Raw genomic sequence first — 461,373 nt, forward strand, 5'->3', positions numbered from 1 at the left:
TTATAAGTCGGCAGGAAGGTCGAAGTGGTGAACGACAGGACGAACGTCCACAGGATATAGCCATAGAAGCCCACCAGGACGATGAACATGCTAGGCGCCAGCACCAGTTTTGGGAGCCAGCGCTGCAGTGCATCTAACGGCGAGGCCTTGCTGAACACAGCAACAGAACTCATGGGAAGATCCAGTACGTAGAGAAAGGATTACAAGCGCATTCCCTTGTGGGAGCGGGCTTCTGTGGGAGCTGGCTTGCCTGCGATGGCATTACCTCGGTGCAACTGATAAACCGAGTTGTCTGCATCGCGGGCAAGCCCGGCTCCCACAAAAGCCACTCCCACAGGGGGCTGCGGCTCTAACAGTTACTTGGCAGACTTGACCGCTGCGCCGAGTTTCTTGGCAGCATCGGCCGGATCGGCTTTCGGGTCGTTGATGAAGTTGGTCACGACATCAAAGAACGCACCCTGTACCGCCAGCGTGGTCGCCATGTTGTGCGCCATGCTCGGCTGCAGGCCGCCGGACTTGGCGTCCGCCAGGAAGTCCTTGGCAGCGGTCTGGGCGCAGGAGTCGAAGCCGTACTTGGCCATGTCGTTCAGCATGTCGATTCGAACCGGGATCGAGCCCTTGTTGATGCTGAAGACTTTCTGGAAGTTCTCACCCAGCACGACCTTGGCAATGTCCTGCTGACCGGCAGCAGTGCCCGCGTTTTTCTGCTTGAACACGGCCAGGGAGTCGATGTTGTAGGTGAATGCCTTGTCGGTGCCCGGGAAGGCTACGCACTCGTAGTCCTTGCCGGCGACTTTCTTGGCCGCTGTCCACTCGCTCTTGGCCCAGTCACCCATGATCTGCATGCCGGCCTTGCCGTTGATGACTTTGGCCGCTTCCAGGTTCCAGTCCTGGCCTTTGCCGTCGACGTCCATGTAGGTCGCGACTTTCTTCAGCTCGGTCAGCGACTTGACCATTTCAGGACCGGTCAGAGCAGCGTTGTCCAGGTCGACCAGGGCTTTCTTGTAACCGTCGACGCCCATGACAGAAAGAACCACCGCTTCAAACACGGTGCTGTCCTGCCAAGGCTGGCCGCCGTGGGCAAGCGCGATGAAGCCCGCTGCTTTCAGCTTGTCGCCGGCTGCGTAGAATTCCTGAAGGGTGGTTGGGGCTTTTTCGATGCCGGCTTTCTTGAAGACTTCCGGGTTGATCCACAGCCAGTTGACGCGGTGGATATTCACCGGCACGGCCACGTAGTCGCCGTTGTACTTCACGGTATCAGAGACTTTCTTGTCGAGCAGGCTGTCCCACTTCTCTGATTTGGAAACGTCTTTCAAGACGTCGGTGTCGAGCAGACCGGTAGACGCCCATTCCTGGATGTCTGGACCTTTGATCTGTGCGACACCCGGCGGGTTACCGGCAACGGCGCGGCTCTTGAGCACGGTCATGGCCGTAGCTCCGCCACCACCGGCGACAGCGCCGTCCTTCCAGGTGAAACCGTCTTTTTCGACTTGGGCTTTGAGCACGTCAACGGCAGCTTTTTCGCCACCGGAGGTCCACCAGTGAACGACTTCTACCGAACCTTTGGATTCGGCGGCAAGCGCACTGACAGGGAATGCAGAGATAGGAAGCAATGAGGCAAGAGAAATGACAGTAGCGAGGCGAGAAATCGCATTCATCTAGAATTACCTTTCTTGTTGTTATGCATGCAAGTCTGGTGCTTGCGCTGCATGGGATTTTAAACAGGAGTTATCCCTTCGCAGGTAACGAAGGGACGCTTGAATGTCACCACATGGTTACACAGGAGCGCTCTGGGACAACTGCCCCAAGGCAGTCGCCATGCTCGGCGCCAGCGGCAGGCGCGGAATCAGCACGGCTTGCCAGGCGTGATACAGATCCGGTTTGCCGGCCCAGATATCGGCGCTCGGGCGGTTTTGCGGGTCGAGTTCATGGTGCCAACTGCCATCGCAGCGGTCGATGAAATGACTGTCACAGAATTCCCAGAACAGTCGGTACCAGGCTTCGTATTGCTCCTCGCCGGTGCGTTTGAGCAGCGCACTGGCAGCGGCGCTGGCTTCGCAATGGGTCCAGTGCAAGCGATGGCGAACCACCGCGCGGTTGTTCCAGTCGAGGGTGTAGACAATCCCCGGCAGCCCGTCGACATCCCAGCCGTGACGGCAGTTGTGATCGAAGAGTTTTTGCGCATCGGTCGCCAGCCAACCCGGCGTGAGCATCCCCGCCTGCACTCGCGCGGCTTCGAGGTGCAGCAACAGCCGCGCCCATTCAAAACCGTGGCCCGGCGTGGTGCCGTAGGGGCGAAAACCGTCGGCAGGGTTGTCGTGGTTGTACTCGCGCAGCGGCTGCCAATCGCGATCGAAATGCTCGACCACCAGGTAATCGTTGGCGGCGGCGTGAGCGTGGATCACTCGCTCGACAATCCGCTGGGCGCGGACCAGCCAGCGGTTGTCCTCGGTGACATCCGCCAGCGCGAGGAAGGCTTCGGTGGCGTGCATGTTGCTGTTGGCGCCGCGGTAGGCTTCTTCGCAACTGAAGTCGCGATTGAAGGATTCGCGCATCGCGCCCTCCTCCTCGCTCCAGAAATGCGTGTCGATGATGTGGATGGCATCATCGAGCAAGGCGTGTGCGCCGGGCCGTTGCGCGACTACAGCGGAACTTGCGGCGAGGGCGACGAAGGCGTGCAGGTAAGCAGCTTTGCCGGTGTTGTCATCACGATGATGGGCGGTGGCGAACCAGCCACCGTGCTCGGCATCCTTTAGCGGGCCGCTGAGCGCCTGGACGCCGTGATCCACCAACTCGGCAAACCCTGGCAGGCCCTGGATGTGAGCCATGGCGAAGCTGTGGGTCATGCGTGCGGTGTTCATGGTTTCGGCTTGGGCATTGGCCGGGAGGCGGCCCTTTTCATCGAGATTGCCGAAGCCTTCAGGGAGCTTCGAAGCCTTGGCGAACGCCAGCAGGCGCAGCCCTTCGGCGGCGAGCCATTGCTGGTGGGCAGGCGCGTTCAGCCAACTGCTGAAAGCGGGTTGGAAGGTGTCCATGGGGTACCTTTTTGTTGTTATGACTGGAGGGCAGTCTAAACAACGGTTGAGGCGAGGCAGGTAACGAAGGGGGCGAGTTATGTCACTGAGCCGTGACAAAGCAAAAGCCAGATCAAAGATCGCAGCCTTCGGCAGCTCCTACAGGGTGTAAACAATTCCAGTGTAGGAGCTGCCGAAGGCTGCGATCTTTTGATCTTTTCAATCGATTGATCGAGGAAGCTGCAACGTCACCCGCAATCCGCCTTCGCGCAGATTCTGCAGGCTGACCTCGCCACCATGGCTATGGGCAATATTGCGCGCAATCCCCAACCCCAACCCATAACCCTGCTGCTGTCCGGCCAGGCGGAAGTGCGGCTCGAACACCTGCTCCATCCGCTGCTCCGGCACTCCGGGCCCTTCATCATCCACATGCAGGATGAACGCGCTCTGGTCGTCATCGATGTGCAGGTGCGCGTTCTGTCCGTACTTCAAGGCGTTGTCGATCAGGTTGCCGATGCAGCGCTTGAGCGCCAGCGGCTTGCCGGGGTATGCCGCCAGTGCCCGGCCCTGCTGGGTCACGCGACCATTGCCGTTGGGCGCCAGGTACGGCTCGACCAAACAATCGAGCACGTGATTGAGGTCCACCGGCTCAATGTTTTCGTGGATGTCGGTGTCTTTCACGCATTGCAGCGCGCCTTTGACCAGCAACTCCAGCTCATCCAGATCGCGGCCGAACTTGGCTTGCAGCTTTTCGTCTTCGAGCAATTCGACCCGCAGTCGCAACCGGGTGATCGGCGTGCGCAAGTCGTGGGAGATCGCACTGAACAACTGACTGCGCTCGGTCAGGTAGCGGCTGATGCGCTCGCGCATCGCATTGAAGGCGCGGCCAACCTCGACCACTTCACTGCCGCCACCTTCGGGCACCGGCTCGACTTCCGCACCGAGGGACATGTCCCGTGCCGCCCGCGCCAGGCGCTTGAGCGGACGGCTCTGCCAGTGCACCAGCAGGCCGATGAACAACAGCAAAAAGCCGCTGGTGAGCACGATGAACCAGACTTGCTGCGCCGGCAGGCCTTGCTCTTCAAGACTGGTGTAGGGCTCAGGCAGCAGCGAAGCGATGTACAGCCATTCGCCCGGCGCCATCTGGATTTGCGTGACCAGCACCGGCGGGTTCACCGGTTCCAGGGTCAACGCGTAGTGCGCCCAGGACCGCGGCAATTCATCGAGTTTCAGCCCGCTGTTGAAGATCCGCAGGTCTTCGGGGCTGACGAAGGTCACCGAGATATCCGTGTCGTGGCCCAGGGACTCGCGCAGCACCTCGTCCACCGCTTTGAGCACCGCTTCTTTGCGCGGGGTGATCGGCAGCACTTCCATGCCCAAGGGTTTGTCGTTGAGGGTCACCACGAACCGGGTGCCGCCCATGCTGCGTAATTGATCGAGTACCAGCGGCCGAAACGCCACCGGCAACGAACGGAAGTAGCTGACGCTGGCGGTCATCGAATGCGCCAGGCTACGGGCGCTGGTGACCAGGCCTTCGAGCTGAGTAGCGCGCAGCTGCGAAACCCAGATCACGCTCGACAGCGCCTGAGCGAAAAGCACCACCAACAGCGTCAGCAGCAACATCCGCCCGAGCAACGAGCGTGGCACCGGCACCTTGGCGGCGAGCCGGCGCAACCACTCAGTGGCCATTGCTGGCAACCACATTGGCGGCCAGTTGGTAGCCACTGCCCCGCACGGTACGGATCAGCCGCGGTGGTTTTTCGGTGTCGCGCAGGCGCTGGCGCAAACGGCTGACCGCCATGTCGACGATCCGATCCAACGGCATCAAATCGCGGCCACGGGTGGCGTTACCGATGGTGTCGCGGTCGAGAATTTCCTGGGGATGATCGAGGAACAGTTTCAGCAGCGCGAAGTCGGCGCCGGAGAGAATCACTTCTTCGCCATCGATGTGGAACAGCCGATGGCTGACCATGTCCAGCCGCCAGTCATCGAAGGCCAGTACTTCACTGCCGGAGCGTTCCTGACCGAACTGCGCACGGCGCAACAACGCCTTGATCCGCGCCTGCAATTCCCGGGGCTGAAGGGTTTGCCGAGGTAATCGTCGGCACCCAGTTCCAGGCCAATAACGCGATCGGCCTCGTCGGAGCTGGCGGTGAGCATGATGATCGGCACCTGGGCCTGACGCGGGTGCTGGCGAATCCAGCGGCAAAGGCTGAAACCGTCTTCGTCCGGCAGCATCACATCGAGGATCACCAGATCACTCGGCGCCTCGTTCATCGCCTGGCGAAAGCCTGCGCCATCGGGCGTGGTGCGCACCTGAAAACCTGCACGGGTCAGGTAGGTGTCCAGCAACTCGCGTATCTCTTGATCGTCATCGACCAACAAAATCGACTTGTTGACTGAGCTCACAGGGGCGGCATCCTTGTTGTTTGAATTGGGCGGATTATGCCTTACCACAGAATCTACAAACACCGCAGATCCCATGTGGGAGCGGACTTGCTCGCGAAAGCGGTGTATCAGTCGACATCAATGTTGAATGTCAGTCCGCTTTCGCGAGCAAGCCCGCTCCCACAGTTGATCGTGTTCAGGCCTGTTCGAGCGCCACACCCGCGCCCATCAGGCCGGAATACGGCGCCGTCACCAGCCACACCGGAATGCCTTTGAAGTAATCGCTCATGCAGCCCTTGTCGGCGAAGCATCGGGCAAAACCGCTTTCAACGAAGAAATCGGCAAACCGAGGAATCACCCCGCCCACGATATACACGCCACCGCGCCCACCCACCGTCAGCACGTTGTTGCCGGCCACGCGACCGAGCCAGCAGCAGAACTGCTCCAGCACTTCCAGCGCGACCGGATCACCGGCCAGTCCTGCCGCCGTAATGGCTTCGGGAGTGTGGAACTGCGGTTCATGACCATCCACCGCGCAGATCGCCCGATAGACCCGCGGCAAGCCGCTGCCACTCAAGGCTGTCTCGGCACTGACATGGCCAATCTCATTGAAGATGTGTTGCCACAGTTGGGTTTCCCGCGGGCTGCTGAGCGGCAAGTCGACGTGACCGCCCTCCCCCGGCAACGCGGCAAATCGGCCTTCGCCGAGGTCCAGCAACGTGCCAACGCCGAGCCCGGTGCCCGGGCCGATTACCACCGCCGGCCGCAACGGTTCCGGCGTACCTTCGCAGACCACCCGAAACTCGTCCGGCTGCAAACGGGTCATGCCCAGGGCCATGGCCGAGAAGTCGTTGACCAGCAGCAGTTGATCCACCTGCAAGGTCTGGCAGAACGCCTTGCGGCTCAGGCGCCAGTGATTGTTGGTGAACTTGAATTCATCACCGCTCACCGGACCTGCCACCGACAGGCACACCGAACCGATCGCGCCAGGCGCCAGGCCCAACCCGCTCAGGTAGACAGCGATAGCCTCCTCCGGGCTGGTGTGATCTGCCGTCGGCAACACCTGGATCGATTCCAGTTGCTGGTTTTTCCACAACGCGAAACGTGCGTTGGTCCCACCGATGTCACCGACCAAAGCCAGTTTCAATTAAGCGTCTCCAGGGCAGAAGTAAAGGCGCTGGCGCCCTGCTCTGCGGAGCTGAAGGCCATGCGCATGAAACCAAACAGTTCGCGCCCGCTGCCGATGTTGTTGCCCAACAGGCCTTTGGCTGGCGTGCGCGCTGCGAATTCTTCGGCGTCCACCTTAAGCTCCAGGGTGCCTTTGACGCCATCGACGCGGATGATATCGCCCTCTTGCACGCGCGCCAAAGCGCCGCCCACAAACGCTTCGGGACTGACGTGGATCGCCGCCGGGATTTTTCCCGAGGCGCCGGACATGCGCCCGTCGGTGACCAGCGCGACTTTGAAGCCGCGATCCTGCAGCACACCGAGGAACGGCGTCATCTTGTGCAGTTCCGGCATGCCGTTGGAGCGCGGCCCCTGGAAGCGCATCACCGCGACGAAATCCTTCTCCAGCAAACCGGCCTTGAACGCATCGGCCAGATCCTGTTGATCCTGGAACACCATGGCCGGTGCTTCGACGACCTGGTTTTCCAGGGCCACGGCGGAGACTTTCATCACCCCGCGACCAAGGTTGCCTTCCATTACCCGCAGGCCACCCTCGGGCGAGAACGCACGGGCGACCGGACGCAGAATAGTTTCGTCGAGGCTTTCAATCGGGCCTTCGCGCCAGACCAGTTCGCCGTTATCGAGGAACGGTTCCACGGTATAGCGGCTCAGACCATGGCCGAGCACGGTATTGACGTTTTCGTGGAGCAGGCCGGCTTCCAGCAGTTCGCGGATCAGGAACGCCGTGCCGCCCGGCGGCGTGGAAGTGGTTGATGTCGGCAGGGCCGTTGGGGTAGATGCGGACAAGCAGGGGAACGACCTCGGACAGGTCCGCGAAGTCCTGCCAGGTGAGCTGGATCCCCGCGGCGGCCGCGATTGCCGGGAGGTGCAGCGCGTGGTTGGTCGACCCTCCGGTGGCAAGCAGGGCAACGATCGCCGTTGATGATCGACCGCTCGTCCACCACTGCGTCCGATCGGGGTGTAGCCGGTCTTTCAGCTCGGTCAGTCGCGACCACCTGGCGGGCCGCGGCGGCGGTGAGGGCCTCGCGCAACGGGGAGTCCGGGCTGACGAAAGCGTCGCGCCGGGAAGGTGGAGTCCCATGACCTCCATCAGCATCTGGTTGGAGTTCGCCGTCCCGTAGAAGGTACAGGTGCCTGCGGCAATGGTACGACGCCGTCTCGGCCTCGAGCAAGTTGCTTCGCGGTCGGCCAGGCCTTCGGCGTAGAGCTGGCGGATGCGGCTCTTTTCCTTGTTCGGAATCCCGGAACTCATCGGTCCGGTCGGCACCAGGATGGCCGGGAGGTGACCGAAGGCCAGCGCGCCGATGACCAGGCCTGGCACGATCTTGTCGCAGACGCCGAGCATCAGCGCACCGTCGAACATGTTGTGAGACAGCGCCACGGCGGTGGACAACGCGATCACTTCACGGCTCGGCAGGCTCAGTTCCATGCCGGGCTCGCCCTGGGTCACGCCATCGCACATGGCCGGGGTGCCGCCAGCGAACTGGCCGACCGAGCCGATTTCGCGCAGGGCTTTTTTGATCTGTTCAGGAAAGACTTCGTACGGCTGATGCGCCGAGAGCATGTCGTTATATGACGAAACAATTGCGATGTTCGCGGAATTCATCATCCGCAGGCTGTTCTTGTCGTCAGTGCCGCACCCGGCCACGCCGTGGGCGAAGTTGGCGCATTGCAGCTTGCCGCGCATCGGACCATCGCTGGCAGCGCCGCGAATGAGCGCAAGGTAAGCCTCGCGAGTTGCACGGCTGCGGGCGATAAGCCGTTCGGTGACCTCAAGGACGCGGGGATGCATGTGTAGAACTCCAGGCTAACGGATGTGGCGACCTGATTGTCTATGCTGATCAAGGGCCGTTGTCGATGGGCTGACGGGCGGCTTTCTTGATCGATCGGACCAGTTGATTCAGGTCACTCGTTGTAGATTGAACAAAATATTGCCATTAAAAAGGCTTGTTTTCTATTTTTATGCGAATAATCTTGTAATTCCAACAACAAAACGACGGCGGCGCTGTTAAATGACTCTTCGAATCGCAATCAATGGTTTTGGCCGAATTGGCCGTAATGTCCTGCGCGCACTGTATACCCAAGGTTATCGTCAGGATCTGCAGATCGTCGCCATCAATGACTTGGGCGACAGCTCGATCAACGCTCATCTGCTCAAGTACGACACCGTTCACGGCACTTTCGACGCTGATGTCCAGCACGATAACGAAAGCCTGACGGTCAATGGCGACCGCATTTCGGTCAGCGCCATCCGCAACCCGGCTGAACTGCCGTGGGCTGCCGAGAAGATCGATGTGGTCTTCGAATGCACCGGTCTGTTCACCGACCGTGCCAAAGCCGCCGCGCATATTACGGCCGGCGCGCGCAAAGTGATTATCTCGGCCCCGGCCAAAGGCGCCGACGCCACCGTGGTTTACGGTGTTAACCACGACATTCTGCGCCAGTCGCACCAGATTATTTCCAACGCCTCGTGCACCACCAACTGCCTGGCCCCGGTGGCCCAGGTGCTGCACCGCGAGTTGGGCATCGAAAGCGGTCTGATGACCACGATCCACGCCTACACCAACGACCAGAACCTGACTGACGTCTACCACACCGACCCGTACCGCGCCCGTTCCGCCACCCAGAACATGATCCCGAGCAAGACTGGCGCTGCCGAAGCCGTCGGCCTGGTGCTGCCGGAGCTGGCGGGCAAACTGACCGGCATGGCGGTGCGTGTTCCGGTGATCAACGTGTCGCTGGTGGACCTGACCGTGCAGCTAAAACGTGAGGCGAGCGCAGAGCAAGTGAACGCGCTGCTGAAAGAAGCGGCCCAGCACTCGAAGATTCTCGGCTACAACACCCTGCCGCTGGTCTCCAGCGACTTCAACCACAACCCGCTGTCGTCGATCTTCGACGCCAACCACACCAAGTCCAGCGGCAAACTGCTCAAGGTGTTGGCCTGGTACGACAACGAATGGGGCTTCTCCAACCGTATGCTCGATAACTGCCTGGCGCTGTGCAACGCGGAATAAGCAACGTGATGGGGCACGTCGCCTCATGACGGGTTGACGCGGACCTGTAGGAGCTGCCGAAGGCTGCTCCTACGCGATATTTGCAAGGCCCCCACCGAGAGCAACATTCAATGATCGGTATCAGCTTTACGCAAAAGACCCTGGCGGCGCGCAAGCGTATCGCCCTGGTCGCCCATGACCACTGCAAAGTGTTTTTGCTGGACTGGGCCGAGCGGCAGAAAGACAAGCTGGCGCAACATGAACTGGTCGCGACCGGCACCACCGGGTTGTTGTTGCAACAACGCCTCGACCTGCCCGTGGAAAGCATGATCAGCGGCCCGTTGGGCGGCGATCAGCAACTTGGCGCGCGTATCGCCGAGCAACGGGTCGACATGCTGGTGTTCTTCTGGGACCCGTTCGAACCGCAGCCCCACGACCCGGATATCAAGGCGTTGCTGCGAGTCGCGGCGGTCTGGAACATCCCGGTCGCCTGCAATGAATGCAGCGCCGACTACCTGCTGAGCAGTCCGTTGATGAATCAGGCGCACGAGCACCGGATCCCGGATTACGCGACCTATCTGTTGGGCCGCGCCTAGCCCTCCGCAAATCAGCACTTGACCATTTGAGTGGATGATAAGCATTATCATTCGCTCAAAATGGATCAGGTCCTCCCGTGAGTCAATCGCGCTTCAATCACGTCTTCATCGCTCAGCGGGTTTCGCTGCTGCGCACCTTGGAGCGGATGGTCAACAATCACAGCACCGCCGAAGACCTGTTGCAGGAAACCTACCTGCGCGTGACCCGGGCGCTCAGTGAGCGGGCCATCGATCACCTTGAACCCTTCGTCTTCCAGACCGCCCGCAACCTGGCGCTGGATCATTTGCGTGCGCGGCGCATTCAGTCGCGCACCCTGCTCGATGACGTCCCGCTGGACGTGGTGGAAAGCATCGCCGCCCCGGTCAGCAGTGCCGAGGACGCCGCCCATGCCGAACAATTGCTGGAGCGTTTGAACGTGAGCCTCAGTGAACTTAGCAGCCGTCAGCAGCAGATTTTCATCCTCAGTCGCCTGCACGGCCACAGCTATCTGGAGATCGCCGAACAACTCCGCGTGTCCCTAAGCACTGTGCAAAAAGAACTGAAGCTGATCATGGCGATCTGCATTGGCGTCGCGCAACGGTTAAACGGCGACTGAGTCTGTAGGTTTACTCGCTACCTGCCGAGATCGACTGCGCAGGGCCTTCGAGCTTTGCTACCCTTGCCGCACTTCCACGCTCTACTAAAAAAACAGCGGTGCACAGACACTGCCGAGGAAACACCGTGACGGACACCCGCCGCTCCCAAACGCCTGACCCGGCGCGGGACACTGCAAGCGCGATGGACCAGGCCCTGGACTGGCTGATCGTGCTGGGCAGTCCGAGTGCGGAACAGAGCCGACAGTTCCACGAATGGCTCGCCGCCGATCCATTGCATGCCGAGGCGTTCGCCAAGGCCCAGGCGATCTGGGACGGCCCATTGGTCCTCCAGTGCGCACAAAACCTGGCCGCTAAACCTGCGAAAGTCACCGTGTTGTCGCGCTTGCGTCCGCACTGGAAACCACTGGCCACGGCGGCGGTGTTGATCCTCGGTTTGTTCAGTTTCAGCAATCTGCCGATGCGTCTTCAGGCCGATCACCTGACCGTGGTCGGTGAACGCCAGCGTCTGCAATTGGAAGACGGCTCGAAGGTCCTGCTCAATACCAATTCGGCGTTTTCCAGCACCATCAACGATCAGCAGCGCGTCGCTCGCTTATATCAGGGCGAGGCGTATTTCGAGGTGCCGGCCAATCGAGGCCAACCGCTGGAGATCGACGCCGGGCCGGTGAAGGCCAGTGTCCGCGATACTGCGTTTGCCGTGCGTTACCTCGATGGCGTGGCCCAGGTTCGGGTGCAGCGCGGCGACGTGGATTTGCGTGCCACCCGTGACGATGCGCGAGTACGGCTGTCGGCCGGTGAAAGCATCCGCATCGGCCCCAACGGTTTCGACCGCCCGGCCAAGCTCGACGCCGCCACCGACCTGGCGTGGGTTCAGGGCCGACTGGTGTTCGAGAACTGCCCGCTGAGCCAGGTGCTGGCGGAGCTGCGGCGCTACTATCCAGGCTGGATCATCAACAACAACGAGCAGTTGGCCGACGTCGCCGTCACCGGCAATTACCACCTCGACCAGCCGCTGGACGTGGTCCGCTCCTCGCTCACATCACCTCGGCCAAGCTTCAGGAATTTCCGGCGCTGGTGATCTTGAACTAAATGAGAATTATTTTTACTCGATAGCCGAAGCTCGTTCGTCTCGTTATAGCCAATGCAATTGATTCGCATCTATCGATGCCAATCTGCACCTATAAAGATTCGTGCGACACGGAGCGCTATCGATGTCCTCTCGCCATACCCGCCAGTCCTCTTCACCTTCCCGCGTGCTGTCATTGCTGACCGCCGCCATCCTGATGGCCGGTGCCGCGCCGCTGATGGCAGCCACTGCCGCCGAGCAGCCGAGCCGCAACATGGGCGATTACTCGTTCGCGATTCCTCAGCAGTCGCTGGTTTCGGCACTCAATGCCTTTACCGCCGTGACCGGCTGGCAGGTCGGCTTGCCAGCAGAACTGGCTGAAGGCATCGCCTCGCCGGGTGTGCGCGGATCCTTGCCACCGGAAAAAGCCCTGGATCGCCTGTTGGTGGGGACCAACCTGAGCTATCGCAAACTGGGCGCTAACAACATCGTGCTGGAAAAACGCAACGGCGGCGGCGCCCTCAACCTGCAACAGGTGACCATCAGCGCCACCCGTCAGGAACAAAGCATCGACAGCGTGCCGGCCACTGTCAGTGTCCAGACCCGCGAAGAACTGGACCGCAACAACGTCAACAACATCAAGGATCTGGTGCGCTACGAGCCGGGTGTTTCGGTGGGCGGCGCCGGCCAACGTGCCGGGCTGACCGGCTACAACATCCGTGGTATCGACGGCGACCGCGTGCTGACCCAGGTCGACGGCGTGCAAGTGCCCGACAGCTTCTTCAACGGCCCGTACGCCCAGACCAACCGCAACTACGTCGACCCGGAAATCGTCAAACGCGTGGAAATCCTCCGTGGCCCGGCGTCGGTGCTCTACGGCAGCAACGCCATTGGCGGCGCCGTCAGCTACTACACCCTCGATCCGGACGACATCATCAAGCCTGGCAAAGACGTCGGCGCACGTTTGAAAACCGGCTACAGCTCGGCCGATGACAGCTGGCTGACCTCCGGCACCGTCGCCGGTCGCACTGGCGACTTCGACGGCTTGCTGCATTTGAGCCAACGCAATGGGCATGAAACCGAATCCTACGGCGAAACCGGCGGCACCGGCCTGAACCGCACCGAGGCCAACCCCGAGGACGTGCGCACCACCAACGTGTTGGCCAAACTCGGCTGGAACTACGCCGACGACGCGCGCCTGGGCCTGACCTACGAGCACTACAAGGACGACCGCGACACCAATCAATTGAGCGCGGTCGGCGGTCCGTTCAACGCCGGACGCGGTTTCGGCTTCTACAAATCCCGTACTGGCAACGACACCGTGACCCGCGAACGCTTCGGCCTGGAACACAGCTTCGCGCTGGACACGGCGTTGGCCGACAACATCAAGTGGTCGCTGAACTACCAGATCGCCAAGACCGACCAGTCCACCGAAGAAATCTACGCGCCATCGCGCACCGTGTTGCGCGAACGCAATACCAATTACAAGGATCGCCAATGGGTGCTCGATGCCCAGGCTGACAAGTCCTTCGCTATCGCCGACACCAACCACACGGTCACTTACGGCACCACCATCAAACAGGACAAGGTCACCGGCCTGCGCACCGGCACTGGCACCTGCCTGACCGTGGCCGGCGCCTGCCGAGTGATCGGTGCACCGAGCGCCGCGGATACCCTGAAACCGGCCAGCGACTTCCCGGACCCGACCATCAACAGCTACAGCCTGTTTGCCCAGGATCAGATCAGTTGGGGCAACTGGACCTTCCTGCCCGGCGCTCGCTACGACTACACCCAGCTCAAGCCGCACATCACCGACGAGTTCCTGGCTACCGCCGACCAGAGCGGCAACGGCGTGGTGAGCGACGACACCAAGACCTGGCATCGTCTGTCGCCGAAGTTCGGCACCACCTACAGCTTCAACGACAACTACACCTGGTATGGCCAATACGCCGAAGGCTTCCGCACGCCGACCGCCAAGGCGTTGTACGGTCGCTTCGAAAACCTGGCCGGTGGTTATCAGGTCGCGCCGAATCCGGACCTGGAACCGGAAAAGAGCAAAAGCTACGAAACCGGCCTGCGCGGCCGATTCGAGGCAGGCACCTTCGATGTGGCGGTGTTCTACAACAAGTACCGCGACTTCATCGACGAGAACGCGATCACTCCCGGCTACACCGAGACCACGTTCCAGAGCAACAACATCAAGCACGCCACCATCAAGGGCGTGGAGCTCAAGGGGCGCCTGAACCTGGACAGCTTCGGTGCGCCGACCGGCCTCTACACCCAAGGCTCGATGGCGTACCTGTATGGCCGTAACGATGACAGCGGCCAGCCACTGAACAGCATCAACCCGCTGACCGGCGTGTTCGGCCTCGGTTACGACCGGGACAACTACGGCGCCCTATTGAGCTGGACACTGGTCAAACGCAAGGACCGCGTCGACAGCACCAGCTTCAAGACCCCGGACGGCACCAGCACCCAGTTCAAGACCCCGGGTTATGGCGTGCTCGACCTGGCCGGTTTCTACAAGGTCACCGACGATGTGACCGTCAATGCCGGCCTCTACAACCTGACCGACAAGAAATACTGGCAGTGGGATGACGTGCGCGGCTACGACAGTGTCGGCGAAGCCTCGGTGACCCAACCGGCCAACCTGGATCGCCTGACCCAGCCGGGTCGCAACTTCGCGATCAATCTGGTCTGGGACATCTGACCCTGAGTGCCTCACTGCGACACATTTGTTAATGGGTTGCCGTGAGGTTTTTTACTGTTTGGCGCCTTGTTGTTCGTCTCGTTACCAAGCGCCTCTTTTTTCTCAAGGACTTCCCATGACCTCCCAGGACACTGCTCAACGCCATGCTCTGCGTTCGCAACGCTTGAACCAGATCACCAACGAGCCACACACCAAACTCGACGCGTTGGTCAAAGCTCATGCGCCGTTCGAAACCCAGGCTAATTTCGCCCGTTTCGTGGTCGCGCAGTATTTGTTCCAGTCGGAATTGGTGTCGCTGTACAACGATACTGAACTGACTACGATCGTCCCGGACCTGCCGGCACGCTGCCGTGCCGAAGCGGCCAAGGCTGACCTGGCCGATCTGGACACTGACGTTCCGGCAGCGGTGGCTGACGCGGTGAAGAATCCAACCAAAGCCGCGGCCCTGGGCTGGTTATTTGTCTCCGAAGGCTCGAAGCTCGGCGCTGCGTTTTTGATCAAGCGTGCCGTGGGCCTGGGTTTGAGCGACACCTTCGGCGCCCGCCACCTGGGCGAGCCGGCCGGTGGTCGTGCGCAAGGCTGGAAGAGTTTCGTCAGAACCCTCGACTCGCTGGAATTCAGCGCTCAGGAAGAAGCCGAAATCGAGCAAGCGGCGGTTGATGCGTTCAACCGCTTCACCGTGTTGCTGGAACAGGCCTACACCCCGGAACTCGCCTGACAAACCACATTCCCCTGTGGGAGCGGGCTTGCTCGCGAAGACGGAGTGTCAGTCAATATCAATGTTGCCTGTCACACCGCTTTCGCGAGCAAGCCCGCTCCCACAATGGATCTGTGTGTACCTGCAGACATCAATCAACACTTGCCGATCACGCATCACACTGGTCACCATACGCCCCATGCCTCACCTCGCCGCCTCCAAACTCGCCCGAATCCTCTTCGGCCTGCTGGCCTACGTCAGCCTGGGCATCGGCCTGATCGCGATTGTCGTGCCGGGCCTGCCGACCACCGAGTTCATCCTCCTGGCCGCCTGGGCCGCCACCAAGAGTTCGCCGCGCCTGAGTGCCTGGCTGGAAAACCATCGCTTGTTCGGGCCGATCCTGTGCAATTGGCGAAACGGCAAAATCATCGTCCGCCGGGCCAAGGTCAGCGCCACCGTCAGCATGCTGCTGTGTGCAGGCTTGATGCTGGTGATGCTCGATCACGGCTGGCCGGTTTACCTGGCGATTACTGGCATGAGCCTGGGCAACCTGTGGATCTGGTCGCGCCCGGAATCGGCACCGCAACCGTCCTGACAAATAAAAATCCCCTGTGGCGAGGGAGCTTGCTCCCGCTGGGCTGCGAAGCGGCCCCAAAATTCTCCAGACGCACCCGCTACACCGAATTGCGACTGCTACGCAGCCGAACGGGAGCAAGCTCCCTCGCCACAGAATCAACGAAATTCTCCTGAATCCCAGCCCTTTTCAGGGCATTCCCCTGCGCAAACGTTCACCTGTTACCGCTCGTCGGCTTGCCATTCATGCACGCCCTGCCCACGCCGATGTGGATTAAATGGCGCTGAATGGACTTGGCGGATGGGAGTACCCCCGTCTCTTGGCCAACACCTCATCCATTTGCGAGTTCGCCCTATGTTCGACTCCCTGTCCATCCGCCTGAAAATCGTCCTGTTGTCCGGTCTGTGCCTGCTCGGTGTCGTCGCCCTGATCGTCGGCATGAACATGTACCAGACCAACCGCAACAACGAACTGGTCAGCGCCTCCAGCAGCAAAATGCTCACCGCCAGCGTCCAGGACCTGCTCCAGGCCAAAGCCGCCGAGCAAGCCGTGCGGGTGCAGAAGACCTTCGGTGAAAGCCTGTTGGTGGTCACGGCGTTGGCCGATCAGATCAAGGACATGCGCACCATGGCCGCCAAGCGTTCGCTGGACGCCGGCGCCCTGCGCGAGGAGTTGAACCAGAGCCTGAAAACCGCTTTCGAGCGCAACGGCAAAGTGCTGGGGATCTGGCTGGCGTTCGAGCCCAACGGCCTGGACGGCAAGGACAGCGAATTCGTCAATGACGCTGTCAGGCAGTCCAACGAGGTGGGACGTTTCGCCAGTTACTGGAGCCGCGCGGGCGGGGTCGGGCTCAACACGATCATGGTCGAAGACGACATGACCAAAACCACCCTCAGCCTCAGCGGTACGCCATACAACAGCTGGTACACCTGCCCTCGCGACAACAAACGCACCTGCTTGCTCGACCCGTATTCCGACACCGTGGGCGGCAAGGAAGTGCTGATGACCACCATTTCCGTGCCGTTGCTGGTGGATGGCAAGGCCATCGGCGTGGTTGGCGTCGACATCGCCCTCGATGCGTTGCAAGCAGCGGCGATGGATTCCCAGCGTGACCTGTTCAATGGTGCCGGCCACATGCTGATCGTCTCCGGCAGCGGTGTGCTTGCCGGTTACAGCGTTGATGCCGGCAAGGTGGGTAAAAGCATCGGCGACACCCTCGGTGCCGACGGCAAGGAAGTCCTGCAACTGCTCGGCAACGGCTCGCCGAAGATTCTCGAACAGGGTGACCTGATCCGCGCGGTGTACCCGGTCAGCCCGATCACCGATTCCAAGGCCTGGGGTGTGGTGATCGACCTGCCCAAACAAGTGCTGCTGGCCGATTCGGTGAAGCTGCAAACGGTGCTCGATGACGCGCAACAAACCGGCACACTCAAGGCGTTATTGGTAGCGGTGGCGGCCGGTTTGATCGGTCTGTTGCTAATCTGGCTCACGGCGTCGGGCGTGACCCGGCCAATCAACAGCGTGGCGCAAATGCTCAAGGCGATTGCCAGCGGCGACGGCGACCTGACCCAACGTCTGCACTACAGCAAGAAAGACGAACTCGGTGAACTGGTGAGCTGGTTCAACCGCTTCCTCGACAAGCTGCAACCGACCATCGCGCAGATCAAACAGAGCATTACCGACGCCCGTGGCACCGCCGACCAGTCTTCGGAAATCGCCCGCCAGACCAGCGAAGGCATGCAGGTGCAGTTCCGCGAAATCGACCAGGTCGCCACCGCGTCCAATGAAATGAGCGCGACCGCCCACGACGTCGCCAATAGCGCGTCGAACGCTGCCAACGCCGCCAAAGGCGCCGACCAGTCAGCCCGCGATGGCATGCAGATCATTGAGCGCAGCACCCGGGATATTAATTTGCTGGCTGACGAAGTCAGCAAAGCCGTGACCGAAGTCGAAGCCCTGGCGGTGAACAGCGAGCAGATCGGATCGGTGCTGGAAGTGATCCGCAGCATCGCCGAACAAACCAACCTGCTGGCGCTCAACGCCGCGATTGAAGCGGCCCGTGCCGGCGAAAGTGGTCGTGGCTTTGCGGTGGTTGCCGATGAAGTGCGCAACCTGGCCAAACGGACCCAGGACTCGGTGGAAGAAATTCGCATCGTGATCGAACGCATCCAGACCGGCACCCGCGGCGTGGTTGCCACCATGCACTCGAGCCAGACCCAGGCCCACAGCAACGCAGGGCAGATCCAGCAAGCAGTCCAGGCCCTGGGCAAGATCAGCGACGCGGTGACGGTGATCAGCGACATGAACCTGCAAATCGCCAGCGCCGCCGAACAGCAAAGCGCCGTGGCCGAAGAGGTCAATCGCAACGTCTCGGCAATCCGCACCGTCACCGAAACCCTGACCGGGCAAGCCACTGAATCGGCGCAGATCAGCAGCCAGCTCAATGCGCTGGCCACGCATCAGATGAAATTGATGGATCAGTTCCGGGTTTAAGCGGCTAGCGCCAAACCCTGTGGGAGCGGGCTTGCTCGCGAAGGCGGTGTATCAGTCAAAATTGATGTCGACTGACACACCGCCTTCGCGAGCAAGCCCGCTCCCACAAGGGATTTCATCTGGCCCGGCAGATTTTTGATCTATCATCGAACCCTCGTTCCGGAGGGCCTTCGATGACTGATTTACTCACGTCCATTCAAGCCGCACTCGGCTTGCCGCATACCCCGATCCCGTTTACGTCGAGCGGCGCCCTGCCCTCGGCGTTCGCCGTCACTGACCTGGCCTGCGCCAGCATTGCCGCCGCCGGTCAGGCTGTCAGCGAATTGCTGCACCAACAGACCGGCCGCTTGCCCACCCTTGAAGTCGACCGCCGCCTGGCTTCGTTCTGGTTCGCCACCTCGATCCGTCCGCTGGGCTGGAGCGCGCCGCCGCTGTGGGACCCGGTCGCCGGTGACTATGAGACCAAGGACGGCTGGATTCGCCTGCACACCAACGCCCCACATCACCGCGCCGCCGCCGAAAGCGTGCTCGGTGCCTGTGCCGACCGCGCCGGCATGGCGAGTCAGGTCGCGAAGTGGGCCAAGACCGATCTGGAACACGCCGTGGTCGAGGCCGGTGGCTGCGCCGCTGAGATGCGCACCTGGGCGCAATGGCAGGCCCACCCTCAAGGCATCGCCGTAAACGCCGAGCCATTGATTCAATTCGCCGCCCACAGCAGCCAGAACGCCAAACCGTGGCAAGGCTCGGTGGCGCGACCACTGGCGGGAATCAAAGTGCTTGATCTGACCCGCGTGCTCGCCGGCCCCATCGCCAGCCGCTTCCGTCGCCGGCCTCGGCGCCGACGTATTGCGCATCGACCCGCCGACCTGGAACGAGCCCGGTGTCGTGCCGGAAGTCACTCTCGGTAAACGCTGTGCGCGGCTGGATTTGCATGACACGGCTGATCGCGCAGTGTTCGAAAGCCTGCTCAAGGACGCCGACATTTTGCTCCACGGCTACCGCGCCGATGCATTGGAACACTTGAGTTACGGCGCCGCTGAACGCCAGAAGTTGTCCCCAGGCTTGATCGATGTCTGCCTCAACGCCTACGGCTGGAGCGGCCCGTGGCAGAACCGTCGGGGTTTCGACAGTCTGGTGCAGATGAGCAGCGGGATTGCCGAGGCTGGCATGCAGTGGAAGAAAGCCGACAAGCCAACACCATTGCCAGTTCAGGCGCTGGATCACGCGACCGGGTATTTGATGGCGGCGAGTGCGATCAAGTTGTTGGCTGAGCGGTTGACTCGCGGGTTCGGTGGTTCGGCGCGGTTATCGTTGGCGCGGACCGCGAAGTTGTTGATTGAGAATGGTGCAGGGACAAATGAGCCGTTGCGGGCGGAAGATCAGGACGATCAAGGGTTGTTGGTCGAGCAGACACCTTGGGGGCCGGCGCACCGGTTGCACGTTCCGCTGAAAATCACCGGAACGCCTGTGCAATGGGCCATTCCCGCCACGGAATTGGGCTCCCATCGCGCGCAGTGGTGGTGACTGTTAGATAGCCATCGCGAGCAAGCTCGCTCCCACAGGTGACCGAGTTCTCCCGGACGAATGCCATCAAATGTGGGAGCGGGCTTGCTCGCGAATGCGTCGAACCAGCCGCTACAAATCCGGATCAGCTCAATCAACCCGGCTCAGCGATGTCCACAACTGCTGCGCCGCGTACCCCGATAAGGTCGCCACACCTCAGCCCGCCGCAGCAACTCCCGCGCCGTCACCGGTCCGCCTTCAAGCGCCGCCAACGCATTGATCAACCCCACATCCCCACTCGGAAACGCATCCCTCTCCCGTAACTGCCGCAACGCAATGTACTGCGCCGTCCAGTCGCCAATCCCATGCAATGCCAGCAACCGCGCCACGCCGCCCTCGCGCGCCGGCTCAAATAACAACGGATCATCGAGTAACGCCTGAGCCACACCGGACAGCGTTCGCCCACGGCTTTTCGGCATCCCCAGCGTCGCCAGGTCCGAGACCGCCAACACCGCCGCCCCAGGAAACACATGAGTCAGCCCGGGCGGCGCTGAATCCAATGCCTCGCCATACTGCGCCACCAGTTTCCCTGCCAGTTTGATCGCCGCGCGCACCGTAATCTGCTGCCCCAACACCGCGCGAATCGCCAGCTCCAGACCATCCCACGCACCCGGCACGCGTAATCCGGGACGCTCGGCAATCAACCGCGCCATTAGCGGATCGGCCGTCAAATGTCGATGGATTGCAGGCAGATCAGCATCCAGATCAAACATCCGCCGCAACCGCGCCACGATCTCGGGCACGCCCGCGGGGTCAGGAAAATCCAGCGTCAGCTCAAGCGCAGCATCCCCACCGGCTTGATCGAAAACGTGCCGTGCACACCATCCAAGCCGATGCTGCGCGAATACACGCCATCGACCACCGTCTCCATCCCGGCAATCGCCCGCGCCGACAAAAAAACCAACATTGCGGCCCAGTCATAAGGCGGCCGATACGCCAGCAGCAACCTCATAGCGACAGCACCCCACTAACAAATGGATTAATTTAACTAAATAGGCAAAGCGTAATAACGTTCAATAATTAACACCTATTAATGCCTTTTATTTATAGCCGATCAATCTGTGGCAATCGGTGCATAACAGTTTTGTGAGTCAATCCTAATAAATCAATTCTGTACTGAAAACAGTTATCAAAAAGTTGCGAATTCGCGAAAACGAACTAGCTTAAAAACCTCAACGCGATACGTATTATTCCTGCTTGAACTGGCCGAGGCCTCTGAGCCGGGCTTTTCCAGCAATACAGTTATGCCCGCGAAAAGTTCATAAGTCTTTCATTAACAATGGAATGTGCCGATGCACTGATCTATGTCAGCTGATTGAACAGTTAACAGATTTAATCTGTTGTCTCTCTTCTCCTGCATTGGAGTCATGCAATGTCTGAATCCCCCGGAAAACTGAAGCTCGGCGCGCTCGTTGCATTGGTAGTTGGCTCAATGATTGGTGGCGGGATCTTCTCTTTACCGCAGAACATGGCCGCCAGTGCTGATGTCGGTGCGGTGCTGATTGGTTGGGCAATTACGGCGGTCGGCATGCTGACCCTCGCGTTCGTCTTTCAAACCCTGGCCAACCGCAAGCCTGACCTGGACGGTGGTGTCTACGCCTACGCCAAGGCCGGTTTCGGCGACTACATGGGTTTCTCATCCGCTTGGGGTTACTGGATCAGTGCCTGGCTGGGCAACGTCGGCTACTTCGTCTTGCTGTTCAGCACCCTGGGTTACTTCTTTCCGATCTTCGGCGAAGGCAACACCGTTGCCGCTGTGATCGGCGCCTCGGTGCTGCTCTGGGCCGTGCACTTCCTTGTTTTACGCGGGATCAAGGAAGCGGCGTTCATCAACCTGGTGACCACCGTCGCCAAGGTCGTGCCGCTGGTGCTGTTTGTGTTGATCGCCGTGTTCGCTTTCAAGCTGGACATCTTCACTGCCGACATCTGGGGCACTAAAAACACTAGCCTGGGCAGCGTGATGAACCAGGTGCGCAACATGATGCTGGTCACCGTCTGGGTGTTCATCGGCATCGAAGGCGCGAGCATCTTCTCGGCCCGGGCCGAAAAACGTAGCGACGTTGGTAAGGCCACCGTGATCGGTTTCATTACCGTGCTGCTGTTCCTGGTGCTGGTGAACGTGTTGTCTCTGGGCATCATGACCCAACCGGAACTGGCCAAGCTGCAGAACCCGTCGATGGCGGCCGTGCTGGAACACGTGGTCGGTCACTGGGGCGCGCTGCTGATCAGCATTGGTCTGATCATTTCCTTGCTTGGCGCGCTGCTGTCCTGGGTGCTGTTGTGTGCGGAGATCATGTTCGCCGCCGCCAAGGACCACACCATGCCGGCGTTTTTGCGCCGCGAAAACGCCAACCATGTACCGGCCAACGCCCTGTGGCTGACCAACGCGATGGTTCAGGTATTCCTGATCATCACCCTGTTCTCGGCCAGCACTTACCTGTCGCTGATCTACCTTGCCACCTCGATGATTCTGGTGCCTTACCTGTGGTCGGCGGCGTATGCGCTGCTGCTGGCGGTACGCGGCGAGACTTATGAACACGCCCTGGCCGAACGCAAGAAAGACCTGATCATCGGCGCCATTGCCGTGATCTACGCGGTCTGGCTGCTGTATGCCGGCGGCATCAAATACCTGCTGCTTTCCGCCCTGCTCTATGCCCCCGGCGCGATCCTGTTCGCCAAGGCCAAGATGGAAGTGGGCAAACCGGTTTTCACTAATGTCGAGAAGCTGATTTTCGCGGCCGTAGTCGTCGGCGCCCTGGTGGCTGCCTACGGGCTGTATGCCGGTTTCCTGACGCTGTAATAGCTGATTGTTTACATCTGGAGGATCACTGTAATGACCACGGAAAAAGTTAAGTACGGCGTACATTCCGAGGCCGGCAAACTGCGCAAAGTCATGGTTTGCTCCCCCGGTCTGGCCCACCTGCGGCTGACCCCGAACAACTGCGACGAATTGCTGTTCGATGACGTGCTATGGGTTGCCCAGGCCAAGCGTGACCATTTCGATTTCGTCACCAAGATGCGCGAACGCAACGTCGACGTGCTGGAAATGCACAACCTGCTGACCGACATCGTCGCGAACCCTGAGGCCCTGGACTGGATTCTCGAACGCAAGATCACCGCCAACACAGTGGGCCTGGGCCTGGTCAACGAAACCAGTTCCTGGTTGCGCAGCCTGGAGCCGCGCAAGATAGCCGAGTTCCTGATCGGCGGCGTGTCGGCCGATGACCTGCCAACCAGTTTCGGCGGCAAGACCATCGAGATGTTCCGTGACTTCCTCGGCCACTCGAGCTTCATTCTGCCGCCGCTGCCCAACATCCTGTTCACCCGCGACACCACCTGCTGGATCTACGGTGGCGTGACCTTGAACCCTATGTACTGGCCGGCGCGCCGTCAGGAAACCCTGCTGGCCAGCGCCATCTACAAATTCCACCCCGAGTTCACCAACGCCGACTTCCAGGTCTGGTACGGCGACCCGGATCAGGAGCACGGCAACTCGACACTCGAAGGCGGCGACGTGATGCCTATCGGCAACGGTGTGGTGTTGATCGGCATGGGCGAGCGCTCGTCGCGTCAGGCCATCGGTCAACTGGCGCTGAACCTGTTCAAGCACCAAGCCGTGGAGCGAGTGATCGTCGCCGGTCTGCCGAAATCCCGCGCCGCGATGCACCTGGACACCGTGTTCAGCTTCTGCGACCGCGACCTGGTCACCATTTTCCCGGAAGTGGTCAACCAGATCGTCGCGTTCACCCTGCGCCCTGATGAAAGCAAACCGGGTGGCATAGACATCCGCCGCGAAGAAACCAACTTCCTCGACACCGTGGCGGCCGCACTCAACCTCAAGGCCCTGCGCGTGGTGGAAACCGGCGGCAACAGCTTCGCCGCCGAACGCGAGCAATGGGACGACGGCAACAACGTGGTGGCCCTCGAACCGGGCGTGGTGATCGGTTACGACCGCAACACCTACACCAACACCTTGCTACGCAAGGCTGGCGTGGAAGTCATCACCATCAGTGCCGGCGAACTCGGGCGCGGCCGTGGCGGCGGCCACTGCATGACCTGCCCGATCATTCGCGACCCCATCGACTATTAATTCTTGTGCCCCGCTTCGTGCTTATAAAGCGCGAAGCCGGCGGATAACCGAAACCCAAGGAGATCCAAATCATGGCTTTTAACATGCGCAACCGCAGCTTGCTGAGCTTGATGCACCACACCACTCGCGAGCTCAACTACCTGATCGACCTGTCCCGGGACCTCAAACGCGCCAAGTACACCGGCACCGAGCGTCCACACCTGCAAGGCAAGAACATCGCGCTGATCTTCGAAAAAACCTCGACCCGCACCCGTTGCGCCTTCGAAGTCGCGGCCCACGACCAGGGTGCCCACGTCACCTACATCGACCCGGTGTCGTCGCAGATCGGCCACAAAGAAAGCATGAAAGACACCGCCCGTGTGCTGGGCCGGATGTTCGACGCCATCGAGTACCGTGGCTTTGAACAGGAAATCGTCGAAGAGCTGGCCAAGTTCGCTGGCGTGCCGGTGTTCAACGGCCTGACCGCTGAATTCCACCCGACGCAAATGATCGCCGACGTACTGACCATGCGCGAGCACAGCGACAAGCCGATGCATGAAATCAGCTACGCCTACCTCGGCGATGCGCGCTACAACATGGGCAACTCGCTGCTGATGATCGGCGCCAAATTGGGCATGGACGTGCGCATCGCTGCACCCAAAGCCCTGTGGCCACACGCGGACTTCATTGCCCAGTGCAAAGAATTCGCTGAAGAAAGCGGCGCCCGCATCACCATCACCGAAGACCCGAAAGAAGCGGTCAAGGGCGTGGACTTCATCCACACCGACATCTGGGTGTCGATGGGTGAGCCGGTGGAAGCGTGGGACGAGCGCATCGAGCAACTGCTGCCGTACCAGGTCAACGCGAAAATGATGAAAGCCTCGGGCAACCCGCGCGTGAAATTCATGCACTGCCTGCCGGCATTCCATAACAGCGAAACCAAGGTCGGCAAGGACATCGCCGCGCGCTATCCGCACCTGGCCGGCGGCGTTGAAGTGACCGAAGAAGTCTTCGAATCGCCAGCCAACATCGCCTTTGAACAAGCGGAAAACCGCATGCATACCATCAAGGCGATCCTGGTGTCGGCGTTGGCGGATATCTAAAAAGACTGCCGCTTTCCTTCCTGTGGAAGCGGCTTTTTGTGGCGAGGGAGCTTGCTCCCGCTCGGCTGCGCAGCAGTCGTAAATGCATCACCGCATCGCGTCAGGTACACCGCGTATAACCTGATTGCGACCGCTGCGCGCTCGAGCGCGAGCAAGCTCGCTCGCCACAAAAGCCAGTCAACACAGGGATCACCGAACTCTGAAAGGACTGCATTATGCGTATCGTCGTTGCTCTGGGCGGTAACGCCCTGCTCCGCCGTGGTGAACCCATGACCGCGGACAATCAACGCGCCAATATCCGCGTCGCCACCGAACAGATCGCCAGGATCTACCCCGGCAACCAATTGGTCATCGCCCACGGCAATGGCCCGCAAGTCGGCCTGCTGTCGCTGCAAGCGGCAGCCTACACCTCGGTTTCGCCCTACCCGCTGGACGTGCTCGGTGCCGAAACCGAAGGCATGATCGGCTACATCATCGAACAGGAACTGGGCAACCTGCTGGACTTCGAAGTGCCGTTCGCCACCCTGCTGACCCAGGTCGAAGTCAATGCCAAGGACCCGGCGTTCCAGAACCCGACCAAACCCATCGGCCCGGTGTATTCAAAGGCTGAAGCGGAAAAACTCGCCGCCGAAAAAGGTTGGGCGATTGCCCCGGATGGCGACAAGTATCGCCGTGTGGTTGCCAGCCCACGGCCAAAACGCATCTTCGAAATCCGCCCGATCAAGTGGCTGCTGGATAAGGGCAGCATCGTGATCTGTGCTGGCGGTGGCGGCATTCCAACGATGTACGGCGCCAGCGGAAAACTCGAAGGCGTGGAAGCGGTGATCGACAAGGACCTGTGCTCGGCGCTGCTGGCCGAACAGCTGGAAAGTGATCTGCTGGTAATCGCCACCGACGTCAGCGCCGCATTTATAGACTTCGGCAAGCCAACCCAGAAAGCCATCGCCCAGGCCCACCCGGACGACATGGAAAAACTCGGCTTCGCCGCCGGCTCCATGGGGCCGAAGGTCCAGGCCGCGTGCGAGTTCGCCCGCCATACTGGCAAAGTCGCGGTCATCGGTTCACTCTCGGACATCGAAGCGATCGTCCAGGGCAAGGCCGGCACCCGCATCAGCACAGCGACACCTGGCATTACTTACCTCTAAAAAGAAACTCAGCGGCAGGCCCGGGGTCTGCCGTTCTCCAATGCCTTCGAAGGAGAGATGTTTATGGCTACGTTCGAGCCCGGTCACTTGCACATCGAGCGCCACGCGCTGAACAAGGACGATTACAGCTACAACCTGTGCATCGACTATGAAGTCACCCAGGACCCCAAGGAAGGCAAGGGCATGCTGTTCAAGATGCATGGCAGCATCGAAGGCAAAGACATGAAAGAAGAGTTCTTTCTGCCCAAGGACCAAGCGTTTGACTTCGCCCGGCATGCCATGCAAATCGCACATAAACATGGCATCCCCAAAGAAGCCAACATCGCGTCGATGCACAGGACCTACGACGCAATGTTCGAGGACGTGCGGGCGCAGCTGGACGTTAAATCCGGCGACCCGGTGAAACCCGAACACCTCGAATAAAGGGTTCTGTGCCGAACACAATTGTGCGAACACCAACGATCAACTGTGGGAGCGGGCTTGCTCGCGAAAGCGGTCTGTCAGTCAACATTAATAGTGACTGAGACACCGCTTTCGCGAGCAAGCCCGCTCCCACAGGGGATCATCGCCACACCGAAGACCTGCGCCAGATTTCACCTAACCCCCTCCTCCAAGGCATACTTGCCACCCTCCGCACTCCAGAACCAAAAACCGCCCCATGCGTATCCACGTCAGCTTCATCGACCGCGTCGGCATTACCCAGGAAGTCCTGGCCTTGCTCGGTGGGCGCAATCTCAATCTGGATGCGGTGGAAATGGTTCCGCCCAACGTCTACATCGACGCCCCGACCCTGAGCCCGGAAGTGCTCGAAGAGCTGCGCGATGCGCTGTTCAGCGTGCACGGCGTGCAAGCGGTGACGGTGGTCGACATCCTGCCCGGCCAGCGCCGGCACTTGCAGCTCGACGCATTGCTCGCGGCCATGACCGACCCGGTGCTGGCCCTGGACAGCGCCGGCAAAGTGTTGCTGGCCAACCCGGCGCTGATTGCCTTGTACGGTCGCGAACCCGCCGGTGAAAGCATCACCGAATTGTTTGCCGACCCGGCGCTGCTCGATGCCTTGCTGGAAAACGGCTTTCGCCTGCCGCTGCGCGAGATCACCGTCAACGGCCAGACCCTGCTGCTGGACGCCACGCCGATCACCGACGCGGGCGCCCTGCTGACGCTGTATCAACCAAGCCGCATCGGTGAACGCCTTTCAGCATTGCACCATGACCACGCCGAAGGTTTCGATGCATTGCTCGGCGAATCCCCGGCGATTCGCACCCTTAAGGCTCGCGCCCAACGTGTCGCGGCCCTCGACGCACCGCTATTGATCCAGGGCGAAACCGGCACCGGCAAAGAACTGGTAGCCCGGGCCTGTCACGCCATCAGTGCGCGGCACAGCGCGCCGTTCCTCGCGTTGAACTGCGCGGCATTGCCGGAGAACCTCGCCGAAAGCGAACTGTTCGGCTATGCCCCCGGCGCTTTTACCGGCGCGCAACGGGGCGGCAAACCGGGGCTCATGGAACTGGCCAACCAAGGCACGGTGTTTCTCGATGAAATCGGTGAGATGTCGCCGTACTTGCAGGCGAAACTGCTGCGGTTTTTGAACGACGGCAGCTTCCGTCGGGTCGGCGGTGATCGTGAGGTCAAGGTCAACGTGCGGATCCTCAGCGCAACCCACCGTGACCTGGAAAAAATGGTCAGCGAAGGCTCCTTCCGCGAAGACCTGTTCTATCGCCTCAACGTGCTCAACGTCGAAGTCCCGCCGCTGCGCGAACGCGGCCAGGACATTCTGCTGCTGGCCCGTTACTTCATGCAGCAGGCCTGCGCGCAGATCCAGCGTCCGATCTGTCGCCTGGCGCCGGGCACTTACCCGGCACTGCTCGGCAACCGCTGGCCGGGCAATGTGCGGCAATTGCAGAACGTAATCTTCCGCGCCGCCGCGATTTGCGAAAGCAGTCTGGTAGACATCGGCGACCTCGACATTGCTGGCACCTCCGTGGCGCGCCAGAGTGACAGCGACGTCGACAGCCTTGAGCAAGCGATGGAAGAGTTCGAGAAGACGCTGCTGGAAAAACTCTACGTCAGCTATCCCTCGACCCGGCAATTGGCGAATCGGCTACAAACCTCCCACACGGCGATTGCCCATCGGTTGCGCAAGTACGGCATTCCAAACAAACCCTAAGCCTTACTCGGTCAAAATGTGGGAGCGGGCTTGCTCGCGAATGCGGTGTGTCAGTTGGCATTGATGTGACTGACACACCGCATTCGCGAGCAAGCCCGCTCCCACAGGGTTCTATGGCGCATTCAAAACCATGCTCGAAAGCGACCTTCATCTGTACTGAAAGCGCTACAGCGGAACGATATCGATACAACCTCCTCCGATCGCCGCTGTGCAAGGCTTTGATCCCATTACGCTTTTTTCTTTGCTTTGTGCTGTAGCGATTTCGCTACAGGCATTCATTTCGCTCGCCTCTCGAAAACCAACAAGGCCTTGATTCATAAGGACTTATTAACATTGGCAGCGATTTTGCTTAGTAACCTCCTATAAAGAAGGGCTTTTGCCCAAGCATTCAATCGCGTCCACCAGACGAGTCTGGCCCCCTTAGGAGTTTCCATGAGCGAGTTGCGTTTTACTGAAGATCACGAATGGCTGCGTACCGAAGCTGACGGCAGCGTCACAGTCGGTATCACCGCTTTCGCACAGAACGCCTTGGGCGACGTGGTTTTCGTACAACTGCCTGAGCTGCAGTCCTACGAAAAAGGCGCTGAAGCCGCCACCGTGGAATCGGTAAAAGCCGCCAGCGGCGTCTACATGCCGCTCGACGGTGAAGTCCTGGAAGTGAACCCGGCACTCGACAGCAGCCCTGAGCTGGTTAACGAAGATCCGCTGGGCGAAGGCTGGTTCTTCCGCTTCCAGCCAACCGACGCATCGGCTGTTGCCCAATTGCTGGATCAAGACGCTTACGACCGTCTGATCAAAGCCAACGCCGACGCCTGAGGAGCCGCCATGACTATCAATCTCAGTACTGCCAACGAATTCATCGCCCGCCACATCGGCCCGCGCTCCGGCGATGAGCAAGCGATGCTCAACAGCCTCGGCTTCGACTCCCTCGAAGCCCTGAGCGCCAGCGTCATCCCGGACAGCATCAAAGGCACCAGCGTGCTCGGCCTCGAAGATGGCCTGAGCGAGGCCGATGCCCTGGCGTTGATCAAGTCCATCGCCAGCAAAAACCAGCTGTTCAAGACCTACATCGGCCAGGGTTACTACGGCACCCACACGCCGTCGCCGATCCTGCGCAACCTGCTGGAAAACCCGGCGTGGTACACCGCGTACACCCCGTACCAGCCGGAGATTTCCCAGGGTCGTCTCGAAGCGCTGCTGAATTTCCAAACCTTGATCAGCGACCTGACCGGCCTGCCGATTGCCAACGCCTCGTTGTTGGATGAAGCCACTGCCGCCGCCGAAGCGATGACCTTCTGCAAACGCCTGAGCAAGAACAAGGGCAGCCATGCGTTCTTCGCTTCCGTGCATTGCCACCCGCAAACCCTCGACGTGCTGCGCACCCGTGCCGAGCCGTTGGGCATCGACGTGGTGGTCGGCGACGAGCAAACACTGACCGACGTGACGCCGTACTTCGGCGCGCTGCTGCAATACCCGGCCAGCAACGGTGACGTGTTCGATTACCGCGAACTGACCGAACGCTTCCACGCCGCCAATGCCTTGGTCGCGGTGGCCGCTGACCTGCTGGCCCTGACCGTACTGACCCCGCCGGGCGAGTTCGGCGCTGACGTGGCCATCGGCAGCGCACAACGCTTCGGCGTGCCGCTGGGTTTTGGTGGTCCGCACGCGGCGTACTTCTCGACGAAAGATGCGTTCAAGCGCGACATGCCGGGCCGTTTGGTCGGCGTCTCGGTGGACCGTTTCGGCAAGCCGGCCCTGCGCCTGGCGATGCAAACCCGCGAGCAACATATCCGCCGCGAGAAGGCCACCAGCAACATCTGCACGGCGCAGGTTTTGCTGGCCAACATCGCCAGCATGTACGCCGTTTATCACGGCCCGAAAGGCCTGACGCAGATCGCCAACCGCGTGCATCACCTGACGGCGATTCTGGCCAAAGGCTTGAGCGCACTCGGTCTCACGGTTGAGCAGGAAAACTTCTTCGATACGCTGACGCTGAACACTGGCGCCAACACCGCCAAGCTGCACGACAAGGCTCGCGCCCAGCAGATCAACCTGCGTGTGGTCGATGCTGAACGTCTGGGCCTGTCCCTCGACGAAACCACTTCGCAAGCTGATGTTGAAACCTTGTGGGCGCTGCTGGCTGACGGCAAAGCGCTGCCAGATTTCGCGGCATTGGCTACAAGCGTTCAAAGCACCATCCCAGCTGAACTGGTTCGCCAATCGCCGATCCTCAGCCACCCGGTGTTCAACCGTTACCACTCGGAAACCGAGCTGATGCGCTACCTGCGCAAGCTCGCCGACAAGGACCTGGCACTGGATCGCACCATGATCCCGCTGGGTTCCTGCACCATGAAACTCAACGCCGCCAGCGAAATGATCCCGGTGACCTGGGCTGAATTCGGTGCCCTGCACCCATTCGCCCCGGCCGCGCAAAGCGCCGGCTACCAGCAACTGACCGACGAACTGGAGGCGATGCTCTGCGCCGACACCGGTTACGACGCGATCTCGCTGCAACCGAACGCCGGCTCCCAGGGTGAATACGCTGGCCTGCTGGCGATCCGCGCCTATCACCAGAGCCGTGGCGAAGATCGTCGCGACATCTGCCTGATCCCGTCCTCGGCCCACGGCACCAACCCGGCGACCGCCAACATGGCCGGCATGCGCGTGGTGGTGACCGCGTGCGATGCCCGTGGCAACGTCGACATCGAAGACCTGCGCGCCAAGGCCATCGAGCACCGCGAACACCTCGCCGCGCTGATGATCACCTACCCGTCGACCCACGGCGTGTTCGAAGAAGGCATCCGCGAAATCTGCGGCATCGTTCATGACCATGGCGGCCAGGTCTACATCGACGGCGCCAACATGAACGCGATGGTCGGCCTCTGCGCACCGGGCAAGTTCGGCGGCGACGTCTCGCACTTGAACCTGCACAAAACCTTCTGCATCCCCCACGGCGGTGGCGGCCCGGGCGTTGGCCCGATTGGCGTGAAATCGCACTTGACGCCGTTCCTGCCGGGCCATGCCCAGATGGAGCGTAAAGAAGGCGCGGTCTGCGCCGCACCGTTCGGCAGCGCAAGCATTTTGCCGATCACCTGGATGTACATCCGCATGATGGGCGGCGCCGGTTTGAAGCGTGCTTCGCAACTGGCGATCCTGAATGCCAACTACATCTCCCGTCGCCTCGAAGAACATTACCCAGTGCTCTACACCGGCAGCAACGGCCTGGTCGCGCACGAATGCATCCTCGATTTGCGTCCGCTGAAAGACAGCAGCGGCATCAGCGTCGATGACGTCGCCAAACGCCTGATCGACTTCGGCTTCCATGCGCCGACCATGTCGTTCCCGGTGGCCGGCACGCTGATGATCGAGCCGACCGAAAGCGAATCCAAGGAAGAACTGGACCGCTTCTGCGACGCCATGATCCGCATCCGCGAAGAAATCCGCGCAGTGGAAAACGGCACGCTGGACAAGGACGACAACCCACTGAAAAACGCCCCGCATACCGCGGCGGAAATCGTGGGCGAGTGGACGCATCCGTATAGCCGTGAGCAAGCGGTTTACCCGGTTGCCTCCTTGATCGAAGGCAAGTACTGGCCACCGGTCGGTCGGGTCGACAACGTGTTTGGTGACCGCAACCTGGTTTGCGCCTGCCCGTCGATCGAAAGCTACGCTTAAAAATGTAGGGGCGGGTTCGCTCGCCCCCACTCTCAAGAGCACCGCATATCCCCTGTGGGAGCGGGCTTGCTCGCGAATGCGGTAAATCAGTCACCATCAACGTTGCCTGACCCATCGCATTCGCGAGCAAGCTCGCTCCCACAGGGTCCGTGCAAAGCCCCAGATTCCGTGAATTCCTATAACAAGAAACCGGAGAACAACTCATGTCGTTAAGCGTGTTCGACCTGTTCAAGATTGGCATCGGCCCCTCCAGCTCCCACACCGTCGGCCCGATGCGTGCTGCTGCGCGTTTCGCCGAAGGTCTGCGCCGTGAAGGGCTGCTGGCCGCAACAACCTGCGTCAAAGTCGAGCTCTACGGCTCGCTCGGCGCCACCGGTAAAGGCCACGGCAGCGACAAGGCTGTGTTGCTCGGCCTGGAAGGTGAACACCCGGACACCGTGAACACCGAAACCGTCGCCGCCCGTCTGCAAGAGATTCGCAGTAACGGTCGTTTGAACCTGCTCGGTGAGCACTCCATCGAATTCAACGAAAAGCTGCATCTGGCGATGATCCGCAAACCGTTGGCTTATCACCCCAACGGCATGATCTTTCGCGCGTTCGATGCGGCAGGCATACAAATCCGCAGCCGCGAGTACTACTCGGTCGGCGGTGGTTTCGTCGTCGATGAAGACGCTGCCGGCGCCGATCGCATCGTCGAGGACGCCACGCCGCTGACCTTCCCGTTCAAAAGTGCCAAGGACCTGCTCGGTCATTGCGCCACCTACGGCTTGTCGATCAGCCAGGTGATGCTGACCAACGAAAGTGCCTGGCGCCCGGAAGCGGAAACCCGTGCCGGTCTGCTGCACATCTGGCAGGTGATGCAGGACTGCGTCGACGCCGGTTGCCGCAACGAAGGCATCCTGCCCGGTGGCTTGAAGGTCAAACGCCGAGCGGCGGCGCTGCATCGGCAATTGTGCAAGAACCCGGAATCGGCGCTGCGCGATCCGCTGTCAGTACTGGACTGGGTCAACCTCTACGCTTTGGCGGTCAACGAAGAAAACGCCAACGGCGGACGCGTGGTCACCGCGCCCACTAACGGTGCAGCCGGGATCGTCCCGGCAGTGTTGCATTACTACATGCGCTTCATCCCCGGCGCCAATGAAGACGGCGTCGTGCGTTTTCTGCTGACCGCCGCCGCGATCGGCATTCTGTACAAGGAAAACGCCTCGATTTCCGGCGCTGAAGTCGGTTGTCAGGGGAGGTCGGCGTCGCCTGTTCGATGGCGGCCGGTGCGTTGTGCGAAGTCCTTGGCGGCAGCGTTTCGCAGGTGGAAAACGCCGCCGAGATCGGCGATGGAGCACCACCTCGGTCTCACCTGCGACCCCGATCGGAGGCCTCGTGCAGGTGCCGTGCATCGAGCGCAACGCCATGGGCTCGGTGAAAGCCATCAATGCGGTGCGCATAGCCCTGCGTGGTGACGGTCAGCACTTCGTTTCCCTCGACAAGGTCATCCGCACCATGCGCCAGACCGGCGCCGACATGAAAAGCAAATACAAGGAAACCGCCCGTGGCGGTTTGGCGGTCAACATTATCGAGTGCTAATGCGCGCGCATTGGCATCTGCACACTTTTTCAGGAGCTGAATATGTCCACCGAACAATTGCTGAAAACCCCGCTGCACGCACTGCACATCGAACTCGGCGCGCGAATGGTGCCGTTCGCCGGCTACGACATGCCGGTGCAATACCCATTGGGCGTGATGAAAGAACACCAGCACACCCGTGATCAGGCCGGGCTGTTCGATGTCTCGCACATGGGCCAGATCCGCCTGACCGGCGCCAATGCCGCCAAAGCCCTGGAAACCCTGGTGCCGGTGGACATCATCGACCTGCCGGTGGGCATGCAGCGCTACGCAATGTTCACCAACGAGACCGGCGGCATCCTCGACGATCTGATGGTCGCCAACCTCGGTAACGACGAACTGTTCCTGGTGGTCAACGCCGCCTGCAAGGATCAGGACCTGGCGCACCTGCGCAAGCACATCGGCGACCAGTGCAGCATCGAGCCACTGTTCGAAGAACGCGCGTTGCTGGCCCTGCAAGGCCCGGCTGCTGTGACTGTGCTTGCACGCCTGGCGCCTGAAGTGTCGAAGATGACCTTCATGCAGTTCGCCCGCGTGAAACTGCTGGGCGTGGACTGCTTTGTCAGCCGTTCGGGCTACACCGGCGAAGACGGTTTTGAAATCTCGGTGCCGGCCGCCAACGCTGAAGCCCTGGCGCGCGCGCTGTTGGCTGAACCTGAAGTGGCGGCCATCGGCCTCGGCGCTCGTGACTCCCTGCGCCTGGAAGCCGGCCTGTGCCTCTACGGCCACGACATGAACACCGAGACCACCCCGATTGAGGCAAGCCTGCTGTGGGCCATCTCCAAGCCGCGTCGTGCCGATGGCGCACGGGCCGGCGGCTTCCCTGGCGCTGAATCTGTGTTCGCCCAGCAACAAGGTGGCGTCAGCCGTAAACGCGTTGGTCTGTTGCCGCAGGAACGCACGCCAGTGCGCGAAGGCGCAGAAATCGTCAACGAAGCCGGCGACATCATCGGTAGCGTGTGCAGTGGTGGTTTCGGGCCGACCTTGGGTGGTCCTCTGGCCATGGGTTACGTCGACAGTACTTACATCGCGATCGATACGCCGGTTTGGGCAATTGTCCGTGGGAAAAAGGTGCCTTTGCTTGTAAGCAAAATGCCATTTGTTCCACAACGCTACTATCGTGGTTGATTGACTGTTTCTATAAGTAACGCGATTGCGTTAACAGTGCACTAATCTGTAACGCAACCGCCATAAAACAGTGCAGTCGTTCGATTATGAACTTTGCTTATAACGTTCGAAAACAATTGAACACCTTCATCGAATAAGCACGCACTAGTGGACCGACTAATAGCCACCAAGCCGAGCAAAACCGGGCCCCTCACAGGGGCTTGTTTTTTATCGGCTAGTTGGCGTAGAGTTTGTTCACTGTGTTTGCATGGGTCGCTTGGAATCGTGACCTGGGCAGTAGCCTACAAGTTAGCTACATCCCGTTCTACGTCTTCTTACTTTCCTGCAACCAGCCCCAGTACTCTTTCATATGAAGGAGACTGTCATTAATTTTTGCGTCAAAGGAAATAAGAAATGTCCCAACGTCAGAGCGGTACCGTCAAGTGGTTTAACGACGAGAAAGGTTTTGGTTTTATCACTCCAGAAAGCGGTCCGGATCTGTTCGTGCATTTCCGCGCTATTCAGGGCAACGGCTTCAAGAGCCTGAAAGAAGGCCAGAAAGTGACCTTCGTTGCTGTGCAAGGCCAGAAAGGCATGCAGGCTGACGAAGTACAAGCAGAAGCCTAACCTTCTGTAACGAAAAAGCCCCTGATGCTGACATCAGGGGCTTTTTTGTGCGCGTAAATCCGTAAAATGGCTTTCTTTTTTCGCCCAGAGGCTGCCATGTCGAAACACTTGCTCAACCCCCAGGGCGACTTTCCCGCCGCTACCTTGGGCCGTCGCCTGGCAGCGATGTTCTATGACTTTCTGTTATGCACGGCCCTGCTGATCGTCACCAGCGGCATTTACAAGATGATCCAGATGGCGATCATCGGCGAAGACAAGATGCGCAAGCTCACCGAAGCCGGCGCGCTGGACGGCGATCCATTGTTGTCGACGGTGCTGTTTTTCGTGCTCTTCGGTTTCTTCGCCAAGTTCTGGACCTGGTCCGGTCAGACCTTGGGTATGCAGGTGTGGTGCATCCGTGTTCAGAATGCTGACGGCTCGTCCATCAGCCTGTGGCAGGCGCTGCTGCGGTTTGTGGTGTCGATCGCGTCGTGGCTGTGTGTGGGGCTGGGGTTTCTCTGGCCGCTGTTCGACAAACAGAAACGCAGCTGGCATGACATGTATTCCAACACCCAGCTTGTTCGTGTTCCAAAGAAACAAAAGTAGCGCCCATAAAAAGATCGCAGCCTTCGGCAGCGCCCATAGGCGCGGAGCTGCCGAAGGCTGCGATCTTTTGATCTTGCTCTTTAAGCGTTACCCGCCAACTTCATCCGCGCCGCCTGGGTGAAGTCCAGCATCCGCTTCAACGGCCGAATCGCCTGCGGAATCAACGCCGGATCCACAAAGATCTCGTTCGTCCCTTCCTTCAAGCTCTTCAGCGTCCGCTCAAGGGTATTCATCGCCATCCATGGGCAGTGCGCGCAACTGCGGCACGCTGCGCCGTTACCGGCCGTTGGAGCCTCGATGAAGACCTTGTCCGGGCACAGCTGCTGCATCTTGTAGAAGATGCCGCGGTCGGTGGCGACGATGAAGGTCTTGTTCGGCAGGGTTTGCGCCGCCGCGATCAACTGACTGGTGGAACCGACGGCATCCGCCAGTTCGATCACCGACGTCGGCGATTCCGGATGCACCAGAATGGCCGCGTCCGGGTACAGCGCCTTCATGTCCTCAAGCTGCTTGGATTTGAACTCCTCGTGAACGATGCAGGCACCGTCCCACAGCAGCATGTCCGCGCCGGTCTTGCGCTGGATGTAAGTACCCAAGTGCTTGTCCGGCCCCCAGATGATGGTCTCGCCGTTATCCATCAGGCTTTCGACGATCTCCAGCGCGCAGCTTGAAGTCACCACCCAATCAGCCCGGGCTTTGACCGCCGCCGAAGTGTTGGCATACACCACCACCGTGCGCTCCGGATGCTGATCACAGAACGCCGAGAACTCGTCCACCGGGCAACCCAGGTCCAGCGAGCAGGTCGCGTCCAGGGTTGGCATCAGGACGCGTTTTTCGGGATTGAGAATCTTCGCGGTCTCGCCCATGAACTTCACACCGGCGACCACCACGGTCTTGGCCGGATGGGCATTGCCGAAGCGCGCCATTTCCAGGGAGTCAGAGACGCAGCCACCGGTTTCTTCGGCCAGGGCCTGAATCACCGGATCGCAATAGAAGTGGGCAACCAGCACCGCGTCCTGAGCCTTGAGCTCGGCAGCAATGGCAGCGCGGTAATAAGCCTCTTCCTCGACCGTCAGCGGCTTGGGCTGCTTGGCGTCGAGGTGAGCTTGAACCAGTAAGCGTTCAGAAATTTGCGTCATGATCGCAAGACCTGCGGGCGCTTTCGCGCGAAAGTCGAGTATACACCCGGCTCCGGACCACTTAAGGGTACCGCCGGGAGAGTGAGTATTCATCAGGCACAGCGTTGAAGCTGCGCAAGGCTACAGAATATCCCGCTGATGCAAAAGATGATTCTGACCTGCGTCACGCGGGGCAGCCCAGGACTTGTGCGAGCACAAATCGCGGACAAAAAAACCCGGAAATCCTCACTTTCGTGGGCCTTCCGGATTTTCTAAACTGCTATAAAAATGGTGGGTCGTGTGGGATTCGAACCTACGACCCAATTGGTTAAAAGCCAACTGCTCTACCAACTGAGCTAACGACCCGCTGTGTGGTGGCGCGTATAATACTGATTTTTAAGGACTATTCAACACCTAATTTGAAATAAATCAGAAATAAGGTGTTGGGTCACTGATTCCGGCCGCCGCGAAGCCTTCTGCACGCAGGCGGCAGCTGTCGCATTTGCCGCACGCATAGCCTTTATCGTCGGCCTGATAGCAGGAAACGGTCAGCCCGTAATCGACGCCCAGCTTCACGCCCGCCTCGACGATCTGCGCCTTGCTCAGGTTTTGCAGCGGGGCCTGGATGCGGAAACCGTTGCCTTCGACACCGGCCTTGGTCGCCAGGTTGGCCATGCGCTCGAAGGACTCGATGAACTCGGGACGGCAGTCCGGGTAACCGGAGTAGTCCACGGCGTTCACACCAATAAAGATGTCGCGGGCGCCCAGCACTTCAGCCCAGCCCAACGCGAGAGATAGAAACACCGTGTTGCGCGCCGGCACATACGTCACCGGGATACCTTCACCCAGAGTTTCCGGGATATCGATACTGTTGTCGGTCAGCGCAGAACCGCCAATGCCATTGAGGTTAATACCGATCACCTTGTGTTCGACCACACCCAAATCACGGGCAACCCGTGCGGCCGCGTGCAATTCGGCGTGGGAACGCTGGCCGTAGTCAAAGCTCATGGTGTAGCAGCTATAGCCTTCAGCACGGGCCATGGCCACGACCGTCGCCGAGTCGAGGCCGCCGGACAGCAGGATCACCGCACGTTTTTCGGTAGTGTTCAGTGGTTCAGTCATATCAGCGCCCCGGCTCGTCATTCCAAAGATATTTATGCAGTTGCAATTGCAGACGCACTGGCAGGTTGTCCGCCACCACCCAGTCAGCCAGATCCCGAGCATTGAGGTCATGGTGACTTGGCGAGAACAGGACTTCGCCGGCACGTCGATCAAGACCGTACTGGATCAGCTTGGACACGGCCCAGTCATAGTCTTCCCGCGAGCAGATGACAAACTTCACCTGGTCGTTGGGCGTCAGCAGTTCGATGTTCTCATAGCGGTTGCGGTGCGCTTCTTTCGAACCCGGTGTTTTCAGGTCGACGACGCGACTGACACGGGAATCTACTGCCGAGATGTCGAGAGCACCACTGGTTTCCAGTGACACTTCGTAACCGGCGTCGCACAACTGCTTGAGCAATGGGATGGCATTGGGTTGCGCCAACGGCTCGCCGCCGGTGACACACACATAACGCGGACGAAAACCGGCCACTTGCTCGAGGATATCGTCGAGGGGGCGAATGGTGCCGCCCGTGAACGCGTAGGCGCTGTCGCAGTATTGGCAACGCAATGGGCAACCGGTCAGGCGCACAAAAACAGTGGGCAGCCCGGCAGTCCGCGTTTCACCCTGCAACGAGTAAAAAACTTCGGTGATTCTCAATGTGTCTTGCATAGTCGCCACGGGCGTAACAGCTAAACAGGCTGTCCGCCTCCGTCAGGCTCTTCAAGGAACCCCGCCAACGCGCGAATCCCAAAAAGCGTGTTTCAGAAAAAGGGCATGAATTCTAACGAAAAAACCCGCGACAAGCGCGGGTTTCTTCAAGAACAGTCAAGCAACCTTACATGCGTTGCAGATCGCGTTGAGCCAACTGAGCGGCGGAAGTGCCCGGATATTGGGACACCACCTGCTGCAGAATGCCTTTTACCTTGTCGGTGTGACCCAGGCGGCGCTCTACATCAGCCAGCTTGTACAGCGAATCAGGCACTTTGGCGTGCTTGGGGTACAGCTGCGAAACCTTGGCAAACGCCTGACCTGCACCTTGCAGATCGCCTTTGGCCAAATTGACTTCGCCCAACCAGTACTGGGCATTGCCCGCGTATTGGCTGTTCGGGTATTTGCGCAGGAAAGCGGTAAAAGCCTGGCTGGCCTTGTCGAAATCCTTGGCTTTGATCAAGTCGAAGGCTGCATCGTAATACAGTTTTTCCTTCGCCGGATCACCCGGTTCACTGCTGGCGGCAGGGGCTTGAGCGGCTACCGCTCCCGCACCAGCGCCTGCAGCGGCTGCTGCACCAGGGGCATTCAAATTGCCACCGGTGGAAGAATTATCAGGAGTCGCGGCTGGTGCAACGCCGGTTCCTATGCGCCGATCAAGATCCTGGTATCGCTCCAGGTTTTCTTGCTTCATGCGCGCTACATCATTTTGCAGAACTTCGATCACACCCTGTTGGCGCGAGATCTGCTCCTGCATCGATTGCAGTTGGTTGAACAGCTCGCCCTGTGCCGAGACAGGGGCCGAAACCCCTCCCCCGGCATAGGCGCCGTTCGTACCGTAACCCGCAGGCGGATAACTGCTCCCGCTATTGTTATAACCGGAGTTGTCATCGACCACAGGAACCGCAGCCCACACCGCAAGCGGTGCGAGGCTGAGAGCCAAAACAGTTACAGCACGACGGCACGTTCGCATGACGAATTACTTACGCAGTTCGACGCGACGGTTTTGAGCCCAGGACTGCTCGTCGTTGCCGGTAGCAACTGGACGCTCTTCGCCGTAGGAAACCAGTTCCAGCTGAGCTGGGGAAACACCTTGCAGTACCAGGTAGCGCTGAACGGCTTTCGCACGACGCTCGCCCAGTGCCATGTTGTACTCACGAGTACCACGTTCGTCGGTGTTGCCTTCCAGAACAACGCGAGCGCCGTTTGCTTTCAGGTCTTTGGCGTGAATATCCAGGGAGCGCATGGCTTCTGGCTTCAGGTCCGAGCTGTCGTATTCGAAGTAGAAGGTGGTGATTGCGCGCAGAGCAGCTTCTTCGCTCAGGGAGCCATCAACAGCACCAGTGTTAGCGCCGTAACCAGCGTTTGGATCGACAGCGCCTTGACCGGCATTGTCGCCGCCTTTGGACGAGCAACCTACAGCTACAGCCATGGCCAGAGCCAGCGCAGCAAATTTACCAAACTTCAGCATTTCCATCGTGAAACTCCTAATGAACCCCAGTGTGTTAAGTAAAACGTGTAGCGCCGCGTCAGTTCAGGTAAGGGGACCAGGAAGGTTCTCTGACTTCGCCTTGTGCGGTAGGAAGCGGGAGCCTTACGCGTCCATTAATGGACACGAGCATCAAGACTCCCCGGCCCTGCTGGCGGGTGGCGTAGATTACCATGGTGCCGTTGGGCGCAACAGTAGGCGACTCGTCCAGAGTGCTATCAGTGAGGATTTTTACGCTTCCGCGCTGCAAATCCTGGGCCGCCACCTTGAAATTAGTGAAGCCATCCTGGCGGTGAATCATCACCAGGGTCTTTTCATCAGCCGAAAGCTTAGGGTTGGCGTTGTAGTTACCAATGAAGGTCACACGTTCCGCACCGCCACCACCGACGCTGGTTTTGTAGATTTGTGGCTTGCCGCCACGGTCGGAGGTGAAGTAGATGGTCGAACCATCCTTACCCCAGAACGGTTCGGTATTGATGCCGGGACCGTTGGTGACGCGAGTGATCTGACGCGAACCCAGGTTCATCACATAGATGTCCGGGTTGCCGTCTTTCGACAGTACGAATGCCAGGCGATTGCCATCCGGCGACCAGGCTGGCGCGCCATTCAGGCCTTCGAAGTTGGTGATCTGCTCACGGCGACCGGTGTCGATGTTCTGCATGAAGATACGCGGACGCTTCTGCTCGAACGATACATAGGCGATACGCTTGCCGTCCGGTGCGAAACGCGGCGACAGGATTGGCTCGCGCGATTGCAGCAGGGTCACGGCGCGGGCACCGTCATAGTCCGAACGTTGCAGCGTGTAGCGCGTGTTCTTCTCAGAGAAACGCTCGGCTGTCACGTACAGCAGGCGTGTCGAGAACGCACCTTTAATACCGGTGAGTTTTTCGAACGACTGGTCAGCGATGTAGTGCGCCATGTCGCGCAGTTGATCGACGCTGCCCGACACGCTGCCGGTCAGCACTTGCTGCTCGGTGGCGACGTTGAACAATGCGTACTGAACCTGCAGGCGACCGCCCGCCGGAACAATGCTGCCGACCATGATGTACTGGGCGCTGATCGCCTTCCAGTCACGGAAAATGATTTCGCTGGCCTGGCTCGGCTGGCTGATCATCTGCTGCTTTGGAATCGGCGAGTAATAGCCCGAGTTGCGCAGGTCATTGCCAATGATTTCGGCCATGTCGTCCGGCAGCACAGTGCCGCCCTGGAAACCGAACGGCACTACCGCAATCGGGGTAGCCCGATCACTGCCGCTGGTGACCAGAATGTTTTTTTCGTCTGCTACCGCCATCCCTGCCAGGCAGCAGATAACGACAAGCATTCCTCGAAGAAGGTTTCTCACAAGGCTAGATCCTCAGGTGTGAATGTCATCTTGAATGAACGATACGGAGCAAAATCGCTCGGCTTCATTCCCTGCATTTCTGTCAAACGTCCAATATTCTTCACCGCTGCCACAGCCGACGAGTCGAACGGACCATCGCCACTGGACTTGGCAATACTGACCGAAGTCACCGTACCGTCCGGCAACATGCCGATTTGCAACACGACCGTCATGCCTTTGCGTGCCGAAGGAGGACGAGCCCAGCCTTCTGCTGCACGAGCACGAATCAAATCATCGAAACTGCCGGCGACTTCGTCACCCTGCTCATCGGCCAACGCCTGCTGACGCTGCGGCGTGTCGGAAAGCAAATCTGCCAAGGCCTGGGCCTTTTTATCTTCGGTAGATTTACGTGCCGCATCCTGCGATTTCTTCTTCGCAGCATCGGCAGCAGCTTTCTTCTTCGCTTCGTCGGCGACTTTCTTCTTCGCCTCTTCAGCTTCAGCTTTCTTCTTGGCGTCGTCCGCGGCTTTCTTCTTCGCGTCTTCGACGATCTTTTTCTTCGCTTCTTCAGCGGCCGCTTTCTTGGCCTCTTCTTCAGCAGCCTTCTTGGCTTCTTCTTCAGACTTCTTCTTGGCTATATCAGCCAATTGTTTCTCTTCGACCTTCTTGGCTTCGGCGGTCTTCTTCGCTTCGTCGGCTTTTTTGGCTTCATCAGCCTTTTTCGCTTCCTCAGACTTCTTCGACTCGTCGGCCTTTTTGGCTTCCTCGGCTTTTTGAGCCGCTTCTTCTTTCTTTTGTTCCGCAGCCTTCACCGCTTCCTGCTCGACCTTCTTTTGTTCCATCTGTTCGACTTCGGTCTGACGCGCAGCAGATTTCTGCGCTTCACCCGCAATCTTCTGATTGGTCTGGGTGGTCGCCCGACTTTTCGATTTCAGCTGGTACAGGGTCGCCTGGACAATCGGCTTGGCCGGCGGCAACTCAGGCGTCATGGCGAAACTGACGAACAGCATGCCGAAAACCAGCACGTGCAAGCCAATCGCCCAGACACTAGGCCAGAAGTAGCTTTCCGAGGCTGTTGGCTCTCGTTGTTGCTGCATCAGGGCGCCTCGGTAATCAAGCCAACATTACCGACTCCGGCCTTCTGCAACCCGCCCATGGCGCCCATGACCGAACCGTAGTCGACGGTCTTGTCGCCACGAATGAAGACTTGGGTGTGCTTGCCGTTTTCGTTGCCGGCGCTGATGATTTTGGTCACTGCGCTGGTCATCTGCGGCAAGGTCATGGCCTTGTCCTGCTGCTTATCGGTGTCGACTTCGCTGCCAAGGTTCCAGTAGTAGGTCTTGTCAGCCTTGATCGAAATGGTCAGGACCTGGGTGTTGTTGTCCTGCGGCAAGGCTTCGCTGGAAACCTTGGGCAGATCAACTTTCACGCCCTGATTGAGCATCGGCGCGGTCACCATGAAGATGACCAGCAGTACCAACATCACGTCGATGTAAGGCACTACGTTCATCTCGGCAACCGGCTTGCGCTTTTTGCGAGCTCGAGCGATTAAAGCCATTGGAAATTACCTGCTTATTCTTCGCTGGTGTGCACTTTGCGGTGCAGGATCGCCTGGAATTCATCGGCGAAGGTGTAGTAGCGGCTCAGCAGGGTTTCGCTGCGAGCAGCAAAACGGTTGTAAGCAATTACCGCTGGGATAGCTGCAAACAGGCCGATGGCGGTGGCCACCAGTGCTTCGGCGATACCCGGGGCCACGGTGGCCAGGGTCGCCTGCTGGGCAGTTGCCAGGCCACGGAAGGAGTTCATGATGCCCCAGACCGTACCGAACAGACCGATGTACGGGCTGACCGAACCGACGGTGGCGAGGAACGGCAGGCTCTGCTCGAGCTTTTCTTCTTCGCGGGAAATGGCCACGCGCATGGCACGGGCCACGCCTTCCATGACCGCTTCCGGGTCAACGCCTGGCTGCTGGCGCAGACGGGAGAATTCCTTGAAGCCGGCACGAAAGATTTGCTCGACGCCCGAATCCGGATCAGGGTTGCTGCCGGCCTGACGGTAGAGCTTGGACAAATCGATACCCGACCAGAAGCGCTCTTCAAAGCTCTCCAGGGCACGTCGACCAGCGCGTATCAGATTGCTGCGCTGAAAGATCATGATCCATGAGGTCACCGATGCGGCTACCAGAATCAGCATTACCAACTGCACCACGACGCTGGCATTGCTGACCAGGCTCCACATGGAGGAATGGTCGACGACGTTAGCTTCCACGCTTTATCTCCTGCTTTGAGTGTGTACCCGCGCCGCTCTCGCCGGCAAAGGCCGCACGTAGAGCTTCGGGAATGGCCCGGGGTTTCAAACTATTAGTGCGCACACAGGCCACCAAAAACTGCCCTTCGCAGAGCAGCACATTATCCGTAGCCCGCCTGACCTGCTGTTTAAAGCGCAGGCTGACACGGTTCAATTCGATTACTTCAGCGCTTACCAACAGCTCGTCGTCCAGTCGCGCCGGCGCGTGGTAACGCGCTTCGCTGGAATGCACGACGAACAACAGGTCCTCCCCTGCCAGCGCCGATTGGGCAAAGCCCAGATCCCGGAGCCGCTCGGTTCGAGCCCGTTCCATAAACTTGAGGTAATTAACGTAATACACAATGCCGCCCGCATCGGTGTCCTCGTAATAAACGCGACAACGATGTGCGAACGGCTCAAGCCCGTTTTGCGCGCGCATACTCTAGTGCTTACTCCTCAGGTTGCCAATCCGGCGAGGCAACTGTTTTTCATTGTTGCGGGGCTTTCGAGTGAAAGATTCGTCATCTGAGCCCCTAGGACCACACAAACCTTCAATCGATCAGCCTGCAAACGTTAATTAATCGTCCACTGCATCGAGAAACTCGTCTACCACGGGCATCTCACCCAATCGTGACGGAATGTTTAAACCGAAATGCAGATACGCGTGCCGGGTCACCACCCGCCCACGCGGTGTTCGCATGATGTAGCCCTGCTGGATCAGGTACGGTTCCAGCACGTCTTCAATGGTGTGGCGCTCTTCACTGATGGCCGCCGCCAGGCTGTCGACCCCGACCGGCCCCCCGTCGAACTTCTCGATCATGGTCAACAGCAGGCGTCGATCCTGGTGATCGAAGCCACGTTCGTCGACATCCAGCAGGTTCAGGGCCAGGTCGGCAATCGGCTTGGTGATGTGGCCCTTGGCCCGAACTTCGGCGAAATCCCGCACCCGACGCAGCAAACGGTTGGCGATTCGCGGGGTGCCACGGGCGCGGCGAGCGATTTCGAAGGCGCCCTCCGGGTCCAGCGGCAAGCCAAGGATGTTCGCCGAACGGCTGACAATCGTCGCCAGGTCCGCAGTGCTGTAGAACTCCAGACGCTGGACGATCCCGAAACGGTCACGCAATGGGTTGGTCAGCATGCCGGCACGGGTAGTTGCACCGACCAGGGTGAACGGCGGCAGATCAAGCTTGATCGAACGCGCGGCCGGCCCTTCGCCGATCATGATGTCGAGCTGGAAATCTTCCATCGCCGGGTACAGCACTTCCTCAACGATCGGCGACAGCCGATGAATTTCATCGATGAACAGCACGTCGTGAGGCTCAAGGTTGGTCAGCAGCGCGGCGAGGTCACCCGGGCGCTCAAGTACCGGGCCCGAGGTGCTTTTGATCGACACGCCCATTTCCTGGGCGATGATGTTGGCCAGCGTGGTTTTACCCAGGCCCGGCGGGCCGAAGATCAGTGTGTGATCCAGGGATTCGTTGCGACCACGGGCAGCCTGGATGAACAACTCCATTTGCTCGCGTACCGTCGGCTGGCCAATGTATTCGGCCAGGCTAAGGGGACGAATCGCGCGGTCCTGGACTTCCTCGCGGTCACGGGGGCCAGGTGTGGCGGCGATCAGACGATCAGCTTCAATCACTTAAATCATTCCCTTCAGGGCACGACGAATCATGTCTTCACTGCTCAAACCCTTCTCCTTGATCGCGGAAATCGCCTTGCTGGCCTCCTGCGGCTTGTAGCCCAGGGAAATCAGCGCGCTGACCGCGTCATTTTCGGCGGTGGCCACCGGGGCCGGCGCATCCGGCCCACCCGGCTGGTTCGGCACCAGGGCGAACATCGCCGGCACGGTTTCCCAGGCCTTGAAGCGGTCCTTGAGTTCCACCAGCAAACGCTCGGCGGTCTTCTTGCCCACGCCCGGCACTTTGGTCAGCGCCGAGGTGTCCTGGGACTGCACGCAACGCACCAGCTCATCGACTTCCAGGCTCGACATCAAGGCCAGGGCCAATTTCGGCCCTACACCATTAAGACGGATCAACTCGCGAAAAAGTCTCGCTCACGCTTGCCGTAGAAGCCATAGAGTAACTGCGCGTCTTCGCGTACGACCAAATGGGTGTGCAAGGTCAGCGGTTCACCGACCGACGGCAAGCGATACAGCGTGGTCATGGGCACTTCCAGCTCATACCCCAGACCATTTACATCCAGAATCAGGTGCGGCGGCTGTTTCTCAGCCAGGGTGCCGCGCAAGCGTCCAATCACGTTTCAGATCCTTGAGCGTTAGCCAGCCCGAGGCCAGCGACTGACAGAGCAAGGGTTTTGCGCCGACGACACAGGCGCAAAAACCTCATTCCATAAAAAATGATTGCTGATGCTATCAGAGACGCAGGCGCCCGCCACGACTGCGTGCCGTGCCGAGGCCATGAGGCAGCAGGCTGGAACGGGTGTGAGCGTGACAAATGGCGATGGCCAGGGCATCCGAGGCATCGATTTGCGGCTTGCTGGTCAATTTGAGCATGTGCATGACCATCATTTGCACCTGCTCTTTATTCGCCGCGCCGGTCCCGGTCACTGCCTGCTTGACCTGGGTCGCGGTGTATTCCGCAATTTCCAGGCTTTCTTCAGCGCCAGCAACAATGGCGGCACCGCGGGCCTGACCAAGCTTCAGTGCAGAGTCGGCGTTGCGCGCCATAAAGACCTTTTCGATGCCCATGGTCACCGGGCCGTAGGTCTGGATGACTTCCCGCACACCGCGATAGACGATTTGCAGGCGCTCGTGCAACTCGCCGGAGCCCGTGCGAATGCAACCCGACGCCACGTAAACGCAGCCACGCCCGGTATCGCGTACCACGCCATAACCGGTGATGCGCGAACCGGGGTCGATACCAAGAATTAAAGTCATAACGCCTGCGGGTTCAGTAAAAGCACGATATCCAATACACCAAATAAAATGTGGGAGCGAGCCTGCTCGCGAAAGCGGTTTCATATTCAGCAACGATGTTGCCTGAAAATCCGCATTCGCGAGCAAGCTCGCTCCCACATTGGATCTTAGTCGCCCTTAACCCAGCTGTGCGGCAACCGACTCCGGAATGTCCGCGTTGGAATAGACGTTCTGCACGTCATCCAGGTCTTCCAGCATGTCGATCAGCTTGAGGACCTTCTCGGCGCCGTCCAGGTCCAGTTCGGCACTGGTGGTCGGCAGCATGACGATTTCCGCGTCATCGCCTTTGAAACCGGCTGCTTCCAACGCGTTACGCACGGAGTAGAACCCAGCGAACGAGGTGAACACGTCGATCGAGCCGTCTTCGTGGGTGACCACGTCATCGGCATCGGCTTCCATGGCCGCTTCCATCAGCGCGTCTTCATCAACGCCTGGCGCGAAGGAAATCTGCCCCTTGCGTTCGAACAGATAGGCCACCGAACCGTCAGTACCAAGGTTGCCGCCACACTTGCTGAAGGCATGGCGAACAGCGGCTGCCGTGCGGTTACGGTTGTCGGTCATGCACTCGACCATCACCGCCACACCACCCGGGCCGTAGCCTTCGTAGCTGAGTTCGACCATGTCGTCGGTATCGGCTGCACCGGTCACCGCGAGCGACCGCGCGATGCAATGATGTCGCGGCTCATGTTTGCACCAAGGGCCTTGTCCAGCGCCAGACGCAGACGCGGGTTGGAGCCTGGGTCGCCGCCGCCCTGACGGGCCGCAACGGTCAGCTCACGAATCCACTTGGTGAAAATCTTGCCCTTCTTGGCATCCTGACGTTCTTTGCGGTGCTTGATGTTCGCCCACTTGGAATGACCCGCCATATCTCGCTCCGAATTCTCTTTGAAACATTGCCCGCCGCGCATTGAGCGCCGGCCAGCAACAAAAAATCTCGACCTATAAAAAAGGCGCATCCCATAAGGATGCGCCTTCAGGGTCAGCCTTACTCAGCCTTCGGCGTTTCGCGCAGACGAATGTGCAGTTCGCGCAATGCCTTGGCATCCACCACACCCGGTGCTTGCGTCATCACGTCGGCAGCACTCTGGGTTTTAGGGAACGCGATCACTTCACGGATCGACTGGGCACCGGTCATCAGCATCACCAAACGGTCCAGACCGAAGGCCAGGCCACCGTGCGGCGGCGCGCCGTATTTCAGGGCGTCGAGCAGGAAGCCGAATTTCTCTTCCTGTTCCGCTTCTTCGATACCCAACAGGCGGAACACCGTCTGCTGCATTTCCTTGCGGTGGATACGGATCGAACCGCCACCCAGCTCGGTGCCGTTCAGGACCATGTCGTAGGCACGGGACAGAGCGGTCGCCGGGTTGGCTTCCAGTTCTTCCGGCGTGCACTTCGGCGCGGTGAACGGGTGGTGCAAGGCACTGAAGCTGCCGTCGTCGTTTTCTTCGAACATCGGGAAGTCGACGACCCACATTGGCGCCCACTTGCAGGTCAGCAGGTTCAGGTCGTTGCCGACCTTGATCCGCAGTGCACCCAGGGCTTCGCTGACGATCTTCGATTTGTCGGCGCCGAAGAACACGATGTCGCCGTCAACTGCGCCAACACGATCAAGGATCACGTTGAGGTTGGCTTCAGGGATGTTCTTGACGATTGGCGACTGCAGGCCTTCAACGCCTTTAGCGCGCTCGTTGACCTTGATGTACGCCAGGCCCTTGGCACCGTAGATGCCGACGAACTTGGTGTAGTCGTCGATCTGCTTGCGCGGCATGCTCGCAGCGCCTGGTACGCGCAGGGCGGCAATGCGGCATTTCGGGTCGTTGGCAGGGCCGCTGAACACCTTGAAGTCGACTTCTTTCAGTTGGTCGGCAACGTCAACCAGTTCCAGCGGGTTACGCAGGTCCGGCTTGTCGGAACCGTAACGGCGCATGGCTTCTTCGAAGGTCATGTGCGGGAAGTCGCCGAATTCCAGATCCAGCACTTCCTTGAACAGGTTGCGGATCATTTGCTCGGTGATGCCCATGATCTCTTTTTCATCGAGGAAGCTGGTCTCGATGTCGATCTGGGTGAATTCCGGCTGGCGGTCAGCCCGCAGGTCTTCGTCACGGAAGCACTTGGCGATCTGGTAGTAACGATCGAAGCCGGCAACCATCAGCAGTTGCTTGAACAACTGTGGCGATTGCGGCAAGGCGAAGAAGGAACCGGCGTGAGTACGGCTCGGCACCAGGTAGTCGCGCGCGCCTTCCGGGGTAGCACGGGTCAGGATCGGCGTCTCGACGTCGAGGAAGCCGTTCTCGTCCAGGAAGCGACGGATGCTTGTAGTCATGCGCGAACGCAGACGCAGCTTCTCGAGCATTTCCGGGCGACGCAGGTCGAGGAAGCGATAGCGCAGGCGGGTTTCTTCGCCAACGTCGGAGAACTCGTTGAGCGGGAACGGCGGGGTTTCCGACTCGTTCAGCACTTCCAGCTCGTAGCCCAGCACTTCGATCATGCCCGACGCCATGTTGGCGTTGGTGGCACCGGCCGGACGCAGGCGAACCTTGCCGGTGATCTTCACGACGTATTCGCTGCGCACGCGATCGGCGGCGGCGAAGCTCTCGGCGCGGTCCGGATCGAATACCACTTGGGCCAGACCGTCACGATCACGGATATCGAGGAAAATCACCCCGCCGTGGTCACGGCGACGGTGTACCCAACCGCAAAGAGTAATTTCCTGGCCTTCCAGGGCTTCGTTCAGCTGGCCGCAATAATGGCTGCGCATCATGGTAGTGGTTTCACTTCTCGTAATCGAAATTCGTTTGGAGGCCTCGCGTACATCCAGCCCTTTATAAAGGTGCCAGATGATGCAAGAACTCACTCGTGTCGTTCAACTCAGGTTCCAGACCTTAGTCAGCTTTGTCGCCGCCGGCCAGATTCTTCTTGGAACCGGTCTTGAAGTCGGTTTCGTACCAGCCGGTGCCACTGAGGCGGAAACCCGGCATGGACAGCATCTTCTTGAGCTCTGGTGCCTGGCACGCAGGGCAGTCGACCAGCGGTGCTGCGCTGATCTTTTGAATGGCTTCCAACTGATGACCACAGGAAGCACATTGATAGTCGTACATCGGCATGGGGGTTGTCTCGGCGATCAGATTGCTACCGCATACGCAGGGTTTTGCGGCAAAGAGCGGGATTATATCCATTAAATGCAGCCTGTGCAGCCGTAAGACTGCACAGACCGACACACCGCCCACTCTGGCCAACCACACAGGTGAGCCAGGTGAGGGGCGCGCACTACTTAAGGCTGTGTACAACGCAGACAACACGAACCAGCCCGGTGAAATTCTTCACCCCGCCGTGACGCAAATGAACCTCGCGGTCCACGTGGGACAACAGGGCACTGATCGAGCAGCAATTGAGCGTGGCCATTTCACTCAGGATTTCCCAATAGACCTGCTCTAGCCGCAGACAGGTCGCAAAACCGTTCAAGCGCACCGATCGGGATAAAGGCCGGGCCAACCCCATATCGAACTCGCTGACGAACGGATCAATTTTTATTGCCTGTTGTTCGCCGAGCCTCCATTCGCCTCGACTTTCTCCATAAACCATACCGTTGACACTCCTTTGCCATCCCTGGTTTCTATAAGAGCAACCTCCTGTGCCTTTATAAAAACGCAGGCGCAAAGTTATATCCAGATGACTTTATGACCATCAACGTAGGATAAGCAGACAACGGAGAGAGGATCATGGACACGGTCCTACGCCAGACCATTTCCTACATGACCCGGCATGTTTTCTTTAACTGACACGGTGTTTTTCTGAGGAAAAAAACGCTGCGCGGACAACGCCGCCCCCGGCGCCATCCGCGCACCGACGTTATTACTGATCCAGCAACGAGCGCAGCATCCACGCTGTTTTCTCATGAACCTGCATACGCTGGGTCAGCAAGTCCGCCGTTGGCTCGTCACTGACTTTGTCCAGCAACGGGAAAATCCCGCGTGCGGTGCGGGTCACCGCTTCCTGGCCGTCGACCAGTTGCTTGATCATGTTTTCGGCAGTGGGTACGCCCTCCTCTTCTTTAATAGAAGACAGACGCGCATAAACCGAATAGGCACCGGGTGCAGGAAAGCCCAAGGCACGGATTCGCTCGGCAATTGAATCGACCGCCAGGGCCAGTTCGGTGTATTGCTCTTCGAACATCAAGTGCAGGGTCCGAAACATCGGCCCCGTGACGTTCCAGTGGAAGTTGTGGGTTTTCAAATACAGCACATAGGTGTCCGAGAGCAGGCGCGACAGCCCGTCGACGATGGACTTGCGATCCGCCTCACTGATACCGATATCAATTGCCATGTTTACCCCCTAAAGGTGATGAAATTCATCGAACAAGTGCAGGACCACTGTAGCAAGGCGATGGACCCACCGCTGCTTTGCAGGGCCGACAGGCCTGCGACAAATCGACCGTGGGGGCACCGCCGGACTCCCTGATTTGAGTAGCCGCAGCCTTTGCTGTTAAATAGGCAGTGTGTCGCCATGTCCCTATTTTTCGGGGTGTCGCGCATAGGCTGGTACCGGGTGCGTGTCCACCGCCTCTTATTGTTCTGAAGCGAACCGTGCTCAATCAGCTCTTCCTTGTGATCCGTCTTAACGTGAGTCAATCAAAATGTTGAAAATCGTCCACCTGCTAATGGGCGCAGCAGCCTTGCTGCTGTCCTTCATCCCTAGCCTGCGATCCGAAGCCGTACCTTACCTGCAACAACCCGATGCGCTTTACCTGGCCTTTTTCGGCCTGCTCAACCTGACCCTCGCTCCGGTTATTCCTTACTGGAACAAAGGTCCTCGCCATCAACTGCAAAACCTGGTCAGCGCCCTGCTGGTCCTGGCTGTCGTATTGCAAACCCTGACGTTGATCGCACCGATGCCGGTTATCGCCGGTCAACCTGCGGTGCTGTTCAGTCTGGTCATTACCCTGGTCGCTGTGCTCCTGCACCTGGCAATCAGCTTCTACAAATCGTCACCGGCCGCCTCTTCGCCAAGCTATGACATGAGCAACCGCGATACCGGCACCGTCAAGTGGTTCAACACCTCCAAAGGCTTCGGCTTTATTTCCCGCGACTCCGGCGATGATATTTTCGTGCACTTCCGGGCCATTCGTGGCGAAGGTCACCGCGTCCTGGTCGAAGGCCAGCGCGTGGAGTTCTCCGTGATGAATCGCGACAAAGGCCTGCAAGCCGAAGATGTGATTGCCGCATTGCCCCGTCGCTGATTCCAGGCGATAAAAAAACCGCGAGCAGCCTGGCTGTTCGCGGTTTTTTATTGCGTCGACTTTTAGCCGGTGAACTCAATGCCGGCGAAATCAATGCCTTTGAGTCAGTAGTGCGGCGGGGGCGCCTCTTCTTCGGAGGATTCGAACTGGCCGACCATTTCCTCCTGACGCCGCAGCAGAGCAGCCATTTGCAGTTGCAGGCGTTCGACCACCCGTTGTTGCGTGACCAGGATATCGTTCAATGACTGAATGGTGTCGTCCTGGAACGCCAATTGGCTTTCCAGGTCGTTGACGCGCTCTTCCAGGCTCATGTGTCAGCCCTCCAGAAACGTGAATTTGTCGGTCAAGACCAGACGCAGTCGTTCGCGAATGACCGCGACCTGTTCGTCACTGTAGGGCTTGGCCGGGTGCTTGCCCCAGACCGGGGCTGGCCACGCCGCGTCTTCACGCTTACGCACGATCACATGCATATGCAGCTGACTGACAACGTTACCCAGCGCGGCAACGTTCAGCTTGTCGGCGTCGAACGAGTCCTTGAGCATCTCTGCCAGGGCGGTGGTTTCCTGCCAGAGCTGCTGTTGATCTGCGACATCTAACTGAAACAACTCGCTGATATCCTCGCGGCGTGGCACCAGGATGAACCAGGGGTAGTTCGAATCGTTGGACAAGAGCAACCGGCAGAGTGGGAAATCCCCGATCGGTAAGGTGTCTTGTTGAAGTCGTGGATCTAAAGCGAACACTGTGCGCACTCCCGCCGGTTTCATCATTTTCAGCTTAGCGCCCCTCATCTGAGGCTGCGCGCCAAGCGACAGGACGGCAGCATACCTGCGAATGCCCCGGGCTTCACGACGAACCGTACTCATAGCCAGACCGGTCCATTCAGCAACGCGGGACGAGCGCCCCGACATGAGACATTTTTCACTGGAGCGCACCATTACAGAACCGATACCCACAAAAAAAACGCTGGAATGACCCACTGATAACCGTACGTTTTCATGCCCTAAACGTGCGCACTGTGTGAATTCGGTACAGCGATTAAAATTTTTTGCACCAAAACCGCACAGCGCGTCTACGCTGAGTGCGTCAGGTTGCGCCAATTACTCACTTTTGGTGTGAACCGGTAACGTTTTTTGTGGTCGCTCGACGAGCACGATGTGGCAACACCATGCAAACCATGGCGTCAAGTGCAAACAAAACGGACTTGAACCCCCCGGTTTTATGAGGTTTTTACAGCAGCAAGCAGGCCTACAGAAAAAAACAGGTGCGGATTGCTGATTTGAGCACGCTTGTTGCATTCACACCCATATCGCCTATAAGCGCCCCGCTGGAAGTGGGAACCTTAAGGCAAATAAAAACAGTGGCAGGGTTGCCCGATGGAGATTCAAACGTTTCACCAGGGACTCTTTTTACCGATGCTCAAACCCAGAAAAACAACGCTAAAGTTGTCAATCCGGTTGCGTCGGGGCAGTGAATTTGCGACATCTACCAAGCCGTTTGCGACAGGGTCGTAAAGAAGCTGAAAGGTTAGATACGCAAGTATCGCCAACATTGTCGGCGTGATATAAGTTTGCGCCGACACAAAAGAAAGAGCCGCCCAGATAATAAAACAGGTGGGACGGCAGTACTCTTCTAAAACCAAAGGAGCAAATCACGATGCGCGTGATGAAGTGGAGCATGATCGCACTGGCAGTTGCAGCAGCAGCCAGTACTCAATTGGCAACGGCCGCACCTTTCGTAAGCGACCAGTCCGAAGCCAAAGGCTTTGTAGAAGACAGCACAGCTAAGCTGCTGCTTCGCAACTACTACTACAACCGTAACAAGACCAATGGCGCAGTCGACGACAAAGACTGGACCCAAGGCTTCCTCGGCAACTTCAGCTCGGGTTACACCCAGGGCACTGTTGGTGTCGGTATCGATGCTTTCGGTTATCTGGCTGTCAAACTTGACGGCTCCGACAAGTACTCCGGTTCGGGCAACCTGAGCACTAGCGCAAATGGCGAAAACAACGACAGCCAAGGCAAAGCCGGCGCTGCTGTTAAATTCCGCATTTCCAAAACCGAGCTGAAAGTCGGCGACATGCAGCCATCCACCGCTCCGGTGTTTGCTGTTGGCGGTTCCCGTGTACTTCCTCAGACTGCCAGCGGTTTCCAACTGCAGAGCAGCGAAGTCAAAGACCTTGACCTGGAAGCCGGCCACTTCACCTCGGCCACCAGCCAGGACCGCAACGCTCGTGATGGCGATCTGTGGGCTACCTACGCTGGCGTGCAAGCCAACTCCATCGACTACTTCGGTGGCAAGTACGGCATCAACGACAACCTGACCGCGTCGCTGTATGCAGCCAAGCTGGAAGACATCTGGAACCAGTACTACGCCAACGTGAACTACACCATCCCGATGGGTGGCGATCAGTCGGTTAACCTGGACGGTAACATCTACCGCACCACCGATACCGGCAGTGCAAAAGCAGGCGAAATCAGCAACACCGCCTTCTCCCTGGCCGCTGCTTTCTCGTTCCTGAAAGCACACACCCTGACCTTCGCTTTCCAGAAGGTTAACGGTGACACTCCGTTCGACTACATCGGCGTGGGCAAAAACAACCGTGGCGGCGACTCGATCTTCCTCGCCAACTCCATCCAGTACTCTGACTTTAACGCTCCTGGCGAAAAGTCCGCTCAAGTCCGTTATGACTTGAAAATGGCCGAGTACGGCGTTCCTGGTCTGAGCTTCATGACCCGTTACGTTAAAGGTTGGGACATCGACGGTACCAACACTCCAGCAGGTTCCTCTTACGCTGGTCTGTATGGCAAAGATGGCAAACACCACGAAACCAACGTCGAAGCCAAGTACGTAGTTCAAACAGGCCCGGCGAAAGACCTTTCGTTCCGTATTCGTCAGTCTTGGCACGTTGCTAACGCCGCTGAAGGCGAAGGTGATATCTCCGAGTTCCGCCTGATCACCGAGTACCCACTGAACATCCTCTAATCGTCATCGATTAAAGTTTGTCAGCATAAAAAAGGCCCATCTTCGGATGGGCCTTTTTATTGTCTACGGCTTACGCTTAATTGATTAGCTTGCTACTCAATAACGCCTGACCCGCCAGTCAGGCATTAATTGATCTCAACCTCAATCCACCGACGCTTCCTGAACCACACGAATAACCCGCTGTGGCAACGGAATATTAATACCAGCGGCCTTCAAACGATTGCGGGATTGTTCGTTGAACAGGAACATCACATCCCAGTAGTCCGCGGTCTTGACCCAAACACGCAGCGAAACAGTAATCGAACTGTCGCCGAGGGTCGAAATAACAGCCTGCGGTGCAGGCTCGGTCATGATTCGCTCGTCTTTAGCCAGTTCCAGCAACACCTCACGGGCCTTCTGCAAGTCCGCTTCGTAGTCCACGCCTACATCGAACACGACTTTACGAGTCGGCTGACGGTTGGTATTGGTGATAATGCCGTTGGACAGTACACCGTTAGGCACGATGACGGTCTTGTTGTCGCCCGTACGCAGGATCGTATGAAAGATCTGAATGCTGTCGACAGTACCTGCTGTGCCTTGAGCCTCGATCCAGTCACCAATGCGGAACGGACGGAACAACAGAATCAATACGCCGCCAGCGAAGTTCGCCAGGCTGCCCTGCAAAGCCAGACCGATGGCCAGGCCGGCCGCACCGATAGCTGCCACGAACGAGGTGGTTTCAACACCGATCATTGAGGCGACGCTAACAATCAGCAGTACTTTGAGAATGATGTTGGCCAGGCTGCTGATGAAGCCCTGCAACGCCAGGTCAGCGTTACGCAGTGCCAGCAAACCGCCGAGTTTTTGCGTGAGCTTGTTGATCAGCCACCAGCCGATGGCCAGGGTAATCACTGCCAGCAACACGCGGCTGCCGTATTCCATGATCATCGGAATCCAGGCTTGAGACGCCTTGACCAGATTGTCCACTTCAGTATTCAAGTCCATCTACTTTCTCCTGATTTCCGGCCATCCGGCACGCGAAAAATAAGCGGCAGAAAAAACCCGCCGAGTTAAGCACTATCAAGGTGGAAGCGGGCTTGCTCCGGGCGGCGTTCCGACGAACGCGGTGTGTCATTCAACAGTGATGTTGACTGATACGGCCCCTTCGCGAGCAAGCCCGCTCCCACAGGTTCCCACGTTGCGAGGTCAGTCGCGGAAGTTGTTGAACTGCAGCGGCATGTCGAACGTCTTGGCGCGCAGGGCCGCAATGGCTTCCTGCAAATCGTCACGCTTCTTGCCGGTAATACGTACCTGCTCGCCCTGAATGGCGGCCTGGACCTTGAGCTTGGCGTCCTTGATGTGAGCGACAATTTTCTTCGCCAGCTCTTTGTCGATGCCTTCCTTGAGAACGGCTTCCTGTTTCATCAGCTTGCCCGACGCGTAGGCGTCTTTGACTTCAAGGCACTGCACATCGATTTTGCGCTTGACCAGGGCCAGCTTGAGGATCTCGATCATCGCTTCGAGCTGGAAATCAGCTTCAGCGGTCAGGTTGACGGCCAGGTCCTTTTCCTTGAACTCAAAGGTGCCCTTGCCTTTCAGGTCATAACGACGATCGAGTTCCTTGACGGCGTTCTCGACCGCGTTGGTGACTTCGTGTTTGTCCAGTTCGGATACCACGTCGAACGACGGCATGTAGTTTCTCCAATAAAAAGGCGCGCTCGATAGCGATGGAGCGCGCTTGGCTTGCGGTTAAAATCGGGCTCATTATAACGGGTCTTTCCCCACCGATACTGCGAGCCTCACATGCCTGCCTCAAACCGAGCAAAAAGCTGATGTCCACCACCTGGTATGTTCTGGGCGCCGGCAGCCTCGGCACGTTGTGGGCCACCCGTCTGGCGCGGGCCGGGGTTGCGGTCCGGCTGATCGTGCGTGACGAGCAACGCTTGCAGTCCTATCAAGCGGCCGGCGGTCTGACGCTGGTGGAACACGGTGTCGCAAAAACCTATGACATCCCCGGCGAAACGCCCGACGGCGGTGAGCCGATCAGCCGTCTGCTGGTGGCCTGCAAAGCCTACGACGCCGAAAAAGCCGTGGCCCAACTGGCGCCGCGCTTGGCCTCTGGCGCCGAGCTGATTCTGTTACAGAACGGCCTCGGCAGTCAGGATGCCGTTGCCGCGCGGGTGCCACAGGCGCGCTGCATCAGTGCGTCGAGCACCGAAGGCGCGTTTCGCGATGGCGACTGGCGCGTGGTGTTCGCCGGTCATGGTTACACCTGGCTGGGGGATGCCGGTCATCCGGTAGCGCCGATCTGGCTGGATGATTTGAGCGCCGCCGGGATTCCCCACGAGTGGAGCACCGAGATCCTGACCCGCCTGTGGCGAAAGCTTGCGCTTAACTGTGCGATCAATCCGCTGACTGTGCTGCACGACTGCCGTAACGGCGGTTTGCAGCAGCACCAGTGCGAAGTCGCCACCCTTTGCGCAGAACTGACCGACTTACTGGAGCGTTGCGGCCAACCGGCTGCCGCCGAACTCCTGCAACAGGAAGTCGAGCGGGTGATCCAGGCCACCGCTGCCAATTACTCCTCGATGTATCAGGATGTCGCCCATCAGCGCCGGACCGAAATCAGCTATCTATTGGGTCATGTCTGCAAAGTCGCGGCGCGGCACCAGTTGAACCTGCCGCACCTCAATCAGCTTGAGTCGAGGTTGATCGCTCATCTGCACAGCCTTGGATTGCCCAGCGACTGAGCAGCGGCTACGCTGGCCACTTGTTCCTTTTCAGCGATGAACCTGATGCCACTGCGCCAGCGCCTCGAAAACCTTCCCGTCGGCCAGAAACTGCTGGCCGCCCTGCTGGTGCTGTTGATCACCGTCCTGCTGGTCGCCAACCTGACCTTTATCAGCGCCGCGTATTACATTTCCCAGGAAAGCATGGCGCCCCAGGCCTTGCAGACCATCGGCAGACTGATCTCCAACCCGAGCCTGGTGTCCGACGCATTGAAGTCGCCACAAAGCGCCGATCGCCTGCTCAACGAACTCAACAGCTATTCACCGTTGCGTGCCGCGGCGCTCTACGACGGCAACGGCGAACGCCTGGCCCAGTTGCAGCATGGCGACAAGCTCAAGCTGCCCGAGCGCTACAAGCACATCGAAGCCTGGCAAGCCACGGAGTTTCGCAGCAATCAAATCATCACCCTGCCCCGCCCCGGCACCGATCCTGGCCACCTGCTACTGGTAGCCAGCAGCGAACTGCCGATGGCGTTCTACACCGGCACCCTGACCGCGAGCCTGGGGATTCTGATCTTCAGCGTACTGCTGTGGCTGGTGATCGCCCGGCAGATCAAACGCCTGATTACCCGGCCGATCCATGAACTCGAAGAGCTGTCCCGGCAGGTCACCCGCGAAGAGAACTACGCCTTGCGCGCCTCCCGGGGCAACCACGATGAAATCGGCAGCCTCGCCGAGGCGTTCAACACCATGCTTTCGCGCATTGAAGCCCGGGAGCAGCAGCTCAAACGCGCCCGGGACGACTCCCAGGCCGCTTACGATCAGGCCCAGGGCCTCGCGGAAGAAACCCGCCACACCAACCGCAAGCTGGAACTGGAAGTCCAGGTCCGGAGCAAGATCGAGAAGAAGCTCACCGGTTTCCAGAACTACCTCAACAGCATCATCGACTCCATGCCGTCGGCGCTGATCGCCCTCGACGAACAGCTCTACGTCACGCAATGGAATCAGGAGGCCAGCGCCCTGTCCGGTACGCGGCTGGATGAAGCGCTGAACCAGCCGATCTTCCTGGCGTTCGAACCGCTCAAGCCGTTTCTGCCGCAACTCAAGCAAACCGTCGAGCAGCACACCGTGGCCAAGATCGAGCGGGTGACCTGGTTCAAGGACGACGAACCCAAGCACTACGCCCTGACCTTCTACCCGCTGATGGGGGTGCCGGGCGCGGCGTGGTGATCCGGATCGATGACATCACCCAGCGTTTGTCCCTGGAAGAAATGATGGTGCAGTCGGAAAAAATGCTCTCGGTCGGTGGCCTCGCGGCCGGTATGGCCCACGAAATCAACAACCCGCTGGGCGCGATCCTGCACAACGTGCAGAACATCCGCCGACGCTTGTCTACCGAACTGCCGAAAAACCTCGAAACCGCCGAGCAACTGGGGATCGAGCTGGACGTGGTCAACCGTTACCTGCAAGGCCGGGAAGTGCCACAGTTGCTCGACGGCATTCAACAGGCCGGCGCACGGGCCGCGAAGATCGTCACGCACATGCTCAGCTTCAGCCGTCGCAGCACCCGACAAATGGCCCCGTGCGACCTGCCGGCGCTGATCGATCAAGCGGTGGACATCGCCGGCAATGACTTTGACCTGGCCATCGGCTTCGACTTCAAGGGCCAGGCAATCATTCGTCAGTTCGACCCGGCGCTGGGCCCGGTGCCCGGCACCGCCAACGAACTGGAACAGGTGCTGCTCAACCTGCTGAAAAACGCCGCCCAGGCCATTCATCAACGTGAAGATGACAGCGAACCGGGGCGGATAATCCTGCGCACCAAGCTCAATCCGCCGTGGGCCGAAATCCAGGTCGAGGACAACGGCATCGGCATGAGCGAGAACGTGCGCAAACGCACCTTCGAACCATTCTTCACCACCAAGGAAATCGGCCAGGGCACCGGCCTTGGGCTGTCGGTGTCGTATTTCATCATCACCAACAACCACAAGGGTCAGATGGAAGTGCAGTCGACCCTCGGCCAAGGCACCTGCTTTACCTTGCGCCTGCCATTGGCGGGCACCCCGCTCGTCTCTCAAGAACTCAATCAGCTACCGAGGTAACCATGGGCTTTCGCTTGTCGAAGATTTACACCCGCACCGGCGACAAAGGCGAAACCGGCCTGGGCGATGGCCGCCGCGTGCCCAAGGATCATCCGCGGATCGAGGCGATTGGGGAAGTCGATACGCTGAACAGTCAGGTCGGCGTGTTGTTGGCCGGGTTGGCGGCGGAAAGTGATGCGTATCCGGGTTTGACTGAAGTGATCGAGGTATTGGCGCCGTGTCAGCATCGGTTGTTCGACCTTGGTGGTGAACTGGCGATGCCGGTGTATCAGGCGCTGAACGCAGCGGAAATTGAGCGGCTGGAAGCAGCCATTGATGTCTGGAATGAAGAGTTGGGCCCGCTGGAGAATTTCATTCTGCCGGGCGGTTCAGCGTTGATTGCCCAGGCCCACGTCTGTCGCAGCCTGGCCCGCAGTGCGGAACGGCGCTGTCAGCATTTGAATGCCGTTGAACCGCTGGCCGGGGTTGGCCTGGCGTATATCAATCGGCTGTCGGATTTGCTGTTTGTGGTGGCAAGGTTGATTGCCAAGCGTCAGGGGATTGCCGAGATTTTGTGGCAGCCAGCGGCCAAACCTCAGGTTTAGTCGGCGCCTTTCAGGACGCCTTCGCGGGCAAGCCTCGCTCCTACAGGGGTACGCATTCCAATGTAGGAGCGAGGCTTGCCCGCGAAGAGGCCAGCGGCATCACCGCAGAATCAAGCCTCAGGCCAGAACGCCCGAATCCCCGCCACACCCTGCGCCCCAGCCTCCCAAGCCTTCTCGCGTTCCGCCGGGCCAACACCACCCAACAAGAACACCGGTTTGCTGAAGCCTTCGATCAGGGCCTTCGCCTGTTCCCAGCCCAACGGCTGAGCATCCGGGTGCGTCTGGGTCGGCTGCACCGGCGACAGAGTCACGAAGTCGACGCCCATCTGCTCGGCCAACGCCAGTTCTTCCGCGTTATGGCAGGATGCCGCCAACCAGCGCGACGCCGGCAGCGGTCGGCCCTTCTCTGCATACTTGCGCAACTGCGCAGCGGTGATGTGCCAACCGGCGGACGGGAAGTCCCCCAGCCACTCGAACGGCCCCTTGATCATCAACTGCGCCTTGCCGGCACATAGCCCCGCCGCATCCACCGCCAGATCGCGGTATTTAGGGTCGTAGCCGTTCGGTGCCCGCAACACAATCAACTTGATGCCACCGGCAATGGCTTTCTGGATACCGCGCAGCAAGGCCGGGGTTTCCAGATCTTCCGGGGTAATCAGGTACTCCGCCGGCAGCCGTGCGGCCGCAACGATCGGCTGGTTGGCCGCCGGGAACTCGTAATTCAGCAGATCACGGGGCGCAACCCACTCCAACGGCTGGCCTTCAGCACCGTGAGGCTCGCCGGTAAATGCCGAGACTTCCCAGACGTCCAGCAACACCTGCTTGTCCGGGTAATCGTGTTGAACCTTGATCAGCGGTCGCGCTGCACCGACGACAATCCCCAACTCTTCCTGAAGTTCGCGTGCCAAAGCGGTTTCGACCGACTCGTCGGCCTCGACCTTGCCACCGGGAAACTCCCACAAACCGCCCTGATGCTGGGTATCGGCACGGCGGGCGATGAGGATCTTGCCAGCGCTGTCACGGATAACAGCGGCGGCGACGTGTACTCGTTTCACTGCGTTACCTCCTCCAGAGCGTCCTTCTGCCAAGCCTTGAAGGCTGGCCATTGGTAAATGGTTTCGACATAGGCTTCATCCACAGCAGGCAGCTTCACCTGATAAGTGCGCAGACGCACGGCAATCGGTGCGAAGAATGCATCGGCCAGGGTTGCACCGCCGAACAGGAACGGACCGGTTTCGGTGGCAACCGCGCGGCATTCAGCCCACAACGCCAGCATCCGCTCGATGTCTGCCTGAGCATCCGCCGGGGTCGAGGCCAGCGCTTCGTCACGGCTCAGGTCAAACGACATGTTGCTGCGCAAGCCAAAGAAACCGCTGTGCATCTGCGCGCAAGCCGAACGTGCCTGGGCACGGGCGGCGGTGTCTTTGGGCCAGAGACCGGCATCGGGAAACTGTTCAGCCAGGTATTCGGCAATCGCCAGCGAATCGGCGATAACGCCGTGTTCGGTTTTCAGCAGCGGGACTTTGCCGGTCGGCGAATGCTTGAGCAGGCGTTCACGGGTGTCCGGCTGGCCGAGCTTGATCAGTTCTTCGGTGTAGGGAGCACCGGCCAGATCGAGGGCCAGTGCACCGCGCAGGGACCAGGAGGAAAGCAGTTTGTCGCCGATGATCAGGTGCAGGCTCATGTTCGGGACCTTTTGATGGGGAATTCAGGCCAGAATCTCTAGCGTCTGGTAGTCCGTCTTCGCGGGCAAGCCTCGCTCCTACAGGGTATTGCGGTGTACACAAATCCAATGTGGGAGCGAGCCTGCTCGCGAATGGAGCGACTCGGTCTTACGTACGGTACTCGGCGTTGATCTTCACGTATTCGTGGGACAGGTCGGTGGTCCAGATGGTTTCGCTGCAATCGCCGCGGCCCAGTTCGATACGGATAGTGATTTCTTCCTGCTGCATCACCGCCGAGCCCTGGGCTTCGGTGTAGGTCGATGCGCGAGCGCCACGGCTGGCGATGCACACATCACCCAGGAACACGTCGATCTTGCTCACGTCCAGGTTCGGCACGCCGGCACGGCCGACGGCGGCCAGGATACGGCCCCAGTTCGGATCGGAGGCGAACAGCGCGGTCTTGATCAGCGGCGAGTGGGCCACGGTGTAACCGACGTCCAGGCATTCCTGGTGATTGCCACCGCCGTTGACTTCAACGGTCACGAACTTGGTGGCACCTTCGCCGTCACGCACGATGGCCTGGGCCACATCCATGCAGACTTCGAACACGGCTTGCTTGAGCTTGGCGAACAGTTCACCGCTGGCGCTGGTGATTTCCGGCAACGCGGCCTGACCGGTGGCGATCAGCATGCAGCAGTCGTTGGTCGAGGTGTCGCCGTCGATGGTGATGCGGTTGAACGACTTGTTGGCGCCGTCCAGCAACAGGTTTTGCAGCACCTCGCGGGAGACTTTGGCGTCGGTCGCGATGTAGCCGAGCATGGTCGCCATGTTCGGACGAATCATGCCCGCGCCTTTGCTGATACCGGTGACGGTAATGGTCACGCCGTCATGCTGGAACTGGCGGCTGGCACCTTTGGCAAGGTGTCGGTGGTCATGATGCCGGTGGCGGCAGCTTCCCAGTTGTTTACCGACAGGTCGTCGAGGGCGGCTTGCAACGCGCCCTCGATTTTCTCGACCGGCAGCGGCTCGCCGATTACACCGGTGGAGTACGGCAGCACCAGGCTGGCATCGACGCCAGTCAGTTCAGCCAGTTTGGCGCAGGTGCGCTCGGCAGCCGCCAGGCCAGGTTCGCCAGTGCCGGCGTTGGCATTGCCAGTGTTGGTCAGCAGGTAACGCACCGGCCCTTGCACACGTTGCTTGGCCAGAATCACGGGAGCTGCGCAGAAAGCGTTCAGGGTGAACACGCCCGCGACCGTGGAACCTTCGGCACAGCGCATGACCACGACATCCTTGCGCCCTGGGCGCTTGATGCCGGCCGAGGCGATACCGAGTTCAAAACCGGCAACCGGGTGCAACGTTGGCAAAGGACCAAGACCAACAGCCATGAATGCGCTCCTTTAAAAATGATGTCAGCACCGTCATCAGGAAGACGGTGGGTTTAAATGGCAAAACGCCGCGACGGCTGATGCCGGTCGCGGCGCGGGTATTTCAGCGTTTGAAACGGGTTTTACTGGATCTGCCCGTGGCAATGCTTGAATTTCTTGCCCGAACCGCAGTAGCACAGTTCGTTACGGCCCAGCTTCTGTTCGTTGCGAACCGGTGCGACAGCCAAGGCTACGTCGACCTCTTCACCGAGCAGTTCCGGTTGTTCAAGACCTGGCGCTTCGTCATGCAGGAACTGCATACGCGCGGCCAGTGCCTCGGCTTCCTGACGCAGGCGTTGTTCCTCTGCTTCCGGATCTTCGCGGCGAACCTGAACGTGGGACAGCACACGGATCGAGTCGCGCTTGATCGAATCCAGCAGCTCGGAGAACAGCGTGTAGGACTCGCGCTTGTATTCCTGCTTCGGGTTCTTCTGAGCGTAACCACGCAAGTGGATGCCGTGACGCAGGTGGTCCATGGTCGACAGGTGGTCTTTCCACAGATCGTCCAGAACGCGCAGTACGATTTGCTTCTCGAAGCTGCGCAGCGCTTCAACGCCCGCCTGGTCTTCTTTCTCGTTGTACGCGGCGATCAGCTCGTGCATCAGCTTCTCGCGCAGGGTTTCTTCGTACAGGTGATCGTCTTCGTCGAGCCATTGCTGGATCGGCAGTGCCACGCCGAAGTCGCTCTGCAAGGTCGCTTCCAGACCGGCCACGTCCCACTGCTCTGGCAGCGACTGCGGTGGAATGTGCGCGCTGACGGTAGCGTTGAGCACGTCCTGACGGAAGTCGGCGATGGTTTCACCGATGTTGTCGGCGGCCAGCAACGTGTTACGCATGTGATAGATCACTTTACGCTGTTCGTTGTTGACGTCGTCGAACTCGAGCAGTTGCTTGCGAATGTCGAAGTTACGGCCTTCAACCTTGCGCTGAGCCTTCTCGATGGCGTTGGTCACCATGCGGTGCTCGATCGCTTCACCGGACTGCATGCCCAGGGCTTTCATGAAGTTCTTCACCCGGTCAGAGGCGAAGATGCGCATCAGGCTGTCTTCCAGCGACAGGTAGAAGCGGCTCGAACCGGCGTCACCCTGACGACCGGCACGACCACGCAACTGGTTGTCGATACGGCGCGATTCATGACGTTCGGAAGCGATCACCTGCAGGCCACCGGACTCCAGCACTTGCTGGTGACGTTTCTGCCAGTCAGCCTTGATCTGGGCGATTTGCTCAGGGGTCGGGTCTTCCAGGGATGCCACTTCCACTTCCCAGTTACCGCCCAACAGGATGTCGGTACCACGACCGGCCATGTTGGTGGCGATGGTCAGTGCGCCTGGACGACCGGCCTGGGCAATGATCTCGGCTTCCTTTTCGTGGAACTTGGCGTTCAGAACCTTGTGTTCGATGCCTTCTTTCACGAGCAGGCTGGACATGTGCTCAGACGTTTCAATGGTCGCAGTACCCACCAGCACCGGACGGCCCTGGGTCATGCATTCCTTGATGTCGGCGACGATGGCGGCGTACTTCTCGTCCGCGGTGAGGAACACCAGGTCGTTGTAGTCTTTACGCGCCAGCGGTTTGTTCGGCGGGATAACCATCACCGACAGACCGTAGATCTGGTGGAATTCGAACGCTTCGGTGTCTGCGGTACCGGTCATGCCGGACAGCTTCGTGTAGAGCCGGAAGTAGTTCTGCAGGGTGACTCGTCGCGAGGGTCTGGTTCTCGGCCTGGATGTTCAGGTTTTCCTTGGCTTCGATGGCCTGGTGCAGGCCTTCGGACAAACGACGGCCCGGCATGGTACGACCGGTGTGTTCGTCGACCAGGACAACCTGACCGTCCTGCACGATGTATTCGATGTTGCGATGGAACAGCTTGTGCGCACGCAGACCTGCATAAACGTGGGTCAGCAGGCCCAGGTTATGCGCCGAATACAGGCTCTCGCCTTCAGCCAGCAGGCCGATACGGGTGAGCATTTCTTCGACGTACTGGTGACCGGCTTCGTTGAGTTCGACCTGGCGGGTCTTCTCGTCGACGGTGTAGTGGCCAGCCTTGGTAACTTCGCCTTCGACTTCTTCGATGTGCAATTCCAGCTGCGGGATCAGTTTGTTGATCTCGATGTACAGCTTGGAGCTGTCCTCGGCCTGACCGGAAATGATCAGTGGAGTACGGGCTTCGTCGATGAGGATGGAGTCGACTTCGTCGATCACGGCAAAATTGAGTTCGCGCTGGAATTTTTCTTCCATGCTGAACGCCATGTTGTCGCGCAGGTAGTCGAAGCCGAACTCATTGTTCGTGCCGTAGGTGATATCGGCGGCGTAAGCCAGGCGTTTCTCTTCCGGCGGCTGGAACGGCGTAACCACGCCGACCGTCAGGCCGAGGAATTCGTAGAGCGGACGCATCCAGTTGGCGTCGCGACGGGCCAGGTAGTCGTTCACCGTTACAACGTGCACGCCCTTGCCGGACAGCGCGTTGAGGTAAACACCCAGTGTTGCCACCAGGGTCTTGCCTTCACCGGTACGCATTTCCGCGATCATGCCTTCATGCAAGGTCATGCCGCCGATCAGTTGGACATCGAAGTGACGCATACCCATGACGCGCTTACCGGCTTCGCGGGCGACCGCAAAGGCTTCTGGCAGCAGCTTGTCGAGGGTTTCCCCTTTGGCGATGCGGGCCTTGAACTCGTCTGTCTTGGCACGCAATTGATCGTCCGAAAGGGCTACCATTTGCTCTTCGAAGGCATTGACGAATTGCACCGTCTTGAGCATGCGTTTGACTTCACGCTCGTTCTTGCTTCCAAAAAGTTTCTTTAACAAAGGCGCAAACATATCGGCAGGATCTTCCACACTAAAGGGATGGAGGGCGGCCCCGTGAGTCGCCCGTGCAGCCCTCATGGCCGCATGCGAACGAGCATTCTACCCGGAAACGATGGTGAGGAAAGTGGCGTTATTCCACGATGCATGCACTGCGCTGTTACGGGGCTCACTTAAAATAAGGGCTTTTTACTGAACTTCAACCCATTCACGGCAGAAGTTACTTGTTGATTTAATGGGTAAAGCGCTCGCAAAGCAATGGGTCAGGCTCATCGAGTGCTTTCTGCTACCATGGCCGCTCTGTTACTTCAGGTGTCTGATCATGGCATTTCGCCCTCTTACGGCCAGAGCACCCGCCGTTCTGCTTCGCGAAGCCAAACCGCTGAAAGCCATCTTCGGCCACGCTCAACGCCTGGGTCATTTACAACGTCTGCTGGAAAGCCAGTTGCAGCCCGCCGCCCGCGAGCACTGCCATGTAGCCTCGTGGCGCGAAGGCAGTTTGTTGTTGATCGTCACCGACGGTCACTGGGCAACCCGCCTGCGTTACCAACAAAAGCGTCTGCAGCGCCAATTACAGTTGTTTGATGAGTTTGCCAGCCTGACCCGGATTCTGTTCAAGGTGCAGCCGCCGACCGTTCAGCAGGGCGCGGCGGGGCATACCATCAGTTTGTCGATGGATGCGGGCGCGACGATTCAGGCGACGGCCGACGGCATCACAGATCCGAACCTGCGGGCGGCGCTGGAGCGCCTTGCGGCTCACGCCAAACCCAAGGACTGACACAACCCCTGCAGGAGCGAGGCTTGCCCGCGAAGCTTTTGGCGGTCTTGAAGGGCTCTTCGCGGGCAAGCCTCGCTCCTACACGCGGTCTAACATTCAACATCATTGTTGAATGACGCACCGCATTCGCGAGCAAGCCCGCTCCCACATTTTGACCGTGCCCGCTTGCTATCGGCGTTTGCTGCCGCCAAGCAACGAGCCCATCAACCCGCGCACCAACTGTCGGCCCAACTGATTAGCCGCCTGTCGCATCGCCGATTTAAGCGCCTGCCCCGCCGCCGTACCGAGGAATTCCCCGGCTTTGTCGGTGAAACTCGGCTCTTCTGGCGCAGGCTTACCCGCCGCCACCTCGGCTTCAGGCGCCAGACTCTTACGTGCCATCAGCACTTCATACGCCGACTCACGATCAATTGGTTTGTCATAACGCCCCTTGAACGGCGACCCGGCGATCAGCATCGTGCGTTCGGTTTCGGTCAACGGCCCGATCCGCGATTGCGGCGGTGCGACCAGCACCCGCTGGACCATCTCCGGCGTGCCCTTGTCCTGCAAGGTCCCGACCAGCGCTTCGCCAATCCCCAGCTCGGTCAACACCGACAAGGCATCAAACGCCGGGTTTGGCCGGAAGCCTTCAGCCACGGCGCGCAAGGATTTCTGCTCCTTGGTGGTGAACGCCCGCAAGCCATGCTGAACACGCAGGCCGAGCTGGGCCAGCACGTCGTCCGGCAAGTCCCCCGGTGATTGGGTGACGAAATACACGCCGACGCCTTTGGAACGAATCAACCGCACCACTTGCTCCAGCCGATCCTGCAACGCCTTGGGCGTGCCGGCGAACAACAAGTGCGCCTCGTCGAAAAACAACGCCAGCAGTGGTTTGTCCGCATCGCCGCGCTCCGGCAGTTGCTCGAACAGTTCAGCCAACAACCACAGCAGGAACGTCGCATAAACCTTCGGCGCTTCATGCACCAGACGGCTGGCATCGAGCAGGTGAATACGCGCGCGACCATCGGCGGCCGGTTGCAGAATGTCTTCGAGTTGCAGCGCCGGCTCGCCAAACAGCGCTTCGGCACCCTGCTGTTCCAGGGTTGCCAACCGCCGCAGCAGGGCCTGACTGGAACCAGTGGTCATTAATGCCGCATCGTCGCCCAACAATTGCGGGTTGTCCCGCAGGTGATTGAGCAGCGCTTTCAAGTCCTTGAGATCCAGCAGTAACAGGCCTTCGCGGTCCGCGACCTTGAACGCGGCGTACAGCGCCGACTGCTGGCTGTCGGTCAGTTCCAGCAGGGCGCCGATCAGCAACGGTCCCATTTCACTCAGGGTGGTGCGCAATGGATGACCGCTCTCACCGTGAATGTCCCACAACGTCACCGGATAGGCCTGCGGCGTGTAATTGAGCCAAGGCATCCCGGCGATCCGCTCGGCGACCTTGCCTTGCGGATTGCCGGCGGCACCGAGGCCGCACAGGTCACCTTTGATATCGGCCGCGAACACCGCCACACCTGCATCGCTAAACGCTTCGGCCAGACGCTGCAAGGTGACGGTTTTGCCGGCGCCGGTGGCGCCCGCGACCAGACCGTGACGGTTCGCCAGGCGCATGGCCTGGGTGATCGGCTGCCCCGCAAGGTCGGCGCCGATAACGAGTTGCGATGAGTCCGGCATTTTGTCACCCATGGTTAATCTTTGATCCTTCACGGCCGATAAAAAGAGGCGAGAGACCAGACTGAAAAGAGCGTCGGTAATTCCCTAAGGAGAGACGGAATATCAGCTTACTTTCACCACTGCCCGTTTGGCGCGTCTTTATAAAAGCACGCCCTGGACATTTAGACCTTAGCGGACACCCCAAGCCATGAACAAAAATCTGCGCTTCAGCCATAAAATCCTGCTTGCCGCCGCCCTGATCGTTATTGCTGCCTTTGCCTCGTTCACGTTGTACAACGACTATTTGCAACGCAATGCGATTCGCCGCGATCTGGACAACTATCTACAAGAAATGGGTAGCGTTACTGCCAAAAACATTCAAACCTGGCTGGCCGGTCGCAGCCTGCTGATCGAAAACCTGTCGCAAACCGTTGCACTGAACCCAGAGGCTGGCAACGTTGGCAGCCTGCTCGAACAAAAAGCGGTGAGTTCTACCTTTATGGGGGCGTTCCTGGGCAACAAGGATGGCACCTTCATTATTCGCCCGAACAGCAAGATGCCCGACGGCTACGATCCTCGCGTTCGCCCTTGGTACAAAACGGCCCAAGGTTCCAGCGGTTCGGCGCTGACTGAACCCTACATCGATATGGCCTCTGGCCAATTGGTGATCTCCATCGTCAACCGCGTCCTCAAGGACGGTCAGGACGTGGGCGTGGTCGGCGGCGATTTGAGCCTGCAAGTGATCGCCGACAGCCTCATCGCGCTGGACTTCGACGGCATGGGTTATGCCTTCCTGGTCAGCGCCGATGGCAAGATCCTGGTTCACCCGGACAAAGCGCTGGTGATGAAAACCCTCAAGGACGTCTACCCGCAAGACACGCCAGTCATCGGCAATCAACCGAGCGAAATCCAGGTTGATGGCAAAACCCGCATCGTGACTTTTACCCCAATCAAAGGGCTATCCTCGGTCAACTGGTACATCGGCCTCTCCGTGGACAAGGGCAAGGCGTTCGCCATGCTTAGCGAGTTCCGCACCTCGGCCATCATCGCGACCACCATTGCCGTGGCGTCATCATCGCCCTGCTCGGACATGCTGATCCGTATCCTGATCCAGCCGTTGCACGTCATGACCCGCGCCATGGAAGACATCGCCGACGGTGAAGGCGACCTGACCAAACGCCTGACCATCGTGAACCAGGACGAATTCGGCATCCTCGGCACCGCTTTCAACCGTTTCGTGGAGCGGATTCATACGTCGATTCGCGAAGTGTCCTCGGCCACCGGCCAGGTCAACGAAGTGGCGTTGCGCGTGGTCGCGGCCTCGAACTCGTCGATGTTCAACTCCGACCAGCAAGCCTCGCGCACCAACAGCGTGGCCGCCGCGATCAACCAACTCGGTGCCGCCGCCCAGGAAATCGCCCGCAACGCCGCACAAGCGTCGAATCAGGCCAGCGATGCGCGCAGCCTGGCCGAAGACGGTCAGCAAGTGGTGGATCGCAGCATTAAAGCGATGAATCAACTGTCGACCATGCTTAGCGCGTCGAGCACCAACATCGAGTCGCTGAACAGCAAAACCGTGAACATCGGCCAGATTCTCGAAGTGATCACCAGCATCTCCCAGCAAACCAACCTGCTGGCCCTCAACGCGGCCATTGAAGCGGCACGTGCCGGTGAAGCCGGGCGCGGGTTTGCGGTAGTGGCCGACGAAGTTCGTAACCTGGCGCACCGTACTCAGGAATCGGCGCAACAGGTGCAAACCATGATCGAGGAGTTGCAAGTCGGCGCCCGTGAATCCGTGAGCACCATGAGCGAAAGCCAACGCCACAGCCAGGACAGCGTGGAAATCGCCAACCTGGCCGGTGAGCGCTTGAACAGCGTGACGTTGCGCATCGGCGAGATCGACGGAATGAACCAGTCGGTGGCCACCGCTACCGAGGAACAGACGGCAGTGGTGGAGTCGATCAACGTCGACATTACCGAGATCAACACGCTGAACCAGGAAGGTGTGGAGAACCTGCAATCGACGTTACGGGCGTGCTCGGACCTTGAGCAGCAGGCTGCGCGGTTGAAGCAGTTGGTCGGCAGTTTCCGGATCTGATGCGTTCCTGAAGGCCTCATCGCGAGCAAGCTCGCTCCCACATTGGATTTGTGTCGTTCACAAATCCCCTGTGGGAGCGAGCTTGCCCGCGAAGACGGCCTCCCAAACACCACAAAATCCCGCTGACACCCCGCCCCGCTCCACAACCCCCACCGAACATCTATCCTTCATAAAGGTCAACCAAAGGAGTGACACCGACCGGAGGGATGTTCACCGTGCATATCGCTGACATAACCATGTTCTACGCCCCTGCCAGCGGTGGCGTGCGCACTTATCTGGACGCCAAGCACCGTCGCCTGAGTGTAAAACCGGGTATTCGTCACAGTTTGCTGATCCCGGGCAAGCACCTGAGCGAGCAGGACGGTGTGTACAAGGTTCCCGCCCCCGCCCTGCCCTTCGGCAAGGGTTATCGCTTTCCCCTTCGCCTGGCGCCGTGGCGCAATGTTTTGCAGGATTTGCAGCCTGACCTGATCGAAGTCGGCGACCCCTACCTCACCGCTTGGGCGGCGCTGGATGCCCGACGCCAACTCGATGTGCCGGTGATCGGCTTTTATCATTCGGACTTGCCACTGTTGGTCAGCAATCGCATGGGCCACTGGGTAACCACCAATGTCGAAGCCTATGTCAGCAAGCTCTATGGCAACTTCGACCGGGTGTTGGCGCCGAGCCAGGTCATGGCGGACAAACTGATCGGTCTGGGGGTGCGCAACGTGTTCGTGCAACCGCTGGGTGTTGACCTGCAAACCTTTAACCCGAGTCACCGCGATCCGGGCCTGCGGGCCGAACTGGGGATTGATGAAGACACCCGGCTGCTGATCTTCGCTGGTCGTGGCTCCAAGGAGAAAAACCTGCCGGTGTTGCTCGGTTGCATGCAACACCTGGGGCCTCGCTATCACTTGCTGTTGGTGGGTTCATCGATGCCGGCCCAGGTGCCGGACAACGTCACGGTGGTCGATGAGTTCTGCCCGGCGGCGCAGGTCGCGCGATTGATGGCCAGTGCCGATGCGTTGCTGCATGCCGGCGATCAAGAGACCTTCGGCCTGGTGATCCTCGAAGCCATGGCCAGCGGCATTCCGGTCGTCGCTGTGGCGGCTGGGGCTTTTCAGGAAATTGTCACTGATCAATGCGGCCTGCTGTGCGCGCCGAACAATCCCTTGGCCATGGCCAACACGGTGCGCGAGTTGTTCAGTCAGGGCAGCGTCGCACTGGGTCAGCTGGCCCGGCAACATGTGGAACGGCATTACGCCTGGGACTCGGTGGTCAACAGCCTGCTGGGCCACTATCACGCTGTGCTCGGCAGCCACTGGCCGCTGACCGTCAATGGTTGAGTCCATGAGCGCGCCCGCCCTGCTGTTGGTGCTGCACGACGTGGCGCCGCAGACCTGGGCCGATTACCAGCCGTTCGTCGATGCTGTCGACGCCTTGGGCGGCGTGCCGATGACCTGGCTGGTGGTGCCCGACTTTCACAAGCACGACGCCCTCGAAGCCCATCCGGGATTTCGGCGACGACTGAGCCGTCGCCTCGCCCTGGGCGACGAATTGGCCCTGCACGGCTACTTCCACTGCGATGACAGCCCGCCGGCAACCACGCCACGGGACTGGTTTATGCGGCGGATCTACACTCACGAAGGCGAGTTCTATAGCCTGTCCCGGGAGGCGGCCCTCGCCCGCCTGCGCGCCGGTATTGAAGTGTTTGATCGTTACCATTGGCCCTTACAGGGTTTTGTAGCGCCTGCCTGGCTGATGAGCGAAGGTACGCGTCAGGCCTTGCGTCAGTTGCCATTGAGTTACACCAGCGACTCGCAACATCTGTATCGTCTGCCAGACTTCACGGCGATCGATGCACCGGGGCTGGTGTGGAGTGCCCGAAGCGCCTGGCGCCGGGGCGTGTCCAAACTCGTCAGCGATCAACGTGAACAACGCTGGCAGCAAGCACCGGTGATTCGCCTCGGTCTGCACCCGGTGGACATGCGCCATGAATTCTCGCGCAATTACTGGCTGCAAACCCTTAAACGCTTGCTCGACGAGGGCCGTGTGCCAATGACCAAGGCCAACTGGCTGACGCTGCAAAATGACCGTTTCGGTCGCGCCGCATGAGTCGCGGGATTCTGCTGTTCCTCGCCTTGCTGGCGGCGGTGCTGATCCCGCTGGTGCTGGGCGGCAACGAAACCTGGTCGCGACTGCAAAACTTTCCGCTGAGCGAATTGCTGATCATGTTCGCCATGATCCTGCTCTGCTGGGTGGTCAACACGATGCGTTTGCGCCTGTTGCTCGGCGATCAGCGCGACAAGGTCACCCGCCTCAAAAGCCTCGGCGTGGTGATGGCCGCCGAGTTCGCCTACTGCGCCACACCCGGCGGCAGTGGCGGGCCGCTGACCATCATGGCCTTGCTCGCGCGCAATGGCGTGCGCCCGGCCAGGGGCAGCGCGGTGTTCGCCATGGACCAATTGAGCGACTTGCTGTTCTTTCTCTGCGCCCTCAGCGGGATTCTGATTTATGCGCTGTTCCAGCACCTCAGCCAACGCATGGAGTGGCTGCTGACGGTCAGCGCCGTCTCGATGTTCGGTGGGTTGGTCAGTTGCGTGGTGGTGGCTCGCTACCATCGCCTACTGATTCGCCTGAGCGGTCGGCTGCTGGCGCGCCTGAATGTCAAAGCGACCACGCGCCTGCGTTGGGCGCGAAAACTCCTGCATTTTCTGGCGGCGTTCACTGACACGCTGAAATTGCCTTATCAGACGCTGATCAAGGTGTTTGCCTTAACCTGCCTGCATTGGGCCGTGCGTTATAGCGTGCTGTATCTGGCGTTGCGCGGTTTGGGGGCGGATTTGCAGTGGGCCTGGACCTTTCTGATTCAAATGCTCTCGCTGAGCGCGGGGCAGTTCAGCCTGTTGCCGGGCGGTGCCGGGGCGGCGGAGTTGACGTCGGCGGCGCTGTTGGCGCCCATGGTGGGAAAATCGACTGCAGCGGCAGCGATTCTGATCTGGCGGGCGGTGACGTATTACTTCTATCTGGTCGTCGGTGGACCGGTGTTTTTGCTAATGCTTGGGCGACCGCTGCTTAAAAAGTTAATGAAGCTCAAGCAGGCGTAGGAGCTCCCGAAGGCTCGGGCCGCGTTCGGACGATCTTTTCAGGGTTTAATCCTTTCATCGTCGGACTCGGGCTTCAACTCCTCCCACAACTCGGCCGCACCGGGAAACTCTGTCCCGTCTTCCGGGCTCATCTCATCCGGATCATAACGACTCAAACAACCCTCGCCCAACGTGGCGGGCGCCTTGGAAGTGGCTTTATCCAGTGGATCGGCCATGGTCATGTCCTTAGTGCTGAAACGGCGAAGGGCCTGAGCGATTGAACGCCCAGGCCCTTCGAATTTCAACCGTGCAGTGTTAGAACACGACAGTTTTATTGCCGTGCACCAGCACCCGGTCTTCCAGGTGATAACGCAGACCGCGGGCCAGCACCATCTTCTCGACGTCGCGACCGAAGCGCACCATGTCTTCGATGCTGTCGCTGTGGCTGACACGCACCACGTCCTGCTCGATGATCGGACCGGCGTCCAGTTCTTCGGTGACATAGTGGCAAGTGGCGCCGATCAGCTTCACGCCACGCAGGGAAGCCTGGTGGTACGGCTTGGCACCAACGAACGACGGCAGGAAGCTGTGGTGAATGTTGATGACTTTGTGGGCATATTCGCTGCACAACGCTGGCGGCAGAATCTGCATATAACGGGCAAGTACTACCACTTCGGCATCGTGCTGTTTGACCAGGCGCGAAACTTCGGCGAAGGCCGGCTCTTTGTCTTGCGGATTGACCGGTACGTGGTAGTACGGAATGCCGTGCCACTCGACCATGCTGCGCAAGTCGTCATGGTTGGAGATCACGCAGGAAATTTCGCAATCCAGTTCATCACTGTGCCAGCGGTGCAGCAAGTCAGCCAGGCAATGAGATTCACGGCTGGCCATCAACACCACGCGCTTTTTCTGCGCAGTGTCGGTAATACGCCAGTTCATCGAGAACTCTTCGGCTATCGGCGCGAACGCTTCGCGCAAAGCCTCAATACCAAAAGGCAGCGAATCGGCACGAATTTCGTGACGCATGAAGAACCAGCCACTGAGATTGTCCGAGTGATGGCTCGCTTCAGTGATCCAGCCGTTATGTGACGCCAGAAAGTTACTGACTTTAGCAACGATGCCGACGCGGTCCGGGCAAGCAATCACCAGCCGAAAAGTGCGCATGAGGGTCAAACTCCAGAACTTCGCAAAGGCCGCCATTCTAGCGATTGCGCAGCAAAACTGCAGTATTGATGACGCCTTGCCCGGCACGCCGTTCAGCGACAGGGGTTCTGGCAGCGTCACTGCCCTCGCGATGGTGTTCTTGTAGCCCATCTTCAAGAGAACAATTGTGAATATCTGTGATGACTACCCTGACACTATTTAACAATACATCGGTTTTGTGACCGGCTCACCGTAACTAAATTAAATAAACTCCGGTTAAATGTTTACTTGATGAAACACCCTGACTATTATTGCCGCACTGTCCCCTGCCATCCTGCGTCCTACATAAGGTAGTCCTCATGTCCTTGATCAACGAATACCGCGCCACCGAAGAAGCTATCAAAGAGCTGCAAGCCCGTTTGAAGAACCTGTCCCAAGACGACAAACTGCAAACCGAGCTGGAATTCGAAGGCAAACTGCGCACCCTGATGGGTGAATACTCCAAATCCCTGCGTGACATCATCGCGCTGTTGGATCCAGAGTCCAAAACCAAAGCACCACGCGGCGGCGCAGTAAAAACTACTGGCACCAAGCGTGCTCGCAAAGTTAAACAATACAAAAACCCGCACAACGGCGAAGTCATCGAAACCAAAGGTGGCAACCACAAAACTCTGAAAGAGTGGAAAGCCAAGTGGGGCGGTGACGTGGTTGAAGGCTGGGCTACCCTGCTGGGCTAAGCCGCAACGCCTGTCGCAGACTGATTTCGCGACTCAAAAGAACGCCAGCTGATGCTGGCGTTTTTTTATGCCTGAGGTTCAGGCAACCTTCATGTTCGAACTCAAAGACTCAAACGTTTGCGTAATGCCTGGACATAATTCTGCCATTCATTGAGCACCTCTCGCTGAATCGATGTAGCACTAATCGCCAATTGGGTGGCTGCCTCTGCAAATGATTCCAGGGTATTTGGCGCTCCCCATTCAGGCGCCGACAATCGTTGCTGACAGAATATTCGCCAGCGTTCTTGCTCTTCGAAATTCAACGTATCGGGAAAGTTGCGTGCGCGATATCGAAACAATAATTCAGGTAAACGTTCATCATCGAACGGCCATTGTTGTTGCGCTAATTGTGCAGGGTCAGCGGCTCTGACTTGCTCACACAAACGCCGATCCCGATCTCCGATAAAGCCATCGTATAACTGTTGCTCCGGGTCCTGGCTTGATGAGAAATCGTCGCTGGAATAAATCGCCGCGACTTTATCTCGCCAAACTTGTTGTGCGTCACTTAGCCGCAGCGCCCGTTCCTGATATAGCGCCATATCCAGCCCCAGGCGTTGCTGATCTTCAGAACGAAGTACCGAGAGCGGTGCCACCACCGGGCATTTGTTGATATGAATGAGTTTGAGCGGCACCGGCAACTCGCCGTCAGCCAGATCATCGCGGCGGGTATACAGGCGCTGACGCAGCGTCTCAGCATCCAGATCGAGCAAGCCCTGGGGATCGAGGTGCAAGTCGCAAACTATCAGTGCGTTCTTGTTGCGCGGGTGCCAGGCCAACGGCAGCACCACACCCACATAGTGGCGAGCTGCCGAAAAACGCCCGGAGATGTGCACCATCGGTTGCAGCAGCCGAACCTGATCCATCACCTTCTGTTTACTGCGTAACTGGAACAGCCAGTCATACAGCTTCGGTTGTTTTTCCCGAATCAGACGGGCCAGGGCAATGGTGGCGCGCACGTCCGACAAGGCCTCGTGGGCGTTGCCATGATCGATGCCATTGGCCACCGTCAGACGATCCAGCTTGAGCGTCACCCGTCCTTCGTCATCCGTAGGCCAGCTCAGGCCATCGGGACGCAAGGCATAGGCTGCGCGCACCACATCAATCAGGTCCCAGCGGCTGTTGCCGCCCTGCCACTCGCGGGCATACGGGTCGAAAAAGTTTCGATACAGGCTGTAACGGGTCATCTCGTCGTCGAAACGCAACGTGTTGTAACCCGCCCCACAGGTACCGGGGGCCGCGAGTTGGGCATGCACCCGCGTCATGAAGTCGGCTTCGCTCAACCCTTGCCTGGCCAGGCGACTCGGCGTGATACCGGTGATCGCGCAGGCAGCCGGATGCGGCAGGATGTCATCGCTGGGCTGGCAGTAAAGATTGACCGGCTCGTCTATTTCATTGAGTTCGAAGTCGGTGCGAATCCCCGCCACTTGCAGCGGGCGGTCACAACGGGGGTTGATGCCAGTGGTTTCATAGTCGTACCAGAAGATGGAGGTCACGGGCTGTTCCTGAACTGAAGACCGACGAAGTCTAGGCGCAGACAAGTCGCTGCGGCCAGTCAATCTGTCATTCAATCACCTCTGACAACTCACCGTGCAATACATAGTTATGTCGTTTCCCCCGAGAGGCTGCTAGCATCGGACGAAGATTGAATCCCGATCCGGCCCCATCATTCAGGTTGCCCATGCTCGAGAGCACAGCACTGCCAAGGAAAGCGACGCTGTCCCCGCCACTGGACACGCGGTATCAAGTCGAAACGCCCGAAGGCATCGACTTGCCACTGCGCCCGGCCGGGCTGATGATCCGTGCACTGGCGTTCTCCATCGACCTCGGGCTGCGCGGGCTGATCCTCGGTTTGCTGTTCACCGTTCTGGCGTTTCTCGGCAAACTCGGTGCCGGGCTGGGCTCAATCCTGCTGTTCGGGGTCAGTTGGTGGTACATGGTGCTGTTCGAGGTGCTCAATCAGGGTCGCTCGCCCGGCAAGCAATGGATGGGTTTGCGGGTGGTGCAGGACGATGGCACGCCCGTCGGCTGGTCGGCCTCGTTGCTGCGCAATCTGCTGCGTTTTGTCGACCTGTTGCCGTTCGGCTATTTCCTCGGGGCCATCAGTTGCCTGCAACACCCGACCTTCAAGCGCCTCGGCGACCTGATGGCCGGCACGCTGGTGATCTACAGCGAAAAACCGCTCACCCGCCCCGAACTGCCCGAAGCCCAACCCCGGCGCCCTGTGTTTGCCCTGACGCTGACCGAGCAACGCGCCATCCTCGGTTTTGCCGAACGCCAGGGTGAACTCTCCGGTGCCCGAGTCCAGGAACTGGCAACCGTCCTCGCTCAACCGTTGCAGGTTCCAGCACCACAAGCGGTGACTGAACTCAACGGCATCGCCCGCAGCTTGTTGGGCCCCGCATGAAGCAAAGCCTGTTCGAAAGTCGCCACAAGGCCGAATGGGAGCAGTTCGCCCTCATGCTTGACCGGTTGGAACGGGGCAAGGAAGCCTCACGAATCGCCAGTTTCCCGAAAGACTATCGACGCCTCTGCCAACACCTGGCCCTGGCCCGCGAGCGCGGCTACAGCAGTTTCCTGGTGGATTCGTTGCAGCATCAGGTGCTGCGTGGCCATCAACAGTTTTATCGGCATCGCAGCCAGTTGGGGGCCAACGCACTGGCGTTTATCCTGGCCGGTTTCCCGCAACTGGTGCGCCAGCAGTGGCGCTTTGTATTGGCTGCCGGCCTGATGTTTTTTGGCAGCCTGATCGGCATGGGCTTGCTGGTGTACCTGTTCCCGGACCTGATCTACAACCTGATCCCGACCGAGCAGGTGACCGAGATGCAAAGCATGTACGACCCCGTTGCCGGGCACCTCGGGCGGTCGGCCGAACGGGCGGCCAGCGAAGACTGGGTGATGTTCGGCTACTACATCATGCACAACATCGGTATCGCCTTTCAGACCTTCGCCAGCGGTTTGCTGTTTGGCCTGGGTAGCGCGTTTTTCCTGTTCTTCAACGGCTTGACGATCGGTGCGGTGGCCGGGCACCTGACCCACATCGGTTACGGGCAAACCTTCTGGTCATTCGTGATTGGCCACGGGGCCTTCGAGTTGAGCGCAATCGCCCTGTCCGGCGCTGCCGGCCTGCAACTGGGCTGGGCGCTGATTGCACCCGGGCGCCTGCCTCGGGCCGAATCCTTGCGTGTGGCGGCGCGTAAAAGCGTGCTACTGATTTGCGGGGTCATGCTGTTTCTGCTGATTGCTGCGTTTATCGAAGCCTACTGGTCGTCCATGACCGCACCTACGCCAATGACCAAATACCTGGTCGGTGCTGCGCTCTGGTTGTTGGTGGCGGTATACCTGCTGTTTGCCGGACGGACCCGCCATGCGCCTGAGTGACGCCACCGTGGTGATTCGCCCGCGCATCACCTGGGAAGCCATGGACCTGGGCGTGCTGATGAGTCAACGGCACCGTCGCCTGTTGATGACCAGTTGGGCCATCGTGACCTTGCCGACATTCGCCGTGCTCAGCCTGCTGTTGTGGGATTCGCCGTCGCTGGCCGTGTTTATTTTCTGGTGGCTCAAACCGGCGTTCGAACGACTGCCGTTGTACATCCTGTCCCAAACCCTGTTCGGTGAAACCCCCACCCTCAAACAGGCCCTGCGCCAATGGCCGCAACTGCTCAAGCCACAACTGCTGGCGAGCCTGACCTGGCGACGCCTGAGCCTGAGCCGTAGCTTCGTGATGCCAGTGGTGCAACTTGAAGGCTTGAGCGGTATCGCGCGACAACAGCGTCTGCACGTATTACTGCAGCGCAATGCCGGCGCCGCGCAGTGGCTGACGATCATTGGCGTGCACCTGGAAAGCGCCTTGTGGATCGGCTTGATGGTGCTGTTCTACCTGCTCCTGCCCCAGCAGATCGAGCTGGACTGGAACTGGCAAACCCTCATCGCCGCGGCCAATCACGACTGGCGGTGGCTGGAGCACCTGACCAACGCCTTTTACGCTCTGGTGCTGGTGGTGTGGGAACCGATCTACGTCGCCTGCGGCTTCAGCCTTTACCTGAACCGACGCACGGTGCTGGAGGCCTGGGACATTGAACTGGTGTTCCGTCGGATGCGCCAGCGCCTGAGCGGCGCGGCAGTCGCCGTGTTGCTGGCGGTGATCGTATGCATACCGACGACGCAAACCGTCTGGGCCGCCGAGCCGGTCATTTCACCGGACACGCCGCGCCTGCTGGACCAGCCCCTGACCAGTCAGGCGTCCCGGGACAGCATCAAGGCGATCCTTGATCAGCCGCCGTTCAAGAACAAGGAAACCGTTACCCGATATCGTTTTGGCGAAGACAAAACCACCACCAAAACCCCGAGCGATGGCAACGCCCCAGAATGGCTGAAGACGCTGCTTGGACTGCTGGACAATCAACGTTTCGGCGCACTGGCCACGCTGATCGAAGTGCTGTTGTGGGGCGCGGTGATTGCTGCCGTCGGGCTGTTGATCTGGCGTTACCGCGAGTGGTTGCAGGCGTTTGTCAGCCGTCGACCGGCCTTGCGCAGCAAGGTGAATCGCCCAGTGCCCAAGCAGTTATTCGGGCTGGACGTCCATCACGAAACCCTGCCCGACGACGTTGCCGGGAGCGCCGAAATCCTCTGGCAGTCCAACCCTCGGGAGGCCCTCGGGTTGCTGTATCGCGCCCTGCTCAGCCGCTTGCTGCATGACTTCAACCTGCCCTTGAAAGACGCCGACACCGAAGGCCAGGTGCTGGTGCGCGTCGCGCAGCTGCAACAGCCGGCGTTGCTGGCCTTCAGTCAAAGCCTGACCCGTCATTGGCAGAACATGGCCTACGGGCACCGCTTGCCACCGGCGCAACTGCAACAGGAACTCTGCGACGGCTGGCGCGCGCTGTTCACCCCGGGAGCCGCCCATTGAGCCGGCGTGGATGGCAGGCGCTTGGCGCGTTGTTCGCGGTGTTGCTTGGCGCGTTGTGCGTGTATCTGTACCTCAAGGCCACGCCCTATCAGGAAGTCGTCGATCACGGCGCCTCCCCCGAGGCCCGGGCCAATCCCTACCTGGCGGCGGAGCAGTTCCTGCGCAAACAAGGCCTCGCCGTTACTCACGCCAATAGCCTCGACGTGCTGCCCGGCATCGACCCGCGCCAACACAGCCTGTTGCTGCTCGGGGACCGCTCGACCATGACCCCGCGCCAGATCGATCAGGTGTTGAACTGGACCCGGGCCGGCGGCCGTCTGCTATTCGTTGCCGAATCCTTGTGGGATGAAAAGACTGGCCAGAGCAATGACGTGCTGCTCGATCGAGTGCAACTGCACCAGATCCTCAGCAAAGACCTCAAGGACCCACCGCCCGACCCCATCGACGATCCGTATCCAAAACTGACCAAGCTCTACCTCGAGGACGAAGACGCCCCGGCTTACGTCAGCTTCGATACCGAGTTCCATCTCGAAGACCCGAAAAATCTCGCCCAGTCCTGGGCCAACAGTGGCAAGGCCACGCACATGATGCAGCTGGACCACGGGCTCGGTTCAATCACCGTGGTCACCGACGCCGACCTGTGGAAAACCCCGGCCATCGAGAAATACGACAATGCCTGGCTGCTCTGGTACTTGAACGCCGACACCAGCGTGACGCTGCTGTACAACACCGATCACGATTCGCTGCTGACCTTGTTGCTGCGCTACTTTCCCCAGGCGCTGGTCGCCCTCGCAGCGTTGATCATCCTCGGTTGCTGGCATGTCGGTGTACGTCAGGGTCCAATCCTTGAGCCCGCTCCAAGGGCACGCCGCCAACTTCAGGAACACTTGCGCGCCAGCGCCGATTTCATGTTGCGTCGCAATGGGCAGAACAACCTGCTGCAAGCCTTGCAGCAAGACATTTTGCGCCGCGCCCGACGCCGCCATCCCGGCTTCGAACAATTGGCGGTTGCCGAACAATGGCTGGCTGCTCGCGCGCCTGACCCGCAACCCACCCGCGCCATCAGCCAGGCCCTGAGCCCACGCCCGAAACAGCGGCTGTCCAGCGCTGAGTTCAGCCGTCAGGTCGCCCACCTGCAAACCTTGAGGAATGCCCTATGAGTGAGATCGAGCCCGGCACACAACAGCACGCCGCCCAGCAGCGCCAGCGCGCCAGTCAATTGGCCCAAGCCGTGCGCAGCGAATTGCAGAAGGCGGTTATCGGCCAGGACACCGTGATCGATGACGTGCTTACCGCGCTGATCGCTGGCGGCCACGTGTTGCTCGAAGGCGTGCCCGGCCTGGGCAAAACCCTGCTGGTCCGCGCCCTCGCCCGCTGCTTCGGCGGTGAGTTCGCGCGCATCCAGTTCACCCCGGACCTGCTCCCCGGCGACATCACCGGGCACGCGGTGTACGACCTGCAAACCGAGCAGTTCAAACTGCGCAAGGGACCGTTGTTCACCAACCTGTTGCTGGCCGACGAAATCAACCGCGCCCCGGCCAAAACCCAGGCGGCGCTGCTTGAAGCCATGCAGGAACGCCAGGTCACCCTTGAAGGGCGGGCACTGCCCATCACGCAACCGTTCATGGTGCTCGCCACGCAAAACCCCATTGAACAGGAAGGCACGTACCCACTGCCGGAAGCCGAGCTGGATCGCTTCATGCTCAAGGTGCGCATGGACTACCCCGACGCCGAGCAAGAGCTGGACATGGTCCGCCAGGTCAGCCGCTCGACCCGGGCAGATATGCTCGACGTGCAGCCCTTGCGCACGGTGTTGCAGGCCAAGGATGTGATGGCGCTGCAACGCATCGCCAGCGACTTGCCCCTCGATGAACAGGTGCTCGACTACGCCATCCGCGTGGCCCGGGCCACTCGCTCCTGGCCCGGCCTGACCCTCGGCGCGGGCCCGCGGGCCTCCATCGCCCTGGTGCGTTGTGCGCGGGCGCGGGCGTTGTTGCGCGGTGGCGAGTTTGTGATTCCCGACGACATCAAGGGCTGTGCGCTGGCGGTGTTGCGCCATCGGGTGCGGATCGCTCCGGAGCTGGACATCGAAGGGCTGGACGTTGATCAGGTGCTTGAGCAACTGCTCGACCAAGTGCCGGCGCCGCGCCTGTGATCAAGGTCTTGCACATAGCCCCTGTGGCGAGGGAGCTTGCTCCCGCTGGGCTGCGAAGCGGCCCCAAAATATCAGGTCGAATGCGTTCTGCGGATTTACGACTGCTGCGCAGCCGAGCGGGAGCAAGCTCCCTCGCCACAGGATGTGCGCGGCTATGAAACCCTCGCGCCTGCTGCTGATCTGGCTCTCGGTGCTGCTGGGCCTGGGCATCGTGCTCGGTGCATTGCGGGCGCTCGAAATAGCGATGCCGCAAAACCTGCAATCGATCAGTTGGGCGCTGCTGCTGGCGCTTTTTACACTGGCCGTTCTCGACGCCATCCGCCTTAAACGCCTGCCCTCGCCGCGCCTCAAACGGCAGATGCCCGGCAGCCTGGCGTTGGGTCGCTGGGGTGACGTGCAACTGGAGGTCGAGCATGATTTTGCCCAACCACTGAACGTGCAGGTCTTCGACTATGCCCCCGATGGCTTGAGCTTCGAACACCTGCCTCAATCCCTCGAACTGCAACCCGGTCAACGACAGCCTGATCAGCTATCGCCTGCGCCCTCTGCGGCGCGGCCACTTCGCCTTCGAACACTGCGAAATCAATCTTCCCAGCCCATTGGGCCTGTGGTCCGACAAGCGCTTGCTGAACGTGGAAGACACCACCCGCGTCTACCCGGATTTCGCCCGCCTCTATGGCGGCCAACTGCTGGCGGTGGACAACTGGCTCAGCCAGCTCGGCGTACGCCAGCGCCAGCGTCGCGGCCTGGGGCTGGAGTTTCACCAACTGCGCGAATTTCGCGAGGGCGACAGCCTGCGGCAGATCGATTGGAAAGCCACCGCCCGCCAGCGCACGCCGATTGCCCGGGAGTATCAGGACGAACGCGACCAGCAGATTATTTTCATGCTCGACTGCGGACGACGGATGCGCAGCCAGGATGGCGAACTCAGCCATTTCGACCACGCCCTCAACGCCTGCCTGTTGCTCAGTTATGTGGCCTTGCGTCAGGGCGATGCCGTGGGGTTGTGCACGTTTGCCAGCGAGCAAGCGCGTTACCTCGCGCCGGTAAAAGGCGCCGGGCAACTCAACGTCTTGCTTAACACCGTTTACGACCTGAATAGCAGCCAGCGCAGCGCCGATTACCAGGCTGCTGCCAACCAATTACTGACCCGGCAGAAATCCCGCAGCCTGGTTGTATGGATAACCAACCTGCGAGATGAGGACGATGAAGAACTGCTCAGCGCAGTCAAACTCATGAGCCGCAAACATCGGGTGCTGGTTGCCAGTTTGCGCGAACAAATACTCGACAACCTGCGGCAGGAACCGGTGCAAACCTTGACCGAGGCATTGAATTATTGCGGGACCGTAGACTACTTGAACGCACGCAACGAATTGCATGAACGACTGGGCGCCCATGGAGTGGCGGTGCTGGATGCTCGCCCCGAGGAGTTAGGAACGAATCTGGTGACGCGGTATTTGAGCTGGAAGAAAGATGGGGTGTTCTAGCGCTTCCATATCGCCTGATATCCAACTCGATGGCTAGATATAGCAAAAGAGCCTAATCGACCTGTAAGTTCTGACAGTAGCCAGTTTCTGAATAGCTCCCGATAGTAGAGTTATTTCACCGGTCAACGGGAGACCGCTCATGGCACAGAATCAAGACCCCAAGGCAACTGCTACCGGCCCGTTGTACTTTTGCTATGGCGCTGAGCACACCTTCGCTATCAAAGCCGAAGCCGACAGCCCGTGGATCAATCAGGGCGTGAAACTGGATCGGGATCCAAACCTGCCTGCGTTGCCATTTACCAGCATTCCTGCGGCCAACACTTATCAACCTTTTGGTGAAGCCGGTGTTACCTGGACGGTCAATTGTCCCCGGGCGGCATCTGATGCGGCGGCGCAGCCTTTCCAGATGTGGGTCCAGACCGAGTTCACTTCCCCTGCCTACAAGATCTCGGGCTCGTCGGGGCATCACCGCCTCAAGTTTCTCGATATCACAGGTAATGAGCAGTTTGTGGTGGTCGAGTATGACGAGGAAGCAACGCTGAAGGCTCGGGAAGTCAGCTATTACACTGACCAGCCCGTGCCTTTTCCGGCGAAGTGGGTACTGGGAAACCAGCAACTGGGTCCGGCCATACCCGATAGTAACGGTGCAGTCACACCTTTGGTTTTCAAACCGGTCGAAGGACGCTCATATCCGATCATTCTGGAAGTGCCCAGTCTGTATTACGAAACAGGTTACGCCCGAGTTGAAATCCCGGTGACCGCACTGGATGTGACGCCTTGGAACAATATGGCCACACTGCAAATAAATGGCAAAGCGGTTCCCGAAGTTGTCGACATTGGCCCCATCTGTACCCGCGGTAAATCCAACACGTTGAAGCTGGTGAATCCGAATTGGATTTTCGCAAACTCAATTCTCACACTGAAGTCATCCAGCGATTTGGCGGCATTGGGCATTACCGTTCCTGATTTGAATATCGGCAAACCGGTGCCTTCGAACGAAACGGAAACCGATTGGCTCATCAATTCCACACCGACGGCGGCTAAAAGTGGCTTTTTCACACTCGAACTGGCTTGTTCAAGACTCAAAAAAATTGGGACATCCATGCTCGGGTGATCTCGGAGAGCCTCGCGGATGAAGTCTCAAAGATCGAGGTGCGAGACCGGCCAATCTCGGGAATGGGCGCACTGTTTTTTCCGGATGAAACGGCAGTTCTGAGATTGACCTTCGAGCCGTGGATGCGCGGCCTCAATGTGAAATTGACAGAAACAGGCGCCAGCCCGGGCAATGTTTACGAGCCAGCGCTCAACACCTCTCGCGCCGTACCGGACAACCTGCAACTTGAATGGAAGGTGACCGGCAAAACCGTGGGGGCGTTCACTCTCCAGGCGATCTGCGACAACACCCCCACAGCCCTGACCATCAACAGCCGAATCATCTCGAAACTCACAGCCGATCAATTCAAGTCGATCAAGCTCAACAGCGTGGCCATCGGAGATCTGAGCAACCCGAACCTGACGTTTTTCCGGACAGACACCTATGTCCTGGAACTCGAACCGGTGCCAGGCGGTTCACTGCCGGGAATGAAAGTCGCTTTGGTGGCGGATGACCTCAACCCGGACTTGGGCATGACATTCAACCCTCCGCTGGGTGAAGAGCAACTTATCCCGACCTCCCCTGGTGGTGCATTACCGAAATGGACCATCACGACGACCAACAAAAGCGGCTTTCTCGATCTGCAGTTCAAGTTCACGGAAACCGATGAATTGTTTCCACTGCCCTCTCGAGTGTTGTCCAAAAACTTGCTGGATGAAGCGGAGGTCACGATCGACAACGCGCCCGTCCCGGCAGAGGGCAATGTGTTTATCCGGGGAACGGCTCAGGCCCTCACGCTGACACCCAAACCGGGTAGCCCATTGGCCGGCCATCCGGTGACGCTGACGTGCAGCATCAAAAGCGGACTCGATCCGGCGAACGTCACCAGTGCGCCGGCCTACGGCAGCGCTCAAACCACTTATAGCTGGAATATCACCGGGGCTTCCAAAAGCGGCACTTTCCAACTGAGCCTGGCCGGGCAAGGCATGACCACGCCGATCGATGTGGCGATCAGTAAATTATTGTCGGATAACCTGGCCGATGAAGTGGAGGTCAAGATCGCCAACGCGCCCGTCCCGGCAGGGGGCAATGTGTTTTTCCGAGGAACGGCTCAGTCCCTCACGCTGACACCCAAACCGGGTAGCCCATTGGCCGGCCATCCGGTGACGCTGACGTGCAGCATTAAAAGCGGACTGGATCCGGTGAACGTAACCAGTGCGCCCGCCTTCGACAGCGCTCAAACCACTTATAGCTGGAATATCACCGGGGCTACCAACAGCGGCACTTTCCAGCTGAGCCTGGCCGGGCAAGGCATGACTACGTCGATCACTTTGCCTATCAGTAAATTGCTGTCGGATAACCTGGCCGATGAAGCGGAGATCAAGATCGCCAACGCACCCGTCCCGGCAGGGGGCAATGTATTTATCCGGGGAACGGCTCAGACCCTCACGCTGACACCCAAACCGGGTAGCCCATTGGCCGGCCATCCGGTGACGCTGACGTGCAGCATCAAAAGCGGACTCGATCCGGCGAACGTCACCAGTGCGCCGGCCTTCGGCAGCGCTCAAACCACTTATAGCTGGAATATCACCGGGGCTTCCAAAAGCGGCACTTTCCAACTGAGCCTGGCCGGGCAAGGCATGACTACGCCGATTAATGTGGCGATCAGTACGCTACTGTCGGCCAACCCGTCTGACGAACTTCAAGTATTGGCCCCCAGTAGTCCCTTGGATGGTGAGCCCATTCATATTCCAAACAATGTTGCAGGACTGGTGGTTTTTTTCAGGGCGATTGTCAGCAGCCCGACTGACGGTGCGCAGATGAAACTGGCTTGGGAAGTTCCGCCTTCCAATTCGGGTATCGGTCTAACACCGGACATGCAGATAGAACAAATGATCACCACGGGAAGAAATGCATCTTGGGCACTTTACATTCCAAGGGTTAGACCTAGTGACTCTTTCTCGATCAAGGTTGAATGTTCTGTTTTGCCCTCGTCGTATCTGGTAATTCCCGTCATCGTAGACCCTGCCGTCTCCGTAGACCCGGCCGTCTCGGACGGTATCTAAACAGCCCCATCTCGACACGGACACACAACTTGAATTGCCCGGGCTACCGCCCGGGCAATCGCCGACCTCCAATAATCATTTTGACTGGAGAACCGCCCGGTAAATCGGGCTCGCTCTCACAGGATGCGTGGTGCGCTTATCTCACGCAGGCACCGGATATGACCTGTCATCAACTTGCAAACTCGCCAACTTCAGCGGCACAAGATGCAGCTGCACGTCGATGTCAGTGATGCGCAATGCTCTCGATTCGGATTGTTCGGAAGGTCCTAGCAGTTCCACCGAAATAGTTCTGTCGTCCGCCACCGCTTTCGCGATGGGATAGTCGTAAAACTCGTTCCAGTCAGCCAGTGTATCCTCGGAAACTTTCCTGCCACTCAAGTCGATCTCATCGACTGTTCCGCTGCTGGTCTTCAGGATCACCTTGGAGCCGGCACCCGAAAGATAGTTTTCATAAACAAAGTTGATTTTGTAGGTCGCGCCTTCGAACTGGCGTGCCGTCAGGTTTACTGTTTCAAACGTCTGGCCGACGGTGGCCTTGATCACCAGCGCCAGGTACTGACCATAGCCAGGATCACCATAAGTCGCGACAAACCCGTCATTATTCAAGCGTGGCCAATTCTTGCTCCAGTTGTCAGAAAAGCGGCCATCCGTGATCAGATTACGGCCGCGAATTTCGTCTTCGTTCATGATCGGTGCACCTCTTGTTGATCCATCGCCAATGGGCTGTTCTACCCGTCAATCACCCAATTTATCCAGAACCGCATCGGTGTAAGCCGTACCGCCCGCCTTCGCCAGAAAGCGCAATGTCACGATGATGTCCGTCAGGCTGTCGAGCAGGTCTGCTTGCTCGGGTGAACCGGGCCGGGGAATCTGCAGTTGCCAGCTCGATACGGCACCCGTGCCTTCGAAGGGCAGGTAGCGCTCATCACCAAACATCAACTGGTGCAGGCCGGCATCATTGACGCCGGTGCTGATCCCGACCTGCTGGTGACTGCGCAAGTTGAGCAGAATATCCAGCGGCGGCATGCGGTCCCGCTCCCCATACAGGTAATCAAGCGAGTCGACATTGGCCTTGAGCACGGTGAGGCTACCGGTTTGCATCAGCGTTGCGCGCACATCCTGATAAGGGCCAAGCACCACCGGCAGGGACAACTCGACGCTGGTGATTTGCCGGCAGTAATGGCCTGGGTAATCACTGTCGAACATTGGCTGGGGGAACTCGAAGTCCAGTTTGCCTTTGCGTAATTCGACCAACACCTGTTCCCAGGTTTTCGTGCCCACGAACCGGCCTTTCTCGAACAACTGACGCAAGGAAATCGTCTTGATCAGTTCCAGGCGCCGTTCATTACGGTTCAGGAAGTCGCGTTCCAGGCGCAGCAAATCGAGTTGCATGGACTCGCCCGCACTCAGGCCGTGGCGATTATCCATCCACACATTGGGGCGAATGACTCGCGTATCGAAGTCACCCATCTCGTACTGCCAACTGGCCTCGGCACTCAGGCACATGCCTACCACGGCGTCATAGCACTGGAAGTACAGGGTGGCCATCTGGCTCAGCAACCAGCGGTACAGTTCGACGTTTGTGGCCCGGGTTTTGTAGAACGAATAGATGTCCTGGGCCTGCTCGTTGGCTTTTTGCGTCTGTGCCAAGCTGGCCCTGGTGGCCTTGAGGGTGTGGTCCTGGGCTTTAAGTTGCTCTTCGATGACCGCCAACTCACTTTTGGCCTGGGCTTCGGCAAAGTTCCACTCCTCGCCTCGACGCGCATAAAAGGCTGTTCGCTGCCACATTTCTCCCGCCGCAAAAAGGCCCGCGCCAGCTATCGACAAGGCTGTCCCCACTTCTGCCACCGGCGCTCCACGATCCCCTCCCTCGGTACCGATGAGTCCAGCAGGGAACGGACCTACCATCCCCGTAAATGTTTGCTCCTTGACGGATCCGGTAATAACACTCCCTGCGGTGCGAGGAATAATTGCAGCAGCCCCCAACAACTTGCCGGTCAGTGCCGCCACATCCCCGGCGATTTCCACGCCCAGCAACGAGTGCCCGTTGAGGTCCTCGTAGTGTTTAACCCGCTCTTCAATGGTTTTTTTACTGAGTTTGAGCGCCTCTCCCGAAGCCTCCAGTTGCTTGATCGTCTCTTCCTGAATGGTTTTGGCATGGGCGCCGAGCGCAATGACATGACTTTGCTGCAATTCCTCCAGTTGCCCGCGATCTCGCAACTCCATCAATTGACGCACTTCCCGGCCAAAGCCGATCAGCGTCTGCACAGCGTTTTGCGCGCTGGCCAGCATCGGGCGGAAGCGATAGTGCGGAATATTCAGCCACCCACCGGCGTTGCGTGAGGAGCCCGAAGAACCGCCGGCCTGAGCACGCAGCAAATCGAGTGGATTGGTCGGCGGCGCATACAACGCCAGCATCATCGGTTTACCGTCGATGGTCAGGTTATGCCGCATGTTCCACAGGCATTCACCGATGTATTTCCAGATGCCCAGCAACTGATCGTTGACCGGTGGGCGGAATTCATCCAGTAACAGAATCTCGAAGTCCGGGGTGCCTTCCACCCGCGCCGGCAGATTGGCGACATCCACCTCCAGCGATTGGCTGAAACGGGTCAACGACGAAGCGACGGCTTCATTGGACGCATCGATAATTTGATCCGCCGATTTTGGTACCCAATGGTTCATCGCCTTCGCGCTAGGGGCATTGCCCATCAGCGACAGAGCCCGCACATACTGCAGTTTCGCCGCTGCCAGGCTGTCGCGGGTCAAGCGGCGATAGAGCGAATCCGCATGGGCAATAATGCAACGCACATAACTGACAAAAATAGTTTTGCGGTAATGAGTCCGGTCGGCAAAGGCGATCGCATCCGGATCCACCAGCCCCTTGGCCTCCCAGCCGGAGAGCCCCTTCTCCAGCAGTGGACGGCATAGCCAGTAACGATTACTCGGGGGCACCGATGAGCCAGGCGATACGCGCAGGTTCGGGTTGAAAATGTACTGATACCAGCGTTGCGACTCTTGATAGTTTCGTTCTTCACAGAGCCGATGAGCAATCAGGAACGGCAAATGAAAGAACAGCTCCCAGTAAAAGGCGCCGTGAGCACTGTTGAAGTCGATGGCTGTTTTCGTCGCCCCTACAGGAGGCGGTTCAAGGGTGTCCTGGGTCGCACGGGACAGCACCTCATCAATGGAGATGGCGGCTTTGGCCACCAGTTCCGGGCCGAACAGCGAGTTAAGGCGTATCCACGGGACGCCGGCAATAGCCAGCGGCCGGATATCGAGAAACTGTGCGCCGGAGGCCTGCTTGCTGAGCAGCGGCACATTGCTGGCATTGGGGATTTGCTTGATCTGGATGTCATAACGGTCGCGACCATAACGACCGTCGGCGTCCTCTCCCCACACGACACTTAGTTTTTTACCGACTGGATTTCCCGTCCAACGGTATTCGATCCACGGGGTTTGAAACCACCCTTTCAACTCGCCGGTCTCTTTCCATTGGCCGGGAAGGAGGGTCGTTCCGTCGATCACTTTCAGGGCCAGTGCCACGGTCTCCGCTTTCTTCATGACGGAGAGTTGATTATTACCACTACTTAACGGCAGATATTGAGCGCCCAACTGAATAGAAAACCCCGCGCCTCCCCGGATCTCACTCTCACGGTACAGCCACAGCACTTCCAACTGTTGAGGCGAAAGCATCACATCTTTTTTAACCGTGACCCATTCCACGGCCGTAGTGAAATCCTGTGCTTTAACAGTGGCGATCGGAACAGGTTTCCCATCGGCGCCATCGAAACATAACGAAAAGTCAAAACCCACCTTAGATTGGTGGAAACAGGTCAGTTTTATACCTTTAGCACCCACCTTGGAAATCTCAAAATAAGTGGTCAGCAAATTGACTTCTTCTTTAACGACGAAAACGATCTCCTTCAAGTCATACTCAGGTCGCGTCAGGTCACACACCCCTTGCACCTGTAAAACATTGACGGTTTCAAGTGCACCCTCAAGCGAACTTTGTCGGCTACTGAAGTTGATATTCAATGAAAGAAACTTGTTCAGCAGGCCATCTCGCGTCTGGTCAATCGCTGCCACTGCCGCCGGTGCTACACGATCTTGACTGAGCACCGCCGACTCACTGAGCAATAGCTTGTGCTGCAAACCATTGCCGTTGCCAAAGCGCCCGTTGGCCAACACTTTAAGGCTGGCGATATTCGGCGGCACAACCTCGAACAGTGCATTCCTCGAAGCAAATATCCAACCGTGTTCCTGGTCATCCGCGGTGGCCACTGCCTGAGCGGGCGGCAAGTCCGTGGTGGTAAAACACACGGCCAATAGATCATCGACATCTTTCTTCAGCCCGGCATACGTCACGACCACCAGCCGCGCGGTGTCTTCAGAGGCCTTGGCAAATTCTTTTTGCCCAGGCTCAAAGGCGCCGACCAGATCCCGTTCACCGCCAGGTAGGAAAGTTTGGCCTCAATCGACCAGGTGCCTTCAGTGACGATGTCATTACCTTCATCGTCCTTTACCTTCGTGTCCGGGGCTTGTTCGCCCTCGACCTGAACCACCATCAATCGGCCGGCAAAAAATACCGGCCTCATCGCCAGCACGGTCGCGGAGGCGGGAATACCAATGGGCTTCCACTCGGTCCAGGCCGCCGGATCCAGGAATGTACTAGCGGAATTCAACTCGACATGAGCCTTGCGCCAGAAGTAGCCGAAAGGTTGCACCCGTTGCCGGCCGATGAAGTAGTAATCGGCGTCTTTGAAATTTTTGCCCTTGCCAGTCTCCGTACCGTCGATGCTATCGATATACGCCGACACCAGATCCAGGTTGCACACTTCTTCGAATTGCTTGAGGTGCTCAAACAGTGCCATCTGCACCGATTCATCGCTGAGGCTGGCCTGGCCCAGGTTGTTTTCCAGTTCCTTGAACGAATCGGATTTATTCAAGCGCAATGTCGGGTTGATCCAGTTTTCCGGATAATCGAGCAGCATCTGGTAACCGGCGAAGTCACTGATATTGCTGAATCGCTGATGCCAGGCGATTAGTTCATCTTTGGAAAAGTCTTTGGTATGCCCGGGCTCCAGGCCGCCATAGATGGCGCCGATATACAGTTGCATACAGGCAATGGCTTCGGCCAGCCGGGAACTTTCCATTTCCTGGCCCATTTGGGTATCGAGCAACAAGTACTTATACAAATCATCCAATGACGTCAATTTAAGCTTTTTATTGTCCGGCTGACCTTCATCCAGCTTCGGTGCAACTTGCCCTAGATAGTAATCCGCCAGGGCCATGCAGCGGCGTTCTTCCAGCGTACCAATAATGGTCTTATCCATTGCGACTCTCCTGTTATGCGGCAGGGCGCCCGGCACTATTCAGCGGGACATAAACTCAATCAGTCACGCGCCGAACAATACGTTGCCTGACAACCAAACTAGCAGCACAGACAAATTAAAGTTGAGGGCTCAGCCAGCCCATCTCCGATCAGCTTTTATCAACAACGTTTATCGTGAGATCCGGACTAAGCCAAAGTTTGTATATTCCATCAACATACGTCCCGACGCTTATAGAAACATTCGAACTTACAGGTAGGATCGAATTAAACTGAATCCGCCAGCGACCATCACTATTCACCATTCCTTGAGCGTAAATGGTGCCTGCGGAGCGGGGCTGCACCATTCGGACCTCTACATTTGCATTAGGCAGCGCCAACCCTCGGCCCAAGACTCAGTCTGGACAGTGCTACCTGGGGCGGGACTAAGGACTATTGGCGCGCTCACCAAAGCAATGTTTACCGTAACGCTGATATCTGCTGCCCAAGTCTGCGTCGAATCTTCGCGCTGTTGTTTAACCGACAAAACATGCGCCCCAGCCGTCATAGGTTCGGCAACCCGCAAATACCATTTCCCGTCATCGCCTACATAGGTACGCCCCAACTGCGCGCCCTCCCTCCCCGCGAATACCGAAACCTGCCCCCGCGGGCTGCCCGTCCCCATAAGCAATGGCTGGATCTCTACCGTTGCATTACTGGCGGGAGTCGTCACAACCATAGGCGTTGCATCGGCACTGACAATCACATTCACATCCGCCGCCCACGCCTCAGTCGTGTCCACATGCCGTTGCTTGACCGACAACACATGCGGCCCTGCCGACAGAGGTTTAGACGGCCGCAAAGCCCACTTTCCATCATCACCGACACTGGTACTGCCCAGCACAGGCGCGTCTTTTGCGCGACCTTCGAACACATAGATTTGTGCCGATGGACTGCCGGTCCCACTCAGCAATGGCCAAAGTTCCACGATCGCGTTGTTGGCGGGAACCAGCACCACCGGCGGTGGCGCATCCAGGCGACCAGACAACACCAGCCGCTGATCCAGTCGATTACAGAAGAAGGTCAGGTCGAAGGCGCCGTTACGCAGGTCCTTGCAATCGATGTCCCAACTGAGTTTGCTCTTGTCGCCGATCACCACATAGGCACCGGTTGCCGGGGTGAAGATCATGCCCAGACCTTTGGCCGAGTAGTCACCGTTCCAGACCAGCATCGCGCGGGCATCGGTAAGATTGACCCCTGGCGGCAGGTCGATGTCGAGGGTGTAATCGTGCCCACGGATAAACGCCAGTGGAGCGCTGGTTTGGGTCTGGTTGGTCGTGGTGTCGGTCAATGTGTAGGCCCAATTGATCGCCGGTACGACCCTGAGGGTAAACGTGCGCTTGTCCTCCGGTGTACTGCGTCGATCGGCCGTCACCAGATAATCCCCCGCAGTCTCGACTTCGAAGGGGAAGGTGGAACGCCCCAAGGCATCGGTCGGGTAGTTGACCGCTTCGACCACCGTCCGGTCCGCTTGCCCTGCGGTTTGAGCCGTCACCGTCCACCAGATCGGGCAATTGGCAACCAGCCTGGCCTGGTTATGCGCGGCTTCCCGAGTCTCGACCCACAACAGGCTAGGCGTGCCGGAGTCCGCCACCGGATAGGCGTAATCCACGGACTCCCCGTGAATCCGTACCTCGCTGGCCACATAAACATTTATCCGCCGTTCCCCTCCCTGGACCCTGGCAATATAAATCTGCGGTCCTGCTGTCGGACTGGACACCGTGAACGTAGCGATCCCGTCCACGCCAGTGGTTACTGATCCAATCTCTGTGTCCGGGGCGGCATCAGAGTACAGCTTCACCACGGCGTCCTTTGAAGGCAGCTTGCCAAGACCCACCACCTCACAACGAATGATCAGCGGTTGCCCGACGACGGCCATCGACGTCACTTCCATCAGCCTGACCGAGGGCCTGTCGACAAACGTGATACCGGTAATAATCCTTGGATCCTTGTCGCTGTAGCTCGCCACCACGCTCGCATTCGCCACCGGTTCCGTACTTTTGATTCGCGTGCGGGCGAAACCGTCTTCATCGGTCAATACCACCAGCGGGTCGACTATCAAGCCCTTGCGACCGGCAAACGTGACGGCACGCCCGCGCCCTGGGTTCCCGTGGACGTCACGCAGACGTATGAACAGTGAGAAATAGCCCTCGCCGCCCGCCAGGTACTCGCCCTCTGGTAGCGAAACGTCGCTAATGCTGAAACCCAGCGAGGCTTCGTCACAATCGATCAGGATTTTTGGTGCGTAAACCACCTGGCCCAGACCGTAGGTGCCCTTCACTTGAACCACCCCCATCCACGGGCCCTTTACCGGTTTGAAACGGACCACGGCACGCCCCTCGTAGTCGCTGAAGGAGGTTTGCTCCAGCAGGCCGACGCGATCACAGGTCCAGCTCACGGTGATGTTCGGCAACACTTGATCGGTCAAATCACGCAGGGTCAATTCGACCTGCGCGAATTGACCGTTCACATTGGCGATCAGGGTATCGTTGATGCATCTGACGGTATGCGTCACGCTCTGCCCCAGCTCACCGAACACCTTATCGTGGCCGTCCACCGAGGACTCGCTCAAGCTTTGCAGCACCTGCTCCGCGGCACTGCGACACAGGCCCTTGTCCGTGTCGTGGGTCAGTAATCCCAGCTGAATGATGGCCTTGGCATCCATCCCGCTACGGACCGCCAGACCGCGAATCCGGATGAGGGTGTCAAGCGTCGGCAAATCCATGACGATCGGCTTGGAGGACGACAGATAGAGCGTACATTCGAGCACTTCCCTCACGCCCCATTGCACCACCTCGGCCAGTTCGCTCGCCGCTGAATCGCGGATCAGCCGCAGATCTTCCGGCGTCAGGTATTCGGGCAAGGCGTTGACCAGTTCCAGGTAGTGCAGCAGTTTTTCCGCAGGCTGCCCGGTGTGCGTGACCATGCGCTGGAACAATGTCAGGTAATACATCGTGCCGAGGCTCAATTCGTCGGCATACTTGAGGCCCAGCCACTGCCAGTTCTGCCGGGTCGTCAGCGCCACCAGCATGGCGGAACTGAGTGCCAGTTTTTTAACCACATCCGCGCGCCGCTCCAGCAGGGCCAGCAACGTCAATACATCATCGCCCAGCTTGATCTGGTCGGAGCCCGACGTCACCGCATTCAGGGCCCGGATGGTTTCCCTGAGCAACAGATAGTTTCCGCCCTTATCGACCCATTTGAGTAACGGCAAAACCAAGTCCGCATCCATGTTCAGATACACCGACAAACTTTCCTGAACCACCGCATTCTGTGCGTCACGGGCTTGCAGCAGCAGCGCCAGGATCGCCGTACAGGCAGACTCGACGTCCCTGTCCGGCACGCCTGCCAGCGTCACCGCCGCCTCGATCTCCCCGCGAGCTATCCCCTCATAGTTATCCAGTTCGACCAGGCTCAACACCAGCCCATCGCGATCGACCAACTCTTCGAGCAGGTGCAGCCACCCGTCATAGTCCGGGTTGCTGTTGGCCGGCACACCGGCGGCGTGCAGCGCCTCCTCCGATAAACGTACCGGCAGCAGCCGCTTATGAACCTCCTGTACCAGGGCGACATTCGATTCGGTCGCCATGGGTGGTGCAATCACGGGCGCCAGATGTTGCACCAGCCAAGGCACCGTCAACAGGTTGTCCCGGCACCACTCAATGCAGGCCGGCGCCGCGTGCAAGACACTCAAGATGTCGCCGGTGTGATTGACGCCGCTCACAAATACGCGTGACTCGCTCAACACCGCTTGCAATAACTCGCCCGCACCGCGGTCACTCAAGGCTTCAAGCATGGCTGCCAGTTCGATGACATTGACCTTGAGAAACGAGGCCAACAGCGCGATGCGATAAAAAGAAGAAAGCACCGCCAGACTGCAGGGCAGTTGATTGACCTGGTTATGGCTTTTGGCAACAAATCGTGCCAGGTACCGCCAGGCTTCGCCGTTGAAACCCAGGCTCTCGCAAATCTTGTTGACGACCAGCTTGTCGACGTCGGTTTGCGGATCGATGGCGAACATGTGACCGTCTACACGCAATGGCGTATCGAAACCGCTATGCACATTGAAAATCCGGTCGAACTGCGAAGGTTGCTCGCCTCGTCCGTAGGGAGATACTTCATCGATCAAAGCAGCGAACTGCTCGGCTGTGCATTTGTACTGTTGGCGAAACTCCTGGAACAGACCGATGGCGCGCAGGGTGTTGTGAGTGATCCGCAGCGGCGTCGCTGGCGCAGGGTTTTCCTCGGTCGGGGCGCGGCGCTCGGCGGTGATGGCGGCGACGATCAGTCGATCACATTCGTCGGGCTGCAACTCCAGCCAACGTCCCAGCCGCAGCAGCCGGTTCATCCGTTCAAAACGGTTGTCGCTGGCATTCTCAAATTTTCGGGTTGTGTTTTTGATCGGCGCTGACAAATCCATCGCGGCAGCAGCGCCTTCGTTGATGAACACCGAACCGAATACCTTCGGTGACACCGTTGTCGTTCCAGACACGTTAGCCGAGCGTTTGGGGGCGAAATCTTCAATCGACAACAGCGACAGCAGTGCCTGGGTATCAATCGAGGTCTGGGCACAGAAGTGCACCGAGTCCTCCAGGTTCAAACGTGCAGAGCCATAGTTGTTCAGGTAAAAGAGTCTGCTCTGCTCCGCTGGCGGATTGGCGGGCATGAAATTTTCGGTCAACAGGCGCTGCCCTTGTGGCCCGATGTTGCACGATTGCCGCAAGGCGATATCGGACAGATTCCCGTGATTGGAGGACTGCTTGAAGTAGGGTGCGGTTGGATCGATGGTGCGCACCACTTCCCCCAGCGACAGCTTGTTCTCCTTCAGGACTTGCCCCCACTGCTCGGCATACCATTCAAACGGCATGGAGCGGAACGGAAAACGGGTGTCCAGCAACACATCATCAACCACATGGTCCTGGAAGGCCGCCGCTTCGATGAACGTTTTGATGATGTTTTCCAGCACCTCGCTGACCAGGCCCACCGTCGATTTGATTTGATACATGCTCACCGGATCAATGACCAGATTGGCGATATCCGGACGTCGGTCCTGGAGGGGCAGTAACGACGAATTACCTTCTGCACGCGTTTCCAGCGCCCGGGCCAGCATCACCAACTTCACAAAATACGAGGCCGGCGAGATCGTCGAGCCGACACCGTCGGCAGGGCTGAGGTTTTCCCAATCGGGTTCGAACAGGTCGTCGAAGCTGGGCGTGTCCACCCACGACGTAATGCCGGTCTGGTGCAATGGATTGGCGGACACCTGGCGCACCAGGCGCTGCTCGCGAAACTGCCGCGCCACATGCACCGCAAGGCTGGTCGCTTTGTCCATCAGCGTTTGCGCATCCAGGCTGTGCAAGCCAAACGTATCTACCACGCCTTTTCGACCCAGTTTCAACAGGTCGAACACCGAACCACCCTGTTCGATAAACGCCTGGACCTCCTCGGAGGTCGATTGAACATCGGCACTGGGCGCCAGCCTGAAGAGTTGTTCAAGTGCTGGATTGGTGAAGTCCTGACTCATCATGTTTCTCCTTCAGCCTGGCGTTAAAAAAACGACAGTCGATAAAAACGAATGCTTCAACAGTGATAGCGAGCCTGATGTATCGAAAGCAGCGGATTATTCGGGCGGAGTTCGGACGTAGAACTTCTGGATATGCGTCATCTGGTCCCAATCATCGCGCCACTTGACGTCCCAGTTGACGTCGTACGGGCCAGGCGCCAGCGGGATCTGGAAGGCAAACTCCCGGGTAGTGAATGAAAAATCTTTAAAGGCGACTTCTCCGTACGGCCCGAAGAAGTAGACGCGCAGATCTTTACGCTCGCCAACACCGGGGTGGTAGAAGCCAGTGACCTGCAACGGGGATGGGTAGTGTTTGCCGGCTAACGGCGTGTACCAGTAGCCGTATTCCGGTTCAATCGGTGCGGTTTGTTGCTCGGCCATGATGCGAACTCCAGAGACTGTGGTTCTCGAAAAGAGTCGTTAATTTTTAACGCTTGCGTAGGCATTTTCCTACCTGTCAGATCTGACAGATCGGACGAATGGTCCTACGGATTTTTCCCACGTTTTTTGAGGCCTACGAAGCCTTGCGCCATTGCCTACAGCTGCGCCAGAATCGGCCGGCTTGTGCACTTTTGGCCTGCCCCGTAACTTGATCCGTGTCGCTGATTGGCAGCGACCGGGTTTAGTCGCTCGGGAGGCTTATGAAAATTGCACTTGTTCCGCCAGACGGTCGGGATGTCCCTATCCCCCTTCCTGAACGTTATGGTGGCTGTGCGCAGGGCGCCCTCGGGCGCGCCGGTTTTCATGAACCTCCCGGTCGACTAACCTGTGCACAGCCGCCACCCCTTCGTTTAGTCGCGAGTCGGTGGCAGCTCCATCCAGAGGTTTATGACTATGTTCAAAGCAACACCCAATCCGCCGAAAACGGACCCGTTTTCGGCCACCCTCGATGCCAAGAAACTCCGTGAGGCCGCCGACCGCGCCCTCGACCACTACCTAAAACCCAACGCCCACCACCTGCGCGCCCCCAGGATCGAGCCATGAAAATGTTCGCCGTCGCCCCCGATGCCAACGTCCAGGCCATTGCCATCCAGACGTACGAAACCTTTTCTTCGGTCAGCATCCTGCTGCTCGACCTGGCCGAAAGCCTGGACGACAAGCCACGGCACCTGGCCATGGCGATTTATCAGTTGAGTGAGTTGGGGTTGTTGCTGGTGGAGAAGACGCTGGAGAGCGAGGCGGCGGTGACTTCGACTTAATGTTTACCCGTTCAGGATGCATTGCCTGAACTGACGCCTTCGCGAGCAAGCCCGCTCCCACAGTTGATCAATGCCGTACACAGGGTTTGTGTGCACTGAAGATCCAATGTGGGAGCGGGCTTGCTCGCGAAGGCGATTTCAATTGCACCACCTCTATCAAGCCGAAGCAGGCAACGGCTGAAAACTGAAGTACTGGCGCAACGCGCTCACCAATTGCCCATATTCCGGCGGTGCCCGTTGCAGGCTGAACCCGGCGTCATAGTGGTGGGGCGTCGCGTCTTCGTGGCACCACAGGCAATACGCGCGCACGTCGATGACCTGCATGCAGCCATCGCTGGCCGGGATTTTCAGACGCAAGTCAAAGTCCGCACCAATCATCATCGGCAACTGGCTGATGAGCATCAAACCGTCTTCAGACACATTGCCTAGAAAGCCGATGGGCCTGTCGGTGACGCTGTTGAACACTTTCAGAAAATACGGCAGTTGATGCCGCTCGATACGGCGGTCGGTAAACATGCTGAATTCGCTACGCAAGGCCCTTAAGCAGGGCCGCACTAATGCTTCGGAACGCGGCTCTGCTTCATTTATATAAGCAATAGAGGCGCGCTCTCCCCGCTTCCGGTGTGGCAAACCTTAAACCGCTGCCACGTCTACCTCTGCCAGTCGCAGGTGTTACCTCAGTTTAGTTGCAAGGCTCTAAACCGGTTATTCGACTATAGCCCACCCTCTACAGTCGGCCAGCCTTTGTATGAGATCTATCATCAGAAGCCGGTCGGCTGCACCACCGCCGCGCTGCGGGTTGGGTAATGGCCCAGCGACTGCAGGGTTTCCAGGCGCGCACGGGCACGGTAGGCGTATTCGCTTTGCGGGTACGAGGCAATGATGAACTCGTAGGTTTGCGCGGCATCGATAAACAGCTTTTGCCGTTCCAGGCATTGGCCGCGCATCATCGACACTTCCGGCTGCACGTAGCGCCGGGCGCGGCTGTCGCGGTCAACCTTGGACAGCTCGAGCATCACCTGCTCGCAATTGCCCCGGTCATAGGCGCTGTAGGCGTTATTCAAATGATGGTTCATCGACCAACGGGTGCAGCCCGTGACGCTGAGGGCACTGATGGCAAGGGCGGCAATGAGCACGAATCGCATGGGGGTTCTCCTGTCTTGAGCTCTGTATCGACCCGTTGGCGGAAATCTTCAGGAATGTTCGTTTAAAGAAAGAAACGAATAAGTAGTGCACATGAACAATGACTACAGCCAGAGACCATAGTAGCCTCACTCAGCGCTTGAACTCAGGAGTCTATGCATGTCCGTCCGTCGCACCAAAATCGTCGCTACCCTTGGCCCGGCCAGTAACTCGCCGGAAGTTCTCGAACAGCTGATTCTGGCTGGCCTGGACGTCGCCCGCCTGAACTTCTCCCACGGCACCCCCGACGAGCACAAGGCTCGCGCGAAGCTGGTGCGTGACCTCGCTGCCAAGCACGGCCGCTTCGTCGCCCTGCTGGGTGACCTGCAAGGCCCGAAAATCCGTATCGCCAAATTCGCCGGCAAGAAGATCGAGCTGAAGATCGGTGACCAGTTCACCTTCTCCACCAGCCATCCGCTGACCGAAGGCAACCAGCAAGTAGTCGGCATCGACTACCCGGACCTGGTCAAGGATTGCGGCGTAGGCGACGAGCTGCTGCTCGACGACGGCCGCGTGGTGATGCGCGTCGATACCGCCACCGCCACGGAGCTGCATTGCACCGTGCTGATCGGCGGCCCGCTGTCGGACCACAAAGGCATCAACCGTCGCGGCGGTGGCCTGACCGCTCCAGCCCTGACTGAAAAAGACAAGGCCGACATCAAGCTCGCCGCCGAGATGGAAGTCGACTACCTCGCCGTGTCCTTCCCGCGTGACGCCGCCGACATGGAATACGCCCGTCAACTGCGCGACGAGGCCGGCGGTACTGCCTGGCTCGTGGCGAAGATCGAACGCGCCGAAGCCGTAGCCGACGACGACACCCTCGACGCGCTGATCAAGGCGTCCGACGCGGTGATGGTTGCCCGTGGTGACCTGGGCGTGGAAATCGGCGACGCCGAGCTGGTGGGCATTCAGAAGAAAATCATTCTGCACGCACGCCGCCACAACAAGGCTGTGATCGTTGCGACCCAGATGATGGAGTCGATGATCCAGAACCCGATGCCGACCCGCGCCGAAGTGTCCGACGTGGCCAACGCCGTGCTCGACTACACCGACGCCGTGATGCTCTCGGCCGAAAGTGCCGCCGGTCTGTACCCGCTGGAAGCCGTGCAGGCAATGGCGCGCATCTGCGTCGGCGCTGAAAAGCACCCGACCAGCAAGACCTCCAGCCACCGCATCGGCAAGGTCTTCGAGAGCTGCGACCAGTCCATCGCCTTGGCCGCCATGTACACCGCCAACCACTTCCCGGGCGTGAAGGCGATCATCGCTCTGACCGAAAGTGGCTACACGCCGTTGATCATGTCGCGCATCCGTTCCTCGGTGCCGATCTACGCGTTCTCCCCGCACCGCGAAACCCAGGCCCGCGCGGCCATGTTCCGTGGCGTCTACACCGTACCGTTCGACCCGGCATCGCTGCCACCTGAGCAAGTCAGCCAGGCCGCGATCGACGAGTTGCTCAAGCGCGGCGTCGTGGCGAAAGGCGACTGGGTCATCCTGACCAAGGGCGACAGCTACCACACCATCGGCGGCACCAACGGGATGAAAATCCTGCACGTTGGCGACCCGATGGTCTGAGTGATCGGTTGTTAGAAAAACAAAAGCCCTGCCATGTGAATGGCGGGGCTTTTTGGTTTCTGATCCAGGAAGCGTGGTGACTGACCTGACGCCTTCGCGGGCAAGCCTCGCTCCTACAGAGGTTCATCGGTGTTCACAAATTTTGTGTCAACCACAAAACCTGTAGGAGCGAGGCTTGCCCGCGAAGAGACCCGCCCGATCACCACAAGACTCAATGCCGATTGATAAACCCCAACAACGCCGCCATCGCTTCCGGCGAACGCAGCCGCTGGGTAAACAACAACCCCTCTTCCTCGATCACTTTGCGGATCAATTCCCGGTCCGGCGCTTTCATCAATTGTTTGCTGATGCGCACGGCCTCGGTTGGCAACGATTCAAACCTCAACGCCATCTCCCGCGCCTTGGCCAATGCCGCTTCGCCATTGCCCAACGCTTCGGTGGCAATCCCCCACGCGGCGGCTTGTTCACCGCTGAAACCTTCGCCGAGCAACAACAGCTCAGCCGCTTTGGCATGCCCGAGCAAACGCGGCAGGATCAGGCTGGAACCAAACTCCGGGCACAACCCGAGGTTTACAAACGGCATGCGCAACCGAGCATCCCGACTGACGTACACCAAATCGCAATGCAGCAGCAGGGTCGTGCCGATGCCCACCGCCGCACCGGCCACGGCACGATCACCGGTTTGCGGCAGTCGAGCAGGCTGAGCATGAAGTGGAACACCGGGCTGTCGAGGTTGCTCGGTGGTTGCTGGATGAAGTCGGCGATGTCGTTGCCGGCGGTGAAGCACTCACTGCTGCCGGTGATCATCACGGCGTTGATTTCGGGGTCAGTGTCGGCCTGTTTCAGCGCTTCGGCCAAGCGGCTGTACATGGCGCGGGTCAGGGCGTTTTTCTTGTCGGGGCGGTTGAGGCGCAAAGTCAGCAGACCGCGCTCGCGTTCAATCTGGATGGCATCGGGCATGGCGAGTCTCGCGTCGTTAAACGGTCAGCGCTCAACCACGGGGCAGGAAGACATCAGCCAGCAGTTGATTGCGCGGCAATCCCGCCAGGTACAGGCGCCGGGCAAAGGCGTCGACGCTGTCGGGGGCACCGCAGAGTAAGGCCAGGGTTTGCCTTGAAACAAGCCGCAGTTGCGCCAACGCCTGTGGCAACTCGGCCGGGGTCCAGAGCTCGACCGTGAGGTTTTCACGGCCAACGGCCATGGCTTGCAGGGGTTTGGCCAGGTAATGCTCGTTGGCGTCATGGGCCAGGTGAATGACACGGATGGCGCCCAGATGATCCTGGCGCAACGCTTCACGTAACACCCCGAACAACGGCCCCAGACCGGTGCCGGCCGCCAATAGCCAAAGCGGTCGAGTGTGCCAGTCCGGGTCGTAATGCAGGGCACCGCCGCGCAGTTCACCGAGGCGCAGCGTGTCGCCGATCTGCAACTGGCGCGCCGCGTCGCTGAATTCGCCAGGCTGACGGCAATCGAGGTGAAATTCCAGGAAGCGGTCTTCTTCCGGCAGGCTGGCCAGGGAATACGGCCGGGCCACGTTGCCGGCCCACAACACCAGGTGCTGGCCGGCGCTGTAGCGCAGCGCACGCACAGGGATCACGCGCAAACGCAACACGCTGGTGCTGAGCCAATCAACGGCGGCGACTTCAGCCGGGCGACCGTCCTGTTGCGGGTCGAAGGCGTGTACTTGCAAGTCCTCAACCACCGAACACTGACAGGCCAGGCGCCAACCTTGCTGACGTTGCTCGGCACTCAGCGCATCGGGGCGACTGTCGCTGGGCGTGCCTTGTACACATTGCACCAGGCACGCATGGCAACTGCCGGCGCGGCAACTGTAAGGCACCGATACACCCTTTTGAATCAAGGCATCCAGCAGGTTGCTGCCCGCCGCCACCGACCACTGGCGTTCGCCGACTCGTAACTCAGGCATCGATGTTCTCCCACGCCGCCGCGCAACGATTACGACCGTCGCGTTTAGCGCGATATAGCGCCTGGTCGGCACGTTGCAGGGCATCGTCGAGGTCATCGCCCAGCTCCAGCAGGGTCATGCCGGCGGACAAGCTGAGGTTGCGCACATTCAGGCCGAACAACTCGACATCGGTAAAGGCAATGCGCAGCCGTTCGCAACAGGAGGTCAGGCGCTCGGCATCACAGTCGGGCAGCAACACCACGAATTCTTCGCCGCCGTAACGGGCCAGCACATCACCATCACGCAGGCAGGCCGTGGCCACCCCGGCGAAGGCTTGCAACACCTGATCGCCAGCGGCGTGGCCATGCACATCGTTGATGCGTTTGAAGTGGTCGAGGTCGATCAGCGCCAAGCCGTGGATCACGCTCGCGTCCATGGCGTTGAGCTCGCGGGAGGCCAGGCGCAGGAAGTGGCGGCGGTTGAACAGCCCGGTGAGTTCGTCGGTGGCCACCAGGTCTTCGAGCTGGCGCATCATCCCGCGCAGAGTGTCTTGATGCGCCTGCAAGGCGAAGCGCCGTTGGCGCATGAGTTGACGCGAGGCCTGGACGTAACGGGCGTAAAGCACCAGCCACACCAGCACGATAAACAGCACGCACACCTGCAACAGCGCCAATGCCGGGTCGGGCAACTGGAAGTGGTAACCGTCCCACAAGGTGATGGCGCTGAAACTGAAGAACACCAGCAACGCACACCGCACAAAGGCACGGCGCGACAGGTGGAACAGGCCGAACAGCAGAATCAGAACGTAGAACACCAGAAACGCGCCGCGGGCCCCGTCCAGGTGAAAGATCAGCCAGGTTTGCCAGCCCAGGCCGAGCAATACCTGCACTTCGGTCAGGCTCGGGTCGCTAAAGCGCAGGTTGCAACCGCTGTAAAACACTGCGAACAACGCCGCCTGACTGATCACCACCAACGCACTGCCAACGGCGACGCCGGCCAGTGGCTCATCGTAGTGCCCGGTGAAAAACGCCAGCCACAGCAGCAGCAATGCCAGGGCATAGGTGCCGGCCGCGAGGGCAAAACGTTTGAGCAACAGGCGCTGGATGGCGTTATGGGTCAATCGTTGACTCACCAAAGGAAAAGAGGCTGAAAGAGTGTCCTACTCAGGCCGATTGCCACTTTAGTGGCGTGACCGATAAATAACCATTCAATTTTGGGAGCGGAAAACTGGCGTCAAAAGCATGGCCCGTTTGACTCGTATTTATGGGCATGACCGCTTCTGTGGCGAGGGAGCTTGCTCCCGCTGGGCTGCGAAGCGGCCCCAAAATAAGGACTGCTGCGCAGTTCAACGGGAGCAAGCTCCCTCGCCACAGCAAGCTCCCTCGCCACAGGTCATCTCCTACCAAAAGCCAATGTGTGCCGACCCGCGAGCCGAGTTATACTGCCGCGCCTTTTTAGCGTCGCGCCAGCAGCCCCGGCGTGCCTTGTAAAGGTGCTTGCAACCGACCGATGCACCCAAGCTGCAAGCACCTTATTGAATGTTCCCGTCTTTTAGAGGAGCGCGACTCATGACCGTGATCAAGCAAGACGACCTGATTCAGAGCGTTGCCGACGCCCTGCAGTTCATTTCCTATTACCATCCCGTTGACTTCATCCAGGCGATGCACGAAGCCTACCTGCGCGAAGAATCGCCAGCGGCCCGTGACTCCATGGCGCAAATCCTGATCAACTCGCGCATGTGCGCCACCGGCCACCGCCCGATCTGCCAGGACACCGGCATCGTGACGGTATTTGTCCGCGTGGGCATGGACGTGCGTTGGGATGGCGCCACCATGAGCCTGGACGACATGATCAACCAAGGCGTGCGCCAGGCTTACAACCTGCCGGAAAACGTCCTGCGTGCCTCGATCCTCGCCGACCCGGCGGGCGCTCGCAGAAACACCAAGGACAACACCCCGGCCGTTATCCACTACTCCATCGTTCCGGGTAACACCGTGGAAGTGGACGTGGCGGCCAAGGGCGGCGGCTCCGAGAACAAGTCGAAGATGGCCATGCTCAACCCGTCCGACTCGATCGTCGACTGGGTATTGAAAACTGTGCCAACCATGGGCGCCGGCTGGTGCCCACCTGGCATGCTCGGCATCGGCATCGGCGGCACCGCCGAGAAAGCTGCGGTGATGGCCAAGGAAGTGTTGATGGAATCCATCGACATCCACGAGCTGAAAAAGCGCGGCCCGTCCAACCGTATCGAAGAGATGCGTCTGGAGCTGTTCGAGAAGGTCAACCAACTGGGCATCGGCGCACAGGGCCTGGGTGGCCTGACCACCGTGCTCGATGTGAAGATCATGGATTACCCGACCCACGCCGCTTCGTTGCCGGTGTGCATGATCCCGAACTGCGCCGCCACTCGTCACGCGCACTTCGTGCTCGACGGTTCCGGCCCGGCCTCGCTCGAAGCACCACCGCTGGACGCCTACCCGGAAATCGTCTGGGAAGCCGGCCCATCGGCTCGCCGCGTCAACCTCGACACCCTGACGCCTGAAGACGTGCAGAGCTGGAAGCCGGGCGAAACCGTCCTGCTCAACGGCAAGATGCTCACCGGTCGCGACGCTGCGCACAAGCGCATGGTCGAGATGCTGAACAAGGGTGAAACCCTGCCGGTCGACCTCAAGGGTCGCTTCATCTACTACGTCGGCCCGGTTGATCCGGTGCGCGAAGAAGTGGTTGGCCCTGCCGGTCCGACGACTGCTACGCGGATGGACAAGTTCACCCGTCAAATCCTTGAGCAAACCGGCCTGTTGGGCATGATCGGCAAATCCGAGCGCGGCCCTACCGCGATCGAAGCGATCAAGGACCACAAAGCCGTTTACCTGATGGCGGTCGGTGGCGCGGCTTACCTGGTGGCGCAAGCGATCAAGAAATCCCGCGTCGTGGCGTTCGCCGAACTGGGGATGGAAGCCATCTACGAGTTCGACGTGAAGGACATGCCGGTCACCGTTGCGGTCGATAGCAAGGGCGAGTCGGTACACATCACCGGTCCTGCCATCTGGCAGAAAAAGATCAGTGAAAGCCTGGCGGTGGAAGTGCAGTAAGTACTTTTTGCCAGTCAAAAACCGGTCTATCCGTAACGATAGACCGGTTTTTTTCCCTGAAAAAAGGCGATTAAAAGAGCGACAGGGTCAGCGAATCGTTCTAAGACTTCCCCTTCAGCCTGTCAGATCTGACAGGTCACAGCCTTCGTACTACCTGATAAGTTGCAAGTCATCGTTGCATCCTTCACGGCGGATATGCAGATGGCCACGGAACAGCAAGGCACCCTCGACATCAACGCCCCCGCCCTTCCCAAGGGTGGCGGTGCCATCCAGAGCATCGGCAAGGGCCAGGGCGCGGTGGGCACCAACGGTGCGGCATCGCTGGAATTGCCGCTGCCCATCAGCAAGGCGCCCAATCGCGACCTGGTGCCGGCGCTGGGTCTGGGCTACAGCAGCGATGTGGGCAACAGCCCCTTTGGCATCGGTTGGCGGCTGACCACTAACGCCATCACCTTGCGCACCGCCCAAGGCGTGCCGACCTATGACCGCAGCAACCAGATCGTGGGGCCCAGCGGTGACGTGTGGATGCCCGAGAAGGGTGATGACGGACGGATCATCTCCAGGACGGTCTCGGCGTACAACGGCAAAAACGTTGGCAGTCATCAGGTCGTGCGCTATTGGCCACGGGTCGAAGGCGCCTTCGACTTGATCGAGCACTGGAGCAATGCCGCCGATTCGTCGGGGTTCTGGCTGATCCACGGCGCCGACGGCAGCCTGCACTGCTACGGCAAAACCGAGGCTTCGCGCCGGACCGATGCCAAGGACAAGACGCATGTCGGCGTCTGGCTGATCGACGAAAGCCTTACTCTTCGTGGCGAGCACGTGGTTTACGAATACCTGGCCGAAGTCGACGAGCCGGCCGCCCCGCAATTTCGTGACTATCGCGCCCAGCGTTACCTGCATCGGGTGCTTTATGGCAATGCCGTGGCATCCGCCGACCTGTACGCCTGGGACGCCAATGGCTGGAAGGCTGTGCAATGGCATTTCCACCTGCTGTTCGATTACGGCGAACGCAGCGACGACCTGAGCCAAAAACCGGTCTACGGCCCGCCCTATTCACAGCCCGATGATGAGTACAACGACTGGTCCGTGCGCAGCGATCCGTTCTGGAACTATGCCTACGGCTTCGAACTGGGTACCCGGCGCCTGTGCCGGCAGGTGCTGATGTTTCATCATTTCCCCGTCGAGTTGGAGCCCGCCCCGGTGCTGGTCCAGCGCCTGCTACTGGAACATCGCCCCAGCCCTCTGGGCTACAACCACCTGACGGCGGCGCATATCCAGGCGTATGACAGTCGCGGTCAGATGGAAAGCCGCCCGCCGATGGAGTTTATGTACAACGCCTTCGAACTCGACCCAGGGCGCCAGGGTTATGTCGAGTTCCCGGCCATGCCTGGTCTCAATGACGGCCAGCCCTACCAACTGGTGGACTTGTACGGCGAAGGTTTGCCTGGCGTGTTGTTTCGCAGTGACAAGGCCTGGTACTACCGCGAGCCCGAACGGGGCGAAAACGGCCCCGATGATGTGCGTTACGGTGACTGGCATCTATTGCCGCATATTCCCGTTGCCGACAGCCGCAAACCGCTGCGTCAGTCCTTGAGCGACCTGACCGGTGACGGCAAGCTCGACTGGGTGATTGCTCAACCGGGGCTCAGCGGTTTTTCACCCTCAACCCGGATCGCACCTGGTCGAATTTCGTGGCGTATGACGCCTTCCCCAGCGAATTCTTCCACCCTTCGGCGCAGCTGGCCGACCTGGTGGGCAAAGGCCTGACGGACCTGGCACTGATCGGCACCCGCAGCGTGCGGCTGTACGCCAGCCGTCGCGAAACCGGTTTCGCCCACGGCAACGATGTGCCCCACGATGACGACGCCCTGCCCTTGCTGAGCAACAGTCAGACTGAACTGGTGGCCTTCAGCGATGTGCTCGGAAGCGGCCAGCAACATTTGATTCGCATCCGTCACAACGAAGTCAAATGCTGGCCAAACCTGGGCCGCGGGCGATTCGGCAAAGGTTTTGTGCTCTGTGCGCTGCCCTTTGATTACGCCACGTTCAACGCGGCGCAGGTGCGCCTGGCCGACCTCGACGGTTCCGGCGCGACGGACTTGATTTACCTTGAGTCCGACCGCTTTCGGGTGTTCATGAACCGCGCCGGCAATGGTTATGACCCGACTTCCACCGACCTGCCCTGGCCCGAAGGGGTACGTTATGACCGGTTCAGCCAGGTGAGCACCGCGGACCTGCAAGGGCTGGGTTGTTCCAGCCTGATCCTGACGGTGCCGCACATGTCACCGAGGCACTGGCGCTACGATTTTGTGCAGGCCAAGCCTTATCTGGTGAACGCCACGAATAACAATATGGGCGCGGCCACCGGCGTGACCTATCGCAGTTCGGCCCAGGAATGGCTGGATGAGAAAGTGCAGTTGATTGCTGCCGGGAAAGACCCGGTGTCCGACCTTCCCTTTGCCATGCACCTGGTCAAGCAACAAACCCAACTCGATGAAATCACCGGTAACTGCCTGACTCAGGGCTTCAGCTATCGCCAGGGGTTTTACGACCGCTACGAACGGGAGTTCCGCGGCTTTGGCCTGTTGCTGCAAACCGACACCGAAGCGACGGCCGCCGAACGCACGAGCCTGGGCTTCACCGCGCCGATCCTCAGTAAAACCTGGTTTCATACCGGTAAAGCCGTGGACCTGCGCTACGACGGTTATTACAACCGCGATCCCTTGGCGGTGCCCCTGGGCAACACCCTGCTGCAGGAATACCACCTCAATGATGCGGCAGGCCGTTCGCTGGTTCCCGACGAGGGCCTGGCCCGAGAGATGGCCCGCACCCTCAGCGGTTCGGTACTGCGCACAGAAGTGTTTGCCGCCGATGATGACCCCGCCAGTGCCGTGCCCTACGCCGTACAGGAAAGCCGTTTCCTGGTGCGCGAACTCCGGCCCAAGGGCGAGCATCAGCCCTACGCGGTGCTGCAACCGCTGGCACTGGAAAGCATCGCCTATCAATACGAACCGCAAGTCGCCGACGATCCGCTGTGCCAACACACGGTGAATCTGGAGTGGGACAAGTTCGGCGGCCTGATCCATGGTTTTACCGTGCACTACGCACGGCGCAACACCGTCGATGACCCTCCCCTTTTATCGTGTGCGAAGCGGGTGACGATCGCGACGAGTGCTATGAAAACACCTGGTGGACTGACGCCCATGATCCCGCCCAGCAAGACTGGTACCTGACCGAGGCACGCGCCGAGTACATCCACCTCGATGATGCACAAGCCTGGCGTCTGCGATTGCCGTATCGCCAGCGTGGCAATGCATTGGTGCTGGCCAAAAACAAACTGCGCCCGCAAGACATCAACCATGAAAACTTTCTGACATGGGCCGAGTACGACGGTGACTGGGCCAAGGCATCGGTATTGATGGGGATGTCTCAACAACACTACCAGGATCCCGCCACCGGCCAAGTGTTGCCACCGGGCATAACGACCTTCCAGGCCTTGCCCGATTATCTGGAAGCAGCCGAACTCGATGCCACAGCCCTGAGCGCCTACGACAAACTCAAGGACGCTGGCGGCAACATGCCGTTCAACCTGAAGGAAAAGCTCGAATCCAAAGAAGTGGGTTATCACATCATGGTGCCGTTCCTGCCCGATGCCAAAGCAGGCGAACCCGCCGATCCCACAGACGCCAAAAACTATTTATGGTCAGTGTGGCGCGGCTTCCCCGTCTACCACGGGCTGGACAAGTTTTTTAACGTCAAGGAATTCCGCCAGACCCAAAGTCACGGCATCACCCAGGTCAGTTACGACGAGCCTTACTGGTGCCTGGCCACGGCGGTGACGTTACCGGATGGCTGCGCCACTCGCACGCTGAACACTGATTACCGCTCCTTCTTGCCGGCGGCCATCGAAGACCCGAACCAGAACATTCAGGAGGCTTGCTATAACGCCTTTGGCGAGGTGCTGGTGACGAGTTTTCACGGGACAGAACTGGGTGAAGAGGTGGGCTTCAAAAAACTCGCAGGTTATGTCCCTCCGCCGGACCGTCACCCCCAGGACGCTATCGACGCGCCAAAAACCGTCCTCGGCGATTACGCCACGGCCAGCTTCAGCGACCCGTTCAGCTGGATGGGCCGCGTTTCAAAAGCGGCAACAACGCCCTGGCTGATCTGGGCCCGCGCCGAAGGTTACGCACTGCCCACCGGCCATATCTGCACCCGCGCCCGGTTACACCTTGAAGGTCTGGAAAACCCGTCTGCCGACGAGACGCTGCTCAAGCAGTACGTCGACGAAGCCCGACGCGAACCGGTCCACATCGCCGCCTTGCAAGCCGACCGTTACCCTGGCGATGATGCGTTGCAAATCCGCGTGAGCGTGGCGTGCTGGGACGGCTTTGGCCGAGCCTTGCAAACCAAGCAGGAAGTCGAACCGGGCAAGGCCTGGGTGGTCGACGAAAAAGGCGACCTGGCGCTCAACCCCGACGGTACGCCAAAGGAAGCCGAGGCCGTTCGGCGCTGGCGGGTCAGCGAGCCGGTGGAGTACAACAACAAAGGCGAAAAGGTGCGGGTCTACCGGCCGTTTTTCGCTGATCAGTACCGTCATATCAACACACAAGCACTGCGCAAAACCGGCTATCACGACCAACAGTTCTACGACCCCGCCGGCCGGCCGACCCGTACCTTGCTGGCGAAAAAACCACTGCGCCAAGAGGTGTGGTACCGCACCTGGTACACCATCGCTTTCGATGAAAACGATACCTATGAACAAGCCATGGCCGAAATGCAGGCCACGCAAACGGTGACGCCATGAACACCCGCCTCGATCGACACACTCCGAACCTGGCGGTGATCGACAGCCGGGGGCAGCCACTGCGCCAAGTCGCGTATTGGCGTCGCGACAGCAGTGTCGTTGCCGTCGCACGGGTCACGCGCTCGGAATACGACGCGGCCGGTCGCTTGGTGAAACAGCGTGATCCACGCTTTCTGGCACCCGCCCTGCGGGCCAACCTGCAGACGGTTTACAGCCTGTCCGGGGCAGCCTTGAGCAGTGACAGTGTGGACGCCGGCTGGCGCCTGAGTTTGCCCGCAGAGGCGCAGCAAACGCTGGAAAGCTGGGACGGGCGAGGCAGTTATCGGCGCAGCGAGTACGACCTGCACCTGCGCCCGGTCGCGCTGTATGAAACGATGGCCGGGCAACCGGCACACACCGTAGAACGCCTGACCTACGCCACCAACGCCACCGAGTTTGCCGCGCGCAATCAGTGCGGCCAGTTGCTGCGCCATGACGACCCCGCCGGCACGCTGCTGTTCAATCAACAGGCCCTGACCGGTCAAGTCATCAGCCAGACCCGACGCTTTCTGCCGGATGAACAAGCCGCTGATTGGCCGCTGGACATCGCCGCACGGGATACCCTGCTCGAATCCGACAAACGCTATACCACCCTTCAGCGCTACAGCCCCGCGGGTGAATTGATTGAACAGACGGATGCCGCCGACCATCAACATCACTGGACCCTGGACCGTGCCGGCCAACTCAAGAGCATTGCATTGACCCTCAAGGGCAAGGCGCCCGAGCCACTGCTGACGGCCACGGACTACAACGCCGAAGGACAATTACTCAGCCAGACCGCCGGCAACGCGGTGGTCACCACGGCGACTTTTGAGGCCAGCACCGGCAGGCTGCTACGCCTCAGTGCTGCGTCCCCGAGTAAAGGCACATTGCAAAACCTGAGTTACGAATACGACCACGTGGGCAACATTACCCATCAGATGGACCACCTCAAGCCCTTGGGCTTTTTCGCCAATCAGCGGGTGGAACCAGAAACCACCTACACCTACGACAGCCTCTATCAACTCTCCACCGCCAAGGGACGTGAAGCCGTCGGGGCAAGCATCCGGCCCGGTTTACCGGACCTGATCAGCCCCATCGACCCAAGCCTGTTGCTCAATTACACCCAGGAATATGAATACGACGACGGCGGTAATTTCACCGTGCTGCGGCACATCCGCCCTGGCAACAACTACACCCGCACGATGCGCGTGGCGCAGGGCAGCAACCGCGCCTTGCCGTGGGAGGAAGGTGCACCGGCGCCAGACTTCGAGCAGCAATTCGACCCTAACGGCAACCTGAAAACCCTGGTGCCCGGCGCACAACCGATGCAGTGGGACGGGCGCAATCAGTTGCAAAAACTGACGACGGTCAACCGTGACAACGGCGCCAATGATGACGAGTACTACCGCTACGACAGCAGCGGTGCGCGGGTGCGCAAAGTCAGCTCGGCCCAAGCCAAAACCGTGGTTCATCAGCGGGAAGTGCGCTATCTGCCGGGACTGGAAATCCGCACCCTGGACAGCGGCGAAGAACTGCAAGTGATCAGTGTGGCGCTGGGCCGTGGCAGCGTGCGTTGCCTGCACTGGGTCGCTGGCAAACCTGCTGAAATCGAGGCTGATCAATTGCGCTACAGCATCGATGATCACTTGGGCTCCAGCAGCCTGGAACTGGACAAAACCGCCGCCGTCATCAGCCACGAAGGGTATTACCCCTATGGCGGCACAGCGTGGTGGGCGGCGCGCTCGCAGATTGAGGCGGACTACAAGACCATTCGGTATTCAGGTAAGGAGCAGGACGCAAGCGGGTTGCTGTATTACGGGTTGCGGTATCTGGCGCCGTGGTTGGGGCGGTGGGTGAATCCGGATCCGTTGGGGGTTGTGGATGGGTTGAATGTGTTTCGGATGGTGCGGAATAACCCGATTAGCCTAGTGGATGACACAGGAGGAAGTCCATCGGACCCTGCTGTCAGTATTGAAATGAACGACTTGGCAGCTGAGCCGGTTTTCTTTGGCCCTAATCTTCCAGAAAACCCGCAAGACAATCCTCCCCCGATGCCTGACTCATGGACTGTCTGGGGCCGTCAGTTGCGTGATAAAGATTATTGGAAGCAAAAAACGGAAAAAATGGGATTAACGATAGCCAACTCCTGGCTGGCAAAACTCGTGTTCCCTGAAGGCGGTACAGGTTCTTTGACCCCGTGGATCATTTCGACCGCCGGGACATACGGGGCGCAGGCCCTGACAAACGTTCTTCATCCTAATCCAGCATGGTCGATTTGGAGCATGTGGCCCGGAGTTCCCGACCCTGTTGGTCCGGACGATCCCGGGTATCCGGAGTATCAAGAGCAGATATTCGAAGTAACCCAGCACCATAATATGGTGCATTCCAACTATGTACTTGTGGCAAGTGCGACAGGAGCCAGCCTAGGGCCCCTTCATACCCTAATTAACAAGCGAGTTGATGAATTCAGGGACGGCGTAATTAAAGCCAGTAAGGCTGCGACAAAGGCTCAGGGAGCCGCGCGTATGGGCAGAATCGAGCAGGAAATGTTTACGCTTAAATTGAATCAAACAGTGACTGAGGAAGCACAAAACCTGCTCATTAGTGAGTTACTCCTGGCCGAAAAAGAGCTAGGGAGTTCTTCGCCCCAAACAGTTAATTTATTGGAAAGGCTTCGTGCGATGGGGCCTCTCAAGGGATATGAAAAGGATTACATTCCGGATGACTTCGGAAGACGCTCCGACCAGGGTGCTCATCGTCTTGGGGGCACCCCTGGCTCCAGCCGTCTTGTCAGGGAATATGGAGGAACGAGACTCTAGCTATTCGCGCCATCAGATGTTCTGCCATGCACCATCTCCCCCGGCGGGCCCACCATGCTATGGTGCCCGCCCGACTTCCCACCTATTTGCGCCAGCATGCTGCCGACTTCCCGTACCCTGCGTTTGTCGTTGTATACCCTGTTGATCCTCGCCGGCGCAGCCCTCGCTGCGGGGCTGGCGATGCGTCACGCCGAACGTCAGGCCCTGGAAGAAGACGCCGCCCGCGCCAACCAGCAACTGGCGCTGTACGCCAATTCCCTGCACACCCTGATCGACCGCTACCGCGCCCTGCCCGCCGTGCTGGCACTGGACCCGGAATTGCGTTCGGCCCTCGATGGCCCGGTGAGTCCTGAACAACAGGACCTGCTGAACCGCAAACTGGAAAAGATCAACGGCGCCGCGCAGTCCTCGACCCTGGAATTGCTCGATCACACCGGCCTGGCCGTGGCCGCCAGCAACTGGCGCTTGCCCAGCAGTTACGTCGGCCACAACTACGGCTTTCGCCCCTACTTCAGCCAGACTCGAACTCAAGGCACCGGGCGCTTTTATGCGGTGGGCGTGACCAGCGGCATTCCCGGTTACTTCCTGTCCAGCGCGGTGACCCGGGACAACGGAGAGTTCCTCGGCGCCATGGTGGTGAAACTCGAGTTTCCCGAACTTGAGCGTGAATGGAGCCAAGGCACAGACACGCTGCTGGTCAGCGATGCCCGCGGGATTATCTTCATCGCCAACCAGCCGGGCTGGCGCTATCGCCAGTTGAAACCGCTGAGCGACAGCGATCACGCCGAACTCAAGAACACGCGCCAATACGACAAGCAACCGCTGTCGCCGCTGGCCTATCAATCGAAACGGCGCTTTGACGACAACAGCGACCTGGCGCAAATCGAGGGCCCCGACGGCACGGCGGATTACCTGTGGGAATCCCTGCCGCTGCCCGCCGAAGGCTGGACCTTGCACCTGTTGCGCCGCCCGCAAGTCGCTTTCGAAGACAGCCGCAATGCTGGCCTCGCTGCCGCCGGGTTATGGCTGGCGGTGGTGTTTCTGTTGCTGTTCCTCTACCAGCGCTGGCGCTTGGCGAAAATGCGTCAGCGCAGCCGCGAAGAACTCGAACAATTGGTGGAAGAACGCACCCGCGACCTGCGCACCGCCCAGGACGGTCTGGTGCAATCGGCCAAACTGGCGGCGCTGGGGCAGATGTCCGCGGCGCTGGCCCACGAAATCAACCAGCCGCTGACCGCCCAGCGCATGCAGCTTGCTACTCTGAGGCTGCTGCTCGATCACGGCCGGGTCGATGACGCCTACAAGGCGCTGAAACCGGTGGACGACATGCTCACCCGCATGGCCGCGCTGACCGGTCACCTGAAAACCTTCGCCCGCAAAAGCCCCAGCGGCCTGCGCGAACGGCTGGACCTGGCGGCGGTGGTCGATCAATCCTTGCAGTTGCTCGATGCGCGCCTGCGCGACGAAAACGTCAGCACCGTGCTGCACCTGACGCGCCCGGCCTGGGTCCGTGGTGATGCGATTCGCCTGGAACAAGTGCTGATCAATCTGCTGCGCAACGCCCTCGACGCGGTGCAGGACAAACCCTGCAAACGCCTGGAAATCCGCCTCGAAGCCGATGAGCAACTGTGGCGCCTGAGCGTTTCCGACAACGGTGGCGGCATTGCCGAAGAACACCTGCCGAACGTCTTCGATCCATTCTTCACCACCAAACCGGTGGGCGATGGCTTGGGCCTGGGGCTGGCGGTCTCGTTTGCCATTGCGCACGAATCCGGTGGGCGCCTGTCGGCCGACAACCACGACAATGGCGCGGTGTTCACCCTGACCTTGCCGATCGATCTGGAGGTGCCCCTCTCATGCTGAATTCGGTGATCGTGGTCGACGACGAAAGCAGCATTCGCAGCGCCGTAGAACAGTGGCTGAGCCTGTCGGGATTCGAGGTGCAGCTGTTCAGCCGTGCCGATGAATGCCTGGCAAAGTTGCCGGCCCACTTCCCCGGCGTCATCCTCAGCGACGTGCGCATGCCCGGCATGACCGGCCTGGAACTGCTGGCCGAAGTGCAGCGGCGTGATGCCGACTTGCCGGTGATTTTGTTGACCGGCCACGGCGATGTGCCGATGGCGGTCGAAGCGATGCGCGACGGCGCGTACGACTTCCTCGAAAAACCGTTCAGCCCGGAAACCTTGCTCGGCAGCCTTCGCCGGGCCCTGGAAAAGCGCCGATTGGTCCTGGAAAACCGCGCCCTGCATGTACAGGCCGATAACCGCGCCAAACTCGACGCCACGTTGCTCGGCGTGTCCCGTGGTTTGCAAACGCTGCGCCGACAGGTGCTGGACCTGGCGACGTTGCCGGTCAACGTGTTGATCCGTGGCGAAACCGGCAGCGGCAAAGAGTTGGTCGCCCGCTGCCTGCATGATTTCGGTCCGCGTGCTGACAAGCCGTTCGTGGCCCTGAACTGCGCGGCGATTCCCGAGCAGTTGTTTGAGGCCGAGCTGTTCGGTCACGAAAGTGGCGCGTTCACCGGCGCCTCGGGCAAGCGCATCGGCAAGCTCGAATACGCCGACGGCGGCACGCTGTTTCTCGATGAAATAGAAAGCATGCCGCTGGCTCAGCAGGTCAAGTTGTTGCGGGTGTTGCAGGAGCAGAAGCTTGAGCGACTGGGGTCGAACCAGAGCATTCGCGTGGACTTGCGGATCATCGCCGCGACCAAACCCGACCTGCTGGACGAAGCCCGCGCCGGGCGTTTTCGAGAGGACCTGGCCTACCGTTTGAACGTCGCCGAGTTGCGCCTGCCGCCGTTGCGCGAGCGCCGCGAAGACATTCCATTGCTGTTCGAAACCTTTGCCCAGAATGCCGCCGAACGTCTGGGGCGGACCTTCCCACCGTTGAGCGGCCCGCAACTGAGTCATTTGCTGAGCCACGACTGGCCGGGCAATGTGCGGGAACTGGCGAACGTGGCCGAGCGCCAGGTATTGGGCCTCGGTGAGCCAGAACCGGCGGGCATCGACCCTGGCCAGTCGCTGGCGGCGCAACAGGAAGCGTTTGAAGCGCATTGCTTGCGCGCGGCGCTGACCCGGCACAAGGGTGATGTGAAAGCGGTGCTTGAAGAGCTGCAACTGCCGCGTCGCACGTTTAATGAAAAGTTACAGCGGCATGGGTTGAGTCGGGAGATGTTCCTGCACGACAGCTGATTTTTGTAGTGACGGCACTTGCCCGCGAAGAGGCCGGTGCAGACAAAGCAACTCCCAACCTCAATGAGCAATTTTCCGCTCACAGACACCAAGCAATAAGCGGATTTCCGCTCAACAAAACCTCCTACCCCCTCTAAACCGGCCCTCCGCCCCTTGGCACAGCTCCTGCTATAGCCCCTGCAGGCTGCGTTTACACGCGCTCCACAAAAACAATTAAACGAAGGATCCTTCAATGGATAACTCCAACGCCCTGCCCCTCGGGTCGGCCGTCGCGCCCGCCAAAGAAAGAACCACTTCGAGCCGGATCAAATCGATCTTCAGCGGCTCGGTCGGCAACATGGTCGAGTGGTACGACTGGTACGTCTACGCCGCGTTCTCGCTGTACTTCGCCAAATCTTTCTTCCCGGCGGGTTCCACCACTGCGCAACTGATGAACACCGCCGCGATCTTCGCCGTGGGCTTCCTGATGCGTCCGATCGGTGGCTGGTTGATGGGCCTCTACGCGGACCGTGCCGGTCGTAAACGTGCGTTGATGGCCTCGGTGTACCTGATGTGCTTCGGCTCGCTGCTGATCGCCCTGAGCCCCAATTATGAAACCATCGGTATCGGTGCGCCGATCCTGCTGGTGTTCGCTCGCTTGCTGCAGGGCCTGTCGGTCGGTGGCGAGTACGGCACTTCGGCTACCTACCTCAGCGAGATGGCGACCAAGGAACGTCGCGGCTTCTATTCCAGCTTCCAGTACGTGACGCTGATCTCCGGTCAGCTCATCGCCCTGGCGGTGCTGATCGTGCTGCAACAGGTGCTGACCACCGAACAACTGTACGCCTGGGGCTGGCGCATCCCGTTCGCCATCGGCGCGCTGTGTGCGGTCGTGGCGCTCTACCTGCGTCGTGGCATGGAAGAGACCGAGTCGTTCAACAAGGTCAAGAAAGAGAAGAAAGAAAGCGCCATGCGCACGCTGATGCGCCATCCCAAGGAACTGATGACCGTGGTCGGCCTGACCATGGGCGGCACTCTGGCGTTCTACACCTACACCACCTACATGCAGAAATACCTGGTGAACACCGTCGGCATGAGCATCACCGACTCCACCAGCATCTCGGCGGCCACGCTGTTCCTGTTCATGTGCCTGCAACCACTGATTGGCGCGTTGTCGGATAAGGTGGGTCGTCGGCCGATCCTGATTGCCTTCGGCGTGCTCGGCACGCTGTTCACCGTGCCGATCCTGACCACCCTGCACACCATCCAGAGCTGGTGGGGCGCGTTCTTCCTGATCATGGCGGCGCTGATCATCGTTAGCGGCTACACCTCGATCAACGCGGTGGTCAAAGCCGAACTGTTCCCGACCGAGATTCGTGCACTGGGCGTTGGCTTGCCGTACGCGCTGACCGTGTCGATCTTCGGCGGCACCGCCGAATACATCGCGCTGTGGTTCAAGAGCATCGGCATGGAAACCGGTTACTACTGGTATGTCACGGCCTGCATCGCGGTGTCGTTGCTGGTGTACGTGACCATGAAAGACACCCGCAAGCATTCGCGGATCGAGACGGACTGACTGCTTTATTTGAGGTGACTGTTCCGGCCTCATCGTGAGCAGGCTCGCTCCCACAAGGATCTGGTGTACGCAGATCCAATGTGGGAGCGAGCTTGCTCGCGATGTGGGCAACTCGGCTTTAAGTCAACTCGGCAACCGCTCGCTTGCCATACTTGTTCTGCGCGTAAGCCGCGCCCGCAATCATCACCACCAAAACCCCCGCCAACACCAGCGACGAGCCAATGGTGCCGAAATCCAGGCCGCCCTTTTCATGGGGTTTAGTCAGGAAGTCGCCCAGGGTTGCGCCGAATGGCCGTGTCAGCACGAACGCCACCCAGAACAACAGCACCGACGAAATCTTCGTGAAGTATTTGAGCAGCACCACCACCGCGATGGTGGAGCCGATCAACAGTGCGCCGCCGGCAAAGCCCAGGCCCGAGTCGTCGGCCAGGTAATCGCCGAGCGCAGTGCCCAAGGTGTTGGAAAACAGAATCGCCATCCAGTAGAACATCTCGCCACGAAAGGTCTGGACCTTGCTGACGTTCAACGAGTCGCCGCTCAGACGCCAGGCTGAGAAGATCCCCGCCAGAATCGCAATCAGGATCATCGAACCCGTGGCGTAACCCAACCCGAGGGTGCGGTCCATGAAGTCGGACATGGTGGTGCCGGCCGTGCTGGTGGACAGAATCACGATCCAGTACAGCACCGGCTTATAGGTTTTGGACATCAACTGCGTGACCAGGGTCAGCACGAACACACTGATCAAAATCAGCGAGCTGATGGCGTAGCCGACGTTGAGGGTCATCGACAGCAAGTCACCGGCGGTTTCCCCCAGGGTCGTCGCACAGATTTTCATCACCCAGAACGCCAGGGTGATTTGAGGCAGCTTATTCATTACGGGTAAAACTCCAGTGGTCATGACGGCCGTTTTCTTAGGGTTATGGCCGACGCGCAGACTGGCGGCGAAGCGGTGAAAAATAGGTAGGTGCTGTATGAAAAATCTGTCATGCAAGCAAATTGCTTCACGCATAACCCGGCAAAATCACTAATCCCCGCGACCTTTTCCAGCCGGGCGCATCCATACCCGCATGACGCACGTATATCAGTTGCAGGCCCCAAAGCGACGAAGGCCTGAGGGTCGGGTAGACCTGCATGAAAAAACTGTCATCCCGGATTAATCACCGGTTAATGCCCGAAACCCATCCTGCCCCTGCCTGATCGATTAATTGCGATGCGCTCAACCAAGCCCCGAAAGCGAAAAAGCCCGACGGCCTTAACATCTAATTAATCGATAGTTTTTAGCATGAAACTGTAGATTTTAATCAATCTTAATGAACCTGGAGTCACTAACATGAAAACCCAACTGTTTCTCGCTCTGGCCCTGACCGTACTGGCGGCCAACACCTACGCCGCGGATGGTTCCGACAAAACCGGCACCGCAGACTTCATTTCTGGAGCCACTGCTGCCGTCGAACACACCCACTCGACGGCTGTTGCCTCGGATGGTTTCGATCACACCGGCACCGCTGGCGCCATCGCCGCTGATGGCTTTGATAAAACCGGTACGGCGGGTGCCATCGGTTAACACTTGGAGGGCATTGAATAGCCCGGCTTCGGCCGGGCTTAGTCGTTTTTGGGGGTACGCAAAGTTCGACATCAACACAAACCACTGTGGGAGCGGGCTTGCTCGCGAAAGCGGTGTGACATTCAACAATGATGTCGACTGACACGCCCTCTTCGCGAGCAAGCCCGCTCCCACAGGGATCTGCGTCTGACTGGAAATTACCTGCGCGCACTTGCACTATGGCCAATGCCCCTCTTCCAGGAAATCCAGCGCCATGCCCGACGACATCCACTTCTACGAACCCGCCAACGGCCACGGCCTGCCCCATGACCCGTTCAACGCCATCGTCGGCCCGCGCCCCATCGGCTGGATTTCTTCGCAAGATGCCAATGGTCACCTGAACCTGGCGCCCTACAGCTTCTTCAATGCGTTCAACTACATTCCGCCGATCATTGGTTTTTCCAGCGTCGGGCGCAAAGACAGCCTGAACAACATCGAGCAGACCGGCGAGTTCGCCTGGAACCTGGCGACCCGGCCACTGGCCGAGCGGATGAACCAGAGCAGCGCCATGGTCGCGCCCGACACCAATGAATTCGAGCTAGCCGGATTAACACCCGCCGCATCGAAAATCATTCAGGTGCCACGGGTCGCTGAAAGCCCGGTGTCCTTTGAATGCAAGGTCACGCAGATCATTCAGTTGCAGCGCGCGGACGGGAACGTGGTGCCGAGCTGGCTGATTCTCGGCGAAGTGGTCGCCGTGCATATCGCCAAGTGGCTGTTGAAGGATGGGGTGTACGACACCGCCGCGGCAGAACCGATTCTGCGCGGCGGCGGGCCAGCGGATTACTTTCAGCTGGGACCAGAGGCATTGTTCAAAATGTATCGCCCGGGGGCAAAAAAATAACTTACCAGAGCAGGTCGGCGTCTTCTTTGACGTCTTTGAGGCGGGTTAGCTCTTTGGCCGCGGCCAGATCGGCCTCGTTGGCAGTCTTGAAGATTTGCCCTTCAAGCACTTTATGAAAGCGCGGCGCACCCGCGCCACCGATGGCTTTGACGGCGATCGCGGCGTGGTAACCCCCTCGCCCGGTACGACAGCGGAAACAGCTTCAAAATGATCAAAGGCTTTACGTGCCATGTCGCGGATCCTGGCTAATTGAGAATGGAGCCATTAAACCCTCAACCGGCCAGTTTGTGTACCTGCGCCGTGGACTGACCCAACGCCTGGGCAGCCGAGACATCCTTGAAGGTATGGAAATCCAGGCTGTTGACCACCAGGTCTTGTACCAGCTCGGCGAAAATCTCCATGGCCGGCGTGTTGAAGTAAGCAGTCATGGCCTGTTGATGGGTCCAGAAACCGGACACCAGCCACAGGTCCGGATCGCATTGCGAGTGTTGCAGGGCAAAGCTCAGGCAACCGTTGGCTGCACGCGATGGTTCGATCAACGCGCTCAGGCGAATACCGAGTTCTGCCGAACGCCCGGCGCGGGCACGAACGAAGGCCATATGACTGACGGGGATCTGCGTAGACATGTTCAACCCTCCCAGGGAGTTGTGTAGCAGCCAGGGACGGGCTGCGACAGGATCCAAGATTAGGCGACGCAACAGGGTTGCCGTTAGTCGATTCCTGCCGGCTTGTTGCACAATCCTGCGAGGATCAGTGAATCGGCCTGAAACGCCGGTCCAGACATGTCTGTGCGATGACACAACGGTTTCAAGCAAGTTTCAGCGCCGCGACACGGCTAAAACAATGCCGCGAAACAACCCAATGCAGAATCAGGCAAGCATCAGGCAGGATGTGTCTACCACTGTGGCTTGCACAAACTTATGCTCTGCCCATCAACAACGCCTCACCGAGGAGGCCCTGCATGTCGTCGTTCGATCACTTTCAAGCCCCGCTGGACGCCGACATGGAGAAACAGCGCGAGGAACTGGCCGCGATCATCCGCCGCAATACCAGCGAGGATGGCAATTACGCCACTGCCGTCAGCTCGCTGTTCATGTCGCGTCACAGTCAAACCCATCAGTTCGCCCCGGTGCTGGCGCAACCGGCACTGTGCATCATGGCCCAGGGGCGCAAGGAAGTTCGGCTGGCCGACGAGGTCTTCAATTACGACCCGCTCAATTATTTGGTGGTGTCGGTCTCGATGCCGGTAACCGGCCGCGTGGTGACCGTCACCTCTGAAGAGCCGATCCTCGCCGTGCGGCTGGACATCGACCCGGCGGAAATCACCGCGCTGATCGCCGACGCCGGCCCCATGGGCGTGCCGACCCGGCCCACCGGGCGCGGGCTGTACGTTGAACGGCTGGACGCGGCGATGCTCGACGCCGTACTGCGCCTGACCCGTTTGCTCGATACGCCAAAAGACATCGCCATGCTCGCGCCGCTGATTCGCCGGGAGATTCTGTATCGCCTGTTGCGCAGCCAGCAGGGTCATCGACTGTATGAAATAGCCATCGCCAACAGCCAGAGCCATCGCATCAGCCAGGCGATCAAATGGCTCAACGGCCACTATGAACAGCCGTTGCGTATCGATGATCTGGCGAAGGAAGTGAACCTGAGCGTGTCGACGCTGCATCACCGCTTCAAGGCGATGACGGCCATGAGTCCGCTGCAGTATCAAAAGCAGTTGCGATTGCAGGAAGCCCGGCGCTTGATGCTGGCCGAAGGGCTGGAAGCGTCGGCGGCGGGGTATCGGGTGGGGTATGAAAGCCCGTCGCAGTTTAGCCGGGAGTACAGCCGGTTGTTCGGGGCTCCGCCGCTACGGGATTTGGCGCGGTTACGATTGAGTGTTTAGCTGAGATTTGTGTTGGTTGTGCCGCCCCCTTCGCGAGCAAGCCCGCTCCCACATTTGACCGCATTCTTCAGAACTACTCGGTCTAATGTGGCAGCGGGCTTGCTCGCGAAGAGGCCAGTCAAGGCAGCATAAGGCTAAAGGTCAGGCGCTGAGTACTCGGCAAGCCTCCGCCGGCAACGTCACCGAAACCGGATTGCCGATACTCAACCCAAACCCCTGACACGGCGTGCTCAGCGCGGTAAACGACACCCCTGAACACTCCACCGTCGTTTCAATCGTCGCGCCAATGTCGCGCACAAACGTCACCTTGCCCAACAGGCGATTCCCCGCCGTGGCTTGCGGTTGCGACAGTTGCAGGTCTTCCGGGCGAATCAGCATCTTGATCTTCTCCCCGACCACAATACTGCTGCAGATCGGCACTTCCAGCGCATCACCACCGGGCAAGCCAACCTTGCCATTACCCAGCGCGGTGGCCGGGAAGATGTTGCCCGAGCCGATAAAGTCCGCGACAAATTCATTGGCCGGATGACGATAGATCTCAATCGGCGTGCCCACTTGCTGCACCTTGTGCTCACCCAGCACCACGACGATATCGGCCATGGTCATCGCTTCACGCTGATCGTGCGTCACCATGATCGTGGTGATGTTCAGCCGTTGTTGCAGCTGACGGATTTCCACCTGCATCGATTCACGCAACTTGGCGTCCAGCGCCGACAGCGGCTCATCCAGCAGCAGGATTTTCGGCCGCGAGGCAATCGCCCGGGCAATCGCCACGCGCTGGCGTTGACCGCCGGAAAGTTTCGCCACCGGGCGATCAATCATTTCCTGCAGTTGAATCAGTTCCAGCAACTCCACCACCCGCGCCTGCTGATCGGCCTTGCTCACGCCGCGCAGTTTCAGCGGATAAGCGATGTTCTCCCCCACCGTCATGTGCGGAAACAGCGCCAGCGACTGGAACACCATGCCGAAGTTACGCAGGTGCGCCGGGGTGTGGCCGATGTCCTCACCGTCCAGGCGAATCTCGCCGCCGGTCAGGGTTTCGAGCCCGGCGATCATCCGCAGCAAAGTGGTTTTTCCGCAGCCCGACGGGCCAAGAAAACACACCAGTTTGCCCTCAGGCAAATGCAGGTTTACATCCTTTACCGCGCAGGCCGAGCCGTAATGTTTCTCGACGTTTTCCAGAATCAGACCAGTCATGTTGCACCTCAAGAATCAGAACGAAACGCCACCTTCACCAACCAACTTTTCGAGCGCCCAAATCAGGACGAAGTCGATCAGCACGATCAGCACGGCAAACGAGAAAACGGTTGGGTCGAGCGATGACACGGTGCGGCTGTACATCCAGATCGGCACGGTCATGACATCGATGGTGTAGAGGAAATAGGTCACGGTGAATTCGTTGAACGAGACGATGAACGCCAGCAGCATCCCCGCCAGAATCCCCGACTTCATCAGCGGCACCACCACATCGACAATCGCCCGGGTCGGCGAGGCGCCGAGCATTTGCGCGGCCTCTTCGACTTCGCTGCCAATCGACAGCATCGCTGCCGTGCAGTTTTTCACCACGAACGGCAACGCGAGGATCACGTGGGCGATCACCAGCCGCGAGGTGGTCATCTGGAACGGCAAGCTGTCGAACACCAACAGCAATGCCAGGCCCAACACCACCATCGGGAACACCAATGGCAGCGACATCAATTGCAGGGCCACGGCTTTGCCACGGAACTCGCAACGGGTCAGTGCGTAAGCCGCCGGCACTGCGATGATCGTGGCGAAGACCATGGTCAGGCACGCCACCATCAGGCTGGTAGTCATGGCTTTGCCCAGGCTCAGCACATCGCTGGCGTCCGGCGAAGCGAAGGTGTGCCAGGCCGCGCGATACCATTGCAGGCTGTAGCTGCTGGGCGGAAAGTCGAGGTTCGAGGCGCCGCTGAACGACATGACGATCATCGTCAGGATCGGCAGTACCGCCAACAACAGGATAAAACCGGACAACACGCCCGCGAACTTGCCGGTTTCCCCGGGCAGCAGCGAATAACGCTTCTTGGTCAACGTGCTCATTGCGAAGCCTCCAGCATGCGCCGACGACGGCCAGTGATGTATTCAGACAACGTCATGATCGCCAGGGTAGTAATGATCAACACCACACCGGCAGCGGACGCGGCGGGCCAGTTCATCAGCGGAGCGATCTGGTCATGCACCATCACCGCCAGCATCGGCACCCGGCGGCCACCGAGCAGCAGCGGCAGCCACGAAGCTGCTGGCGTTGTAGGCGAACACCAACGTCGCACCGGTGATGATCCCCGGAAAACTCATCGGCAACACCACCTGACGGAACACCTGGAAGCGGCTGGCGCCCAGGGTCGCGGCAGCTTCTTCGTAAGTTCGGGCGACGCCACGCATGGCGCTGGCAATCGGCAGCACGGCCAGCGGGAACGCGGTTTGCACCAGGCCCATCAGCACGCCGTTCTGGTTGTACAGCAGCATGATCGGTCGCTTGATCAGGCCCAGGCCCATCAGCGCCTGATTGAGCATCCCGCCCGGGCCGAGAATCACCAGCCAGCCGTAGCTTTGCAGCAGCAGGTTGACCAGCAACGGCAGCAGCACGGCAGCGAGGAAGATCCGTCGAATAAACGGCGAGGTCAGGCGCGACATGGTGTAAGCCACCGGGATCGCCAGCAGCACCGCGATCACCGCGCTGAACAGCGCCAGGCGCAGGGTCAGCATCAGGGACTTGAGGTAATACGGTTCCAGCAACTGGGCGTAACTGGCCAGGCTGAACCCGGTCCATTCCGCGCCTTTGGTGCCGACGCTCATGCGCAGTACCAGCAGGCTCGCAGCAATCAGCACGCCGAGAAACAGCATCGATGGCGACAGGAAAAACCAGGCGCGGGCGGTCGGCGACACACCACGGCGCGAACGCACTGGCACGGCGGCGACCGGATGAGTAAGAGGTTGGTGTTCCATAGCAAAGGTCTCGTCAATGGAAGATCAGAAATATCCGCGCACCCGGTCCTGTAGGAGCTGCCGAAGGCTGCGATCTTTTGATCTTTTCAGAGCCGCCGAAGAACAGGATCAAAAGATCGCAGCCTTCGGCAGCTCCTACGATCAGGAAGAAAAGATTTCCGTGTAGCGACGAATCCATTGGTCATGCACGGTGGCCAGGAAGGCGTTGTCGTGCATGATCGCCTTGTCGGCAATCTGCTCTGGCGTAAGGATGTACGGGCTCTTGCGCGCTTCGGCGGAGATGATCGCCTTGGCGTTGACCGGGCCGTTGTAGATGTCTTCAGCCATCTTGCCCTGCACCAGTGGGTCCAGAGAGTGGTTGATAAAAGCGTAGGCCATGTCGGTATCGCCGGGGCGATTCTTCGGCATCACCGATTGCATCAGGTCGGTGTAGAAACCTTCCTTCATGCCGAAGGTTGCACTCAGACCGTAGGCCGGATCGCGGATCTGTTTCGGGAAGAACGCGGGTGCGTACAAGCCGCCCATGTCCAGGGAGCCAGTGCGGAACAGCTCGGCAATCTGGTTCGGGTTTTCGCCCAGGGTCACCACGCGCTCTTTCAGTTCAGCGAGCTTCTTGAAGCCGGGCTCGACGTTGTGTTCGTCACCACCGGCCAGTTTGGCGGCGATGATGATCAGGTCCATGGCCTCGGTCCAGTTCGGCGGCGGCAGGAAAATGTTCGGGGCCAGGTCTGCGTCCCACAGCGCGGCGTAACTGTCCGGCGCTTCTTTCTGGGTGCGGGTGCTGTAGACCAGACTGTTGCACCACAGCAGGTAACCGATGCCGTGACCGTTGGCGCCCGTGCGGTATTTCTCCGGCACGTCCACCAGGTTCGGGATGCGGTTGAGGTCGGGTTTTTCCAGCAGCCCGGCGGCGGCCAGACCTTCGGCGCCGACGCCTGCCAGGGTGATGACGTCGTACTGCGGACGATCACCGCCGGCCTTGAGTTTGGCGACCATTTCCGAGGTACTGCCGGTGCGGTCAGCAATGACCTTGCAGCCGTACTTCTCTTCGAAAGTCGCCGCAATGTTGCGCAGTGCCGCCAGACCGGTGTCATCGGACCAGGTCAGCAGGCGCAGGGTCTTGCCCTGGAAGCGCGTGTCGCTGGCATTCGCCCGGATGAAGGGCATGCTCATGGCCGCCGCTGCAACCGATGCTACGCCCACGGTTTTGATGAATTGACGCCTGTTCAGATCATGCTGGCCCATGAAGGACTCCCTTTGTTTTTTAAGTATGAGGTTGGTCGCAACCGTTGCATCCGCGCGATCAGATCTGCGTTAAGCCCCCGGTTTGAAAGGGCTTGAGCTGAGTCGACGGCTTCATCCTGAGGTCGTGCAAAACACCTGACTATCGATAAAAACTCATTGTAGCCATGACCCTGGCGCATGCCTCAGAACGAGGCATGCGCTCACCTTTTTCGAGCGCTTAGACGGCCCGAATCACGTGTTTTATTTCCTGGAAAGCCTGCAAGCCCCACGGCCCCAACTCGCGGCCGATGCTGCTCTGTTTGTAGCCACCCCAAGCGGTCTGCGGGAAGATCACTTGCGGCGCGTTGATCCACACAAGGCCCGCTTGCAGAGCGTTGGCGACCCGATCAGCGGCAGCGTTATCACGGCTGACCACGCTGGCCACCAGGCCGAACTGGCTGTCGTTGGCCAGGGCAATCGCCTCGGTTTCGGAGGCAAAACTGCGCACGCAGATCACCGGGCCGAAAATCTCTTCACACCACAGCGCACTGTCGAGGGGCACTTCGGTGAAAATCGTCGGCTGCAAAAAATATCCGCGCGGCAGATCGGCCGGACGATTGCCGCCGCAAATCAGCCTGGCGCCAGCGCTCAAGCCACGATCAATGTGGCCGAGCACGCGCTGGTATTGCGCCTGATTGACCAGTGCGCCCATCTCCACGTTCGGGTCGAACGGGTCGGCCACGCGAATCGCTTCGGCGCGGGCCTGCAAACGGATCAGGAATTCATCCGCCAGTTCATCGGCGACCAACACGCGGCTGGTGGCCGAACACATTTGCCCGGCGTTGAAGAAACCACCGCCGCAGGCCAACTCCACGGCCAGTTCAATGTCGGCGTCTTTGAGCACCAGCAGTGAGGACTTGCCGCCCAATTCCAGACTCACGCCCTTCACGGTTTCAGCAGCACGTTGCATGACCTGAACACCGACCGCGTTGCTGCCGGTGAAGGAAATCTTGGCGATGCGCGGGTCAGCCGAGAGCGGCGCGCCGACCGCCAGGCCAGTGCCGCAGACCAGGTTGAACACGCCCTTGGGCAGGCCGGCCTCGGCGATGATCGCGGCCAGTTCCAGCTCTGGCAACGGCGTGACTTCCGATGGTTTGAGCACCACGCAGCACCCGGCAGCCAGGGCCGGGGCGAGTTTCCAGGCAGTGGTGACCATCGGGAAATTCCACGGCACGATCAGCCCGACCACACCGCAGGGTTCACGGCGCAGGCGTGCGCTGAAGTCGTCGCTCGGCAGCTCGACGGCGCTGTCCTGTTTGGCGTCCAGGCCCTCGGCCAGACCGGCGTAGTACTCGAACGTGGCGATCACGTCGTCGACGTCGATGGCCGCTTCGAACAGCGGTTTGCCGTTGTTGCTCGACTGCAAATGCATCAACTGTTCGCGACCGGCCTTCACGCCATCGGCGATTTTGCGCAGGATCGCACCGCGCTCGGTGCCGGTGGTTTTTGACCAGTCGTTGAAGGCAAGGGTCGCAGCATTAACGGCTTGATCGACGGCATGTGCATCGCCGCCATTAACGGTGGTCAACAGGGCTTCGGTGGCCGGGTTGAATACACGCAGGTGTTCTTGGCCGGCAGACCATTGGCCGTCGATGTACAAACCATCGAGAGCCGTTGGGAAAGTCATGCGAAAACTCATTTCGACACCGCCTTCATCCACGAAGTCTGATCGATTTCAATCAGGGTCGGGCCCTGACGATCGGTGGCAGCACGCAGTGCGCTGCGCAATTGCTCGACACCGTTGACCGCTTCGGCGGCGCAGCCCAAAGCCTTGGCCACACCGATAAAGTCCGGGGTGTAGATGTCCACGCCCACCGGTTCGATGGCGCGGTTGACCATGTACTTTTTGATTTCTTCGTAGCCCTGGTTATTCCACAGCAGGACGATTACCGGCGTGCACGCTTCAACGGCGCTGGCCAGTTCCGGCAGGGTAAATTGTAGACCGCCGTCGCCGATCAGGCACACCACCGGAGGACGCGAAGAGCCCTCAACGCTGCCGCCGAGCCAGGCGCCGATTGCCGCCGGCAAGGCGTAACCCAAGGTGCCGTAACCGGTGGACGAGTTGAACCAGCGGCGCGGGCGCTCCGGGTTGAAGGTCAGGTTGCCGGTGTACACCGGTTGGGTCGAATCGCCGACAAACACAGCGTCCGGCAGCTCGTGCAGCACGGTTTCGAGGAATCGGGTCTGGGCCAAGGTTGGCGCATCCCAGGTGGCAGCCAGTTCTTCACGCAAGCGCGCGGCACGCACCTGGCCCCAATCGTTGCGACGCTCGGCCAGCGACTGGTGCGACAACGCGCTCAGCAAGGCTTGAGCGGCATTACGCGAGTCGGACACCAGCGCGACGTGCGGCGGATAGTTGCGTACGGTCTGGTCCGGGTCGATGTCCACGCGCAGCAGTTTGCCGGGGATTTCGAAGCCGCCAGCGAAGGTCACGTCGTAGTCGGTTTCGGCCAGCTCGGTGCCAATGGCCAGCACTACGTCGGCCTCGGCCACCAGGGCGCGGGTGGCGACCAGGCTTTGGGTCGAACCGATCAGCAGTGGATGGTTGGATTCGAGCATGCCCTTGGCGTTGATGGTCAGCGCGACTGGCGCGTCCAGCAGTTCAGCCAGTTCAGTCAGCTCGGCGGCGGCCTCGATGGCGCCGCCACCGGCCAGGATCAATGGGCGTTTGGCAACCGCCAGCAGTTCGGTCATGCGCGAAACGGCGGTCGGCGAGGCACCGGCGCGGTCGATGTTGACCGGGACGCTGGTGAGCAGGTCGTCAGCTTCTTCTACCAACACGTCCAACGGAATTTCGATGTGCACTGGACGCGGACGACCGGCCTGGAACAACGCGAACGCACGGGCCAACACGCCCGGCAACTCCGACGCCGACATCAGGGTGTGGGAGAACGCCGCCACGCCGCCGACCAGTGCACTCTGGTTCGGCAGCTCATGGAGCTTGCCGCGACCGCCGCCCAATTGGTTGCGGGTTTGCACGCTGGAAATCACCAGCATCGGGATCGAATCGGCATACGCCTGCCCCATCGCGGTGGTGATGTTGGTCATGCCTGGGCCGGTGATGATGAAGCAGACACCCGGTTTGCCGCTGGTGCGGGCGTAGCCGTCGGCCATGAAGCCGGCGCCCTGTTCGTGACGCGGAGTGACATGGTTGATGCTCGAACGGGCCAGCCCGCGATACAGCTCAACGGTATGCACCCCGGGAATGCCGAACACCTGCTCGACCCCGTAGTCTTCGAGTAACTTGACCAATACTTCGCCGCACGTCGCCATGTCTTTGCCCTTTTTGTTCGTTTGAGACGCCGAGCCTGCGCAGTGTTTATGATGCGTAGGCAAGCCCTGGGATGGCCTCATTGGAACGGGCGACAGGTAGCCGCAACAATGGATAAAAAGTCATACTAGCCATGTCCTCACGTCATACCTTGGGTCCTCATGAAACGACTGCCTCCCCTGCCCGCCCTGCACACTTTTCTGATCACGGCCCAATGTTGCAACTTCACCCGGGCGGCCGAGCAGTTGCACATCACTCAGGGCGCGGTGAGTCGACAGATCGCCGGGCTGGAAGATCATCTGGGTTATGAGTTGTTCATTCGACAAGCCCGAGGCCTGGACTTGACCGCCGAAGGACGGGAGTGGCTGCCGCGGGTTCAACAGATTTTCGGCTTGATCGGCGAGGCGGTGGAGCAGATCGGAGCGAAGCGCGAAACCCTGCAACTCAAGGCCCCGACCTGCGTGATGCGCTGGTTGTTGCCGCGCCTGATGCAATGGCAAAAGGAACGCCCGGACGTGCCGGTGGAGCTGACCACCACGGTGCGGCACGGGGTGGATTTTCATCGTGAGCAGTTCGATGCGGCGGTGATCTATGGCGCGCCACCAGACACTTCACTGGCGTCACTTCGGCTGTTCGATGAGCAACTGACCCCGGTTTGCTCGCGGCCATTACTCGAAGGGCCGGTGCCATTGCACACGCCGCAGGATCTGGAACAACACATGCTGCTGCACCCCACTCGCGACGAACGCGACTGGAAAGCCTGGCTGGCCACGGCGGATATTCACTTGAGCAATGTCAGCAAGGGCCAGCATTTCGAAACACTGGACCTGGCGATGTCGATGGCGTCCCAAGGGACGGGTGTGGCGATTGGCGACTGGTCGTTGATTGGCGATGACCTGAGTGCCGGGCGGCTAGTCATGCCCTTTGAATTGAAGGTGAAAACCGGGTTGGCGTATTACCTCGTGTTGCCGCAGAAGCCCGCACCTTCGCCGAAGTTACAGGAATTGTTGGGGTGGTTGGTGGAGCAGGCTCAAGCTCGCTGACACCCTAAAAGCTTCGCGAGCAGGCTCGCTCCCACATTGAAATGCGATCAAATGTGGGAGCGAGCTTGCTCGCGAATGGTTTCAGCCGCGCTATCAGTAACCGACTGCAAACCGCTGACGCGAATGTTTCGGTGCTTCAACTTCATCCAGCAGCGCAATCGCATAATCGGCGAATGTGATCCAGCTCCGGCCTTCAGCACTCACCAGCAAATCATCCTTGCCGATCCGGAACTTGCCGGTGCGCTCACCTTCCACAAACTCCGCCGATGGCGACAGGAAGGTCCAGTCCAGTTCCTTCTCCTGACGCAGGTTTTCCAGGAACACCGCACCGGCACTGGCCTCAGCCTTGTACGCTTCAGGGAAGCCTTCGCTGTCGATGACACGGCCGCCATTAGGCAGCAACAACGAACCGGCACCGCCCACCACCAACAGACGTTTGACCCCGGCCTTTTTCACCGGCCCGACCACGGCGCTGGAAGGCAACGTCGAGAAGTGCGCGGCGCTGATCACCACGTCATGACCGGCGACGGCGGCTTGCAGTGCTTCGGCATCCAGGGCGTCGACGTTCTTGCTGACCACACCGGCACGCTGGCCGATCTTCGAGGTATCGCGGGCGATGGCAGTGACGCTGTGACCGCGACGCAGGGCTTCTTCCAACAGTTGGCTACCGGCACGACCGGTGGCACCGATGATTGCGATTTTGCTCATGAAGTTCTCCAGTTGGGTTATGGCTGCGATTTATGACGAATGAAGCTTGTGTGAACGATGAAACCCTTGTGGCGAGGGGGCTTGTCGGATCGCCGCACCGCCCCGTTCGGCTGCGAAGTAGTCGCTAAACCTGAGAATGCGGTGTAGCTGAAGGAATGCAGGGGAGCCCTTCGCACTCCAACGGGGGCAAGTCCTCTCACCACAAAAGCTCCCTCGCCACAGTCATCATCTGCATCTCAAAGCCGCTTCAGCTTCAGGTACGGCGGATTACCACTTCATCTCGCCCTTGGCGACTTTCGCACTCAACTCCAGCGAGCTTTCTTCGCCCAGGGTCGGGTAGCGTTTTTTCATGGCTGCGATCAGTTCAGCAGAGTTTTTCGCCTTGGTGGTTTCTTCGTCGAAAGCCTTGATGTAGCCAGCGGTGAATTGCACAGCGGCCAGGGAACGGGCGCTCTCACCCAGGTAGTGACCCGGCACGATGGTCTTCGGTTTCAAGGTTTCGATCGAATGCAGCGTCGTCAGCCAGTCGGCGTGGGATTGCGCCGTCTGAGTGTCGGCCATCCACACGTGGATGTTTTCAGCGACGACCACGCCACCGACCACAGCCTTGATCGACGGAATCCACACGAAGCTGCGATCCGGCTGCTTGCCGTCCAGGCCCACTACCTGCAATTTCTGCCCTTCGAGCATCAGGCTGTCGCCCTTGAGCACGCCCGGCACGATGGTTTTGGCCGGCACGTCAGCGCCCATTTTCGGGCCCCAGAACGCCAGTTTGCCCTCGACGGTTTTCTTGATGTGATCCACGGTCGGCTGCGAGGCCAGTACTTTGGCGTTCGGGAAAGCGGCGGTCAGGGTGTCGAGGCCGAAGTAGTAATCCGGGTCACCGTGGCTGATGTAGATGGTGGTCAGTTGCTTGCCGCTGGCGCGGATTTTCTGTACCACTTGCTCTGCCTGGGATTTGCCGAATTGCGCGTCCACCAGGATCGCGTCTTTCTCGCCGCTGACCAGTACCGATGTCACTGGGAAAATCGCCTTGTCGCCCGGGTTGTAGACGTCCAGGGTCAGGGTCGATGCGGCGGCAGCGTGAGCGGCGAAGCCGAGGGTGGCGGTTGCCAGGAGAATGCGCTTGATTGCGGTGAAACCGATCATCTGTTGCTCCGTTGTCCGAATGCCGTGCTTGGCGATGGGACAGAGCTTAGTTGCATGACTCAGTACAAAAAATGCGATGCTTGAACATAGTTTGTTTCTGAAAGTGAGCAAATCATGGATCGTCTACAAGCAATGCGGGTGTTCGTCTCGGTGGTGGACCTCGGCAGCCAGTCAGCGGCGGCCGATCACCTGGACCTGTCACGGCCGGTGGTTTCGCGTTATTTGGCGGAACTGGAAGATTGGGTCGGCGCCCGGCTGATGCACCGCACCACGCGCAAGCTGAGCCTGACCGCTGCTGGCAGCGAGATCCTGCCGCGCTGTCGGCAGATGCTCGACTTGTCCACCGACATGCAAGCCGCCATCAGCGAACCGGACGAAGCGCCCCGTGGCCTGCTGCGGATCAGCGTCAGCACCTCGTTCGGCCAGGCGCAACTGGCGGACGCCATGGCCGCTTACGTTAAGCGCTACCCCGGCGTCAGCATCGATATGCAGATGATCGACCGCACGGTGAACCTGGTCGATGAGCGCATTGACCTGGCGATCCGCACCAGCAACGACCTGGACCCGAACCTGATCGCCCGCCGACTGACGGTGTGCCGCTCGGTGATCTGCGCCTCCCCGGCTTACCTGCAAGAACACCCGACGCCGCAGCGGGTCGAGGACTTGAGCCAGCACAACTGCCTGACCCACTCCTACTTCGGCAAAAGCCTTTGGCATTTCGAACAGGATGGCGAGCAAGTCTCGGTGCCGGTGCAGGGCAACATCAGCGCCAACGAGGCCAGCACCCTGCTGCGCGCGACCATGGCCGGTGCCGGCGTGGCGATGCTGCCCAGCTACCAGGCCGGCGTGCACATTCACAGCGGCGAGTTGATCCGCCTGCTGCCCCACGCCGAGCCACGACAAATGAACATGTACGCGGTCTACGCCTCACGCAAACACATGCCGGCGACGATGCGCAGTATGCTGGACTTCCTGGTGCTCAGATTCCCCGAAGAACCGGCGTGGGATGTGGGGTTTTAAGATCTTCTCGTATCAGTCACCTCTATGTTGGATGTGCCGACGCTTTCGCGAGCAAGCCCGCTCCCACAGAGGTGCATTAGTGTCCTGAATACCGGGTTACATGGGAGGGCCGCGCGGGTGGCAACTCAGTGGCGCTGACCTATGCTGAAGGTAATACCGAAGGGTATTCGTTCAGAGGTCAACGCCATGAACATCAGAACAAGAAGGTACCTCGCCATTTTCATCACCTGCGCGGCGACGCTGGCGCTGTATGGCACCGCTGCCTGGCGGGTCGAGCAGTTGCGCAACCTGCCTCGTGAATTCGCGAGCTGCAACTTCGAGCGCTGCATTCCCCACAACGCGACCCTCAACGCCCTTCGCTAGCGAAGCGTGTCAGGCCTCGTTGTCCTGATCGGCCTTCAAGCGGTCGCGGAAGGCCTTGGGCGAGATCCCCACTCGTCGCCGAAACAGGCGCGTGAAGTTGGTTGGATCGGAAAAACCCAACACGTCGGACATTTCGTAAATGGTCATGCTGGTGTAAGTCAGCAAGCGCTTGGCTTCCAGCAACTGCCGTTCGTGCATGATCTGCAACGCCGGTTGCCCCGCCAGTTCACGGCAGGTGCCGTTGAGGTGGGACACGGAAATCCCCAACCGATGGGCCAGGTCCTCGACCTTGACGTGCTGGCGATAGGTCTCTTCCACCAGTTGAATAAACCCGTTGAGGTATTCCCGGGCGCGCTGCGGACGTTGACTGGCACTGCGGCGCTGGATCACCTGGCGGCTGACCCAGACCATGATCACGCTGACCAGCGAATGCATGAGCATTTCCCGAGCCGGTTGATGACCGGTGTATTCGCTTTGCAGCGCCGCAAACAGACTGTTGAGGTACTCGCTGTCCTTGCCAGCCGGGTAACTTTCGGCTTGCGCCAGGGCGTTCACCGAATTGCCCAGTTGCACCTGCAGATGGGCAACCAACGGCGCGGCCAACGTCACGACAAAACCTTCGACGTCTTCAGAAAAGCGATAACCGTGCACCGATAACGGCGGCAGGATCAGCATTGCCGGCTCGGTCAAATCAGTGCGTTTACCTTCGATTTCAAGCTCTGCCTGACCTTTGAAAACGAAGAGTAACTGGCACAAATCAGCATGGCGGTGGGGTTTGATTTCCCATTGATGTTCGCGGCTGCGTTTGGAAATGGTTTCACAGTGCAGCAAGTCGGGGGTCGGCCAGTCCAGGCTTTCACCGTAGAGCTTGAACACCGGAATCGAAGGCAGGTCAGGCTTGTTCATCACTTCAATCCAGGCCTCGGGGGTAGACGGGGCGATAATCGCACCGATTGGCAGAATGTACAGGTATCGGCTCAGTTTTCACCTTCAATTGACAGACTCGCAAGGGAAAAATGCAAGCACTCGATCCATAAAAATTATTCACCGGCCGTGGTCGCGTGAAGCTTGCGAGTCATAAAAACAATGAAAACGCTGAAAACCCAAATCGCCATCATCGGCGCCGGTCCGTCCGGTTTATTGCTTGGTCAGTTGCTGCACAACGCAGGCATCGACACTCTGATTCTCGAACGCCAAACGCCGGATTATGTGCTCGGCCGAATCCGCGCCGGCGTCCTTGAACAAGGCATGGTAGAGCTGTTGCGTCAGGCCGGTGTCGGTCAGCGCATGGACGCCGAAGGGCTGGTTCATGGCGGCTTTGATCTGGCCCTCGACGGCCGCCAGGTGCACATTGACCTGCACGCCCTGACCGGCGGCAAAACCGTGATGATCTACGGCCAGACCGAAGTCACCCGCGACCTGATGGCCGCTCGTCGGGACGCCGGGGCACAGACGATTTATGCGGCGAGCAACGTCGTCCCTCACGGCATGAAAACCGATGAAACCTTTGTCACGTTCGAAAAGGATGGCGAAACGTATCGCCTCGATTGCGACTACATCGCCGGGTGCGACGGCTTCCACGGCGTGGCCCGGCAATCGATTCCCGCCGAGAGCCTGAAGGTCTTTGAGCGGGTCTACCCGTTCGGCTGGCTGGGGATTTTGGCTGACACCCCGCCGGTCCACGAAGAGTTGGTCTACGCCCGCCACGAACGCGGGTTCGCTCTGTGTAGCATGCGTTCGGCGACCCGCACTCGCTATTACCTTCAGGTGCCGACCGAGGAACAGGTCGAGGATTGGTCCGATCAGCGTTTCTGGGATGAACTCAAATCCCGACTGCCACAGGCGTTGGCGGCAAAACTGGTCACCGGGCCATCCATCGAGAAAAGCATCGCGCCGCTGCGCAGCTTCGTGGTGGAACCGATGCAGTACGGGCGGATGTTCCTGGTCGGCGACGCGGCGCACATCGTCCCACCCACCGGCGCCAAGGGCCTGAACCTGGCGGCCAGCGACGTCAGCACATTGTTCAATATTCTGCTGAAGGTTTACCGCGACGGGCGCGTGGACTTGCTGGAGAAGTACTCCGAAATCTGCCTGCGCCGGGTCTGGAAAGCCGAGCGATTTTCCTGGTGGATGACCTCGATGCTGCACCGCTTTGACGAGCACGATGCATTCAGCCAACGCATCAGCGCCTCGGAACTGGACTACTTCGTCAACTCCGAAGCCGGGCGAAAAACCATTGCAGAAAATTACGTCGGGCTTCCATACGAGGCTATCGAATAGCCTGCTATCGACTTACACTGGCGAGCACTAACCCGCTCGCCTTGCCTCTTGCGGGAAAATCACTGCCCGCAGGTTTTATCGTGACCAATCTGAACCAGCCTGAAACGCCCAAACCGGCCATTCGCAGTGTGCTGATCGCCCTGATGCTGGCGATCTTTCTCGGCGCGCTGGACCAGACCATCGTGGCCGTGTCGATGCCGGCCATTTCCGCGCAGTTCAAAGATGTCAGCCTGCTGGCCTGGGTGATTGCCGGTTACATGGTGGCAATGACCGTGGCGGTGCCGATCTACGGCAAGCTCGGCGATCTGTACGGTCGACGCAAGTTGATGTTGTTCGGGATGGGGCTGTTCACCATTGCGTCGTTCTTTTGCGGCATGGCCCAAAGCATGGAGCAACTGGTGCTGGCGCGGATCCTTCAAGGTATCGGCGCCGGCGGGATGATTTCGGTTAGCCAGGCGATCATCGGCGACATCGTCCCGCCCCGGGAGCGCGGTCGTTATCAGGGTTACTTCAGCAGCATGTACGCAGTGGCCAGTGTCGCCGGGCCGGTGCTCGGCGGGTACATGACCGAGTACTTGTCGTGGCGCTGGGTGTTCCTGATCAACCTGCCGCTCGGGCTCGGCGCGTGGCTGGTGGCCAATCGCACACTGGTCGGGCTGCCAGTGCCGCAGCGCAAACCGATCATTGATTACCTCGGCACATTGCTGATGATCGTCGGCTTGACCGCGCTGCTGCTCGGCATCACTCAAGTCGGTCAGGGCCATTCGTGGCGCAGCGCCGAAGTGCTGGGCCTGCTCAGTTGACCGTGGTGGTGCTGGCGGTGTTCGTCGGCATGAGCGGCGGGCGCGGGAGCCGTTGCTGCCGATGCATTTGTTCGCCAACCGCAATGCGATCTTTTGCTGGTGCACGATTTTCTTCACCAGTTTCCAGGCCATTTCCTTGATCGTGCTGATGCCGCTGCGGTTCCAGAGCGTCACCGGTGCCGGGGCCGACAGCGCCGCGCTGCACCTTTTGCCACTGGCGATTGGCTTACCGATTGGCGCCTATTTCGCCGGACGCCGCACCTCGGTAACCGGGCGCTACAAACCGATGATCCTGAGCGGTGCGCTGCTGATGCCGATCTCGATTCTCGGCATGGCGTTCAGTGCGCCTCAAGACTTACTGATGAGCAGCCTGTTCATGTTGTTCAGCGGGATTGCCAGCGGCATGCAATTTCCGACCTCGTTGGTCGGCACACAGAACTCGGTCGAGCAACGGGACATTGGCGTGGCCACCAGTACCACGAACCTGTTTCGTTCGTTGGGTGGCGCGGTGGGTGTGGCGTTGATGTCGGCGCTGTTGCTGGCGTTGTTGCAGGACTCCAGTTTCGCTCACATCGCTGGATCAGCAATTGGCGAGGGCAGTTCGGGGAATGTCTTGCTCGATGGTTTGAACGCTGCACCGGGGGATGCGCAGAACGCCTTGCGGGCGGAGTTGCTGCTGACCTTCCGGCATTTGCTGATGGTCAGCGCGGCGGTGTCATTGCTGGGGCTGGCGGCGGCGATTGCGATGCCGAACAGGGTGTTGCGGGGGCGGGAAGATAAGGTCCGATAGATAGACCGAGGCGCGGCCTTCGCGAGCAAGCCCGCTCCCACAATTGATTTCTGTCGTACACAAAATCTGTGATCGCTGGAAATCCAATGTGGGAGCGGGCTTGCTCGCGAAAGCGGTCTATAAGTCACGACGATTCAAGGGCTGTAATACCCGACAGCCACCAGAAAATGCCCGACCTTCTTCAGGTACGCATGCTTGTCCTCGACCTTGCCGGTCACCGGGTTCTTCCAGCGATACTCGTACTCTCCCCGATCCTGCTTGCCCATAATTGCCAGAATCGGCTCGCCCACCGGTTTGCCTTCCGGGTCGTTGACCTTGCCGAAGTCGGTGTTGATCAGCCGCAGATTGGTGCCATGAGCCACGTAGCGCTGGTTATTCAGGTCAACCACAAAGACGTATAGATCGTCCTGCAAGTACCCGCCCTTGAGCGAGTTGATCGCCGTCAGCGTGCCCTTCTCGTCCTTGGTCAGGTCAGTTGCCGCTTTATCGAGCAAGGCCTGGGCTTGCTGCGCCGATGCGCGAGGCAGGTAGTAGCCGACCGCCAGGATCCGCTGACCAATGCGCTGATAGAACACGTGCTTGCGTTCGACCTTGCCGTCGGCCCAGTTCTGCCAGTGGTATTCGGCCTGTTGAATGCCGTTGCCCTCCGGCACGTTCAAGGCGTCTTTGAAGGCTTTCTGCAAATCCGGTGGCAGCGTCTGCGACACATCCCGGCCGATCAATGCCGAAGACGGCCCACCGCTGGCGAGCATGACGCCCTTGGTATCGACCACAAACACGTAACGGTCCTTGTCGACAAACTCGCCCTGACGGCTGAATGCAGCGAAGGCCTTGTCGCCATTGTCGTGGTAGTACGCCAGGGCTTTTTCGAGCAAGGCCCTGGCAGCCTGGCCCTCATCCTTTGGCGCCGTGGCCGCCTGAACCTGGCCCAGGCTCAGCAAAAGCATCCCGCCCAGCAAGGCTAACTTGTGCACAAACCCCATAACGCATCCCCCGTTCTTGTTGATGTTTCAAGAGCGTAGACGGGCTGGGGATATGTATGAATATTCAGAAAATCACTGCGTCACAGTGGTAAGACAGGCTTTTGTGGCGAGGGAGCTTGCTCCCGCTCGGCGGCGAAGCAGTCGTAAAACCTGAGAATGCGGTGTGCCTGACACAATGCAGGGGAGCGCTTCGCACTCCAGCGGGAGCAAGCTCCCTCGCCACAAAATCACCTCGCCACAGGCAAGCCTCCCATAACAAAGGCTCCTCGCCAGAGGTATGGTGTGCCGGACTACTGCGCCCGGGCGTTGATCTGCTGTTGCAGATTCTGGATCTGCGACTGAAGGGTATTGAGGTTGCGGGTGGTCTGGCCGCGGAACGCGTCGAACTCGGCGGTATTGGTCGCGCCTTGTGGGGCGGCCGGGCGGTTGTCCTGCTGGGCTTTGAGGATGACGATTTCCTGTTCCAGACGATCGATCGCAGTGCTCGGGTTGCCCTGTTTCTTCAGCGCAGCGATGTCGGCGTTGAGGCTTTTGAGCTCGGCGTCGACTTTGCTGGTGTCGGCAGGCGCGCTCTTCAGGGCGACCAATTCACCGCTCAAGGCTTTGACCTGAGCCTGCAACTGCGTGTTGGCCGCCTGTTGCTCGGTGGTTTGCGCGGTCATTTGCGCCAGGCGCTTGTCCAGTTCGCTGGTCTGACCGACCACACCTTGTTGTTGCTGACTCTGATCCTGGAGTTTGCTTTCCAACTGCTTGATCTGCAGTTTCAGCGCTTCGCTGTCGCTGTTGACGTTGGTCTGACTGGCCACGACCTTGCCGGAAATGTCCTGCAAGCGCCCCGCCGCTTCCTCACTGATCCGCGCGAAACTTTCCTGGGTCGCCACCAGTTGCTGCTCCATCAGCGAAATCTGCTGAAAACTCCACCAGGCCAGGCCCGCGAAGGCAAAGAACAAGGCGCCGACCAGTGCCCACAACGGGCCAGTGCTCGGGCCTTTGACTTTAACCGCCGCAGCGCTGCGCGCAGGTGCGGCGGTGCGATCACGAACGACCGGAATGGTCGGAAATTCATCGTGGTCGTGAACGTCGGCGCGCAGGCTTGGTACATCGTCGAAATCGTCGTTGGCATCGTTACGCATGGACATTGAGTCAACCTTTGTGGAACGCGGTGGTGGCTTGATGCGGCGAAGTATAACCCCCACTGCCGCACCGATTGACCCTGAACCCGGAACTCGGTTCAGTCAGCGAATGTCCTGGGCCTTCCACCAGCCGCAAAATTCATCGAGGGCCGCCCAGAGACTGACCTTCGGATCGTAGTCCAGATAATGCCGGGCGCGGCTGATGTCCAACGTGAAATTTTTGTTCATAACCTGCATGCCCAGACGCGACAGGGTCGGCTCGGGACGCCCAGGCCAGAGCTTGCACACGCCCTCATTGAGCGCCGCTACGCTGTAGGCCAAGCCGTAGGAACGGTAGCGAGTGACCTGTGGGACGTCCATTTTTCGCATCACGTAATTCACCACATCCCACAACGGCACCGGCGTACCGTTGCTGATGTTGTAGGCCTTGCCCAACGCCGAACCGCTGGCCAGCAAACTGCTGAGCAAGGCTTCGTTGAGGTTTTGCATGCTGGTGAAATCGACCTTGTTCAAGCCGTTGCCGACAATCGCCAGACGCCCCTTGCGCTGCATTTTCAGCAGGCGTGGGAAGATGCTCATGTCACCAGCCCCCGTGACGAAACGCGGGCGCAGGGCGATGGTTTCTAGACCGAACTCCTGGGCGCCAAAGACCTTTTGCTCGGCGAGGAACTTGGTCGCGGCATAGTGATGCTTGAAGCGTTTAGGCACCTGCTCTTCGGTCAGGCCCAGATGATCGCGGCCATCGAAGTAGATCGACGGCGACGACAAATGCACCAGCCGCCGGACCCGTTGCTTCAGGCAAGCCTCGACCACATTTTCAGTGACCTGGACATTGCCCTGGTGAAAGTCCTGATAGCGGCCCCACAAACCAACGGCGCCAGCGCAATGGACCACGGCTTCAACGTCCGAGCACAGGTCGCGCACCAGTTCCGGGTCGCTCAAGTCTCCCTGGATGAACTCGGCGCCACGGCGCACCAGGTGCTCGACGCCCTCGGCCCGGCGACCGTTGACCCGCACGTCCAGGCCCTGCTCCAGGGCGAAACGCGCAAAGCGTCCGCCAATGAAGCCGCTTGCGCCGGTGACCAGAATTTTCATGTAAAGCTCCGATGTCTATCGTTTTGCGTAATGCGTGAGTCTTGACGCTGCCCGTCAGTCCAACGGCACCAGCCATTGCTTCGACGAACTTACCAATTGGTCAGTCAGTAAACCCAGTAACTGACCGCCATTGCGCCAATGATGCCAGTACAACGGCACATCAATCGGCTTATCTGGCAATAGTTCCACTAAAACACCGCGTTCGAGTTGCTCGCGCACCTGCAATTCCGGCACCAGGCCCCAACCGAGCCCCGCCTCCGTAAGGCGGATAAAGCCTTCGGACGATGGGCATAAATGGTGTTCGAAACCGCCGTCCACGCCTAAGGACGCAAGGTAGCGATGCTGTAGGAAATCGTCCGGGCCAAACACCAGCGCCGGCGTGCGCGGCAACAACTCGGCACGCACACCGTCGGGGAAATGCCGGGCAACGAATGCCGGGCTGGCCAACGCCCGGTAACGCATGGCGCCCAACAGCACGCTCCGCGCCCCGGCCACCGGGCGTTCGCTGGCGCAAACACAGGCCGCCACTTCGCCGGCGCGCATGCGTTTGAGACCCACGGTCTGGTCTTCCACCACCAGATCCAACAGCAAATGTTGCTCGGCGCAAAAATCCCCGACGGCGTCGGCCCACCACGTAGCGAGGCTATCAGCGTTGAGGGCGATGCGCAGGCGTTCCGGCAGACCTTCTTCGTCCAGCGCCGGCACCAGCGTCTGCAAATCCCGCTCAAGCAAGCGCACCTGCTGCACATGGTTGAGCAAGCGCCGACCGATTTCGGTGGGCGCTGGCGGTGTGACACGCACCAACACCGGTTGGCCGACCCGCGCTTCCAGTAGTTTGATCCGCTGGGAGATCGCCGATTGCGACAAACCCAGCACCTGCGCGGCACGTTCGAATCCGGCCTGCTCGACCACGGCGGCCAAGGCAGAAAGCAATTTATAGTCGAACATCAGTTTTCCTAATGAGCGATCAGCACTATTGGTTTTTCTTATACAGCGTAGCGCCGGAGAATGGCCAGCAAGAACTTTTGAACAAGGAATACCGACATGGCTGGCGAAACTTCATTGGCAACCCTGCTGCGCAGCATGAGCCCGCACCTCAACGTCGGCGAATACGTGTTCTGCACCCTGCGCGACGGTTCGCTACCGGCAGGCCTGGAAATCGTCGGCAGCTTTCGCGAGCAGGAAGGCCTGACAGTGATTCTGGAACGTTCCCACGCCGAAAAGGCCGGTTTCAGCTTCGACTACGTCGCTGCGTGGATCACCTTGAACGTGCATTCGGCCCTGGAAGCCGTCGGCCTGACCGCCGCTTTTGCCACAGCGCTGGGCAAGGCCGGCATCAGTTGCAACGTAATCGCCGGCTACTACCACGATCATTTATTCGTCGGCCAGGCCGATGCCGATCGTGCCATGCACGTGCTGCGGGATCTGGCAGCCAACGCGGAGTAAAACCTTATGTGGCAAAGCTATGTAAACGGCCTGTTGGTCGCTGCGGGGCTGATCATGGCGATCGGCACCCAGAATGCGTTTGTGCTGGCCCAAAGTCTGCGCCGCGAACATCACCTGCCGGTTGCCGCACTCTGCGTGGCCTGCGATGCATTATTGGTCGCCGCCGGGGTCTTCGGCCTGGCGACGGTGCTGGCGCAAAACCCGACGCTGCTGGCGGTTGCCCGTTGGGGCGGTGCGGTGTTTCTGATTTGGTACGGCAGCCAGGCATTGCGCCGGGCCTGCTCGAAACAAAGCCTGCAACAAGGCGAAAACCAGACCGTACGCTCACTGCGGGCGGTGATGCTCAGTGCGCTGGCGGTGACGCTGCTCAACCCGCACGTTTATCTCGATACCGTGTTGCTGATCGGCTCTCTCGGCGCACAACAATCGGTGCCCGGCGCTTATGTCGTGGGGGCGGCGAGTGCGTCGTTGCTGTGGTTTTTCACTTTGGCGCTGGGCGCTGCATGGCTGGCACCGTGGCTGGCCCGGCCCAGCACCTGGAGGATTCTCGACCTGCTGGTGGCCGTCATGATGTTTACCGTAGCGATTCAACTAATCACCTCGGCCTGAATATTCTAAAAGGCTTTGGAACCTCTATCCCACACAGTTGTTGCGTGGTTATGCCGCACCCCCGGTGCTATGATCCGGTTCGATGCGCCGCAAAGAGTACAAACTCCCCGGCGCTTGTCTGGCCGCCCGTGATCGGCCTTGCGCTCACCGCAACTGACCTGATTAGGAGAATCATCATGGCTTTCGAATTGCCGCCGCTGCCTTACGCACACGATGCCCTGCAGCCGCACATTTCCAAGGAAACTCTGGAATACCACCACGACAAGCACCACAACACCTACGTCGTGAACCTGAACAACCTGGTGCCAGGCACCGAGTTCGAAGGCAAGACTCTGGAAGAAATCGTTAAATCTTCTTCGGGCGGTATCTTCAACAACGCCGCTCAGGTCTGGAACCACACCTTCTACTGGAACTGCCTGGCGCCAAACGCCGGCGGTCAACCTACCGGCGCACTGGCTGATGCCATCAACGCAGCCTTCGGTTCGTTCGACAAGTTCAAAGAAGAATTCAGCAAAACCTCCATCGGCACCTTCGGTTCCGGCTGGGGCTGGCTGGTGAAAAAGGCTGACGGTTCCCTGGCCCTGGCCAGCACCATCGGCGCCGGCAACCCGCTGACCAGCGGCGACACCCCGCTGCTGACCTGCGACGTCTGGGAACACGCTTACTACATCGACTACCGCAACGTTCGTCCGAAGTATGTCGAAGCGTTCTGGAACCTGGTCAACTGGAAATTCGTGGCTGAGCAGTTCGAAGGCAAAACCTTCACCGCTTAAGATCGATACCAGTCAAAAAAGCCCGGCTTAGGTCGGGTTTTTTTATGGGTGTTGGATATGTATTGCCTGGTAGGCCGCCTTCGCGAGCAAGCCCGCTCCCACATTGGAATGCGTTCCCCTGTGGGAGCGGGATTGCGCGAAGAACGATGACGCGGTCAACCTGACTGAATGCCTATTGCCGCGGATCGACAATATCCAACGCCCGATTCACGGCCAACTCCGCCAACATCACGATCTGCGCGATAGCCAGCGCCGTATTGCGTTGGGGACCTGTCAGGCCGGTGGCGAAATCACTGGCCAGGACACTCGCGGAGGCCAATGACTCACAGGCATTTGCCAGGAGCGATTCGATGTCCATGTTCGGGGAAATCATGAACATGGGATTCGGGGGATGGGGGTTGATGGGCGGATCGGGGATTAACTTATCCAATTACATTTCCTTTTGAGTTGGAGCCATCCACTCCCGATCTCACTCGAAGAAGAGGTGGCAGCTATGTGCAGGGTGAGATCACCGGCAAAAGGAACCCGGCCGGACCTAAGTCCGCCCGCACACAGCCGCCATAAAACAATTACTGACAGCCCGAAGCTGGCGGCAATTATGGGGGGCCTTGCGCTGGTTTCCAATTGCTAGCCGGGGATCTCACACCCGGTCGCTGATGTTCAGCGACAGCCAAAAGGTTATTGAGCCCGCTTCCGACAGGCAACCTGAAAACCTCGTGGGAAAGTTCTACCGACGTCCTACACAGTAAAAACCCCAGTAGGAGTGAGCCTGCTCGCGATAGCGGCAAGTCAGCCAGATTGAAATTGAATGCGCCAACGCCATCGCGAGCAGGCTCACTCCCACAATGAATTGATGTGTGACAGGAAGAAACAGGTCGACTGTCAGGCCGCCTTCGCGGGCAAGCCTCGCTCCTACAAAAGCAAAATCAAAAGCAGGAGCTGCGTACACCACCCGCTCTTCACCACTCATTAGGCCGAGCGTTAGCTCGCCTGCTCTTGATCTTGATCTTGCTCTACCCGCCCCTTCGGAAGGCTGAGTGGAGGTGTTCATCTGGGGGTCAGGCGCGTAGCGCCGTGCGGCGAAGCCGCACACATCGAGAGGAGGTCGAAGCGAAGCCGACCGTAGGCGATGCCCCCAGATGAATACCGGAACGAAGGCACGCCGAGCCTAAGCGAGGGGCCGGACGCCGGGGCGAGACCTTTTGGTTACTTTTGGGGCGTTTGCCAAAAGTGACCCGCTGTAAGAGCGGAACCATAAGAAGCCGTTACCGCAGCAACGGATATGTACCCAACCACCAAGAGCATGGTCGGCCCAAAGGCCGCCAAGCCCAACCCAGTCAAATCGCAATTTCCTACGATGAAACAAGCCAAGAGCCCCTTGCCCCAGAGCCACAGCCGACTAACATCAACCCAAAGGAAAAATACTCCCAATCCCCCTCAAGTTGCAGCCCAAAACTACCGACACAGTACAAATAGGACAAATACTCAAAACAACAGCATATTAGCCAAGCTACAGGCAAAATCCCCTGAGCTGAATTGTCCCTTTGACTGCCACCACGGGATTGCCAATACTCATGGCAACTTGATGCTACCCGCACGGAACAAGGAATAACCCTTTGAAGCTGGAACTCAAGAACAGCTTGTCGGTGAAGTTGCTCCGGGTCGTGCTCCTGTCGGCATTGATCGTCGGCGTAGTCTTGAGCTGCGCGCAGATCGTTTTCGATGCCTATAAAACACGTCAGGCCGTAGCCGGCGACGCCCAACGCATCCTCGACATGTTCCGCGACCCCTCGACCCAGGCCGTCTACAGCCTGGACCGGGAGATGGGCATGCAGGTAATCGAAGGCCTGTTCCAGGACGACGCCGTGCGCCAAGCCTCCATCGGCCATCCCAACGAAGCCATGCTCGCGCAAAAATCCCGCGAACTGCAGCACTCCAACAGCCGCTGGCTGACCGACCTGATCCTCGGCCAGGAACGCACCTTCACCACCCAACTGGTGGGTCGTGGCCCCTACAGCGAGTATTACGGCGACCTGAGCATCACCCTCGACACCGCCACCTATGGCCAGGGTTTCATCGTCAGCTCGGTGATCATCTTTATTTCCGGGGTGCTGCGCGCGCTCGCCATGGGCCTGGTGCTGTATCTGGTTTACCACTGGCTGCTGACCAAACCGCTGTCGCGAATCATCGAGCACCTCACCGAGATCAACCCCGACCGCCCCAGCGCACACAAGATCCCGCAGCTCAAGGGCCACGAAAAAAACGAACTGGGCATCTGGATCAACACCGCCAACCAGTTGCTCGAGTCCATTGAGCGCAACACCCATCTGCGCCATGAAGCGGAAAACAGCCTGCTGCGCATGGCCCAGTACGACTTCCTCACCGGTCTGCCGAACCGCCAGCAATTGCAGCAGCAACTGGACAAAATCCTCGTGGACGCCGGCAAATTGCAGCGTCGGGTTGCCGTACTGGTCGTAGGACTGGACGACTTCAAAGGCATCAACGAACAATTCAGCTACCAGACCGGCGACCAACTGCTGCTGGCCCTGGCCGATCGCTTGCGCGCCCACAGCGGTCGCCTCGGCGCCCTCGCCCGCCTGGGCGGCGACCAGTTTGCGCTGGTCCAGGCCGACATCGAACAACCCTACGAAGCGGCCGAGCTGGCCCAAAGCATTCTCGATGACCTGGAAGCGGCGTTTGCCCTCGACCATCAGGAAATCCGCCTGCGCGCCACCATCGGCATCACCCTGTTCCCCGAGGACGGTGACAGTACCGAGAAGCTGCTGCAAAAAGCCGAGCAGACCATGACCCTGGCCAAGACTCGCTCGCGCAACCGCTATCAGTTCTATATCGCCAGCGTCGACAGCGAAATGCGCCGCCGCCGCGAACTGGAAAAAGACCTGCGCGACGCCCTCGCCCGCGATCAGTTCTACCTCGTCTACCAGCCGCAGATCAGCTATCGCGACCACCGAGTGGTCGGCGTCGAAGCGTTGATTCGCTGGCAACACCCTGAGCACGGGCTCGTACCGCCCGACCTGTTCATCCCGCTGGCCGAACAGAACGGCACCATTATCGCCATCGGCGAATGGGTGCTGGATCAAGCCTGCAAGCAACTACGCGAGTGGCACGACCAGGGGTTTGTCGACCTGCGCATGGCGGTGAACCTGTCCACCGTGCAACTGCACCACGCCGAGTTGCCGCGGGTGGTCAATAACCTGCTGCAGATGTACCGCCTGCCACCGCGCAGCCTGGAACTGGAAGTCACCGAAACCGGCCTGATGGAAGACATCAGCACCGCCGCCCAGCATTTGCTGAGCCTGCGCCGCTCCGGTGCCTTGATCGCCATCGACGACTTCGGCACCGGCTACTCGTCACTCAGCTATCTGAAAAGCCTGCCGCTGGACAAGATCAAGATCGACAAGAGCTTTGTGCAGGACCTGCTCGATGACGACGACGATGCAACCATCGTTCGGGCGATCATCCAGTTGGGCAAGAGCCTTGGCATGCAGGTGATTGCCGAAGGCGTGGAAACCGCCGAGCAAGAGGCCTACATCATTTCCGAAGGCTGCCACGAAGGTCAGGGTTACCACTACAGCAAACCGCTGCCGGCAAGGGAGTTGAGCGCTTACTTAAAGCAGGCCCAGCGCAGTAACGCGGTCATTCTTTGAATTCTTAGTCATTGCCAAAAGATCGCAGCCTTCTGCAGCTCCTACATGGATCGCATTCCCAGTAGGAGCTGCCGAAGGCTGCGATCTTTTGATCTACAGCACCGCCGCCATCTGAATAAGAAATATTTCCAAGCGCTACCCTTTACACATAATGCGAAAGATTTGCATCATGTCGCAGTTTTGCGCGCCCACAGCGCCATTCCACCCTCTATCGAAGCAGGATGTTCGCCATGATTCGTATGCCTCTGGCTACCGCCAGTCTGTTGGCCATCGCTATTTCCCTCGCCGGTTGCGGCGAAGGCAAAGACAAGGCCGCCGCGTCGCAAGCGCCGACCCCGGCCGCCAGCACCGCCGCTGCCCCAGCTACTACGCCAGCCGCTGCCGGTAAAGTCGACGAAGCCGCCGCCAAAGCCGTGGTCGCGCATTACGCCGACATGGTCTTCGCTGTTTACAGCGATGCCGAATCTACTGCGAAAACCCTGCAAACCGCCGTTGACGCTTTCCTCGCCAAACCGAACGCCGAGACCCTGAAAGCCGCCAGAACTGCCTGGATCGCCGCTCGCGTTCCTTACCTGCAGAGCGAAGTGTTCCGCTTCGGCAACACCATCATCGACGACTGGGAAGGTCAGGTGAACTCCTGGCCACTGGACGAAGGCCTGATCGACTACGTCGACAAGTCCTACGAACACGCACTGGGTAACCCGGGCGCCACCGCCAACATCATCGCCAACACCGAAATTCAGGTCGGCGAAGACAAGGTCGACGTCAAAGACATCACCCCGGAAAAACTCGCCAGCCTGAACGAGCTGGGCGGTTCCGAAGCTAACGTTGCCACCGGCTACCACGCCATTGAATTCCTGCTGTGGGGCCAGGACCTGAACGGCACCGGCCCTGGCGCTGGCAACCGTCCTGCTTCCGATTACCTGGAAGGCGCCGGCGCAACCGGCGGTCACAACGATCGTCGCCGCGCTTACCTGAAAGCCGTGACCCAACTGCTGGTCAGCGACCTGGAAGAAATGGTCGGTAACTGGAAGCCGAACGTGGCCGACAACTACCGCTCCACCCTGGAAGCCGAACCTGCCGAAACCGGCCTGCGCAAAATGCTGTTCGGCATGGGTAGCCTGTCCCTGGGCGAACTGGCGGGCGAGCGCATGAAGGTTTCCCTGGAAGCCAACTCCCCGGAAGACGAACAGGACTGCTTCAGCGACAACACCCACAACTCGCACTTCTACGATGCCAAAGGCATTCGTAACGTGTACCTGGGCGAATACACCCGCGTCGACGGCACCAAAATGACCGGCGCCAGCCTGTCGTCTCTGGTGGCCAAGGCCGACCCGGCTGCCGACAACGCACTGAAAGCCGACCTGGCTGCCACCGAAGCCAAGATCCAGGTCATGGTCGATCACGCCAACAAGGGTGAGCACTACGACCAGTTGATCGCTGCCGGCAACACCGCAGGCAACCAGATCGTACGTGACGCCATAGCGTCGCTGGTCAAGCAGACCGGTTCGATCGAACAAGCCGCTGGCAAACTGGGCATCAGCGACCTGAACCCGGACAACGCTGATCACGAGTTCTGATCAACGTTGGCTGAATAAAAGGCGACCTTCGGGTCGCCTTTTTCATTTCAGGGCTGACTGGCTTTTTGGCCCACCGTGCCGAACTCGATCGGCGCCTTTATGTAGAACAGGGAAATGTCTTCAGCTTCCAGGCGCAGGAACAGGCGAACCGACTCCTCCTCGGTAATCGCCAGGCGAATTTCCATGGGCTGATCAGCCAATTCGAACAGATGCGAGGAGTGCAACCGACCGGTATGCCCAAAGCCTTCGATGCCGGTGGTCAGCGTCGCACCGCGCAACCCCAGCTCCTTGGCCAGATCGACCACCCACTCGCCCAGCATCTTGCCGTGGTGACGACGATTCTGTTGGGTAAAGAAAATCACCAGAAAACCATTCACGATTGATCTCCCGCCAGCACACACCCCTTTATTGAGAATAGGCCGGCCTGGGAAAGGTCAGCGATATTTGTGTTGAAACGACTAGCGCTTTCGCGAGCAAGCTTCGCTCCTACAGGTGACTGCGGTCTTCGGTGAAAACCTGCCTCAGATCAACCAAACGATAATTCCTCTTATTCAATCCCCCTGCCCTGTTAGACTTTGCGCCCTCGTTTTGCTCGTCTTTCAGGAAGTCTGATGCCGTCGTTGTTTCTTCGCTTGTGCACCTTGTTCATGGCCCTGGGCCTGAGTGCCTGCGATGACGCCCCGCGTTTTACCAAGGCCGAGCCCGGTGAAGCCCGGTCCGGTGGGAGTGCAACGGTGCGCAAGACCGATCAGAATTCATTTTCCCTGCCCTCCGCCAATCTGCCGCCGTCACGGCGCGTGGATTTCAGCGTCGGCAACAGTTTTTTCCGCAGCCCCTGGGTGATCGCTCCGTCGACCACCACCGCCCGGGATGGCCTCGGACCGTTGTTCAACACCAATGCCTGCCAGGGTTGCCACATCAAGGACGGTCGCGGCCATCCGCCGACACCTGATTCGCCGAATGCAGTGTCGATGCTGGTGCGCCTGTCGATTCCCGATGCACCGGCCTACGCCAAGGTCATCGAGCAACTGGGCGTGGTCCCGGAGCCCGTCTACGGCGGCCAGCTCCAGGACATGTCCGTGCCCGGCGTCGCACCGGAAGGCAAGGTACGTGTCGATTACACGCCCGTACCCGTGCGCTTCAAGGACGGCACCGAAATCGAGTTGCGCAAACCGAGCCTGAACATCACGCAACTGGGCTACGGCCCGATGCACCCCGACACCCGATTCTCGGCACGCGTGGCACCGCCAATGATTGGCTTGGGTTTGCTCGAAGCGATTCCCGAAGAAGCCATCCTGGCCAACGCCGCCGCTCAGGCAAAAGACAACAACGGCATCGCCGGGCGCCCGAACCAGGTGTGGGATGACGCCCTACACAAAACCGTCCTCGGCCGATTTGGCTGGAAGGCCGGGCAACCGAACCTCAATCAACAAAATGTTCACGCCTTCTCGGGTGATATGGGCCTGACCACCAGCCTGCGCCCGTTCGATGACTGCACCGACGCACAAACCGCCTGCAAGCAAGCGCCCAACGGCGGTGGCCCGGATAGCGAGCCGGAAGTCAGCGACAACATTCTGCGACTGGTGCTGTTCTACAGCCGAAACCTCGCCGTCCCGGCCCGCCGCGATGTCAGCGCGCCGCAAGTGCTGGCCGGCAAAAATCTGTTTTTCCAGGCCGGCTGCCAGTCCTGTCACACCCCGAAATACACCACTGCCGCCAATGCCGCAGAGCCTGAACTGGCCAATCAAGTGATTCGCCCCTACAGCGATCTGCTGCTGCATGACATGGGCGACGGCCTGGCCGACCACCGCACCGAATTCAAGGCCAGTGGCCGCGACTGGCGCACCCCGCCGTTGTGGGGCATTGGCCTGACGCAAGCGGTCAGTGGCCACACCCAGTTCTTGCATGACGGCCGCGCCCGCAACCTGCTCGAGGCCGTGCTCTGGCATGGCGGCGAAGCGAGCGCGGCGCAGCAACAGGTTTTGTCTTTCAATGCCGAGCAGCGCGCTGCGTTGCTGGCGTTTTTGAATTCTCTTTAAACACCTTATAAAAGAATCGGGAGCCCGACATGTTCCGTCCCAAATTGTTGTTCACCAGCCTTGCAGCGCTCGCCTTGGGCGCCTGTTCGCCGCAGGACCCGCAAGCGGTTACGTCGGCGGCCATCGCCAAGCAAGTGATCCTGCCGACCTACAGCCGCTGGGTTGAAGCCGACCGCCAACTGGCCGTCAGCGCCCTGGCCTTCTGCGAAGGCAAGGAAAACCTCGACACCGCCCGTGCCGATTTCCTGCATGCACAAAAAGCCTGGGCCGAGCTGCAACCGTTGTTGATCGGGCCGCTGGCCGAGGGCAACCGTTCGTGGCAGGTGCAATTCTGGCCGGACAAGAAAAACCTGGTCGGCCGTCAGGTCGAGCAATTGGTCACCGCCCAGCCGCAGATCGATGCCGCTGCGTTGGCTAAATCGAGCGTGGTGGTCCAGGGCCTGTCGGCCTACGAATACATCCTGTTCGACAGCAAAATCGACATGGCCGACGCCACCCAGAAAGCCAAGTACTGCCCGCTGCTGACCGCCATCGGCGAACGTCAGAAGCAACTGGCCGAAGAGATCCTGTCGCGCTGGAACACCACCGACGGCATGCTCGCGCAAATGAGCAAGTTCCCGAACCAGCGCTACGCCGACTCCCACGAAGCGATCGCCGATCTGCTGCGCGTGCAGGTCACGGCGCTGGACACCCTGAAGAAAAACTCGGCACGCCGATGGGTCGTCAGACCAAAGGCATTCCGCAGCCATTCCAGGCCGATGCCTGGCGCAGCCAGTCGTCGCTGCAAGGGCTGGAAGCCAGCCTCGCGGCGGCGAAAACCGTCTGGGTAGGCGTCGACAACAAAGGCCTGCGCGGCCTGTTGCCGAGCGAGCAGAAACCGTTGGCCGACAAGATCGACGCTGCCTATGCCGCCTCGCTCAAACTGTTCGCCAGCAACCAGCGCTCGCTGACCGAAATGCTCAACGACGATGCCGGTCGCCAACAACTCAACGATCTCTACGACAGCCTCAACGTCGTCCATCGCCTGCACGAAGGCGAACTGGCCAAGGCGCTGGGCATTCAACTGGGCTTCAACGCCAACGACGGTGACTGATGAGGGCGAGTGCCATGCTGCGACGTCAGGCTCTGACTTTAGGTAGTTTGCTGCTGGGAGCAGTGACACTGGGCGGCTGGACGCTGTTCAAGCAAAAGGACAAGAGCCCGCTGCTGCTGTCGGCACGGGACGATACCGACGGCAAGCATTACGCCGTCGGTTATCGGCTGGACGGCACCCGGGTGTTCGCCACCCAGGTCGGCCAGCGCTGCCACGACATCATCAATCACCCGACGCTGCCGGTGGCGCTGTTTGTCGCTCGTCGTCCGGGCACCGAGAGTTATCTGGTTGACCTGCGCGACGGCACGCTGCTGCAAACCGTGACCTCGCAGCCGAACCGGCATTTCTACGGGCACGCGGTGATTCACAAGGATGGCGAGTGGCTGTACGCCACCGAGAACGACACCCGCGATCCGGGTCGCGGTTTGCTGGGTGTGTATAAGTTCGAAGGTGAGCGACTTATCCACAGCGGCGAAATCCCCACCCACGGTGTCGGCCCGCATCAGGTGTCGTGGATGCCCGACGGCGAAACCCTGGTGGTGGCCAACGGCGGGATTCGTACCGAGGCCGAAAGCCGGGTCGAGATGAACCTCAACGCCATGGAACCGAGCCTGGTACTGATGCAACGCGATGGTAGGTTGTTGAGCAAGGAAACCCTCGCCCAACAGATGAACAGCGTGCGCCACTTGGGGATTGCCAGCGACGGCACCATCGTCGCCGGCCAGCAATTCATGGGGCCGTCCCACGAGTCGTCGGAGCTGTTGGCGATCAAGCGTCCGGGCCAGCCGTTCGTGGCGTTCCCGGTGCCGGAGCATCAGTTGCAGGCCATGGGGCATTACACCGCCAGCGTCGCGGTGCACAGCGAGTTGCGGCTGGTCGCGCTGACCGCGCCCCGGGGCAACAGGTTTTTTATCTGGGACCTGGACAGCGGCGAAGTGCGCCTGGATGCGCCACTGCCGGATTGCGCCGGGGTCGGTGCGGTGGCCGATGGGTTTGTCGTGACGTCGGGTCAGGGCCGCTGCCGGTTCTACGATTGTCGCCAGACCGATCTGGTCGCGCAACCGCTGGAACTGCCGGCGGGGCTCTGGGATAACCACCTTCACCTGATGGCGATCTTTTGATGTCAAAAAAAGGCCTCGCATCTGCGAGGCCTTTTATTTGGGCTTTAGTGTATTCAACTCTGCGGCCTCAATCCCTGGGACATCCCGAACATGAACAGCAACAAATCATGGTCAGGTTGGGATGCCACGGCTGCTTTCACAACCCGTGGCAACGGGCAATGAGCGCCTTCGCTCATTGCGCTGAGGACTTGCGTGCGGGGCTGCTCCCAGGCCGCCACCGCCAATGAAGCAACTGCCAAGGCTCCAACCAGGAACAAACCTCGTGCAATTTCGAGTTTCATCGCTATAAACCTTTGATAGAGCTGCCAAACGCCTTGTCATAAAAGTAGACCAGATTCTTCCAGTCTGTATCACTGAACGACGAGTGGCGACGCAATTGCTTCAGGTCATGGGCGGCGGCGCGCTGGGCGGTCAAGCGCTGCCGGCACTTCTCAAGATCGATCAAGGCCACTTCAACGGTCGCCGCGTCACCTTCGCCGGTCACCCGCACAAATACGTGCTTGATGTAGATGCAACTGTGCTGCCAGCGCCCCTTGTGCATGCGGGCCAGGTTCTCGGCCAGCTCCTTGAGGACACGCTCGTGCACCGCCTCGCCATGCCGCTCGCGACCGCCACCGGCGTACCAGTGTTCGATTTCCTCGAAGCCGTCCAAGGACTTGGTGACCAGCAAGGCACGCCATTTGTGCACCGGGTCACGCTGGGCGCCGCAGAACACCATTTCCGGTACCCGCACACCCAGCGAAGACAGACCGATCAACGCATCACGCTCGCGCAATACCGTTGGTCGACCGAAGGGGTGCAACCAACTGCGATAGATATGCCCGGTCTGACGCTTTACATACAGCAGCTGTCCGCTACTGCCCATGACGCGCTGCACACCACTTTCCCCACCGCGACGGACGTTGGGTTCTTCTACCCACTCACCGCGCTGATTCCAGAAATAGTCGAAGCGGTCCTGGGGAGCGACTTCCGTTTCTGCTGCACATTGAACTGCCATCCTGTTACCTCTTGCGTAATACGTAAACCCGCCACATGGCATAGAGCGGTAAAAAGTCCAGTTGTTCCTGAATGCGGAAACCCGCTTGTTCGAATTCCTTTTCTACCGTGGCGGCCGGTAGCACAAACCGGTTTTGGTAACCTTCCTGCCCGCGCGCTTTCTCGGCGCGCTTGCGTTTCCAGGCCTTGAAGTTGCCGTCTACCCACAGCGAAATGATCACGCTGTCACGGGTGACACGCTCGAACTCGCGCAAAATGGCCAGTCGATGCTCGGCTTCCCCGATGTGATGGAGCAAACGCATGCAGAAAATGCTGTCTACGGCGTTATCGGGCAAGGCAATGTCGAAGGCTGAAGTGTGCAAGGGTTGTACCCGCTTTACCACTTCGGCTGGTTGCGACTGGGTCGCAATTTTCAACATTGATTCGGAGTTGTCAGCCCCGATGATCACGCGGTTGTGTTTTTCTGCCAGCAACGGCCAGAAACGCCCGGCACCGGACGGTAAATCGAGGACCAGCCCAGGTTCACCGGCCAGGGTCAGCGCCTTGCGGGCCAATTGCTCGTCACGCCAGTGGGACAATCGGCGACCGAGGCCTTCCTTATGCTTGCGCAAGTATTTCTGCGCATGCTGATCGTCGTACTTTTCGGAAAAATCCAGTTTGATCGGGCCGGCCATTATCAAAGTCTCCTGAGCTGCTGATGACAACCACATTAGGTAGCGTCGTGTCAGCTTCAGGTCATGACTTTGTGAAAACTTCGTTGTGTAAAAGGGCGAAGTATTTCAGGGTTTTACAGGGTGTAAAACGGTAGCGCGGGGCCAGCATTGTTGGGCCTGTTATGCTCAGGGCTGACTCAACTCGACCTCAAAGCGACAACCATTAGGCTCCATGGTGGTCAGGCTAACGGTCCAACCCTGATTTTCACAAATCCGCTGCACCAGCGACAGACCCAGGCCCAGGCCTTCGCCGCGTTTTTCGCTGCCCCGCACGAAGGGCTCAAACATTGCCTCGCGCTTCTCTTCCGGAATCCCGACGCCACTGTCCTCGACCCGAAACCCGCGGGCCGTGAGGGTTAGACGAATGAACCCGCGCTCGGTGTAGTGCAGCGCATTGCGCAACAGGTTACCCATCACCGCATGCAACAGGGTGGCGTTGTAGCCGGTACCAGGCGGATTGCCCGGTTCGAAATTCAGTATCAGGCCCTTGGACTCGATCGGTTCTCGCCAAAGACCCAGCAGCCCTTCGGCGACCTGACTGACGGTTTGCTGTGGCGACATGCTGGCGTCTTCACGCTGGGCGCGAGCGAGCATCAGGAAGGTCTGCACCAGTTCGCGCATTTCCTCACAGGCCCGGGCGATTCGCTCGACCTGGGCGCGCCCGCGCTGGTCGATGCCGGGGTTCTCCAGTAGCAGTTCACAGGAACTGGCCAGTACCATCAGTGGCGTGCGCAATTCATGGCTCACGTCACTGGTGAACAAGCGTTCACGGGTCAAGGCCTGGCGCAGGCGACCCAACGTGGCGTCGAAGGCCACCGCCAGTTCACCCACTTCATCGGCGGCGTAGTCCGGCGCCAGTGGTGGCGCCAAACCCAGCAACTGATCGCGGTGGCGCACCTGACGGGCCAGCCGCACCACAGGCGCCATGACTTTGCGCGCCAGGATCCAGCCGAGAAATACCGCCAGCGCCAGGCTCAGCACGAAGCCCACCAGCACCACGGCAAACAGCACTCGCTCACGTTCTTCGAAATCACTCTGGTCCTGCAACAGCACGTAACGCCGACCGTCGACGATCTCGACCATCGCGTGATACGACAGGTGTTCGCGAAAGACTTCGTGAAAACCGGAGTCCAGGTGACGCAGATCTTTGGGTAACTCGAAGTCGCCTTTGCCACCACTGAAATAGAACAGTTGGTCAGGCTCCGGGCGGTGACTCCAGTCCGAGACACTGTCCATCAGCAATAGGCGCTGCAAATCGCCACCCAGCCCTGCCGAAATCAGCTTCTCTTCCACCAGGTGCACGGTCGCCACGATGCCCATGGCGAAGGCCCCGGCCACCAATGCACTCATCAGCGCAAAGGCAATGATGATCCGTTGAGCAAGGCTCTGCTTAAACTCCATCTCGGCCCTCGGCCAAGCGATACCCCACACCGTGCACGGTTTGCAGCAGTGGCTTGGCAAAAGGCTTGTCGATCACCTGGCGCAGTTGGTGAACGTGGCTGCGCAGGCTGTCGCTGTCTGGGCAATCATCGCCCCACAGGGCTTCTTCGAGGATTTCGCGACGCAATACGTGAGGGCTTTTCTGCATCAGCACCGCGAGCAATTTGAGGCCGACCGGGTTGAGCTTCAGCAGGCGGCCTTCACGGGTCACTTCCAGGGTATCGAGGTCGTAGCTCAGGTCGCCGACCTGCAGCGAACGGCGACCACCGCCCTGGGTACGACGCATGACCGCTTCGATGCGCGCGGCCAGTTCGGACAAAGCGAACGGCTTGATAAGGTAGTCGTCGGCACCGGACTTGAAGCCTTGCAGGCGGTCATCCAGTTGATCCCGGGCGGTGAGCATGATCACGGCGTGTCGCGGCGGGCGTCTTCTCGCAGACGCTTGCACAAGGTGTAGCCGTCGATGTCGGGAAGCATGATGTCGAGCACGATCAAGTCGTAATGCTCGGTGGCCGCCAGGTGCAGCCCCGACAAGCCGTCCTGCGCGCAATCCACGGTGTAGCCCTTGAGCCCCAGGTAATCAGCCAGATTGGCCAGGATATCGCGGTTGTCTTCAACCAATAGAATTCGCATGGGGCATTCCTCCGTACACAGTAACAGCCGTCATGGCCCGCGCAGCTTAAGGCCTGAAGTGACTCAGGGCTAGGGCCGGGTATCAGTGGGATCGATTGGCTCAACTAGCGGGCGGGCTTTACAAGTTTTTCACTATCGATTCACACCCTCAATACAGTACGTCGGTTAGACTCCCGCGGCTGATATTAAAGGAATAAAAACAATGGATTTTTTCAAGACGGCGCCAATGCGCTTTCTGTTGCTCGTCACCGGCGCATGGCTGGTTATTTTCTTTCTGACCCGCACGGTTCTGTTGCTCACTCATCTGGATGAGGCCGGTAGCGGTTTTCTCTCGGTTTTCGGTATCGGGTTTCTTTACGACCTCGGCTTCATTGCCTATGCGGCCTTACCAATGGGCCTCTACCTGCTGCTCTGCCCGCCCGCCTTGTGGCGCCGCCGTGGCCATCGCTGGTTTCTGCAAGGGCTGCTGACTGTCAGTCTGTTTGCCATGCTGTTCACCTCCGTCGCCGAATGGTTGTTCTGGGACGAGTTTGGTGTGCGCTTCAATTTCATCGCCGTCGATTACCTGGTGTATTCCGACGAAGTCTTGAACAACCTGCTGGAGTCGTACCCGATTGGTACGCTGCTGAGCATGCTCGCCGTGCTGGCCCTGGTCCTGAGCTTCGTGTTGCGCAAGGCTTTCAATGCCGCACTGGACGCGCCGCTGCCGCCGCTGCGCCGGCGCCTGTTCAATGCCTTGGCCCTGTTGATCGTGGCAGGCCTGAGTATGCAACTGCTCAGCCAGGACGCCCCGCGTGCCCAGGGTGGCAATGCCTATCAGAACGAACTGGCGAGCAATGGCCCGTATCAGTTCTTCGCCGCGTTCCGGAACAACGAACTGGATTACCCGCAGTTCTATAAAAGCCTGCCACCCGACGTCGTGGCCAAGCAGATTCGCGCCGAACTGAGCGAGCCGAACGCACAGTTCGTCGGCCAGGACCCGCAAGACATCCGCCGCAACATCGACAACCCGGGCACCCCGCGCAAGCCCAACATCGTGTTGGTGACCATCGAGAGCTTCAGCGCCAAGTACATGGGCAGCAATGGCGACGAGCGCAACCTGACACCAAACCTGGATGCCTTGCGTAAACAGAGCCTGTACTTCAACAACTTCTACGCCACCGGCACCCGTACCGACCGCGGCCTGGAAGCCATCACCCTGGCTATCCCGCCGACGCCGGGCCGCTCGATCGTCAAACGCGTGGGCCGTGAAAGCGGTTTCGCCAGCCTTGGCCAACAGCTCAATGCAGTGGGTTACGACAGCGTGTTCGTCTATGGCGGGCGCGGCTACTTTGACAATATGAACGCGTTCTTCAGCGGCAATGGTTATCGAGTTGTCGATCAAAGCAGCGTCGATGAATCAGAGATTCACTTCAAGAACGCCTGGGGCATGGCTGACGAAGACCTGTACAACCAGACCCTGAAACTGGCCGACGCCGACTATGCCAAACAGCAGCCGTTTCTGCTGCAACTGATGACCACCTCCAACCATCGTCCTTACACCTATCCGGAAAACCGGATCGACATCAAGTCCGGCAACGGTCGCGACGGTGCGGTGAAGTACACCGACTACGCCATCGGCCAGTTCCTTGAGCAGGCGCGTAAAAAGCCGTGGTTCGACAATACGATTTTCGTGTTCGTCGCCGACCACACCGCAGGCAGCGCCGGCAAGGAAGACTTGCCGATCAGCAACTATCAGATTCCGTTGTTCATCTACGCACCGAAGCTGATCGACGCCCGGGAAACCGCGCAGTTGGCCAGCCAGATCGATCTGGCGCCGACCCTGCTGGGCTTGCTGAACATGGACTACCAATCGACGTTCTTCGGCCGCAACCTGTTGCAGGACAACCCGCTGCCACCGCGGGTAGTGGTCGGTAACTATCAGCACCTGGGGTTGTTCGACGGCAAGGATCTGGCGATCCTGAGTCCGCGCCAAGGGCTGCGCCGTCACGACGACGCGCTGACCGAGAGCCGCGAATCGAAGGCCGAAGCCAGCGACCCGTTGATCACTCGCGCCATCACCTATTACCAAACCGCCAGTTATGGCTTCAAGCAACAGCTACTTGGCTGGAAAGCGCCCAAGGAGGGCGACCACCAAGTCAGCGAACGTTAATCGAATAGCCCCGGGCTGATGCCCCGGGGCTTTTTCTCATGTTCAGGATCCACCATGTCATCAACCGCTGCTCGCCCCGTCTCCCGGCCACTCAACTTCTGGGTGTGCCTTGGGGTTCCCGTCATTGCCGCAATCATTCTGGTGCTACTCGAACTGACATCGCTGGACATGAACCTGGCCAACCTCTTTTATGACCCGGTGGCCGGTGACTTCATTGGCCGGCACAGTTACTTCCTCGAAAACATCCTGCACAACAAGGCCAAGGACGTGGTCATTGCGTTCTCGGTGTTTGCCGTGATCGCGTTTATCTGCTCGTTTTTTGTTGAAAAACTCAAGCCGTTCAAACGGGAATTGGGCTGCCTGGTGTTGTCTCTCGCGCTGGCCACTTCCTTTGTCACGCCGGTCAAAGTGGTGACGTCGGTGCAATGCCCCTGGAGCCTGGAACAGTTCGGCGGTCATGAAACCTACAGCGAGCTGCTCAGCCCGCGCCCGCACACCGATAAACCCGGCCGTTGCTGGCCAGGCGGTCACGCGGCCACCGGTTTCACGCTGTTTGCACTGTTCTTCGTGTTGCGCGACCGGCGTCCGCGCCTGGCCCGCATCGCGTTTGTCTTCGCTTTTGCCCTCGGCTCGGTGTTTTCCATCGGCCGGATGATGCAGGGCGCGCACTTCTTCTCCCACAACGTGTGGACGGCGGTGTTCTGTTGGCTGATTTGCCTGGGGTCGTATTACTACGTGTTGTATCGACCGGCGGGCAAGGTTGATCGGGCTGACAAGGCAAAACCTGCCCGCGCCTGAAACACAGATCCAAATGTGAGAGCGGGCTTGCTCGCGAAGAGGGAGTGTCAGTCAACATCAATGTTGCCCGACACACCGCTTTCGCGAGCAAGCCCGCTCCCACAGGGTCCAGTGCAGTTTCAAGATCAGCGTAAATTGAGGGCAATAAAAAACCCCGCCTGCTTTCGCAGGCGGGGTTTTTTTATAGGGGTAAGGCTGGCTTACATCATGCCGCCCATGCCACCCATACCGCCCATGTCTGGCATACCGCCGCCAGCCGAGCCTTCATCTTTGATCTCAGCGATCATGGCTTCGGTGGTGATCATCAGGCTGGCGATGGAAGCCGCTGCCTGAAGAGCCGAACGAGTCACTTTAGCCGGGTCAAGGATGCCCATTTCGATCATGTCGCCGTATTCGCCGGTAGCAGCGTTGTAACCGTAGTTACCCGAACCCTGCTTGACCTTGTCGACTACTACGCTTGGCTCGTCGCCGGAGTTGGCAACGATCTGACGCAGTGGCGCTTCAACAGCGCGACGCAGCAACTGGATACCAACGTCTTGATCGGCGTTGTCGCCTTTCAGTTCGGAGATAGCCTGCAGAGCGCGAACCAGTGCCACGCCACCGCCAGGTACCACGCCTTCTTCAACGGCTGCACGAGTAGCGTGCAGGGCGTCTTCAACGCGGGCTTTCTTCTCTTTCATTTCAACTTCGGAACCAGCGCCAACCTTGATCACTGCAACGCCGCCGGACAGCTTGGCCAGACGCTCTTGCAGTTTTTCACGGTCGTAGTCGGACGAAGTGTCAGCCACTTGCTGACGGATTTGCAGAACGCGAGCCTGGATATCAGCTTCAACGCCGGCGCCGTCGATCACGGTGGTGTTTTCTTTGGACAGGATCACGCGCTTGGCATTACCCAGGTGTTCCAGGGTAGTGCTTTCCAGGCTCAGACCGATCTCTTCGGAGATAACGGTACCGCCGGTCAGGACGGCGATGTCCTGCAGCATGGGCCTTGCGACGGTCGCCGAAGCCGGGAGCCTTGACGGCTGACCGACTTGAAGATGCCGCGGATCTTGTTCACAACCAGAGTCGCCAAGGCTTCGCCTTCAACGTCTTCAGCCACGATCAGCAGTGGACGGCCGGCTTTTGCAACGGCTTCCAGTACTGGCAACATTTCGCGGATGTTGGAGATTTTTTTGTCGACCAGCAGGATCAGCGGACCGTCGAGCTCGGCGGTCATGGTCTCTGGCTTGTTGACGAAGTACGGGGACAGGTAGCCACGGTCGAACTGCATGCCTTCAACAACTGACAGTTCGTTTTCCAGGCCCGAGCCTTCTTCAACGGTGATCACGCCTTCTTTACCGACTTTTTCCATGGCTTCGGCAATGATGTCGCCGATGGAGTTGTCGGAGTTGGCCGAGATGGTGCCGACCTGAGCGATTGCCTTGGTGTCAGCGCAAGGCTTGGACAGGGCTTTCAGCTCTTTGACAATAGCGATGGTCGCTTTGTCGATGCCGCGTTTCAGGTCCATCGGGTTCATGCCGGCAGCGACGGCTTTCAGGCCTTCGTTGACGATCGATTGAGCCAGAACGGTAGCGGTGGTGGTGCCGTCGCCTGCGTCATCGTTGGCACGGGAAGCAACGTCTTTAACCAGCTGCGCGCCCATGTTTTCGAAACGGTCTTTCAGTTCGATTTCTTTGGCTACGGAAACGCCGTCCTTGGTGATGGTCGGAGCGCCGAAGCTCTTCTCGATGATCACGTTACGGCCTTTAGGGCCCAGGGTCGCTTTTACTGCGTCAGCCAGGACGTTTACACCGGCGAGCATTTTCTTGCGGGCGGAGTCGCCGAATTTAACTTCTTTAGCAGCCATGATCGATATTCCTTAAATACTTTGTAGTAGCGGGAAAATGAACGGGAAATCAGCCTTCGATAACAGCGAGAATCTCGTTCTCAGCCATTACCAGCAGATCTTCGCCGTCAACTTTCACAGTGTTGCTGCCGGAGTACGGGCCGAACACAACCTTGTCACCCACTTTTACGGCCAGTGCACGCACTTCACCGTTTTCCAGCACACGGCCGGTACCGACAGCGAGGATCTCGCCGCTGTTGGCTTTTTCAGCAGCCGAACCTGGCAGGACGATACCGCCAGCGGTTTTCTTTTCTTCTTCGCTGCGACGGATAACGACGCGGTCATGCAGAGGACGAAGCTTCATTGTCGATCTCTCCTAATTGTGGTTTTCATCGGCCGGTGTATTCCCGGCGGGTTTAACAAATCCGGCGGTGCCGGGTGCGGTTCGTCGAGCGAACCGCGGAAGTCTGTCTGGCTTGATCGCCAGAAACCTTGCGGTGACCGTTACATAAGGGCGCATAAGCTTATTACAAGGGCGAGCCAGCAATTTTTTCACGTTGTTGCCCGCAAATGAACACGGCACCCGAAGGTGCCGTGTGGCTCAAACGCTTTACTTGGGATCGCGGTGTTCGAACTCGCCTTCGATCACGTTGGGCTCACGGCCCAGCGGTTGACGCGGAGCAGGACCGCCCCGCGGTTGCAGGTCATCGGCGAATGCACGCTGACGGATCGCCTGTTCTTCGGCGCGCTGACGCATCTTGTTCGCCACCAAACGGCGAGACAGCGGCAGCAACATGATCAGGCCCAGTACGTCAGTGACGAAACCCGGCAGGATCAACAAGCCGCCAGCCAGGGCCAGCATCAAGCCTTCAAGCATGGTCTGGGCCGGCAGTTCGCCGCGGTTCAGGCTTTCACGGGCACGCAGTGCAGTAGCCAGACCGGCGATACGCAGCACGAACACGCCGAGCATCGAGCCGAGAATGACCAGCAGCAGAGCCGGGAAAAACCCGATCGCACCGCTGACCTTGACGAATACGAACAGCTCCAACACCGGAAACAGTACAAAGAGCAATAAAAAAGGGCGCATCAAATGGTTCCTCAACGCAAGAATGCCTTGCCAGTGTTCCCTAGATGACGTCGCCGATTCGTGAATTCAAGCGTCGGCCACTTCATTTTTTGGCCAATGCTCGGCGTGAGCCAGGAAAACCAAGGCTTCGCGCACTTGTGTCGGCGTATTACAAGGCGCTTGAAACGGTAGCCAGTAGAGCCCCTGACCGATGCGCAGGTGCATGCCTTCGGTGTCGATGCCGGCCAGTTGCGCCGGGGTTGTCGTCGGCAAACCGGCGAGTTCGACATAGTGTGCGATGGCTTTGGTGTGGTCGGCATTCATGTGCTCGACCATGCTCACTTCAGCCTTGCCGGCGAACGGGTTGGCCAAGGTCAACTGATCGACCCAATGAATCGCGCCGAAACCGCCGATGTAGCGGTGACGCACCGGTTTAAGCACCCAGAAATCGAAATCGTGGGCCTTGTGGTAACTCTGCGAATCCGGGAAATAGCGGTAGTACCGCTCGGCTGCCGCTTCGATGGCCGCCTCGTCCTCGAGTTTTTCTGCTTCGGCAAGGTACGTCAGGCGACCAACGGCTTGAGCATCTTCAGCCCCGCGCTCGCCGACGAACAGTGAGCATTTCGGATCTTTTTGCAGGTTGTGAGTGTGCTGGGCGATGCGGCTGATCAGGATCAGCGGCCGGCCCTGCTCGTCCAGGCAGTACGGGACCACCGAGCCAAACGGGAAACCGGGCATGGCCTTGGAGTGTGTCGAAAGCACTCCGCGGTATTCCTTGAGAAGCAATTCTCGGGCATTCTTCGCCGCTTCAACGCTCAATTTATGACTCCTTATATAGAATCCGTCGAAAAAACGGACAGGCGCCTGGGGATAAGTTCCAGTACGCCATCGGGGCAGTTCTCATGTGCAACCAGGCCACATCAGGTGCAGATCGAGAGGCCCTCTAGAAGGAACCACTCTCTGACCTGCAATTGGGGCATGCGAATGCAACTCACTGACAAAGTAATCATTATCACTGGCGGTTGCCAGGGTTTAGGCCGTTCGATGGCCGAGTATTTAGCCGGCAAGGGCGCGAAGCTGGCGCTGGTCGATCTGAACCAGGAAAAGCTCGACGACACCGTTGCCGCTTGTAAAGCCAAGGGCGTCGAGGCCCGCGCCTACCTGTGCAACGTCGCCAATGAAGAGCAAGTGACGCACATGGTCGCTCAGGTGGCCGAAGACTTCGGTGCGATCCATGGCCTGATCAACAACGCCGGGATCTTGCGCGATGGCCTGTTGCTGAAGGTCAAGGACGGCGAAATGACCAAGATGAGCCTGGCCCAATGGCAGGCCGTGATCGACGTCAACCTGACCGGCGTGTTCCTGTGCACCCGTGAAGTCGCGGCCAAAATGGTCGAGCTGAAAAACAGCGGCGCGATCATCAATATCTCGTCGATTTCCCGTGCTGGCAACGTTGGCCAGACCAACTACTCCGCTGCCAAGGCTGGCGTGGCCGCAGCCACAGTGACCTGGGCCAAGGAACTGGCGCGCTACGGCATTCGCGTGGCGGGCATTGCGCCGGGCTTCATTGAAACCGAGATGACGTTGGGCATGAAGCCTGAGGCTCTGGAGAAGATGACTGCCGGGATTCCGCTCAAACGCATGGGCAAGCCTGAAGAAATCGCCCATTCGGCGGCGTACATTTTCGAAAACGACTACTACACCGGTCGGATTCTGGAGATGGATGGCGGGTTGCGGATTTAAGTCCTACCTAAAACCAATGTGGGAGCGAGCTTGCTCGCGATAGCGGTATAACAGCCACCATCAATGGTGAATATTATGGCCTCATCGCGAGCAAGCTCGCTCCCACAGGGTTAAGCGTTAGCTGAAGAGATCAATCGTCGCTGACGGTGATGTTCGGCATCGCCGGTGTTGCCGCTTCCTGCAATACAATCCGCGCGCCGACATGGCGGGCCAGTTCCTGGTACACCATCGCAATCGGACTGTCCGGCTCGGCGATCACCGTTGGCTTGCCGCCGTCGGCCTGTTCGCGGATGGTCATCGCCAGCGGCAACGAGGCCAGCACTTCGACGCCGTACTGGTTGGCCAGTTTCACACCGCCGCCCTCACCGAACAGATGCTCGGCATGCCCGCAGTTGGAGCAGATGTGCACGGCCATGTTTTCCACTACGCCCAGCACCGGAATGTTGACCTTGCGGAACATCTCCACGCCTTTGCGCGCGTCCAGCAGTGCCAGGTCTTGCGGGGTGGTGACAATGACAGCTCCGGCCACCGGGACTTTTTGCGCCAGGGTCAGTTGGATGTCACCGGTGCCTGGCGGCATGTCGATGACCAGATAATCCAGATCGCCCCACGCGGTTTGTGTCACCAGTTGCAGCAAGGCGCCAGAAACCATCGGACCGCGCCAGACCATCGGCGTGTTGTCGTCGGTCAGGAACGCCATGGACATCACTTCAACGCCATGGGACTCGATCGGAATGAACCACTTCTGATCCTTGACCTTTGGTCGGGTGCCTTCGGGGATACCGAACATGATGCCCTGGCTCGGGCCGTAGATGTCTGCGTCGAGAATCCCGACCTTGGCGCCTTCACGGGCCAGCGCCAAAGCCAGGTTGGCGGCGGTGGTGGATTTTCCAACGCCACCCTTGCCGGACGCCACGGCGACCACGTTCTTGACGTTGGCCAGGCCCGGGATCTGTGCCTGGGCCTTGTGCGCGGCGATCACGCTGGTGATCTCGACGCGAGCGGTCGTCACCCCGTCCAGCCCTTCAATGGCCATTTGCAGCAACTGCGCCCAGCCACTTTTGAACAGACCGGCGGCGTAACCGAGCTCGAGCTGGACGCTGACGCGATCGCCCTGGATGTCGATGTTGCGCACGCACCCGGCGCTGACCGGGTCCTGGTTCAGGTAAGGGTCGGTGTATTGGCGAAGGACGGCTTCCACCGCTGCGCGATTGACGGCGCTCATGGGCAACTCCGATAGCAAGACTGGAAAATCAGGCGGGTATCCTACGCCGGACATACATTTGTGGCGAACAGATTACTGTGGCTGGAAAGCTTTCTTGTGGTGAGGGGCTTGCCCCGTTGGGCAGCGAAGCAGCCCCAGGAACCAGCGCACGCAATCTGACAGATACACCGCATTCACCGGTTTTACGACTGCTGCGCAGCCGAACGGGGGCAAGCCCCCTCGCCACAAAAGCATCCTCGCTGCAGCAGAGCCTCTCGCCACAGGGGTGAAAAATATACGCCAGCGCTTTATAGTGGCCGACCTCCGTTTCATCAAGTAGCCGAGCCCCATGTCCGAGCCACGCAAGATCCTCGTCACCAGCGCCCTGCCCTATGCCAATGGTTCGATCCATCTTGGCCACATGCTGGAATATATCCAGACCGACATGTGGGTGCGCTTCCAGAAGCACCGCGGCAATCAATGCATTTATGTCTGCGCCGACGACGCTCACGGCTCGGCCATCATGCTGCGCGCGGAAAAGGAAGGCATCACCCCGGAACAACTGATCGCCAACGTCCAGGCTGAACACAGCGCCGACTTTGCCGAGTTCCTGGTGGACTTCGACAACTTCCACTCCACTCACTCCGAAGAAAACCGTGAGCTGTCGAGCCAGATCTACCTGAAGCTGCGTGACGCCGGGCACATTGCCCAGCGCTCGATCACGCAGTACTTCGACCCGGAAAAGAAAATGTTCCTGGCCGACCGCTTCATCAAGGGCACCTGCCCGAAATGCGGCACTGAAGACCAGTACGGCGACAACTGCGAAAAATGCGGTGCAACCTATGCACCGACCGACCTGAAGGATCCGAAGTCGGCGATTTCCGGCGCCACCCCGGTACTCAAGGATTCCCAGCACTTCTTCTTCAAACTGCCGGACTTCCAGGAAATGCTGCAAGCCTGGACCCGCAGCGGCACCCTGCAAGATGCCGTCGCCAACAAAATCGCCGAATGGCTGGATGCCGGTCTGCAACAGTGGGACATCTCCCGCGACGCACCGTACTTCGGTTTCGAGATTCCGGGCGAGCCGGGCAAGTACTTCTACGTGTGGCTGGACGCGCCGATCGGCTACATGGCCAGCTTCAAGAACCTTTGCGCCCGTCGTCCGGACCTGGACTTCGACGCGTTCTGGGCCAAGGATTCCACGGCCGAGCTGTACCACTTCATCGGCAAGGACATCGTCAACTTCCACGCATTGTTCTGGCCAGCGATGCTCGAAGGCGCCGGTTTCCGTAAACCGACCGGTATCAATGTGCATGGCTACCTGACTGTAAACGGTCAGAAAATGTCCAAATCCCGCGGCACCTTCGTCAAGGCCCGGACCTACCTGGACCATCTGTCGCCGGAATACCTGCGCTACTACTACGCGGCCAAGCTGGGCCGTGGCGTCGACGACCTGGACCTGAACCTCGAAGACTTCGTGCAGAAGGTCAACTCCGACCTGGTGGGCAAAGTCGTCAACATCGCCAGCCGTTGCGCAGGGTTCATCCAGAAAGGCAACGCCGGAGTGCTGGTGGCGGGTAACGCCGCGCCGGAACTGACCGACGCGTTCCTGGCTGCTGCGCCAAGCATCGCCGACGCCTACGAAGCCCGCGACTTCGCCCGCGCCATGCGCGAGATCATGGGCCTGGCCGACCGCGCCAACGCCTGGATCGCCGACAAGGCACCGTGGTCGCTGAACAAACAGGAAGGCAAGCACGACGAAGTCCAGGCCATCTGCGCTTTGGGCATTAACCTGTTCCGCCAACTGGTGATCTTCCTCAAACCGGTTCTGCCGCTGCTGGCTGCCGACGCCGAGGCGTTCCTGAACGTCGCGCCGTTAACCTGGAACGATCACGCCACCCTGCTCAGCAATCATCAGCTGAACGAGTTCAAACCGTTGATGACTCGCATCGACCCGGTAAAAGTGCAAGCCATGACCGACGCCTCGAAAGAAGACCTGACCGCCAGCGCAACCGATACCGGCGAAACTGCACCGGCCGGCAACGGTGAACTGGTCAAGGAACCTCTGTCGCCGGAAATCGAGTTCGATGCGTTTGCCGCGGTGGACCTGCGCGTTGCACTGATCCTCAAGGCCGAAGCCGTGGAAGGCGCCGACAAACTGTTGCGCCTGACCCTGGACATCGGTGATGAACAACGCAACGTACTTTCCGGGATCAAGAGCGCTTACCCGGACCCGTCCAAGCTCGAAGGTCGCCTGACCATGATGATCGCCAACCTCAAGCCGCGAAAAATGAAGTTCGGGATATCCGAAGGCATGGTGATGGCGGCCGGCCCTGGCGGTGAAGAAATCTACCTGTTGAGCCCGGACAGCGGCGCCAAGCCGGGTCAGCGCATCAAGTAAGGCTCGACTTGCCAGACCGATCCCACAGTCGTGCCCGGCATGACTGTGGGATTTTCATGTCTGGCCCATAATATCTCTCAGGCCTGGCTTCACCTTCTAGGAGCTGCCGAAGGCTGCGATCTTTTGACTTTGTTTTCAAGATCAAAAGATCGCAGCCTGCGGCAGCTCCTACGGAGTTATCAGCAGTCTGCAACACCGCGTGGATACGGACGATCATGACCGAACTGCTTCTTACGCTTATCAGCGCTGCCCTGATCAACAACCTCGTGTTGCACTGGTCGCTGGGCGTCGATCCGCTGTTGAGCAGTGAGCGCGACAAGGTCCACGCACTGGGTATTTCGACGACCTGCCTGATGCTGATCGTCGGCGTATTGAGCTACTCGGCTTACCATTGGCTGCTGGTGCCGCTGCAACTGACGGCCCTGCGCCTTTTCGTGTTCCTGCCGCTGAGCGTTTTGCTGATCGCGCCGTTACTGAAGTTGCTATCCAGAATATTCCCAAAGCTTACGTTCGATGGCCTCTGGCCCCTGCTGCTGGGAAACGCTGGCGTGCTCGGGCTGACCTTGCTCAACGCCCAAGACGACAAGGGATTGCTTCACGCCAGCGTCCTGAGCCTCGGTGCCGGACTGGGTTTCTGGCTGGTGCTGAGCCTGTTCAGCGACTTGTGCCAGCGCACACGCGATAACGATGTTCCCCTGCCCTTTCGTGGCTTGCCGATCCAGTTGATCGGCGCCGGACTGATCGCAGTGGCCTTTCTCGGATTCAGTGGACTGATCAAAACATGAGTCTGATTCAACGCATCGACGCCCTTTTGCCCCAGACCCAATGCGGCAAGTGCGGTCACCCCGGATGCAAGCCCTACGCCGAAGGCATTGCCAGCGGCGAGTCGATCAACAAGTGCCCGCCGGGCGGCAGCGAAACCATCGCCGCCCTGGCCGAACTGCTGAAAGTGCCGGTGCTGGAACTGGACATCAGTCGCGGCTCGGCACCGGCGCAGATTGCCTACATCCGCGAGGCCGAATGCATCGGCTGCACCAAGTGCATACAGGCCTGCCCGGTGGATGCGATTGTCGGCGCGGCGAAGTTGATGCACACCGTTATCGTCGATGAATGCACTGGTTGCGACCTGTGCGTGGCGCCGTGCCCGGTGGATTGCATCGAAATGCGTCCACTGCCGCTGGCCACGGTGCTGCCGATTGTCGGTGGCCTGGCGTTCAGTCTTGAAGAACAACAGGCCCGAGCCACCAAGCGCAATCGTGCGCGGCGTCGCTTCGAACAGCGCAACGCCCGACTGCAACGTGAGGAGCTACAGAAAATCGCCGAGCGACAGGCCCGGGCCCAACGCGTCGCACAACCCAGCGAAGTAACGCTCGATCCGGTGCAAGCCGCGCTTGAGCGAGTCCGCGCGCAGAAAGCGGCAACGGCTGATGCGGCGTTGAAAAAAGCCAAGATCGACGTGGCGATGAGTCGGGCGCAATTGAACAAATCGCTAAAGGCGTTCGGGCATCCGCCGACCTTCGAGCAGCAGTCGCAACTGATCGTCCTGCAACAGCAATTCGAAGCTGCCGAACAGGCTCTGACACAACTGGAAAGCGCCGCACCGCCGGCCCCGGCACCTGTTGCGCCAGCGAAGGACGCGGAGCTGAAACGGGCGAAAATCCAGCTGGCCATGCGCCGCGCCGAACTGAAAAAAGCACAAACCAGCGATGCCTCGGCTGAACAAATCGAGCTACTTGAGCAAGCCCTCAAGGACGCCGAACACAACCTGCACACGGCCGAAGCAGCGAGTGATCAACCTTTGCCTGACCTGATGCGCGTCGAAAAGCGCCCCATCGACAGCCAGCTTCGACAGCTGAAAACCGAATTGGCCTACGCCCGTGCCGACGTCAGCAAACTGGAACGACGCACCGACACTCCCGCCGAGCAGATGGACAAGGCTCGTGCCCGACTTCAGGAAGCGGAACGCCTGGTGGAGGCTTATGTCGCCCCTTGAATCGGTGGACGAACGCCTTCAGCAGGCCATGAAGCTGGTGTTGCTGGCCACCGTGCCGGGGCTGCTGATGTTGTTTTGGCTGTATGGCTGGGGCGTTCTGATCAACCTGATTCTGACGGTGGTGACTGCGCTGGCAGTAGAGGCTGCGGTGCTGAAGTTGCGCCAGCGTGCCCTCACGCCAACGTTGAGCGACGGCAGCGCCCTGGTCACGGCGACGCTGCTGGCGCTGGCCTTGCCGCCTTATTGTACGTGGTGGCTGACTATCAGTGCCGCGGCGGCGGCATTGCTGTTTGGTAAACACTTGTATGGCGGCGTCGGCAAGAACCCGTTCAATCCGGCCATGCTCGGTTTTGCGCTGGTGCTGGTGACCTTCCCCCAACCAATGACGCACTGGCCGTCGTCCCATGGCATGGACCTGCTCGGCGGTCTTTCCCAGGTCTTCGGTTTCAGCTTCAGCCAGACGCCGGATGCCTGGGTCCAGGCCACGGCGCTGGACAGCTTGCGCATCAATAAAAGCCTGACCATGGATGAGCTGTTCGCCGGCAACGCCGCATTCGGTCACTTCGGCGGCTACGGCGTGGAATGGGTGAACCTGGCATTTCTGGCCGGCGGCGCCTTTCTGCTGCAACGGCGAGTGTTCAGTTGGCATGCGCCGGTGGGCATGCTCGCCAGCCTGTTCGTTATCAGTCTGTTGTGCTGGAACGGTTCGGGCTCCGACTCCCATGGCTCGCCGCTGTTTCATCTACTGACTGGCGCGAGCATGCTGGGCGCATTCTTTATCGTGACGGAACCGGTGTCCGGCGCCAGAAGCCCCAGTGCCCGACTGCTGTTCGGCGTGGGGGTTGGCCTGCTGACCTACTTGATCCGAACCTGGGGCGGCTACCCGGACGGCGTGGCATTTGCCGTGCTGTTGATGAACCTCTGTGTGCCGGCGCTGGAGCGATTTGTCGCCGCCCGGCAAGAGCGAACGGCATCATGAACCGAGCGATCAGCGTTGTGACATTGGTGTTGTTGGCCGGACTGGGGATCGGGGCGACGTATCTTGTGCAGCACACCAGCGCAGCGCGGATTGCCACTGAACAGCGCCTGATCGACAGCCGCACGTTGCTGGACATGCTGCCCCCAGGCAGCTACGACAACCAACCGTTGGAACAACCGCTGGCCCTCGAAAACGTCCCGCTGACCAACAGCACACTGCTCGGGGGTTATTGGGTGACCCTCGCTGGCCAACCCAGCGCCGTGTTGCTACGTAGCCAGACTTTGGGTTACACCAGCACCATCGAGTTGCTGATCGCCATCGACGCCAACGGCAAGCTACTGGGGGTCAAGACCCTCAAACAAGCAGAAACACCGGGCTTGGGAGGCCGGCTCGCCGACTGGCCAAATGCCTGGCTGCACATCTTTACCGGCAAGTCGCGTACCGACCCTGCCGACAATGGCTGGGCGCTGAAGAAGGATCAGGGGCAATTCGATCAAATGGCCGGAGCGACCACGACCTCAAGGGCGGTGATCAACACTGTCCATGATGCGTTGCGCTATTTCGATGAACATCGGCAACAACTGGTGGGAAGCAACGCCCATGAATAAGGTATCGGTACAGAACTCGCTGATGCTGGCGCCGCTGATCGGTGCCACCGGCTCCCTGATGTCCGCCTTAGGCCTGTGCGTGACGTTCGTGGTGGTGATTGCTGCTTATGACCTGGGGATGGGGCCGTTGCGCGCCCGACTCGATCCGTCGGCACGCTTGAGCGCCGGCGTCCTGCTCGCGGCGACGCTGACCAGTTGTGTTGAACTCGCCGGACAATCCTGGTCGCTGCAATGGCAGCAACACCTGGGGATGTATGCCGGGTTGATCGCGCTGCAATGCGTGGTACTGGAAAACAATGGCTTCTTCCAGAGCTCGCGGCACGACCGTGTGCGCCTGTGCGCCCTATTCAGTGCGTTGATGGTGAGCTTGGGCCTGTTGCGCGAGCTCATCGGCAACGGCACCCTCGGTGCTCATCTGTCCTGGCTGACCGGCGCAACAGACTGGCCCGGCTTGGTGCTGACCGCTGATGGAGGCTTGCGCCTGGCTACGCTGGCCCCCGGCGGATTCATACTGCTGGGACTGTTGATTGCCGCCAGGCAAGCCTGGTCTCGCCCGAGCCCCTCAAACTGACCACTTTCGAGGAAACGCATCATCCATGAATGCCGCAAAACGTTATGAAATCTTCCGCAGGCTTCACGAAGACAACCCGGAACCGAAGACCGAACTGGCGTACTCCTCACCGTTCGAACTGCTGATTGCCGTGATTCTGTCGGCGCAGTCCACCGATGTCGGCGTCAACAAGGCCACGGCAAAATTGTATCCGGTGGCCAATACCCCGGCAGCCATCCATGCCTTGGGGGTCGAAGGGCTGTCGCAGTACATCAAGACTATCGGCCTGTTCAACAGCAAGGCCAAGAATGTGATCGAAACGTGCCGCTTGCTGGTAGAGCGCCATGGCGGCGAAGTCCCGCAAACCCGTGAGGAGCTGGAAGCGTTGCCAGGCGTTGGCCGCAAGACTGCCAACGTGGTGCTGAACACGGCATTTCGTCAACTGACCATGGCCGTGGACACCCATATTTTCCGGGTCAGCAACCGTACCGGGATTGCACCAGGCAAGAATGTGGTCGAGGTGGAGAAGAAGCTGATGAAATTTGTGCCCAAGGAGTTTCTGCTCGATTCCCATCATTGGCTGATCCTCCATGGACGCTACGTCTGCCTGGCCCGCAAGCCCCGCTGCGGCAGTTGCCGGATCGAGGACTTGTGCGAATACAAGCAAAAGACCTCGGACGATTGAGGCACTATTAGATTTATTGATTTACCGATTGAAAAAATCTTTTTTACCCGCCGGGAGAATGTCGATATAAGGAGCCCCAAAGGCAGTCTTAGCCTGGAGTAACAAAATGAGTACTGGCAAAGAGCAATTGGACGTAGAAGACGACTTCCCCCCGTTGAGGCCGATGACGCTGAACCGGTGGTTGAAGTGGCGAAGACCAACCTGAGCAAGCGCCGCACCATCGACAATCTGCTGGAGGAGCGCCGACTGCAAAAGCAATTGGCCGATTACGATTTTGATCTATGACACCTGAAAGCCTCCCGAAACGGAGGCTTTTTACTATGTGCCGTCATACCAGGCCATTGCGCTGGGCCAGCTCGATCAGGTCCACCAGCGAGCGGGCATTGAGCTTTAGCAATAACCGGGTTTTGTAAGTACTGACAGTTTTGTTGCTGAGAAACATTCCATCGGCAATCTCCTTGTTTGTTTTCCCCCGAGCCAGTTGCTGCAACACCATCATTTCCCGCCCCGACAATCGATCCACCATATCGGCCTCACTGGCATTGCCCAGGCTGGACCGAACCGTATGCAAGGCTTGATTAGGGAAGTAGCTGTAACCCGACAATACAGCTTTGATAGCACTGAGCAATTCAGTGAGATCCTGTTGCTTGCAAACATAACCAGCAGCACCCGATTGCATGCAGCGCATTGAAAAATGCCCTGGTGCCTGGGAAGTCAGCACCAACACTTTCAACGGCGAAGCCACTGATGTCAGACGCGCGATGACTTCCAGCCCATCCAGTTTCGGTATACCAATATCCAGAATGACAATGTCCGGCATAAGTTCGCGAGCAAGTTGCAATGCATCCACACCATTGTCTGTTTCTGCGATGACTTCGTAGCCATGACGTTCCATTAGCAAACGCACCGCAAGACGAATGACAGGGTGATCATCCACGATCAGCACTTTATTCATGGGCAAGTCCAATTTTCGCTGTTCGAATTTTTAGAGCCCGCACAATATCCTAGTCGTTTCACCCGTGGGATGCCGTACCCCCGGGCATCCACACCGAGAGACATTCCCTACAAGCAACACGGACAAGTCCTACAAAAAAGCCGTGGATATAAGGCGTTTTAAAACCTCCAAATTTAAGAGTGTGCCGCTTTCTGCCGACTTTTTTGTATCTGCTTACAACCAACGCTTCGCACAACCGTCAGCCTCGCAACTAACCAAACACCCAGCGCTCAAAGGCCCACGCTTAAAGGCAACCGATATTTTCAATACAAAACACAATCCATCAAATATTTTTTAACATTAAAATAAAATAAACCATAGAAAATAAAAATTTTTGAAACAAGAAGATCCGACATACAACAAACACGAGCATTACAGTAACTCCATATAATCACAGAAGGAACATCTCCAAAAATCATTACCAAGAACTCAAACAAACAATCTTCACCCCCCTTTATCGACAAGAGAAAAAGACGTTATTCCATGAGAAAAAAACATGAAAAAACTCAAAAGAAAAATTTCGAACCCCATGACAATTATCGCTATATTCGCAGCAGCTTCCGAAACGTCGGCGGTTGTTTCACTGCCCTTCCTTAATGACGACGAACGAGAAATATATGTCTGGTTCTTAATCAGTTTCCCGCTCTACTTGCTCTTTCTTTTCTTCCTTACTCTCAATTTCAATTATCGATCGCTTTACGCCCCCTCTGACTTTGATAAAGGCAAGCACTTCATAAAAGTCATTGATAACGCCGAACGTTCGGAAAACAAAAAACACTTACGCCCAAACGCCTCATCTGCAAAATGCAAAAGGTCCAGTACGGCTTTGATGTCTGGGCGCGCCCCCCCAGGCTTTTCAACTGGCGTGAGAAGGTTTCGTTGCCGGCTCTGGAACGCACAAGATCCGTTGGCCAAAATCTATCTGTCGGGACCGCTTGAGGACCTGAGGATCATCGATACGCGCGGGATGAATACCCATGTGGACTTCACCACCTTAGTGGACAAAACCCGGAAAACCACGTAAAAACGCCACTAAAGTGATCGTGTTTCTTGCTTGCAACCAATCGGAGAAACGACTGAAGGAAGGCACGCTCAGGTATTCGAGACACAAAAATAAAAGCGCCAGGAAAACCTTTTACATCGTTTACAACTTGAATTCACAGGATGTGACAGTGCTGGATCAAACTTGAAGAGCGGCAGAATGCGCTCCTGTTTGAGTGATCAGGAAGAGAAGAGACTGAATAGAAATGAGATAAGCGCTGACAAAATAATGCTAGAAGAACAACCGTTTTTTGAGCCGTGGCCCTGTCGACGACAGGGCCACAACCTCAATAACCGCTACAAAGGTCTCAGAACAGCTTGCGACCCTTGTTGGCGGCAATACGCATGCGCAAGGCGTTGAGCTTGATGAAGCCCGCCGCGTCGGCCTGGTTGTAGGCGCCGCCATCTTCTTCGAAGGTCGCGATGTTGGCGTCGAACAACGATTCATCGGACTTGCGGCCGGTGACGATCACGTTGCCCTTGTACAGCTTCAGGCGCACGACACCGTTCACGTGGGCCTGGGACGCATCGATCATCTGTTGCAGCATCAGACGCTCAGGGCTCCACCAGTAACCGGTGTAGATCAGGCTGGCGTATTTAGGCATCAGCTCATCTTTGAGGTGAGCCACTTCGCGGTCCAGGGTGATCGATTCGATCGCCCGGTGAGCACGCAGCATGATGGTGCCGCCTGGGGTTTCGTAGCAGCCACGGGACTTCATGCCCACGTAGCGGTTTTCGACGATGTCCAGACGGCCGATGCCGTGTTCACCACCGATACGGTTCAGGGTCGCCAACACGGTGGCCGGGGTCATTTCGACGCCGTCCAGTGCGACGATGTCGCCGTTGCGGTAGGTCAGTTCCAGGTATTGCGCTTTATCAGGAGCGTTCTCCGGGGAGACGGTCCATTTCCACATGTCTTCTTCGTGCTCGGTCCAGGTGTCTTCCAGCACGCCGCCTTCATAGGAGATGTGCAGCAGGTTGGCATCCATCGAGTACGGGGATTTTTTCTTGCCGTGGCGCTCGATCGGGATGTTGTGCTTTTCAGCATAATCCATCAGCTTTTCACGGGAGAGCAGGTCCCACTCGCGCCAAGGAGCGATTACTTTCACACCTGGCTTGAGGGCGTAGGCGCCGAGTTCGAAACGAACCTGGTCGTTACCCTTGCCGGTCGCGCCATGGGAAATGGCATCTGCACCGGTTTCGTTGGCGATTTCGATCAGGCGTTTGGCGATCAACGGACGAGCGATGGAGGTACCCAGCAGGTACTCGCCTTCGTAAACGGTGTTGGCACGGAACATCGGGAACACGAAATCACGCACGAACTCTTCGCGCAGATCGTCGATGTAGATTTCTTTTACGCCCATGGCCTGAGCCTTGGCGCGGGCCGGTTCGACCTCTTCGCCCTGACCCAGGTCAGCGGTGAAGGTCACTACTTCACAGTTATAAGTATCCTGCAGCCACTTGAGGATCACCGAAGTGTCCAGGCCGCCGGAATACGCCAGAACGACCTTGTTTACGTCCGCCATGCCATCACTCCACGGGGTTCTACGGAAAGCCGAGAAGTCTACCGCTCATACAGAATAATTTACAGTGGCGCGACAGCTTATGACGACGAAGCGACAGATTATGTCGAGCGAGCGACGATTACAGCGGGTTCAGGAGGTCGCCGCAGCGCCTGCGGAAGCGGTGGCCGCAGGTGCCGGTTTGTCGATGGGCGCAACGCGCTCCAGGCGCACGGCCACCCGACGATTCTTGGCCCGGTTGGCCGCATTGGTGTTTGGCGCCAAAGGATAGCGCTCACCGTGGAAACGCATGGTGATCTGCGACTCCTGAATGCCATTGGCCTTGAAGAAGTCCATCACCGCCAGCGCCCGGCGGCGTGACAGTTCACGGTTGGTCAGACGATTACCGCTGTTGTCGGAATGACCGTCAAGTTCGATGTGATTGACCGTCGGGTCAGCCTTCATGAACGCCAGCATGACCTGCAACTTGGCCTTGGCTGCCGGATCCAGATCGACACCTTCACCAGAGAAGCCGACTTCGGATTGCTTCACCTGCTCGAAATTCTGCGGCAACAGCTTGGCCACGCAACCTTGATAGTCATTGAAGGCTTTGCTGAACTTGACCGGCAGCAAACGCACTTCAGACACCCGACCGTCGCCCGAAGCGTGCCGAATGACTGGGCTACGACCGTCCATCAAACCACTGATCAGGCGCCCGGCCTGAACCTGCGAACTGTTGAACAGCACGTTGCCGCTGCCAATGTTCACCGAGCCCAGGTTGATGTCCCCACGCCCCGGTTGCCACGGCGCGGCGGCCGCCAGCAAAGTCGCGGAACCGCCGCCAATCATTGAGTTGTAGGCTTTGAGACGAAAAATCGCCTGCTCGCCGGCACGACGCACGAACTCACCGGAACCGAAATCGGTGATCGGCTGGGTCAGTCGGCATTCGAACTTGTCACCTTCGACCGTCCACTCGATGCTCTCCAGACGGGTCTGGAAAGTGAGCGCCATCGCGGGAAGGCTGGCAAACACACTGAGCAAGGCTAAATAACGCTGGCGCACGGGAGGCTCCACTGGCTTCTACAACAAAAAGACCGACACATACGTTTACGGCATACCTATTGGATATCGGAAGCTTGCTGCAAAACTTGATAGCGAGTGCCTGCATGAGTCTTTTCCGGTAGCATTCCCCTCAGTTTGACCCGCCTGGAATCCCCTCATGTCCGACCGCCTGACCCTGCTGCGTCCCGACGACTGGCATATTCATCTTCGCGATGGTGCTGTTTTGTCCAATACCGTTGCGGATGTCGCGCGCACCTTTGGTCGCGCCATCATCATGCCCAACCTGGTACCTCCGGTGCGCAACGCCGCTGAAGCCGACGGCTATCGCCAGCGGATTCTCGCTGCACGCCCGGCCGGCAGTCGTTTCGAACCGCTGATGGTGCTGTACCTGACCGACCGCACCCAGCCCGAAGAAATTCGTGAGGCCAAGGCCAGCGGTTTCGTTCACGCCGCCAAGCTGTACCCGGCCGGCGCCACCACCAACTCGGATTCTGGCGTCACCAGCATCGACAAGATTTTCCCGGCGATCGAGGCCATGGCCGAAGTCGGGATGCCTTTGTTGATTCACGGTGAAGTCACCCGTGGCGATGTCGACGTGTTCGACCGCGAAAAGATCTTCATCGATGAGCACATGCGACGTGTGGTCGAGCGTTTCCCGACACTCAAAGTGGTGTTCGAACACATCACCACCGCTGACGCCGTGCAGTTCGTCAACGCGGCTTCGGCCAACGTTGGCGCGACCATCACCGCTCATCACCTGCTCTACAACCGCAACCACATGCTGGTGGGCGGGATTCGGCCGCACTTCTACTGCCTGCCGATTCTCAAGCGCAACACTCACCAGGAAGCCCTGCTCGACGCCGCCACCAGCGGCAGCGAGAAGTTCTTCCTCGGCACCGACTCGGCGCCGCATGCCCAGCACGCCAAAGAAGCCGCTTGCGGCTGTGCCGGTTGCTATACCGCTTATGCTGCAATCGAGATGTATGCCGAAGCCTTCGAACAGCGCAACGCGCTGGACAAGCTCGAAGCCTTCGCCAGCCTCAACGGCCCGCGCTTCTATGGCCTGCCGGTGAATACAGATCGCATCACCCTGGTCCGCGATGAGTGGACCGCCCCAACCAGCCTGCCATTTGGCGAGCTGACCGTAATCCCGCTGCGCGCCGGTGAAAAACTGCGCTGGCGCCTGCTGGAGGAACACGCGTGAGTGAAGACCATTTCGACGACGAACAGGACGGTCAAGGCGGCGGAGGCGGTCCTCGTCATCCAATGGCGGCCCGATTCCGTGGTTACCTGCCGGTTGTCGTCGACGTAGAAACCGGTGGTTTCAACTCGGCCACCGACGCCCTGCTGGAAATCGCGGCGACCACCATCGCCATGGACGAAAAAGGCTTTGTGTATCCCGATCACACTTACTTCTTTCGTGTAGAGCCGTTTGAAGGCGCGAACATCGAAGCGGCCGCCCTGGAATTCACCGGGATCAAGCTCGATCACCCGCTGCGCATGGCCGTGAGCGAAGAAACCGCACTGACCGATATCTTCCGGGGCATCCGCAAGGCCCTGAAAGCCAACGGTTGCAAACGGGCGATTCTGGTCGGCCACAACAGCAGCTTCGATCTGGGCTTCCTCAACGCCGCTGTCGCGCGCCTGGACATGAAACGTAACCCGTTTCATCCATTCTCCAGCTTCGACACCGCAACCCTCGCCGGCTTGGCGTATGGCCAGACTGTACTGGCCAAGGCCTGTCAGGCTGCCGATATCGACTTTGACGGTCGTGAGGCCCACTCGGCTCGCTACGATACCGAGAAGACGGCCGAGCTGTTCTGCGGCATCGTCAATCGCTGGAAACAAATGGGCGGCTGGGAAGACTTCAACGACTGATACGGTCGAAGGGATTTATCCCGCCCACAAAAAAACCGGCCTTGGCGGCCGGTTTTTTATGCCTTACGCTTGGGCTTACAGCGCCGCAGCGTGCTCGGTCAGGTAAGCCGCAACACCTTCGGTGGAAGCGGTCATGCCTTTGTCGCCTTTTTTCCAGTTGGCAGGGCAAACTTCGCCGTGCGCTTCGTGGAATTGCAGAGCGTCAACCAGACGGATCAGCTCTTCCATGTTACGGCCCAGCGGCAGGTCGTTGATGATCTGCGAGCGGACAACGCCTTTGTCGTCGATCAGGAACGCGCCACGGAATGCCACGCCGTCAGCGGACTGAACGTCGTAGGCCTTCATGATTTCCTGCTTGATGTCGGCAGCCATGGTGTAGCGAACCTGGCCGATACCGCCATTGTTCACCGGGGTGTTGCGCCATGCATTGTGAGTGAAGTGCGAGTCGATCGACACCGCGACCACTTCCACGTTGCGCTCTGCGAAGTCACCCATGCGGTTGTCCAGCGCGATCAGCTCGGACGGGCAAACGAAGGTGAAGTCCAGTGGGTAGAAGAACACCAGGCCGTATTTGCCTTTGATGGCCGACGACAGGGTGAAGCTGTCTACGATTTCGCCATTGCCGAGTACGGCCGGTACGGTGAAGTCAGGGGCTTGTTTGCCTACGAGTACGCTCATTGGATATCTCCTGGTCAAAATAACGTGAAGCACTGGGTCCGCGTCAGCTTGCCACCCTCAAGCGACATCCCTGTGACACGAACCTGCTTCGCAAGGACCGAACATCATACACGGCACATTTGAGCTGTCCTTAACGGTTTTTCACTGGCGGGTTCATTTGCCCTCGCCACGCTTACTGGCGGATTGCCCAGCGGGAAAACCGTTCGTCAGTCATGTGCACTTATAACGCAAAGCTTTCAGAAACCACTTTGACAATCATTCTCGTTAACATTAAGATCCATCGCAATTGAGTCACAACCAGCGACGGTTCTCACTTTATGTATGTCTGCCTCTGCACTGGCGTCACCGACGGTCAAATCCGCGATGCAATCTATGAAGGTTGCTGCAGCTACAAGGAAGTCCGTCAGGCCACCGGCGTAGCCAGTCAATGCGGTAAATGCGCCTGCCTTGCCAAGGAAGTGGTGCGTGAAACCCTGACCAAGCTGCAAACGGCCCAGGCCGCTATTCCATTTCCTGTTGAATTTACTGCTGCGTAATTACCGTATTTCAAAAATACCGGACTCATGTCCGGTTTTTTTATGCCTGAAAATCAACCGCTTAGGTACTAGACGCGGAACACAAACATTCTTATTCCGATTAATTTTCATATAAGTTTCAATAACTTAGGTTTGACACTCTTAAATACGCGGCTCAAACTCTGCCTTATAGTCAGTTAATAAAGGGCAGGACCCCATCATGAAAGGCGACATTACAGTCATCCAGCATCTCAACAAGATCCTTGCCAATGAGCTGGTCGCGATCAATCAATACTTTTTGCATGCGCGCATGTACGAAGATTGGGGCCTGAACAAGCTTGGCAAGCACGAGTACAAAGAATCCATCGATGAGATGAAGCACGCCGACAAGCTGATCAAGCGAATTCTGTTCCTTGAAGGCCTGCCGAACGTCCAGGACCTGGGCAAGCTGCACATCGGCGAGCACACCAAGGAAATGCTTGAGTGTGACCTGCGTATCGAGCGCACCGGTCATGCGGATCTCAAGGTCGCGATCGCGCATTGCGAAACCGTCGGCGACTTCGGCAGCCGTGAACTGCTTGAAGATATTCTTGAATCCGAAGAAGAACATATCGACTGGCTGGAAACCCAACTGGGCCTGATCGATAAAGTCGGTCTTGAGAACTATCTGCAATCGCAGATGGGCGAAGAGTAGGAGCTGCCGCAGGCTGCGATCTTGGCGATTGCAGCCGCAATAGTGCAGTAACTTCTTAAGTGCAATAAAAAGCCCCGCCTTCTTTCGAGAGGCGGGGCTTTTTTACATCTTGAAGATCAAAAGATCGCAGCCTTCGGCAGCTCCTACAAGGGAGCCTGCGCTTTAGGCTTCGGTCTTGGTCGCAGCAGCAGCTTCGACAGCAGCCTTGATGGTGGTTTGCAGCGAACCGTCTGCAGCCATCTCGGTCATGATGTCGCTACCGCCGACCAGCTCACCACCGACCCACAGTTGCGGGAAGGTTGGCCAGTTCGCGTACTTTGGCAGGTTGGCGCGGATTTCCGGGTTCTGCAGGATGTCCACGTAAGCAAACTTTTCACCACATGCCATCACGGCCTGCGCGGCTTTTGCGGAGAAGCCACACTGCGGGGCATTCGGCGAGCCTTTCATGTAAAGCAGAATGGTGTTGTTAGCAATCTGCTCTTTAATCGTTTCGATGATATCCATGGAGCACCTCGGCTGAACTTTCCGACTCAAGGGTCGGCACGGTGGCGCATTGTAACGGAAACCCGAGCGCCATGCTCGGTCTCCCCGACAGACACGCTCAAGCGGCTGCCACGGTCACCGGCACACCATTGAGCGCCGCATTCCCCGACAACTCGTCGAGCTGACATTCGTCAGTCAGGTCATTGGCGCTAGACCCGGGCTGGCTGCTGGCAATCGTCATCTGCACGCCTGGGCGCGCATGGCCCCAACCGTGCGGAAGGCTGACCACGCCTCTCATCATATCCAGACTGCCGAGCACCTCAACTTCGATCACGCCAACCCGCGAACTGACCCGTACTCGCTGCCCATCGCTAAGCCCACGACTGCTGAGGTCATCCGGATGCATCAACAGTTGATGCCGCGGCTTGCCCTTCACCAGACGGTGATAGTTGTGCATCCACGAGTTGTTGCTGCGCACATGCCGTCGGCCAATCATCAACAGTTCATCAGCAGCCGGTGCTTGCAGCGATGCAAACCGGGCCAGATCTGCAAGGATCGCTGCCGGCGCGGCCTGGACATGTTGGTTCGCGGTTTTGAGCCGTGGTGCCAGGTTGGATTTGAGCGCGCCCAAATCAACGCCGTGAGGATGATCGAACAAAGACTCCAGCGACAACTTGTGCTCCGACGCATCGCCGTACAGCCCCATCCGCAAGCCACGGTCGATCATTTGTGCCGGGGCAATGGTCGGTTTGAGCTCCTTGCCGGTCTTCGCGGCAAAGGCCTCGGCCAGACCGACGAAAATTTCCCAGTCATGCAGCGCGCCCTCCGGCTTGGCGAGGATCGCCCGGTTGAAGCGCGTGACGTTACGCACGGCAAACATGTTGAACGTGGTGTCGTAGTGATCGTTTTCCAGGGCTGAGGTCGACGGCAGGATCAGGTCGGCGTAACGGGTGGTTTCATTGATGTAGAGGTCGATGCTGACCATGAACTCCAGCCCGTCCAGCGCTTGCTCCAGTTGCCGGCCATTGGGCGTCGACAACACCGGATTGCCGGCCACGGTGATCAGCGCACGAACCTGCCCTTCCCCGCCGGTGAGCATCTCCTCGGCCAGCGCCGACACCGGCAATTCGCCGCCGAACTCGGGACGTCCGGACACCCGGCTCTGCCATAGATTGAAATGCCCACCCGAAGTCGACGCCACCAGATCCACCGCCGGCTCAGTGCACAGTGCACCGCCGACCCGGTCGAGGTTGCCGGTCACCAGGTTGATCAACTGCACCACCCAATGGCACAACGTACCAAAGGCTTGAGTCGAAACCCCCATGCGGCCGTAGCAGACCGCCGTCGGCGCTGCCGCAAAGTCTCGGGCCAATTGGCGAATCTGCTCGGCGGGAACGGCGCACAGTGGGCTCATGACCTCGGCCGTGAAGCCCGCGACCGCCGCACGCACCTCGTCTAGACCATCCACTGGCAAATGGCTGTCGCGGGTCAGGCCTTCGGCAAACAACGTATTGAGCATCCCGAACAACAACGCCGCATCGCCACCGGGTCGCACGAACAGATGCTGATCGGCAATCGCTGCCGTTTCGCTGCGGCGTGGATCAACCACCACTACTTTGCCGCCCCGGGCCTGAATCGCTTTCAGCCGCTTCTCCACATCCGGCACGGTCATGATGCTGCCGTTGGACGCCAACGGATTACCGCCCAGGATCAACATGAAATCGGTGTGATCAATATCCGGAATCGGCAACAGCAAGCCGTGGCCGTACATCAAATGGCTGGTCAGGTGATGAGGCAACTGATCGACCGAGGTCGCAGAAAACCGGTTACGGGTTTTCAGCAGGCCAAGAAAGTAATTGCTGTGAGTCATCAGCCCATAGTTGTGCACGCTGGGGTTGCCTTGATAAACCGCCACCGAGTTCTGTCCATGACGCGCCTGAATCGCAGCCAAGCGTTCGGCTACAAGGTTGAAGGCGTCTTCCCACGCGATGGCCTGCCATTCGCTGCCGACCCGGCGCATCGGCTGGTGCAAGCGATCCGGGTCGTTCTGGATGTCTTGCAGGGCTACGGCTTTGGGGCAGATATGCCCGCGGCTGAACGTATCCTGCGGATCACCCTTGATCGAGGTGATCTGCACGCGACCTTCGGCCTCGGTGGTTTCGATGGTCAGGCCGCAAATGGCTTCACACAGGTGGCAGGCACGGTGATGGAGAGTCTTGGTCATGGCCAGTCTCTGTTTTGTTCTGGGCGGGCAATATCGGCCGCGGGAACAAAACTATGGCGCCTGCCCCGTCGCTGCGCCAGCGACGTTCGTCTTGTGAATCGGCAACCATCAGGACAGCCGATGGCCGCGGGGAATCAGTTCGGCGGCAACCGGGGAGGCAACTCCATCTGAATCTCCTGGACGGTTTCGATCTCCTCGTGGGCAACATGCACGCCGGTGAGTTCGCCGATCAGCCGCCAATGTTCATCGAGCCCGGTGCTGATGGTGGCCATGCGGTCGATCATCCGGCGACCCGCGGCCTTTGTCACTTCGTCGTCACTGCGCATCAACTCAAAGGACATTGAGGTCATGGATGCCGTGAGGTGAGTCAGGGAGCGGGCCGTGAGACCGAGTAGTGCCATCAATTGCTGTTCTTTCGATTCCATTCTTAAGCCTTCCTGCGTCGCTCGTGAGGTAGTTATAACCCAGCACTTTGCATTAGCAAATGTTTCAGACGAGACACAGTGCCACTACGTATCACGAATCATAGGTCAGAAACCGACTATCGCTATGCCGTCCCCGCCCCGTTTGATTGCAATGCCCGACGAGCCCGGTGTACAAATGACGGGCTGCTTTCAGGAAACAGGCTTCAAAAGCGCTACTGCGGTCACCCCGTAGCCCCTCTGAACTCCCCTAAAAACTGTAGCCCTATTGGTAAGACGCGACATTTAATTATAAGATCGCGCCTTCCCCTATTTCGTCGCCCCGTGCGGCTTACGCCGCAGGTCTCGCCCGTTTTTCAATTAAACAAGGCTTTGAGCATCTGCGGTCTGTAGCAAAAAGGTAGTCAATGATGAGCGCAAGGCACTTTCTCTCCCTGATGGATTGCACGCCCGAAGAGCTGGTCAGCGTGATCCGTCGAGGCGTTGAGCTCAAAGACCTGCGTAACCGCGGCGTACTGTTCGAGCCTTTGAAAAACCGTGTCCTGGGGATGATTTTCGAGAAGTCCTCGACCCGTACTCGCATCTCCTTCGAAGCGGGCATGATCCAGCTCGGCGGCCAGGCGATTTTCCTGTCGCCGCGCGATACCCAACTGGGTCGTGGCGAGCCGATCGGCGACTGTGCGATTGTCATGTCGAGCATGCTCGACGCGGTGATGATCCGTACCTTCGCCCACAGCACCCTCACTGAATTTGCCGCCAACTCCCGCGTACCGGTGATCAACGGCCTGTCCGATGACTTGCACCCGTGCCAGTTGCTGGCCGACATGCAAACCTTCCTTGAGCATCGCGGCTCGATCCAGGGCAAGACCGTGGCCTGGATCGGCGACGGCAACAACATGTGCAACAGCTATATAGAAGCCGCGATCCAGTTCGACTTCCAGTTGCGTATTGCCTGCCCGGAAGGTTACGAACCAAACGCTGAATTCGTGGCCAAGGCCGGCGATCGTGTGACCATTGTCCGCGATCCTCTGGATGCCGTGCGCGGCGCCCACCTGGTCAGCACTGACGTCTGGACCTCCATGGGCCAGGAAGAAGAAACCGCCAAGCGCCTGAAGCTGTTCGCACCGTTCCAGGTCAACCGCGCCCTGCTCGACCAAGCCGCTGCGGATGTGCTGTTCATGCATTGCCTGCCGGCCCACCGTGGCGAAGAAATCAGCGTCGATCTGTTGGATGACCCGCGCTCCGTTGCCTGGGACCAGGCGGAAAACCGTCTGCACGCACAAAAAGCCCTGCTGGAGTTTCTGGTCGCGCCGGCGTACCACCACGCATGAGTCAGCCATTACTGCTCAACCTGCGCAACCTTGCCTGCGGCTATCAGGACCAGCGAGTTGTGCAGAACCTCAACCTGCACTTGAATGCCGGCGACATCGGCTGTCTGCTGGGCTCTTCGGGCTGCGGCAAGACCACCACCCTGCGGGCCATCGCTGGTTTTGAACCGGTGCACGAAGGTGAAATCCAGCTGGCTGGCGAGACCATCTCCAGCGCCGGTTTCACCCTCGCCCCGGAGAAACGCCGGATCGGCATGGTCTTCCAGGACTACGCACTGTTCCCGCATTTGAGCGTGGCCGAGAACATTGCCTTCGGGATTCGCAAGCATCCGCAAAAGGATCGCGTCACCGAAGAGTTGCTGGAACTGGTCAACCTGAAGAACCTCGGCAAGCGCTTTCCCCACGAGTTGTCCGGTGGCCAGCAGCAACGCGTTGCCCTACGCCCGCGCCCTGGCGCCGGGGCCGCAACTGTTGCTGCTCGACGAACCGTTCTCCAACCTCGATGGCGAATTGCGGCGCAAGCTCAGCCATGAAGTACGCGACATTCTCAAGGCCCGTGGCACCAGTGCAATTCTAGTGACTCACGACCAGGAAGAAGCTTTCGCTGTCAGCGATCATGTCGGGGTTTTCAAGGAAGGTCGCCTGGAACAATGGGACACTCCCTACAACCTGTATCACGAACCGCTGACACCGTTTGTGGCCAGTTTTATTGGCCAGGGCTACTTCATTCGTGGCCAGCTAAGCAGCCCGGAGTCGGTGCAGACCGAGCTCGGTGAGTTGCGCGGCAATCGCGCCTACACCTGGCCAACTGGCGGCGCGGTGGATGTGTTGTTGCGCCCGGACGATATCGTTTATGCGCCGGACAGCACCTTGAAAGCACGCATTGTTGGCAAGACGTTCCTCGGTGCGTCGACCTTGTACCGCTTGCAGATGCCAACCGGCGCACAGCTGGAATCGATCTTCCCGAGCCATGCCGACCATGAGGTAGGTGCTCAAGTGGGCATTCGTGTGGCGGCTGAGCATCTGGTGCTGTTCCAGGCATCTGGCAGCACGGCGGCGCAGATTCCGCTGGTCGAATCCGGCGTGCGGCGGTACAGCACCGTTAGCTGAAAAACACGGACCCATGTGGAAGCGGGCTTGCTCGCGAAAGCGGTGTATCAGTCAATGATGATGTCGACTGACAGTCCGCTTTCGCGAGCAAGCCCGCTCCCACATTAGATTTGGGTCAGCCGAGGTGCAGCGTTCCGCTCGCGACCAGCGTCGCATTCCCCCCGATCTTCACCCGATCCCCTTCCAGCCGACAAAACAACTCACCGCCGCGCGCCGAGCACTGATACGCCGTCAGACTCGACTTGCCCAAGCGCTTCGACCAGTACGGAATCAAACTGCAATGGGTTGAGCCGGTCACAGGGTCTTCGTTGATGCCGATTGCTGGCGCGAAGTACCGGGACACAAAGTCATGCTTGCCTCCCTTGGCGGTGACGATTGCACCGGGCCATGGCAGTTTCGCCAGGGCAGCCATGTCTGGTTTGCAATCGAGCACGGCCTGCTCGGATTCCAGCACCACCAACAGCTCGTTCGAACCCAGCACATCCACCGCCTCCACGCCCAGGACGCGCTCAACGTCAAGGGTCACGCCGACTTCCGTCGGCACTCGCGCCGGGAAGTCCAGCCACATCCGCTCGCCTTCGCGGCTGACACTCAGCGGGCCGGACTTGCAGATGAAGTCCAGGCGTTCGGCCGGTTCTTTATAGATTTCAAACAGCACGAACGCACTGGCCAGGGTCGCATGCCCGCACAGCGGCACTTCGGTTGCCGGGGTAAACCAGCGGATATGCCAGACCAGGCCTTCACGTACCACGAAGGCGGTTTCGGCGAGGTTGTGTTCGGCGGCGATTTTCTGCATCAGCTCATCGGCGAGCCAGGCATCGAGGCGATACACCATCGCCGGGTTACCACTGAACGGCCGATCACTGAACGCGTCGACCTGATGAAATTCAAGCTGCATAACTGACTCCCTAAGTCTGGTCACCGAGCATGAAGCTGGCGTTCAACAGGCGCCAGTGACAGACCAGGCAAATTTGCACCATACAGCGTCGACTCAAACCCGACCGATATCGGCGAACTTCGCCTGGGTGTGTTCGGCCAGGACCGCAGGCGCCAATTCGACTTCAAGACCACGTCGCCCGGCGCTGACAAAAATACTGGCGAAGGGTTGAGCCGAGTTATCGATAAAAGTGCGCAGTCGCTTCTTCTGCCCCAGCGGACTGATGCCGCCCAACAGATAACCCGTCGCCCGTTGTGCCGCCGCCGGGTCGGCCATTTCGACTTTTTCACCCCGGCCGCGTGCGCCAGGTGCTTTAAATCCAGACTTCCGACGACCGGTACCACCGCCACCAGTAATTCGCCCTTTTCACTGGCTGCCAGCAAGGTCTTAAACACCCTTGTTGGATCCAAACCCAGCTTTTCCGCGGCCTCCAGACCGTAGGACGCTGCCTTCGGATCATGTTCGTAACTGTGCACGTAATGTTCGGCACGAACTTTTTCAACAAATCCAATGCGGGGGTCATGGCATCTCCAGGCTCGGCGACAGAAGAAAAATACTGCTCAGGATTCTAGATCATTGATCAACAGAAGGCTCTATTACGGCACTGTTTCAAAGGCTTGGAACCGCCCGTTTCCATTAGGTCGCAACCCCTTCTATCAGTGACCCACACGATCATTGATGCGACGAATAGCTTAAATATGACTGATGGTTCACTTTCGACCTTTGACATCAGCGTTTCTTGTCTATATTTTTTCGAATGCGAATACTGTAGGAATGATCCCGAAGTAGTACTCGGCAGTAAACCAAGATCAGGATGGGGATCCTGCCTCGGTGAAAATCGCGCTTTGACCAAGATGATAAAGCGCCAGACAACAACAAAAAAATGAGGTTTTCGATGACAACTGCTTTGAAACAACCGTCGCTCTCGAGCCAATGCATGGCCGAGTTCCTGGGTACTGCACTATTGATCTTTTTTGGTACGGGTTGCGTTGCCGCGCTCAAGGTCGCGGGTGCCAGTTTTGGTCTATGGGAAATCAGCATCATTTGGGGCGTAGGCGTCAGCATGGCGATCTACCTGACCGCCGGGGTTTCCGGGGCTCACCTCAATCCTGCAGTCAGTATCGCCCTGAGCATTTTCGCTGACTTCGAAAAGCGCAAACTGCCCTTCTACATCCTTTCCCAAATCGCTGGTGCATTCTGCGGCGCGCTGTTGGTTTACACGCTCTACAGCAATCTATTCCTCGATTACGAACAAACTCACCACATGGTGCGTGGCACTCAAGCAAGCCTTGAGTTGGCGTCGGTGTTCTCCACTTTCCCGAACCCGGCCCTGTCCACTGCCCAGGCGTTCCTGGTTGAAATGATCATCACCGCCATCCTGCTGGGCGTGATCATGTCCCTGACCGACGACAACAACGGCTTGCCAAAGGGTCCGCTGGCGCCGCTGCTGATCGGCCTGTTGATTGCGGTGATTGGTAGCTCGATGGGCCCGCTCACCGGTTTCGCGATGAACCCGGCACGTGACTTCGGTCCCAAGCTAATGACTTTCTTCGCAGGCTGGGGTGAAGTTTCCTTCACCGGCGCACGCGATATCCCGTACTTCCTGATTCCGATTTTTGCACCGATTGTCGGTGCCTGCCTCGGTGCTGCTGGCTATCGCGGGCTGATTGCCCGTCATCTGCCGACTCCCGAACCTGCTACAAAGGACGCAACACCGGCCATTGACGGCAAACCAAGAACCTCTTGATACCGTTGGCGCGCGATCCTGCCCATTTGATCGCGCGCCTGACCTCACCTCCTTATTTCGTCCAAGGCAATCGACATGACCGACATTCAGAATAAGAACTACATCATTGCCCTCGATCAGGGTACGACCAGCTCCCGCGCGATCATTTTCGACCGCGACGCGAACGTGGTCTGCACCGCACAACGTGAATTCGCCCAGCACTACCCGCAAGCCGGCTGGGTCGAGCATGACCCGATGGAAATTTTCGCGACCCAAAGTGCCGTGATGGTCGAGGCCCTGGCTCAAGCCGGCCTGCATCATGACCAGGTGGCGGCCGTCGGCATCACCAACCAGCGCGAGACCGCCGTGGTCTGGGACCGCACCACCGGGCTCCCCGTCTACAACGCGATCGTCTGGCAGGACACGCCGCAGCACCGAGATCTGCCAACAACTCAAACGCGATGGCCACGAGCAATACATCAGCGACACCACCGGCCTGGTCACCGACCCGTACTTCTCCGGCACCAAGCTGAAGTGGATCCTCGACAACGTCGAAGGCAGCCGTGAACGTGCGCGCAACGGCGAACTGCTGTTCGGCACCATCGACAGCTGGCTGATCTGGAAATTTACCGGCGGCAAAGTCCACGTCACTGACTACACCAACGCCTCTCGCACCATGCTTTTCAACATCCACACCCTGGAGTGGGATGCGAAGATGCTGGACGTGCTGGATATCCCGCGCGAAATGCTGCCGGAAGTGAAGTCGTCGTCCGAAATCTACGGCCACACCAAAAGCGGCATCGCCATCGGCGGTATTGCCGGCGACCAGCAGGCTGCCCTGTTCGGCCAAATGTGCGTCGAGCCAGGCCAGGCGAAAAACACCTACGGCACCGGTTGCTTCCTGCTGATGAACACCGGCGACAAAGCCGTGAAGTCCAAGCACGGCATGCTGACCACCATCGCTTGCGGCCCTCGCGGCGAAGTGGCTTATGCGCTGGAAGGCGCGGTGTTCAACGGTGGTTCGACCGTGCAGTGGCTGCGTGATGAACTGAAAATCATCGCCGATGCCACCGACACCGAATACTTCGCCAGCAAGGTCAAGGACAGCAACGGCGTGTACCTGGTGCCGGCCTTCACCGGTCTGGGCGCTCCGTACTGGGACCCGTATGCCCGTGGCGCACTGTTCGGCCTGACTCGCGGCGTACGCGTGGATCACATCATTCGTGCCGCACTCGAATCGATCGCCTACCAGACCCGTCGACGTGCTCGACGCCATGCAACAGGACTCCGGCGAACGCCTGAAAGCCCTGCGCGTGGATGGCGGTGCGGTAGCGAACGACTTGCTGATGCAGTTCCAGGCCGACATCCTCGGCACGCACGTTGAGCGTCCGCAAATGCGCGAAACCACGGCACTGGGCGCCGCTTACCTGGCCGGCCTGGCGTGCGGTTTCTGGGGCAGCCTGGACGAGTTGCGCGGCAAGGCTGTCATCGAACGCGAATTCGAACCGGCCCTGGAAGAAACCGCGAAGGAAAAACTCTATGCAGGCTGGAAAAAGCCGTCAGCCGCACCCGCGACTGGGAACCTCATGAAGGCGCTGAATAAGCCAACGTAAGTACTCGTATCGGTATGTAACTGGTAGGGAGCAGATTCCTGCGGCATCATGGGCAAATTTTGCACGGCAGCCCAAAGGAAGCCCCATGAATCTGCCTCCCCGTCAGCAGCAAATCCTCGAGCTGGTCCGCGAACGCGGCTATGTCAGCATCGAGGAAATGGCTACGCTGTTCGTCGTTACACCGCAAACCATTCGCCGCGATATCAATCAGCTCGCGGAAGCCAATTTATTGCGTCGCTACCACGGCGGCGCAGCCTACGACTCCAGTGTCGAAAACACCGCCTACGCCATGCGCGCCGACCAGATGCGCGATGAAAAGCAGCGTATCGGCGAAGCCATTGCGGCCCAGATCCCCGATCACGCCTCGCTGTTCATCAATATCGGCACCACCACCGAATCGATTGCCCGGGCGCTGCTCAACCACAATCACCTGAAAATCATCACCAACAACCTGCACGTCGCCTCAATGCTCAGTGCCAAGGACGATTTCGATGTCCTGCTGACCGGCGGTAACGTGCGGCGTGACGGCGGTGTGGTGGGCCAGGCGAGTGTCGACTTCATTAACCAGTTCAAGGTTGATTTCGCCCTCGTCGGCATCAGTGGTATCGATGAAGACGGCAGCCTGCTGGACTTCGATTACCAGGAAGTGCGGGTGTCCCAGGCGATCATCGCCAACGCCCGGAAAGTGATTCTGGCGGCGGACTCCAGCAAATTCGGGCGCAATGCCATGATTCGTTTGGGGCCGATCAGTTTGATTGATTGCCTGGTGACTGATCAGCAGCCCGTTCCGGCGCTGGCGCAGCTGTTGAGTCAGCACAAGATTCGGCTGGAAGTGGTTTAACCCCCTTTCGAAAGCAGTGCGCTCCCTTGTGGCGAGGGAGCTTGCTCCCGCTCGGCTGCGCAGCAGACGCAAATCAGACGACAGGTTCTTCCTGAAATACCGCAATTGCCAATTTTAGGGCCGCTTCGCAGCCCAGCGGGAGCAAGCTCCCTCGCCACAGAAGCACTCTCCACCCTCGCTCAATGTTCGTAAATTTTCCTTTAATGGCCCTTCGATCAGTATTTTCAATCGAAGTTGACTAGCTGTGGGCGCCTTTATGGGCTACCATTTTCGCAAATGAACATTAATGTTCGAATTCAAATATCGAAAATCATAAAAGCCCGAGGCCAGCCGATGCCCACTTCTACCTTGCCTACTCCCCTCTCGCCGAGGTCTACGATATCGCCGTCATCGGTGGTGGGATCAATGGTGTGGGGATTGCAGCGGATGCCGCCGGTCGCGGTCTTTCGGTGTTCCTTTGTGAAAAGGACGATCTGGCCAGCCACACCTCGTCCGCCAGCAGCAAGCTGATCCACGGCGGCCTGCGCTACCTCGAACATTACGAATTCCGCTTGGTACGCGAAGCGCTGGCCGAGCGCGAAGTGCTGTTGGCCAAGGCCCCGCACATCGTCAAGCAGATGCGCTTCGTGCTGCCACATCGCCCGCACCTGCGCCCTGCGTGGATGATCCGCGCCGGCCTGTTCCTTTATGATCATTTGGGCAAACGCGAAAAACTCGAAGGCTCGAAAAGCCTGAAGTTCGGTCCGGACAGCCCGCTGAAAAGCGAAATCACCAAAGGCTTCGAATACTCCGATTGCTGGGTCGACGATGCCCGCCTGGTGGTCCTGAATGCCATGGCCGCTCGCGAGAAAGGTGCCCACGTTCACACCCAGACCCGTTGCGTCAGCGCCCGTCGCGCCAAGGGCCTGTGGCACCTGAATCTGGAACGTGCTGACGGCAGCCTGTTTTCGATCCGCGCCAAGGCGCTGGTGAACGCCGCCGGCCCGTGGGTCGCCAAGTTCATTCGTGACGACCTGAAAATGGATTCGCCGTACGGTATCCGCCTGATCCAGGGCAGCCACCTGATCGTGCCAAAACTGTACGAAGGCGAACACGCGCATATCCTGCAAAACGAAGATCAGCGCATCGTGTTCACCATTCCGTACCTGAACCATTTCACCCTGATCGGCACCACCGACCGCGAGTACACCGGCGACCCGGCTGCCGTGGCGATCACCGAAGGCGAAACCGATTATCTGCTCAAAGTGGTCAACGCCCACTTCAAGAAGCAAGTCAGCCGCGAGGACATCCAGCACAGCTATTCCGGTGTGCGTCCGCTGTGCAATGACGAGTCAGACAATCCATCGGCCGTGACCCGCGACTACACCCTGGCGTTGTCGGGCAGTGGCGAAGAAGCACCACTGCTGTCGGTGTTCGGCGGCAAGCTGACCACCTATCGCAAACTGGCCGAGTCGGCGCTGGCTCAACTGGCGCCGTACTTCACGCAGATCAAGCCAAGCTGGACCGCGACGGCCACCCTGCCCGGCGGCGAAGACATGACCACCCCGCAAGCCTTGAGCGCACGGATCCGCGACACGTTCGACTGGGTGCCCACCGAAATCGCCCGCCGCTGGGCTACCAGCTACGGCAGCCGCACCTGGCGCATGCTCGAAGGCGTGCAGAGCCTCAGCGACCTGGGTGAACACATCGGCGGCGGTCTCTACACCCGCGAAGTCGATTACTTGTGCAGCGAAGAGTGGGCAACCACCGCTCACGACATTCTGTGGCGCCGCAGCAAACTGGGGTTGTTCACCACCGAAGCCGAACAGCAGAAGCTCGCGGACTACCTGAGCAAGGTCGAGCAGAACCGCAGCAAGATCGAAGCGGCCTGATCGGGAATCCGGTTATACGAAAGCCCCTGAATCGTGAGATTCAGGGGCTTTTTGCATTATTGGCAAAACTGCAGGAGCGAGGCTTGCCCGCGAAGGGGTCACTGCGGCTTGCCTGAAGCACCGCGTTATCGTTCTTCGCGGGCAAGCCTCGCTCCTACGGAATATCGGGGGATTGCATTCGGTTTTCCGAACGCGACCCGTCGGCCGATTCGGTTTACCGGATAATTCGACGGTATTTTCAGCGCCATCAATATTTAATATCCTTACAAATCAATATCTTGATCCACATCACCTGGCCTGGCACGAGTCATGCTCTACACTCTGGGACGAATGTACTGCCGTGCCCAATCTTCAGGAGCACCCAGGCACTCGAAGCACAAAAGGGCCGACGAACTGGCTCCATAAAAAAACAATGTCGAGGAAAATTTGATGCGCATCGTTCCCCATATCCTGGGCGCAGCCATTGCTGCCGCTCTGATTACCACTCCAGTTTTCGCTGCCGAACTCACCGGCACACTGAAGAAGATCAAAGAGTCCGGCACCATCACCCTCGGGCATCGTGACGCCTCCATTCCGTTTTCCTATATCGCGGACGCTTCCGGCAAACCGGTTGGCTACTCCCACGATATCCAGCTGAAAATCGTCGAAGCTATCAAGAAAGACCTCGACCTGCCGGACCTCAAGGTCAAATACAACCTGGTCACCTCGCAAACCCGTATCCCGCTGGTGCAAAACGGCACCGTGGACGTCGAGTGCGGCTCCACCACCAACAACATCGAGCGTCAGCAGCAAGTTGACTTCTCCGTCGGCATCTTCGAAATCGGCACCCGCCTGCTGACGAAGAAAGATTCCGTGTATAAGGATTTCGCCGACCTCAAGGGCAAGAAGATCGTGACCACCGCGGGCACCACGTCCGAGCGCATCCTCAAGTCGATGAACGCCGACAAGCAGATGGGCATGAACGTCATCTCCGCCAAAGACCACGGCGAGTCCTTCCAGATGCTGGAATCGGGCCGCGCTGTTGCTTTCATGATGGACGACGCCTTGCTGGCGGGTGAAGCGGCCAAGGCCAAGAAGGCTGATGACTGGGCCGTTACCGGCACTCCACAGTCCTACGAAATCTACGGCTGCATGGTCCGCAAGGGCGACGAACCATTCAAGAAGGCTGTAGACGACGCGATCGTAGCCACCTACAAGTCGGGCGAGATCAACAAGATCTACGAAAAATGGTTCATGCAGCCAATCCCGCCTAAGGGCCTGAACCTGAACTTCCCGATGAGCGACGAACTCAAGAAGCTGATCGCCAGCCCGACCGACAAAGCGGCTGACGACAAAAAATCCTGATTTCTGACTAACCCTATCTCCTGAGAGGGCGCCTGCCCTTTCAGGTGGTTGTCATTCCCTGCTGGCATTTTCTGGAAACACTCGAACCGGTGGTTGTCGAGCCGATCGCGTGTGCCTGATCTTAGTGGCCTGTACCACACAGGCCACCCAGGTTGGGCGGGAACGGAGCTTCCCCAAGCGGGCACTTGTACATTGATCGATCCGAGGGGAGACCCTAATGAATTACAACTGGGACTGGGGCGTGTTCTTCAAGTCCACCGGCGTGGGCAGCGAGACCTATCTCGACTGGTACATCTCCGGTTTGGGCTGGACTATCGCCATCGCCGTCGTGGCGTGGATTGTTGCCTTGCTGCTGGGCTCGATCCTGGGTGTCATGCGCACCGTACCGAACCGCGTCGTATCGGGCATCGCGACCTGCTACGTCGAACTCTTCCGTAACGTGCCGCTGCTGGTTCAGCTGTTCATCTGGTACTTCCTGGTGCCCGATCTGCTGCCGCAAAACCTGCAGGACTGGTACAAGCAAGACCTGAACCCGACCACCTCGGCCTACCTGAGCGTTGTCGTGTGCCTGGGTCTGTTCACCGCTGCTCGCGTTTGCGAACAAGTGCGCACCGGCATTCAGGCGTTGCCACGTGGCCAGGAATCCGCCGCGCGTGCCATGGGCTTCAAGCTGCCGCAGATCTACTGGAACGTGCTGCTGCCCCAGGCCTACCGCATCATCATTCCGCCGCTTACCTCGGAATTTCTGAACGTCTTCAAGAACTCGTCCGTGGCCTCGCTGATCGGCCTGATGGAGCTGCTCGCGCAGACCAAACAGACTGCCGAATTCTCCGCCAACCTGTTCGAAGCCTTCACCCTGGCGACCCTGATCTACTTCACCCTGAACATGAGCCTGATGCTGCTGATGCGCCTGGTCGAGAAGAAAGTCGCCGTACCCGGCCTGATCTCCGTAGGGGGTAAATGATGGATTTCGATTTCAGCGGCATTATTCCGTCCCTGCCCGGCCTGTGGAACGGCATGGTCATGACCCTGCAACTGATGACGCTGGGCATCATCGGCGGGCTGATCCTCGGCCACCATCCTGGCGCTGATGCGCCTGTCGTCGAGCAAACTGCTGTCGCGGGTTGCCGGCGCCTACGTGAACTACTTCCGTTCGATCCCGCTGCTGCTGGTCTCACCTGGTTCTACCTGGCGGTGCCGTTCGTGCTGCGCTGGATCACCGGCGAAGACACCCCGATCGGCGCGTTCACCTCGTGCATCGTGGCGTTCATGATGTTCGAAGCGGCGTACTTCTGCGAAATCGTCCGCGCTGGCGTGCAGTCGATTCCCAAGGGCCAGATGGGCGCAGCCCAGGCACTGGGCATGAGCTACGGCCAGATGATGCGCTTGATCATCCTGCCGCAAGCGTTCCGCAAGATGACCCCGCTGTTGCTGCAACAAAGCATCATCCTGTTTCAGGACACCTCGCTGGTCTACACCGTCGGCCTGGTGGACTTCCTCAATGCCTCGCGCGCCAGTGGCGACATCATCGGCCGCTCCAATGAGTTCCTGATCTTCGCAGGTCTCGTGTACTTCACAATCAGCTTTGCCGCCTCGCTGCTGGTCAAGCGTCTGCAAAAAAGGTTTGCCGTATGATCTCTATCAAGAACATCAACAAGTGGTATGGCGACTTCCAGGTACTGACTGATTGCAGCACCGAGGTCAAAAAAGGCGAGGTGATTGTGGTCTGTGGCCCGTCGGGCTCAGGCAAATCGACCCTGATCAAATGCGTCAACGCGCTCGAACCGTTCCAGAAAGGCGACGTGATCGTCGATGGCACGTCCATCGCCGACCCAAAGACCAACCTGCCGAAACTGCGTTCGCGGGTGGGCATGGTGTTCCAGCATTTCGAGCTGTTCCCGCACCTGACTATCACCGAAAACCTGACCATCGCGCAGATCAAGGTGTTGGGCCGCAGCAAGGAAGAAGCCACCAAGAAAGGCCTGCAATTGCTGGAGCGCGTCGGTTTGTCGGCCCACGCTCACAAGCATCCGGGCCAACTCTCCGGTGGCCAGCAACAGCGTGTGGCGATTGCCCGTGCGCTGGCCATGGACCCGATCGTCATGCTGTTCGACGAACCGACCTCGGCCCTCGACCCGGAAATGGTCAACGAAGTGCTCGACGTGATGGTGCAACTGGCCCAGGAAGGCATGACCATGATGTGTGTGACCCACGAAATGGGCTTCGCCCGTAAAGTGGCCGACCGGGTGATCTTCATGGACGCTGGCAAGATCATTGAAGACTGCCCGAAAGAGGAGTTCTTCGGCGACATCAACGCCCGCTCCGAGCGTGCGCAGCACTTCCTCGAGAAGATTTTGCAGCACTAAGAAAGGCACCGCTCCCCAACTGTGGGAGCGGGTTTGTGTGGTGAGGGGCTTGCCCCGTTGGGTCGCGAAGCGGCCCCGGCATTTCAAAGTTAAACCGCATGCAATGGGTTTACGACTGCTTCGCAGCCGAACGGGGCGATGCGGCGTTCCGACAAGCCCCCTCACCACAGGCCCGCTCCCACATTGGATCGGCGGTGGCTTCTAGATTTGTGTTGTGGTTGACCCAAGGCATCTGTGATGAAATGCGACCCCACTCTCTATCGCGCAGCGCCGCCATCACTCGCCGTGAAACCCCGTCTGATTCGCCATCTGTTCCTGCCGCCGCTGGTCATCGCCCTGATGATCGGGTTGGGTTACATCGGCTTCTGGGTCAGTGAGCACTACGGGATTCGCAGCCTCAGCGAGAACGGCCAGCGTCAGCTGGAACTGCACGCCCGCGCCGTCGAGAGCGAGATCAGCAAGTACACCTACCTGCCCAGCCTGCTGGAACTTGAATCCAGTGTTTCAAAACTGCTCGACGACCCAACGCCGCAAACCCGGCAAACGGTCAACGATTACCTTGAAGGCCTGAACCGGCGCAGCCGCAGTCGGGCTATCTATGTGATGGACACCACCGGTCGCGTTTTGGCCACCAGCAACTGGCGCGATGTCGACAGTTACCTCGGTGAAGACCTGTCCTTCCGTGCCTATTTCCAGAATGCCATCCGAGGCCAGCCGGGGCGGTTCTACGGCATCGGTAGCACCAACGGCGAACCCGGTTATTACCTGGCTCACGGCCTCGAAGAACACGGCAAGATCATCGGCGTCGCGGTGGTCAAGGTGCGTCTCGAAGCCATGGAAGAACGCTGGCAGCGCGCGCGCCTGGAAGCCTTCGTCAGCGATGAGAACGGCATCATCATTCTCTCCAGCGATCCGGCGCGGCGGCTCAAGTCAGTGGTGCCGCTGAGCGACGAGACCAAGGAAAAACTCGCCCGCAGCCTTCAGTACTACTGGTTCCCGCTGAACGAACTGCAACCCCTGGCCCGCGAAACCCTGGCCGAAGGCGTGGAGAAACTGACGTTCCCCGCCAACAGCGAACTGGCCTCCGACGAACAAGACATCACCTACCTGGCCCAGACCCGGCCCTTGAGCGACACCCCGTGGAATTTCACCCTGCTCACGCCGCTGGCAGACTTACGTCGTGAAGCAATCAATCAGGGGATTCTGGTGGCCGTGGCGTTTGCCTTGGTGGCGTTCCTGCTGATTGCCTGGAACGAACGGCGCAAGGTCATCGCCACCCGCCTCGCCGCCCGGGAAGCCTTGCAGGAAGCCAACAATCAACTGGAGCGTCGGATTACCGAACGCACCACCGACCTGCGGGCCAGCAACGAACGGCTCAAAGGTCAGATCCGCGAACGCCGCCAGGCCGAAGAGACGTTACGCCGGGCTCAGGATGAACTGGTCCAGGCCGGTAAACTGGCGGCCATCGGCCAGATGTCGACCAGCATTGCCCACGAATTGAACCAGCCACTGGCCGCGCTGCGGACCTTGTCCGGCAACACCGTGCGCTTCCTCGAGCGCGGTCAGCTGGACGTCGCCAGCACCAACCTGAAAACCATCAACGAACTGATCGACCGCATGGGCCGGATCACCGCCAGCCTGCGCTCCTTCGCCAAACGCGGCGATGACAAGGGCCAGGCCAGTCTGGGCAAAGCCGTCGACGCGGCGCTACAACTGCTCGGCAGTCGGGTGGAAAGCGCTCACCTGCAACCGCATCGCGACTTCAAAGATGTGCAGGTGCAGATCGACCAGACGCGGCTTGAACAGATTCTGGTCAACCTGATCGGCAATGCCCTCGACGCCATGCAGGCCCAACCGCTACCGGAACTGTGGCTGGAAGGCGAAGAGTTCGACGGCAAATATCGCCTGCGGGTGCGCGACAACGGCCACGGCATCGACGCCGAAGCGCGCAAGCATTTGTTCGAACCGTTCTTCACCACCAAACCCGGCGCACAGGGCCTGGGCCTCGGCCTGACCCTCTCCGCCAGCCTGGCCGCGGCCACTGGCGGCCACTTGGGTGTCGAACACCCGGCCAGCGGTGGCACCACCTTCGTCCTCAGTTTACCGTTGGTAAGCCCCACTCCCGCCGAGCCAATATGAACAACGACCTTAGTGTGCTGATCGTCGAAGACGACCCCCATGTGTTGCTCGGCTGCCAACAGGCGCTGACCCTGGAAGACATTCCCTGCGTCGGCGTGGGCAGCGCCGAAGAAGCGTTGGAGCGAGTCGGCGAGAACTTTGCCGGCATCGTCATCAGCGATATCCGCCTGCCGGGCATCGATGGCCTGGAATTATTGACCCGGCTCAAGGCCCGGGATCGCAGCCTGCCGGTGGTGCTGATCACCGGCCACGGCGACATCTCCATGGCCGTCGGCGCGATGCAGAAAGGCGCCTACGATTTCATGGAGAAACCGTTCTCCCCGGAACGTCTGGTAGACGTCGCCCGGCGAGCGCTGGAACAACGCAGCCTGGCCCGTGAAGTCTCGTCGCTGCGCCGGCAACTCGCCGAGCGTGATTCCCTCGAGGGCCGGATCATCGGCCGCTCGCCTGCGATGCAGAACCTGCGCGAATTAATCGCCAACGTCGCCGATACCTCGGCTAACGTGCTAATTGAAGGCGAGACCGGGACGGGTAAAGAACTGGTCGCCCGTTGCCTGCATGACTTCAGTCGTCGGCACACCAAGCAATTCGTCGCGCTGAACTGCGGCGGCCTGCCAGAGAACCTCTTCGAAAGCGAAATCTTCGGCCACGAAGCCAACGCCTTCACCGGCGCTGGCAAACGGCGGATCGGCAAGATCGAACACGCCGATGGCGGCACGCTGTTCCTCGACGAAGTGGAAAGCATGCCGTTGCCGTTGCAGATCAAACTGCTGCGGGTGTTGCAGGAACGTACCCTCGAACGCCTCGGTTCGAACCAGAGCGTGGCGGTGGATTGCCGGGTGATTGCAGCGACCAAGTCCGATCTGGATGAGTCGAGCAAGGCCGGCGAATTCCGTAGCGACCTGTATTACCGTCTCAATGTGGTGACCCTGGAACTGCCTCCACTGCGCGAACGTCGCGAAGACATCCTGCAACTGTTCGAGCATTTCCTGCAGCAGTCGTCCCTGCGTTTTGACCGCGCGGTGCCGGACCTGGATAACCAGACCCTGTCCAACCTCATGAGCCACGACTGGCCGGGCAACGTGCGCGAACTGCGCAACGTCGCCGAGCGTTTTGCCCTCGGTCTGCCAGCCTTCAAGAAGTCCGGTGCCAGCGGCAGCAATCAGGGCCTGGCCTTCGCCGAAGCGGTGGAAGCCTTCGAACGCAACTTGCTCAACGACGCCTTGCAACGCAGCGGCGGCAACCTGACCCAGGCCAGCCTGGAACTGGGAATGGCCAAGACCACGCTGTTCGATAAAGTTAAGAAGTATGGGTTGAGCCACTGATGGACCTGATTCTCAAGGCTGCTCTGGGCGCGGGTGTGGTGCTGATCCTCGCCGCGCTGGCCAAAACCAAAAACTACTACATCGCAGGCTTGGTGCCGCTGTTTCCGACCTTTGCCTTGATTGCGCATTACATCGTTGGAAAGGGTCGTTCGGTAGACGATTTGAAGACCACCATCGTGTTTGGCATGTGGTCGATCATTCCGTACTTCGTCTATTTGGCGACGTTGTACGTGATGGTCGACCGGATGCGGTTGGAGGCTTCGTTGGCGGTGGCTGCGGTAGGCTGGTTGATCGCCGCGACCGTGCTCGTCAGCGTTTGGGTACGCGTCCACGCCTGACCAGTTGATCACCAAAATCTAATGTGGGACTGCGGCGCTGATGACTGGCCCGTCCCTTGCATTTACCCCCAAAGCCCTCTCGGCCGGCCTTCATGTGTGATGAACCCTGGTGTCTGAGAGCGCCCGCCAAAGGGTGAATCCTGACCGTGACCTTCTTAGATCCCGACCTGACGCTGACCGTCGTGCTGCTGGTCGCCTTTTCCATCGTGCTGGACGTCATCGGCCAGCTCTGCTTCAAGCTCGGCCTGGACCGTTTGCCAGAACTGGAAGGCGGTTTCCGGCTGAACGCGTTCTGGGGCCAGGTGTTCAACGCACCGCTGCTGTGGGCCGGTATCGGCGCTTATGCGCTGGAGTTTTTCGTCTGGCTGGAAGCCCTGTCCCGCGCGCCTCTGAGCCTGTTGTTCCCCGCAGGAGCCCTGGCCTATTGCGGCGTGGTGCTGGCGGGCAAAGTGGTGCTCGGTGAAACCGTCAGCCGCCGACGCTGGCTTGCAACCCTGGTGATTACGGTGGGCGTGATGCTCGTGTGTGCCGGCCATGCCTGACGCTCAATTGATCAGCAAAAGGAACAACTCGATGGATTGGCTGCACGGGCGATTCGGCACTGTAGTGCTCTGGGCGCTGTTGATTCTTCTGGAGAGTGCCGGGCAGATCGCGACCAAAGTCGGCGGCGATCAGTTGGGGCAGATGACCTTCAGCCTGCAATGGCTACAAGCCGTGATCGTCGACCCCGGCGTACTGTTTGCGGTGGGCTGCGGCATCGGCGCGTTCTTCGTGTGGATGCTGATTTTGCGCCGCAGCAGTCTGTCCCTGGCGTTTCCGCTCAGTTCGCTGGTATTCGTCGGGGTGTTATTGGGTTCGTGGCTGGGGCTGGGCGAGCAGATCAGCCTGCTGCACTGGGTGGGCGTGGCGGTGATTATTGGTGGGATTGCGTTGTTGGCGGAAGGCGAACAAACCTGAGGGCTACGCGATCCATTGTGGCGAGGGAGCTTGCTCCCGTCGGGGGCGCAGCGGCCCCAGCAATCTGTCAGTAGAATCACATTGGCAGGTTTACGACTGCTTCGCAGCCGAACGGGGGCAAGCCCCTCGCCACACAAGCTCGCTCGCCACAGAGATCTGAGTGTTTTCAGGTTATTTGAACTTGTAAGCCACCGCAGCCTGCACTTCACCCTGATCGGGATTCCCCACCTGTTTGACGATGCTGCTGTCCGCCGCCGAACCGGTCAGGTGAATCCAGCTGGCGCTGGTCACCAGCGACCAATGCGGGGTCAGTGGAAATTCGAAGCTCTGGGTCAGCGCGACATTCTGCAAACCACCACTGGCGTTGTACCGGGCAATGCCCGAGTTCTGCGAGGCGTGAGCACTGACGCCGAAAAACGCCTGATTTTGCTGGGCATCGGCGAAGTGCGCGGTCAGATTACTACTGCCGATCACGCCGCCACCCAGTGGATAACCGATCTCGCCACCCAAGCGCCCGACCACGCCGTCCGGCCCGCCGATGGCCTCGCCGATCGAGGCAAATACCCGCCAGAAATCAGCCGGTGCGTACTGCACAAAACCACCGACGACGCCCATATCCGGCACATCGTGCAAGCCTTGCAAATCACCGTTGGCAGTGCGCCCCGGCAGGTAATTCAGAAACGGCCCGGCGCTGAAACCATTGGCCTTCAAGGCGCTCCAGGTCAAACCGTCGTCAGTGCTGAGGCTGACATCGCCCCAGTCCAGATCCAGATACGGCACCGGCCGGGTTTCATTACGGCTGCCGGTCGGATCGTGGGGCTGATAACTCAGGCCCAAACCCGCTTCACCTGTGATGCCTTCGGCCATGACTTGGGCTGGCAGGCACGTCAGCGCCGCGAATAAAACAACTGTAATCCTCACCATGAGGCACTTCCTTATCTGAACATGCGCGCATCAATCCTCGTTTTGCCGATCCTGCGCAAGCACTCATGTTGTTTGTAGCAAGCTACAAAAATTGTAGCTTGCCTGACACAACCCCCTACCACAACCCCGGCAATACGGGGCCAGACCGGGTTGGCACAGTCCCTGCTCTACCCCCTTGGCAAGCGCAAACAGCGCGCCCTGCTCAATAGGTAAAGCAGATGAATGATTGGCATATCGTGTGTGATTTCGACGGGACCATCACCCGCACCGACGTGATCGACAGCATCCTCCAGCGTTTCGCCGACCCAAGCTGGGAAGCGATCGAAGATGAGTGGCTGCGAGGCGACATTGGTTCGCGTGAGTGCCTCAGCCGCCAGCTCTCGCTGGTCAAGGCCACGCCGACCGACCTGCTCGCCTTTTTCGACACGATCGAAATCGATCCGGACTTCCCCGACTTCGTCGATCACGTGATCGGCCTCGGCGCCTCCCTTGAAGTGGTCAGCGACGGCATCGAACAAGGCATCGCGCGAATCCTCGCGCGCAACTACGTGACCCTGTTGCCGATCCTCGCCAACCGTTTGCGTCAACTCGATCACGAGAGCTGGCGCATCGACTTTCCATACTCCAGCGATGCCTGCCGCGCCGCTTCCGGCAACTGCAAATGCAAGTCCACGCCCAAGACCAAACGCGTGTTGGTGATCGGCGACGGTCAGTCCGACATGTGCGTGGCCTCCACCGCCGACTTCGTGTTCGCCAAGGATCGCCTGGCCGAGCACTGCGAGCGCAACGGCATTGCCTACGCCCGCTTCGACAGTTTCGCCGAGATCCCGGCCCTGCTGGCCCAACTGCCGGCCGGCCGCGCAGCCAACGCTACCGCTTTCGCCCTTGAAACCACTTCTGACTACGCGTCAAACAATCAGGAACTCTTCAATCATGTCTGATATCCGAATTGCTACTCCCGAAGACCAGGTGCTTCTGGATAAAGAAGCCAAGTACTGCTCTTACGGCGACACCGTTCACTACATCGATCCGCCGCGTATTTTCAGCCGTTGCGAAGGTTCCTACGTCTGGGACACCGAAGACCAGGCTTACCTCGACCTGCAAATGTGGTACTCGGCCGTTAACTTCGGTTACGCCAACCCGCGCCTGAACAACGCGCTGAAACAGCAGATCGACACCCTGCCGCAGATCGCCAGCCAATACCTGCACAAAGGCAAAATCGAGCTGTCGGAAATGATCGCCGTCGATGCCAAGAACAAGTTCGGCCTCGACGGTCGCGTGCACTTCAACGTCGGCGGTTCGCAGTCCATCGAAGACTCGCTGAAAGTCGTGCGTAACGCTTCCAACGGCAAGAGCCTGATGTTCGCCTTCGAAGGCGGCTACCACGGCCGTACCCTCGGCGCGTCGTCGATCACCTCCAGCTTCCGCTATCGTCGCCGCTACGGTCACTTCGGCGAGCGCGCCAACTTCATCCCGTTCCCGTACCACTTCCGCGGCCCAAAAGGCATGACCAAGGAAGAATACGGCAGCCAGTGCGTGCAGAATTTCGCTCGCCTGTTCGAGACTGAATACAACGGCGTTTGGGACCCGAAAACCAACCAGTGCGAGATACGCGGCGTTCTTCGTCGAGCCGATCCAGGGCGATGGCGGCATCGTCATCCCCGCCGATGAACTTCTACAGCGAACTCAAGCAAGTGCTGGATCAGCACGGCATCCTGATGGTCGTCGACGAAATCCAGATGGGTTTCTGGCGCACCGGCAAGCTGTGGTCGATCGAACACTTCGACGTCAAACCGGACGTGATCGTCTTCGGTAAAGCGCTGACCAACGGCCTAAACCCGCTGGGCGGCATCTGGGCCAAAGAAGAACTGATCAACCCGAAAATCTTCCCGCCAGGTTCGACTCACTCCACCTTCGCGTCCAACCCATTGGGCACCGCGGTAGGTCTGGAAATGTTCAAAATGACCAGCGAAGTCGACTACGGCGCGATGGTTATGGCCAAGGGCAAATACTTCCTTGAAGGCCTGAAAGAACTGCAAAAACGCTACCCGATCATCGGCGACGTCGATGGCCTGGGCCTGGCTCTGCGCTGCGAAATCTGCGGCCCGGACGGTTTCACTCCGGACAAGGCCACCCTGGACTTCATGGTCGACGAAGGCATGAAGGGCGACATCGAAGTTGATGGCAAACGCCTGGGCCTGATCCTCGACGTGGGCGGCTACTACAAGAACGTGATCACCCTGGCGCCGTCGCTGGAAATCAGCTACCCGGAAATCGACCTCGGTCTGGCCCTGCTCGACCGTCTGCTGCACCGGGCAATGAAACGATGAACCACGACGAGATCGATCTTGGCGAAGGCAACGCCGGTTTCGTTCTCGGCACAGGGGAGGTCGCGGTGGTGTTGATCCACGGCCTCACCGGCACCCCGACGGAACTCCGTCGGGTGGCCATGGGCCTGGCGAAAGCCGGGCACACGGTCTACGTGCCCACCCTGGCCGGGCACTGCGGTGGTAACGCCGACCTGCAAGCCACTGGCTGGCGCGACTGGTACGAAAGCGCGCGCAACACCTTCGTCGGTGTACGGCGCAAGCACGAACGCGTATTCGTCGGTGGCTTGTCCATGGGCGCGGTCATGTCGATGTACATGGCAGCCGAGCACCCGGGGCAAATCGAAGGGCTGATGCTGTATTCGACCACCCTGCGCTACGACGGCTGGAGCATCAACAAACTGGCGTTCCTCACGCCATTGCTGATGAAAATCCCGTTCGGCGTGAACCTGTGCAGCTTCGAAGAAAAACCACCTTACGGCATCAAGAACGAACGCCTGCGGGCGATCGTCGAGCGTCAGATGAAGGAAGGCGAAAGCAGCCAGGCCGGTTTGCTGACCATGGAAGGCGTCACTGTGCGCGAACTGCACCGTCTGAACGCCGTCGTGAAAAAACGCATGCCGTCGATCACCACGCCTGCGTTGGTGGTGCACTCCATCGAAGACGACATCACCAGCCGCTGGAACGCCGATTACGTTGAACGCAAGCTCGGCGGGCCGGTGGTCAAAGTGTTGCTGGATGACTGCTATCACATGATCACCGTCGACCTGCAATATCGCCGGGTGATTGAACTGAGCGTGGACTTCATCGATCAGCGCTTCATGCAACAACGCTCCGCCCCGCTCCCCCTGCGCGAAGAGTATCGGCAGTTAGCCTGACAGCCTGGCGCACCCGGTTGTAGACGGGTCGCCACTGGCGGGGCAATGTCGGCTACTGTATTGACCAAGGCATCACCCAATATCCTGTAGTGAACCTGTTTATCGATTCGAACTGAACCGACCCGCCATGGCTTTCGACAAGCGAAACCCGATGACCAAACACCGACCTGCCAAAGCCCGACCCTTCGCCCTCTCCGGCTGGAGCCTGCAACGCAAACTGGTCCTGGCCTTCTGGCTGGTCAGCGTGATCCCGACCATGATCGCCGCCGAACTTGCGGCCACCACCCTGTCGCAGATCTTCGACAGCAACGTGCGCATCTGGCTGCAAGAATCGACCAAGATCGTCGAGGACGAGATCAGCGAAATCCTGCGGGACAACGCCCGAGTGGCGCAGTTGTTTCTGCGTTACACCCGCCCGCAGATTGATAAGTTTTCGGGGCGCCACAACCGCATGACCACAGACATCGCTGATTCCATGGGCATCGACGCCGTCGCCCTGGTGCGCAGCAGCGACCATGCCGTGGTGTTCAGCACCGCCGCCGATGACATCATCCGGCAGATCAGCACCGCGCCCAAAGCCGTGTTGCAAACCTTGCAAATCGGCGGTGTCGCGACCGGCGCAGTGGTGTCGACCTTCGAGACCGAGCAGAACGGCGTCGCTTACAAACTGGTGATTGCCACCTACCTCGACAACAGCTTCCTGACCAGTGTCTCCGATGTGCACTCGCTGGACTTGCGCCTGTACCTGGCCAAGGGCGACAGCTTTTCGGAGATTTTCTCCAGTCAGCGCTTCGAGGATCACCCGGCGGCCGTGCCGGAAAAAATCGAGCAGATCCTGCGCACCACCAAGCAGCCGACCGAGCAATTCACCAGCCGTTACAGCGGCATCTATCGGCCGATCCTCAACGAAAACGGCGATCTTCAGGGCGTGATTTTCAGTGGTCTGCTGCGCCACACCAGCCTGGTCGGGCTGGTGAATCAGAGCAACCTGTTCATCCTGATCTTCCTGCTCAGCTCAGCCGCTTCCCTGGGCGTTGGCTGGCTGGTTTCGCAACGCCTGACCCAACCGTTGCGCGGTTTGTCCAAAGGCGTGCAAGCGGTGATTGCCGGGGATTATCGCCAACGCTTGTCGGTGACTGGTGGCGATGAACTGGCGGAGTTGAGCAGCACCTTCAACCACATGAGCGAACGCCTCGGCGAATTGCAAAACCTCGAATCGCAGCTGCGCCGCCGCGACCGTCTGCATGCACTGGGCGAAGTCGCCATGGGCCTGGCCCATGAAATCCGTAACCCGCTGGGCATCATCAAGACCGCGACCCAACTGTTGCACCGGCGCGCCGATTTGCCCGAGACCGACAAGCGTCACCTGGAATACGTGGTCAGCGAAGTCAGCCGGATCAACGACCTGATCACCGATTTCCTCGACTTTGCCAAACCCAGCGCGCCGCTGCGTTCGACCGAACCGGCCCGGATGTTGGTCGATGAACTGGTCGGGTTCTGCGCCCCGGAACTGGCCAGCCATCACATTGAGGTGCACATCGACGATCAAGCCCCCGGCGCGACCTTGTACGCCGATGCGCGCCAGCTCAAACAGGCCGGGCTGAACCTGATCGTCAACGCCATCGACGCCATGCCCGACGGCGGCCAACTGACCTTGGGCATTCGTCGTGATGCCACCTTCACCGTGATCAGCGTGGCGGACACCGGCATGGGCATTGAGCCAGACATGCTCGAACGAATTTTCACCCCGTTTGTCACGACCAAGGCCTCCGGCACCGGGCTGGGCCTGGCCAAGGTCTTTTCGATCATGGAAAACCATGACGGGCGCATCGAATGCACCAGCGAAAAAGATGCCGGGGCGACCTTCAGCCTGTACATTCCGGCCCATGGTGAAGACTTCGACGAGGCAAGCGATGACACATAACGTACTGGTGGTCGACGACGAGCCCAAGCTCTGCGACCTGCTGGCATCGGCCCTGAGTCAGAACGAGATCACGGTGTTCACCGCCGGCAACGGCCTGCACGCCCTCAAGGTGCTGGAGGCCGAAGACATCGACCTGGTGATCAGCGACTGGCGCATGCCCGGCATGGACGGCCCGCAATTGCTGGCGGAAATCAAAAACCGCTTTCCGCAGTTGCCGGTGATCGTCATGACCGCCTACAGCACGGTGAAAAATGCCGTGCAGTCGATGCGCAACGGCGCCTTCGACTACATCGCCAAGCCGTTCGACATCGACGAGATGGACATCACCGTCAGCAAAGCCCTGCAATTTCGCGACATCCTTAGAGACAACCAGCGCATGCGCGCCGAACTCGATGAACACCAGCAGATCGACAGTCTGGTGGGCGACAGCCCGAGTTTTCGGCAAGTGCTGCAAGCGATCGATTCGGTGCGTGAAAGCAACGCGACCATCCTGCTGACCGGCGAAAGCGGCACTGGCAAGGAAATGGTCGCCCGGGCGATCCACAAACATGGCAACCGCGCCGACAAACCGTTCGTGGCCGTCAACTGTGCAGCAATCCCCGAAGGCTTGCTGGAAAGCGAAATGTTCGGCCACCGTAAAGGCGCGTTTACCGGCGCGGTAGCGGACCGGGTCGGACGCTTCCAACAAGCGGACAGAGGCACGCTGTTTCTCGATGAAATCGGCGAAATGCCATTGGCCTTGCAGGCGAAAATCCTCCGCGCCTTGCAAGAACGGGTGATCGAGCCGGTGGGCGACCCGCGCGAACGCAAGGTCGATGTGCGAGTGATCGCGGCCACCAACAAAAACCTGCTGGACGCGGTGGCCAACAAGGAGTTTCGCGAAGACTTGTACTACCGCCTCAACGTGTTCCCGATTCCGCTGCCGGCCCTGCGCGATCGGGTCGAAGACATCGCCCCGCTGGCCCGGCATTTCGCCCACATCCTGGGCGCGGCGGCGGGCAAACGCTTTAGCGGGTTCAGCCCGGAAGCGTTGAATGCCATGGCCAATTATTCATGGCCGGGGAATATTCGCGAACTGCAAAACTGCGTTGAGCGGGCAACCATCGTCGCGAGCGGAACGGTGATCGAAGAGGATGACCTGCCGGCGTATCTGTTTGCCTCACGGCCGAGCGATGGCAGCGTCCCGCTGGTTGAAAACAACGGCGTGCCGGCGGATCTGGAAGCGGCCCTGGCAGAAGTCGAGAAGAGCTACATTCTGGCGGCGCTGCAACAGAGCAACGGCGTACAGGCCGCGGCGGCGCAGTTGATCGGGATTTCCGAGCGCAGCTTTTGGTATCGGCTGAAGAAACTGGGGATTCATGTGGACAAAATCGTCCGCTGATAATCGCAAGGCTCCCACCATCCTGTGGCGAGGGAGCTTGCTCCCGCTCGGCTGCGCAGCAGTCGTAAACTCTGCAAATACGGTTTATCTGAAGGACCGTGGCGGATGGTTTTGGGGCTGCTTCGCAGCCCAGCGGGAGCAAGCTCCCTCGCCACAAAAGCCTCTCTCCAGGGTCAGTTCACCTTCCCGCCCTTGGCCTCACTCATGATCTGCCGGATCGCCCCAACAAACGCTTCCACCGGCTGCCCGCCACTGACCGCGTACTGGCCGTTGAACACCACCGTCGGCACCGAACTTACCCCGCGCGATAGCCACAGCTGTTCCTCTTCTTTGACCTCTTTGACGTACTCGTCCGACGCCAGAATCGCCTCGGCCCGCGCCTTGTCCAGCCCGACGCTTTCAGCGATCTGCGCCAATTGGCGAGGATCGGACGGGTTGCCGCCATCGGTGAAATACGCCTTGAACAGCGCCTCTTTCAAATTGAACTGCAACCCTTCCAGCCCCGCCCAATAGAGCAAGCGGTGGGCGTCGAAGGTGTTGTAGATGCGGCTGTTGCCGTCGGTGCGGAAGGCAAACCCGACTTCGGCGCCACGGGCGCGGATCATCTCGCGGTTTTTCTGCGATTGCTCGGCGGTCGAGCCGTATTTTTCGGTGATGTGTTCGGTGATGTTCTGGCCGTCGGGGCCCATGTTCGGGTTCAGCTCGAACGGCTGGAAACGGATCTCGGCCTGCACTTCGTCACCCAATTGGTCCAGCGCCCGGGTCAGGCCGTACAGGCCAACGACGCACCAGGGGCAGGACACGTCGCTGACGAAATCGATTTTCAGGGAGTTACTCATCGCATACCTCGCAGTCTTTGATTGCGCCGCAAAGATCGAACGATACACCCGACAGGTCCGAGCGTGCAGATCCCGTTGTTCACACTGTTCCCCTGTGGGAGGGGATTTGTGTGGTGTTTAAGGGTTTGTTTAAACCGGTTTCCGAAAGTTTCCGGGAGGCTACAGCGCCTTGCGTCGTTGCCTACACGTAAGCCAGAATCCGCCGGCTTGTGCGCCTTGGGGGTCGCCGGTAACTTTGTTCGCATCACTGATTTCCAGTGATCGGGTTTAGTAGCCCGGCTCGATCCCTCTCATACGGTTGCACAAGCGTCGTTCAGTCAGGCTCTCGCCTGCACTTGATGGTAGCTGTGCGCATGGCATCCTCGGATGCGCCGGATTTGAGGTGGGTATCCGGTCTACTAACTTGCGCACAGCTGCCACCCTTCCGTTTAGTAGCGAGACAGGTTGCAGCTCTACTTAGAGGTGTACCCCCTTATGTTCAAAATTACGCCAAATCCACCGGAAACCGATCCGGTCCCGCACGACCCATCGCTCGACGCCAAAAAACTCAAAGAGGCCGCCGACCGCGCCCTTAACTATTACCTCAACCCCGCCGCCCTGAAGACCACACCGCGCAAACCCAGCACCCTCTTCTCCATCTCCGTCGATGCGGACCACGAAACCCTGCTGGCCAGCGCCTGCGAATCCCTGGCCTCGGCCAGTGTGATGATGAGTGATTTCGCAGCGTTGATGGACGGGCCGCAACGCAACACCCTGCTGGGGATTCAACAAGTGGTCATGCTGGGTGAACTGGCGGTGAACCGGATGCTGGATAACGTTGTTCCAGCGACGTAACTGACCGGCAAGGACTCACGGCCACAGAAGATCCAATGTGGGAGCGGGCTTGCTCGCGAAGAGGGAGTGTCAGCCAACATCAATTCAGCTGACACACCGCCTTCGCGAGCAAGCCCGCTCCCACAGGGGACAGCGTCATCCACCAAATATGCGGAGGGTGTTACAACAGATTCGGCGTCTCCACCGGCTCAATCTGCGCCCAATGCGAGGTGTCTTCGCGGTGGGCCTGCAAGTACGGCAACACCGCCGCCAGTAACGGCGCCTTGAACGCTTCCTGGAAACGATGGGCCATGCCCGGAATCAGTTTCAACTGGCTGCCACGGATATGCGCCGCCAGGTGCACGCCGTGCATCACCGGCAACAACGGATCCGCCGTGCCGTGCACCACCAGCGTCGGCACCCGCAATTGATTGAGCAACGCCACCCGGCTCGGCTCCGCGAGGATCGCCATGATCTGGTCGCTTCACGCCTTCGGGGTTGAAGGCCCGGTCGTACGACGCGGCAGCCTGTTGCAGCAGCAGCTTTCGATCATCACTCACGTTTGGGCTGCTAAGCGCCGCGAGCAAATCGGCTTGCTGCTCCAACGCCACCTCGCGATTCGGTGCACTGCGCCGCGACAATAACTGCACCAACGCCGCACTCGGCGCCGGCAAGCCTTCAGCCCCGGAACTGGTCATGATCAGCGTCAGACTCTCGACCCGTTGCGGCGCCATCGCTGCCAGGTGCTGGGCGATCATCCCGCCCATACTCGCGCCCAACACGTGAAATTGCTCGATGTGCAAGGCGTCCATCAGCCCCAGCGCATCTTCAGACATGTCGGTCAGCGTGTACGGCGCCGCCACCGGCAAACCGAGCTTGTAGCGCAACACTTCAAAAGTCAGGTTGGCGTTGGCCGGGGCCTGGCGCCAGGTCGACAGCCCTACGTCGCGGTTGTCGTAGCGAATCACCCGAAAGCCCTGCTGACACAACGCAACCACCACCTCGTCCGGCCAGTGAATCAACTGCCCGCCCAGGCCCATCACCAACAGCAACGCCGGATCGGACGCACGGCCGATGCTCTGGTACGCCAGGCTCACCTGATCCAGATCGACGTGCTCGGTCGGAACATTGACATCGCATCGCGAAGCCGCAAAGGACGGCAGGCCGAACAACAGCGCTGCCAGGAAGAGAAATACACGCATGAAAAACACCGAAACGCAGAACCCCAGTAGAGCGCGAGTCTGATGAAGTTTGTTCAAGCGCGCTGCCACAGTTGCGTGACAGTTTGATGAAGATTGCCGAGTGGTCATGTGCGGTAACTCTATACCCCCTGGGGATGGGCAGTCCGTCTCACATGGACCGTCTGGCGAGGGCCTTCCTGCCCCGCTCTTGCGCAATGACCATTCATCGAAAACCACTCGCTACCTGTTATTTCTGACAGTAGCCAACCCCATCCCTGAAGCATCCAATCAGCCATGCATCCACTGTCATTTATGCGCCCTGCCACCGGAGCCCGGATCATGAGCACTGACTATCGTCGCCAAGAGCATTCGTTCCATATCCCAAAAAAACGCCCGCGCCCGGCGATTGATATTCCGACAGCGCTGCCCTTTGCCGATAGCGCGATCCTGGGCGTCAATCAGGCCATGGTCAAAGCGTCTGGATTGCAGGTCCGCATTGATTCCGACTCGGTCAAACCCGGCGACAGTGTATTGGTGTATATCGACGACCGCCTGGTCCTGGTGCTGCCGGTCAAGGTGGATTACGCGGGCGAACCGATCGTCCAGTACATCCCGGCAAGGCTGATCCCCGAAGGTTTGATCAGCGTGACTTATCGGGTGAATCTTGAGTGGTCTGTGCCGCAGAAGGTGCTGGTCAAAACCCGTTTGCCCGGCGGCATCGATCCGAACCCGGACGCGCCGGGGCATTACCTGTTGGCGGCACCACAGCTCAGCTCGCCCCTCCTGAGCGGCTTGCGGGATGAAACGGTCACGGTTGTCCCTTACGAAAACATGTGCCGTGGCGATGTGGTGACGCTGATATTCGGCAAGTCCGCCATACCCCATACCGTGGAAGCAGATGAAGTCGAAAAGCCTCTGACCTTTACCCTGCTTAAGGACATGTTTGCCGAGAACGGTGATGGCGAAGTCGTTCTGTACTACAGGATTGTTGATGAAGTCGGCAACAGCGCCACGGATCACTCACTGGGCCTCTCAGTCACGATCCAGAGCGACGCCAATGAGTCCGCACCGCCGACCGTGGCGGGCGTTGACGAGCAGAACACCCTCTACCTGAGCCAACTGGGGAGCCAGGCGCTTGATGTCCGTCTCGATACGCAAGACTTTGACCCCGGCGACACGCTGGCGCTTTACTGGTTAGGGCTGGACCGTACAGGCGAGCCACATGTGCTCACCGAAACACAAACCCTCGAGACCCAATCGACGCTTAATTTCAAGATTGCCAACGCCGATATCCAGGTACTTGCCGGCGGCAGCGCCCGGCTTTCCTTTACCCGGACTGACGGCAACGGCGGGACGCAACCATTACCCTCACGGGAAATACTCATCGTGGGTAACACCCGCAGGGTCAGTGAGGCGCAGCATCCGCCAGAAGCCGACACAGTCGGCAGCACACTCAGTGAACCCGAAAGCGGGGTCTTGAGGATCGGCGTGCCGAATATTCAGGGGAGTACCGAGCCTGTGGTCGGGGCGCACTGCGGGGTCTCGATCAGAATATACGATGACCGGGACCCGAATGGAGCCCAGGTCGTCATCGACCCCCTGGTCGGGGGAGCCCCTTGATGTCCTCGACCTCGTTCTCAACGATAACATTGTCGATACCCTCATCGTTGCAGACGGCGAAGAGAATGCTCGGCATCTGATGAAAATCCCCAATCATCAGCTCAACCCGTATGCCGTCAATTTTCTTGTCGCCATCGTCAGTCGGGTCGGCGGAAATGCCGATTTTTCCGAGCCGCCATTGAGTATCTTGTACAACGAAATCCGCCCGGGTAACAAAGACCTCGACACCGAGCCAGGACACTCCGAACTGCAACTGAAATTGCCGCAAGACATCATCGACAATGGCCTGGATGCCGCTCGGGCGTTGCAGGATGTCGAGGTGAGCTTTTGCTACCCCTACTGCCGGGCTTACGACATCATCGAGCTGCGACTGGGGACCTCTACTCTGCACTTCACGGTCTTGCCGAGCGAGGCCCCAGAGTTCGGTGAAAGCACGCCCCTGTGCATTGTGCGCAAATTGATTGCGCAAAACTTCAAGGATGCCGGCGACAGCCCGGAATTTGTGTTCAGTTACACCGTACATGACCAGATCACCAACGGCGCGGACCCGTCCGACCCGTTCTCGGCGCCTATCTTTATCGATGTCGATCTCGCGGGTGTGCGGCGCCCGGCTCCGGTGTTTTTCGACAACTCGAACGACACGGATTCAACCCTTATCGACCTGGAACAGATGGGCAGCGAAGACCTGATCATGCTGGTCAGGGCCGCCGCCCCGCAGTTTGTGATTGGCGACACGATCGACGCCAAATACAGCAGCCCTCCCAGCCCTGACTTCGCGGTGTCAGGGACAGTGACCGGCCAGTTCGGCATCCCCTTGCCGTTGCCACTGCTGGTGCCCAATAACCTGGTCATCTCCGGACGGGGGTGACTGGCAGCTATGTGCAATCCAGAAACGGCGTCTTCATTGCCAACTCGAAAATTGCCACCGCGCGGGTTATTGGCGTCGGCGTACCGGACTTGCCACCGCCCGAGGTGATCGTCGCACCCGGCGGCGTGCTTGAGCCCAAAGACAACCCGCAAGGGGCCAGGGGGCGGGTCAGCGTTCCGGGGTTCCGCCCAGGCGATGAGGTCCAATTGATTGTTCGGGGCGCTCCCGGGGACGGCTCCCCGGCGTTCACTCCGGTGGAACTGGACGACAACGGTCTGGCCGACTTCCCCTTGAGCACCGCCTTTATCAAGGCCAACAGAGGCCGGGTGGTGATCGTGAGTTACCTGTTTATCCGGGGTATCCGGCAGCTGCCATCACGGGAGTTGACGCTCATCGTTCATGACTCGAGTGAAACACCGGAAATCACCAGCGTGACGGCCGGTGGAGCGGTGGTTGGCGATCGGGGATCAACGTATTACCGCACGCTGAGCATCAGCGGTACGGCCGAAGCGGGGGAAGAGGTGGAGGTATTGGATAACGGCGCCCCCTCGGTCGGTTCCCGGTCGATGACAGCGGGATCTGGACGGTCCCGGCACGAACATTCAACGTGACCACTCATACCCTCACGGCACGAACCACCGATGGTAGCGACCTGGTCTCTGGGCCACGAGCGTTCACGGTGCTGGAAGGGCTTGTGCTCGAAATTACAAACTTCGTCAATCCGGCCTACAACGGCTGGCAGCAAGGGCCGGCGGCTCAGCCAAATGACCTGCGTTTCATCTTCCTAGCCCAGTTCAACATCAACCAATACGTACTGTTCAACAACACCAACACCAATAACTCAGCGGGGGTCGTCCTGTACAAGGACTTCAACAATTTGACGCCCGGCAAGACTTACTACTTCACCGTCAATTTCGCACGATTCCCGCAAGACTACGCGGTACCGATAGTGACCTTGAGAACTAACGGCGCCACGAGCCCAAACCTAACCATCAACCATCCCGATGCCCGGTATTACACGCTGAATTTCATCCCGACCAGCCCCAGCGACAGACTGATGATCTCCAATGTTCTGGCCACCGGCACAGGCAATGACTGGATCATTCCCTGGATTCAAATCCAGCGGGTCAACTAAGGCCTCAATTCCCGCTGACCGGAGATCGGTCAACGGGTTTTGAGGGCTCAGTGGCGTGACAGTTTGATGAAGATTGCCAAGTGGTCATTTTTGAGACCGCGTTATCGTTCTTCGCGAGCAAGCCCGCTCCCACATTGGACCTTCAGTGATCACAAATGCTTTGTTCGCAAAAGATCCAATGTGGGAGCGGGCTTGCTCGCGAAGGCGCCAGAGCAGGCGCCGCTGAACCTTACGCCAACTGACTGCGCAACTGCCGCGCCGCCGCCACCATGTTCACCAGCGCCGCCTCGGTCTCCGGCCATGCGCGAGTTTTCAACCCACAATCCGGATTCACCCACAGCCGCTCAGCCGGAATCCGCTTCACCGCTTTGCTCATCAACTTGACCATCTCAGCCGTGTCCGGCACCCGTGGTGAGTGGATGTCATACACGCCCGGGCCGATATCGTTCGGGTAGTCGAACGCTTCGAAGGCCTTGAGCAATTCCATGCCCGAACGCGAGGTTTCGATGGTGATCACGTCGGCGTCCATGGCCGCGATGGACTCGATCACGTCGTTGAATTCGCTGTAGCACATGTGCGTATGAATCTGCGTTTCATCCCGCACACCGCTGGCGCTCAAACGGAACGCTTCCACCGCCCAGTCCAGATATTCCTGCCATTGCGCCCGGCGCAGCGGCAAGCCTTCGCGGAACGCGGCTTCGTCGATCTGGACGATTTTGATGCCGGCGTTTTCCAGATCCACCACTTCATCGCGCAGGGCCAAGGCCAATTGCTGCGCCTGGATTTTGCGCGACACGTCTTCGCGCGGGAACGACCACATCAGCATGGTCACGGGACCGGTGAGCATGCCTTTCATGACTTTGTCGGTCAGGCTCTGCGCATAAGTGATCCAGTCGACCGTCATGGCGGTCGGACGGCTGAGGTCGCCGTAGATAATCGCCGGTTTCACACAGCGCGAACCATAGCTCTGCACCCAACCGAAACGGGTGAACAGGTAGCCGTCGAGGTTGCTCGGCGAAGTACTGCGACCATGTCGTTGCGCTCGGCTTCACCGTGCACCAGCACGTCCAGGCCCAGGCGTTCCTGGACTTGCACCGCGTGGCGGATTTCGCTGTGCATGGCGTCGGTGTAATCGTTGGCCGAGAGCTTGCCTTGCTTGAAGGCTTGGCGAGCGAGACGGATGGAGCCAGTCTGCGGGAACGAGCCGATGGTGGTGGTCGGGAACGCCGGCAATTGCAGGCGTGCGCGCTGCTGTTCGATGCGCTTGGTAAACGGCGAATGGCGTTGGCTGTCTTTGGCGCCGATGGCGGCGATTCGGGCCTGGACTTCGACTTTGTGGATGCGCGGCGACTGGGCACGACTGGCTTGAATCGCACGACTCTCGACCAATGCGGCTTGTACCTTGGGTGATTGCGGATCGTTGAGGGCATCGCGCAGGACGGCGATTTCGCCACACTTCTGCACAGCGAAGGCCAGCCAGGATTTCAGTTCCGGGTCTAGTTTGTCTTCGCGCTCCACGTCCACCGGGCTGTGCAGTAACGAGCAGGAACTGCTGACCCACAGGTTGTCGCCAAAACGCTCTTGCGCCGGTTGCAGTTGCGCGAGCACTTGCTCCAGTTCGCAGCGCCAGATGTTGCGACCGTTGACCAGGCCCACCGACAAAATCTTGTAGGTCGGCAGGCGATCCAGCACTTGGCCAAGTTGATCCGGCGCCCGTACCGCGTCGATGTGCAAACCTTGCACCGGCAGGCTGACGGCCAGGCCGAGATTATCTTCCAGGCCGCTGAAGTAAGTCGCCACGAGTTTTTTCAGCGGCGAATATTGAAGGATGTGATAGGCGCGTTCGAAGGCACTTTTCCAGGCTTGCGGCAGATCGAGGGTCAGGATCGGTTCATCGATCTGCACCCATTCCACGCCTTGTTCAGCGAGGCGGTTGAGGATTTCGTTGTAGACCGGCAACAGGCGTTCCAACAGTTCGAGCTTGTCGAAGTCGTTGCCACCGCCCTTGGATTTGCCTTTGCCCAGCCACAGGTAAGTCAAAGGGCCAATGATGACGGGTTTGACGTTGTGGCCCAGGGCCTTGGCTTCCTCGACTTCGTCGAACAGTTGTTCCCAGCTCAGTTTGAACGGCTGATCCGCGCTGAACTCCGGGACCAGATAGTGGTAGTTGGTGTCGAACCACTTGGTCAGCTCTTGGGCGTATTGCGCTTTGGTGTGGTCGCCGCCGCAGCAGTTAGCCGTGGCGCCACGGGCCATGGCGAACAGGGTGTCGAGGGTCGGCTGGCCGCTGGCACCCAGCGTGCTGTCGAAACGCTCGGGAACCACGCCGAAGGCCAGGGAATGGCTCAGCACCTGGTCGTACCAGGCGAAGTCGCCCACCGGCAGCAGGTCGATGCCGGCGTCTTTCTGCAATTGCCAGTGGGTGGCGCGCAATTGGCGGCCGACGCTTTTCAGCGAGTCCTGATCGAGATCGCCCTTCCAGTAGGATTCGAGGGCTTTTTTGAGTTCGCGGTCAGCGCCGATGCGCGGGAAACCAAGTGTGTGGGCCAGGGCCATGGTGTGTTTCTTCCTGTGAAAGAGGTTGTGAAAACATGGCGCTATTGTCGACAGTCAACCCAACATGAGACAAACTCAACCTTTTCGTGTTCATCACAAGTTTTCCTCATGGAGCCCCCGGTGCTTGAAATCCGTCACCTGAAGACCCTGCACGCCTTGCGCGAAGCCGATAGCCTGGTGGATGCGGCTGATCGCCTGCACCTGACCCAGTCGGCCCTGTCTCACCAGTTCAAGGAACTGGAGGAGCGTATGGGCATGCCGTTGTTCGTGCGCAAGACCAAACCGGTGCGTTTCACCAGCGCCGGTTTGCGCCTGCTGCAACTGGCCGACGCGACCCTGCCGCTGCTGCGTGGCGCCGAGCGCGACATCGCGCGACTGGCCGGCGGCACCGCCGGGCGCCTGCACATGGCGATCGAGTGCCACAGTTGCTTCCAGTGGCTGATGCCGACCATCGACCAGTTCCGCGATGCCTGGCCGGAAGTCGAACTGGACCTGGCCTCGGGCTTCTCCTTCGCCCCGCTGCCGGCCCTGGCCCGTGGCGATCTGGATCTGGTGGTGACCTCCGATCCGCTGGAACTGGCCGGGATCACCTATGTGCCGTTGTTCACCTATGAAGCAATGCTCGCGGTGGCCAATCAGCACCGGTTGGCGAACAAGGCTTATATCGTGCCGGAAGATTTGCTCACGGAAACCTTGATCACTTACCCGGTTGAGCGGGATCGGCTGGACATCTTCACGCGGTTTCTGGAACCGGCGGACGTCGAACCGGCACAGGTCCGGACCTCGGAACTGACGGTGATGATGATGCAACTGGTGGCCAGCGGTCGCGGCGTGTGCGGCATGCCGCATTGGGCGCTGCATGAATACAGCTCACGGGGTTACGTGAAGGCCAAGCGGCTGGGCGAGAAAGGGTTGTTTGCGACGTTGTACGCCGGGATTCGCGCCGACATGCTGGACGCGCCGTATATGCGCGATTTTTTGCTGACGGCAAAGGACACGTCATTCTCGACGCTGGATGGGGTTAGCGCGGTTCGCTAATCGTTATCGACCTGAAATGCGATCAAATATTGGAGCGGGCTTGCTCGCGAAAGCGGTGTGTCAGCCAACATCAATGTTGAATGTTAGACCGCATTCGCGAGCAAGCCCGCTCCCACAGGGGATTGTCGGGGTGTCAGACTTCTCGCCACATATGGATCTTGTCGAAGTACTCCTCGCCCACCCGCACCGCCAACGGTTCTAAACCGTACTGGATGAAGCCGCAGCGTTGATACAACTTGAACGCGGCTTCGTTGCCAGCGGTAACGGTCAACTGGATCAGCCTCAGGCCCGGATGGTTTTGCGCTTCAGCCAACGCCGCCTGCACCAGTTGAAAGCCGAGCCCGCGCTGGCGGACTGTGCCAGACACGTACATGCCAAACAACGTCGCCTTGTGCCGGGCCTTTTCCCGGGGTTCGAAGGCCAGGCCGACGATGCCGGCCAACTGGCTATCCTCGAACGCGCCAAACACCGCGTCGAGTTTGCTGGTCAACCGCGATTCCCACCAGCTCAACGGCATCGTGGCGCGCTCGCGTCCGCTGGAAGTGAACGCTTGCGGATGCAGGTCGTAGGCTTCAAGCATCAACGCCCGATAGTTCAGGGCATGGCTGGCATCCAGTCGTTCGATCCACATGGTCAAGCCGCCTTACGTTGTTCAAACATCAGCCGCACGGCCAGTGCCGACAGCACAAACCCCATGAAATAACGCTGCACCGCGAGCCAGGTCGGGTTCTTGACGAACCACGAGGCGATCCCGGCGGCGAACAATGCAATCAGCAGGTTCACGCAGAAACTCACGCTGATCTGGGTCAGGCCAAGAATAATGCTTTGGGTAAACACCGAGCCATGTTCCGGGCTGATGAACTGCGGGAACACCGACAGGTAAAACACCGCGATCTTCGGATTCAGGGCGCTGGTGAGAAAGCCCATGGTGATCAGTTTGCGCGACGAATCCGGCGGCAATTGCTGGGCCTCGAACGGCGAGCGAGCACCGGGCTTAACTGCCTGCCAGGCCAGCCACACCAGATATAGGGCGCCGGCCCATTTCAGTACTTCATAGGCCATTGGCACGGCCAGAAACACCGCGGTCAAACCGGCCGCGGCAGCGAACAAATGCACGAAGAACCCCGCCACCACGCCAAGCAATGAGGTGACGCCGGCCTTGCGCCCCTGGCAGATCGAACGGGAGATCAGGTAGATCATGTTCGGCCCCGGCGTCAGGACCATCAGCAATGCAGCGGCGGCGAAAATCAGCAAGTCTTGGAGCGGGATCATGGGGCAGCCCTTTGGTCCTGTTTTGATCAGGCGATCGTGGTCAACGAGGCTCGATAAAACGGCAGGATCACGTCCCGTGTCAATGGCGCCAGCGTAAGGTTGCCGTCGGTAGCCGGATCGATCCAGCGTACCTCTTCGATCTCTGCCGCCGGCGAGACGTCTGAATCGATGCGTAGCAAGAACAACTCGGCCTGCACGACAAAACCCGGCTCGTTGGCGGCCGGTGCCGAAAACTGTCCCAGATAGGTGGCCTGCGCCGGGTCGACGACCAGGCCCAACTCTTCTTCCAGCTCCCGGGCCAGGGCGTGGGCCGGTTGCTCATGGGCTTCGATCTGGCCGCCCGGCTGCATGAACGCCTCGGTGTCGCGTTTGCGCACAAGCAACGTGCGGCCATCGGAACCGATCAACAGGGCCGCAGCGATACGGATGATGCGGGGCGAGGCAGCGACTGAAAGGGTCATGGATGGGGGTTGGCCTTGGTTAAAAGGCGCAAGAATAACCTGTGATGAGGGAGATTACCTGTGGCGAGGGGGCTTGCCTGTGGCGAGGGAGCTTGCTCCCGCTGGGCTGCGAAGCGGCCCTGAAAAGCTGGGGACTGCTGCGCAGTCCAGCGGGAGCAAGCTCCCTCGCCACAACAGCCGTCTGGCCACAGGTTCATTGTCGGGCATTACAGCAATGCCTCGCGTCTACGAAATAGCGCGCTCCAACAGGGCTTCGACTTCCTCCGGCACTTTTACGAAGACGCTGTATTTGGCGCCTTCCATGGTTTCGAAGGCGATCAATTTGTCCACCAGCGGTGCATTCAGCACCTTGCCGGCATTGAGCAGCAACATGCCGTTGTCGGCGTTGAGGTTGCGCGCCAGGATCATCCCCGCCGCCAGATCCCGCGTATTCAGCACTTTGACCGAAGGGTCGGCTAACGTCACATCGCTCAGGTACGCGGCGCAGACGTGGATGAAATCCTCCACCAGTTCGGGATCGTAGAGACGCCCGGTATAGCTGCGGATATACACCAGCGCTTCGTCGCTGTTCATCTGCCGTTCAAGGATCAACCCGCGCTGCAATTCAATGAAATCCACCGCCAGTTTCAATAACCGCGAACCGAACGGAATCGCCTCCCCTTGAGTCGGTCAGGGAACCCGCTGCCGTCCCAGCGCTCCTGGTGGTGCAGGATCAGACGGGCGGCATCCTTCATCGGGTCGAGGGTCATCAGCAGCGACTCGCTCTGCTTCGGGTACTCGCGATAACGGTCGCGGTCAATGTGATGGAGCATGTCCGACGGCGTGATCATCATGCTGTCGGTCCAGCTCAGCTTGCCGATGTTGTAGAGCGCGGCAGCCATGGTGAGGTCGCGGCTGGTGCCTTCGTCCAGCCCATGGAGTTTGCAGTACACCCGCACCAGTTCGATGATCTGGCGGTTGGTCTGCTTGGCCGGCGGCAGGCGCAAGTTAGCCAGCAGCGAGAACACCTCGGTGCCCGTGACATAGCTGTGTTTGAGCTCTTCATAGGCCAGGTCGAGCATGTCGGCGGTCTGTTGCAACTCGCAAGTGCGCGCCGCGACATGTTTTTCCAGGGTGGAATTGAGGGTTTTCAACTGATCGTTCTGTTGCCGGGTCAGTTGCACCAGGCGCACACGTTCGCGCTCGGAATGCTGATGGTCCAGGGCCTGGCGCAGGGTCAGGAGCATTTCCTCGTCGTTCCAGGGCTTGCTGATGTAGCGGTGAATCTGCCCGTCATTAATGGCCTTGATGATCGTCGGCAGGTCCGCGTAACCCGTGAGCAAGATACGCGTAGTCGTCGGGTAAATCTGATGGATGTGCGCCAGCAAGGTGGCGCCATCCATGTTGGGCATGCGCGCATCGGTCATCACCAGATTGATGCTGTGTTGCGCCATGATCTCCAGCGCCTGGGCACCGCTGGTGGCCAGCAGCACCTCGTAGGGTTGGCCGCGCAACAGCCGACGCAGGCTGTTGAGGATTGATTCTTCGTCGTCGACCAGCAACACCTTGGGTTTATCGGTCAAATTCGTAGGGAGTTGCTCTTCCATGGCGTCACCTCGAGTGAAACAGGGCCTTGCGTTATGTCAGGCGGCGACAAACATCCACTCTTGCCGGAGCCTGACCTACAGGCTAGATGATTTTCAGGAACTCTCGGTATTTCATTTCCCTGATACACACAAGCGAACTCCGGGTAAGGGGACTATGCTCAGCGAACTCGGATCCACAAATCTGTAACCGTTCGGCCAGGTGATCAGGGAAAGGATGCCCCTATGAACAGACCGTTTCGAACCGCTGTCGGCCCAGGCGTCTCCCTATGAGTACGCTACTTGCACGGGTCAACCGGCGAATTCTCATCGTTGACGATACCGCCACGATCCATAGGGATTTCGAAAAGATCCTCAGCCCTCAGTCAATCGAGGACGACGATCTGGACAGTACCGAAAGAGCGCTTTTCGGATCAACGGCTGCCATCACGTTGCAAAGCTTTGTGCTCGATTCCGCGTTTCAAGGCCTTGAAGCCCTGAACATGGTCGAAAACGCACTGGCCAACGACCTGCCCTACGCCATGGCGTTCATCGACATGCGCATGCCACCGGGCTGGGACGGCCTGGAAACCATCGAACGGCTGTGGCAAGTCGACCCCAAGCTGCAAGTGGCGCTGTGCACAGCGTATTCCGACTATTCCTGGGAAGACATCGACGAACGCCTGGAACTGGGCGATCGCCTGCTGATCCTGAAAAAGCCCTTCGATGCCATCGAAATCCGTCAGATGGCCAGTGCGCTCACCGCAAAATGGCAGATGACCGAAGACGCCGCGCTGAAAATGTCGCTGCTCGAACAAGCGGTCGAAGAACGCACTCTGGAGCTGTCCGACGCCAACATCATCGTGCAAAACAGCCCGACGATCCTGTATCGGCTGCGCGGCGAGCCATCGTTTCCGTTGATGTACATCTCGCACAACATCACCAAGTACGGTCACATCGCGGCCAAACTGGTGGCGTCGGCCAATTGGTCCAAAGAGCTGATTCACCCCGACGACCTGCCGAAGGTCGACCTCGCCATGGCACGGGTGCTGGACCGCCATGCCGAGGGCGCCTCCATCGAATTTCGCATGCGCACTGGCGACGGTGCCTGGCGCTGGGTCGAAAACCGCTATATCCCGGTGCGCGACGCTGAAGGTCGGTTACTGGAAGTCGAAGGCATCATCCTCGACATTACTGAACGCCGACTGGCCGAAGAAAAAATCGCCCTGCTGGCCCGCACCGACGGGCTGACCGGGCTGGCCAATCGCGCGACCCTGATCGAACGGCTGCATCAGGCATTCGCGGCGGCGCGTCGAGGGGCGGCCGCCTTCGCGATTTTTACCTGGACCTGGATCACTTCAAGCGCATCAACGACGCCCTCGTCCCACGCGGTCGGCGACTTGTTGCTGCAAGAGGTGGCCCGGCGGATCAAGGCCTGTGTGCGCGAAAACGACGTGGTCGCCCGGCTCGGTGGTGACGAGTTCGCCATCCTGCAACTTGATGTCAGCGACCCGACCCAGTCTGCGGCGCTGGCGGTGAAGGTCCGCGATGCGCTGATGCAGCCCTATTCCTTGGCCGGCAACGATGTCCGGGCCTCGGTCAGCATCGGCATCAGCAGTTGCACCGCGGAAATCCTCAGCGCCGACAGCCTGTTGACCCAAGCCGACATGGCGCTCTATCGCTCCAAGGAGCAGGGTCGCAACCAGTACCACTTCCATTCCGAGGAGATCAATCAGGAAGTGGTCGAGCGCATGACCATCGCCAGCGAACTGAAAACCGCCATCGAACACGAAGAACTCGAACTGCATTACTGGCCGGAAGTGGACCTGAGCACCGGCAAGATCCTCGGCATGGAAGCCCAGGTCACCTGGAACCATCCCACCCGCGGGATTCTCGAAGGCCCGGCGTTCCTGCCGGCCGCCGAAAAAACCGGGACTATCGTCGCCCTTGGCCACTGGGTGCTGGATCAAGCCTGCCGACAGATGCGCCAGTGGCGCGACGAAGGCATGGCGCCCCCGGTGATCGCGATCAAGCTGTCCCTGGCCCAGCTCAAGAGCGGGCCGGAACTGATCTATGACGTGCTGCGCACCACTGCGCGCTGGGAACTGTGCCCGTGGGACCTGCGCTTCGATGTCACTGAAGCGACCCTGGCCCAGACCAAGTGGACCCACAACGATGTGCTGACCACGGCTGCGGGAGCTGGGGGTGCATCCGCATCGCCATCGACGACTTCGGCACCGGCTATTCCTCCTTCGATTACCTCAAGACCTACCAGGTCAATCACCTGAAACTTGCCCAGGCGTTTATCGACACTGCCGCTCAGGACCCGGCCAGCGCGAACACCTTGCGGGCCATCATCAATTTTGCCCGTGAGGTAGGGATCGGCATCATCGCCGAGGGCGTCGAAACCCAGGAGCAACGCAGTTCGCTGATGGCCACCGGTTCACCGATGAACGCTCAGGGCTACTTCTTCAGCAAAGCGGTCAGCAGCCAACAGGCCGCCGAGCTGCTGAAGGCCGGCAGCATCGTGCCCTCGGGCACTGACAGCGACCGCACCCAGGACGATCCCCGGCGTTCCACGGAGGAAAACGGATGAAGTCGCCTTTCGTTCGGACCAACCGGCGCATCCTGATCATCGACGACACGCCGTCGATTCATCATGACTTCCGCAAAATCCTCGACCCCGACGCCGAAGGGGAACAAGACCTGGCCGGTACTGAGGAAGCGCTGTTCGGCACCCTGCCGCCCGACCGGCTGACCTTTGAGCTCGATTCCGCTTACCAGGGCCAGGAAGCCCTGGAACTGGTCAAGCGCGCCCGCTCCGAAGGTCGCCCGTATGCCTTGGCGTTCACCGACATGCGCATGCCGCCGGGCTGGGACGGGCTGGAAACCATCGAACAACTGTGGAAAGCCGACCCGCACCTGCAAATCGCGCTGTGCACCGCTTATTCGGACTACAGCTGGGAGGCCATGGCCGAGCGGCTCGAATTCGGCGACCAGTTGCTGGTGCTGAAAAAGCCTTTCGACAGCCTGGAAATCCGTCAGATGGCCAGCGCCATGACCTGGAAATGGCAGATGGCCCAGGACGCCGCGAATAAAGTGCTGAGCCTGGAACAGACCATCGAGGCCCGGGTGCACGAACTGCTCAAGGTCTCGCACTTGTTGCAGTACGACGTCCTCACCGAGTTGCCCAACAGCACCTTGCTCGGTGACCGTTTGAACCAGTCCCTGGCCTTGTCCCGGCGCCATGACAGACAACTGGCGGTGATGTTTCTCGGGCTGGACCGTTTCAAGCGCATCAACAATGCCCTGGGGCATCCGGCCGGTGACGAGATGCTCAAACGGGTCGGGCAGAGCCTGGTGGCGAGCGTGCGCGAGTCCGACTCGGTGTTTCGCTACGGCTCCGATGAGTTCGTGGTGATCCTGGCGGACGTTCGCCATCCACAGCAGACCAAGGGCATCGCCGAAAAACTCTTGAATGCCATCCGTACTCCCCAGCATATCGCCGGCCACGACCTGAGCGTCACCGCCAGCCTGGGGATCAGCATTTACCCCGAGGATGGCCTGGACGCCATCGTGCTGATCAAGAAAGCCGAAACCGCGATGCGCAACGTCAAGGAAAACGGCCCGAACGATTTCAGCTTTTTCATTGACGAAATGAACCAGCGTGCCCGGGAACAACAGAGCATTGAATCGGGCATTCGCCTGGCCCTGGAACGCAATGAATTTGTGCTGCATTACCAACCAAAAATGGACCTGAGCAGTGGCCAGGTGGTCGGCGCCGAAGCGCTGATCCGCTGGAAAAAACCCGGGCAAGGCTGGGTCTACCCATCGGATTTCATCGCCGTGGCCGAAGACAGCGGCTTGATTGTGCCGCTGACCAAATGGGTGATGGCCCAGGCCTGTCGGCAGGCGTGTATCTGGCAAGAGGCCGGGCTGCCGAAAATCTGCATCTCGGTGAACGTGTCGGCCATCGACTTCCGGCAGCGCGACTTTGTCGATGTCATCGAACAGATACTGAAGCAGACCGGTATGGATCCGACGCTGCTGGAGCTGGAAATCACTGAAGGGGTGTTGATGCAGAACATCGACGCCACCGTGACCGCCCTGAACCGGATCAAGGCCTTGGGCGTGCGACTGGCCATCGATGACTTCGGTACCGGTTATTCCAGCCTGAGCTACCTGCGACGGTTTCCCATCGACGTGCTGAAAATCGACCAGTCGTTCATTCGCGGCTTGAGCCGCGACAGCAGTGATGCCGCCCTCGTCAACGCCATCATCAGCCTGGGCAAGAGCCTCAAACTGACCGTTATCGCTGAAGGCGTGGAGACCCTCGAACAGCTGGATTTCCTCAAGGCTCACCACTGCGAGGAAGGCCAGGGCTATTACTTCAGCAAAGCTGTGGCACCGGATGCGTTTGCACATTATTTGATGTCAGTGAAACCACTTCCATCTGCCCAGACATAAGCGACGCGCCACGACACACAGGCCAACCGCCAAGGAAATAACCGATGTCGCCCTATCGTGCCCACTTGCTTGCGATTTTATTGTTGGCGATCTCCCTGACCGCCACCGGCGCTCCGCTGGACGAACCGCTCAAACCGTTACCCGCCGCGCCACAGCAAAATCCGCTGCGGGTCGAACTCGGTCGGCAGTTGTTCAATGAGCCGCGCTTGTCGGTCAATGGCAGCCTGTCCTGCGCCACCTGCCATCGTCTGGAAACCGGCGGCGCCGACAACAAACCGTTTTCCATCGGTTTCAACGGCCAACCGGTCGCCATGAACACCCCCTCGGTGTTCAACGCCACCCTGAACTTCCGTCAGTTCTGGAATGGCCGGGCCGACACCCTGGAAACCCAGGTCCACGAAGTGGTGCAGAGCCCCAGCGAAATGGGCAGCAACTGGGAGCACGTGGTGCAGACGCTGGCCACCGACCCGACCTATAAAACCGCGTTCGCCAATGCCTACCCGGACGGCGTGACCATGGGCAATGTGCAAAACGCCCTGGCCAGCTACGAGCGCACGCTGCTCAGCGCCAACTCGCGCTTTGATCAATACCTGCTGGGCAACACCGACATTCTCACCCTCGACGAAAAGTACGGTTATCTGCGCTTCAAGGATTACGGCTGCATTTCCTGTCATCAAGGGGTGAACATCGGCGGCAACATGTTCCAGAAATTCGGGGTCATGGGCGATTACTTCCAGGCCCGGGGCAACCTCACCGAGTCCGACCTGGGACGATACCTGGTGACCAAGGATGAAGAGGACCGCAACGTGTTCAAGGTCCCGAGTTTGCGTAACGTCGCCGTGACCGCACCGTACTTCCACGACGCCTCGGCGAAAACCCTCGAAGAGGCAGTAGATGTGATGTTCAAGTACCAGCTCGGCCGTGTGCCTTCGGCCGAAGACAAGGCACTGATCATCCTGTTCCTCAAGACCCTGACCGGTGAATGGGAGGGCAAGCCGCTATGAAAATGTCGCGACGTCGCAGCATGGCCTTGCTGAGTTTTGTGGCGCTGGCCCTGGCCTCGATCCTGTTGTTCCTGTACCTCAAATCCAGCTCCGACCAGACCTCGACTTACACCGATTCCCGGGATTTGATCGGCCGGATGAAACAGCTCAACGCGCAATGGGAAACCGAGATTCTCAAGGCCCGGATCACCATCTATCACAACTACGATCCGCTGGTCACACCGCTGACCGAGATGACGCAGCTGTGGGAGCGGTTCGACAGCATGGAGTCGGGCCACGGGCGCAATGACGCGGCCATGTGGAAAACCAGCCATGACGCCTACCTGGCCGCCATCCAGGAAAAGACCCGGCTGGTGGAACAGTTCAAATCCCACAACGCGGTGCTGCGCAACTCCCTGGCGTTTTTGCCCACTGCCGAGGACGACATCCAGCAACCCCTGGCCGAACTGGTGGATGGCGACAAACTGCAACTGCAGAACATCGCCACCGACACCTATGACCTGCTGCTCAGCAGCCTGGAATTTGCCCAGGTCACCTCTGACGACAGGGCCGCCGACATTCTGGTAGGCCTGAACAAACTGGGGGTGAACAAAACGCGGCTGCCGGAGCCGTTCCACGAGCCGATCGACATTTTGAGCAACCACATCGCACTGATCCTGCGCGAACAACCGATCGTCAACCGGCTGCTGGACAACATTGAAGCCGTTCCCGTGGCCGAACGCCTGGACGACATCACCGGCCTGTTGAACAAGGATCAGCAACAGGCCGACGCGGTTTATCAGCGCTATCACTTATACATGCTGGTGCTGGTGCTGGTGCTGGTGCTGGTGTACCTGGCGATTCGCTTGATGCGCAGCTTCACCGAGATCAATCGCGTCAACAAAGCCCTGCAAACCGCCAACGAAGAGCTGGAGATACGCGTCGAAGAACGCACCCAGGAACTCAAGGATACCCAGAGCGAACTGCTCGACACCGCGCGCCAGGCCGGCATGGCCGAGATCGCCACCAACGTGCTGCACAACGTCGGCAACGTGCTCAACAGCGTGAACATCTCCGCCGATCTGGTCACCCGCAAACTGCGCAGCAGCAAGGCCCTGGGGCTGGGCAAGGCGATGCAATTGATCAACGAGCACCCGACGGACCTGGGCAGTTTTCTAACCGAGGATGCAAAGGGTAAATTGCTGCCCGGTTACCTTAATCAACTGGTGGACGCCATTGCCCTCGAACAACAGGGCATGACCGACGAGTTGGCGCAACTGACCAAAAGCGTGGACCACATCAAGGACATCGTCGCCACCCAGCAGTCCTACGCAGGCGCCAACAGCCTGATGGAGCCGCTGCACATCAGCGAACTGCTGGAGGACGCCCTGCGCATGAACTCCGGCGCCCTGACCCGGCACCATGTCACGGTGGTCAAGGAGTACAGCGAAGTGCCGCGGGTGATGGGCGACAAGCATCGGCTGCTGCTGATTCTGATCAACCTGATCAGCAACGCCAAATACGCGATGTCCGACCTGAGCAACCGCCCGCGCCAGATGACCCTGGGGGTGAAAATCGTCGACGACGCCACCCTGCAAGTCAGCGTCAAGGACGACGGTGAAGGGATCCCGGAGGAGAACATGACACGGATCTTCGCCCACGGTTTTACCACCCGCAAGGAAGGCCACGGCTTCGGCCTGCACAGCTGCGCCCTGGCCGCCATCGAGATGAACGGACACTTGACCGCCCACAGCGACGGGCCGGGCAAAGGCGCACAGTTCACCTTGCAGATCCCCCTGAAAACCGTAGCAGGTGACGCATGAGCGAACCTTCGAATCGACGCATTTTGTTGATCGATGACACACCGTCCATCCACGTGGACTTTCGCAAGATCCTCACCCCGAACCCGGTGCAACACGTGGAACTGGATGAGATGGAGGCCGCACTGTTCGGCGCCGCAGCGAAATCCGCCAGCGCATTGTTCGAACTGGACTCGGCGTTCGGCGGCCAGGAAGGCCTGGGCAAGCTTAAATTCGCCCTGAAGGAAAACCGTCCCTACGCCATGGCCTTCGTCGACATGCGCATGCCCGACGGCTGGGACGGTGCACAAACCATCGAATACCTGTGGCAGGAAGACCCGCGCCTGCAAGTGGTGGTGTGTACCGCCTACTCTGATTATTCGTGGGATGAACTGCTGGACCGTTTGCAGGCCCATGACCGGCTACTGATCCTGAAAAAACCGTTCGACAATATTGAAGTCCAGCAGATGGCCAATACCCTGCTGACCAAATGGGACATGACCGAGCGGGCCAGCGTGCAGATGGACCATTTGGGGCAGATGGTTGAGCGCCGGACCCGGCAGTTCAAAGAGGCCAGCGTGGAACTGCAACGGGAAATCGACGAACGCAAACAGCTTGAATCGCAACTGGTGCAATCGGAAAAACTCGCTTCGCTGGGGCAACTGGCCGCCGGTGTCGCCCATGAAATCAACAACCCTATCGGTTTCATTTCTTCCAACCTCGGCTGTCTGGACGGCTACTTCAAACAACTGCAGGAAATGCTCGATGCGTATCGAGGAGCCGAAGCGTCGATTACTTCACCCGAGGTGATCGAGCGGCTTAATGTGCTGCGCGAACGCGTCGAGCTGGAGTTCCTGCGTGAGGACATTCCGCTGCTGATCAAAGAGTCCAAGGACGGCATCAGCCGGGTCGGGCAGATCGTCAAGGACCTGAAGGATTTCTCCCGGGTGGATTCCAGCCAGGAATGGCAGTGGGCCAATCTGCAACAAGGCATCGAATCGACCCTGAACATCGTCGCCAACGAACTCAAGTACAAGGCCGACGTGGTGAAGGAGTATCAGGTGCTGCCGGAGATCGAGTGCCTGCCGTCGCAAATCAACCAGGTGATCATGAACCTGATCGTCAACGCCTCGCAGGCTATCGGGCCGGAACGCGGAGTCATCACCCTGCGTACCGGGCTTGAGGGGGAAACCGTCTGGATTGAAGTTGCCGATACCGGGTCTGGCATTGAGCCGCAGTGCTTGCAGAAGATATTCGACCCGTTTTTCACCACCAAACCGATTGGCCAAGGCACCGGGCTTGGGTTGTCACTGTCGTACGGGATCGTGAAAAAACATCACGGGGATATTTCGGTGCGCAGTGAAGTCGGCGCTGGCACAACCTTCAGAGTCGAGTTGCCGGTGCACCAAACCAAAGCCGCTGCCTGAACCCCGATTAAATGTGGAAAACACAAATCAAATGTGTGCGAGCTTGCTCGCGATAGCGGTATGTCAGTCACTATAAATGTTGACTGACACGGCCCAATCGCGAGCAAGCTCGCTCCCACAGGGTCATGCAACAGGTTGGGTTTATGTGGCTTCCTGGAAATCCATTTCCGGTGGCTGACGACGGAACCCGCCGGTGAGCACGGCCAGGTACACCACGCCAATCGCCAGCCAGCTCAGGCCAAGGTAAATCGCCAGGTGATCGAGGCTGACCATCAGCCACAGGTCCGCAACCAACCCAATGAACGGGAACACCAGGAACAGCACCAGTTCACGCGGGCCTTTCTTCTCGCCAGCGATCCAGTAATGGAAGATCACCGACAGGTTCACCAGGCTGAAGGCCAGGAAGGCGCCGAAGTTGATGAACGATGTCGAGGTTGCCACGTCCAGTTTCAGCGCCAGCAAGGCCACCACTGCACACAGCAAAATGCTGTTGACCGGCGTGCCGAACTTCTCATGCAAGGTGCCGAAGAACGACTTGGGCAACACACCGTCGCGGCCCATGGCGAACAGCAACCGCGAACCGCTGGCCTGGGCCGACAGACCCGAGGCGAACTGGCCGACGATCAGGCCGATCAGGAAGATCGACACAAACAAGTCGCCGCCAATGTTGCGGGCAATCTCATAGGCCGCCGAGTCGACGTTATCGAACTGGAACGCCGGATGGGCGATCTGCACGAAGTACGACACACCGACAAATATCAAGCCGCCGATCAGGGTAATCAGCATGATCGCCCGTGGGATGGTGCGGCGCGGGTCGCGGGTTTCTTCGGTCAGGGTACTGACCGCGTCAAAGCCGAGGAATGAGTAGCAGGCGATGGCTGCGCCGCTCATGATCAGCGGCATCTGCATGTCGCCGTTGAAGAATGGTTTGACCGTCCATAGCGGTGTGCTCGCATCGCCGCCGATGTAATGGATACACAGCACGACGAAGGCAATCAGCACCAGCGCTTGCACCAGCATCAGCAAGGCGTTGATGCCGTTGGCCAGCTTCAGGCCGACGATGTTGATCGCGCTGGTGATGCCGATAAACGCCAACACCCAGATCCACTGCGGCACCGCCGGGAACGCGGAGTTGAGGTAAGCGGCGCCGATCAGCCAGATCGCCATCGGCAGGAACAGGTAGTCGAGCAACACGGCCCAACCGGCGATGAACCCGAGTTTCGGGCTGATGGCTTTGCGCACATAACTGTAGGCCGAGCCAGCGACCGGGAACGCGGCGGCCATGCGCCCGTAGCTCATGGCGGTGAAGAACATCGCCACCAGCGCCGCCAGATAAGCGGCCGGAACCATGCCGGCGGTGGATTGAGCGAGAATGCCAAAGGTGCCGAGCACAATGATCGGCGTCATGTAGGCGATGCCAAACAGCACCACCGAACCCAATGACAGGGTGCGTTGCAAACGAGCCATGAGCGACTACTCCGAATTTATTAGATTTATGGCAGAGCCGAGTTCGGCGCAAGTTACGGGTGTTGCTTTGTTGTTCTGGGTTCAACGGTCCAGCAGGTGTGTCGTCTGTCAGGGCCTCTTCGCGAGCAAGCCCGCTCCCACATTTGATTTATGTCGTTCACAAATTGCATGTCCGCTGAAGATCCCCTGTGGGAGCGGGCTTGCTCGCGAAAGCGTCAGTCCAATCGACACAGAATCCGGATCAGTTCGAAGGAATCAGCAGCTCCCGCAATCCCGAAGCATGCTCAACAATCTCCCCGGGCAACTTCAGCCGCTGATCGTCCAGGTAGCGATAATCCTGCCGAGCCGCCGTCAACTGATTCAGGTCCAGTTCAACCGTAAACTGTCCCTCCTCCCGCCCGGCCTCGAACAGCAACGCGCCCAGCGGATCCACCAACGCGCTGCCGCCGGCAAACAACAAGCCGCCATCACCCGCTTCCACCCGGTTGACCATCAGCGCAAACGCCTGGTTTTCCTGGGCGCGAGCCATGATCGCGGTACGGTGAGTCGGGCCGTACGGGTCCATGTTGCCGTTGGTCACCAGCAGCAGCTCAGCGCCCAGTTGCGCCAAAGCGCGGGCGGTTTCGGGGAATTCGATGTCGTAGCAAATCAGCAGGCCGACCCGCACCCCGTTCCACAGACAAGTGGCGTAGCGATCACCGGCCTCGTAGACGCCGCGATCCGACGCCCACAAATGCGTCTTGCGATAGCGCAGGGCAATGCCTTCGGGGGTAATCAGCAGCGTGGTGTTGTAGAACCGGCCGTTGTCGTTCTCGGCCATGCCGACGACCACCGCAACCTTGCGTTCGCGGGCCGCATCAATCACCGCGCTGACGGTCGGGCCATCCAGCGCTTCGGCGACCTGGGCCGCGGTCTCTTCCGACGCAAAGCCCATCAAGTGGCCTTCAGGGAACATGATCAGTTGCGTGTCGACGGCGCAGGCAGCAATCGCCGCCAGTGCGCGTTCGAGGTTGTAAGCCGTGTCGTTGTCACGGCCCGCCAATTGGGCGAGTTCGACCTTCATGGGTATTCCTTGTTATGTGCGCCGGGGATGCAGAAAGATTGCCCGGTCGGTGTCTGTGCGCCAGTATGCGCAGCAAGCAACCGGCCAGGGAATTACGCGGCTGGGGTAACCCGATAGGGGTAGATGTATGACACTCTCGCTGGATGACATCGCCTGGCACCGCTCGGTGGGGCAACTGATCGACGCCCTCGACAAGCCCAATTTCTGGACGCAGCTTGTCCGGTTGCTGGATCAATACGTGACCTTCGACAGCTGGGTGGCGCTGCTTTTCAGCGCCGATCAGCACCCGCTGGTGTTCGCCGAATGCCCGGGCGAGGACGGCAGCCCCGATCAGTTGTTCCAGGATTACCTGCGCGGTTTGTACCTGCTCGACCCGTTCTACATCGCCTGCCGCGAACAATCGCGCACCGGGCTCTATCGCCTGTCGGAAGTGGCCCCCGAGCACTTCGAGCTGACCGAGTATTACCAGCGCTACTTTCGTCTGAATGTGGTGGCCGACGAAATCCAGTTCAATTGCCAACTCGAAGGCGACCGCACGCTGTGCCTGTCGCTGGGCAGCAAGCAGCGCTTCAGTGGCCAGCAGATTGCGTTGCTGTCGCTGATCCAGCCGTGGGTGCTGGGTTTGTTACGCCAGCGCCTGCCCTATGAAATCAACGAAGTCGTGGCCCTGGCGCCGGCACCACCGCAGGTCGACTGGCGGGTACAGCTGGAAGCCTCGGTGCAGCAACTCAAAGGTGCGCAGTTGACCGCTCGGGAGCTGGATGTCGGGCGATTGATGCTCAGCGGTTGCTCCAGTAAAGAAATCGCCCGTAAGCTGGAAATCTCCGTCGAAACCGTGAAAGTCCATAAGAAACACATGTACAGCAAGCTGGGGATCAAATCCCAATCCGAGCTGTTTTCGATATTTCTCCAGGCGCAGAATGCCTGAAATGGTTAACCGTAATTTCGGGCAAAACCATTGTGGCGAGGGGGCTCGCCCCCGTTCGGCTGCGAAGCAGTCGTGAAACCAATTGATGCGGTTGCCTGAAGGAATGCTGGGAGTGCTTCGCACTCCAACGGGGCAAGCCCCTCACCACAGAGCTCCCTCGCCACAAAAAGCAAGATGCAGCATTGCCAAACAATGACCGAGTCCGAACCCAGGGAAACCGTATGAGCCTGTCACTCCTGAGCCGCTACGCCTTCTTTGCCGTCTGCGTGATATTCACCCTCGCCAGCCTGCCCTTTCTGGAGCACGACTGGCTCTGGCCGATCACAGCCGTCACCGGCATCCTCAGCCTGGTCGGCATCTTCGACCTGATGCAAAGCCCCCACGCGGTGCGCCGAAATTACCCGATCCTCGGCAACATTCGTTATCTGGTAGAAGGCATTCGCCCGGAAATCCGCCAATACCTGCTCGAATCCGATAGCGACGCCCTGCCCTTCTCCCGGGCCCAGCGTTCGCTGGTCTATTCACGGGCCAAAAACGAAAGCGCCGACAAACCGTTCGGCACGCTGATCGACGTCTATCAGTCAGGTTTCGAGTTCATCGGCCACTCGATGCGCCCGGCACCATTGAGCGACCCGAGCAGTTTCCGGGTAATGGTTGGCGGCCCGCAGTGCACCCAGCCGTACTCGGCCTCGGTGTTCAACATCTCGGCCATGAGCTTCGGCTCTCTGAGCGCCAATGCCATTCGCGCATTGAACCAGGGTGCCAAGCTCGGCAACTTCGCCCACGACACCGGTGAAGGCAGCATCAGTGCCTATCACCGGGAAAACGGCGGCGATCTGACGTGGGAACTGGGCAGCGGCTACTTCGGCTGCCGCACCGCCGACGGCCGCTTCGACCCGGAACGCTTCGCCGCCCAGGCACAAACCCCGCAAGTGCGGATGATCGAAATCAAAATGAGCCAAGGCGCGAAACCCGGCCACGGCGGCATCTTGCCCAAGCACAAGGTCACCAAGGAAATCGCCGAAACCCGCGGCATCATGATGGGCGAAGACTGCATCTCGCCGTCACGCCACAGCGCGTTTTCCACGCCGATCGAACTGATGCATTTCATCCAGCAACTGCGTGAACTGTCCGGCGGCAAACCGGTGGGCTTCAAGTTCTGCCTGGGTCACCCGTGGGAATTCATGGGCATCGCCAAGGCCATGCTGGAAACCGGCATTCTCCCGGACTTTATTGTCGTCGACGGCAAAGAAGGCGGCACCGGCGCTGCGCCCGTGGAATTCACCGACCACATCGGTGTGCCAATGCGCGAAGGCCTGTTGTTCGTCCACAACACGCTGGTGGGCCTGAACCTGCGGGACAAGATCAAACTCGGCGCCAGCGGCAAAATCGTCAGCGCCTTCGACATCGCCAGCGTCCTGGCCATCGGCGCCGACTGGGCCAACTCCGCCCGGGGCTTCATGTTCGCCATCGGCTGCATCCAGTCGCAAAGCTGCCACACCAACAAATGCCCGACCGGCGTCGCCACCCAGGACACCCTGCGCCAACGTGCGCTGGTGGTTCCGGACAAGGCTCAGCGGGTGTTCAACTTCCATCGCAATACGTTGAAGGCTCTGGCGGAAATGCTGGCGGCGGCGGGTTTGGAACATCCTTCGCAGTTGTCGGCCAAGCATCTGGTGCGGCGCATGTCGGCGACCGAGATCAAATTGTTCTCGCAGTTGCATGTGTTTTTGAAACCGGGGGAATTGCTCACCGGGGAAGTGAATGGCGAGTTTTACTCGCGGATGTGGCAGATGGCGCGGGCGGATAGTTTTGAGCCGAGTGAGGTTGTTGCTGCGTAAGACCTTCTTGAACGCCATCCTCCGTGGGGGTGGCCGTTGAGTCGAGGACGTACAGACGGGCTTCAATCTTGCGGTCCTTGAAGCCTTGTACGTATCTCCAGTCCTTGCCAAACAACTCCTCATCGGCTGAATGAGGCAGATCAGTGACCCACCAGACTCTCCTCTCACCCTGTTTCAGTACAGCAACATCATGGAAAAACATCCATTTCGAACGCTGTGGAATGAGTGCCAGAGCACCATGACCGGGCGACAGCAAAGTGAGCATCTCCTGTGCCGACCTGATGTAGAACCTCGGCTGGATACCTGTTGTGTTGTAGTACATAAACGGGAGATACCAAAAAAAACTGTCGAACACTATCTCGTCGCCTGGTCGAGCATCCCGGCTTATGTGAGCCGCTACCCCCTCCAGCCCCATGGTCTTACGCACGCTACTCCCATTCAAATCATCCGTTTGCCCGTAGATGGCCGACACGCCTTGTATCTCCCCTATGAGAAAAAACGCCATAAGCCCAATAACAAGGGCTCGTCGTACTGGCCACCAGGAGGCTAGCGCAGTCGCAATGATTAACGGCAATCCGACAGCCGCAAACCCAAGGTATCTGGGAACAAATATCGGCTTGAACAAGGCGACCAAAAAGACCGTTAGAACCGGCACAAAAAAATAGCCGACCAACAACACACTAAAACGAGGCTTGATACGATCCTTCAACAAGATCCTTGCCGAACAGATAATGATCAGAACTGTCGATAAAACACCCCAGAATGACGAATCAGTCACCGGACCTTTCATGACCATGAACTGCCAGACGATGGTCAATATCGATTGCCAAGTCGCAGGTGGTATCCAGCCTAGTGATGGGCCTGCTCTCAGTTGATCGATGACATACGGTAACCACGGCACAAACAACACGACAATGGCAGCGTTGGCCAATATCCATGAACGAGCAGCCAGCCCTGCGCCTGAAATACTTCGCGACTGCCACCAATAAAGCCAATGCACCATGACGCACAGCGCCGCAAAGTAATGCGTATAGAAAGCGGCAGTCATCAGCAACACATAGATAATCGCAAAGCGCGTTCTATCTGGAGCCTGGCACCAACACACCAATGCTACGGTTGCCCCCATTAGCCAGAACCCCAGCAGGGCATACATACGAATTTCCTGGCTGTAGCGAACTGACATCGGTAGCAACGCCAACAATAATGCCGCCATCCACATTGCCTTGCGCGTCGTAAACAGACTCATCAACTTAATGCAAAGTAACAGCGTGACGACATCGGCCACCACGCTCAGCGAGCGGGCGGAAACAGCATTATCACCAAATATCATCAGCCAATAATGCAGCAGGATGTAATACAACGGTGGATGAACGTCCCACGCAGTAATAGCCCATATTTGCACGGGTTCTTCTTTTGAAATGAGTAGACTGAAGGCCTCGTCATACCAGACTGACGGCACCGCAATACCGTGAAATCGCACGATCAGCGCCAGGATCACTATGGCAACAAGGCCCGATGCTTCAAGTAAAAAGCCAGGATGCTCGACCCGATAAGCAGCAAAATATTTCATCTGGCAATAGTCCATGTTATGTACAGCGGCTCATTTCTTTTGAGCCGCACACTTCAGAAACTTAATGAGTTAAACACTCATGTCCCGCATCCGTTGAAAAAGGCCCAACTGCATAAAGCCGCAACTCCATATCCCCCGCATCCTCAACAATCAAACACTTCCAATTGGCCGGAAACCGGGTTTTGTCGTCCACCAAGGCCGTTCCGGTTATCCACCACACCCGATTTACACTCGTCGGTAACTGACCAAGGTCTTCGAGAAAGACCTTGTCACGATCCTGATAAATCAAGGTAGACGCACCATAGCCATTCGGTCGGTTGTCGGTGGTGTCACCCATAGGGGGGTCATACAGCAAGGGGAAATCCCGGCGCGACTGTAGTACGCCACGGTCAACCACCAATAACCGCCATCAACGACAATACTGTCGCCAGCAATGGCGCTCTCGTTGATACGCGCCACCATGTCGTCCAGCGGATGGCTCGCTTCATTGCGCGGATCATCCAGTTCATCACGCTGTTGATAAAGAGTGGCCAACCCCGCGCACTGAATACTCACCAGCGCACAGGCGAAAACGATCGCCAGCACTAAATGTCGACGCGCCACTCTCGCGATGGCCAGCGCCAATATCATGGGTATGCCCATGGCGGCAAAGACCATGTAAGGCTCGACGAACATCGGGAACTTGAACGAGATCAAGGCAACGGCCAATACCGGAAAAAGCGTATAGATCAGTAATAGAAAACCGAACTTCCACCGACCGTTTTCCTTGATCGCCACCCAGACAGCAGCCAGCGCCACCAGAATAGGAAGCAACAGGTAAAACGTCGCGGGTAACTCTTCGTTACTGCGTAACGTTAAAAACTTCCAGATCGAAGAAGGCAAGGTGTAAGGCGCCAGTGCCGGAATCCAGAAAATATCGCCGCCGATCTTTAACTGCTCGGTGTGGACAAAGACCTCATCCACCAGGCTGATCAGCCACGGGATGTAAAGAAGGGAAATGCCTGTGTAGGTCACCCACAGCATCGGTCGCGACAGGTAGTGCAGGGTTTCGTCCCGTTCAAACCTCAACATCACCAGATACAGGAAGTGAGACAGCGCACATAAAATCGCCAGGTAGTGGGTATACAGAGCGGCGGTCATCAATAGCCCATAGACCACCAGATATCGATTGCGCGGAGTCTTCAACCAATAAACCAGGGCAATCGTGGCGCCCAACAACCACACGGCCTCCAGCGTGTACATCCGCGCTTCTTGACTGTAACGAACGGAGATCGGCAACAGCGCAATCAAAAGACCGGCGAGCAGCGCCGTTTTCGGCGTGCTGATCATCCGCATCAACCACATCCCCAGAGCGACCGTTGCCACACCCGCCACGGCACTCAGCGAACGAATGGCCAAGACGCTGTCGCCAAAAACGGAAATCCATAAATGAAGTAGCAGAAAATAAAGCGGTGGATGCACTTCATGCCCCATATGAAACCAGATCGCCTGCGGTGATAAAACGCTCACCAACGCCGAAAAGGCTTCATCGGTCCAGAAGTACGGAAGATTAATATTATGAAAACGCACCATGGATGCGAGCAGGATGATCAACAGCCAAGCTGTACTTTCTGTGCCTGAGTGCAGGGAAATAAATGATCGCTTCATATTTCGTCACTACGAAACACAAAGAACTTCGAAAAAAGAACCCGCACACCAGGCTCAATAACGAAAACGACGTCACCGTTACCATTCCATGAAGTCGCCACTCATCAGCCAGACGCCCGATGCCGTAGCTCATCGCCCCCATAAAACCAATAAGCAGCAAGTACCCGTACAGCGACACCTTGCCATCGAAGGTGTACAGCGCATTCACATAAAACGAAAACGACGCAGCGACGCAAAACGCCGCAAAGTTACTGGCTGCCTGACTGAATTCAGCAGCGGTGGTGAGCACAAAGAATAGCTGCCAATGAATAATCGCATTGGCCAGCCCGACCACCGTGTAAGTGGAGAATCCTTTCCAAAAGGCTTTCATGCTGGTCCCTTGCTGCGTCGCCGTTTCAGGAGTCTGTCAAACTAAAATCATGAGCGGGAGCCGTCTACTGTAAGAAGTTACAGGGCGGCTGTTGTTCCTGACAGACGGTCACGACTCACCAGCGCAGCGCAGTGATCGGCGCCGGCTCTTTCATGACGATAAAACCGTAATCCCCCAGCAGATAAATGCGGTAGTACTGGCTATCCACCAGCGGCACAAACCCTTGATAGCCGACCCGCGTCGCGTTGCGCCGCTCTCTCTCGGCGACCACGTTGGTGATGCCGACCTTCGGCAGGTTTTCGGCCAGCATGTAGTAGTCGGTGTTGAGCAAATAGCGCAACACCGGCATCTGTTTGAATGAACCGGCGGCGCCCGACAGCCAGTGATCGGAATACGTCACCGACATATAAATACGTTTGGCATCGCGCAGTGCCGGGCGCGACGCAATGTCGTAGCTCAGGGCATACAGCGCGCTGTTGGCGAAGGTCTTCTGCACCATCAGCACCCGCCCGTAGGCGAAGGACAACGACAGCATGGCCAGCAGCGGAATCAATAGCAGCAACGGCAGTCGTTCATGCACAGCGGCCAGCACCAGATGACTGAGGTAGAACAGCAGCAACATCAGCACGGCAAAGCCCATAAAGGTTCGGGCGCCTTCATTGAAGTCGCGAAATAACAGTGCGATACCCGATACCAACACCACGGTAGCGGGCACGATCAGCAGACACAGCACGCCGATCAGGGCTTTCTTCTGCCCCGCCTCCCGGCGCTCAAGCAGGCGTCGTCCCACTTGAACGCTGCCGGCAGCCGCGCACAGCAACAACGCGGCAAACACCCAAGCGAATCCGCCGTGGAACAACAGCATGACTTTTTCCAGCACCCGGCCCGCGTTGATTTCGGCTTGCAGCAGAGGATCCGCCGTCCAGTTCAGCAACAGGGTGCGACTCTGATTCATGTAGGCGTAAGCCGTAGCGCCGTAGATCAACCAGGCCAGCCCCGTTTGCGCCAGTTTCCAGCCGATCAAGCGGTACCACTCGGGCCAGGGGCGCCGGTCATTCGCGAATCGCAGCAACTCCAGACAACACAGCCCGAAAAACACATTGATGCTGACTTGGTACAGCCCGATGGCCAGCGCAATCAGCAACGCAGGCACGATCCATTGCTGGACGCGGGAGGCGCTGCGAAAGGTGATCGCGAAGATCACGGCCACCAGGCTCAAGACCATGGCCGGCCCGTCGTATTGATAGGAAAGGTTTTGCAGAAAAAACGGGTTGTACCAGAGCGCGAGCACCACCAGACAGTGGGATAACCTCGGCTCGGCAAAGTAATGGAAGGTCAGGCGGGTCAATGCCCAGGCCATGGCCAACGAGGCAATCAACAACGGTAACGGGAAGATGTTCGGCGCTGCACCGCTGAAGGTCATCGCGTTGTAAAACAGCTGTGTGAATAACCGCCCCTCCCCGGCCCAGCCCAAACCGGCGGCCAGTGAGCGCCAGTTGTCATCGATGTAGGAATAATCAGCGAGGATCAGCGGCAGGACGTAGGCAAAGGTTGCGAACACAAAGAACAGCCAGACCCGACGGCCGCCGAGTTCTCTGTCGAGCCATTCGCCGATCCTCATGCCCGTGCCCCTTGGGGTGCCCACGCTCAAGCCATGAAACTTTGAACCCGGCGCCGGGCATACATCACCGGCTTTTAGACAGACGGCGTAGCCGGGCAATACCCGGAGACATCCCGAAATATCCCGCCTTTGCAATTAGCGGCCAACCACGGCACCCTGCGCGCCGCCGACGTGCGGCATGCACCTTTTGCGCAGCGCTCCACTCCTAACTCAACACCCGTTCAAGAGCCCTCAGTCATGACGTCTGAACGCGATCATCGAATCGACTTTTTTCGAGGCCTGGCCCTGATCTTCATTTTTTGGGATCACGTGCCGCATAACCCCCTCGGCCAGATTACCCCGCGTAACTTCGGGTTCAGCGACGCAGCCGAAATCTTCGTGTTCCTCGCCGGGTACGCGGCAGTCCTGGCCTACGGCAAGATCCTTGCGCGCGATGGTTACCTGATCGCTTGCGTGAAGATCCTGCGCCGCGCCTGGGTGCTTTACGTGGTGCATATCTTCCTGCTGGCGATGCTGATGGGCATTGTGTTCTTCGCCAACAGCCATGTGGAAACCCGCGACCTGGTGGAAGAAATGGGCATGCACCACTTCATCACCAATCCTCAGCAGGCCTTGGTGGATGAGTTGCTGCTGCGCTTTAAACCGAACCTTATGGACCCGTTGCCGCTGTACATCGTGCTGCTGGCGGGTTTGCCGTTGGTGCTGCCGATGCTGGTGCGCAAAGCCTGGGCGGTCGTGGCCATGTCGTTGACCGTGTACCTGTTGGCGCCGTGGTTCGGCTGGAATCTGGCGGCGATCAAGGATGGCGTGTGGTACTTCAACCCCGTCGTCTGGCAATTGCTGTTTGTGCTTGGCGGCGCCACGGCGATCCACGGGCAGCGACCACGCTTGCCCGAGACTCGCCCGCTGATGCGCCAGCCGTTGTTTGTCAGTGCGGCGGTGTACGTGGTGGTGGCCGGTGTCATTACCGTCTCTTGGCGCTGGCCGGACATACACGACGCCGTGATGCCGGCCGCCCTGAGCAATCTGTTGTACCCGATCAGCAAGACCGACCTGTCGCCGGTGCGGCTGGTGCATTTCCTGGCATTGGCCTACGTCACCGCCAAGTTGCTGCCCGGTCGCGGCTGGACGCAAAACTGGCTGGCACAGCAAAGTTGCCGCATGGGCCGTTATTCGCTGGAAGTCTTCTGCCTGGGGGTGCTGTTGGCGCCTTTGGCGGACATGGTCAATGCCATGACCGACGATGCGTTTGTCATGCAGGTCTTCACCGCGCTGGTGGGGGCCGGGTTGATGGCGTTGTTGGGGGCCTGGCTGGATTTCAACAAGCGGTTGACCCGGCCTGTTCAAACCTTGGCAGTCAATTGATTGATGCCCGGTTTTTGTGGCGAGGGAGCTTGCTCCCGCTCGGCTGCGAAACAGTCGTAATCCGGTCGATGCTGTACACCTGAAGGATTGCGGTGTCTGCATTTAGGGCCGCTGCGCGCCCCAGCGCGAGCAAGCTCGCTCGCCACAGTAAACTACGTGCCGCAACAAAAAGCCCCGATCATCAAGACCGGGGCTTTTGCGTTTCAGGCGTTACACACTCAAGAAACCGAACGCGCCGCGCCTTGCGTCACGTTGGTTGGTTGCAGCTTGAACACGTAGAACAACACCGTCAGCAGCACCAGGAACGCCGGTCCTACATACAGCGCCACGCGGGTGTCCGGGAAGTACGCCATCAGGCCGACCACCAGCACCAAAAACGCCAGCGCCAGGTAGGAGCTCACCGGGTACAGCCACATCTTGTATTTAAGACCGGCACGTTCACTGGCGCTCAGACCTTTGCGGAATTTGAGCTGGGCCAGCAGGATCATCACCCAGGTCCAGATCGCGCCGAAGGTGGCAATCGCGGTGACCCAGACGAAGACTTTTTCCGGGACCATGTAGTTGAGCAGCACACCCAGTAACAGCACGAAGATCGACAGCAGCAACGCGCGACGAGGTACACCATTGCTCGAGGTGGTGGCGAAACCGGCCGGGGCCTGGCCGTTCTGCGCCAGACTGTAAAGCATGCGGCCGGTGCTGAAGATGCCACCGTTGCAGGACGACAGCGCCGCGGTAATCACCACGAAGTTGATGATGCCGGCGGCGGTTTTGATGCCCAGACGCTCGAACGTCATCACGAATGGGCTGCCTTGGGTGCCGATTTCATTCCACGGGTAGATCGACAGGATCACGAACAACGCACCGACGTAGAACAACAGGATCCGCCAGAACACCGAGCCAATCGCGTTGGGAATGGTCTTCTGCGGGTTCTTCGCTTCACCGGCGGTCAGGCCGATCATTTCGACGCCGAGGTAGGCGAACATCACCATTTGCAACGACATCAACACGCCTTGCACGCCGTTGGGCATGAAGCCGCCGTGGGCCCACAGATTGGAAATTCCCAGTGCTACACCGTCGTTACCGAAGCCGAACGCAATCACACCGACACCCCCGACGACCATCGCAATGATGGTGACGATCTTGATCAGGGCGAACCAGAATTCGAATTCACCGAAGGCTTTCACCGCGATCAGGTTGATGGTGCCCATGCTGATCAGCGCCGACAGCGCCCAGATCCAGCGCGGCACCTCGGGGAACCAGACGCCCATATACACCGCCACGGCGGTGATTTCCGCGACGCAAGTCACCAGCCACAGGAACCAGTAGTTCCAGCCTGTCAGAAAGCCTGCCAGTGGGCCGAGATAATCTTGAGCGTAACGGCTGAAGGAACCGGCGACCGGGTTGTGCACGGCCATCTCGCCGAGGGCGCGCATGATCACCAGGATCGCGAGACCACCGATGATGTAGGACAGCATGATGGCCGGGCCGGCCATTTCAATAGCCTTGGCCGAGCCGAGAAACAAGCCGACGCCGATACAGGCTCCGAGCGCCATCAAGCGAATATGCCGTTCGCCGAGTTCTCGTTTGAGCGGGCCGCCCTGAGCGGTCTCGCCTTGGGGCAGGTGATTGCCAACTGGCATAGGGGTGCAACCTCGTCTTGTTATTGGATGTGACCACCGAGTGTCGAAGCGTCGACCGATAAGCCGTTGCTTGTCTGAAACCGGGCCTGCCTCGTGGGCAAACCCGTCTTGTAGGACAAAACCTGCAAGATCAGCGGGCGTGCAGTATAAAAAGCTTATTGCAGGGATTTTCACTCTATAAACCAAAACATTTAGCGACAAGTCCCGCCAAAAGCCCGGTTTTCGGAGGGGCATTACCTGGGTTTATGCCCGGTCATCACCCGTAGAAACGGCGCCAAGTATTGCACAGCATTGGTGCATCGTCATGCTCAGACCTAGGTCGTATTTACCCCTCTGAAGTCTCTAGCTCAACCATTACAGACGATGACACCCTGTGGCGAGGGAGCTTGCTCCCGCTCGACTGCGCAGCAGGCGCAAACCCCAGTGATGGTGATTTATCAGGCACACCGCGACTACATGGGTTTGGGGCTGCTTCGCAGCCCAGCGCGAGCAAGCTCGCTCGCCACAGGAACGGGTCGTCACATTGATTCCTTCAACAAGTTCGGAATTTTCAGTCAGCAGTTGCAGCTTCAAGTAGGAAGGTGGCGGGCTAGGGTCATTTGAGGTCACTGCCAGAGGACGCAATGGAATGCATCCACATCCGAACTCACATTTATTGCGCCGCGGGCGTTTCTCTGAGCAGGGGCGGGGCTATCTCATTACTGTGGTCGTGCATCAACGCCGACCAATATTCAGCGATTGGCGATTGGGGCGCCTCTTAGTGGCTGAACTCCGGCGAGCCCATGAGCAGCGATGGGTCAACTCGATTGCCTGGGTCATCATGCCCGACCACTTTCATTGGCTGGTGCAACTCGAACAGCGCTCCCTGGCCCAACTCATGCAGGCCATCAAGTCTCGCAGCACACTGAGCGTCAACCGAGCGTCAGATACTCAAGGCGCATTCTGGCAAACCGGCTATCACGACCGGGCGATCCGCGATGGTGAAGATCTCCTGCCATCCGCTCGCTACATCGTTGCCAATCCATTGCGCGCAGGGCTGGTGGAGAAAATTGGCGACTACCCGCTCTGGGATGCCTGTTGGCTTTGAACACTGCCCCCAAGGTTTACCCCTCATTGTGGCGAGGGAGCTTGCTCCCGCTTGAGTGCGCAGCGCTCACAAAAAGGGGCCGCTTCGCAGCCCAGCGCGAGCAAGCTCGCTCGCCACAGGACAGTGTTCGACTTAAAAACCTGAATTAGCTGCCATGAAACAAAGCCCCATAGCCCAAAAATAGTCATGCCATTTCGAAATTTCTATGTTCACAATTTTTTCACCATCGCCAACCACCGTCTAAGCTTCAGACAAGTCCGATCAATCTGCGTGAATGGATCAGTCGACTATGGGCGCGTTATGGCAAAGCGATTCGAGCAAGACCGAAGTTCCAACTGAACGTGTGGATGACGCGCCGCCACCTGAAAAACCCCGCCGTTCCAAGCATGGCTGGAAGGCGTTCTGGTTGCTGCTGCTGATTATCCTGATCGTGCTGGGCCTGGCTGCCGCCAAGGAAATGCGCACCTCGAAGTTTCAGGCCCGGGAAGTCAGCAAATTTGCCGCGTCCCTGAGTTACGAACTGCAACCCGGGCCCAGCGACGCCATTCGCTACCCCGGCGCCGGCCCGTTCGATTTGCGGCTGGGCTACAGCTCGATGGGGGATTTCCTGCCGCGGCTGATCAAGCGTAACTATGTGATTGCCTCGCAAACCCGCTTTTCCCCGGCGCTGCTGAAGTACAGCGACCACGGCTTGTTCGTACCGTATTCGGAGAAAATCCAGGCCGGGCTGTCGATCACCGATTGCCGCGCCGCTCCGCTGTACCAGTTCAACTATCCGCAACAGCTCTATTCCAGCTTCGAATCGATCCCGCCGGTGGTGGTCAACAGTTTGCTGTTCATCGAAAACCGCTTCCTGCTCGACCCCCAGCAGCCCCTGGCCAACCCGGCGGTGGACTGGCCACGGTTTGGCATGGCCGCGTGGTCCCAAGTGGCCAAGCTGTTGCACATGCCGGGGCAGTCGGCGGGCGGCAGTACCCTGGCGACACAGCTTGAGAAATACCGCCACTCACCCGACGGCTTGACCGTGTCGGGAGCGGAGAAGATCCGGCAGATGATTTCCGCCAGCGTGCGCGCCTATCAGCCCGGCCCGCAAACGCTGGAGGTGCGGCAAAATGTGGTGCGCGACTACCTCAACAGCGTGCCGCTATCGGCCGTCCCCGGCCACGGCGAAGTGCATGGCATGGCCGAGGGCTTGCGTGTCTGGTACGGCGCCGATTTCAGCAAGGCCAATGAAAGTCTGGCCAGCACCGCCACGGATCCAAAAACCATGGCAGCAAAAGGCCTGGCCCTGCGTGAAATGCTCTCACTCATGATCGCCCAGCGCCGCCCTTCCCATTACCTGACCAAGGGCCACGAAGAACTGGCCGACCTCACCGACAGCCACATTCGCCTGCTCGCCCAGAACAACGTCATCGATGCACCGCTCGCCGCCGCCGCGCTGGCCAGTCAGGTGACCTACCGCGACTGGCAGACCCAACCGACCATCCAGCCGATCGAAACCAACAAAGGCATCAGCACCGCCCGCAGTCGTTTGGCCTCGATGCTTAACCGTCCGCTGTATGACCTCGACCGCCTCGATCTGTCGGCCACCACCACCTTGCAAAGCGATTTGCAGGCCCAGGCCACCGAATACCTCAAGCACTTGGCCGACCCTGTCTTCGCCGGGCAGATCGGCCTGATCGGCGAACGCCTGCTGACGCCGACCAGTACCACTCAGGTGCGCTACAGCTTCACCCTGTTCGAATTGACCCCGGACGGTTCGCGCGTGCGGGTACAGACCGACAGTACCGACCAACCCTTCGACATCAACGAAGGCAGCAAACTGGAACTGGGCTCCACCGCCAAGATGCGCGTGCTGACCACGTACTTGCAGATCATTTCCGAGCTGCACGATAAATACCTCGACAAGACCGTTGCCGAGCTGAAGAAAACTCCGGTTCCCGAGCAGGATCGTATTAGCCGTTGGGCCGTCGATTACCTGATCCAGAACTCCGACCGCAGCCTGCCGAAAATGCTTGGCGCAGCCCTGGACCGTAAATACTCGGCCAGCCCCGGCGAGGCGTTTTTCACCGGTGGCGGCCTGCACGTGTTCCATAACTTCCGCAATGAAGACAACGGCCGTATGCCAAGCCTGCGCGACGCTATACGTGAGTCGATCAACCTGCCGTTCATTCGGCTGATGCGCGACCTGGTGCGCTACAGCACCTATTCCGGACCCAACAGCAGCGCCGAATTGCTCGGCGATGACAGAGACCCGCGCCGTCAGGAATACCTGGCCCAGTTCGCCGACCGCGAAGGCACCTCGTTCCTATTGCGGTTCTGGAAGAAGTATCAGAACAAAGACACCGAAGCCCGACTCGATACCTTCCTCGACGGCATGCACCCCACCGCCATGCGCCTGGCCGCCGTGCACCGTTACTTGCTGCCGCAAGCCAGTCAGGAAAGCTTCAACCTGTTTGTGCGCTCACACCTCAAAGGCGTGAAAAGCACCGACAAGCTCAACGAAAAACTCACCGATGAGCGCCTCGACCGCCTCTATCAAAGCTACGGCCCCGGCGCCTACGACCTGCCGGACCAGGGCTTTATCGCCAAGGTCCACCCGCTGGACCTGTGGTTGATCGGCTACTTGCTGAACAACCCCGACGCCAAGTTCAGCCAGATCGTCAAAGCCAGTGAGTTTGAGCGCCAAGAGGTTTACAGCTGGCTGTTCAAGAGCAAGCACAAGGGTGCCCGTGACAGTCGTATCCGCACCATGCTCGAGATCGAAGCGTTCCTCGACATTCACCAACGCTGGCAGAAAGTCGGCTACCCGTTCGATCACCTGGTCCCTTCGCTGGCCACGGCCATCGGCAGCTCCGGCGACCGCCCGGCCGCGTTGGCCGAATTGATCGGCACCATCCTTAACGATGGCGTGCGGATGCCAACATTGCGCATCGACAGCCTGCACTTCGCAGCCAATACGCCGTATGAAACGCAGTTGATCAATGACCCGAACGTTGGCAAACGAGTGATGCCGTCCGAGGTGGCGACGGCCATGCGCGAAGCCTTGTCGCAGGTGGTAGACGCCGGTACCGCCAAACGGGTGGCCGGCAGTTTCAAACTGCCGAACGGCACACCGCTGGCCATGGGCGGCAAGACCGGCACCGGGGATAACCGCATCGAAGCCATTGGTGCTGGTGGGCGGATCCTCAGTTCGAAATCGATCAACCGCACCGCGACTTTCGTGTTCTACATCGGCGATCACCACTTCGGCACCTTGACCGCGTTCGTGCCGGGGCGCTCCGCTGAAACATTCAAATTCACTTCGGCGTTGCCGGTACAGGTGCTCAAAGGGATGGCGCCGATTCTGACGCCGTATTTGCAGCCGGGTCGCAACACTGAGTGTCAGGCACCAGCGGTGGTGCGGCGATGACGGCCACGTGAGTTTTCGATTTCTCCTACGGCTTAAACGGCATTAGTTACAAAGGTGGTAATTAAATACTTTCGGGACTCTGTTTTTTAATCATTAACACGACAACCTCCAACTTAAGGAACGGACATTTAGACTTTTATTCCTCACGCCAGCGGATAGTTTTAAGACTTCCCCTAAACGTGAAGACAACTCACCATGCTTCAGTTACAAACAGTAAACAACTGGGCTGAATCGGACAACTCCCATAACAATAAAGGTCGTCATTACTCACTGATTAAAGACACGACCAACCATTGTTTTACCCAGGCTTCAGTCAAAAGAAGCTTGGCATTGGGCAGCGTCCCGCCAATCCGCGAAAGCTGGTACAGCAGCGCCGGCCAAGCGCTTGAAAAGGCCAATATAGAGGCCTGGAACAGCCAAAACGCGGTAGATCGATTGCTCGACTCACTTCAAGATATCCATACCTTTGCCGAGCCCTTGCTCAGGTCTGCGCTAAAACAGCGCTATCGCCTGGACCTGGATGTGCAGGCAACATGGTTAAGGCTTTACATTCCCAAGGATCAACCCTGGTATGTGATCGATACTTCCGATGGCGTCATCACTCGAACCGTCTCCTTACTGGATGCGGCCTTGCATAATTTTTCAAGATCCGAAACCTTCCAAGAGCCGTCGGAGTTTATTACCAGGCCCGATCAGCGCGGGCACTTCGACGTGGTGCCCATCAAACATAAAATGACCATCAAACAATTCCAGACACTGTGCCGTGAACTGGATATCGGCGCCCGTTACAGGCGTCATCTTGAACATGTTCTGTTGCCGGCCAGCCCCGTGGCCGCCGGGGCCTTGCAGCATTTTGTCAGCCTCAACCGGATATCCGCACTCAAGGCCGCAGCGCACCTTGCGCTGAAGAGAAAAGACATCAGCCAAAATGCCCACAGCCTGGTGCTGGGCCTGGCCCACGGGCTCACGAGCCTGACCCTGGACGGCAAAGTCATGCAGGCGTGTGACCTGCGCCTGCTGGACACCACCCTGACCGGTATCGTGGTCTTCACGCCCGTGGAGCAACAGCAGAATATGGGCATCAGTCGAGTGCTGGTGTACGTCCCTCATGACCCGGAGCACCCGCTTAAGGAATACCCGTCGGGGACCGCCTGCCTGAGGGAAATGACCCGCCAACTGTTCGAAAACAAAGTCCTGCCGTCTACCGGCAAAACGTATCGACAATTCTTCAGCCAGTTCGTTGACCAGCAACAGCGCGGGCATTTTTTCGCCGGCCTGGAGCAACGCCTGAGCCAGGTAAAATGGCAGGAAAAGTCGCCGACCGATCCAAACCCAAGTTGGCGAGAAACGCCGGTCTCCAATCCCAACCTGCAGGTTTATGCAACGCCGATCAGCGGCCCACTCTGGGAGCATCTGTACCAGCAATCACTGAACAAGATTCTCAATGATGGCCGGGAGATCGCCGTTTCCACCGCCGACACCGACAGCCGAGCGCGTTGGGCCTGGTGGGACAACTTCAAGAAAATCCTCTCGGACATCTTCAATGTCGCGCTGATGGTGGTAACACCTTTTGTGCCAGGCCTGGGAGAACTGATGCTGGCCTACACCGCCTATCAACTGACCACGGATGTCATCGAGGGCGTGGTCGACCTGGCCGAAGGCTTGTGGGCCGAAGCCGCCGAACATGTGATCGGCGTGGTCACCGACGTCATTCAACTGGCGGCGTTTGGTGTCGGTGGCGCTATCGCCAGCGAGTTCAAGCTCAAGCTTTCACCGCTGATCGAAGGCATGACTACCGTGCAACTGCCCAACGGTAAAACCCTGTTGTGGAACCCCGACCTTGGCCCGTATGAGCAAAAGCACATCAGCCTGTCCAAAGATTCGACGCCCGACGCCCTGGGGCTGCATCACCATGAAGGCCAAGTCATTTTGCCTCTGGACGAGGGGCTTTATGCCGTAAAAAAAGATCCCGCTACCGGCGACCATCACATCCAGCACCCCAGTCGCCCCGACGCCTACACGCCGAAAGGGACCAACAACGGTCGCGGTGCGTGGCTGTTCGAAGGGGAAGATCCACGCAGTTGGGACGTCCAGACCCTGATGAAACGTCTTGGCCACAGCACCGATGGCTTCAGTGCCGAGCAACTGGAAGCCATCCGACTGGTCAGCAGCACGGAAGAAGGGGTGTTGCGCCGAATGCACGTCGAGCACAACCCGCCGCCGTTGCTGCTCGACGACACCCTCAAACGCTACAGGGCCTTCAATGATATTGGTGTGGCCCGTGAGCAAATTCGTTCGGGGCAGGCCATAGACCCGGCTTCCTACTGGTTCGAACAACTGGTCACCGAACTCCCTGGCTGGCCAGCGGATTGCGCGCTGAGCGTGTATGCACGGTCCGATCTGACCGGAATGTTTCGTACCTATGGCCATGCCCAAGCGTCCGCCAGCCAGACGCTGAACATCAGCCTCGGCGACGTGATGGCGGGCAAGCTCCCGGTGCGAGTGGTGGACTTTCTGAATGATGCGCAACTAGCTGATTTACTCGGTGCAAGCCTGCCAACCGATGAACGCGTACAAGCGCTGCGTGAGCACCTGGCTGCGCGGGTGGATGGGCGCAAGGCCGACCTCGCGCAATACCTGTATCGCGCCAGGGAGGTCAGCCACGATGCCAACGTTCAGCGATTGCAACAGCAGTGGCCGGACCTGCCGACGGACATCGCCGAAACCCTGCTGGCCAGTGCCGGAAAAGCCGAACTGGACGCGCTGACCCAACAGCAGCGCATTCCCCTGCGACTTAAAAGCCTGGCCCGCGAATGTGCCTTTGAAACCCGCGCGGCAAGGGCCAGCGAGGGGTTTTACCAGAACGCCCGTATCACCGCCGACACCGAGCGTTTGGCCCTGAACGTATTGCGGTTGAACAGTGACGCCTTTAATGGGCTGCGCATCGAAGTGCGCGACGGCACCTTCGACGGCCCGTTGCGTTGCCAGGCAGGCGCCGAAGATGCCACTAACGTCAGGGTGCTGGTACGTGATGAACGCGGGCGATACAAGGTGCGTGACAACGAAAATCGCATGCTGCACAGACCCTACAATCTGTATGAGTCGATCTTGCGCGCCATACCCGAAGCATCGCGCCTCGAACTCGGTTACCAACCCGGTCAGGGCGCCTGGTTCAAGGAGTGGCTGATGGCCAAGTCCGAAGCGGCGGCCGAACGCCGCACGGCGTTGCTGGAGCCACCGATCCGGCCGGTAGCGGAGCGCGAAACGACCCTATTGCTGCGAGGTCCGTCGCTGACCAAGCAGGCCCGAACCATTGAGCAACGGGTGCAGGATTTGTATCCGCATCTCAGCGAGCGGGAGGTGGATACCTTCGTGCGCTCTGTGCCTCGTGATGTTGACCCTGCCAAGGAGATGAAAAGCCTCGAACACGAACTGCACAAGCTACGCAACATACTGAGCCTCTGGGGGGATCAGATTACGCGGACTCTACCCGACGAGGTCGCCATTGCGCCCGACGCAGTCAGGCACATCGCTGAACGCCTGGTGGAGTGTTTCGAGAGAAAACCGCGGGTGTTCGATGAACGCAGCACTCATTTCGCCGGCGGGTATGCGCTGGACCTGTCCAGCGAACTACGGCATTACAACCTGGAGCGCTGGTGGAAAAAACTACCGGACATCAAAGACTACCTGAATCAGATCACCACCTTGAATCTGGATGGCATGGATTTCTCTCAACGCTCTGACGGGATGTTGCAAGACTTCACCCAGCTTCGCCGGTTCAGCGCACGACGCTGCGGCCTGACAGGCGTGCCGGCCGGGGTCGGCAAAATGTCCATGCTCGAAACACTGCGTCTGAGCGACAACCGCATCCGGCTGACAGATGAGGCATTGGTGCAACTTGGCAATCTGACACGCCTGCAAACCCTGCGACTTGAATACAACCCGCTGAGCCTGGCGCCGAATGTCCGGCGCATGCCACGCCTGAGGGTACTGAACCTGGCCTACACAGGCATCGACACATGGCCCGAGGGTTTGCTGGGCAAGTATCGTCCCCGGGGCTTTTTCCTTGATCTGTCGGGTAACCCGATCCGAACCATCCTCCGCGCCGTACGAGGCTCGAATAACGCATGGACTGTCGCCCGTGCGCGACTGGACTCCAGCAAACTGTTGGACGCCCACCGCCAGGCCTTTCACGAGTACCGCCGCTCGGTGGGCTTGCCCCGCGAGAACGCCTACGAGCCGCTGGCGCAAAACGCGCGGGACAAATGGCAGCTGAGTGACGACTCGTCACTGTGGGGCAATCGCTCCCCCGGCTTGGGCAACTACCGGGTCGAAGCCTGGGACAACCTGATGAGCGAAGACAACAGCGAAGGCTTTTTCAGGCTTATCGACAGCCTGACCACTTCCGCGGATTACCGGGCCGGCGGATGGGTACGGGAACAACTGTCGCGCCGTGTCTGGGAACTGATCGATGCCATGGATCTTGATTCGCCCTTGCGTGAAAAACTGTTCCGCACGGCTGAAAACCCGGAAAACTGTGAGGATGCCAGCTCCGAAATTTTCAACCGTATGGGCGTGCAGGCGCTCGTGTCCCAGGCGCACGCCTATTCGACGTCTGCCGCCGAACTGGAGTCCCGACTGGTAACGTTGAGCAAAGGTGCGACACGTCTGGATCGGGTCAACCAAATTGCCCTGGCCGATTCCCTGTCGCGCCCCGGCAGGGCCGAAGAAGTGGAAATCTATCTGGCCTATCAGACCGCATTGGCGCAACGCCTTGACCTGCCCTGGCAATCCGATTCCATGCTCTTCAGAGCCATCGCCGGGGTGACGGAGGACGCCATCGACCGGGCCTACGACACCGTGCTGGAGAGGGAGGTCGGCGACGGTCTGGTCAATGGCATGCTCGAACAACCGTTCTGGGAACAGTATCTGCGTGACATCTATCCTGACCGGTTCGAGGCCAATGATCGCCTCTATGATCAGCGACTGGATCGCCTCGAAGCATTGCGCGAACCCTCTGCCAATCGTGCGCCGATATCCGATCAGGAATACGCGCAACGATCCATTGATCTGGCCTACGAAAGACTCGAGCTGGCGCGAAGCCTGAGCCGAATGCTGTTGCAAAAGTACGGCCTGTAGACGCGGCGACTCAGCCTCCCGGCGCCCTGGCATTGAACAACAACAGCACATTGCCGTAGTAGTCCCCGGCCCGATATCCCCCGGCAGGTTGTAGCGGTTCTATCTCCAATAGCACGCGCGAACCCACCGCTGCGTCGGCGGCCGATACCACTAGCCGGGGCTCGACGGCATGGCTCAACTCGACACCATTGAAGCTGACGCGCAACGGGATATCGTCTGCCGGGCGGCCATTGGACAGATAGGGCTGCGAGTCGAGGCGCGCCTCGATCGCACTGGTATCGTGCCGCACATCAAAATATTTGCGCAGATTACCTAGCTTGGAGGTCGCAACATTCCAGGGCAATATCTGCTCGCGGTGAATCCAGCCAGTGTCCACCGGCACGATGTAAAAAGAGCGCGTCGGGATCGTCACGGACACTTCAAACGAGTGTTCCTCGCGAGCCGCGAAGACCGTCAGGCTGGCCAACCCCGTTGCAGCCATCAGCGTGGCGACAGTGCATTGCTTGATCATGTTTGTTACCCACAGCGTCAATTAAAAGCAGCCACTATCGACTCGCTATCTTCAGCACTTTCTTGCTGTCGCCCTCAATCACAATGAAGCGGTGTTCACGGCCCTTTTCCTTGTCGAAACCAAAGGTCTTTCCGGCCAGCAGATGATGTTTGGTGGTCGGCCGACAATCACTATCATCGCTGAGCGAACAGCTTTTGAACTCATCGACCACCACGACCGTGTTGCCGTTATTGTGAAGTTCATACCGGGTGGCCGTGTCATTGATAACCGTATCGAATCGGGCGTTTTTGGGCCGGACAAAAAAGATCGTGCCAAACCCGGTCATTACATTGACCCCCGCAGACAGGCTCTTTTTATAGTCCTCACGTTCTTCGCTGGAGAGCACGAACTCATCTTCCTTTTCCGGGACTACCGGCACGAAGCGCACGCGGAAGTAACGCTCGGTGTCGCGCTCGCCCATGTACAGCAAGCGCGTGCCCTGCATGCCTTTAGCCGGTACGATCAAACGGGCCGGGCTGGCCATGATGCCCTTGCGAGAAGCACCGTCCACCGCACTTTCGATCGGTACTTCCCGAGGAGTACCGTCGGTGTCATAGATGATTTCCAGCACATTGATTTTGACGAAAGCGGTACTGTCGCCACTGTTGAAAACCCGTTTGAGGTACGTACTTTTATCGCCGTCCAGATAGTCGTACACCGTGCCGACATTAATCTGCGGCCCGGCTTGCGCCGTCAGACAAAACACGCTGGCAACCCACATCAACAACAGACGTTTCATCGTCTTCAACCTCAAAAAATTGGCGAATGTTTGTACTGTCAGACTTCCGAATCCCAGACCACCGTCATGGTGCCCGAGTAATCACCCGGAACACCGGACTGGAGCATGGCGTGGGTCCAGAACTCTCCGATTTCGAAGTGCAGGATTCCCTTTCCGCGATCCACATAGAAGCTCGGAGCGAAGTGCAAGGCTCCCGAGCTGCCGATCCTCAATGGCACTCGGTTGACCGGACGTCCGTATTGATCCGTCAGCCCGTTGGGCAGCGTCACGCTCAGTTCCACCATGCCGTACTTGCGTGCGGTCATATCGTTAATGACGCAGTTGTTGCTGATGCTGCTCGAGCAAAACAAGGTCATCTTGAAGCGTGATGACGCCGAGATATGAAAGGTCTGATCACGGAACAACCGATTGGGCTTGCGTCCTTCGTTGATCCAGCTCTGCCAGCCACCTTGCGGCACCAACTCGACTTTGTTGCCGCCCGGCGGCAGGGTCACTTTGAGTGTGTGCTGCACATCGAGGACGAAATCCAGGGTCAGGTTGCTGTCATCAGCATTCAACCCGCCGATGTCGAAATCTTGCCCTGGGCCGAGGAAGTAGTTCATGGAACCGGTGTACAGCCCGCTCGACATCCCCAAAGGGTTAGGCGTTCGGAGCTCATAGGCAAAGTCCAGGGTGTCCCAAGACATGTACGGAATTCGGAAATCCGCCACTTTGGTACAAAGTGCTTCTTGCGGAGTCTTCCAAAAAAAACGATAGGTGGGGCCTGTAAAGAGTCCTACGCCGCTGTACACACAGGGAGGCGCCGCGTACACCCAGCTTTGACCGCCCCATAGCTTGGCATGCCCTTCACGCAGATCGGTTACCCCAGCCAGATTGGCGGCGGTATCGCTGAGGATGTAGTTAGAGCCAATACCCGTGATTCGCACTTCGACGATTTCCGATTCGCCGGTTTCCCTGTTTGTGACTGTCAGTTGTCGCCAATTGGCCGGTACCTTGACAGAAACGCCAGTGCCGGGCGCAATCGCTGAGCTGGGCCCGAAATGCACCGGTATCCGAATGCTGAACATGTTTTGTTGCTTGCACTCGTCGGGATAGTCCCTGCAATACCCACTGTCCGGCGTCTTGTTGATGAATACGTTTCGTTGCGGCTGCGCCGGATCCGGCGCGAACGACGCCCGGATCTCCTGGTTAAACGCCTCAGCGGTCGGCACCATCAGCGCCATCATCAGTCCCAACCAACCCGTGGACTTTTTCATAGGTTTCAACCTGCCTTCTGATCAGTGGAGCTGACGTCGGCCAGGGTGTCCGGCGTGCACCGCAGGTCACCGATCATCAACACGTTGTTTTCGCTGCGATGACGACTGGCATCGAGGCGGAACTGGCAGAGCAATTGATTGCCCTGGCGCACTTCCAGCGTCGGCGCACCGGCGTTCATTTCCATGGAGAAGAACCCATCGACTTCAGTCACCCCGCGGCTGGCGTGATTGATCACGTGATGGCCCTTGAGCGGCTGTCCTTGGGAGTCGACCAGCCGCCCTAACACGGTCAGGGTTTTCATCACCCGCACCTTGCGATACTCCACGCCGCCCTTGTTCAGGTGATAACGGGTGCGCGGCGGGTCGATGCTGGCGGCAGGCACGTGATTACCTTCGAAGTCGAAACTCACCGAACTGTTTTGATACGCGGTAATCGGGATGAAGTTTCGCCCAGGTTTCAGGGCTGCGCTGCCACCGCTGAAGTCGTCGGCGCGCAAGGCGATACCGTCGATATCGGACTCCACATCGACGATCAACCCCGCACCCCGCACCTGATGCTCACTGGTCAGGACCATCTGCTGGCCGCCAACGACCAGTGTGCTGTCGAGGTTCAGGCCGCCAGTGAAGTTATCGTTGTAGGACGAGCGCTGAACAAACCCGTCGCCGCTGAGTGCCTCGGTGCGAAAACTGGCCAGGCTGGACAGGCCGACGCCATAGGTGTCAGTGAGTGCGGTGACCGAGACGTTTTGCAGCACATGGTCTTTCAAGTCTTTGCGCCAGCCGAGAGAGGCGTTGTTGTCTCGACCGCCCTCGCGAGCGGTTCGTGAACCGATGCTGCCGGTGAACTGTTGACCCGGTGCGCCCAGTGCCAGGTTGAGACTCAGGTCGACCCCGCGATTGCGCGCATCGCCGCTGCTGTAACTGCCCGGGCGGTCGAACAATGCCAGCCGCCAGTTGGCATCACTGCCGAAGAACACGGTGCGCTGGGTCCAGCCCAGATCCACACCAACGCCTTCGGTATTGCCCTCGCTATGAGAAACCCGGGCATTTACCGAGTTTTTGCTGCTGACCCGATGATTGAGCGCCAGGGATGAGTTGCTGGTCTCGCCGACAAACACATTGCGTTGCCGCACCCGGGTGCCGTCCGACAGGGTGTCGTAGGTATCCGTGGTATCGAGCCAACTGCGGTTGTGGCTGAAGACCACACTGCCGGAGCCGTAGTTATAGAGGCTTTGCAGATCGACGCCGGTGCCGTGGTCTTGCGTCTGGTAGACGTTGGCGTACAGGCTGATGTGATTGGCCAGGGTCCAGTCGATGGACGTGCCGTATTGCAGTTTTTCGCGAATCTGCCGCGCCGACAGCCCGAGAATCACCCGTGGATGCATCAAGTAGTTGAGCGAAGCCCCGGCCGTCGCGCTGCCGCTGGCCTGTTGGTCCCAGTTACTCAGCAGCTTGGTTTCTTGCCCGGCAAACAGGTTGTAGCGCCAGCGCTCATCAAGGTTGCGCCAGTTGTTGGGCTTGTAGACCAGCTCCTGGCTGGTGCTGGTGATTTGGCCGTCTTCGATCAGCCGAACTTCCACTTCGTAGATACCGCCGGGCAGTGGTCGGGTGTCGAGGGTCTGCAGGCCGGCGGGCACCGATTGGGTGTTGATCAGCAAACCGTCGCGCAGGATCTCGACCGAAGCCTGGCGGTTGGCCGTGACGTAGATCGGATACACGCTGGGCATCGGGCTGTTGATTGCCAGGCTGTCGGAGCTGCCAAACATGACGCCGACGGCGGTGTCGGGGCTGGTGCCAAACGTTCGCGGTTGGCGGGTCAGCCCTTCTGAATTGGGGGTGAAATAACCCAGGCGTGCGAAGCTGCCTTGCAATTCGCGCTGGGTGTAAAGCTCATGTACCGCGTGGTAGAGCTGGTCATCCGGACCACCCAGCCGGGCCAGTTGCATGTTGAACGTCTGGCTCCAGCTGCCGAGGCTGCCACTGGCTTCCAGACCAAAGCGTCCGCCCAGGTCCTGGCCCTGACCACCATTGAGGTTGAGCTGATTGCGCAGCATCAGCCCGCTGCTGCCGCCTTCGGGCTGGTCGTAGTAGCGTTTGACTTCAGTGTCGCGCTCAGCGTTCTCGGTGAGGATCGATACCAGCGAGTTTTCCAGGTTGTAGTGCACCGCCAGCATCTGTTCCGGGCATTGTCCGGCACAGTCGCCCAGCGCCACGCCGGGCTTGAGGTAACTGGCCCAGGTGTCGCGTTCGGCCGCCGTGAATCGGCTGTCGCTGGTGTCGGTAAATTCGAGCAGGGTGATGCGGTCATCGCGAGACAGCACGACCATCGCCTCCCCCAACGGCTGCTGATCAAGTTCCACGCGAACCGCCAGCGGCACATCAAAAAATGCTCCTCGAACTCCGCCGGCAGACCTTTGGCCTGGGCCAACAGACTTCGCGGTGTAGAACCGGTGGAAACCGGAGCCGCCGCCGCGCTGGCACAAAACAACAGCGCAAGCGCAGCCGCGATGGGTGTCATCGGGAACATGAACACGTACTCTGATTGCAGACAAATGGAAGTCCGGCGAACCAACTAAATTGTTGGCTCGTCGGTTGACGCTCTACCGGGAGAAGTTAGAGAACCGGTGGTACGGCATCAAAGATCATTGCCACTTCACCGGTATAGTCGCCCGGTGCAAAAGTGCTGCCCGTGGCGCTGATACGCAATGGGGCGCGATAGTTCACGTTGGATTCATCTTCACCTACAACCATTTGCGGGGTCGTGGTCAGCTCTTTGCCATTGAGTTCAACTTTCAAGTTAATGGTGCTGGCACCGGAGTACAGTACTGGAGCCGTGACAACACTGGCGTGTACCGAGCCATTGTTGTTGCGCATGTCAAAAAATCCGTTGACCTCGTCCATTGCACCGGTAGTTGGGAGGAAATCCATACGCTGATCTTTGTTGACCAGATCCGGATCGACAGGTACCACGTAGAACCCGTTGGTCGGCACGTGGGCAACGAGGTTGATGGAGTGCTTGGCTTCGCCGGCCGCAAACACCATGGAGGAAGTCAGTGCCAGCATCGCCAGAGGAGCTGCAATCGTCATTTTCTTGAACATCAGTCAGTACCTGTCTTTTCAATATAAAGGGTTCATTGAAAGCTCAAACAACGCCAGTCCGGAACCTATCGCAGCGAGGTAGGCTTGAACTTTCAACGCCGGCAAATGATCGGCCAACGCCCCTGGAAAGTAAGCAAGTAACTTCCGATGATCGTGTAGTTAAACGCCTCCATGACCGGAAAGAAAAAAGCACAAAAAACAAAATTATCGATTTGTAACTGTCGGCAACTACCTACATACAGTTTCGCTTAAAAAACCATACAGACTATTCAACTTAAAACCGGGCACTTGAGGAGGTTTAGAATATATGATCAACAATTAATAGAGTGATAGCTTTAACTTTAAAGTTACTTCCAGGCGCAACGAAAAATACCTGCTTGGTGGTGATTTTTCGTGATGAACCGCCTCGCTCAGCGAACCTCGCCGCTCGTCGGCCGACGCAAACCTCTCTCGAAAAACGTCTTGCCTTCGTCTAAAGATATATCTTAAGTTGTATCTAAACACGACGAGAGAACGCAAAAAATGAGAGACCATCATTCCCACCGCGAACACGGTGACGAGCACGTACGGCTTCGAGAAACGCCCAGGCCGCGAACGCGGCGGCCGTGGCCCACGGGTCTTTGCCCCTGGCGATTTGAAACTGCTGTTACTGGCGCTGATCGCCGAACAGCCGTGCCACGGCTACGACCTGATCCGCCAGATTGAAGGCATGTTCGACGGTGCCTACAGCCCCAGCCCCGGGGTGATTTACCCAACCCTGACCTTTCTGGAAGAAAGCGAAATGATCGCCGGTGACGCCGAGGGCGGCAAAAAACGCTACAGCGTGACCGACGCCGGACGTCTATCCCTGAGTGACCAGGCGATTGCCCTGGAAGGTGTGCGGATGCGCATCGATGTCAGCAAACGCTCGCTGCGCGGCCATGATCGCCCGGCCGAAATCCATGAAGCGGTGCATAACCTGCGTCATGCACTGCAAATGCATCACGGGCGCTGGAGTGCGGAAGAAATCATCCGCGTCGCGGCCCTGCTCAACAACACCGCCAAAGCCATCGTCGACGGCCCCGCCGTTCAAGCTGCCCGAGGAGAACACCATGACTGCAGTCGATACCCAAACCATTCACCGTGTCATGCACGAAATCAAACGCCGTCGCCTGGAAGTCTTGCAGGTGGTCGACCTGACGCCTCGCATGCGTCGGATTACCTTGGGCGGGCCGGAACTGGCGGGCTTCGTCAGCCTCGGCACGAACGACCACGTCAAACTGTTGTTCCCGCAGAACGCGGCGCAAACAGCGGCGCTGGAAACCCTGGTCCTCGGTGCCGGTAAAACCGACCAGCCGATGCCGGCGATGCGGGATTACACGCCGCGTCGCTACGACCTGGATTCGCTGGAGCTGGACATCGATTTCGTCCTGCACGGCGACGGCCCTGCCTCGACCTGGGCCGAGCAGGCCGAGCCGGGTCAGTTCCTGCACATCGGCGGGCCACGGGGTTCGATGATCGTGCCGGACATCTTCGACAGCTACCTGTTGATCGGCGACGAAACCGCCCTGCCCGCCATCGCCCGACGCCTGGAAGGCCTGGCGGCCAATCGCCGCGCGCTGGTGATCATCGAAGTGGCGAACGGCGCCGAACAGCAACGCCTGGAAAGCGCCGCGCAGGTCAATGTGATCTGGGTGTTGCGTGACGGCGGCAAGAACAACCTGCTGACTACCGTGAAGCAATTGCAGGTGCCGAGTGGCGATCTATACGCGTGGATAGCGACCGAGACCAAAGTGTCACGGCAGATCCGCCGGGTGCTGCTGGATGAGCACGGGCTGGATGATCAGTTCGTCAAAGCGGTGGGCTACTGGCGGGCGGATGGCACCCTTGATGAATAATCGATAGCGCAAGGCCAATTGGCTTTTGTGGCGAGGGCGCTTGCTCCCGTTGGACTGCGCAGCGGTCCGCTTCTTTTGGGGTCGCTTCGCGACCCAACGGGAGCAAGCTCCCTCGCCACAGTGGGTGTTCACTTTCGAGTTGCGCACCACCGATCAAGCCCAACCACCACTAACGCAATCGCTACAAACCCCGCCAATATCCCTCCGGCATTGATGAACACCTGTGGATAACCCAGCGTGCCGACATCAACGAACGGATACGGATACGTACTCAGCAGATGCCCGCGCAATAACGTGAAAGCGAAGTACACCAACGGGTAAATCACCCACAAGGCGATGTGCCCCAGGCGCAATGTGCCCTTGGTCACGCACAACCACCAATACGCCAGAAACAGCAGCGGCATGATGTCGTGCAGCAATTCATCGGCGAGCAACTGCCAGCCTTCGGGATGCCAGAGATGGCGCAACAAAAGGCTGTAGGCGATCCCGACCACGGCGATGCTCACCGCAATCCCACTGCTGACCCACGGCTGCAAAAACCAGCGGCGCGCTGCCGACTCACGAGCCGTCAGCTCACAGGTCAGCACAACGGCGACCAAGGTATTGCTCAATACGGTAAAAAAACTGAAGAAACTGATCAGGCCGCCCATCAGGCTGGCGCCGAGGCTCCAGCGTGAGCCGAGAATCAGGTACAGCTGAACACTCAAACCGACCCAGCCCAGCACCGCCGCCACGGCCACACAACGACGCCTCGCGGCAGCTCCCGGCGTCGATAGGCTGAGCATGTTCAGACCGGGCGCTTGGTGCGCATCAACTTCACGTACAGATGTTCAACCTTCTCCCGCGCCCACGGGGTTTTGCGCAGGAAGGTCAGGCTCGATTTGACGCTCGGATCGCTTTTGAAGCAGCGAATGTCGATACGCTCGGCCAGCCCCGACCATTCGTAGTGCTCGACCAGGACATTGAGGATCTGTTCCAGGGTCACGCCGTGCAGCGGGTTGTTGTTCAGTTCGGTCATGCCGGGCCTTTGCGCGAAGAAAGAATAAAGAAGCCGCGCACCTTAGCCGAGGCCCTCGTTCGGTGGAAGGACTCGATGCGCTGGTCAGTTAACTGTAGGTGAACAATAGCTTTTTGTAGGCGTTCGCGGCGTCGGACAACGTGCCGCTCCTACAGGTGATGGTCTCTAAGACAGCATCGCCACTCAGTAATAACGGCGCGGATCGGTATCGATCAGGCTGGCCAGTTTGGTCAGGGCAAAGCGCAATTCGTCATGGCTGGTAGGCGACATCAATACCAGCCTCACACACCGGGTTATGCCAGAGCGTTCGGCCTGGAACTGTGTGCCGCTGAGCACCAACACACCATTGGCCCGGGCCAACATGGTGAACTCATCGCTGGTCCACGGCTCCGGCAGCGTCAACCAGACGTGATAGGAGTACGGCTGGGTCTTGAGCTCGAATTGGGCAAAAATTTCCCGGGCAATGGCTTGCCGCGCGGCCGCTTCGTTGCGCTGGATGCGGATCAGTTTTTTGTCCAGGCCTTCGGTGATCACGTTACTGGCCAGTTGCGCGGTCAGCGGCGACGGCATCCAGACGCTGCTACGCACCATCGAAGTCAGGCGCGACAGCAATTTAGGCGGGCTGTAGAGATAGCCGATTCGCAGCGCCGGCATGATCGACTTCGACAGGCTCGTCAGGTACACCGAACGGTCCGGCGCAAACGCCGACAATGGTTTGATCGAAGGATCAGTGGCGAGAAAGCCATAGATGTCATCGTCGAGGATGATGAAGTCGAATTCTTCGGCCAGCGCCGCGATTTGCGCCCGACGCTCTTGCGACATGATCGCCGCCGTCGGGTTCTGGCAGGTCGCCACGCAGACCAGCATCGCCGGTTTCTCCCGCAGACACAGTTCGCGCAGCGCCTCGGGAATGATCCCTTCATCGTCCATCGGCACGCCACGCAAGCGGCGCTCAAGACCGTGGGCCAGGGAAATAATACCGGGGTAGCAAAGCGCTTCGCAGAGCACCAGGTCACCTGCGTTGGTCAGGGCGCTCATCGCGACCATCAAGCCATGCTGGGCCCCGGCGGTGATCACCACTTGCTGCCACTGCGCATCGGGCAACCAATGCCGCAGAAACTGCGCCCCCGCCTCGCGATGCGCCGGGTGACCGCCATCCGGCGCGTAATCCAGGGCTCGGGCGAAATCGGTGCTCTTGGCCATGCCGATCAGGGCATCACGCAGCCAGTATTCCAGGGTTTCGCTGTAGGGCTTGATGATGGAAAGGTCGAGCAGTTCGGACTGCCCCAGGTTGAGCGCCGTCGGGCCATGACTCACTGGTAATTCGGTCGGTTTCTGGCTCTGCACATAAGTGCCGCGCCCCACTTCGCCCTGCACCAGCCCGCGCCGATGGGCCTCGCTGTAGGCACGACTGATGGTGCCCGGCGTGACATTCAGTGTGGCGGCCAATTCCCTCAGGGTCGGCAGGCGATCGCCCTGGTTCAGCACGCCATTGCTGATGTCGCGAGCCAACGCATCGGCAATCGACAAATACATCGGCTGGCTGAATTCGCTTAGCTGAGGAACCCACATGAATGATCGCTGCCCATCGTAGAAATCAGAAAAATCGGAGCATATCACATCGAAGTTTGATGCCTGACAAACCGGTCAATTCAGCACATTGAGTCGATTGCTACTATCGATAAACCCATGAACATCGGGGAACAAAAAACTCTTAAAAAATAATTTCTTTTAAAATCATATGGATGAAGCCAGATCAAACGTTCAAAGATCGGATTCACCCAATGAGATTCCAGACATATATTGAATCAACTCAATCCATTCAAATACACTCACCACGAATCGAATCAATCGAATCAATCAATCCCCTGATCACTGCGCGACTCTGCCGCGCCAAGTCGAGACATCATGGACACACTCAGAAAGGATCTATCCCTGTCAGCGGTCATTGCAGGTTTTATCGCGGTGATCATTTCCTATGCCGGCCCGCTGATCATCGTGTTTCAGGCAGCCAAGGAAGCACACCTGCCCAGCGACCAGGTGTCCTCGTGGATCTGGGCGATCTCCATCGGCAGCGGCATCACTGGCCTGCTCCTGAGCTGGCGCCTGCGGGTTCCGGTGATCACCGCGTGGTCGACGCCGGGCGCGGCGTTGCTGGTGTCCATGTTGCCCAGCGTCACCCTGCCCCAAGCCATCGGCGCCTATGTGGTAGCAGCGGTAATCATCGCCGTGATCGGTTTATCCGGAGCGTTCGACAAACTGATGAGTCGCCTGCCCAAAGCCATCGCCGCAGCCATGCTCGCCGGTATTTTGTTTCGCTTCGGCGCTGAGCTGTTCACCTCGATCAAGCTGCAACCGGCGCTGGTGCTGTCGATGATCGCGGCGTACCTGATCTGCAAACGCCTCTCGCCGCGCTACGCGATTCTGTCCGTGTTGATTGTCGGCTGCGCCGTGGCCGCCTCGTTCGGTGAACTCAACAGCGGTTCGATCACTATCGCGGTAGCCCACCCGGTCTTCATCGCTCCCGAGTGGAGCTGGCACGCGATCATCAACATTGGCCTGCCGCTAGCGCTGGTGACCCTGACCGGCCAATACGTGCCAGGCATGGCGGTGTTGCGCACTTCGGGCTACAACACCCCGGCGCGCTCGATCATTTCGGTCACCGCGATTGGCTCGATCCTGATGGCGCCGTTTGGCTCCCACGGCTTAAACCTGGCCGCCATTACCGCAGCGATCTGCACCGGCCGCGAAGCCCACGAAGACCGCGATAAACGCTACATCGCAGGGATCGCCTGCGGGGTGTTCTACATTCTGATGGGCACCTTCGGCGCGACCCTGGCCTCGGTGTTTTCCGCGTTGCCTAAAGAACTGATCGCCTCCCTCGCCGGGCTGGCGTTGTTCGGCGCGATCAGTGCCGGGTTGACCGGGGCGATGGCAGACGAGAAGCAGCGTGAAGCGGCGCTGATTACTTTTCTGGTGACCGCTTCGGGCATGAGCTTTCTGGGTTTGGCCGCTGCGTTCTGGGGGTTGATCTTCGGCCTTGTGGCGCATTTTGTGCTGACTTACACCAGGGAAAGCAAAGCCGCTGCCGTCGCAGAGAGCAGCCGACCATGAGCCTGTAGTATTCGGGCACCGCAATCCCTCTGGGAGCGAGCTTGCTCGCGATGAGGCCGTATCAGTCACATTAATAGGGACTAACATACCGCCATCGCGAGCAAGCTCGCTCCCACAGTTTTATTGCCTGTTAGAACCCCTGCGGCCACAGGTCGCAGCATACTGTTACAAAATCTGAAATGATCCATGTCAATAAAAGCGCTTTCTCTCTTTGTAACAGATCATTATCCTGCCGCCCTTAAGCTGAAACGCTTCACTGCCCGTTCCATCTCGTTGCTTTCAGTTCACCTCCCAGAAAAAGACCAAGAATTACTTCTCTATGCCTGACTTTCCAACTTCGCGAGACAGCGCTGTCTCCACCCCTGTGGCCAACCGAAAAGCCCTGAACCTGATCGGCGGTCTCAGCGCCTTCGGCCTCGCCACCTGCGTTCACGCGGCCCCGGCCTTTGATAGCGACTCACCGTGGATGCTCGGTGACTGGAATGGCACGCGCAGCGAACTTTCGGAAAAAGGCTACGACTTCAAAGTCGACTACACCGGCGAAATGGGCAGCAACCTGCATGGCGGCTATGACCACGACCGCACCGCCCGCTACAGCGACCAGTTCGGCCTCGGTACGCACCTGGACTTGCAGAAGATCCTTGGCTGGGACGACGCCGAATTTCAGCTGACCATCACCGAACGCAACGGCAACAACATCAGCAACGACCGGATCAACGACCCGCGGGTCGGCGGTTTCACCTCGGCTCAGGAAGTCTGGGGCCGTGGCCAGACCTGGCGCCTGACGCAGATGTGGTATCAGCAGAAATTCTTCGACCAGAAGCTCGACATCAAGGTCGGCCGCTTTGGCGAAGGCGAAGACTTCAACAGCTTCCCGTGCGACTTCCAGAACCTGGCGTTCTGTGGCTCGCAGGTCGGCAACTGGGTCGGCGGCATCTGGTACAACTGGCCGGTCAGCCAATGGGCGATGCGGGTCAAATATCACCTGACGCCGGAGCTCTACGCGCAAATCGGCGCCTATGAGCAGAACCCGTCGAACCTCGATCGCGGCAATGGCTTCAAGCTCAGCGGCAGCGGCACCCAAGGCGCGATCCTGCCGATTGAACTGGTCTGGTCGCCGAAGCTCAATGGCCTGCCGGGCGAGTACCGCGCCGGTTATTACTACAGCAACGCCAAGGCCACAGACGCCTACAAAGACAGCAATGGCCAGCCCGCAGCGCTGAGCGGCGAAGCGTATCGCAGCGCGTCGAGCAAGCACGGCGTGTGGCTCGGTGTGCAGCAGCAGATCACCAGCCGCGCCAGCGACAACTCCCGTGGCTTGAGCGTGTTCGCCAACGGCACGATGCACGACAAGAAGACCAACGCCATCGACAACTATGTCCAGGCGGGCGTCGTCTACAAAGGCTTGTTCGATGCGCGCACCAAAGACGACATCGGTTTCGCCCTGGCCCGGGTTCACGTCAACCCGGCCGATCGCAAGAACGCCGAGGCGACCAATCAGGCCCGCGCCGTCTACGACTACGACGATCCATCGTTCCTGCCGCCGCAAGACACCGAATACAGCGCCGAACTCTATTACGGCGTGCACGTCACCAACTGGCTGACCGTGCGCCCGAACCTGCAATACATCCGCCACCCCGGTGGCGTGGACAAGGTCGATGACGCGCTGATTGGCGGGATCAAAATCACCTCATCGTTCTAACCAACACCACAACCCCTGTGGGAGCGAGCTTGCTCGCGATAGCGGTATGTCAGTCGACATCAATGCTGAATGTTAAGCCGCCATCGCGAGCAAGCTCGCTCCCACAAGGGAATGCTTCAACTAAACACGCTCCAACCAAGTTTCACTTTTGCAACTGAACCAATACCCACGCCAGATCGTCATCTACAGTGAACTAGCGCGGGACTACTTAAACGTCACGGAGAACCACACTATGAGCACTGATGGTGCTTTGAGCCGAAGCCGTCTGCTGCCGAGCCTGCTCGGTATCCTGCTTCTGCTAATGGGCCTGGCCATGCTGGCCGGGGGATCAAGCTGAGCATGCTCGGCGGCTCGCTGTATTACCTGCTGGCCGGTATCGGCTTCGCGCTGAGCGGCGTGCTGCTGATTGCCGCTCGCCGCGCAGCACTGGGCCTGTACGCAGTGGTGCTGTTCGCCAGTACCGTTTGGGCCCTGTGGGAAGTCGGCCTCGACTGGTGGCAACTGGTGCCGCGCCTGTCGTTGTGGTTCGCGCTGGGCGTAGTTCTCTTGTTGCCGTGGTTCCGCCGACCGTTGCTGCGCGATGGCGCTGCACCGCTGGGTACCGCTGCGCTGAGCGTCGCCGTGATTCTGTCCGGCGCCACCGCCGTTGCCAGTCAATTCACGCATCCGGGTGAAGTCTTCGGCGAGTTGGGCCGCGACACAACCGATATGGCCAGCACCGCCCCGGCCATGCCCGATGGCGACTGGCAGGCCTATGGCCGCACCGAATTCGGTGACCGCTACTCGCCGCTGAAGCAAATCACCCCGGCCAACGTCGGCAAGTTGCAGGAAGCCTGGCGTATCCGCACCGGCGACCTGCCGACCGCCGATGACCCGGTAGAGCTGACCAACGAAAACACGCCGCTGAAGGTCAACGGCATGGTCTATGCCTGCACCGCTCACAGCAAAGTGCTGGCGCTGGACCCGGACACCGGCAAGGAACTCTGGCGCTTCGACCCGCAGATCAAGAGCCCGGTGGGCTTCAAGGGCTTCGCCCACATGACCTGCCGTGGCGTCTCTTACTACGACGAGAACGACTACGCCAAGTCTGCCAATGCCTCGACCGCTGTCATCTCCGAAGCTGGCAAAGCCGTTGCCCAGGCCTGCCCGCGTCGTCTCTACCTGCCAACCGCCGATGCACGCCTGATCGCGATCAACGCCGACACCGGCAAGGTCTGCGAAGGCTTCGGCAATAAAGGCACCGTTGACCTGACTCAGGGTATCGGTCCGTTCACGCCGGGCGGCTACTACGCCACCTCCCCGGCCGCGATTACCCGTGATCTGGTGATCATGGGCGGTCACGTCACCGACAACGAATCGACCAACGAGCCTTCCGGCGTGATCCGCGCCTTTGATGTGCATGACGGTCACCTGGTCTGGAACTGGGACAGCGGCAATCCGGAGGCGACCGAGCCTTTGGCGCCGGGCAAAACCTACACCCGCAACTCGCCGAACATGTGGTCCCTGGCCAGCGTCGACGAAAAACTCGGCATGGTTTACCTGCCACTGGGCAACCAGATGCCTGACCAATGGGGCGGCGACCGCATGCCCGGCGCAGAGAAATTCAGCGCCGGCCTCGTGGCTTTGGACCTCGCCACCGGCAAGGTTCGCTGGAACTATCAGTTTACCCACCACGACCTGTGGGACATGGACGTCGGCAGCCAGCCGACCCTGCTTGACCTGAAAACTGCCGACGGCGTGAAGCCGGCGCTGATCGCACCGACCAAACAGGGCAGCCTGTATGTGCTCGACCGTCGCGATGGCACGGCGATTGTGCCGATTCGCGAAATTCCGGTACCGCAAGGCGCAGTACCAGGCGACCGCACCGCACCGACCCAGGCGCGCTCGGACCTGAACCTGCTGGCCCCGGAACTGACCGAAAAAGCCATGTGGGGCGCCAGTCCGTTTGACCAGATGCTGTGCCGCATCCAGTTCAAGGAACTGCGTTACGAAGGCCAGTACACCCCGCCGTCGGTGCAGGGCAGCCTGATCTATCCGGGTAACGTCGGTGTGTTCAACTGGGGCAGCGTCTCGGTCGACCCGGTTCGCCAGATCCTGTTCACCAGCCCGAACTACATGGCGTTCGTTTCGAAACTGATCCCCCGCGCCGAAGTGGCGGCTGACAGCAAGCGCGAAAGCGAAACCGCTGGCATCCAGCCTAATGCTGGCGCGCCGTACGCAGTCACCATGCACCCGCTCATGTCGCCGTTCGGCGTACCGTGCCAGGCCCCGGCCTGGGGCTATGTCACCGGCATCGACCTGACCACCAACAAAGTGGTGTGGAAACGCAAAAACGGCACCAGCCGCGACAGCTCGCCATTGCCTATCGGCCTGCCGATCGGCGTGCCAAGCATGGGCGGCTCGATGGTGACTGCGGGCGGCGTCGGCTTCCTCAGCGGCACGCTGGACCAGTACCTGCGCGCCTATGACGTCAACAGCGGCAAGGAACTGTGGAAGTCGCGCCTGCCGGCCGGCGGCCAAGCGACACCAATGACCTACACCGGCAAGGACGGCAAACAATACGTACTGCTCGTCGTTGGCGGCCACGGCTCGCTGGGCACCAAAATGGGCGACTACGTGATCGCTTACAAACTGTCCGAGTAAGTTTTAGCGGCGGTTAAACGAAAGGCGACTCCTGCGAGGGAGTCGCCTTTTTTTGTGGCCACCGGGTAGGTAAACACTCCCCCGTAGGAGCGAAGCTTGCTCGCGAAGGCGATTTTATATTCAACATCGTAGTCGGCGGGCCCACCGCTTTCGCGAGCAAGGTTTGCTCCTACAGAGGATCTCCGGCGTTCGCAAATGCTGTGTTCACCGAAAATCCACTGTGGGAGCGGGCTTGCTCACGAAGGCGATTGAACATTAAACATTGGTGTTGAATGACACGACGCCTTCGCGAGCAAGCCCGCTCCCACATTTTGATCGAGGTCAGTTTGGAGGTTTTTTGATGTGGTCCTACAGATGAGATGGTTTTGGGGGAATGTTTCCGACAGGTTTTGACGGTTGCCCGTCGGAAGTGCGGGGGATAGGCTTTTTAAGTCGCTGCAAAAATCAGCGACCGGGCTTGGTCGCCCGGGTTTAGAATGGCGCACTTTTTCGCATGCTTAATGGCGAGCTGTGCGTGGGAGGGCTTCGGCCCTGCCGGGTTTCCATTCCCTGGTCGACCAACCTGCGTACGGTTCGCCACCCTACTGTTTGGTCGCAGTACTGGCGAACTTCATATTCTTGAATGGAGTTTCACCATGTTCAAAGCAACCCCGAATCCCCCTGAAACCGAAAGCACTGCCCTCGACGCAAAAAAACTAAAAGAAGCCGCCGACCGCGCGCTCAATTTCTACCTCAACCCCTCCGCCCTGAAAGCCCCCGCCGCCCGCAAACCCAGCACGATGTTCGCCGTCACGCCAGATACTGCTGACGAATACCTGTTAGCCCACGCCTGCGAGTCACTGGCCTCGGCAAGTATCATGGCCAGCAACTTTGCCGGGCATCTGGAAGGCCCGCACCGACACACCGCGATGGGGCTTCAGCAGCTCATCATGCTGGCCGAACTGGCGGTAAACCGGATGCTGGATAACGTCGATATACAAAAACCTTCGCCACACAGCTAACCCCCTGTGGGAGCGAGCCTGCTCGCAATGACTGCCTGACATCCAACAATGATATCGACTGACATTGCGACCATCGCGAGCAGGCTCACTCCCACAATTTGACCGAGGACATCCGGGAGGGATAGGTCGGCTGTCAGGCCGCCTTCGCAGGCAAGCCAGCTCCCACAATTGGATCGAGTGCATCCGGAAGAGACAGGTCGGCTGGCAGGCCGCCTTCGCAGGCAAGCCAGCTCCCACAATTGGATCGAGTGCATCCGGAAGAGACAGGTCGCTGGCAGGCCGCCTTCGCAGGCAAGCCAGCTCCCACAATTGGACCCAGTACAACCGGGAGAAATGGGTCGGCTGTCAGGCCGCCTTCGCGGGCAAGCCTCGCTCCCACAATTGGACCCAGTACAACCGGGAGAAATGGGTCGGCTGTCAGGCCGCCTTCGCAGGCAAGCCAGCTCCCACAATTGAACCCAGTACAACCGGGAGAAATGGGTCGGCTGGCAGGCCGCCTTCGCAGGCAAGCCAGCTCCCACAAAATCAAAAGCAGGAGCTGCGTACACCGCCCGCTCCTCACCACTCATTAGGCCGAGCGTTAGCTCGCCTGCTCTTGATCTTGCTCTACCCGCCCCTTCGGGAGGCTGAGTGGAGGTGTTCATCTGGGGGGTGGGCGCGTAGCGCCGTGCGGCGAAGCTGCACACATCGAGAGGAGGTCGAAGCGAAGCCGACCGTAGGCGATGCCCCCAGATGAATACCGGAACGAAGGCACGCCGAGCCTAGGCGAGGGGCCGGACGCCGGGGCGAGCCTTTTTGGGTACTTTTTTGGCGTTTGAAAAAAGTGCCTCGCCGTAAGGGCGAAACCGCCAGCCGCCGTTACCGCAAAAATGGATATACACACCACCACCAAGAACATGGTCGGCCCTAAGGCCGCCAAGTCCAAAAGACCTGTCAAAAACCTGAACACACACCTTGAAATATCCATCCCCATTGAAACCACCCCCCACCTGCCCCATCTAAGACCCATACCCCATTGCGCAGGTGCCCCATGAGCGACCAGCAAGAATTCCCTGAAGACCCGAGCGAATACGCCGAAACAGACCAAATCGAACACCACTCCACCGGCAAAGGCCTCGCCCTGCCTGGCCAGAACCTGCCGGACAAGGTTTACATCATCCCGATCCACAACCGCCCGTTCTTCCCGGCCCAAGTGCTGCCGGTCATCGTCAATGAAGAACCGTGGGCTGAAACCCTGGACCTGGTGAGCAAATCCGATCACCACTCCCTGGCTCTGTTCTACATGGACACGCCCCAGGAAGATCCGCGCCATTTCGACACCAAGGCACTGCCGGAGTACGGCACCCTGGTCAAGGTGCACCACGCCAGTCGTGAAAACGGCAAACTGCAATTCGTCGCCCAGGGCCTGACCCGGGTACGGATCAAAACCTGGCTCAAACACCATCGCCCGCCGTACCTGGTGGAAGTCGAATACCCGCACCAGCCCACCGAGCCGACCGACGAGGTCAAGGCCTACGGCATGGCGCTGATCAACGCGATCAAGGAATTGCTGCCGCTCAACCCACTGTACAGCGAAGAACTGAAGAACTACCTCAACCGCTTCAGCCCCAACGATCCGTCGCCACTGACCGACTTCGCCGCCGCGCTCACGTCACGCTACCGGCGGCGAACTGCAAGAAGTGCTCGACTGCGTGCCGATGCTCAAGCGCATGGAAAAAGTCCTGCCGATGCTGCGCAAGGAAGTCGAAGTTGCGCGCCTGCAAAAAGAAATCTCCGCCGAAGTGAACCGCAAGATCGGCGAGCATCAGCGCGAGTTCTTCCTCAAGGAACAGCTCAAGGTCATCCAGCAAGAGCTGGGCCTGACCAAGGATGATCGCAGCGCCGACATCGAGCAGTTCGAGCAACGCCTGGAAGGCAAAGTCCTGCCACCTCAGGCGCAGAAACGCATCGAAGAGGAAATGAACAAGCTGTCGATCCTCGAGACCGGTTCGCCGGAGTACGCGGTCACTCGCAACTACCTCGACTGGGCGACGGCCGTGCCGTGGGGCGTGTATGGCGAGGACAAGTTCGACCTCAAGCACGCGCGCAAGGTGCTGGACAAACACCACGCTGGCCTCGACGACATCAAGGACCGGATCCTCGAGTTCCTCGCGGTCGGTGCTTATAAAGGCGAGATCAGCGGTTCCATCGTGCTGCTGGTCGGCCCGCCGGGCGTGGGCAAGACCAGCGTTGGCAAATCCATCGCTGAATCCCTTGGCCGGCCGTTCTATCGCTTCAGCCTCGGCGGCATGCGCGACGAAGCAGAGATCAAGGGCCATCGACGCACCTACATCGGCGCGCAGCCGGGCAAACTGGTGCAGGCGTTGAAAGACGTCGAAGTGATGAACCCGGTGATCATGCTCGACGAGATCGACAAGATGGGTCAGAGCTACCAGGGCGACCCGGCCTCGGCGCTACTCGAAACCCTCGACCCGGAACAGAACGTCGAATTCCTCGACCACTACCTGGACCTGCGCCTGGACCTGTCGAAAGTGCTGTTTGTCTGCACCGCCAACACCCTGGACTCGATCCCCGGCCCGTTGCTCGACCGGATGGAAGTGATTCGCCTGTCGGGCTACATCACCGAAGAAAAAATCGCCATCGCCAAGCGTCACCTGTGGCCAAAACAATTGGAAAAGGCCGGCGTGGCGAAAACCAGCCTGGCCATCAGCGACAGTGCCTTGAAAGCCTTGATCGACGGTTACGCCCGTGAAGCCGGGGTGCGTCAGTTGGAAAAACAACTCGGCAAACTGGTGCGCAAAGCTGTGGTCAAGCTGATCGACGAGCCGCAAGCGGTGATCAAGATCGGCCCGAAAGACCTGGAAGCTTCACTCGGCCATCCAGTGTTCCGCAACGAGCAAGTGCTGTCCGGCACCGGTGTCATCACCGGTTTGGCCTGGACCAGCATGGGTGGCGCGACTCTGCCGATCGAAGCGACGCGGATTCATACGCTCAACCGTGGCTTCAAACTTACCGGGCAACTGGGCGACGTGATGAAAGAGTCGGCGGAAATCGCCTACAGCTACGTCAGCTCCAACCTGAAGTCGTTTGGCGGTGATCCGAAGTTCTTCGACGAAGCCTTCGTCCACCTCCACGTACCGGAAGGCGCTACGCCGAAAGACGGTCCGAGCGCCGGTGTGACCATGGCCAGCGCCCTGCTCTCCCTCGCGCGCAACCAGGCACCGAAAAAGGCATCGCCATGACCGGTGAACTGACACTGACCGGGCATGTACTGCCGATTGGCGGGGTGCGCGAGAAAGTGATCGCGGCGCGGCGGCAGAAGATCTTCGAACTCATCCTGCCAGAGCCGAACCGTGGCAGCTTTGAGGAATTGCCGGAGTACCTGAAGGAAGGGATTACCGTGCACTTTGCCAAGCGCTTTGCGGATGTGGCGAAGATATTGTTCTGATAGTTCTCTAGCGCTTGCACCATCGATTCGCGAGCAGGCTCGCTCCCACAGGATCATCGCAATCCACTGTGGGAGCGAGCCTGCTCGCGATGGCGTCGGCACTTACGACGCCAACTTCTCGGTCGCCCCGACCTGACCGTCACACTTTGTCGCATCTTCAGTTATGCTCGCCGTTCGTCGTGAATGCCGGAGCCGCTGATCTTATGTCCCCCACCCGCCTGTTGGTCCCCCTCGCCCTTTCTTTGCTGGCCGCCTGCGCCACGCAACCGAAACAGAACGTGACCGTGGAAAAACAAAGCGAATGCCCGGCCAAGTTGAGCAACGGGCAAAATCTGATCGTGATTCTGCCGAGCAACCCGACCACGGGTTATCGCTGGTCCATTCAGGATTCCGCCGGCGGCGTGTTGCGGGCACTTAGCCCCGAGGTTTATAGCAACCCGGAAGATGCCGGGATTGTCGGCAGCGCCGGGATGTCGACCTGGCGCTTCCAGTCCTTCGCCGCCGGTACTGGCCGTTTGCGCCTGACCTACTCGCAGCCGTGGGCGCCGGAAGTCCCGGCGGTCAAAACCTTCGATTGCGCGATCTCGGTTAACTGATCGTGGGCTGGCTGATTCTGGCACTGATGGGTGCGGTGACCTTTCTCTACGGGCTGAGTGTGCATGCCGCGCTGCTTTGCCTGTTGGTCAAACCGTTGCCGGTGTTGGCCTTGCTGGGATGGCTGCACGACGCGCCGCCCACCGAGTATCGGCGCTGGATCAGCCTCGGTTTGATCTTCTCTCTGCTCGGTGATGTGTTGCTGGCGTGGCCGGGGGATTTGTTTGTGTTTGGCCTTGGGGCGTTTTTGGTGGCGCATCTGGCGTACTTGAAAGCGTACCTGAGCGATTGTCGGCGGTTGGCGATGTTGCCGTTGGTCCTGGCGCTGGTCGTTGGTGCAGTGCTGTTGGGGATTCTGATTTCCCACGGGCTGGGGCCGTTGCTGGTGCCGGTGATTGTTTACGGTATGGCGATCAGCGCGATGCTTTGGCGGGCGCTGGCCCGGCTCGGCACTGACGTGCCCAAGCGCTCGGCGTTGCTGGCGGCGGCGGGTGCCGTGGCGTTTGTGTTTTCCGACAGCGTGATTGGCATTAGCCGGTTTGTGCTGCCGTTCGAGGCGGCGCCTTATGTGATCATCCTCAGCTATTGGGTCGGGCAATGGGGAATTACAGCGTCGGCGTTCGGCCCGAAACCGCGCTGAACCTTGTGGTGAGGGGCTTGCCCCCGTTGGAGTGCGAAGCGCTCCCTTGCACTCCTCCAGGTTCACCGCAATCACCGGATTTACGACGGCTGCGCCGCCGAACGGGGCAAGCCCCCTCGCCACAACAGCGTTCTGCGCCCTAAAGCCCGGCGGTTTATCAGACAACCCGCGCATCCCCCGTCAATTTGGCTAAAATGCCGGCCTTTCCACCTACGCCGCTGGAACCGCCGTGAGCAAAGAACCCGATCGCCTTTTCGCCCAGCCTTTGGCCCAGGTGCCTGACTTCGCCTTTAACGAGGACGTGGTGCGGGTATTCCCGGACATGATCAAGCGCTCGGTGCCGGGTTATCCGACCATCGTCGAAAACCTCGGCGTGCTCGCTGCGCAGTTTGCCCAGCCCAACAGCGTGCTCTACGACCTCGGTTCGTCGCTGGGCGCCGTGACCCAGGCCCTGCGCCGTCACGTACGCACCGACGGTTGCCGGGTTATCGCTGTGGATAACTCGGCGGCGATGGTCGAGCGTTGCCGCGAGTACCTCAACGGTCAGGACTCGATGTTCCAGGAGTTGTTGCCGGTGGAAGTGATCGAGGGCGACATCCTCGCCCTCGAGTTCCAGCCAGCCTCGGTGGTGGCGCTGAACTTCACCCTGCAATTCATCGCCCCCGAGCAGCGCACCGCGTTGCTCTCGCGCATTCGCCAATCGTTGTTGCCGGGCGGCGCGCTGATTCTGTCGGAGAAGCTGCGCTTCAACGATCTGGAAGAACACGCGCTGCTCACCGATCTGCACGTCGCGTTCAAACGCGCCAACGGCTACAGCGAACTGGAAATTGCCCAGAAACGCAGCGCCATCGAAAACGTCATGAAGCCCGACAGCCTCGAAGAACACCGCGAACGCCTGTTGGCCGCAGGGTTCTCGAAAGTCGTGCCGTGGTTCCAGTGTCTTAACTTTGCCTCGTTGATTGCCTTGCCATGATTGATCTGTCCCCCTTGCCCGCCGTTTGGCCGGCACCCCGCTGGCCGATTGGGCCAACACCCTGCAAGCGCAACTCGACAAGAAAATGGAGAAGGGTCACGGCGACCTGGAGCGCTGGCAAAGTGCGCTGGACGCCTTGCCGAAGATCCAGCCGAGCAAAGTTGATTTGCTCAATGGCCTGACGCTGGACACCGATTGCGACGACGAAACTCGCGCGCAGATGCGTACGGCGCTGATGGGCCTGTCGCCATGGCGCAAGGGGCCGTTCGACCTGTTCGGCGTGCACGTCGACACCGAATGGCGCTCGGACTGGAAATGGTCGCGGGTTGCCCCGCACCTGGACCTGAAGGGCAAACGCATCCTCGATGTCGGCTGCGGCAATGGTTACTACATGTGGCGCATGCTCGGCGCCGGCGCCGACAGCGTGATTGGCGTCGACCCGAACTGGCTGTTTTTCTGCCAGTTCCAGGCCGTGCAGCGTTACCTGTCCGAGCCGAATGCCTGGCACCTGCCGTTTCCTTTCGAAGACCTGCCGCCGAACATGGAAGGCTTTGACACGGTGTTTTCCATGGGTGTGTTCTACCACCGCCGCTCACCAATCGAGCATTTGCTGGCGCTGAAGGACTGCCTGGTCAAGGGCGGCGAGCTGGTGCTGGAGACGCTGGTGATCGAAGGTGATCAGCAACAAGTGCTGGTGCCGGAAGACCGTTATGCGCAGATGCGTAACGTGTGGTTCCTGCCGTCGGTGCCGGCGCTGGAGTTGTGGCTGCGGCGAGCCGGGTTCACGGATGTTCGTTGTGTGGATGTCAGCGTGACCACCGTTGATGAACAGCGTGGGACAGAGTGGATGAAGTTTCAGTCGCTGAGCGATTTCCTCGATCCCGAAGACCACAGCAAGACGATTGAAGGACTGCCGGCGCCGATGCGTGCCGTCATCGTCGCCCGCAAATAAACCCCGATCTCCCTACCCAATGGAGATTCAAATGTGGGAGCGGGCTTGCTCGCGAAAGCGGTGTATCAGGCGACATTAATGCCAACTGACACTCCCTCTTCGCGAGCAAGCCCGCTCCCACATTTTTGATTAGTGTTCAGTCTGCGGGTTTGGCTCTTCGGGCCTTGAAGAATTCGCTGAGCACCGCACCACACTCCTCCGCCAACACCCCGCCTTCAAACAGCACCCGGTGATTCAAAAAGCCCTGGGTGAAAAACTGCCCCTGACTCTGCACAATCCCGGCCTTGGGCTCCAGCGCGCCGTACACCACCCGCGCAATCCGCGAATGCACGATCAGGCCGGCACACATGCTGCACGGCTCCAGGGTCACGTAGAGGGTGCTGCCGGGCAGGCGATAGTTGCTGGCGGCCAACGCTGCGGCGCGAATCGCGACCATTTCGGCGTGGGCGCTGGGGTCGTTGCCGCTGATCGGGCAGTTGAAGCCGCGACCGATGATTTCCCCGTCCTGCACCAACACCGCGCCCACCGGCACTTCACCGAGGGCTGCGCCTTGGGCAGCGAGGGTCAGGGCTTCGCGCATGAAGTCGCGGTCGCGACTGCGGTCGATAATTGCAGCGGGACGAATCTGGCGCATCACGCCACCTCGATGGCGGCCATCAGGCCGGTTTCCATGTGGTCGATCACATGGCAGTGGAACATCCAGACCCCCGGGTTATCTGCCACCAACGCCACTTGCGCGCGCTCGTTCTTGCCCAACAGGTACGTGTCGGTGAAGTACGGGATGACCTTATGCCGGTTCGAGGCAATCACTTTGAAGCTCATGCCGTGCAGGTGAACCGGGTGCTGATACTGGGTCATGTTTTTCAATTCAAAAATGTAGCTCTTGCCCTTTTCGAGCTTGGCGATCGGCCGGTCGGCGCAGGTCTTGTCGGTGATGTCCCAGGCCTTGCCATTGATCTGCCACAGGCTTGGCGGCTTGCCGTTGTCGACGTTGACCGACACCGAACCCACCCATTCGAAATTGAAGTTGAGTTTCTCGGCATTGGCCAGGTCCGGCTCGGCCACCGGGTTGGCGGGCAGCGCGGGCGGCCACTGGGTCGGTGCGTCGGTGTTTGCCACCGAACGCAGCGTGCCCAGGCGCACCGGGCCGTTGCGCAAGGATAGCTCTTCACCGGCCGGCGGTGCCTTGATCGCCAGGCAAATGCGCATGCCGGGGCCGAGCCAGTATTCCTTGCCCAATGGCCGTGGTTCGATCGGGTTGCCGTCCAGCGCGTAGATCTGCGCTTCGACGCCAGGGATGTTGAGGCGATACGTCAGGGTGTTGTCGAGGTTGAGCAAGCGCACGCGAGTGATTTGCCCGGCAGGCAAATCGATCACCGGCAGTGGCACGCCATTGATGGTTGATAGCCGCCCGGCCGTGCCGCCTCGCGCCGCTTCACGCGGAACACTGAACGCGACGAACGCGCCCTCTTCATCGACGTGCCAGCTCTTGAGGCTCAGGGTTTTTTCGTACTTGAAACCGGTAGGTTCGCGCTCCTCGATGATCAGCGGGCCGACCAGGCCACGACCGAGTTCTTCGCTGCTGTTCACGTGTGGGTGATACCAGTAGCTGCCGGCGTCCGGCACGCGGAATTTGTAGTCGAAGTACTCGCCCGGCAACACTGGAAGCTGCGAGACGTAGGGCACGCCATCCATTTCCAGCGGCAGACGGATGCCGTGCCAGTGGATGGTGGTCGCGACCGGCAGGTGATTGATGAAGCGCACCCGCAGCCATTCGCCCTGGCGCACCCGCAACTCGGTGCCCGGCGCCGACGGGCCGAACGCCCAAGCCTCGGTTTTGTGACCGGCCACCAGTTCGACATCCAGTGGCGCGGCGATCAGCTCATAGTCGTGGCCAGCCTCGGCGTCGGCCATTTTCCCCAGCCAGTAACGCGACGCGCCACCGGCCCCCACGCCAACCACCACAAGACCGGCCAGACCACCGAGTATTTGTCGACGGGTAAAGGACATGAACTCAACTACCTCACGTATCAGCGACGGGCCTGGGGCCCGCAAAAGGCGAATACGATACACCTGCGGTTGAGAAACAGTAAGGGTGGGGCGGCAATGGGACACAGGGGATCAGGCTGGCAGTTGAGAGGTGAGCTTGCCCTGTGGCGAGGGGGCTCGCCCCCGTTCGGCTGCGAAGCAGTCGCAAAACCAGTCAACACAGTGTGCCTGATGCAATGCGATTGCAGGGTTTGGGGCCGCTTCGCGACCCAACGGGGGCAAGCCCCCTCGCCACAGGCAAGCTCCCTCGCCACAGGGTTTTGTTTATGCTTGGAGGCCGGTGATCAGGTGCACCACTCCATCATTCAGCATCATGACGCCCGGCACACCTGCCAAATTCAAAGCCTGCCGATCCATCCGCGCCACATCCCTCAACTCCACCCGTACCCGCGTCAACGCCACCGGCTGCTGCGACTTGAGGTTATCCACCCCGCCCAACGCGGCCACGATATCCGTGGCCAAACCCGATACCGGTTGAGCAATCTGCTTGGGCTCATCCACCACCAGATCCGGGGTCAAGGCTTTCCAGAACGCCCGCTGCATTTTCTCGAACATGCTCAGTTCTCCAGAACCAGTGAAGTATCGACCGTCGCCGCGTGATACAGCCGCAATGCCTCGCGCACCTGCTCGGCGCTTTCCAGCCCCAGCACTTGCTGGGCGATAGCCTGGCAATCCGCCAGATCAACTTCGCGCACCGCCGCTTTCACCGCTGGAATCAGCGGCACACTCACCGACAATTCATCCACCCCCAACCCGAGCAACAGCCGGGTCGCCAGGGTTTCCGAGGCCAGCGCACCACACACGCCGACCCATTTACCGTGGGCATGCGCCGCTTTGACCGTGCCGGCGATCAAGCGCAGCACCGAAGGGTGAAAGCTGTCGGCCTGACTGGCCAGACGTGGGTGATCGCGGTCCATCGCCAAGGTGTACTGGGTCAGGTCGTTGGTGCCGATGGAGAAGAAATCCACCTCGGGCGCAAACAGATCCGCCATCAACGCCGCTGCGGGTACTTCGATCATGATCCCCAGTTTCGGCAGTTCCGTGAGGCCCAACGCCAGCGCCTCTTCCTCCAGCATTTGCCGGGCCAGTCGCAATTCGGAGAGCTGCGTGACCATCGGCAACATGATGTGAAGACGAGCCAACCCGGCGCTGCTGAGGATCGCCTTGAACTGGTCGCGCAGCAGCTGCGGACGCTCCAGGCACAAGCGAATCCCGCGCATGCCGAGGAATGGATTGGTTTCGCTGTCCATCGGCACATAGGCCAGCGGTTTATCGCCGCCGACATCCAGGGTTCGCACCACCAGATTGCGTGTCGGCCCCAGGGTGCGGGCGATGGCGCTGTAGGTCGACGCTTGTTCGTCATGGCTCGGCGCGTGGTTGCGATCCAGATAGAGAAACTCCGAACGCAACAGCCCGACGCCCTCACCGCCCAGGGTCATGGCCTGTTCGGTTTCAGCCAGCGAGGCGACGTTGGCCGTCACCTCGATGTGATGACCGTCGCGGGTACACGCGGCGAGCGAGGCCTGCGCGAGTTCGTGTTGATGGCGTTTGTGTTGTTGCTGACGATTGGCTTGAAGCTGTTCGATAGCGGCGAGATCCGGATCAAGGTGCAACTCACCCTTGTCGGCATCGAGCAACACTTGCGTGCCATTGACCAGCCCCAGCACCTGAACCGGCAAACCGCAGATCGCCGGCAGGCCAGCGGCCCGAGCGAGAATCGCGACGTGGCTGGTAGCGCCACCGCCGACCGTGGCGAACCCCAACACCTTGCGGGTATCGAGCCCGGCGGTCTGGGACGGGGTCAGTTGTTCGGCGATCAGGATTGCCCCGTCCGGCAATTCCATCGCGCGGTCCTGTACGCCAAGGATGCGCTTGAGCACCCGTTGGCCGACATCCGCCAGATCCGCCGCGCGTTCAGCCAGCAATGGGCTGCCGAGACTTTTAAACTGAACCGCCGTCGCCTCGGTAGTCGCTCGCCAGGCGAACCCGGCACTTTTACCTTCGGTGATCAGCGACTGGGCCTGATCCAGCAGACTCGGATCTTCGAGCAGTTCCTGGTGCGCCTTGAATATTTCGGCCTGAGCGTCACTGGTGGCGTTGTCACGCAGTTGTTGCAAGTCCCGCAACGCCTCGCTCAAGGCTCGTGACAGTTGCTCACGCTCAGCTTGCGCACCCTTGCCAAACTCGCTCACTTCCAGCGTCTGCTCGGCGATCTGCACCACCCGGCCAAACGCCGAACCCGCCGATGCACAAACCCCACGCAGCACCGTCAGCGTCGAGGCCTCGACCGCGTCCACAGCCGCCACCACCGTCACGGTTTCGCCACAGCCTGCGACCAGTAACTCGGCCAACGCCTTGATCGCAGCCTCGGCATCCGCCCCCGCCGCGCTGACTTGCACGATGTCACCGTGGGCCGTTTGCAACGCCATGATCGCCACCAGGGATTTGGCGTTGGCACTGTCCTGCTGTTTATGCAGATAGATGCTTGCCGAAAACCCTTTCGCCGCTTGGGCAAACACCGCCGCCGGACGCGCGTGCAAGCCGTTCGGATTGGCCAGCGTCACTGGTTTCGAGAACAGGGCTTCGCCCTCCTCCGCCAGCACCTCATCGATGGTTTGCCCCGCCGTGTTCAAACCCAGCAACGGTTGGCCGCTGTCCACCAGACCCGTTTCGGGCACCAGCCAGGTGAACGGTTCACCGCTGACCACCAGCATCAGCGTCAACAAACTGCGCGCATTCAAAGCGATGTAATCGACATCAAATTCGATCAGTGCCTGCCCTGCTTCAACCCGCTGACCTTCCTCCACCAACCGGGTGAACCCCTTGCCCGCAAGGTTCACGGTGTCGAGGCCGATGTGCATCAACACCTGCACGCCGTTGTCATCGGTGATGCTGACCGCGTGACCACTGGCCTGCACATTACTGATCACCCCGGCCAGCGGTGCGCACAAGGTTTTCGATGTCGGGTCGATGCACAAACCGTCACCGATCACGCGGCTTGCGAACACCGGATCGGGCACTTGGTCCAGCGGCATCAGCACGCCGGACAGCGGCGCGAGCAGTTGCAAATGTTGGGGTGTGGCCATGACGTCACCTGCTGTTTTGTTCTTTTAAAAGACGCTTGCGATACCTGTAGGAGCTGCCGAGGTTATGCGTTTATTTCCACCAATACTCGACCTGCAATCCGACATTCGCACCGTGGAGTGCTCGTGCCGAAGGCGCCGGTGTCGGACAACGCCGAGCCCGCCGCCAGTTCATTGGCCGCCCGTTTGGCCGCCTCGTTCCAGCTTGCATAGGTGTAATACAGACGCACCTCGGGGCGCGCCCAGAAATCCGGGCCTTTGGGCGACCACGTCGGGGCAAAGGTGAACTTGCTCAACTTGCGCGTCCCGCCGGGTGCTTCTACCTGATCGTGGCCCAATTCGGTCACCAGTTTGAACTGCTCGGTGATTGCATACGCCGGGCGCACGCCAAGGGACATCCAGTTCTGATCGGCGCCGTCCGGGCGAATGTCTTTCTGATACACCGCCTCGATCTGCCCGCCAAAACGCGGTGTCACCTGCCAGTCGAAGAACTCCACCACGCGATAGCTTTTGTTACTGTCGTCGAGCTTCACGTTACCGGTATAGCCCAACCCTGTGCCGGGACCTTCACCGTATTGGAACGCCAGTTTGTTCTTGCCACCAAGAAAGCCTTTCTGCACATGCTGGGTGGTGATCGCCCAGCCACGGTGCGCGTCTTGGCTGTCGGGTTTGTCGATGTAACTCAGGCCGAACTCCAGCTCGCCGCCGGGGTTGGTCTTGAAACCGGCGACGTTGAAGTCATGCCGGTTGATGTAGTCCTTCTGGTACAGATTGTCTTTACGCGAAAGCGCGTAGCTGTATTTCAGATCGCCAATCTGCACGTCCTCAATACCACCGCCAGTGGCGCTCTGGTTCCAGTAGTAGAAGTCAGAAATATGGATATCGTTCCGTTTGTAATAACGCCGCCCGGCCCATAGCGAACCACCGTTGAGACTCGGCAGGTTCGACCACTGCGCGTACATCTGCGGCATGCGCACCGAGCCGTTGTCACCGTTGAAAGTCAGGTCCTTGTCGTACTGGTTGTACAGCGACGCCATGCCGTCGACGCTGAGCACCGAGCCGTCGTCCAGGGTGTATAGATCCTGGCGCAACTCCAGTTCCGCGTACTGCTCGCATTCATTGCCCAAGCGGTATTTGGTCTGCGCGCCCGGCAGTTGAAAACACTGTTGTTTGCCGCTGTTGACCGAGGTCCCGACGCCGCTACGCAAGTAACCGGCGAACTCCAGCGCCTGGGCCGACAGAGGCAAAGCCAGGCACACGCCCGCTGCTACAAGGCTGCGATTTATTGTTGTTTTCAAGAGCCACCCCATTATTTTTATTGTGTGCTGCAGCAAAAAACGGCGCGCAAAACTCCCCGCGCAGCGTTCTGCGTGTTGTTTAAACCGTGTTTTTTAGTGGTCGGTCAGGTGCAGGACGAACGACTCAAAGGGCCGCAGAAACACCTGCCGATTACGCGGCGGACAGTCCGGGTAGTTGCTGATCACCAGCCGTTGCGACATCGCTTCGCTGATCACGTCATTCGGCAATTCAACTTCACACGGTGTGCCGTAAAAGTTGTTCAGCACCAGCAACCGCTCACCCTGGCCTTCACGGACATACGCCCAGATTTGCCTGTGCTCGGACAGCAGCTGCCGGTACACGCCGTCGGACATCAACGCTTCGTTGCGACGCAAAGCGATCAACTGGCGGTAGTGATGCAGCACCGATTCCGGGTCGTCGAGTTGACTGGCGACGTTGATCTGCGCGGCGTTGGCCGGCACGCCAATCCACGGCTCGGCGGCACTGAAACCGGCGTTCGGCTCGGCATTCCAGTGCATCGGTGTGCGGCCGTTGTCCCGGGACTTCTGCATGATCGCCGCCATGTTGTCGGCATCGCTCACACCGGCCTCGCGCTTAAGGCGATGGATGTTCAGCGTCTCGACATCGCGGTACTGATCGATGTGATCGAAGCCCGGATTGGTCATGCCGAGCTCTTCGCCCTGGTACACAAACGGCGTGCCCTGAAGGAAGTGCAGCGCGGTGCCAAGCATCTTCGCCGAGACCACCCGATGCTCGCCATCATCACCAAAACGCGAGACCACCCGCGGCTGATCGTGGTTACACCAGAACAACGCATTCCAGCCGCCACCGGCCTGCATGCCGGTCTGCCAGTCCGAGAGGATGCGCTTGAGTTCAAGGAAGTCGAAGTCGGCGCGAATCCACTTTTGCAGGTTCGGGTAATCGACCTTCAGGTGATGGAAGTTGAAGGTCATCGACAGCTCTTTCGACTCTGGTCGCGAGTAGCGAATGCAATGCTCAAGACTGGTGGAGGACATCTCGCCGACGTTGATCAGGTCATGGCCTTCAAACACTTCGCGGTGCATTTGCTGCAAGTACTTGTGGACGTTCGGGCCGTCGGTGTAGAAGCGTCGACCGTCGCTGGTGTCCTCGGGGAAATCCGCCGGTTTGGAGATCAGGTTGATCACGTCCAGCCGGAAACCACCCACGCCTTTGTCGCGCCAGAACCGCATCATCTTGAAGACTTCGGCGCGCACCTTCGGGTTGTCCCAATTCAGGTCGGCCTGGGTGTGGTCGAACAGGTGCAGGAAGTACTGGCCGGTCTGGGCTTCGTACTCCCAGGCCGAGACCGCCGAAGACTGGATTCCCAGTTGTTCGGCGGTCGCGCCAGATGTAGAAATCGCGGTACGGGTTATCGAGGCTGCTACGAGCCTGCTGGAACCAGGTGTGTTCGATCGAGGTGTGGTTGACCACGATGTCGAGCATCAACTTGATCCCGCGCTTGCCGGCCTCGGCGATCAGTAATTCGCAGTCAGCCATAGTCCCGTAGCTCGGGTCGATGGCGTAGTAATCGCTGATGTCGTAACCGTTGTCGCGCTGCGGTGAACGCAGGAACGGCGTGATCCACAGGCAATCGACACCCAGCCAGTGCAGGTAGTCGAGCTTGGCCACGACGCCGAGCAAATCACCCGTTGGGTTGCCGGCGTGGCTATGAAAACTCTTCGGGTAGATCTGGTAGATCACCGAACGTTGCCAGTCTTGCATGGCGTTATTCCTTCAGTAAGTTGATGCGGTGACCGTTATGGCCCCTTCGCGAGCAAGCCCGCTCCCACATTTTGGAATGCGGTCAACCTGTGGGAGCGGGCTTGCTCGCGAAGGCGATCTATCAGGCGACCCGATACCCAGGCCGGACAATCTTCATGCTCAACCCACAGGTCAAAACAAACGGCACGACCAGGCGATGATCATCCCGATCACAAACATCGGAATGAACTGCGGAATGATCGAGATAAAACCGGGCAAGCCACCGACGCCAATCGCCGAGGCCTGGACCTTGTTCAGCGACAGGAAGATGCAGCCCAGCGCCGAGCCGATCAGGGCCGAATAGAACGGAAATTTGTAGCGCAGATTGACCCCGAACATCGCGGGTTCAGTGATGCCGAAATACGCCGAAATTGCCGAGGTCGAGGCCATGCTTTTGTCCCGCACATTGCGGGTCATGTAGAACACCGCCAGCGCCGCGCTGCCCTGGGCGAGGTTGGACATGACAATCATCGGCCAGATAAACGTGCCGCCCTGGGTCGAGATCAACTGCAGGTCCACGGCGAGGAACATGTGGTGCATGCCGGTGATCACCAGCGGGGCATAGAGCAGGCCGAAAATCGCCCCGCCGACCATTGGCGCCAGGTCAAACAAAGTGACCACGCCTTCGGTGATCAGAATCCCCAAATGCCGGGTCACCGGACCAATCACCGCCAGCGCCAGCACACCGGTGACGACGATGGTGGTGATCGGCACCACCAGCAACTGCACGGCGTTCGGCACCCGCGCCCGCAGCCATTTTTCGATGACACTCATCACGTAGGCGGCCAGCAGGATCGGCAGGATCTGCCCCTGATATCCGACCTTCTCGATTTTGAACCAGCCGAAGATGTCGAAGTACGGCAGGCTCTGACCGTCGAGCCCGGCCACAGCCTTGCCGTAGTTCCAGGCGTTGAGCAGGTCCGGGTGCACCAGCATCAGGCCGAGCACGATGCCGAGGATTTCGCTGCCGCCAAAACGCTTGGCCGCCGACCAGCCCACCAGCGCCGGCAGGAACACAAACGAGGTGTTGGCCATCAGATTGATCAGGCTCCAGATGCCATCAAGGCTCGGGTACGCATCCAGCAGCGTCTTGCCCTCGATGAACATGCCCTTGGCGCCGATCAGGTTGTTAACCCCCATCAGCAGGCCGGCAATGATCAGCGCCGGCAGGATCGGCATGAACACATCGGAAAACACCCGCACCAGGCGTTGCATGGCGTTGATCTTGTCGGCGCTCTTTTGTTTAACGTCGGCAATGGTCGACGCGGCGAGACCGGTTTGCCGGCGCAGTTCGGCGTAGACCTTTTCCACTTCGCCGGGGCCGATGACCACCTGGAACAGGCCGCCGGTAAAGAACGAGCCCTTGACCAGATCAATCTGGTTCAGCGTGGCGCTGTTGACCAGGCTCGGGTCCTTGAGGGCCAGGCGCAGGCGAGTGACGCAATGCGCGGCCTGCTCCAGGTTGTCGCTGCCACCGAGGCTGATCAGCAGCTCGCTGGCGATATTCGGATAGTCGTGGCTCATGCTTGATCTTCCGTTGTAGTTTTTTGTTATTGGCAGCACGCCGAAACGAAAAGTACTCGTCTGTACGAGTTAAAGCAACAACTCGTACAGACGAGTTTGATTTTGTTTATCCTGAACCCGACCGGCGGCGACATTTCCTACCTCCGAAGTCAAAGAAACCTAATGCCGAATGGACAAACCCCTACCCTGCCCTTAAGGTTCCAAGCCTTGAGTACAGCGCGGCATAGAGCCATCCCATGAGTAAATACAACCAGATCTACACCGATCTGCTTGCCAGCATTACCACCGAACGTCTGGAACGCGGTGCCCGGTTGCCTTCTGAAACCGAACTGATGGACAGCTACCAAGCCAGTCGCGGCACTGTGCGCAAGGCCATCGAGCAATTGCAGGAGCGTGGTTTCGCGCAGAAAGTCCACGGTAAAGGCACCTTCGTGCTGTCGACCAACCCGATCGAATTTCAATTGGGTGGCATCGTCAGCTTCCAGGAGACGTATCCGCGGTTGGGCAATGACGTCAGCACCGAAGTGGTCGAGTTCGACCAGATTCCTCTCGACGGCGCGCTGCTGGAACACATCAAGGCTGAAGAAGGCAGCCTGATCACGCGAATCAAACGGGTGCGGCGGATCGACGGCAAACGGGTGATCCTCGACATCAACCATTTCGTCAGCGATGTGATTCCCGGCCTGTCCCGTGACATCGCCGAACAATCGATCTACGCCTTCATCGAACAGACCCTGCAACTGCAAATCGCCTACGCCCAGCGCACCATCGAAGCGGTGCCTCGGAGCAAGGACGACCAACTGCTCCTGGATCTCGACGGCCAGAGCCATGTGATCGTGGTCAGTAACCAGACGTTCCTGCAGGATGGTCGCCAGTTCGAGTACACCGAATCGCGGCACACGCTGGACAAGTTCTACTTTTCGGATGTGGCTCGGCGCTGATTCGTACAAGGGTCATGGCTTCATTCTGTGCTGCCGGGTCTGCCATAACCTGCAACCGATGAGGCCGTATCCGACATCTTTATCGTGGCGGCCTTGGGATATTGAAGGTGAACCTTCTATCCGAGAAGCACGCTATGACTGCCATCGAAACACCCGCCGCCGCCACTGACCTGCCCAATGCCGCCGATGCCCAAGCCCTCAAGGCGCTGGTCCCGGCACTGGTCCAGGCGTGCCCCGACATGTATGAAATGGCGACCGCATTCGCCAAACGCATCCTCACCGAGCACCGCATTACCGATCTGGAACCGGATCAGGTTTACTGGCACCGCTTCCACGGCTCCCAGAGTAACTCGCAGACCTTCACTGGCTGGGAGCACCTCGAACACCCCCACGATTCCATGACCCTGACGCAACTGGTGATCCAGCGGTTCACCGTGCATGACCAGGACAACATGGACATGCTCGACAACGACTGCGGTTTCTACACCGCAGGCCCGGAAGTCGGCACCTATGACCAGACCAACGAGGTACGGCTGTTCGGCAGCCAGGTCTTGAAAGCCTTCTGGGCCTACAACTTCATTGATCACTACAAGGAAAAAGTCGGGGCGTTCTGGAGCACCCAGAGCACCCCCTTCAGGACCCTGGCCAAATGCACGTTCCTGGCCAAAGCCATGGAAGATCGCGAAGCCGGGCGTTTGTCCGATGACAACTTCCGCACGGTGGTCAAAGCGGTTGCCAGCAACATCACCTGGCCCGTTACCCGACAGATGCTCGAAGCACAAACCCGGCCAGCGGCAGGTTTGCGTGTACGACGCCTGACCGTAGGCGGCTTCATCGCCACTGACATACTCAGCATCGTCGACAGCCAGGGTCGGCAGATCGTCTATGTGCCGGGGGAGTTGTGGGGCTTCCATGTGCTGGAAAGCGTCATCGACCTGCACTGGTGGATCATGTCCGAAGTGCAGACGCCTTCGGCCCGCAAACGCTTCATGTCGCACTTTCAGGTCGCCGATCACGACATCATGGAAGACACGGCGACCTTCAAGAAAAGCACCGAAATGTTGTTGGCAGCGATACCTGTCGCGGACCTGCTGACCCGTTTTATCCATGAGCCGCGCATCGAGAACGTCGGCCTCGAGCATGTGCTGGACCTGTTGTTCAACGCCTGGAAATCCAACGATCACCAGTTGCTCGAGACGCAGGACGCCTGGATCACGGATGATGCCTTCACCCTTCTGCGTGACGCCACTCATGCCCGCATGATCAGCGACGCGAGCTTCCTCATGAGTTCCAACGGCGAGCTGCGTAAAAAACTGTGGATGGGTTACCTGAATGCGTTTGGCCGTATGTTCGGGCCCCTGGCGGCGGTGGGCTGGCCGGTGGCGCTGGCGGTTGTCGGCGCAGGCATCGCTAACGTCGGCCTGAACATCGACCAGGCGATCAACGGCAAAACGCCGATGGAGCGCAAGGCCGGGGTCACCGGCGCGATATTCGCCGCCATCGATACCCTGTTTAACGCAACGTTCCTCAAGAGCGGTGGCGAGTTGCCGGACATGGTCGAGGCCGACAGCGCTCTTTCAACTGAAGAGAAAATCAGCGAACTGGAAATAGAACGCACGGCGTTGCCTCTGCCGGAAAAACTCCCGCTTGAGCCGGTCAATGCGCTTGAACAGGAAGACTTTCTCGCCCCCTTCAGAACCGAGATCACCGAAGCCACCCGCGAAGGCACCGGCATTGCCAAGGGGGTTATCGAGACCTTTTCGGGCAAAAAACACATCTACTTGCGCTGGGCTGCCCGGAACGGGTTTTATCAGGTTCGCTACATTGGGCAGATGAAATGCTGGGCCATTATTGATCCGGCCAACCCTTGGTCGTTTTACCGTAATGTGCCCGTACGCTTGAACGAATACCTGGAATGGGAACCCGTCGCCGCACCGGGCCTGAAAGGTGGCATCGGCGGCAAAATCTTTGGCTTTAAGGGTTGGGGGCAGAGTGCTAGCCCATTACCGCCGGTCGAGACCCCGGTCACACCTTACGATGTGCCTGAAGCGCTAAGACCTGCCTACAGCAATGCCGCCAATGGCAGGGCGAGCATCAGGGACCTGGATGAGCATTATTTTGATGACGGTGAATACCGCGATTTCAAAGCCCTGCGTCGAAGGCTCTACGACGATGCCACGGCTTTCTTCCTCGACCCACCCTTGCCCGCCAGGCCCAAAATACCCTCCTTCACAGCCAATGTGGCACCCAAGGTCATCATCAAGGGACTGCTCAAGGACTCACCGGGGATTTTGATCGGGGAGAGTCACTCCAGCGTCGCCAGTAAACAGTTTCTCATTGAGAACATGCCGATCCTGAGCAAACAAAAAGTCAGGACCCTGTACCTGGAACATGTGCTCACCGACTTCCACCAGGCTGACCTGGATGTATTCAATAAAACCGGCACTATGTCGGAGAATCTGGAACGCTATCTCAAGGAACTGGACCAGGGTCAAATAACCGACCCCTCCGGCCAATTTACCTTTCTGGAAGTGGTCAAGACCGCCCAGAAAAATCATATCCGGGTCCAGGCCATCGATTGCATGGCCAGTTACAGAAGCCAGGGAATAACCGGCGCCAAAGGAAACTTCCGGGGCCGGATGATGAACTACTTCGCACGCAACGTGATCAACGCCGACCAGGCCGCCCGCGGTGCGCACAAATGGGTTGCGTTGGTGGGCGAGTCACACGCCAACACCTTCGAAGGCGTTGCAGGACTCAGCGAGCTGGAGGGCGCTATCGGTTTGCGCATCGAAGAACCCGAGACCGGCCTGGCTCGCGGAATCGAACCGGACCCCGGAAGGATTGCAGACAAAGGCCTTCTGAAGGTCCCGGTCAAAAACGACCTGCGTCTGCAACTAGATACCCCGCCCAGCGTCAAGCAGGCACGTCAAATGGACAGGCTGCTGACTGAGAAAGGCATGTTTACCCTGCAGAGCGAGTCCGGCACAGCGGTGCTGTTCAGCCGCAATCGCGACGGCATATTGTTAAGAACCCCGATTCAGCAAGACAGCGGTGGATTTTTTGTGGATCGTCCCGAGTGGACGTCGGTGCATGTTCGTCGCTTCGCCACCCTTGAGGAGTTGCGCAACGCCCTCATCGCCAGACGGATGCGCATGGTCAAGCTACCTGCTGAAGGGACTGCACCAACGACCAATATCGCCCCCGCCGATCCGCAACCATCGACCAGCAACACTGAGCCACGCCCTGGTCCCAGCCGTCCCAACACCGCGCCAAAAACGCCAGCCACCCCCTACGACACCCATCCCCTCTCCCGGGCCGACATGAAAAGCTGGGTATGGAAAACAGAAGCACTGCGCGGGACCAAACAGACACACGAACAACTGCTGGAATCCTTCGGGCCAGAGATGAATTTGTCTTCCCGGCGGGCGTCATTGCTCATCGATGCCCAGACGCTGGAGAACGATCAGGAATGGAACAACCTGCCTGATCGTCCGCCGATCCCAACCCAGAGCCGTAATTTCATCGAGTTCATCAACGAGTTGTTCAGAGACTCCCCGGGATTGGTGATCGGCGAAAGCCTGGACCGTATCGCCAGCACGCGACTGCTGATCGAGAACATGGCCGAATTTGCCCGGCAAGGGGTCAAGACGTTGTATTTACCGCGCCTGCTCAATGACTTCAACCAGGCCGAACTGGATTTGTTTTTTACCTCCAAAACAGCCGCCATGCCTCAAGACCTGGAAGCCTACCTCAGGACGCTCAGCTCGGATCAACCGGAGCCATTCACGGACCTGGAGCTGGTAAAAACCGCCCGCCAACACGGGATCCGGGTGCAAGGTACCGACTGCGCAGCCAGTTACACCGTGACCTCACCTGGCTTCTCGCCTATCGAGACACAGCGAACAAAAATCTTCCTGACTACCCGGATCATGAAGCGCAGCCAACAGATTCACGGTTCCTCTAAATGGATCGCCGTGACCTCGGCTGAAAATACCAACGCGTTTCGCGGTGTCATCGGATTGAGCGAGCGTACGGGCAGTGTGGGCTTGAGAGTCGAAGAGGTCGGGCTTGGGCGCGGGCGGAGCATCGGGCTGGACCCGGGCATTGAAGTGGGTCGTAACGAAATAGACGGGCCGATGTATAACGGAAGCTCGGATACGCTTTACGCCGACCTGTACTTGCCCATAGAAACTCCATGGTTTGCCAGGTCCGCAGCACAACGCGAACGGCTGCTGTTCAAGCCCGGCTTTTATTGCTTCGAACGTTCCGGCGAGACGTTTACGCTCTGGCATCGCGATGGCAACTACGCGATGACACGAACGCCCATAGAACGCCTGGCCAACGGCGACTTCTACATCACTCGCCCTTCGTGGACAGAGATCGACCAAAAGCCATTTTCGAATTTGCTCGACCTGTCCCATGCGCTCAACCAAAGAGGCATGTACCCACGAGGTCGCACTCCACAATGACGTAACCCGAAAACGCAAAACCCCGGCACCAGGCCGGGGTTTTGTTTATTCAGCAGCGGTCAGCGTGAGGGATTATTCCCACTCGATGGTCGCTGGCGGCTTGCTCGACACGTCGTAGGTAACGCGGGAGATGCCTTCGATTTCATTGATGATGCGGCCGCTGACGGTTTCCAGCAGTTCGTAAGGCAGGTGAGCCCAACGCGCGGTCATGAAGTCGATGGTTTCTACGGCACGCAGGGCAACTACCCAGGCGTAACGACGGCCATCGCCAACAACGCCAACCGATTTGACTGGCTGGAACACCACGAATGCCTGGCTGACTTTGTGATACCAGTCGGCCTTGCGCAGTTCTTCGATGAAGATGTGGTCGGCGCGACGCAGCAGGTCGGCGTATTCCTTCTTCACTTCACCGAGGATCCGCACGCCCAGGCCCGGGCCCGGGAACGGGTGACGGTAGACCATGTCGTACGGCAGGCCCAGCTCCAGGCCCAGACGACGGACTTCGTCCTTGAACAGTTCGCGCAGCGGCTCGACCAGTTTCAGGTTCATTTCTTCCGGCAGGCCGCCCACGTTGTGGTGCGACTTGATCACGTGAGCCTTGCCGCTTTTGGCGCCAGCCGACTCGATCACGTCCGGGTAGATAGTGCCTTGGGCGAGGTACTTGATGTTGTCCAGTTTGTTGGACTGGGCATCGAATACGTCGATGAAGTTCGCGGCCGATGATCTTGCGCTTCTTCTTGGGGTCGCTTTCGCCAGCCAGGTTGTTCAGGAACTGATCTTCAGCGTTGGCGCGGATCACGCTTGACGCCCATGTTCTCGGCGAACATGGCCATCGACTTGCTCGCCTTCGTGCAGACGCAGCAGGCCGTGGTCGACGAAGACGCAGACGAGCTGGTCGCCGATGGCCTTGTGCACGAGCGCCGCGGCCACGGCGGAGTCGACGCCGCCGGAGAGCCCGCAGATGACCTTGCCGGTGCCGACCTGGGCGCGAATGTTGGCGATGGCGTCTTCGGCAATTTTCGAAGGCGTCCACAGGGCTTCGCAGCCGCAGATGTCGAGGATGAAGCGCGAAAGGATGCGACCGCCCTGCTTGGTATGGGTTACTTCCGGGTGGAACTGCACCCCGTAGTAGCCGCGAGCGTCGTCGAACATGCCGGCAATCGGGCAGCTCGGGGTGCTGGCCAGGATGTGGAATTCCTGAGGCATCTTGGTGACTTTGTCACCGTGGCTCATCCACACGGTCGAGGCCGAACAGGCCGTCAGCGTCGATGTGGTCTTCGATGCCGTCGAGCAGGCGGCTCTTGCCGACTACGTCAACGCGGGCATAACCGAACTCACGCAACTCGGAACCTTCGACCTTGCCACCCAGCTGTTCAGCCATGGTCTGCATGCCGTAGCAGATACCGAAGACTGGTACGCCCAGGTCCCAGACAGCTTGCGGTGCGCGCGGGCTGTCGGCGACGTGTACGGACTCGGGGCCGCCGGCGAGGATGATCCCCTTCGGTGCGAATTCGCGAATCGCTTCGTCGTCCATGTCGAACGGATGCAGTTCGCAGTACACGCCGATCTCGCGCACACGGCGGGCGATCAGTTGGGTGTACTGGGAACCGAAGTCGAGGATCAGGATGCGGTGGGCGTGAATGTCGAGGGCCATGAAGTCAGTCTCGTCTAGTGAATCAGAAACAACTCGGGGCTGAATAAAACAGCCCCGGTTACTTAACTTATTGCTGGAAGCCTCAACCTACGCGGTAGTTTGGCGCTTCTTTGGTGATCTGTACGTCGTGAACGTGGGACTCGGCCATGCCAGCGCCGGTGATCCGCACGAACTCAGGCTTGGTGCGCATTTCTTCGATGTCGGCACTGCCGGTGTAGCCCATCGAGGAACGCAGGCCGCCCATCAGTTGATGGATGATGGCGCTCAGGGTGCCCTTGTACGGAACACGCCCTTCGATGCCTTCAGGTACAAGCTTCTCGGCGCCTGCCGAGGAATCCTGGAAGTAACGATCGGAGGAACCTTGAGCCTGGGACATGGCGCCCAGCGAACCCATGCCGCGGTAAGCCTTGTACGAACGACCCTGGAACAGTTCGATCTCGCCCGGTGCTTCTTCAGTACCAGCGAACATCGAGCCCATCATCACGCAGGAAGCACCGGCAACGATAGCCTTGGACAGGTCACCGGAGAAACGGATGCCGCCGTCGGCGATCAACGGAACACCAGTGCCTTCAAGGGCAGCGGCGACGTTGGCGATGGCACTGATTTGCGGGACGCCGACACCGGCGACGATACGAGTGGTGCAGATCGAGCCAGGACCGATACCGACCTTGACTGCATCAGCGCCAGCTTCGGCCAGAGCCAGAGCAGCAGCGCCGGTAGCGATGTTGCCGCCGATGACCTGCACTTCAGGGAAATTCTGTTTGACCCAGCGAACGCGGTCGATCACGCCTTTGGAGTGACCGTGTGCGGTGTCGACCACCACCACGTCAACGCCGGCAGCAACCAGTGCTGCAACGCGATCGCCGGTGTCTTTACCGGTGCCGACCGCAGCGCCTACACGCAGACGACCTTGATCGTCCTTGCTGGCCAGCGGGTAAGCCTTGGCTTTTTCGATGTCGTTGACGGTCATCATGCCTTTGAGGGCAAACTTGTCGTCGACGATCAGTACGCGTTCGATGCGATGTTTGTGCAACAACTCGCGGACGTCGTTCTTGTCGGCGCCTTCCTTGACCGTGACCAGACGCTCTTTAGGCGTCATCACTTCACGGACAGTGGCTTCCAGACGGTTTTCGAAACGTACGTCACGGGAAGTGACGATGCCGACCAGGTCGCCATCGTGCAGTACCGGAACGCCGGAGATGTTGTGCAGGCGGGTCAGTTCGAACAGTTCACGAACCGTGGCGTCAGCCTCGATGGTGATCGGGTCCTTGACCACGCCGGCTTCATAACGTTTGACCTTGCGAACTTCGGCAGCTTGCTGCTCGATGGTCATGTTCTTGTGGATGATGCCGATGCCACCTTCCTGAGCCATGGCGATTGCCAGACGGGCTTCAGTGACGGTGTCCATTGCGGCAGAAACCAGAGGAATATTCAGCTCGATGCCACGGGTTAGGCGGGTCTTGAGACTGACTTCGTTAGGAAGCACCTCGGAATAACCGGGCACTAGGAGAATGTCGTCGAATGTCAGAGCTTCTTGGCTGATACGCAGCATCGCGGGGGCTCCCGAGCGGGAAAATGGAAGCGCGCCATTATAGTCAGACACCCCCTCGGGTTCAATGTAAAACTCTGTCTATTATTGGCATTACTGATATACGGGGATTGCCGAGCGGATCTGCAGGGTCTGCGGCTTTTTGTAGGAACTGCCGAAGGCTGCGATCTTTTGATCTTCAGCGATTTCAATTCCGTCGAAGATCAAGGTCAAAAGATCGCAGCCTTCGGCAGCTCCTACGGTGTCCCCCCGACGTTATAACTCGACCTTCACCCAACTCACGGGTTGATCCAGCCAATCGGCGAATTCATCGATGAAGCTCTGCTTGAACCCGGCCTCGGCCCAGTTGTTGAAGATGAAACCCAGGTTTGAGAAACCGCATTCCTGCAAAAACAGAAACCCGTTGATGTCATCTTCATGCCCGCACTCGGGGCAGGTGAAGTTGTCGGTGCGCCCCGGCATCCACTCTTCCAGGCTTTCGAACAGCGCTTCACCAACTTCCTTGCGGCACTCGGCGCAACCCGCCTCTTCCAGGAAACCCTTGGCCGGCGTGTAGATGCAGCGTTTGGTGATGATTTCCAGGCCATTGATCGGCTCACCGAACGGCAGCGCTTCCGGATGCAGGACCACGGCGCGCGCGCCGTCAGCCAGTGCGTAACCCATGCGATTACCGGTGCGCCCACAGGTCGTCAGCTCTTCTTTGATAATGTTCTTGCGCACCAGCCACCGAACGATTGCCCGGGCCCGGGGTTCGTGCACCGGCAACGTGGAGATTTTCGGGACGATGATGCTTTGGGAATTCATGGTGCAAGCCTGCAAATACTGAATGATCACCCTTGTGGGAGCGAGCTTGCTCGCGATGAGGGCATTGCAGCCAACATTAATGTTGCCTGACCCACCGCCATCGCGAGCAAGCTCGCTCCCACAGGATCTGCGGCCGGCAGCTTAATCCCTGACACACTCAGGTCAAGTACTCAAATACCGCCCGATCAAGGCAATGCCGCTGGCCAGCACCAACCAGGTCACCAGCCTTACAAAGGCCTCCCGGGACAGCTTCATCGTCAACCGCCGGCCGATCCACAACCCCAGCGCCATGGCCGGTAACAAGCACACGGCCAATACCAATAAGGGTAGCTCGGCATACACACCCGCGACGGCAAACAGGCTCAAACGCACCACGGTGCTGCAACTGATCAGCGCACTCTGGGTCGCCCGGGCCGCGTCCTTGGGCAGGCGACTGTTCAGATAGATCGCATATAAAAAGCCACCGCTGCCAAACAACGCCCCGAACATCCCGCCCACCGTGCCCATCGGCACTGCCCAACCGGCAGACAACTGTGTCGGACGGGTTTTGACCCACAAGCTGTACACCGCATAGGCGCTGATAAACAGCCCCATCAACAGCAACAACAAATCGGATTTGAGGTTCAACAGGAAAATCACCCCCAACGTGCAGCCCACCGCCATACACGGCAGTAGCCGCAGCAGTTCGGGTTTGTCCACATCCCGCCGCGAGGGCAGCAGATTGCCGAAGGCCGCGACAAAATCCAGCAGCACCAGCAATGGCACGATTTTCGACAGCGGCATAAACAGGATCAGGATCGGCCCGGCCACCAGCGCGGTGCCAAACCCGGCAATGCCAAACACGATGTACGCCAGGACGATGCCCAGTCCGATCACCAACCAAGCCGTCGCACCGAACGGCCATTGGTTCAACATCTCAAGCACATTCATTTGCAGGCTTTCCTTGAATACCTGTGATGACTTTAGCCAGCGCCAAGCGTTGCGACTAATATCTTCAAAGTCGCCAACCCATCTCGAAAAGGCATGCCTCGTGCTTTCAACCCGCCAATTGCGTTACTTCGTGGAAATCGCCGAGTGCGGCAGTTTCAGCGCTGCGGCCGAACGCCTGTTTATCGCACAGTCCGCCCTGAGCCGGCAGATCAAGGACATGGAAACCCGCCTGCAAACACCACTGTTCGAACGCACCGCGCGCCAGCCCCGACTGACCGCCGCTGGTGAAGCCTTTTTGCCCCGGGCCAGAAACCTGTTGCTTGAGCTGACCAAGGCCAGCGAGATGGCGACTCAGGTCGGCAACGGTCAACTCGGCACTTTGCGCCTGAGCCATTCCAGTACGGTGCCGATGAGCGGCCGCTTGTTGCGGGGCATCAGCGCTTATCTGGATCAGCATGCCGGCGTGTCCATGGACATCGTCAAACTGTCCTCCGAAGCGCAGTTGGAAGAGCTGGCCGAAGGTCGTCTGGATGTCGGTCTGTTGCGCTTGCCAGTGCTGCGTCAGCGCGAAGGCGTGCAGATTGTTCCTTTATATAGCGAGCGTTTGCTGCTGGCCGTGCCACCGAATCATCCACTGGCTGTGGATAAGTCCACTCAAGGCATCGATCTGGCGCAGTTGAAGGATGAGGCGTTTATCTCGATTCCTCATCCGCAGCGTGGTGGCTTGAGTTACTTGTCTGCCGAGTTATGCATGCGCCAGGGCTTTTTCCCCAAGGCCGCTCGGGTGGTGTCGCGCAAAACCACGCAACTGCAATTGATTCAGGCCGGGTTCGGCATTGCGCTGTTGCCGGAATCGCTGCAAGACATTGCCCCGCCCGACATCCATTTCCTGCCACTGGCCGACCCGGATTGCCACAGCACCGTCGCCCTCGCCTGCAGCTCAAAATCCTCCGCCCCTGATCCAACACTTCATCAACATCTGCACAAATCCCTGTGGGAGCGGGCTTGCTCGCGAAAGCGGCCTAACATTCAACATTGACGCTGACTGACACACCGTCTTCGCGATGCAAGCCCGCTCCCACAAGGGATTTGTGTGTACGCATGGAGATTGTTCGCCGAATGCCTTTATCATGCGCCCCATGATTAAAGATCCCTTTGCAAGACTCGGCCTGGACCGTGAAGTCCTGACTGTCAGCCAGCTCAACGGCCGCGCGCGGGTGTTGCTGGAAGACGTGTTCAGCAATATCTGGGTCGAAGGCGAAATCTCCAACCTCGCCCGCCCGGCGTCCGGCCATGTGTATTTCACCCTCAAGGACAGTGGCGCCCAGGTCCGTTGCGCACTGTTTCGGCAGAACGCCGCTAAGGTTCGCCAAGCGTTGAAGGATGGCCTGGCGGTCAAGGTCCGTGGCAAGGTCTCGCTGTTCGAGGGCCGTGGCGACTATCAACTGATCCTCGACACTGTGGAGCCGGCCGGTGACGGCGCCCTGCGCCTGGCCTTCGATGCGCTGAAAGAAAAACTCAGCGCCGAAGGCCTGTTCAGTGCCGAACGCAAAGTGCCGCTGCCGGCGCATCCACAACGCATCGGCATCATCAGTTCGCCCACCGGCGCGGTGATTCGCGACATCATCAGCGTGTTCCGCCGCCGCGCGCCGCAGATCCAACTGACGCTGATCCCGACCGCCGTACAGGGTCGCGAAGCCACTGCACAAATTGTCCGCGCCCTGAAACTGGCGGACGCCCGGGGTTTCGATGCGCTGATCCTGGCCCGTGGCGGCGGCTCGCTGGAAGACCTCTGGTGTTTCAACGAAGAAGCCGTGGCCCGCGCCGTGGACGCCTGCGTGACGCCGATTGTCAGCGCCGTCGGTCATGAAACCGACGTCTCGATCAGTGACTTCGTCGCCGACGTTCGCGCCCCGACGCCTTCCGCCGCTGCCGAACTGCTGGCGCCGGACTCCAGCGATCTGGTGCGCCGGGTCGAAAGCCTGCATCGCCGCTTGGTCATGCGCATCCGTGACCGCTTGATGCGCGATCGCCTGCGCCTGGAAGGCATGTCCCGTCGCCTGCGCCATCCCGGCGAACGCCTACGCCAACAAGCGCAACGCCTGGACGATCTGGACATGCGCATGCGCCGCGCCTTCGAGCGCAGCCTCAATACCCGTCGCGAACGCTTGATCCGCCTGGAAACCCGCCTCGCCGGGCAACATCCAGGTCGGCAATTGGCGATGCTGCGCCAGCGCCTCGACAGTCTCGCCGAACGCCTGCCCCGGGCCATCCGCGAAGGCCTCAAAAGCCGTCGCCTACAACTGCAAAGCCAGGTGCAGACACTGCAAGTGGTCAGTCCGTTGGCGACCCTCGCCCGTGGCTACAGCATTCTGCTGGACGAGCGTGGCAACGCGATCCGCAGCGCCGAGCAGACCCACAACGGCCAGCGCCTGAAAGCCAAACTGGGCGATGGCGAGCTGCAAGTTCGCGTCGAAGACAATCACCTGACGCCTGTCACCCTTTCTTTACTGGATTGATCCATGCCACGTTTTTTAGCTCCGTTGCTTTTGTTGTGCCTGACCTTCAACGCCCACGCTGACAGTTACATCACCCGCCTGTTGAACAAACCGGTGCCGGGCGGCGTGGCCGTGGTGGACCTGGGCACCGGTGCCCAGGCGCCGAAAGCCACGTATCAAGGCAAACCGGTGCTGGTGGTCAAGGAACAGAGCAATTGGCTGGCGATCGTCGGTGTGCCGTTAACGGTCAAACCGGGGACCCAGCAAGTGAACAGCGGCGGCCGTAATCTGAGCTTCACGGTCGGCAACAAGAAATACCCGGAACAGCACATCACGCTGAAGAACACCCAGCAGGTCAATCCAAACCCGGAGAATCTGAAGCGTATCGAAGGCGAACTGGCAGAACAAATCCAGGCTTATCGCAGCTTCAGCCCCGTCACCCCGAGCAACCTGCTGCTGGACAAACCGGTCAATGGCCCGCTGTCGAGCAAGTTTGGTGTACGTCGATTCTTTAATGGTGAGGAGCGAAATCCTCATGCGGGGCTGGACTTTGCGGTGCCTGCGGGTACGCCGATCAAGACGCCGGCGGCGGGCAAGGTAATTTTGATCGGTAACTACTTCTTTAACGGCAACACCGTGTTTGTCGACCATGGCCAGGGCTTTATCAGCATGTTCTGCCACATGTCGAAAATTGATGTGAAGGTTGGGCAGCAAATGGCCCGTGGTGGCGTGGTTGGCAAGGTCGGTTCGACCGGGCGAGCGACCGGGCCGCATATGCACTGGAATGTCAGTCTGAATGATGCTCGGGTCGACCCGGCGATTTTTATTGGGGCGTTTCAGCCTTGATTAATGGGTGAGGCTCGTGGCCTCTTCGCGAGCAAGCCCGCTCCCACAGTGGATTTTCGGTGTACACACATCCCGTATTCACACCGGTCAAATGTGGGAGCGGGCTTGCTCGCGAAGGCGGCATCACTGGCGCCGCTTATTCCGCCTCCAGGTCCTCAATCCCATGGACCTCCCTATGCGCCAGACACTCCTTGATCCAGGCCTGCGTCTCCTCCGAGAAGCCTGCTAATTCCTCAGGCGTGACCAACTCACGGGCACACAGCCCCAGCAAGTGAGAACTGGCCTCATGGCGCGAGAACCTGAAAACCCCAAACGCCCAGTACAACTCCTTTTGCCCGGCCTTCAGCAGTTCCTCGCTGGCCTCGATTCGATCATAGGGCGCCAGGCTTTTATCCAGCACCGTGCGCTCGACCTCCTCCATGATCCGAATGCACATTCGTTCATGGGCCACCGGACGCAGCGCGCTGTACAGCTTCCAATCAGACTCGTTCATTACCGACTCCTGCTTGCCAGTCGTCTTGTTGAGGCTTTAAGAATAGCTGTGCTTGTCAGGCCATCCGCACAAACTTTCAATTGCGCACCAGCCAAACCTCGCGCAAACATCAAAACAATCACGCCACATCACAGCAATAAAATCTCGCAAAACCCGGCTTTTCGGGTATTCCTCTCAATTTCTTTCGACTGCTTGCCAACCTTAACCCCGGCGGTTAGGGTTGAAGACATGAAAACCTCTCACACCCTCATTCAGCTTCGCCAGCACCGCAGCCTGTGCCTCGTCAGTGCACGACTGCCGGGCTGAATTGCGGTGCCTCGCCTTACACGTTTCCCCAAACACTTTTGATCCACCGGCAGGCCGCCTTTTTCGGCCCACACAATAAGGATTTCCCGATGAGCATGCTCAAAGACCCGTCTTCGAAATACCGCGCGTTCCCGACCATCGACATCCCGGACCGCACTTGGCCGTCGAAGACCATCACCGCCGCGCCGATCTGGTGCAGCTCGGACTTGCGCGACGGTAACCAGTCGCTGATCGAGCCAATGGACGCGGTCAAAAAGCTGCGTTTCTGGAAAACCCTGGTACAAGTCGGCGTGAAAGAAATCGAAGCGTCGTTCCCGGCGGCTTCGCAAACCGACTTCGACTTCGTGCGTACCCTGATCGAAGACGGCCACATCCCGGACGACACCACCATTCAGGTGCTGACCCAGGGCCGTGAAGACTTGATCGAGCGCACTTTCGAATCCCTGCGCGGCGCGAAGAAAGCCATCGTTCACCTGTACAACGCGACCTCCCCTTCTTTCCGTCGCATTGTCTTCAACCAGGACAAGGACGGGATCAAGGCCATCGCCGTGAACGCTGCCAAGCTGTTCGTCAAATACGCCGCCCAGCAGCCGGACACCGAGTGGACCTTCGAGTACTCGCCAGAAACCTTCAGCGCCACCGAGCTCGAGTTCGCCAAAGAAGTCTGCGACGCAGTCATTGAAGTCTGGAACCCGACGCCTGAGCACAAGGTGATCCTCAACCTGCCAGCCACCGTCGAATGCGCGACCCCGAACATCTACGCCGACCAGATCGAATGGTTCGGCCGTCACATCAACCGTCGTGACAGCGTGATCATCAGCCTGCACACCCACAACGACCGTGGCACTGGCGTGGCCGCCACCGAGCTGGGCCTGATGGCCGGCGCTGACCGTGTCGAAGGTTGCCTGTTCGGCAACGGCGAGCGCACCGGTAACGTCGACCTGGTCACCGTGGCGTTGAACCTCTACACCCAGGGCATTCACCCTGAGCTGGACTTCTCCGACATCGACGGCGTGCGCAAAGTCGTCGAAGAGTGCAACCAGATCCAGGTGCACCCACGTCACCCGTACGTTGGCGACCTGGTTCACACCGCGTTCTCCGGCTCCCACCAGGACGCCATCCGCAAGGGCTTCGCCCAGCAGAAACCGGACACCCTGTGGGAAGTGCCGTACTTGCCGATCGACCCGGCCGACATCGGCCGCAGCTACGAAGCGGTGATTCGCGTCAACAGCCAGTCGGGCAAGGGCGGTATCGCTTACCTGCTGGAACAGGAATACGGCATCAGCTTGCCGCGCCGCATGCAGATCGAGTTCAGCCAGGTGGTGCAGCGAGAAACCGATCGCCTCGGTCTGGAGATGACCGCCCAGCAAATTCACGCGCTGCTTCACAGCGAGTACTTGCAGGCCAACACCCCGTACGCACTGGTCAGCCATCGCTTGCAGGAAGAGAACGGCAACAGTTCGGTCGAAGTGGAAGTCTCTGGCAAGGGCCAGGGCGAAACCAACCTGCACTGGCGCGGCAAGGGCAACGGCGCCCTGGAAGCACTGGTGGCTGGCCTGCCGATCCCGGTGGAAATCATGGACTACAACGAACACGCCATCGGCGCGGGCACCAATGCCAAAGCTGCGGCCTACATTGAACTGCGGGTTGACGGTCAGCGTGCGGTGCACGGCGTAGGTATCGATGAAAACATCACCACCGCCAGCTTCAAGGCGCTGTTTAGCGCACTGAACCGCTCGCTGAGCCAGCCGGAAGCGAAAGAAGCGGCGTAAGCCTTCGCTGAAATGCAAAAGGCCCCAAGGTGAGAACCTTGGGGCCTTTTTGTTGATCGTTCCCACGCTCTGCGTGGGAATGCCTCAAGGGACGCTCCGCGTCCAGTGACGCGGAGCGTCACGGGCTACATTCCCACGCAGAGCGTGGGAACGATCGGTCAGGTGAACTCGAAGGTATCAGCATCCAGATTCGCTGGAAACCGCGTGCGGTAAGCCGCCAGTTCCGCCGCATTCAGCACCGCCTGAAACACGCCATCCGCTTCGCCTGCGCTGAGCAATGTCTCGCCCTGGAAATCCAGAACCTGACTGTCGCCGGTATACGCAAAGCCCTTGCCGTCAGTACCAATCCGGTTCACCGCCGCCACATAGCAGAGGTTCTCGATTGCCCGGGCCGGCAACAAACGGTTCCAGTGCTGACGCCGTGCACCCGGCCAGTTGGCGGTGTACAGCAGCAAGTCGGTGTCCTGAGCATCACGGCTCCAGACCGGGAAGCGCAGGTCGTAGCAGATCAGCGGCCGAATCCGCCAGCCCTTGAGTTCAAACTGCACTTGGCGCTCGCCAGGAGTGTAGTGGTTGTGTTCGCCGGCCATACGGAACAAGTGGCGCTTGTCGTAATGCAACACATCACCGTCCGGCCGCGCCCAAAGCAGGCGATTGCGGTGACTGCCATCAGCCGCCTGAACGATCACGCTACCGGTGATCACGGCATCGAGCTTCGCAGCCTGGACCTTCAGCCATTTAGTGGTCGGGCCGTTCTCCGCCTCGGCGAGGGTCTCGGATTGCATGGAGAACCCGGTGGTGAACATCTCCGGCAGGATGATCAGGTCCGCACCGCGGGCCTGTTCCAGCAACTGCTCGAAATGCTCCAGGTTGGCTTGGCGGTCATGCCAGGCCAGGGTGGTCTGGATCAGAGCGATGTTCAGGTTGGGCAGCGCACTCAGATCACGCATAGTTTTTCCGCTGCTTCACGTAGGGTCTCCTCGCGTTTGGCGAAGCACAGCCGCACCAGGCGCTGGCCGACCGGTGGGTTTTGGTAGAACACCGAAACCGGGATGCTCGCCACGCCGTGTTCGCGGGTCATCCACATGGCCATTTCGACGTCGTTGAGGTCCGGGCGAATCTGCGAATAATCGACCAACTGGAAATAGGTGCCGGTTACTCGAGTGAAGCTAAAACGCGATGGCGTCAGCAGATCGCAGAACAGATCGCGCTTGGCCTGATAGAAACCGGGCAATTCTTCGACGTGTTCCGGATGCTCGGCCATGTAATCGGCCAACGCATATTGCAGCGGTGTCACACCACAGAAACTGACGTACTGGTGGACCTTGCGCAGCTCCGCCGTGAGGGCCGGTGGTGCAACGACGTAGCCGGTTTTCCAACCAGTGACGTGGTAAGTCTTGCCGAACGAACTGACGACGAAGGCACGTTTATACAGTTCTTCGTGGGCCAGAACACTGACGTGGGGCACACCGTCGAACACCAGGTGTTCGTAGACCTCGTCGGTGATCACATAGATGTCACGGTCGCGGATAAGCGCTGCCAGTTGATCCAGCTCGGCGCGACTGATCAGCGCACCGCTCGGGTTGTGCGGGGTGTTGAGGATGATCATCCGCGTTCGCGGGCTCAGGGCCTCAGCGAGCTTCTGGAAGTCAATGGCGAAGTCTTTCAGACCCAACTGCACATGGACGCAACGGCCACCGGCCAACTCAACCGCCGGCTCGTAGCTGTCATAGGCTGGATCAAACACGATGACTTCATCGCCGCTGTGGATAACTGCCTGGATCGCGCAGAAGATCGCCTGGGTCGCGCCGGGGGTGACGGTCACTTCATGGTCGGCATCCACTTGGGCGCCATAGCTGCGGGCGATCTTCGCCGCAATCTGCTGCCGCAACACCGGCAGGCCGGTCATCGGCGAATACTGGTTGTGGCCGCTGGCGATATGCCGACCGACTGCATCACGCAGCGCCTGAGGACCGTCGAAATCGGGAAACCCCTGGGACAGGTTGATTGCCCCGGTTTGCGCCGCGAGTTGAGACATCTGAGTGAAGATAGTGATGCCGACATTCGGCAGCTTACTGGTGATCATCGGTGATTCCCTGCTCTACACCCGGCTCTAACGGCGGCGCGGGAGAGCCCGAGGATAGCCCAAACGGCGCCCATAAAAAAGGGTGCCAACAGGCGCCCCTCTTCTAAAACATTCATCGCATAACCTGTGGTGAGGGGGCTTGCCCCGTTGGGTCGCGAAGCGGCCCCCAAATCTGCAATCGAGGTGTAAGTGACTGAACACCTCGATCGATTTGCGACTGCTTCGCAGCCGAACGGGGGCAAGCCCCCTCACCACAACAAGCCCCACACATAAAGGGTGTGGAACCAGCAATCAACGCTTGTCGCGGCGCTTCTTGTCGGCTTTTTTGTGGTGCGACATCATGCGACGCTTCTTGTTGACCTGACGGTCGGTGAGCGAGTTCTTGTTGCCTTCGTACGGGTTCTCGCCGCCCTTGAACTCGATGCGGATCGGCGTACCGACCAGCTTCAAGACACGACGGTAAGTGTTTTCCAGGTAACGGACGTAAGACTTCGGCACCTTCTCGATCTGGTTACCGTGAATCACGATGATCGGCGGGTTCGCGCCACCCAAGTGGGCATAACGCAGCTTGATCCGACGGTTGTTGACCATCGGCGGCGCATGCTCGCCAACCGCATCTTCCAGAATCTGGGTCAGGCGGTTGGTCGGCCAGCGGGTAACCGCGGACTTGAACGAGTTCTGTACCGACGCGTAAAGGTTACCTACGCCAGTGCCGTGCAGGGCCGAGATGAAGTGGATGTCGGCGAAGTCGACGAAGAACAGACGACGTTGCAGCTCGACCTTCACGAAGTCGCGCTCGCTCGGCGTCATGCCGTCCCACTTGTTGATCGCAATAACCAGCGCACGACCCGCTTCGATGGCAAAGCCCAGCAGGTTGAGGTCGTGATCCACGACGCCTTCACGGGCGTCCATCACGAAGATCACCACGTTGGCGTCTTTGATCGCTTGCAGGGTTTTGACCACGGAGAATTTTTCAACTTCTTCGTGGATTTTGCCGCGCTTGCGCACACCGGCGGTGTCGATCAGCGTGTACTTCTCGTCGTTACGCTCGAACGGGATGTAGATACTGTCGCGGGTGGTGCCGGGTTCGTCATAAACGATTACCCGGTCTTCACCGAGCATGCGGTTGACGAGGGTCGACTTGCCGACGTTGGGTCGGCCGATGATGGCGATCTTGATCCCGTCTTTTTCGCTTGGACCAGGAATGCGCTTGGCTTCCTCGCCTTCAGCAACGATCTCTTCTTCGCCGTCTTCCGACTCTTCTTCGTCTTTCGGGAAAGTGCTGAGAGCAATTTCCAGCATCTGGGTGATGCCACGACCGTGGGCACCGGCGATTGGAATCGCGTGACCCATGCCCAACGGAGCGAACTCGGCGCGGGCCATTTCAGGGTCGATGTTGTCGACCTTGTTGGCAACCACGTAGGAACGCTTGTTACGTTTGCGCAAATGCTCGGCGATCATCTGGTCGGCGGCGGTGAAACCAGCCTTGGCATCTACCAGAAACAGAACGACATCGGCTTCTTCAATGGCCAGCAGCGACTGCTCGGCCATTTTTTCGTCCATACCGTGCTCGTCACCGGAGATACCGCCGGTGTCGACCAGAATGTAGGAACGCCCTTGCCACTTGGCCTCACCGTATTGGCGATCACGGGTCAGACCGGACAAGTCGCCGACGATGGCGTCACGAGTCCTGGTCAGGCGGTTGAACAAGGCTGGACTTGCCGACGTTCGGGCGGCCCACCAGGGCGATTACGGGAACCATGCGGCTCTCCACTTCGTTATTTCAGAAAATACAAAAGCCGCTGCGAGGCAGCGGCTGGTGCTCGGGGCAGCGCTTGGAAGCGCTGCGAGCCTTGCAGAACAAGGCCGCTTGGGGGTTAAACCCCAAGCATAGTCAAATCTTTACTTAATGGTCAGGGCTTCCAGTTTGCCACTGTTGCCATACACATAAATCGTGTCACCCACCACCAGCGGACGGGCGCGCAGGCCGTCGCTGTCGATGCGTTCGCGGCCGACGAAGCGACCGTCCACCTGGCTCAGCAGGTGCAGGTAGCCTTCCATGTCGCCGACTGCAACGTAGCTGGAGAACACTTCCGGAGCCGACAGTTGACGGCGAGCCAGCGAATCGTTGGTCCACAAGGCTGTGGTAGAACGTTCGTCGACGCCTTCAACGGTGCCCGAAGACAGGCTCACGTAAACGCTGCCGAAACCCTGGGCGACACCCGCATAGCTGGAAGCATCACGCTGCCAGAGCTGACGACCGCTTTCCAGGTCCAGTGCCGCAACGCGACCCTGGTAGCTGGCGACGTACAGTGTACCGCCGGAAAGCAGCAGACCACCGTCAATGTCGACCACGCGCTCCAGTTCCGAACGACCCTGTGGAATCGCAATCCGCTGTTCCCACACCGGCACGCCGTTGGTAATGTCGAGAGCGACCACTTTACCGGTCGACAGGCCAGCCACCGCGAGGCGGTTGGTGACGATTGGCGCACTGGTGCCGCGCAGGGTCAGGACCGCTGGCGTGCTGTCATACAACCAGCGCTGGGTACCGGTTGAAGCATCCAGGCCGATCAGACGATCGTCCTGAGTCTGAACCACCACAACGTCACCGTTGTTGGCGGGCGGTGCGAGAACTTCGCTGGAAACGCGAGCCTTCCACTTCTCTTCACCGTTGGTGGCGTCAAGGGCAACGATTTCGCCCTTGAGCGTACCGATCGTAACCAGACCATAACCTACGCCAACGGCGCCGGAGACAGGCAGGTCGAGCTTTTTCTTCCACTTCACGTCGCCAGTGTTGCGGTCCATCGCCACCACAACGCCTGTAACGTCGGCGGCATAGATGGTATCGCCATCGATCGCCGGCACCAGCATGTTGTAGGTTTCGCCCTGACCGTCACCGATCGAACGACTCCACTGCTTGTGCAGGACCACTTCCTCTTTGAAGTCGACCAGTTCGGCTGGCGGCAATTCTTTTTTGCTGTTGCTGCTGCAACCCGCGGCCAAAATGGCCAGAGCCAGCAATGCTGCATGTTTCCAACGGATCACGTCACGCATCCCCTTTGGCCAGGTCGTCCAGCTTGATTTGTAGGCCGCCGACTGCCGCTTCATCCGACAGTGCTGCCTTGGCTTTTTGATACGCCGTATTCGCTTCGTCAGTACGACCCAACTGCACCAGCAGGTCGCCCTTGAGTTCTTCGCGAGTGGCCAGGAACGACTTGTCGGCATCGCCTTCAAGCAGTTTCAGGGCGTCTTCGACCTTGTTCTGCGCCGCCAGCACCTGCGCCAGACGCTGACGGGCGATTTCGCCCAGCGCCGGGTTGGCCGGTTTGTCGGTAATGGCTTTCAGCTCGCTGGCTGCGTCGTCCAGCTTGCCGCTGTCGACCGCAACTTTCGCCACGAACAGGCTGCCGTATTGCGCATAAGCAGAACCGCCGAACTCGCTGTTGAGCTTGCCGGCCAGGTCCGCAACACGGGCTGCGTCAGGCTTGCCGTCAGGCGTCAGCGTGGTTTCCAGCAGTTGCTGATAGAGAATCGAGGCGCCTTGCGACTGATTGCTCTGATACTTGTGGAAGGCCTGCCAGCCGAACACGATGACCAGCGCCAACAGGCCGCCAGTGACCAGGGGCTTGCCGTTACGTGTCCACCAGTCCTTAAAATCCGCCAGTTGTTCGTCTTCGGTACTCGACACCCCAATACTCCTTAATCGCTAAATCGGCTGTTTGACAGCTTCAACCCTGCACGACGCAGGTGGCCAGGTGTGCAGCGAGCGCATCCCAGGCAATGCTTTGTTGTTCGCCCTGGCCACGCAGGGGTTTGAAACCTACCACTTGCTGGGCCATCTCGTCGTCACCAAGGATCAGCGCATACAGCGCACCGCTCTTGTCGGCTTTCTTGAACTGACTTTTGAAACTGCCGGCGCCGGCATTGACTTGCAGGCGCAGGTTGGGCAACTGGTCACGAACACGTTCACTCAAGGCCAGACCGGCCAACTCGGCAGCTTCACCGAAGGCGCAGAGGTAGACGTCGACCTGACGGGAGATTTCTTCCGGGATCTGCTCCAGGGTTTCCAGCAACAGCACCAGACGCTCGATGCCCATGGCGAAACCAACGCCCGGGGTCGGCTTGCCGCCCATTTGCTCGACCAGACCGTCGTAACGGCCACCGGCACACACGGTACCCTGGGCGCCCAACTTGTCGGTGACCCATTCGAAAACGGTCTTGCTGTAGTAGTCCAGCCCGCGAACCAGCTTCGGGTTGATCACGTAAGGAATGCCGGCAGTGTCGAGGCGAGCCTTTAGGCCCTCGAAGTGCACGCGGGATTCGTCGTCGAGGTAATCGGCCATTTTCGGCGCGTCGACCAATACCGCTTGAGTGTCGGCGTTCTTGGTGTCCAGAACCCGCAACGGGTTGGTTTTCAGACGGCGTTGGCTGTCTTCGTCGAGCTTGTCCAGGTGCGCCGAGAGGAACTCAACCAGGGCTTCGCGATAACGACCGCGGGATTCAGCAGTCCCCAGGCTGTTGAGTTCAAGCTTGACCGATCACGGATGCCCAGCTCGCCCCACAGACGCCAGGTCAGCACAATCAGCTCGGCATCGATGTCCGGACCATCCAGGTTGAAGACTTCGCAACCGATCTGGTGGAACTGGCGATAACGACCTTTCTGTGGACGTTCGTGGCGGAACATCGGGCCGATGTACCAGAGTTTCTGCACCTGGCCACCGCCGGTGATGCCGTGCTCGAGCACCGCACGCACACAGGCCGCCGTGCCTTCAGGGCGCAGGGTCAGGGAGTCGCCGTTGCGGTCGTCGAAGGTGTACATCTCTTTTTCGACGATGTCGGTCACTTCACCGATGGAGCGCTTGAACAGCTCGGTGAATTCGACGATCGGCATGCGGATCTGCTTGTAACCGTAGTTATCCAGCAGACGCGAGACAGTGCCCTCGAAATGACGCCACAGGGGAGTCTGCTCGGGCAGGATGTCGTTCATGCCACGAATGGCTTGCAGAGACTTGCTCACTATAAATCCTTAAATTCGTTCGATCAGCCGCGAGCGATTACAGCTGCGTCGGCCTCGACCTTTTCGGCCGCTTTCTGGCGGATCAAGCGTTCAAGCTCATCCACCAGATTATCATTCGTCAGTTTCTGCGCCGGCTTGCCGTCGATGTAAATCAGGTTTGGCGTGCCGCCAGTCAAGCCGATATGGGCTTCCTTGGCTTCGCCCGGCCCGTTGACCACACAACCGATGACCGCGACATCCAGCGGCACCAACAGATCTTCGAGGCGCCCCTCCAGCTCGTTCATGGTTTTGACCACATCGAAGTTCTGCCGCGAGCAGCTCGGGCAGGCGATGAAGTTGATACCACGGGAACGCAGGTGCAGGGATTTGAGAATGTCGTAGCCGACTTTCACTTCCTCGACCGGGTCAGCCGCCAACGAGATGCGAATAGTATCGCCAATCCCTTCGGCGAGCAGCATACCGAGGCCCACGGCGGATTTCACCGTGCCAGAGCGCAAACCGCCGGCTTCGGTGATACCCAAGTGCAGCGGCTGGACAATTTCCTTGGCCAGCAAGCGATAGGCGGCGACGGCCATGAACACGTCGGAAGCCTTCACGCTGACCTTGAAGTCCTTGAAATTCAGGCGTTCCAGGTGCTCGACGTGACGCAGGGCCGACTCGACCAGCGCGGCCGGGGTCGGCTCGCCGTATTTCTTTTGCAGGTCTTTTTCCAGGGAACCGGCGTTCACGCCGATGCGGATCGGGATCCCGCGGTCACGAGCGGCATCAACCACCGCACGCACGCGATCTTCACGACCGATGTTGCCCGGGTTGATGCGCAGGCAGTCAACGCCCAGTTCGGCTACGCGCAGAGCGATCTTGTAGTCGAAGTGGATGTCGGCAACCAACGGCACCTTGACCAGTTGCTTGATCTTGCCGAATGCCTCGGCAGCGTCCATGTCCGGCACCGAAATGCGCACGATATCGACGCCAGCGGCTTCCAGGCGATTGATCTGGGCCACGGTGGCGGCCACGTCATTGGTGTCGCTGTTGGTCATGCTCTGCACAGCGATAGGCGCATCGCCGCCAACAGGCACGTTACCGACCCAAATCTTGCGGGATTCGCGACGTTTGATTGGAGATTCGCCGTGCATGACTTATTGACCCAACTTCAGGCGAGCAGTCTCGCCACTGGTGAACGGAGCGACATCAACCACCTGACCGTTGTAGCTGACTTGCGCGCCACGGGCGAAGCCCAGACGTACGGCAAAGGGTGGCTTGCCGCTGACAGAAACGTTTTCGCCTTTGCGCTTGAGACCGCTTAACAGCACTTTGCCGCTGCCGTCAGTCACTTGCGTCCAGCAATCAGCGGTGAACAGCAGTTGAACCTGACCCTGGCCGGCCACTGGAGCCACAGGGGTGCCTGCGGCAGTCGCGGCGGGTGCAGCAACAACCGGAGCAGCCATGGCCGGCGCCGGAGCAACCGGTGCTGGAGCTACTGGAGTCGCAACGACAGGCGCAGCATTGTGAACCGGTGCCGCAGGCGTTACAGCCGGGGCTGCGAGTGCTGGAGCAGGCGTGGTCGGCTCTGCTTCGGTCGGTGCTTCAGCCGAGGTCTCGGCTTGCGGCAAGGCAAGCGTGGTCGCGCCTTCAGTCTGACCTTGCGCGACAGCCTGGTCTTCTGGCTCGTCCAGCGGATGGATCTGAGTGGTACCGTCGGCGCCTTCGACTTCAACGTGTTCCGGAGTCAGGCTGGCCAGGTCCTTGGTGCGCAGCGAGGTTTGATCCTGCCACCAGACAAAACCACCACCAATCACCGCGATCAGCAACAGCAGGCTGACAATTCGCAAAATGGTGTGGGAAACCCGAACCGGCTCTTCGATACGACCCAGGCTATGGACGTTGCTGCCCTGGGAGTCGGTGCCGGTGGATTGGTCGAATTGTTGGACCAGAACGGTCTGGTCCATGCCGAGCAATTTGGCGTAAGCGCGAATATAGCCGCGAGCAAAGGTATGCCCTGGCAGCTTGTCGAAAGCGCCGGATTCCAGATTACCCAGGGAATTAACGGTGAGGTTGAGCTTGAGGGCCACTTCGGCCAGCGACCAGCCATTGCTTTCGCGGGCCTGGCGCAAAGTCTCACCGGGGTTAACGCGATTCGCTGCTACAACTTCGGGATGCGCCGCTTTCATCATTGCTCCGACAGGTATTGCTGATATTCCGGCGTACCGGGATAGAGTCGTTTTAATTGCAGGCCAAAACTGGCGGCCTTGTCGCGATCTTCAAACACTTTTGCGAGCCGAACGCCGAGCAATAGACTACGTGCATTTTGCTCGGTGAGCAGGCTAAAACGGTCGTAATAGTCACGTGCGGGCACATAATGCCTGTCTTCGTAAGACAACTCAGCCATTTCCAGCAATGCGCGTGGTTGTTGACGGTTCAAACGCAGGGCTTTTTCCAGTTGCTGCTGGGCCAGATCACGCTGGCCAAGCTTGGAAGCGGTCATGCCCAGGTTTTCGTACACCCGAGAACGCTCAGGATACAGGGTATCGGCGGCGGCCTGCTCAAAGCGCTCGTACGCTTCCTTGTATCGTTTTTCTTCGTACAGAAAACTGCCGTAGTTGTTCAGGATACGTGCATCGGTGGGACGGGAAGACAGCGCTTTGCGAAAGTGCTGATCGGCCAGCTCCGGCTCCATCTCTGCCTGAAACACCAGACCCAGCGCCGCGTTGGCGTCAGGGTCCGAATTATCCAGGTCCAGCGCCTTTTTCAACGGCACTTTCGCCCGTTCGGTCATCCCTTGCTGCAAGTACCCCAGCCCCAGCTGCACGTAGGCGGCACGCGCTTCGTCGCGGCCCTTGCTGGTCTTCATCGGGTTGAAATCGCCCGACAGGACACAACCAGCACAGAGGCTGGCCAACAGCACAAGCAGCGCAAAGCGCAGGGACATAGAGATCCTCTCTTAATTATTGTTCGCGGCGTTCTGTGCCAAATCGTTCTCGGCGCTCAATTCACGCACCGCGATATAACGTTCGCTGCGACGGGTGCGATCCAGCACCTGCCCTACCAATTGGCCACACGCGGCATCGATGTCTTCACCACGCGTGGTGCGCACGGTGACGTTGTAGCCGGCATGGTGAAGCTGATCCTGAAAACGGCGAATGGCGTTGTTGCTTGGACGCTCATAGCCGGAATGCGGGAACGGGTTGAACGGAATCAGGTTGATCTTGCAGGGTACATTCTTGAGCAGTTCGATCATCTCGACGGCGTGCTCAACCTTGTCGTTGATGTCCTTGAGCATGGTGTACTCAATGGTCAACACACGCTTCTCGCCCAAGGTCGCCATGTAGCGCTGGCAAGACTCGAGCAGCATCTTAAGCGGATATTTCTTGTTGATCGGCACCAATTGGTTACGCAATGCGTCATTTGGTGCGTGCAGCGACAACGCCAGGGAAACGTCGATGTGCTTGGACAGCTCATCGATCATCGGCACCACGCCCGAAGTGGACAGGGTCACGCGGCGCTTGGAGATTCCGTAGCCCAGGTCATCCATCATCAGATGCATGGCAGCCACGACGTTGTCGAAGTTCAGCAGCGGCTCACCCATGCCCATCATCACCACGTTGGTGATGGCACGGTCGGCGGTTGCCGGGATGCTGCCGAACGATTTATTGGCAATCCACACTTGGCCGATGACTTCGGCGGCGGTGAGGTTGCTGTTGAAACCTTGCTTGCCGGTGGAGCAGAAACTGCAATCCAGGGCACAGCCTGCCTGGGACGAAACGCACAACGTGCCGCGTTTGCCCTGGGGAATGTAAACGGTCTCGACGCAGCTACCGGACGCCACGCGCACCACCCACTTACGGGTGCCGTCGGTGGAAATGTCCTCGCTGACCACTTCAGGACCGCGAACTTCAGCAATGACCTTGAGCTTGTCGCGCAAGGCTTTGCTGACGTTCGTCATGGCGTCGAAATCATCGACGCCAAGGTGGTGAATCCATTTCATTACCTGACCGGCACGGAAACGCTTCTCCCCGATTGAGTCGAAGAATTTTTCCATTTCCAGCTGAGTCAGACCCAGCAGGTTAGTTTTAACAGTCGATGTAGTCATGGATTCACCTTCACTCATAAGCCAATGCTTAGCGAGTGGTTACTTCAGTAGCTGCGAAGAAGTACGAGATTTCGCGAGCAGCAGCGGCTTCGGAGTCCGAACCGTGTACAGCGTTGGCGTCGATCGAATCAGCGAAGTCAGCGCGGATGGTGCCGGCAGCAGCTTCTTTAGGGTTGGTAGCGCCCATCAGCTCACGGTTCAGAGCGATAGCGTTTTCGCCTTCCAGAACCTGAACGACAACCGGACCGGAGATCATGAAAGCAACCAGGTCGCCGAAGAAACCACGAGCGCTGTGCTCAGCGTAGAAGCCTTCAGCTTCAGCTTTGGACAGTTGCTTCAGTTTCGAAGCTACAACGCGCAGGCCAGCTTTTTCGAAACGAGTGGTGATCTCGCCGATAACGTTTTTTGCAACAGCGTCAGGCTTGATGATGGAGAAAGTACGTTGAACAGCCATGGTGTAACTCCAGAAACGGTAATTTGTGAAAAATTAAACCCGCGAATTATACGCGGGTTCTTGGGTATTGCCTAACCTGCAGCGTGGCTCAGTCGCGTTCTTCGATCCAGTGGGCCTGAATGGCCTCCAGGACCTTCTCGCCACAGTGCTCAGGCTTGTCGTCGAACTCGGGCAATTCCATCACCCATTTGCGCAGATCGACGAAGTTGACCGACATAGGGTCCACTTCAGGCTTGCTTTCAGCCAACTGTATTGCGATTTCCAGCACATCAGTCCACTTGAGACTCATGACAGTTCCTTGAATCAGTGCGGCGCTTCGGCTGCATGGTTGAGCGAATACTTTGGAATCTCGACGGTCAGGTCTTCAGTCCCGACAATCGCCTGACAGCCTAGACGAGATTGCGGCTCCAGACCCCAGGCCCGATCAAGAAAGTCTTCTTCCAGCTCATCGGCTTCTTCGAGCGAGTTGAAACCTTCACGAATGATGCAGTGACAGGTGGTGCAGGCGCAAACGCCGCCACAGGCGCTTTCCATCTCGATGTGGTTGTCATGAGCCACTTCGAGAATGGACTTACCGGTTTCAGCCTCGACAACCATACCGTCCGGGCAATGCTCGGCGTGAGGCAGAAAAATGATCTGCGGCATCAGTTATTCCTCGATTTCATTCAGGTTGCGCCCCGCCAGAGCGGCTTTCACCGTCGAGTCCAGGCGGCGGGCAGCAAAGGCATCAGTCACTTGCGACAGACGCTTGGTCTGCTGCTCGATGGCGAAACCATCGGTGCCTTTCATCAGTTCGGTCAGTTCCTGCACTTGCATCTCGATGACCATGCGCTCGTCGGCGTCGAGCAGACGCTCGCCATCAACCTCGAGGGCGCCCTGCACCGCTTCGATCAGGCGCTGGGCATCAACTTGCTGCTCACGCAATACACGAGCGACTTTGTCGTCGTTGGCGTGCTGGAACGAATCTTTCAGCATCTTGGCGATTTCGCCGTCGGTCAGGCCGTAGGACGGCTTGACCTGAATACTGGCTTCGACGCCCGAGCCCAACTCACGCGCCGCAACGCTGAGCAGACCATCGGCATCGACCTGGAAGGTCACGCGAATCTTCGCCGCGCCAGCCACCATCGCCGGAATGCCGCGCAATTCGAAGCGCGCCAGGGAACGGCAATCGCTGATCAACTCACGCTCGCCCTGCAAGACGTGAATCGCCATGGCCGACTGGCCATCTTTGTATGTGGTGAAGTCCTGGGCGCGGGCGACGGGGATGGTGGTGTTGCGCGGAATCACCTTCTCCATCAGGCCGCCCATGGTTTCCAGCCCCAGGGACAATGGAATCACGTCGAGCAGCAGCAGCTCGCCGCCATCGCGCTTGTTGCCAGCCAAGGTATCGGCCTGGATCGCGGCACCAATGGCCACCACTTGATCCGGATCGATTTCGGTCAACGGCTGACGACCAAAGGCTTCAGCGACGGCGTCGCGAACGCGAGGTACGCGAGTAGAGCCGCCAACCATAACTACAGCGTGCACTTCTTCCAGCTCGATGCCGGAGTCACGCACTGCACGGCGACAGGCTTTCAGGCTGCGGGCAACCATCGGCTCGATCAGCGCATCGAAGGCTTCGCGGGTCAACTGGGCTTTCCAGTCGCCGTAAGCGACTTCAACAGTTGCGACCGTGGTCAGGGCTTCTTTGGCCGCACACGCGGTTTGCAGCAGATGGCGTTGCGCGCCCGGATCGAGGTCGGCGGACAAACCGGCGCGCTCAATGATCCAGCCAGCGATCGCGTGATCGAAGTCGTCGCCGCCCAAGGCGCTATCGCCACCAGTGGCCAACACTTCAAACACGCCGCCAGTCAGGCGCAGAATCGAAATATCGAATGTACCGCCGCCCAAGTCATAAATAGCGACCAGGCCTTCAGCATGCTGATCCAGACCATAAGCCACCGCAGCAGCGGTCGGCTCATTGAGCAAACGCAGCACGTTAAGACCAGCCAGCTTGGCCGCGTCCTTGGTGGCTTGACGCTGAGCATCATCGAAATAGGCCGGAACGGTGATCACCGCGCCCACCAGCTCACCGCCCAACGTCGACTCGGCGCGCTGACGCAGCACCTTGAGGATTTCGGCAGAGACTTCGACCGGACTTTTCGGACCTTGCACGGTGTCGATGAACGGCATGTGCGATTCGCCACCGACAAAGCGGTATGGCAATTGATCGCCCAATTGCTTGACGTCGGACAGACCACGACCCATCAAGCGCTTGACCGACAGCACGGTATTCAAGGGATCGGTAGCGGCAGCCAGTTTGGCGGATTCGCCAACTTCGACGCGGTCGGCGTGATAGCGCACGGCAGACGGCAGGATGACCTGCCCGTCAGCGTCGGCCAGAGGTTCGGAAAGACCACTGCGCAATGCAGCGACCAGCGAATTGGTAGTGCCCAAGTCGATCCCCACAGCCAGACGACGCTGGTGCGGTTGAGGACTTTGGCCGGGTTCGGCGATCTGCAGTAGGGCCATCGTAATCAGGACTTATCTGTATATCAGGCGTGCGACCGGAGCGGCACTGGGTTAATCGTCGAGGCGCTCTTCTAACTGGCGCACTTCGTAGGTGAGCTTGTCGAGGAACTGCATACGCCGCATCAGGCGTTCGGCCTGTTCACGTTGCGCTGCATCATCCCAACAGGCTGCGAAGCTTTCGTTCAGTTCATCCTGTGCAACCTTCAAGCGGCGCTTAAACACGGCAATGCCGGCCAGGTCGGCGCTGTCTTGCAGGTCTTCGAGCTCTTCGCGCCATTGCATCTGTTGCAGAAGAAACTCCGGATCATGCACCGTGACCTCCAGCGGCAACTCGCGACCACCCATGGCGAGCAGATAACGCGCGCGTTTCGGGGGCTTTTGAGCGTCTGGTAAGCCTCGTTGAGGTTCGCGGATTGCTCGAGCGCCAGCCGCTGCTCGCGCTCGGGAGCGTCGGCAAAGCGGTCCGGATGAACACCGCGCGCCAACTCACGATAGCGCGTGGCCAACTGTTCGAGATCCAGACGGAAGCTCGGCTGCAGTTCAAATAAAGCGTAATGACAAGGAATACCCACGCGCAGCCTCAGATGTTGAAGCTTTCGCCGCAGCCACATTCACCGCGTACGTTGGGATTGTTGAACTTGAAGCCTTCGTTCAACCCTTCCTTGACGAAATCGAGCTCGGTGCCGTCCAGGTATGCCAGGCTTTTCGGGTCGATGATCACTTTCTCGCCGTGACTTTCGAACACCTGATCCTCTGCAACCACCTCGTCGACGAACTCCAGCACGTAGGCAAGGCCGGAACAGCCTGTGGTGCGAACACCCAGACGAATCCCTTCACCTTTGCCGCGCCCGTTGAGGGAGCGTCGCACGTGTTGAGCTGCCGCTTCTGTCATGCTGATAGCCATCGGTGACTCCTTACTCGTCGCCAATACTTGAAAGTCAGATCAAGCCTTTCTTCTGCTTGTAGTCGCGAACGGCCGCTTTGATAGCGTCTTCAGCAAGTACGGAGCAGTGAATTTTCACTGGCGGCAGGGCCAGTTCTTCAGCCAGCTGAGTGTTCTTGATGGTCTCTGCTTCATCCAGAGTCTTGCCTTTCATCCACTCGGTGGCCAGGGAGCTGGACGCGATAGCGGAACCGCAACCATAGGTCTTGAACTTGGCGTCTTCGATGATGCCTTGCTCGTTAACCTTGATCTGCAGACGCATCACGTCGCCGCACGCCGGAGCGCCGACCATGCCAGTGCCGACATCCGGGTCTTCCGCGTCCATCTTGCCGACGTTGCGCGGGTTCTCGTAGTGGTCGATGACCTTTTCGCTGTAAGCCATGATTCTTAATCCTCACTCATCAGAGAGTCGCTCTTGAGCCCTGCACACTTAAGTATTGCAGGGCCGGTTTGCGGCGACTTGAAATCAGTGTGCCGCCCACTCGATTTTCGAAATGTCGACACCGTCTTTGTACATGTCCCACAGCGGCGACAAAGTGCGCAGCTTGGTAACGGCCTCGCAGACTTTCTGCGCGGCGTAGTCGATTTCTTCTTCGGTGGTGAAACGGCCGAAGGTGAAGCGAATCGAGCTGTGTGCCAGTTCGTCGTTGCGGCCCAGGGCGCGCAGTACGTACGAAGGCTCAAGGGAGGCCGAGGTGCAGGCCGAACCGGACGAAACCGCCAGATCCTTGAGGGCCATGATCAGCGACTCGCCTTCAACGTAGTTGAAGCTCAGGTTCAGGTTGTGCGGTACGCGGGCGGTCATGCTGCCGTTGATGTACAGCTCTTCCAGGCCTTCGACCTGCTTGAAGAAGCGGTCGCTCAGGGCTTTGATGCGCACGTTCTCGGCAGCCATGTCTTCCTTGGCTACACGGAAGGCTTCACCCATGCCGACGATCTGGTGAGTCGCCAGGGTGCCGGAACGCATGCCACGTTCGTGACCGCCGCCATGCATGGTCGCTTCGATGCGAACACGCGGCTTGCGGCTGACGTACAGCGCGCCGATGCCTTTAGGGCCGTAGGTTTTGTGGGCAGAGAACGACATCATGTCGACTTTCAGCTTCGACAGGTCGATATCAACCTTGCCGGTGGACTGAGCCGCGTCAACGTGGAACAGAATGCCCTTGGAGCGGGTCAGTTCGCCGATGGCTGCGATGTCGTTGATGGTGCCGATTTCGTTGTTCACGTGCATGACCGAAACCAGGATGGTGTCGTCACGCAGTGCTGCTTCGATCATTGCAGGCGTTACCAGACCATCAGTCTGAGGCTCGAGGTAGGTCACTTCGAAGCCTTCACGCTCCAGTTGGCGCATGGTGTCGAGGACAGCCTTGTGCTCAATCTTGGTGGTGATCAGGTGTTTGCCTTTGGTCGCATAGAAATGCGCCGCACCCTTGATTGCCAGGTTGTCGGATTCGGTGGCACCAGAGGTCCAGACGATTTCACGCGGGTCGGCGTTGACCAGATCTGCGACCTGACGACGGGCGTTTTCGACGGACTCTTCAGCTTTCCAGCCGAACACATGGGAACGGGACGCCGGGTTACCGAAGTTTCCGTCGACCAGCAGGCATTCACTCATCTTTTGCGCGACACGCGGATCAACCGGGGTGGTCGCAGAGTAATCAAGGTAAATCGGCAATTTCATGGACTATCTCCTAAATCAGGCTGGCTGGCGTGCCGCTTGCTCTTTGGCTGTCATTCGACGGCGGACGCTTCAATCTTGTCCAGGCGTGGCGCCTTGCCATTGCAACGGCGCTGATCCTGACGCTGGGCTACTTCTTGCACCTCACGGCGAGTTACAAGGTCAGCCAAGCTGATACCGCTCAGAAATTCGTGAATCTGCAGGCTCAGATCGCACCACAAGTGGTGGGTCAGGCAGGTATCGCCGGAATGGCAATCACCTTGGCCCTGGCATTTGGTTGCATCGACCGATTCGTTTACCGCATCGATCACTTGGGCGACCTGGATGCCCTGCATGTCGCGGGACAGTTGGTAGCCACCGCCCGGACCACGAACACTGGAGACCAGATTGCTACGACGCAATTTGGCGAAAAGCTGTTCAAGGTAGGACAGGGAGATGCCTTGGCGCTCGGAGATATCGGCCAGGGACACCGGCCCGTGCTGCGCATGCAACGCCAGGTCAAGCATGGCGGTCACGGCGTATCGGCCTTTTGTAGTCAGTCTCATGGACAATTACCACGGAGTTCGGAATGGGGCGAGTATGCAATTCCCGAGTATTTAAGTCAACTATAAGACCTAGTACTTTAGTCAGGTTTACCCGCAAAAGAGCGCGCGCATCATATCAGGGTCTGCAGCCTAATGGCACACCGGTCAGCGCCGTGCCATTGCCTGATCACGACCTACGTAGGAGCTGCCGAAGGCTGCGATCTTTTGATCTTCGCCTTTGAAAAGCAAAGTCAAAAGATCGCAGCCTTCGGCAGCTCCACAGGCATCAGCCGGCCTTGGTTTCGTCTTTGCCTTTTACGCAGGCGAAGTCTTCTTCACGCAGTTCAGGCAAATCCTTGGCGCAGTAATTACTGCCCAGATCCTTCAAGGCACCGCACATCCCCTCCAGACGACCATCGACCGCCTGCAGGTGATCCAGCAACTGACCAATGGCACGCGCCACCGGGTCCGGCATGTCTTCACCGACGCCATAAGCATCGAAGCCGATCTTCTCGGCCATTGCCTTGCGCTTGGCATCTTGCTCTTCATCGGACTTGACGATGATCCGCCCTGGAATCCCGACGACCGTCGCACCCGGCGGAACAGCCTTGGTCACCACGGCATTGGAACCGACCTTGGCCCCGGCGCCGACCGTGAATGGCCCGAGCACCTTGGCGCCCGCCCCCACCACAACCCCGTCTTCGAGGGTCGGGTGACGCTTGCCCTTGTTCCAACTGGTGCCACCGAGGGTCACACCCTGATAAAGGGTGACGTCGTTGCCGATTTCGGCGGTCTCACCGATGACAATGCCCATGCCATGGTCAATAAAGAAACGACGACCGACCTTGGCGCCCGGATGAATCTCAATCCCGGTCAACCATCGGCCAAAATTCGAGACCAGACGCGCCAGCCACTTCCAGCCCATGCCCCATAGGGCTGACGACAGGCGATGAATCCAGATGGCATGCATGCCGGGGTAGCAAGTCAGGACTTCAAAAGCGTTACGCGCTGCCGGATCACGGTGGAAAACACTCTGGATATCTTCACGCAAACGCTCAAACATTTTTCAATCCTTCCGCTTAAGAAGCTCACCACGGGCCGCTTTCTGGGTTTCCGTGAGGATGCCACGCAATATATTCATTTCCGCCCGGCTGACCGAGCTTCGTCCGTACAACCGACGCAGGCGCGCCATCAAGTGTCGCGGCTTTTCCGGATCGAGAAATTCAATGGCCACCAGGGTTTGCTCCAGGTGCTCATAGAATCGCTCCAGCTCATCCATGGTCGCCAATTCACCACTCTTGGTGGACGCCACTTCATCCTTCTCGACCTTGCTCGGCTGACCCGCGGCTGCGAGCCAGGACATGCGCACTTCATAACTCAACACCTGCACCGCCGCCCCAAGGTTCAGCGAGCTGAACTCAGGGTCTGATGGGATGTGCACGTGATAATGACATCGCTGCAGCTCTTCATTGGTCAGGCCGGAATCTTCACGACCAAAGACCAAGGCAATCTCGGCACCCTGCGCAGCCTCCTCGACCACTTTCACACCGCATTCGCGGGGATCGAGCAGCGGCCAGGGAATGCGGCGGTCACGAGCACTGGTGCCGAGCACCAGATTGCAACCGACCAAGGCATCTTCCAAGGTGGCGACGACTTGCGCGTTTTCAAGGATGTCACCGGCACCGGAGGCACGAGCATCGGCCTCGTGATGCGGGAACAACCGCGGTTCGACCAGCACCAGCCGCGACAGGCCCATGTTCTTCATGGCACGCGCAGCCCCGCCGATATTGCCGGGATGGCTGGTATTGACCAGGACGACACGAATGTTTTGCAGCACGGGAGGCGATCTCGAACACTAAATTAGGGAGCCGAATCTTACAGCTCAACCTACCGTTAAGCTATGAAAGCGAACACCGACCTTCACCTGTAGAAACTTTCTGATAGAATGCCCGGCTTTCTTTAACAACCTTAGGTGACACATCCATGCAGCCCATGCTGAATATCGCGCTGCGCGCCGCCCGCAGCGCCAGTGAATTGATCTTCCGCTCCATCGAGCGCCTGGATACCATCAAGGTCGACGAAAAAGACGCCAAGGATTACGTATCCGAGGTGGATCGCGCCGCCGAACAGAAAATCATCGACGCGCTGCGCAAGGCCTACCCTACCCATGGCATTCTCGGTGAAGAAACCGGTATGCACCCAGGTAGCGGCGAAGGCGAAGAATACCTGTGGATCATCGATCCGCTGGACGGCACCACCAACTTCCTGCGCGGCATTCCTCACTTCGCTGTCAGCATCGCCTGCAAATACCGCGGTCGCCTGGAACACGCTGTTGTTCTGGACCCGGTTCGCCAGGAAGAATTCACTGCCAGCCGTGGTCGCGGCGCTCAACTGAACGGTCGTCGCCTTCGCGTCAGCGGTCGCACCAGCCTCGACGGCGCCCTGCTGGGTACCGGCTTCCCGTTCCGTGACGACCAGATGGACAACCTCGACAACTACCTGGGCATGTTCCGCGCCCTGGTTGGCCAGACCGCCGGCATCCGTCGCGCCGGCTCGGCTAGCCTGGACCTGGCCTACGTGGCTGCCGGTCGTTTCGACGCATTCTGGGAGTCGGGCTTGTCCGAGTGGGACATGGCTGCAGGCGCCCTGCTGATCCAGGAAGCCGGCGGCTTGGTGAGCGACTTCACCGGCGGTCACGACTTCCTTGAAAAAGGCCACGTCGTTGCTGGCAACACCAAATGCTTCAAAGCAGTTCTGACGGCCATCCAGCCTCACCTGCCGGCTTCGCTGAAACGCTAAGCGAGCGCTACAAAAAGCACCCTTCGGGGTGCTTTTTTATGCCTGGAATTTGCCTTCAAGACCACCACAAAACCCAATGTGGGAGCGGGCTTGCTCGCGAATGCAGTCTGTCATTCAACATCCATGTCGACTGATACACCGCATTCGCGAGCAAGCCCGCCCCCACAGGGGTTAGTGGCGCTGCGAAAATAGCGGGCACAAAAAAGCACCCTTTCAGGTGCTTCTTTTTGATTCTGGCAATCAGCTCATCACTGAGCCGGTTCGTTCTGCGACAAAACCAGCTTGCCTTCTTTATCGACCGGAATCTGGTTGCCCGGATCGCGATCCATCCGCACTTTGCCTTCCTTGCCGTCCAGCGAGTAACGGACGTCGTAGCCGACAACCTTGTCGCTGATGTCGTTCACCGTATTACACCGAGTCTGGGTCGTGGTGTAGGTATCACGGTTCTGCATGCCTTCCTGAACCTTGTTACCGGCATATCCGCCGCCAACAGCGCCCGCAACGGTGGCAAGCTTCTTGCCATTACCGCCACCAACCATATTGCCCAACAGACCACCACCGACCGCACCGAGCACTGTGCCCATGATCTGATGCTGATCCTTGACTGGCGCTTGCCGAGTCACTGCAACGTCCTTGCACACTTCACGTGGAGTCTTGATCTGTGTCTTGACCGGCTCAACCGCCAGAACTTGCGCATACTCAGGGCCGCTTTTTACCAGGCTGTAGGTGGCAACAGCACCCCCGGCAGTCACACCGACAGCACCCAATACCGCACCAACCAGTAACGACTTGTTCACATGAACCTCCTGACCATCACATGCGGGTCATTGCCCGCGCTTCTCCCAGCCTTGGAGCATAAAAAAAGGCGCGAGTTCAACTCGCGCCTTTTTTGGCTAACAGCTGGAAAAACGATGGCCGTTATGGACGGTCGTCGATTTCCTTCTCGGTAGCCGCAGGAGGAATCAAATCCTCGCTGTTCAGGTTCAGCCAGATCAGCACCACGTTCGCGATGTAGATCGACGAGTAGGTACCCGCCAGAACACCGATGAACAGGGCGATCGAGAAGCCGAACAGGTTGTCGCCACCGAAGAACAACAGCGCCGAGATCGCCAGCAAGGTGGAGATCGACGTCGCCATGGTCCGCAGCAGGGTTTGCGTGGTCGAGATGTTGATGTTCTCGATCAGGCTGGCCTTGCGCAGTACACGGAAGTTCTCACGAACCCGGTCGAATACCACGATGGTGTCGTTGAGCGAGTACCCGATAATCGCCAGCACCGCCGCCAGGACCGTCAAATCGAAGGTGATCTGGAAGAACGACAGGATACCGACGGTCACGATCACGTCGTGGATCAGCGAAACAATGGCGCCGACCGCGAACTTCCACTGAAAGCGGAAAGCCAGGTAGATCAGGATGCCGCCCAGCGCCATCAGCATGCCGAGGCCGCCCTGGTCGCGCAGCTCTTCACCTACCTGCGGGCCGACGAACTCGACACGCTTGACCTCGGCCGGGTTATCGCCGCCGACCTTTTTCAAGGCATCGGCCACCTGGTGACCCAGTTGCGGGTCTTCACCCGGCATACGCACGAGCAGATCGGTGGTCGCACCAAAGCTCTGAACGATGGCTTCGTGGTAACCCGCCGAAGTCAGTTGCTCACGCACCTTGGTGACATCGGCTGGATGCTCGTAGGTCAGCTCAATGAGCGTACCACCGGTGAAATCCAGCCCCCAGTTCATGCCCTTGTGGACGACGCTGAAAATGGCCAGCGCCGTAAGGAACAATGTGACGCCGAACGCGAAGTTGCGAACGCCCATGAAGTTGATTGTACGTAACATGGCAGCCCCTTAAATCCACAACTTCTTGAAGTCCCGACCGCCGAAGATCAGGTTGACCATCGCGCGGGTCACCATGATGGCCGTGAACATCGAGGTAAAGATCCCGAGGGACATGGTCACTGCGAAGCCTTTGACGGGACCGGTGCCCATCGCAAAGAGAATCCCGCCGACCAACAATGTTGTCAGGTTGGCGTCGAGAATCGCGGTGAATGCCCGGCCGAAGCCTTCGTTGATTGCCCGTTGTACCGTCATGCCTGCCGCGATCTCTTCACGAATACGCGAGAAAATCAGTACGTTGGCGTCGACCGCCATACCCATGGTCAGCACGATACCGGCGATACCCGGCAGGGTCAGCGTTGCACCCAGCAGCGACATCAAGGCCAGCAGCAGCACCATGTTCACGCCCAGAGCGACGGTGGCGATGATGCCGAAGAAACGGTAAATGGCGATGATGAACAGCGAGACAAACAGCATGCCCCACAGCGATGCATCGATACCCTTGGTGATGTTGTCAGCACCCAGGCTCGGGCCAATGGTGCGCTCTTCAGCGAAGTACATTGGTGCAGCCAGACCACCGGCACGCAACAGCAGCGCCAGTTCGGACGACTCGCCCTGACCGTTCAGGCCAGTAATACGGAACTGAGCACCCAGTGGCGACTGGATGGTCGCCAGGCTGATGATCTTCTTCTCTTCTTTGAACGTTTGAACCGCGACGTCTTTCTCGACACCATCAACCAATTGCTTGGTGTAGGTGGTGACAGGACGCTGTTCGATGAAGATCACCGCCATGCTGCGACCGACGTTGCTGCGAGTCGCACGACTCATCAGCTCGCCACCATGACCATCCAGACGGATGTTCACTTCTGGCGTGCCGTGCTCGCCGAAGCCAGCCTTGGCGTCAGTTACCTGGTCACCGGTGATGATCAGGCCACGCTCGATCTGTGCCGGCGGACGCTTGCCTTCACGGAACTCGAAGGTTTCGGAAGTGGCTTTCGAAGCACCTGGCTCAGCAGCCAGACGAAACTCGAGGTTGGCCGTCTTGCCGAGGATACGCTTGGCTTCTGCGGTGTCCTGCACGCCCGGCAGCTCAACCACGATGCGGTTGGCACCCTGACGCTGAACAATCGGTTCGGCAACACCCAGTTCGTTGACGCGGTTACGTACCGTGGTCAAGTTCTGCTTGATGGAGTATTCACGGATTTCCGCCAGCTTGGCCGGGGTCATCGCCAGACGCAGCACCGGTTGACCATTGAGATCGGCCGGAACAATGTCGAAATCGTTGAAGCTCTTGCGGACCAGCGCACGGGCCTGTTCGCGGGTTGCTTCATCAGTGAAGCCCAGCTGAATGGCACCATTGAGTTGCGGCAGGCTGCGATAGCGCAGTTTCTCTTTACGCAACAGGCTCTTGACGTCGCCTTCGTAGACTTTCAGGCGGGCGTCGAGGGCTTTGTCCATATCCACTTCCAGCAGGAAGTGCACACCACCGGACAAGTCCAGACCCAGCTTCATCGGGTGCGCGCCGAGGCTGCGCAGCCATTGCGGGGTGGTTTGTGCCAGGTTCAGTGCAACGACGTAGTCATCACCCAATGCCTTGCGCACTACGTCTTTGGCCGGCAGCTGGTCTTCAGCCTTGGTCAGACGGATCAGGCCGCCCTTGCCGTTCGCCGACAGCGTGGCTGCCTTGACGTTGATCCCGGACTCTTTGAGCGCAGTGCTCACACGGTCCAGATCAGCCTGATTGACCAACAGTGCAGTACTTGCACCGCTGACCTGAATGGCCGGGTCATCAGGATAAAGATTGGGAGCGGAATAAATCAGACCGACCGCCAGCACCGCCAGGATCAGAATGTATTTCCACAGAGGGTATTTGTTCAGCATCACGCCGCCCGCTTATGACGCGGGGCGCCTTGCGCGCCCCGTCGATTGAGTAGAAGTTGAAACTTAGATCGCTTTTAGCGTGCCTTTTGGCAGCGTGGCGGCGATGGCGCCTTTCTGGAACTTCATTTCCACGGTGTCGGAAACTTCCAGAACCACGAAATCATCAGCCACTTTAGTGATCTTGCCGGCGATACCACCGGTGGTCACAACTTCGTCGCCTTTTTGCAGGCTACCCAGCAGGTTCTTCTGCTCTTTGGCGCGCTTGGCCTGTGGACGCCAGATCATCAGGTAGAAGATGACCAGGAAGCCGACCAGGAAAATCCACTCAAAGCCGCCGCCCATTGGGCCTGCAGCTGCGGGTGCAGCACCATCGGCCATGGCATTAGAGATAAAAAAGCTCATTTAGCACTCCAGTTGCAAATGTTGAATCTTGGGGTCAGAAAACTCAGTCCAAAGGCGGAACAGGTAGCCCGCGTTTGGCGTAGAAGGCATCGACAAAGGCGGCCAATGTACCCTGTTGAATAGCCTCGCGCAAACCAGCCATAAGCACCTGGTAATGGCGCAAATTGTGGATGGTATTCAACATGCTACCCAGCATTTCGCCGCACTTGTCCAGATGGTGCAGATAAGCACGGGAGAAGTTCTGGCAGGTGTAGCAATCGCAGGTCGGATCCAGCGGCGTATCATCATGGCGATGGAACGCGTTACGGATCTTCAGCACGCCTGTATCAATGAACAGATGCCCGTTGCGGGCATTACGGGTTGGCATCACGCAATCGAACATGTCCACACCGCGGCGCACACCCTCAACCAGATCTTCCGGTTTGCCAACGCCCATAAGGTAACGAGGTTTGTCAGCCGGCATCATGCCCGGCAGGTAATCCAGCACCTTGATCATTTCGTGCTTGGGCTCGCCCACCGACAGGCCGCCAATGGCCAGGCCATCAAAGCCGATCTTGTCGAGGCCTTCCAGGGAGCGCATGCGCAGGTCCTGGTGCATGCCGCCCTGAACGATGCCGAACAGCGCCGCCGTGTTGTCGCCATGGGCGTTTTTCGAACGCTGGGCCCAGCGCAGCGAGAGCTCCATGGACACACGGGCAACGTCTTCGTCAGCCGGGTACGGGGTGCATTCGTCGAAAATCATCACGATGTCGGAGCCCAGGTCACGCTGGACCTGCATCGACTCTTCCGGGCCCATGAACACTTTGGCGCCATCAACCGGAGAGGCGAAGGTCACGCCCTCCTCCTTGATCTTGCGCATCGCGCCCAGGCTGAACACCTGAAAACCGCCGGAGTCTGTAAGAATCGGGCCTTTCCACTGCATGAAATCGTGCAGGTCGCCGTGCTTCTTGATCACTTCGGTGCCAGGACGCAGCCACAAGTGGAAGGTGTTGCCCAGAATGATTTCTGCGCCAGTGGCGGTGATATCCCGCGGCAACATGCCCTTCACGGTGCCATACGTGCCCACCGGCATGAAGGCCGGGGTCTCGACGGTACCGCGCGGGAAGGTCAAACGACCGCGACGAGCCTTGCCGTCAGTGGCCAGCAGTTCAAACGACATACGACTCATACAGTTTCCTCAGGGCCCGATTCTTTAGGGGCAGTCGGCGCAGGATTACGGGTGATAAACATCGCATCACCGTAGCTGAAAAAGCGGTAACCATGCTCCACCGCTGCTTTATAGGCAGCCATGGCTTCGGGATAACCGGCGAACGCCGAAACCAGCATCAACAGCGTGGATTCAGGCAAATGGAAGTTGGTGACCAGAGCATCGACCACATGAAACGGCCGGCCCGGGTAGATAAAGATGTCAGTGTCGCCACTGAACGGCTTGAGCACGCCATCGCGGGCGGCGCTTTCCAGGGAACGCACGCTGGTGGTCCCCACCGCCACCACCCGACCACCGCGAGCACGGCAGGCAGCGACGGCATCCACCACGTCCTGGCCGACTTCCAGCCATTCGCTATGCATGTGGTGGTCTTCAAGCTTCTCAACGCGCACAGGCTGGAACGTCCCCGCACCGACGTGCAAGGTCACGAACGCCGTCTCGACGCCCGTGGGCCGCAATCGCCTCCAGCAACGGCTGATCGAAATGCAGCCCCGCCGTCGGCGCCGCCACTGCGCCCAGGCGCTCGGCGTACACGGTCTGATAACGCTCGCGGTCCGAGCCTTCATCCGGGCGATCTATATAAGGTGGCAACGGCATGTGCCCGACACGATCGAGCAGCGGCAACACCTCTTCGGTGAAGCCCAACTCGAACAACGTATCGTGCCGCGCCAGCATTTCTGCCTCGCCGCCGCCGTCGATCAGGATCTTCGTACCGGGCTTGGGCGACTTGCTGGACCGCACATGGGCCAGCACGCGATGACTGTCGAGCACCCGCTCCACCAGAATTTCCAGCTTGCCGCCGGAAGCCTTCTGGCCAAACAGCCGCGCCGGAATCACCCGGGTATTGTTGAACACCATCAAATCGCCCGGGCGCAAATGCTCGAGCAAATCAGTGAATTGACGGTGTGCCAGGGCGCCGCTGACCCCATCCAGGGTCAACAGGCGACTGTTGCGACGCTCGGCCAAAGGGTGGCGAGCGATCAGCGAATCAGGGAGTTCGAAAGTAAAGTCAGCAACGCGCATGATGGAGTTCGTCTAGCAGGGGCCGGGAGTCTAGCCGAAATAGTGAAAATTCTCTATGTACCTGATTGACCAACGGTAATCTCATCTCTATACTCCGCGGCCATTAAGCCCTGATGGCGGAATTGGTAGACGCGGCGGATTCAAAATCCGTTTTCGCAAGAAGTGGGAGTTCGAGTCTCCCTCGGGGCACCAAAATTAAGAAAGGTCTTGCTTTGCAAGGCCTTTTTTCGCCTGTAGAAAAGTGAGCCAACTCACCGCTGTCGCGTAGGAGCTGCCGAAGGCTGCGATCTTTTGATCTTGCTTTTCAACGCCACAACCCGAAACCTCCCGGCTAACGAATCAAGGATTCACACAATGGAATTGCCACTGGAAACCGTTGCCCTATTCGCCCTCAAGCTGGCTTACGAGCGGGAGGGGGAAAGCCCGATTCTGCGGGATGATCCGATCATGAGTGATTATGAGCGGGAGGTTTTTGGGTTGTTGGTGCGGCGGGGGGATGTTGAGGGGATTCAGTTTCGGGTGATGCATTGTGTTGGTTTGGCGCTGGAGGCTATAGGGGGTGTTGAGATGCCGCTTGGGCGGGAGCTGCGTCGGTTGGCTGATGATTTTGGTAATGCGCGGACGATGGAGCAGCTTGAAGCGCCGGTCATTGCGCTCAAAGATTATCTGAAAGACATTCAATGAATGAAGCCGGGCGACCTAAAAAAGCGCGAACGCCGATAGCTGTCGCCCCTGATCGCCCATATCCGTTACGGGTGAATAGCACTGCCCACAGAATTCGCTCCCAAGCGCGCGTGCGTATTGATTCATACAACTCAGAAAATTAATGCTCAAGGAGTGGTTAAAAACGCAACTCCATCGATGTTTTTGAGCTTACCGGGCCTTGAGAACCTATATAAGGCAGTGACTTTCTGACAGCCCCTAGAGGGGCTGAGAGCAATCCATGGATCGATCTTGTGCCCAACATTACCCTAGCGAAAGAGTCATTTCTTCCGCGGACGGATGTCTTCATAGTCTCTTCGTTTACCAATGAGTCCGCCCCCCAAACAAGCTCACCGAGTACTTCGGCCCATGGTCTGATGAGCTCACGATGTCGCCAGATCAGACGAACAAACGCCAACACTGGGTCAACAACACTATTTCCAATGAGTTGCACTAAAAGTGAAGGTTGCAGCTACAGGGTCTACACGATACCCTCCCACCGTCGCTGCCAATTCAGCGACCGGGCTTGGTAACCCGAGGTAAATCACTGCGCAACAGTGCCATGCGTTCGCAGGCGCTTTTTTCGCCTGCGATCTGCGTTATGGCGGCTGTGCGTGGGACGTCTTCGGACGTGCCGGTTTCCTTGATTTCCCGGTTTACCAACCTGCGCACAGCTGCCACCCATTCGCTTGGTAACGAATTGTGGCGGCTCTTCAAATTAAGGAGCTTTTGCAATGCGCAGCATCAATCCGTACAAAATCTGGCTTTCCCCTCTACGCAATTCCCAATCGCGTAACGCTTCCACCCTGCCCCACAGCCTCTCCACCACCGGAGATGCCCAATGACCGATCAACCCGAACTCAAAACCATCGGCCTAACCCCCGCCCTCTACTGCTCAGACCGCGCGCTATTCCACGTAACCCGCGATGTGCCGCTCGGCGACGCGTTGTCCATGGCTTCTGACTTTCTGTTTCTGGCCAAAGCGCTCACTAAAGAGGCTGCCTACAACAGGGACACGGACACTCACGCCTGGGCTGCGCATTATTTGACGTCGATGGGTAAGGCGGTGGTTGATGATGCGGTGAAGGTGTTGATGCGGGGGCGGGCTTCGACGGTGTCGTCTAAGCGGGCGGCGGAGAAGGCTGAGGAATAGCGGCTGGGGGATGGGGTTGCTTGCGATGGGGTTGTGTCAGTTGGTTTTGGTGTTGGCTGATCTGGCGCTTTCGCGAGCAAGCCCGCTCCCACATTTTGGATTGTGTTTAGCCAGTTGGAGCCCCGAGTTTTCGGGGCTTTTTCGTGTTTGGGTCAGAGGACGTGTTGGGAGATCAGTTTTGAGATTTCTACCATTGATGTTCTGCCGGTGAATTCGAATTTCACTTTGCCTAGCGACGAGAAGTAGATCTCCAGTTCGGAATCCAGGTCGAACGTGCCGGAGGTTTCCACTGAGTACGCGACGATGTTTTTGTACGGCAACGAGGTGAAGTCTTTTTTGCTGCCGGTGATGCCCTGGACGATGACGGCGATGATGCGTTTGTTGGTGAACACGACGCCGTCGCGCATGGATTTGTAGGCGTCGATGACGTGTTCGCCGTCGAGCAAAAGGTCGGTAACGCGTTGGGCGTATTCTTCGTTTTGCTTGAGTTTGAAGAAGCCCTTGTTGTTGAAGTCGATCATCTGTCCATCCTTCCTTTGAAGAAAAATTCCTGCGGGTTACTTCAGCGCCTTTACGACTCGAATGTCGATGGGAAATCCATCCGCTCCGTTCAATGTCTTCCACCCCACGTACTGAAAAATCCCGTCCTCATCAATATTGTCGCCTCGCTCCACCGTTTCACCGCCCAGCACTGCGACGCGCCTATTGACGGCGCAGTTGCCATCCCAACGATGAGCGATGTAGATCACATAGGGTTTGACGTATTGCGCGGCGCGGAAATGGCTGCCGCAGCCAGCATCGACTTTGATCATCAAGGTCTTCAGATTCGCTTCGCCATCCAATTCAGCGTGCTGGTCGAGAGCCCCGATTTCGCCGACGTCGCTGAAGCCCAGCGAGCGAGCGCGCTTGTATTCCGGGGAGTTCAGGTGATCGGTCTGGGCTTGCCGAAAATGCTGATCCAGCGCCTCGTCGTTTTCTGCACTGCCCTTGGCCGCTATGTCTTTCACTTGGGGGATGACGCTTTCACAGCGGGCGTAATCGGGGGTGCCGAGGCTTGGCTGGGCGAGGTTCTTGCGATGTACGGTAATGGTTCGCAGATAACTCTCGATAGAAGGCAAGACATCCTTGGCCGTCTTGCTCCCGTTCTGCACATCGGTCACTGATCGCTGTAATTGCTGGCAATCGGAGAGGTAAGTCTTCCAGGCGTATTCCGGGGATTCTTGCCAGTCCCAGTCGGCAAGTGCTGGGGTCATCACGACGGTGAAAGTGATCGCGCAGAACAGGCGCGAGGCTGGAGCGACAGTGAGCATGTGTAGTCCGTTACGTAGATGAAGAAAGTGGCGCGACGCTACTATTTTGCCGTCTTGCCGTCCACTTACAGCAAAGGGGGACAGACCCATTCCTGCACACTGTAGTGGGCGGATGTGCGGCGCTTGTGCCACAAATCATTTCAGACAGTGCGCGCCTTCGGCAGTGCTCTTCTAGACTTAACGGGTGGTCGTGGAAAGAACCAAGCACGTCGCTTTTGTACAGTTGAATCAATGCCAGCGTGGCAAGCTTCAATTTATGCCCTGAACAGGTGCGGCAAAGACCGCGCCGGGCCCAACAAGATGCCCAATCAGGGTGCCTGGCCAACGGCCTGAAAATGCCACGATACCGTGACGTGGTGTGAACGCCGCAGCCGACACTTTCGGACAACCGACAACCGCCTGGTTTGTCCGTGACCGTGAGGAATGCTGTATGCCTGATGAGATGTTGCAATTGCCTATGCTTCACAGCTTGCTGGAGCGCCACAAAGGCTCCGCTGGCGCACTGTTGCCGATTCTTCATGAGATTCAGGCGGGCATCGGTTATATCCCCGATGCCGCCATCCCCGAGATTGCCCACGCCCTTAACCAGAGTCAGGCGGAGATTCGTGGGGTGATCAGCTTTTACCATGACTTCCGCACCGCGCCGCCGGCCCGGCATATCCTGCGTCTGTGCCGGGCTGAGTCCTGCAAGAGTCGCGGTGCCGAGCAGCTAGCGGCGCAGTTGCGCGAACGTCTGCAACTGGACGACCACGGCAGCAGTGCCGACGGCAATATCAGTTTGCGGCCGGTTTATTGCCTTGGCGCTTGTGCCTGTTCGCCCGCTCTGGAGCTGGATGGTCAGGTGCATGCGCGGCTAAGTGCCGAGCGTCTGGATGCGCTGCTTGATGCTTGCCGGGAGGACGTATGAGCCTCTATCTATCCTGTGATTCTCTTGCCCGCGCCGTGGGTGCTGATGAGGTGGCGCTGGCCCTTGCCAGTCTGGACCTGCAACGCACCAGTTCCCGTGGCCTGTATTGGCTGGAACCGCTGCTGGAAGTCGACACCCCGCAAGGTCGGATCGGCTTCGGCCCGCTGACCGCTGCCGATGTGCCTTCGGTGCTTGATGCCCTGAAAGGCGAGCCGTCCGCCCATCCGCTGGCCTTGGGCTTGGTGGAAGAGCTGCCTTATCTGAAGACCCAACAACGCCTGCTGTTCGCACGCGCCGGTATTACCCGGCCGCTGTCCCTGGACGATTACCGAACCCACGGCGGTTTCGAGGGTTTAACAAGGGCCGTCGCCATCGGTGGCGAGCAGACCGCGACGGAGGTATTCGACTCAGGCCTACGCGGCCGTGGCGGCGCAGCGTTCCCAGCCGGGATCAAGTGGCGCACGGTGCGCGCCACCCAGGCTGCGCAGAAATACATTGTGTGCAACGCCGACGAAGGCGACTCCGGCACTTTCGCCGATCGCATGCTGATGGAAGGCGATCCTTTCCTGCTGATCGAAGGCATGGCCATTGCCGGCATCACCGTCGGCGCCAGTTACGGCTACATCTATGTGCGCTCGGAATATCCACAGGCCGTGGCGACCCTGCGCGAGGCGCTGGATATCGCCCGGGCCAACGGTTACCTCGGCGCCAATGTCGGCGGCAGCGGCCTGGCTTTCGATATGGAAGTACGGGTCGGGGCCGGCGCCTATATCTGCGGTGAAGAAACCGCGCTGCTGGACTCCCTCGAAGGCAAGCGCGGGATTGTCCGCGCCAAGCCGCCGATCCCGGCTCTGAAGGGTTTGTTCGGTTTGCCAACCCTGGTGCACAACGTGCTGACGCTGGCCTCGGTGCCGCTGATTCTGGCCAAGGGCGCGCAGTTCTATCGCGATTACGGCATGGGCCGTTCCCTGGGCACGATGCCTTTCCAGTTGGCAGGCAATATTCGTCACGGCGGCCTGGTGGAACGGGCCTTTGGCCTGACCTTACGGGAACTGGTGGAAGGTTACGGCGGCGGCACCGCCAGTGGCCGGCCGCTGAAGGCCGCGCAGGTTGGCGGTCCTCTCGGCGCCTGGGTGCCACCGGTGCACTTCGACACACCGCTGGATTACGAAGCGTTCGCCGGCATCGGTGCGATGCTCGGTCACGGTGGTGTGGTGGTGGCGGACGACACCTTGGACATGGCCCACATGGCGCGCTTCGCCTTGCAGTTCTGCGCCGAGGAATCCTGTGGCAAATGCACCCCATGCCGAATCGGCTCGACCCGCGGCGTGGAGGTGATCGACCGACTGCTGGCTGCGCCTGACCAGAGCGCTCGCGATGAGCAAGTGATCATCCTCAAGGACCTGTGCGACACGATGCAATACGGTTCGCTGTGCGCGTTGGGCGGCATGGCCCCGTTTCCGGTCGTCAGCGCCCTCAAGTACTTCCCCGCCGACTTCGGTCTGCAATCTTCGGAGGCCGACCAATGATCACTCTCTTCGACCCGAACACCGATATCGACCTGGGCACTCCGGCTCGCGAAAGCGACGTGCAGGTGACGCTGAACATCGACGGCCGCAGCATCAGCGTGCCCGAAGGTACTTCGGTGATGCGCGCCGCCGCGTTGCTGGGCACAACCATTCCGAAACTGTGTGCCACCGACAGCCTGGAAGCCTTCGGCTCCTGCCGCATGTGCCTGGTGGAGATCGATGGCATGCGCGGCTACCCGGCGTCCTGCACCACGCCGGTCAGCGAAGGCATGAGCGTCCACACGCAGACGCCGAAGCTTGCCACTCTGCGCCGCAATGTCATGGAGCTATACATCTCCGATCACCCGCTGGACTGTCTGACCTGCTCGGCCAACGGCAATTGCGAACTACAAACCGTCGCTGGCCAGGTCGGCCTGCGGGAGGTGCGTTACGGCTACGAAGGTGAGAACCATCTGGCCGACGTCAAGGACACGTCCAACCCTTACTTCGACTACGACCCGAGCAAGTGCATCGTCTGCAACCGCTGCGTGCGCGCCTGCGAAGAAACCCAGGGTACGTTTGCCCTGACCATCACCGGGCGCGGGTTTGAATCCCGGGTTGCGGCCGCCGGTGGCGATAACTTCCTCGACTCGGAATGCGTGTCCTGCGGCGCCTGTGTGCAGGCCTGCCCGACCGCGACCCTGATGGAAAAAAGCGTAGTCGAACTCGGCCAGCCCGAACGCAGCGTGATCACCACTTGTGCCTATTGCGGGGTGGGCTGCTCGTTCCGCGCCGAGATGAAAGGCGACAAGCTGGTGCGCATGGTTCCCGACAAAAACGGTCAGGCCAACCACGGCCATTCCTGCGTCAAAGGTCGCTTTGCCTGGGGCTACGCCACCCACCCGGATCGCATCACCAAACCGATGATCCGCAAACACATCAACGACCCGTGGCAGGAAGTCAGCTGGGACGAAGCGGTGACCTACGCCGCCAGCGAATTCCGCCGGTTGCAGCAAAAGTACGGCCGCGATTCGATTGGTGGCATCACCTCCAGCCGCTGCACCAACGAAGAAACCTACCTGGTGCAAAAACTGGTGCGTGCCGCGTTCGGCAACAACAACGTCGACACCTGCGCGCGGGTCTGCCACTCGCCGACCGGCTATGGCCTGAAACAAACCCTGGGCGAATCGGCCGGCACTCAGAGCTTCGACTCGGTGATGCAGGCCGACGTGATTCTGGTGATGGGCGCCAACCCCAGCGACGCGCACCCGGTGTTCGCATCCCAACTTAAACGGCGCCTGCGTGAAGGCGCGCGGCTGATCGTTATCGACCCACGACGGATTGATCTGGTGGACTCGGCGCATGCCCGCGCCGAACTGCACTTGGCCCTGCGCCCGGGCACCAACGTCGCCATGCTTAACGCCCTGGCCCACGTCATCGTCACCGAGGGTCTGCTTGACCAGGCCTTTATCGACGCCCGTTGCGAGGGCAGCGATTTTGCCCGCTGGAGCGAGTTGGTCAGCCGCGCGGAAAACTCGCCGGAAGTCCTTGGCGAGATCTGCGGCGTAGCCCCGGCCGACATCCGTGCCGCCGCCCGTTTGTATGCCACCGGCGGCAACGCAGCGATCTACTACGGCCTGGGCGTCACCGAGCACAGCCAGGGCAGCACGGCGGTCATGGGCATCGCCAACCTGGCCATGGCCACGGGCAACATCGGCCGCGAAGGCGTGGGCGTGAACCCGCTGCGTGGGCAGAACAACGTTCAGGGCTCCTGCGACATGGGCTCCTTCCCCCACGAGTTACCCGGCTACCGGCACATCTCCAACGAGGTGGTTCGGGCGCAGTTCGAACAGGCCTGGAACGTGACCCTGCAACCCGATCCGGGCCTGCGCATTCCCAACATGTTCGAGGCCGCCCTTAGCGGCAGCTTTAAGGGCCTGTATTGCCAGGGCGAAGACATTGCCCAGAGCGACCCTAATACCCAACACGTGACCGCGGCGCTGTCGGCCATGGAATGCATCGTGGTGCAGGATATTTTCCTCAACGAAACCGCCAAGTTCGCCCACGTGTTCCTGCCGGGCAGCTCGTTCCTGGAAAAAGACGGCACCTTCACCAACGCCGAGCGACGCATTTCGCGCGTGCGCAAAGTCATGGAACCGCTGGGCGGCAAGGCCGACTGGGAAGGCACGGTGGCCCTGGCCAACGCGCTGGGTTACCCGATGAGCTACAAGCACCCGTCAGACATCATGGATGAAATCGCCAGCCTGACGCCAACCTTCACCAACGTCAGCTACGCCTCCCTGGATCGCCACGGCAGCCTGCAATGGCCGTGCAACGCGGCGGCACCGGACGGCACGCCGACCATGCACATCGAAGAATTCGTGCGCGGCAAAGGCCGTTTCATGCTCACCGGTTATGTGCCCACCGAGGAAAAGGTCAACAATCGCTACCCTCTTCTGCTGACCACCGGGCGCATCCTCAGCCAGTACAACGTCGGCGCCCAGACCCGGCGTACCGAGAACGTCGCCTGGCACGACGAAGACCGCCTGGAAATCCACCCGACCGACGCGGAGAGCCGTGGCATCAACGAAGGTGACTGGGTCGGCATCGGCAGCCGCGCCGGCCAAACTGTCCTGCGCGCGCGGGTCACCGAACGGGTCGCCCCAGGCGTGGTGTACACCACCTTCCACTTCCCGGAATCGGGGGCCAACGTGATCACCACCGACAACTCCGACTGGGCCACCAACTGTCCGGAGTACAAGGTCACCGCCGTGGAAGTCAGTCGCGTCTACCACCCTTCCGAATGGCAAAAACGCTATCAGGCCTTCAGCGACGAACAGGACCGTCTGCTTAAAGACCGCCGCCATGCACGTGATGGCAAAGCCGAGGTGCGCCGATGAGCACTGACAACCTGATCAAAATGGTCAACCAGATCGCCCAATACTTCGCCAGTGAACCGGACCAGAAACAGGCGGTGCTCGGCGTACGTAATCATCTGCAAATGTACTGGACGCCCGGCATGCGCAAGGAATTGCTAGCCTGGCAGACGGAGCATCATGGGGCCGACTTGCACCCGCTGGCGCAGGCGGCGGTCAGCGGGGCGGGCTGGGAGGCTTAGGTTTAAGCGATCCTTGAAATGAGCCCCGAGTTTTTCGGGGCTTTTTTATATCTGCCATTAACTGTTTTTCAAATAAACCCGGACCTGATCCTTTACGCGAATGAGAGTAGTAGCGCGTGGCTACTATTTTGGTATCTTGCCAACCACTGGCTGCAGGAGTACGCCGAAAAAGGACAGGATTGAATGGAAAAGATGGTGTTCGTCAGCGCAAGTTTCCTGATGTGGTTATGGGTAGAGCACGAAAATAGAAACTGGTCTAAACCCTTCGTCTTCTTTGCGTGCGCCATCAGTGGCCTGATCGTGGGCACCGTGGTGCTGACACTGTTTCAAGCTGCATTGTCGTTGCCGTTCCTTCACCCGGACATCATGCCCTGGACCCTGTTGATCATGTCGTCCATGGGTATTGGTTTTGGTATATGGCATTGGATTACGGCGGGCCGCAGACAATTTTCCACTCAACTGTTGGGTGGATTGTGTGGCAGTTTCGCCGCGTGGACGACGGGTTCATTTCTCGCCACGTATTTACAGCTTTAGAGCGAATGGTCGAGCAGTTTGCAAACTAAGGAATGGATGGCATGGAGTTTTTGCGGTTTTTGGTGTTCGCGATAGTTTGGGGATTCATGTGGCGCTGGGTGGTCAAGAATCGCGGCAGTTGGCCTGTGGCTTTCGGTCATATCGCCGGAGCAGTTTCGGGGTTTATGGTCGGGGCGGTGGTGTTGTCCATCACGTTGTCGATTTTTCCATCGAAGCCCAAGCCTGAACAGGCCGTGTCTGCGGCGACCGAAGTATCGACGCCCGCAAAGCAAGTTGCGGCTGCCGCTACGGCTGACAACCTGCCGGCGTTTGTTTATGCGCCAACTGAAGCCAAAAGTGAGGACTCTCCTCCCGAGTCGGCCCTGTTGCCCTTCAACAAAAGCTCGCTGCCCAAGACACTCTCCGAGAAAATGATCCGCGACTTATTGCCGGAAAACGGGCGCAGCCTGCTGGATGCGATGCAGCAAAAAATCGGTGACAAGGCCGATGCCGACAAGTCACTACTTGCACTCACCCTGTGCCAAGTCTTTATCAGCGGCAAACTTCGTTATCCGCAGTCGGGACATTTGTCCGACTCGCCCGGCGCCATCTCCCAACGCTTCAAGGATCAGACTTACACCGTCCACGGCCGTTTGACCGCGGATAACAACGTGGGCAAAACCGTCCCTTACAAATTCGAATGCTCATTGCAATATCTGGCTAACGAGGACGGTGACTACGCGCGATGGCATCTGCTTGATTTGAAGGTTGCCGAGAGCGACCGTTAGGAAGTTCCAGGTTCGGTGTAACGTTGGGGGCGGCACCTATCAGCGGATAAGTGCCACCTGCACCGGCAATACCACCATCGCCGCCAACCCACCCTTCGCCCGATTACGCAGCGTCAACTCTCCGCCATGCTCCAACACAATCGCTCGCGCCGCGGATAACCCCAATCCAACGCCGCCAGTGCTTTTATTGCGCGACCCTTCCAACCGAAAGAACGGCGCAAACACCTGTTCAAGGCTGGCTTCAGGAATACCCGGCCCACCATCCAGGACTTTGATCCGCACCTGCCCGGCATTCGAGCTCAGTTCAACGGCCGGCTCGCTGCCGTACTTGATCGCGTTATCCAGCAGATTGGTCATCACCCGCTTAAGCCCCAACGGTCGACCGAAATACACCATCCGCTGCGGCCCGGCGAAACCAATATCAACGCCCTGATCCCGATAATCATCCAGCAAGGTTTGCAACAGTTCCGCCAGATCAAACGAGGTGGCCGGTTCGAGCCGGGCATCGTCGCGGAAGAACTCCAGCGCGGAGTTGATCATGTCCTGCATTTCATCCACGTCACGAAACAGCCGCTGTTGTTGCTCAGTGTCTTCAATGAATTCGCCACGCAAGCGCATCCGCGTCAGGGGCGCGCGCAGGTCGTGAGAGATGGCGGCGAGCATTTGCGTGCGGTCGCGGATGAAGTGTTGCAACTGCGCCTGCATCGCATTGAACGCGAGGATCGCCTGGCGGATTTCGTGGGGGCCAAGCGGCTCGATGGGCGGTGCGCGGAAGTCGGTGCCGAAGCGGCGGGCGCCTTCGGTGAAGCGTTGCAAAGGGGTCGCGAGGCGGCGGGTGGCGATCAGCGCGACGAGGGCGGTGGAGATCAGCACCAGCAGCAGGACGATCGAATAACGGGGCACATCGTCGAGCCCCCAACTGCGCGAGGGCGCGGAGAACATCAGCCATGACCCGTCCGGCAGTTCGATCAACAGCGCGTAGCGCGCGTCCGCCTGGTGCTCCGGCCAGTCGGCCGGCTGATAGACCTCGATCCGCCGACTGGCGGATTTAAGCAACGGCCGCAAAACCATCGAGCCGGTTTCAAACCTTGGATCTGCCACCGCAGGCAGATTGAGATCGTGCCGATCAAGGTGCCAACTGGCGGTGAAACCTTCATCGCTGACGGCTTGCGCCAATTGCTTGCGCAGTGGCACCGGGGCGGCGTCGATGAGGCGGGTGATGGCCGCGATTTTTTCCAGCAAGCCGATTTCGGTCAGCGGCGGACGCGCCCACACACCCGCCAGTTGGATAAACAACCCGTTGAGCGCCAGCGAAATGAGCATGGCCAGGATAATCGTCAACGCGATCCAGCGCGCCACCGTGTCTTGCGGCCAGTTTCGGGCGCGCACCCGCTGCAGCCAGCTCATCGCCGGGTCACGCTGGGCGTGAACAGGTAACCGCCATTGCGCACGGTGCGGATCATTGCCGGCCGCTTGGTATCGGATTCGAGCTTGCGCCGCAGGCGGCTGACCTGAACGTCGATGCTGCGATCAAACGCCTCGTGACTGTGCCCACGCGCCAGGTCCAGCAACTGCTCGCGGGTGAGGATGCGTTGCGGGTGTTCGACAAACACCAGCAGCAAGTCGAACTCTCCGGCCGACAGCGGGATCATCACGTTGTCCGGCGAGCGCAGTTCACGGCGTGTGACGTCCAGGTGCCAGTCGGCGAAATCGATCAGTGGCCGTGGCCGCTCTTGCAACACCGGGCGCCGCTCATCCACGCGGCGCAACACGGCGCGCACCCTGGCCAGCAGCTCGCGGGCGTCGAAGGGTTTGGTCAGATAATCATCGGCGCCGAGCTCGAGCCCTACCACCCGATCACTGAGTTCGCCCATGGCCGTCAGCATGATCACCGGCATGGCGTGGCGAATGCGCAGTTGCTGGCACAGGATCAGCCCGCTGTCGCCCGGCAACATCACATCAAGAATGATCAGGTCCGGCGGCTGTCGCTCGATGGCCGCCCACAACGACGCGCCGTCGGTGGCGACTTCGACGCTGTAGCCGTGTTGCACGAAGAATTTTTTCAGCAGATCGAGGACCTCAAGGTCGTCGTCCACAATTAAAAGGCTGTTCACCGAAGGTCACTTAAGGGCCGAATGGAGCCGCCATCTAAAACCATTCACGGCAGCCCGTCATATATTTCAATCGTGCAATAAAGCGTCACCGGCGCAATAAACCAGACATCTTTGTGCAAGGCGTGGGGCTCAGCATCTCGGCGAATTCCTCCCGAGACTTGCATCCATGTTGCCTTTCAAGTGTGCTCCCTGGCTGGCCCGCAACACCTCGATTGCCGTACTGGCCGCAGGGCTGTCGGGTTGCAGCAGCCAACCGCCGTCCACCACCGTGACCTGTGCCGAAATCAACTATTCGGTGTACGACCCGGCGGAACCGATCAATCGCGGCGTCTTCGCCTTCAACCGGGTGCTCGACGACTACGCACTGGCGCCGGTCGCTCGCGGCTACCGCTACTCGCCGGATTTTTTCCAGGCAGGTGTGCATAACTTTGTAGCGAACTTTGGCGAGCCCAAGGTCTTTATCAATGACCTGCTGCAAGGCAACCCGATGCGCTCGGTCAATACCCTGGGGCGTTTCGCGCTCAACACCACCGTCGGAGTGGTGGGTTTGATCGACGTCTCCGGCATGGCCGGCATCCCGCGTCACAACGCGGACTTCGGCCAGACCTTCGGCGTGTGGGGCATCGGCAATGGCCCGATCGTCGAACTGCCGTTGCTGGGCACCTCCAACAGCCGCGACGCGGCGGGACGTGTGCTGAGTTTTGTGGTCGACCCATTTGGCAGCAACAGCGATACCGTGGACACGCTCGCCACTCTCAACCTGGTCGGCGGCATCGTCGATGGTCGGGCCGAAGCGTTACCACTGACCGACAGCCTGCAAAAACTGCCGGATTACTACAGTGCCTTGCGCAATGTGGTTGCCGAGCATCGCGCCGCTTACGTGGCCGATGGCAAACAAGGCTCGCCGCACACGAGCAAGCCACAATGCACGGGAGCACCCGCCGATGGCTTCTGAAAATAGAGGTTTGATTCTGCAGCAACGGCTGATCCGCCACGACCCGGCCAATCTGCACTGCCGGGAAATCAACCTGCGCCTGTCAGCAGACTGCCGCCAGTTGGTGCTCAGCCGCTACACCGAGCATTACGGCCCGGCGCTGGTGCGCTGGATCGAACGCAGTCACACGGTGTCGGTGACCGACCTGTTTCGCTGGCTCGTGGCCAATGGCGAGGCGGACGTTATGAAAATTGGTACACAGCCGCTGCCGTGATGGTTGGCATCCGGCCAGTTGCGATTCATTGACATCAGCTGCGCTATTATTCCGCGACTCTTTGTAGCCAGAACCCGGATATCCATGTCTTTGCCGCTGCCTGACGCTCATCAATCCTTGCCCCCGGTGTTGGTCGGGCCGCTGTTACGGCGCCTGGAGCCTACGCGGCTGGTGCTGTGGTTGGTGGGGTCGCGAGCACTGTCGCTGACGTTGCGCCTGCAAGGTGTCGGCGACATTCGTCTGGACGCCGGGCAATGCGTGGTTGTCCCGGTTGGCACCCATGCTTTTGTGCACTTGATCGATGTGCCGCTGGACACCGCCCTGCCCTGCGACACCCTGATCAACTACGACCTGTTGATTGATAACAAGGGCATCGCCGACTGGGCACCTCATCTGCGGTACGGTAACGCCGCGTCTCCAAACTTCGTGTTGCGCTCAACAATCGATCAACTGCTGCACGGTTCCTGCCGTAAGCCTCATCACCCGGCGGCGGACGGTTTGCTGTGTGTCGATCGTCTGTTGGCGGCTGAACATGTAGCGACAGAGCGCCCGGCCCTGTTGATGATGAGCGGCGACCAGGTCTACGCCGACGACGTCGCTGGGCCGATGCTGCGGGCCATTCATGCCTTGATCCAGCGGCTGGGGTTGTTCGACGAACACCTCGAAGGCGCCGTGGTCAGCGACAGCGCCAGGCTCTACGAGCACCCGGCCAGTTACTACCATCGTGCGGATTTGTTACCGGCGCTTGAGAGCAACGAAACCCTGCGCGAGCGATTTTTCGGCGGCGCCCGTAAGCCGATTTTCACCAGCAGCAGCGCCGACAATCACCTGGTGACCTTCGCCGAAGTCATCGCCATGTACCTGTTGGTCTGGTCGTCGACACCCTGGACGTTGATCGATCCGAAGCCGCCAGCACTGACGGCCGAAAGACTTGAACGTTATGCCCTTGAACAGACCCGTATCGACGCCTTCAAGGCTGGCCTGTGCGGCGTTGGCCGGGCGATGGCGCACCTGCCGTGCCTGATGATTTTCGATGACCACGATGTCACCGATGACTGGAATCTTTCCGCGCAATGGGAGGAAACGGCCTACGGGCATCCGTTCTCCAAGCGCATCATCGGGAACGCGCTACTCGCCTATCTGCTGTGCCAGGGTTGGGGCAACAATCCGGATGCGTTCGCAGGCGTGTTAGAGAAAACCCGTCTGTTGAGCAGCACCAGCCAATACCTCGACAGCGCCATCCAGGATGACCTGATCGACGAATTGCTGAGCTTCCAGAACTGGCATTACGTGTTGCCGACCACTCCCGCCCTGGTGGTGCTGGATACTCGTACTCGGCGCTGGCGCAGCGAGATGAACCTCAAGCAACCCTCGGGTCTGCTGGACTGGGAAGCCCTCAGCGAGTTGCAACAGGACCTGTTGGATCACCCATCGGCAATCATCGTTTCGCCAGCGCCGATCTTCGGCGTCAAACTGATCGAGACCGTACAAAAAGTGTTCAGTTGGTGCGGTTATCCTCTGCTGGTAGACGCCGAAAACTGGATGGCCCATCGCGGCGCGGCCCAGGTCATCCTGAACATTTTCCGACACTCGCGCACACCCGGTAACTACGTGGTGCTGTCGGGTGATGTGCATTATTCCTTCGTCTACGAAGTCCTGATCCGACACCGCAAGGCCGGCCCGCGCATCTGGCAGATCACCAGCAGCGGGATCAAAAACGAATTCCCGCGAGCCCTGCTCGAATGGTTCGACCGCCTCAACCGCTGGCTCTACTCGCCACGTTCGCCGCTTAACTGGTTGACCAAACGTCGACGCATGCGCATCGTCCCGCACATACCCGAACACGCTGAAGCGGGCGAGCGGTTATGGAACTCGGCGGGGATTGGCCAGGTGCTGTTTAATGAAAAAGGCCAGCCGCGGGAGATCTATCAGCACAATGCCGATGGTTCGCCGCGCACGCGCATGGTTGCGCCTGAATAGCCGCCCATAGGACCCCAGGCTATTTAGTGGCAGACGCCATCAATACGCCGAAACCAAAGAAAGTCATGCCGGACAGTTTTCCGGCAATCCTGGCGCCGCGCGCAGTGGAGAGCCAGCCACGCGCGCCATTGGCCATGAGTGCGTAACCGCTATGGACCAACACCACCAGCAGGCTGTAAGAAGACACCAACAAAAAGAACTGAGCGTAATAGTTTCCGGTCGGTTTGATGAACTGAGGAAACACCGCCAGAAAAAGAAGCCGGCCTTGGGGTTCAGTAATTGAATCGACAAGGCTTCGACAAACCGGCGCCATGGACGAGAGGACGTAACGCTGAGTTCGGGGATAAAACGCTGGGTTCGCCACATCTTGATCCCCAGGTACAACAGGTACAGCGCGCCCGCATACTTCAACACTGTGAAAGCCGTTGCAGACGTCGCGAGAATCAGTCCTGCACCGCTGGCTGAAATCCCGGCAACGATAAACGCCCCCAAGGCGATACCACAAATGCCCGGCAGCGAGCCCGCCCAGCCATGACGCAACGCATTGGAAATCGTCAACACCACACCGGGGCCGGGGCTTAGTACGGTTAACGTGGCAAGTATCAAAAACAGTCCGTAACTGGCCATGCTTGGCTCCTGATCCGCAATCCTCTGAACGGCTGCAGATTGGCGGGACGAAACAAGCCTGACAAACGCTTTAATTGCGCCTCATATGTGACTAAATTAGACACATGATCGCCAACCTTCCCCCACTCAATGCCGTTCGCGCCTTTGCCGCCGCCGCTCGCCATGAGAGCTTCAGCCGCGCAGCCGAAGAACTGCATGTCAGCCACAGTGCCGTCAGCCGCCACGTCAAGTTGCTCGAAGAGCATTTGGGTGTGTTGTTGTTTGAACGCCGAACCCGGCAATCATTGCTGACGCCCGCCGGTCAGGCGTTCTACGAGCAAGTCAGCCTGGCGCTGGCTCAGATCGCCAATGCGGCGACGAACCTGAAAAATGCACGGGGGTGCGCAAGGTAAAAATCAATGTGCGCCCCTCCTTCGCGGTGCGCTGGCTGATCCCACGGTTGCCTGCGTTCATGGCGCTGCATCCCGATATTCAGCCTGAGGTTGTCACCAGCACCTTGTCCCCGGATCAGACCCGAGAACGCTTCGACGTGGTCATCCGGCGAGGTGAAACCGATTGGGCTAACAACATCCAGCCGCAGGTCCTTCTGGACGACGACATTATTCTGGTGGCGACCCCTTCACTGATTCAGAACACACCGCTGAACAGCCCTGGAGACCTGCTTGAGCACACGCTGTTGACCGGCCGCACTCGCAGTCTGGACTGGCAGAACTGGGCCAGACACGCGGGCATTGCCATACGGCGCCATCAACCGGTGTTGAAGTTCGATCACATGCACCTGGTACTTCAAGCTGCCGTTGATGGGCTCGGCGTTGCGCTGTGCCCGACCTCTCTGTTGGGAAAGGACTTGGCCACCGGGCGCCTGATATGCCCTTTTCCCGAACTGCGGCTGCCATTGACCCGCTATTACTACGGCGTCTCACAGGACGCCGGGCGCGACGCGCAGGTCTTTATTGACTGGATGTTCTCCAGGATCCAACAGGATGTCGCGGATAACGGCCCAAAATTGCCATTGCAGTAAACGGCTTTATGAGTAGGAACAAACATCACAGCATGAACCTCACCCGAACCCTGATCATCGGCAACTCTGGCTCAGGCAAAAGTTGGCTGGCCCAGCGACTGGCCGAACAGCAGCACGTGCAGTGGACTGATCTTGACTTGATTCACTGGGTTTCAGACGAACACAGCATCGCCCGCCCTCGCGCCGAAGCCTTGGGCATGGCGCGAGTGGCTGCCAGTGAAGAGGCTTGGGTGATTGAGGGCGTTTACGGCTGGATCGTCAGCGAACTCCTGCCTCAAGCGACTGCGCTGATCTGGCTGAATCTGGAAGACGACGATTGCGTGGCCCGGATTCATCAACGAGAGGCGCAACGCGACGCCAACGACGCGTTGCTGATAGCGTTACTGGAATGGGCCGGCAGCTATCATAGTCGCGAAGGGTCCAGCGGATTTTCGGGCCATCTACGGCTGTACGAAGGGTTCGCCGGTTCGAAACTTCAACTGACGGGCCAGGCTGACATCACTGCGTTTATGAGTGCAATGCAACAACCCGACTGACCCCAATCACCCAAGGATGCGTATGTTTGCACGAAGCAAGTTAGTCCCCGAGTTGATGGTCACCGAGCTCCATAAAAGCCTACACTTCTGGACCTCGCTGATCGGTTTCAACATCGCCTACGAACGCCCGGAAGCTGGCTTCGCCTACCTCGATCAAAGTGGCATTCAACTGATGCTTGAGCAATACGACCCAAACGAAGACCAATGGCTTTCCGGTCCGTTGGAAGCACCGTTGGGGCGCGGCATCAATTTTCAGATCACCGTCAATTCAGTCGAACCAATTCTCCAGCGGCTGGCCGAAGTTCAATGGCCGATGTTTCGTCCTTGCGCCGATGTCTGGTATCGCGCGGATGCGGTCGAAGTCGGCCAGCGTGAGTTTCTGGTTCAGGATCCGGACGGATACTTGGTCCGGTTGGTGGAAAGCCTTGGGGAACGACCATGTTTGAACACATAGATCTCCACTATCTGCTGGCCACTTACGGCTATTGGGCAGTGTTCTTCGGCTGTTTGCTGGAGGGCGAAACCATCCTGATTCTGGGTGGCATGGCGGCTCATCAACACTTGCTGCACCTGTGGCCGGTGATTGGCTGGGCCAGCCTGGGCGGGATGTTGGGCGATCAGTTGCTGTTCTGGAGCGGACGTTATTTCGGCGGACGACTGTTGCCGCGCCTGAAGCGCCAACAAGCGTCGATTGATCGAGTGACAGGGTTGATCGCGCGTTACCCGTCGACCTCGGTGTTTGCCGTGCGTTTTCTCTATGGCATGCGGCTGGTCGGGCCGATGGTCATTGGAGCCAGTGGCCTGTCGCCGTTGCGGTTCACGCTGTTGAATGCGGTGGGCGCCGTGGTCTGGGCCACCGTGTTCGCCAGCGCTGGATACTGGGCCGGCGAAGCGCTGCACAGTATGTTGGGCAATCTGAAACCCTATCGCCTGCCGATTGCACTGGGGGTTGTGGTGTTGGCGATGGTGATTGCGCTGGTTCGGCATTGGCGCAAGAAGGTCAAAGAGCGTCGCGTTTTGTGAGTCGCTCCAAAGACATTAGGGGCGACCACATGACTATCGGAATGGGATTACAGCGGTTGCGGAAACGTCTCGAAGAACCTTCGGCGATACTCAGTACAAGCGTGGATGCATCGTCTGCGTAACGACCACTCGTAGGTATCGCCTTGTCATCCTGTACTCATTTTTGTACGTTCTTTGCATTGAGCGAGGACTACACCATGCAAACAATCAACTACACCACCGCGCGTGCACATCTGGCCGAAACCATGGATCGGGTCAACGAAGACCGTGCGCCATTGTTGGTGACCCGGCAGAAGGGTGAACCCGTGGTGATGATGTCTTTGGCGGAGTACAACGCGCTAGAAGAGACCGCATATTTGCTCCGTTCCCCAGCCAATGCTGAACGCTTGATCAAATCGATCAGCAACCTGCGGGCAGGGAAAACCAAAGCCAGGCAACTCATCGAAGAATGAATATCGAGTCCACTCCTAAAGGTTGGGACGACTATCTGTGGTTCCAGCAAAACGATAAGGCCGGGCTCAAACGGATCAACTTGTTGATCAAAGCGATTCAGCGTGAGCCTTTCAACGGACCCGGTAAGCCGGAGCCTCTCAAACACAATCTGAGTGGTTTCTGGTCCCGCCGGATTACAGCTGAGCATCGCTTGGTCTATGCGATTGACGATGACAGGGTTCAAATCGTGATGTGCAGATACCACTACTGAATATAGATTCAGACCGATATCAGCGCCCGGCAAACCCCTCTAACAATCATCTCCACTTCCCGCTCATCAATCGTCAGCGGTGGCAGCAGGCGAATGGTTTTGCCGCGGGTCACGTTGATCAGCAGGCCATGATCCCGTGCGGCGATCAGGGTCAGGTCGCGGATCGGTTGGGCGAGTTCGATGCCGATCATCAAGCCTTGGCCGCGGATCGCCAGGACGTTCGGGTCATCGGCCAGTTCGACGCGTAATCTGGCGAGCAGGCGTTCGCCTTGCAACCGGGCATTCTCTAACAGACCTTGTTCTTCGATGATGTCCAGCACAGTGCAACCGACCCGGCAGGCCAGTGGGTTACCGCCGAACGTGCTGCCATGGCTGCCGGGGGTGAACAGGTCCGCCGCTCGGCCCCGAGCAAGACAGGCGCCAATGGGTACGCCGTTACCCAGGCCTTTGGCCAAGGTCATGACGTCCGGGACAATGCCTTCGTGTTGGAACGCGAACCATTGGCCGGTGCGGCCGATGCCGGTCTGGATTTCGTCGAGCATCAACAGCCACGAGCGCCGGTTGCAGAGTTCGCGCACAGCCTTGAGGTAACCGGGCGGCGCCAGTTGCACACCGCTTTCGCCCTGGATCGGCTCCATCAGGATGGCCACGATCCTTGGGCCGTGGGCCTGTTGCACTTTGTCCAAAGCGTTGAGGTCGCCGAACGGCACTTTGACGAAATCCCCCGGCAGTTCATTGAAACCCAGGCGTACCGCCGGGCCGTCGCTGGCGGATAAAGTGCCGAGGGTCCGGCCGTGGAAGGCGTTCTCCATGACCACCACCAGCGGCTGCTCGATGCCTTTGTGCCAGCCGTAAAGCCGTGCGAGTTTCAGCGCCGTCTCGTTGGCTTCGGCACCCGAGTTATTGAAAAACGCCCGCTCCATGCCCGATAGCCGAGTCAGTTTTTCCGCCAGTCGCTGCTGCCAGTCGATGCTGTAAAGGTTCGAGGTGTGCAACAGCAACCCGGCCTGTTCGCTGATGGCCGAGACGATTTTTGGATGAGAGTGACCAACGTTGGTCACCGCTACGCCCGCCACTGCGTCCAGATACTCGCGACCGGCCTGATCCCACAGGCGCGTGCCCAGGCCTTTGATGAAACTCAGGGCCAGCGGTTGGTAAGTGGTCATCAGGCAGGCGGTGGTCATGGCATCAAGCTCCAGCAATGGTCGGTGTTTTTGCAGTATGGTTAGCCACCTGAGCTGGATAAACGCTGCAATACTTCAATCATTTAAAAGCTGGGCTTGATAATGGATCTGTTCCAGGCAATGACCGTTTACGTCCGCGTGGTGGAAACCGGCAGCATGACCGCCGCCGCATTGCAGTGCGAAATGTCCACGACCATGGTTGGCAATCACCTGCGCGCCCTGGAGCAACGTCTCGGCGTGCGTCTGCTCAACCGTACGACCCGGCGCCAGCGCTTGACGGAGTTTGGCACCGCGTATTATCAGCGCTGCCTCGAAGTGCTGGGGCTGGTGGCCGACTCTGAACGCCTGGCGGAACAAACCCTCGACGAGCCGAGCGGCACGCTGCGCATCACCGCGCCGCTGACCTTTGGCACTGAGCGGCTCGCGCCCGCACTCAGCGAATTCGCTTTGCGCTGCCCGCAGGTCAAGCTCGACGTGGTGCTCACCAACGGCCGCCCGGATCTGCTGGAGAACGGCTTCGATGCAGCCATTCGCCTGGGCGCAATCGAGCCGTCCAACATGATTGCCCGCCCCCTCATCGACTACACCCTGACGATGTGCGCCTCCAAGGAGTACCTCGCGCGTCGGGGCACACCGCAAAAACCCGAAGATCTGCAACACCACGACTGCCTGGCCTTTGCCTATCCGGCCGGAGATGACTGGCACTCGGTGGAAAAACAGTGGCGACTGACCGGCCCCGAAGGCGAGGTCCTTGTGGCGGTCAGCGGCCCGATGCTGATCAACAGCTCGGCGGGCCTGCATCAAGCGGCGCGAACCGGCATGGGTATCGTGATGGTGCCCGACGCACTGGTGGAGCAAGACCTGAAGGACGGAAAACTGGTGGCCTTGATGCAGGACTACCAACTGCCGAGCCGGCCAATGCATCTGGTCTACGCCCAGGATCGCTACCGGTTGCCAAAACTGCGCAGCTTCGTCGACTTCGCCATGCAGATGTGGGGCAAGTACTAGCGGCGCCGATGTGCCATGGACTACTCTGCTCGGCGGGCAAAAGACATCGATATAAGGGCGGCAAGGAGAGCGGTGATGGGCGACGCATCGAATATCGAATCGTTGAAGTTCAATCTGTCGGACTTCAACGAAGACATGCTGCACACCATTATGGAACTGGTCAGCGATGGCATCTGGGACTGGAACGCCAACACCGGTTTCGTCTATCGCAATCCCGGGTGGTACGAGATGCTCGGCTACGCGCCGCACTCCCTCGACAACACGGTGCTGACTTGGGAAACCGTGATGCACCCCGACGATTATTCGCGGGTCATGGCCTCGTTCGACGACTACCTGAGTCAGCGCACGCCCGGCTATCAGGCCGAGTATCGCTGCCGCATGCAGGATGGTTCCTACATCTGGATCGAAGATCGCGGCTACATCCTGGCCCGCAATGCCGATGGCTCGGTGGCGCGGATGGTCGGGGCGCACCGCAGCATCGAAGACAAGAAGCGCCTGCTCGAAGAACTGGAGCGACGCAATCACTCCCTCGAAGCCCTCGTCGAAGAACGCACCCGTGAGCTGTCCCGGGTCAATCAACAGCTGCAAATCCAACTCGAAGAAAACCGCAAACTGGCAGAAACCGATGCACTGACTTCGGTTGCCAATCGCTATCGCCTGGAAAAAGCCCTGCCTCAGGAGTGCGACCGCGCCCAGCGCTTCCGCCTACCGCTGTCGCTGATCGCCATGGACATCGACGATTTCAAAACCATCAACGATCACTACGGCCACGCGTTGGGCGATGCGGCGTTGGTGCATGTGGTCGAGTGCCTGAAAAGCTGCGTACGCGAAGGCGATATTCTGGCCCGCTGGGGCGGCGACGAATTCATCATGATCCTGCCCAATACTCTGCTGGCCGATGCCCGTGAGGTCGCTGAAAAAATCCGTTTGGGCCTGGCGAGCCTGCTGCCGGTCGGGGACTTTCAGGTGACCATGAGTTTTGGCGTGGCTCAGCGCTTTGACGAGGAACAACAGACCGGACTGCTGGCCAGGGCCGATCAGGCGCTGTATCGGTCCAAGGTGATGGGCAAGAATGTAATTTCAGGATGACGACTGCCTTGCATGTCCGCGATGTAAAGCCTTCGCAAATCGAATCCGTCTGGTTGTTTCTTGGAGACAATGGCTGGGGCCACCGCACCGGTTCAGCCGAGTATTTTGCGCAACTGATCACCCACTCCCAACGCACGGCCGTTGCCATGAAGGGTTCGCAGATCGTCGGATTTGCGCGAGGCATTACCGATGGGTTGTCCAACGGTTATCTGTCGATGGTGGTCGTGTGTGGGCAGCATCGACGTGAAGGTGTTGGCCGCGCGCTGGTTGAGCATGTCATGGGTGAAAACCGCGACATCACTTGGGTGCTGCGTGCAGGCCGGGAAGGTGCTTCGGAGTTTTTCTCCAGTCTGGGTTTTGAGACATCGACCATTGCCATGGAGCGTTCGCGTAGCAAGTAACTCAACATGCCTTCACCTACACAATTAAACGCCAAGGAAAGCCAATGACATCCCCTCCCTGTATCGCCGGGCAACTCCGGACGATCTCCTCGCCATTTGCGAACTGGGCCAACAACTCAACAGCCTCCACCACCGTGAACGACCGGACATCTATGCGCCGGCCACCGAGGACTTCGCACGGGACAGCGCTCACTGGCAGCCCTATCTCGACAGCGAGCATCAGGTGACCTTCCTCGCCGAGCAGGCTGGCAAAGCGATCGGGTTCATCACCGTGCAAGTCACTTCGTTCAACAGCCCGTTGATTCAGAATCAACAGGTGGTCCGGGTGGGCTCGGTCTGTGTTGACGACAATGCTCGTGGCCAAGGCGTTGGGCGTGCTTTGATGGAGCGCGCTCAAGCCTGGGCCGTCCAACAGGGCGCCTCGGATCTTCGACTCACCGTTTGGGCATTCAACGCTCCGGCACTGCGGCTGTATGAAGAACTGGGTTATGAGATGCGAGCGTTCGAAATGGGCAAGCGCCTGAACGAATCACATTTATGACCCTGCCTTCACCAACACCGCTTTCTCCTGATACCGATCCGGATACAGCTGCTTCAACTGCGCCACTTTCGGCATATCGTTGATCACGATGTACGGATAGGTCGGATGCTCGGTGAGGAAGTCCTGATGATAATCCTCCGCCGGGTAGAAGCCGTTGTAGGTTTCCAGTTTAGTGACGATGGGTTTGTTGAATGAATGCGCGGCGTCGAGTTGGGCGATATAGGCCTTGGCGACGCGTTGCTGTTCAGCGTTCTCCGGGAAAACTGCCGAGCGATACTGGGTGCCGCTATCAGGCCCCTGACGGTTGAGCTCCGTCGGGTTATGGGCCACCGAGAAGTAGATTTGCAGCAAGGTGCCATAGCTGACCTGAGTAGGGTCGAAGGTGACTTCGACCGATTCCGCATGACCGGTGTCGCCATCGCTGACCCGCTCGTATTGAGCGGTGTTGGCCGCGCCACCGGCATAACCGGAGACGGCTTTCTTCACGCCTTTGACGTGCTGGAACACGCCTTGCACACCCCAGAAGCAACCGCCCGCAAAGACTGCCGTTTCGCTGTGGGCCTGGGTGGTTTCATCGAGTGCGGGTGGCGCAATAACCACGGCGTCTTCAGAGGCACCGAAAGAGAACGCCGAGCATTGACCGATAACGCTGGTCGCAGCCAGGGCCAGCAAGGTACGGCGCCAGGTGAATAAGGTTTTCATGGGGCTGACTCCTTGGAAAATGAGATCGCTATCAACCGAACGTGAAGGCATACGCCGAGACGCCCGGATCGAGAAACTCGATGCTGAAGGTGCGGTCCGTGACATCGCCGGACTGACGCACCAGCTGATACAAGCGTTGTTCGGTCACACTGCCGCTGCCATCGGGCGCCACGTCAGTACCGTGAGCCTCACCCGGGGCCTTGCCGTCGATCAGCACTTTGAAGCGCACTGGCTTGCCATCTGATCCTGGCCCCAAGACCAGATGCAGATCCCGAGCATGGAAGCGGTAGACGATGCGACTGGCCGGCGCACTTGCAGTGGCTCGCTCCGACCCGACATTCCATTGGCCGCCCAGGCTCCAGTTGTTGAGGGCCAGTTGGGCCGGCGGGTTGTACATCGCTACCTTGTCCGCCGCGAGGCTCGCTTCAGGTACGAAATTCTCCGCCCGCTGATAGCCGACATAGGTTTCCGGGGACTTGACTTCGTTCATCTGCGGCGCGAGCTCAACCCCCTCGGCACTGGCATTGATCAGCCCGTCCGCGACCTTCGTCGCCCCGGCTTCCTTGAGCAATTGCTGGATCACCCGCTCCGACTCGGCGTACTCGCCTTCGCCAAAGTGGTGATAACGAATGCGCCCCTGAGCGTCGGCAAAATAGTGCGCCGGCCAGTACTCGTTGTTGAACGCACGCCAGATCTTGAAATCGTTATCGATGGCCACCGGGTAGTTGATACCCAGGTCCTTCATGGCTTTGGTGACGTTGCCGACATTACGTTCGAAGGCAAACTCCGGCGCATGGACGCCAATCACCACCAGCCCCTGATCGCGGTACTTCTCGGCCCAGGCCTTCACATATGGCAGGGTGCGCAGGCAGTTGATGCAGGAGTAGGTCCAGAAATCCACCAGCACCACTTTGCCCTTCAACGCCTCGGCGGTGAGTGGTGGCGAGTTAAGCCATTGCACGGCGCCGTCCAGCGGTGGAAGGTTGCCTTCAACGGGTAGCGTGCCGGGTGTTTTGTCCGCCACTTGCATCACACCACCAGAGGTCGAAATCGGTTCACTGTTGCTCGGCGATTTACCGGCCAGTTTCCCGACCAATGCCTGTTCAATACCGCCGGTAGACGCGGTCGAAAACCGCGCCAGAATCCCGGTATCCAGCCCCAGAGCGATAGCCGCCACACCCGCGAGCATCAGCGCACCGAGCCCACGTCGTACCCACTCGCCAGCGCCGATGGAACGCTTCATCGCCGCAAAAACCTTACCGCCCAACAGCAGCGCCACGGCCAGGGACGTTGCCGCACCAGCGGCGTACGCCAGCAGCAACAACGTAGTGCCGATACTTGCCCCTTGCAGCGCGGCACCGGTCAGCACCAACCCCAAAATAGGTCCGGCACAAGGCGCCCAGAGCAGGCCCGTGGCGACACCGATCAGGAACGAAGCGCCGGGACGTGGCCGGGCATCGGCGCCCGCCACTTCCGACAACCGACTGCCCGCCGCCACCAGTGGCCGGGTCAAGCGGTCGGCCAGTTGTGGCAACAACAGCGTCAGCCCGAACAGCGCAACGAACACCAACGCGACCCAGCGACCGTATTGATTGAGTTGCACCACCCAACCACCACCCACTGCCGCCAGCGACGCGACGAGCGCGAAGGTCATGGCCATACCCGCCAGCAGCGGCAAGCCGCTTTTCATAAACGGCTGCCCGGTACGCGCGAAGACGAAGGGCAATACCGGCAGAATGCACGGGCTGACAATCGTCAGCACACCACCGAGATAAGAGAGAATCAAAAGCCACATAGTGTCGACCTGCATCAAGAGAGAGAAAGGAGTGCCCGTGGATCAAGTGGTCTGTGGCTTAAAGGTCATCGCCAGGCCATTCATGCAATAGCGTAGCCCCGTCGGTTTTGGCCCATCGTCGAAGACATGGCCCAGATGACCGCCACAACGCCGGCAATGGACCTCTTCGCGCACCACGCCGAAGGAGCGGTCCTGACGCGTGGCCACGGCCTTGTCCAACGGCTTCCAGAAACTCGGCCAACCGGTGCGGCTGTCAAACTTGGTCTCGGATGAAAACACCGGCAGATCACACCCGGCGCAAGCGAATGTGCCAGCGCGGTGCTCATCGTTCAACGGACTGGTATAGGCCCGCTCGGTACCTTCTTCGCGCAGGATCTCGTACTGTTCGGCGCTGAGGATGGCGTGCCATTCGCTGTCGGTGTGCGTGACCTCGAAAGCCTCAGCCGCGCTGGCATCACTGACCAGCGCGGTGCTCGCCGCAAATTTTGGCAATACACCAATCACCAGGGCTGCAGCCCCCAGCCCACCGCTCGTTAAAAGAAATTGTCTGCGTGAAAACATGGCCGTCTCCAAAATTCCAGGTGCCTGTCATGGAACACAGCCTAGGCTTGGGTTGATCGCCAAATCCTCACGGGAAGTTAAACAATTCGTGATAACTCCCCTGAGGAAAACCCGCACAATGTGCCCATTCGCAGCAAAGGATTGAGCTTCATGGAACCGACCAAACGCGTCCTGGTGGTCGAGGACGATTTGCACATCGCCGACCTTATCTGCCTGCATCTTCGCGATGAGCAGTTCGAGGTGGTGCATAGCGCCGACGGCAATGAAGGCATGCGCCTGTTGCAGCAAGGAAGCTGGGACGCGCTGATCCTCGACCTGATGCTGCCCGGCGTCGACGGCCTGGAAATCTGCCGCCGCGCCCGGGCCATGGCCCGCTATACGCCGATCATCATTACCAGTGCGCGCTCCAGCGAACTGCACCGCATCCTGGGCCTGGAGCTGGGCGCTGACGATTACCTGGCCAAACCGTTTTCCATGCTGGAGCTGGTGGCACGGGTCAAGGCACTGCTGCGACGGGTCGACGCCATGGCCCGCAACCTGAAGATGGACGCCGGCAGCCTGATCGTCGATGGCCTGTCCATCGACCCGATCACCCGCGAAGTGTCCCTCGACGGCCGGCGCCTGGACCTCACGCCACGGGAGTTCGACCTGCTTTACTTCTTCGCCCGCCAACCGGGCAAGGTGTTCTCGCGCATGGACCTGCTCAACGCCGTGTGGGGCTACAGCCACGAAGGCTATGAGCACACGGTCAACACCCACATCAATCGCCTGCGGGCCAAGATCGAAACCGACCCGGCACAACCGGTGCGCATCCTCACGGTGTGGGGACGTGGTTATAAATTCGCGGCACCCGAGGACCCGTCATGAGATTGACCCTGACACAGCGCCTGTCCCTGGTGTTCGCCGTGTTGCTGCTGGTGTGCTGCGGCACCTCGGCATGGATGCAGGTGCGCTCCAATCAGATGCATGAGTTGGAAGTGGTGCAGGGGTTGTCCCGGGACCTGGCCCAGCACATCGCCCACGACACCGTGCTGATGGACAGCAAAGGCCTGATGCCTAATGCCGTGCGCGATCTGTTCAGCCAACTGATGCTGGTCAACCCGAGCGTCGAGGTTTATCTGCTGAACAGTCAGGGACGGATTGTCGGCAGCGCCGCGCCTGAAGGACGGATACGCCGCGAGCAAGTCGATCTGCTGCCGATCCAGCGTTTGCTCAAGGGCGATGCCCTGCCGATTCTCGGTGACGACCCGCGCAGCATCGATGGCCGCAAGGTCTTCAGCGCTGCACCGTTGCAGGTCGACGGTAAACCGGCGGGCTATCTGTATGTGGTGTTGCTGAGTGAAGAACACGACCGCTTCGCCGAACGCGGTGCAACCAGCGCCGCGCTCAACACGGCCCTACTGTCCATCGGATTGGTGGCGCTGTTGTGCCTGATTGCCGGCCTTACAGCCTTTGCCCTGATTACCCGGCCCTTGCGGCGCCTGACCGAAACCGTCAGCCAGTTCGACATCGACGGCGTGCCGGTCACACCGTCCGCACCAGCATCGGTTGAAAAAGCTGCCAGCCACGATGAGATTGCCGTACTCGACGCCGCGTTCCGGCAGATGCAAACCCGCCTCAGTGAGCAATGGCGTTCGCTGACCCGGCAGGACCAGGAACGCCGCGAACTGGTGGCGAACATCTCCCACGACCTGCGCACACCGCTGGCCTCGCTGCACGGCTATCTGGAAACCCTGTCGCTCAAGGATGCCACGCTGTCTCCCGCAGACCGCCGCCGTTATCTGGGCATCGCCCTCGATCAAAGCCGAAAGGTCGGTGGCCTGGCGCAATCGCTGCTGGAACTGGTACGACTGGAGCACGGTTTCGTGCAGCCGATACTGGAACGTTTCTCCATGACCGACCTGGTGCAGGACATCTTCCAGAAATTCGAACTCACCGCCGAAGCACGCCAAGTGGAACTCAAGGCGACCTTCGCCCTCAACGTTTCAGCCGCTTGTGCTGACCTGGGGCTGATCGAACGGGTGCTGACCAACCTGTTCGACAATGCCCTGCGCCATACGCCACAAGGCGGTGAAATCGAACTCAGCTTGCGGCCGCAAGGCTCTTTCGTTGAGGTGACCATCAGCGATACCGGTCCCGGCATCGCCGCCGAACTGCGTGAAGGGCTGTTCCTGCGGCCGTTCAATATTGGCGGCGCACGGCGCGATGGTGGGTTGGGGCTGCGGATCGTGCATCGAATCCTGCAACTGCATGGCCGCGATATCCAGTTGATCGATGTGCCTGGGCGTGGCGCAACCTTCCGCTTCACATTGCCCGTGGACGAACAAACAGCCGAACAAGGGGTGGTTCGTTCGATGAATCTGAATTCGCCGGGGAAATAGTCGGGGCAGGCGCGATGACAGTCGTAAGTCGCAATGACATCCGGTCAACTCCGTTGCGCTTGAAATCCCCCTGAATAAAAATGAGATCTTTTTCTGAACAACATGTAGGAAACTTCCTTAGTTTAAAAACCACACCACACACCCACTACTCACGCGTCGAAAATACGTTCAATATCCCGCGCTACTAAAACCGAAATACAATAACCTCACCATTCAGCCGGTCTTATCCGCCGCTGAAACCCAAGGTAGCCCAATGATATTCAGCTCTACAAAATTTATATTTTTGTATTTGCCTACTGTGTTCTGTGTTTATTTTATCCTTAACAAATACCGACTTATTGCAATTGGAAAACTGTGGCTCGTTGTTGCAAGCCTGCTGTTTTACGGATACTGGAGTGTCGCTTATCTTCCACTGCTAATAGGTTCCATCACGCTAAATTTTTTTATTGGCAAGCTTGTCTCGCCAACAACACAAACCACTCATATTATCCTCAGCAAACAAACAACTCTTATAATCGGCATCACCATCAACCTGATGCTGCTTGCTTACTTCAAATACGCGAATTTCTTTATAGACAATCTCAACACCGTCGCCGGAACGACGCTCCACTTCCAGCAACTTATATTGCCACTGGGAATAAGTTTCTACACCTTCACCCAAATAGCCTTTCTGGTAGACAGTTATCGTAGCCAAGCCAAGGAATACGACTTCATCAATTACGCTTTATTCGTTACCTTCTTCCCTCACCTGATCGCCGGCCCCATTCTTCACCACAAGGAAATGATGAGCCAGTTCCAGTCTCGTTGGACGCTCGCAATCCGCTACAAAAATGTCCTGATGGGACTTTTTATTTTCAGTATCGGTCTTTTCAAAAAAATCATGATTGCAGATACATTTGCCATATGGGCAGATGCTGGATTTGCCAATGGCGCTCCTCAGGATTTTTTCAGCGCCTGGACAACCAGCCTGTCGTATACCTTTCAGTTGTATTTTGACTTCAGCGGGTATTGCGATATGGCGATTGGTGCGGCCCTGTTGTTCAACATCTGGTTGCCCATCAATTTCAACTCCCCTTATAAATCGCTGAACATCCAGGATTTCTGGCGTCGCTGGCATATGACCCTGAGTCGTTACCTTCGGGATTATCTGTACGTGCCACTGGGTGGGGATCGCTGTTCACGAACCCGCCTGTATTTAAATCTGATGATCACTTTTACCCTGGGAGGCTTGTGGCACGGCGCCAGTTGGATGTTCGTCATCTGGGGCGTATTGCACGGCGGAGCGCTTGTAGTGCATAGAATATGGAGCCAACTGGGTATGCGTTTGCCCACCTGGATAGCCTGGCTTGTGACCTTTTTGTTCATCAACATTACATGGGTATTTTTCAGAGCGGACTCGCTGGAGGATGCGACTCGAATCTTGTACGGCATGATCGATATCGGCTCGATCAATAGCGTATCTGTCGACGATATACCCACGTCGAATCTTTCTTGGGGAGGACACTTCTCTGACCGTTTGATTGAAAATATGCCTCTTGGTCTGGCGGCCAACCTGATCCCCCTCATCATGATTGCTATCGCGTTTCTAATCATCGCCCAAAAGAACGCCATCGACCTTACGGTAAAATCCAGATTCGGCTGGCCAAAGTTTACAGGGATGCTGGCGCTATTTAGCACTGCACTGTATTCGACCATACAGAGCACCAGCACCGTATTCCTGTATTTCAATTTTTAATCGGCGCCCACCATGAAAAAAGCTCTGCCTATTCCTGATTGCACTAACACTGATATTACTTATTGTCCCAGCCATCAACCTATACAACGTTTTCACTACACCGCACACCGGAAAATGGTGGAAACGCAAAGTACTGTACAACATGGACTTCACACTTCCGGCGTTCGGAAAACTTCTCTATCCACTGGGCGTGTCCGTTGACCCAGCGCGAGCAATCATCGGAAAAGAAGGGTGGTTATATCTGGGAGATGCTTATGCCGATTCGATAACAGTGAAACGCCTGGGGATAAAAGCCGAAGATACAGACATCGCCGAGCGCCTGGCCAAATCGGCTGAGTCCTGGGATACATGGTTCAAGCATCAAGGTGTAGACGCGTTTCGAATCATTCTGGGGCCGGACAAGGACTCTATTTATCCAGAGTACTTACCGGACTGGTCAAAGCATGCTCCCACTTCTTTAACCGACGCTTTAACGAATCGAGTCCAGTCAGACATTTACATAAATCCCGCAAGAAAATTACGCCAGGAAAAAGACAGCTACCCGCACCCGCTGTATTACAGGACAGATACACACTGGAATAATCTCGGCGCGTGGGTGGCTTTTAATGAGTTTTCAAAAAATCTGGCAACCGCTCAACCCGAGCTCAAATGGCCGCAGAAACCTGAAGGGGCATTCTCAACCACCGCGGAACGTCTTGGCGGAGACCTGGCAAACTTTCTGCGAATTCAAACTTCGCTGTCAGATCAAGAAGTCATACTCGATCTCCCCGATTACGCCATGCCCCTCGAGCACTATGACTTCGAATCCGGCAATGTTGTCTTTACGGGGCAGAATGGACCGGTGGAAGCGCCGATGACGCCGCTGCTGATGAGGTCGACACAGGCGCTGAATTCTAAAAAAGTGTTATGGCTCCGCGACTCATTCGGCGCCGCCATGGCGCCGTTCATGGCAGCCACCTTCAGTGACACGCTTCAGGTGCACTATTTGGCTCTAAAGCCGGGCGCGCTGGCAGAGTTGGTCAAACGCTACCAACCCGACTACGTTTTTATTACGGTCGTCGAGCGGGACTCCCGCGGTGATTTTTTCCAGACGCTTGCCCCGCTGCCTGACGAATCCACACTGTAATGCGACAGGGTACCGTTGCGCTCCTGGACCAGATTATTTCCCCCGCTCACCGGTTCACTCGTGACAACGTCGCCTCGGTCCAATAGATTAGGCCCCCTGAAAAGGCCTAGCGCTTTCTCGCCTCAACTCAAGTTAAAAGAAGTAGTGAAATTTCAATGTCCGATTCCAACACCGCTGAATCCGTAGTCACCTTGTCGTCCAAAGCGGAATACGAAAACTCCATCAATCTTTCACAGCATGTGCCACAGGCCAAGACCATCAGTGAGATGGTGCTGGACGCTTTCCAGTCCACTCGCGAAAGCGACCAGATCCGCGAACTGCGCACCGCGATTCGCCAGGCTCACGACAGCTTCGATGACGATAAAGCCTACGAACTGATGGGCGAACTCAAGCAACTCAAGGATGCCGAGGCTTCCGACATTGCTGCCCTGGAAGACCTGAGCAGCAAATTCCCGATCAGCCGCATTCTGTCCAGTTTCAAGGACGACCCGGCGTTTCAGGAAATCGTCTACGGCTTGGCACTGACGGTGCTGAACCAGACGCATCAAGCCATCAGCAACCCGAGCAGCGGCAAGAGCAAGACCGCTCGGGCCAAGAAAGAAGTCGAAGTGTTCACCATCAGCAAGGATGGCGTGAACGTCACCCTGCCGCTGCGCACCCCGCGCTCGCGCCTGAACGTTGACCGTGAGGCCCTGGAATTCCTCGGTTTTACCTTTGTTGGCGAAGGTGAGGAAGCGGAGCTGGAGAGCGAAACCTTCCTGGACAATGCCGGGACCGAACAAGCGGTGAACCGCAAAAACATCATCACTGCGCTGCAGCAGCAAACCGCGTTTGATGGTTACAGCATCGCCGCGCAGTAATACGACTCAGCATTGCTGCAAAAACCAAAAGCCTCGTACTGAAACTCAGTGCGGGGCTTTTTGTTGCCTGGAACTTCACGTTGCAGGGCGCAACGCAGCGATCATATCCAGCTGAACTGCCGCGTTGTTCGGCAGTTGATACACCCCAATCGTCGTGCGTGTATGTTTGCCGGCATCACCCAGTACATGGCTGAACACATCCGACGCACCATTGGCCACTTCACTCAGATCAACAAAGTCCGCCGTGGACTTTACATAGACCGTGACGCGCAGCAGCGACTTGATTTTGTCCAGCGAGCCGATGGCATCGACAATCAACGCCAGACCGCGCATCGCACAAATGCTGGCGGCGGTTTGAGCATCGGCCAGGGTCAGTTCTAGACCGACTCTGCCGGGGTACTGAACCTTGCCATGCACACGCGGCACCAGACCGCTGAGATACAGTTCATGGTCATGCCGAACCAGCGGCGCGTAATGCCAGTCGGCGATGCTCTCACCGTAAATGTCATAACCGAGTTCCAATGCCAGGGCGATGTAGCGCTCATCGCAAGTCATGTGTTCAGTCATTTCCCTGCCCCAACCTGTTTATCAATCCATCAACAACCCCTACTTTCAAAAGATTAGACCAAGGCCACTCTCCACCACGCAATTGAATGAAAAAGCCCCGAATAACCGGGGCTTTTTAGTCCGTGATTTCATCTACAACGCCGATGGATGCAACGCCGCGATCAAATCCACTTCGATGGGGGCGTTTTTCGGCAGTTGATAAACACCGACGGTCGTTCGGGTATGTTTACCGGCGTCGCCCAGCACATGAGTGAAGACATCCGACGCGCCGTTCGCCACTTCACTGAGATCAACGAAATCAAAGGTTGATTTCACAAAGACCGTTACGCGAAGCAATGACTTGATGCTATCCAGCGAACCGACGGCACCCATGATCAGAGCCAGTGCGCGGATTGCACTGATGCTGGCGGCCGCTTGCGCATCCGCCAGGTTGAGTTCCAGCCCCACTCGCCCGGGGTACTGAATTTTTCCGTTCATGCGTGGCACCAGACCACTGACATACAGTTCATCGTCATGCCTGATCAGCGGGGCGTAATGGCCGCCGACGGCGTTCTCGTCGTAGATGTCGAAACCGAGCTCTTTGGCCAGCTCGATGAAGCGTTCGTCGCGGGTGGTGGGCTTGATCATTTACGGAACCTTCTTAATCAATCATGCAAAACGCGCCGTTGATGGTAGGCACAGACGCTTGTCTTGATCAGAGCAAGTTCGTATAGAATCCAGCGAACTTTACTGCCAGGGAGACCAGTAAAATGCAGGCTCAACGCGCGGTGATCGCCGCCATCGAGTTTCAGGCGGGCGTGCCGCTGGTGCAGCAGATCGTCGATCAATTGTCCGTTGCCATCAGTCAGGGCGGCCTGCCCCACGGCACCAAGCTGCCGCCGATCCGCGAGCTCTCCAAGTTGCTGAACGTGGGTAAGTCGACAGTCGTCGATGCCCTGGACCGCTTACGCGCCAAGGGTTTGGTGGTTTCCCGCCAGGGTTCGGGGCATTACGTGCACCGCTCCAACACCACGATTGCGACGGCCCCCGGGCCGGACCTGCAACCCCAAGACACCCTCAGCGTGATCCGCCGCGCCGTGCTGCTGGACAACGGCGCCCTGCGCCCCGGCTGCGGATTCTTGCCCTCCTCCTGGCTGCCCGCCGAAGAATTGCTCAAAGCCGTGCGCGGCACCCTGCGCACCACGGCTCTGCGCATGGGCGAATATGGCGTCATCGGCGGTTATCTGCCGCTACGTCAGGCCTTGCGGGTCAAACTGTCGACCTTCGGCATCGACGTGCCGATAGAACAGATCATCACCACCGCCAACACCATGCAAGCCATCGACCTGCTGATGCGCCTGCTGATCAAACCCGGCGACACGGTGCTGCTCGACGACCCCTGCTACTTCAACCTGCACACCAACCTCGCCCTGCATGGCGCCAAGGTCATCACCATCGCCCGGGATTGCGACGGCATGGACCTGGAAGCCTTTGAACAACTGCTGATCGCCCACAAACCCGTTCTGTACATGACCAACAGCACGCTGCATAACCCGACCGGGCACTCGTTCTCCCCGGCCCAGGTGTATCGGTTGCTGGAGTTGAGTCATCGCTATGGCTTGCACATTGTCGAAGATGATTTGTATGGCGACCTTCAACAGCGTCGTACCCCGCGTCTGGCGGCGAGCGGGTTGGAGAATGTGAGTTATGTGTCCGGGTTCTCCAAGACACTGACGGCCAACAGCAGGGTCAGTTATGCGGTGCTGTCGCCGCAACTGGCTGCACGGTTGATCACCTTGAAGATAAGTTGTGGCGGTGTGACCTCGGAATTCGCCGAGCAGATCACCTGCACGATGCTCAGCAACGGCAGCTATGCCAAGCATGCACGGCGCACGGTGGATCGGCTGTATGAGTCGAGCAGCCGGGTGGCGCGATGGTTGGTCGAGGCGGGTTGTTCAGTGTCCTCACTGCCCGGTGAAGGGCTGTTTATCTGGACGCGTTTGCCGCCAGGGCTGCATGCCGAAACGTTGGCTCGCAAAGGTCTGGAAAGCGACCTCGTCCTCGCACCCGGCACCTTGCTCAGCAAAGCCCCGGATGCCAGCCAATTCCTGCGATTCAACGTGGCGCACAGCGATCATCCACAGGTGCGAGAGCGATTCTTCCGGTTGCTCGACACACCCAAAAAATAACCGACCACTGCACGCTTAACTGCCTGACACAAATCCTGTGGCAAACGAGCTTCCTGTGGCGAGGGGGATTGCCCCCGTTGGAGTGCGAAGCGCTCCCCTGCATTTCATCAGCCACACCGCATTAGCAGGTTTTACGACTGCTGCGCAGCCGAACGGGGTGGCGCGGCATTCCGACAAGCTCCCTCGCCACAGGGGTTCAGCGTCGATCACAAGAAGTAGCCGCAACGCCAATCCAATGTGGGAGTGAGCCTGCTCGCGAAAGCGGCAACTCGGTCCACCAAAAGAAACCCAATAAAAAACCCCGCTCCTTCTCTCGAAGGGCGGGGCTTTTCGTACAGCGGCTAAACCTTAAGGCGCATAAGTCAGCAACAGCTCACTCGGCACTTTGAAGTCCAGCGACATCATCACGCTCAGCGCGGTAATGGTGAAGATCGAGAACACGAACAGCTTGCGTGCCCAGACCGTGTCATCCACTGCCTTGTAACCGGTCCAGGCCATGTACAACCAGTACATGCCCATGGCCGCGGCGACGGCGAGGTAGCTCATGCCGGCGTAGCCGCTGAAGGTCAGCATCAAGGTCGCGACCAGGAATGCCAGGATGTAGAGCAGGATGTGCTTCTTGGCGACCTGGATCCCGCGCTTCACTGGCAGCACCGGAATCGATGCGGCCAGGTAATCGTTGAAGCGGAAGATTGCGATGGCGTAGGAATGCGGCATCTGCCACAGGCTGAACATCACCAGCAGGGTCAGCGCAGCCATGTCGAAGCTGTTGGTCACGGCAACGTAACCAATCACCGGCGGCATGGCGCCCGACAGACTGCCCACCAGCGTGCCGTGAACCGACTTGCGCTTGAGGTACAGGCTGTAGAAGCCGACGTAGATGACAAAACCGATCACGGCGAACAGCGCGGCCAACGGGTTGGCCACCTTGTACAACAGTGCAACGCCGGCGATGCCCAGGACGGTCGCGTAGATCAGGGCCAGTTTCAGGGAGATCAAGCCCTGGACCAGCACCCGGTTCTTGGTGCGTTCCATCTTCAGGTCGATGTCGCGGTCGATGCAGTTGTTGAACACGCAACCGGAAGCCACCACCAGGGACGTGCCGATCATGGCGGCCAGGAATATGGCCAGATCGACATGCCCTTTCGAGGCCAGGAAAAACCCGCCTGCCACAGAAAGCACGTTACCGAAAATGATCCCCGGTTTGGTGATTTGGATAAAGTGCTTAAAGGACATCCGGACTTTCCTCAGTGCGCCATCATGACGGTGTGGATGCTGAACATGATCCACAGCGACAAGCCAACCAGCAGGACGATCACCATCGCAGCGAACACAAACGCAATCACGTTGTTACGCTGGGCGGCAGAGCGGTCCAGGTGGAGGAAGTACACCAGGTGAACCAGCACCTGGATCACTGCGAAGGCCAGTACGATCCACAGCGTCCAGACTTTCGGCAGCGATGGGTACATCACCAGGCCGAACGGAATGATCGTCAGGATTACCGACAGGATGAAGCCGATGGCGTAGGACTTTACGCTGCCATGGCTATCGTCGTGGCTGTCGTGGCCGTGGGCATCGTGGCCATGATTTGAGTGAGCTGCATTAGCCATTACAGGGTCCCCATCAGGTAAACAACGGTGAATACGCAGATCCACACCACGTCCAGGAAGTGCCAGAACAGGCTCAGGCAGCTCAGGCGGGTCTTGTTGGTCGACGTCAGGCCGTGCTTGTTGACCTGATACATCATGATCGCCATCCAGATCAGACCGCTGGTCACGTGCAGACCGTGGGTGCCGACCAGGGTGAAGAACCCGGACAGGAAGCCGCTGCGGCTAGGGCCGAAGCCTTCGGAGATCAGCTTGTGGAACTCGTTGATCTCCATGCCGATGAAGCCCAGGCCGAACAGGAAGGTGATGGCCAACCAGCCCAACACTGCCTTCTTGTTGCCCTTGAACAACGCCAGCATGGCGAAGCCGTAGGTGATCGAGCTGAGCAACAGGCAGGCGGTTTCGCCCAGCACGTATGGCAGTTCGAAGATGTCGTGGCCCGACGGGCCACCCGCTACGTTGTTAACCAGTACCGCGTACACCGCGAAGATCGACGCAAACAAAATGCAGTCGGTCATCAGGTAGAGCCAGAAACCGAATACGGTCATCTCGCCCGAGTCGTGGTGATGGTCATCGTGCCCATGTTCATCGACATGGGTGTGTCCAGCATTGGTCACTAAGTTCGACATGGTTTAAGCCTGTTCCAACGAGGTTTCAACACGGGTGGCGCCAGCTGGGACTTTCCCGGCCGCTACCAGACGCTTGTGCTGCTCGGCTTCGATGCGCTCGATCACGTCGACCGGCACCATATAGCCCTGGTCATCACGGGCAGCATGGATAACGAAGTAGATCACGGTACCGGCGAGGCCGAAGATGGCCATCCACCAGATGTGCCAGATCATCGCGAAACCGAACACGGTCAACAGAGCACCCATGACCAGGCCGGTCGCGGTGTTGTTTGGCATGTGGATCGGCTCGTACTTGACCGGAGTCTGGTACGCAGTACCGTTTTCCTTGGCTTCGGTGAACGGGTCGATGCCTGGGGCTTTCGGCAGTACGGCGAAGTTGTAGAACGGCGGTGGCGACGAGGTCGACCATTCCAGCGTGTGGGCATTCCACGGATCGCCGTGTTCGCACATGTTCTCTGGCTTCTTGCGGTCACGCACACTGACGTACAGCTGGATCAACTGGCAGGCAATGCCGACAGCGATCATGAACGCGCCGAACAATGCAACGTGCAGGTAAGGCACCCACTCAGGGTTGGTGGTGGCGTTCAGACGACGGGTCATGCCCATGAAGCCCAGTGCATAGAGCGGCATGAACGCGACGAAGAAGCCCGAGATCCAGAACCAGAACGCTGCCTTGCCCCAACCTTCGTGCAGCTTGAAGCCGAACGCTTTAGGGAAGAAGAAGGCGAAACCAGCGATGTAGCCGAACACGGCGCCGCCGATGATCACGTTGTGGAAGTGAGCGATCACGAACAGGCTGTTGTGCAGGACGAAGTCAGCACCCGGGATGGCCAGCAGTACGCCGGTCATGCCGCCGATGGCGAAGGTCACCATGAAGCCCAGGGTCCAGAGAACCTGGCTGGTGAACTGCAGACGACCGCGATAGATGGTGAACAGCCAGTTGAATAGCTTCACCCCCGTCGGAATCGAGATCAGCATCGTCGCCAGACCGAAGAAGGCGTTAACGCTGGCACCCGACCCCATGGTGAAGAAGTGGTGCAGCCAAACCATGAAGCCCAGGATCGAGATCGCGCCAGACGCGTAGATCATCGAGTGATGGCCGAACAGACGCTTGCCGGAGAAGGTCGAGATGACTTCGGAGAAGACCCCGAACGCCGGCAGAATCAGGATGTAAACCTCGGGGTGACCCCAGGCCCAGAACATGTTCACGTACATCATTGGATTGCCACCAAGTTCATTGGTGAAAATGTGGAAATCCATGTAACGGTCAAGGGTCAGCAGTGCCAGGGTAGCGGTCAGGATCGGGAACGAAGCCACGATCAGGACGTTAGCCCAGGTGCAGGTCCAGGTGAAGATAGGCATGTCCATCATCTTCATGCCTGGGGTACGCATTTTCAGCACGGTGGCCAGGAAGTTGACCCCCGTCAGTGTCGTACCTAGCCCGGACAGTTGTAATGCCCAGATGTAGTAGTCCACACCCACGCCCGGGCTGTAGCCCAGTTCCGACAGCGGTGGATACGCAACCCAACCGGTACGGGCGAATTCGCCGACACCCAGGGACACGTTCACCAGCACGACGCCGGAGACCAGCAGCCAGAAGCTCAGGGAGTTCAGGAACGGGTAGGCAACGTCACGCGCGCCGATCTGCAGCGGCACTGCAAGGTTCATCAGGCCGGTGAAGAATGGCATCGCCATGAAGATGATCATGATCACACCGTGAGCGGTGAAGATCTGGTCATAGTGTTCAGGCGGCAGGTAGCCAGGCGAACCCTCGGTGGCCATGGCCAACTGGGTACGCATCATGATGGCGTCGGCAAAGCCGCGCAGCAGCATGACCATGGCAACGATGATGTACATCACGCCGATTTTCTTGTGGTCGACCGACGTTAGCCATTCGGTCCACAAGTAGGTCCACTTCTTGAAGTAGGTGATTGCAGCAAATACCGCCAGACCCCGAGCGCGATCATGGCGATGGTAATCATCACAATCGGCTCGTGGAACGGGATCGCTTCCCAACTTAATTTACCAAACATCGTTTACTCCTCTGCCCCGGCAGCTGAATGCGAACTCATGTCCATCCCTTCCATGGTGGCCATTTCGTGCTCTTTACCTTCGTGTTCCATTGGCTTGCCCGGTTTCATGCCTTCGTACTTGTCGAGGATGATCTGGAACAGGTTTGGCGTGAACGAGGCGTAGAGCTCGACTGGGTTGTTCTGGCTTGGTTTGGAAAGGGCTTCGTATTCAGCTTTTTCCAGCTGTTTAGGTGCCTTCTTGACATCACTGACCCACGCATCGAAATCCGCCTGGGAAGTGGCGATAGCTTTGAACTTCATGCCGGTGAAACCCGCGCCGCTGTAGTTGGCGGAGATACCGTCGTATTCAGCGTTCTGGTTGGAAATCAGGTGCAGCTTGGTCTGCATGCCCGCCATCGCGTAGATCTGGCCGCCCAGGCCCGGGATGAAGAACGAGTTCATCACGGTGTCGGAGGTGATTTTGAAATTGACTGGCGTGTTGGCCGGGAACACCAGTTTGTTAACGGTGGCGATGCCTTGTTCCGGGTAGATGAACAGCCACTTCCAGTCCATGGAGACCACTTCAATGGTGATCGGCTTGACGTCGGATTCCAGCGGCTTGTAAGGGTCCAGTGCGTGGGTCGACTTATAGGTCACGTAACCCAGGGCAATGATGATCAGGACCGGAACAGCCCACACCGCGATTTCGATCTTGGTGGAGTGCGACCATTTAGGCGCGTACACCGCGTCCTGGTTGGAAGCGCGGTATTTCCAGGCGAACAGGAACGTCATGACGATGACCGGCACAACGACCAACAGCATCAGCAGCGTTGCGGTGATGATCAGGTTTCGCTCATCCAGGCCCACCTGGCCCTTGGGGTCGAGCAAGGTCATGTTGCAGCCTGACAGCAACAACGTGCCGATCAGCGGCAATAAGCCTAGTAGTCTGGGGTACCTGTTTTTACTCATCTCACGACCTCTAAAGCAGCTTGCGCAATGCAGTTGGGTTTTGATCGCCAACACTTCACCCTGCCAAGGGTTGGCATTTTCTTTGATTGAATAAGGGCTGCCCGTCGCGCGTCAGACGCTGTTCGACAAAACCTGGGCTAGCGGTGAGTTCTTATTCGAATTCGTGGTCAAAGGCCTTGTTACAGACCAATTCCATTTGGTGCGGATAGTCGGAAAGGCACCAACACCAGGAGGTCGCATGAAGCCGTTAAGCTTCTCGACGCCCTATTCCGCTCAGTCGAGAGCAGTGCCGGGAATTCAGTGCGGGCGATTGTAGATACGTCGCGCTGTATAAACCATGTCTCATCTCGAAATAATTTTTATCCGTTCCAGCAACAATCATTAACGGATTTTGCAAAAGTTCAGCATGGTATCGAAATAAATTCTCAACAAAAACACCAAATTTTGTGGGGCTACCACCCACAGTTCAGACAGCCTTCATGGCGCTTTGCCTTCCTTCGACCCTTCTAACCCCCGATTTGGCAGGGTTCTGAGGCTTCGTCGGCCCCTGTTAAAACTGCCTGTTTAAGCACAATGGGGTTTGAATGAGTGGAGGCTCCGAACCGGTCATTTCATTGCGTAGCTATGCACGAACTCCGCCTTTTGAAATGCCTTGCGACACTCAAGCTGTGACAACATGTCGCACATGTCGCACCCCCTTCGCTGCCACACATCACAATCTGTTTACCTGAGCTCTGAAATGCAAAACGCCCCGGCCCTCATTACGAGGACCGGGGCGTTTTTTGTTTAGCGCGACGGGTTAGCGCAGCGCCTTGCGGTTACGCGAGACCAGCAACGGCACCAGCACCACCACCAGCACAAACGACACCAGCGCCCACTGCGCCAGGGACAGGCCCAGGATCGGCGGGTACGGCGTGTCGCAGAAGCCGTCGACCTGGAAGCCCAGCGGGAAGATCTTCGCCAGCGGCAAGCCGTCGACAATCGGTTGCAGCACATCGACGCCACAGCTGACCGCCGGATAGAACTGCGTATAAACATGATGCCCGGCCGCCGCAACGCCACCGAGCGCGGCGATCACCACCAGCACCTCGAACACCGTGAGACTGCGACGAGTGCGCATGGCGGCGCCAATAAAAGCGAAAATCGCGATCAGCAACAACGCGTAGCGCTGCAGGATGCACAGCGGGCACGGCGCCTCTTCCAGAACCACCTGCATGTACAGCGCGCCGCCGATCAATGCCAGGCAGATGATGCCCAGCAACACCAGATAACGCCGTTCACGGCCCAATCGCATCGTTTCGTCACTCATCGCGTTTCCCTTCTAAATATCGATTGCCGGAAGTCTACACGCAGACCGTGACTGTTGAGAGCCAGGTGCGCGCCGGTAGATGTCGGGGAATAGACGATAGACCGGTTAAGAAGGGATTAACTTTTGAGCGTTTTCCAGAATTTAGACCGAGGTGTGGCCATTCGCGAGCAAGCGACTCGGTCTCCGACTGTTACTCCAAAGCAGAAGCCGGCCCAAAGAATTCATAACGACTCTGCTTCTCCGGCACACCCAGCGCTTTCAAATGACGCTTGATCACCGCCATAAAGCCTTTCGGCCCCAAGAAGTAAGCATCCAGATCCCGCTGCTGCGGCAACCACGCCCCCAACTGCTCCTGACTCAACAGCCCGACCTTGTCCGCCACCGGGCTCACGCCATCGTCTTCGGCGTAGCAATAGAAGCGCTTGAGCTGCGGATGACGCGCCGCCAAACCATCGATCCAGTCACGGAACGCATGAACACTTCCATTACGCGCACAGTGAATAAAGTGCACCGGCCGCTCGGTCGCCAGCGCCGCTTCAAGCATCGCCAACGTCGGAGTGATGCCGACGCCGCCGCTGATCAGCACCAGTGGTTTGTCGCTGGCGGTCAGGGTGAACTCGCCCGAGGGCGGGAACAGCTGAATGCTCGCGCCCACATGCAGTTGATCATGCAAATGATTGGAGGCGCGGCCGCCAGCTTCGCGTTTGACGCTGATGCGGTACTGGCCGTTGTCCGACAGGGAGGACAACGAGTAATTACGGCGAATCTCTTCGCCATCGAGGATCAGCTTCATGCCGATGTACTGACCCGGCTCGGCGGCGAGGATCGGGCCTTTGTCGGCGGGCTCGAAGTAGAACGAGATGATTTCCGCGCTTTCCTCGACCTTGGCCGCGACGATGAACTCCCGCGCCCCGCGCCAGCCGCCCGGCGCCTGTTCCTTCTGGTCGTAGATGCTGGTTTCGGCACCGATCAGAATGTCGGCCAATTGGTTGTAGGCAGCACCCCACGCCGCGATGACTTCAGGGGTGGCGATTTCATCACCCAGCACTTCGGCAATCGCGCGCAGCAGGCACGCGCCGACAATCGGGTAATGCTCCGGAAGAATTTGCAGGGCCACGTGTTTGTTGATGATCTTCGCCACCAAGTCACCCAACTGGTCGAGCTGATCGATGTGCCGCGCGTACATCAGCACGCCGTTGGCCAACGCACGAGGCTGGTCACCGCTGGCCTGGTGGGCCTGGTTAAACAGTGGGCGGACTTCCGGGTATTCGGAGAGCATCATGCGGTAGAAGTGAGTGATCAGCGCTTCACCACCGCTTTCCAGCAGCGGCACGGTGGATTTGACGATGGCACGGTCTTGAACGCTAAGCATAAGGGCGACTCCTGAGCTTTATGTGAATACCCTTTACTTATCAGTTTCCATGCCAAGAATTAAAACTTTATAAATCAATAACTTGTATTCGCCATAGTCATATCGACACGCAGTGCTTTATAGTCATATCGACTACATGGAGTCACTATGACTGCAAAATCCCTGCTCACTGCCCTGCTCCCGCTGGTCTCCGACCTGTCCCGCGAATTGCCTGAAGGCGAGCGCTATCGGCGCCTGCTCGAAGCCATGCGCGCCCTGCTGCCCTGCGATGCCGCTGCCCTGCTGCGTCTCGACGGCGAATGGCTGGTGCCGCTGGCCGTGGACGGCTTGAGCACCGATACCTTGGGCCGGCGCTTCAAAATCAGCGAACACCCGCGTTTCGAGGCGCTGCTCAGCAGCCCCGGGCCGACCCGCTTCGCCGCCGACAGCGACCTGCCCGACCCTTACGACGGTTTGGTCGATGGCCTCGACGAGCATCTGGAAGTCCATGATTGCATGGGCTGCCCGCTGTTTATCGATGAGCGCCCGTGGGGCCTGTTGACCCTCGATGCGCTAGACCCGGAGCGCTTCGAGCCGATCGAACTGGACGCCCTGGAAGCCTTCGCCAGCCTCGCCGCCGCGACCGTCAACGCCGCCGAGCGCATCGAACGGCTGGCCACTCGCGTCGAAGACGAACATCAGCGCGCCGAGATCTACCGTCAGGCCAGCGGCCAGCAGAACCGCGAGATGATCGGCCAGAGCAAGGCTCACAAACGCCTGGTGGAAGAAATCAACCTGGTGGGCGGCAGCGACCTGACCGTGCTGATCACTGGGGAAACCGGGGTCGGCAAAGAGCTGGTAGCCCAGGCAATTCACGCCGCTTCGCCACGCGCCGACAAACCGATCATCAGCCTCAACTGCGCCGCCCTGCCGGACACCTTGGTCGAGAGCGAGCTGTTCGGTCATGTGCGCGGCGCGTTCACCGGGGCGATGAACGACCGGCGCGGCAAGTTCGAACTGGCCAATGGCGGCACGTTGTTCCTCGATGAAGTGGGTGAACTGTCCCTGACCGTGCAGGCCAAGCTGCTGCGGGTGCTGCAAAGCGGTCAACTGCAACGATTGGGCTCGGATAAAGAGCATCAGGTCGACGTGCGGCTGATCGCGGCGACCAACCGCGACCTCGCCGAAGAAGTACGCAGCGGCCGCTACCGCGCCGACTTCTATCATCGCCTCAGCGTGTATCCGCTACTGGTGCCGGCGCTGCGGGATCGCGGGCGCGATGTGTTGCTGCTCAGTGGCTTCTTCCTCGAACAGAACCGCTCGCGCATGGGCCTCAACAGCCTGCGCCTGAGCAGCGATGCCCAAGCGGCGCTGCTTGCGTATCAGTGGCCGGGGAACGTGCGGGAACTGGAGCACTTGATTGGCCGCAGTGCCTTGAAGGCGCTGGGCAACTGCAAGGAACGGCCGAAGATTCTCAGTTTGAGCGCGGCGGACCTGGACTTGCCCCATGGCAGCGTTGAGGTGCCAGCCGAGCAACCGGCCGTCAGCCCTGTGGCTTTGGTCGCGGGTGACTTGCGGGCGGCGACCGAGGAGTATCAGCGTCAACTGATCAACGCCTGTCTGGAACGCCACCATAACAATTGGGCGAGTGCGGCCCGTGAGCTAGGCTTGGATCGGGCGAACCTTGGGCGGATGGCCAAAAGATTGGGAATGAAATAGTCGCCCAAGAAGAAAACAGTAATCTGTGTGGCGAGGGAGCTTGCTCCCGCTGGAGTGCGAAGCGCTCCCAAATCAGGCGACGCGTTGTATCAGGCAATCCGCATTTGCAGGTTTTGCGACTGCTGCGCAGCCGAGCGGGAGCAAGCTCCCTCGCCACAGGGGTTCACCACTGGGCCGGGAATGGCTATTTAGCCTAAAGCCTGCCCCCATCAAGTCGATAACCCGGCATCAATAGCTTTTGGCGACGTTCCACTCGCCCATCACCTTTCTCCAAAGAAGGTTTTTATGTCCTCCACCAAAGCCCGCGCAGATTCACTTTCGCTTCTTCTGTTTACCTTGCGCAGCGGCAAGCTGATGGCGATCAACCTGCTGAAAGTCAGTGAAATCATCCCCTGCCCGCCGCTGACCAAGCTGCCGGAGTCGCACCCTCACGTCAAAGGCATCGCCACCCTGCGCGGCGCGTCGTTGTCGGTGATCGACCTGAGCCGCGCCATTGGCGAACGGCCGCTGGAAGATCCGAACGGCGGCTGCCTGATCGTCACCGACGTCAGCCGCTCCAAGCAGGGCCTGCACGTTCAAGCGGTGAGCAAGATCGTTCACTGCCTGACCACCGACATCCGCCCGCCGCCCTTCGGCTCTGGCGGCGTGCGTTCGTACATCACCGGCGTGACCTCGGTCGACGGCGTGCTGGTGCAAGTACTGGACATCGAAAAAGTCATCCACGGCATCGCCCCGGCGCAGATCGAAACGGCGCCGACCGAACTGAGTATGGAAGATGCTGAAGTCCTCGGTAACGCGCGGATTCTGGTGGTCGATGACAGCCAGGTCGCGTTGCAACAATCGGTGCACACCCTGCGCAACCTCGGCCTGCAATGCCACACCGCCCGCAGCGCCAAGGAAGCCATCGATTGCCTGTTGGACCTGCAAGGCACTGCCCAGCAGATCAACCTGATCGTCTCGGACATCGAAATGTCGGAGATGGACGGCTACGCCTTCACCCGCACCCTGCGCGAAACCCCGGACTTCTCGCACCTCTACGTGCTGCTGCACACCTCGCTGGACAGCGCGATGAACAGCGAAAAAGCGCGCTTGGCCGGCGCCAACGCGGTACTGACCAAGTTCTCCTCGCCAGAACTGACCAGGTGCCTGATCGAAGCCGCCAAGGCTGTCGCCGAGCAAGGTCACTGAGTGTGGCCGAGGACTTTTGCTTCTTGATGCGGCGCAACCTCGCTGAGGCTGTGCCCGACATCGCCTGGCCAACCGGCATTGAACTGCGCCAATACCGCCCCGAACTCGCTGAAGCCGTGCATCAACTGATGGAACTTGGCTATCGCGAAGGTGGCGGTCGCGTGCCGGCGCTGGACGTCTGGCAGCAGCGTTTTGAAACCGATCCTGAATACGATCCGAGCCTGTGCTTCATCGCGCTGGACGCCGAGGGCATCGTCGGCGTTTGCCAGTGCTGGACCAGCGCCTACATCAAGAGCCTGGTGGTGCATCCACGGGTTCAGGGTCTTGGGCTGGGTCGTGCTTTGCTGCTACATGCTTTCAAAACGTTTCAGCAACGCCGCGAGGGGTTTGTTGATCTGAAGGTGCTGGAAGACAACCTTCGGGCGCAGGGATTGTATGAAAGTGCCGGGATGCGGGTGGTTCGCCGGGAACCCGTTCCGGCCTAACACCGCTTTCGCGAGCAAGCCCGCTCCCACATTGGAATGCATTCCCCCTGTGGGAGTGGGCTTGCTCGCGAAGAGGCCCGCACAAACACCACACAACCATCAGGCATACTCCAACCTTGGCCAAATCACGCCCAAGGACGCCCAAATAATGAAAACCACCACCCTGCTCTTACTCTCCCTCACCGCCCTCACCACCCAAGCTCACGCCGCCAGCCCCGACGCCTGGGCCGCTTACGACAAAGCCGTCCTCGCCACTTGCACCAAGGCCAGCGGCCTGAAGGACGCCAAACCCGTCGGCACCGCCGCGCAATTCGACGACCGGGTTGGCTACACCGCGCTCCTGTTGCAAGGCCAATACCCGCAAAAGCACATGAAGGGCCAACAAGGCACCGAGCTATGCCTCTACAACAAGGCAACCAAAACCGCCTACGTCACCGAATGGGACTCCATCCGCCCGACCGCCAAGAAGCCGTGAGTGGCGCATAACTTGCTTCGAGACACGCCTTGGCGATGGCTTTCTGTCGCCATTTGATGACCTTACCGGCGATCGATCGAACAATGAACACGACGTTTTCCTGCGTAGGTTGCGGCAAATGCTGCAACGACCACCATGTCCCCCTGACCCTGACGGAAGCCCGCATGTGGGCTGACGATGGCGGCCAGGTGATCGTGTTGGTGGAAGGCTTTCTGGGCAATGGCCTGGGCCTGCCTCTCTTGCAGCGAGAACACGCCGAACGTCGTTCGGTGCTGGTTCGCAGCGGGGCAACCGAGGCGTACGTCGCGATCACCTTCGCGGCCTACAACGTCGGCCGCTGCCGGAATCTTGACGAAGAGAATCTCTGCCGCATCTATGAGCGCCGGCCGCTGGTGTGCCGCATCTACCCAATGGAAATCAATCCGCACATCCCGCTGAACCCGGCAGTGAAGGAATGCCCGCCCGAGTCCTGGGAACAAGGGCCGGACCTGATTGTGGGTGGCGAGTTGGTGGATCAGGAGTTGAAGACGCTGATCCAGAACTCACGCCAGGCGGATCGCGATGATGTTCAGACCAAGGATGCGATTTGCGGGTTGTTGGGGATTCGCACGACAGCGCTGAAGGGCGATGGGTTTACCGCTTATTTGCCGGAGATGGGGGCTTTTGCTTCGGTCATTGATCAAGTCGTGGCGCAACCGTTGGAAGCTGCGAGCAGTGAATGGCTGTTTCACGTCTCCGGCGAGGACATTGCCGGGCAAGTGCTGGCGGCTGGGGGTGAAGTGACGACTGAGGCGCCGGTTAACTATGCGTTTATCTCGTTGCGGGCCGCCTGATCCCAGGCATGTGGCGCCTGTAATGGCCCCATCGCGAGCAAGCTCGCTCCCACATTTGATCTGTGTCGTGCACAAATCCCCTGTGGGAGCGAGCTTGCTCGCGATGGCGGCAGACCAGCCACTCCGACCACTACGAAGTTGCGCGTAGGCTTTTTCCGCAGCCTCTACCTGCCGGGCATTCGGCTTGGTGCGAACCGACTGATACTCCACGGCGCGGCCCGTTACCAGGAGGTTGATCTTCATGGATAGCGCGCTCGTTTTATTGGGAAGAGTCGGCAGGGCTGCTGACTCTAAACGCGCTGAAACCACAAACACTGATCTGGCTCAGTCTCCCGGCATTTAGCCATCACTCCTGACGTGAATCAGCGAGCAGCCACCGCCAGGCATTCAACCTCGACCCGCGCGTCCAGCACCAACGCCTTGGCGACGAATGTGGTGCGAGCCGGCAAACGATCCGCCGGGAAGGCGCGCTTGTACACCTCATTCATCGCGCTGAAATCCTTGATGTCGGCAAGGATGACCGTGCATTTGGACACATGGGCCAGGGACGAACCACTGCGTTGCAATGCGGTACGCAGGTTCGCCATGGTCTGGGTCATCTGTGGGCCGATACCGCCCTTGACCAGTTCACCGTCAACCCCAAGACCAAGGACACCGGACAGATAAATGGTCTCGCCAAATTGCACCGCATCGGAAAATGGCAGGCCTTCGTCGTTAGGAAAATAGATTGGAGCGTTGACGGCTACGGGTGGCAAGTAGCGCTGAGTAATCAACGCGTACTGCCCGTTCTGCTTCAGACGCTCCAATGCGGCGTTCAGGTTGTCGCGTAGCGCGGTGTCACTTTTGCGCACAGCCATGGCCACGCCACTGCCCAGCATCGGGTCATCGAGGGCCGGCCCGGCAAAGGAGAAATCGCGGCCATGGGGATGGTTCAACAGTGCATGGCTGATTTCAATGGCGTCTTGCACAGTGGCGTCGATTTCCCCCGCCTGCAGGCTGGCAATCAACTGATTGTTGAATTTGAAACTGCGAACCTCCACACCTGCCGTCGCCCAGCGGGCCTTGGCGAATGCCTCGCGACTGGTGCCCTCGAGCACGCCGATGCGCTTGCCCTTGAGCGACTCCGCCGTCGGGCGCAGATCCGAACCCTCACGCGCCACCAAACGGCTGCTTAGGGGTAAAGGTTGTCGGTGAAGTCGATCCGCTCACGACGCGCCGGCGTGGCAGTCATCGGCATGATCACGTCGAAACGCTTGGCCTCAAGGGCTTCGATATTGGTGGCGTAATCCTGATCGACCCAGACACAGCTGGACTTGAGTTCCGCACACAGCGCATTGCCCAGTTCGATGTTCAACCCGACCAGTTCGCCTTTGTCGTTACGGCTTTCGAACGGCGGGACCAGGGCTTCGACCCCGAAGCGGATCTGTGGATCGGCCGCAGACGACACACAACCGGTGGTCAGGACCGCCAGCGACAATACAGAGAGGATTTTTAGCAGAGGCATTTCGGTGGCCTTCATCGAATATTCACGGAAGTGAATCTTCGACGAGTGACCACCGACTTTCCCAGAGGACGAATCGCTCATCCTTGTGGGAACAGTCTCGATATTAGAAAGGCTTTTTTCTAACAAGCGCTGACGGTCAACGTTTACCCATCGAACGGCGAGTACCCGGTGGCGCTGCGCCTGGGGTTTTGGTGTGGCCGTTTTTGGCGCCGTTCTTGTACCACGGCTGGTTGGCGTTCTTGGCCGCAGCCAGTTCGCCCGGTTTGAACGGAAACTTGAACGCCGGGATCGCGGCTTTGGTTTCGCTGTCTGCGCTGGAGTCGACGCTGTCTGGCAGGTCTGCCGGGTCGTCGCTCAAAGCGTCGGCGACCGGCGGTTGTGTCGGGGAAGTCATGAAAGCTCCGGGTGGTGCACAAAGAGTCGCGCCCGGTGGGTGGGCCGCGAAAGGCGGCAGTATACCTGTGTCGGGGCCGGCAAGGTGCAAGCGGCGAGTTTCAAGCGACAAGTAGTCGGTCTGTGGGTTTTGTGTTGATTGGGCTGACGCCATCGCGAGCAGGCTCGCTCCCACAGGTACGGCGGTGTCCTTGTGGGAGCGAGCCTGCTCGCGATGAACGATAACGCGGTCTACGCCGGGTCGACGTTATCCAACGCTCGGCTCACCGCCAATTCCGCCTGCATGATGATTTGCTGGATGCCCAACGCGGTGTTGCGCTGCGGGCCGCTCAGGTTGTTAGCGAAGTCGCTGATCATGACGCTCGCTGACGCCAACGATTCGGTGGCGTGGGCCAGCAGGCTTTCGGTGTCGACGTTTGGGGCGATCTGGAACATGGTGCTGGGGCGACGGGGCTTGGCGGCGTTGGGGTCGGCGGGATTGAGGTAGTAGTCGAGGGCGCGTTGGGTGGCTTCGCGGTCCTTGAGTAATTCTTCGGCTTCTGAGGTATTGACGGGTGGATCGGGGACAATTTTATTCATTTGTAATATCTACTCGTTTGGAGCCATCACTTGCCGTTTCTCACACGGCGAGGTGGTGGCAGCTATGTGCAGGGTGAGAAAACCGGGAGTAGAACCGGCCAGACCGAAGTCTGCCCGCACACAGCCGCCATAGAACATCACTGGCAGCGGATAAGCTGGCGGCAATTATGGTGGTACTGGCGCCAGATTCATACTCTCGGGCTTCTCACACCCGATCGCTGATGGGTCAGCGACAGCCAAAAGACTAGAGAGCCAGCGTCCGACGGACAACCTGAAAATGTCGTGGGAAAGTTCTACGGTTCAGACCCTCGTATAAACACCGAGGGCATTCCTGTCGGCATTTCCTCACGTGAGTGTGGGAATGATCGACAAGTGTCGGTCAGAGGGTTTTGTGTTGTTTGTTCTGACGCCTTCGCGAGCAAGCCCGCTCCCACATTGGAATGCGGTCCCCTGTGGCAGCGGGCTTGCTCGCGAAGAACGATAACGCGGTCTATCTGAATGCCGGCATCGCCCCCAAACTGACAGCGCCGTCAGTTAGCAGTCACTTTGCTGACCGGGTAACAGGGCTATAAGGAGAGGTATAAAATCTGTCCATATTCCCGTCCCTCTAGCCCGGCGCCCCACAAGCATGCGAATTCAGAAAAAACCCGCCTTGATCGCAACCCTGCTGATTGCAGTCGCAGCACTGGGCTTGTGGTACGCCACCAAACCGACCACGGCCAAACTCGCCGTCTCTACCGCCGTGCCGGTGCGGGTGGTTGCGGTTGCCGAGAAGGATGTGCCGCGCTACGTCAGCGGCATCGGCTCGGTGCTGTCTTTGCACAGCGTTGTGGTGCGCCCGCAAATCGACGGCATCCTCACCAAGCTGCTGGTCAAGGAAGGTCAACTGGTCAAGGCCGGCGATTTGCTCGCGACCATCGACGACCGCTCAATCCGCGCCAGCCTCGACCAGGCCCGCGCCCAACTGGGTGAAAGCCAGGCGCAGCTGCAAGTGGCGCTGGTCAACCTCAAGCGTTACAAACTGCTGAGCGTCGATGACGGCGTGTCCAAGCAGACCTACGACCAGCAACAGGCCTTGGTCAACCAACTCAAAGCCACCGCCCAAGGCAATCAAGCGTCCATCGACGCGGCTCAGGTGCAGCTTTCCTACACGCAGATTCGCTCCCCGGTCACCGGTCGCGTCGGTATTCGTACGGTGGACGAAGGCAACTTCCTGCGCATGGCTGACGCCCAAGGGCTGTTCACGGTGACCCAGATCGACCCGATTGCCGTGGAGTTTTCCCTGCCGCAGCAAATGCTGCCGACCCTGCAAGGTTTGATCAGCGACCCGCAGCGCGCTCAGGTGAAGGCCTACATCGGCGCCGACACCGATGGCGAAACCGGCAACCTGCTGGGCGAAGGCCACCTGACGCTGATTGACAACCAGATCAGCGCCAACACCGGGACCATCCGCGCCAAGGCTGAATTCGACAACGCCGGCCAGAAGCTCTGGCCCGGCCTGTTGGTGACGGTAAAAATTCAGACAGCGCTGGATAAAGATGCGCTGGTGGTGCCGCCGACCGTCGTACAGCGCGGCCTCGATCAACATTTCGTTTACCGGGTCAACGGCGACAAGGTCGAGATCGTCCAGGTGCAGATGGTTTATCAGGGCAGCGGCCAGGACATCATCACCGGCGTCAAACCGGGCGATGTGCTGGTCAGCGACGGCCAGTCCCGGCTCAAGCCCGGCTCGACCGTGCAGGTGCTGACCGAGCCGCCGCAAGTGGTGCAAGCGGAGCCTAAACAATGAAGGGCCCCTCCGCGTGGTGCATCGATCACCCGGTCGCCACCATCCTGTTGACCTTTGCTCTGGTGTTGCTGGGCGTCATTGCCTTCCCGCGGCTGCCTATCGCCCCGTTGCCGGAAGCAGAATTCCCGACCATTCAGGTGTCCGCGCAACTGCCCGGTGCCAGCCCCGACACCATGGCGTCGTCGGTGGCTACGCCGCTGGAAGTGCAATTCAGCGCCATCCCCGGCATGACCCAGATGACGTCGAGCAGTGCCTTGGGTTCGAGCCTGCTGACCCTGCAATTCACCCTCAATAAGAGCATCGACACCGCCGCCCAGGAAGTCCAGGCCGCGATCAACACCGCCGCCGGCAAACTGCCCAAGGACATGCCGACCCTGCCGACCTGGAAGAAGGTCAACCCGGCCGACAGCCCGGTGCTGATCCTCAGCGTCAGCTCGACCCAAATGCCCGGCACTGAACTCAGTGACCTGGTGGAAACCCTGCTGTCGCGTCAGATCAGTCAGATCGATGGCGTAGGCCAAATCAACATCACCGGTCAGCAACGTCCGGCGATCCGCGTCCAGGCCTCGGCGGACAAACTCGCGGCCATCGGCCTGACGTTGGCCGATATTCGCCTGGCGATCCAGCAGACCAGCCTTAACCTGGCCAAAGGTGCGTTGTACGGTGAGTCGAGCATTTCGACCCTGTCCACCAACGACCAGCTGTTCCACCCTGAGGATTACAGCCAACTCATCGTTTCCTACAAGGACGGTGCACCGGTTCACCTCAAGGATGTCGCCAAAGTCGTCAACGGTTCGGAAGATGCCTACGTTCAGGCGTGGGCTGGCGATCAACCGGGGGTGAACCTGGTGATCTCCCGGCAACCAGGGGCGAACATTGTCGAAACGGTCGATCGTATCCAAGCTGCACTGCCGGGCCTTGAAGCGATGCTGCCGGCCTCGGTGCAGGTCAAGGTGTTGATCGACCGGACCCAGACCATTCGCGCATCGTTGCATGAAGTGGAAATCACCCTGCTGATCGCGATCATGCTGGTGGTGGCGGTGATGGCGCTGTTCCTGCGCCAATGGTCGGCGACCATGATTGTGTCGGCCGTACTGGGTGTGTCGCTGACCGCCAGTTTCGCCCTGATGTACATCATGGGCTTCAGTCTGAATAACCTGACCCTGGTGGCCATCGTGGTGGCCGTGGGGTTTGTGGTGGACGATGCGATTGTGGTGGTGGAAAACATTCACCGTCACTTGGAGGCCGGCGACGGCATGCGCGAGGCGGCGATCAAAGGCGCCGGCGAGATTGGCTTCACCGTGGTCTCGATCAGCTTCTCGCTGGTGGCGGCGTTTATTCCGCTGCTGTTCATGGGCGGCGTGGTCGGGCGGCTGTTTAAAGAGTTTGCCCTGACGGCGACCTCGACCATTCTGATTTCGGTAGTGGTGTCGCTGACACTGGCGCCGACCCTGGCCGCGCTATATATGCGCGCACCGGTGCATCACGCTCACAGTAAAAAGACCTTCGGCGAACGCTTGCTGGATGGCTATGAAAAACTGCTGCGCCGCGCCCTCGCCCACCAGAAGTTGATGATCGGTGTGTTCTGCCTGTCGCTGGGCCTGGCGATTGCCGGTTACATCTTTATCCCCAAAGGTTTCTTCCCGATTCAGGACACCGGTTTCGTCCTCGGCACCACCGAAGCGGCTGCTGATATTTCCTACGGCGACATGGTGAAAAAGCACTTGGCGATGGCGGAAATCGTCGCGGCTGACCCGGCCGTGCAGGCGTTTTCCCACTCGGTCGGGGTGTCGGGCAGCAACCAGACCATCGCCAACGGCCGGTTCTGGATTGCGCTGAAACCACGCGGTGATCGCGATGTGAGCGCCAGCCAGTTCATCGACCGGATTCGCCCGCAATTGATGAAAGTCCCCGGCATAGTGCTCTATCTTCGCGCCGGCCAGGACATCAACCTCAGTTCCGGTCCGAGCCGCGCCCAGTATCAATACGTGCTCAAGAGCAACGACGGTGGCGTGCTGAGTACCTGGACCCAGCGCCTGACGGAAAAACTGCGGACCAACCCGGCGTTCCGTGATATTTCCAACGACCTGCAACTGGGCGGCAGCATCACCCACATCAGCATCGACCGCAGCGCCGCCGCGCGTTTCGGCCTGACCGCCAGCGATGTCGACGAAGCGTTGTACGATGCCTTCGGCCAGCGGCAGATCAACGAGTTCCAGACCCAGATCAACCAGTACAACGTGATCCTGGAACTGGACACCAAGCAGCGCGGCAAGGCTGAAAGCCTGAACTACTTCTACCTGCGCTCGCCGTTGAGCGGGGAAATGGTGCCGTTGTCGGCGCTGGCGAAATTCGATGCGCCGACCATCGGCCCATTGTCCATCGCCCACGACGGGATGTTCCCGGCCGCCAACCTCTCGTTCAACCTGGCGCCCGGCGTCGCGTTGGGTGATGCGGTGATCATGCTCAATCAGGCCAAAACCGACATCGGCATGCCGACGGCCATCAGCGGTAACTTCCAGGGCGCAGCCCAGGCGTTCCAGAGTTCGCTGGCCAGCCAACCGTGGCTGATTCTGGCGGCGCTGGTGGCGGTGTACATCATTCTGGGCGTGCTCTATGAGAGCTTCGTCCATCCGCTGACCATCATCTCGACTCTGCCGTCGGCCGGACTCGGGGCGGTGATCATGTTGTGGATCTGGGGCCAGGACTTTTCGATCATGGCGCTGATCGGGCTGGTGCTGCTGATCGGCATCGTCAAGAAAAATGGCATCCTGATGATCGACTTCGCCCTCGAAGCGCAGCGCAAGGGTGGCTTGCCGCCGGAAGAGGCGATTTTCAAGGCCTGTATCACGCGGTTCCGGCCCATCATCATGACCACCCTCGCCGCCCTGCTCGGCGCCTTGCCGCTGATGCTCGGCTACGGCACCGGCGCCGAACTGCGCCAGCCATTGGGTATTGCGGTAGTCGGCGGCTTGCTGGTGAGTCAGGCGCTGACGCTGTTTACCACTCCGGTCATATACTTGTGGCTGGAGCGGCTTTTCCATCGGCCCAAACCATTGCCGCTACCGGCAATGGCGACCACAGACTGAGGCGGGGTCATGCGCGTTCTGATTATCGAAGATGAAGAAAAAACCGCGGATTATCTGCACCGCGGTCTGACGGAACAGGGTTACACCGTCGACCTGGCCCGGGACGGCGTCGAGGGCCTGCACCTGGCGCTGGAAAGCGACTATGCGGTGATCATCCTCGACGTGATGCTGCCGGGTCTCGACGGCTTCGGCGTGTTGCGTGCCTTGCGCGCCCGCAAGCAAACCCCGGTGATCATGCTCACCGCCCGCGAGCGGGTCGAAGACCGGATCAGAGGCCTGCGCGACGGCGCCGACGATTACCTCGGCAAACCGTTTTCCTTCCTTGAACTGGTGGCACGCCTGCAAGCGCTGACCCGGCGCAGCGGCGGCCATGAACCGGTGCAAGTGAGCATCGCCGACCTGTGGATAGATTTGATCAGCCGTAAAGCCACCCGCGCCGGTGCTCGCCTGGACCTGACCGCCAAGGAGTTTTCACTGCTCAGCGTGCTGGCCCGACGCCAAGGTGAAATCCTCTCGAAAACCGCCATCGCCGAGATGGTCTGGGACATCAATTTCGACAGCGACGCGAACGTCGTCGAAGTCGCAATCAAACGCTTGCGGGCCAAGCTCGACGGGCCTTTCGACGAGAAGTTGCTGCACACCATTCGTGGCATGGGTTATGTGCTGGAGAGTCGCGGTGTCCAGTAACTCCATCGCCCTGCGCCTCAGTGGCATGTTTACGCTGGTGGCACTGCTGGTGTTTCTGTTGATCGGCTGGGCGTTGTACCAGCAGGTCGACAAGGGTTTGGGGTTGTTGCCCGAAGCCGAGCTGGATGCGCGCTACAGCGTGCTTGAGTCTACGGTCGGACGGTTCGGCACGCCCGAGCACTGGGTGAAGATCTACAACAAGCTCAAACTGCTGGGCGAAGAAGACAAGCGCATCAGTTTCTGGATCATCAGCGGCGATTCGCAATACGAGTACGGCAACATCACCCCGCAGATCCGTGCCTTTGCCGAAGGGCCGCTGGGCCGGCGCGACCTTCAATTACCGGAACATGCCTACCCGCTGAAAGTGCTGGTCAGTCAGTTTCCGGCCAAGGACCAGCGCCCGCCGCTGCGTTTCATCATCGGCATCGACACCGAGACGTTTTTGCAGACTCAGCATCATCTTCTGCTCGCCTTGATCAGCCTGGCGATTATCGGCGTGTTGCTGGCCTCGGCGCTTGGTTATTGGGTGGCGCGGATCGGTCTCAAGCCGTTGATCAAGTTGTCGCAGGAGGCCCAGCGTCTGGCCCCGCCATTGCGCTCCGGGCGTTTACGGTTGTCGCCGTTGCCGCCGGAGCTGGATCAGTTTGTCAGTTCGTTCAACTCCACATTGGAGCGAGTCGAACAGGCCTATTCGCGGCTTGAGTCGTTCAACGCCGACGTCGCCCACGAACTGCGCTCGCCGCTGACCAACCTGATTGGCCAAACGCAAGTGGCGCTGACCCGCGGACGTTCGGCCGAACACTATTTCGAGGTGCTGCAATCGAACCTTGAAGAACTGGAACGGCTGCGCTCGATCATCAATGACATGCTGTTCCTCGCCAGCGCCGATCAAGGTAGCAAGGCAACCAAACTGACTTCCACGTCCCTGGCTGATGAAGTGGCCACGACCCTGGAGTATCTGGATTTCATTCTTGAAGATGCTCAGGTTCAGGTTCGGGTCAGCGGTGATGCACAGGTGAGCATTGAGATCGCGCATCTGCGGCGAGCATTGATCAACCTGCTGAGCAATGCGGTGCAACACACCGAGCCTGGCCAGGTGATTGAGGTGCGGATTGTGGTTGAAGAGCATCAGGTGAGTATTGGTGTGGCCAATCCGGGCTCACCGATTGCCAGTGAGCATTTGTCGCGATTGTTCGAGCGGTTTTATCGGGTGGATGCGTCGCGCAGCAACAGTGGGAATAACCATGGGCTGGGGTTGGCGATCGTCAAGGCGATTGCGTTGATGCATGGCGGGGATGTTTTTGTGCGCAGTGAGCATGGGATGAATACGTTCGGGATTCACCTGCCTGTCTGACTGACCCCATACCCTGTGGTGAGGGGGCTTGCCCCGTTGGGTTGCGAAGCAGCCCCAAAAACATCCAACCGCGTTCCTTCATACACACCGCGAAAACCGGGATTACGACTGCTGCGCAGCCGAACGGGGCAAGCCCCTCGCCACAAGGTTCACTGCGGACCATCTACTGTTGCTTTGCGCGCAACAGTCCTTTCTGAAATCAGCTCTGTTTCCCATCGTCCTTGAACCTTAACCTTGGCGCACCAAACAGCACTTGCCAAGCAAGAAGGTTTTAAAGATGTCCAACACTATGGGTATTGCCAGCGCTTTCGTTTTGTCCGCTTTGTTCCTGTCCCCGCTCGCCATGGCTGAAGAGTCGCCAGCCTTTGTTGCCCAAAACGCGGCACGGGCAAAAGCGTTCGAACAGTCTCAGGCCGAGATGACCGCAAAAGCCCAAGACGCTGCGCAAACCCCTCAAGCGTCCACTTCTGCAACCAAGCCACCGGTTGAGAAAGACAGCTGATCCACCGTATTGCTCTGTTTCCCTCGACACTTTTCATCGGCTCTTCCCTTTGAAAAGTTGTCTTCAAAGCCGCTGCTATCAGCGGCTTTTTTTATTGTGCAGAAAACACGTTCCGCTTCGTCTCCCTAAACAAGAAATAAAAAACGTCGATCCATGAACTGACGTTAATGACCCAAAAGGAGCTGTATCGCACGTGTCTTTTTCTCTGAAACTCAGCCCGTTGTTCATTGCAATCGCTGCAACGATGGCCGCCAATACCCAGGCCGCCGACGACACCAGCCGCGAAGGTTTTGTCGAAGGGTCGAGCCTCAACCTCAACGCCCGCAACTACTACATGAACCGCAACCGGCACCAGCACACCGATGACAACATCGAGTGGGGCCAGGGCTTTCTCGGCAAGTTCGAATCCGGCTTCACCGAAGGCACCGTCGGTTTCGGCCTCGACGCCCACGCCATGCTCGGGCTGAAACTCGACGGCGGTGGCGGCACCGACAATTCGAGCATCCTGCCGGTGAGCGCTGGCAACGGCAAAGCGCCGGGCTCGTTCTCCACCGCCGGCGGCACGCTGAAAATGCGCGCCTTCGATACCGAATTGAAGGCCGGTGACCTGTTTCTCACTAACCCGGTAATCGCCGGCGGTGAAAGCCGCATGCTGCCGCAGACCTTTCGTGGTGTCAGCCTGACCAATCACAGCTTCGATGGCTGGTTGATTGAAGGTGGCCAGGCCAGTTTCACCAAGCCTTACAACCAGAGCGGCCACAAGCGCATCAGCACCTCTTACGGCACCCTCGCCGACGGTGAAGAGAGCCAGCACCTGAACTGGGCCGGCGTGGCCTGGAGCGGTTTGCCGGGTCTGACCAGCAGCCTGTACGCCTCCGAGCTCAAGGACATCTGGAACCAGTACTACTACGATCTGGATTACACCTACGCGTTGAACGACCTCGTTAGCCTCAACCCGGGCCTGCACTTCTATCACACACAAGACACCGGTGATGCGCTGCTCGGCAACATCGACAACAACACCTACAGCCTGCATTTCACCGTCGGCGTGGGCAATCACAGCGTTACGGCCGCGTATCAGCGGGTCAACGGCAACACGCCGTTCGACTACATCAGCCAGGGCGACAGCATCTACCTGGACAACTCCCAGCAGTACTCGGACTTCAACGGCCCGAACGAGCGCTCGTGGAAACTCAAGTACGCCTACGATTTCGTCGGTCTCGGCTTGCCTGGCCTGACCTCGGCGGTTTCCTACTCCCGGGGTGAAACGGACTTGACCAAGGTCGATCCGGACAGCAAGGGCTACGCCTCGTGGTACAGCGCCGACGGCAAACACGCCAAGCATTGGGAGCGCGACGTCGATCTGAAATACGTGGTTCAGGGCGGCAAGGCCAAGGACCTGGCGGTGCGCCTGCAATGGGCGACCAACCGCGGTGGCAATGGCTACGGCGCGCTCGATCAGGACACCGATGAATACCGTGTGATCGTCGATTACCCGATCAACGTCTTCTAAGCCTGGATATATAAGCCCGGCAAAAAATCAAAAGGCCAGCATGTTTTGCTGGCCTTTTTTTGGCCCGACATTTATACCTTTACCCAGTAACACCTGAATTTTAATGACTGATTGCTGCGATGAGCGCGAGTCCTTCGGGAAACGACGTTTATGGAACTACGCTTATAAAGTCCCTTCAGCAGACATCAGAACCATGACAGCAAGCCGAACCACGTACATTCCAGGCAGGACCGGACGCCCTGAGCTCCTGCTGATTCTCGGCAGCTGCCTGACGGTCATCGCGATCCTGAGCATCGTGACCTTCCTGCTGATCCGCGAGCACGCCAATGCCCAGCAGGACGCGACCCGCAGCGCGACCACCATTGCCCAGTTGATCGACGCCGACGTGTTGCGTACAGTCGAACTCTACGACCTGACGCTGCAAGGGCTGATTGCCGCTTCGCAACGCGATGACCTGAAACAGATGCCGCCGCAGGTCCGCCAACTGGTGCTGTTCGATCGCTCCACCGCGGCGCGCTTCAAGGGCGACATCCTGTTGCTCGACAAGCACGGCGAGGTGCTGGCCGACTCCTCATTGACCGACCCCAAACCGGGCAACTTTGCTGACCGCGACTACTTCGTCGCTCATGTCTTGGACCGCGACACCGGGATGTTCATTAGCCGTCCGTTCAAGCCCCGCTGCGATTGCGCAGACAGCGATCAATGGCGGATCAGTTTCAGTCGGCGCATTTCCTCGCCCACCGGGGAGTTCATGGGCGTGGCGGTGGCGTCGATGCGCCTGACGTACTTCGACGAGTTGTTCAACAGCCTGAACATCGGTAGCGACAGCACGCTGAACATCATCAACAACGACGGCATCCTGCTGGCGCAAAAGCCTTACCTGCAAAGCGACTCGATCGGCAAAAGCTTCGCCAGCCGCCCCAACGTCGTGCGCATCCTGCGCGATGGCAGCGGCAGCTTCAACAGCGTGTCGAGCATCGATCACCGAAAGCGCCTCTACACCTTTTCCCGAGTCGGCAATCTGCCGTTAACGGTGATTGTCGCCCTCTCCAGTGCTGAAGTGTTCGGCACTTGGGAACGCACAGCGATGGTCATCAGCGGCGCCACCAGCGTGCTGTGTATCGGCCTGTTGTGGCTGACCTGGTTGCTCTGCCGCGAATTGCGCTTGCGTCACAACGCCGAGCGAGAGCTGGCGCAACTGGCGGCCACCGATGCCTTGACCGGAGTGGCCAACCGCCGAACCCTGGATCAGGCCCTACGCCATGAATGGTTTCGCGCCCAACGCTCCGGCAAACCGCTGTCGGTGTTGATGATCGATGCCGACCACTTCAAGGCCTTCAACGACCGGCATGGGCATCAGGGCGGTGACGATGCGCTGCGCTCGCTGGCCCGGGTGATCAGCACCAATGTGCGACGGCCAAGCGATGTGGTCGCCCGTTACGGCGGTGAGGAGTTTTCGGTGATCCTGCCGGAAACCGACAGCGCGGGCGCGAAGCAGATCGCCGAACACATCCGTGAGGCGGTGGAGCAACTGCCATTGGTGGCGGATGCCAAGACGCCGATGACTGTCAGTATCGGGATTAGTACCTGGACCAGTGCGAGCGAGATCAGCCTGGAGCAGTTGTTGTTTGCGGCGGACAAGGCGTTGTATCAGGCCAAGGAAACGGGACGTAACCGGGTGGTGGCTTAGCTGAGTTTTTCGCTGAGCCGACGGGCTTGCTCGCGAAGGGGCCAGCGCAGACAACACAAAAAATCGCGGGTATAAAAAAAGGCCACCCGAAGGCAGCCTTTAAAAACTAGAGAGGTTTTTGCTTACACGGCCGCAACAGGACGCATGTAAGAGATCGGTGCAGTGCTGGCGTCTTCGAAAGTCACGACTTCCCAAGCATCTGTCTGCTCAATCAACTTGCGCAGCAGCTGGTTGTTCAATGCATGTCCGGACTTGAAGCCCTTGAACTCACCAATCAGGCTATTGCCCAGCAGGTAGAGGTCACCAATTGCATCGAGGATCTTGTGCTTCACGAATTCGTCTTCATAGCGAAGGCCGTCTTCGTTCAGTACACCATCCGCGTCGACCACAATAGCGTTTTCAACGCTGCCGCCGAGTGCGAGGTTGTGCTTGCGCAGGTACTCGATATCACTCATGAAACCAAAGGTACGGGCGCGGCTGACTTCTTTTACGAACGAAGTACTGGAAAAATCCACGCTTGCACTTTGTGTGCGGTTACGGAAAACCGGGTGATCGAAATCGATCTCGAAGCTCACTTTGAAACCTTCGAAAGGGACGAAAGTGGCGCGCTTGTCGCCGTCTTCCACTGTCACTTCCCGCAGGATCCGGATGAACTTCTTGGCAGCGTCCTGTTCTTCCAGGCCGGCCGATTGAATCAGGAATACGAAAGGTCCAGCGCTACCATCCATGATTGGGACTTCGGACGCGGAGAGCTCGACGTAGGCGTTATCGATGCCCAGGCCAGCCATGGCCGAGAGCAAGTGCTCCACCGTATCCACTTTGACGTCACCGTTGACCAGCGTGGTCGACATCGTGGTTTCGCCAACGTTTTCCGCGCGAGCAGGAATCTGCACCACAGGGTCCAGATCGGCACGAACAAACACGATGCCGGTGTCGATAGGTGCAGGCTTGAGGGTCAGGTATACCTTCTCCCCGGAGTGCAGGCCTACACCTGTGGCACGGATAATATTTTTCAGTGTGCGTTGTTTAATCATGGCTTGGGCCGCTTCAGCGCAAATTGCGAACTGGTATCAACAAAGGCTGGCGATAATAGCAGACCAGACCTTTGCTGAACACCAATCACCTTCATCGCCCTGATACATTCCATCAATCAGCCTGACGACGCAGGAAAGCCGGGATGTCCAGGTAATCCAGATCGTCTTGCGGATTCATCTTCGCGGCAGTCGCAGCACCGGCCTGAGCCTGGTTGCGCATGACGGTCGGACGGTCCAGGTCACGGTAGTTCACAGCAGGCGCTTCCTGACGAGAAGGCGCTTGTTGCTGCGGCTGCGATGCCACGGACGTATGCATGGTGTTGTCGATGATCTTCACAGGCTTCTCGATTTTCGCGCCCAGACCAGTAGCAACCACAGTCACGTGCAGCTCGTCGCGCATGTCTGGATCGATAACGGTACCGACCTTGACCATCGCGTGCTCGGAAGCGAAGGCTTCGATGATGCTACCCACGTCGGAGTACTCACCCAGGGACAGGTCAGGACCGGCGGTGATGTTCACCAGGATGCCGCGTGCACCTTGCAGGTTCACGTCTTCGAGCAACGGGTTGCGAATGGCCGCTTCGGTGGCCTCGCGTGCACGGTTCGGACCGCTGGCGCAGCCAGTGCCCATCATCGCCATGCCCATTTCGCTCATCACGGTACGTACGTCAGCGAAGTCGACGTTGATCATGCCCGGACGCTTGATGATGTCGGAGATACCGCGAACGGCACCGGCCAGTACATCGTCAGCCTTGGCGAAAGCCGACAGCAGGCTTGCGTCTTTACCGAGGATGGTCAGCAGCTTCTCGTTGGGAATGGTGATCAACGAGTCGACGCTTTCAGACAGCAGACGGATACCTTCGTCGGCGATCTGCATACGCTTGCGGCCTTCGAACGGGAAAGGACGAGTCACCACCGCAACGGTGAGGATCCCCATTTCCTTGGCCACTTCGGCAATGATTGGCGCAGCACCGGTACCGGTACCGCCGCCCATGCCAGTGGTGATGAACACCATGTTGGTGCCCTGCAGGACTTCGGCAATGCGCTCACGATCTTCGAGAGCGGCCTGACGACCTACTTCAGGGTTGGCGCCGGCGCCCAGACCTTTGGTCACACCGGTACCGAGTTGCAGGATGGTCCGCGCGCCGATGGATTTCAGCGCCTGGGCATCAGTGTTGGCGCAGATAAATTCAACGCCTTCAATGTTGCTCTTGACCATGTGGTTGACAGCGTTGCCGCCGCCTCCGCCAACACCGATAACTTTAATAACCGGGCTTGCGGGGATGTTGTCTACGAGTTCGAACATGTTCCCTCTCCTTACATTCTCTAGTTTTTTCGCCTACTGCGTTTGTTGCGGTGCTGCGGTAAATCTTTAGAAATTGCCTTGTACCCAGCTCTTGATGCGATCGAGCAAGGCGGCTTTCGGTTCTTCATTGCTGTAGCTGTCGCGGCTGCTGATGCCCGAGAACGAAATCCCGTCAGACTGCTTTTGCAGGCCGTACATCAACAGGCCAACGCCAGTGGAATAAATCGGGTTGCGGACCACGTCATCCAGCCCCTTCACGCCGTGCGGCACGCCCAGGCGAACCGGCATGTGGAAGATTTCCTCGGCCAGTTCGACCGCGCCTTCCATCTTCGACGTACCACCGGTTAGCACGATGCCGGCCGGGATCAGGTCTTCGTAGCCGCTGCGGCGCAGTTCAGCCTGGATCAGCGTGAACAGCTCGTCGTAACGCGGCTCGACCACTTCGGCCAAGGCCTGGCGGGACAGCTCGCGCGGTGGACGGTCGCCAACGCTTGGGACCTTGATGGTTTCACCGGCACCGGCCAGTTTGGCCAGGGCGCAGGCGTAACGAATCTTGATTTCTTCGGCGTATTGGGTCGGTGTACGCAGCGCCATGGCGATGTCGTTGGTCACCTGATCGCCCGCAATAGGGATCACGGCGGTGTGACGGATCGCGCCTTCGGTGAAGATCGCGATGTCGGTGGTACCGCCGCCGATGTCCACCAGGCACACGCCCAGCTCTTTCTCGTCGTCGGTCAGGACCGAATACGCGGAAGCAAGCTGCTCGAGAATGATGTCGTCGATTTCCAGACCGCAGCGACGCACGCATTTTTCAATGTTCTGTGCGGCGTTGACGGCGCAGGTCACCACGTGAACCTTGGCTTCCAGACGTACGCCCGACATGCCCAGCGGCTCACGGACGCCTTCCTGGTTATCGATCACGTAATCCTGCGGCAGGGTGTGCAGCACGCGCTGGTCAGCCGGGATCGCCACGGCCTGGGCAGCATCGAGTACACGCTCAAGGTCAGCAGCGCTGACTTCGCGATCACGAATCGCCACGATGCCGTGGGAGTTCAGGCTGCGAATGTGATTGCCGGCCACGCCGACGAACGCCGAGTGGATCCGGCAACCGGCCATCAGCTGCGCTTCTTCGATGGCGCGCTGGATCGATTGCACGGTGGACTCGATGTTCACCACCACGCCTTTCTTCAGGCCACGGGACGGATGAGTGCCGATCCCGACGATTTCCAGCGTGCCGTCGTCCGAAACCTCGCCGACCAGCGCCACCACTTTGGAGGTGCCGATATCGAGACCGACGATCATTTTGCCGCTTTGCACGTTTGCCATGGGTCCTGCCTCTTCTTAATTCTTCGCGACAGCGGGTTTGGCTGTCGTCGGCGCTACAGGTTCCCGCCAGCCAACAGCGAGGCCGTTGGCGTAGCGCAGATCGATGCGCGCAATGTTCGTAATCTGTTCTTTAAGCGTCTTGTCGTAGATGGCAATGAAGCGGCGCATCTTTTCTACCAAAGCGCCGCGTCCCAGCAGCAGTTCGATCCCCGGGCCAGCGCTACCGGCCCCCGTAGTCAGGAACCAGCTGCCTCGGTCACGCAACTCCAGGCGTGCAATCGAGAAGCCCAATGGCCTGAGCATCTGGCTCAGCACCTGGTATTGCTGCATCACTTGCTGCTGGGCCCGTTGTGGGCCGAACAGCTGTGGCAGGTGTTCGTAGTTCGCCAGCTCCTTGGGCGTAAACGCCTGGCCCTGGTTGTTCAGCAACGCCTCGTCGCCCCAACGGGCCACCGGCAATTGTTCTTCGAGGCGGATGACCACCTGATCCGGCCACACCCGACGCACTTCGGCGTGGGCAATCCATGGCATCTGTTCCAGCTCGGTACGCATGCTCGCCAGGTCGATGGTGAAGAAGCTCGACGCCACGTACGGGGCGATCCGCTGCTGCACGGCTTGCTGGCTGATGTAACTCAAATCGCCCTGCACGTTGATCTTGGTGATCGGCCGGTCGGCGTACGGCAGCAAACGCTGCGCGCCTTCGTAAGTGCCAAACCCCAGTGCAACCAACAACACCGGCCAGAACAACGCTTTGAGAAAACCAAAATTGGCTTTCGGCAGGCGCACAGACATCGGCTCTTTGGCCACCATTCGGCTGGCACCCCGCGGCACCGGCTTGCGGCCGGGCGGTGCGGGGGCTGATGTCTCAGCTGTGCGCCTTGCATGGTCTTAACCTCGCGGCTCGTGGTTGCCGGCAACGCTGGCGGCCAAAATCGCCAGAACCAGTTGCTGGAAATCCAGACCAGCAGCACGGGCCGCCATCGGCACCAAGCTGTGATCGGTCATGCCCGGTGCGGTGTTGACTTCCAGGAACCAGAACTGCCCGTCGGCGTCCTGCATCACGTCTGCCCTGCCCCAACCGGCGATACCCAGCGCCTCGCAGGCTTTCGCCGTGAGGTCCATGAGTTCCTTTTCTTTGTTGCTGTCCAGGCCACACGGAATCCGATACTGGGTATCGTTAGCCACGTATTTGGCGTCGTAGTCGTAGAAGCTGTGCGTGGTGCCCAAGGCGATGACTGGCAACACCTGGTCACGCAGGGTGGCGATGGTGAACTCCGGACCTTGAATCCATTGCTCGACCAACACTTGCGAATCGTAGGTACTGGCCGCTTTCCATGCGTCGATCAACTCGGACGCGGAACTCACTTTGGCCATCCCGATACTTGAACCTTCATGGGCCGGTTTGACGATCAAAGGGAAGCCCAGTTCCGTGGCCGCCGAAATACAATCGGCCTCGGAGCCAAGAACGGCGTGGCGTGGCGTCGGAATCCCGAGGCTGTGCCAGACCTGTTTGGTGCGCAGCTTGTCCATCGCCAATGCCGACGCCAGGATGCCGCTACCGGTGTAAGGAATGCCCAGGCATTCGAGCAGGCCTTGCATGCTGCCGTCTTCACCGCCACGACCGTGGAGGATGATGAAGGCGCGATCGATTTTTTCGTTCAGCAGACGCTGCAGCAGGTCATCGCCGACGTCGAGGCCAAACGCGTCCACACCGGCGCTTTGCAGCGCTTCGAGAACCGCGTTACCCGACTTCAGGGAAACCTCACGCTCGGCACTCTTGCCGCCGAAGAGCACGGCGACGCGGCCGAAGTCTTTCGGCGCGATCGTGGAGACGAGGTTGGCGTAGGCAGCAGTCATTTCAATTTCCCCACAGCCGGCGCAGCAATGGCACCGACGAACAACGGACTGTTCAACAGTTTTGGTGCGAGACCACCGATATCACCGGCGCCCTGGCACAGCAGGATGTCGCCGGCACGCAGCAGCGGCTTGACGATCGGCGCCAGGTCGACACCGCGCTCGATGTAGATCGGGTCCAGTTGACCGCGCTGGCGGATGCTGTTGCACAGCTTGCGGCTGTCGGCGCCCGGGATCGGTTCTTCACCGGCCGGGTAGACTTCCATCAGCAACAGGACGTTGGCGTCGGCCAGTACATTGACGAAGTCGTCGTACAGGTCCCGCGTGCGGCTGTAACGGTGCGGCTGGTAAACCATCACCAGACGACGCTCCGGCCAGCCACCGCGTACGGCTTTGATCACCGCGGCCACTTCGGTCGGGTGGTGACCGTAGTCGTCGACCAGCATCACGTTGCCGCCGTCTACCGGCAGTTCGCCGTAGACCTGGAAGCGTCGGCCGACCCCCTGGAACCCGGACAGGCCCTGGACGATGGCTTCATCGCTGACGCCTTCGTCGGAGGCAATGCAGATGGTCGCCAAAGCGTTCAATACGTTGTGGTTGCCCGGCATGTTCACCGAGACATCCAGCGGCTCGCGCTCAGGGCGCAGCACGGTGAAGAAGGTCTGCATGCCTTGCTGGCGCACATTGATTGCACGCACGTCGCAGTCATCGCCGAAGCCGTAGGTGACTGTCGGGCGTTTGACCAGCGGCAGGATTTCACGCACCACCGGATCGTCCAGGCACACCACCGCCAAACCGTAGAACGGCAGGTTGTGGAGGAACTCGACGAAGGTTTTCTTCAGTTTGTTGAAGTCACCGTCGTAGGTCGCCATGTGGTCGGCGTCGATGTTGGTGACCACGGCCACCAGCGGCTGCAAGTGCAGGAAGCTCGCATCGCTTTCGTCGGCTTCGGCGATCAGGTAACGGCTGGTGCCGAGCTGGGCATTGGTGCCCGCAGCATTCAGGCGGCCACCGATGACGAACGTCGGGTCCAGGCCACCGGCCGCGAACACCGAAGCGATCAGGCTGGTGGTGGTGGTTTTGCCGTGGGTACCGGCGACGGCGATGCCGTGGCGATAACGCATCAACTCGGCAAGCATTTCGGCACGCGGCACCACCGGAATCCGGCGTTCCAGGGCAGTGACGACTTCCGGGTTGGAGGTGTTCACGGCACTGGAGGTCACCAGCACATCGGCGCTCGCGGCGTTCTCGGCACGGTGGCCGATGTAGATGTGAGCACCGAAAGATTCCAGGCGCTCGGTCACCGGCGATGCTTTGAGGTCGGAGCCTGAGACTTCATAGCCCAGGTTCAACAACACTTCAGCGATGCCGCACATGCCTACGCCGCCGATACCGACGAAGTGGATTTTACGGATGCGGCGCATTTCCGGTTGAGGCATGGCTTTCTGATTCTCAACCATGGGCCACCTCCAGGCAGGTGTCGACGACGTTACGGGTTGCATCGGGTTTCGCCAGTCGGCGGGCCGCGTTGGCCATGTCATTGAGTCGTTGCGGTTGCATCAGGACCTCTGTCAGGCGTGCGGCAAGATCTGCGGCGCCAGTCGTTCTTTGCGGCATCAGGAAGGCAGCACCTTCACGAGCCAAATATTCGGCGTTGCGGGTCTGGTGATCGTCGATCGCGTGGGGCAAAGGCACCAGCATCGAGGGCAGACCGGCGGCGGCCAGTTCACTGATGGTCAATGCGCCTGCACGGCACACCACCAGGTCGGCCCAGCCATAGGCTTGGGCCATGTCTTTGATGAAAGGCTGCACTTGCGCCTCGACGCCAGCCTCGCGATAGCGCTGCGCAGTCACTTCATCGTGGTTTTTGCCGGCCTGATGAAACACTTCCGGGCGCAGGTCGGCGGCGACTTGCGACAGGGCTTCAGGCAGCAACTTGTTCAACGGTTCTGCGCCCAGGCTTCCGCCCAGGATCAGCAAACGCGCCTTGCGACCGGCCAGGGCTGGTCGCGGTGTTTCGAGGAACAGCTCGGTGCGCACCGGATTACCGGTGGTCCGTCGGCTGTCCGACAGGGTAAAGGTGTCGGGGAACGCTTCACAGACTCGGGCGGCCAACGGCATGAGCAACCGATTGGCGGTACCTGCCACGGCGTTCTGCTCGTGAACGATGATCGGCACGCCGGACAATTTGGCGGCAACACCGCCAGGGCCAGTCACATAACCACCAAAACCGACCACACACACCGGCCGCAGCCGACGAATGATCGCCCGCGCCTGCCAGATCGATTTGAGCAACATGAACGGTGCCTTGAGCAGCGACAGCTTGCCCTTGCCCCGCAGACCGCTGGCATTGATACGATGCAGTTCCAGACCGGCCGCCGGGACCAGGTCGTTTTCGATGCCGCGCGGGGTACCCAGCCAATGCACGGTGTAGCCGCGGGCCTGGAACTCGCGAGCGCAGGCCAACGCCGGGAACACGTGCCCGCCGGTGCCGCCCGCCATGATCAATACGTTAGCGCCCATGGGGTGGCTCCTCGGCGAAGTCACTCTCCTGGAACTCCATCTCTTCACTGCCCAGGTGGGTTCGACTCTCCCACTCGATGCGCAGCAACAACCCGAGACAGGCACAGCAGATCACCAACGAACTACCGCCGTAACTGAGGAACGGCAGGGTCAGGCCCTTGGTCGGCAGCAGGCCGACGTTCACCCCGATGTTGATCAGGAACTGACCAATCCACAGGAACGACAGGCCGTAGGCCACGTACGCCGCGAAGAACTGCTTGGCCTTCTCTGCCCACAAACCGATGTACATGCCACGAATACAGACAAAGACGAACAGCGCGACAGTACACAAGGAACCCACGGCACCCAGTTCTTCGGCCAGGACCGAGAACACGAAGTCCGTGTGGGCTTCCGGCAGGTAGAACTGTTTCTGCACGCTGTTGCCCAGGCCAACGCCCAACCATTCGCCGCGACCGAACGCGATCAGTGCTTGAGACAACTGATAGCCGGCACCGAACTGATCGGCCCACGGATCCGCAAAGTTGGTCAGACGCGCCATTCGATACGGCTGCACTTGAATCAGCAGCACCACGGCCGCGACAGCGAGCACCACCATCAAGGAAAACCGGAACAGCCCGACCCCGCCGAGGAACAGCATCGCCGCCGCTGCCCCCATCATTACGACGGTGGCACCGAAGTCCGGCTCCATCAGCAACAGGCCCGCCATCGGCAGCAGCACGATGAATGGCTTGAAGAAGCCCATCCAGCTTTCGCGCACTTCCTTCTGACGACGTACCAGGTAACCGGCGAGGTAGATCACCACGAACACCTTGGCGATCTCGGAAGGCTGGACGTTGAAGAAGCTAAAACCGATCCAGCGCATCGAACCGTTCACTTCACGGCCGATCCCGGGGACGATCACCATAATCAGCAAACCGAACGCGCCCAGCAGCATCAACCAGCCCAGGCGTTGCCAGGTGGCAATCGGGATCATCATGGTGATGACGCAGGCACCGAGGCCCAGCACGATGTAGATAAGGTGACGAATCATGTAGTACAGCGCGCTGCCCGACTGCGCTGCGGCCACTTCGGTGGATGCCGAGGCAATCATGATCAGGCCAAGGCCCAGCAATGCCAGGCAGCCAGCGAGCATCGGGAAATCAAGGTCGATACCGCGCCCGGTAATGATCGGCGACGGATACGGCTTGATGATATTTCTCAGGCTCATGCCAGATCCTCCACAGCGCGGACGAACTGGTGACCACGGTCTTCGTAATTTTTGAACATGTCGAAACTGGCGCAGGCCGGCGACAACAGCACGGCAGTCGCCCGGTTCGGCGAGGGCGCGGCATTGCTCTACGGCTTCAAGCAGCGAGTTGACGCGAATCAGCGGCACGCCATCGCCGATGGCCTGGCCGATCAGGTCGGAGTCGCGGCCCATCAGCACCACGGCGCGGCAGTTGGCCGCCACCGGGTCACGCAAATCCTTGAACTCGGCACCCTTGCCATCGCCACCGGCGATCAGCACGAGTTTGCCTTCGATGTCCGCGCCTAAGCCTTCGATGGCAGCCAGTGCGGCGCCAACGTTGGTGGCTTTGGAATCGTTGTAATAGCTCACGCCATTGAGGTCGCGGACCCACTGGCAACGATGCTCAAGCCCGGCAAAGGTGCGCAGGCTCGACAGCATCGCGTCGAATGGCAGGCCAACGGCGTGCCCCAGTGCCAGCGCCGCGAGGGCGTTGGACTGGTTGTGAGCGCCACGAACTTTCAATTCGCGCACCGGCATCAGGTTCTGGAATTCGAAGGCCAGGTATTTCTCGCCGTCCTCTTCCCGGATACCAAACGCCTTGAAATCAGGTTTGCTCAAACCGAAGGTCCAGCATGGCTGACCTTCGCCCATCAACGGACGGCTCAGGGCGTCCTGACGGTTGACCACAAACTGCTTGGCCCCGCGGAAGATCCGGTGCTTGGCCAAGTGATAGGCCGGCAGACCGCTGTAGCGGTCCATGTGGTCTTCGCTGACGTTGAGTACAGTCGCCACTTCCGCGTTAAGTTGATCGGTGGTTTCGAGCTGGAAGCTCGACAGCTCCATTACGTACAACTCGACGTCGTCGCTGAGCAGATCCAGCGCCGGCGTACCGAGATTACCGCCAACCGCGACACGCTTGCCCGCCGCAACGGCCATCTCGCCAACCAGGGTGGTGACGGTGCTTTTCGCGTTGGAACCGCTGATGGCGACAATCGGCACCTTCGCGTTACGCGCGAACAGCTCGATGTCACCGGACAACTTCACGCCACGGGCCGCAGCGGCTTGCAGGGCTGGGGTCGCCAGTGCCAGGCCGGGGCTCACGTAGAGCTCGTCGGCACGGCACAGGAACTCGACGTCCAGCTCGCCACAACGCACTTCCACGTGCGGATAGTCACGACGCAGCGTGTCTAGCTCCGGTGGATTTTCCCGCGTATCGGCCACAGCAAACGACACGCCCCGGTTCGCCAGGAAGCGAACCAGGGACATGCCGCTCTTGCCGAGGCCGACAACGATGCGGAAGTGGTCAGAAGCGATCAGAGACACTCGTTCTACCTCAGCTTCAGGGTGGCAAGGCCGATCAACACGAGAATTACGGTGATGATCCAGAAACGGACGATCACGCGCGGCTCGGGCCAGCCCTTGAGTTCAAAGTGGTGGTGTATGGGTGCCATTCGGAACACACGGCGACCGGTCATCTTGAAGGAGGCCACCTGGATGACCACCGACAGGGTTTCCATCACGAACACGCCGCCCATGATGAACAGGACGATTTCCTGACGGACGATCACCGCGATGGTGCCCAACGCGGCGCCCAGTGCCAGCGCGCCGACGTCGCCCATGAAGACTTGGGCCGGATAGGTGTTGAACCAGAGGAACCCCAGGCCCGCACCAATCAACGCGCCACAGAACACGATCAGTTCACCGGCTCCCGGGACGTAAGGGATCAGCAGGTATTCAGCGAATTTCACGTTACCGGACAGGTAGCAGAAGATCCCCAACCCGCCGCCGACCATCACCGTCGGCATGATCGCCAGACCGTCGAGGCCGTCAGTCAGGTTGACCGCGTTGCTCGAACCGACAATCACGAAGTAGGTCAGGATGACGAAACCTGCGCCCATCGGAATGCTGTAGTCCTTGAGCATCGGCAGGATCAGCGTGGTTTCTACCGGCGTGGTCGCGGTCATATAAAGGAAGAGCGCCGCGCCCAGACCAAACACCGACTGCCAGAGATACTTCCAGCGGCTCGGCAAGCCACGGGAGTTCTTCTCGATGACTTTGCGGTAATCGTCGACCCAACCAATGGCGCCGAACAACAGGGTCACCAGCAACACGGTCCAGACATAGCGGTTGCTCAAGTCAGCCCAGAGCAAGGTGCTGACGCCGATGGACGACAGAATCAGCGCGCCGCCCATGGTCGGGGTGCCCGATTTGGACAGGTGCGATTGCGGGCCATCGTTGCGAACGGATTGACCGATCTGACGGTTCTGCAAGGTGCGGATCATCCACGGGCCGTAGCACAGCGACAACACCAGCGCGGTGAGCACGCCGAGAATCCCGCGCAGGGTCAGGTACTGAAAGACCGCGAAGCCTTTGTAGAACTGTTGCAGATACTCCGCTAGCAGCAGCAGCATTAATGTTTCTCCAGACTGGACCCGCACAAAGCGGCGACGATGTTTTCCATCGCAGCGCTGCGCGAACCCTTGATCAAAATAGTGGTGTTTGTATCTTGCTCGGCGCCCAGAGCTTCGATCAGTTCAGCCTGGCTGCTGAAGTGAAAGGCCTGCGGGCCAAACGCGTTCACGGCATGAACCATCATCGATCCGACCGCGTAAAGCGCAGAAACCTTGCCACGGGCATATTCGCCCACGTCGCGGTGCCCCTGCTCCGCCCAGTCGCCCAATTCGCCGATATCCCCGAGCACCAGAACGGTGCGTCCGGAAAAGCCGGCGAGTATATCAACGGCAGCGCACATGGAGGTGGGGTTCGCGTTGTAAGTGTCATCTATTACGCGCATTCCGTTCGTCGCCAGTTGCGCAACGGTGCGACCCTTGACCGGTTGTACTGCACCAAGGCCCGTGGCGATGCCGAACAGCGACACGCCAAGGGCGTGTGCGGCGGCGGCGGCAGCCATGGCATTGGCGACGTTATGGGTGCCGAGCAGGTTCAGTTGAACCCGTTCCACACCTTCAGGACTGTGCAGGTTGAATGCCGGGCAACCGCGAGCATCGCGATCCAGCTCGCTGGCGTAGAAGTCGGCGCTTGGGTTGTTCAGCGCGAACGTCAGCACTTTTCGAGCGCCAGCGCGGGTCTTCCAGATGCCGAATGCCTTGTCGTCGAGGTTGAGAACGGCGACGCCATCGGCATCCAGCCCTTCAATAATCTCGCCTTTGGCTTCAACGATTTTTTCCGGCCCGCCGAATTCGCCAACGTGGGCAGTCCCGGCGTTATTGAGGATGGCCACGTGAGGCTTGGTCATGCCCACGGTGTAAGCGATTTCGCCGAGGCGCGACGCACCGAGTTCGATCACGGCGGCGGTGTTGTTCCGGCGCCAGTTCGAGCAGGGTCAGCGGTACGCCGAGGTCATTGTTCAGGTTGCCACGGGTCGCCAGCACAGGGCCGCGAGTGCGCAGAATGCTCGCGAGCATTTCCTTGACCGTGGTCTTGCCGCTGGAACCAGTGATAGCCGCGACCGGGTTGCTATAAGCCGCACGGTTCAGCGCGCCCAGTTGGCCAAGGGCCTGGCGAGCGTCTTTTACAAGTAGCTGCGGCAGCGAACTGTCGGCGACTTCGCGCTCGACCAAGGCTGCTACGGCGCCTTTGGCAGCCACGTCGTTCAGATAGTCATGACCATCGAAGCGCGGACCGGTCAGGGCAATAAACAGCTGACCTGGCTTAATCGCGCGGCTGTCGATGCTGACACCGTCGAAACTGGCATCGCCGGACACCAGGCGAGCATTCAGCACGCGTGTCAGTTCGCTCAGTTTCAAGGCTTTAAGCATGTGCCACCTCCCACGCAGTCAGGGCATGATCGGCCTCGACCAGATCGGAAAAGGCATGGCGTTCGCCGTTGATTTCCTGATAGTCCTCGTGACCTTTACCGGCCAGGACAATCACATCATCAGCGGTTGCGCTGGCGATCAACTGGGCAATCGCCTGACCACGACCCGCCACGAACGTCACTTTTTCCACAGCGGTGAAACCGGCGCGGATGTCGTCGAAAATTACGGATGGATCTTCGGTGCGCGGGTTGTCGTCGGTGACCAGCACGCCATCGGCCAGACGCTCTACCACTTCAGCCATCAGCGGACGCTTGCCGCGATCGCGGTCACCGCCGCAACCGAATAGGCACAGCAACCGGCCTCTGGCATGTGGACGCAGGGCCAGCAAGACTTTTTCCAGCGCATCCGGGGTGTGGGCGTAATCGACCACCACCAGCGGCTGAGTCCCGCCGCCCAAGCGCTGCATACGACCCGCAGGGCCTTCGAGTTTTGGAAGGACCTGGAGGATTTCGTCCAGCGCGTAGTCCAGACCGAGCAAGGCACCGACCGCTGCCAGGACGTTGCTCAGGTTGAAACGACCGAGCAAGGTGCTGCGCAAATGGTGCTCGCCTTGCGGCGTGACCAAGGTGGCGCGCACCCCTTCGTCATCAAACTGCGCTTCACGGCAATAAAGGTAGGCGCTGGTGTCTTCCAGGCTATAGGTGATCAAACGTGATTCGCGCTTGTCCGCCGCCAGTTGCCGGCCGAACTCGTCGTCGAGGTTGATCACCCGGCATTTCAAATCGTTCCAGGCAAACAGCTTGGCCTTGGCTTCGCCGTAGGCCTGCATGGTGCCGTGGTAATCAAGGTGATCGCGGGACAGGTTGGTCATCACTGCCACATCGAACGCCAATGCGGTCACGCGGCCCTGATCCAGACCGTGGGAAGAGACTTCCATCGCCACAGCTTTGGCACCGGCCTTTTTCAGGTCGGCAAGGGTCGCTTGCACGGCAATCGGGTTCGGCGTGGTGTGCAGGCCGCTTTCAAGCGCGCCATAGAAACCGGTGCCCAGGGTGCCGACGATGCCGCAGTGTTGACCGAGCAAGTCCAAGGCTTGCGCGACCAATTGTGTCACGCTGGTTTTGCCGTTGGTGCCGGTGACACCGACCAGATTCAGATGGCGGCTCGGGTCGCCATAAAAACGCCCGGCAATGTCCGACAACTGCGCCGCCAGGCCTTTGACCGGAATCAGCGGCGCATCGGTAATTGGCAGCACGGTGGCGCCTTCGACTTCATAAGCCACGGCAGCAGCACCGCGCTGCAACGCATCGGCAATGTGCGCACGACCATCGAATTTGCCGCCAGGGACAGCCAGGAACAAATCACCTGCCCGTACATTGCGGCTGTCCAGGGTCAGTTCGCGGATCAACAGATCACGACCGGCATGGGCGAAAATCTTGTTCAGACTCAGAGACATCAGCCGCGCCCTCCATTGGCTTTCAGCGGAACGACCGGTGCAGCGTTGGCTTGTTGGGTCGGTGGCAGGTTATCCGGGGTGACGTTCATCAGGCGCAGCGTCCCGGACATCACTCGGCTGAACACCGGCGCCGATACCAGACCACCGAAGTAGCCGGCCTTGGACGGCTCATCAATTACCACCACGATGGCGTAACGCGGATCGCTCATCGGGCCGAAGCCGGCGAACAGCGAGCGGTAGGAATTCTCGGCGTAGCCTTTGGTGCCCACGGACGTCTTACGCGCGGTACCCGACTTGCCGGCCACGTGGTACGCCGGCACCTGGGCACGGAATACACCGCGCGGGGCCTCGATCACCTGGGTCAGCATGCCTTGCATGGTTTTGGCGACGTTTTCCGGGATCACCTGGGTGGTCTGCGGTGGCTTGTCGGTCTTGATCAGGGTCAGCGGCGCGATACGACCGTTGTTGGCCAGCGCCGAGAACGCGTGGACCAACTGGATCGCCGTCACCGAAATACCGTAGCCGTAGGACAGAGTGGCGGTTTCAGCCTTGCGCCATTCGCGGTAGTTCGGCAGGTTGCCGACGCGCTCGCCCGGGAAGCCCAGGCCGGTGTCCTGGCCGAGGCCGACTTTTGCGCCAGACGGAAAATGGTTTCGCCGCCGATATCGAACGCGACCTTACTCATGCCAACGTTACTGGAGTTGATCAGGATGCCGGTCAGGTCGAGCACCGGACCTTCGGTCTTCGATACGTCCTTGATGGTGTATTTACCAATCTGCAAGCTGCCCGGGTACACCTCGACGGTGTCGCTCGGCTTCCAGCGCCCGGTTTCCAGGGCGGCACTCATGGAGATCGCTTTCATGGTCGAACCGGGTTCGAACACGTCGATCATCGCGCGGTTACGCATCATCGCCGGCTGCAGGTTGCGACGGTTGTTCGGGTTGTAGGTCGGCTGGTTGACCATGGCTAGGATCTCGCCGGTCTTCACGTCCATGATCACCAGGCTGCCGGCCTTCGCGCCGTTCTCGATGATCGCGTTACGCAGCTCGCGGTTGGCCAGATATTGCAGACGCAGGTCAATGGACAACGCCAAGGGCTTGCCGGCCTTGGCGTTTTTGGTGACCTGGACATCTTTGATCAGTCTGCCGCGCCGATCCTTGATGACCTGTCGCTTGCCGGCGACCCCGGCCAGCCATTCGTCGTAGGCCAGCTCGACGCCTTCGCGCCCGTGATCGTCAATGTCGGTAAAGCCGACCATGTGCGCGGTGACTTCACCGGCCGGGTAGAAACGGCGGAACTCTTCAATGCCGTAGACGCCTGGCACTTTAAGGTCGAGCACCGACTGGCCTTGCTCAGGCGTCAACCCGCGCACCAGATAGATGAATTCTTTATTGGCCTGGGCTTCGAGACGTTCGGTCAGGGCTTTCGGATCCTGGCCCAGCGCTGCGGCCAGTGCTGGCCACTTCTCTTTGGCCAGCTGCATTTCCTTGGCGTTGGCCCACAGGGTGGTGACCGGCGTACTCACGGCCAAAGGCTCGCCGTTACGGTCGGTGATCAGACCACGGTGAGCGGGAATAGGAATGTGACGGACGCTGCGCGCGTCGCCCTGCCCCTTGAGGAAGTCACGGTCGACCACTTGCAGGTCGATGATGCGCCAGCAAATTGCAGCCACCATGACACCGAGCAACCCCATGACCACGCGGAACCGCCAAGGGAAAAGTGCACCTTCAAGTTTCATCATGGCGCCACCATCCGTACTTCAGCAGCGCCGGGAATGCGCATCTTCAGTTGTTCGGTGGCCAGGACTTCGATGCGGCTGTGGGCGGTCCAGGTGCTCTGCTCGAGAATCAACCGGCCCCACTCGGCCTGCGCCTTGTCGCGCACGCTCAACTCGTTGTACAGCGAGTTCAACAACTGACGGTTCCAGTGGGCGCTGTAAGACACGCCGATGGCCGACACGATCACGCCAATAAACAACAGCAGCATGAAAAAGCTTCCGCCGGGAAGTGGCTTGGCGAAAAGCTTGCTCACCGCAGCTTCTCCGCGACGCGCATGATGGCGCTACGAGAACGTGGGTTGGCTTTGAGTTCGGCCTCGGAGGCGGACTGCGCTTTGCCATGGACTTTGATTTTCGGTTCGAAGGCGACGTGACGGACCGGCAGGTTGCGCGGCAGGTTGTCGGACTCGCCTTTCACCAGTTTGCGCATGAACAGTTTGACAATGCGGTCTTCCAGGGAGTGGAAGCTGATGACCACCAGACGACCGCCAATTTCCAGGCTTTCCAGTGCGGCTTCGAGGCCGGCTTCCAGATCACCCAGTTCGTTGTTGACGTGAATACGCAGGCCCTGGAACGCACGGGTGGCCGGGTTCTTGCCCTTTTCCCATGCAGGGTTCGCGACTTTCAGGACTTCGGCCAGGTCAGCAGTGCGCTCGAACGGCTTGATGTCGCGACGCTCGGCCACGGCACGGGCCATGCGGCCGGAGAAACGTTCTTCGCCGTATTCCTTGAACACCCGGGCGATTTCTTCCACCGGCGCGGTGTTGACGAATTCGGCAGCGCTGATCCCGCGGGACGGGTCCATGCGCATGTCCAGCGGGCCATCGTTGAGGAAACTGAAGCCGCGCTCAGGGTCGTCGAGCTGTGGCGACGAGACGCCCAGGTCGAGCAGAATGCCGCTGACCTTGCCGGCCAGACCGCGTTCGGCGACTTCCGAACCGAGCTCGGCAAAGCTGCGCTGCACAACGACAAAGCGGCCGTCTTCGGCCGCTAGCGTTTGCCCGGTGGCAATCGCTTGAGGATCTTTATCGAATCCAAGCAACCGACCATCGGGACCGAGCTGGCTGAGGATCAACCGGCTGTGTCCGCCGCGTCCGAACGTACCGTCCAGATAGCAGCCATCAGGACGTACGGCGAGAGCCTCCACGGCTTCGTCAAGCAGTACGGTGATGTGGTTAAAGCCGCTATCAATAGTCACAGGATCAAATCACGCAGTTCATCAGGCATGGCGCCCGGTTGTTGAATAGCAGCCAGGTCAGCGGCAGAAACCGCATCCCAGGCATCCTCGTCCCATAATTGGAACTTGTTCAGTTGGCCCACCAGCATTGCGCGCTTATCCAACTTGGCATATTCGCGCAGACGCGGCGGAACCAGAAAACGACCACTGCCATCGAGCTCGAGGTCGACGGCATTACCAATCAGCAAACGTTGCAGGCGACGGTTCTCTTCGCGAAGCGAAGGCAGTGCGCGCAGTTTGGTTTCAATAATTTCCCACTCATCGAGGGGTAAACGCACAAACATGGATCAACGGCATCGATGGTGACAATTAATTGCCCGGAACTTCTCGAAACCAGCTCGTCACGGTACCGGCTCGGCATAGCGAGACGGCCCTTTGCATCGAGACTGATAGCGTTAGCTCCGCGAAACACGTCAGCGTTTCTCCAATTTTTAGCGTTTTGAGCTCAAAAAACCCACTTCATGCCACTTTCCGCCACTTGCGCACACTATAGGAATGCGCCCACCACACCGTCAAGGCGCGGATTAAAGGAAAACCCTTACAGAACGGAGATTTAGGAGTGTAAAAGGAGGGGGAACGAGAATCTGGCGTATGTTTTCGCTCAATAACTTGAATCAGCACGGATAGCTGCATTCGAAAGTTAAAGTAATTTGTTAAGAGTAAGATTTTTTCGGTATTACGAGAGGGGGTCTGCTGGTGTTTATGTAAGGAGGGAAATTGCCACTACCAGCACCCTGCTCAATGATTCAAGCAGGGGAGAAAAAAGGTGGAGAGTCGATCTGTAAGCCGGGTTCTGTCTTGAACAGTCATTCGTCTACGATGGCCATCACTGGACATCTTTAGCAACCTACCCGGTCCCAGCGCGGGCCACGCCTTGGGACCCTATTTGGTCTTGCTCCAAGTGGGGTTTACCTAGCCACGAACTGTTGCCAGACGTGCGGTGCGCTCTTACCGCACCTTTTCACCCTTACCGGCGCCGAAGCGCTTAGGCGGTTATTTTCTGTGGCACTTTCCGTAGGCTCACGCCTCCCAGGCATTACCTGGCACTTCGCCCTATGGAGCCCGGACTTTCCTCCCCCTAATTTTCATAGAGGGCAGCGACTGTCCAATCGACTCTCCGCCGCAAAGGTTAACGGCAGAGCGGCCGAAGAACAAGCGCTAAAAGCCTTTGGCCACTCCTGCGCGTCGGGTTTTACTCGCTCTTCTGTTTATCCAGCGCGACTTGATACAGAACATTCTTACGCTCGCCGGTAATTTGCGCGGCCAAGGCGGCGGCACGCTTGAGCGGCATTTCTTCGAGCAACAGGTTGAGGATGCGCATGGCTTCGCTGCTGACTGCGTCTTCCGTCTCCGGCGCCGACCAGCCGGCCACCAGCACCACGCACTCCCCGCGCTGCTGATTGCTGTCGGACTCGACAAACTCACGCAACTCAGCGAGCGGCAACCCCTTGAGTGTCTCGAACGTTTTAGTGATTTCCCGCGCCAACAACGCCGGGCGCTCGCCGCCGAATACCAGCTCCATGTCTTGCAGGCATTCAAGGATGCGGTGCGGAGCCTCGTAGAAAATCAGCGTGCGCGGTTCTTCCTTGACCAACTCCAGTCGCGCCCGACGCCCCACAGCCTTGGCCGGCAGGAAGCCTTCGAAAATGAAGCGATCCGACGGCAGCCCCGCCGCCGAGAGTGCGGCGATCAACGCGCAAGCGCCGGGCACTGGCACCACATTGATCCCCGCTGCACGGGCCTGACGCACCAGGTGATAACCCGGATCGGAAATCAGCGGCGTGCCGGCGTCAGAGATCAATGCCACATCGTCGCCGGCCAGCAGGCGTGTGATAAAGCGGCTACCTTCATCACGTTCGTTGTGTTCATGGCAGGCGGCCAACGGCGTAGGAATGCCGAAGTGCTGCATCAAACGCTGGGAGTGACGCGTGTCTTCGGCGGCAATCAACGCCACCTCGCGCAGGATTTTCAGCGCACGGGCACTGATGTCGTCCAGGTTGCCGATGGGCGTCGCCACCACATAAAGCGAGCCAGCAGCGGAATTCAAAGCACCTGGAGCAGTCAAAGCGCACACCTCATGATCGGTAAAAGTCGCCATTGTAGCGCGTAGCAGCTTTCGCGATACGCCCCACCCACCCTTGGTTTTTCGGCCTTTTGTGCAGTACTGCAACATTTACACGAGCTAAATTGACGGTTTCACGCCAGTAACATCGCGCCCCGGCCAGCGCTTGGGTACAATTCCACGCTAATTTGATCGAGTATCAGGAACACTTACATGATCGCTTGCCTGCGGCTGTTCTCTGCCCTCTGCCTCGCTGCCTTGCTGGTGGCTTGCGCCAGCTCGCCCTCCTCCAGCCTTGGCGAACTTCCACGCACCCCGGATGCCAGTATCGAGCAATTGCTCGAAAAGGCTGCCCAAAGCAAAACGCCGGAACAAGCTGCACTGTTTCGCCTGAGCGCGGCAGACCTGGCTTACCGTCAGGGCAATGCCGGCCAGTCCGCGCAAATCCTGCAACAGGTGCCGATGGAACAACTCAAGCCTGGCCAACAGGTCTTCGCCAGCACTCTGGCGGCTGAACTGGCCATGGTGCGCAATCAGCCCAAAGCGGCGCTGACTGCCTTGAGCCATCCGAGCCTGCAACGCTTGGGCGAACTGCCTGTCGAGCAACAAGTACGCACCGGCACCGTTCACGCCCGCGCCCTTGAAGCCGATGGCCAGACCCTGGCCGCTGCACGGGAACGCATCTTTATTGCGCCAATGCTCGAAGGTGAAGCAGCCAGCAAAAACCACGAAGCGATCTGGATCCTGATCGCCTCGCTGCCCACAGATCAATTGCAGCCGACCACCTCCGACGACCTCGGTGGCTGGATGGGCCTGGCTCTGGCGGTGAAAACTGCCGGCACACTGGAGCAGCAGCAAGCGGCGATCGACAACTGGCGCGCACAGAATCCCAAGCACCCAGCCGCCCTTCAATTGCCGCTGCCGCTGACTAAACTCAAAGAGCTGGCGAGCCAGCCCCTGAGCAAAATTGCTCTGCTGCTGCCACAAGAAGGCCAGTTGGCGGCGGTTGGCAAGGCACTGCGCGACGGTTTCATGGCCGCTCACTACCAGGCACAACAAGCCGGGCAGAAGCCGCCAGCCATCGTGTTCTATGACAGCTCGAAACTGACCTCGATGGACGAGTTCTATCGCAAGGCCCAGGCCGACGGCGTGCAACTGGTCGTTGGTCCGCTGGAGAAGCCGCTGGTCAAACAGCTCAGCGCTCACCCTCAGCTACCGATCACCACGTTGGCGCTGAACTATAGCGAAGGCGAGCAAGGTCCGGCGCAGCTGTTCCAGTTTGGCCTTGCGGCTGAAGACGAAGCTCGCGAAGTGTCCCGCCGCGCTCGCGCCGATGGCCTGCATCGTGCTGCCATCATGGTGCCAAAAGGCGAATGGGGCGACCGCGTAATGAAGGCATTCAGCCAGGACTGGCAAGCGAACGGTGGCAGCATTGTCGCCGTCGAACGTGTTGACCAGCCGGTACAACTGGCACAGCAGATTGCTGACATGTTCCAGTTGCGCCAGAGCGAAGGTCGCGCCAAGAGCCTGCAGAGCACCGTTGGCTCGCAAGTCGCCGCCCAGCCTTCCCGTCGTCAGGACATCGAGTTCATCTTCCTGGCGGCCACCCCGCAACAGGCGCAACAGATCAAACCAACCCTGAACTTCCAGTACGCCGGTGACGTCCCGGTTTACGCGACGTCCCACGTGTTCAGTGCCAGCGGCGATGTAAACCAGTACAACGACATGAACGGTGTGCGCTTCTGCGAAACCCCGTGGCTACTGGATGCCAACGATCCACTGCGCAAACAGGTCACTGCACAATGGCCGCAGGCCGGTGGCAGCCTCGGTCGCCTTTACGCAATGGGTGTTGACGCCTATCGCCTGGCACCGCGCCTGGGGCAACTCAAGGCTTTGCCGGACAGCCGCATCGAAGGTCAATCGGGCAGCCTCGGCATGACCCAGAACCAACGCGTGGTTCGCCAGTTGCCGTGGGCACAGTTCGTTAATGGTCAGATTCAACGCCTGCCGGACACCCCGCGCTAATGCCTGACAGGTCACGCCAGCAAAGCGGCAAAGATGCCGAGCGCCATGCGCTCGAGCATCTTCAACAACACGGTCTGCGCCTGCTGGCGCAGAACTGGTTGTGTAAACGCGGCGAGCTTGATCTGGTCATGCTTGATGGCGATACAGTAGTATTCGTTGAAGTCCGCTACAGAAAAAACACTCAATGGGGTGGCGCACTCGATAGCATCGATGGGCGCAAACGGCAGAAACTGATTTTCGCCGCGCAGTATTTTCTTCAGCGCGAGTCGCGTTGGGCCAATTCCCCTTGCCGTTTCGACGTGGTTGCCATCGAAAGCAGCCTTGATCAGTTGAACTGGATGCAGAATGCCTTCGACAGCTGATCGCTTGCACCCCGAACCGGACACCTTCACCCAACACTTTTGCTCTTTGCTTTGCGGGCTGCACATTCATGTGCCGAGTAGCCGCGCTAATTAAGGTCACACAGATGGACATGCAATCCCGAATTCGCCAGCTTTTTCAGGCCAGTATCGACACCAAGCAACAGGCGATGGACGTACTTGCACCGCACATCGAGCAAGCCAGCCAAGTGATGGTCAACGCCCTGCTCAACGAGGGCAAAATGCTTTCCTGCGGCAACGGCGGCTCTGCCGGTGATGCCCAGCACTTCTCGTCGGAGCTGCTCAACCGCTTCGAGCGCGAGCGTCCGAGCCTGCCAGCCATCGCGCTGACCACCGACAGCTCGACGATCACCTCGATCGCCAACGACTACAGCTACAACGAAATCTTTTCCAAACAGATCCGCGCCCTCGGCCAGCCGGGTGACGTATTGCTGGCGATTTCCACCAGCGGCAACTCGGCGAACATTATTCAAGCGATCCAGGCCGCACATGATCGCGAAATGATTGTCGTAGCATTGACCGGTCGTGATGGCGGCGGCATGGCGTCGCTGCTATTGCCCGAGGACGTCGAGATTCGCGTACCGGCCAATGTCACCGCACGTATTCAGGAAGTCCACCTGCTGGCGATCCATTGCCTTTGCGACTTGATCGACAGCCAACTGTTCGGGAGTGAAGAATGACCCCTAATCGCCTAGGCCTTCTGGCCTTGACCCTGTGCCTCGTCGGCATCAGCGGCTGCACCTCGGTGGTTAACGCCAGCCGTGAAGCACCGATTGAAGATGACCGCGGCACGCGCACCTTCGGCAGCAAAATCGACGACTCCCTGATTGATACCAAGGTTGGCGTTAACGTCGCCAAGGCCGATCCAGGGCTGGATAACGATTCGCACATCGTCGTCACCAGCTTCAACGGCGTTGTACTGCTGGCCGGGCAAACGCCTAGTGCAGACTTGAAGGCCAAGGCCGAACAGGCTGCTGCCGCCGTCCAGCGTGTGAAGACAGTCCATAACGAGCTGCAGATCCTGCCGCCGTCCGGATTCATCGCCCGCCAGAACGACACCTGGCTGACCACCAAGATCAAGACCCAGATGCTGGCCGACGCCAGCATCCCGGGTTCGCGCATCAAGGTCGTGACCGAGAACGGCATCGTTTATCTGCTGGGCCTGCTGACCAAGCAGGAAGCCGCCCAGGCCACCAATCTGGTTCAGAGCGTTGCCGGCGTGCAGAAGATTGTGAAGCTGTTCGAATACATCGACTGATGCCCCTCTTGTAGGAGCATGGCTTGCCGGCGATGGCGCTCTTGAGATCGCCCTCGCCCTGTAGGAACTGCCGAAGGCTGCGATCTTTTGATCTTAAAAAGCCAAAGTCAAAAGATCGCAGCCTTCGGCAGCTCCTACCCGTTTGAAAGTGGTGAATAAAAAAGGCGATCCTTTCGGATCGCCTTTTTTATTACTTCACCACTTTCAAACTTGGTCGACCGCTGGGACGCGGCGGCTCGTTGTCGGGTGGCGGAACATCATCGTCCGGCTCGATCTCTTCGTCGTCTTCCATAGGCGACTCCAGATCAAACACCATGCCTTGGCCGTTCTCCCGGGCGTAAATGCCCAGGATCGAAGCGATAGGCACGAACAGGGTGTGCGGCACGCCACCGAAGCGCCCTTCGAAGCTGACCGCTTCGTTGTCCATGTGCAAATGACGCACGGCTGCCGGCGAAACGTTCAGGACAATTTGTCCATCACTGGCGAAACCTTGAGGCACCTGCACCGACGGATATTCGGAATTGACCAGCATGTGCGGGGTGCAATCGTTATCAACAATCCACTCGTAGAGCGCGCGGACCAGATAAGGTCGACTGGAGTTCATAGCGGCTCCTTAAGCCTTAGCGCATATCGCGTTCGACACCAGACAGACTCGCCTGGAAAGCCTCACGCGCGAAAGAGCGCTCCATGTAATCAAGCAACGGCTTGGCAGGCCGCGGCAGTTCAATACCCAGAATCGGCAATCGCCAGAGTATTGGCAATAGGCAGCAATCCACCAGACTTTGTTCCTCGCTGAGGAAAAACGGCTTGTCGGCGAACAACGGCGACACGCCAGTCAGGCTTTCGCGCAGCTCTTTACGAGCCACGACGCGGGCTGCTTCCTTGGACCGGGAATCCAGAATCAGATCCACCAGGCCACACCAGTCACGCTGAATACGATGAATCAGCAGACGGCTATTTGCACGCGCCACAGGATAAACCGGCAGTAAAGGCGGGTGCGGGTAACGCTCATCCAGATATTCCATCACCACGGTCGACTCCCACAACGCCAGGTCACGATCGACCAGGGTGGGCAAGCTGCCGTAAGGGTTCACTTCGATCAGTTTAGGCGGGTGACGACCAGCTTCCACGTAAATGATCTCGGCGCTGACACCCTTCTCTGCAAGTACGATGCGTACTCGGTGGGAATAGTGGTCGGCGGGGTCGGAGTAACAGGCCAACCGATTGGTCACGCCCATGGCGGTCCTCCTCGCTTGTAGAAATTATCGGAAGCGGAAAAACGCGCGCGCCCAGAGGACGCCTCCCGTAACGCCTGGCTCACCAGACTCGTTACACCTTCAGAGACGCCCCTGGGCGCGCGCGATTAACAGCAATTGCTTACAGCTTTATCAATGTACGTCTTTCCAGTATTCACGCTTGAGCAAGTATGCGAATACGAAGAAGAACGCCAGGTACAGCAATACATAGGTACCGATGCGCTGATGTTGCAGCTTAACCGGGTTAGCCGAGTAAGCGAGGAAGGTTACCAGATTCTTGACCTTCTCATTGAACTGCTCTTCGTTCAGAGCACCGGTCTTCGGCACGATGGTCAGCTGATCGCACGCTTCATGAGTCAGTGGCGTACCGGTCAGCGGATCATACTGCTTCTTGTCGTCCTCGACGATTTGAACCTGTTTGCAGCCGACCACCTGACGACCTTGCAGACCGACCAGCACGTTAGGCATACCGACATTCGGGAAAACCTTGTTGTTCACACCCCAAGGACGCGCCGGGTCTTCATAGAACGAACGCAGGTAACCGTAGAGCCAGTCAGTGCCACGAACGCGAGCAACGAGGGTCAGGTCCGGCGGTGCAGCACCGAACCAGGCCTTGGCGTCTGCAGACTGCATGCCGATGGTCATGTGGTCGCCGATCTTGGCACCCGTGAACACCAGGTTTTTCAGCATCAGATCATGAGGAATACCCAGATCGTCGGCAACGCGCTCATAGCGCTGGAACTTGGCACTGTGGCAGCCCATGCAATAGTTGGCGAACGTACGCGCGCCGTCCTGCATGGCCGCTTTATCGGAAACGTCGATGTCGACTTTTTCCAGCTCGGGACCACCGTGCTCGGCTGCAAAGGACAACATCGGCATGGCAGCAAGAATCAATACAGCAAATAGCTTTTTCATCAGCCAGTCACCCTTTCCGGAACCGGTTTGGTCTTCTCGAGCCTGGTGTAGAACGGCATCAGAATGAAGTAGGCGAAGTACAGGAAGGTGCAAATCTGCGATACCAGCGTACGCTCAGGGGTTGGGGCCAATACGCCCAGCACGCCGAGGATCACGAAACAGATGCAGAACACCCAAAGCCAGATCTTGCTCAGCCAGCCCTTGTAGCGCATGGACTTGACTGGACTCCGATCGAGCCACGGCAGGACAAACAGCATGGCAATCGAAGCACCCATGGCGATAACACCCATGAGCTTGTCCGGAATCGCCCTCAAGATTGCGTAGAACGGTGTGAAGTACCAGACCGGAGCGATGTGCTCTGGGGTCTTGAAGGCGTTGGCCACTTCAAAGTTCGGCTTCTCGAGGAAGTAACCGCCCATTTCCGGGAAAAAGAACACGATCGAGCAGAAGATGAACAGGAACACCACCACGCCGACGATATCTTTCACGGTGTAGTACGGGTGGAAAGCAATGCCGTCCAGCGGTACGCCGTTTTCGTCTTTGTGTTTCTTGATGTCCACGCCGTCCGGGTTATTCGAGCCGACTTCGTGCAGCGCCAGAACGTGCAACACCACGAGACCGAGGATCACGATCGGCAGGGCCACAACGTGCAAGGCGAAGAAGCGGTTCAGGGTAATACCGGAAATCAGATAGTCACCACGGATCCACTGGGTCAGGTCGTTACCGATGACCGGGATCGCACCGAACAGCGAGATGATCACCTGGGCACCCCAGTAGGACATCTGACCCCAAGGCAGCAGGTAACCCATGAAAGCTTCGGCCATCAGCGCCAGGTAGATCAGCATGCCAAAGACCCACACCAGCTCACGCGGCTTCTGGTAAGAACCGTAGAGCAAGCCACGGAACATATGCAGATAGACCACGATGAAGAACGCCGAAGCGCCGGTGGAGTGCAGCAGACGCAGGATCGAGCCGTACTCGACGTCGCGCATGATGTATTCGACGGAGGCAAATGCTTCTTCCGCCGACGGGGTGTAGCTCATGGTCAGCCAGACACCGGTTACGATCTGGTTGACCAGAACGAGCAGTGCGAGGGAACCAAAGAAATAGAAGAAGTTGAAGTTCTTCGGGGCGTAGTACTTGCTGAGATGGTCTTCCCACATTTTGGTCGCGGGAAAGCGCGCATCAACCCAATCCATGAACTTGCTCATCACGCTTTCTCCGTATCGACGCCAATGACAATAATCTCATCGGTCTCATAGGAATGCGGGGGAACTGGCAGGTTCAGAGGCGCAGGTTGCGACTTGTAGACGCGACCAGCCAGATCGTAATGGGAACCGTGGCAAGGGCAGAAATAACCACCTACCCAGTCTTTGCCCAGATCAGCGGGTGCCACTTCAGGGCGGAAGGTCGGCGAGCAACCCAGGTGTGTGCAGATACCGATCAGCAGCAGAACCTCTGGCTTGATCGAACGCGTTTCTGGATCAACGTAGGTCGGTTGTGTCGAGTTCTTGGAGGTCGGGTCAGACAACTGGCCCTCGATCTTCTTCAGATTCCCCAGGATTTCCGCGGTTCGGCGGACAATGAATACTGGCTGACCGCGCCACTCAGCAATCATCTGCTGGCCTGGCTCGACTTTGCTGACATTCACTTTCACCGGTGCACCTGCGGCTTTCGCCTTGGCACTGGGAAACCATGACCCCACGAACGGGACCGCAGCCCCCACCGCTCCTGCAGCACCCACCACGGATGTGGCTGCTACCAAGAAGCGACGCCGGCCTGCATTCACGCCGTCATTGCTCATTCAGTCCTCTCCCATCAGCTTTGTGGCCTGTTAAATCAGGCATCTACTAAGTTAAAACTATGTACTTATAAAAATTTTGCCGAATGGTAATGAAAAGCCCCAATTCTGACAAGGTAATTACCCAAGGGCTCCACTGCCAAGCCTTGCAGTATAGGGGCTCTACGGATGTGGCAAGTTGTCACAGCGCAATTCTTTGAGAAATCGCACGCATAAAAAAACGCCCAGCTCCGTGAGGAGATGGGCGTTCTTTTTGAACGTGGAAGCGAATTAACGCTTCGAGTACTGCGGACGCTTACGCGCTTTACGCAGACCAACTTTCTTACGTTCAACTTCGCGAGCATCGCGAGTAACGAAGCCAGCTTTGCGCAGAGCGCCACGCAGGGTTTCGTCGTACTGCATCAGTGCGCGAGTGATACCGTGGCGGATTGCACCAGCTTGACCACTTACACCACCACCGATCACGGTGACGTAGATGTCGAATTTCTCGACAGTCTCAGTCAGTTCCAGCGGCTGACGAACTACCATGCGGGCAGTTTCGCGGCCGAAGAAATTTTCCAGGGTGCGGTTGTTGATGGAGATGTTACCAGTACCCGGACGCAGGAAAACGCGTGCGGTTGCGGTCTTGCGACGGCCAGTGCCGTAATTTTGAGTCGCCGACATAATGAACTATTCCGTTAAAACTTCAGTTCTTGGGGCTGCTGAGCAGTATGAGGGTGTACAGCGCCCGCATAGACTTTCAGCTTACGATACATGTCGCGACCCAGCGGGTTCTTAGGCAGCATGCCTTTGACCGCGGTCTCGATCACGCGCTCAGGGGCTTTAGCGATCAGCTTTTCGAAGTTGATCGACTTGATGCCGCCCGGGAAACCGGAGTGGGAGTAGTAGATCTTGTCGGTGGTTTTAGCACCAGTTACACGAATCTGCTCGGCATTGATAACGACGATGTAATCGCCGGTGTCAACGTGAGGAGTGTACTCAGCTTTATGCTTGCCACGCAGACGGCTCGCGATTTCGGTGGCCAGACGACCCAGGGTCTGACCTGCAGCGTCGACGACAAACCAGTCGCGCTGTACTGTTTCCGGTTTAGCAGTAAAAGTTTTCATTCTTTATAGCCTCAGGGGCCGCCCTGTAAATTAGACGGCGGATCTTACTGAATAGTGCGTACTTTGACAAGTCAAAGGCAGCCGGATACAGACGCTTTCGGGGGCTCGGGTCGGCGCGTCCGTTCAACGGCAAGATTCTTCGGCGGCGGCGCATCACTTCCACTGCAGAAAGAGGTGCGCAATTATGCAGATTGCGAAAAATATTTCAACCTGCTTTTATGATTGTTTTGCCCAAGGAGCACCCGATGGACTATCGCCAGCTAGGCCGAACCAATCTGAACGTGAGTGCAATCTGTCTCGGAACCATGACCTGGGGCGAGCAAAACAGCGAGGCTGAAGCCTTCGCCCAGATTGAACGGGCCAAAAGCGCCGGGATCAATTTCATCGACACCGCCGAAATGTACCCGGTGCCGCCCAAGGCCGAAACCTACGCCACCACCGAGCGCTACATCGGCAATTACTTCAAAAGCCGTGGTGATCGTGCCGACTGGATCCTGGCGAGCAAGATCGCCGGCCCCGGCAACACCATCGATTACATCCGCGACAAAAACCTGCGGCACAACCGCCAGCACATCACCGAAGCGGTGGATGCCAGCCTCAAGCGCTTGCAGACCGACTACATCGACCTCTATCAATTGCACTGGCCGGAACGCAGCACCAATTTCTTCGGCCAACTGGGCTACAAGCACAAGATCGAAGCCAACCTCACCCCGCTCGAAGACACCCTCGAAGCGCTGGACGAGCAGGTCAAGGCCGGCAAAATTCGCCACATCGGCCTGTCCAACGAAACGCCGTGGGGCACCATGCGCTTCCTCGCCCTGGCCGAAGCCCGTGGCTGGCCGCGCGCCGTGTCGATCCAGAACCCGTACAACCTGCTCAACCGCAGCTTCGAAGTCGGCCTGGCGGAAATCGCCATTCGCGAACAGTGCGGCTTGCTGGCCTATTCGCCGCTGGCGTTCGGCTTCCTGTCGGGCAAGTACGAAGGTGGTGCACGTCCGGCAAAGGGCCGCCTGAGCCTCTACAGCCGCTTCAGCCGCTATTTCAACGCGCAGTCGGAAGCAGCGTGCAGCCGTTACGTAGCACTGGCCCGTGAACACGGTCTGGACCCGGCGCAGATGGCGCTGGCATTCGTGACGGCGCAGCCGTTCGTGACCAGTAACATCATCGGCGCCACGACGCTTGAGCAACTGGATAGCAACATAGCGAGTTTCGAGCTGAAGCTTTCCGACGAAGTGCTGGCGGGAATCGAGGCGATTCACAAGGATCACCCGAATCCTGCTCCTTGATTGATCTATAGACCCAATCGTGGGCAAGCCACGCTCCCACAGGTTTGTGATCCTCTGTGGGAGCGTGGCTTGCCCGCGATGACGGCCTAACAGTCACCGCAGATCAAAGCGACCGCGCAATAATCTCCTTCATGATTTCGTTGGTCCCCGCATAGATCCGCTGCACCCGCGCATCCGCCCACGCCCGAGCTATCGGGTATTCCCACATGTACCCGTAACCGCCATGCAATTGCACGCACTCGTCGAGTACCTTGCATTGCAGGTCCGTGCCCCAGTACTTGGCCATCGCTGCGGTAGGCACATCGAGTTTGCCTTGCAGGTGCAGTTCCAGGCACTTATCGACGAAGACCCGGCCAATCTGAATCTCGGTGGCCATCTCCGCCAGTTTGAAACGGGTGTTCTGGAAGTCCGCAATCGCCTTCCCAAAGGCCTTGCGCTCACGGGTGTAATCCAGCGTCCATTGCAACGCCGCTTCTGCCGAAGCCAGCCCGCCGATGGCGACGGTAAGGCGTTCCTGCGGCAATTCCTGCATCAGGTAGGCGAACCCTGCCCCGGCCTGACCCAACAGGTTTTCCTTGGGCACCCGCACATCCTGGAAGAACAGCTCCGAGGTGTCTTGGGCCTTCATGCCGACTTTTTCCAGACGCTTGCCCTTGGCAAAGCCCGGCGTATTGGCTTCCACGAGAAACAAGCTAGTGCCCTTGGCCCCGGCCTTCGGATCGGTCTTGGCGACGACGATCACCAGATCCGCCAGAAAGCCATTGGTGATGAAGGTCTTCGAGCCATTGATCACATACTCGTCGCCGTCCAGCACGGCAGTAGTCTTCACCCCTTGCAGGTCGGAACCGGCGCCAGGCTCGGTCATGGCAATCGCCGTTACCATTTCGCCAGACACCAATTTCGGCAGGTACTTGTGCTTCAACGCTTCGCTGCCGTAATGCAGGATGTACGGCGCCACGATGTCCGAATGCAGCGAGAAACCGATCCCGGTCAGGCCGAGACGACCGACCTCTTCGATCACCACCGCGCTGTAGAGAAAGTCCGCCCCCAGCCCGCCATATTCCTCCGGCAGATGCGAGCAGAGCATCCCCGCCTCCCCCGCCTTGTTCCAGAGCTTGCGGTCGATATAGCCCTGCTTTTCCCATTGCCCATGGAACGGCACGGCCTCTTTTTCGAGGAACGTTCGCACGCTGTCGCGAAAAAGTTCGTGCTCGGAACTGAACAAGGTTCTGGGGATCATGCGGCACCTGTCGTGGTTGTTGGGAGGAGTTGACCTCAGAGACTAAGCCGCGCTTGCGATACAGGACACTGGACACATCAGACAAAAAATAAGACGATCCAGCCGTCTGGTGACCACTTTCCCCTATAAGAATAAAGTTGAATTATGTCTAACCAAGTCTCCACGCCTTTACGGCGCGTCAGCATCCTGGCTATCGACCGGGTTTTCGCTTCCACCCTCATGCAAGCCAAGGATTTCTTCCATCTGGCCAGCCTGCGCTACGGCAAACAACTGGGTCACGGCCTGACACCGGCGTTCGAAACCCGGCTGGTCAGTCCCGATGGCAAATCAGTGAACAGCTTCAGCGATGTGATAATGCCGGTGGACGGCGGCCTGGAAAATGCTGACATCATCATCCTCCCGGCCTTCTGGGACGATTTCGACACACTCTGCAAACGTTATCCACAGGTGCTGCCGTGGCTGCGCGAACAACACGCCCGGGGCGCGGTGCTGTGCGGCGAAGCGACCGGGGTGTTCTGGCTGGCGGAAGCCGGGTTGCTCGATGGCAAGGAAGCGACTACGTACTGGCGCTTCTTCAATGCGTTTGCAGAGCGCTTCCCGCAGGTTCAACTCAATCAGGACAAGCACCTGACCGACGCCGACAACCTGTTTTGCGCCGGCGGCACGACCTCGGCGTGCGACCTCTACATCTATCTGATCGAACGGTTTTGCGGCGCCAACGTGGCCCAGGCCGTGGCCCGGGACATCCTGTATGAAGTGCAGCGCAACTATGCGCCAGGACGGATCGGTTTCGGCGGACAGAAGTTGCACCAGGACGTGATCATCCTGCAGATCCAGCACTGGCTCGAAGAACACTTTGCCGACAAGTTCCGCTTCGAAGATGTCGCACGAGAGCACGGCATGAGCATCCGCAACTTCATGCGCCGTTTCCAGACCGCCACTGGCGACAAGCCGTTGCATTACCTGCAACGCCTGCGCATCGAAACCGCCAAGGGTTTGTTGTCCGCCAGCCGCAAAAGCATCAAGACCATCAGTTATGAGGTCGGTTACGACGATGCGAGCTTCTTTGCGCGGCTGTTCCGCCAGCACACCGAGCTGTCGCCAAACCAGTATCGGCAGCAGTTTCAGCAGGCTGCCTGACACACCAGAGATCCAATGTGGGAGCGGGCCTGTGTGGCGAGGGAGCTTGCTCCCGCTCGGCTGCGAAGCAGTCGCAAAGCTTTTTGGGGCCGCTGCGCGACCCAGCGGGAGCAAGCTCCCTCGCCACACAAGCCCGCTCCCACAAGGGATTATCAGCGCACAAAAAAAGGGCCTGCATCTGCAGGCCCTTTTTTATCTTCCGAATCGTTCTACGGCTTATGCGCCCGCGACAGGAATTCGTGCGACTGCATCTCCAGCAAACGACTCAGAGTCCGCTGGAACTCGAAATTCAAACGACCGCCGGTGTAGAGGTCTTTGAGCTCGACTTCCGCAGAAATGATCAGCTTCACGTTACGGTCGTAGAACTCGTCGACCATGTTGATAAAGCGTCGGGCGATGTCGTCGGTGGTGACGTTCATCTGCTCGACACCGCTGAGCAACACGGCGTGGAAGATCTTGCCCAGTTCGATGTAATCGTTCTGGCTGCGCGGGCCGTCGCACAGTTCGCGGAAGTCGAACCAGGCCACGTCATCACAGGTGCGCAAGGCACGGATTTCGCGGTTCTCGATCATCAACACGTCGTCTTCGGTCGCGGCCGTGCATTCCTGGCGTCAGGGCCCGGAAGCTCTTGCGCAAGCTCTCATGGGACGCGTCGTCGAGCGGGAAGTGGAACAGCTCGGCCTGCTCAAGGTGACGCAGACGATAATCGACGCCGCTGTCGACGTTGACGATGTCGGTGTTCTGCTTGATCAGCGCAATGGCCGGCAGGAAGCGCGCACGTTGCAGGCCGTCCTTGTACAAACCGTCCGGCACGATGTTCGAGGTCGCAACCAGGGTCACGCCGTTCTTGAACAGCTCTTCCATCAACGTGCCGAGGATCATGGCGTCGGTGATGTCGGAGACGAAGAATTCATCGAAACAGATCACCCGCGACTCGTCGGAGAAGCGCTTGGCGATGATGGTCAGCGGGTTTCTCTCGCCGCCAAGGGTCTTCATTTCTTCGTGCACGCGCTTCATGAAGCGGTGGAAGTGCGTCCGAGTCTTTTCCTTGAACGGCAGGGCTTCGAAGAAGGTGTCGACCAGGTAGGTCTTGCCACGGCCAACGCCGCCCCAGAAGTACAGGCCCTTGACCGGCGCCTGGTCTTTCTTGCCAAACAGTTTGCCGAACAGGCCTGGCTTGCTCTGCGAGGCCGCGACCAGATCGTCGTACAGGCGCTGCAAATGACGCACGGCCGTTTCCTGCGCAGCGTCATGGAAGAAGTCCGGGCGTTTCAGATCAGCTTGATATCGTTCTAGGGGCGTCATAATTCGTTAGCAAGGCAACAAAAACGGGCCGCCACTGTAGCGACGGCCCGTGAGAATGGCAATCAGCCCTTGGTCGGGCCGCGCCGCTGATTTATTCCTGAACCGGCGTCAGTGCCACGCGCAGGGCGTCGATGGCCACGTCGCGAGCGGCGCTGTCAGCGAAGGTTGCGCTGTCGGCCACGCACTCGCCTTCCAGCCAGACGCTGAAGCTCAGGTCTTCGCTGCGCACGTCCAGTGGCTGGCCGGCTTGCAATTGCTTGGTCACCTGGCCGGCGGTTTTGCCGTCGGCGAAGTTGCGCGACAGCAGCAGTTGCTCACCATCGGCCGCCAGCAGACGAAAGCGGAAACTGCCGTCGTCTTCGCGGAAGCTGACGAAACGCGCGGCTTTCGCGGCTTTCTTCTTGGTGGTCGCCGCGACTTGGGTTTGGGCCACGAAAGAACGCAGGCCAACCGCTTCGCGCAGCTCGTGGAGGAACGGCGTCGCTACCGAACGAGCCTTTTTGGCGCCGATCTGCAGGATGTCTTCCAGGTCTGCCGGGCGCTCGATCAACTGGTGATAGCGCTCGCGGGATTCACCCAGCTCGCTGTCGAGCAACTGGAACAGACGATTCTTCGCCTCGCCCCAGCCCAGGCCCTGCAACAGTTCGCTGCGGAATTCGTCGGACTGCGCCGGCGTGGCGAAGGCCTGGAACAGAGTGAACAGGTGCGAGTTATCCGGATCTTTGGCTTCGCCCGGCGCACGGGAGTCGGTGACGATCCGCGAAATCGCGTCTTTCATTTCCTTGGCGTTGCTGAACAACGGAATGGTGTTGTCGTAGCTCTTCGACATCTTGCGACCGTCGAGGCCTGGCAGTGTGGCAACGCTTTCTTCGATCAACGCTTCCGGCATGGTGAAGAATTCTTTGCCCTGACCGAACAGATGGTTGAAGCGCTGGCCGATATCGCGGGCCATTTCCACGTGCTGGATCTGGTCACGACCGACCGGCACCTTGTGGGCGTTGAACATCAGAATGTCCGCGGCCATCAGCACCGGGTAGCTGTACAAGCCCATGGTGATGCCAGCGTCCGGGTCTTCACCGGTTTCGACGTTCTTGTCCACCGAAGCCTTGTAGGCGTGGGCGCGGTTGAGCAGGCCCTTGGCGGCGACGCAGGTCAGCAGCCAGGTCAGTTCGGGGATTTCCGGGATGTCGGACTGGCGATAGAACGTCACACGGTCGACATCCAGGCCGCCGGCCAGCCAGGTCGCGGCGATTTCCAGACGCGAACGCTGAATGCGCAGCGGGTCATCGCATTTGATCAGGGCGTGGTAGTCGGCCAGAAAGTAGAACGAATCGGCATTGCTGTCACGGCTGGCGACGATCGCCGGGCGGATGGCGCCGGCGTAGTTGCCCAGGTGCGGCGTGCCGGTGGTGGTGATGCCGGTGAGGATACGGGTACGAGTCGTCATGGGTAATCGCTTGTCAGACTGCAATCAATTCGAAAGACGCGGCAGGATCAGATCCTTGAGATCGGTCAGCTTGCCATGAAAAAAGTGTCCGCATTCTGCCACTTTCAGCAGCTCATGGGGGCGATCGAGTTTCTCGGACCAGTCGTAGACGAGCTGGGGATCGATGACTTCGTCGGTTTCCGGCTGGATCAAGGTCAACTCGCCGAGTTGCGGTAGTTGATCCTGCTCGCCGAGGCGCATGACCGCCGGCGCAACCATGAACAAATGCTTGAGCTGCTCGCCTTTGGCTTCCAGGCGTCCACCGAGACTTGCTGCAACAAAACCGCCAAAGGAGAAACCGAACAGGGTCAGTGGCAACTCGGGGTGTTTGGCCCGCAGCCATTCGGCCGCCGCTTGAGCGTCGTCGACTTCGCCGGTACCCATATCGTGGCTACCTTCGCTGGCGCCGACGCCGCGATAGTTGAAGCGCAAGGTAATCAAACCGGCATCCCGGGCGGTGCGTTGCAAGGTCGACACGACTTTATTGAGCATGGTGCCGCCCTGCACCGGGTTCGGATGGCAGATTAGCGCCACACCGCGGGGCTGTTCGTTATCCAGGTACAAAGCTTCCAGTTGGCCGACAGGGCCATCAATCACTACAGGGGTTTCGCGCATAAGCAAGGAAGGAACTCCGTGACCTCGAATCGGGTCGACTCGTCTAGCAAGTTGTCTGTGCCAATCTATTGCGAGTGAATCGCGGTATACAGCGCAGGTTCGAGCCGTTAACGTAAAGCAAAGCCGTTTATAGAGGAAGGACTCGTGGAACACTCGCTCTTAGTTTGGTTGTTGCCGACTCTTGCCCTGGTTGTGGGTGTCGCCCTTGGATTCCTGGTCGCTCGTCTGGTGCCGAATGCCGCGCCTAACCGCACGCAACGTCAGCTGGATGACATTCAGGAACGTTTCGACAGTTATCAGAACGAGGTGGTCACCCACTTCAACAGCACTGCAACACTGGTCAAGAAACTGACTGCGAGCTACCAGGAAGTGCAGGATCATCTCGCCGAGGGCGCCAACCGCCTGGCCCTGGACGAGCAGACCCGCCAACGCTTGCTGGCCGCCCTGCACGCCGACGCCTCCGTGGCACCACGGGAACGCCTGACGCCGCCGCGCAATCAGGAGCCGCCTCGCGACTACGCGCCAAAAGCCCCGAACGCGCCAGGCATGCTTGATGAGCATTACGGCCTGAAGAAGTAATCAGGTTTCGCGCGATACAAAAAGCCCTCGGATGAGTGATCGTCCGAGGGCTTTTTTGTGGCTGGCTGTTTGGTCGCCTGTCAGGGCCTCATCGCGAGCAAGCTCGCTCCCGCAGTCGATCGGTGTGAACACAGATTTTGTGTACACCCAGGCTCCTGTGGGAGCGAGCTTGCTCGCGATGGCGGCCGAACTGACACCAAAAAAGCCCGCCCGATCTGCTGAGAATCGGGCGGGCTTTTTTATACCTGGGGTTCAGTCAGGTTGTTACTGGTACTGCTGAACAGGTTGACCCTGTTGCTGGTACTGCTGAACAGGCTGCCCCGGTTGCTGATACTGCTGACCCGGAATCGCCTTCAGGTTGACTTCAACCCGACGGTTCTGCGCCCGGCCATTGACGTCGCCATTGCTGGCAATCGGGTTATCCGGCCCGGCACCGAGTGCAGACAGGTTGGCGCCGCTCACGCCCTGGGACGTCAGGTAAGTCGCCACGCTCTGGGCCCGACGCTGGGACAGGTCCATGTTGTGCTGACGGCTGCCGGTGCTGTCGGTGAAGCCGACGATCTCGATCTGGTTTTGGTTGAACTCCTTGAGCGAGCCCGCCAGGTTGTTCAGCGGCTGATAGAAGCTTGGAGCGATGTTCGCCGAATCGGTAGCGAACGTGATGTTGCCCGGCATGATCAGTTTGATTTGATCGCCCTGGCGCTGCACTTCAACCCCAGTGTTGGCCATGCTGGCCCGCAGCTTGGCTTCCTGCTTGTCGGCGTAGTAACCGTAACCGGCAGCGGAGGCACCTACCACGGCAGCGCCAATCAGCGCGCCCTTGCCACGGTTGTTGTGATCGATCGCAGCACCGGCCAATGCACCGGCCAGGGCGCCGAGCCCACCGTACTTGGCGGTTTTGCTCACGCCAGACGATCCGTCGGCCTGGCCCTGATTGTCATAAGGATTGGGTGAAGCGCAACCGGCCAACAAGGCCACAGCGGTAGCAACAATAATCAAGCGAGGCGTGGTGAACATGAAGAGCTCCTACTTTTGCATTCTGTGGTGCAACGGACGTTGGCAATAGACCATCGCGGGCGTTGGATCATCGCAGACGAAAAAATTCAATCGCTGACCGTCATGCCCGAACAAAGGGGTTACCGCGCATTTCATCGCCCAGACACGTGTCCGGACCATGCCCGGTCACCACGGTCGCTTCCTCGTCGAGGGTATACAGCCGCTGCTTGATCGAGCGCACGATGGTCGCCTGATCGCCGCCCCACAAGTCCGTGCGCCCTACCCCGCGACGGAACAACGTGTCACCGGCAATCAGCAGCTTAGCCTCTGAAAACCAAAAGCTCATGGAACCTGGCGTATGCCCCGGCGTGTGAATCGCCACGCCACAACCACAAGCCAGCTCTTCATCATCGGCCAACCAGAGATCCGGCGGTGGCACCGGCGTGTAAGGCACGCCGAACATCTGGCATTGCATTTCCAGGTTGTCCCACAGGAACTGATCCTCTTTGTGCAGGTGCAACGTCGCGCCGGTCTTTTCCTTCAACTGACCGGAGGCCAGGAAGTGATCGAGGTGCGCGTGGGTGTGGATGATGCTGACGACTTTCAGGCCAAGGGCATCGAGGCGAGCGAGGATCAATTCGTGGTTTCCACCCGGGTCGACGACGATGGCCTTTTTGGTAATCGGGTCACCGATGATTGTGCAATTGCATTGCAAAGGGCCGACGGGGAAGGTTTCGCGGATGAGCACGGAACTGGGAACGGTCATGGAAATCGATGGCCTGTATTGGACGGAAGGCAGTGAAGATGGTTTCAGGATTCTACGCCACTCGCCGATACAGATCGCCAGGCCAGTTATTTGACGCCACTAATCAGAAAGTAGTGGCCCTATGATGTCAAACGTATCGTTTCTGGTGCAAAATCAGACTTTTTGTAGCGGTCGCATTCAGGAAGGGCCGCAGCGCACTCAGGAATTTCGCATGCCCACGCCTCTTGGTTACTCTTTAAGCCTTTCTTCAAAATTGACGGGCGTCAAAGCGCTCGACAGTCTGCTTTCCGGATCCTACTGGATGGGTTCCAATTGGACCGTCGATGGCCCGACAAACCTGAGTTACAGCTTTATCGAGCCAAACACTTCCTACTTTCCCACCAATTACAGCCCTGATAACGAATACAACGCCATTTACTCCCTGTCCGGCGATCAGAAAAACGGCATCATCAGTGCGCTTGCGACTTGGAGCGCAGTGGCCAATATCAACTTCACCCAGACCACCGACAACATCTCGAACGTCGGCGACTTGCGTTTCGGTGGCTATGGGTTGATGGGCAATCAAGCGGCCGCCTGGGCGTACAACCCTTCCAACACGCCGGTGGGCGGGGATGTCTGGATCGGTGAGCCGGCCAACGAGTACCCAACCAAGGGTACTTATGACTACATGACCTACATCCACGAAATTGGTCATGCCCTGGGTCTCAAGCATCCGTTCTCCGCCAGTTCATCAAACAGCACAATTCTCGACCCGGCGCTGGACGATGTCCGTTACACGGTCATGAGCTACCACAACAATTACTCCTATCAGCCGACGACGCCGATGGTGCTGGACATCCTCGCCATGCAGGCGCTGTACGGCGCCAACACCCACTGGCAAACCGGTGACAACGTTTATAGCTGGAAAGCCTATCAACCGGTTTTCGAGACCATCTGGGATGCTGGCGGCAACGACACGATCGATGCGAGCAGTCAGGCGGACAGGGTCGAGATTAATTTGAATGAGGGTGCGTACAGCACCATCGGCCTGCCTATTCTCACGGGTGGATCCACCTTCAACAGTGGCCTGGCGATTGCCTACGGCGCCAAGATAGAAAATGCCATTGGCTCGAACTACAACGACGTACTGCGCGGCAATGACCTGGATAACGTCCTGAATGGCGGAACCGGTGCGGACTCGATGTATGGCGGTGCCGGCAACGACACTTACTATGTCGACAACCGGGATGACAGAATCTTCGAGACCGGAACCGCGGCCAGCGAAATCGATTCGGTTTTTTCCACGGTCACCTACAACCTGCAGTTAAACCCGAACGTGGAAAACCTGACGCTGCAAACCAGCGCCAATATCGATGGTTATGGCAACGCGTCGAACAACGTGATCACCGGTAACGCCGGCAACAACATCCTCGATGGTGGCGAAGGGGCCGACACACTGATTGGCGGTGCTGGCAACGACACGTACGTAGTCGACAACCTCGGTGATGTCATTCTCGAGACCAGTACCGTCGGCGGCGAGATCGACACCGTACGCACATCGGTGAGCTGGACGCTGGGCGACAACCTGGAAAATCTTGAGCTCAGCGGCAGCGCCAACATCAATGCCGTGGGCAACAGCCAGAATAACGTCCTGACCGGTAACGCCGGCAGCAACGTGCTCGACGGTCAGGGCGGCCTGGACACCATGATCGGGGGTGCTGGTAACGACGCTTACGTCATCGACCAAGTCGCCGAGCTGAATCTGGTAAAAGAAAACGCCAATGAGGGCAGCGACACCCTGATCCTCAACTATGGCGTGCAAAGCAACACGCTCATCGATTTGAACAGCAGCACACTGACCAACTTCGAAAACGTCACCCTGAAAGGTGCGGGCGCCTTTGATGTGTTGGGCAACGGTCAAGACAACATCCTGATCGGTAACACCTTCGCCAACAACCTGCAGGGTGGTGCAGGCAACGACATGCTGGATGGCGGCGACGGAGTCGACACCCTGATCGGCGGCACGGGCAACGACACCTATGTGATCAACAGCCTGGACGATACGCTGGTCGAACAGGCAAACGAAGGTCGTGACCTGGTACGCACCTCTGTCAGCTACACCCTCGGCGCCAACTTCGAGGATGGAGAACTGCTGGGCAGCGCCGCGCTGAACCTCACCGGCAATGAACTGAACAACGTTCTGATCGGCAACTCGGGCGATAACATCCTTGATGGCGGTCTGGGTGCCGACACAATGATCGGCGGCGACGGCAATGACACCTACATTGTCGATAACACCAGTGACGTCATCGTCGAAGGCTGGTTCAACGACTACGATCATGTCTACGCGTCTGCAAACTTCACTCTGGATATCAACCTCGAAGCGCTGACGCTCACCGGCACCGGTAGCATCAACGGTACGGGTAATTACAGCGCAAACAACATCCACGGCAACATCGGCAACAACATCCTTGATGGCGGCGCCGGGGCGGATACGCTTTCGGGACTCGCCGGCGATGACACCTACATTGTCGACGACATCAACGACCAGGTGATCGAGTCAGCCAACGAAGGCCATGATCAGGTACGTACATCGATCAGCTACACCTTGGCCGCCAACGTCGAAGACGGCGTGCTGCTGGGTAATGCGGCAATCAACCTCGACGGCAACAGTCTCGACAACGTGTTGACCGGCAACAGCGGCGACAACACCCTCAACGGCAGCTATGGTGCCGACACCATGATCGGTGGCGACGGCGTCGACACCTACTACGTCGACAACATCGGCGATGTGGTCATCGAAACCGATGCTTCGCTGACCGCGCTCGACCGGGTGTTCTCGTCCATCGACTACACCCTCGGCGCCAATGTCGAGAACCTGATTCTCGTCGGCAGCGCCAACCTCAACGGCACCGGCAACGCGGTCAACAACCGCATGACCGGTAACGATGGCGCCAACACCCTCGACGGCGGTCTCGGTGCCGACACCCTGATCGGTGGCTTGGGCAACGACACCTACATCGTCGACAACCTCGGCGACACCATCACCGAAACCAGCACCCTGGCCGGCGAAACCGACACCGTGCGCTCCTCGGTCAGTTGGACGCTGGGCGCCAACCTGGAAAACCTCTTCCTCTCCGGCAGCGACAACCTCAATGGCGGGTCGGCAACAGCCAGAACAACGTGCTGGTCGGCAACAGCGGCAACAACGTACTCAGCGGTGGTGCCGGCGACGACACCCTCGACGGTGGCGTGGGTGCCGATGCCATGGTCGGCGGCGACGGCATCGACACTTACTACGTCGATAACGTCGGCGATCTGGTGATCGAAACCGATGCTTCGCTGACCGCGCTCGACCGGGTGTTCTCGTCCATCGACTACACCCTCGGCGCCAACGTCGAGAACCTGATCCTTATCGGCAGCGCCAACCTCAACGGCACCGGCAACGCGGTCAACAACCGCATGACCGGTAACGATGGCGCCAACATCCTCGACGGTGGCCTGGGTGCCGACACCCTGATCGGTGGCCTGGGCAACGACACCTACATCGTCGATAACCTCGGCGACACCATCACCGAGACCAGCACCCTGGCCAGCGAGATCGACACCGTGCATTCCTCGGTGGACTGGACGCTGGGCGCCAACCTGGAAAACCTGGTGTTGACCGGCAACGCCATCAACGGCACCGGCAACGAACTGAATAACAGCCTGATCGGCAACGCCGGGGCCAACACCCTCAATGGCGGTCTCGGTGCCGATACCATGATCGGTGGCGACGGCGTCGACACCTACTACGTCGATAACGTCGGCGATGTGGTCATCGAAACCGATGCTTCGCTGACCGCGCTCGACCGGGTGTTCTCGTCCATCGACTACACCCTCGGCGCCAATGTCGAGAACCTGATTCTCGTCGGCAGCGCCAACCTCAACGGCACCGGCAACGCGGTCAACAACCGCATGACCGGTAACGATGGCGCCAACACCCTCGACGGCGGTCTCGGTGCCGACACCCTGATCGGTGGCTTGGGCAACGACACCTACATCGTCGACAACCTCGGCGACACCATCACCGAAACCAGCACCCTGGCCGGCGAAACCGACACCGTGCGTTCCTCGGTCAGTTGGACGCTGGGCGCCAACCTGGAAAACCTCTTCCTCTCCGGCAGCGACAACCTCAATGGCGGGTGGCAACAGCCAGAACAACGTGCTGGTCGGCAACAGCGGCAACAACGTACTCAGCGGTGGTGCCGGCGACGACACCCTCGACGGTGGCGTGGGTGCCGATGCCATGGTCGGCGGCGACGGCATCGACACTTACTACGTCGATAACGTCGGCGATCTGGTGATCGAAACCGATGCTTCGCTGACCGCGCTCGACCGGGTGTTCTCGTCCATCGACTACACCCTCGGCGCCAACGTCGAGAACCTGATCCTTATCGGCAGCGCCAACCTCAACGGCACCGGCACCGCGGTCAACAACCGCATGACCGGTAACGATGGCGACAACATCCTCGACGGTGGCCTGGGTGCCGACACCCTGATCGGTGGCCTGGGCAACGACACCTACATCGTCGACAACCTCGGCGACTCCATCACCGAGACCAGCACCCTGGCCAGCGAGATCGACACCGTGCATTCCTCGGTGGACTGGACGCTGGGCGCCAACCTGGAAAACCTGGTGTTGACCGGCAACGCCATCAACGGCACCGGTAACGAACTGAACAACAGCCTGACCGGCAACGCCGGGGCCAACACCCTCGATGGCGGTCTCGGTGCCGACACCATGATCGGTGGCGACGGCGTCGACACCTACTACGTCGACAACATCGGCGATGTGGTCATCGAAACCGATGCTTCGCTGACCGCGCTCGACCGGGTGTTCTCGTCCATCGACTACACCCTCGGCGCCAATGTCGAGAACCTGATCCTTATCGGCAATGCCATCAATGGCACCGGCAACGCAGCAAACAACCGCATGACCGGTAACGCCGCAGCCAACACCCTCGATGGCGGTCTCGGCGCCGATACCATGATCGGTGGCGACGGTGTCGACACCTACTACGTCGACAACGTCGGCGATGTCGTGGTCGAAACCGATGCTTCGCTGACCGCACTCGACCGAGTGTTCTCGTCCATCGACTACACCCTCGGCGCCAACGTCGAGAACCTGATCCTTATCGGCAATGCCATCAATGGCACCGGCAATGAACTGAACAACCGCATGACCGGCAACGATGGCGCCAATACCCTCGACGGCGGCCTCGGTGCCGACACCCTGATCGGCGGTCTGGGCAACGATACCTACATCGTCGACAACCTCGGCGACTCCATCACCGAGACCAGCACCCTGGCCAGCGAGATCGACACCGTGCATTCCTCGGTGGACTGGACGCTGGGCGCCAACCTGGAAAACCTGGTGTTGACCGGCAACGCCATCAACGGCACCGGCAACGAACTGAATAACAGCCTGATCGGCAACGCCGGGGCCAACACCCTCAATGGCGGTCTCGGTGCCGATACCATGATCGGTGGCGACGGCGTCGACACTTACTACGTCGATAACGTCGGCGATCTGGTCATCGAAACCGACGCTTCGCTGACCGCACTCGACCGGGTGTTCTCGTCCATCGACTACACCCTCGGCGCCAACGTCGAGAACCTGATCCTTATCGGCAATGCCAACCTCAACGGCACCGGCAACGCGGTCAACAACCGCATGACCGGTAACGATGGCGCCAACAGCCTCGACGGCGGCCTGGGCCCGACACCCTGATCGGTGGCTTGGGCAACGACACCTACATCGTCGACAACCTCGGCGACACCATCACCGAAACCAGCACCCTGACCAGCGAGATCGACACTGTGCGTTCCTCGGTGGACTGGACGCTGGGCGCCAACCTGGAAAACCTGTTCCTCACCGGTAGCGACAACCTCAGCGGTACCGGCAACAGTCAAAGTAACTTTCTGATAGGCAACAGCGGCAACAACACGCTCAGCGGTGGTGCCGGCAACGACACGATTGACGGCGGCATCGGCGCCGACACCATGATCGGTGGCGACGGCGTCGACACCTACTACGTCGATAACACCGGCGACGTGGTGATCGAAACCGATACTTCGCTGACTGCACTCGACCGGGTGTTCTCGTCCATCGACTACACCCTCGGCGCTAACGTCGAGGACCTGACCCTCATCGGCAGCGCCAACCTCAACGGCACCGGCAACGCCGTCAACAACCACATGACCGGTAACGATGGCGCCAACATCCTCGACGGTGGGCTGGGTGCCGACACCCTGATCGGCGGCCTGGGCAACGACACCTACATCGTCGACAACCTCGGCGACACCATCACCGAAACCAGCACCCTGACCAGCGAGATCGACACCGTGCGTTCATCGATCAGCTGGACGCTGGGCGATAACCTTGAAAACCTGGTATTGACCGGCAGCGAGGGCCTGCGTGGCACCGGCAACGATCTGAACAACGTGCTGATCGGTAATAGCGGCAACAACCGGCTCACCGGTGGTGCCGGTGATGACACGCTTGATGGAGGCGCTGGCGCCGACCTCATGATGGGAGGCGACGGCGCAGACACCTACTACGTCGACGACGAATCCGACTTTGTTTTCGAAACCGGATCCTCGCTGACCGAGCACGACCGAGTATTCTCGTCCATCGACTACAGCCTCCAGTCCAACCTCGAGGACCTTCTACTCCTCGGCAGCGGCAACCTTAACGGCACCGGCAACGACGTGGCCAACCTCATGACAGGCAACACCGGCAACAACACCCTCGACGGTGGTCTGGGCAACGACACCCTGATCGGAGGCCTGGGCAAGGACACATTGATCGGCGGCGGTGGCGCAGATACGTTTGTGTTCAATGCCTGGAACGAAACGGGCGTTGGCAACCTGCGCGATGTCATCACCGATTTCAGCAGCCTGCAGGGCGACAAGATTGATCTGACGCAGTTTGATGCCAACCTGCTTAATGCTGGCGTCAACAGCTTTACTTTCATCGGTGCCAATGACTTCACCGGAGCCGGCCAACTGCGCTTCGTCGACCATGTACTGTCGGGTAATGTCAGCGGCAATGTCGGCGCGGACTTCGAAATCCAGTTAGTCGGTGTCAACGCCTTCACTGCTCAGGATCTGGTGGCTTGACGGGTTCGTTGCAACAGTAAATCCCCGCCTGTAAAGCAGACCGGGTGAACAAACAAAAACGCCCCGACTGGTTCGGGGCGTTTTTTATTTGTAATCGCGCAACGTGTCAGTTAGCCCAACACGCCCAATTCCTTGGCCCGCGCCACCGCCTGGGTTCTGCGCTCAACCCCAAGCTTGCTGTTGATATGACTGGCGTGGGTCTTCACCGTATGCAGCGAGATAAACAGCTGATCGCTGATTTCCTGGTTTGAGCAACCTTGGGCGATCAGTCTTAAAACCGCCAGTTCTCGCACGCTGAGCTGCTCTGTCGCGTGGGATGACTCCAGAATCGGGAGGGCAGACGAAACCGGAAGCTTTTCTTCAAGACTCTGTGAAACAGCCGTTGCCGCACAGGATAGAAGTTGCCCGCGCAGCCAGTCCGGATGTTCGGCCAACAACCCATCAAACGGTTGCAGCACACCACCGGCCGCCGCCTCCAGTGCCTGAGCCAATGCCTTGCGTGCTTCAGGCTCACGCCCACTCGCCAGCAACAACATAATTTTCTGCGTCAGCGCCATCACACAGAGCATCTGCCGCCCCGTCTGCTGCCCATGCTCAAGCAACGCATTCAAACGCCCCTCGGCCAGCATCGGCTGCCCCTGAATCACCTCAAGCAAGGCTTGTTGCAACTCGATGTGCAGCGGCAGTTGTGGATGGAATTCCGGCGGCGCGGCGGCGCGTTCACCGTTGTAGGTCTGGCCCAATCGCGCGAGCCAGGCTTCGGCCAGATCGGTGCGGCCCTGAGCCAGCCAGAGTTCGCATTTGACCAGGGTGATCATCGCCAGGTAATAGATCGGCGGGACATCCCAGATGTGCATCAACCGTTCGGCTTCGGCCAGTTCGGCAAAGGCTTTGGCGAACTCGCCGCTGCTGCCCTCGAGCCTGGCGATCACACAGTGGCCGATCAATACACTGATGTCGCGACAGGCCCGCGCTTCGCTCAAACCGGCCTGCAAACGTAACCGAGCGGCGTCCGGCTGCAAGCGCAGCGCCAGCAGAAAACCCTCGTACAAGATCAAACGGGCGCGCACCGCATACAACCGTTGCGGCGACAACCCGTGCAGGCGTTGCAGCCCCTGACGGACCTCATCGAGCGAGCGCAGGATCTCCCCGCGCGCCTGCAACACGCGGGCGCGGTCGTAATGGGCCAAGGCCTCGAACAACGGATTGCCGACGCGCTGCGCCAACTCCAGGGACTCGCGATTCAGGCCCCGGGCGCGCCACAAGTCGCCATCGGCAATCGCCAGGTTGGACAAGGTAGAGAGGCACATCAGGCGCTGGCCGTAACGTTTGGCGGGCAGGCTTTCCAGCGCTTCGCTGCAATAGAGCAGCGTCAGTTCACGATTGCCGCGTCCACGGGCGATGATGCCGCTCAGGGCCAGCCATTGCGCCAGCATGGACTTCTGCGCCGTGGCCGACGGCGCTGGCAGGAAACGGCTCAAGTGATTGGCCAGCTCCTCGGCAGCGTCCAACTGGCAGGCCAGCCCCAGCGCCCAGCTATAAAGCACGATCAGCCGTGGCGTGCTAATCAGCAGGCTGTCGGGCAAGTCCATTTTCCAGCGCAGCAGCATGCCGACGTTTTGCTCCGCCAGCAGCTGTTCTTCCGAAAGGTTTTGCACCAGGTTCGCCGCGACATCCAGGTGCCCGGCGCGCAAGGCCTGCTCTACCGCCTCATCGAGCAATCCCTGGGCGTTGAACCAGCGGCAGGCACGCAAATGCAGGCTGGCGGCCGGCACCAGGGCCTGAGTCGTGGGCCGCGTGCGCAGCAAGTCGGAAAACAAGTGGTGATAACGGTACCAGTGACCGTGCTCGTCCAACGGCACCAGAAAAATCTGATGGGCCAACAGGAAACGCAGGATCTCGGCGCTGTCATGTGCCTCGCGCACGGCGTCGCACAACTCGCTGCAAAAGCGCTCCTGAGGCGCGGTGTCATAGAGGAATGCCTGCACTTCGGCGGGCAAACAATCGATGACTTCTTCCAGCAAGTAATCGCGGATCAGCCCTTCCCCGCCGTGCAGCGACTGCGGCAACGCGCCATCGCTGCCGACTTCGGACGCCGCCAGCAGCCAGAAGCGCAGGCCGGCCACCCAGCCTTCGCTGCGCAGGATCAGGCTTTCCAGCGCCTCCCCGCGCAATGAACTGCTATGGCGATCCAGCAGGGTCAGGGCTTCGTCACGGGTCAGTCGCAGGTCTTGCTCATGCAGTTCGAGCAGTTGCCGCGACAGCCGCAGTCGCGCCAGGTGCCAGTCAGGACGTTGCCGACTGGTGACCATGACCAGCAGGCCATCGGGGAGGTGATTGAGGAAAAATTGCAGGCAGCGATCGAGCACCGGTCCCTGGGCCAAATGGTAGTCATCCAGCACCAGCAGCAATGGCGTACTCGGCGACAGGTGCACGGCCAGCTCATCCAGCAAACCGTCCAGCCATTCTTCGAAGGCGAAGGGTTGATGGCGCTGACGCATTTTCAGCAGCCCGAGCGCCTTGCTGCCCAGTTGCGGAAAAAAGTCCTGAAGGCCTTCGAGCAGACGCTCGAGGAAACGCCCCGGATCGTTGTCCCGCGGGCTCAATCCCAGCCAAAGACTTTGCCAATGAGCCGGCAGGCTCTGACAGAACTCCACTGCCAACGAACTCTTGCCGAACCCCGCCGGGGCGCTGACCAGCAGCAACCGGCCACCCAGCCCCGCACCCAGGCGTTCGCACAGGCGAGGTCGCAGCACATGGCCGTCAGGCAACGGGGGCCGGAAGAAACGCCCGTCCAATGCCGCGACGGCGACGGTTGCAGGACCCGGAAGTGGGGACAGATCAGTCATGGCCGGCTCTTGTTTGAATTGCTGTTGGCGGCGTTGCAGATGTCCGCAGACTAGCGGTAAACGGAGCGGTATTGAAGGTTGTTGCTACAAATGGCTACAAAAAGAATACAACCAAAGGTGTCAGGCTTTTGATACATCCGTATCAGTGAAAAGATCGCAGCCTTCGGCAGCTCCATGGGATCGGCGTATACCCGTAGGAGCTGCCGAAGGCTCGGGCCGCGTTCGGACGATCTTTTGATGTTTTTCCCCAAAAAAACGCCCCGAACCAGTCGGGGCGTTTTTCGAGGATGCGGCCTCTGATTACTGCTTAGCGAATACCATCCTGACCCAGGTTGCCCGGCTGGAATTCACTTTTGCTGGCAGAGAAGCCGAAGTCATACGCCTGTTTCTCTTCGTTCTTCATGCCCAGTGCCAGGTAGCGGCCCGATTGCAGGTCGTACAGGACTTCCAGCGCATACCACGGCACTTGCTTGTCGTAGTAATCCTCGGCATGGGCTTCGGCCACGCGCCACAGCTGACCACGACCGTCGTAATGGTCGATGACCGCTGCCTGCCAGGTGTCTTCGTCGATGAAGAAGTCACGTTTGGCATAGATATGACGCTGACCTGGCTTCAAGGTCGCCACCACATGCCAGACCCGGCGCAGCTCGTAACGCGTCAGGTCCTGGTTGATATGGCCGGCCTTGATGATGTCGGTGTACTTGAGAGTCGGCGAATCGATCTTGTAGCTGTCGGAGGCAATGTACATCTCCTTCTTGCCTTCGAGCGCCCAGTCATAACGATCCGGTGCGCCGTTGTACATGTCCAGGTTGTCGGAGGTGCGCAGGCCATCCGCGGCAGTGCCCGGGCCGTCATAGGACACTTGCGGTGCCTGACGCACACGGCGCTGGCCAGTGGCGTAAACCCAGGCCTTGCGAGGTTCCTTCACTTGGTCAAGGGTCTCATGCACCAGCAGCACGGTACCTGCCAGACGGGCCGGCGCGGTCACTTTCTGCTTGAAGTAGAACAGGACGTTGCCCGGATTTTTCGGGTCGTAGTCCTTCATCTTGTCGCGGAACACGAACTGATCCTGGAAATACACCAGGCTGAACGAGCCATTGGTCTGTGGCGTCGCCTGGGTCACGAGGCGGGTCACGCTGCCACCGCGATAGCGGGTGATGTGGTTCCAGATGACTTCCAGACCGGTTTTCGGGATCGGGAACGGTACGGCGGTTTCGAAGTTTTCCAGGCCGTTGCCACCGGCGACCAGGTTGGTGGTCGTGGCGTTCTTTTTGATGGCGGCAAACACGTCATCCGGCACGGTGGCGCCGCGATGGGACGGATAGACCGGCATTTTGAACGTGTCCGGGTAGCGCTTGAACATCGCGTACTGGCCCGGTGCAAGCTTGTCCTTATATTGGTCAACGTTTTGTGCGGTGATGGTGAACAGCGGTTTTTCGCTGGCGTAAGGGTCGGACAGGAAGCCTTTGCTGTCGACCGTGCCGGCATTTTTCGGCAGCGGTTTCCAGGCCGGGATCGAACCGTCGGCGTTACCCGCCATCTCGGCCCCCATCGGCGTCAGGCTTTTGCCCAGCTTGTCGGCTTCGGCAGCAGGAACCGCCGCCATGACCGCGCTGGCCAGCAGCGAAAGCCCCAGAACACCGGCGTGGAACAGACTCTTTGTTATTTTCATATGTGTGTTCGTCCTGAAAAAACTGTGCTTAGAAGTTCACGCCGACGCTGAGGGCAACGAAGTCGCGATCATCCACCGTGCTGTAGTCGCCACCAAAGAAGTTGGTGTAGTTCAGACTCGCTGTGTAGGTGTTCTGGTATTCGGCATCGAGCCCAAGGCTGATTGCCTTGCGACCTTCTTCGAAGTTGCCGCCTGGGCCTGGTGAGTAACCCTTGACGTCATGGGACCAGGCCACGTTCGGCTTCAGGTTCACGCCGGCAAACACGTCGCTGTAATCCCAGATGGCGCGACCGCGATAGCCCCACGAAGTAGCCGTGGTAAAACCATCGTTGTTGCAATTGCTGCTTTGGTTGCTGGTCGATGCACCCGCACCGGCACCTGCGATGGTGGAGGCGTTGAGGATCTGCGAGCAAGTGTTGAGGCCACCGGTAGACGGCAGTTCACCCGGACCGAAGACCGGATCGCGGCCATAACGGGCATCGGACTTGCTTTCCAGACCGCCGACGTGGGTCACGCCGACTTCACCGACCAGGGTCAGACGGTTGGCGCCCATGACCTGATCGAAGAAATGCGTGAACGTCGTCTGGAACTGGGTGATTTCCTTGCGGTTATAGCCGTGCAGATCCTGACCGGGGACGCCGCTGAGAATCGACGCATTGGTCAGCGCACCGCCCAACGGACGCACACCGGCGAACAGAATGTCGGTGGAGTTCAACTGCACCGGCGCATTCGGCCGGTAGCTGATCTCACCGCTCCACGCCGTACCGGTAGGCAGGGTGGTGGAGAAGCTCAAACCATACAGACGAATGTCTTCTGGGTACTCGATGAAGTATTCCGAGTTACCCGCAACCACCAAAGGCCCCAGTGCCTGGAACGGGCCTGGCAGTGCCTTGACGCCGTTATAGACCGACTGTGGCGCACCCGTGGCGCTGAAGATCGGCGCACGGCTGTGGTAGTTCATGAAGTAGGCACCGAATTCGGTGGCCAGCGGATCGAACATGTACTTGGCGGCAACACCAAACTGCCCACTGTCCCGCGCGTTGCGGTTAGGGGCGCGGCGCACCAGAACGCCTTCGTCGTTGACGTCGACATTGGCAGCGGCCAATGGACCGAGCGCCACGCCTGGAATCGTCGAACTCTTGTTCAGTACCCGCAGGTTGTCATCGCAACCGGTGGTCACGATGTCGGGCTGAGAGAAAAACGTGCCGCAGTTATCGGTGACGGTCTTTTGCCAGTCAAGCTGATAGAAGCCCTCGGCCGACAGGTTTTCGGTAAGGCTCTGGGACACGTAGAACATGTTGACCGGGATCAGGCCTTCCTTGATCTCGGCACCTGGACGACGGAACGCGGACACGTCGATCGGGTTGATCGAGTTGATACCGCCGCCAATGAAAGTACTTTCACCCCAGTTCACAACCTGCTTGCCCAGACGCACCGAACCCGGCTCATCGGCAATGGAGTAGTTGTGGTAAATGAAGGCGTCGAGGATCTGGCCGCCCGATGACTTGGCCGCTTCATCCCGGTGATCGTTGCTGACGTTCTTGAATTCCAGGTCCTGGTTTTGCAGCGCGAAGTCGTACCAGTATTTGCCCCGCACGAACACGCCGGTATCGCCGTATTTCAATTCAAGGTCATGGATGCCTTTGAAGATCTTCGAGAAGGCTTGCCCGCTCTTGAAGTTCGCGTGACCGTCATCGGAGGTTTGGGACAAGCCCTTGCCACCGTTGTTGACACCAATAAGGTCCTTGTTCGGCTGCTGGGTCGAAACACTCATGCCCAGGGAGAGCGACGAGTCGAACTGACCTTCGATTTCACCGATATTGAAACTGACGCCGAATGCGGGCCCGGCGAGCGTAGAAGCAAGACTGACCGCCAGCGGCAATTTCGCCCGGCGCCAGAACTGGTTTACTGATGTCATCGACGCTACTCCATGTGCATTATTGTTATGGCAGTGAGTACTTTTAAAAACGTTGTGGGTGACCGGGAGCCAAGAGATCCCGACGTCAATCCAAATGTGCATCGCCCCGTTTGTGCGTTTGCTCCGTTCTTAAAAATCCTTGAGCGGACTATAGCCAGCAGGTAGTACGGCTTGATCCCTCTAAAGTGTGATTTGCAGCTGCCGGCCACTCTGGAACAGTCCTTTCGCCAGTCCGACACATGTCGGCACGGCAAGGATGGCTGAAAATTTGGATTTAACAAGCCAAGCGCTTGCTTGGTGGGGCTGGCGTGCCTTTTCGGGCACGCCAGTGGAGCTCAGATAACGCTTAAAGCGTCGAGAGGAAGGTGCTGTTGTTGGCCTGCCATTCGGTGATGTCGAGGCGGATACGCTTCTTGTCGAGCTTGCCGACACTGGTCTTGGGAATTTCAGTAACAAGGGCAATCTGGCTCGGGATCGCCCACTTGCTCAGGTGCCCCAACTCAACGAACGGCTTGAGGTGTTCCTTGAGTTCCCTGGCCCCGATCACATGGCCCTCGCGGATCACCAGCAAGGCAAACGGGCGCTCGCCCCACTGCGGATCGGCAATGCCCACCACTGCTACTTCACGTACCGCTGCGTGACGGCTGATCAGATCTTCGAGGTCCAGGGACGAGATCCACTCGCCGCCGGTCTTGATCACGTCCTTGATCCGGTCACGGATGTCAATCACGCCCATGCTGTCCAGCGTCGCCACGTCGCCGGTGTGCAACCAGCCGCCGGCCCAGAGCTCGGCGCCCTTCTGGGGCTCGTTGAAATAACCTTCGGTGAGCCACGGCGCACGCAGCACCAGTTCGCCCTGGGTCTCGCCATCGGCGGGCAGGAAGTTGCCATCGCTGTCGATGATCGCCGCGTCCACCAAGGGACCCGGCACGCCGGCCTTGATTCGATAGGTGGTGCGCTCGTCTTCGGTGCCGGCCATCAACTCGTCGTTGAGGTGAGCGCACGAGACCAACGGCCCGGTTTCCGACATGCCGTAAGCGGCGGTCAATTGAATACCCTTGGCCTTGGCAGACTCGTACAACGTGCGGTTCAGCGCACTGCCGCCAATGACGATTTTCCAGCCGCCGAAATCGACGTTCTGCGCAGCCTTGGCGTTGAGGACCATTTGCAGGATGGTCGGCACGCAGTGGGAAAAGCTGACCTTCTCTTTGCGCCACAGCTCCACCAGGTATTCCGGGTCGTAGCGGCCGGGATAAACCTGCTTGAGCCCGAGCATCGTCGCCACATACGGCAAGCCCCAGGCGTGCACATGGAACATCGGCGTAATCGGCATATAGACGTCGTTGGTACCCAACAGCCGCACGCTGTCGATGGAACCCATGATCGTCGACACGCCCATGGTGTGCAGCACCAGTTGCCGATGGGTGAAGTACACGCCTTTCGGATTGCCGGTAGTGCCGGTGGTGTAGAAGGTGGTCGCGACGGAGTTTTCGTCGAAATCCTGGAAGTCGTACTGCGTGCTCGCGGCGGCCAGCAGTTGCTCGTATTCACCGACAAGGTTCGGCAAATCGGCGGTTTTCTCTGGCAGGTCGGTCAACAGCAGGGTTTTCTCAACCGTGGTCAGGTGCCCGGCGATGGCTTGATACAACCCCACGAACTCGCTGTTGACCAGCACGAAGCGGTCCTCGGCGTGGTTCATGGTGTAGAGGATCTGTTCCGGTGACAGCCGCACGTTGATCGTGTGAATAACCGCGCCAATCATCGGGATGGCGAACATACATTCCAGGTAGCGATGGCTGTCCCAGTCCATCACCGCCACGGTATCCCCGGCCTTGACCCCGGCCGCCGTCAACACGTTGGCCAACCGTGCGACCCGCTCGATCAACGTCGGGTAGCTGTAGCGCAATTGGTCGCGGTACACGATCTCGCGGGTTTTCTCGTAACGAGCGCCGGACATCAGCAGTCGTTTAATCAGCAACGGATACTGGTAAGCGCCTTCGGCTGGCGGAATAACGCGAGTCTGCAACATAAGAATCCCTTTTCTGACTACACGGTGTTGGCTATTAAAGATCATTACTCTAGAGCCGTTATACCGCAGCCAAATCAGTCTAAGGAATGATTTGCACAGCTGTACAAATGCTAGCTTTGCGCCAGCATTTGCAGGATTTCGTCACCGGTTACGCCGTTTGCCCTACAGCAGCCTCAGACGGCGTCCGTGGGAAAACCAGTGCAGCGACGAAGGTCAACGCCGCAAAACCCGCCAATATCAGGTAAAGCCCTACAAATCCCTGGCGTGGTTCGACGAACGAAATTAGCGGAATCGCAGTAGCACTGGCACCGAACGATAAACAGTAACGCAGCGCAAAAACCCGGGATTGCCACTGCGGCGCGACGAAGTTGGCGACCATCGCGTCATTCACCGTGACCTGGCCAAACACCACGAACATGAACGCCGCGCCCAGTGCAATCACGGCCCAGCCATCCACGTAGGCCAATCCGAACAGCAGCGGCGCCTGGCACAACGTCAACACAAGGAACGGCCATTTCAGACTGAAACGATGCAGGACCCGGCCGATGCTCAACTGCGCCACGGCGCCGAAGGCATACGCCAGGCTGACCACAACGCCCAGGATTTGCGGCGAAGCAAACAGATCGTGCAGGCGCTCTTGAAACAGTTTCGGGTAGGTCATGGTCGTGGCGTTGAACACCACGCCGCCGGTCGCCGTGGCCAGGGCCAGCACACCGAACACCATGACCATGGAAATCCGCTGGCCGGCCGCGCCTTTGAGCGGCGTATGGGGACGCTTGGGAATCGGCTCTTCACGCACCTGCAAGGCAAAACCGATGCCCAGAACAATCGCCACCACGCCCGGCAGAATGAACGCCGAACGCCAGCCGAACTGCGCCACCAGCAACACGGTGATCAGCGCCGAAAACGCCACGCCAAGGTTGCCCCACATACCGTTGATGCCGATTTCCCGGCCACGGTTCTGTGCATAGGCCACCAGCATCGCAGTGCCCACCGGATGATAAATCGCGGCGAAGATCCCGATCAGCGTCAGGCCCAGTACCAACATGGGTGCGCGGGTGCTCAACCCGGTAAAGATTGCCGAGGCGCCAATTCCGAAGAAAAACACCAGCATCATCTTCCGCCGGCTCCAGTGATCACCCAGCCAACCGGCCGGTAGCGAACAGGCGCCGAAGGCAATGAAGCCGCCCAAGGACAGGCCGATCAGCGCGGCGTAATCCAGGGCGAAGGCTTGGGTCATGCCAAGAATGGCGGCGGGAAAGATCAGCATGAACATGTGGTCGATCACATGGGCTGCGTTGATGTAGCGGATGACGTTTCTGGATTGGTTCATCGCGGCACGCTTTACGTTGTAGTGAGCGGCTTATGCTAAGTTGGCGAAAAAGCGTATTCCTGACAACAAAGTCATCGGAACCGACATGTTAATCAGCCACTTCCAGCACGGCCCGGTCAGCGCCTATCCGCGCGATTACATGGATGGCGCTCACCAAGAGCTACATCAACATCGCGAAGCACAGTTGCTCTATGCCGTTTGCGGGACCATGCGGGTGGTCACGGCGCAGGGCGCCTGGGTGATTCCGCCGACCCGGGCGGTGTGGATTCCACCCATGGTGGCCCATGAGATTTTCATGTCCGGTGAGGTGCGTATGCGCTCGCTGTTCATTGCTCCGGAACTGTCGCCGCCGAGCCTACAACAATGCTGCGTGCTGGCCGTTACGCCGTTGCTGCGCGAGTTGATCCTGCGGGCAGTGCAAGGCCCGCAACACGCGGGAAATCCGTTGATCCAGAAGTTGATGCTGGAAGAAATCGCCGGCCTGGAAAACCTTCCCCTTCATATCCCTATGCCCGAGGACCGGCGCCTGCAAGGCATCTGCCTGGCACTGCTGCGCACACCGGACCACCCCAACACGCTGGAAGACTGGGCCCAGCAGGTCGGCGCCAGTTCACGAACCCTGGCGCGGCTGTTCCAGCAACAACTGAAGATGAATTTCAATGCCTGGCGCCAGCAACTGCGCCTGATGGAAGCCCTGCCGCGCCTGCTCGTCGGTGAAAGCGTGCAGAACGTGGCGCAGGATCTGGGCTACGGCAGCGCCCGGGCGTTCAGCGCGATGTTCCGCCGCTTGCTCGGGGAGAACCCTCGGGAATACCTGAGTGCGTTGAACAAATTGAGCGAACTCAATCCCGTGTAGGAGCTGCCGAAGGCTGCGATCTTTTGATCTTCGGCGTTTCAGTACCGTTAAGATCAAAAGATCGCAGCCTTCGGCAGCTCCTACAAGGATCAGGGTCGTTCTTTTCAGGGTGCTATCAATGCATCTCGGTGAACGCGAGTTTCACGCCGATGGCGATCAGCACCGCGCCCATGGTCCGGTCGAACCAATGGCCCATGCGGGCGAAACTGGCGCGTACGCGCTGCTGGCTGAACAGCATTGCCACCAGGCAAAACCAGAACGCCGTCGCCACCGCGAGATAAACCCCGTAACCAGCCTGCACGGCCAGCGGCGTGTGCGGGTTGATCACCACGGTGAACAGCGACAGGAAAAACAGCGTGGCTTTCGGGTTCAGGCCATTGGTCACGAAGCCTGAGGTGAAGGCGCCGCGAGCAGTGCGCTCGCCGACTTCCTTGTGCAAATCGTCCGCCACGGGTTTGGCCGGTTGTGCCCGCAGGGCCTTGAAACCGATGTACAGCAGGTACGCGGCGGCGGCCCATTTCAAGGCGTTGAACAGCACGATCGACTGGGACACGATCAGGCCGATGCCCAGCAGCGAATAGCCAACGTGGAGGAAAATCGCCGACCCCACACCCAGCGCGGTCCAGGTCCCGGCACGTCGACCGTGGGTCACGCTCTCACGCACCACCACGGCAAAGTCCGGGCCGGGGCTGGCGACGGCCAGCAGGTGAATCAGGGCAACGGTCAAAAACTCTGTCCAGTACATGGGGGCTCCTCTAGGGCGACGTGGTCAATAAATAAACTGAAGCAAACTCAATTTCTATGGCTTGCATAAAACCTGTGGCGAGGGGCTTGCCCCGTTCGGCTGCGAAGCAGCCGTAAATCGGTGCACTCGGTACACCTGATGAAGCCGGGTTGCTGTTGAAAGGGGCCGCTTCGCGCCCCAACGGGGGCAAGCCCCCTCGCCACAGGACTGCGCCGTACTTCAAAGTCTCAACCGAGTGACTTTCAGCCAGTGCGTAACCATTTGTTTCATCTGGTAGGCTCGGCAGATTACGCCTTCAGTTCATTGCACAAAAGGTACAGTTGATGACGAACTCTCGCCGCGCCGTTTTCCTCGACCACCCGTCCCTGGATCTGGGCGACCTCAACCTGAGCCCCTTGCGCGAGTGCTTCAGCGATTTGCAGTTGTTCGCCCAAACCACGCCGGACCAAGTGATCGAGCGCCTCAAGGGCGCCACCGTCGCCATCAGCAACAAGATCCTGATCGATGCCGCCGCCATGGCCGCCAACCCTGAATTAAAGCTGATCCTGATCACCGCCACCGGCACCAACAACGTCGATCTGGCCGCCGCCCGCGCCCACGGGATCACCGTTTGCAACTGCCAGGGTTACGGCACGCCGTCGGTGGCCCAGCACACGATCATGCTGTTGCTCAATTTGGCGACACGCCTGGCGGACTACCAGAAAGCCGTCGGCGAAGGTCGCTGGCAGCAAGCGAAACAGTTCTGCCTGCTGGATTACCCGATCGTCGAACTGGAAGGCAAAACCCTCGGCCTGCTCGGCCACGGTGAACTGGGGGCGCCGTCGCACGGCTGGCCGAAGCCTTCGGCATGCGCGTAGTGCTGGGGCAGATTCCAGGTCGCCCTGCCCGCCCGGATCGCTTGCCGCTGAATGAACTGCTGCCGCAAATCGACGCGCTGACTCTGCACTGCCCGCTCAACGAACACACCCGCCACTTCATCGGCGCCCGTGAGCTGGCCTCGATGAAACCCGGTGCCTTCGTGGTCAACACCGCCCGCGGTGGCTTGATCGACGAACAGGCACTGGCCGATGCGTTGCGCAACGGTCATTTGGGCGGCGCCGCCACCGATGTGCTGAGCGTCGAACCACCGACCGCTGGCAATCCGCTGCTGGCCCACGACATCCCTCGACTGATCGTCACCCCGCACAACGCCTGGGGCAGTCGCGAAGCGCGGCAGCGGATCGTTGGGCAATTGACCGAAAACGCTCAGGCGTTCTTCAGCGGTACAGCGCTGCGGGTCGTCAGTTGATAAACTGCCGCACTTTTTTCAAGGAGCAGAGTATGGATCCGCGCAGTGAAGTACTGCTTCGTCAGGCCGAGTTGTTCCAGGGTTCGGTGTTGTTGGCCGGTTTGCCCGCCGACGACTTGCTGGGCCGCCTGCCCGACGCCCACGGCTGGTGCTGGCATGCCGGCGATCAAGCGACACTGGACGCACGCTTCGCCGATCGCAGCCAGTTTGGCGTGAATGCGCCCGAGCGCGAATTCGAAACCGCCGTGGTGTTTCTGCCCAAGTCCAAGGATTTGACCGACTACATCCTCAACGCCCTCGCCTCACGTCTGGCCGGGCGCGAGTTGTACCTGGTCGGCGAAAAACGCAGCGGTATCGAAGGCGCGGCCAAGCAACTGAACCCGTTCGGCAAACCGCGCAAGCTCGACAGCGCACGGCATTGCCAACTGTGGCAGGTCACCGTCGCCAACGCGCCAGAAGCCAAGTCGCTGGAAAGCCTGGCCCAGGAATACGAACTGCCATTGGCCGAAGGGCCGCTGAAAGTCATCAGCCTGCCGGGCGTCTTCAGCCACGGTCGCCTGGATCGCGGCAGCGCGCTGTTGCTGGAGCATCTGGACAAATTGCCGAGCGGCCACTTGCTGGACTTCGGTTGCGGTGCCGGCGTGTTGGGCGCGGCGGTCAAGCGTCGTTATCCACACAATCAGGTCACGTTGCTCGACGTGGATGCGTTTGCCGCCGCCAGCAGTCGTCTGACATTGGCCGCCAACGGTCTGGAAGCCGAGGTGATTACCGGTGATGGCATCGATGCCGCGCCGATGGGTTTGAGTGCGATTTTGAGTAACCCACCGTTCCATGTCGGGGTGCACACCGATTATTTCGCGACCGAGAACTTGCTGCGAAAAGCAGCCAAACATCTGAAAAACGGTGGCGAACTGCGCCTGGTTGCGAACAGCTTCCTGAAGTATCAACCGCTGATCGAAGAGCACCTCGGCGTGTGTGCGATCAAGGCTGAAGGACAGGGTTTCCGGATCTACCGGGCCAAACGCGGCTGAAACTTCTTTTAAAAAAGAGGCTTGCCCAATCGGATTTGCCTAGGCAGAATCCGCTCCGTCCTAGGGGAGTAGTCTCCCACGAGCGCCATGCTCGTCCGGCATACGTCAACATACTTGGTCAACAGACCATGGCGTATGCGACCTAAGCGTCCGCACAGACGGATCGCCAGGGTTTGACAAGACCTATGACACGAACACCTTACCCGGGGCGGGAAGGCTGTACGTGTCATAGCCGTGTCGACCCGCCCCTTAGGAAAACCCTGATGCTGGATTCTCTTCTCGTTCCTACCGCAATCGTTGCCTTGGCCGAAATCGGCGACAAGACGCAACTGCTCGCGCTCATTCTAGCCGCGCGCTTTCGCAAACCCTGGCCAATCATCGCCGGTATCGTCGCCGCGACGCTGGCCAACCACGCGGCAGCCGGTGCGGTAGGTGCCTGGTTTGGTAGCTTCTTCACGAATGCGACGCTGCACTGGATCCTCGCCGCGAGCTTTACCGCAACGGCATTGTGGACCCTGGTACCGGACAAGATGGATGACGACGAAGCCAGCACCGCCCGCAAGTTCGGGCCGTTCCTGACCACACTGATCGCGTTCTTCCTCGCCGAAATGGGCGACAAAACCCAGGTCGCCACCGTGATGCTCGCCGCGCAATACCCGGACCTGTGGCTGGTGATCATCGGCACCACCGCCGGTATGTTGATCGCCAACGTGCCAGTGGTATTGGCCGGTAACTTTGCGGCGGACAAACTGCCATTGACCTTGATTCGTCGCCTGGCGGCAGCGGCGTTCTTTGTGCTGGCGATTGTCGCGGTGTACAAGGCGATGCAGAGCAGTGGGTGGGTTTGACGGCGTAGGTCGGTAGACCGCGTTATCGTTCTTCGCGAGCAAGCCCGCTCCCACAGGGGAATCTCGGTGGCCACAATATTTGTGAGCACTGGTGATCCAATGTGGGAGCGGGCTTGCTCGCGAAGGCGTCAGCAGCCTCGCCCCATGAATATCAGGACTTCGCAGCTTTCTCGTACAACGGCATCACCTTCGGAATCGCTGCCTGCAGCGAAGCAATCCGACTGGTCGACGCCGGGTGAGTGCTCATGAATTCCGGCGACGAACCTTCGGAAGCCTTGCTCATCTTGTTCCACAAGGTGATTGCGGCATTCGGGTTGTAGCCGGCGTGAGCCGCCAGTTCCAGACCGATCAGGTCGGCTTCGTTTTCGTTGGCGCGGCTGTTGGGCAACGTCATACCGTAGTTGGCCACGGTGTCGGCCAGGGCCAGGCTGTCCTGCCCCAGACCGAACAAGGCACCAGCGCCCTGCTTGGCCATTTCGATGCCATAGGCCTTGGACATTGCTTCACGACCATGCTCGCGCAAGGCGTGGGCGATTTCATGACCCATGACTGCGGCGATTTCATCGTCGGTGAGTTTCAGGCTGTCGATCAGCCCGGTGTAGAAAATGATCTTGCCGCCAGGACCGCAGTTGGCGTTGAGTTCATCGCTCTTGATCAGGTTGACTTCCCACTTCCACTGGGCCGAATCCGGACGGAAGTTCGGCGCCTGGGCAATCAGCCGATCGGCAATGGCCTGGATACGCTTGGCGTCGGTACTGGTTTTGTCCAGTTCGCCTTTGCTCGTCGCCTCCCCTACTGTCTTCTGATAGGACTGGGCATACATCTGGTTGACCTCATCCGAGGACAGCATGCTGAACATGTACTGCTTGCGCTCAACGCCTACGGCTCCGCCGCTGGTGGTGTTGACCGACTGACAACCCGCCAGCAGCAATGCCGCGCTCAGTGCACTTACAACCAATGACTTGTTCATCCAAAAGCTCCCTGAAAACATGCCGCATATCCTAGGACGTGAATTGTATCGGCGCCAGATACAAAAGACGCGTAGCACGCACTTTCCGAAAAGAGGCTGCTCTTTGTAGGAAAAAATTCACATCCCTCACACGCCACGCCCGCAATGCCCATATGCGACATCCAGCGCTCCAAAACAGTCATTTCGCCATCACCCGCTCATGGTCCCCGATCCCTCTGCCGATACCCCAACGCAGACGTCCTCTTGCGTGCGGAGCCCCCATGAAATTCAAGTCGATCCAGTTTTCCGTGGCGGCCCTTGCCGGCGCTATCGTCCTCAGCGTTGTTGCCGCCCTGGTGCTGTACGCGCTGTTTTCCGGTGCCCGGACGCAAGACATGGTCCAGGAGCGGACCCAGGCGCAGTTCGAACAAGTCATCGAGCAACGCCTGACGTCCCTGGCGCAGACCCAGGTCAGCCAGATCCAACGTGAACTCGAAGCGCCGCTGCTGATTGCCGGCGGACTGGTGCGCGTTAATGAACTGATCGGCACGCCGGGGGCTGATGGCCAGCCGCAACTGAATCTGAGCCGTGAGCAGTTGATCAGCCTGATCAAGGAAAACGTCACCAAGAACCCGAAAATCCTCGGCACCTACATCGGCTGGGAAAAAACGCCCTGGACCATAACGACGCGGCCTACGTCGACACCAAGGTGGTCGGCATCGACGCCGCCAACGGGCGTTTCCTGCCGTGGTGGTTCCGCAACGAGGATGGCAGCCTGGGCCTGGACAAACTGGTGGACGTCGACGACCAGAAAACCCTGTCCACCGGCGTGCGCGCCAGCGAGTACTACCTGTGCTCGAAGGAGACCAAAAAATCCTGCGTGATCGATCCGGCGCCCTACAAGGTCGGCGACAAAATCGTCATGCTCGCCTCCTTTATTGAACCGATCATGCTCAACGGTACCTTTCAGGGCATCGTCGGCGCGGACCTGTCGGTGAACTTCATCCAGGAAATGCTGCTGGGCGCCAACCAGAAACTGTATGGCGGCTCAGGCGTGATGGCGCTGATCGGCGGCAATGGCCGAATCGTCGCCTACACCAAGGACCCGAGCAAATTCGGCGAGAAGGTCAGCGACATCCTCGACAGCCAGCAGATCGCCAATATGTCCAATCTCAAGCGCGGCGAAGTGACTTACACGGTCGACAAGGCCCAGGGCCGGATCGAGTTGTACCTGCCATTCGGCATCGGCCAGACCGACGCCCGCTGGACGCTGATGCTGCAATTGCCGCTGAACGCAGTGATGGCGGACTTGCAAAAACTGCAAGGCGATCTGGATAAACAGCGCAAATCCGACACCTTCGGCATGGCCATGGTCGGGTTGCTGATTGCCGGTATCGGCTTGCTGGTGATCTGGCTGGTGGGCCACGGCATTGCCCGTCCGCTCAAGCAAATGGTGGCCATGCTCGACGACATCGCTCAGGGCGAAGGCGACCTCACTCGACGCCTGACCAGCGACCGCACCGACGAATTGGGCTCGATCGCCAAAGGCTTCAACACCTTCCTGGCCAAGTTGCAGGCGATGATCACCCAAGTGGTGACGTCGGTGCAGAGTGTCAGCGATTCGTCGGAACACACCGCCGACATTGCGATTCGCACCAATATCGGCGTGCACAAGCAAATGGCCGAGATCGATCAGGTCGCCACGGCGGTGCACGAAATGACCGCCACCGCTCAAGACGTGGCGCGTAACGCGACGTCCGCGGCGCAGGCGGCCAGTCATGCCGATCAGGCGGCAGCCCAAGGCATGCAGATTGTGCGCGACACCTCGAATTCGATTGGCGTGCTGGCGGTGGAAATCGGTAAAGCGGTGGCCGTGGTGCAAACCCTGGCCAAGGACAGCGAGAACATCAACGCGATCCTCACCGCCATTCGCGGGATCGCCGAGCAGACTAATCTGCTGGCCTTGAACGCGGCCATCGAAGCGGCCCGCGCCGGTGAACAGGGCCGTGGTTTTGCGGTGGTGGCCGATGAAGTACGCAACCTGGCGCAGAAGACCCAGAAGGCCACCGAAGAAATCCAGACCATGATCCAGCAACTTCAACAAGGCACCCGCGATGTGGTGCGGGTCATGGAAGACAGTCAGAACCGTACCGACGAAAGCGTGCAGCACGCGGCGAAAGCGGCCGAGGCGCTGGAGACGATTACTCAAGCAGTGTCGGTAATCAACGACATGAACACGCAGATTGCCAGCGCCGCGGAGGAACAGAGTGCGGTGGCTGACGACATCAATCGGAACGTGATCAACATTGGGCAAGTGGCGAATGAAGTGGCGGGCGGGGCGGATGAATCGAGCGCGGCGAGTGCAGATCTGACCAAATTGGCGGAACAGCAGCGGCGGTTGATCAATCAGTTCAAGGTTTGATCCGAGGCCCTCTTCGCGAGCAAGCCCGCTCCCACATTGGATCTGTGGCGTTCACAAATCCCTGTGGGAGCGGGCTTGCTCGCGAAGGCGTCGGAACAGACGCCCAATCAGCCGGGGGTCAGACACTCCGGCCCATTCAGCTTCGGATCATTCACCAGATTCGCCAGTACCCGCTCACGCAATGGGGCGGGCTCACTGGCCAGCAACCCCTGCAACACATGCAACGGCGTCTCGGGATCAAGCCAGGCGGCTTGCCCCGCCTCATCCAGAATCAACGGCCGACGCTGACTCGCCGCCGGCTGAGTGATCACCGCCGTGCTCAGCCACACCTGTTCCTGCACCGGATACGCTTCCCAGATCGCTGCGAAAAACAGCGCCGAGCCCTCCCCGGCGTCAGCCAATACGGACGTTTGCGCTGGGTGCCGCGCCACTCGTAGAAACCATTGGCCGGCAACAGGCAACGGCGCTCGCGCAACGCCTGGCGGAACATCGGTTGTTCGGCGACGGTTTCGGCCCGGGCATGGGCCGGCGTGCGCGACAGGTCGGTCAGCCACGGCGGCGTCAGGCCCCAGCGGGCACGGGCCAGTTCACGCTGGCCGCTGGTGCCGGCACGCAGCATCAACACCGAATCGTTGGGAGAAATATTCCACTGGGCCTGCTGATCGGCGGGAAAGCCAGGCAGGGCCGCGAAGGCGGGGTTCCAGCGAAACAGGGCATAACGTCCACACATGGGGCAACACGACTCTTGATAAAACGAACGTCAGCCTAACAGACCAGGGTGCCGGGAAAACTTTCCGGTTCATCACCGGGCATCGGCAGCGCGGCATTGTAGGCGGTGATCAGCTCTCGGGCGTATTGCGCCTGGTCGTTATCCACTGACAATCCCAGCAACCCGTAAATCGGCAACTCGCCCGTGCCGCCGAGCAAATCACGCCCCACCAGATGCGCCTCGATGCCCTCGCTGGCGAGCATGCTTTGCAGCAATTCACCTTCCATCAGGTTTTCCGGTTCGTAGATTCGCTGCATCGGGCGCCCCTCAATCGTTTTCGCTAAAAACTTCGAGATGCCATTCCTCTCCGTCAACCTGCAACACAAACGTGATCGGTCGACAACACACCTGACAGTCCTCGATATAGGTCTGATCTCCCCGGACAGATCCAGAGAAGTCTCAACCTCCTCACCACAATACGGACATTCATAAACTGCGGGTTCCAGCATCGCGGTCTCCCAGGTGACTTGTGCGTATAATCGCCGGTCTATTTGCAGGGCTATTTTTGTCTGGCTAACTTTTCAGACCGTGCCCCGTTGGTTTTCGATCAAAACCTTTACTTACCCTAGCCGTTTCTAACAAGAGAGCATGATGGGCGAATTCGATGCCATCCGACCTTACGACGACAGCGAAGTCCCAGCGGTGCTGGCACGGCTGCTCGGCGACAAGGCGCTTCTAGATATTCTCATCCACTTCCGCTTCCCGCGTTACGCCGGTGCTTTCGGCTGGATGCTCAAACCTCTTATAGCTCATCGGCTGCGCCGTGAGTTCGCCGGCGTCAATTCGGTGGCCACATTGCAGGACAAAGTCGAAGTTTATGTCGACCACACCATCGAACGCGCCACCGACGGCGTGACTTACACCGGCGTCGAGCAGTTCAAATCTGGCAGCGCTTACCTGTTCATCGCCAACCACCGCGACATCGTGATGGACCCGGCCTTCGTCAACTATGCCGTGTACCACGCTGGCCTGCCGACCCCGCGCATTGCCATTGGCGACAATCTGCTGCAAAAGCCCTTCGTCAGCGATTTGATGCGCCTGAACAAGAGCTTCATCGTGCACCGTTCGATCACCGGTCGCCGCGAGAAGATGGCCGCTTATCAGTTGTTGTCGGCCTACATCAACCACTCGATCCGCAAAGACTGCGCCTCGATCTGGATCGCCCAGGCCGAAGGCCGGGCCAAGGACGGCGACGACCGTACCGAGTCGGCGATCCTCAAGATGTTCCACATGAGCCGCAAGGACGAGCCGTTCGGCGAGGTCATTCAGTCGCTGAACGTCACCCCGGTGTCGATCAGCTACGAATACGACCCGTGCGACCAGGCCAAGGCCCGCGAGCTGTTTATCCGCGCGACCACCGGCAGTTACACCAAAGTGCCGGGCGAGGACGACGTGAGCATCGCCAAGGGCATCACCGGCTACAAGGGCCGAGTCCACGTGAACTTTGCCACGCCGATCACCGAGCTGTTCGATGACACCAAGCAATTGGCGATCGAGATGGACCGGCAGATCCTCGGCGGCTACCGGTTGTTCCCGGTGCACTACCTGGCGTACGCCATGTGGAAGGACGCGGATCCGCAACTGCAGGTGCCGAAAGCGACCGAAGTGTTTGCGGCGGATGAACTGGCCAAGGCTCAGGAAGAATGGCAGCGACGCCTGGAAGCCTGCCCTGAGGAGCATCGGCCGTTCATGGTGCTGCAATATGCGACGCCGGTGAGGAATCAGTATCGGGTGAAGGCCGGGCTGACGCTTTAAGCGGTTTGACCCGATACGACAACGGCGCCCCTGTGGCGAGGGGCTTGCCCCCGTTCGGCTGCGCAGCAGTCGTAAGATTTAGGGGTCGCTTCGCAACCCAACGGGGGCAAGCCCCCTCACCACAGGCAAGCTCCACTGTTCACAGGGTTTTGAGTCAGCAGCTTAAAACCGTGTGCTGATCCACGACACCACTAGCGCCACGCCCAGGCAAGCGAAGCCGAATCGATAGAAAAACCGGTTCATGCGCTGGGTGGCGCCATCCAGCATCAACATCGAGTCATCGACGCGGCGGTTCTGGGTGGCTGCCTCAAGAACGGCCAACGCGCGCTGTTCACGGCGACGAGTGGCGTGCAACAACCAACTGCCCGGGAAGGCGAGCAGCAAGGCCAGCAAGTTGATCAATTTGGCGGGATGGTTGGTAAACAGCGAAATCAAATGCAACGACATCACGGACCTCGGGCAGAACCAGGGTGGCAGGCGCCGGACCGACGACTGCGGCGTGGATTCTACCGAAAGCCTGCCCGCCTGCCCTCACCTTTGCGACAAATAACGCACCACTTGGCCGATACCTGTCCGGCGTCACAGCATCGTCATCTGAATGCGCCAGTCTGGCGCCCCTCGAAACCCACACAGAGTTCAACATGCTGCACGCCGAAAACCAGGACCGCCTCTACCTCATCGCCCAAAGCGACGAACAGCAGAATCTCGTTGGCAGCCTTGCCTTCAACGTCCAGGACCGCCACTGGCTGGTGTATTGCGCATTGGGCGGGCATCAACATGCGGACTTGCCGGAGACGGATTTGCTGACCGGCGTGAGTGTGCTGGATTTTTACTCCGAAGCAGCGTGATGCTTTAGATCCATGTAGGAGCGAGGCTTGCCCGCGAAAGCGGTGTGTCAGTCGACACTAATGTTGAATGTTCGGTCCCTTCGCGGGCAAGCCTCGCTCCTACAGGGTTCAGAGTTGATCGGTCATTATGTGGCCTCCGCCAATCCCATGTGGGAGCGGGCTTGCTCGCGAAAGCGGTGGGTCAGCTGCATTGATGTTGACTGACACACCCTCTTCGCGAGCAAGCCCGCTCCTACATTGGGTCGGCGTCACCCACAAAAAATCGCAGACACAAAAAAGCCCGGAACCATCACTGGCACCGGGCTTTTTTGAATCTCGCGAAAGGTTATTCGCCGAGCATCTGACCCACGGTCGGGTCCTTGAACAGGCGCGTCAGCGCGTCGCTCAACACATCGCTGACCAGTTTGGTGTTGGTTTCCTGGTTCGGCGCCATACCGAAACGCTGATCCAGGGAAGCACCGTAACGGCCGCTGTAACGACGGTTGGCGTTCTGCACATCAGAGCGGAAGGTCGCGCCGATGGTCGCTTCAGTCACATACATGCCTTCTTTAGGCGACTGATAACTCAGCTCCGCCAGGGTCACGGTCAACTGCGGCGCGTTCATGCCGTTGGACACCGGGGTGAAACCCAGCAAACGCACGGCGGCTTCAGCCTGGGCTTGCAGCTTCGGCAGAATCTGCGCGCCCTGCACGGTGATCGCGCTGGTCTCAGGGTACAGACCGCCACGGGTTCCCAGGGTTGGCGACGGACGGCCATCCACCACACGCACCACAACCTGCTGGCCATGGCCAACCGGCGCCAGCTGAGTGGTCAGCTTCGGTTCCGGGCTCAGTTGTTGCGGGCTGTGGGCGCAGCCAACCA

Annotated in this window: 348 protein-coding genes, 2 tRNA genes, 1 other RNA gene, 62 pseudogenes and 1 riboswitch (2 of these 414 cut by a window edge); of the genes and pseudogenes, 199 read left to right on the forward strand and 214 right to left on the reverse strand. The window is 59.2% G+C overall.

From position 1 onward, the window contains the following. The 7 genes and pseudogenes from RHM58_RS00875 to edd all read right to left on the reverse strand — a co-directional run. Positions 1–173, reverse strand: the beginning of a protein-coding gene (locus tag RHM58_RS00875; protein WP_201206107.1) for a carbohydrate ABC transporter permease. 736 nt of this gene lie to the left of the window's left edge; 173 of the gene's 909 nt are visible here — the first part of the coding sequence; its start codon is at positions 171–173; its stop codon lies off the left edge, out of view. A gap of 183 nt (positions 174–356) precedes the next feature. Further along, positions 357–1,658 (reverse strand): ABC transporter substrate-binding protein, encoded by a 1,302-nt coding sequence (locus RHM58_RS00880; protein ID WP_322269439.1) that lies wholly within the window; start codon positions 1,656–1,658, stop codon positions 357–359. A gap of 117 nt (positions 1,659–1,775) precedes the next feature. Beyond that, positions 1,776–3,035, reverse strand: a complete 1,260-nt coding sequence (locus tag RHM58_RS00885; protein ID WP_322269440.1) for an AGE family epimerase/isomerase — start codon at positions 3,033–3,035, stop codon at positions 1,776–1,778. 198 nt (positions 3,036–3,233) lie between these two features. Next, positions 3,234–4,703: an ATP-binding protein gene (locus RHM58_RS00890; protein WP_201206111.1), complete on the reverse strand. Its 1,470-nt coding sequence runs from the start codon at positions 4,701–4,703 to the stop codon at positions 3,234–3,236. Then, a pseudogene (locus tag RHM58_RS00895) lies at positions 4,693–5,423 on the reverse strand (response regulator). Before RHM58_RS00895 ends, RHM58_RS00890 begins: the two are co-directional and overlap by 11 nt. 175 nt (positions 5,424–5,598) lie before the next feature. Next, positions 5,599–6,549 carry a glucokinase gene (locus tag RHM58_RS00900; RefSeq protein ID WP_201256791.1) on the reverse strand — a complete coding sequence of 317 codons (951 nt, stop codon included), beginning with the start codon at positions 6,547–6,549 and terminating at the stop codon, positions 5,599–5,601. Then, a pseudogene (gene edd / locus RHM58_RS33855) lies at positions 6,546–8,382 on the reverse strand (phosphogluconate dehydratase). Before edd ends, RHM58_RS00900 begins: the two are co-directional and overlap by 4 nt. Before the next feature lie 220 nt (positions 8,383–8,602). Between edd and gap the strand changes: the two are divergent. The 10 genes and pseudogenes from gap (at position 8,603) to RHM58_RS00955 (ending at position 19,840) form a co-directional block, all read left to right on the forward strand. After that, on the forward strand, positions 8,603–9,604 hold the full coding sequence (gene gap, locus RHM58_RS00915; protein ID WP_201206114.1) for a type I glyceraldehyde-3-phosphate dehydrogenase: 1,002 nt from the start codon (positions 8,603–8,605) through the stop codon (positions 9,602–9,604). A gap of 110 nt (positions 9,605–9,714) precedes the next feature. Continuing rightward, on the forward strand, positions 9,715–10,179 hold the full coding sequence (locus RHM58_RS00920) for a methylglyoxal synthase (RefSeq protein WP_201256790.1): 465 nt from the start codon (positions 9,715–9,717) through the stop codon (positions 10,177–10,179). Between the two features lie 77 nt (positions 10,180–10,256). Then, positions 10,257–10,775: an RNA polymerase sigma factor gene (locus RHM58_RS00925; protein ID WP_322269444.1), complete on the forward strand. Its 519-nt coding sequence runs from the start codon at positions 10,257–10,259 to the stop codon at positions 10,773–10,775. 125 nt (positions 10,776–10,900) lie between these two features. Then, a pseudogene (locus tag RHM58_RS00930) lies at positions 10,901–11,865 on the forward strand (FecR family protein). Between the two features lie 122 nt (positions 11,866–11,987). Then, complete coding sequence (locus tag RHM58_RS00935; protein WP_322269445.1) at positions 11,988–14,552, forward strand: TonB-dependent receptor; 2,565 nt, start codon at positions 11,988–11,990, stop codon at positions 14,550–14,552. Between the two features lie 115 nt (positions 14,553–14,667). Further along, complete coding sequence (locus RHM58_RS00940; protein ID WP_322269446.1) at positions 14,668–15,270, forward strand: biliverdin-producing heme oxygenase; 603 nt, start codon at positions 14,668–14,670, stop codon at positions 15,268–15,270. Positions 15,271–15,448: 178 nt separating this feature from the next. Continuing rightward, positions 15,449–15,844 (forward strand): YbaN family protein, encoded by a 396-nt coding sequence (locus RHM58_RS00945; RefSeq protein ID WP_201256788.1) that lies wholly within the window; start codon positions 15,449–15,451, stop codon positions 15,842–15,844. 606 nt (positions 15,845–16,450) lie between these two features. Next, positions 16,451–17,410 (forward strand): annotated as a pseudogene (locus tag RHM58_RS33860) (chemotaxis protein); the annotation flags it as partial. A 390-nt stretch (positions 17,411–17,800) separates the two neighbouring features. Beyond that, positions 17,801–18,316, forward strand: a pseudogene (locus tag RHM58_RS33865) (methyl-accepting chemotaxis protein); the annotation flags it as partial. Between the two features lie 173 nt (positions 18,317–18,489). After that, positions 18,490–19,840: pseudogene (locus tag RHM58_RS00955) on the forward strand (CoA transferase). 129 nt (positions 19,841–19,969) lie between these two features. On the opposite strand, the pseudogene RHM58_RS00960 reads toward RHM58_RS00955, so the two are convergent. Further along, positions 19,970–20,831 (reverse strand): annotated as a pseudogene (locus RHM58_RS00960) (DNA-3-methyladenine glycosylase family protein). Positions 20,832–21,251: 420 nt separating this feature from the next. On the opposite strand from RHM58_RS00960, the gene arcD reads away from it, so the two are divergent. The 14 genes and pseudogenes from arcD to RHM58_RS01025 all read left to right on the forward strand — a co-directional run bounded on the left by arcD (position 21,252) and on the right by RHM58_RS01025 (position 35,977). Beyond that, on the forward strand, positions 21,252–22,679 hold the full coding sequence (gene arcD / locus RHM58_RS00965) for an arginine-ornithine antiporter (RefSeq protein WP_322269448.1): 1,428 nt from the start codon (positions 21,252–21,254) through the stop codon (positions 22,677–22,679). Positions 22,680–22,712: 33 nt separating this feature from the next. Further along, positions 22,713–23,969, forward strand: a complete 1,257-nt coding sequence (gene arcA / locus RHM58_RS00970; RefSeq protein WP_201206134.1) for an arginine deiminase — start codon at positions 22,713–22,715, stop codon at positions 23,967–23,969. A gap of 71 nt (positions 23,970–24,040) precedes the next feature. Further along, the gene (locus RHM58_RS00975; RefSeq protein ID WP_201194045.1) at positions 24,041–25,051 is read left to right on the forward strand and encodes an ornithine carbamoyltransferase; all 1,011 of its coding nucleotides are present in this window, start codon (positions 24,041–24,043) and stop codon (positions 25,049–25,051) included. A gap of 215 nt (positions 25,052–25,266) precedes the next feature. Further along, a complete protein-coding gene (arcC, locus tag RHM58_RS00980) occupies positions 25,267–26,196 on the forward strand; it encodes a carbamate kinase (protein ID WP_322269449.1) in 930 nt (309 codons plus the stop codon). Positions 26,197–26,259: 63 nt separating this feature from the next. Further along, positions 26,260–26,619 carry a DUF5064 family protein gene (locus RHM58_RS00985; protein WP_201256785.1) on the forward strand — a complete coding sequence of 120 codons (360 nt, stop codon included), beginning with the start codon at positions 26,260–26,262 and terminating at the stop codon, positions 26,617–26,619. Between the two features lie 235 nt (positions 26,620–26,854). Then, positions 26,855–28,363 (forward strand): sigma-54-dependent transcriptional regulator, encoded by a 1,509-nt coding sequence (locus RHM58_RS00990; RefSeq protein ID WP_322269450.1) that lies wholly within the window; start codon positions 26,855–26,857, stop codon positions 28,361–28,363. A 432-nt stretch (positions 28,364–28,795) separates the two neighbouring features. Continuing rightward, positions 28,796–29,179, forward strand: a complete 384-nt coding sequence (gene gcvH, locus RHM58_RS00995) for a glycine cleavage system protein GcvH (protein WP_322269451.1) — start codon at positions 28,796–28,798, stop codon at positions 29,177–29,179. 9 nt (positions 29,180–29,188) lie between these two features. Then, positions 29,189–32,038: an aminomethyl-transferring glycine dehydrogenase gene (gcvP, locus tag RHM58_RS01000; protein ID WP_322269452.1), complete on the forward strand. Its 2,850-nt coding sequence runs from the start codon at positions 29,189–29,191 to the stop codon at positions 32,036–32,038. A gap of 272 nt (positions 32,039–32,310) precedes the next feature. Further along, positions 32,311–33,342 (forward strand): annotated as a pseudogene (locus tag RHM58_RS01005) (L-serine ammonia-lyase); the annotation flags it as partial. Then, positions 33,297–33,458, forward strand: a complete 162-nt coding sequence (locus RHM58_RS33870; RefSeq protein WP_416195312.1) for a hypothetical protein — start codon at positions 33,297–33,299, stop codon at positions 33,456–33,458. The pseudogene RHM58_RS01005 and the gene RHM58_RS33870, both read left to right, overlap by 46 nt. Continuing rightward, entirely contained in the window at positions 33,446–33,619 is a 174-nt protein-coding gene (locus RHM58_RS33875; protein WP_416195293.1) for an L-serine ammonia-lyase, iron-sulfur-dependent, subunit beta, read from the forward strand. Before RHM58_RS33870 ends, RHM58_RS33875 begins: the two co-directional genes overlap by 13 nt. Before the next feature lie 42 nt (positions 33,620–33,661). Continuing rightward, complete coding sequence (gene gcvT / locus RHM58_RS01015) at positions 33,662–34,786, forward strand: glycine cleavage system aminomethyltransferase GcvT (protein ID WP_322269453.1); 1,125 nt, start codon at positions 33,662–33,664, stop codon at positions 34,784–34,786. A gap of 393 nt (positions 34,787–35,179) precedes the next feature. After that, positions 35,180–35,392, forward strand: a complete 213-nt coding sequence (locus RHM58_RS01020) for a cold-shock protein (protein ID WP_003175786.1) — start codon at positions 35,180–35,182, stop codon at positions 35,390–35,392. A 96-nt stretch (positions 35,393–35,488) separates the two neighbouring features. Further along, positions 35,489–35,977, forward strand: coding sequence for an RDD family protein (locus tag RHM58_RS01025; RefSeq protein ID WP_201206146.1), 489 nt, complete (start codon positions 35,489–35,491; stop codon positions 35,975–35,977). A gap of 80 nt (positions 35,978–36,057) precedes the next feature. On the opposite strand, the gene nadA is transcribed toward RHM58_RS01025, so the two are convergent. The 19 genes and pseudogenes from nadA to RHM58_RS01120 form a co-directional block, all read right to left on the reverse strand. Continuing rightward, the gene (gene nadA / locus RHM58_RS01030) at positions 36,058–37,116 is read right to left on the reverse strand and encodes a quinolinate synthase NadA (protein WP_201206148.1); all 1,059 of its coding nucleotides are present in this window, start codon (positions 37,114–37,116) and stop codon (positions 36,058–36,060) included. A 268-nt stretch (positions 37,117–37,384) separates the two neighbouring features. Then, positions 37,385–37,461 (reverse strand) — tRNA-Lys (locus RHM58_RS01035). 63 nt (positions 37,462–37,524) lie between these two features. Continuing rightward, positions 37,525–38,217 (reverse strand): 7-cyano-7-deazaguanine synthase QueC, encoded by a 693-nt coding sequence (queC, locus tag RHM58_RS01040; protein ID WP_201206150.1) that lies wholly within the window; start codon positions 38,215–38,217, stop codon positions 37,525–37,527. A 1-nt stretch (position 38,218) separates the two neighbouring features. Further along, positions 38,219–38,866, reverse strand: a complete 648-nt coding sequence (queE, locus tag RHM58_RS01045; protein ID WP_046032066.1) for a 7-carboxy-7-deazaguanine synthase QueE — start codon at positions 38,864–38,866, stop codon at positions 38,219–38,221. A gap of 166 nt (positions 38,867–39,032) precedes the next feature. Then, positions 39,033–39,878 (reverse strand): tol-pal system protein YbgF, encoded by an 846-nt coding sequence (gene ybgF, locus RHM58_RS01050; protein WP_201206153.1) that lies wholly within the window; start codon positions 39,876–39,878, stop codon positions 39,033–39,035. Positions 39,879–39,884: 6 nt separating this feature from the next. Then, positions 39,885–40,382 (reverse strand): peptidoglycan-associated lipoprotein Pal, encoded by a 498-nt coding sequence (gene pal, locus RHM58_RS01055; protein WP_201206155.1) that lies wholly within the window; start codon positions 40,380–40,382, stop codon positions 39,885–39,887. A 52-nt stretch (positions 40,383–40,434) separates the two neighbouring features. Continuing rightward, positions 40,435–41,685, reverse strand: coding sequence for a Tol-Pal system beta propeller repeat protein TolB (gene tolB / locus RHM58_RS01060; protein ID WP_416195313.1), 1,251 nt, complete (start codon positions 41,683–41,685; stop codon positions 40,435–40,437). 47 nt (positions 41,686–41,732) lie between these two features. Continuing rightward, positions 41,733–42,812, reverse strand: coding sequence for a cell envelope integrity protein TolA (gene tolA, locus RHM58_RS01065; RefSeq protein ID WP_201206160.1), 1,080 nt, complete (start codon positions 42,810–42,812; stop codon positions 41,733–41,735). Next, positions 42,812–43,264, reverse strand: coding sequence for a protein TolR (gene tolR / locus RHM58_RS01070; protein WP_201206765.1), 453 nt, complete (start codon positions 43,262–43,264; stop codon positions 42,812–42,814). The genes tolA and tolR overlap by 1 nt, the downstream gene beginning before the upstream one ends. Before the next feature lie 23 nt (positions 43,265–43,287). Next, positions 43,288–43,983: a protein TolQ gene (gene tolQ / locus RHM58_RS01075; RefSeq protein ID WP_201194068.1), complete on the reverse strand. Its 696-nt coding sequence runs from the start codon at positions 43,981–43,983 to the stop codon at positions 43,288–43,290. Next, positions 43,973–44,440 carry a tol-pal system-associated acyl-CoA thioesterase gene (gene ybgC, locus RHM58_RS01080; RefSeq protein ID WP_201194070.1) on the reverse strand — a complete coding sequence of 156 codons (468 nt, stop codon included), beginning with the start codon at positions 44,438–44,440 and terminating at the stop codon, positions 43,973–43,975. Before ybgC ends, tolQ begins: the two co-directional genes overlap by 11 nt. 138 nt (positions 44,441–44,578) lie before the next feature. Continuing rightward, positions 44,579–45,640, reverse strand: coding sequence for a Holliday junction branch migration DNA helicase RuvB (gene ruvB, locus RHM58_RS01085; protein ID WP_201194072.1), 1,062 nt, complete (start codon positions 45,638–45,640; stop codon positions 44,579–44,581). Continuing rightward, positions 45,641–46,257, reverse strand: a pseudogene (ruvA, locus tag RHM58_RS01090) (Holliday junction branch migration protein RuvA). Positions 46,258–46,372: 115 nt separating this feature from the next. Beyond that, the gene (ruvC, locus tag RHM58_RS01095) at positions 46,373–46,897 is read right to left on the reverse strand and encodes a crossover junction endodeoxyribonuclease RuvC (RefSeq protein ID WP_008147379.1); all 525 of its coding nucleotides are present in this window, start codon (positions 46,895–46,897) and stop codon (positions 46,373–46,375) included. A gap of 156 nt (positions 46,898–47,053) precedes the next feature. Further along, positions 47,054–47,802: pseudogene (locus RHM58_RS01100) on the reverse strand (YebC/PmpR family DNA-binding transcriptional regulator). Positions 47,803–47,921: 119 nt separating this feature from the next. Beyond that, a complete protein-coding gene (aspS, locus tag RHM58_RS01105; protein ID WP_201206162.1) occupies positions 47,922–49,697 on the reverse strand; it encodes an aspartate--tRNA ligase in 1,776 nt (591 codons plus the stop codon). Between the two features lie 121 nt (positions 49,698–49,818). After that, a complete protein-coding gene (locus tag RHM58_RS01110; RefSeq protein WP_010457489.1) occupies positions 49,819–50,040 on the reverse strand; it encodes an FmdB family zinc ribbon protein in 222 nt (73 codons plus the stop codon). A 163-nt stretch (positions 50,041–50,203) separates the two neighbouring features. Beyond that, positions 50,204–50,518 (reverse strand): ribbon-helix-helix domain-containing protein, encoded by a 315-nt coding sequence (locus RHM58_RS01115; RefSeq protein WP_201206164.1) that lies wholly within the window; start codon positions 50,516–50,518, stop codon positions 50,204–50,206. 270 nt (positions 50,519–50,788) lie between these two features. Continuing rightward, positions 50,789–51,259: a Dps family protein gene (locus RHM58_RS01120; RefSeq protein ID WP_201206166.1), complete on the reverse strand. Its 471-nt coding sequence runs from the start codon at positions 51,257–51,259 to the stop codon at positions 50,789–50,791. A gap of 310 nt (positions 51,260–51,569) precedes the next feature. Here RHM58_RS01120 and RHM58_RS01125 point away from each other — a divergent pair, with 310 nt between their 5' ends. Further along, positions 51,570–52,172 (forward strand): cold-shock protein, encoded by a 603-nt coding sequence (locus RHM58_RS01125; protein WP_201206169.1) that lies wholly within the window; start codon positions 51,570–51,572, stop codon positions 52,170–52,172. Between the two features lie 104 nt (positions 52,173–52,276). On the opposite strand, the gene RHM58_RS01130 is transcribed toward RHM58_RS01125, so the two are convergent. Both RHM58_RS01130 and RHM58_RS01135 read right to left on the reverse strand, forming a co-directional pair. Continuing rightward, positions 52,277–52,483, reverse strand: coding sequence for a SlyX family protein (locus RHM58_RS01130; protein WP_123598145.1), 207 nt, complete (start codon positions 52,481–52,483; stop codon positions 52,277–52,279). A gap of 3 nt (positions 52,484–52,486) precedes the next feature. Then, on the reverse strand, positions 52,487–52,912 hold the full coding sequence (locus RHM58_RS01135; RefSeq protein ID WP_201194079.1) for an HIT family protein: 426 nt from the start codon (positions 52,910–52,912) through the stop codon (positions 52,487–52,489). Positions 52,913–53,825: 913 nt separating this feature from the next. Between RHM58_RS01135 and RHM58_RS01140 the strand changes: the two genes are divergently transcribed. Next, complete coding sequence (locus RHM58_RS01140; protein ID WP_322269456.1) at positions 53,826–55,154, forward strand: OprD family porin; 1,329 nt, start codon at positions 53,826–53,828, stop codon at positions 55,152–55,154. 141 nt (positions 55,155–55,295) lie between these two features. On the opposite strand, the gene RHM58_RS01145 is transcribed toward RHM58_RS01140, so the two are convergent. Both RHM58_RS01145 and RHM58_RS01150 read right to left on the reverse strand, forming a co-directional pair. Then, the gene (locus RHM58_RS01145) at positions 55,296–56,138 is read right to left on the reverse strand and encodes a mechanosensitive ion channel family protein (protein ID WP_322269457.1); all 843 of its coding nucleotides are present in this window, start codon (positions 56,136–56,138) and stop codon (positions 55,296–55,298) included. Between the two features lie 201 nt (positions 56,139–56,339). Then, on the reverse strand, positions 56,340–56,825 hold the full coding sequence (locus RHM58_RS01150; protein WP_201206175.1) for a YajQ family cyclic di-GMP-binding protein: 486 nt from the start codon (positions 56,823–56,825) through the stop codon (positions 56,340–56,342). 140 nt (positions 56,826–56,965) lie between these two features. On the opposite strand from RHM58_RS01150, the gene RHM58_RS01155 reads away from it, so the two are divergent. From RHM58_RS01155 to RHM58_RS01165, 3 genes and pseudogenes are all read left to right on the forward strand, one after another. Then, positions 56,966–57,883, forward strand: coding sequence for a putative 2-dehydropantoate 2-reductase (locus RHM58_RS01155; protein WP_322269459.1), 918 nt, complete (start codon positions 56,966–56,968; stop codon positions 57,881–57,883). Positions 57,884–57,928: 45 nt separating this feature from the next. Continuing rightward, positions 57,929–59,964, forward strand: a pseudogene (locus RHM58_RS01160) (sensor histidine kinase). A gap of 2 nt (positions 59,965–59,966) precedes the next feature. Then, positions 59,967–60,548, forward strand: coding sequence for a cob(I)yrinic acid a,c-diamide adenosyltransferase (locus RHM58_RS01165; RefSeq protein WP_322269460.1), 582 nt, complete (start codon positions 59,967–59,969; stop codon positions 60,546–60,548). 110 nt (positions 60,549–60,658) lie between these two features. Here RHM58_RS01165 and RHM58_RS01170 read toward each other — a convergent pair whose 3' ends face one another. The 4 genes and pseudogenes from RHM58_RS01170 to secA form a co-directional block, all read right to left on the reverse strand. Then, entirely contained in the window at positions 60,659–61,603 is a 945-nt protein-coding gene (locus RHM58_RS01170; RefSeq protein WP_322269461.1) for a Nudix family hydrolase, read from the reverse strand. After that, positions 61,600–62,232: a glutathione S-transferase family protein gene (locus RHM58_RS01175; protein WP_201206185.1), complete on the reverse strand. Its 633-nt coding sequence runs from the start codon at positions 62,230–62,232 to the stop codon at positions 61,600–61,602. The genes RHM58_RS01170 and RHM58_RS01175 overlap by 4 nt, the downstream gene beginning before the upstream one ends. Before the next feature lie 148 nt (positions 62,233–62,380). Further along, positions 62,381–63,597: pseudogene (gene argJ / locus RHM58_RS01180) on the reverse strand (bifunctional glutamate N-acetyltransferase/amino-acid acetyltransferase ArgJ). Between the two features lie 122 nt (positions 63,598–63,719). Beyond that, positions 63,720–66,456 (reverse strand): annotated as a pseudogene (gene secA, locus RHM58_RS01185) (preprotein translocase subunit SecA). A 307-nt stretch (positions 66,457–66,763) separates the two neighbouring features. On the opposite strand from secA, the gene RHM58_RS01190 reads away from it, so the two are divergent. After that, positions 66,764–67,219, forward strand: a complete 456-nt coding sequence (locus RHM58_RS01190; RefSeq protein WP_201206191.1) for a DUF721 domain-containing protein — start codon at positions 66,764–66,766, stop codon at positions 67,217–67,219. Between the two features lie 168 nt (positions 67,220–67,387). Here RHM58_RS01190 and RHM58_RS01195 read toward each other — a convergent pair whose 3' ends face one another. After that, positions 67,388–68,875 carry a helicase HerA-like domain-containing protein gene (locus tag RHM58_RS01195; RefSeq protein WP_322270801.1) on the reverse strand — a complete coding sequence of 496 codons (1,488 nt, stop codon included), beginning with the start codon at positions 68,873–68,875 and terminating at the stop codon, positions 67,388–67,390. Between the two features lie 187 nt (positions 68,876–69,062). On the opposite strand from RHM58_RS01195, the pseudogene RHM58_RS33880 reads away from it, so the two are divergent. From RHM58_RS33880 to RHM58_RS01215, 5 genes and pseudogenes are all read left to right on the forward strand, one after another. Beyond that, a pseudogene (locus tag RHM58_RS33880) lies at positions 69,063–70,094 on the forward strand (cache and HAMP domain-containing protein); the annotation flags it as partial. A gap of 93 nt (positions 70,095–70,187) precedes the next feature. Beyond that, a complete protein-coding gene (locus RHM58_RS33885) occupies positions 70,188–70,952 on the forward strand; it encodes a methyl-accepting chemotaxis protein (protein WP_416195314.1) in 765 nt (254 codons plus the stop codon). A 206-nt stretch (positions 70,953–71,158) separates the two neighbouring features. Continuing rightward, positions 71,159–72,280 (forward strand): glycosyltransferase family 4 protein, encoded by a 1,122-nt coding sequence (locus tag RHM58_RS01205; protein ID WP_201256806.1) that lies wholly within the window; start codon positions 71,159–71,161, stop codon positions 72,278–72,280. Beyond that, positions 72,273–73,049, forward strand: coding sequence for a polysaccharide deacetylase family protein (locus RHM58_RS01210; protein ID WP_322269464.1), 777 nt, complete (start codon positions 72,273–72,275; stop codon positions 73,047–73,049). Before RHM58_RS01205 ends, RHM58_RS01210 begins: the two co-directional genes overlap by 8 nt. Beyond that, positions 73,046–74,041, forward strand: a complete 996-nt coding sequence (locus tag RHM58_RS01215) for a lysylphosphatidylglycerol synthase transmembrane domain-containing protein (protein ID WP_201206199.1) — start codon at positions 73,046–73,048, stop codon at positions 74,039–74,041. The genes RHM58_RS01210 and RHM58_RS01215 overlap by 4 nt, the downstream gene beginning before the upstream one ends. Before the next feature lie 38 nt (positions 74,042–74,079). On the opposite strand, the gene RHM58_RS01220 is transcribed toward RHM58_RS01215, so the two are convergent. Both RHM58_RS01220 and purU read right to left on the reverse strand, forming a co-directional pair. Then, the gene (locus tag RHM58_RS01220) at positions 74,080–74,256 is read right to left on the reverse strand and encodes a hypothetical protein (protein ID WP_322269465.1); all 177 of its coding nucleotides are present in this window, start codon (positions 74,254–74,256) and stop codon (positions 74,080–74,082) included. 79 nt (positions 74,257–74,335) lie between these two features. Beyond that, positions 74,336–75,184 carry a formyltetrahydrofolate deformylase gene (purU, locus tag RHM58_RS01225; RefSeq protein WP_201206202.1) on the reverse strand — a complete coding sequence of 283 codons (849 nt, stop codon included), beginning with the start codon at positions 75,182–75,184 and terminating at the stop codon, positions 74,336–74,338. Positions 75,185–75,522: 338 nt separating this feature from the next. On the opposite strand from purU, the gene mvaT reads away from it, so the two are divergent. Next, positions 75,523–75,900, forward strand: a complete 378-nt coding sequence (gene mvaT, locus RHM58_RS01230) for a histone-like nucleoid-structuring protein MvaT (RefSeq protein ID WP_007933316.1) — start codon at positions 75,523–75,525, stop codon at positions 75,898–75,900. Positions 75,901–76,001: 101 nt separating this feature from the next. Here mvaT and sbcB read toward each other — a convergent pair whose 3' ends face one another. Beyond that, positions 76,002–77,432: an exodeoxyribonuclease I gene (gene sbcB, locus RHM58_RS01235; protein WP_201206204.1), complete on the reverse strand. Its 1,431-nt coding sequence runs from the start codon at positions 77,430–77,432 to the stop codon at positions 76,002–76,004. Between the two features lie 185 nt (positions 77,433–77,617). On the opposite strand from sbcB, the gene RHM58_RS01240 reads away from it, so the two are divergent. The 8 genes and pseudogenes from RHM58_RS01240 to RHM58_RS01275 all read left to right on the forward strand — a co-directional run bounded on the left by RHM58_RS01240 (position 77,618) and on the right by RHM58_RS01275 (position 87,649). Further along, entirely contained in the window at positions 77,618–78,343 is a 726-nt protein-coding gene (locus RHM58_RS01240) for an RDD family protein (RefSeq protein ID WP_322269467.1), read from the forward strand. Further along, positions 78,340–79,317: a stage II sporulation protein M gene (locus RHM58_RS01245; RefSeq protein WP_322269469.1), complete on the forward strand. Its 978-nt coding sequence runs from the start codon at positions 78,340–78,342 to the stop codon at positions 79,315–79,317. Before RHM58_RS01240 ends, RHM58_RS01245 begins: the two co-directional genes overlap by 4 nt. Next, positions 79,304–80,848 (forward strand): DUF4129 domain-containing protein, encoded by a 1,545-nt coding sequence (locus tag RHM58_RS01250; RefSeq protein ID WP_322269470.1) that lies wholly within the window; start codon positions 79,304–79,306, stop codon positions 80,846–80,848. The genes RHM58_RS01245 and RHM58_RS01250 overlap by 14 nt, the downstream gene beginning before the upstream one ends. Then, positions 80,845–82,008, forward strand: coding sequence for a DUF4350 domain-containing protein (locus RHM58_RS01255; RefSeq protein ID WP_322269471.1), 1,164 nt, complete (start codon positions 80,845–80,847; stop codon positions 82,006–82,008). The genes RHM58_RS01250 and RHM58_RS01255 overlap by 4 nt, the downstream gene beginning before the upstream one ends. Continuing rightward, positions 82,005–83,003, forward strand: coding sequence for a MoxR family ATPase (locus tag RHM58_RS01260; RefSeq protein WP_322269472.1), 999 nt, complete (start codon positions 82,005–82,007; stop codon positions 83,001–83,003). The genes RHM58_RS01255 and RHM58_RS01260 overlap by 4 nt, the downstream gene beginning before the upstream one ends. A 154-nt stretch (positions 83,004–83,157) precedes the next feature. Next, positions 83,158–84,490: pseudogene (locus RHM58_RS01265) on the forward strand (DUF58 domain-containing protein). Positions 84,491–84,629: 139 nt separating this feature from the next. Further along, complete coding sequence (locus RHM58_RS01270) at positions 84,630–85,604, forward strand: hypothetical protein (protein ID WP_322269473.1); 975 nt, start codon at positions 84,630–84,632, stop codon at positions 85,602–85,604. Beyond that, the gene (locus RHM58_RS01275) at positions 85,562–87,649 is read left to right on the forward strand and encodes a hypothetical protein (protein WP_322269475.1); all 2,088 of its coding nucleotides are present in this window, start codon (positions 85,562–85,564) and stop codon (positions 87,647–87,649) included. Before RHM58_RS01270 ends, RHM58_RS01275 begins: the two co-directional genes overlap by 43 nt. Positions 87,650–87,790: 141 nt before the next feature. On the opposite strand, the gene RHM58_RS01280 is transcribed toward RHM58_RS01275, so the two are convergent. The 5 genes from RHM58_RS01280 to RHM58_RS01300 all read right to left on the reverse strand — a co-directional run bounded on the left by RHM58_RS01280 (position 87,791) and on the right by RHM58_RS01300 (position 98,964). After that, positions 87,791–88,336 carry a hypothetical protein gene (locus RHM58_RS01280; protein ID WP_322269476.1) on the reverse strand — a complete coding sequence of 182 codons (546 nt, stop codon included), beginning with the start codon at positions 88,334–88,336 and terminating at the stop codon, positions 87,791–87,793. Between the two features lie 48 nt (positions 88,337–88,384). After that, complete coding sequence (locus RHM58_RS01285) at positions 88,385–92,023, reverse strand: hypothetical protein (RefSeq protein ID WP_322269478.1); 3,639 nt, start codon at positions 92,021–92,023, stop codon at positions 88,385–88,387. Beyond that, on the reverse strand, positions 92,014–92,985 hold the full coding sequence (locus tag RHM58_RS01290) for a neuraminidase-like domain-containing protein (protein ID WP_322269479.1): 972 nt from the start codon (positions 92,983–92,985) through the stop codon (positions 92,014–92,016). Before RHM58_RS01290 ends, RHM58_RS01285 begins: the two co-directional genes overlap by 10 nt. Positions 92,986–93,336: 351 nt before the next feature. After that, on the reverse strand, positions 93,337–98,547 hold the full coding sequence (locus RHM58_RS01295) for a Tc toxin subunit A (RefSeq protein ID WP_322269480.1): 5,211 nt from the start codon (positions 98,545–98,547) through the stop codon (positions 93,337–93,339). Between the two features lie 93 nt (positions 98,548–98,640). Further along, entirely contained in the window at positions 98,641–98,964 is a 324-nt protein-coding gene (locus tag RHM58_RS01300) for a hypothetical protein (RefSeq protein WP_201256011.1), read from the reverse strand. Between the two features lie 453 nt (positions 98,965–99,417). Between RHM58_RS01300 and RHM58_RS33890 the strand changes: the two genes are divergently transcribed. Together RHM58_RS33890 and RHM58_RS33895 are read left to right on the forward strand one after the other, a co-directional pair. Continuing rightward, positions 99,418–99,567, forward strand: a complete 150-nt coding sequence (locus RHM58_RS33890; RefSeq protein ID WP_416195294.1) for a hypothetical protein — start codon at positions 99,418–99,420, stop codon at positions 99,565–99,567. Next, positions 99,564–99,782, forward strand: a complete 219-nt coding sequence (locus tag RHM58_RS33895; protein WP_416195295.1) for a DUF6124 family protein — start codon at positions 99,564–99,566, stop codon at positions 99,780–99,782. The genes RHM58_RS33890 and RHM58_RS33895 overlap by 4 nt, the downstream gene beginning before the upstream one ends. A 156-nt stretch (positions 99,783–99,938) precedes the next feature. Here the strand turns inward: RHM58_RS33895 and RHM58_RS01310 are convergent, their stop codons facing one another. After that, positions 99,939–100,298, reverse strand: a complete 360-nt coding sequence (locus RHM58_RS01310; RefSeq protein ID WP_201206220.1) for a PilZ domain-containing protein — start codon at positions 100,296–100,298, stop codon at positions 99,939–99,941. A gap of 245 nt (positions 100,299–100,543) precedes the next feature. After that, complete coding sequence (locus RHM58_RS01315) at positions 100,544–100,927, reverse strand: tetratricopeptide repeat protein (protein ID WP_201206222.1); 384 nt, start codon at positions 100,925–100,927, stop codon at positions 100,544–100,546. 157 nt (positions 100,928–101,084) lie between these two features. Here RHM58_RS01315 and pyk point away from each other — a divergent pair, with 157 nt between their 5' ends. Continuing rightward, entirely contained in the window at positions 101,085–102,536 is a 1,452-nt protein-coding gene (pyk, locus tag RHM58_RS01320; RefSeq protein WP_201206224.1) for a pyruvate kinase, read from the forward strand. 211 nt (positions 102,537–102,747) lie between these two features. Here the strand turns inward: pyk and RHM58_RS01325 are convergent. The 3 genes and pseudogenes from RHM58_RS01325 to RHM58_RS01335 form a co-directional block, all read right to left on the reverse strand. Further along, positions 102,748–103,496 (reverse strand): annotated as a pseudogene (locus RHM58_RS01325) (enoyl-CoA hydratase-related protein). Positions 103,497–103,527: 31 nt separating this feature from the next. Beyond that, the gene (locus RHM58_RS01330; RefSeq protein ID WP_322269483.1) at positions 103,528–104,463 is read right to left on the reverse strand and encodes an iron-sulfur-binding ferredoxin reductase; all 936 of its coding nucleotides are present in this window, start codon (positions 104,461–104,463) and stop codon (positions 103,528–103,530) included. Further along, entirely contained in the window at positions 104,456–105,562 is a 1,107-nt protein-coding gene (locus tag RHM58_RS01335) for a sensor domain-containing diguanylate cyclase (protein WP_322269484.1), read from the reverse strand. The genes RHM58_RS01330 and RHM58_RS01335 overlap by 8 nt, the downstream gene beginning before the upstream one ends. A gap of 448 nt (positions 105,563–106,010) precedes the next feature. On the opposite strand from RHM58_RS01335, the gene RHM58_RS01340 reads away from it, so the two are divergent. The 6 genes and pseudogenes from RHM58_RS01340 (at position 106,011) to RHM58_RS01375 (ending at position 119,930) form a co-directional block, all read left to right on the forward strand. Next, a complete protein-coding gene (locus RHM58_RS01340) occupies positions 106,011–107,534 on the forward strand; it encodes a fumarate hydratase (protein WP_123508568.1) in 1,524 nt (507 codons plus the stop codon). 201 nt (positions 107,535–107,735) lie between these two features. Then, positions 107,736–112,344: pseudogene (locus tag RHM58_RS33900) on the forward strand (SpvB/TcaC N-terminal domain-containing protein). Beyond that, positions 112,341–115,184 carry an RHS repeat-associated core domain-containing protein gene (locus RHM58_RS01360; RefSeq protein WP_322269489.1) on the forward strand — a complete coding sequence of 948 codons (2,844 nt, stop codon included), beginning with the start codon at positions 112,341–112,343 and terminating at the stop codon, positions 115,182–115,184. Before RHM58_RS33900 ends, RHM58_RS01360 begins: the two are co-directional and overlap by 4 nt. 96 nt (positions 115,185–115,280) lie before the next feature. Then, positions 115,281–117,047 (forward strand): sensor histidine kinase, encoded by a 1,767-nt coding sequence (locus RHM58_RS01365; RefSeq protein WP_322269491.1) that lies wholly within the window; start codon positions 115,281–115,283, stop codon positions 117,045–117,047. Beyond that, a complete protein-coding gene (locus RHM58_RS01370) occupies positions 117,041–118,375 on the forward strand; it encodes a sigma-54-dependent transcriptional regulator (RefSeq protein ID WP_322269492.1) in 1,335 nt (444 codons plus the stop codon). Before RHM58_RS01365 ends, RHM58_RS01370 begins: the two co-directional genes overlap by 7 nt. 232 nt (positions 118,376–118,607) lie before the next feature. Further along, a complete protein-coding gene (locus tag RHM58_RS01375) occupies positions 118,608–119,930 on the forward strand; it encodes an MFS transporter (protein WP_201206238.1) in 1,323 nt (440 codons plus the stop codon). 118 nt (positions 119,931–120,048) lie between these two features. Here RHM58_RS01375 and RHM58_RS01380 read toward each other — a convergent pair whose 3' ends face one another. Next, positions 120,049–120,804, reverse strand: coding sequence for a hypothetical protein (locus RHM58_RS01380; RefSeq protein WP_201206240.1), 756 nt, complete (start codon positions 120,802–120,804; stop codon positions 120,049–120,051). 456 nt (positions 120,805–121,260) lie between these two features. Here RHM58_RS01380 and RHM58_RS01385 point away from each other — a divergent pair, with 456 nt between their 5' ends. Together RHM58_RS01385 and RHM58_RS01390 are read left to right on the forward strand one after the other, a co-directional pair. Continuing rightward, complete coding sequence (locus RHM58_RS01385) at positions 121,261–121,494, forward strand: hypothetical protein (RefSeq protein WP_322269495.1); 234 nt, start codon at positions 121,261–121,263, stop codon at positions 121,492–121,494. 253 nt (positions 121,495–121,747) lie between these two features. After that, complete coding sequence (locus RHM58_RS01390) at positions 121,748–122,377, forward strand: flavin reductase family protein (protein WP_201206243.1); 630 nt, start codon at positions 121,748–121,750, stop codon at positions 122,375–122,377. Between the two features lies 1 nt (position 122,378). On the opposite strand, the pseudogene RHM58_RS01395 reads toward RHM58_RS01390, so the two are convergent. Together RHM58_RS01395 and RHM58_RS01400 are read right to left on the reverse strand one after the other, a co-directional pair. After that, a pseudogene (locus RHM58_RS01395) lies at positions 122,379–122,608 on the reverse strand (hypothetical protein). Positions 122,609–122,649: 41 nt separating this feature from the next. Continuing rightward, positions 122,650–123,003 (reverse strand): putative quinol monooxygenase, encoded by a 354-nt coding sequence (locus RHM58_RS01400; RefSeq protein ID WP_201206246.1) that lies wholly within the window; start codon positions 123,001–123,003, stop codon positions 122,650–122,652. Positions 123,004–123,338: 335 nt separating this feature from the next. Between RHM58_RS01400 and RHM58_RS01405 the strand changes: the two genes are divergently transcribed. After that, positions 123,339–124,268, forward strand: a complete 930-nt coding sequence (locus RHM58_RS01405) for an AraC family transcriptional regulator (protein ID WP_201206248.1) — start codon at positions 123,339–123,341, stop codon at positions 124,266–124,268. Between the two features lie 141 nt (positions 124,269–124,409). Here RHM58_RS01405 and RHM58_RS01410 read toward each other — a convergent pair whose 3' ends face one another. The 6 genes and pseudogenes from RHM58_RS01410 to RHM58_RS01435 all read right to left on the reverse strand — a co-directional run bounded on the left by RHM58_RS01410 (position 124,410) and on the right by RHM58_RS01435 (position 131,792). Continuing rightward, entirely contained in the window at positions 124,410–125,465 is a 1,056-nt protein-coding gene (locus RHM58_RS01410; protein WP_201256018.1) for an ABC transporter ATP-binding protein, read from the reverse strand. A 15-nt stretch (positions 125,466–125,480) separates the two neighbouring features. Further along, complete coding sequence (locus tag RHM58_RS01415) at positions 125,481–126,329, reverse strand: ABC transporter permease (protein ID WP_201256019.1); 849 nt, start codon at positions 126,327–126,329, stop codon at positions 125,481–125,483. Then, a pseudogene (locus RHM58_RS01420) lies at positions 126,326–127,235 on the reverse strand (ABC transporter permease). Before RHM58_RS01420 ends, RHM58_RS01415 begins: the two are co-directional and overlap by 4 nt. 141 nt (positions 127,236–127,376) lie before the next feature. Next, positions 127,377–128,480, reverse strand: a complete 1,104-nt coding sequence (locus RHM58_RS01425) for an ABC transporter substrate-binding protein (protein WP_201256021.1) — start codon at positions 128,478–128,480, stop codon at positions 127,377–127,379. Between the two features lie 217 nt (positions 128,481–128,697). Next, complete coding sequence (locus RHM58_RS01430; RefSeq protein ID WP_201256022.1) at positions 128,698–130,146, reverse strand: aldehyde dehydrogenase family protein; 1,449 nt, start codon at positions 130,144–130,146, stop codon at positions 128,698–128,700. Between the two features lie 8 nt (positions 130,147–130,154). Further along, positions 130,155–131,792, reverse strand: a complete 1,638-nt coding sequence (locus RHM58_RS01435; RefSeq protein WP_322269496.1) for a 5-guanidino-2-oxopentanoate decarboxylase — start codon at positions 131,790–131,792, stop codon at positions 130,155–130,157. Positions 131,793–131,951: 159 nt separating this feature from the next. Here RHM58_RS01435 and RHM58_RS01440 point away from each other — a divergent pair, with 159 nt between their 5' ends. Continuing rightward, positions 131,952–132,833 carry a LysR substrate-binding domain-containing protein gene (locus RHM58_RS01440; RefSeq protein WP_201256023.1) on the forward strand — a complete coding sequence of 294 codons (882 nt, stop codon included), beginning with the start codon at positions 131,952–131,954 and terminating at the stop codon, positions 132,831–132,833. Positions 132,834–132,926: 93 nt separating this feature from the next. Here the strand turns inward: RHM58_RS01440 and RHM58_RS01445 are convergent, their stop codons facing one another. Both RHM58_RS01445 and RHM58_RS01450 read right to left on the reverse strand, forming a co-directional pair. Continuing rightward, on the reverse strand, positions 132,927–133,541 hold the full coding sequence (locus RHM58_RS01445) for an NAD(P)-dependent oxidoreductase (protein ID WP_201256024.1): 615 nt from the start codon (positions 133,539–133,541) through the stop codon (positions 132,927–132,929). A 267-nt stretch (positions 133,542–133,808) separates the two neighbouring features. Next, complete coding sequence (locus RHM58_RS01450) at positions 133,809–134,690, reverse strand: MBL fold metallo-hydrolase (protein WP_201206259.1); 882 nt, start codon at positions 134,688–134,690, stop codon at positions 133,809–133,811. A 114-nt stretch (positions 134,691–134,804) separates the two neighbouring features. Between RHM58_RS01450 and RHM58_RS01455 the strand changes: the two genes are divergently transcribed. Further along, complete coding sequence (locus RHM58_RS01455; protein ID WP_207202658.1) at positions 134,805–135,710, forward strand: LysR family transcriptional regulator; 906 nt, start codon at positions 134,805–134,807, stop codon at positions 135,708–135,710. Between the two features lie 141 nt (positions 135,711–135,851). Beyond that, positions 135,852–136,073 (forward strand): hypothetical protein, encoded by a 222-nt coding sequence (locus RHM58_RS01460; RefSeq protein WP_322270940.1) that lies wholly within the window; start codon positions 135,852–135,854, stop codon positions 136,071–136,073. A 9-nt stretch (positions 136,074–136,082) separates the two neighbouring features. On the opposite strand, the gene RHM58_RS01465 is transcribed toward RHM58_RS01460, so the two are convergent. Next, positions 136,083–136,979: a helix-turn-helix domain-containing protein gene (locus RHM58_RS01465; RefSeq protein ID WP_201206263.1), complete on the reverse strand. Its 897-nt coding sequence runs from the start codon at positions 136,977–136,979 to the stop codon at positions 136,083–136,085. 189 nt (positions 136,980–137,168) lie between these two features. Here RHM58_RS01465 and pobA point away from each other — a divergent pair, with 189 nt between their 5' ends. Continuing rightward, positions 137,169–138,353, forward strand: coding sequence for a 4-hydroxybenzoate 3-monooxygenase (gene pobA, locus RHM58_RS01470; protein WP_416195315.1), 1,185 nt, complete (start codon positions 137,169–137,171; stop codon positions 138,351–138,353). 80 nt (positions 138,354–138,433) lie between these two features. Beyond that, a pseudogene (locus tag RHM58_RS01475) lies at positions 138,434–139,946 on the forward strand (MDR family MFS transporter). Between the two features lie 134 nt (positions 139,947–140,080). Here RHM58_RS01475 and RHM58_RS01480 read toward each other — a convergent pair. The 4 genes from RHM58_RS01480 to RHM58_RS01495 all read right to left on the reverse strand — a co-directional run bounded on the left by RHM58_RS01480 (position 140,081) and on the right by RHM58_RS01495 (position 144,105). Next, positions 140,081–140,929: a cache domain-containing protein gene (locus RHM58_RS01480; RefSeq protein ID WP_201206270.1), complete on the reverse strand. Its 849-nt coding sequence runs from the start codon at positions 140,927–140,929 to the stop codon at positions 140,081–140,083. 290 nt (positions 140,930–141,219) lie between these two features. Then, complete coding sequence (locus RHM58_RS01485) at positions 141,220–142,068, reverse strand: ATPase (RefSeq protein ID WP_322269500.1); 849 nt, start codon at positions 142,066–142,068, stop codon at positions 141,220–141,222. Between the two features lie 96 nt (positions 142,069–142,164). After that, positions 142,165–143,157, reverse strand: a complete 993-nt coding sequence (locus RHM58_RS01490) for an NAD-dependent epimerase/dehydratase family protein (RefSeq protein ID WP_201194176.1) — start codon at positions 143,155–143,157, stop codon at positions 142,165–142,167. A gap of 54 nt (positions 143,158–143,211) precedes the next feature. Then, entirely contained in the window at positions 143,212–144,105 is an 894-nt protein-coding gene (locus tag RHM58_RS01495; RefSeq protein WP_201206274.1) for a LysR family transcriptional regulator ArgP, read from the reverse strand. Between the two features lie 96 nt (positions 144,106–144,201). On the opposite strand from RHM58_RS01495, the gene RHM58_RS01500 reads away from it, so the two are divergent. The 3 genes from RHM58_RS01500 (at position 144,202) to RHM58_RS01510 (ending at position 145,985) form a co-directional block, all read left to right on the forward strand. After that, a complete protein-coding gene (locus RHM58_RS01500; protein ID WP_201206276.1) occupies positions 144,202–144,603 on the forward strand; it encodes an ACT domain-containing protein in 402 nt (133 codons plus the stop codon). 6 nt (positions 144,604–144,609) lie between these two features. Then, complete coding sequence (locus RHM58_RS01505) at positions 144,610–145,212, forward strand: LysE/ArgO family amino acid transporter (protein WP_201206278.1); 603 nt, start codon at positions 144,610–144,612, stop codon at positions 145,210–145,212. 176 nt (positions 145,213–145,388) lie between these two features. Further along, complete coding sequence (locus tag RHM58_RS01510) at positions 145,389–145,985, forward strand: superoxide dismutase (RefSeq protein WP_201194184.1); 597 nt, start codon at positions 145,389–145,391, stop codon at positions 145,983–145,985. 172 nt (positions 145,986–146,157) lie between these two features. Here the strand turns inward: RHM58_RS01510 and RHM58_RS01515 are convergent, their stop codons facing one another. Beyond that, positions 146,158–146,415 (reverse strand): DUF6124 family protein, encoded by a 258-nt coding sequence (locus RHM58_RS01515; RefSeq protein ID WP_201256712.1) that lies wholly within the window; start codon positions 146,413–146,415, stop codon positions 146,158–146,160. Between the two features lie 1,186 nt (positions 146,416–147,601). On the opposite strand from RHM58_RS01515, the gene RHM58_RS01520 reads away from it, so the two are divergent. Continuing rightward, on the forward strand, positions 147,602–149,653 hold the full coding sequence (locus tag RHM58_RS01520; protein WP_201206279.1) for a putative bifunctional diguanylate cyclase/phosphodiesterase: 2,052 nt from the start codon (positions 147,602–147,604) through the stop codon (positions 149,651–149,653). A gap of 230 nt (positions 149,654–149,883) precedes the next feature. Continuing rightward, positions 149,884–151,233 (forward strand): imelysin family protein, encoded by a 1,350-nt coding sequence (locus RHM58_RS01525; RefSeq protein WP_201256711.1) that lies wholly within the window; start codon positions 149,884–149,886, stop codon positions 151,231–151,233. 47 nt (positions 151,234–151,280) lie between these two features. Here RHM58_RS01525 and RHM58_RS01530 read toward each other — a convergent pair whose 3' ends face one another. After that, positions 151,281–151,610 carry a DUF190 domain-containing protein gene (locus tag RHM58_RS01530; RefSeq protein ID WP_201256710.1) on the reverse strand — a complete coding sequence of 110 codons (330 nt, stop codon included), beginning with the start codon at positions 151,608–151,610 and terminating at the stop codon, positions 151,281–151,283. A 234-nt stretch (positions 151,611–151,844) separates the two neighbouring features. Between RHM58_RS01530 and RHM58_RS01535 the strand changes: the two genes are divergently transcribed. From RHM58_RS01535 to RHM58_RS01545, 3 genes and pseudogenes are all read left to right on the forward strand, one after another. Beyond that, positions 151,845–153,272 (forward strand): di-heme oxidoredictase family protein, encoded by a 1,428-nt coding sequence (locus RHM58_RS01535; RefSeq protein WP_322269503.1) that lies wholly within the window; start codon positions 151,845–151,847, stop codon positions 153,270–153,272. 29 nt (positions 153,273–153,301) lie between these two features. Continuing rightward, positions 153,302–154,365, forward strand: a pseudogene (locus RHM58_RS01540) (imelysin family protein). A gap of 14 nt (positions 154,366–154,379) precedes the next feature. After that, entirely contained in the window at positions 154,380–155,486 is a 1,107-nt protein-coding gene (locus tag RHM58_RS01545; protein WP_201206287.1) for a DUF1513 domain-containing protein, read from the forward strand. Between the two features lie 53 nt (positions 155,487–155,539). On the opposite strand, the gene RHM58_RS01550 is transcribed toward RHM58_RS01545, so the two are convergent. From RHM58_RS01550 to colR, 5 genes and pseudogenes are all read right to left on the reverse strand, one after another. Next, positions 155,540–155,767: a hypothetical protein gene (locus RHM58_RS01550; protein ID WP_201206288.1), complete on the reverse strand. Its 228-nt coding sequence runs from the start codon at positions 155,765–155,767 to the stop codon at positions 155,540–155,542. Positions 155,768–155,769: 2 nt separating this feature from the next. Beyond that, positions 155,770–156,483, reverse strand: coding sequence for a lipopolysaccharide kinase InaA family protein (locus tag RHM58_RS01555; protein ID WP_201206290.1), 714 nt, complete (start codon positions 156,481–156,483; stop codon positions 155,770–155,772). A gap of 4 nt (positions 156,484–156,487) precedes the next feature. Next, a complete protein-coding gene (locus RHM58_RS01560; protein WP_201206292.1) occupies positions 156,488–157,156 on the reverse strand; it encodes a class I SAM-dependent methyltransferase in 669 nt (222 codons plus the stop codon). A 165-nt stretch (positions 157,157–157,321) separates the two neighbouring features. Then, a complete protein-coding gene (locus RHM58_RS01565; protein WP_201206295.1) occupies positions 157,322–158,596 on the reverse strand; it encodes a sensor histidine kinase in 1,275 nt (424 codons plus the stop codon). Then, positions 158,586–159,268 (reverse strand): annotated as a pseudogene (colR, locus tag RHM58_RS01570) (two-component system response regulator ColR). Before colR ends, RHM58_RS01565 begins: the two are co-directional and overlap by 11 nt. 202 nt (positions 159,269–159,470) lie before the next feature. Between colR and RHM58_RS01575 the strand changes: the two are divergent. Next, positions 159,471–161,420 carry an LTA synthase family protein gene (locus RHM58_RS01575; RefSeq protein WP_201206296.1) on the forward strand — a complete coding sequence of 650 codons (1,950 nt, stop codon included), beginning with the start codon at positions 159,471–159,473 and terminating at the stop codon, positions 161,418–161,420. Between the two features lie 54 nt (positions 161,421–161,474). Continuing rightward, positions 161,475–162,218, forward strand: coding sequence for a phosphatase PAP2 family protein (locus tag RHM58_RS01580; RefSeq protein WP_201256709.1), 744 nt, complete (start codon positions 161,475–161,477; stop codon positions 162,216–162,218). Positions 162,219–162,418: 200 nt separating this feature from the next. Here the strand turns inward: RHM58_RS01580 and groL are convergent. The 4 genes and pseudogenes from groL to RHM58_RS01600 form a co-directional block, all read right to left on the reverse strand. Further along, positions 162,419–164,064 (reverse strand): annotated as a pseudogene (gene groL / locus RHM58_RS01585) (chaperonin GroEL). A gap of 49 nt (positions 164,065–164,113) precedes the next feature. Beyond that, positions 164,114–164,407, reverse strand: coding sequence for a co-chaperone GroES (locus RHM58_RS01590; protein ID WP_054045166.1), 294 nt, complete (start codon positions 164,405–164,407; stop codon positions 164,114–164,116). A 246-nt stretch (positions 164,408–164,653) separates the two neighbouring features. Then, positions 164,654–165,130, reverse strand: a complete 477-nt coding sequence (locus RHM58_RS01595; RefSeq protein WP_201206300.1) for an FxsA family protein — start codon at positions 165,128–165,130, stop codon at positions 164,654–164,656. Positions 165,131–165,196: 66 nt separating this feature from the next. After that, entirely contained in the window at positions 165,197–165,928 is a 732-nt protein-coding gene (locus tag RHM58_RS01600; RefSeq protein ID WP_201206302.1) for a HugZ family protein, read from the reverse strand. Between the two features lie 165 nt (positions 165,929–166,093). Between RHM58_RS01600 and RHM58_RS01605 the strand changes: the two genes are divergently transcribed. Beyond that, positions 166,094–166,852, forward strand: a complete 759-nt coding sequence (locus RHM58_RS01605; RefSeq protein ID WP_201206304.1) for an SDR family oxidoreductase — start codon at positions 166,094–166,096, stop codon at positions 166,850–166,852. Positions 166,853–166,982: 130 nt separating this feature from the next. Here RHM58_RS01605 and apbC read toward each other — a convergent pair whose 3' ends face one another. Further along, positions 166,983–168,077 carry an iron-sulfur cluster carrier protein ApbC gene (gene apbC / locus RHM58_RS01610; RefSeq protein WP_201206306.1) on the reverse strand — a complete coding sequence of 365 codons (1,095 nt, stop codon included), beginning with the start codon at positions 168,075–168,077 and terminating at the stop codon, positions 166,983–166,985. A 328-nt stretch (positions 168,078–168,405) separates the two neighbouring features. On the opposite strand from apbC, the gene metG reads away from it, so the two are divergent. The 8 genes and pseudogenes from metG to RHM58_RS01650 all read left to right on the forward strand — a co-directional run bounded on the left by metG (position 168,406) and on the right by RHM58_RS01650 (position 175,557). Then, complete coding sequence (metG, locus tag RHM58_RS01615; protein ID WP_201256708.1) at positions 168,406–170,457, forward strand: methionine--tRNA ligase; 2,052 nt, start codon at positions 168,406–168,408, stop codon at positions 170,455–170,457. Positions 170,458–170,672: 215 nt separating this feature from the next. Beyond that, complete coding sequence (locus tag RHM58_RS01620) at positions 170,673–171,242, forward strand: electron transport complex protein RnfA (protein WP_201206310.1); 570 nt, start codon at positions 170,673–170,675, stop codon at positions 171,240–171,242. Next, the gene (gene rsxB / locus RHM58_RS01625) at positions 171,239–172,450 is read left to right on the forward strand and encodes an electron transport complex subunit RsxB (RefSeq protein WP_201206312.1); all 1,212 of its coding nucleotides are present in this window, start codon (positions 171,239–171,241) and stop codon (positions 172,448–172,450) included. Before RHM58_RS01620 ends, rsxB begins: the two co-directional genes overlap by 4 nt. Further along, entirely contained in the window at positions 172,437–173,429 is a 993-nt protein-coding gene (locus tag RHM58_RS01630; protein ID WP_322269506.1) for an RnfABCDGE type electron transport complex subunit D, read from the forward strand. Before rsxB ends, RHM58_RS01630 begins: the two co-directional genes overlap by 14 nt. After that, positions 173,426–174,037: an RnfABCDGE type electron transport complex subunit G gene (locus RHM58_RS01635; protein WP_201256706.1), complete on the forward strand. Its 612-nt coding sequence runs from the start codon at positions 173,426–173,428 to the stop codon at positions 174,035–174,037. Before RHM58_RS01630 ends, RHM58_RS01635 begins: the two co-directional genes overlap by 4 nt. Continuing rightward, positions 174,030–174,608 carry an Rnf-Nqr domain containing protein gene (locus RHM58_RS01640; RefSeq protein WP_201256705.1) on the forward strand — a complete coding sequence of 193 codons (579 nt, stop codon included), beginning with the start codon at positions 174,030–174,032 and terminating at the stop codon, positions 174,606–174,608. Before RHM58_RS01635 ends, RHM58_RS01640 begins: the two co-directional genes overlap by 8 nt. 25 nt (positions 174,609–174,633) lie before the next feature. Further along, positions 174,634–175,272: an endonuclease III gene (gene nth / locus RHM58_RS01645; protein ID WP_201206320.1), complete on the forward strand. Its 639-nt coding sequence runs from the start codon at positions 174,634–174,636 to the stop codon at positions 175,270–175,272. 106 nt (positions 175,273–175,378) lie between these two features. Further along, a pseudogene (locus RHM58_RS01650) lies at positions 175,379–175,557 on the forward strand (PA3496 family putative envelope integrity protein). Between the two features lie 43 nt (positions 175,558–175,600). On the opposite strand, the gene RHM58_RS01655 reads toward RHM58_RS01650, so the two are convergent. After that, complete coding sequence (locus tag RHM58_RS01655) at positions 175,601–176,227, reverse strand: response regulator transcription factor (protein ID WP_201206322.1); 627 nt, start codon at positions 176,225–176,227, stop codon at positions 175,601–175,603. A gap of 535 nt (positions 176,228–176,762) precedes the next feature. Between RHM58_RS01655 and RHM58_RS01660 the strand changes: the two are divergent. Beyond that, positions 176,763–177,456: pseudogene (locus RHM58_RS01660) on the forward strand (hypothetical protein). Between the two features lie 159 nt (positions 177,457–177,615). Here the strand turns inward: RHM58_RS01660 and RHM58_RS01665 are convergent. Next, the gene (locus RHM58_RS01665; protein WP_088422930.1) at positions 177,616–178,833 is read right to left on the reverse strand and encodes an argininosuccinate synthase; all 1,218 of its coding nucleotides are present in this window, start codon (positions 178,831–178,833) and stop codon (positions 177,616–177,618) included. A 129-nt stretch (positions 178,834–178,962) separates the two neighbouring features. Beyond that, complete coding sequence (locus tag RHM58_RS01670; protein ID WP_201206323.1) at positions 178,963–179,871, reverse strand: flagellar protein MotY; 909 nt, start codon at positions 179,869–179,871, stop codon at positions 178,963–178,965. A 157-nt stretch (positions 179,872–180,028) separates the two neighbouring features. On the opposite strand from RHM58_RS01670, the gene pyrC reads away from it, so the two are divergent. Both pyrC and rnt read left to right on the forward strand, forming a co-directional pair. Beyond that, positions 180,029–181,075, forward strand: coding sequence for a dihydroorotase (gene pyrC, locus RHM58_RS01675; protein WP_201206325.1), 1,047 nt, complete (start codon positions 180,029–180,031; stop codon positions 181,073–181,075). Next, a complete protein-coding gene (gene rnt / locus RHM58_RS01680) occupies positions 181,072–181,749 on the forward strand; it encodes a ribonuclease T (protein WP_054045196.1) in 678 nt (225 codons plus the stop codon). The genes pyrC and rnt overlap by 4 nt, the downstream gene beginning before the upstream one ends. Positions 181,750–181,824: 75 nt before the next feature. On the opposite strand, the gene RHM58_RS01685 is transcribed toward rnt, so the two are convergent. Continuing rightward, the gene (locus RHM58_RS01685; protein ID WP_038981872.1) at positions 181,825–182,427 is read right to left on the reverse strand and encodes a peroxiredoxin; all 603 of its coding nucleotides are present in this window, start codon (positions 182,425–182,427) and stop codon (positions 181,825–181,827) included. Between the two features lie 317 nt (positions 182,428–182,744). Here RHM58_RS01685 and RHM58_RS01690 point away from each other — a divergent pair, with 317 nt between their 5' ends. Both RHM58_RS01690 and bfr read left to right on the forward strand, forming a co-directional pair. Further along, entirely contained in the window at positions 182,745–182,963 is a 219-nt protein-coding gene (locus tag RHM58_RS01690) for a bacterioferritin-associated ferredoxin (RefSeq protein WP_008057530.1), read from the forward strand. A 199-nt stretch (positions 182,964–183,162) separates the two neighbouring features. After that, positions 183,163–183,636: a bacterioferritin gene (gene bfr, locus RHM58_RS01695; protein WP_149657986.1), complete on the forward strand. Its 474-nt coding sequence runs from the start codon at positions 183,163–183,165 to the stop codon at positions 183,634–183,636. 162 nt (positions 183,637–183,798) lie between these two features. Here bfr and grxD read toward each other — a convergent pair whose 3' ends face one another. From grxD to RHM58_RS01710, 3 genes are all read right to left on the reverse strand, one after another. After that, positions 183,799–184,140 carry a Grx4 family monothiol glutaredoxin gene (gene grxD, locus RHM58_RS01700; RefSeq protein ID WP_122840070.1) on the reverse strand — a complete coding sequence of 114 codons (342 nt, stop codon included), beginning with the start codon at positions 184,138–184,140 and terminating at the stop codon, positions 183,799–183,801. Between the two features lie 97 nt (positions 184,141–184,237). After that, a complete protein-coding gene (locus tag RHM58_RS01705) occupies positions 184,238–186,343 on the reverse strand; it encodes a molybdopterin oxidoreductase family protein (RefSeq protein ID WP_322269511.1) in 2,106 nt (701 codons plus the stop codon). Positions 186,344–186,477: 134 nt separating this feature from the next. Continuing rightward, positions 186,478–186,768: a hypothetical protein gene (locus RHM58_RS01710; protein WP_322269513.1), complete on the reverse strand. Its 291-nt coding sequence runs from the start codon at positions 186,766–186,768 to the stop codon at positions 186,478–186,480. A gap of 407 nt (positions 186,769–187,175) precedes the next feature. Here RHM58_RS01710 and argF point away from each other — a divergent pair, with 407 nt between their 5' ends. Continuing rightward, the gene (gene argF, locus RHM58_RS01715) at positions 187,176–188,096 is read left to right on the forward strand and encodes an ornithine carbamoyltransferase (RefSeq protein WP_201206331.1); all 921 of its coding nucleotides are present in this window, start codon (positions 187,176–187,178) and stop codon (positions 188,094–188,096) included. Next, a pseudogene (locus RHM58_RS01720) lies at positions 188,093–189,203 on the forward strand (ABC transporter ATP-binding protein). The gene argF and the pseudogene RHM58_RS01720 overlap by 4 nt, the downstream one beginning before the upstream one ends. 115 nt (positions 189,204–189,318) lie before the next feature. Here RHM58_RS01720 and RHM58_RS01730 read toward each other — a convergent pair. Then, positions 189,319–190,101 (reverse strand): PhzF family phenazine biosynthesis protein, encoded by a 783-nt coding sequence (locus RHM58_RS01730; protein ID WP_322269514.1) that lies wholly within the window; start codon positions 190,099–190,101, stop codon positions 189,319–189,321. A 93-nt stretch (positions 190,102–190,194) separates the two neighbouring features. Continuing rightward, positions 190,195–190,663, reverse strand: a pseudogene (ybaK, locus tag RHM58_RS01735) (Cys-tRNA(Pro) deacylase). A 372-nt stretch (positions 190,664–191,035) separates the two neighbouring features. Between ybaK and RHM58_RS01740 the strand changes: the two are divergent. From RHM58_RS01740 to RHM58_RS01800, 13 genes and pseudogenes are all read left to right on the forward strand, one after another. Further along, positions 191,036–191,887 (forward strand): MIP/aquaporin family protein, encoded by an 852-nt coding sequence (locus tag RHM58_RS01740; RefSeq protein ID WP_322269516.1) that lies wholly within the window; start codon positions 191,036–191,038, stop codon positions 191,885–191,887. Between the two features lie 75 nt (positions 191,888–191,962). Continuing rightward, positions 191,963–193,469, forward strand: a pseudogene (glpK, locus tag RHM58_RS01745) (glycerol kinase GlpK). Positions 193,470–193,564: 95 nt separating this feature from the next. Further along, on the forward strand, positions 193,565–194,320 hold the full coding sequence (locus RHM58_RS01750; RefSeq protein WP_027922833.1) for a DeoR/GlpR family transcriptional regulator: 756 nt from the start codon (positions 193,565–193,567) through the stop codon (positions 194,318–194,320). A 333-nt stretch (positions 194,321–194,653) separates the two neighbouring features. After that, a pseudogene (gene glpD / locus RHM58_RS01755) lies at positions 194,654–196,191 on the forward strand (glycerol-3-phosphate dehydrogenase). A 429-nt stretch (positions 196,192–196,620) separates the two neighbouring features. After that, entirely contained in the window at positions 196,621–197,535 is a 915-nt protein-coding gene (locus tag RHM58_RS01760) for a glutamate/aspartate ABC transporter substrate-binding protein (RefSeq protein WP_322269518.1), read from the forward strand. Positions 197,536–197,752: 217 nt separating this feature from the next. Beyond that, positions 197,753–198,499: an amino acid ABC transporter permease gene (locus RHM58_RS01765; protein WP_201193826.1), complete on the forward strand. Its 747-nt coding sequence runs from the start codon at positions 197,753–197,755 to the stop codon at positions 198,497–198,499. Further along, positions 198,499–199,170, forward strand: a pseudogene (locus RHM58_RS01770) (amino acid ABC transporter permease). The gene RHM58_RS01765 and the pseudogene RHM58_RS01770 overlap by 1 nt, the downstream one beginning before the upstream one ends. Next, entirely contained in the window at positions 199,167–199,901 is a 735-nt protein-coding gene (locus RHM58_RS01775) for an amino acid ABC transporter ATP-binding protein (protein WP_201206348.1), read from the forward strand. Before RHM58_RS01770 ends, RHM58_RS01775 begins: the two are co-directional and overlap by 4 nt. A gap of 237 nt (positions 199,902–200,138) precedes the next feature. After that, positions 200,139–202,040, forward strand: a complete 1,902-nt coding sequence (locus tag RHM58_RS01780) for a sensor histidine kinase (RefSeq protein WP_322269519.1) — start codon at positions 200,139–200,141, stop codon at positions 202,038–202,040. Further along, positions 202,037–203,365: a sigma-54-dependent transcriptional regulator gene (locus tag RHM58_RS01785; protein WP_201206351.1), complete on the forward strand. Its 1,329-nt coding sequence runs from the start codon at positions 202,037–202,039 to the stop codon at positions 203,363–203,365. Before RHM58_RS01780 ends, RHM58_RS01785 begins: the two co-directional genes overlap by 4 nt. 8 nt (positions 203,366–203,373) lie before the next feature. After that, a complete protein-coding gene (locus RHM58_RS01790; RefSeq protein WP_201193861.1) occupies positions 203,374–203,703 on the forward strand; it encodes a GlpM family protein in 330 nt (109 codons plus the stop codon). Between the two features lie 167 nt (positions 203,704–203,870). Continuing rightward, on the forward strand, positions 203,871–204,245 hold the full coding sequence (locus tag RHM58_RS01795; protein WP_090188490.1) for a transporter: 375 nt from the start codon (positions 203,871–203,873) through the stop codon (positions 204,243–204,245). A 31-nt stretch (positions 204,246–204,276) separates the two neighbouring features. After that, the gene (locus RHM58_RS01800; RefSeq protein ID WP_322269521.1) at positions 204,277–204,660 is read left to right on the forward strand and encodes an EamA family transporter; all 384 of its coding nucleotides are present in this window, start codon (positions 204,277–204,279) and stop codon (positions 204,658–204,660) included. A gap of 171 nt (positions 204,661–204,831) precedes the next feature. Here the strand turns inward: RHM58_RS01800 and RHM58_RS01805 are convergent, their stop codons facing one another. Continuing rightward, the gene (locus RHM58_RS01805) at positions 204,832–205,584 is read right to left on the reverse strand and encodes a MipA/OmpV family protein (protein ID WP_201256402.1); all 753 of its coding nucleotides are present in this window, start codon (positions 205,582–205,584) and stop codon (positions 204,832–204,834) included. 218 nt (positions 205,585–205,802) lie between these two features. On the opposite strand from RHM58_RS01805, the gene RHM58_RS01810 reads away from it, so the two are divergent. The 5 genes and pseudogenes from RHM58_RS01810 to RHM58_RS01830 all read left to right on the forward strand — a co-directional run bounded on the left by RHM58_RS01810 (position 205,803) and on the right by RHM58_RS01830 (position 212,094). After that, positions 205,803–206,525, forward strand: coding sequence for an HAD-IB family phosphatase (locus RHM58_RS01810; RefSeq protein ID WP_201256401.1), 723 nt, complete (start codon positions 205,803–205,805; stop codon positions 206,523–206,525). Further along, positions 206,518–207,914: pseudogene (locus RHM58_RS01815) on the forward strand (aspartate aminotransferase family protein). The gene RHM58_RS01810 and the pseudogene RHM58_RS01815 overlap by 8 nt, the downstream one beginning before the upstream one ends. Further along, positions 207,911–208,789 carry an alpha/beta hydrolase gene (locus tag RHM58_RS01820; RefSeq protein ID WP_201256399.1) on the forward strand — a complete coding sequence of 293 codons (879 nt, stop codon included), beginning with the start codon at positions 207,911–207,913 and terminating at the stop codon, positions 208,787–208,789. The pseudogene RHM58_RS01815 and the gene RHM58_RS01820 overlap by 4 nt, the downstream one beginning before the upstream one ends. 151 nt (positions 208,790–208,940) lie before the next feature. Next, positions 208,941–210,713, forward strand: a complete 1,773-nt coding sequence (locus RHM58_RS01825) for a sensor histidine kinase (protein ID WP_201256398.1) — start codon at positions 208,941–208,943, stop codon at positions 210,711–210,713. Next, the gene (locus RHM58_RS01830; RefSeq protein ID WP_201256397.1) at positions 210,703–212,094 is read left to right on the forward strand and encodes a sigma-54-dependent transcriptional regulator; all 1,392 of its coding nucleotides are present in this window, start codon (positions 210,703–210,705) and stop codon (positions 212,092–212,094) included. Before RHM58_RS01825 ends, RHM58_RS01830 begins: the two co-directional genes overlap by 11 nt. A gap of 173 nt (positions 212,095–212,267) precedes the next feature. Here the strand turns inward: RHM58_RS01830 and RHM58_RS01835 are convergent, their stop codons facing one another. Further along, positions 212,268–212,933 (reverse strand): DsbA family oxidoreductase, encoded by a 666-nt coding sequence (locus RHM58_RS01835; RefSeq protein WP_201256396.1) that lies wholly within the window; start codon positions 212,931–212,933, stop codon positions 212,268–212,270. A gap of 474 nt (positions 212,934–213,407) precedes the next feature. On the opposite strand from RHM58_RS01835, the gene RHM58_RS01840 reads away from it, so the two are divergent. Further along, positions 213,408–213,767 (forward strand): DUF6124 family protein, encoded by a 360-nt coding sequence (locus RHM58_RS01840; RefSeq protein WP_201256395.1) that lies wholly within the window; start codon positions 213,408–213,410, stop codon positions 213,765–213,767. Between the two features lie 160 nt (positions 213,768–213,927). On the opposite strand, the pseudogene RHM58_RS01845 reads toward RHM58_RS01840, so the two are convergent. Then, a pseudogene (locus RHM58_RS01845) lies at positions 213,928–214,948 on the reverse strand (alpha/beta fold hydrolase). Positions 214,949–215,266: 318 nt separating this feature from the next. Here RHM58_RS01845 and RHM58_RS01850 point away from each other — a divergent pair. The 4 genes from RHM58_RS01850 to RHM58_RS01865 all read left to right on the forward strand — a co-directional run bounded on the left by RHM58_RS01850 (position 215,267) and on the right by RHM58_RS01865 (position 218,550). Further along, positions 215,267–216,547 carry a hypothetical protein gene (locus tag RHM58_RS01850; RefSeq protein ID WP_322269523.1) on the forward strand — a complete coding sequence of 427 codons (1,281 nt, stop codon included), beginning with the start codon at positions 215,267–215,269 and terminating at the stop codon, positions 216,545–216,547. A gap of 79 nt (positions 216,548–216,626) precedes the next feature. Next, positions 216,627–217,415 (forward strand): hypothetical protein, encoded by a 789-nt coding sequence (locus RHM58_RS01855; protein ID WP_322269524.1) that lies wholly within the window; start codon positions 216,627–216,629, stop codon positions 217,413–217,415. 11 nt (positions 217,416–217,426) lie between these two features. Beyond that, a complete protein-coding gene (locus RHM58_RS01860) occupies positions 217,427–218,026 on the forward strand; it encodes a hypothetical protein (RefSeq protein WP_322269526.1) in 600 nt (199 codons plus the stop codon). Continuing rightward, on the forward strand, positions 218,023–218,550 hold the full coding sequence (locus RHM58_RS01865; RefSeq protein WP_322269528.1) for a hypothetical protein: 528 nt from the start codon (positions 218,023–218,025) through the stop codon (positions 218,548–218,550). The genes RHM58_RS01860 and RHM58_RS01865 overlap by 4 nt, the downstream gene beginning before the upstream one ends. A gap of 229 nt (positions 218,551–218,779) precedes the next feature. Here RHM58_RS01865 and metE read toward each other — a convergent pair. Beyond that, positions 218,780–221,106 (reverse strand): annotated as a pseudogene (metE, locus tag RHM58_RS01870) (5-methyltetrahydropteroyltriglutamate--homocysteine S-methyltransferase). A gap of 120 nt (positions 221,107–221,226) precedes the next feature. On the opposite strand from metE, the gene metR reads away from it, so the two are divergent. Continuing rightward, positions 221,227–222,144 carry a transcriptional regulator MetR gene (gene metR / locus RHM58_RS01875; RefSeq protein WP_123515140.1) on the forward strand — a complete coding sequence of 306 codons (918 nt, stop codon included), beginning with the start codon at positions 221,227–221,229 and terminating at the stop codon, positions 222,142–222,144. 133 nt (positions 222,145–222,277) lie between these two features. On the opposite strand, the gene RHM58_RS01880 is transcribed toward metR, so the two are convergent. From RHM58_RS01880 to RHM58_RS01895, 4 genes and pseudogenes are all read right to left on the reverse strand, one after another. Next, on the reverse strand, positions 222,278–222,775 hold the full coding sequence (locus tag RHM58_RS01880) for a GNAT family N-acetyltransferase (protein ID WP_322269529.1): 498 nt from the start codon (positions 222,773–222,775) through the stop codon (positions 222,278–222,280). 2 nt (positions 222,776–222,777) lie between these two features. Further along, on the reverse strand, positions 222,778–223,416 hold the full coding sequence (locus RHM58_RS01885; RefSeq protein ID WP_201206359.1) for a LysE family translocator: 639 nt from the start codon (positions 223,414–223,416) through the stop codon (positions 222,778–222,780). Between the two features lie 26 nt (positions 223,417–223,442). Beyond that, on the reverse strand, positions 223,443–223,877 hold the full coding sequence (locus tag RHM58_RS01890) for an NUDIX hydrolase (RefSeq protein WP_322269530.1): 435 nt from the start codon (positions 223,875–223,877) through the stop codon (positions 223,443–223,445). Positions 223,878–224,102: 225 nt separating this feature from the next. Further along, a pseudogene (locus RHM58_RS01895) lies at positions 224,103–225,463 on the reverse strand (HD domain-containing phosphohydrolase). 266 nt (positions 225,464–225,729) lie between these two features. Between RHM58_RS01895 and RHM58_RS01900 the strand changes: the two are divergent. The 6 genes from RHM58_RS01900 to RHM58_RS01925 are packed head-to-tail and all read left to right on the forward strand — an operon-like array spanning position 225,730 to position 234,115. Next, complete coding sequence (locus RHM58_RS01900; RefSeq protein WP_322269531.1) at positions 225,730–227,727, forward strand: putative bifunctional diguanylate cyclase/phosphodiesterase; 1,998 nt, start codon at positions 225,730–225,732, stop codon at positions 227,725–227,727. Next, a complete protein-coding gene (locus RHM58_RS01905) occupies positions 227,661–228,035 on the forward strand; it encodes an EAL domain-containing protein (protein WP_322270802.1) in 375 nt (124 codons plus the stop codon). The genes RHM58_RS01900 and RHM58_RS01905 overlap by 67 nt, the downstream gene beginning before the upstream one ends. Further along, positions 228,032–229,906 carry an EAL domain-containing protein gene (locus RHM58_RS01910; RefSeq protein ID WP_201256388.1) on the forward strand — a complete coding sequence of 625 codons (1,875 nt, stop codon included), beginning with the start codon at positions 228,032–228,034 and terminating at the stop codon, positions 229,904–229,906. Before RHM58_RS01905 ends, RHM58_RS01910 begins: the two co-directional genes overlap by 4 nt. Positions 229,907–229,950: 44 nt before the next feature. Next, on the forward strand, positions 229,951–230,910 hold the full coding sequence (locus RHM58_RS01915) for a cytochrome-c peroxidase (protein WP_322269532.1): 960 nt from the start codon (positions 229,951–229,953) through the stop codon (positions 230,908–230,910). After that, entirely contained in the window at positions 230,907–232,712 is a 1,806-nt protein-coding gene (locus RHM58_RS01920; protein WP_322269533.1) for a DAHL domain-containing protein, read from the forward strand. Before RHM58_RS01915 ends, RHM58_RS01920 begins: the two co-directional genes overlap by 4 nt. Next, on the forward strand, positions 232,709–234,115 hold the full coding sequence (locus RHM58_RS01925) for an ATP-binding protein (RefSeq protein ID WP_201256385.1): 1,407 nt from the start codon (positions 232,709–232,711) through the stop codon (positions 234,113–234,115). Before RHM58_RS01920 ends, RHM58_RS01925 begins: the two co-directional genes overlap by 4 nt. Before the next feature lie 141 nt (positions 234,116–234,256). Here RHM58_RS01925 and RHM58_RS01930 read toward each other — a convergent pair whose 3' ends face one another. After that, positions 234,257–235,582 (reverse strand): APC family permease, encoded by a 1,326-nt coding sequence (locus tag RHM58_RS01930; protein WP_322269534.1) that lies wholly within the window; start codon positions 235,580–235,582, stop codon positions 234,257–234,259. A gap of 241 nt (positions 235,583–235,823) precedes the next feature. Next, positions 235,824–236,645, reverse strand: coding sequence for a carbon-nitrogen hydrolase family protein (locus tag RHM58_RS01935; RefSeq protein ID WP_322269535.1), 822 nt, complete (start codon positions 236,643–236,645; stop codon positions 235,824–235,826). Positions 236,646–236,772: 127 nt separating this feature from the next. Here RHM58_RS01935 and RHM58_RS01940 point away from each other — a divergent pair, with 127 nt between their 5' ends. Beyond that, entirely contained in the window at positions 236,773–237,573 is an 801-nt protein-coding gene (locus RHM58_RS01940; RefSeq protein WP_201256382.1) for a helix-turn-helix transcriptional regulator, read from the forward strand. Between the two features lie 221 nt (positions 237,574–237,794). Further along, a complete protein-coding gene (locus RHM58_RS01945) occupies positions 237,795–239,414 on the forward strand; it encodes an FMN-binding glutamate synthase family protein (RefSeq protein ID WP_322269537.1) in 1,620 nt (539 codons plus the stop codon). Here the strand turns inward: RHM58_RS01945 and RHM58_RS01950 are convergent. The 5 genes from RHM58_RS01950 to RHM58_RS01970 form a co-directional block, all read right to left on the reverse strand. After that, complete coding sequence (locus RHM58_RS01950; protein WP_322269538.1) at positions 239,323–240,984, reverse strand: glycosyltransferase family 39 protein; 1,662 nt, start codon at positions 240,982–240,984, stop codon at positions 239,323–239,325. The genes RHM58_RS01945 and RHM58_RS01950 overlap by 92 nt on opposite strands. A 61-nt stretch (positions 240,985–241,045) precedes the next feature. Then, positions 241,046–241,273, reverse strand: coding sequence for a hypothetical protein (locus tag RHM58_RS01955; protein ID WP_322269539.1), 228 nt, complete (start codon positions 241,271–241,273; stop codon positions 241,046–241,048). Continuing rightward, a complete protein-coding gene (locus RHM58_RS01960) occupies positions 241,270–242,577 on the reverse strand; it encodes a glycosyltransferase family 39 protein (protein ID WP_322269540.1) in 1,308 nt (435 codons plus the stop codon). Before RHM58_RS01960 ends, RHM58_RS01955 begins: the two co-directional genes overlap by 4 nt. Next, positions 242,540–243,001: a GtrA family protein gene (locus RHM58_RS01965; RefSeq protein ID WP_322269541.1), complete on the reverse strand. Its 462-nt coding sequence runs from the start codon at positions 242,999–243,001 to the stop codon at positions 242,540–242,542. The genes RHM58_RS01960 and RHM58_RS01965 overlap by 38 nt, the downstream gene beginning before the upstream one ends. Positions 243,002–243,116: 115 nt before the next feature. Next, positions 243,117–244,622, reverse strand: coding sequence for a glucosyltransferase domain-containing protein (locus tag RHM58_RS01970; RefSeq protein WP_201256524.1), 1,506 nt, complete (start codon positions 244,620–244,622; stop codon positions 243,117–243,119). Between the two features lie 237 nt (positions 244,623–244,859). On the opposite strand from RHM58_RS01970, the gene RHM58_RS01975 reads away from it, so the two are divergent. After that, on the forward strand, positions 244,860–245,987 hold the full coding sequence (locus tag RHM58_RS01975; RefSeq protein WP_322269542.1) for an OpgC family protein: 1,128 nt from the start codon (positions 244,860–244,862) through the stop codon (positions 245,985–245,987). A gap of 218 nt (positions 245,988–246,205) precedes the next feature. Here the strand turns inward: RHM58_RS01975 and RHM58_RS01980 are convergent, their stop codons facing one another. Further along, complete coding sequence (locus RHM58_RS01980; protein ID WP_201206371.1) at positions 246,206–247,627, reverse strand: amino acid permease; 1,422 nt, start codon at positions 247,625–247,627, stop codon at positions 246,206–246,208. Positions 247,628–248,255: 628 nt separating this feature from the next. Here RHM58_RS01980 and RHM58_RS01985 point away from each other — a divergent pair. The 3 genes from RHM58_RS01985 to RHM58_RS01995 all read left to right on the forward strand — a co-directional run bounded on the left by RHM58_RS01985 (position 248,256) and on the right by RHM58_RS01995 (position 257,265). Further along, positions 248,256–248,714: an REP-associated tyrosine transposase gene (locus RHM58_RS01985; RefSeq protein WP_201256522.1), complete on the forward strand. Its 459-nt coding sequence runs from the start codon at positions 248,256–248,258 to the stop codon at positions 248,712–248,714. A 289-nt stretch (positions 248,715–249,003) separates the two neighbouring features. Continuing rightward, positions 249,004–252,126: a transglycosylase domain-containing protein gene (locus tag RHM58_RS01990; protein ID WP_322269543.1), complete on the forward strand. Its 3,123-nt coding sequence runs from the start codon at positions 249,004–249,006 to the stop codon at positions 252,124–252,126. Positions 252,127–252,456: 330 nt separating this feature from the next. Continuing rightward, complete coding sequence (locus RHM58_RS01995; protein ID WP_322269544.1) at positions 252,457–257,265, forward strand: NEL-type E3 ubiquitin ligase domain-containing protein; 4,809 nt, start codon at positions 252,457–252,459, stop codon at positions 257,263–257,265. Between the two features lie 10 nt (positions 257,266–257,275). Here RHM58_RS01995 and RHM58_RS02000 read toward each other — a convergent pair whose 3' ends face one another. The 5 genes and pseudogenes from RHM58_RS02000 to RHM58_RS02020 form a co-directional block, all read right to left on the reverse strand. Then, positions 257,276–257,776 carry a CS1 type fimbrial major subunit gene (locus RHM58_RS02000; RefSeq protein WP_201256519.1) on the reverse strand — a complete coding sequence of 167 codons (501 nt, stop codon included), beginning with the start codon at positions 257,774–257,776 and terminating at the stop codon, positions 257,276–257,278. Between the two features lie 34 nt (positions 257,777–257,810). Then, complete coding sequence (locus RHM58_RS02005) at positions 257,811–258,554, reverse strand: molecular chaperone (protein ID WP_201256518.1); 744 nt, start codon at positions 258,552–258,554, stop codon at positions 257,811–257,813. A gap of 38 nt (positions 258,555–258,592) precedes the next feature. Then, complete coding sequence (locus RHM58_RS02010) at positions 258,593–259,810, reverse strand: hypothetical protein (protein ID WP_201256517.1); 1,218 nt, start codon at positions 259,808–259,810, stop codon at positions 258,593–258,595. Between the two features lie 5 nt (positions 259,811–259,815). Next, positions 259,816–262,337 (reverse strand): annotated as a pseudogene (locus tag RHM58_RS02015) (CS1-pili formation C-terminal domain-containing protein). An 86-nt stretch (positions 262,338–262,423) separates the two neighbouring features. After that, positions 262,424–262,909: a CS1 type fimbrial major subunit gene (locus RHM58_RS02020; RefSeq protein WP_201256515.1), complete on the reverse strand. Its 486-nt coding sequence runs from the start codon at positions 262,907–262,909 to the stop codon at positions 262,424–262,426. 522 nt (positions 262,910–263,431) lie between these two features. Between RHM58_RS02020 and RHM58_RS02025 the strand changes: the two are divergent. Both RHM58_RS02025 and RHM58_RS02030 read left to right on the forward strand, forming a co-directional pair. Then, positions 263,432–263,987: pseudogene (locus RHM58_RS02025) on the forward strand (PadR family transcriptional regulator); the annotation flags it as partial. A gap of 13 nt (positions 263,988–264,000) precedes the next feature. After that, positions 264,001–264,786, forward strand: a complete 786-nt coding sequence (locus tag RHM58_RS02030; RefSeq protein ID WP_322269545.1) for a siderophore-interacting protein — start codon at positions 264,001–264,003, stop codon at positions 264,784–264,786. A gap of 128 nt (positions 264,787–264,914) precedes the next feature. Here the strand turns inward: RHM58_RS02030 and RHM58_RS02035 are convergent, their stop codons facing one another. The 3 genes from RHM58_RS02035 to RHM58_RS02045 form a co-directional block, all read right to left on the reverse strand. Next, positions 264,915–265,571, reverse strand: a complete 657-nt coding sequence (locus RHM58_RS02035; protein WP_201256512.1) for a Pr6Pr family membrane protein — start codon at positions 265,569–265,571, stop codon at positions 264,915–264,917. Positions 265,572–265,573: 2 nt separating this feature from the next. Beyond that, positions 265,574–265,804 carry a VF530 family DNA-binding protein gene (locus RHM58_RS02040; protein WP_201206398.1) on the reverse strand — a complete coding sequence of 77 codons (231 nt, stop codon included), beginning with the start codon at positions 265,802–265,804 and terminating at the stop codon, positions 265,574–265,576. 183 nt (positions 265,805–265,987) lie between these two features. After that, positions 265,988–267,376, reverse strand: coding sequence for a PLP-dependent aminotransferase family protein (locus RHM58_RS02045; protein ID WP_201256511.1), 1,389 nt, complete (start codon positions 267,374–267,376; stop codon positions 265,988–265,990). A 336-nt stretch (positions 267,377–267,712) separates the two neighbouring features. On the opposite strand from RHM58_RS02045, the gene RHM58_RS02050 reads away from it, so the two are divergent. The 9 genes and pseudogenes from RHM58_RS02050 to cmoB all read left to right on the forward strand — a co-directional run bounded on the left by RHM58_RS02050 (position 267,713) and on the right by cmoB (position 280,871). Further along, complete coding sequence (locus RHM58_RS02050; RefSeq protein ID WP_322269547.1) at positions 267,713–268,918, forward strand: benzoate/H(+) symporter BenE family transporter; 1,206 nt, start codon at positions 267,713–267,715, stop codon at positions 268,916–268,918. A gap of 319 nt (positions 268,919–269,237) precedes the next feature. Continuing rightward, positions 269,238–270,620, forward strand: a complete 1,383-nt coding sequence (locus tag RHM58_RS02055; RefSeq protein WP_322269548.1) for a carbohydrate porin — start codon at positions 269,238–269,240, stop codon at positions 270,618–270,620. A 232-nt stretch (positions 270,621–270,852) separates the two neighbouring features. Further along, positions 270,853–273,263, forward strand: a pseudogene (locus RHM58_RS02060) (glucose/quinate/shikimate family membrane-bound PQQ-dependent dehydrogenase). A gap of 635 nt (positions 273,264–273,898) precedes the next feature. Beyond that, positions 273,899–274,264: a DUF6124 family protein gene (locus tag RHM58_RS02065; RefSeq protein ID WP_322269549.1), complete on the forward strand. Its 366-nt coding sequence runs from the start codon at positions 273,899–273,901 to the stop codon at positions 274,262–274,264. 1,030 nt (positions 274,265–275,294) lie between these two features. After that, positions 275,295–277,712, forward strand: a pseudogene (gene lon / locus RHM58_RS02070) (endopeptidase La). Between the two features lie 203 nt (positions 277,713–277,915). Then, positions 277,916–278,308 (forward strand): protease inhibitor I42 family protein, encoded by a 393-nt coding sequence (locus RHM58_RS02075; RefSeq protein ID WP_201206406.1) that lies wholly within the window; start codon positions 277,916–277,918, stop codon positions 278,306–278,308. Positions 278,309–278,310: 2 nt separating this feature from the next. After that, positions 278,311–278,946, forward strand: a complete 636-nt coding sequence (locus RHM58_RS02080; RefSeq protein ID WP_201206408.1) for a lysoplasmalogenase — start codon at positions 278,311–278,313, stop codon at positions 278,944–278,946. Positions 278,947–279,175: 229 nt separating this feature from the next. Continuing rightward, entirely contained in the window at positions 279,176–279,919 is a 744-nt protein-coding gene (cmoA, locus tag RHM58_RS02085; RefSeq protein WP_054045323.1) for a carboxy-S-adenosyl-L-methionine synthase CmoA, read from the forward strand. Beyond that, positions 279,916–280,871, forward strand: a pseudogene (gene cmoB, locus RHM58_RS02090) (tRNA 5-methoxyuridine(34)/uridine 5-oxyacetic acid(34) synthase CmoB). Before cmoA ends, cmoB begins: the two are co-directional and overlap by 4 nt. Positions 280,872–281,007: 136 nt before the next feature. Here the strand turns inward: cmoB and tadA are convergent. From tadA to treP, 7 genes and pseudogenes are all read right to left on the reverse strand, one after another. After that, positions 281,008–281,505, reverse strand: coding sequence for a tRNA adenosine(34) deaminase TadA (tadA, locus tag RHM58_RS02095; protein WP_201206415.1), 498 nt, complete (start codon positions 281,503–281,505; stop codon positions 281,008–281,010). Further along, positions 281,505–282,881, reverse strand: a complete 1,377-nt coding sequence (locus tag RHM58_RS02100) for a multicopper oxidase family protein (protein WP_201206417.1) — start codon at positions 282,879–282,881, stop codon at positions 281,505–281,507. Before RHM58_RS02100 ends, tadA begins: the two co-directional genes overlap by 1 nt. A 303-nt stretch (positions 282,882–283,184) precedes the next feature. Then, complete coding sequence (locus tag RHM58_RS02105) at positions 283,185–283,475, reverse strand: PTS transporter subunit EIIB (RefSeq protein WP_201256507.1); 291 nt, start codon at positions 283,473–283,475, stop codon at positions 283,185–283,187. 2 nt (positions 283,476–283,477) lie between these two features. Then, a complete protein-coding gene (gene ptsP / locus RHM58_RS02110; protein WP_322269551.1) occupies positions 283,478–286,006 on the reverse strand; it encodes a phosphoenolpyruvate--protein phosphotransferase in 2,529 nt (842 codons plus the stop codon). Positions 286,007–286,076: 70 nt separating this feature from the next. Beyond that, positions 286,077–287,301, reverse strand: a pseudogene (locus RHM58_RS02115) (maltoporin). Between the two features lie 93 nt (positions 287,302–287,394). Next, positions 287,395–289,045: pseudogene (treC, locus tag RHM58_RS02120) on the reverse strand (alpha,alpha-phosphotrehalase). A gap of 121 nt (positions 289,046–289,166) precedes the next feature. Next, a pseudogene (treP, locus tag RHM58_RS02125) lies at positions 289,167–290,608 on the reverse strand (PTS system trehalose-specific EIIBC component). Positions 290,609–290,844: 236 nt separating this feature from the next. Here treP and treR point away from each other — a divergent pair. Together treR and RHM58_RS02135 are read left to right on the forward strand one after the other, a co-directional pair. Beyond that, the gene (gene treR, locus RHM58_RS02130) at positions 290,845–291,549 is read left to right on the forward strand and encodes a trehalose operon repressor (protein ID WP_201256502.1); all 705 of its coding nucleotides are present in this window, start codon (positions 290,845–290,847) and stop codon (positions 291,547–291,549) included. Positions 291,550–291,683: 134 nt separating this feature from the next. Next, entirely contained in the window at positions 291,684–296,021 is a 4,338-nt protein-coding gene (locus RHM58_RS02135; RefSeq protein ID WP_322269552.1) for a dermonecrotic toxin domain-containing protein, read from the forward strand. A gap of 72 nt (positions 296,022–296,093) precedes the next feature. Here the strand turns inward: RHM58_RS02135 and guaA are convergent. The 4 genes and pseudogenes from guaA to RHM58_RS02155 all read right to left on the reverse strand — a co-directional run bounded on the left by guaA (position 296,094) and on the right by RHM58_RS02155 (position 300,958). Further along, positions 296,094–297,675, reverse strand: a pseudogene (guaA, locus tag RHM58_RS02140) (glutamine-hydrolyzing GMP synthase). Between the two features lie 82 nt (positions 297,676–297,757). Continuing rightward, positions 297,758–299,227 (reverse strand): IMP dehydrogenase, encoded by a 1,470-nt coding sequence (gene guaB, locus RHM58_RS02145; protein ID WP_322269553.1) that lies wholly within the window; start codon positions 299,225–299,227, stop codon positions 297,758–297,760. Positions 299,228–299,479: 252 nt separating this feature from the next. Next, a complete protein-coding gene (locus RHM58_RS02150; RefSeq protein WP_201206426.1) occupies positions 299,480–300,028 on the reverse strand; it encodes a sugar ABC transporter ATPase in 549 nt (182 codons plus the stop codon). A 162-nt stretch (positions 300,029–300,190) separates the two neighbouring features. After that, positions 300,191–300,958: a sulfite exporter TauE/SafE family protein gene (locus RHM58_RS02155; protein WP_322269554.1), complete on the reverse strand. Its 768-nt coding sequence runs from the start codon at positions 300,956–300,958 to the stop codon at positions 300,191–300,193. Between the two features lie 100 nt (positions 300,959–301,058). On the opposite strand from RHM58_RS02155, the gene RHM58_RS02160 reads away from it, so the two are divergent. From RHM58_RS02160 to RHM58_RS02170, 3 genes are all read left to right on the forward strand, one after another. Beyond that, complete coding sequence (locus RHM58_RS02160) at positions 301,059–301,997, forward strand: LysR family transcriptional regulator (RefSeq protein ID WP_322269556.1); 939 nt, start codon at positions 301,059–301,061, stop codon at positions 301,995–301,997. 100 nt (positions 301,998–302,097) lie between these two features. After that, positions 302,098–303,477, forward strand: a complete 1,380-nt coding sequence (xseA, locus tag RHM58_RS02165; RefSeq protein WP_201206431.1) for an exodeoxyribonuclease VII large subunit — start codon at positions 302,098–302,100, stop codon at positions 303,475–303,477. 3 nt (positions 303,478–303,480) lie between these two features. After that, entirely contained in the window at positions 303,481–304,302 is an 822-nt protein-coding gene (locus RHM58_RS02170; RefSeq protein WP_322269557.1) for a peptidoglycan DD-metalloendopeptidase family protein, read from the forward strand. Between the two features lie 136 nt (positions 304,303–304,438). Here the strand turns inward: RHM58_RS02170 and RHM58_RS02175 are convergent, their stop codons facing one another. After that, the gene (locus tag RHM58_RS02175; protein WP_201256475.1) at positions 304,439–304,795 is read right to left on the reverse strand and encodes a hypothetical protein; all 357 of its coding nucleotides are present in this window, start codon (positions 304,793–304,795) and stop codon (positions 304,439–304,441) included. Positions 304,796–305,190: 395 nt separating this feature from the next. Between RHM58_RS02175 and leuA the strand changes: the two genes are divergently transcribed. Continuing rightward, the gene (leuA, locus tag RHM58_RS02180; protein ID WP_201206435.1) at positions 305,191–306,873 is read left to right on the forward strand and encodes a 2-isopropylmalate synthase; all 1,683 of its coding nucleotides are present in this window, start codon (positions 305,191–305,193) and stop codon (positions 306,871–306,873) included. 158 nt (positions 306,874–307,031) lie between these two features. Here the strand turns inward: leuA and RHM58_RS02185 are convergent, their stop codons facing one another. The 21 genes and pseudogenes from RHM58_RS02185 to trmJ form a co-directional block, all read right to left on the reverse strand. Further along, complete coding sequence (locus RHM58_RS02185; RefSeq protein ID WP_201206438.1) at positions 307,032–307,823, reverse strand: amidohydrolase; 792 nt, start codon at positions 307,821–307,823, stop codon at positions 307,032–307,034. After that, positions 307,811–308,959 (reverse strand): pyridoxal phosphate-dependent aminotransferase, encoded by a 1,149-nt coding sequence (locus tag RHM58_RS02190; RefSeq protein WP_322269559.1) that lies wholly within the window; start codon positions 308,957–308,959, stop codon positions 307,811–307,813. The genes RHM58_RS02185 and RHM58_RS02190 overlap by 13 nt, the downstream gene beginning before the upstream one ends. Positions 308,960–309,250: 291 nt before the next feature. Continuing rightward, positions 309,251–310,721: pseudogene (gene der, locus RHM58_RS02195) on the reverse strand (ribosome biogenesis GTPase Der). A 140-nt stretch (positions 310,722–310,861) separates the two neighbouring features. After that, positions 310,862–312,013: an outer membrane protein assembly factor BamB gene (bamB, locus tag RHM58_RS02200; RefSeq protein WP_201206444.1), complete on the reverse strand. Its 1,152-nt coding sequence runs from the start codon at positions 312,011–312,013 to the stop codon at positions 310,862–310,864. After that, positions 312,006–312,647 carry a tetratricopeptide repeat protein gene (locus RHM58_RS02205; RefSeq protein WP_201193725.1) on the reverse strand — a complete coding sequence of 214 codons (642 nt, stop codon included), beginning with the start codon at positions 312,645–312,647 and terminating at the stop codon, positions 312,006–312,008. Before RHM58_RS02205 ends, bamB begins: the two co-directional genes overlap by 8 nt. Before the next feature lie 40 nt (positions 312,648–312,687). Beyond that, a pseudogene (hisS, locus tag RHM58_RS02210) lies at positions 312,688–313,976 on the reverse strand (histidine--tRNA ligase). A 23-nt stretch (positions 313,977–313,999) separates the two neighbouring features. Beyond that, entirely contained in the window at positions 314,000–315,109 is a 1,110-nt protein-coding gene (ispG, locus tag RHM58_RS02215; RefSeq protein WP_133840204.1) for a flavodoxin-dependent (E)-4-hydroxy-3-methylbut-2-enyl-diphosphate synthase, read from the reverse strand. Between the two features lie 3 nt (positions 315,110–315,112). Next, entirely contained in the window at positions 315,113–316,144 is a 1,032-nt protein-coding gene (locus RHM58_RS02220; RefSeq protein ID WP_201256476.1) for a RodZ domain-containing protein, read from the reverse strand. Beyond that, the gene (gene pilW / locus RHM58_RS02225) at positions 316,144–316,902 is read right to left on the reverse strand and encodes a type IV pilus biogenesis/stability protein PilW (protein WP_322269562.1); all 759 of its coding nucleotides are present in this window, start codon (positions 316,900–316,902) and stop codon (positions 316,144–316,146) included. The genes RHM58_RS02220 and pilW overlap by 1 nt, the downstream gene beginning before the upstream one ends. 12 nt (positions 316,903–316,914) lie before the next feature. Continuing rightward, the gene (rlmN, locus tag RHM58_RS02230) at positions 316,915–318,063 is read right to left on the reverse strand and encodes a 23S rRNA (adenine(2503)-C(2))-methyltransferase RlmN (RefSeq protein ID WP_201206452.1); all 1,149 of its coding nucleotides are present in this window, start codon (positions 318,061–318,063) and stop codon (positions 316,915–316,917) included. Positions 318,064–318,091: 28 nt separating this feature from the next. After that, positions 318,092–318,517 (reverse strand): nucleoside-diphosphate kinase, encoded by a 426-nt coding sequence (gene ndk / locus RHM58_RS02235; RefSeq protein WP_007916882.1) that lies wholly within the window; start codon positions 318,515–318,517, stop codon positions 318,092–318,094. Between the two features lie 88 nt (positions 318,518–318,605). After that, complete coding sequence (iscX, locus tag RHM58_RS02240) at positions 318,606–318,806, reverse strand: Fe-S cluster assembly protein IscX (protein WP_201206454.1); 201 nt, start codon at positions 318,804–318,806, stop codon at positions 318,606–318,608. Between the two features lie 14 nt (positions 318,807–318,820). Then, on the reverse strand, positions 318,821–319,162 hold the full coding sequence (fdx, locus tag RHM58_RS02245) for an ISC system 2Fe-2S type ferredoxin (RefSeq protein WP_133840209.1): 342 nt from the start codon (positions 319,160–319,162) through the stop codon (positions 318,821–318,823). A 3-nt stretch (positions 319,163–319,165) separates the two neighbouring features. Further along, positions 319,166–321,028 (reverse strand): Fe-S protein assembly chaperone HscA, encoded by a 1,863-nt coding sequence (gene hscA / locus RHM58_RS02250; RefSeq protein WP_201206456.1) that lies wholly within the window; start codon positions 321,026–321,028, stop codon positions 319,166–319,168. 51 nt (positions 321,029–321,079) lie between these two features. Beyond that, positions 321,080–321,600: pseudogene (hscB, locus tag RHM58_RS02255) on the reverse strand (co-chaperone HscB). A gap of 8 nt (positions 321,601–321,608) precedes the next feature. Continuing rightward, positions 321,609–321,932, reverse strand: coding sequence for an iron-sulfur cluster assembly protein IscA (iscA, locus tag RHM58_RS02260; protein WP_007903589.1), 324 nt, complete (start codon positions 321,930–321,932; stop codon positions 321,609–321,611). Between the two features lie 34 nt (positions 321,933–321,966). After that, a complete protein-coding gene (iscU, locus tag RHM58_RS02265) occupies positions 321,967–322,353 on the reverse strand; it encodes a Fe-S cluster assembly scaffold IscU (protein WP_003443374.1) in 387 nt (128 codons plus the stop codon). 84 nt (positions 322,354–322,437) lie between these two features. Beyond that, positions 322,438–323,652 carry an IscS subfamily cysteine desulfurase gene (locus tag RHM58_RS02270; protein WP_059403380.1) on the reverse strand — a complete coding sequence of 405 codons (1,215 nt, stop codon included), beginning with the start codon at positions 323,650–323,652 and terminating at the stop codon, positions 322,438–322,440. Between the two features lie 50 nt (positions 323,653–323,702). After that, positions 323,703–324,194 (reverse strand): Fe-S cluster assembly transcriptional regulator IscR, encoded by a 492-nt coding sequence (gene iscR, locus RHM58_RS02275; RefSeq protein WP_007956690.1) that lies wholly within the window; start codon positions 324,192–324,194, stop codon positions 323,703–323,705. A 265-nt stretch (positions 324,195–324,459) separates the two neighbouring features. Continuing rightward, positions 324,460–325,236, reverse strand: a complete 777-nt coding sequence (gene cysE / locus RHM58_RS02280) for a serine O-acetyltransferase (RefSeq protein ID WP_149658082.1) — start codon at positions 325,234–325,236, stop codon at positions 324,460–324,462. A gap of 3 nt (positions 325,237–325,239) precedes the next feature. Continuing rightward, positions 325,240–326,010, reverse strand: coding sequence for a tRNA (cytosine(32)/uridine(32)-2'-O)-methyltransferase TrmJ (gene trmJ, locus RHM58_RS02285; protein WP_201206458.1), 771 nt, complete (start codon positions 326,008–326,010; stop codon positions 325,240–325,242). A gap of 146 nt (positions 326,011–326,156) precedes the next feature. Between trmJ and suhB the strand changes: the two genes are divergently transcribed. Then, positions 326,157–326,972, forward strand: a complete 816-nt coding sequence (suhB, locus tag RHM58_RS02290) for an inositol-phosphate phosphatase (protein WP_008147729.1) — start codon at positions 326,157–326,159, stop codon at positions 326,970–326,972. Positions 326,973–327,220: 248 nt separating this feature from the next. On the opposite strand, the gene RHM58_RS02295 is transcribed toward suhB, so the two are convergent. The 6 genes and pseudogenes from RHM58_RS02295 to queA form a co-directional block, all read right to left on the reverse strand. Then, positions 327,221–327,769, reverse strand: a complete 549-nt coding sequence (locus tag RHM58_RS02295) for a glycine zipper 2TM domain-containing protein (RefSeq protein WP_201193704.1) — start codon at positions 327,767–327,769, stop codon at positions 327,221–327,223. 121 nt (positions 327,770–327,890) lie between these two features. Next, the gene (gene secF, locus RHM58_RS02300) at positions 327,891–328,805 is read right to left on the reverse strand and encodes a protein translocase subunit SecF (RefSeq protein WP_201206463.1); all 915 of its coding nucleotides are present in this window, start codon (positions 328,803–328,805) and stop codon (positions 327,891–327,893) included. Positions 328,806–328,814: 9 nt separating this feature from the next. Continuing rightward, positions 328,815–330,683, reverse strand: coding sequence for a protein translocase subunit SecD (gene secD / locus RHM58_RS02305; RefSeq protein ID WP_201206465.1), 1,869 nt, complete (start codon positions 330,681–330,683; stop codon positions 328,815–328,817). Between the two features lie 63 nt (positions 330,684–330,746). Further along, on the reverse strand, positions 330,747–331,085 hold the full coding sequence (gene yajC, locus RHM58_RS02310; RefSeq protein ID WP_201193698.1) for a preprotein translocase subunit YajC: 339 nt from the start codon (positions 331,083–331,085) through the stop codon (positions 330,747–330,749). Positions 331,086–331,128: 43 nt separating this feature from the next. After that, positions 331,129–332,244: a tRNA guanosine(34) transglycosylase Tgt gene (tgt, locus tag RHM58_RS02315; protein WP_201206781.1), complete on the reverse strand. Its 1,116-nt coding sequence runs from the start codon at positions 332,242–332,244 to the stop codon at positions 331,129–331,131. Positions 332,245–332,249: 5 nt separating this feature from the next. Further along, positions 332,250–333,315: pseudogene (queA, locus tag RHM58_RS02320) on the reverse strand (tRNA preQ1(34) S-adenosylmethionine ribosyltransferase-isomerase QueA). 107 nt (positions 333,316–333,422) lie between these two features. Between queA and RHM58_RS02325 the strand changes: the two are divergent. The 3 genes from RHM58_RS02325 to RHM58_RS02335 all read left to right on the forward strand — a co-directional run bounded on the left by RHM58_RS02325 (position 333,423) and on the right by RHM58_RS02335 (position 335,170). Next, positions 333,423–333,507 (forward strand) — tRNA-Leu (locus tag RHM58_RS02325). Between the two features lie 162 nt (positions 333,508–333,669). Further along, positions 333,670–333,999: a hypothetical protein gene (locus RHM58_RS02330; protein ID WP_322269566.1), complete on the forward strand. Its 330-nt coding sequence runs from the start codon at positions 333,670–333,672 to the stop codon at positions 333,997–333,999. 859 nt (positions 334,000–334,858) lie between these two features. Continuing rightward, positions 334,859–335,170, forward strand: coding sequence for a DUF3077 domain-containing protein (locus RHM58_RS02335; RefSeq protein WP_322269568.1), 312 nt, complete (start codon positions 334,859–334,861; stop codon positions 335,168–335,170). A gap of 152 nt (positions 335,171–335,322) precedes the next feature. Here RHM58_RS02335 and RHM58_RS02340 read toward each other — a convergent pair whose 3' ends face one another. Then, complete coding sequence (locus RHM58_RS02340; RefSeq protein WP_322269569.1) at positions 335,323–335,691, reverse strand: PH domain-containing protein; 369 nt, start codon at positions 335,689–335,691, stop codon at positions 335,323–335,325. A 36-nt stretch (positions 335,692–335,727) separates the two neighbouring features. Beyond that, the gene (locus RHM58_RS02345) at positions 335,728–336,480 is read right to left on the reverse strand and encodes a hypothetical protein (RefSeq protein WP_322269571.1); all 753 of its coding nucleotides are present in this window, start codon (positions 336,478–336,480) and stop codon (positions 335,728–335,730) included. Between the two features lie 430 nt (positions 336,481–336,910). Between RHM58_RS02345 and RHM58_RS02350 the strand changes: the two genes are divergently transcribed. The 6 genes from RHM58_RS02350 to RHM58_RS02375 all read left to right on the forward strand — a co-directional run bounded on the left by RHM58_RS02350 (position 336,911) and on the right by RHM58_RS02375 (position 343,314). After that, positions 336,911–337,387 carry a formate dehydrogenase subunit gamma gene (locus RHM58_RS02350; protein ID WP_322269572.1) on the forward strand — a complete coding sequence of 159 codons (477 nt, stop codon included), beginning with the start codon at positions 336,911–336,913 and terminating at the stop codon, positions 337,385–337,387. Further along, the gene (locus RHM58_RS02355; RefSeq protein ID WP_322269574.1) at positions 337,384–338,916 is read left to right on the forward strand and encodes a formate dehydrogenase beta subunit; all 1,533 of its coding nucleotides are present in this window, start codon (positions 337,384–337,386) and stop codon (positions 338,914–338,916) included. Before RHM58_RS02350 ends, RHM58_RS02355 begins: the two co-directional genes overlap by 4 nt. Then, positions 338,913–341,795: a formate dehydrogenase subunit alpha gene (fdhF, locus tag RHM58_RS02360; RefSeq protein WP_322269575.1), complete on the forward strand. Its 2,883-nt coding sequence runs from the start codon at positions 338,913–338,915 to the stop codon at positions 341,793–341,795. Before RHM58_RS02355 ends, fdhF begins: the two co-directional genes overlap by 4 nt. Then, the gene (locus tag RHM58_RS02365) at positions 341,792–342,013 is read left to right on the forward strand and encodes a formate dehydrogenase subunit delta (protein ID WP_322269576.1); all 222 of its coding nucleotides are present in this window, start codon (positions 341,792–341,794) and stop codon (positions 342,011–342,013) included. Before fdhF ends, RHM58_RS02365 begins: the two co-directional genes overlap by 4 nt. Before the next feature lie 183 nt (positions 342,014–342,196). Next, positions 342,197–342,547: a hypothetical protein gene (locus tag RHM58_RS02370; RefSeq protein ID WP_322269577.1), complete on the forward strand. Its 351-nt coding sequence runs from the start codon at positions 342,197–342,199 to the stop codon at positions 342,545–342,547. A gap of 32 nt (positions 342,548–342,579) precedes the next feature. Further along, complete coding sequence (locus tag RHM58_RS02375; RefSeq protein ID WP_322269578.1) at positions 342,580–343,314, forward strand: hypothetical protein; 735 nt, start codon at positions 342,580–342,582, stop codon at positions 343,312–343,314. 39 nt (positions 343,315–343,353) lie between these two features. Here RHM58_RS02375 and RHM58_RS02380 read toward each other — a convergent pair whose 3' ends face one another. Both RHM58_RS02380 and RHM58_RS02385 read right to left on the reverse strand, forming a co-directional pair. Continuing rightward, positions 343,354–344,721, reverse strand: coding sequence for a sensor histidine kinase (locus RHM58_RS02380; protein ID WP_322269580.1), 1,368 nt, complete (start codon positions 344,719–344,721; stop codon positions 343,354–343,356). Next, positions 344,718–345,428, reverse strand: coding sequence for a response regulator transcription factor (locus RHM58_RS02385; protein ID WP_322269581.1), 711 nt, complete (start codon positions 345,426–345,428; stop codon positions 344,718–344,720). The genes RHM58_RS02380 and RHM58_RS02385 overlap by 4 nt, the downstream gene beginning before the upstream one ends. Before the next feature lie 166 nt (positions 345,429–345,594). Here RHM58_RS02385 and RHM58_RS02390 point away from each other — a divergent pair, with 166 nt between their 5' ends. The 3 genes from RHM58_RS02390 to RHM58_RS02400 all read left to right on the forward strand — a co-directional run bounded on the left by RHM58_RS02390 (position 345,595) and on the right by RHM58_RS02400 (position 348,616). After that, positions 345,595–346,383: a VacJ family lipoprotein gene (locus RHM58_RS02390; protein WP_322269582.1), complete on the forward strand. Its 789-nt coding sequence runs from the start codon at positions 345,595–345,597 to the stop codon at positions 346,381–346,383. Continuing rightward, entirely contained in the window at positions 346,373–346,636 is a 264-nt protein-coding gene (locus tag RHM58_RS02395) for a hypothetical protein (RefSeq protein WP_322269583.1), read from the forward strand. Before RHM58_RS02390 ends, RHM58_RS02395 begins: the two co-directional genes overlap by 11 nt. Before the next feature lie 78 nt (positions 346,637–346,714). Further along, positions 346,715–348,616, forward strand: coding sequence for an alkaline phosphatase D family protein (locus tag RHM58_RS02400; RefSeq protein WP_416195316.1), 1,902 nt, complete (start codon positions 346,715–346,717; stop codon positions 348,614–348,616). Between the two features lie 19 nt (positions 348,617–348,635). On the opposite strand, the gene RHM58_RS33905 is transcribed toward RHM58_RS02400, so the two are convergent. Together RHM58_RS33905 and RHM58_RS02405 are read right to left on the reverse strand one after the other, a co-directional pair. After that, on the reverse strand, positions 348,636–348,896 hold the full coding sequence (locus RHM58_RS33905; RefSeq protein ID WP_416195317.1) for a LysE family translocator: 261 nt from the start codon (positions 348,894–348,896) through the stop codon (positions 348,636–348,638). Beyond that, a pseudogene (locus RHM58_RS02405) lies at positions 348,785–349,243 on the reverse strand (LysE family translocator); the annotation flags it as partial. The pseudogene RHM58_RS02405 and the gene RHM58_RS33905, both read right to left, overlap by 112 nt. A 104-nt stretch (positions 349,244–349,347) precedes the next feature. Here RHM58_RS02405 and gcvA point away from each other — a divergent pair. The 6 genes and pseudogenes from gcvA (at position 349,348) to RHM58_RS02435 (ending at position 352,526) form a co-directional block, all read left to right on the forward strand. After that, positions 349,348–350,264, forward strand: a pseudogene (gene gcvA, locus RHM58_RS02410) (transcriptional regulator GcvA). A gap of 32 nt (positions 350,265–350,296) precedes the next feature. Further along, positions 350,297–350,800 (forward strand): adenylate kinase, encoded by a 504-nt coding sequence (locus RHM58_RS02415; RefSeq protein ID WP_242486330.1) that lies wholly within the window; start codon positions 350,297–350,299, stop codon positions 350,798–350,800. A gap of 22 nt (positions 350,801–350,822) precedes the next feature. Beyond that, on the forward strand, positions 350,823–351,254 hold the full coding sequence (locus RHM58_RS02420; RefSeq protein ID WP_322269587.1) for a bleomycin resistance protein: 432 nt from the start codon (positions 350,823–350,825) through the stop codon (positions 351,252–351,254). Continuing rightward, entirely contained in the window at positions 351,239–351,823 is a 585-nt protein-coding gene (locus RHM58_RS02425; protein ID WP_201256294.1) for a DedA family protein, read from the forward strand. Before RHM58_RS02420 ends, RHM58_RS02425 begins: the two co-directional genes overlap by 16 nt. A gap of 197 nt (positions 351,824–352,020) precedes the next feature. Further along, a complete protein-coding gene (locus tag RHM58_RS02430) occupies positions 352,021–352,275 on the forward strand; it encodes a type II toxin-antitoxin system prevent-host-death family antitoxin (protein ID WP_090180373.1) in 255 nt (84 codons plus the stop codon). After that, positions 352,272–352,526, forward strand: a complete 255-nt coding sequence (locus tag RHM58_RS02435; RefSeq protein ID WP_322269588.1) for a Txe/YoeB family addiction module toxin — start codon at positions 352,272–352,274, stop codon at positions 352,524–352,526. The genes RHM58_RS02430 and RHM58_RS02435 overlap by 4 nt, the downstream gene beginning before the upstream one ends. Positions 352,527–352,534: 8 nt before the next feature. Here RHM58_RS02435 and RHM58_RS02440 read toward each other — a convergent pair whose 3' ends face one another. After that, the gene (locus RHM58_RS02440; RefSeq protein WP_201256292.1) at positions 352,535–353,710 is read right to left on the reverse strand and encodes an aspartate aminotransferase family protein; all 1,176 of its coding nucleotides are present in this window, start codon (positions 353,708–353,710) and stop codon (positions 352,535–352,537) included. 102 nt (positions 353,711–353,812) lie between these two features. On the opposite strand from RHM58_RS02440, the gene RHM58_RS02445 reads away from it, so the two are divergent. The 4 genes from RHM58_RS02445 to RHM58_RS02460 all read left to right on the forward strand — a co-directional run bounded on the left by RHM58_RS02445 (position 353,813) and on the right by RHM58_RS02460 (position 356,749). Further along, a complete protein-coding gene (locus RHM58_RS02445) occupies positions 353,813–354,718 on the forward strand; it encodes a LysR family transcriptional regulator (RefSeq protein ID WP_201256291.1) in 906 nt (301 codons plus the stop codon). 75 nt (positions 354,719–354,793) lie between these two features. Beyond that, positions 354,794–355,807 (forward strand): sensor domain-containing diguanylate cyclase, encoded by a 1,014-nt coding sequence (locus RHM58_RS02450; protein ID WP_201256290.1) that lies wholly within the window; start codon positions 354,794–354,796, stop codon positions 355,805–355,807. Next, positions 355,804–356,208: a GNAT family N-acetyltransferase gene (locus RHM58_RS02455; RefSeq protein WP_322269589.1), complete on the forward strand. Its 405-nt coding sequence runs from the start codon at positions 355,804–355,806 to the stop codon at positions 356,206–356,208. Before RHM58_RS02450 ends, RHM58_RS02455 begins: the two co-directional genes overlap by 4 nt. 58 nt (positions 356,209–356,266) lie before the next feature. Continuing rightward, the gene (locus tag RHM58_RS02460; RefSeq protein WP_416195318.1) at positions 356,267–356,749 is read left to right on the forward strand and encodes a GNAT family N-acetyltransferase; all 483 of its coding nucleotides are present in this window, start codon (positions 356,267–356,269) and stop codon (positions 356,747–356,749) included. Here RHM58_RS02460 and msrA read toward each other — a convergent pair. Genes msrA through msrB form a run of 3 tightly spaced genes read right to left on the reverse strand, consistent with a single transcriptional unit; the run spans position 356,744 to position 359,807 of the window. After that, positions 356,744–357,451, reverse strand: a complete 708-nt coding sequence (gene msrA / locus RHM58_RS02465) for a peptide-methionine (S)-S-oxide reductase MsrA (RefSeq protein WP_201256287.1) — start codon at positions 357,449–357,451, stop codon at positions 356,744–356,746. The genes RHM58_RS02460 and msrA overlap by 6 nt on opposite strands. A 31-nt stretch (positions 357,452–357,482) precedes the next feature. Further along, complete coding sequence (locus RHM58_RS02470; protein ID WP_322269590.1) at positions 357,483–359,246, reverse strand: cytochrome c biogenesis protein DipZ; 1,764 nt, start codon at positions 359,244–359,246, stop codon at positions 357,483–357,485. Between the two features lie 42 nt (positions 359,247–359,288). Further along, on the reverse strand, positions 359,289–359,807 hold the full coding sequence (msrB, locus tag RHM58_RS02475) for a peptide-methionine (R)-S-oxide reductase MsrB (protein WP_201206497.1): 519 nt from the start codon (positions 359,805–359,807) through the stop codon (positions 359,289–359,291). 150 nt (positions 359,808–359,957) lie between these two features. Between msrB and RHM58_RS02480 the strand changes: the two genes are divergently transcribed. The 5 genes from RHM58_RS02480 (at position 359,958) to RHM58_RS02500 (ending at position 365,909) form a co-directional block, all read left to right on the forward strand. After that, positions 359,958–360,674: a response regulator transcription factor gene (locus RHM58_RS02480; RefSeq protein WP_201206499.1), complete on the forward strand. Its 717-nt coding sequence runs from the start codon at positions 359,958–359,960 to the stop codon at positions 360,672–360,674. Then, the gene (locus tag RHM58_RS02485; protein ID WP_322269592.1) at positions 360,671–362,188 is read left to right on the forward strand and encodes a HAMP domain-containing sensor histidine kinase; all 1,518 of its coding nucleotides are present in this window, start codon (positions 360,671–360,673) and stop codon (positions 362,186–362,188) included. Before RHM58_RS02480 ends, RHM58_RS02485 begins: the two co-directional genes overlap by 4 nt. A 253-nt stretch (positions 362,189–362,441) precedes the next feature. Continuing rightward, entirely contained in the window at positions 362,442–363,923 is a 1,482-nt protein-coding gene (locus RHM58_RS02490) for an MBOAT family O-acyltransferase (protein ID WP_322269593.1), read from the forward strand. Between the two features lie 142 nt (positions 363,924–364,065). Then, on the forward strand, positions 364,066–365,049 hold the full coding sequence (locus RHM58_RS02495) for an alginate O-acetyltransferase AlgX-related protein (RefSeq protein WP_322269594.1): 984 nt from the start codon (positions 364,066–364,068) through the stop codon (positions 365,047–365,049). Between the two features lie 155 nt (positions 365,050–365,204). Next, positions 365,205–365,909: a hypothetical protein gene (locus RHM58_RS02500; RefSeq protein WP_322269595.1), complete on the forward strand. Its 705-nt coding sequence runs from the start codon at positions 365,205–365,207 to the stop codon at positions 365,907–365,909. A 75-nt stretch (positions 365,910–365,984) separates the two neighbouring features. On the opposite strand, the gene RHM58_RS02505 is transcribed toward RHM58_RS02500, so the two are convergent. After that, on the reverse strand, positions 365,985–366,476 hold the full coding sequence (locus RHM58_RS02505) for a RidA family protein (protein ID WP_201256283.1): 492 nt from the start codon (positions 366,474–366,476) through the stop codon (positions 365,985–365,987). A 132-nt stretch (positions 366,477–366,608) separates the two neighbouring features. Next, positions 366,609–367,103 (reverse strand): RidA family protein, encoded by a 495-nt coding sequence (locus tag RHM58_RS02510; RefSeq protein WP_201256282.1) that lies wholly within the window; start codon positions 367,101–367,103, stop codon positions 366,609–366,611. A 122-nt stretch (positions 367,104–367,225) separates the two neighbouring features. On the opposite strand from RHM58_RS02510, the gene RHM58_RS02515 reads away from it, so the two are divergent. Further along, a complete protein-coding gene (locus tag RHM58_RS02515; protein WP_322269597.1) occupies positions 367,226–368,644 on the forward strand; it encodes a PLP-dependent aminotransferase family protein in 1,419 nt (472 codons plus the stop codon). 348 nt (positions 368,645–368,992) lie between these two features. Here the strand turns inward: RHM58_RS02515 and cyoE are convergent, their stop codons facing one another. From cyoE to hmpA, 7 genes and pseudogenes are all read right to left on the reverse strand, one after another. Then, entirely contained in the window at positions 368,993–369,880 is an 888-nt protein-coding gene (cyoE, locus tag RHM58_RS02520) for a heme o synthase (protein WP_123410182.1), read from the reverse strand. 11 nt (positions 369,881–369,891) lie between these two features. Beyond that, positions 369,892–370,254, reverse strand: a complete 363-nt coding sequence (gene cyoD, locus RHM58_RS02525; RefSeq protein ID WP_201206506.1) for a cytochrome o ubiquinol oxidase subunit IV — start codon at positions 370,252–370,254, stop codon at positions 369,892–369,894. Next, positions 370,254–370,880, reverse strand: coding sequence for a cytochrome o ubiquinol oxidase subunit III (locus tag RHM58_RS02530; RefSeq protein ID WP_054613570.1), 627 nt, complete (start codon positions 370,878–370,880; stop codon positions 370,254–370,256). The genes cyoD and RHM58_RS02530 overlap by 1 nt, the downstream gene beginning before the upstream one ends. Before the next feature lie 3 nt (positions 370,881–370,883). After that, positions 370,884–372,913: pseudogene (gene cyoB, locus RHM58_RS02535) on the reverse strand (cytochrome o ubiquinol oxidase subunit I). A 3-nt stretch (positions 372,914–372,916) separates the two neighbouring features. Further along, entirely contained in the window at positions 372,917–373,861 is a 945-nt protein-coding gene (cyoA, locus tag RHM58_RS02540) for a ubiquinol oxidase subunit II (RefSeq protein WP_201206510.1), read from the reverse strand. Between the two features lie 799 nt (positions 373,862–374,660). Continuing rightward, entirely contained in the window at positions 374,661–375,170 is a 510-nt protein-coding gene (locus RHM58_RS02545; protein ID WP_149658143.1) for a disulfide bond formation protein B, read from the reverse strand. A gap of 190 nt (positions 375,171–375,360) precedes the next feature. Further along, positions 375,361–376,542, reverse strand: a complete 1,182-nt coding sequence (gene hmpA, locus RHM58_RS02550) for an NO-inducible flavohemoprotein (protein ID WP_201206512.1) — start codon at positions 376,540–376,542, stop codon at positions 375,361–375,363. A 147-nt stretch (positions 376,543–376,689) separates the two neighbouring features. On the opposite strand from hmpA, the gene norR reads away from it, so the two are divergent. The 5 genes from norR to RHM58_RS02575 all read left to right on the forward strand — a co-directional run bounded on the left by norR (position 376,690) and on the right by RHM58_RS02575 (position 381,221). Beyond that, positions 376,690–378,240: a nitric oxide reductase transcriptional regulator NorR gene (gene norR / locus RHM58_RS02555; RefSeq protein WP_201256280.1), complete on the forward strand. Its 1,551-nt coding sequence runs from the start codon at positions 376,690–376,692 to the stop codon at positions 378,238–378,240. 285 nt (positions 378,241–378,525) lie between these two features. Beyond that, entirely contained in the window at positions 378,526–379,428 is a 903-nt protein-coding gene (locus tag RHM58_RS02560) for a chemotaxis protein CheV (protein WP_201206516.1), read from the forward strand. Positions 379,429–379,454: 26 nt separating this feature from the next. Then, positions 379,455–379,913: a GNAT family N-acetyltransferase gene (locus RHM58_RS02565; RefSeq protein ID WP_201206517.1), complete on the forward strand. Its 459-nt coding sequence runs from the start codon at positions 379,455–379,457 to the stop codon at positions 379,911–379,913. Positions 379,914–380,061: 148 nt separating this feature from the next. Next, on the forward strand, positions 380,062–380,388 hold the full coding sequence (locus RHM58_RS02570; protein WP_201206519.1) for a hypothetical protein: 327 nt from the start codon (positions 380,062–380,064) through the stop codon (positions 380,386–380,388). 83 nt (positions 380,389–380,471) lie between these two features. Next, on the forward strand, positions 380,472–381,221 hold the full coding sequence (locus RHM58_RS02575; protein ID WP_201206523.1) for a YkgJ family cysteine cluster protein: 750 nt from the start codon (positions 380,472–380,474) through the stop codon (positions 381,219–381,221). Between the two features lie 362 nt (positions 381,222–381,583). Here RHM58_RS02575 and RHM58_RS02580 read toward each other — a convergent pair. The 3 genes and pseudogenes from RHM58_RS02580 to RHM58_RS02590 form a co-directional block, all read right to left on the reverse strand. Continuing rightward, positions 381,584–382,725: pseudogene (locus RHM58_RS02580) on the reverse strand (transporter substrate-binding domain-containing protein). A gap of 136 nt (positions 382,726–382,861) precedes the next feature. Further along, the gene (locus tag RHM58_RS02585; RefSeq protein ID WP_213938545.1) at positions 382,862–383,119 is read right to left on the reverse strand and encodes a hypothetical protein; all 258 of its coding nucleotides are present in this window, start codon (positions 383,117–383,119) and stop codon (positions 382,862–382,864) included. Between the two features lie 230 nt (positions 383,120–383,349). Next, the gene (locus RHM58_RS02590) at positions 383,350–383,697 is read right to left on the reverse strand and encodes a DUF6124 family protein (RefSeq protein ID WP_322269600.1); all 348 of its coding nucleotides are present in this window, start codon (positions 383,695–383,697) and stop codon (positions 383,350–383,352) included. A gap of 628 nt (positions 383,698–384,325) precedes the next feature. On the opposite strand from RHM58_RS02590, the gene RHM58_RS02595 reads away from it, so the two are divergent. The 7 genes from RHM58_RS02595 (at position 384,326) to RHM58_RS02625 (ending at position 394,321) form a co-directional block, all read left to right on the forward strand. Then, the gene (locus RHM58_RS02595) at positions 384,326–385,486 is read left to right on the forward strand and encodes an efflux RND transporter periplasmic adaptor subunit (protein WP_201257066.1); all 1,161 of its coding nucleotides are present in this window, start codon (positions 384,326–384,328) and stop codon (positions 385,484–385,486) included. Continuing rightward, a complete protein-coding gene (locus RHM58_RS02600) occupies positions 385,483–388,575 on the forward strand; it encodes a multidrug efflux RND transporter permease subunit (RefSeq protein ID WP_322269601.1) in 3,093 nt (1,030 codons plus the stop codon). Before RHM58_RS02595 ends, RHM58_RS02600 begins: the two co-directional genes overlap by 4 nt. Before the next feature lie 9 nt (positions 388,576–388,584). Further along, positions 388,585–389,262, forward strand: a complete 678-nt coding sequence (locus RHM58_RS02605; RefSeq protein ID WP_201206535.1) for a heavy metal response regulator transcription factor — start codon at positions 388,585–388,587, stop codon at positions 389,260–389,262. Continuing rightward, positions 389,252–390,616 carry a heavy metal sensor histidine kinase gene (locus RHM58_RS02610; protein ID WP_201206537.1) on the forward strand — a complete coding sequence of 455 codons (1,365 nt, stop codon included), beginning with the start codon at positions 389,252–389,254 and terminating at the stop codon, positions 390,614–390,616. The genes RHM58_RS02605 and RHM58_RS02610 overlap by 11 nt, the downstream gene beginning before the upstream one ends. A gap of 277 nt (positions 390,617–390,893) precedes the next feature. Then, entirely contained in the window at positions 390,894–391,118 is a 225-nt protein-coding gene (locus tag RHM58_RS02615; RefSeq protein ID WP_201257067.1) for a hypothetical protein, read from the forward strand. A 244-nt stretch (positions 391,119–391,362) separates the two neighbouring features. Beyond that, positions 391,363–392,631, forward strand: coding sequence for an OprD family porin (locus tag RHM58_RS02620; RefSeq protein WP_416195319.1), 1,269 nt, complete (start codon positions 391,363–391,365; stop codon positions 392,629–392,631). Between the two features lie 193 nt (positions 392,632–392,824). After that, a complete protein-coding gene (locus RHM58_RS02625; protein WP_322269604.1) occupies positions 392,825–394,321 on the forward strand; it encodes a sensor domain-containing diguanylate cyclase in 1,497 nt (498 codons plus the stop codon). 122 nt (positions 394,322–394,443) lie between these two features. On the opposite strand, the gene lpxC is transcribed toward RHM58_RS02625, so the two are convergent. The 18 genes and pseudogenes from lpxC to rsmI all read right to left on the reverse strand — a co-directional run bounded on the left by lpxC (position 394,444) and on the right by rsmI (position 413,939). Next, a complete protein-coding gene (gene lpxC, locus RHM58_RS02630) occupies positions 394,444–395,355 on the reverse strand; it encodes a UDP-3-O-acyl-N-acetylglucosamine deacetylase (protein WP_054045542.1) in 912 nt (303 codons plus the stop codon). Between the two features lie 112 nt (positions 395,356–395,467). Next, entirely contained in the window at positions 395,468–396,661 is a 1,194-nt protein-coding gene (gene ftsZ / locus RHM58_RS02635) for a cell division protein FtsZ (protein WP_201206545.1), read from the reverse strand. Positions 396,662–396,727: 66 nt separating this feature from the next. Further along, positions 396,728–397,987 carry a cell division protein FtsA gene (gene ftsA / locus RHM58_RS02640; protein WP_046048247.1) on the reverse strand — a complete coding sequence of 420 codons (1,260 nt, stop codon included), beginning with the start codon at positions 397,985–397,987 and terminating at the stop codon, positions 396,728–396,730. A 15-nt stretch (positions 397,988–398,002) separates the two neighbouring features. Further along, positions 398,003–398,871, reverse strand: a pseudogene (locus tag RHM58_RS02645) (cell division protein FtsQ/DivIB). 4 nt (positions 398,872–398,875) lie between these two features. Next, a complete protein-coding gene (locus RHM58_RS02650; protein ID WP_201206549.1) occupies positions 398,876–399,844 on the reverse strand; it encodes a D-alanine--D-alanine ligase in 969 nt (322 codons plus the stop codon). Continuing rightward, the gene (murC, locus tag RHM58_RS02655) at positions 399,841–401,301 is read right to left on the reverse strand and encodes a UDP-N-acetylmuramate--L-alanine ligase (protein WP_201206552.1); all 1,461 of its coding nucleotides are present in this window, start codon (positions 401,299–401,301) and stop codon (positions 399,841–399,843) included. Before murC ends, RHM58_RS02650 begins: the two co-directional genes overlap by 4 nt. Beyond that, a complete protein-coding gene (murG, locus tag RHM58_RS02660; RefSeq protein ID WP_201206554.1) occupies positions 401,294–402,364 on the reverse strand; it encodes an undecaprenyldiphospho-muramoylpentapeptide beta-N-acetylglucosaminyltransferase in 1,071 nt (356 codons plus the stop codon). Before murG ends, murC begins: the two co-directional genes overlap by 8 nt. Beyond that, positions 402,354–403,571, reverse strand: a complete 1,218-nt coding sequence (gene ftsW, locus RHM58_RS02665; RefSeq protein ID WP_416195296.1) for a putative lipid II flippase FtsW — start codon at positions 403,569–403,571, stop codon at positions 402,354–402,356. Before ftsW ends, murG begins: the two co-directional genes overlap by 11 nt. Next, positions 403,568–404,915, reverse strand: a pseudogene (gene murD, locus RHM58_RS02670) (UDP-N-acetylmuramoyl-L-alanine--D-glutamate ligase). Before murD ends, ftsW begins: the two are co-directional and overlap by 4 nt. A gap of 5 nt (positions 404,916–404,920) precedes the next feature. Further along, positions 404,921–406,003: a phospho-N-acetylmuramoyl-pentapeptide-transferase gene (mraY, locus tag RHM58_RS02675; protein ID WP_201206558.1), complete on the reverse strand. Its 1,083-nt coding sequence runs from the start codon at positions 406,001–406,003 to the stop codon at positions 404,921–404,923. Next, positions 406,003–407,371, reverse strand: a pseudogene (locus RHM58_RS02680) (UDP-N-acetylmuramoyl-tripeptide--D-alanyl-D-alanine ligase). Before RHM58_RS02680 ends, mraY begins: the two are co-directional and overlap by 1 nt. Then, a complete protein-coding gene (locus RHM58_RS02685) occupies positions 407,364–408,827 on the reverse strand; it encodes a UDP-N-acetylmuramoyl-L-alanyl-D-glutamate--2,6-diaminopimelate ligase (protein WP_322269606.1) in 1,464 nt (487 codons plus the stop codon). The pseudogene RHM58_RS02680 and the gene RHM58_RS02685 overlap by 8 nt, the downstream one beginning before the upstream one ends. Next, positions 408,827–410,565, reverse strand: a pseudogene (locus RHM58_RS02690) (peptidoglycan D,D-transpeptidase FtsI family protein). Before RHM58_RS02690 ends, RHM58_RS02685 begins: the two are co-directional and overlap by 1 nt. Then, positions 410,565–410,858, reverse strand: a complete 294-nt coding sequence (gene ftsL / locus RHM58_RS02695; RefSeq protein WP_201193606.1) for a cell division protein FtsL — start codon at positions 410,856–410,858, stop codon at positions 410,565–410,567. Before ftsL ends, RHM58_RS02690 begins: the two are co-directional and overlap by 1 nt. After that, complete coding sequence (rsmH, locus tag RHM58_RS02700) at positions 410,855–411,802, reverse strand: 16S rRNA (cytosine(1402)-N(4))-methyltransferase RsmH (protein ID WP_416195297.1); 948 nt, start codon at positions 411,800–411,802, stop codon at positions 410,855–410,857. The genes ftsL and rsmH overlap by 4 nt, the downstream gene beginning before the upstream one ends. Beyond that, positions 411,799–412,253: pseudogene (gene mraZ, locus RHM58_RS02705) on the reverse strand (division/cell wall cluster transcriptional repressor MraZ). Before mraZ ends, rsmH begins: the two are co-directional and overlap by 4 nt. A 354-nt stretch (positions 412,254–412,607) precedes the next feature. Then, positions 412,608–412,958, reverse strand: an RNA gene (gene rnpB / locus RHM58_RS02710) — RNase P RNA component class A. Positions 412,959–413,033: 75 nt separating this feature from the next. Further along, entirely contained in the window at positions 413,034–413,939 is a 906-nt protein-coding gene (rsmI, locus tag RHM58_RS02715) for a 16S rRNA (cytidine(1402)-2'-O)-methyltransferase (protein ID WP_185058240.1), read from the reverse strand. 177 nt (positions 413,940–414,116) lie between these two features. On the opposite strand from rsmI, the gene RHM58_RS02720 reads away from it, so the two are divergent. The 4 genes from RHM58_RS02720 (at position 414,117) to RHM58_RS02735 (ending at position 417,566) form a co-directional block, all read left to right on the forward strand. Then, a complete protein-coding gene (locus tag RHM58_RS02720) occupies positions 414,117–415,928 on the forward strand; it encodes a penicillin-binding protein activator (protein WP_201206564.1) in 1,812 nt (603 codons plus the stop codon). Continuing rightward, positions 415,928–416,290, forward strand: a complete 363-nt coding sequence (locus tag RHM58_RS02725) for a YraN family protein (RefSeq protein ID WP_201206566.1) — start codon at positions 415,928–415,930, stop codon at positions 416,288–416,290. Before RHM58_RS02720 ends, RHM58_RS02725 begins: the two co-directional genes overlap by 1 nt. 104 nt (positions 416,291–416,394) lie before the next feature. Continuing rightward, on the forward strand, positions 416,395–416,988 hold the full coding sequence (locus RHM58_RS02730) for a phosphoheptose isomerase (protein ID WP_007904374.1): 594 nt from the start codon (positions 416,395–416,397) through the stop codon (positions 416,986–416,988). After that, the gene (locus RHM58_RS02735; protein WP_201206569.1) at positions 416,985–417,566 is read left to right on the forward strand and encodes a BON domain-containing protein; all 582 of its coding nucleotides are present in this window, start codon (positions 416,985–416,987) and stop codon (positions 417,564–417,566) included. Before RHM58_RS02730 ends, RHM58_RS02735 begins: the two co-directional genes overlap by 4 nt. Positions 417,567–417,756: 190 nt before the next feature. Here the strand turns inward: RHM58_RS02735 and RHM58_RS02740 are convergent, their stop codons facing one another. From RHM58_RS02740 to rplM, 7 genes are all read right to left on the reverse strand, one after another. Beyond that, on the reverse strand, positions 417,757–418,170 hold the full coding sequence (locus RHM58_RS02740; RefSeq protein ID WP_054045578.1) for a ClpXP protease specificity-enhancing factor: 414 nt from the start codon (positions 418,168–418,170) through the stop codon (positions 417,757–417,759). Positions 418,171–418,186: 16 nt separating this feature from the next. Next, positions 418,187–418,804: a glutathione S-transferase N-terminal domain-containing protein gene (locus RHM58_RS02745; protein ID WP_201193598.1), complete on the reverse strand. Its 618-nt coding sequence runs from the start codon at positions 418,802–418,804 to the stop codon at positions 418,187–418,189. 150 nt (positions 418,805–418,954) lie between these two features. Continuing rightward, a complete protein-coding gene (locus tag RHM58_RS02750) occupies positions 418,955–419,737 on the reverse strand; it encodes a cytochrome c1 (RefSeq protein ID WP_201206571.1) in 783 nt (260 codons plus the stop codon). Next, on the reverse strand, positions 419,737–420,948 hold the full coding sequence (locus tag RHM58_RS02755; protein ID WP_054045582.1) for a cytochrome b: 1,212 nt from the start codon (positions 420,946–420,948) through the stop codon (positions 419,737–419,739). Before RHM58_RS02755 ends, RHM58_RS02750 begins: the two co-directional genes overlap by 1 nt. Further along, positions 420,948–421,541, reverse strand: coding sequence for a ubiquinol-cytochrome c reductase iron-sulfur subunit (petA, locus tag RHM58_RS02760; protein WP_201206573.1), 594 nt, complete (start codon positions 421,539–421,541; stop codon positions 420,948–420,950). Before petA ends, RHM58_RS02755 begins: the two co-directional genes overlap by 1 nt. A gap of 267 nt (positions 421,542–421,808) precedes the next feature. Continuing rightward, entirely contained in the window at positions 421,809–422,201 is a 393-nt protein-coding gene (rpsI, locus tag RHM58_RS02765; protein ID WP_003216038.1) for a 30S ribosomal protein S9, read from the reverse strand. Positions 422,202–422,215: 14 nt separating this feature from the next. Continuing rightward, complete coding sequence (rplM, locus tag RHM58_RS02770) at positions 422,216–422,644, reverse strand: 50S ribosomal protein L13 (RefSeq protein WP_007905295.1); 429 nt, start codon at positions 422,642–422,644, stop codon at positions 422,216–422,218. A gap of 245 nt (positions 422,645–422,889) precedes the next feature. Between rplM and RHM58_RS02775 the strand changes: the two genes are divergently transcribed. After that, complete coding sequence (locus tag RHM58_RS02775; RefSeq protein WP_201206575.1) at positions 422,890–423,930, forward strand: NADP(H)-dependent aldo-keto reductase; 1,041 nt, start codon at positions 422,890–422,892, stop codon at positions 423,928–423,930. A 103-nt stretch (positions 423,931–424,033) separates the two neighbouring features. Here RHM58_RS02775 and RHM58_RS02780 read toward each other — a convergent pair whose 3' ends face one another. Further along, positions 424,034–425,170 carry an acyl-CoA dehydrogenase family protein gene (locus RHM58_RS02780; RefSeq protein ID WP_201206577.1) on the reverse strand — a complete coding sequence of 379 codons (1,137 nt, stop codon included), beginning with the start codon at positions 425,168–425,170 and terminating at the stop codon, positions 424,034–424,036. A 243-nt stretch (positions 425,171–425,413) separates the two neighbouring features. Between RHM58_RS02780 and RHM58_RS02785 the strand changes: the two genes are divergently transcribed. Beyond that, complete coding sequence (locus RHM58_RS02785) at positions 425,414–426,310, forward strand: GlxA family transcriptional regulator (protein WP_201206796.1); 897 nt, start codon at positions 425,414–425,416, stop codon at positions 426,308–426,310. A 209-nt stretch (positions 426,311–426,519) separates the two neighbouring features. Here the strand turns inward: RHM58_RS02785 and zapE are convergent. From zapE to RHM58_RS02800, 3 genes and pseudogenes are all read right to left on the reverse strand, one after another. Then, a pseudogene (gene zapE / locus RHM58_RS02790) lies at positions 426,520–427,615 on the reverse strand (cell division protein ZapE). A 91-nt stretch (positions 427,616–427,706) separates the two neighbouring features. Beyond that, the gene (locus tag RHM58_RS02795; RefSeq protein ID WP_322269610.1) at positions 427,707–429,062 is read right to left on the reverse strand and encodes a tryptophan--tRNA ligase; all 1,356 of its coding nucleotides are present in this window, start codon (positions 429,060–429,062) and stop codon (positions 427,707–427,709) included. Positions 429,063–429,086: 24 nt separating this feature from the next. After that, complete coding sequence (locus tag RHM58_RS02800; protein ID WP_322269612.1) at positions 429,087–429,716, reverse strand: alpha/beta hydrolase; 630 nt, start codon at positions 429,714–429,716, stop codon at positions 429,087–429,089. A gap of 144 nt (positions 429,717–429,860) precedes the next feature. Between RHM58_RS02800 and RHM58_RS02805 the strand changes: the two genes are divergently transcribed. Then, positions 429,861–430,295: a YhcB family protein gene (locus RHM58_RS02805; RefSeq protein WP_201206586.1), complete on the forward strand. Its 435-nt coding sequence runs from the start codon at positions 429,861–429,863 to the stop codon at positions 430,293–430,295. 264 nt (positions 430,296–430,559) lie between these two features. Here RHM58_RS02805 and RHM58_RS02810 read toward each other — a convergent pair whose 3' ends face one another. Together RHM58_RS02810 and RHM58_RS02815 are read right to left on the reverse strand one after the other, a co-directional pair. Further along, positions 430,560–431,312 carry an OmpA family protein gene (locus RHM58_RS02810; RefSeq protein ID WP_322269615.1) on the reverse strand — a complete coding sequence of 251 codons (753 nt, stop codon included), beginning with the start codon at positions 431,310–431,312 and terminating at the stop codon, positions 430,560–430,562. Between the two features lie 100 nt (positions 431,313–431,412). Further along, on the reverse strand, positions 431,413–432,057 hold the full coding sequence (locus tag RHM58_RS02815; protein ID WP_322269617.1) for an MBL fold metallo-hydrolase: 645 nt from the start codon (positions 432,055–432,057) through the stop codon (positions 431,413–431,415). 844 nt (positions 432,058–432,901) lie between these two features. Between RHM58_RS02815 and RHM58_RS02820 the strand changes: the two genes are divergently transcribed. From RHM58_RS02820 to RHM58_RS02835, 4 genes and pseudogenes are all read left to right on the forward strand, one after another. Further along, positions 432,902–435,361: a calcium-binding protein gene (locus tag RHM58_RS02820; protein WP_322270805.1), complete on the forward strand. Its 2,460-nt coding sequence runs from the start codon at positions 432,902–432,904 to the stop codon at positions 435,359–435,361. Next, positions 435,247–436,026: pseudogene (locus RHM58_RS02825) on the forward strand (calcium-binding protein); the annotation flags it as partial. The gene RHM58_RS02820 and the pseudogene RHM58_RS02825, both read left to right, overlap by 115 nt. A 187-nt stretch (positions 436,027–436,213) precedes the next feature. Then, the gene (locus RHM58_RS02830; protein WP_322269619.1) at positions 436,214–437,809 is read left to right on the forward strand and encodes a calcium-binding protein; all 1,596 of its coding nucleotides are present in this window, start codon (positions 436,214–436,216) and stop codon (positions 437,807–437,809) included. 8 nt (positions 437,810–437,817) lie between these two features. After that, positions 437,818–439,200 carry a calcium-binding protein gene (locus RHM58_RS02835; protein ID WP_322269620.1) on the forward strand — a complete coding sequence of 461 codons (1,383 nt, stop codon included), beginning with the start codon at positions 437,818–437,820 and terminating at the stop codon, positions 439,198–439,200. 110 nt (positions 439,201–439,310) lie between these two features. On the opposite strand, the gene RHM58_RS02840 is transcribed toward RHM58_RS02835, so the two are convergent. The 5 genes from RHM58_RS02840 to RHM58_RS02860 form a co-directional block, all read right to left on the reverse strand. After that, a complete protein-coding gene (locus RHM58_RS02840; protein WP_322269621.1) occupies positions 439,311–442,049 on the reverse strand; it encodes a LuxR C-terminal-related transcriptional regulator in 2,739 nt (912 codons plus the stop codon). Positions 442,050–442,356: 307 nt separating this feature from the next. Then, positions 442,357–443,721 (reverse strand): DUF1329 domain-containing protein, encoded by a 1,365-nt coding sequence (locus RHM58_RS02845; RefSeq protein WP_201206597.1) that lies wholly within the window; start codon positions 443,719–443,721, stop codon positions 442,357–442,359. 28 nt (positions 443,722–443,749) lie between these two features. After that, the gene (locus tag RHM58_RS02850) at positions 443,750–445,639 is read right to left on the reverse strand and encodes a DUF1302 domain-containing protein (RefSeq protein ID WP_201206599.1); all 1,890 of its coding nucleotides are present in this window, start codon (positions 445,637–445,639) and stop codon (positions 443,750–443,752) included. A 346-nt stretch (positions 445,640–445,985) separates the two neighbouring features. Next, the gene (locus RHM58_RS02855; protein ID WP_201206601.1) at positions 445,986–447,668 is read right to left on the reverse strand and encodes a fatty acid--CoA ligase; all 1,683 of its coding nucleotides are present in this window, start codon (positions 447,666–447,668) and stop codon (positions 445,986–445,988) included. Between the two features lie 148 nt (positions 447,669–447,816). Beyond that, a complete protein-coding gene (locus RHM58_RS02860) occupies positions 447,817–449,001 on the reverse strand; it encodes an MFS transporter (RefSeq protein WP_201206603.1) in 1,185 nt (394 codons plus the stop codon). 85 nt (positions 449,002–449,086) lie between these two features. Between RHM58_RS02860 and RHM58_RS02865 the strand changes: the two genes are divergently transcribed. Further along, on the forward strand, positions 449,087–449,857 hold the full coding sequence (locus tag RHM58_RS02865; protein ID WP_201206604.1) for an AraC family transcriptional regulator: 771 nt from the start codon (positions 449,087–449,089) through the stop codon (positions 449,855–449,857). A gap of 115 nt (positions 449,858–449,972) precedes the next feature. Here the strand turns inward: RHM58_RS02865 and RHM58_RS02870 are convergent, their stop codons facing one another. After that, positions 449,973–450,602 carry a LysE family translocator gene (locus RHM58_RS02870; RefSeq protein WP_322269624.1) on the reverse strand — a complete coding sequence of 210 codons (630 nt, stop codon included), beginning with the start codon at positions 450,600–450,602 and terminating at the stop codon, positions 449,973–449,975. A gap of 323 nt (positions 450,603–450,925) precedes the next feature. Here RHM58_RS02870 and RHM58_RS02875 point away from each other — a divergent pair. From RHM58_RS02875 to RHM58_RS02885, 3 genes and pseudogenes are all read left to right on the forward strand, one after another. Then, positions 450,926–451,890: pseudogene (locus tag RHM58_RS02875) on the forward strand (2-hydroxyacid dehydrogenase). Between the two features lie 32 nt (positions 451,891–451,922). Continuing rightward, entirely contained in the window at positions 451,923–452,921 is a 999-nt protein-coding gene (locus tag RHM58_RS02880; protein WP_201206610.1) for a class I SAM-dependent methyltransferase, read from the forward strand. Positions 452,922–452,972: 51 nt separating this feature from the next. Continuing rightward, positions 452,973–453,095, forward strand: a riboswitch (yybP-ykoY riboswitch). A gap of 89 nt (positions 453,096–453,184) precedes the next feature. Beyond that, positions 453,185–453,769, forward strand: a complete 585-nt coding sequence (locus RHM58_RS02885) for a TMEM165/GDT1 family protein (RefSeq protein WP_201193568.1) — start codon at positions 453,185–453,187, stop codon at positions 453,767–453,769. A gap of 151 nt (positions 453,770–453,920) precedes the next feature. Here the strand turns inward: RHM58_RS02885 and RHM58_RS02890 are convergent, their stop codons facing one another. Then, positions 453,921–454,739, reverse strand: coding sequence for a M48 family metallopeptidase (locus RHM58_RS02890; RefSeq protein WP_322269625.1), 819 nt, complete (start codon positions 454,737–454,739; stop codon positions 453,921–453,923). Between the two features lie 260 nt (positions 454,740–454,999). Here RHM58_RS02890 and RHM58_RS02895 point away from each other — a divergent pair. After that, positions 455,000–457,140, forward strand: a pseudogene (locus tag RHM58_RS02895) (methyl-accepting chemotaxis protein). 107 nt (positions 457,141–457,247) lie between these two features. Here RHM58_RS02895 and RHM58_RS02900 read toward each other — a convergent pair. The 3 genes and pseudogenes from RHM58_RS02900 to RHM58_RS02910 form a co-directional block, all read right to left on the reverse strand. After that, positions 457,248–457,870 (reverse strand): annotated as a pseudogene (locus RHM58_RS02900) (SOS response-associated peptidase). Between the two features lie 35 nt (positions 457,871–457,905). Next, positions 457,906–458,166: a putative signal transducing protein gene (locus RHM58_RS02905; RefSeq protein WP_201206618.1), complete on the reverse strand. Its 261-nt coding sequence runs from the start codon at positions 458,164–458,166 to the stop codon at positions 457,906–457,908. A gap of 10 nt (positions 458,167–458,176) precedes the next feature. Then, positions 458,177–458,358 (reverse strand): annotated as a pseudogene (locus tag RHM58_RS02910) (CPXCG motif-containing cysteine-rich protein). A 142-nt stretch (positions 458,359–458,500) separates the two neighbouring features. Between RHM58_RS02910 and RHM58_RS02915 the strand changes: the two are divergent. Further along, positions 458,501–459,664, forward strand: a complete 1,164-nt coding sequence (locus RHM58_RS02915; protein ID WP_201257038.1) for a 1-acyl-sn-glycerol-3-phosphate acyltransferase — start codon at positions 458,501–458,503, stop codon at positions 459,662–459,664. 162 nt (positions 459,665–459,826) lie between these two features. On the opposite strand, the gene RHM58_RS02920 is transcribed toward RHM58_RS02915, so the two are convergent. After that, positions 459,827–460,111 carry a hypothetical protein gene (locus RHM58_RS02920; RefSeq protein WP_201257039.1) on the reverse strand — a complete coding sequence of 95 codons (285 nt, stop codon included), beginning with the start codon at positions 460,109–460,111 and terminating at the stop codon, positions 459,827–459,829. Between the two features lie 194 nt (positions 460,112–460,305). Between RHM58_RS02920 and RHM58_RS02925 the strand changes: the two genes are divergently transcribed. After that, positions 460,306–460,512: a hypothetical protein gene (locus RHM58_RS02925; protein WP_054045634.1), complete on the forward strand. Its 207-nt coding sequence runs from the start codon at positions 460,306–460,308 to the stop codon at positions 460,510–460,512. Positions 460,513–460,837: 325 nt separating this feature from the next. On the opposite strand, the gene RHM58_RS02930 is transcribed toward RHM58_RS02925, so the two are convergent. Continuing rightward, positions 460,838–461,373: the 3' portion of a YajG family lipoprotein gene (locus tag RHM58_RS02930; RefSeq protein WP_201206627.1), read on the reverse strand. It continues 49 nt past the right edge of the window; only the last 536 of its 585 coding nucleotides appear in the window; its start codon lies off the right edge, out of view — the gene reads right to left on this strand; its stop codon occupies positions 460,838–460,840.

The sequence above is a fragment of the Pseudomonas sp. 10S4 genome, from assembly GCF_034344865.1.
In the GTDB taxonomy this organism is placed as follows: Bacteria; Pseudomonadota; Gammaproteobacteria; order Pseudomonadales; family Pseudomonadaceae; genus Aquipseudomonas.

What these genes read in the sequence shown, in the direction of transcription:
- RHM58_RS00880 (WP_322269439.1), bottom strand. Translation starts at nt 1,658, where the DNA reads ATGAATGCGATTTCTCGCCTCGCTACTGTCATTTCTCTTGCCTCATTG.
- RHM58_RS00885 (WP_322269440.1), bottom strand. Translation starts at nt 3,035, where the DNA reads ATGGACACCTTCCAACCCGCTTTCAGCAGTTGGCTGAACGCGCCTGCC.
- RHM58_RS00890 (WP_201206111.1), bottom strand. Translation starts at nt 4,703, where the DNA reads ATGGCCACTGAGTGGTTGCGCCGGCTCGCCGCCAAGGTGCCGGTGCCA.
- gap (WP_201206114.1), top strand. Translation starts at nt 8,603, where the DNA reads ATGACTCTTCGAATCGCAATCAATGGTTTTGGCCGAATTGGCCGTAAT.
- RHM58_RS00920 (WP_201256790.1), top strand. Translation starts at nt 9,715, where the DNA reads ATGATCGGTATCAGCTTTACGCAAAAGACCCTGGCGGCGCGCAAGCGT.
- RHM58_RS00935 (WP_322269445.1), top strand. Translation starts at nt 11,988, where the DNA reads ATGTCCTCTCGCCATACCCGCCAGTCCTCTTCACCTTCCCGCGTGCTG.
- RHM58_RS00940 (WP_322269446.1), top strand. Translation starts at nt 14,668, where the DNA reads ATGACCTCCCAGGACACTGCTCAACGCCATGCTCTGCGTTCGCAACGC.
- RHM58_RS00945 (WP_201256788.1), top strand. Translation starts at nt 15,449, where the DNA reads ATGCCTCACCTCGCCGCCTCCAAACTCGCCCGAATCCTCTTCGGCCTG.
- arcD (WP_322269448.1), top strand. Translation starts at nt 21,252, where the DNA reads ATGTCTGAATCCCCCGGAAAACTGAAGCTCGGCGCGCTCGTTGCATTG.
- arcA (WP_201206134.1), top strand. Translation starts at nt 22,713, where the DNA reads ATGACCACGGAAAAAGTTAAGTACGGCGTACATTCCGAGGCCGGCAAA.
- RHM58_RS00975 (WP_201194045.1), top strand. Translation starts at nt 24,041, where the DNA reads ATGGCTTTTAACATGCGCAACCGCAGCTTGCTGAGCTTGATGCACCAC.
- arcC (WP_322269449.1), top strand. Translation starts at nt 25,267, where the DNA reads ATGCGTATCGTCGTTGCTCTGGGCGGTAACGCCCTGCTCCGCCGTGGT.
- RHM58_RS00985 (WP_201256785.1), top strand. Translation starts at nt 26,260, where the DNA reads ATGGCTACGTTCGAGCCCGGTCACTTGCACATCGAGCGCCACGCGCTG.
- RHM58_RS00990 (WP_322269450.1), top strand. Translation starts at nt 26,855, where the DNA reads ATGCGTATCCACGTCAGCTTCATCGACCGCGTCGGCATTACCCAGGAA.
- gcvH (WP_322269451.1), top strand. Translation starts at nt 28,796, where the DNA reads ATGAGCGAGTTGCGTTTTACTGAAGATCACGAATGGCTGCGTACCGAA.
- gcvP (WP_322269452.1), top strand. Translation starts at nt 29,189, where the DNA reads ATGACTATCAATCTCAGTACTGCCAACGAATTCATCGCCCGCCACATC.
- RHM58_RS33870 (WP_416195312.1), top strand. Translation starts at nt 33,297, where the DNA reads ATGGCGGCCGGTGCGTTGTGCGAAGTCCTTGGCGGCAGCGTTTCGCAG.
- RHM58_RS33875 (WP_416195293.1), top strand. Translation starts at nt 33,446, where the DNA reads ATGGGCTCGGTGAAAGCCATCAATGCGGTGCGCATAGCCCTGCGTGGT.
- gcvT (WP_322269453.1), top strand. Translation starts at nt 33,662, where the DNA reads ATGTCCACCGAACAATTGCTGAAAACCCCGCTGCACGCACTGCACATC.
- RHM58_RS01020 (WP_003175786.1), top strand. Translation starts at nt 35,180, where the DNA reads ATGTCCCAACGTCAGAGCGGTACCGTCAAGTGGTTTAACGACGAGAAA.
- RHM58_RS01025 (WP_201206146.1), top strand. Translation starts at nt 35,489, where the DNA reads ATGTCGAAACACTTGCTCAACCCCCAGGGCGACTTTCCCGCCGCTACC.
- nadA (WP_201206148.1), bottom strand. Translation starts at nt 37,116, where the DNA reads ATGACGCAAATTTCTGAACGCTTACTGGTTCAAGCTCACCTCGACGCC.
- queC (WP_201206150.1), bottom strand. Translation starts at nt 38,217, where the DNA reads ATGACTGAACCACTGAACACTACCGAAAAACGTGCGGTGATCCTGCTG.
- queE (WP_046032066.1), bottom strand. Translation starts at nt 38,866, where the DNA reads ATGCAAGACACATTGAGAATCACCGAAGTTTTTTACTCGTTGCAGGGT.
- ybgF (WP_201206153.1), bottom strand. Translation starts at nt 39,878, where the DNA reads ATGCGAACGTGCCGTCGTGCTGTAACTGTTTTGGCTCTCAGCCTCGCA.
- pal (WP_201206155.1), bottom strand. Translation starts at nt 40,382, where the DNA reads ATGGAAATGCTGAAGTTTGGTAAATTTGCTGCGCTGGCTCTGGCCATG.
- tolB (WP_416195313.1), bottom strand. Translation starts at nt 41,685, where the DNA reads ATGGCGGTAGCAGACGAAAAAAACATTCTGGTCACCAGCGGCAGTGAT.
- tolA (WP_201206160.1), bottom strand. Translation starts at nt 42,812, where the DNA reads ATGCAGCAACAACGAGAGCCAACAGCCTCGGAAAGCTACTTCTGGCCT.
- ybgC (WP_201194070.1), bottom strand. Translation starts at nt 44,440, where the DNA reads ATGCGCGCGCAAAACGGGCTTGAGCCGTTCGCACATCGTTGTCGCGTT.
- ruvC (WP_008147379.1), bottom strand. Translation starts at nt 46,897, where the DNA reads ATGACTTTAATTCTTGGTATCGACCCCGGTTCGCGCATCACCGGTTAT.
- aspS (WP_201206162.1), bottom strand. Translation starts at nt 49,697, where the DNA reads ATGATGCGCAGCCATTATTGCGGCCAGCTGAACGAAGCCCTGGAAGGC.
- RHM58_RS01110 (WP_010457489.1), bottom strand. Translation starts at nt 50,040, where the DNA reads ATGCCGATGTACGACTATCAATGTGCTTCCTGTGGTCATCAGTTGGAA.
- RHM58_RS01115 (WP_201206164.1), bottom strand. Translation starts at nt 50,518, where the DNA reads ATGGTTTATGGAGAAAGTCGAGGCGAATGGAGGCTCGGCGAACAACAG.
- RHM58_RS01120 (WP_201206166.1), bottom strand. Translation starts at nt 51,259, where the DNA reads ATGGCAATTGATATCGGTATCAGTGAGGCGGATCGCAAGTCCATCGTC.
- RHM58_RS01125 (WP_201206169.1), top strand. Translation starts at nt 51,570, where the DNA reads ATGTTGAAAATCGTCCACCTGCTAATGGGCGCAGCAGCCTTGCTGCTG.
- RHM58_RS01130 (WP_123598145.1), bottom strand. Translation starts at nt 52,483, where the DNA reads ATGAGCCTGGAAGAGCGCGTCAACGACCTGGAAAGCCAATTGGCGTTC.
- RHM58_RS01140 (WP_322269456.1), top strand. Translation starts at nt 53,826, where the DNA reads ATGCGCGTGATGAAGTGGAGCATGATCGCACTGGCAGTTGCAGCAGCA.
- RHM58_RS01145 (WP_322269457.1), bottom strand. Translation starts at nt 56,138, where the DNA reads ATGGACTTGAATACTGAAGTGGACAATCTGGTCAAGGCGTCTCAAGCC.
- RHM58_RS01150 (WP_201206175.1), bottom strand. Translation starts at nt 56,825, where the DNA reads ATGCCGTCGTTCGACGTGGTATCCGAACTGGACAAACACGAAGTCACC.
- RHM58_RS01155 (WP_322269459.1), top strand. Translation starts at nt 56,966, where the DNA reads ATGTCCACCACCTGGTATGTTCTGGGCGCCGGCAGCCTCGGCACGTTG.
- RHM58_RS01165 (WP_322269460.1), top strand. Translation starts at nt 59,967, where the DNA reads ATGGGCTTTCGCTTGTCGAAGATTTACACCCGCACCGGCGACAAAGGC.
- RHM58_RS01175 (WP_201206185.1), bottom strand. Translation starts at nt 62,232, where the DNA reads ATGAGCCTGCACCTGATCATCGGCGACAAACTGCTTTCCTCCTGGTCC.
- RHM58_RS01190 (WP_201206191.1), top strand. Translation starts at nt 66,764, where the DNA reads ATGGCATTTCGCCCTCTTACGGCCAGAGCACCCGCCGTTCTGCTTCGC.
- RHM58_RS01195 (WP_322270801.1), bottom strand. Translation starts at nt 68,875, where the DNA reads ATGCCGGACTCATCGCAACTCGTTATCGGCGCCGACCTTGCGGGGCAG.
- RHM58_RS33885 (WP_416195314.1), top strand. Translation starts at nt 70,188, where the DNA reads ATGTTCAACTCCGACCAGCAAGCCTCGCGCACCAACAGCGTGGCCGCC.
- RHM58_RS01205 (WP_201256806.1), top strand. Translation starts at nt 71,159, where the DNA reads ATGTTCACCGTGCATATCGCTGACATAACCATGTTCTACGCCCCTGCC.
- RHM58_RS01210 (WP_322269464.1), top strand. Translation starts at nt 72,273, where the DNA reads ATGGTTGAGTCCATGAGCGCGCCCGCCCTGCTGTTGGTGCTGCACGAC.
- RHM58_RS01215 (WP_201206199.1), top strand. Translation starts at nt 73,046, where the DNA reads ATGAGTCGCGGGATTCTGCTGTTCCTCGCCTTGCTGGCGGCGGTGCTG.
- RHM58_RS01220 (WP_322269465.1), bottom strand. Translation starts at nt 74,256, where the DNA reads ATGGCCGATCCACTGGATAAAGCCACTTCCAAGGCGCCCGCCACGTTG.
- purU (WP_201206202.1), bottom strand. Translation starts at nt 75,184, where the DNA reads ATGCGCACTTTTCGGCTGGTGATTGCTTGCCCGGACCGCGTCGGCATC.
- mvaT (WP_007933316.1), top strand. Translation starts at nt 75,523, where the DNA reads ATGTCCTTGATCAACGAATACCGCGCCACCGAAGAAGCTATCAAAGAG.
- RHM58_RS01240 (WP_322269467.1), top strand. Translation starts at nt 77,618, where the DNA reads ATGCTCGAGAGCACAGCACTGCCAAGGAAAGCGACGCTGTCCCCGCCA.
- RHM58_RS01245 (WP_322269469.1), top strand. Translation starts at nt 78,340, where the DNA reads ATGAAGCAAAGCCTGTTCGAAAGTCGCCACAAGGCCGAATGGGAGCAG.
- RHM58_RS01250 (WP_322269470.1), top strand. Translation starts at nt 79,304, where the DNA reads ATGCGCCTGAGTGACGCCACCGTGGTGATTCGCCCGCGCATCACCTGG.
- RHM58_RS01260 (WP_322269472.1), top strand. Translation starts at nt 82,005, where the DNA reads ATGAGTGAGATCGAGCCCGGCACACAACAGCACGCCGCCCAGCAGCGC.
- RHM58_RS01270 (WP_322269473.1), top strand. Translation starts at nt 84,630, where the DNA reads ATGGCACAGAATCAAGACCCCAAGGCAACTGCTACCGGCCCGTTGTAC.
- RHM58_RS01280 (WP_322269476.1), bottom strand. Translation starts at nt 88,336, where the DNA reads ATGAACGAAGACGAAATTCGCGGCCGTAATCTGATCACGGATGGCCGC.
- RHM58_RS01290 (WP_322269479.1), bottom strand. Translation starts at nt 92,985, where the DNA reads ATGGATAAGACCATTATTGGTACGCTGGAAGAACGCCGCTGCATGGCC.
- RHM58_RS01295 (WP_322269480.1), bottom strand. Translation starts at nt 98,547, where the DNA reads ATGATGAGTCAGGACTTCACCAATCCAGCACTTGAACAACTCTTCAGG.
- RHM58_RS01300 (WP_201256011.1), bottom strand. Translation starts at nt 98,964, where the DNA reads ATGGCCGAGCAACAAACCGCACCGATTGAACCGGAATACGGCTACTGG.
- RHM58_RS33890 (WP_416195294.1), top strand. Translation starts at nt 99,418, where the DNA reads ATGTTCAAAGCAACACCCAATCCGCCGAAAACGGACCCGTTTTCGGCC.
- RHM58_RS33895 (WP_416195295.1), top strand. Translation starts at nt 99,564, where the DNA reads ATGAAAATGTTCGCCGTCGCCCCCGATGCCAACGTCCAGGCCATTGCC.
- RHM58_RS01310 (WP_201206220.1), bottom strand. Translation starts at nt 100,298, where the DNA reads ATGTTTACCGACCGCCGTATCGAGCGGCATCAACTGCCGTATTTTCTG.
- RHM58_RS01315 (WP_201206222.1), bottom strand. Translation starts at nt 100,927, where the DNA reads ATGCGATTCGTGCTCATTGCCGCCCTTGCCATCAGTGCCCTCAGCGTC.
- pyk (WP_201206224.1), top strand. Translation starts at nt 101,085, where the DNA reads ATGTCCGTCCGTCGCACCAAAATCGTCGCTACCCTTGGCCCGGCCAGT.
- RHM58_RS01330 (WP_322269483.1), bottom strand. Translation starts at nt 104,463, where the DNA reads ATGCCTGAGTTACGAGTCGGCGAACGCCAGTGGTCGGTGGCGGCGGGC.
- RHM58_RS01340 (WP_123508568.1), top strand. Translation starts at nt 106,011, where the DNA reads ATGACCGTGATCAAGCAAGACGACCTGATTCAGAGCGTTGCCGACGCC.
- RHM58_RS01360 (WP_322269489.1), top strand. Translation starts at nt 112,341, where the DNA reads ATGAACACCCGCCTCGATCGACACACTCCGAACCTGGCGGTGATCGAC.
- RHM58_RS01365 (WP_322269491.1), top strand. Translation starts at nt 115,281, where the DNA reads ATGCTGCCGACTTCCCGTACCCTGCGTTTGTCGTTGTATACCCTGTTG.
- RHM58_RS01370 (WP_322269492.1), top strand. Translation starts at nt 117,041, where the DNA reads ATGCTGAATTCGGTGATCGTGGTCGACGACGAAAGCAGCATTCGCAGC.
- RHM58_RS01375 (WP_201206238.1), top strand. Translation starts at nt 118,608, where the DNA reads ATGGATAACTCCAACGCCCTGCCCCTCGGGTCGGCCGTCGCGCCCGCC.
- RHM58_RS01380 (WP_201206240.1), bottom strand. Translation starts at nt 120,804, where the DNA reads ATGAATAAGCTGCCTCAAATCACCCTGGCGTTCTGGGTGATGAAAATC.
- RHM58_RS01385 (WP_322269495.1), top strand. Translation starts at nt 121,261, where the DNA reads ATGAAAACCCAACTGTTTCTCGCTCTGGCCCTGACCGTACTGGCGGCC.
- RHM58_RS01390 (WP_201206243.1), top strand. Translation starts at nt 121,748, where the DNA reads ATGCCCGACGACATCCACTTCTACGAACCCGCCAACGGCCACGGCCTG.
- RHM58_RS01400 (WP_201206246.1), bottom strand. Translation starts at nt 123,003, where the DNA reads ATGTCTACGCAGATCCCCGTCAGTCATATGGCCTTCGTTCGTGCCCGC.
- RHM58_RS01405 (WP_201206248.1), top strand. Translation starts at nt 123,339, where the DNA reads ATGTCGTCGTTCGATCACTTTCAAGCCCCGCTGGACGCCGACATGGAG.
- RHM58_RS01410 (WP_201256018.1), bottom strand. Translation starts at nt 125,465, where the DNA reads ATGACTGGTCTGATTCTGGAAAACGTCGAGAAACATTACGGCTCGGCC.
- RHM58_RS01415 (WP_201256019.1), bottom strand. Translation starts at nt 126,329, where the DNA reads ATGAGCACGTTGACCAAGAAGCGTTATTCGCTGCTGCCCGGGGAAACC.
- RHM58_RS01425 (WP_201256021.1), bottom strand. Translation starts at nt 128,480, where the DNA reads ATGGGCCAGCATGATCTGAACAGGCGTCAATTCATCAAAACCGTGGGC.
- RHM58_RS01430 (WP_201256022.1), bottom strand. Translation starts at nt 130,146, where the DNA reads ATGACTTTCCCAACGGCTCTCGATGGTTTGTACATCGACGGCCAATGG.
- RHM58_RS01435 (WP_322269496.1), bottom strand. Translation starts at nt 131,792, where the DNA reads ATGGCGACGTGCGGCGAAGTATTGGTCAAGTTACTCGAAGACTACGGG.
- RHM58_RS01440 (WP_201256023.1), top strand. Translation starts at nt 131,952, where the DNA reads ATGAAACGACTGCCTCCCCTGCCCGCCCTGCACACTTTTCTGATCACG.
- RHM58_RS01445 (WP_201256024.1), bottom strand. Translation starts at nt 133,541, where the DNA reads ATGAGCAAAATCGCAATCATCGGTGCCACCGGTCGTGCCGGTAGCCAA.
- RHM58_RS01450 (WP_201206259.1), bottom strand. Translation starts at nt 134,690, where the DNA reads ATGATCGGTTTCACCGCAATCAAGCGCATTCTCCTGGCAACCGCCACC.
- RHM58_RS01455 (WP_207202658.1), top strand. Translation starts at nt 134,805, where the DNA reads ATGGATCGTCTACAAGCAATGCGGGTGTTCGTCTCGGTGGTGGACCTC.
- RHM58_RS01460 (WP_322270940.1), top strand. Translation starts at nt 135,852, where the DNA reads ATGCTGAAGGTAATACCGAAGGGTATTCGTTCAGAGGTCAACGCCATG.
- RHM58_RS01465 (WP_201206263.1), bottom strand. Translation starts at nt 136,979, where the DNA reads ATGAACAAGCCTGACCTGCCTTCGATTCCGGTGTTCAAGCTCTACGGT.
- RHM58_RS01480 (WP_201206270.1), bottom strand. Translation starts at nt 140,929, where the DNA reads ATGGGGTTTGTGCACAAGTTAGCCTTGCTGGGCGGGATGCTTTTGCTG.
- RHM58_RS01485 (WP_322269500.1), bottom strand. Translation starts at nt 142,068, where the DNA reads ATGTCCATGCGTAACGATGCCAACGACGATTTCGACGATGTACCAAGC.
- RHM58_RS01490 (WP_201194176.1), bottom strand. Translation starts at nt 143,157, where the DNA reads ATGAAAATTCTGGTCACCGGCGCAAGCGGCTTCATTGGCGGACGCTTT.
- RHM58_RS01495 (WP_201206274.1), bottom strand. Translation starts at nt 144,105, where the DNA reads ATGTTCGACTATAAATTGCTTTCTGCCTTGGCCGCCGTGGTCGAGCAG.
- RHM58_RS01500 (WP_201206276.1), top strand. Translation starts at nt 144,202, where the DNA reads ATGGCTGGCGAAACTTCATTGGCAACCCTGCTGCGCAGCATGAGCCCG.
- RHM58_RS01505 (WP_201206278.1), top strand. Translation starts at nt 144,610, where the DNA reads ATGTGGCAAAGCTATGTAAACGGCCTGTTGGTCGCTGCGGGGCTGATC.
- RHM58_RS01510 (WP_201194184.1), top strand. Translation starts at nt 145,389, where the DNA reads ATGGCTTTCGAATTGCCGCCGCTGCCTTACGCACACGATGCCCTGCAG.
- RHM58_RS01525 (WP_201256711.1), top strand. Translation starts at nt 149,884, where the DNA reads ATGATTCGTATGCCTCTGGCTACCGCCAGTCTGTTGGCCATCGCTATT.
- RHM58_RS01535 (WP_322269503.1), top strand. Translation starts at nt 151,845, where the DNA reads ATGCCGTCGTTGTTTCTTCGCTTGTGCACCTTGTTCATGGCCCTGGGC.
- RHM58_RS01545 (WP_201206287.1), top strand. Translation starts at nt 154,380, where the DNA reads ATGCTGCGACGTCAGGCTCTGACTTTAGGTAGTTTGCTGCTGGGAGCA.
- RHM58_RS01550 (WP_201206288.1), bottom strand. Translation starts at nt 155,767, where the DNA reads ATGAAACTCGAAATTGCACGAGGTTTGTTCCTGGTTGGAGCCTTGGCA.
- RHM58_RS01555 (WP_201206290.1), bottom strand. Translation starts at nt 156,483, where the DNA reads ATGGCAGTTCAATGTGCAGCAGAAACGGAAGTCGCTCCCCAGGACCGC.
- RHM58_RS01560 (WP_201206292.1), bottom strand. Translation starts at nt 157,156, where the DNA reads ATGGCCGGCCCGATCAAACTGGATTTTTCCGAAAAGTACGACGATCAG.
- RHM58_RS01565 (WP_201206295.1), bottom strand. Translation starts at nt 158,596, where the DNA reads ATGGAGTTTAAGCAGAGCCTTGCTCAACGGATCATCATTGCCTTTGCG.
- RHM58_RS01575 (WP_201206296.1), top strand. Translation starts at nt 159,471, where the DNA reads ATGGATTTTTTCAAGACGGCGCCAATGCGCTTTCTGTTGCTCGTCACC.
- RHM58_RS01580 (WP_201256709.1), top strand. Translation starts at nt 161,475, where the DNA reads ATGTCATCAACCGCTGCTCGCCCCGTCTCCCGGCCACTCAACTTCTGG.
- RHM58_RS01590 (WP_054045166.1), bottom strand. Translation starts at nt 164,407, where the DNA reads ATGAAGCTTCGTCCTCTGCATGACCGCGTCGTTATCCGTCGCAGCGAA.
- RHM58_RS01595 (WP_201206300.1), bottom strand. Translation starts at nt 165,130, where the DNA reads ATGCGCCCTTTTTTATTGCTCTTTGTACTGTTTCCGGTGTTGGAGCTG.
- RHM58_RS01605 (WP_201206304.1), top strand. Translation starts at nt 166,094, where the DNA reads ATGCAACTCACTGACAAAGTAATCATTATCACTGGCGGTTGCCAGGGT.
- apbC (WP_201206306.1), bottom strand. Translation starts at nt 168,077, where the DNA reads ATGAGCGCCGTCAATCGCGCAGCGGTGGAAGCCGTCCTTCGCCAATAC.
- metG (WP_201256708.1), top strand. Translation starts at nt 168,406, where the DNA reads ATGTCCGAGCCACGCAAGATCCTCGTCACCAGCGCCCTGCCCTATGCC.
- RHM58_RS01620 (WP_201206310.1), top strand. Translation starts at nt 170,673, where the DNA reads ATGACCGAACTGCTTCTTACGCTTATCAGCGCTGCCCTGATCAACAAC.
- rsxB (WP_201206312.1), top strand. Translation starts at nt 171,239, where the DNA reads ATGAGTCTGATTCAACGCATCGACGCCCTTTTGCCCCAGACCCAATGC.
- RHM58_RS01630 (WP_322269506.1), top strand. Translation starts at nt 172,437, where the DNA reads ATGTCGCCCCTTGAATCGGTGGACGAACGCCTTCAGCAGGCCATGAAG.
- RHM58_RS01635 (WP_201256706.1), top strand. Translation starts at nt 173,426, where the DNA reads ATGAACCGAGCGATCAGCGTTGTGACATTGGTGTTGTTGGCCGGACTG.
- RHM58_RS01640 (WP_201256705.1), top strand. Translation starts at nt 174,030, where the DNA reads ATGAATAAGGTATCGGTACAGAACTCGCTGATGCTGGCGCCGCTGATC.
- nth (WP_201206320.1), top strand. Translation starts at nt 174,634, where the DNA reads ATGAATGCCGCAAAACGTTATGAAATCTTCCGCAGGCTTCACGAAGAC.
- RHM58_RS01655 (WP_201206322.1), bottom strand. Translation starts at nt 176,227, where the DNA reads ATGAATAAAGTGCTGATCGTGGATGATCACCCTGTCATTCGTCTTGCG.
- RHM58_RS01665 (WP_088422930.1), bottom strand. Translation starts at nt 178,833, where the DNA reads ATGGCGGACGTAAACAAGGTCGTTCTGGCGTATTCCGGCGGCCTGGAC.
- pyrC (WP_201206325.1), top strand. Translation starts at nt 180,029, where the DNA reads ATGTCCGACCGCCTGACCCTGCTGCGTCCCGACGACTGGCATATTCAT.
- RHM58_RS01685 (WP_038981872.1), bottom strand. Translation starts at nt 182,427, where the DNA reads ATGAGCGTACTCGTAGGCAAACAAGCCCCTGACTTCACCGTACCGGCC.
- RHM58_RS01690 (WP_008057530.1), top strand. Translation starts at nt 182,745, where the DNA reads ATGTATGTCTGCCTCTGCACTGGCGTCACCGACGGTCAAATCCGCGAT.
- bfr (WP_149657986.1), top strand. Translation starts at nt 183,163, where the DNA reads ATGAAAGGCGACATTACAGTCATCCAGCATCTCAACAAGATCCTTGCC.
- grxD (WP_122840070.1), bottom strand. Translation starts at nt 184,140, where the DNA reads ATGGATATCATCGAAACGATTAAAGAGCAGATTGCTAACAACACCATT.
- RHM58_RS01705 (WP_322269511.1), bottom strand. Translation starts at nt 186,343, where the DNA reads ATGACCAAGACTCTCCATCACCGTGCCTGCCACCTGTGTGAAGCCATT.
- RHM58_RS01710 (WP_322269513.1), bottom strand. Translation starts at nt 186,768, where the DNA reads ATGGAATCGAAAGAACAGCAATTGATGGCACTACTCGGTCTCACGGCC.
- argF (WP_201206331.1), top strand. Translation starts at nt 187,176, where the DNA reads ATGAGCGCAAGGCACTTTCTCTCCCTGATGGATTGCACGCCCGAAGAG.
- RHM58_RS01730 (WP_322269514.1), bottom strand. Translation starts at nt 190,101, where the DNA reads ATGCAGCTTGAATTTCATCAGGTCGACGCGTTCAGTGATCGGCCGTTC.
- RHM58_RS01740 (WP_322269516.1), top strand. Translation starts at nt 191,036, where the DNA reads ATGACAACTGCTTTGAAACAACCGTCGCTCTCGAGCCAATGCATGGCC.
- RHM58_RS01750 (WP_027922833.1), top strand. Translation starts at nt 193,565, where the DNA reads ATGAATCTGCCTCCCCGTCAGCAGCAAATCCTCGAGCTGGTCCGCGAA.
- RHM58_RS01760 (WP_322269518.1), top strand. Translation starts at nt 196,621, where the DNA reads ATGCGCATCGTTCCCCATATCCTGGGCGCAGCCATTGCTGCCGCTCTG.
- RHM58_RS01765 (WP_201193826.1), top strand. Translation starts at nt 197,753, where the DNA reads ATGAATTACAACTGGGACTGGGGCGTGTTCTTCAAGTCCACCGGCGTG.
- RHM58_RS01775 (WP_201206348.1), top strand. Translation starts at nt 199,167, where the DNA reads ATGATCTCTATCAAGAACATCAACAAGTGGTATGGCGACTTCCAGGTA.
- RHM58_RS01780 (WP_322269519.1), top strand. Translation starts at nt 200,139, where the DNA reads ATGAAATGCGACCCCACTCTCTATCGCGCAGCGCCGCCATCACTCGCC.
- RHM58_RS01785 (WP_201206351.1), top strand. Translation starts at nt 202,037, where the DNA reads ATGAACAACGACCTTAGTGTGCTGATCGTCGAAGACGACCCCCATGTG.
- RHM58_RS01800 (WP_322269521.1), top strand. Translation starts at nt 204,277, where the DNA reads ATGGATTGGCTGCACGGGCGATTCGGCACTGTAGTGCTCTGGGCGCTG.
- RHM58_RS01805 (WP_201256402.1), bottom strand. Translation starts at nt 205,584, where the DNA reads ATGGTGAGGATTACAGTTGTTTTATTCGCGGCGCTGACGTGCCTGCCA.
- RHM58_RS01810 (WP_201256401.1), top strand. Translation starts at nt 205,803, where the DNA reads ATGAATGATTGGCATATCGTGTGTGATTTCGACGGGACCATCACCCGC.
- RHM58_RS01820 (WP_201256399.1), top strand. Translation starts at nt 207,911, where the DNA reads ATGAACCACGACGAGATCGATCTTGGCGAAGGCAACGCCGGTTTCGTT.
- RHM58_RS01825 (WP_201256398.1), top strand. Translation starts at nt 208,941, where the DNA reads ATGACCAAACACCGACCTGCCAAAGCCCGACCCTTCGCCCTCTCCGGC.
- RHM58_RS01830 (WP_201256397.1), top strand. Translation starts at nt 210,703, where the DNA reads ATGACACATAACGTACTGGTGGTCGACGACGAGCCCAAGCTCTGCGAC.
- RHM58_RS01835 (WP_201256396.1), bottom strand. Translation starts at nt 212,933, where the DNA reads ATGAGTAACTCCCTGAAAATCGATTTCGTCAGCGACGTGTCCTGCCCC.
- RHM58_RS01840 (WP_201256395.1), top strand. Translation starts at nt 213,408, where the DNA reads ATGTTCAAAATTACGCCAAATCCACCGGAAACCGATCCGGTCCCGCAC.
- RHM58_RS01850 (WP_322269523.1), top strand. Translation starts at nt 215,267, where the DNA reads ATGAGCACTGACTATCGTCGCCAAGAGCATTCGTTCCATATCCCAAAA.
- RHM58_RS01855 (WP_322269524.1), top strand. Translation starts at nt 216,627, where the DNA reads ATGAAAATCCCCAATCATCAGCTCAACCCGTATGCCGTCAATTTTCTT.
- RHM58_RS01880 (WP_322269529.1), bottom strand. Translation starts at nt 222,775, where the DNA reads ATGTGGATCGAACGACTGGATGCCAGCCATGCCCTGAACTATCGGGCG.
- RHM58_RS01885 (WP_201206359.1), bottom strand. Translation starts at nt 223,416, where the DNA reads ATGATCCCGCTCCAAGACTTGCTGATTTTCGCCGCCGCTGCATTGCTG.
- RHM58_RS01890 (WP_322269530.1), bottom strand. Translation starts at nt 223,877, where the DNA reads ATGACCCTTTCAGTCGCTGCCTCGCCCCGCATCATCCGTATCGCTGCG.
- RHM58_RS01900 (WP_322269531.1), top strand. Translation starts at nt 225,730, where the DNA reads ATGAGTACGCTACTTGCACGGGTCAACCGGCGAATTCTCATCGTTGAC.
- RHM58_RS01910 (WP_201256388.1), top strand. Translation starts at nt 228,032, where the DNA reads ATGAAGTCGCCTTTCGTTCGGACCAACCGGCGCATCCTGATCATCGAC.
- RHM58_RS01915 (WP_322269532.1), top strand. Translation starts at nt 229,951, where the DNA reads ATGTCGCCCTATCGTGCCCACTTGCTTGCGATTTTATTGTTGGCGATC.
- RHM58_RS01920 (WP_322269533.1), top strand. Translation starts at nt 230,907, where the DNA reads ATGAAAATGTCGCGACGTCGCAGCATGGCCTTGCTGAGTTTTGTGGCG.
- RHM58_RS01925 (WP_201256385.1), top strand. Translation starts at nt 232,709, where the DNA reads ATGAGCGAACCTTCGAATCGACGCATTTTGTTGATCGATGACACACCG.
- RHM58_RS01930 (WP_322269534.1), bottom strand. Translation starts at nt 235,582, where the DNA reads ATGGCTCGTTTGCAACGCACCCTGTCATTGGGTTCGGTGGTGCTGTTT.
- RHM58_RS01935 (WP_322269535.1), bottom strand. Translation starts at nt 236,645, where the DNA reads ATGAAGGTCGAACTCGCCCAATTGGCGGGCCGTGACAACGACACGGCT.
- RHM58_RS01940 (WP_201256382.1), top strand. Translation starts at nt 236,773, where the DNA reads ATGACACTCTCGCTGGATGACATCGCCTGGCACCGCTCGGTGGGGCAA.
- RHM58_RS01945 (WP_322269537.1), top strand. Translation starts at nt 237,795, where the DNA reads ATGAGCCTGTCACTCCTGAGCCGCTACGCCTTCTTTGCCGTCTGCGTG.
- RHM58_RS01950 (WP_322269538.1), bottom strand. Translation starts at nt 240,984, where the DNA reads ATGAAATATTTTGCTGCTTATCGGGTCGAGCATCCTGGCTTTTTACTT.
- RHM58_RS01965 (WP_322269541.1), bottom strand. Translation starts at nt 243,001, where the DNA reads ATGAAAGCCTTTTGGAAAGGATTCTCCACTTACACGGTGGTCGGGCTG.
- RHM58_RS01970 (WP_201256524.1), bottom strand. Translation starts at nt 244,622, where the DNA reads ATGAGGATCGGCGAATGGCTCGACAGAGAACTCGGCGGCCGTCGGGTC.
- RHM58_RS01975 (WP_322269542.1), top strand. Translation starts at nt 244,860, where the DNA reads ATGACGTCTGAACGCGATCATCGAATCGACTTTTTTCGAGGCCTGGCC.
- RHM58_RS01980 (WP_201206371.1), bottom strand. Translation starts at nt 247,627, where the DNA reads ATGCCAGTTGGCAATCACCTGCCCCAAGGCGAGACCGCTCAGGGCGGC.
- RHM58_RS01985 (WP_201256522.1), top strand. Translation starts at nt 248,256, where the DNA reads ATGCATCCACATCCGAACTCACATTTATTGCGCCGCGGGCGTTTCTCT.
- RHM58_RS01990 (WP_322269543.1), top strand. Translation starts at nt 249,004, where the DNA reads ATGGGCGCGTTATGGCAAAGCGATTCGAGCAAGACCGAAGTTCCAACT.
- RHM58_RS02000 (WP_201256519.1), bottom strand. Translation starts at nt 257,776, where the DNA reads ATGATCAAGCAATGCACTGTCGCCACGCTGATGGCTGCAACGGGGTTG.
- RHM58_RS02005 (WP_201256518.1), bottom strand. Translation starts at nt 258,554, where the DNA reads ATGAAACGTCTGTTGTTGATGTGGGTTGCCAGCGTGTTTTGTCTGACG.
- RHM58_RS02010 (WP_201256517.1), bottom strand. Translation starts at nt 259,810, where the DNA reads ATGAAAAAGTCCACGGGTTGGTTGGGACTGATGATGGCGCTGATGGTG.
- RHM58_RS02020 (WP_201256515.1), bottom strand. Translation starts at nt 262,909, where the DNA reads ATGTTCAAGAAAATGACGATTGCAGCTCCTCTGGCGATGCTGGCACTG.
- RHM58_RS02030 (WP_322269545.1), top strand. Translation starts at nt 264,001, where the DNA reads ATGACTGCAGTCGATACCCAAACCATTCACCGTGTCATGCACGAAATC.
- RHM58_RS02035 (WP_201256512.1), bottom strand. Translation starts at nt 265,571, where the DNA reads ATGCTCAGCCTATCGACGCCGGGAGCTGCCGCGAGGCGTCGTTGTGTG.
- RHM58_RS02040 (WP_201206398.1), bottom strand. Translation starts at nt 265,804, where the DNA reads ATGACCGAACTGAACAACAACCCGCTGCACGGCGTGACCCTGGAACAG.
- RHM58_RS02045 (WP_201256511.1), bottom strand. Translation starts at nt 267,376, where the DNA reads ATGTGGGTTCCTCAGCTAAGCGAATTCAGCCAGCCGATGTATTTGTCG.
- RHM58_RS02050 (WP_322269547.1), top strand. Translation starts at nt 267,713, where the DNA reads ATGGACACACTCAGAAAGGATCTATCCCTGTCAGCGGTCATTGCAGGT.
- RHM58_RS02055 (WP_322269548.1), top strand. Translation starts at nt 269,238, where the DNA reads ATGCCTGACTTTCCAACTTCGCGAGACAGCGCTGTCTCCACCCCTGTG.
- RHM58_RS02065 (WP_322269549.1), top strand. Translation starts at nt 273,899, where the DNA reads ATGTTCAAAGCAACCCCGAATCCCCCTGAAACCGAAAGCACTGCCCTC.
- RHM58_RS02075 (WP_201206406.1), top strand. Translation starts at nt 277,916, where the DNA reads ATGTCCCCCACCCGCCTGTTGGTCCCCCTCGCCCTTTCTTTGCTGGCC.
- tadA (WP_201206415.1), bottom strand. Translation starts at nt 281,505, where the DNA reads ATGCGCCAGATTCGTCCCGCTGCAATTATCGACCGCAGTCGCGACCGC.
- RHM58_RS02100 (WP_201206417.1), bottom strand. Translation starts at nt 282,881, where the DNA reads ATGTCCTTTACCCGTCGACAAATACTCGGTGGTCTGGCCGGTCTTGTG.
- RHM58_RS02105 (WP_201256507.1), bottom strand. Translation starts at nt 283,475, where the DNA reads ATGTTCGAGAAAATGCAGCGGGCGTTCTGGAAAGCCTTGACCCCGGAT.
- ptsP (WP_322269551.1), bottom strand. Translation starts at nt 286,006, where the DNA reads ATGGCCACACCCCAACATTTGCAACTGCTCGCGCCGCTGTCCGGCGTG.
- treR (WP_201256502.1), top strand. Translation starts at nt 290,845, where the DNA reads ATGAGTAAATACAACCAGATCTACACCGATCTGCTTGCCAGCATTACC.
- RHM58_RS02135 (WP_322269552.1), top strand. Translation starts at nt 291,684, where the DNA reads ATGACTGCCATCGAAACACCCGCCGCCGCCACTGACCTGCCCAATGCC.
- guaB (WP_322269553.1), bottom strand. Translation starts at nt 299,227, where the DNA reads ATGCTGCGTATCAGCCAAGAAGCTCTGACATTCGACGACATTCTCCTA.
- RHM58_RS02150 (WP_201206426.1), bottom strand. Translation starts at nt 300,028, where the DNA reads ATGAATTCCCAAAGCATCATCGTCCCGAAAATCTCCACGTTGCCGGTG.
- RHM58_RS02155 (WP_322269554.1), bottom strand. Translation starts at nt 300,958, where the DNA reads ATGAATGTGCTTGAGATGTTGAACCAATGGCCGTTCGGTGCGACGGCT.
- xseA (WP_201206431.1), top strand. Translation starts at nt 302,098, where the DNA reads ATGATTAAAGATCCCTTTGCAAGACTCGGCCTGGACCGTGAAGTCCTG.
- RHM58_RS02170 (WP_322269557.1), top strand. Translation starts at nt 303,481, where the DNA reads ATGCCACGTTTTTTAGCTCCGTTGCTTTTGTTGTGCCTGACCTTCAAC.
- RHM58_RS02175 (WP_201256475.1), bottom strand. Translation starts at nt 304,795, where the DNA reads ATGAACGAGTCTGATTGGAAGCTGTACAGCGCGCTGCGTCCGGTGGCC.
- leuA (WP_201206435.1), top strand. Translation starts at nt 305,191, where the DNA reads ATGAGCATGCTCAAAGACCCGTCTTCGAAATACCGCGCGTTCCCGACC.
- RHM58_RS02185 (WP_201206438.1), bottom strand. Translation starts at nt 307,823, where the DNA reads ATGCGTGATCTGAGTGCGCTGCCCAACCTGAACATCGCTCTGATCCAG.
- RHM58_RS02190 (WP_322269559.1), bottom strand. Translation starts at nt 308,959, where the DNA reads ATGATCACCAGTAAGCTGCCGAATGTCGGCATCACTATCTTCACTCAG.
- bamB (WP_201206444.1), bottom strand. Translation starts at nt 312,013, where the DNA reads ATGCGTGACGTGATCCGTTGGAAACATGCAGCATTGCTGGCTCTGGCC.
- ispG (WP_133840204.1), bottom strand. Translation starts at nt 315,109, where the DNA reads ATGCACGGCGAATCTCCAATCAAACGTCGCGAATCCCGCAAGATTTGG.
- RHM58_RS02220 (WP_201256476.1), bottom strand. Translation starts at nt 316,144, where the DNA reads ATGAAAGCGGCGCATCCCGAAGTTGTAGCAGCGAATCGCGTTAACCCC.
- pilW (WP_322269562.1), bottom strand. Translation starts at nt 316,902, where the DNA reads ATGTCCCTGCGCTTTGCGCTGCTTGTGCTGTTGGCCAGCCTCTGTGCT.
- rlmN (WP_201206452.1), bottom strand. Translation starts at nt 318,063, where the DNA reads ATGACTACATCGACTGTTAAAACTAACCTGCTGGGTCTGACTCAGCTG.
- ndk (WP_007916882.1), bottom strand. Translation starts at nt 318,517, where the DNA reads ATGGCTGTTCAACGTACTTTCTCCATCATCAAGCCTGACGCTGTTGCA.
- iscX (WP_201206454.1), bottom strand. Translation starts at nt 318,806, where the DNA reads ATGAGTCTCAAGTGGACTGATGTGCTGGAAATCGCAATACAGTTGGCT.
- fdx (WP_133840209.1), bottom strand. Translation starts at nt 319,162, where the DNA reads ATGCCGCAGATCATTTTTCTGCCTCACGCCGAGCATTGCCCGGACGGT.
- hscA (WP_201206456.1), bottom strand. Translation starts at nt 321,028, where the DNA reads ATGGCCCTACTGCAGATCGCCGAACCCGGCCAAAGTCCTCAACCGCAC.
- iscA (WP_007903589.1), bottom strand. Translation starts at nt 321,932, where the DNA reads ATGGCTATCAGCATGACAGAAGCGGCAGCTCAACACGTGCGACGCTCC.
- iscU (WP_003443374.1), bottom strand. Translation starts at nt 322,353, where the DNA reads ATGGCTTACAGCGAAAAGGTCATCGACCACTACGAGAACCCGCGCAAC.
- RHM58_RS02270 (WP_059403380.1), bottom strand. Translation starts at nt 323,652, where the DNA reads ATGAAATTGCCGATTTACCTTGATTACTCTGCGACCACCCCGGTTGAT.
- iscR (WP_007956690.1), bottom strand. Translation starts at nt 324,194, where the DNA reads ATGAGACTGACTACAAAAGGCCGATACGCCGTGACCGCCATGCTTGAC.
- cysE (WP_149658082.1), bottom strand. Translation starts at nt 325,236, where the DNA reads ATGTTTGAGCGTTTGCGTGAAGATATCCAGAGTGTTTTCCACCGTGAT.
- suhB (WP_008147729.1), top strand. Translation starts at nt 326,157, where the DNA reads ATGCAGCCCATGCTGAATATCGCGCTGCGCGCCGCCCGCAGCGCCAGT.
- secF (WP_201206463.1), bottom strand. Translation starts at nt 328,805, where the DNA reads ATGTTACGTACAATCAACTTCATGGGCGTTCGCAACTTCGCGTTCGGC.
- secD (WP_201206465.1), bottom strand. Translation starts at nt 330,683, where the DNA reads ATGCTGAACAAATACCCTCTGTGGAAATACATTCTGATCCTGGCGGTG.
- yajC (WP_201193698.1), bottom strand. Translation starts at nt 331,085, where the DNA reads ATGAGCTTTTTTATCTCTAATGCCATGGCCGATGGTGCTGCACCCGCA.
- tgt (WP_201206781.1), bottom strand. Translation starts at nt 332,244, where the DNA reads ATGTCGTTTGAACTGCTGGCCACTGACGGCAAGGCTCGTCGCGGTCGT.
- RHM58_RS02330 (WP_322269566.1), top strand. Translation starts at nt 333,670, where the DNA reads ATGGAATTGCCACTGGAAACCGTTGCCCTATTCGCCCTCAAGCTGGCT.
- RHM58_RS02335 (WP_322269568.1), top strand. Translation starts at nt 334,859, where the DNA reads ATGACCGATCAACCCGAACTCAAAACCATCGGCCTAACCCCCGCCCTC.
- RHM58_RS02340 (WP_322269569.1), bottom strand. Translation starts at nt 335,691, where the DNA reads ATGATCGACTTCAACAACAAGGGCTTCTTCAAACTCAAGCAAAACGAA.
- RHM58_RS02345 (WP_322269571.1), bottom strand. Translation starts at nt 336,480, where the DNA reads ATGCTCACTGTCGCTCCAGCCTCGCGCCTGTTCTGCGCGATCACTTTC.
- RHM58_RS02350 (WP_322269572.1), top strand. Translation starts at nt 336,911, where the DNA reads ATGCCTGATGAGATGTTGCAATTGCCTATGCTTCACAGCTTGCTGGAG.
- RHM58_RS02355 (WP_322269574.1), top strand. Translation starts at nt 337,384, where the DNA reads ATGAGCCTCTATCTATCCTGTGATTCTCTTGCCCGCGCCGTGGGTGCT.
- fdhF (WP_322269575.1), top strand. Translation starts at nt 338,913, where the DNA reads ATGATCACTCTCTTCGACCCGAACACCGATATCGACCTGGGCACTCCG.
- RHM58_RS02365 (WP_322269576.1), top strand. Translation starts at nt 341,792, where the DNA reads ATGAGCACTGACAACCTGATCAAAATGGTCAACCAGATCGCCCAATAC.
- RHM58_RS02370 (WP_322269577.1), top strand. Translation starts at nt 342,197, where the DNA reads ATGGAAAAGATGGTGTTCGTCAGCGCAAGTTTCCTGATGTGGTTATGG.
- RHM58_RS02375 (WP_322269578.1), top strand. Translation starts at nt 342,580, where the DNA reads ATGGATGGCATGGAGTTTTTGCGGTTTTTGGTGTTCGCGATAGTTTGG.
- RHM58_RS02380 (WP_322269580.1), bottom strand. Translation starts at nt 344,721, where the DNA reads ATGAGCTGGCTGCAGCGGGTGCGCGCCCGAAACTGGCCGCAAGACACG.
- RHM58_RS02390 (WP_322269582.1), top strand. Translation starts at nt 345,595, where the DNA reads ATGTTGCCTTTCAAGTGTGCTCCCTGGCTGGCCCGCAACACCTCGATT.
- RHM58_RS02395 (WP_322269583.1), top strand. Translation starts at nt 346,373, where the DNA reads ATGGCTTCTGAAAATAGAGGTTTGATTCTGCAGCAACGGCTGATCCGC.
- RHM58_RS02415 (WP_242486330.1), top strand. Translation starts at nt 350,297, where the DNA reads ATGAACCTCACCCGAACCCTGATCATCGGCAACTCTGGCTCAGGCAAA.
- RHM58_RS02420 (WP_322269587.1), top strand. Translation starts at nt 350,823, where the DNA reads ATGTTTGCACGAAGCAAGTTAGTCCCCGAGTTGATGGTCACCGAGCTC.
- RHM58_RS02425 (WP_201256294.1), top strand. Translation starts at nt 351,239, where the DNA reads ATGTTTGAACACATAGATCTCCACTATCTGCTGGCCACTTACGGCTAT.
- RHM58_RS02430 (WP_090180373.1), top strand. Translation starts at nt 352,021, where the DNA reads ATGCAAACAATCAACTACACCACCGCGCGTGCACATCTGGCCGAAACC.
- RHM58_RS02435 (WP_322269588.1), top strand. Translation starts at nt 352,272, where the DNA reads ATGAATATCGAGTCCACTCCTAAAGGTTGGGACGACTATCTGTGGTTC.
- RHM58_RS02440 (WP_201256292.1), bottom strand. Translation starts at nt 353,710, where the DNA reads ATGACCACCGCCTGCCTGATGACCACTTACCAACCGCTGGCCCTGAGT.
- RHM58_RS02445 (WP_201256291.1), top strand. Translation starts at nt 353,813, where the DNA reads ATGGATCTGTTCCAGGCAATGACCGTTTACGTCCGCGTGGTGGAAACC.
- RHM58_RS02450 (WP_201256290.1), top strand. Translation starts at nt 354,794, where the DNA reads ATGGGCGACGCATCGAATATCGAATCGTTGAAGTTCAATCTGTCGGAC.
- RHM58_RS02455 (WP_322269589.1), top strand. Translation starts at nt 355,804, where the DNA reads ATGACGACTGCCTTGCATGTCCGCGATGTAAAGCCTTCGCAAATCGAA.
- msrA (WP_201256287.1), bottom strand. Translation starts at nt 357,451, where the DNA reads ATGAAAACCTTATTCACCTGGCGCCGTACCTTGCTGGCCCTGGCTGCG.
- RHM58_RS02470 (WP_322269590.1), bottom strand. Translation starts at nt 359,246, where the DNA reads ATGTGGCTTTTGATTCTCTCTTATCTCGGTGGTGTGCTGACGATTGTC.
- msrB (WP_201206497.1), bottom strand. Translation starts at nt 359,807, where the DNA reads ATGTTTTCACGCAGACAATTTCTTTTAACGAGCGGTGGGCTGGGGGCT.
- RHM58_RS02480 (WP_201206499.1), top strand. Translation starts at nt 359,958, where the DNA reads ATGGAACCGACCAAACGCGTCCTGGTGGTCGAGGACGATTTGCACATC.
- RHM58_RS02485 (WP_322269592.1), top strand. Translation starts at nt 360,671, where the DNA reads ATGAGATTGACCCTGACACAGCGCCTGTCCCTGGTGTTCGCCGTGTTG.
- RHM58_RS02490 (WP_322269593.1), top strand. Translation starts at nt 362,442, where the DNA reads ATGATATTCAGCTCTACAAAATTTATATTTTTGTATTTGCCTACTGTG.
- RHM58_RS02495 (WP_322269594.1), top strand. Translation starts at nt 364,066, where the DNA reads ATGGACTTCACACTTCCGGCGTTCGGAAAACTTCTCTATCCACTGGGC.
- RHM58_RS02500 (WP_322269595.1), top strand. Translation starts at nt 365,205, where the DNA reads ATGTCCGATTCCAACACCGCTGAATCCGTAGTCACCTTGTCGTCCAAA.
- RHM58_RS02505 (WP_201256283.1), bottom strand. Translation starts at nt 366,476, where the DNA reads ATGACTGAACACATGACTTGCGATGAGCGCTACATCGCCCTGGCATTG.
- RHM58_RS02510 (WP_201256282.1), bottom strand. Translation starts at nt 367,103, where the DNA reads ATGATCAAGCCCACCACCCGCGACGAACGCTTCATCGAGCTGGCCAAA.
- RHM58_RS02515 (WP_322269597.1), top strand. Translation starts at nt 367,226, where the DNA reads ATGCAGGCTCAACGCGCGGTGATCGCCGCCATCGAGTTTCAGGCGGGC.
- cyoE (WP_123410182.1), bottom strand. Translation starts at nt 369,880, where the DNA reads ATGTCCTTTAAGCACTTTATCCAAATCACCAAACCGGGGATCATTTTC.
- cyoD (WP_201206506.1), bottom strand. Translation starts at nt 370,254, where the DNA reads ATGGCTAATGCAGCTCACTCAAATCATGGCCACGATGCCCACGGCCAC.
- RHM58_RS02530 (WP_054613570.1), bottom strand. Translation starts at nt 370,880, where the DNA reads ATGTCGAACTTAGTGACCAATGCTGGACACACCCATGTCGATGAACAT.
- cyoA (WP_201206510.1), bottom strand. Translation starts at nt 373,861, where the DNA reads ATGAGTAAAAACAGGTACCCCAGACTACTAGGCTTATTGCCGCTGATC.
- RHM58_RS02545 (WP_149658143.1), bottom strand. Translation starts at nt 375,170, where the DNA reads ATGAGTGACGAAACGATGCGATTGGGCCGTGAACGGCGTTATCTGGTG.
- hmpA (WP_201206512.1), bottom strand. Translation starts at nt 376,542, where the DNA reads ATGCTTAGCGTTCAAGACCGTGCCATCGTCAAATCCACCGTGCCGCTG.
- norR (WP_201256280.1), top strand. Translation starts at nt 376,690, where the DNA reads ATGACTGCAAAATCCCTGCTCACTGCCCTGCTCCCGCTGGTCTCCGAC.
- RHM58_RS02560 (WP_201206516.1), top strand. Translation starts at nt 378,526, where the DNA reads ATGTCCTCCACCAAAGCCCGCGCAGATTCACTTTCGCTTCTTCTGTTT.
- RHM58_RS02565 (WP_201206517.1), top strand. Translation starts at nt 379,455, where the DNA reads ATGCGGCGCAACCTCGCTGAGGCTGTGCCCGACATCGCCTGGCCAACC.
- RHM58_RS02570 (WP_201206519.1), top strand. Translation starts at nt 380,062, where the DNA reads ATGAAAACCACCACCCTGCTCTTACTCTCCCTCACCGCCCTCACCACC.
- RHM58_RS02575 (WP_201206523.1), top strand. Translation starts at nt 380,472, where the DNA reads ATGAACACGACGTTTTCCTGCGTAGGTTGCGGCAAATGCTGCAACGAC.
- RHM58_RS02585 (WP_213938545.1), bottom strand. Translation starts at nt 383,119, where the DNA reads ATGACTTCCCCGACACAACCGCCGGTCGCCGACGCTTTGAGCGACGAC.
- RHM58_RS02590 (WP_322269600.1), bottom strand. Translation starts at nt 383,697, where the DNA reads ATGAATAAAATTGTCCCCGATCCACCCGTCAATACCTCAGAAGCCGAA.
- RHM58_RS02595 (WP_201257066.1), top strand. Translation starts at nt 384,326, where the DNA reads ATGCGAATTCAGAAAAAACCCGCCTTGATCGCAACCCTGCTGATTGCA.
- RHM58_RS02600 (WP_322269601.1), top strand. Translation starts at nt 385,483, where the DNA reads ATGAAGGGCCCCTCCGCGTGGTGCATCGATCACCCGGTCGCCACCATC.
- RHM58_RS02605 (WP_201206535.1), top strand. Translation starts at nt 388,585, where the DNA reads ATGCGCGTTCTGATTATCGAAGATGAAGAAAAAACCGCGGATTATCTG.
- RHM58_RS02615 (WP_201257067.1), top strand. Translation starts at nt 390,894, where the DNA reads ATGTCCAACACTATGGGTATTGCCAGCGCTTTCGTTTTGTCCGCTTTG.
- RHM58_RS02620 (WP_416195319.1), top strand. Translation starts at nt 391,363, where the DNA reads ATGGCCGCCAATACCCAGGCCGCCGACGACACCAGCCGCGAAGGTTTT.
- RHM58_RS02625 (WP_322269604.1), top strand. Translation starts at nt 392,825, where the DNA reads ATGACAGCAAGCCGAACCACGTACATTCCAGGCAGGACCGGACGCCCT.
- lpxC (WP_054045542.1), bottom strand. Translation starts at nt 395,355, where the DNA reads ATGATTAAACAACGCACACTGAAAAATATTATCCGTGCCACAGGTGTA.
- ftsZ (WP_201206545.1), bottom strand. Translation starts at nt 396,661, where the DNA reads ATGTTCGAACTCGTAGACAACATCCCCGCAAGCCCGGTTATTAAAGTT.
- ftsA (WP_046048247.1), bottom strand. Translation starts at nt 397,987, where the DNA reads ATGGCAAACGTGCAAAGCGGCAAAATGATCGTCGGTCTCGATATCGGC.
- RHM58_RS02650 (WP_201206549.1), bottom strand. Translation starts at nt 399,844, where the DNA reads ATGACTGCTGCCTACGCCAACCTCGTCTCCACGATCGCGCCGAAAGAC.
- murC (WP_201206552.1), bottom strand. Translation starts at nt 401,301, where the DNA reads ATGGTTGAGAATCAGAAAGCCATGCCTCAACCGGAAATGCGCCGCATC.
- murG (WP_201206554.1), bottom strand. Translation starts at nt 402,364, where the DNA reads ATGGGCGCTAACGTATTGATCATGGCGGGCGGCACCGGCGGGCACGTG.
- ftsW (WP_416195296.1), bottom strand. Translation starts at nt 403,571, where the DNA reads ATGAGCCTGAGAAATATCATCAAGCCGTATCCGTCGCCGATCATTACC.
- mraY (WP_201206558.1), bottom strand. Translation starts at nt 406,003, where the DNA reads ATGCTGCTGCTGCTAGCGGAGTATCTGCAACAGTTCTACAAAGGCTTC.
- RHM58_RS02685 (WP_322269606.1), bottom strand. Translation starts at nt 408,827, where the DNA reads ATGTCTCTGAGTCTGAACAAGATTTTCGCCCATGCCGGTCGTGATCTG.
- rsmI (WP_185058240.1), bottom strand. Translation starts at nt 413,939, where the DNA reads ATGGCGACTTTTACCGATCATGAGGTGTGCGCTTTGACTGCTCCAGGT.
- RHM58_RS02720 (WP_201206564.1), top strand. Translation starts at nt 414,117, where the DNA reads ATGATCGCTTGCCTGCGGCTGTTCTCTGCCCTCTGCCTCGCTGCCTTG.
- RHM58_RS02725 (WP_201206566.1), top strand. Translation starts at nt 415,928, where the DNA reads ATGCCTGACAGGTCACGCCAGCAAAGCGGCAAAGATGCCGAGCGCCAT.
- RHM58_RS02730 (WP_007904374.1), top strand. Translation starts at nt 416,395, where the DNA reads ATGGACATGCAATCCCGAATTCGCCAGCTTTTTCAGGCCAGTATCGAC.
- RHM58_RS02735 (WP_201206569.1), top strand. Translation starts at nt 416,985, where the DNA reads ATGACCCCTAATCGCCTAGGCCTTCTGGCCTTGACCCTGTGCCTCGTC.
- RHM58_RS02740 (WP_054045578.1), bottom strand. Translation starts at nt 418,170, where the DNA reads ATGAACTCCAGTCGACCTTATCTGGTCCGCGCGCTCTACGAGTGGATT.
- RHM58_RS02745 (WP_201193598.1), bottom strand. Translation starts at nt 418,804, where the DNA reads ATGGGCGTGACCAATCGGTTGGCCTGTTACTCCGACCCCGCCGACCAC.
- RHM58_RS02750 (WP_201206571.1), bottom strand. Translation starts at nt 419,737, where the DNA reads ATGAAAAAGCTATTTGCTGTATTGATTCTTGCTGCCATGCCGATGTTG.
- RHM58_RS02755 (WP_054045582.1), bottom strand. Translation starts at nt 420,948, where the DNA reads ATGAGCAAGTTCATGGATTGGGTTGATGCGCGCTTTCCCGCGACCAAA.
- petA (WP_201206573.1), bottom strand. Translation starts at nt 421,541, where the DNA reads ATGAGCAATGACGGCGTGAATGCAGGCCGGCGTCGCTTCTTGGTAGCA.
- rpsI (WP_003216038.1), bottom strand. Translation starts at nt 422,201, where the DNA reads ATGTCGGCGACTCAAAATTACGGCACTGGCCGTCGCAAGACCGCAACC.
- rplM (WP_007905295.1), bottom strand. Translation starts at nt 422,644, where the DNA reads ATGAAAACTTTTACTGCTAAACCGGAAACAGTACAGCGCGACTGGTTT.
- RHM58_RS02775 (WP_201206575.1), top strand. Translation starts at nt 422,890, where the DNA reads ATGGACTATCGCCAGCTAGGCCGAACCAATCTGAACGTGAGTGCAATC.
- RHM58_RS02780 (WP_201206577.1), bottom strand. Translation starts at nt 425,170, where the DNA reads ATGATCCCCAGAACCTTGTTCAGTTCCGAGCACGAACTTTTTCGCGAC.
- RHM58_RS02795 (WP_322269610.1), bottom strand. Translation starts at nt 429,062, where the DNA reads ATGACGACTCGTACCCGTATCCTCACCGGCATCACCACCACCGGCACG.
- RHM58_RS02800 (WP_322269612.1), bottom strand. Translation starts at nt 429,716, where the DNA reads ATGCGCGAAACCCCTGTAGTGATTGATGGCCCTGTCGGCCAACTGGAA.
- RHM58_RS02810 (WP_322269615.1), bottom strand. Translation starts at nt 431,312, where the DNA reads ATGTTCACCACGCCTCGCTTGATTATTGTTGCTACCGCTGTGGCCTTG.
- RHM58_RS02815 (WP_322269617.1), bottom strand. Translation starts at nt 432,057, where the DNA reads ATGACCGTTCCCAGTTCCGTGCTCATCCGCGAAACCTTCCCCGTCGGC.
- RHM58_RS02820 (WP_322270805.1), top strand. Translation starts at nt 432,902, where the DNA reads ATGCAGGCGCTGTACGGCGCCAACACCCACTGGCAAACCGGTGACAAC.
- RHM58_RS02830 (WP_322269619.1), top strand. Translation starts at nt 436,214, where the DNA reads ATGGCGGGTGGCAACAGCCAGAACAACGTGCTGGTCGGCAACAGCGGC.
- RHM58_RS02840 (WP_322269621.1), bottom strand. Translation starts at nt 442,049, where the DNA reads ATGACTGATCTGTCCCCACTTCCGGGTCCTGCAACCGTCGCCGTCGCG.
- RHM58_RS02845 (WP_201206597.1), bottom strand. Translation starts at nt 443,721, where the DNA reads ATGAAAATAACAAAGAGTCTGTTCCACGCCGGTGTTCTGGGGCTTTCG.
- RHM58_RS02850 (WP_201206599.1), bottom strand. Translation starts at nt 445,639, where the DNA reads ATGACATCAGTAAACCAGTTCTGGCGCCGGGCGAAATTGCCGCTGGCG.
- RHM58_RS02855 (WP_201206601.1), bottom strand. Translation starts at nt 447,668, where the DNA reads ATGTTGCAGACTCGCGTTATTCCGCCAGCCGAAGGCGCTTACCAGTAT.
- RHM58_RS02860 (WP_201206603.1), bottom strand. Translation starts at nt 449,001, where the DNA reads ATGAACCAATCCAGAAACGTCATCCGCTACATCAACGCAGCCCATGTG.
- RHM58_RS02865 (WP_201206604.1), top strand. Translation starts at nt 449,087, where the DNA reads ATGTTAATCAGCCACTTCCAGCACGGCCCGGTCAGCGCCTATCCGCGC.
- RHM58_RS02870 (WP_322269624.1), bottom strand. Translation starts at nt 450,602, where the DNA reads ATGTACTGGACAGAGTTTTTGACCGTTGCCCTGATTCACCTGCTGGCC.
- RHM58_RS02880 (WP_201206610.1), top strand. Translation starts at nt 451,923, where the DNA reads ATGGATCCGCGCAGTGAAGTACTGCTTCGTCAGGCCGAGTTGTTCCAG.
- RHM58_RS02885 (WP_201193568.1), top strand. Translation starts at nt 453,185, where the DNA reads ATGCTGGATTCTCTTCTCGTTCCTACCGCAATCGTTGCCTTGGCCGAA.
- RHM58_RS02890 (WP_322269625.1), bottom strand. Translation starts at nt 454,739, where the DNA reads ATGAACAAGTCATTGGTTGTAAGTGCACTGAGCGCGGCATTGCTGCTG.
- RHM58_RS02905 (WP_201206618.1), bottom strand. Translation starts at nt 458,166, where the DNA reads ATGCAGCGAATCTACGAACCGGAAAACCTGATGGAAGGTGAATTGCTG.
- RHM58_RS02915 (WP_201257038.1), top strand. Translation starts at nt 458,501, where the DNA reads ATGGGCGAATTCGATGCCATCCGACCTTACGACGACAGCGAAGTCCCA.
- RHM58_RS02920 (WP_201257039.1), bottom strand. Translation starts at nt 460,111, where the DNA reads ATGTCGTTGCATTTGATTTCGCTGTTTACCAACCATCCCGCCAAATTG.
- RHM58_RS02925 (WP_054045634.1), top strand. Translation starts at nt 460,306, where the DNA reads ATGCTGCACGCCGAAAACCAGGACCGCCTCTACCTCATCGCCCAAAGC.